The following is a 455,194-nucleotide window of genomic DNA, read 5'->3' as shown; positions in this document are numbered from 1 at the left end:
GCCGCTGCCGAAGCCGCCGCGGGAGACTCCGTGGCCGCCGGTGGAGCCGCCGGAACCGCTGGAGGCCTTGCGGGGCTTGGTGAAGGAGCCGCCGTCGACCCAGTCGCCGCTCTTCTCGCCCTCGTAGTACCAGGCGCCGTTCACCGAGGACTTGGCGGACTTGCAGTTCTTGTCGGCGACGAGCTTGTAGCCCTTGGCGAGGTTGTAGCTGTCGCGGTCCACGCAGCGCTTGTCCGGGTCGTCGGAGGAACAGGCCGTGAGGGCGGCGGCGAGGAGGCCCATGCCGCCGAGGACGACCGTGCCCGAGCGAAGTTGTCCGCGTGCGTCCGCCATGTTCGTGTCTCCCCGTTGGTGTTGCCGGTGGTGTTGCCGTGTGCGATGTGCGGCGGCCAGCCTAAAGATCGGTGTGAGCTCCGGCGCAGGCACCCCGGCCCAAGCGCCCCTCCCCTACAGTCGCTTTGTGATCTTTGGGATGGTGTGCGCGCTCGGGGCGGCGGTCTGCTTCGGTACGGCGACGGTGTTGCAGGCGGTCGCCGCGCGGGCGGCGAGCACGGGTGAGGGCGGGGACGCAGCGCTATTGCTGCGGGCGGTGCGGCAGTGGCGGTATCTGGCCGGGTTGGCGCTGGACGGACTGGGGTTCCTGTTCCAGATCGTCGCGTTGCGGTCGATCCCCATCTACGCGGTCGGGGCGGCACTCGCCTCCAGCCTGGCGGTGACGGCCGTGGCGGCGGCGCGGCTGCTGCGGGTGCGGCTCAGCCGGAACGAATGGGTTGCGGTCGGCATCGTGTGCGCCGGGCTCGCGATGCTGGGGCTGGCGTCCGGGGGTGAGGGGGATCAGGAGGGGTCGACGGCGCTGAAGTACGCGATGCTCGCGATCGCCGTGGCGGTGCTGCTGCTCGGGCTGGTGGGCGGCCGGTGGTCCGGGCGGGGGCGGGACCTGGTGCTCGGGCTGGGGGCCGGTTTCGGGTTCGGGGTGGTGGAGGTGTCGGTACGGCTCATCGACTCGCTCGCGCCCTCGGACCTGCTCACCAACCCGGCGACGTACGCACTGCTGCTCGGCGGAGGCGCCGCGTTCCTGCTGCTGACGTCGGCCCTCCAGCGCGGCTCGGTGACCACGGCCACGGCCGGCATGGTGATCGGCGAGACGATCGGCCCGGCGGCGGTCGGAGTGGTGTGGCTCGGCGACCGCACCCGGGAGGGGCTGACCTGGCTGGCGGTGCTGGGGTTCGCGGTCGGCGTGGCGGGAGCTCTGGCGCTGGCGCGGTTCGGAGAGGCGCCGGCGGAGGAGGCGGAGGAGGCGCCGGCCGAGGAGGCGTGAGTGCCGTAGGACGTGGACACCGCTGCGGGCACCGGCTTGGGGCAGCGGCCTGACCGGCGCCACCCAGGGCCAACGCCACCCAGGGCCAGCGCCACCTCGGGCCGGCGCCATCGCGGCCTCGCCCCGCCCCCCCTCCTCACCCCATGACCCTCACCACACGGCCCCACCACCCCGCCCCACCGCCCCGCCCCACGGCCCTCACCACGCGGCCCACCACCCCATGGCCCTCAGCCCATAGCCCCAACAATGCCGTCCCACAACCGCACCCGTGCCTCCAGCGCCAGCTCCGCCGTCTCCACCGCCTCCTTCCAGCGGATGTCGTCCGTGCCGCAGAGGTCGGCGACCATCTGGAGGGCCATGGGGGTGTGTTGTTCGCCGTCGACCTCTATGTGGCGGGCGAGGTAGTCGCAGAAGAGGGTGAAGCGGTCGGTGCCCTCGTTCTTGATGACCTGGTCGAACATGTCGGGGATCAGGTCCTCGCGGGAGAAGGCGAAAGCGGCGGCGCGGCAGTGCAGGGGGCGGTCCTCGATGATGGCGAAGGTGGTGCGGACGAACTCGTTGGCGGGGGCCGGGACCTGGGCGCCGCGCAGGGCCGCCGGGACGCCGTGGCCCTCGACGAGGAGGGCGAGGAAGGTGTCGATGCGGGTGGTGTCGGCGCCCGCCTCCTCCATGCCGGCCCGGTAGAGCTCGAAGTGGCTGGTGAAGCCGCCGTTGAGTTCGTCGCTCTCCTCGACCAGCACGATGTCGTTGATGAGCCGCCGGGCGACCTCCGAGCCGCGCGGGACCCAGGGGACGTCGACACAGGTCAGTTCGCGTTGCAACGACTTGAGCAGGGACATGAAGTCCCAGACCGCGAAGACGTGGTGGGCCATGAACGTGGCCAGGTCGGCGCCGCTGTTCATCCGGCGGTAAATGGGATGTGCGGTCACCTCTTTCCGTGCGGATTCGATCACGGAACGGGCCTGGTCGATTCCCTCGTGACTCATATCCCAGTCGTACCTGGACATGATTCTCCTTGATGATTCGAGGTCGGGGGAAATCGATACTGCGACTTCAGTCAACGCCCGGCAAGCGCTTCACCGAAATTCGGAGAAGTTACCTTCAGTACCGCTCGAAAAACCACTCGACAGACTACGCCAAGGCAACCGAAAGGCTGATAAAGAGTCACGATACGGACAGCCGAAAAAACTTCGTTGAAGTTTTGAACGTGATGTGGAGGCTTTGCGTACTGGACGACGTGACCAGCAATCCCGTCACTGTCACCGTGGCCTATCAGGTGCTGTCGGACCGCGAGGCCGACTTCCACTCGTGGGGGTGGGCCATGCTCGGCGCGAGTTCGCGGCAGCCGGGCTTCCTGGGGGGTGGCGTCCTTGTCGACCGAGAGGCGGAGTGGCATGTGGTCTATCGCTTCGCCAGCGAGGGGACGGCCCAGGCCTGGGAGGACTCGGCCGATCGGGCACAGTGGGAGGCCCGGACGTCGGGGTTCGCCCGGCAGACGGAGCGCAGGAGCGTGCGGGGCTCCAAGGTGTGGTTCGACTCCCAGACCACGGCGCCCAGGGCGCCGGCACCGCCGCCGAAATGGAAACTGTGGTTCATCAACATGAGCGCGGTATTTCCGCCGGTGCTCCTGTTCAACCTGATCGTCATTCCCTATCTCGGCGGACTGAATCCGCTCGTCCGCACGCTGCTCTTATGCCTGTGCGTCACGGCCCTCGTCACCTGGATTCTCATGCCGCGGCTCCAGCGTTTCTTCAAGAAATGGCTGTATCCGCCGCTGCAGGCGCTGCGCGGACGGCACAAAAGACGGACCGCATAGGCCCGGAACGAACCGAGGGAGGTGGGCGGGTGAAGACCCTGCTCATCGACAATTACGACTCGTACACCTATAACCTGTTCCAGCTGATCGCCGAGGTCAACGGTCAGGAACCGGTTGTGGTCGTCAATGACGCCGTCGTCGGTGGCGTCAAGGTCGGTGGCGCCATCGCCGATGGTGCCGACGGCAGAATTCCCGATCTTGGCGAATATCTTTCGGAATTCGACAACGTCGTGGTGTCGCCGGGGCCCGGGCACCCGGCCGAGCAGCGGGACTTCGGCATCAGTGCCGCCGTGCTCGCCGAGGCCACCATCCCGGTGCTCGGCGTCTGCCTGGGCCACCAGGGCATCGCGCTCGCGGAGGGCGCCCGGGTGGCGTCGGCCCCCGAGCCGCGGCACGGGCATCTGACCACGGTCCGGCACGACGAACGGGACCTGTTCCGGGGGCTGCCGCAGGGTTTCGCCGCGGTCCGCTACCACTCGCTGGCGGTGCACGAGCCGTTGCCGGAGAGCCTCGAGGCCACCGCCTGGGCGGAGGACGGAGTGCTGATGGGGCTGCGGCACCGGAGCCGGCCGCTGTGGGGGGTGCAGTTCCATCCGGAGTCGGTGCTGACCCAGTTCGGCCACCGGATGCTCGTCAACTTCCGCAATCTGACGGCGGAACGGGCCCGTAGGCCCCGTACGAAGAACACCGCGGTCACCCCCGACGCGGCGGCCATCCCCACGCCGGCCGCGACCATCCCGCGCCAACGGCGCGCCACCCCCGCCTACCGGCTGCACACCCGGCGGATCGCGACCGCCGTGGACGCGGAGGCGGCCTTCGCGCGGATGTACGGGGCGTCGCGGCGGGCGTTCTGGCTGGACAGCTCGCTGGTCGAGGAAGGGGTGTCGCGGTTCTCGTTCTTCGGGGACGACAGCGGGCCGCTCGCGGAGTTCGTGCGCTACGACGTCGACTGCGGGCGGTGCGAGATCGAGCGGTCGGGGCGGCCGACACGCAAGGTCACGGCGAGCGTCTTCGACTATCTGCGGCGGCAGTTGACGAACCGTCGGGTGGACGCCGAGGGGCTGCCCTTCGACTTCACCGGCGGTTACGTCGGCTACTTCGGCTACGAGACGAAGGCCGACTGCGGATCACCGAACCGACATTCGTCCGAACTCCCGGACGCCTGCTGGCTGTTCGCGGACCGGCTGATCGCGGTGGACCATCTGAAGGGGTTCACCTACGCGGTCTGTCTGGCGGAGGACACCACGCAGGCCGCGCGAGAGGCGGACGACTGGCTCGAAGGGGCGCTGGCCCAGCTGACCTTCGTGGCCGTGGGCGCCGAGTGGCCGGCCGGGCGGGCCGAGCCCGACATCGGTGCCGCCGAGCCGTGGCTGGTACGGGACAAGGGGACGTATCTAGCCGATATCGAGGCGTGTCAGGCGGAGTTGCGGGCGGGGACGAGTTACGAGATCTGTCTGACGAACTCGGCCCGGTTACCCGCGCCGCCGGACGCGTTCGAGTTCTACCGGGTGCTGCGGCGGGTCAACCCGGCGCCGTATGCGGCCTTCCTGAGGTTCGGGGACGTCGATGTGGCCGGTTCCTCGCCCGAGCGGTTTCTGCGGATCACCCGGGACGGGGTCGCCGAGGCGCGGCCGATCAAGGGGACCGCGCCGCGTGGGGAGGACCCGGAGGAGGACGCCCGGCTGCGGGACGCGCTGGCGGCGGACGCCAAGACCCGCGCCGAGAACCTGATGATCGTCGACCTGCTCCGCAACGACCTGGGGCGGGTGTGCCGTACCGGATCGGTGCGGGTGACGCGGCTGATGCACACGGAGTCGTACGCGACCGTGCACCAGTTGGTGTCCACCGTCGAGGGGCGGCTGCGACAGGGCACGGACGCGGTGGAGTGCGTGCGGGCCTGTTTCCCCGGCGGGTCGATGACCGGGGCGCCGAAGCTGCGCACGATGGAGATCATCGACGGGCTGGAGACAGAGGCGCGCGGCGTGTACTCCGGGGCGCTCGGTTATCTGGGGTGCAGCGGGGGCGCGGATCTCAACATCGTGATCCGTACGGGGGTGTTCGCCGACGGGCTGATGCAGCTGGGCGCCGGGGGCGCGATCGTGCTCGACTCCGACGCGGACGCCGAGTACGACGAGATGCTGCTGAAGACCGCGGCCCAGATGCGGGCCCTGCATCTGCACACCGCGGACCGGATACGGGAGCAGCGCGAGCACTCGGCGGCACGGGCGGACGTGCGCCGGGAGCGGGCGGCGAGCGAGGAGCCGGTGCGATGACGACTCCGCAGACCCTTCTGACACCGGCCGATTCCGAGGCACCCGGCAATCTCGCCGCCCAGCTCGCCGACTTGGCCGAACGGCGCAGGTGGACCGCGCGAGCCGCCTTCCACCAGGGACATCGGGTCTGGACGCACGGTGAGGTGCACGCGCTCGCGGCGCGGGCCGCCGCCGTGCTGGCCGAGCACGGGGTGCGGGCCGGGGACCGGGTGGTGCTGGCGCTGCCCGACGGGATCGCCTGGGTGACCACCTTCCTCGCGACCGCGCGGCTCGGTGCCGTGGCCGTGCTGGTCAATCCCGAACTGCCCGCCGCCGACCACACGTTCATGGCGCACGACACCGACGCCGTGCTCTGCGTGACCGGTCCGGGCCTGGAGGATCGCTTCGCCGACCGGACCCGGCTCGGCGCCGACCAGCTGCTCGCGCTCAGCGCCACCGCCGAGCCGGCGCCCGCCCGTCCCGTGGACGCGCACAGCCCGCTGTACGTGCAGTACACGTCCGGGACGACCGGTCGGCCCAAGGGGGTCGTGCACACGCACGGCGACCCGAAGACGTATCACGACCTCATCGGGCGGCGGCTGCTGCGGATCACGCAGAAGGACGTGACCCTCTCCGTGTCGAAGCTGTACTTCGCCTACGGGTTCGGGAACGCGTTCGTCTTCCCGCTCTTCTCCGGCTCCTCCGCCGTCCTCGTCGACCGCCGCCCGACCCCCGCCGCCGTCGACGAACTGGTCGCCCGGCACCGGGTGACGCTGCTCTACTCCGTGCCGTCCGCGTACGCGGCGCTGGTCGCCGACCGGGGCAGCGGGCACGAGGCATGCTTCGCCTCCGTGCGGGCCGCGGTGTCGGCCGGGGAGGGCATGCCGGACGGGCTCGGACGGCAGGTCACCGAGCTGCTCGGCGCGCCGGTCCTGGAGCAGATCGGCTCCACCGAGGCCGGGCACGCCTTCTGCGCCAACAGCTTCGACCACAACCACCCCGGCACCGTCGGCCGCCCCGTCCCCGGCTTCGAGGTCGAGCTGCGCGACCGTGCGGGCCACCCGGTCGCGGACGGCACGGAGGGCGAACTCTGGGTCCGCGGGCCCTCGGTGACCCCCGGCTACCTCAACCGCCCCGAGGAGACCGCCCGCACCCTGATCGGCGGCTGGCTCGCCACCCACGACCGGGCCCGCCGTGAACCAGACGGCAGCTACCGGCACTTGGGCCGCACCGACGACATGGAGATGGTCGGCGGCATCACCGTCTCGCCGCTGGAGGTGGAGGCCGTGCTGCGGCTGCATCCCGCGGTGAAGGAGGTCGCGGTGGTGACCGTCACCGACGAGAGCGGGGCGGGGCGGCTGCGCGCCTTCGTCGTACCCGTCGCGCCCGCCGCGAACAGCGAGTTGCCCGACGCCCTGATCGGGCTGGCCCGCGAGCACCTGGCCGCCTTCAAGGTCCCGCGCAGCGTGAGCCTCGTCCCGTCCCTCCCCCGCACCCCGACCGGCAAGCTCCGCCGCCATCTGGTCCGCCAGGGCGCCTGGTGAGCTCCCGGCTCCCAACTCCCAACTCCCATGAAAGGAACGGCCAGATGAGAGAGCAGCAACCCCCGTTCGCCGACCGGGGGTTCTACCTCGGCCCGATGTTCCGCCGCGCCGCCGACCGCCACGGAGCCGTCTTCGTCACCCTGGACCGCCCGTTGGACACGCACCCCCGACTCGGCGTCGACCTCACCTACTCGGCGCTCGCGGACGTCGTCGAGGAGCTGTCGGGGCGGCTGTGGGAGGCGGGTGTACGGCCCTCCGAGCAGGTGGTCGTACACAAGACGGACAACGTCGACATCGTGCTGCTGACGTGCGCGGTCGCGCGGATCGGGGCCGTGCCGGTGCTGCTCTCCCCCGGGCTGGCCGGCGAGGTGGTCGGGGAGTTGGTGGAGCGGCTGCGGCAGCCGTGGCTGATCACCGACCGGGCCAAGCTGGAAGGGCCGCTCAAGGGAGTCGGCCTGCGCGTCCGGCGCGTCCTGTCGGTGGACGAGGCGCCCGGCGCCGACCCGCTGGAGCAGTTCGCGGGTGCCGAACGCCCCGCCCCCGTCCGCCTCCACCCGCGCGAACCCGCCCTGATCACCCACAGTTCGGGCACCACCGGCCTGCCCAAGCTCGCCGTACACTGCGCCAACACCATGTGGAACCGGCTCGTCCCGCAGAAGGCGATGGGCTGGCCGACGCGCGGCGAGACGGCGGCGCTGCACATGTCGTTCGTGCACTCGCGCTTCTACCATCTGCTCGGCGTCCTGCTGCACTTCGGCAGCCCGCTGGTGCTGATCACCGACCCGGAGCCGGCGAAGGTCGGCCCGCTGCTGGCCCGGCACCGGCCCGGCATCGTCGAGACACACCCCAACACCTTCGTGCTGTGGGAGGAGTTGGCCGACGCACCCGGGGCGCCGCTGTCGCGGGTGCGGTCGTACGGCTCGACGTTCGACGCGATCCACCCGCGGACGGTACGACGGCTCCTTGACGCCTCGAAGCGCCGTACCCCTTGGCTGATCCAGCTGTACGGGCAGAGCGAGACCGGGCCGGTCGCCTTCCAGTGGTTCACCCGGCGCAGTGCGGCGCGGGCGGACGGGCGGCGGGTCGGGATCGGGATACCGGGCTTCACGCGCGTGCGGGTCGCCGGGCCGGACGGACGGCGGGTGGCCGCCGGGACGCCCGGCAGGATCGAGGCCCGCACCCGGGGCCGGATCCTCACCTACCTCGGCATGCAGGACCGCTACGACCGTCAACTCACCGACGGCTGGTGGGAGATGGGCGACATGGGCTACCTCAGCCGCCTGGGCTCGCTGCACCTCATCGACCGGGAGATCGACCAGATCGACTCCGTGCACAGCAATCTGGAGGTCGAGGACGCGCTGATGGACCGCCTGGAGGAGCTGCGTGAGGTGGTCATCGTGCCGGGTGCGGACCGGGAGCCGGTTCCGGTGGTGTGCGTACGCGGGGAAGAGCCACTCGACCCCGAGCGCTGGCGGGAGGCGACCGCCGATCTGCCGGCGCTGGCCGAGCCGCGGCAGTGGCGGTTCGAGGAGCTGCCGATGACCGCGACCTGGAAGGTGAAGCGGGTCGAGATCAGCCGGATGCTGGCCGAGGGCGTACGCGCGTGAACCCTGTCGTGGTGGTCGGCGCCGGGCCCGTCGGCCTGTCGGCGGCGCTCGCGCTGCGGGCGCACGGGCTGCCGGTCGCGCTCCTGGAGTCGGAGGCCAAGGACCGGGTGCGGCCGGGCAGCCGGGCCCTGTTCGTGCACCGTGAGACCCTCGCCCTGCTCGACGGGATGCAGCCGGGGCTGGCCGAGGAGATCACCTCGTACGGGCGGACCTGGCGGACGAAACGCACCCTCTACCGAGGCCGGGAGGTGTACTCGCGCACCTTCCCGCCCCGGTCCGGGCCGCCGCCTTTCACCAGCCTGCGCCAGGTCGACACCGAGCGTTTTCTGCGCGGCGCCTGCGAGCGGGCCGGGGTGGAGTTCGTGTGGGAGGCGCGGGTGACGGCCGCGCGCACCACGGCGGACGGGGTCTCGCTGGCCTGCGCGGACGGGCGGGAATGGGAGAGCTCGTACGTGATCGCCGCCGACGGCGCGCGGTCCGCGGTGCGGCGCGGGCTCGGCATCCCCATGGAGGGTGAGCGCGGCGAGGGCTTCCACGTGGTCGTGGACGTGGCCGATGTGCCGGGCGGGGAGCTGCCGTTGGAGCGGGTCTTCCACTACGAGCATCCGGGCGTCGGCGGACGCAGTGTGATGCGGGTGCCGTTCACCGGTGGCTTCCAGGTCGACCTCCAGTGCCGGGACGAGGACGCGCAGGAGGACTTCGGGACCCGGGAGGCGGTACGGCGGTGGCTGCCGGCGGTCGTCGGGGACGCGTACGACCACCGGATCCTGTGGGTGTCGACGTACCGCTTCCTGCGCATGGTGGCGGCCTCGTTCACCGACCCGCACCGGCGGGTGCTGCTGGTCGGGGAGGCGGCGCATCTCTTCCCGCCGTTCGGGGCGCGCGGCATGAACAGCGGGATCGCGGACGCGGCGGCGGCAGCGGAGGCGGTCGCGGCGGGAACCCCGGAGGCGGTCGCCGACTTCGCCCAAGTGCGGCGCGCGGCGGGCCTGTTCAACAGCGCCGCGGCCGGCACCGCCCTCGACCACCTGCGCCCCCGACGCCGGATCGTCCGCGTCAGACAGCGCGCGGCGGCGGCCCTGGCACCGATGCTGCCGTGCTGCGGCGAATGGCTGGAGCACGCCCCGTACGGGCCGCGGAACGGGGCGCCCGCGGTGGCGGGCGGCAAGTACTAGGACTCAAGTACCAGGAGGAGGTACGGCTGTGGCACAACCGGTCGTCGTGGAAGGGCTGTTGGCGTGGTCACCGGCCGGTGGGCTGAGCCCGGCCGGTGAGGTCGGCGGGCGGCTGCTCGTGGCCGACTCCTGGCTGGTGCGGGACGGCAGGGTGCGGGGCCTCGAACGGCACCGGGAACGGTTCCTGCGGTCCTGCGGGGAGGTCGGCGGACCGCCGTTGCGCCGGCTGCTGGAGTTCTGGCAGGACATGACGGCCGCGCTGCCGCGCACCGGCGAGTGGTTCCCCCGGGTCGAACTCGCCGCTGATTCCCATGAGTTACGGCTGCTGCTGCGGCACGCGCCGCCGCTCGGTTCGGCGGTACGGGTCTGGGCCGCCGGTCAGTCCGATCCGCGGACCGTCCCCCGCCGCAAGGGACCCGACCTGGAGACCCTGGCCCGGGTCCGCAGGCGGGCGTCCGGCGAGGGCGCCGAGGAGGCCGTCCTGGTCGCGCCCTCCGGAATCGTCCTGGAGGCGGCCACCGCCAGCGTGCTGTGGTGGGAGGACGACACCCTGTGCCTGCCGCCGCCGCTCCTGCCGGTCCTGCCCGGCGTCACCGTCGCCCTCCTCCAGGACCGCGCCCGCCGCACCGGCATCCGCGTCGCCCACCGTGAACGCACGGTCGCCGAACTGGACGGCCGCGAGGTCTGGCTGGTCAACGCGCTGCACGGCATCCGGCCGGTGACGGCGTGGACGGGAGGGGAACTGCGAGCCGCACCCGCGATACGCGCGCCGGAATGGCGGAAATGGCTCGACGAGACGATGGAGCCGCTGCCGGACAAATAGAACGAGGGCGAATAGAGCGAGAGTGAATAGAAAACACGGGCATCGGTATTTCCGATGCCCGTATTCGGCGTTACTTCTTTGCGGGCTGATAAGCCCCCGGCGCCATCCGCGTCGCAATGGCGATCCGGTTGTACGCGTTGATGACGGTCGCCGCCCAGATCAGCGCCGCGACCTGCCCCTCGTCGAAGACCTCGGCCGCCTCGGCGTACACCGCGTCCGGTACGCGACCGTCGTGTACGAGGGTCACGGCCTCGGCCAACGCCAGTGCGGCGCGCTCGCGTTCGGTGAAGAAGGGCGTCTCGCGCCAGGCGCTGAGGGCGTAGATCCGCTGCTCGGTCTCGCCCGCCGCACGCGCGTCCTTGGTGTGCATGTCGAGGCAGAACGCGCAGCCGTTGATCTGCGAGGCGCGGATCCTGATCAGTTCCAGGAGTTCCGGTTCGACCTTGGCGTCCTGGGCCGCGGTAACGGCGGCGGCGTGCAGGGATCCCATCGCCGAGGAAACGTCGGGGGTGATTTTCTTCAGGGCCACACGGGATATCGGGTCGCTATTACTCATGGGGCGACTCTAGCCATGCGGTGGTAATTCAGGAAGTCGTATTCAGGAATGCAGTGAAGCGCACAGCGCGTCGAGGGCGCCGGACCACGCGTGGTCCGGCGGGGTGCCGTACCCGACGACCAGTGCGTCCCGGCGTTCGACGGTCGCGTCCGGGTGCTGGTAGCGGTGCAGTTCGTGCAGGGCGAGCCCGTGCCAGGCCGCCGCCCGCAGCACCGCCGGCTCGGTGCCGGGCGGCAGCCGCAGCACCAGGTGGAGACCGGCCGCGATGCCGGTGGCCCGCACCTGCGGGGCCCGGCGCGCGAGTTCGGCGACCAGGGCGTCACGTCGGCGCCGGTAGCGCAGCCGGGCGGCGCGGACGTGGCGGTCGTACGCCCCGGAGACGATGAACTCGGCGAGGGTCAACTGGTCGAGCACCCCGCAGGAGTCGGCGCCGCCCTTCGCCCGGACCGCCTCCGCCAGCAGGCTCGGCGGCAGTACCAGCCAGGCCAGTCGCAGGCCGGGGGCGAGGGACTTGCTCGCCGTGCCGGCGTAGACGACGTGGTCGGGGTCGAGGCCCTGGAGGGCGCCGACGGGCTGGCGGTCGTAGCGGAACTCGCCGTCGTAGTCGTCCTCGATCACCACTCCCCCGGTGCGCCGCGCCCAGTCGACGACGACCGCACGCCGGTCGCGGTGCAGGGTGCCGCCCATCGGGAACTGGTGGGCGGGTGTGAGCAGGACCGCGGCTTCGTCGCTCAACTCCCGCGGATCCGTGCCGAGTTCGTCGAAAGGCAGCGGGGCGGTACGCAGACCGGCGTCGGCGAGGAGGTCCCAGTGGACGTCGAGGCCGTACGACTCGACGGCGACACCGCTCCCCCCGCGTCCGCGCAGCACCGCCCCCAGGATGCGCAAACCGTGCGAGATGCCCGCGCACACCAGGATGCGCTCGGGGTCCGCCCGGACACCCCGTGCCCGGGCCAGGTAGCCGGCCAGCGCGGACCGGAGTTCGGGGCGGCCGCGGGGGTCGCCGTAGTCGAGGGCCTGGTGCGGGGCCGCGGTGAGGGCGCGGCGGGCGGCCTTGAGCCACTCGGCGCGGGGGAAGGTGGTGAGGTCGGGGGTGCCGGGGACGAGGTTGTAGGCGGGGCGGTCGCGCTGGTGGGAGCGGGGGGCGGGGGCCGTCGGCGGGACCACCGTGCTCCCCCACTGCCTTGAGGGCGTGGGAGGTGCCCCCATCGCGACCCGCGTGCCCGACCCCTGCCGTGCCGTCAGCCAGCCCTCCGCCACCAGGTCGGCGTAGGCGTCGGCGACCGTGTTGCGGGCGATGCCCAGGTCGGCCGCGAGGGTGCGGGAGGAGGGCAGCCGGGTGCCAGGGGCGAGGCGGCCGGTGCGGACGGCCTCGCGGAGGGCGTCGGTGAGGCCCCGGCGTACGCCGGTCCCCGTCGGCTCCAGGTGCAGGTCGACGCCGTAAGTGGCCCATGATTTCGCCATGGAAATGGACCATACCCTTGGGCTGCCTCGCTCCTAGGGTCGAACCATGACCACACAGGACACCACCGACCACACGGCCGAACGGCCGGCCCGCATGCGCTGGGCGCAGCACGCCCCCGAGGTCTACAAGGCGATGGCCCGCCTGGACACGGCAGCCAAGCAGGGCCTCGACCCCCGCCTGGTGGAGCTGGTGCGGCTGCGCGCCTCCGGGCTCAACCACTGCGCGTTCTGCCTCGACATGCACACCAAGGACGCGCTCGCGGCCGGCGAGAGCGTCCAGCGGATCGTGCAGCTGGGCGCCTGGGAGGAGTCGCGGCACTTCTACACGGAGAAGGAGCTCGCGGCGATCGAGCTGACGGAGGCGGTGACCGTCCTGACCGACGGTTTCGTGCCCGATGAGGTGTACGAGCGTGCCGCCAAGCACTTCGAGGAGGCCGAGCTGGCCCAGCTGATCGCCACCATCGCGGTGATCAACGCCTGGAACCGGTTCGGCGTGACCACGCGCATGGTGCCGGGCCACTACCAGGCGGGCGACTTCGAGTGACGGCCCGTACGCAACTGCTCGACCGTGCCGTGGCGCAGGCGATGTCCGCGGTCAGCGCCGCCGCCAAGCGGGGCCTCGGCGACCCCGCCCTCGCCGAACTGGTCGTCATCCGCGCCTCGCAGCTCAACCACTGCGCCTTCTGCCTCGACATGCACCTCGCCATCGCCCGCAAGCACGGGGTGAGCGAGCGGCAGCTGGACCTGCTCGCCGCCTGGGAGGAGGCCGGGGACGAGCTCTTCGACGAGCGGGAGCGGGCCGCGCTCGCGCTGACCGAGGCGGTGACCGTCCTGACGGACGGCTTCGTGCCGGACCGCGTGTACGAGCGGGCCGCCAAGCACTTCGACGAACCCCAACTCGCCCATCTCATCGGCTTGATCGCCGCCATCAACAACTGGAACCGTGTGATGGTCAGCCGCCGTGTCCCGCCGGGAGGTCACACACCATGAGCAAGGTCGAGGTCTTCCGCGCGCTGCACAGGGGCCGCCTCCCCGGCGATCCCCTCGTGCTGCCGGGTCCCTGGGACGCGGTCAGCGCGAAGGTGCTGGAGGAGGCCGGGTGGCCGGCGCTCGCGACGCCGAGCGCGGGGGTCGCGGCCTCGCTCGGGTACGAGGACGGGTCGACGCCGGCCGACGAGATGTTCGCTGCGGTGGCGCGCATCTGCCGGGCCGTGGACGTGCCCGTGTCGGCCGACGTCGAGGGCGGGTACGGGCTGGCGCCGAAGGAGCTGGTGGAGCGGCTGCTGGAAGCGGGGGCCGTGGGCTGCAACCTGGAGGACTCCGTCGGAGGCGTCCTCAAGGACCCGCGCGAGCACGCCGACTGGCTGGCCGAGGTGCGGTACGCGGCCGGCGACCGGCTCTTCGTCAACGCCCGCGTCGACGTCTTCGAGTACGGCGACGGCGACCCCGAACGGGCCATCGAGCGGGCCGCGTTGTACGTCGCCGCGGGCGCCGACTGCATCTATCCGATCGACGCCCCGGCCGACGTACTGCCCCTGCTGCGGTCCGGCATCCAGGGGCCGATCAACGTGTACGCCAAGCTCGGCGAGGGGACCCTTTCGGCCATCGAGCTCGGTGAACTCGGGGCCACGCGTGTCACGTTCGGGCCCAGGTTGCAGCGCTGGGCGGCGCTGGCGTTCCAGGGGATCGCCGAGGAGCTGAGGAAGCGCTGGTGATCAGGACAGCCACGCCTGCCAAGTGGAGGCGTGGCCGTCCACCCACTTCTTCGCCGCCTGCTCGGGCGTGAGCTTCTGGTCTGCGATCAGCAGCGACACCTCGTTCTGGTCCTCGGTCGTCCACTTGAACTTCTTCAGGAAGGCGGCCGCCTTGCCGCCCTTCTTCGCGAAGTCGGCGTTGAGGTACTTCTGCAGCGGGGTGTGCGGATAGGCGCAGGCGACCTTCGCCGCGTCCGCGTCGCAGCCCTCCTCGTACGCGGGCAGCTTCACCTCGGTCATCGGGACCTTCTTGAACAGCCACTGCGGCGCGTACCAGTACGTCAGGAAGGGCTTCTTCTCCTTGGCGAACTGCCTGATCTGGGTGATCTGAGCCGCCTCCGAACCGGCGAACACCACCTGGTAGTCCAGCTTCAGATTGCTCACCAGCGCCTTGTCGTTGGTGACATACGACGGTGAGCCGTCCATCAGCTGACCCTTGCCGCCGCTCTCCGCGGTGCGGAACAGCGACGAGTACTTGTCGAGGTTCTTCCAGTCGGTGATGTCGGGATGCTGTTTGACGAGGTACGTCGGCACGTACCACCCGATGTGCCCGGTCACCCCGAGCCCGCCGCCCCGCGCGATCGTCTTCTTGTCCTCGACGTACCGCTTCTCCTGGTCGGGGTGGCCCCAGTCCTCCAGGATCGCGTCGACCCGGCCCTGGCTGAGCGCGTCCCAGGCGGGCACCTCGTCGACCTGGACGGTGTCGACGCGGTAGCCGAGCTTGTGCTCCAGGAGGTACTGGGCGACGGCGACGTTCGCCTGCGCGCCGACCCAGGACTGGACGGAGAGGGTCACCGTCCTGGCGCCCCGGGCGCCCGCGAAGGGGGACGCCTGCTTGGTCATGTCGGCGGCGCCGCAGCCGGTGAGGAGGGTCAGGGCGGCGGTTGAAGAAACGATTAGAGCTGTGCGTTTGCTCAGTGCCATGTCACATACCACTCTTCGTTCGGCGTTCCGTCGGCTGCGTCACCCGGTCGAGCATCAGCCCCAGGCAGACGATCGCCGCCCCGGCGACCAGCCCGGTCGCCAGATCCCCCTGAGCGAGCCCGAACACGGCGTCATAGCCGAGCGCGCCCCCACCGACCAGGCCGCCGATGATGACGACGGCGAGGACCAAGACCACGCCCTGGTTGACGGCGAGCAACAACGCGGGCCGGGCGAGCGGGAGTTGGACCTGGCGGAGCTGCTGGGCGGGGGTCGCGCCGAGTGAACGCGCCGACTCCAGGGCGGCGGGGTCCACCTGGCGCAGACCCTGGGTGGTGATCCGTACGACGGCGGGCAGCGCGTAGACCACGGCCGCCGCGACCGCCGGGGCGCGGCCGACTCCGAAGAGGGCGACGACCGGGATCAGGTACACGAACTGGGGCATGGTCTGGAAGACGTCCAGGACGGGCCGGAGCAGACGCTCGAAGCGGTCGCTGCGGGCCGCCGCGATGCCGGTCGCGAAGCCCAGGACGAGGGTGACGGCGACGGCGGCGAGGACCTGGGAGAGGGTGTCCAGGGCCGGGCTCCACACGCCGAGCACGCCGATCGCGGCCATGGCGAGGACCGCGGTGAGCGCGGTGCGCCAGGTGCCGATCAGCCAGGCCAGGGCGGCGACCAGGAGCAGCATCGACCACCAGGGCAGCCACTGCAGGCCGGAGCGGACCGGGTTGAGGACCCAGGTGGTGAAGTGCCCTGCCCAGTCGGCCGTACCGCCGATGTACGGGACGCCCGAGTACAGGTGCGCGGTCATCCAGTCGACGGCGCGGTTGACCGGCTCGGCGATGTTCAGGGTCCAGGCGTCGGGCCAGTCGAGGCGCCCGGCCAGCCGTCCGGCGACCGCCACGGCGACGGCGGCGACGGCCGCGTAGAGCCAGGGGCGGAGGGTGTTTCCGTGCTCCTCGCCGGCGTGTTCGCCCGCGGCGCCGGTGACGCGGTCGAGGACGACGGCGAGCAGCACGATCGGGATGCCGGCCGCCAGCGCGGCGCCGACGTCGACCGAGGCGAGGGCCTGGTAGACGCGGTCGCCGAGGCCGGCGGCGCCGATGACGGAGGCGATGACGGCCATCGACAGGGCCATCATGATCGTCTGGTTGAGGCCGAGGAGGAGCTCCTTGCGGGCCAGTGGGATACGGGCGGTCAGCAGCCGTTGGCGGGAGGTGGCGCCGAGCGAGTCGACGGCTTCCAGGACCTCCTTGTCGGCGCCGCGCAGGCCGAGGGCGGTGAGGCGGGCCATCGGCGGGGCGGCGTAGACGACGGTGGCGAGGACGGCCGCGGGGACGCCCATGCCGAAGACCAGCACGACCGGCAGCAGATAGGCGTAGGCCGGCATGACCTGCATGGTGTCCAGGACCGGACGCAGGGCACGGTCGAGGCGGTCGGAGAGACCGGCCCCGAGGCCGAGCAGGACGCCGACGATCACCGACGCGATGACGGCGACCACCATGAGGGCCAGCGTCTGCATGGTCGGCACCCACATGCCGAGCAGTCCGCAGGCGAGGAACGCGGCGGCCGAGCCCACGGCGAGCCTGACACCGGCGACACGCCAGGCGACGAGCGCGCCGAGCGCCGTGACGCCGGCCCAGCCCGCGGCGAGCAGGACGAGATAGACGGCGCGTACGGAGATGACGACAGCGTTGCTGACGTATCCGAAGCCGTAGAGGAAGAGCGGGTGGGTGTCCCGGTTGTCGATGATCCAGTCGCTGGCGCCGGTGAGGGGTTTGGTGAGGTCGACGGTGAGGGCCTCGGGCCAACTGCCGCTGGCCCACTGGGCGTTGGCGAGCGGGACCAGGATCGCGGCCGCCAGGGCGAGGAGCAGCAGCTTCCGCACGGAGCGGCGCTTCAGGAAGTCGGCGGAGAGCGGGACAGACGTGGTGAGGGTGGCCATCAGACCGCCTCCTTCCGCGGCTCCGTTCCGGCGACGACGCCGATGAGCCTTTCGTGGTCCACGACACCCAGACAGCGCCCGTCCTCGACGACGCAGGCCGCCCGGCCGCTCGCGGCGACCACCTTGATCGCCTCGGCGACGACCGCGTCCGCGGCGATGGCGTCGGGATGCTCGGGCGCCTCGCAGGCGCCGGGCCGCATCGCCGTCCGTACCGTCATCACCTGCTCGCGCGGCACGTCCCGGACGAACTCACGCACATAGTCGTCGGCCGGGCTGCCGACGATCTCCTCCGGGGTGCCCAGCTGGACCACCCGGCCGTCGCGCATGAGCGCGATGCGGTCGCCGAGCTTCAGCGCCTCGCTCAGGTCGTGGGTGATGAAGACCATCGTGCGGCCCTCCTCGCGGTGCAGCCGGATCACCTCGTCCTGCATGTCACGCCGGATGAGGGGGTCGAGGGCGCTGAACGGCTCGTCGAAGAGCAGCACTTCGGGATCGACGGCCAGTGCCCGGGCGAGGCCCACGCGCTGCCGTTGGCCGCCGGACAGCTGCGCCGGGCGGCGCTGCTCCATGCCTTCCAGTCCGACCTTGTCGACGACCTGCTGGGCGCGCGCCCGTCGCTCGGCCTTGCCGACGCCCTGGATCTCCAGGCCGTACGCCACGTTGTCGAGGACCGTGCGGTGCGGGAGCAGGCCGAAGTGCTGGAAGACCATCGCGGCCCGGTGGCGGCGCAGTTCGCGAAGGCGGGACCTGTCCATGGCGCGGACGTCCTCGCCGTCGATGGCGATCGTGCCGGCGGTCGGCTCGATCAGCCGCGTCAGGCAGCGCACGAGGGTGGACTTGCCGGAGCCGGACAGGCCCATCACCACGAAGACCTCGCCCTTGCGGACGTCGAAGGAGACGTCCCGGACGGCGGCCGTGCAGCCGGTGCGGGCGCGGAGTTCGGCGGGGTCGAGGGCGGTCAGTTCGGGGTCGGCCGGGATCTGCTCGGCCTTCGGGCCGAACACCTTCCACAGACCCTGGACGGCGAAGACGGACTCGGTCATCGTGCATCACTTCCGATCAGGTCGACGGCCTTCTCACCGACCATGAGCACCCCGATCATCGGGTTCACGGCCGTCATGGTCGGGAACACGGACGCGTCCGCGACGCGGATGCCGTCCAGGCCACGGATCCTCAACTCCTGGTCCACCACGGCGAATTCGTCGTCCTCGGCGCCCATACGGCAGGTGCCCGCCGGGTGGTACACGGTGTGCGCGACGCTGCGGGCGTACACGCTCAGCTCCTCGTCGCCCGTGATGTGCGGGCCGGGGGCCACCTCGCGCTTGAGCCAGCCGGCCAGCGGCTCGGTCTTCGCGATCTCACGGGCGATACGGATGCCGTCGACGAGGGTCCGGCCGTCGTAGTCGTCCTCGTCGGTGAAGTAGCGGAAGTCGAGGGCGGGCTTCACGGCCGGGTCGGCGCTGGTCAGATAGAGGCGGCCGCGGCTCTTCGGCTTGGGGATGTTGGGGGTCATCGAGACGCCGTACGCGGGGCGTTCGTAGCCGATGCGCTCCGGGTTGTCGGTGAAGGGGACCTGGTAGAAGTGGAACATCAGGTCCGGGCCCGGGTGTTCGGGGTCGCGGCGGACGAACAGGCCGGCGTCGGAGTCCATCGCGGAGTTCTCCGGGATCGGGCCGTTCGTCTCCCAGACGATCACCGACTCGGGGTGGTCGAGGAGGTTCTCGCCGACGCCGGGCAGGTCGTGCGCGACCGGGATGCCGAGCGCTTCGAGGTCGGCGCGCGGGCCGATGCCCGAGTGCAGGAGCAGGCGGGGCGAGTCGACGGCGCCGGCGCAGAGGACGACCTCGTGCCGGGCCCTTACGAGGATCTCCTCGCCGTCCTTCGTGCGCACGTGCACGCCCTCGGCGCGGGTGCCGTTCAGTTCGAGCCGGTACGCCCAGGTCTCCAGCAGGATCGTCAGGTTGGGGCGCTCGTCCATCACCGGGTGCAGATACGCCACCGAGGCGCTGGACCGCTTGTTGTTCTCGGGGTGGTAGGCGAGGTCGAAGAAGCCGACGCCGTCGGTGAACGGCGTGCGGTTGAAGCCCTCGACGCGGGGAACCCCGGTCGCCTGCCGAGCGGCGTCGACGAAGTCGCGGGCGATGGCGTTCCGGTCCTTCTCGTCGACCGGCACGATGTTGTTCTTCAGCCGGGCGTAGTACGCCTCCATCGGCACCGCGCCCCATCCCTTGGCGCCGGCCGCCTCCCACTCGTCCCAGTCGGAGGGCAGCGGCTTGAAGGCGATGAGGGTGTTGTGCGAGGAGCAGCCGCCGAGGACGCGGGCGCGGCTGTGGCGGATGTGGGAATTGCCCCGGGGCTGCCGGGTGGTCGGGTAGTCGTAGTCCAGTTCGCCGCCGAGGAGGCCCATCCAGCGGCGCAGGGTCAGGACGTCGTCGCGGCCGACGTCGCTGGGGCCGCCCTCGATGACGGCGACGGTGACGTCGGGGTTCTCGGTGAGGCGGGAGGCTATGACGGAACCTGCGGTGCCGCCGCCGATGACGACGTAGTCGTAGAGGTGGGGGTTCTCGGGCATGGGGAGATTGCTCCAAATAGCTTGGTACGAGCGAAAGTTCAGAAGGCTCAGCCCGCGAACCAGCGGACCGGCTTCGGCGCCAGGTTCTGGTAGACGTGCTTCGTCTCCCGGTACTCGGCCAGGCCCGCGGGCCCCAGCTCACGGCCCACCCCGCTCTTGCCGAAGCCGCCCCACTCCGCCTGGGGGAGGTAGGGGTGGAAGTCGTTGATCCAGACCGTGCCGTGGCGCAGGCGGCCGGCGACTCGGCGGGCGCGGCCGGGGTCGGTGGTCCAGACGGCGCCTGCCAGCCCGTACTCGGTGTCGTTGGCGAGCGCGACGGCCTCGTCCTCGGTCCGGAAGGTCTCCACGGTCAGGACAGGCCCGAAGACCTCTTCCCGTACGACCCTCATCTCGCGATGGCACTGGTCGAGGACCGTGGGCTCGAAGAAGTAGCCGGTGGCGGGCCGGTCCGCGGACGGCTCCGGACGGCGGCCGCCGGCGCGCAGCACCGCGCCCTCGGCCAGCGCGGAGTCGACGTACGCCTCGACCTTGGCGCGCTGCTGCTCGGAGACGAGCGGGCCGCACTCGACGCCGTCGGCGTTGCCGCGGCCGAGGCGGATCCGCGCGGCCCGGCGGGCGAGTTCGGCGACGAAGCGCTCGCGGACCGTCTCCTCGACGATGAGGCGGGCGCCCGCCGAGCAGACCTGGCCGCTGTGGATGAAGGCGGCGTTGAGGGCCTGGTCGACGGCGGTGTCGAAGCCCTCGTCCGTGGCGCAGGCGTCGGCGAAGACGACGTTGGGGTTCTTGCCGCCGAGTTCGAGGGCGACCTTCTTGACGGTGGGCGCGGCGGCCTGGGCGACCTTGGTGCCGCTGACCAGGCCGCCGGTGAAGGAGACCAGGTCGACGTCGGGGTGCTCGGCGAGCCGCGCGCCGACCGTGTGGCCGGGGCCGGTGACGACGCCGGCGACGCCGGTCGGCAGGCCGGCCTCGGCGAGCAGGTCGATCAGGGCGACGGTGGTGAGCGGCGTGATCTCGCTGGGCTTGATCACGAAGGTGTTGCCGGCCGCGAGGGCCGGGGCGATCTTCCAACTGGCCTGGAGGAGGGGGTAGTTCCAGGGGGTGATCAGCGCGCACACCCCCACCGGTTCGTGTACGACGACGCTGTGGATGTCGGTCGAGCCCGCGTCGACGACCCGCCCCGGGGCCTCTCCGGCGACCAGGTCGGCGAAGTAGCGGAAGGCGTCGGCGACGCAGTCGATGTCGACGCGGCCCTCTTCGAGGGTCTTGCCGGCGTCGCGGCTCTCCAGCGCGCCGAGCCGTTCGCGGTCGCGTACGAGCAGATCGGCGACCCGGCGCAGCAGGGCGGCGCGCTCGGCGGCCGGAGTGTGCGGCCAGTCGCCGTCGTCGAAGGCCCGGCGGGCGGCGGCGACCGCCAGGTCCGTGTCCTTCTCGTCACCCTCCGCGACCAGGGCGAAGGCCAGGCCGTCCGCGGGGTCGATGATCTCGCGCGTGGCACCGGCGACGGCGTCCCGCCACTCCCCGGCCACGTGGATGGTCGCCTGCGCGTCCAGTCCCTGGGTTTCCGCTCTGTCCGACATGATCCGCACTTGCCTTCCGTTCCTGTTCAGTTCCCCTGAGTGACACGGATGTCACTCACGAGGACCGTGAGCGCCTGCCCCTCGCCCCGCGTTGCATGCGCAATCCATGTCCGAAAGTGCGCCGCGTCACTGAACATGCGGGCAAATAGGGCGAACCGTACGCTGGTGGGCGCGGGGGTGACGCTCGGGGGTAACGCGCACCACGGAGCACCACGGAGGTGACGCCATGGCCGGCAGAGCACCGAGGCGCGGAGCACTGGTGTGTACGGCGGCGGGCGCGGCCCTGCTGCTGACGCCCGCGCTCGCGGTGGCGGACGACGGCGGGGACCTCTCCGCGCAGCAGCTCGCCCAGCAGGCGAAGAAGAACCTCCTCGCCGCGAAGTCGGTCCATCTGAAGCTGACGGACCGCAGCGCGGGGACGTCGACGAGCGGGACCCAGCCGACCTCGATGGACCTGGCCCTCGACCAGGACGGCAACTGCGTCGGCACACTGCGGATGGCCGGCAAGGGCGGCAGCGTCGAACTGATCAAGCGCGGCGAGCAGGTGTGGATGAAGCCCGACACCGCCTTCTGGAAGTCCCAGGTCCCCGGCGGCCAGGGCGACGCGGTGGCCGAGCTGTTCAAGAACCGCTACATCCACGGCTCCACGAAGGACGCGATGCTGAAGGGTCTGGCCGACACCTGCGACCTCGGGGCCTTCCAGAAGGAGGTCGACCGCGGGTCGTCCACGGAGGGCAAGTCGCTGAAGAAGGGCGCGGAGACGACGGTCGAGGGCACGAAGGTGATCCCGCTGACGGGCACGGAGGACGGCAGGAAGGCGGTTCTGTACGTCACTTCGGACGAACCGCACCGGCTGGTCGAGGCGACGCAGCGGGGCGGCGGCACCAACACGACACTGACCTTCACGGATTACGACAAACCGGTGCCGTCGAAGACGCCGTCACCGGACGAGACGGTGGACATCGGCAAGCTTCAGCAGGAGTTGCAGAACATCTGAGCCACGGTCGTGTCAATCGATACCGGCGTCCGCGTCGCAGGTCGTGTACGGCGGGCAGAACCAGTCCAACGCCGTGGTGAGGTTGGCGAGTTCGGCGCCGCTGCCGTCGGAGTCGGGGCCGTAGGCGGCGATGGCGTAGATGTTGCCGTCGGCGGCCACGAAGCGTTCGTCGTAGACGTGCCAGGTGCCGATGTCCGGCTCGCCGTTGAGGGAGTCGGCGATGTACTCCAGTCGGGAGCCGGTGAACCGCCCGTCGTCCAGGGTCTGGAGGTCGAGCTTCTCGAAGCCCGGGGGCTTGGGCACCTGGTCGGAGAGATACAGCCTGAAGGAGGCGGCGGGAGAGGCCTCGGAGACCTGGTAGATCTGAAGGCGGTGCTCGCGGTCGGGGCTGCGGTAGTTGACCACGGCGATCCCGTGCTGCGAGGCCACGCTGTTGCGCGACCACCCCTCGGGCACGGCGATCCGGAACCCCTCGGTGTCGTCGTGCAGCTCGTACCCGGAAGGCGGAGCGGAGGCGGAAGGGGAGGGCACGGTGGTGTCCTCGACGGTGGGCGACTGCGATACGCCGGACGAGGAGGCGTCGACGGAGGGGCTGGCCGCGACAGCCCGCTTGCCGTCGTCGCCACCGTCCTTCCCGACGACGAAGGTCAACACGAGACTGACGGCAACGCCGACGGCAGCGGCACCGACGACTACGGACCAGACGAGACGCCGGTTGAGCCCGGTGGTGGTGGGGACGGGCGCGGTGGGTTGCTCTACGGGGGGCCAGGAGGAGCCGGTGGACCAGGGGGTGGAGGGAGCGGGGGGTGGGGTCGACCAGCCGCTGGAGGCGCGGTCGGCCGACGGCCAAGCCCCAGGAACAGGAACAGGAGTAGGAGTAGGAGTAGCACCAGGACCAGAACCAGGACCGCCGTCCACCACCGTGCCGCCGGCCCCCGGCCCATGCCAGGCGCTCTCCCCGCCGCCACCAGGCCAGCCACCCGGGTCAGGGGAGGCGGCAGGGCCGGAAGCCGAACCCTCGGCCTGCTTCGGAGGCTCCGCCGAGACAGGGTCTCCGGCGGACGAGCCCGCGGCAGCCGCGCCCACCGAAGCCCCCGGCACCCCCGCCGCCGGCTCGAACCCCGGCCGCGCCGGCGCCGGAAGCGTCGGCCCGGTCAGCGGGACGCTCCCCGTGCCGTCGCCGTCCTCCCAGCGCTGGGTGTCCTCGTTCCAGTACCTCGGTCCCCCGCTCATCCCTACCGCCCGCCCCCGCTCATCTCGACCGATCTCCCCAGCTCACCGCCACCACCCACCGCGCTCATCGAACCCCTCTCACAGCCCGGCCGGCCCGCCCCTTCACAACCCCCGTCCGCCCTCCACTCACGGCCCCAACCAGCCCCCCACTCACAACCGCAGCCCCACCAACCCCGCCACCGCCCCCGCCGAAGCGAGGACCGTAAGCAGGGCCTGGGAGTCGGTGAGGAGTTCGCGGAGGCGTTCGCGGCGGGTGGGGGTCGCCTGGCCCGTCGTGGTGATCTCCGTCTCCGTCTCGGCCAGCGCGGCGTCCAGCGCGACCGTCTGCTCGCTGCTCCGCACCTTCTCCTGGAGATCGGCCCGGAGCGCACGCACCGCCTCAAGCAACTGCTGAGCCGTCTCGTCGAGTTGCGGCCCACCGCCCTGGTGCACGTGATGACTCTCGGCCCGGGCATGGCTGCCCACGGCGAACGTGTTGTTCCCCGAGATGTTCCCGATGTTGACGCCCGGCTCACTGCCCGTCGCTTCACTGCCCATTGCCGGCGGCTCCCTTCGACGGCCCCGGGCCGTCCGAGACATTGGTGGACGCGGCGGACGCATGGCTGCCCACCGCGAAGGTGGACCCCTCGATCCGCCCGATGTTCACATCACCGTTGCTGATGTTGACGACCTTCTGGACGAACTCCCCGGTCTCGTAACCGGATTCGGCGAGCGCGATCCGCACCCCGTTGGCCACCCGGTCCTGCACGCTCTTGAGATAGCGCCGTACGTCCATCTCCTGGAACGTCGACCCGACCGTCACCGAGCCCAGCTCACGGACGGACAGGGACGGCCCGTCCGGCAGCGCCCCGGCATACCCCCCGGTCAGCAGCCGCCACACGTACACGACACCCCGCCCGAGCTGGGCCAGCGCCCGCCCCGCCGACGCCGGCACCTGCGTGGCCGCCCCCGCCGCCTTGCCCAGCGCGTTGTTGTTCCGGAACCGGTGCGCCGTACGATCCGCGTCCTTGAAATCCGTCCGCACCGGCGTCAGCACATGCGGAGCGATCTCCAGCATCAGCATCCGCCCCTGCGTGTGGATGCGCACGAAGACCGTGACGACCAGCTCCTCCTCCCAGCCGCCGACCCGGATGCGCAGGAAGTGCCGCCGCTTCTCGGCACCCTCCTCGACGGCCCGCGCCCGGTGCTCCTCGAAGGCCTGCTGGTTGTACGGCGCCTGCTCGCGCCCGAGCAGCCCCTCGGCCGGCAGGAACACGCACTCGTCGATCTCCAGCCACCGCAGCCGGTCGCGCACGCCCTGCCCCGCGAACTCGGCCGGGATACGCAGCTGTTCGAGCAACGGCCGGACCCGCTCCAGGATCGCCCGGTTGCTGAGCGGCTGCTGCTCCTGCAACTCGTCCGGCCGCAGTTCGACGGCGAGCACCCAGGTGTCGTACGCCGCGCCGGCCCCGCAGAACGGCCGCGCCTCGTGGTACATGACCAGCGGCGCGTGCTGCTCGGTCCGGATGCGCTGCTTCAGCCGCTGGAAACGATCGTTGTCGGCGTGCTCGGCGGGATCACCGGCGGCGTCCGGGAAGCGCTGGGCGGAGAGCTCGGCGGCCAGCGCGCGGCTGAACTGGTTGCGCTGCACATGCACGCACCAGCCGATCAGCGCGAACACGACGAGCGCGATCCAGGCCTGCCAGGGACGGACCGCGCCGGCGATGTCGCTCGGCCCCGGCACCAGGTCACTGAAGCTGTCCGGCCCGGAGGAGTAGGGATCGTAGGGGTCGTACGGGCCGCTCGAAGAACTGCTGTACCCGGAACTGCCGTCCGAACCGCCCCCGAAGGCGGCGATGACGGTGGCGACGAACAGGAAGGTGAAGAAGAACCGCCCGCCCCAGCGGAACAGGAACGCGAAGAAGCGGCGATACAGGGGCGGTTCCTCCGCGCGCCCCCTGATCCAGGGCGCGAGCGCGAGGTAGAAGCCCGGCACGAGGAAGAGCAGCAAGAGGCCCGCGCTGAGCGCCGTGCCGACCACCCACAGCCCGATGATCGCGCCGGCCCAGAGCAGCTCCTGACGCCGGGCACGCAGCGCGTGGGCGAGAACGCGGGCGGCGTCGAACCCGAGCGAGGGCGCCACGATCCGCTGCTCGTTGAGATGCAGCTCCTCGATGACGCGGTCGCGGTAACCGGAGTCCAGATAGGTACCCGCGCACAGCAGCCGAGTGGCCTCACTGGCGTGCGGCGGCGCGGGCGGCGCGGCGGGCGGAGCCCCGGAGGGCGTCGCCGACTGCGGTTGCTCAGGCACGAATGCGGTACTCACGCCAATCCCCCGATGCGTGGAAAGTCCCTTGTCATACGTTCAGTTGACAAACCATCAGCATAGAGCGACGGGTGGGGCGGGCGAAACCGGAATGACGTGGGATGGACTCCCCGGATTTCTTTGACTAAAGTCAAAGAACTATGGAGCCCGAAAAGCCGGTACCGGCGGAGCAGGTCGCCGCTCTCCGTCGCTTCAACCGCTACTTCACCCGCCGCATCGGCGCCCTCGACGACCACTACCTCGGCCAGGACCGCCCGCTCGGCGAGGCCCGGCTGCTGTTCGAGATCGCCGGGAAGCCGGGCGGGGTGTCCCTGCGTGAGCTCAGGAGTCGGCTCGGGCTGGACGCGGGTTATCTGAGCCGGATGGCCAAGGCGCTGGAGACCCAGGGCCTGGTCCGGCTCCGCGCCCACCCCGACGACAACCGCCTCCGCATGATCGAGCCGACCCCGGCCGGCCGCATGGAGGTCGAGGAACAGAACCGCCGGGCCGACGCACTCGCCGCCGGCCTCCTGGACACCCTCGCCCCCGCCCAGCGCGACCGGCTCATCGAGGCGATGACCACCTCACAGCGCCTGCTCCGCCTGGCCGCGATCACCGTCGACCTCGTGGACGGCGCCGCCCCGGACGCCCGAGCCTGCCTGGACGCCTACGCCACCGACATCGACGCCCGCTTCCCCGAGGGCTTCGACAAGTCCGACCTGGTGAGCCCCGAGGAGGTGTCCGGCACGGCGGGCGCGTTCTTCGTGGCGTACGAGGAGGGCCGCCCCGTCGCCTGCGGAGCGCTGCGCCGGCTGGAGCAAGGGGTGGGCGAGATCAAGCACGTATGGGTGGCCCAGGAGGCCCGGCGGCTCGGGCTCGCCCGCCGCCTCCTCGACACGCTGGAGCAGGAGGCACTCACCCGGGGCCTCACGGTCGTCCGCCTGGACACCCACGCCACCCTCACCGAGGCCCAGGCGATGTACCGAGCCTCCGGCTACAAGGAGATCCCGCCCTACACAGAGCACATCTACGCAGGTCATTGGTTCGAGAAACACCTCAACAACGCGCCCCGTTAGGGGCGCGGGGAACTGCGCGAGCAACCACCGACGAACCCGCAGCCGCCCGACTACTCCCCCTGGCACCCCCAGTCGGCGAACACCTACCGCGACACCGCGAAATCGCGCACTATCGCGTCGAGCCGGAAACGCGTACTATCGCGTTCGGGTCGCCCATCAGAACCCTTCGGCGGGAGCCCAACCACCCCTGCCCGTCCCCGAGTTCACCTGGAGCATCCCCATGCCTCCAACCCTGCCGGCCCCGGTCCTGGACCTGCTCATGCTGCGCGGCACCGTCACCGAGGCCGAGCCGATCGCCGCCCGGATGCGCCGGCTGCGCATCGAGGACGACTCACTGGCCGGCCTGACCGTCCGCCCGGGCCAGCAGGTGCGGGTCCTGGTCGCGGGCAGCCTGACCCGTCGGACGTACTCGATCTGGCGCTACGACCCCTCCGGCGCCGTCGAGTTGTGCGTGCTGGACCACAACGGGGCTGGTCCTGGCGCCCGTTGGGGCCGCGAGGTCGAGGTGGGTGAGCGGGTCCGGCTGGGGCGGCCGGAGGGGTCGTTCACGCTCCGCCCGGAGGCCGCCCAGCACGTCTTCGTCGGCGAGGAGACGGCCTCGGTGGCCTTCGGTTCGATGCTCGCGGCACTCCCGGCGGGGACCCGGATCTCGGGCTGGGTCGAAACGGAGTCCCCCGCCGACCGCCTGCCCTTCCCGCACGCCGACCGCCTGAACTGGCTGACGCGGGGCGCCACTTCACTCCCCGAGGCGATCCGCCTGCTGCCTCCCGCGCCGGACGGCGGGATCGCCTACGTCGCCGGCGAGGCACGCACCGTCCAGCAGGTGAAGCAGCTGCTCGTCCGGGAGGCGGGCTGGGACCGGCGCGCGGTCCTCACCAAGCCGTTCTGGACACCGGGCAAGCGCGGCCTGGAGTGACACAACGCCTACGTGCACTGCTCCCCCGTCGGGCAGAAGTACCGCACCGCGGTCCGCAGCGGATCCCGCACCTGCTCGGGATCCAGGGCCGCCGGGCCGCTGGAGCGGATCGCGTACAGCGTGCCGTCGGCGGCCTCGAAGCGGTGGTCGATGACCTGGCGGCTGCCCTTGTCCGTGTCGTCGTAGAGGTAGGAGAGCTCGGCCCAGGTGTCGCCGTGGTCGCGTTCGACGACCTGGTAGCCGGGCAGCTTCGCGAAACCGAAGCCGGGGTCGGTCTCCGCCAGGGTCAGCGAGTCGTACGGCGTGGACTCCGTGACCTCGAAGATCTGCAGCTGACGGCCGTCGTCGGGCGAGTCGTAGAAGACGACCGGCGCGAGCTTGCCCTGCTTCTCGCGGCGGCTCCAGCCTTGAGGGACGTCGATGCGGTAGCCGGTGGGGTCCTGGGCGGTCTCGTAGCCGGGGCCCGCGGAGTGGGAGACGAGCGTCGAGGCCGACACGGTCACGGACGGCGTGTCCGACGGGGTCGTCGGAGGCGGCGAGCCGGGCGGCGTCGAGGTCTGCACGCTCGTACTGGCACTGGTCGTCGGACCTGCCTCGTTGCCGGTGCCGTGGTCGCGGGCGAGATACCAGGTGCCAGCGCCCGCACCCCCGCCGACCACGGCGACGAGCGCGATCACGGCCAGCAGCCGACCCGCCCCGCGCCGGGGCGCCGGGGGCGGCGGGGTCGGGCTCAGGGTGTACGGCGGTGTCGCGGGCGAGGCGTACGGCGGCGGGTACGCATGGCCGGGCGGGGGCGTCCCCCAGGGCGGCGGAGGCGGCGTACCACCGGTCTGGGTGGGGGCCGCGGCCCATGGCGGCGGAGTGGTGCCGCCCGTCTGTGTCTCGGCCGACGCCCACGGCGGGGGTGTCGCGCCTCCGGTCTGCGTCTGGGCCGAGGCCCAGGGCGGGGCGGAGCCCGACTCGCCGTCGGACCAGGCGGCCCGGCCTCTCTCCTCGCTCGGCTCCCGCTCCGGACCGGAGCCCGAAGCGGCGTCGTACCTGTCCCGTGCACTCATCACGAACCCCCCGAATAACCCCACCGGGTACCGCTTCAGACGGTAGCGGCGAAAAGGGGAACGGGCCCTGTTCCGGTCGAAAACCGGAACAGGGCCCGTGCACTCCTGTAACAGAGCCGTCGAGAACCCGCGGACGGCGAGCCGTCGTCGAACTCCTGGACGGGAGCCGTCAGATGAGGCCGAGGGAGCGGACCGCGTCGCGCTCCTCCTCGAGCTCCTTCACCGACGCGTCGATACGGGCGCGGGAGAACTCGTTGACGTCCAGGCCCTGGACGATCTCGTACTTGCCGTCCTTGGTGGTGACCGGGAAGGAGGAGATCAGGCCCTCCGGGACGCCGTAGGAGCCGTCCGACGGGATGCCCATGGAGGTCCAGTCGCCGTCCGCCGTGCCGTTGACCCAGGTGTACACGTGGTCGATGGCGGCGTTGGCGGCGGAGGCCGCGGAGGAGGCGCCACGGGCCTCGATGATCGCCGCGCCGCGCTTGGCGACGGTCGGGATGAACTCCTCGGCCAGCCACTTCTCGTCGTTCACGGTCTCGGCGGCGTTCTTGCCGGCGACCGTGGCGTGGAAGATGTCCGGGTACTGGGTGGCGGAGTGGTTGCCCCAGATGGTGAGCCGCTTGATGTCGGCGACCGTGGTGCCCGTCTTCTTCGCGAGCTGGGTCAGCGCGCGGTTGTGGTCGAGGCGGGTCATCGCGGTGAAGCGCTCGGCCGGTACGTCCGGGGCGGCGGCCTGCGCGATCAGCGCGTTGGTGTTGGCCGGGTTGCCGACGACCAGGACCTTGATGTCGTCCGCGGCGTTGTCGTTGATGGCCTTGCCCTGCGGCTTGAAGATGCCGCCGTTGGCGGAGAGCAGGTCACCGCGCTCCATGCCCTTGGTGCGGGGGCGGGCGCCGACCAGGAGGGCGACGTTGGTGCCGTCGAAGGCGACGTTCGGGTCGTCCGTGATGTCGATGCCCTGGAGCAGCGGGAACGCGCAGTCGTCCAGCTCCATGGCCGTGCCCTCGGCGGCCTTCAGCGCGGGCGTGATCTCCAGGAGACGCAGCTTGACCGGCACGTCCGCGCCGAGCAGCTGGCCGGAGGCGATGCGGAAGAGGAGGGCGTAACCGATCTGGCCGGCCGCGCCGGTGACGGTGACGTTCACGGGAGTGCGGGTCATGGCGTTCTCCGTATGACAGCTGGCGGTGGGCGTCCTTGCCCAGGGGTGCGGACTGCGGACGTACAAATGATCGATCTCTTGGTATCAAGAGAGATCCGTCGCTCAGGCTATCGCGCATCCGGAATCCCGGACGGCCGGGTCCGTGTGGCCCACCCCACAGAGTGGACCACCGTGTCAGGGGCCGCGGAAAAAACGTGGGGCGGCACGCATGGCCGCCCCCATCCCGGGCACGCGAACCGTACCCCCACGGGAGTCCGGCACGGTCGGTACCCCCAGCGGCGGCCGCCTCGGTCTCTCCTCTCCCGGACGACGGGCGGCCGCCCCCTTCTCTCACCGCGCTGCTACGGGGTGCAGCCCTTCGTCCCGGACGCCAGCGTCGCGCACGCCTTCGCCTCGCCCGCGTCCTTCACGGCGACCATCGGCGTGTACGCGATGTTGTCCCCGGCCTCGGTGATGCTGTCGCTCTCCTTGGCCTTGCCCGCGGTGACCTGCACGGAGTCGCCCTGCGCGGCCGCGGTGATACGGCCCCACGCGGCACCGCACGTCTTGCTGTAGCGGACCTCGACGGTGGTCGTGCCGACGACCGCGGTCTTGGCGGTCGTCACCGCCGCCGTGTCCTTGGTGCAGCCCATGGCCTCCGCGTCCTTGCCGGTGCAGGAGTCGCCGCTGCACTTCACGCCGGCCGGCAGCTCGACGGAGCTGACCGAGGGCGAGGGCGAGGCCTTGCCGCCCTCGTTCTTCTTGCCGCCGCCGTTGTCGGTCAGGAAGAACACGGCCGCCATGACGACCAGTACGCCGACGACGCCCGCGAGGAACATCGTCAGCCGCCGCCGGCCGTTGCCACCGCCCGGGGACCCGCCGCCGGGGCGCGGCCCCTGCGGGGGTTCGCCGTACGGGCTCGGCATGCCCGGGCTCCAGCCGGGACCGCCCGGCGCGGGCGCCTGCGGCTGTGCCACTCCGGGCGGAGTGGTGCCGACGACAGGCGCGCGTCCGCCGCTCTGCGACGGCCCCTTGTAGCCGGCCAGCCGCCAGGAGTTTGCCGCGGACGCCTCCGCGGAGGCGGAAGCCCCGGCTCCGCTCTCGGCCGGGCGGGCGTCCGGCACCGCGTCCTCCGGCTCCCGGCGGTCCGGCGTCACCGGCTGCGGCGGCACTGTCGGCGCCACCCCCGCCGGTCCCGCGATCCCCGGCGTCGCCGTCGCGCTGCCGGACCTGCGGGCCGTCTTGCCGCCCTTGGCGTTGACCGGAGGCACCGGCGCCCCGAACTCCCCGAGCGCGGCGCGCGCCTGGGAGATCCGGATGGCCTCCATGGTCATGTCGTGGCGCATCTCCGACTTGCTCCAGGCACGTTCGGCGAGCTCCCACATGGTCGTGAGATGGATCGGGTTGGTGCCCGTCACCTCGGCCAGCGCGACGATCGCACCCTTGGGCGCGAGCAGCCGGCCGTTCAGATACCGCTCCCAGGACGTCTTGCTGTATCCCGTTCGGTCGGCCACCGACGCGATGCTCAGGCCACTGCGGTCCACGAGCCGCCGCAGCTGGCTCGCGAACTCCCTGACCTGCGGATCGAGTTCGTCCGGCAAGGCCCTCCAACGAGGCATTGCTTCCCCCCTCTTCCCCCCGGTTCGGTGCTGGTCTTCCTCGCCTCTTCCCCCTGGGCAAGGATCTCAGCTCCCTGGGCAGGGGCGCACGGGTGCATCCCCTGTCGGACTCGTCACGCTAGCCCCCGCTTCGAACAACCCCGTATCAGATCCGCAAACTTGCCAATACATCGACACCGCAGCCACACACGGACAACCCCACCCGTCACGGGCGCATTCATCTCACCTCATCAGCAACTCACCCAAGCACGACAGCTCCGACGACCGCGACGAGCAGCATGAGGAGGAGCAGGAGGACGGCGTAGAGCAGCAGTCGTCCGCCCGGTCCGCGGCCCTTCTGCTCCTCCTCCGGGGTGTCCCACCACGGCAGCGTCGGGTCGTCCTCGTAGTCGCCGGAGCGGCCCTCCTCGTCCGCGGGTTTCGGCGGGCGGGGCCAGGCCTGGACGGCGAGTTCCCAGCGCACGGCGTAGCGCTCGGCGTCCGCGCCGTCGAGGCCGGCGATCCGGCACAGGGCGGCGACGGCCTGCCGGGGCGGCGGCTGGGTGCCGTTGAGATAGCGGTGCCAGGAGGACTTGCTGTACGCCGTCCTGGCGCCGAGGGAGACGAGGCTGAGCCCCGTGCGGTCCTTCAGGAGCCGCAGCTGCTCCACGAAGTTCCGCACCTCCGGCGACAGATCGTCCGGCAGCGGCTGCCAGCCGCCCATGACACACCTCCAGCATCGCTCCGGTTCTGAGCAGGTGACGACGCCGGCCCGTCGATGGTTCCCGCGTTGCGGAACGGTCACCTCCGTGCCACAGCGCGCTGACAGGCGTTGAACAGGCGGTTCACCGTGCAGGAGGGTGGTTCTGGCGACGGCCCGTCCTTGCTCGGGGGAGAGGACGGGCCGTCGTCGTGAAAGGTTGCGTGGCGCGGTCAGCCGCTGCTCACCGTGAAGTGCAGGGTGTCCTTGAGGAACGGGATCTGCAGCCACGGGTTGGGCTGCACCATCAGCGCCATCAGGACGATCGCCAGGCCGAGGACGCCGTAGGTGGCGATGTCGGTGAAGCGGGAGCGCACGGCGAGCATGCCGACGCTCGGCAGTACCCAGCGCATCACCCCACCGACCAGCAGGGCGACGCCGACCAGCAGGCAGCCGACCCGGAAGAGGTCGAGCGCGGTCAGCAGCAGACCGAGGGCGGCCAGCCCGAGCACGACGAGGATCGGCCACTGCCGCGCGGGCGCCGGAGCGTCACCGGGCGCGGCCCTGCCACCGCCCTCGGGCCGCGCGGTGTCCCGCGTGAACAGCGGAAAGCGCCGGGTCGCCCGCCGCGGGTGCCCCTCGGCATCAGGAGCGCTGATCGCGTCCCGCACGGTCTCCTCGGCCTCAGCCTCGACCTCAGCCTCGGCCTCGGTCTCCGGCTCGGGGCGCGAGGCTCCGGTCCCGCTGATCGCCTCGCGCATCGCCGTCTCCACCTGCGTCTCGGGGTCCTGCGGCTCGGCCGGCCGGCGGTCGCCCCGGGGCTCAGCCGACACTGCGCTCCGCCGCCTCGACCACGTTGACGAGCAGCTGGGCGCGGGTCATCGGGCCGACACCGCCGGGGTTCGGGGAGATCCAGCCGGCCACCTCGGCGACCCCGGGGTGGACGTCGCCCACGATCTTGCCCTCGGCGCTGCGCGAGACGCCGACGTCGAGGACGGCCGCGCCCGGCTTGACGTCCTCGGGCCGGATCAGGTGGGCGGCACCGGCGGCGGCGACGATGATGTCCGCGCGCTTGAGGTGGGAGGAGAGGTCACGGGTGCCCGTGTGGCACTGGGTGACGGTCGCGTTCTCGCTGCGGCGGGTGAGCAGGAGGGGCATCGGGCGGCCGATGGTCACGCCACGACCGACGACCACCACCTCCGCGCCCTTGATCTCGACGCCGTACCGGCGGAGGAGGGTGAGGACGCCGTTCGGGGTGCAGGGCAGGGGGGCGGGCTCGTTGAGGACCAGCCGCCCGAGGTTCATCGGGTGCAGTCCGTCCGCGTCCTTGTCCGGGTCCATCAGCTCCAGGATGCGGTTCTCGTCGATGCCCTTGGGCAGCGGCAACTGGACGATGTAACCGGTGCACGCCGGGTCCTCGTTCAGCTCCCGGACGACCGCCTCGATCTCCTCCTGGGTGGCGGTGTCGGGCAGTTCGCGCTGGATGGACGCGATGCCCACCTCGGCGCAGTCGCGGTGCTTGCCGGCGACGTACTTCTGGCTGCCGGGGTCGTTCCCGACGAGGATCGTGCCGAGGCCGGGCGAGACGCCCTTCTCCTTCAGCGCCGCCACGCGGGCGGTCAGATCGGACTTGATCGCGGCTGCGGTGGCCTTGCCATCGAGAATCTGGGCGGTCATGGCCCCATCCTCGCGGATGACCGCCCCCCGGTTCCAATCCGGGTACCACCCCCGCGCACGTCCATGATCAGCCAGGTTGCACTTGCACAACACATGCGAAATCCGTCTGGACAAGCCACTCGGGCGTGAAGAACGATGAACGGCGCAGTATCGCGGTTCGTGTTCGGGGGGCAAAACCGCTCACATCGTGTGATTCCTCCGCGCAATCCGCATCGTCCCCGCAGCGCAACGGAGGAAGACCGGCCATGAGTTTCGGCCCCAACAACCCGTACGGTCAGCAGCCGCAGAACCCCCAGCAGGGTTACGGCTACCCGCAGCAGCCCGGCGGCCAGCCCGGTCAGCCCGGCTACGGCTACCCGCAGGCCCCGCAGGGCGTCCCGCCGCAGCAGGGTTACGGCTATCCCCAGCAGCAGCCCGGCTACCCGCAGCAGGGTTACGGCTACCCCCAGGGCGGCGGCTACCCCGGTGGCCCGGTGCCCAACCTCGCCTCGATGGGCCGCCGTTTCGGCGCCCGGGTCATCGACGGCCTGATCCTCAGCGTCGTCTACTTCGTCCTGACCTTCGCCGGCATCGCGGGCGCGGTGAACTCGGTCAACGACTGCGACGTGAACTCCCCCGACTACCAGACCTGCGTGAACAACGCGGGCTCGGACTTCGCCGCGAAGTTCGGCGCCGTGTTCGGCGCCCTCATCCTCCTCAGCCTGCTCTACGAGTGGCTGATGGTCGGCCTGATGGGCGCGACCCTGGGCAAGATGGCGGTCGGCGTCCGCGTGGTGAAGGCCGACACCGGCCAGAAGCCGGGCCTGGGCTCGTCGTTCATCCGCTGGGTCATCCCGCAGGTCGGCGCCCTCGCCTGCGGCATCGGCTCGCTCCTCGTCTACCTGTCCCCGTTCTGGGACAAGTCGGGCCGCCAGCAGGGCTGGCACGACAAGGCCGCGAGCACGATGGTCATCCAGAACTGACCGGAACCGACGGAACAGTTCGCGCCAATAAATGCCGAGGGCCGTGTCTCACCCTTCCGAGGGGGACACGGCCCTGGTGCGTCGCCCTAGTCTGACGTGGGTAGCTGTCAGGCACGGGGAGACGCACCTTGTACAGCATCATCGTGGTACCTCCGCCGACCCCGGAGGACGACACCGACCGCACCCGCTTCCGGCTCGCCCCCGGCGAACGGCTGACCTTCGGACGCTCGGCGCCCGACGTCGACCTTGCGATCGCGCACGACGGGGTCTCCCGAAGAGCCGGTGAGATCACCGCGCAGGGCGCGTTCTGGATACTCAGCAACCTCAGCCGGGAGCAGACGTACGTCGTCGAGAACCCGGAGGGCGCCGGCGAGCACATCAAGGTCGGGCCGGGCCGGATCGACGCCCCAGTCCCCTTCGAGTTCTCGCGGATCGTGCTGCCCGCGGCCGGCGACCTGCTGGCGATCGAGGTGTGGGCGCCACGCCACGACTACCTCCACACGGACCCGGGCAGCGACGCCGACAACGCTGTCGGCGGTACGACCGCGCCCGCCTTCTCGGTCGACCGCACCAAGCGCTACTTCGCGGTCCTTGCCGCCCTGTGCGAGCCCCGGCTGCGCGGCGAACCGCACGCGCCGCTGCCCACGGTCGACCAGGTCGTCGACCGGCTGCGCCCGGGCTGGCCCGCCGCCTCCCGCACTTCGGTGCAGTGGAACATCGACTACCTGGCGGTGAAGCTGCGCCTCAAGCCCGGCCCGGAGGAGGCCGACCAGGGCCCGCGCCTGAACGGCAAGAAGGAGTCCCTGGTCTCGCTGGCGCTCCGCTTCGACCTGGTGCGGGAGGACGACCTGGTGGTCCTGGCGGCCGCCCGCTCCGGCCGGGTGGCCCGGTGACCGAGCCGTACGCCGTCCCGGTCCCCAGGGGCTACCGGGTCGGCGACTGGGAGGTGCGGGAGCCGATCGCGACGGGCGCCTTCGGCAGCGTCTACGAGGGGCGGCGCGCCGAGGGCGACCCGCGCACCGCGGCCCTGAAGTTCCTGCCCACCGGCACGGGCACCCCGCGCCGACTGACTCACCTGCGCGAACTCATCGACCGTGAGGTCGAGTTGCACCGCCGGCTGAAGCAGCCACGACTGATCCGGATGTACGACACCCTCGTCGTCGACGACCCGTCCCACCCGGACCTCGACGGCGCCACCGTCCTCGTACTGGAGAAGGCGGAGAAGTCCCTGTCCGCCCTGCTGAACGCGGCGCCCCGCCCCGCCGCCGGGCCCGCCCTGCTCGCGCAGATCTGCGCGGGCCTGGCGCAGCTGCACCGCGCGGGCTGGGTGCACGGCGACCTGAAACCGGCCAACGTCCTGCTGCTGAAGGACGGTTCGGCGCGCCTCGCGGACTTCAACATGGCGGCGGAGCTGGAGGGCACCCATGCCTACACGCCCGCCTTCTCCACGCCCGACTACACGCCGCCGGAGCTGCTGTGGGCGGAGATCGGCGAACGCGGCCGCCGGATCCGCCCGTCGGCGGACGTATGGGCCTTCGGAGTCCTCGCCCACCTGGTCCTCACCGACTCCTTCCCCCTCCCCGGCGGCACCCCGACGGCCCGGCGCGACGCGGCCGCCGCCTACGCGCGCGGCACCGAGGAACTGCGCCTGTCTCCCCAACTCCCGGATGCCTGGCGGGAGATCGTCCGCTCGTGCCTGTCCCGCACACACGCCGACCGGATCGGCACGGACGCGCTGCTGAGCCGCGTCGAGGCGGCGGCCGGCACGGGCCGCTCACCCCGGCTGCCCCGCCGCCTGCTCCGGCGCCCGCGCTCCCGCCGCTCGTCGATCCTGTCCGCGGCAGCCGCCACCGTCGCCGTGGCGGCGCTCGGCTACGGCATCAGCAACCGGGCGGACCCGGGCGGCACCGGCAGCTCGCCCGCGACCTACGGCGCGACCGAACTCCGTACCGACAAAGGGGTTCCCGTGCAGTACCGCCGCCTGATCGTCGACTCCGCGCACGAGTGCCTCCAGCGGGAGGTCAGCCCGGCGCTGCTCGCCGCGATGCTCAAGTCGGAGAGCGACTTCGACCCGGACCTCTCCGACCCCGGCAAGCAGGAGTACGGCATCGCCCGCTGGACACCGGCGGTGCTGCGCTGGTGGATCCGGGCGGACGGCATCCCCGCGTCGGCGACCCCTGCCCCACCACTGACCCCCGCCCAGTCCATCCCGGCCATGAGCCGCTACCTGTGCTTCATGGAACCCCGTCTGAAGACCTCCCTGCCGGGCGACCGCCGCGTGCTGCTCGCCGCCTCGTACCGGACGTCGTACAAGAAAGTGAACGCGGCGGGCGGAGTCCCCCCGAACTACCGCGCCTACTGCGCCCGCGTCGCCCACTACCTCAAGGAGTACACCCCGCCCGACGGGACGTGACCCTGAGACTTCCCAGGTACCGGGCGGCGGGCGGTGCCGGGAGGGTGGGAACCGGAGAGCGGGCGGTCTCCGGCTCCCTCGGGGGAGGGCCGGAGGCCGCTCGCGCTACGGCGTGATCCCGGGTCGGCTTCCCCTGAGGGGCGGTGCGGAAACCCGGTAGTCTCTCGTCAACCAGAGGTGCCACAGGGCCCGTTGGGGTGACCGAGACCAAGGTCGAGTTGTCGAGGCCGAGAGAGAACACGCCCGGGGGACACATGCCAGACGCCGCCCTCGCCGAGACGTGTGCGAGGCCGCTGCGGCCGACCGATCCGGTGCGCATCGGACCGTACGTGCCGTTGGGGCTGCTCGGCAGCGGTGGCATGGGGCGGGTGTACCTGGCGCGGCACGGCGACGGGACGCCCGGACTCGCCGCGGTGAAGGTCGTCCGGCCCGAACTCGCCGAGGACCCGCGCTTCCGGCGACGGTTCGAACGCGAGGCGACCGTCCACGCGCGCGTGGGCGCGCCGTACACGCCGGAGTTGTTCGGCACGGGGTTCGAGACAGAGAACGACTTGCTGTGGATGGCGACCGCGTATCTGCCGGGGCTCAACCTGGCGGACGCCGTGCGCGAGTGCGGCGTGCTGGAACCGGCCGGGGCGTGGCGGCTGGTGGCCGATCTCGGCCGGGCCCTGGGCGCGCTGGCCGCCGTGGGGATCGTGCACCGGGACCTCAAACCCTCCAACGTGCTGCTCACCCACCAAGGCGCGCACGTCATCGACTTCGGCATCGCGCAGGCGGTGGACGCCAGCGCGATCACGACCACCGGCAGCCGGGTCGGCACCCCTGCCTTCATGTCCCCGGAGTACCTCAGGGACGGTCGCTGCGACACGGCGTCGGACGTGTTCTGCTGCGCGAGCACGGTCGTCCACGCGCTCACCGGGCACGCCCCGTTCGGCGACGGCACCGGCATGGACGTCCTGCACCGCGTGGCCTCCGAGCAACCGAACGCCGAGGTCATGGCCGACGTGGCGGCCGTCGACCCCACCCTGGCCGCACTACTGACAGCCTGCCTCGACAAGGACCCCGCACTGCGCCCCGGCCCACAGGACCTCGTCGACGCCGCCGCCACCCACCCGCGGGCCGCGTCCTGGCAGGAGCCGCTGGGCAGCCGCCTCCTGGCCCGGCAACAGGCGTACGAGGTACTGCGGGAGGCCTCCCTGCCGGGCTCCCTGCCGGGCGAGCGGACGCCGACCGAGCGGGTGCTGTATCCGGCGGCGGGGCCGGGGTTCGGACCGCCGGGGTTCGGACCGCCCGGGTTCGGGCCACCACCGGTGATCCCGCCCACGCCGTCCCAGCCGATACCGACGCCGACGCAGATGCCTGCCGCACCGGCCCGGCGCCGCAGGAAGTCGTACGCCGCCCTCGCCGCCGTACTCGCGGTGTGCGCGGTGGCCGCGACCACCTTCCTCCTCACCCGCCCGTCGTCCTCCGACGCACACGCAGGCACGATCGCCACCACGACCAGTGCGTCCGGCGACGCGTCCGGTCAGTCCCCCTCGCCCTCCAAGCCGAATGAGAAGGGGACTGCGAGTGAGAAGGGGAAGGGGAAGCGGAACTCGACCGCCTCAGCCACCCCGTCCGATTCCTCTTCCGACAACGGCACGCAAGGCACCCCCGGCCCAAGCCCCACCCCGCACCCCACCTCCAAGGCACCCGGCACGCCGACGCCGACCGCCTCGAAGACGACTCCCGCCCCGGCGAATCCGCCATGGCTGACGGAGTGCACCACCTACTCCGGCACCGAACTCACCCAACTCGGCGACCGGGGCCAGCGAGTCGTACAGGTGCAGTGCATGCTGACCAAGCGCGGCTACAGCGTGGGCAGTTCGGGAGTGGACGGGGAGTTCGGCAAGAACACGGACGCGGCGGTACGAAGCTTCCAGACCGACAAGGGCCTGGAGGTCGACGGCCAGGTCGGTCCCAACACGTGGGCCGCATTGCGCAGTTCGACCTAGGGACGCTTCACCGGCAAAGAACCGCCCGTACGCGGGGCGAACCGCGTACGGGCGGAAGAGGGGATCAGCACCGGCGTGCCGTTCACGGCTAGTGGAAGAAGTGCCGCGTCCCCGTGAAGTACATCGTCACGCCCGCCTTCTTCGCGGCCTCGACCACCAGCTCGTCGCGGACCGAGCCGCCCGGCTGGGCGACCGCCTTGATGCCGGCCTCGGTGAGGATCTCCAGGCCGTCGGGGAAGGGGAAGAAGGCGTCGGAGGCGGCGTAGGAGCCCTGCGCGCGCTCGGCACCGGCCCGTTCCACCGCCAGCTTCGCGGAGTCGACGCGGTTGACCTGGCCCATGCCCACGCCGACCGAGGCGCCGTCCTTGGCGAGGAGGATCGCGTTGGACTTGACGGCACGGCAGGCGCGCCAGGCGAAGGCCAGGTCCTTCAGCTCGTCCGCGCTCAGCGCCTCGCCCGTCGCCAGCGTCCAGTTCGCCGGGTCGTCGCCGTCCGCCTGGAGGCGGTCGGTGACCTGGAGGAGGGCGCCGCCGTCGATGGGCTTCACCTCGGCGGGGTGCGAGGGCGCGGCCGGGGCCTTCAGCACACGGATGTTCTTCTTCTTGGCAAGGGCTTCGAGGGCGCCGTCCTCGTAGTCGGGCGCGACGATGACCTCGGTGAAGATCTCGGCGACCTGCTCCGCCATCTCCTTCGACACCGGGCGGTTGACCGCGATCACGCCACCGAACGCCGACAGCGGGTCACAGGCGTGCGCCTTGCGGTGCGCCTCCGCGACATCCGAACCGACCGCGATGCCACAGGGGTTGGCGTGCTTGATGATCGCGACGCAGGGCTCGTCGTGGTCGTACGCGGCACGGCGGGCGGCGTCCGTGTCCGTGTAGTTGTTGTACGACATCTCCTTGCCGTGCAGCTGCTCGGCCTCGGCGAGACCGGTACCCGTGCCGTCGACGTAGAGCGCGGCGGGCTGGTGCGGGTTCTCGCCGTAGCGGAGGGTGCTCTTGCGCTCCAGCGCGGCGGCGATGAACTCGGGGAACTGCGAGTCGTCGGCGGGGGCGTAGGTGCTCGCGAACCAGCTCGACACCGCGATGTCGTACTCGGCGGTGTGCCGGAAGGCCTCGGCCGCGAGGCGCTTGCGGGTGGCGAGGTCGAAGCCGCCGTCCTCGACCGCGGCCAGGACGTCGGCGTACCGCTCCGGGCTGGTGACGACCGCGACCGAGGGGTGGTTCTTGGCGGCGGCGCGGACCATCGACGGACCGCCGATGTCGATCTGCTCGACGCACTCATCGGCGGACGCACCGGAGGCGACGGTCTCGCGGAACGGGTAGAGGTTGACGACGACGAGGTCGAAGGGCTCGATGCCCAGCTCGGCCAGCTGCTCGCGGTGGCTCTCCAGGCGCAGGTCGGCGAGGATGCCGGCGTGCACGCGCGGGTGCAGGGTCTTGACCCGGCCGTCCAGGCACTCGGGGAAGCCGGTGAGCTCCTCGACCTTGGTGACGGGGACGCCGGCGGCGGCGATCCGGCCGGCCGTGGAGCCGGTGGAGACGAGCTCGACACCGGCCTCGTGCAGGCCGCGCGCGAGCTCCTCGAGCCCGGTCTTGTCGTAGACACTGACGAGCGCCCGGCGGATCGGCCTCTTGTTGCTCTCGGCGGTCACTGGATAACTACCTTTCGTCCCTCGATGCGATAGCCGTTGCGGGCGAGGCGCCCCACGACATCGACGAGCAGCCTTCGCTCGACTTCCTTGATGCGCTCGTGCAGAGCGCTCTCGTCGTCCTCGTTCCGGACCTCCACCACGCCCTGAGCGATGATCGGTCCGGTGTCGACGCCGTCGTCGACGAAGTGGACGGTGCAGCCGGTGACCCTGGCGCCGTACGCGAGTGCGTCACGTACGCCGTGGGCTCCCGGAAAACTGGGGAGGAGGGCAGGGTGCGTGTTCACGAACCGCCCGCCGAAGCGAGCCAGGAACTCCTTGCCCACGATCTTCATGAACCCCGCGGAGACGACGAGGTCGGGTTCGTGGCCGGAGACGGCCTCGGCGAGGGCGGCGTCCCATTCGTCGCGGGTCTCGTAGTCCTTGACCTTGCGGACGAAGGTGGGGAGACCGGCGCGCTCAGCGCGGGCGAGCCCCTCGATGCCCTCGCGGTCCGCCCCGACCGCCACGATCTCGGCGCCGTAGGCCTCGGTACCGGTGGCCTCGATCTCGTCGAGGAGCGCCTGAAGGTTGGTACCGGATCCGGAGACCAGCACGACGAGGCGCTTGACCACGGGCTTGGCGGCCACGGTGGGGCCCTTTCTCGGGGGAGCGATTCCGTACGGCCGGCTCGCACGGCGATTCGCTTGTGCATTCGTACGAATGCATCGCGCCCCGGGATACGGGGAAGTCTACGAAGCGGCCGACCGTCAGCAACGATACCGGCACACGGGACGGCCCCCACGGGACGGGGGCGTGGCCGGAAGGTAGCGTCTGGGAGGAGCCGGTTCGGGAACGTGCTTGTCGTGCGGTGCGTTCACGAAGTGACAGCTCTTGTCGGATCAGTCGTACACCAAGGGGAAGACGCTCACTTGATGCCGGACCGCAGCCTGCGACTCCTCACGCTCCCCCCGCTCCCGGCGCAGGGAGGGGAGCGGGACGCCGTGCTGCTGCGGGAGCGGCCGGCCTCGCCGCCGGACGCGCCCTCGGACCGGCGGTCCGGCGACGCGCAGGGTGACGACACCCGCGAGGACAACCCCTTCGCCCCGCCGCCGGAGGGCACCCCGGACCGGCCTTGGCAGCCGCGCCGGCCTGAGAGCGGCGGTGACGACGACGAGGGCTCCGACCGCCGCACGCCCTGGGGCACTCAGTGGAGCGACCGCCAGCCCGGCCGCTCCCCCGGCGGCTTCGGCAGCCGACCCGGCGGGCCGAACACCGGCCCCGAGGGCCCGGGCGGTCCGCCCCCGGAGCAGGGCATGCGCTGGGACCCGACCGACCCCGCCCAACGCCGGGCGCGGTACGCGCTGCTGTGCGGCATGTGGGCCTTCTTCTTCGCCCTGTTCAGCTGGCCGTACGTGGCGCTGCTGCTCGGCGCGCTCGCCCTCTACTGGGGCATCAGCGCCCTGCGCGCCAAGCCCCGCACCCCCGACAACAGCACTTCGACCCACGACCCCTCGGCCCGCCCGCAGACGACGGCGGCGGTCAGCGGCCTGGTCACGGCGACCCTGGCGATCGCCCTGGTGGCGGCGACCTTCACGGCGCAGATGGTGTACAGCGACTACTACACCTGCACGAACGACGCCCTGACGAACGAGGCGAAGCAGTCCTGTACGCAGCTTCTGCCGAAGGAGCTGCGGGGGTTGCTGGGGACCAACAGCTGACGGGCGTCGGCCCCGGTGGGGGTCAGGGCAGGTTCGTGGGCTCGGGTGACTCGGGTGACTCCGGTCGTTCCGGGGCTTCCGGTGGTTCCGAGGCCTCCGGCCTGTCGGACGCCTCTTTGAGCGCTGCCCAGCGGGTCTCGCGGGAGGCGTCGTCGTACCAGGGGGCCGCGTGCAGGGGCTCCGGTGCGAGGTCGGTGGGCAGGAAGTCGTATCCCTCGTCCTCGTTGTAAGGCACCAGGGGCGTGCCGTTCGCCGCTTCGGGCAGCACACTCTCAGGCTCGGCGCGTTCGGGCTCGGCGCCCTTCTGGATCCCGAGCCAGGCCCCGACTCCCGACCACGCCGCCCGGATCCCACGCACCCCTGGCACCTCCGACGTCGCTGTCTCCGACCTCGGCGCGGCGATCTTCGGTGCCCCCTGTTCCGTATCCGCACGGCCGCGCCGGCTCCGGCTCCTCCACGCCCTGAGCCCCAGCGAAGTCGGAACAGCCACCGCCGCGATCCACAGCAACGCCGCGCCCCCGGTCTCCCACCACACCGGCCCGAACCGAGCGAGCGCCCCGCCCCCGAGCCGCCCACCGGCCAGGGCCGCGAGAACTCCGACGCCGACCGCACACACCAGCGCCGCGAGCCCGGCAGTCCGGGCGGTGCGGCCACGTGCCCAAGCCGTCTCCCGGCCTGCCCCCGCGGCCGCCGCCCCCACGAACCACCCCACCGTCACCCCGGCCGCCAACGGCACCACCCCCGCAGCCCAGTTCAGCCACCCGCCGTCCCCCGCGTCCGGCACCGCCGCCAGCAGCGGAAACGGTGGCAGCAACGGCGCCGGCGCCGAGCTCAGCGGCCAGACGACATGCCCCGTACCCAGCGCGAAGCCCGGACCCAGGGAGTACGAGGCCCCCCACACCGCCCCGTTCGGCACCAGCGCGACGCACAGCAGCAGGACGGCGAAGCGGCCCGACAGGCCCTCGGTCAGTTGGAGGAAGGACGCGCGGGCCGCCCCGCCATGCCATGCCAGTGCCGCCCCCAGCAGCAGCGCCCCGCCCCCGACCAGCACCGTCACCCCGGCGAGCGCGGCCCGCGCCGCCGCTCCCGACCGGGCCCGGGCATCCGCTCCGAAGACCAGTCGCCGTACCCCCGCGGGCAGCAGGAGCAGGACCCCGTCCAGCGCCTCGCGCGGATACCCGTACGCCGTCCAGACCCCCGCCCCCGCCGCCCCCATGACCAGCAACGGCACGCACACCACGGTCCACGCCCACGCGGGCCGCAGCTCGCCCCCGGACGCGTACAGCGCGGCCGCCGTGCCCACGCCGAGGTAGCCGAGGACGACGCCGGACCACACGGCCCACCCCGACGCGCCCTCCTCCCCCGCGTCCACCGCGTCCCGCGCCGCCCGGTGCACCAGCCACACCGGGAGGGCGAGCAGCAGCAACGGCGTGACGCCGACCGGCGCGGGGACGCCGGAGAGGGTGTCGGCGCGGATCAGTTCGGCGCCGTGCGCGAGGAGCCAGAGTGCCGCCGCGACATGCAGCGCGCCCCCGGGCCCGCTGTCGGGATACGGCGAACTGATCCACAGCACCATCACGAGCACGGCGAACGACCCGAGCCCAAGACCCGCGGCCACCGCACCACCCAGAAGGCTGGCGGCCAGTCCGGGCGATCGGTCGCGCAGACGGATGAGCAGGGACGACAACGGCGATCGGCGAGCGGTCATCTGGATCACGACCGTCATGCTCCCAACGACACGCGCTTTCTCGTCGTAACAGGCGAACCTCCGATGTGTCGCTCAATATACGTTTATGTACTTTTTCGCACGAAGGGGCGCCCGGTGAGCCGGAAACGGGAGGTGTGCGCGAAGCCGCCGAACACCCTCGGCACGGAGACGGAGGTGACGGAGCCTCAGCCGACGCCGGAGCCGGAGCCCCTGACACCCGCTCAGGCCTTCGACGCGTTGTACGCGTTCTGCGCGCCCGCCCTCGTACGGCAGACGTACCTGCTCACCGGGCGCCGGGAACTCGCCCGCGAGTCGGTCGAGCGGGCCTTCCAACTCGCCTGGCAGCGCTGGCCGGAGGTGGCCGTCGACCGCGACCCGGCGGGCTGGGTGCGGGCGGCGGCGTACGACATCGCGCTCTCCCCCTGGCACCGCTTCCGCCCCCGCTACCGCCACCCCGAACCCCCACCGGCCGACGCCCCTGACCGCACCCTCCTGGCCGCCTTCCTCAAACTCCCGCCGCCGTACCGCCGCACGCTTCTGTTGTACGACGGTGTCGGCCTCGACCTGCCGGAGACGGCCGCGGAGACGGAGGCGAGCACTCCGGCCGCCGCCAGCCGGCTGCTGCACGCGCGCAAGGCGATCGCCGCCCGGCTCCCGGACCTCGCGGACCCGGCGGAACTCCACCGCCGCTTCACCGAACTGGCCTCCACGGAGCGTCTGCGCGCGGCCCGGCCGCCGACGGTGCGGAGAGGCGGCGAGCGCAGGACGCGCTTCTGGACCCGGGCCGCCATCGCCTTCACCGTCACCCTCATCGGGACGACGACCTTCACCCTGCGCACGGCTCCGACGCACTACGAGCCGCCGGTGTCACCAGGTGTGCAGGTGCAGGGGGTTCCGGCGCGGGTGGCGCAGGGGGCCTTGTCGGAGGCGGAGACGGAACTGCGGTCGAAGCTGCACCGGGAGGCGGTGCACGGACCGGACAGGCTGGTGCCCGTGGCACGTTGAAGGGCCCGTCCCCGGGCGGGGGACGGGCCCTTCAGCAGTCAGCCCTGCGGCCGTACGGCAGTTCAGCCGGCGAGGCTGTGTTTAATTGCCAAGAATGGCGCGCGCCAGCTTGGCCGTCTCGGTCGGGGTCTTGCCGACCTTGACTCCCGCGGCCTCGAGGGCCTCCTTCTTCGCGGCGGCCGTGCCGGAGGAGCCGGAGACGATGGCGCCGGCGTGGCCCATGGTCTTGCCCTCGGGCGCGGTGAAGCCCGCGACGTAGCCGACGACCGGCTTCGACACGTTCTCCTTGATGAACGCGGCCGCGCGCTCCTCGGCGTCGCCACCGATCTCACCGATCATCACGATCAGGTCGGTGTCGGGGTCGGCCTCGAACGCGGCGAGCGCGTCGATGTGCGTGGTGCCGATGACCGGGTCGCCACCGATGCCCACGGCGGAGGAGAAGCCGATGTCACGGAGCTCGTACATCATCTGGTACGTCAGCGTGCCGGACTTCGAGACCAGGCCGATGCGGCCCGGCTTCGTGATGTCGCCCGGGATGATGCCGGCGTTCGACTGGCCCGGGGTGATGAGACCGGGGCAGTTCGGGCCGATGATGCGGGTCTTGTTGCCCTGCGAGACGGCGTACGCGTAGAAGGCGGCCGAGTCGTGGACGGCGATGCCCTCGGTGATGACGACGGCAAGGGGGATCTCGGCGTCGATCGCCTCGACCACGGCGGCCTTGGCGAAGGCCGGCGGTACGAAGAGGACGGATACGTTCGCGCCCGTCTTCTCGATCGCCTCGGCGACGGTGCCGAAGACCGGGATCTCCGTGCCGTCGACGTCCACGGACGTGCCCGCCTTGCGCGGGTTGACGCCACCGACGATGTTCGTGCCGTCGGCGAGCATGAGCTTGGTGTGCTTCATGCCCGTGGAGCCGGTCATGCCCTGGACGATGACCTTGCTGTCCTTGTTGAGGAAGATAGCCATGGCTGTTGTCCTCGTCCCTTACTTCGCAGCCGCGAGCTCGGCGGCCTTGTCGGCCGCGCCGTCCATGGTGTCCACGCGCTGCACCAGCGGGTGGTTGGCGTCGGAGAGGATCTGACGACCCAGCTCGGCGTTGTTGCCGTCCAGACGCACGACCAGCGGCTTGGTGACGTCCTCGCCGCGGTCCTCCAGGAGCTTCAGCGCCTGGACGATGCCGTTGGCGACCTCGTCGCAGGCGGTGATGCCGCCGAAGACGTTGACGAAGACCGACTTGACGTCGGGGTCGCCCAGGATGATCTCCAGGCCGTTCGCCATCACGGCCGCGGACGCGCCGCCGCCGATGTCGAGGAAGTTGGCGGGCTTGACGCCACCGTGCGCCTCACCGGCGTACGCGACGACGTCCAGGGTGCTCATGACGAGACCCGCGCCGTTGCCGATGATGCCGACCTCGCCGTCGAGCTTGACGTAGTTGAGGTTCTTCTCCTTGGCGGCGGCCTCCAGCGGGTTCGCGGAGTCCTTGTCCTGGAGGGCCTCGTGCTCCGGCTGACGGAACTCGGCGTTCTCGTCGAGGGAGACCTTGCCGTCGAGGGCGATGACCTCGCCGGAGGCGACCTTGGCCAGCGGGTTGACCTCGACCAGGAGGGCGTCCTCCTCGACGAAGGTCTTCCACAGCGTCACGAGGACGTTGGCGACCTTGTCGGCGACCTCAGCCGGGAACTTCGCGGCCTCGACGATCTGGCGGGCGACCTCGGGGGTCACGCCGACGTTGGCGTCGATCGGCGTCTTGGCGACGGCCTCGGGGCGGGTCTCCGCCACCTCCTCGATCTCCATGCCGCCCTCGACGGACGCGATGGAGAGGAAGGTGCGGTTGGCGCGGTCCAGGAGGAAGGAGACGTAGTACTCCTCCACGATCTCCGGAGCCGTCTCGGCGATCATCACCTTGTGGACCGTGTGGCCCTTGATGTCCATGCCGAGGATGTTGGTCGCGTGCTCGACCGCCTCGTCGGCGGTGGCGGCGAGCTTCACGCCGCCGGCCTTGCCGCGGCCGCCGACCTTCACCTGGGCCTTGACGACGGACTTGCCACCGAGGCGCTCGGTGGCTGCGCGGGCCGCCTCAGGCGTGTCGATGACTTCACCGGCCAGCACCGGTACATCGTGCTTGGCGAAGAGGTCCCTCGCCTGGTACTCGAACAGGTCCACGCGCTTCCGTCCCTATCAGTGATCTCGCGGTTCGTTGGATGCGTGGGCGTGCCGCGAGGGCAACGTGACGTCCGACCGTTGTCTGTCACAGGGGAGGCGCACACGGTGACCGAGCGCGCGGCATGTCCGTCTCGCAGGTTATCGCTGCTTGCAGGAGGCCCCTAAATCGAGGGTCACACCTGAGCGGTGATACCTGTCACATGATGCCGCACTCACTGGCACGGGGTGCCGGATGTGAGGCGGGTGGGGAGTGGCCGGGGGCCCGTCGGGGGCCCGCGGGAGGGGCATCGGGGGCTGCCGGAGGGGCATCGGGGGCTGCGGGAGGAGGCGAGGAGAGAGCGAGGAGGAGGCGGGGAGCAGCCGGGGAGAGAACGGGAAGGGGCCTCCGGCGCCGCCGGGAATCGGCCAAGGTGGGGTGGAAGGCCGAGGCGGGGCCCCACCGGGCTGGGGTTGGCCCGGTGAGGCCCCTTGTACGGCCCCGAAGCCCCTCGGAAGGGCCATGTCACGGGGCCTGGCCGGGTGGTCCCCACCCCTATGGGGACCACCCGGCCCGTTCCGCGAGGTGCGGGAGGGACAGACCGACGGCTTTCGGCCATCCGGGTCCCACACCCTCACGGAGCCGGTCGTTCACCGCACGGATCGGCGCCCACGTTCGTCCGGGGCGGGCACTGCGTGCGCCGGGCAGAGCGGGCATTGCGCCGTCCTGGTGGTGCAGGCAGTGCATGCGGCCCGGTGGTGCAGGCAATGCGTGCGGTCCGGTGGTGCAGGCAATGCGTGCGCCAGACGGTGCAGGGCATTGCGTGCGCCGGGTGGGCGCATCGCTGCGGTGATCGGTCAGTGGGTTGCGGCCGGTCGGTCGTCGTGCGGCGGCTCAGCGGAGAGCTGTCGTACGGCGCCGGGACCGGCAGTGCGGTCAGGCGCTGTACGAGGTGCCGTACGGCGCGTTCGGGATGTGCTGGACGTAGCCCGGCGTGACCGACTCGGCGATGCCCTCGACGCCGGTGACGGCGTGTCCGGCGAGCGGGGCGGCGGTGTTCCGGACGGTGCCGGTCAGGTCGCCGGCGAAGGGGGCGACCTGACCCGTGACACCGTGCACGAAGGGGTCGACGTCGCCGACGACGCCGTACGCGAAGGGCGTGACGTCGCCCGTGACGCCGTAGGCCAGAGTCGTGGCGCTGCCGGCGACGCCCTGGACGACGGGCTCGACGAGCCCGACGACGGGCCCGACGGCCTCGGTGACCCCCTCCGCGAACTGCGGCACCTGGCCGGTGACGCCATACGCCAGACCGGTCGCGTGCCCGCCGACCCCGTACGCGAGCGGCGGCACCTCACCGACGACACCACCGGCGAAGGGCGCGGCATCTCCCACGACGCCGTACGCCAGCCCGGACACGTCACCGACGGCCTGCCCGGCGACGGGGAGCACGCCGTGCACGGCGGTTCCGGCGACGGGGGGCAACACGGCACCGGTGGCGTCCTGAGCCACCTCGCCGACGAGCCCGGTGGCGTACGCCGGCACGTCGGCGACGACGCCCCCGACGACGGGCGTCACACCGTGAACTGCGCCTCCAGCGACGGGCGACACACCACGGACTGCGCCTCCGACGACGGGCATCACGCCGTGGACTGCGTCTCCGGCGACGGTCTGCACGCCGGCGACCGCACCGGCAGCGACCGGCTGAACGCCCGTGACGACCCCACCGACGACCGGCGTCACCCTCTGCACGGCACCCGTGGCGACCGGGACGACGCCCGCCACCGCCTGGTCGGCGACCGGCAGAACGCCGTTCACCGCGGAGGTGGCGAGGGGCGGGACGGCGGCCGTGACGGTCTCATCGACGATCGGGGTGACCGTACCGGGGACGTTCCCGACCGTGCCGGTGACATGCTGCTGAACGCCGCCGACTGTGCCGGTGACGCGCCGCTCGACGCCGCCCACCGTGCCCACGACCTGCTGTTCGACCCCGCCGACCGTACCGACGACGTGCTGCGCGGCCCCGCCGACCGTGCCCGTGACGTGGCTCGGGACCGTGGAGACGGAGGCTTCCGCCGTGGAGGTGACTGTGCGTGCCTCGCCCTGGGCGAAGGCGGTCGCGCCGGTCGCCCTGCCCTGGACCGTGCCGGTCGCGGTCCAGGCGGTCTCCCGGGCTCCCGCCGTCGCGCGGCCCGCGCCCGCGACCGTCTGCTGGGCCTTCGTGCGTACGACGCCGTCGACACCCTGCGTCTGCGAACGCGCCCCCGACTGCGCACCCTGGAGCTTCGTCTGCGCGGCGGCCAGCGCCTGCTCGACCTCCGGGGCGAAGACGGCGAGCGGGCCGAAGAGGTAGTCGATCTCACCCTGCGGGGAGGAGCTCGCGTCGGCGGCGGTGGCACGTGCCTGCTCCGCCGTGGCCCGCGTCCGGTCGGCCGTGGCATGCGCCTCGGCCTGCGCGGCGCGGGCCGCCTTCGCGCCCTGGATCGCCGCGGCGCCCTTGATCTTGGCGGCCTTGGAGGTCACGGAGGCCGTCGGCGCGGAGACCTTGGCATCGACGTTCTTGCGGGCCTGGTCGGCCGTGCCGGTCGTCTTCGTGGCGCCGGTCGCGGTGTCGGCAGCCCCGGACACGGTCGACGTCGCCGTACCCGTGGTGTCGTCCACCGTCCCGGTCACCCCGGAGACGGTGTCCTGCACCCCGCTGACCACACCGTCGACCGTGCCGGTGACGGTGTCGGTCAGCGTGCCGAGCGTGCTGTCGGTGTCGGTGGTGGTGTCCGATGCGGACAGGGAGGAGGCCGGCAACTCGTCCGCGCTGGCGACGGCGGAACCGAGCGCCCACGCGCCGGTGACACCGGCGGCTATGACGATGGAGCGGCGGATGTTCTTGTTCATACGTACGTCAGATCCTTCGGATCCTTGGAAGCGCCCGGAAGCAGTCGGAGACACCGGTCGGCAACGGGAGCTCGCGGATCACCGGCGGTCCCCGGGCGTTCCGGGAGATCGGGCTGGTCGATCCGGGCGTTCTGGAACCTCGCGGGTTCCAGCCCTGCTGTTCCGGTGGGTTCCGGTGGATTCCGGGGCTTCGGAGGACGGCTTGGGGACAATTCCGGCGCCGGTCTCCGTTGGTGGTCCGTGAGTCGGGACCAGTGGAGTCGGCGGCTTCCGTCCGGAGTTCGGAGGGGTGTCCGGACGGGCGGGCAGACCTGTTCCGCCCCCGCGCGGCAGGTCTACGGCGGGGGAAGGGCCTGTCCTAGGCGGGGGATACGGGAATGTCCCGGTGCCGGTCCCGCAGACCGGCGGCGTCCGTACGCGCCGCGCCACCCGGCAGCAGCCGCAGCGGCGCCCGCCGGCTCAGTGCCACGGCGTGCGCGTCACCGTGCCTCGACGTGCTGTTGTCCACGCCGGTACGACTGTCCAGCGCGCCGGTCGGATCGCCGTCGGGCGCCTGATGGACCGGCGCGTACCCGGCCCCACCGGCGCGCTGCCCGGCGCCGCGCGCCGGACGGCGGACGGCATCGGCGTCGCCCCCGAGCCCCGGCCCGTACACCGCACCGCTGACCACCGCACCGGCACCGCGTTCGGTGTCCCGCGCGTCCGGCAGCTGGTGGCTCGCGCCGCCCGGCGACGGGACGGGCGCCGGCAGGGTCTGCCCCGGCAGCGCGGGGACACCCGGCAGCGAGGGCACCGAAGGCACACCGGGCAACGACGGAAGCGAAGGCAGGGACGGCAGCCCCGGTATCTCCGCAGTCACCTTCCCCAGCTCGTCCGTCACGGTCTCCACCAGCCCACCGACCGGCCGCAACACCCGGTCACCGACGGCCTGAACGACCTGATCGGTGACGGGCCGGAGGATGTCGTCGCCCTCGCCCGAGGCCGGGAGGGATCCGGAGCCGGATCCGGTGAGGATCTCGGTGATCGGGTGGGCGGGGGACTTGCGGGCGGAGGACTCGCGAGCAGGGAACTTGGGGGCGGGGAACTTGGGGGCGGGTGGTACGACGGGAGCAGCGGCCGGAGCGGTGGAGCCCACCTCGGCAGGCTTGCCGACCGGCCTGGGCTTGGCCGGGGTTGCCGCGTGCTGCTCGACCGGCGCGGCAGTCGGGCCGTGCACGCCACCCTTGCCGCCCGTGGTCGGCGACGACGGCCCAAACACACCACTCGCCAACGACCGGACACCGTCGCCCACCGCCGCCGGGACCGCCGGCACCACCTCGGACGAGGATGCCAACGGCACCCCCTCCGCCGCGTGCGCCTGCTCCCCGCAGAAGAACCCGAGCGCGAACAACCCGCCCACCACCACGACCACTTGCAGCGCACGTCGCCCAACCGCCGTGCGCATCACGCGCAGAGCGGCACCGGGCAGAGCTGCTGGCCAGGTCAAGACGGGGTGGATCCTCCCGTGCGGCGGAACGGTCTGAACGAACTCCGCGAGCAACTCCGCGCAACGGACTCGGAGTCGGCGCGAGGTGGTACGGGCGAGCGGAGCGGCGGGGTGACGCCGATGAGGCGTCGATCCTCGCACGCCCCTCCCGAGGTTGCGCAAGCCCTCCGTTACCGATGGGTAGTCATGTCCCTTTTGCTGGGCGAAGTCGGACGACTACTCGTCGACAAATCGTCAGCGACAACCCACATCCACCCGCCTGCATCGACCCGCCCGCGTCCACCCGTCCTCACGCCGTGTCCGGTATCGGCAGCGGCCGCTTCTCGATCGCCGCCGCCATCACCTCCGGGAAGAGGTCGGGGGTGCACGCGAACGCCGGTGCCCCGAGCGCGGCGAGCGCGGCCGCATGCTCGCGGTCGTACGCGGGCGCCCCTTCGTCGGACAGCGCGAGCAGTGCCACGAACTGCACGCCGGACGCCTTCATCGCCGCGACCCGCTTGAGCATCTCGTTGCGGATACCGCCTTCGTAGAGGTCGCTGATCAGCACGACCACCGTCTCGGCGGGCCGGGTGATCTGCGACTGGCAGTAGGCGAGCGCCCGGTTGATGTCCGTACCGCCGCCGAGCTGAGTGCCGAACAGGACGTCGACCGGGTCGTCGAGCTGGTCGGTCAGGTCGACCACCGCCGTGTCGAAGACGACGAGTCGCGTGGAGATTGTCCGCATCGAGGCGAGCACCGCGCCGAACACCGAGGCGTACACGACGGACGCCGCCATGGATCCCGACTGGTCGATACAGAGGATGACCTCCTTCTTCGTGGACTGCGCCGCGCGCCCGTATCCGATCAGCCGCTCCGGCACGATCGTGCGGTACTCCGGCAGGTAGTGCTTGAGGTTGGCCGCGATCGTGCGGTTCCAGTCGATGTCGTGGTGGCGCGGCCGGTTGATCCGGGCGCTGCGGTCGAGGGCGCCGGTGAGGGTGGCCCGGGTGCGGGTGGCGAGCCGCTTCTCCAGGTCCTCGACGACCTTGCGGACGACCGCCCGCGCCGTCTCCTTCGTCGTCTCCGGCATGGCCTTGTTGAGGGAGAGCAGCGTGCCGACGAGGTGCACGTCGGCCTCCACCGCCTCCAGCATCTCCGGCTCCAGCAGTAGCGCGGACAGCCCGAGCCGGTCGATGGCGTCGCGCTGCATGACCTGTACGACGGAGGAGGGGAAGTACGTGCGGATGTCCCCGAGCCACCGCGCCACGGACGGCGCGGACGCTCCCAGCCCCGCCGAACGCTCCCGCCCCGCCTGCCCTTGCCGCTCCGCCTTCCCGTACAGCGCGGCCAAGGCCCCGTCCATCGCCGAGTCCCGCCCCGACAACGCGCACCCGGTCCCGTCAGCGGCGTCCCCGCCCAGCACCAGCCGCCAACGCCGCAGCCGCTCCCGCGCCGCCTCGTCCGGCTCCACGGCCGTCCCCCCACCACTCATCCCCGTACCTCCGCACGGTCCCGATCCCAGAGCGGCACCACCCGCACGGCCCCCGCACCGGCCCCCGCCCGGGGCCCGTTCCCGTACCGGGACCGCCGAGGCTGCGGCGCGCGTCCGCACCGGCAGGTGCGGACGGCCGCCTCCGGAGAGATGTCGCCCGTCTCGGCCCTCTCCCCGCGCCCCTGCTCGTCCAGCCCGTCCACCGTCGTCATCACGCCACCCCCGCAAGGTGCTTGTCGTCCCTGTCGTCGTCCGTGCTCTGCGTGTCTTCCCGGCCATCACCCAGCCCGAGCAGCAACCGCACCACCGGCACGACCGCGTCCGCCCGATCCACGTCCAGGTCGGGTGCGAAGCCCGGGAGCGCCGAGCCCGCTGCCGTCGCACTCGCCCGTTCGCCGGGTCCGCGCCGGACGAGTTCGCCCAGCGTCCGGCGCACTCCGGGCTCGTACGCCGAGAACGTCCGCCGCAGCAGCGGCAGTACGTCGGTGAAGGCCTCCGCCGGCACCCCGGTCAGCCAGGCGTCGACCAGTCCGAGCAGCCGCTCGTCGTGCACGAGGAGCATCCCGCCGCCGGAGCCGCCACCGACGAAGCCCTCGATCCACGCGGCCGCCTCCCCCGGCGGTGTCCCCGGCGACAGCACGAGCCCCATGAGCCGCGCCGCCTCGTCCTGCGCCAACTCCCCTTCGTCCAGCAGCAACCGCACGGCCCGCCCACGGACGACCCCGGAGACGGTGTCCCGCACGGACAGCACGCGCAGCACGGAATGCCAGCGGCCGCGCAGGCCGGCGTGAGCCGCGGCCGGATCGTCGGCGGCCCGTCCCGCCGAGGCGGGCGCCTCGGCGAGGAGCGCCACCGCACCCTGTACCGCATCCAGATGGCGCCGCATCTCCTCGGCCGCGTCCGCGTCCAGGGCGGCGCAGGCCGGTGGCAGGCCGACGAAGATCCGCTCGGCGAGACCCGCCGCGACCTCCGCCAGCGCCCCGGTGTCCGTACCGCGCACATCGCCGTACCGCAGGGAGCGGACCAGGGCAGGCAGGGCCTGGGCGAGGTGGCCGACGTCCGTGTCGAGCGCCGCGCGATCGGCGAGGACCCGCATCACCACGGGCAGCGCGTCCGGCAGTTCGGCCAGCAGGCAGCGCTCGGCGAGCCCGGTGACCTCGGCAAGTCCCTGCGCCCCGACGGCGTCCGCCTCCGCCTTGGCCGTCGCCGCGGCGAGCACGGTCGTACCCCACACCCCGGCCTCGGCCACCCGCACCGACAACTCCGGTTCCCAGCGCAGCCGCCATGTCTCCCGGAAGGTGCCCGTGCTCCCCCGCGACGCGGCCGGCTCGCCCCACGCGACGCCCAGCAACCGCAGCCGGTGCAGCAGCCTGCTGCGCCCGGCGTCGGTCTCCTTGCGCAGGTCCAGCTCCAACTCCCGCTCCAGCGCCTCCGGTCTGAGCCGCAGCCGCCGCTGGATCCGGTCCAGGTCCCGCTGCAACGGCACCGCCGGCGCCGCCTGCGGCACCTCCCCGAGTACGTCCCCGACGACCAGCCGGTCGTGCACCAGGGCGAGCGGCACGTCCGAGCCCTCGCACATCACCGCGCGCACGGCGTCCGTCGTCTCGCCGAGCCCCGGCAACGGGCGGCCCCGCATCACCGCGAGCGTCTCCGCCAGCCGTACCGCCTCGATGACGTGTGCCGAGGAGACGAGCCGGTCCTCGTCCCGCAGCAGCCCGGCCACCTTGGTCATCCACCGCTCGACGGGCCGGTCCGGCGCGCTGAAGAGATGCCCGTACCAGCCCGGCGAGTCGATCCCGGCCCCGTACCCGCTGACCCGCGCGAGCCGCCGGTACGTCCACGGCACCCACGTCATGTCCGCCTTGACCTTGGGCAGCCCCTTCACCAGCGCCCGGTCGGCGGCGACGGCCGTCCTCTCCCGCAGCGCGGGCACATGCCAGGCCCCGCACACGACAGCCACGGCGTCCCCGAACTCCCGCTGCGCTGCCCGCACCTGGAGCCGCATGTACGCCTCCCGCACGAGGTCCCGCTCATGGCCCCCGACGCCGTACGTCTCCCGCAGCGCCCCCATGGCCTCTTCCAGCACGACGAAGGGCGCGAAAACGTCCCGCTCCCCCGCACCCCGATGCTCGACGACGTCCTCCCACCACCGCTCGGGATCGTCGCAACCGGCGGCTTCGGCAAGCACCGCCAGGGGGTCGATACGGACGTCTGCTTCGGCGGCTGAAGCAGGGACGTCGGAAGCTGGAGCAGGTACCTCGGAGGCCGGAGCGGGTACGGAGGCGGGCTCGGACTCAACCCCCTCCCTCCCCCACGCCAGCGTGTGCACCGCCGGCAAGTCGATGAAACGGGCCGGGACTTCATGCTCCAGCGCCCACCGGATCGCGACCCACTCCGGGGAGAACTCGGCGAGCGGCCAGAAGGCGGAGCGGCCGGGCTCGTCCACCGCATGGGCGAGGAGCGCAACCGGCGGCCGCATGTCCTCCTCGGCAGCCAACGGAATCAGCGCGTCGGCCTCCGGCGGCCCCTCGATCAGCACGACCCGCGGCCGAGCCGCATCCAACGCCCCCCGCACGGCACGCGCCGACCCGGGCCCGTGATGCCGCACCCCGAGCAGCAGAGGCCCACTCCCACCGGCCCCTCCCGAGCGCCCCCACCCCAGGTCGTTCACGCGCTCACCTCGCGGCAGGCACGGTAGAAGTCCGTCCAGCCGTCGCGTTCGCGGACGACCGCCTCCAGGTACTCCTGCCAGATGACCCGGTCGGCCGCGGGGTCGCGGACGACGGCGCCGAGGATGCCCGCGGCGACGTCACCGGCCCGTAGGACGCCGTCGCCGAAGTGGGCCGCCAGGGCGAGTCCGTTGGTGACGACGGAGATCGCCTCGGCCGTCGAGAGGGTGCCGCTGGGCGACTTGAGCTTGGTACGGCCGTCGGCGGTGACCCCGTCGCGCAGCTCGCGGAAGACGGTCACCACGCGGCGGATCTCGTCCGCGCCGTCGGGCACGGCCGGGAGGTCCAGGGAGCGGCCGATCTGGTCCACCCGGCGCGAGACGATGTCCACCTCGGCCTCGGCGCTCTCCGGCAGCGGCAGCACCACCGTGTTGAAGCGGCGGCGCAGGGCGCTGGAGAGGTCGTTGACCCCGCGGTCGCGGTCGTTGGCGGTCGCGATCAGGTTGAAGCCCCGGACCGCCTGCACCTCCTGTCCCAACTCCGGTATCGGCAGCGTCTTCTCGGACAGGATCGTGATGAGCGTGTCCTGCACGTCGGCCGGGATCCGGGTCAGCTCTTCCACCCGCGCCGTCATCCCCTCCGCCATGGCCCGCATGACCGGGCTGGGGACGAGGGCGGCGCGGCTCGGGCCGTTCGCGAGCAGCTGCGCGTAGTTCCAGCCGTACCGGATCGCCTCCTCCGGCGTACCCGCCGTGCCCTGCACGAGCAGGGTCGAGTCACCGCTGACGGCCGCGGCCAGGTGCTCGGACACCCATGTCTTCGCGGTGCCCGGCACACCGAGCAGCAGCAGGGCGCGGTCGGTCGCGAGCGTGGTGACGGCGACCTCGACGATGCGCCGCGGCCCCACGTACTTCGGCGTGATCACGGTCCCGTCCGGCAGCGTGCCGCCGAGCAGGTACGTCGCCACCGCCCAGGGCGACAGCTTCCAGCGGGCCGGACGCGGCCGGTCGTCCTGTGCGGCCAGCGCGGCGAGTTCACCGGCGAAGGCGTCCTCGGCATGCGGCCGCAACGCCTCGGCCGGTTCCCGCACGAGTACTTCGGCTGCTTCGACGGTCGTCGGTTCCACGGACACAGACATGGCTGAGGTCCCCCTCCAGCTCGGCCGGTTCGGATCTGACACCAACCGTGCACCACGCCACTGACAATGCGTTCCGACCTGCGAAAACGCCTCCGCGGGCCCGATCTCCGAACCCTTCGCCGGACCGCTCGCGGACCGATTGTCAGTGGTGGGATCTACCGTCGAAGACATGACTCAGCAGGGGGTGCGCTGGAGCGCGGATCAGGTGCTGGCATTGGCTCCTGACGCCGCGTCACGCAAAGCGGGAAGCAAACTCGGCGCGGCGGGGCCGTGGTCCGAGGCGGGGAGTTCCGACGAGGGGACGGTGTGGGGGCTGTGCAAGGGCAGTGGCGGCAAGCCGTATCAGACGGTCGTCGACATCGCGGACGCGGCGGGTCCGGCGTACAAGTGCAGCTGTCCGAGCCGCAAGTTCCCGTGCAAGCACGCGCTCGGGCTGCTGCTGCTCTGGGCCGGCGAGGACGGGGAGGTGGGGGCGGGCGCGCCGCCGGACTGGGCTGAGCAGTGGATAAAGGGGAGAAGGCAGCGCGCGGAGGAGAAACGGTCGGGGGCGCCGTCCGGTTCCTCGTCCGCGGCCGGCGATCCGGAGGCGTCGCGGCGGCGGGCGGAGCGCCGGGCCGAGCGGGTCACCGCGGGCGCGACCGAGCTGGAGCAGCGGCTGGCAGACCTGCTGCGCGGCGGCCTGGCCAGCGCCGAGCAGGCGGGGTACGGGCTGTGGGAGGAGACGGCCGCCCGCATGGTCGACGCGCAGGCGCCCGGACTCGCCGCGCGGGTAAGGGAGTTGGGGTCCGTCCCGGCGTCCGGGCCCGGCTGGCCGGTGCGGCTGCTGGAGGAGTGCGCGCTGCTCCATCTGCTCGACCAGGGCTGGCTGGGCCGTGAGCGGCTGCCGGAAGGCCTGGCGGCGACGGTCCGTTCCCGCATCGGCCTGCCGGGCTCGGCGGACGGCCCGCCGCTGCGGGACCGCTGGCTGGTCCTCGCCCAGTACGACACGGCGGACGCCCGCCTGACGACCCGCCGGATCTGGCTCCACGGCACCGACTCGAACCGCACCGCGCTGCTCCTGTCGTACGGCGCCGCGGGCCGCTCCCCGGAGCTCGCGCTTCCCGTGGGGCTGGCCCTCGACGCGGAGCTGTCCGCCTATCCCGGCGCCGGGCAGCTGCGGACGGCCCTCGGCGAGCAGTTCGCCCCACCGGCACCCACCACCCGACGACCACCGGGCATGACGACCACCCAGGCCGCCGCCCGCTACGGCACCGCACTGCGGGACGACCCCTGGCTGGACTCCGTCCCGGTGACCCTGGACGGGGTCATACCGACGCCGGACGGCACCTCTTGGCAGCTGGCGGACGCAGACGAGGACAGCGCCCTGCCCCTCACACCCACCGCCGCCGCCCGCCCCGGCCTCTGGCGCCTGGTCGCCCTCTCGGGCGGCGCCCCCGTCAAGGTCTTCGGCGAGTGCGGCCACCGCGGCTTCACTCCCCTGACGGCCTGGCCGGAGGACGAGGGCGAGCCGGTGCAACTGTGCTGACCCGACCGCCCACGACCGCTCTCCTCTTCTTCACTCCCCTTTTCTCAGGCAGCCCACCGAAAGGAACCGCATGAACAGGACGTCCGCACCCGTGGATGCGCCCGCGCCGGGCGCCTGGGAGGAACTCGTCACGGCGGCGCTGCTCGGGACGGAGCGGCGTACGCCGCCGGGTGGCGCCTCGGGCCGGGAGGCGCCGGTGGCGCTGCTGGACGCGGCGGCCGTCGAGACCGTACGACGGCGGGCCGGGCTGCGTCCGGCACGGGCGGCCGTACGACCGGAGCCCGCCCCCGCGGACGCACGGGCCGCACTGCCCGAAGCCGCCGCCCGCCGGCTCGCGCTGCTGCTGACGGACCGTGCCGGCCCGGCCGGCGGCCGCCGAGGCACCGCCCCGGACCTCACGGAACTGCTGCCGCAGTGGCTCGCGACGGCGAACGCCCACGGATTCGCGCCCCCAGCGCACCTGCTGCCCGCGCTGCTGGACGCGGCACGCGGGCGCACGGATCTGCGGCCTGCGGCGCTGACGTTCGCGGGGCCGCGGGCTGTGTGGCTCGCCCGGCTGAACCCGGACTGGCGGTTCGCACTGCGGGCCACCCCGGGCGGGGGCGCGGCGCTCCCGCACCTGGAGGACGAGGAGAGGACCCGACGGCTGTGGCAGGAGGGCCTGTTCGCGGAACGGGTCGCCCTGCTCTCGGCCCTGCGCGACCGCGAGCCCGCCGCCGCGCGCGAGCTGCTCATGACGACCTGGGCGACGGAACGGGCCGAGGACCGGCTGATGTTCCTCGACTCGCTGCGGACGGGCCTCGGACCACAGGACGAGCCGTTCCTGGAACAGACGTTGGCCGACCGCAGCCGCAACGTCCGGGCGACGGCGGCCGAGCTGCTCTCCGCGCTGCCCGACTCGGCGCTGGCCGCGCGGATGGCGGTCCGGGCCGGGGCGTGCGTGGCCGTCGACCGCACCCATGCCCTACCGACGATCACGGTCGAGGCCCCGCACGAGTGCGACGCGAGCATGGAGCGCGACGGTGTCGTGGCCAAGGCTCCGGCGGGAAGGGGTGAACGGTCGTGGTGGTTCGGCCAGTTGGTGGAGGCGACACCGCTCGGGACGTGGCCCCGGCGGCTCGGCGGACGTACACCCGAGGAGATCGTGGCCCTGCCGGTCGCGGACGACTGGCAGGGCGAGCTGCACGCGGCGTGGTGCCGGGCCGCCGTACGACAGCGGGACGCCGACTGGTCCCGGGCGCTCCTCGGGGCGCCCTCCGTACCCGAGGCGGGCGGACCGGGAGCGGTGTCCCTGGCCGAACGCGCCAAGCTGCTCGGCACGCTGGGCGCCGCCGAACGGGCCGACTGGGTGGCCGGGTTCATAGCGGCGCACGGGCTGTCGGAGGCGTTTCAGCTGCTCGGGGTGTGCGCGGTGCCGTGGACCGCGCCACTCGGGCGATCGGTGGTCGACGCGCTCAACATCGCGCGGGACGCAGGGAGTTACCCATGGAGTTTCAGCGGAGTTATGGGCCTGGCCGAACGCTGCCTCGACCCCTCGGACACCGGCCGCCTCGACGGCCTGCAAGCAGTCCCGGACGAGTCGGAGCACGCGTCACCGGGAGCGGGCGGCTATTGGGCGGAGGCATTCCAACGCCTGGTCACGACACTGCGATTGCGGGCGGCGATGGCGGAGGAATTGAAGCCGACGTAGCAATTCCAGCCCGTCTGGGGGTGCCCCCTCTGGGGGAGTTTGAGGACGAGGCCCTCCGGGCCGACCGGGGGTCTGGGGGCAGAGCCCCCGGGTCCGCGAACCCCCACCGACCCGCACCGAACATCGGCTGCACCGCCGGAGGCCTAAGCCCCCGTCGGCTGCCTGACATTCGCCCGTACCCAGTCGACGATCGACTGCGTGGTCGCCCCCGGCGTGAAGATCTCCGCCACGCCCTTCTCCTTCAGCGGCGCGATGTCCGCCTCCGGAATGATCCCGCCCCGAAGACCAGGATGTCCTCCGCCTCCCGCTCCTTGAGCAGGTCGATCACCGCGGCGAAGAGCGTGTTGTGGGCGCCGGACAGGATGGACAGCCCGATCGCGTCGGCGTCCTCCTGGATCGCCGTGCCCACGATCTGCTCCGGCGTCTGGTGGAGCCCGGTGTAGATGACCTCCATACCGGCGTCGCGCAGCGCCCGCGCGATGACCTTGGCCCCGCGGTCGTGGCCGTCGAGCCCCGGCTTGGCCACCACGACGCGGATCGGACCGGCTGCCACACCCATCACTGCCTCCATGAAGCGACTGCGTCCATCCCCACATCCCTCCCTACCGACGGGTACAGGGGTACCCGAACCGGCCGAGAAAGTGAACGAACGTTATCTCCAGCATCCCGCAACCGGCAGTTTCGCGCTGTCGGCCGAGGGGGAAATCACACGGTGGGACACGTTCACCGCGCGACGTTCCGGCGGGAACACGCGCAGCGGGAGCCGCAACGAGGTCGCCGTACCACCGCGCCGCAGGCCGCGCGGCGTGGTGGTACGGCGTGTCGACGTCGGTACGTGCAGTCGACAGCCTCCGCCGCGGCTTCCCATGAGGGCACACGGGGGACAGAGCCGTCCTCCTGCGTGCCGACAGGAGGTCGGCCATGAAGGTCACCAGGGCAGTGCAACCCCTTCTTCCGCTCTGTCAGCGACTGCTCCCGAGCAGGCTGGCCGGACTCTCCGTCGCTCTGCTGAAGGCGACCGCCCTGGAGCTCGCGATCCTGGCGGGACACCTCCTCCTCTATCCCTCGGGCATCACCCAGGAACGCCGCACGCCGGCCCCGCTCCCATCACCCGAAGGCGCCGCCCAGCTGCCCACCGGGACGAAACCCCCGGTCGTGCTGCTGCACGGCTTCATAGACAACCGCTCGGTCTTCGTGCTGCTGCGCCGCAGCCTCGCCCAGCACGGCAGGCAGCGGGTCGAGTCGCTCAACTACTCGCCGCTGACCTGTGACATCCGCACCGCGGCCGAGCTGCTCGGCCGGCACATAGAGGAGATCTGCGAGCGCACCGGCAGCAAGGAGGTCGACATCGTCGGGCACAGCCTCGGCGGGCTGATCGCGCGGTACTACGTGCAGCGTCTCGGCGGCGACATCCGCGTCCGCACCCTGGTCACGCTGGGCACCCCGCACTCCGGCACCCGGGTCGTGCCGCTGGCCGACGCGCACCCCATCGTGCGCCAGATGCGCCCCGGCTCGCAGGTGCTCGAGGAGCTCACACTGCCGGCGCCCGGCTGCCGTACCCACTTCGTCAGCTTCTGGAGCGACCTCGACCATCTGATGGATCCGCTGGAGACGGCCTGTATCGACCACCCCGACCTGCTGGCGCAGAACGTGCGGGTCAGCGGGGTCGGCCATCTCGCCCTGCCGGTGCACCCGGCCGTCGCCACCGGGATACGTCAGGCTCTCGACGCGACACGGACAGGAGCCGAAGCCGCCGCCCACGCCGGCGGCCTGACAGTGGCGTGACAGCCGACCCACATCGAACGCTCTTCGAACACAAGGCCAAACCCGCGCCCGCACTCCCCCGAAACACGGCCGAATGCCCGTTTCCTGCGCGCCCGAAACCAGTTGAAGATTGTCGCGCCCGCATACCGCCGGGTACAGTCACCGCACTGCTCTGGCAGCCCCTGTTGTCGAGGCGAAAGAGAAGTTGGTGAACGACCGTCACCCGTCGGGGACCATGACCACCCCGGCTCCGGCTTCCGATGCCGCCTCGGCGCACTACGCGTCCTATGGCACACAGGAAGCCCAGTACGGCGACTTCACCACGTACGGCGGCTACGACGCGAACGGTTTCGCGACCGGCGCGCACGCCACGGCGACCTTCGACGCCGACCCCCTCTTCGGCAGCCTCCCCGGCGACGACACCACCGGCTCGTACGACTCCGGTCAGTGGACCAGCGGCGGCCGGCAGACCCTGAACTACGACGCGTACGCGGCCCAGCACCACGCCGCCTACGACACCGGCGCGTACGAGACGACCGCCTGGAGCGCCGACTACCAGCAGCTCTCGGCCATCCCGCCGCAGTCCACCGGGCACGACACCTCCGGCCACTGGGACGCGAGCGCCTGGCTCCAGCCCGACCAGTCCGCGGCCCCGGCCGACCAGACCCAGCACTGGGAATGGGGCACGCAGGCCTTCGACACCGGCGCGTACGACGCCACGCAGTGGAACTCGGACGGCCCGGTCGGCGACGAGACTTCGGCCACCGACGCCTACGAGCAGTCAGGCGAACCGTTCGGCCGGCAGGCGACCTCGGTCTTCGAGCAGGTCGAGCCGGGCGCGTACGAGGAACACGCTTACGCCGACGACGAGTTGGCCGACGCGGGTGAGCTTCCTGCCGCCGCGACGCCCCTGCTGGACGACCAGGAAGAGGTCACGTCGGCCCCGGGATCGCGCGCGGCCGCGCGGAACGCGTCCCGCTCCCGCCGCCGTACACCCGCGAAGCGCTCCGCGCTGCTGACCATCGCCGTACCCTCGGCCTGTGTGATGGGTGTCGCGGGCATCGCCGCCGCCTCCGTGGGCACGCTGACCGGCGACAAGGACTCCTCGAATACCGCGTCGGACGTGAAGTCGGTGAAACCGGCCGCCGCCAACAACAAGCTGGACACCCAGCTCGAGAGCCTCTCGGCGGGCGCCGACGACTTCGCCGACCGGGCCAGCCGGACGCAGGAGCGCATCGACCTCAAGGCTCAGCAGGAGGCCGAGAAGAAGAAGGCGGCGGCCGAGGCCGCCCGCAAGGAGCGGCTGCGCCCCAAGTACGCGCTGCCGGTCGCCCAGAAGGGTCTCAGCGCCTACTTCGGCCAGGCCGGCGTCAACTGGATGTCCGTGCACACCGGCATCGACTTCCCGGTCTCGTACGGCACGACGGTGATGTCCGCGGTCGACGGCACCGTGCGGACGCAGTGGAACAGCGCCTACGGCAACATGATGATCGTGACCGCGAAGGACGGCACGGAGACGTGGTACTGCCACCTCTCCAGCTACCGCGTCGCTTCCGGTACGACGGTGAAGGCCGGCGACCCGATCGCGTACTCCGGCAACTCGGGCAACTCCACCGGCCCGCACCTGCACTTCGAGGTTCGGCCGGCGGGGGGCTCCGCCATCGACCCGTTGCCCTGGCTGCGCAGCCACGGGCTCGACCCGACGTAGAAGACCTGGGGCTGCGCCCCCAGACGGGCTGGTGTGTCGCGCCCGTCGGCTACAGCTTCTCCACCGGCGCGTACCGCAGCAGCAACCGCTTCGGCTTCTCGTCGCCGAAGTCGATCGTCGCCTCCGCGTTCCCGCCCGTGCCCTTGACCGCCACGACCGTGCCGAGGCCGAACTGGTCGTGGGTGACCCGGTCGCCGACCGCCAGCGAGACCACCGGCTTGTCGGAGGCGCGGCTCGTCGCGAAGCCGGACGCGCCCGAGGCCGAGGAGCGGGAGCGGGAGGAGGACAGGGAGGACGCCACGCTCGACGCCGGGCCGGAGGAGACCGGGGCCGTGGCGCCCGTGCGCTTCCAGTCGACGTGCTGGGCCGGGATCTCCTCCAGGAAGCGGGAGGGCGGGTTGTACGACGGCTGGCCCCAGGCGCTCCGGAGGGAGGACCGGGTGAGGTACAGCCGTTCACGCGCACGCGTGATGCCGACGTACGCGAGCCGGCGCTCCTCCTCCAGCTCCTTGGTCTGGCCGAGGGCGCGCATGTGCGGGAAGACGCCGTCCTCCATGCCGGTCAGGAAGACCACCGGGAACTCGAGGCCCTTGGCGGTGTGCAGGGTCATCAGGGTGATGACTCCGGAGCCGTCCTCGTCCTCGTCGGGGATCTGGTCGGAGTCGGCGACCAGCGCGACCCGCTCCAGGAAGTCGGCGAGCGAGCCGGGCTCCTCACCCTCGCCGGACTCCTGCTCGAACTCCAGGGCCACGGCGGCGAGTTCCTGGAGGTTCTCGATCCGGGTCTCGTCCTGCGGGTCGGTGGAGGCCTGCAACTCGGCGAGGTAGCCGGTCCGTTCGAGGATCGCCTCCAGGACGGTCGCCGGTCCCGCACCCGACTCGACGATCGTACGGAGGTCCTCCATCAGCGTGTTGAACCGCTTCACGGCGTTCGTCGACCGCGCGGCCATCCCGTACGCCTCGTCGACCCGCTTGAGCGCCTGCGGGAAGCTGATCTTCTCCCGCTGGGAGAGGGCGTCGATCATCGCCTCGGCGCGGTCGCCGATGCCGCGCTTGGGGACGTTCAGGATCCGGCGCAGCGGCACCGAGTCCTCGGGGTTGGCCAGTACGCGCAGGTAGGCCAGGACGTCCCGGACCTCCTTGCGCTCGTAGAAGCGGACACCGCCGACGACCTTGTAGGGCAGGCCGACACGGATGAAGATCTCTTCGAAGACACGGGACTGGGCGTTCGTACGGTAGAAGACGGCGACGTCGCCGGCCTTCGCGTCGCCCGCGTCGGTCAGACGGTCTATCTCCTCGGCGACGAACTGGGCCTCGTCGTGCTCGGTGTCGGCGACATAGCCGGTGATGCGTGCGCCCGCGCCCGCGTTGGTCCACAGGTTCTTGGGGCGGCGGGACTCGTTGCGCTCGATGACCGCGTTGGCGGCGGAGAGGATCGTCTGCGTGGAGCGGTAGTTCTGCTCCAGGAGGATCGTCGTCGCGTTCGGGTAGTCCTCCTCGAACTGGAGGATGTTGCGGATCGTCGCGCCGCGGAAGGCGTAGATCGACTGGTCGGCGTCACCCACGACACACAGCTCGGCGGGCGGGAGGTCGTGCTCGCCAGGCGGTACGTCCACGGGGTGCTCGGAGGTCCCGACCAGCTCCCTGACCAGCGCGTACTGGGCGTGGTTGGTGTCCTGGTACTCGTCGACCATGACGTGGCGGAAGCGGCGGCGGTAGTGCTCGGCGACGTCCGGGAAGGCACGGAGCAGGTTGACCGTGGTCATGATCAGGTCGTCGAAGTCGAGGGCGTTCGCCTCGCGCAGCCGCGACTGGTACATGGCGTAGGCCTGGGCGAGGGTCTTCTCGAAACCGTCGGCGGCCTGGGCAGCGAAGTCCTCCTCGTCGATCAGCTCGTTCTTCAGGTTGCTGATCTTGGCGCTGAAGGACTTGGGCGGGTACCGCTTGGGATCGAGGTCCAGATCGCGGCATACGAGCGCCATCAGCCGCTTGCTGTCGGCGGCGTCGTAGATCGAGAAGGAGGAGGTGAAGCCGAGCTTCTTGCTCTCCCGGCGCAGGATCCGCACGCACGCGCTGTGGAAGGTCATCACCCACATCGCGTTGGCGCGCGGGCCGACGAGCTGCTCGACGCGCTCCTTCATCTCGCCCGCGGCCTTGTTGGTGAAGGTGATCGCGAGGATCTGGCCCGGATGCACGTTCCGCTCGGCGAGGAGGTGCGCGATGCGGTGGGTGAGCACACGGGTCTTGCCGGAGCCGGCGCCGGCCACGATGAGCAGGGGCGTGCCGGCGTGCACGACGGCCGCGCGCTGGTTCTCGTTCAGCCCGTCCAGCAGGGCGGCGGCGTCGATCACCGGGCGGGGCGCGCCGTCACGGTAGTACGCGTCCCGGTCCGGCGGCACGTCGAACCTCCCGCCGAACAGATCGTCCGGAACCGGCTCCGGTACGTGATCGTCCTCGGGCGGCGGTGGGGGTTCCTCCTCACGGCCACGGGGTGCCTTGAGGTCCGCCAGGAAGCTGTCGTCAAAGAGGCTGCTCATCGCTCTCCGAGTTTAGGGTGCCCCACTGACAACCCGCTGCCGCCCCGGGAACATCGCCGGATCCGAGGCGGTCGTAACGCTCCCATGCCGCATGATCACAGAATGTGACGAACTCCGATCGCCTGACCAAAGGTCACGAAAATGTATCGGGCATATCGAACATCAACCTTCACACGGGCCACACGAGTTGGCTACCGTTCCGAGCAGGCCGTACGACCCCCACCGGCGAACCTCGCCGGGCCGTGCGGCCTCCGCCGAGTCCGGGGCGCCGCCGCGCAGCCGGAGCCGGGGACCCACACCGACCTTGGGGTGAATCGGTCCAACTCCCTTGAGGGACACGGACCGTAGGGCAACCCTTCCGAACCACCCGCCCGAACCCGACAGCTAACTCGGTAGGCGGAGTATGGAAGGAGTCGCCAACCTTGGCGTCGCACCGCAAGTCGCGTCCCGCAGGTACGCGTGTGGCCGGCATACGCACCCCCGCCCTCGCCACGGCCGCCCTCACCTCCGTGGCCCTGCTCTCCCAGACGGCCAACGCCGCCCCGTCGACGGACGGGAACCCCTCCCTCGAGGAAGTCGAGAAGAAGGTCGACGACCTGTACCGCCAGGCGGAGTCGGCGACCGAGAAGTACAACGCGGCGAAGGAGAAGACCTCCAAGCAGCGCAAGCGCGTGGACACCCTCCTCGACGACGTCGCCAAGCGCGCCCAGAAGCTCAACGAACAGCGGGAGCGGCTCGGTTCCTTCGCCGCCGCGCAGTACCGCACGGGTGCCGCCGCGCCCGACACGGCGACCTTCCTGCTCGCCGACACCCCGCAGGACTACTTCGACCAGACGCAGTTGATGGGCCGGCTGACCTCCCGCCAGAAGAGCGAGGTCGACGACTACTTCAGCGAGCAGTCCGCGACGATGAAGAAGCGGCAGGAGGCCTCCGAGAGCCTCCAGTCGCTCACCGAGTCGCAGAACGACCTGCAGACGGCCAAGTCCACGGTCCAGAAGAAGCTCTCCGACGCGCGCGATCTGCTGTCGAAGCTGACCGCGGAGGAGAAGGCGCGGCTCGCGGCGATCGAGAAGAAGAAGCAGGAAGAGGCCGCGCAAAAGGCCGCGGAGCTGGCGAAGCAGCAGGCGGCCGAGCAGAAGGCCAAGGAGGAGGCGGCCCAGGAGAGCAGTTCCTCCTCGGACTCGGGAACCTCGGGAAGCACCTCCACCGACTCCTCGTACTCCACCAAGGCCGAGAAGGCCCTCGCTTTCGCGCGCGCGCAGATCGGCAAGCCGTACGTCTGGGGCGCCACCGGCCCCGGCTCCTACGACTGCTCCGGCCTCACCCAGGCCTCCTGGAAGGCCGCCGGCGTCTCCCTCCCCCGCACCACCTACGACCAGGTGAACGCCGGCACCACGGTCTCCCTCGCCGACGCCCAGCCCGGCGACCTGATCTTCTTCTACGACGACATCAGCCACGTCGGCATCTACATAGGCAACGGCATGATGATCCACGCCCCCAAGCCCGGCGCGTACGTCCGCGAGGAGTCGATCTACTACGGCGGCGAGTCGATCATCCACAGCGTGGTGCGGCCGGCGTGAGGTAGGGGCGCCGGGGCTGTCGAGCGCGAGGGCGCCGGGGGCGCCGGGGGCGCCGGGGCTCCTCACGTGCCTCTTGTGGGGCTCGCGCGATCTGAGCGCAGGGCGCGCGGAGATTCCTGCGCGCCCTGAGCGCTGAGCGCTCAGCGCGCGATGGTTCCCGAGCGCCAGCGCGCGACACGCCCCGCGCGCCCCCTCTCCTCTCCGGGCGCCCCTGCCTCCGTGCCCGCGCCCGCGCGAATTCCCTCGCCCACGCGCGCGTGCCCCGCCCGCAACCCGTGGTGTGCTCCTTAGCATCGGCTGCATGGCCGCCCACTCCGCCGACACGTCCTCCCCGCTCCGTGCCTGGTGGGCGGAGCGTCCGCCGGCGGCCGGGGCTGCCGTGATGGCGACCGGCATCGTGTCGATCGGGCTGCATCTGACCGGGTACGAGGTGGTGTCGCGCGTCGCGCTGGTGATCGCCTGCGCGGCCTGGCTCGGACTGGCGGCGGACTTCGTCGCGCGGCTCGTGCTGGACAGGGAGCGGTGGCGGGCCGACGCCGGGTCGCCCGCCGCGCTCACCGCCGTCGCGGCGACCACCGTCCTGGGGACGCGGTTCTCCGCACTCGGGTGGCAGACGCTCGCCGAGGCCCTGCTGGCGCTGGCGGCCGTCCTGTGGCCCGTGCTGCTCGTGGACGTCGTACGACACTGGAGGCGGCGCATGCCGGGCGCGGTGTTCCTGTGTTGCGTGGCCACACAGGGGCTCGCCGTGCTCGCGGCCGCGCTGGCCGGGGCGCAGGCGGTGGGGTGGCTCGCGCGCACCGCGCTCGTGCTGTTCTGGCTCGGCCTGGTGATCTACGGCTTCGCCCTCGCCCGTTTCGACCCGCGCCAGATCCTCGAAGGCGCCGGCGACCACTGGGTCGCGGGCGGCGCGCTCGCCATCTCGGCGCTGGCCGGGTCCAAGCTCATCGCCGCCGACAGCTCGCGTCTGTACCTGTGGAACGACGACGACCGGGGCGTCCTGCGCGCCGTCACCGTCACGCTCCTCGTGCTCGACGTGGCCTGGTACGCCGTACTGCTCGTCGCCGAGGCACTGCGGCCCCGGCTGCACTACGACGTGCGGCGCTGGGCCACCGTCTTCCCGATGGGGATGACCGCGACGGCGACGCTGTCCATCGCCGCCGCCCTCGACATCCCGTGGCTCAAGGGCCCCGGTCAGATACTGCTGTGGATCGCGGTGGCGGCATGGCTCGCCGTCGCCGCGGGGGCCGTCGCCGCCGCCCGCGCCGGGGTCAGGTCCACAGCACCGCGATGAAGATGTTCGCCGTGGTCAGCGCGCCCACCAGCCCGAACAGGCTCTTGTCGACCTTTTCGTCGTCCCGCTTCACGTAGACCAGGCCGAGGATCACGATCAGCAGGGCCAGCTTCAGGCCGATCTTGATGTTGTTGACGTGCTGGTCGTCGGCCTGGTTGAGGCCGACCAGGATCGCGCCGGTGACCAGCATCGTCAGCGCGCCGTGCAGCATCGCCGGGACGAAACGGGCCTCGCCGCGGCCCATCGCCTTCATCTGGGTGAGGAAGCCGCCGAGCAGCGAGGCGATGCCGACGATGTGCAGGCCGACGAAGAGATGGATGAGTACGTCCATGAGGCCGGAGCTTAGACAGGGGCGCTCGGTGCGCCCTACACCGGCCCCGCCGCGAGCCGCCCGCCCGGCATGAGTGGATCTTGCATATATGCGGCTCATAGCAGCCCGTCACTCGTACGTGTCCAGGAACCGCCACATCGGTCAGCGCACTGCGTGAAGTCGTCGGCTCCGGTCCGGGATCACGGTCGTTTACGGTCATCGGCCGATCCGCGCGGGACACTTCCGCACAGTGCGTTACCAAGCCGACACAGCCGGGTTTAGCGTCCTCCACCAGGTGACCGGCTCCCCACCGCCGCCCGGGCCAGGGGCGGCAGTCGATCACCACCGCCGAGAAGGTCCGGCGGCGGCCCGCTCCCCCTGTGCGGGCCGCCGCCGGACGCGTAAGCCGTCCCGGTGTCCGGGGCGGTCGTACGAAAGGACGTGCAGTCCACGTGGCAGCGCACCGCAGGCCCAGTCGGCGTTCGATCAGCGGCCATACGGCCCGTACCGCCTTCACGATCGCCCTCGCGGGCGCGGCGACCGCGACGGCCTTCGACGGGACCGGTGACGCGGCGCCACAGCTGACGCCGGCGCAGGTCAAGGCGAAGGTGGACAAGCTGTACCAGGAGGCGGAGGCCGCCACCGAGAAGTACAACGGCGCGCAGGAGAAGGCGGACGCGGCCGAGCAGAAGCTTTCGGGGCTGCGGGACGAGGCGGCGCGCAAGACGGACAAGCTGAACTCGGCCCGGGACGCGCTGGGTTCGACAGCCGCGGCGCAGTACCGCGACGGCGGGATCGACCCGGCGCTGCAACTCGCGCTCTCCGACGACCCCGACCACTACCTCGACGGCGCCGAGTTCGTCGACCGAGCGAGCACCCGGCAGGCGGCGGCCGTGGCGAGCGTCCGCAAACAGCTGCGGGAGATCGAGCGGCTGCGCGGGGCCGCACGCGTGGAGCTGGCCTCGCTGAAATCCCGGCAGGCAGAGCTGGAGCGCGAGAAGAAGACGATCACCGGCAAACTGGACGCGGCCCGCCGGCTGCTGTCCCAGCTGTCGGCCGAGGAGCGCGCCCGGCTGGGAGAGGACGGCGGCGGGGCAGGCCGTGCGTCACGGTCGTCCGGCTCGGGCTCGCGCGTCGGCCTGGAGGCTCCTTCCGGTACGACGGCCAAGGCGCCCAACTCCCGTGCCGCGGCCGCCGTCTCCTACGCCTACTCCAAGCTCGGCAGCCCTTACGTCTGGGGCGCCACCGGCCCCGACGCCTTCGACTGCTCGGGCCTCGTCCAGGCCGCCTACCGCTCCGCCGGTGTCTCCCTCCCCCGCACGACCTACGCCCAGATCGACGCCGGCCACCGCGTCTCCCGCTCCGAACTCGCCCCCGGCGACCTGGTGTTCTTCTACTCCGGCATCAGTCATGTCGGCATCTACATCGGCAACGGCCGGATGATCCACGCCCCGAACCCGTCGGCTCCCGTACGCATCGCGCCCATCGACGAGATGCCGTTCGCGGGGGCCACGCGGGTGGTGTGAGCGAGCGCCGAGGACCGGCGCCCGATCATCGACCGACCGCAGCCTGCCTCCCCGCCGACCGCTCGGACCAGTCGCCCCGCCTCACCCTCCCCCGCTCAGACCAGCCGTCGCGCCGTCGCCCACCGTGTCAGCTCGTGCCGGTTCGACAGCTGCAACTTCCGCAGGACCGCCGAGACATGGGACTCGACCGTCTTGACGGAGATGAAGAGCTGCTTGGCGATCTCCTTGTACGCGTAGCCGCGCGCGATGAGACGGAGCACCTCGCGCTCGCGCTGGGTGAGGCGGTCCAAGTCCTCGTCGACCGGTGGGGCGTCGGTGGAGGCGAAGGCGTCCAGGACGAAGCCGGCCAGACGGGGCGAGAAGACGGCGTCGCCCTCCTGGACGCGGAAGATGGAGTTGACGAGGTCGGTGCCGGTGATCGTCTTGGTGACGTAGCCGCGCGCGCCGCCCCGGATCACGCCGATCACATCCTCCGCCGCGTCCGAGACGGACAGCGCAAGGAAGCGGACGGGCTGCTCGGCGTCGGCCATCAACGCGGCGCAGCGGCGCAGCACTTCGACCCCGCCGCCGCCCGGGAGGTGGACGTCCAGGAGGACCACCTCGGGGCGGGTCGCGGTGATGACGGTGACCGCCTGGTCGACGTCGGCCGCCTCGCCGACGACCTCGACGCCGGTCTCCTCGGTGCGGCCGATCTCGGCCTGTACTCCCGTACGGAACATGCGGTGGTCGTCGACGAGGACCACGCGCACGTGCCGCTCGGCGCCGCCGCCGGTCGGCTCCACGGGCTCCGTGTTCGCCTCGGTCGGGTCGCTCATGACGTCTTCTCCGCCCTCTCCATCTCCAGCTCGACCTCCGTGCCGCCGTCCGGCACCGCGCGCAGCCGCGCCGTGCCGCCGTGCCGCTCCATGCGGCCGATGATCGATTCTCTGACGCCCATGCGGTCGGCGGGTATCGAGTCGAGATCGAAGCCGGGGCCCCGGTCCCGCACCGACACGAAGACCGTCCTCCCCTCGACCTCGGCGTAGACCTGCACCGCGCCGCCCTCGCCACCGTACTTGGCGGCGTTGACCATCGCCTCGCGCGCGGCCTGCATCTGTGCGCCGATTCTCTCGTCGATCGCGCAGTCGCCGACTATGACGACCTCTATGGGGACGCCGTGCTTGTCCTCCACCTCCGCCGCGTTGCGCCGCACCGCGTCGGCGAGGTTGGCGGGTTCGTCCTCCTCGTCCTTGCCGGTGCCCTCCGGTTTGTAGAGCCAGGTGCGCAGGTCGCGCTCCTGGGCGCGGGCGAGGCGGCGCACCTCGTTCGCGTTCTCCGCGTTGCGCTGTATCAGGGTCAGGGTGTGCAGCACGGAGTCGTGGACGTGGGCGGCGACCTCGGCGCGCTCCTGGGCGCGGATGCGCATCAGGCGCTCCTCGGACAGGTCCTGGGTCATACGGACGAGGTACGGGCCCGCGAGCAGCGTTATCCCGACCAGCACCGCGAGGGCGGCCTGGAGGACGGAGCCGAGGTGGGCGGCCGAGCCCTGCAGCACGAAGACGCCGGTGACGCCGGCGGTGACGAGGAGAACGCCGCCCGCCGCGCGCAGCAGGCTGAGCGTGCGCTTGCGGCGGCCGACCTCGACCCAGCGGGCCCGCCGTGCGTTGTCCGCCTGGCGCCAGACCAGGGCGACGCCCGCGCCGACGAGGACGACGGGCCAGAGGTAGACCTTGGCGCCGCCGCTCAGATTCACGTTGCCCACGAAGACCATGGCCACCACGACCATGAGGAGCAGGGCGACGATCTGGCCCTTGTCCGGCTTGCGGGCGACCAGTCGGCGCCGGCCGTCGGGCGAGGTCTCGGTGCTGACCAGCGACGGGGGCCGCTGACCGCCGACGCCGCCGACGCCCAGCGGCACGAAGAACCAGAACGCGGCGTACAGCAGCGCGCCGAGGCCGTCCGCCATGAACAGGCCGACGAAGACGAGCCGCACCCAGACCACGGGCAGCCCGAGATGCCCAGCGAGCCCCCGCGCCACACCACCCAGCCAGCGGCCGTCGCTGCTGCGGTAGAGCTTGCGCGGCGGCCGCGGTTCGACGATGGGCGCTGCGGCGGCTTCCGGCATGCCACCGATACTCACACGGGCGGCGGACACAAGCATCAGGGTCGACCCCCGAGACTCCCCTGATCTTCGAGGCCAGGGCCCGTCGAACGCTTCCCCGGCGCCGGCTCAGGGGCGAAATCAGGGTCCGGCCAGGGTCGTTCCGACTCCCGTCGCGGCGGTCGGCCCGTCACCATGGACTCATGACAGATCACGAGCGCGCCGCTGCGGGCCCGGGAGCCGAGGCGAACACCGGCACCCCGGCCGACGCGACCTCACGTGTGCACGCGCAGGCGGGCACCCGCGGGCAGGCGGACGCGCGCGGAGAAAGGGGAGCGGGAGCGACCGAAGCGGACCCCACGACCGACGCAGGCAAGCCGGGCCAAGGCAGCCCGGCGACCGGCGAGGGCAGGCCGGCCGAAGGGGGTCCCGCCGGGGCGGATGCCGTCGCGGAGCCGCGGAGGCTCCGTCGTGACCGGCAGTACAAGGTGCTTGCCGGGGTCTGCTCGGGGCTGGGGCGGCAGTGCGACATGGATCCGGTGATCTTCCGGATCACCCTCGTCGTGCTCTCCGCGACCGGCGGCATCGGCCTGATCTTCTACGGCTTCGCCTGGCTCCTCGTGCCGTACGCGGAGGACGAGCAGAACGAGCTGCGCAAGCTGCTGACCGGCCGGGTCGACGGCCAGGCGCTGACCGCGGTGCTGTTCGCGCTGGTCGGCTGCGGGGTCTTCCTGACCATGCTGAGCAACGGCGGGGTGCTGGCCTTCGCGGTCGTCCTCTCGCTGCTCCTCGCGGGCGCCGGATACTGGTCGCGGCAGCGCGGCGCCCCCGATCCCGACCCGTTGGCCGCCCAGGCCGCCGCCGACGCCCCGCCGGAGGCCCAGGCGCCCCCGGTCCCCACCGCCTACCCCTCCTGGTGGCGCGACCCCATAGTCAAGGATGGGACGCACTACGGCGGCACCGGTTACCTCTGGGGCCCCCGGGACTCCCGCGACCGGGACATCGCCGCGGCGGTCAACATCAGCCACGGCAACTCCTGGACCAACCAGATCGACCTCCGTGCCCCGCGCACCCCGGTGCCACGGCCGCGCGGCCCCCGTTGGATCGGCGGCTGGGTCTTCCTGCTCGCCCTCCTCGCGGGCGGCCTCGGCACCGCCGCCACCTGGGACGACCACGCGCTCGGCACCAGCCTGCAGGCCGGTCTGGCGGGTGCGCTGATCGTCTTCGGGCTGGGCATCGCGGTCAGCGCGTTCCTGGGGCGGACTGGAGCGGGGTCGATATTCATGGCGGTCGTCACGGCGGCCCTGCTCGCCTCCTCGGCCGCCCTGCCCAAGGACATCACCACGCACTGGACCCGTACGACCTGGCAGCCGGCCGCGGTCGCGGAGGTCCAGGAGATGTACAACCTCGGGACCGGGGTCGGCACCCTGGACCTCAGCCGGGTGCACCTGGGCAAGGGGCAGACGGTGAGTACGGGAGCCGATGTCGGGGCGGGCCGGCTGAAGGTGATCGTGCCGAAGGACGCGACCGTGAAGCTGAGCATCGACGTGGGGGTGGGCGACATCCAGTTGCCGGGCGACGAGCAGAAGGACGTGGACGTGGAGCCGGGCAAGCACAAGGACGTGACGCTGGCGCCGGCCGGCGGCGCCAGGAACACCGGCACGCTCGAGGTCGAGCTCCAGGTCGGCGTCGGACAGGCGGAGGTGAGCCGTGCTGCGTCATGAGTTCCAGCCGGGGAGGCTGGTCGCCGGTTTCTTCCTCGCCCTCGCGGGCGTCGTCTACGCCGGTGACGCGGGCGGGCTGTGGGAGACACCGTGGTTCGCGGTGATACCGATTGTCGTGATCGGGCTCTGCCTCGCCGGTGCGGTCGGGGCGGTCACCGGTGGGATACGGCGGCGCCGAGCCCTGACGGCACGCAGGGACGGCTCGGCGCCCGAGCCGAACATACCGGGCTGACGGTCACGCGCCCCGCCTCGCGTCACCGGTAGCCCCCGCCGACCAGGAGCTACCGGTAACCTCCCGCCCGCTGCCTTCGGCGCGCGCGGAGCGCGGAGTCCAGGGAGAGCATCGGGGCGCCCGCCAGCACGAGGGGGAGCCAGGCCATCAGGTAGGCGAGGTCGTTGCCGTAGTAGTACGGGTCGGAGGCCCAGCTGACGGTCATCCACAGGCTGAACGAGATCAGCGCGCCGCCGAGCGCCGCCATGCGGGCCAGCAGACCGATCAAGGTGCCGATGCCCACGGCGAGTTCACCGAAGGCGATGGCGTAGCCGAAGCCGGTGGGGCTCTTCAGGGCCAGGTCGATCAGGGCCGGGATGGCGGCCGAGTCGCGGGCCGCGCGCATCGTCTCGCCGACGGAGCCGGCGCCGGAGGACTTCATGAAGGCGCTGTCGGTGAGCTTGTCCAGGCCGGCGTAGATGAAGGTGACGCCCAGAAAGATTCGTAGCGGTAGGAGGGCGTACCGGCCGGCGGTGTCGCGCCAGCTCCGGTCGCCGCCGTCGGCGTAGGGGGTGTACGTGTCGGTGCGCATGCCGTGAGTCATCACTGTCGCCTCTCGCCCGCGGTGCGGAGCCCCTTAAAAGACCATACGTACGAAAGGGAGGGTGCGCTCAATGCGTTCGTGCCGTTTTGCTGTCGGTTCGCTGTCGAAGTGGCGGCCCTCAGTCCGTCACGTCGATCGCGTACCGGTTTGTCTCCACACCGGCCGCGGTCACCACCTGGACCTCGACCCGCCCCGGCTCGACCTCCGCCGGTACGGGCACGGTGAGCACCGCGTCGGTCGGGTTGCTGAAGCCGCCCGCCACCGGGACCAGCGGCACGTGGACGTTGACCGCGCCGATGCGGACGACCATGCGGGACAGCCGGTCGGCGCCCTGGGCGCCGGGCGGGACGAAGGCCGCGCCGCGGATCTCGATGTCGTCGCCGGTGCGGATCGGGGCGTCGAGGTCGCCGGCCTCGCGGGCGCGGACCACGGAGAGGATCACCGGGCGGCCGCCCTCGGCGTACTTGCCGGCCAGGTAGGTCGCGGCCGAGATCAGGACCACCACCGCCAGGCCCCAGGGGAGGTCGGGCAGCTGGTCGGGGCGGCGGGCCAGCCGTACCGCGGCGAACAGCACGGCGACGGCGCTGATCACGACGTACTGGATGTCGGCGAAGGTGCCGCGGCCTGCGTCGTCGGTGAGCAGGTCGGAGGCTCTCGGCCGGTGCGCGCGTACCTTCTGGAGCCGCTGCCCGAGGACCCGCAGTCCGACCACGCGCCGCACCAGGACCGCGATGCCGCACACCACGGCCAGGACCGTCACCATGCCCGCGCCGCGGGCCAGTTCGAGGCCGGAGATCAGCGTGTCCCGCTCGGCGTGGCCGGAGGCGGCTGCCAGGCGGCCGACGAGGACCAGTACCGCGTAGGCGACGAAGAGGACCCAGGACGCGGCGACCACCCTCGAGGTCGAGAGGCGGTTGTCCTCGCCGATCACCGGGGCGAGTGCGCCGCCCCGCGCGCGGTGGAACCAGGAGGCCGCCGTCAGGGCGCCGGCCACCAGCAGGGCTGCCAGCAGGCCGGCCGTGCGGGCGGAGGTCCAGCCCGCGCCGATCGCCGTCAGGGACTGCACCAGGAGCAACAGCACCACCAGGGCCCACACGGCGATCGCGGTACGGCGCCACAGGCGGGCCAGCCAGGCCTCGCCCTCGGCGCGGCCGCGTTCGGCGACGAGTTCCGCGGACTGGGTGAGTTCCTCCGAGACCCACTGGCGGGAGGCCTGGGCCGAGTGGGCCACCGCGGCGGGCAGCCCCTGTCCGGCCGCGAACCCGTCGCGCATGAGCAGGAATTCGGCGACCGCCCGCCGATGCCCTTCACGCGCCCCGTGCGGGCAGTCCCCGCAGGTGCAGCCGCCCGCATGCGCCCCACCGTGCACAGCCGCGTCCGCACCCCCTCTCGCCTCCTGCACCGCCACCGACGTCCGCCTTCCCCGCGACCACGACCCCATGGACCGGCGCCCCTGTCGAACAGTCGGCCGCCGCCTTGCAACTCCCCCGCGATGACAGCGAATTGTGCCCTACGCCACCCCACCCGCGTCCGGCAGGTCTGGTCACGGCGGGTGAAGCCGGGGCCGCCGTGTTGACCCGGCTGCGAGAATTTCCCTATGGCCGAGATCATCCAGCGGGACGGGACCTGGGCCTTCGACGGCACCACGGTCAGGATCACGCCGGGCCTGCACCGCTCCGTGCCGCTGTTCCGGCAGACGTACGGAGAGGTCGCCGTACCCCTGGAAGCCATCGCCGGCGTCGTCTTCGAGCCCGAACGCAAGCGCGGGCGGCTGCGGATGCGGCTGCGCGAGGGCGCCGATCCGCTGCTGCAGGCGACCGGCGGACGGCTGCCCGACCCGGCCGATCCGTACCGGCTCGTGGTGGACGTGGACCGGGCGGGGGTCGCCGAGTACGTCGCCGAGGAGATCCGGCAGGCGCTGATGCTGGAGCAGATCCCCAAGGAGCCGACCAAGGCGTATCTGCTGCCGGGGCCACCGGTGCCGGTGTCGGTGCGCAGCTCCGACGGCACCGCCTCCTTCGACGGCACCCAGGTGCGGCTCGACTGGGCCGACACCTCGGACCGGGTCAAGCGGGCGACCGGGCCGCGGATCATCGCCCTCGGCGATCTGGTGCAGGTGGAGTGGCTGCCCAACTCCGGTTACGAGGACGGGTTCCTGCGCTTCGTGACCCGGGAGACGGCGTTCTCCAAACTGCCGCCGGAGAAGGACCCGTACGCCCTGGATCTGTGGGGCAGCGCCCGTCGCGATCTGCTCACCGCGCTCGTCGCCACCGCGGTCACCGCCCGGCTGCCGCACCCGTCCACCCGGGGCGGCGACTTCGCCGACCGGCCGCGGCCCACCGGGGCCGTGCCGCCGCCGGCCGACCATCACGACGTACTCCTGCGCAGGCTGCGGGAGTTGGGCGAGCTGCACCGGGAAGGTGTGCTCACGGACGAGGAGTTCGCGATGACCAAGGCGGCGGTGCTGCGGGGGTTCTAGCCGGGGCCGCTAGCTCAGCAGATCGGGCTCGCTGCGGCTGATGTCCTGCCACAGGGGCTGGTAGTTGATCCACGCGACCAGGTCGCCGCCGAGCTGTTCGCGGGTGGCCACCGCCAGTTTGTGGTCGATGAGGAGGGGGCGGCCGGCGGCCTTGGCGGTGAGCTGGACCTGGCTGGAGCGTTCCATGGACAGGAACCACCAGGCGGCCGCGTCCACCGAGTCGCCGACCGTCAGCAGTCCGTGGTTGCGCAGGACGAGCGCCTTGCGGGAGCCGAGCGCGGACGCGATACGGCGGCCCTCCTCGGCGTCGACGGCGACGCCGGTGTAGGCGTCGTAGAGGGCGTGGTCCTCGTAGAAGGCGCAGCTCTCCTGGGTGATCGGGTCCAGGAGGTCGCCGAGGGCGGCGAGGGCGCGGCCGTGCACCGAGTGGCAGTGCGCGACGGCGACGACGTCCGGGCGGGCGGCGTGCACCTGGGCGTGGACGGTGAAGGCGGCCTGGTTGACGTGGTAACGGCCCTCGATCACCTGGCCGTCCGAGTTGGCGAGCACCAGATCGCTCACGGTGACGTGCTTGAACGGCATGCCGAACGGGTTGACCCAGAAGCAGTCGGAGTACTCGGGGTCGCGCGCGGTGATGTGCCCGGAGACCCCGTCCTCGAAGCCGAGCCGCCCGAACAGCCGGAGCGCGCCGGCCAGCCGCTCCTTGCGGTGTCGGCGCTCGTCGTCCAGCGATTCGTGCATCGGCGGCATGGCGAACCGCAGTCGATCGTTGGACAGGGGCAGCGGTGGGGTCGGCCCGTGCATGTGTCCCTCCAGCACTGGGTGGCTTTACGAGGCGGAAGTTACCCTCGGTCAGCGCAGGAGAACAGAGCTGTTTTGTAAAGATGACGCGCGCGATCGATACCCGACAGCAGATGTCCGGTATCGGCACGAGACTCGACGTATGACATGGAGCTGGGCGGCCTTCAGCGCCGCCGAACCCGAACTCGCGAAGACCGCCGAGGAGCGCTTCGGCGCGTTCACCCATCACGTGCTGGCGACCCTGCGCAAGGACGGTTCGCCACGCACCACCGGCTTGGAGGTCCGTTTCCTCAACGGCGAGCTGTGGTTCGGCATGATGCCGGACTCGCTCAAGGCGCTCGACCTGCGGCGGGATCCGCGGTTCGCGCTGCAGGCGAATCCCGGGGAGGGACAGAGCATGGGCGGCGGGGACGTCCGGATCAGCGGGCGGGCGATCGAGGTGGAGGACGCGGAGACCAAGGCCCGGTACGGCGAAGAGGTGGAACCGCCGGAGCCGTTCCACCTCTTCCGCACCGAGCTGACGGAGGTCGTGCGGACCTACGTCGAGGACGAGACGTATCTCGTCGTGCAGGTCTGGACGCCCGGTGCGCCCTTGCGCGTCGTCAAGCGCACCTAGGGCTTACTCCCACTCGATGGTGCCCGGCGGCTTCGAGGTGACGTCGAGGACGACCCGGTTGACGTCCTTGACCTCGTTGGTGATCCGGGTCGAGATCTTCGCGAGGACCTCGTACGGCAGTCGCGACCAGTCGGCCGTCATGGCGTCCTCGGAGGAGACCGGGCGCAGCACGATCGGGTGGCCGTAGGTCCGTCCGTCGCCCTGCACGCCCACGCTGCGGACGTCCGCGAGCAGGACCACCGGGCACTGCCAGATGTCCCGGTCGAGGCCGGCCGCGGTCAGCTCCTCGCGGGCGATGGCGTCGGCCTCGCGGAGCAGGTCGAGCCGCTCCTTGGTGACCTCGCCGACGATACGGATGCCGAGGCCGGGGCCGGGGAAGGGCTGGCGCTGGACGATCTCCTCCGGGAGCCCGAGCTCCTGGCCGACCATCCGGACCTCGTCCTTGAACAGCTTGCGGAGCGGCTCGACCAGCTGGAACTCGAGGTCCTCGGGGAGGCCGCCGACGTTGTGGTGCGACTTGATGTTCGCCGTGCCGGTACCGCCACCGGACTCGACCACGTCCGGGTAGAGCGTGCCCTGGACGAGGAACTCCACCGCCGGGCCCGCGTCCGCGATGATCTCCGCCTGCGCCTGTTCGAAGACGCGGATGAACTCGCGGCCGATGATCTTCCGCTTCTCCTCGGGGTCGGAGACGCCCTTGAGCGCGGTGAGGAAGCGCTCCTCCGCGTCGACGACGACCAGCTTGACGCCGGTCGCGGCCACGAAGTCCTTCTCGACCTGCTGGGTCTCGCCCTTGCGCATCAGACCGTGGTCGACGTACACGCAGGTCAGCTGGTCACCGATGGCGCGGGCGACGAGGGCCGCGGCCACGGCGGAGTCGACGCCACCGGACAGGCCGCAGATGGCGCGCTTGTCGCCGACCTGCTCGCGGATCGCGGCGACCTGCTCCTCGATCACGTTGCCCGTGGTCCAGTCCGGCTTCAGACCGGCGCCGCGGTACAGGAAGTGCTCCAGGACCTGCTGGCCGTGCGTGGAGTGCATGACCTCGGGGTGGTGCTGGACGCCGTAGAGCTTCTTCTCGTCGTTCTCGAAGGCGGCGACCGGGACGACGTCCGTGGAGGCCGTGACGGTGAAGCCCTCGGGGGCGGCGGAGCAGGCGTCGCCGTGCGACATCCACACGTGCTGCTCGGCCGGGGTGCCCTCGAAGAGGGTGGAGGACGACCTCGACACATGGAGATCGGTACGGCCGTACTCGCGGGCGCCGGTGTTGTCGACCGTGCCGCCGAGGGACTGGGCCATCAGCTGGAAGCCGTAGCACATGCCGAAGACGGGGACGCCGGCCTCGAAGAGGGCGCGGTCGATACGGGGGGCGCCCTCCTCGTACACGGACGAGGGGCCGCCGGAGAGGATGATCGCCGCCGGGTTCTTGGCGAGCATCTCCGCGACCGGCATGGTGCTCGGCACGATCTCGCTGTAGACCCGGGCCTCGCGGACGCGACGGGCGATGAGCTGGGCGTACTGCGCGCCGAAGTCGACGACCAGGACGGTGTCGGGGGCGGGAGCTTGTGACACGGGGTGCCTTCTGGTGGTCGGGCGGGGTCGGTGGTACCGATTCTAACGGGGCCCGGACGGTCACTTCCCGTCTCAGGATGCGAACCGGGTTGGACGCTCCCGTACAGCGCGGCATACTGCTCCCATGCTCACGCACTCGACCTTCCGATTTACCTATGGCACCGGGCCCACCGGCTGCCATGGTCGTGCTGCTTGAGTTACTGACAAGCGACTTCCCAGGCGCCCCGGGCCGACAAGGTCCGGGGCGCTCGTGGTTTCCGGACCGTGTCGATTCGGGGCACCTTCGAGAAAGACCGACGAGGAGCCCCGCATGACCACCACCGCCACCACCACCGCCACCCCCGAGCAGACCATCGCCGACGCCCGCGAGCGCATCGACGCGATCGACGACCGGATCATCGGTCTCATCCAGGAACGGGTCGCCGTGTCCGCGGTCGTCCAGGAGACGCGGATCGCCTCCGGCGGCCGGCGCGTGAACCTGTCGCGTGAGAACGAGATCCTCGGCCGCTACAGCGACGCGCTGGGCAAGCCGGGTACCGCTCTCGCGCTGACGCTCCTCGAACTGTCCCGCGGTCGTATCTGAGTTCGGGCCCTTCTCACCCGTACGGCGCGTGACCGCCCCGCGAACGGCTTCGTTGGTGCTGGTGTCCGTGCCAGCCAGGGGCGGGCCCGAAAGAACCACGCGTGGCTTGCTGGAGCGATGAGACGTACGGGTCGTGCCGGACGTCGTGGGACCTCGCTCCAGGGTCGTGACCGGACGGCAGGGGACAGCAGCCCGGTCACCCAAGTAAACGGTCGGCTCCGGGGACGCCCGGGGCCGACCGGCGGAAAATGCAAAAATGCACAACCCTGGGTCAAACGGTTGCGTAGGCCGCGTCCATCCAGCACGATGCGTACAAAGCCCAAGTCCCGCCGCAGACAACCGCATTGCACTGCACTTCCGCACCGCCAGAGGTACAGACCATCCGCGCGCCCCACGCGCGCCGGGGCGCCGACCCAGGGCACACAAGGGCACACGAGACAAGCGGCGCAACCCCCCGGCGCCGCTACCCAGGCACCGGCGCTGCCCTGACGTCGGTGCTGACGGAGAAGGGCCCCGCGGCCAGGTTCCGCGGGGCCCTTCGCACGTCCGGATGTCCACGTCCGGATGTCGAGGATGCCGGGGCGGGTCAGACCCGGGACACCGTCCCGCAGCCCTCGCTGCGGTCCTCGTCGAGGCCCTTGCTGCGGTCGTACGGGTCCGAGGTCGGGCCCGAGGGCGCGGCGCCGGTCGGGGTGTCCGTCGTGAACTCGGGGTGCAGGAAGCCGTCGTAGACGTCGCAGGCCGAGTTGCCGATGTCGCGGTCGTAGCGGCGGATGGTGATCTTGCCGGGGGTTACCTGGTAGCGGGTCGGGTCGGACAGCTGGACGTCGAGGACGCGGCGCACGATGGTGCGGGTGACCTCCTTCGAGCCGCCGGCGCGGACGACCGGGTAGACGAAGGTGTAGTCGGCGTGCACGGCGACGGAGGCCTGTTCGCCCGCCTTGAAGGTGATGCGGCCGCGGGTCTTGATGACGTCGCCGACGAGCTTGATCTCGGTCGGGTCGAAGCGGCTGAACATCGAGAGCGGGTCGTGCTGTTCGTCCGGTTTGCTCAGCGACGTGTTCAGTCGCGTGAGCAACTCCGTCTGCTGGGGCTCGATCACGCCGAGCGAGGTGGTGGGGCGTTCGCCGCGCAGGGTGGCCGAGTTGAGGTTCGCGTCGACCAGCAGGGTCCTGGTCTGCTGGAGGGCCTGTTCGACCTGGGCCTTGGAGAGCGTGCCGATCGGGGTCGCCTTCGGCAGCACGATGCCGGCCGCGCCGTCGGCCCAGCGTTCGGCCGGGGAACCCGCGAACGGCCGGGCGAGGGTGGGCACTTCGGGGTCGGCCGAGGAGGGCGGGGCGGTGGGGGCGGCGGTCTCCATCGGGAGGGGCGAGGCGCCGGCGGCGGAGGAGTTCTTGTCGTCCTTCGTGCCGAAGGGGTCGCCGGGAATGACCGACGGCTTCACGGCCACGACGGCCACGGCAGCGGCGACGAGGATGCCCAGCACCGGCCAGATCCGGCGGCGGCGCCGTTCCGTGCGGGGCGGGCCGGCGCGCCAGTTCTCCGGCCGCTCGCCGCGCGCGTCCTGCTGCCGCAGTCGCTCGGTGACCATGCGGGCGCGGGCGGAGGGTTCCTTGGGGGCGGAGCCGATCCCCGCCTCGGAGTCCTTGAGGAACTTGTCCCACACGTCGTCGGGTATGGAGGGCTCCTCGCCGGAACCCGATCTCGGCTCTTCGGACGGTCTGTCGGGCACGGCGCGGACGCCTTTCTGCGAGGGGTCGGTCGAGCGGCTGTGCTGTGCGTCGCCTGTCGAGGAGCAGAGCGTACGTGACCCGGCGCACATAAAAAATCTGTTAGGCCCGGCACAACCATTCACAGGTGTTACGGATCCAACCATGCGAACCAAGGGCCACACCCGCGCCCCACACGCGGAGCCCTCCACACTGGACTCCCTTGAGGTCTTCATGAAGCTTCGCCGTGCCATGGGTGTGGCCGCCGCGACCGCGGTACTCGCTCCACTCGCCCTGCTGTCCGCGCCGGCCGCGTTCGCGGACGAGACCCCGGACACGTCCACCAGCACGCCCGCCGCCGACGACACCACCCCCGCCGCGGACGACACCACCCCCGCGGCCGACGACACCACTCCGGCCGCCGACGACACCACCCCCGCGGCCGACGACACGACCCCGGCCGCCGACGACAGCACGCCCGCCGCGGACGACAGCACCCCCGCGGCGGACGACAAGACTCCGGCCGCCGACGAGAGCAGCACCTCCACGTCCCCGACGCCGAGCGCCAGTGACAGCGCCCCGGCGGACGGCGGCGAGCTGTGCGTGGACGACAACGGCGACAGCACCGGCGAGCTCAGCGCCGACCTGACGAGCGGTCTTTCCGGGCTGCCCGAGACGATCGTCGCCGGCAGCGGCTGGACCGGGTTCTCCTTCAACGTCTCCAACAAGGGCGATGCGGAGATCAAGGACATCAAGCCGCTGATCGGCGTCGCCGCCATCGGCTGGGAGGACGAGAAGGACTACTCGGGCAAGATCAAGGTCCAGATCTTCGACAAGTCCTCCAAGACCTGGCAGACCATCGCGGACGCGGCCGGCGAGGGCGGCACCTTCCCGGCGTTCTCGCTCGGTGCCGGCCAGTCGGTCTCGTACCAGCTGCGGCTGAGCGTGAGCGGCAAGGTGCCGGACTCCCTCGGTGTGACCGGCGGTCTCGCCGAGTACCAGGACGACGAGGGCTGCTGGGTCGCCGACGACCCGAACGGCTGGATCTACTTCTTCGACATCCTGGCGGCCGGCTCCGACGCCGGGAACCCGGACGACGCCAAGCCGCAGACCGGCGGCATGAAGCCGCTGGACGACGTGAGCGACGTCGACGCCACCGGCAGCCTCGCCGAGACCGGCTCCAGCTCCGCGCTGCCCGTCATCGCCCTGACCGGCGGTATGGCGGTCGCGCTGGGCGGCGGCGCGGTGTTCGTGGTGCGGCGGCGCAAGGCCGGGACGCACGCGTAACCGGACCGGCCGCAGGAAACAGAAGGACCCGCACTCGGAGGGGGGTGCGGGTCCTTCCCTTTTACGGCTGCTTCCGTTCTACGGCTGCCTCGTGAGCGTTATTTCTTCGGCACCGTCGGCATCCCCAGGAACGGCAGCCTGAGCGCGCCGAAGGCCTCCGCCGGGACCGCCGGGGTCTTGGGCTCGACCGGGCGCAGGCGTTCGTACACCGCTCCCTGCGCCGGACGCGGGTCCGCCTCGCCCTTGTTGGGCCAGTACGACATCGCGCGCTCGGCCTGCGCGGTGATGGTGAGCGACGGGTTCACGCCCAGGTTGGCCGAGACGGCGGCGCCGTCGACGACCGAGATGCCGGGGTGGCCGTAGAGCCGGTGGTACGGGTCGATGACGCCGTGCTCGCGCGAGGAGCCGATCGGGCAGCCGCCGAGGAAGTGGGCGGTGAGCGGGGTGCCCATCAGCTCGCCGACGTTGGAGCCCGCGAAGCCGTTGATGTCGGCGGCGATCACGGAGGCGCTCTCCGAAGCCGCCTTGATCTGCTTGGGGTTGGGCGCGCCGTGGCCCTGGCGGGCGGTGAGCAGGCCCTTGCCGACGCCGTCCGGTTTCAGGTACGTCGTCAGGGAGTTGTCCAGCGACTGCATCACCAGGCCGATGATGGTCTTCTCCGACCAGCGGCGGTTGGAGAGGGAGCGCAGCACGAGGAGAGGGTGGCGGGCGGCGTTGGTGAGCCAGCCCAGGACCCTCGACGAGTTCTCCGCGTACGGCACCTGGAGGATGGACAGGCTGCCCATCGAGTTGGAGCCCTTGCCGTAGCGGACCGGCTCGATGTGGGTGTTCTCGTCCGGGTGGATCGAGGACGTGATGGCGACACCGCGCGTGAAGTCGACCTTCTTCTCGCCGGTCGCCTTGCGGTAGCGGCGGTTGTCGGTCTGGGCGCCGACCAGGGCCTCCGAGTTGGTACGGGTCAGCTCGCCCAACTTGTCGGAGACGTAAGGAAGTTGGCCGTTGGCCTTCATACGGTGCAGCAGGGTCTGGGTGCCGTAGGTGCCGGCCGCGAGCACCACGCGGCGGGCCTTGAAGGTGCGGCCCTCGCCCTTCTTCTTCGCGTCGGTGGGGAGGGTGGCCACGGCGTACCCGCCCTGCGAGTCGTCGGCGACCGACACGACCGTGGTGAGCGGATGGACGACCGCGCCCGCCTTCTCGGCGAGGTAGAGGTAGTTCTCGTTGAGGGTGTTCTTCGCGCCGTGCCGGCAGCCGGTCATGCATTCGCCGCACTCGGTGCAGGCGTTGCGGGCCGGGCCCGCGCCGCCGAAGTACGGGTCGGAGACCTCTCCGCCGGGAGCCGCCTTCGACGTCCCCTCCGCGTCCTCGCCGTCGCCGAAGAAGACGCCGACCGGGGCCATGTGGAAGGTGTCGCCGACGCCCATCCGCTCGGCGGCCGCCTTGAGGTGGACGTCCGACGGGGTCATCGTCGGGTTGAGCCGTACCCCGAGCATGCGTCGGGCCTGGTCGTAGTACGGCTTCAACTCCTCCTGCCAGTCGGTGATGTCACGCCACTGGGGGTCGTCGAAGAACGGCTTCGGCGGTACGTAGAGGGTGTTGGCGTAGTTGAGCGAGCCGCCGCCGACGCCCGCGCCGGCCAGGACCATGACGTTGCCCAGCAGATGGATGCGCTGGATGCCGTACATGCCGAGCTTCGGTGCCCAGAGGTAGTTCTTCAGGTCCCAGGAGTTCCTGGGGAGGGACTCACGGGTGAAACGGCGGCCGGCTTCCAGGACACCTACGCGGTAGCCCTTCTCGGTGAGGCGCAGGGCGGTCACGGAACCGCCGAAGCCTGATCCGACGACGATGACGTCGTAGTCGTAGGTGTCCTGTGGCACTTGCTCTCCTCGTTGAGAACGGGTGTGGTCTACCGGAACCGGAACGCCTTCATCAGCCTCAGACTGCGGCTCATGAAAGCCGCGTACTTCTCGTCGTCCATCCCCAGCGCGGGCGCCATCGGGAGCAGGCGCTGCTGGGCCACCGTCTGGGCCTCCGTGTACTTGAGGATGCCCTCCGAGCCGTGGCGGCGGCCGAGGCCGGAGTCCTTCATGCCGCCCATCGGGGACTGGACGCTGCCGTAGGCGGAGGCGTAGCCCTCGTTGACGTTGACCGTGCCGGCGCGGACGCGGGAGGCGACCTCGCGGCCCCGCTTGCCGTCCTTCGTCCAGACCGACGAGTTCAGGCCGTACGGCGTCGAGTTGGCGTGCTCGACGGCCTCGTCGTCGGTCTTGAAGCGGTAGATGGAGACGACCGGGCCGAAGGTCTCCTCGGAGCAGACGGACATCGGCTCGGTGACGCCGTCGAGGATGGTCGGCTCGAAGAAGTACGGGCCGACGTCCGGACGGGCGACCCCGCCGGCGATCACCTTCGCGCCCTTGGCGACCGCCTCGTCGACGTGCCGGGTGACCGTCTCCAGTTGCCGCTCCCCCACCAGCGAGCCCATGTCGGCGCCGTAGGAGAGGGAGGTGCCGAGCCGCATCGCCTTGGTGCGGGCGGCGAAGCGCTCCAGGAAGGCGTCGGCGATCGACTCGTGGACGTACAACCGCTCGATGGAGATGCAGAGTTGGCCCGCGGAGGAGAAGCAGGCGCGGACCGCGCCGGCGGCGGCCTTCTCGAGGTCTGCGTCGTCGAGGACGAGCATGGCGTTCTTGCCGCCGAGTTCGAGGGAGACGCCGACCAGGCGGGCGGCGGCGCCCTGGGCGACCTCGCGGCCGGTGCGGGTGGAGCCGGTGAAGGAGACGTAGTCGGCGTGCTTGACGACCTCGGGGCCGACGACCGGGCCCTCGCCGAGGACGACCTGGAAGACGTCGGCGGGCAGGCCTGCCTCGATGAGGAGGTCACGCGCCCACAGGGCGGTCAGGCAGGTCTCGGTGTCGGGCTTCATGACGACCGCGTTGCCCGCGACGAAGGCCGGGATGGCGTCGCCGACCGAGAGTTCCAGGGGGTAGTTCCAGGGGGCGATCTGGCCGACCACACCGCGCGGGTGGCGCAGCTCGGTGACCTTCGTCAGCGTCGGCATGGCGCCCGCGTGCCGCTTGGGCCGCAGATAGGCGGCGGCCCTGCGGCCGTAGTGGCGGGCGGCGACCGCGACGGCCTGGACCTCCTCGTGGGCGTGCAGGCGGGCCTTGCCGGTCTCCAGCTGGATCAGGTCGAGGACCTCGGCCTGGCGCTCCAGGATCAGGTCGTGGAAGCGGAGCAGGACGGCCGCGCGCTGCCGTACCGGCGTCCGCTCCCAGACGGCCTGCGCCTTGCGGGCCGCGTCGAAGGCCTTGGCCACGTCCTCGGGGGTGGACTCGGGCAGGTCGGCCAGCTTCTCGCCGGTGAACGGGGTGTGGTTAGCGGTGCGCCCGGAGCCGACCACGCCCTTGGTGAGCTGGGCGACCAGCTCGGGGGTGACCACGTCGGCGGCGGTGCGGGCGCCTTCGGGGGCGGGGGCGAGGGGGTTGGTGCCGGCCTTGGTCTCGGCATGCGCTTCCGTCATGAGGCGCAGGGTATTCCGGCACGGAGGCTTTGGGTACCCGTCGGTAACGCGGCTTCACCGAGTGCACACACGACGCCAGTGGTCACTGGCAAGGTTTGCGCTGATCAGGGCGTTGGCCGGGGCCGACGGGCGCGGTTCAGCCCTTCTCGATCACAAGCCGGTCACGCGCGCCCTTGAAGAGTGCCGTGCCCGTCTTCTCGTCCGGCGTTCCCTTGGGCATGTCCACGCGCAGTTCGTACAGGCGGTCGTCGTCGGTGCGGACGAACAGCTGAAGGACGCGGGTACGGGTGTCGTCCGGGCCGTAGGTGGTGTCGGCGAGGACGGCCCCGTAGCCGTGGAAGCCGGTGGTGGTGAACTGGCTGCCGGCCTCACCTGGCTCCGCCAGCCCCTTCGCGGACTGCCTCGCCTTGTCCATGGGCGAGGCCGGCGCCTTGTCCCACTGGGTGAACTGGATCCGGAAGGGTCCGCCCGTGTAGAGCACGGCGCGGGGCTGGTTCTCGCCGTCGCCCCGGCTCTGGTACCGCGTGTACTGGCCGGGCAGGGAGAGGACGGCCCGCATGCCCTTCTCCCGGTGGGCGATCCAGGCACCGGCGGTGGGGCTCGCGCCGGCCGCGGGAGCCGAGCGGTAGGTGGCGGTGTGTTCGGTGACGCCGCCGGCGTTGCCGAAGTGGGAGACCGCCAGCCAGGTTCCACCGGCGACGAGGATGCCGAGCGCGGCGACGAGGGCGGGGCGGCGGCGAAGGGCGGGGCGTTCGGGCCGGGCGGTGGACGCGGTCGGGTCCGGCCGTGCGGACTCCGCACCCAGCCGGACCGTGCCGACGTCGTCCCCCAACTCCCTTAACGGGGCAGGACTCTGGGTCTCCGTCACCCCTGTGTCCGGTACCGGCCACCCCTCCGCCACCGCCTCCAGCACGGCCCCGCACTCCTCCGCGCCGGGCCGCCGCTCGGGCTCCTTCACCAGCAGCCGCGCGATCAACGGCCCGAGCGGACCGGCCTGTTTCGGCTCGGGCGGATCCGCGGCGATGACGGCCGCAAGGGTGGACTCCACCGTCGTACGCCGGAAGGGGGAAGCTCCTTCTACGGCCGCGTAGAGCAGGACGCCCAGGGACCACAGGTCGGACGCCGGACCGGCACTCCGCCCCGACATCCGTTCCGGTGCGACGAACTCCAGGGAGCCGACGAACTCCCCGCTGACGGTGAGGGATTCCTCGCCCTGGACGTGGGCGATGCCGAAGTCGGTGAGGACGACGCGGCCGTGGGTACCGAGGAGGACGTTGGCGGGCTTCACGTCGCGGTGGACGATCCCGACGGTGTGCGCGGCGTGCAGGGCGCCGAGCACGGCGAGGCCGATGCGGGCGACCTCCGGGGCGTCGACCGGCCCGCGCCGGAGCATCTCGTGCAGGGACTCGCCGCGGACCAACTCCATGACGATCCAAGGGAGTCCGTCCTCGTCCACGACCACGTCGTGGATGGAGACGGCGGCCGGATGGTCGACCCGGGCGGCGGCGCGGGCCTCGCGGTGGAGGCGGTGGGCGGCCCGCTTGCGGTGCTCGTCCTCCGGGTCGCCGGGGAGCCGCGGCTGCTTGACGGCGACGTCCCGGCCGACGAGTTCGTCGTACGCCTGCCAGACGGTGCCCATCCCGCCCGAGCCGATGCGCTCGGTAAGCCGGTAGCGCCCGCCGAGCAATCGACCCTCGCCCGTATGTTCGCTGCCAGCACTCATGCCCCATCAGTACCGTGCGGAACGGGGACTTGTCGACGCGGCGCCGGTGCTACGGCGCCCAGTTGGCGAAGGCGAGCTTCCCGCTGTCGCGCCGCACCTCCACCACCCCCGAGCCGCCGAAGTGCGCCGGGATCACCAACTCACCCTGATCCGCGGCCCGTTCCAGGACCCGGCCACGACTGGCGGCCGCCCGCGCCGGGTCCAGGCAGAAGCAGCTGCTGCACTCGGGGTGCGGGATCTGGACCGGGCTGTGCAGCAAGTCGCCCACGAACACGGCCTGTTCGCCTCGGGAGGCGAGGCGAAGGACCGAGGAGCCGGGAGTGTGGCCCGGCGCGGACTCCAGGGTGAGGTGGTCGTCGATACGGTGCTCGTCGTCCCACAACACGGCCTGCCCGGACCGGTGCACGGGCGCGATGCTGTCCTCGTAGGTCAGCTTGTCGTCGGGGCGGACACCTCCGCCGTATCCGCCGTCCGGCCCGAAGTGGTGGTCGTCGGCGGCCGGGAGGAGGTAGGTGGCGTTGGGGAAGGCGGGTGCCCAACCGCCGTTCACGTCATGGGTGTTCCAGCCGACGTGATCGCCGTGGATGTGGGTGTTGACCACGACGTCCACGTCCTCGGGGCGGACGCCGGCCCGCTCCAGGCGGTTGAGGAGACCGTCTCCCTGCTGCTGGTGGAAGAGCGGATTGCTCGGCCGCTCCCGCCCGTGGCCCACACCGGTGTCCACCAGCACGGTCCGTCCGCCGCTGCGCAGCACCCAGGTCTGCAGGGCGACCACGGCCCGGTCGCCGCCGGGCTCCCAGTGGTCCGGGACCAGCGCCTCCCGGCCGCCCTCCCAGACCTCGGGCCCGACGCCCGGCACGAGGTCGCGGGCGGGGGCGTAGGGCGCCTGCCACTCGAGGATCCGGAGGACCTGGACGTCTCCGATCACGAAGCTCTGTGCGTTGTCATCAGCCATGCTCCGAACACTAGAAGCGCAGTGGTGAGCATTCCAATGCCCGCTTGGCTCAGTTCGATACGCTTACGTCTCATGGACGTGGTGAGCGACGCGATCTCCGCCGTACGCATCGGGCAGCCCTCATCGAACCGGCTGCGGGTCGGCGGGACCTGGTGCACGCGGCTGGCGCCATACGAGGGTGCCGGATTCCATGTGGTGCTGGCAGGCGGCTGCCGGCTGGTGCCCGACGGGGGCGGTGAGCCGGTGACGCTGGGCGCCGGGGACGTCGTACTGCTGCCGCACGGGGCGGGGCATGTACTGGCGGACGGGCCCGGCGACACGGCGCGGGCGGTGCCGTTCGAGGAGATGACGCGACCGCCGGACGATGGCACCGGGCGGGAGGTGGAGCTGCTGTGCGGGAAGTACCGGCTGGACCACAGCCGCGTGCACCCGCTGCTGGCGGAGCTGCCGCAGGTCGTCCATCTGCCGAACCGGGTCGGCGCGCACCCCGAACTCCGGTCCGCCGTGGACTTGTTGGCGCGTGAACTGGACGAGCGCCGGCCGGGCTCCTGCCTGGCCCTTCCCAGCCTCCTCGACCTGCTGCTGATCTACATGGTGCGGGCGTGGATGACCGAGTCGGCGACCGGCTCCTGGCCGACGGTCCTGAGCGACCCGGTGACGACGGCGGCCCTGCGCGCCCTGCACTCGGACCCGGCCGCGCCCTGGACCAACGACCGGCTGGCGGCGGAGGCGGGCGTGTCCCGGGCGACGCTGGCCCGCCGCTTCACGTCACTCGTCGGCCGACCGCCGATGGCCTACCTGACCTGGTGGCGGCTGACCCTGGCGGCGACGCGGCTGCGGGACACGGACGCCCCGCTGGCGACGGTGGCCAGGGAGGCGGGGTACGGGACGCCGTATGCGCTGTCGCACGCGTTCAGCCGGGAGTTCGGGGTGACGCCGGGGCGGTTCAGAGCTGGTGGATCTTCCAGTTCGCGATGACCTTCGCGGCGATCTGACGGCCCTCGTCCGTGAAGTAGCCCTTGGCCGGGTAGTCGATCCACAGGCGGTACATGTCGCCGTTGTCGGCCCGGTAGTAGCGGACCTGGGCCTCGCGCCGCTGCTCGTCGTCGGTGGACGTGTAGGTGAGGGTGTTCTCGGCGGCCTTGTGGCCCTCGTAGGTGGTCTCCTTCGGCTCGCCCTTCGGGACCGGTGTGTCGGCGATGCCCCAGGAGTACTCGCCGTCCTTGAGCGTCGCCCACTCCGCGAAGGCCCGGGCCGCCGCGGTGTCCTGGATCTCGTTGCTCTTGTCGTCCTTCTTGATGTCCCGGTCGACGGTGAGCCAGACCGCGCCGCTCGGGTCCGTGTAGGTCACGCTCGTGTCGTCCGTCTCGGTGGTCGGCTTGGTCACCACGAAGGCCGCGGGCATGCCGACGCTGGAGCCGATCTTCGTGCCGAGGTCCTTGGTCTGCCAGCCGTCCGGCAGCGTGCCCGCGAAGGGATCGGCGATCAGCAGATACGCCGCCAGGGCCGCCGCGACCACGCCCGCACCGATGCCGAGCCAGGCCTTGCGGCCGAGGGTGACCCCTCGTCGTACCACCTGGACGACCTGCGTGGGCGCCGGCGCCGGTGGATTCGCCGTCTCCGCGAGCAGGGCCCTGACCTGGGCCGCGTTCGGTCTGTGGGCCGGATCCTTCTGGAGCAGGCCGGTGATCACCTGGGCGAGCGGGCCCGGCGCCGAAGCCGGTGTCGTGGGCGTGGAGTTGAGGACCGACTGGAGGGTGGCCGCGGTGTTGCTGCGGCGGAACGGGGAGACGCCCTCCGTCGCCGCGTAGAGGACGACGCCGAGGGACCACAGGTCCGAGGCCGGGCCGGGGCGCTGGCCCAACACCCGTTCCGGGGCGATGTATTCGGGTGAGCCGACGAAGTTGCCGGTGTCCGTCAGGTTCGTCTCGCCCTCGATCTGGGCGATGCCGAAGTCGGTGAGGACAACGCGGTCGTGGCGGCCGAGGAGGACGTTGTCGGGCTTGACGTCCCGGTGCAGGATGCCCGCCGCGTGCGCGGCCTCCAGCGCGCCGAGCACCTCCAGGCCGACGCGCGCCGCCTCGCGCGCGCCCAGCGTGCCCTCCTGGAGCGCGCTGCCCAGCGAACGGCCCTGCACCAGCTCCATGACGATCCACGGCTGACCGTCGACCACGGCCACGTCGTGGACGTTCACGACAGCCGGGTGGTCGAGGCGGGCAGCGGCGCGCGCCTCGCGGCGCATCCGCTCGAAGACGTTGGCGCGTTCGCGTTCGGGAAGGTGATCCGGGATGCGCGGCTCTTTCACGGCGACCTCGCGGTCGACGGTCTCGTCCTTGGCCCGCCACACCGTGCCCATACCGCCGTGCCCGAGCTTCGACAGCAGCCGGTAACGGCCCGCGATCAGCCGCCCGGCACCCGGGTCCGGCGGCTGCGCGGACTGGGCCGGCACCGCGTACGGGTTGTCGGGGACCGGTACGGCGGCCGCCTGCGGGTTCGGCGGTTGCAGAGCGAAACTCGTCGTCTCGTCGGATCCCTGAGGGGCTCCCCCGTTGCTGCTCATGCACTCATCCTTATCGCGACAGCCGCCCCCGGATCCACCGGGAACGCTTTCCGGTCACAGACCCGTGACCCAGCCTGCCGCTTATCTCCCCTATGTTCCGGTGAACGTGTCGACGGCGACGTCGAAGTACTCCTTCGCCTCCCGCACCTTCCCGACCGGCGCCAACACCCACACGTCGTACATCCGGCCGTCCGCCTCCCAGCACAGGTCGTAGGTGTGCCGGGGGCCCTCCGCCGTGCTGAAGCCGTTCCAGGTGAACTCCCAGAGCGCGGCGGGGTGTCCGTCCTGGGTCGTCGAGGTGACCCGGCCGTCGTGGTAACCGGGGTTGGAGTCCGGCCCCGCGGCCGCCGAGCGCCGCATCACCGCGAGCGGGCCGTCCGGATCGGGATCGGCGAGCTTGATACCGAGGCGGAAGGTCTCCCCCGGCGACATGTAGAAGACGCGCTCGCCCTGCGGTTTGCGGGTGAAGTCCTCCGGTACGGCGAGGGAGAAGCCGGCCGGGTCGTCGGCGACGCGGTAGCCGGAGGGGGCGGAGGGGCGGGTCGCGGTGGCCGACGGGGTGGGGGTGGGACTCGGGGTGGGGCTGGCAGTCGGGGTGGGGCTCGGGCTGCCGGACGACGGAGACCGCGGCGCGCTGATGGACGTGCCCGTCCCGGAACTCGTCGGCCCCCCGTCCCCTCCGCCCCCGTCCCGGTTCATCAGCAGCGCCGCCGCGGACACGCCCGCCCCGGCCGTCGCGGCGACCAGCAGCGCGGCCACCAGTACGCCCCGGGTGGAGCGGCGGGTCTCAACCGTGGGCGAGGGCGCGGGAGTCGGCGCCGGCGGGCGCGGCACGTCCCGCTGGGTCGGGGTGTAGCCGGCCGGCGGCTGCGGGGTGCGGCCGGTGTCGCGGAAGGCGCGCAGCATCCGCTCGGCCTGCGCCGCGTCCAGCCGCCGGTCCGGATCGCGCTCCAGCAGCCCTCGTACGACGGGCAGCAGCGGCTCGGCCTGCGCGGGCGGGCGGATCTCGTCGAAGACCACGGCGTGCAGGATGCCGCCCAACGAGTCGCGCCGGAACGGGGATTCACCGCTCAGGGCCGTGCAGAGCAGCGCACCGAGCGACCACAGGTCGGACTCCGGCCCGGTGCGGGCCCCCGACATCCGCTCGGGCGCGGTGTACTCGGGCGAGCCGACGAAGGAACCGGTCTCGGTGAGCGTCGTGGCGCCCGCGACCTGGGCGATGCCGAAGTCGGTGAGCACGACCCGGTCGGAGCCGGACTCCAGCAGGACGTTGGCCGGTTTGATGTCCCGGTGCAGAACACCGGCATCGTGCGCGGTGCGCAGCGCGCTCAGCAGGCCGATGCCGATCCGGGCGACCTCGGCCGCGTCGATCGGCCCGCGCGCGGAGATACGGTCGGCGAGCGAGCCGCCGTCGATCAACTCCATGACGATGTACGGGCGTTCGTCGTGCTCGACGACATCATGTACGACGATGATGTGCGGGTGCCGCAGCTGGGCCACCGCCCGCGCCTCACGCAGCGTCCGGTCGCGCTGGCGCCGGGACTCCTCCTCGGAGAGGGCGTCGTCGAGGTCGAGGGGGATCTCCTTGACCGCCACCTGCCGGCCCAGCAACTCGTCGGTCGCCCGCCACACCACGCCCATACCGCCACGGCCCAGCCGCGACTCAAGCCGATACCGGCCCGCGATCACACGGACGCCTGCCCCCTCGGTCCCCATGCGCCCCATCATGCCGCACCGGAGAGACGGGCTCCGGGACGGCGACCGGCCAACCGCACGGACGGCCCGCACAGCCCACCCGCATGGAACGGCACCTCAAACGGTCAATGCCGGAGCCGGCGTCAGCGAGTCCACCGACTTGCCGAGCTCCGACTGGCACGCGTTGTTGCTGGCCGCCTCGCCTACGAAGATCCGGGAGCAGCCGTGTCGGCACACACCAGTGGCCCGGTGGCGCGCGACGGCTCCTGGGAGCCCGTGAGCTCGGCCAGTTCGTCGGGTGCTTAACCAGGTCGGACCGGACGGCCAAGGTCGATCATTTTCGGCCACATCTCGCCTCAAAACGTGCACAAAACTCCGCAAATCATCTAGCCATATGCACTCTATAGCGCAAAGAGGGTGTCCAGAATCATGCTGTCTTGTGAATCACGAGAAGCTTTATCTTTTCCTTATGAGAAACACATTGAAGCGCCTCTCCATCACGAGCGTCGCGGCCGTGGCAATATTCGCTACGACCACGGTGACCAATGCCAGCGCAGCGAGCGGCGGAGCCGCGTGCTCGGTGACCGGCGCCTCGGGGAGTCTCACGTTTACCAACTGGACAAGCCACTACGTAGATATCAGCGGTTGGGTCAAGGACACCGCTGCTGATGGTCACCATGTGGCCATTCGACTGGTATCCATAGACGACCACACTGGATGGGTAACGGAGTGGCCCTGGCATTCCGAATACGACGGAAAGGGAGCGACCACCTCCTTCAGCACTTACGCATCACCCTCCGGCGATGATCTCGACGCCATCGGCGCACAAGTGGCGGTGATAGAAGGGAGCACGATAGTCCGCGTTTGCGAGGACTACGCCTGAGCCCTCCGCGCAATAACCTGCCGCAGCTACGATTCAGCTGGATGACATTGAGGCACGAAATCAAATAGTTCTAGCCAAAGTCGGAACTTCCTGGGTGCGAACGATGAAATTGACGCCGACCGGTTGCTAGGAGTCGGCCTCGAATCGTTGAGTATCGGCCCACGCGATTTTCGGGTGGGCCGATACGCGACCGCGTCCCGTGAAGTTGTTGTCCGTGTAGGTCACGCTGTTCTCGGGCGATTCGCTGCCATGGAACGACTTTTGGTTGCATCCTGACTGCTTGAAGGCCCTCCAGAAGTCCGTTGAGGAAGCCGACCAGCGGCACTCGCCCGAAGCCGGCCCTGCGGCCATCGAGTTAAAGACACACCAACAGGGTCACCGGGGGCGTTACTGCGGCTGACCCGCTCCGGTCCACTCGGATCACCCCTCCTGGAAGCCCCGCAGGATCCAGTCGTACTGCTTTCTGGTGGTGGCCCAGTCGTCGGCCGGCGAGGCCGCGTAGATGGCGTACTCGGTGCCGTCAGTCTCCATGTACGCTACGTCGATCGCGCGATAGGGCCCCGGGAAGTAGTGCGGCGGATCCTTGGCCAGTGCGTTCCACGTGTACTCCCAGCGGACGCCCGGCTGGTCGCGGAAAAGCTCCTCCTTCAGGCTCAACCGCTTGTAGTCCTGCAGCCGCGCTGAGACTCGTTTGTCCAGGTCGGTCATGTGCTCATACGAGGTGCTGAAGTCAGGTGCCGTGTCGACGGCGACCCGTACGAGATGCTTGCCCTTGTCCGGCGAGTAGTCGACCTGCCGTAGGCCGTCCTGGTCGATGGAGACGGACCGCTTCCACCCCTTGGGCAGAGAGATGCTGAAGCCCAGCGGGTCGTTGTGCCGCTCCCAACCAGTGGGAACCGCCCCCTGACCACTCTCGTCGCTCGGCGTGGCACTGGCGCTCGAAGTCGACGATGCAGAGGGGGAGTCGGAGGGGCTGCCCGTGCCGAACTGCTGAAGCGCGACCGCGGCACCTCCGCCGACGATCGCGGCGAGGGTGATCGCGAGGAGCGCGGTGCGCAGACGCCGACGTTTCTTCGGCGTGGGGACGGGGGTGGGTGCGGTGCCCGAGGGGTAGCCCGGGCCCGTGGGATGCCCCGGGCCGCCCATGCCGGTCGGACCGACCGCCGTCGGCCCGGTCACCGGCGGGTACGGCGTCGCGGAGCCGCTCTGCGGCCCCGTACCACCGAAACCGCCCGTACCGGTGTGCCCGGTGGTGCTGCTCCCGGTCCCCGTGTCGTAGCGGGGGCCGCCGTACTGCGTCGGCACATACGCCTGCGCCGAATGCGAGCGACGTCCCTCGGCCGCCTCGGCGAGCATGTGCTCGGCCTCGGTGACGTCGGGCCGGGCGGCGGGGTCCTTGGCCAGCAGCGCGCCGAGGACGGGGCCGAGCGGGCCGGCGTACTGCGGGGCGGCGGCATCCTCCTCGACGACCGCCTGCATCGTGGTCAGCGGCGAGGTGCGGCGGAACGGCGACCTGCCCTCCACCGCCGTGTACAGGGTCGCGCCGAGCGCCCACAGGTCAGAGGCGGGGCCCGGGTCGTGGCCGCGGACCCGCTCGGGGGCGAGGTAGTCGACCGAGCCGACGACCTCGCCGGTGCGGGTGATCGTCGTATCGCCCTCGATCTGGGCGATACCGAAGTCGGTGAGCAGCACCCGGCCGTCATGGCCGATGAGAACGTTGCCGGGCTTCACATCGCGGTGCAGGACCCCGGCGGAGTGCGCGGCGCGCAGCGCCCGCAGCACCCACAGGCCGATCCGGGCGGCCTCGGCGGGCTCGATGCGCCCGCGTTCCTTGACGGCGTCGGCGAGCGAGTGGCCCTCGACGAGCTCCATGACGATCCACGGCCGCCCGTCGTGTTCCAGCACGTCATGGACGGTGACCACGGCGGAGTGGTTGATGCGCGCGGCGGCGCGCGCCTCGGCACGCGTGCGTGCGAGCAGCCGCTCCTGGTCGCTCTCCGAGACGTAGAGCGCGGCGGTCAACTCCTTGATCGCGACGGCCCGGTGCAGCACCTCGTCGTGTGCGCGCCACACGCGGCCCATGCCGCCGCTGCCGATGGAGTCGGCGAGCCGGTAGCGGCCCGCGACAAGCTGGCCCTGCATCTGATTCACGTTGCCCCGCAATGGTCTTGACAGGGTCAGACTAAGGACCGGCCCCCGTCCATGGAACCAGGGGGGTCCCAAGGAGACAGCACTGTGACGGTTGTCGCTCCCGGGGTGTGACTGTCAGCCGGTGTATGTGTACGTCGCGTAAGCCTGCTCGTACAGCTTCGTCACCTCGTCCCGCTGGGATTCCGGACCACGTACCTGTACGACGTGGTACCGCCCGTCGATCAGGATCGCGAGGTTGCGCACGTACAGGTCGCGCCCGCTGCCGTCGGTCCAGGTGAACTGTCCCTCGGCCATGGTCCGCGTCCCCACCGTGATGGTCCGCAGCCCGGTCGCGGTGGCCCAGCTGGAGCTGCGGTACGGCTGGAGCTCGTGCTCCGAGTTCCGCTGGTACGCCATCGGGTCGCTGCCGTAGGTGACGGCGCCGTCCCGCCCCGGCACGACGATCAGCTCGAAGTCGCCCTTGGAGTAGACGACCTGGTTCCAGCTGTTCTTGTCGGCCCGCGACCAGCCCTTGGCCACGGCCACCCGGAAACCCTCGGGGTCCGTGCGCAGGGTGAACCCGGCGCCGACGTCGGGGTCGGTGGTCTGCGTCTCGTTGGCACCGGTCGACTTGGACGGGCTGGGACTGCTCGAGGCCTTGGGCGAGGACTGGTCGGGCTGCGGCTTGCTGCCCGCGCCGCCCTGATCGGACTGCTCCGGCACGGGACTGGCCTCCCCGGCGGCACCGGTCCTGTCACCCGTGCCCGCGCCGCTGTCCTCCCCCGCCTTCGGCATGAAGAGCATCGCGTACGCGATCGCGCCGGCCAGCAGAAGCAGGATCAGCACGAGCAGGGTCCGGCCCAGCTTGCGCGGCGAACCCGCCTGCTCCTTGGCCCGCTTGTGCCGACCGTGCGGGGTGGTCGCGGGCAGCCCGGCCTTCCGCCGCCGCACGAGCTCGCCGCGCCGTCGTATCACGGGCAACCGGCTGGCATCGGCGGGCGGCGCGGCGACGACATGCGCCCCGGCGTCGGGCTCGGGCGCCGACCGCACGAGCGACCGCAGCCAGCCCCTGACCTCCTCGAAGTCCAGCCGCTCGGTCGGATCCTGCCGCAGCAGCGACTCGACGACCGGCCTGAGTGGCCCGCACTCCTCCGCGAAGGCGGGCGGCTCGGCACACACCATCTGCACGAGCTCGGCGGTCGACTCCTCGGGATACGGCGCGTGCCCCTGCACGGCCCTGAAGAGCAGGGCCCCGAGCGCCCACAGATCCGTCGCGGGCCCGATCGGCGCCGCCAACTGCCAGTTCTCATGCACAGGCCCGGCCTGCTCCGGCGCCCACCGCTCGGTCACGGGCCCGACAACAGCCATCCGAGCCTGCCGAGCACGCTCGGCGGCGAGCGCGGTGGCGGGACCACGGGTGGGAGCGGGGGTACCGGCGACCAAGTCGTCCCAGCGGGTGGGGGGTTGGGGTGCGGAGGAGGCTTCGAGAGCCGGCGGGTGGTGGGCGTTGGGGTGGGGGACGTTGGGGTGGGGGGCTTCGAAACCCTTGGGCATACGGCTGCTTGGGGCGGGGGTGCCGTAGGCGGAGGCCCGGTCGGCGACGGGTCCACCTGAGGCGAAGCCCGATGCCGGGTCGGCCAGGGGTCCACCCGAGCCGTAGGCGGACGTCGGGTCGGCCAGGGGCTCGCCGTAGCCGGGGGTGGGCGTACCGGTTGCGGAGGTGCCGCCCATGCCGGGGGCGGGGAGGCCGGGGGTGGGAGTCCCACCGAAGCCGGGGGACGGAACGCCCGTCGGGGGTGCCGTGTCCAGGTCTGCGGGCCCGCTGCCCGGGGCTCCCGCGGACGTGGCGCCGTTCCCGGTGCCGCCGCGCGGGGTCGCCCCGTGCCAGGAGGTGCCGGACACGCCGTAGGGGTCGGCGATCTGTCCCGGCGGCGCGGTGCTGGTGCGGGCGTCCTGGACGCCTTCGCCGGGGGTGTACGGCTGTGCCGTGCCGTTGCCGGTCGGGGCGACGCCGCCCGCACCGGCCGGATACGGCTGCAGCGCCGAGCCGTTGGCGGTCGAGCCGCCGCTCTCGGGTGCCGGCCGCGCACCCGGCAGTGCCGCCCGCCCGTTCTGCGCCTCCTGCACCCTGGCCGCGGCCCGGGCGCCCGCCCGATACGCGGCGATGGCCCCGGCCCGCGCCGCCCTGACGTCCCCGCCACTCGCAAGCGCCTTGGGCGCAACCGCTCCCGCCCCACCGCTCCCGTTACCGGCGTCCGCCTCCGCACTCGGCAACCCACCGGCCGAACGCGCCCGGATGGCAGCACTCCGAGCAGCCACTGGATCAACACCGCCGGGGGCTACGTAACCCTGCGCGCCGGCCGGACCGCCGGGCCCACCACCGGCTACGTTCCCGCCACGCCCGTCACGGCCACCGGCCGCACCGCCGACGCCACCGCCCGCATGTCCCCCGGGCCCGCCCGTCGTACCGCCGCCACCACTGCCGCCGTACCCGCCGCCCCCACCAGGACCACCGGACACGCCACCGCGCCCGCCGCCGCCAGGGCCACGGAACGTATCGCCGGCACCGCTCCCCCCTAGCCCCCCGTCCCCAGACCCGTCACCACTCCCGACTCCGACCCCGAGCCCACCGTCACCCTCCGGCGCCGGCACCGGGTCGTACCCGCACAGTGCCTCCTCCGCCGCGCCGACCGCCAGGCCCGTCAGCATCACGCGGCCGTCGTCGCAGACCAGCACCGTGCGGGCGGTGATGTTCCGGTGCACCCAGCCATGCGCGTGCAGCACCCGCAACGCCATCAGCACGTCGGACGCGACCTCGGCCGCCCGGTACGGCGTCAGTGGCTTCTCCGTGAGCAGTGCAGAAAGCGGCCGCGCCGCGACCGCCTCGCTCACGATCCACAGCGACCCGCCCTCGGCGAACACGTCGAAGACCTGGTCGAGCCGCGGATGGTCGGGTATTCGCGCCGCGGCCTGCGCCGCCTCGACCGCCCGCCGCACGGCGGGATCCGTCGGCCGCCGGTACCCGGCGCGCTGCGACGAACGCCGCGCCCCCCGCTCCCGGGGCTCACGCGCCGTGAACCCGTCGGGCAGCCCCTCCGCGTCGAGCACCTCCGCCTCGACGACCTCCGGCAACGGCACCTGCCGGACGAGGACTTCCTGCCCGCTGTACGTGTCGAAGGCCCGGGTCTCGGTGAGTTCGTACTCGTCGGAGGGCGGCAACGGCAGGCGGTAGCGGTCGGCGAGAACCCGACCCGCGTAGTCGTCCACATTGCCTCCCTCGGCCGCCCGGTCGGTCAATTCCGTTCGCCTTGTGCCCCGTTCCGGACGCATACCCGGATGCGTACGGTCCGCAAGCCTTCACGATACGTGCCGGAGGCAACCTGCAAAGAGCGGATGCCGGATCTCACGCCTCAAACACGCACAGTTACTTCGACGACTCGGGCTCGAACGTGCTCGCGAGCGTCTTCCACGTGTCCTTACGGAGTTCGGTGCCCCAGTTCGCGGCTTTCGCCGTGTACATCAGCGCATACCCGAGTTGACTGTTGACGACGAACCCCCGGTCGATGGTCCGGTACTTGGTCCCGCTCTCCACATAGGTGAACTCCCAGTCGGCCGTGTTCCAACCGCGGTAGTCCACCTCCTCTATTCGGATCTTCTGGTACTGCGAGCGCGTCATGTAGCGCTCCTGGTTCTTCCAGTCGGCCACCGGGTCGCCCTTGGGCGTGGTGGTCCAGGCGACCAGCAGCTTCTGCCCGTCGGGCCCGGTGAACCGGTCCCCCGAGGCTCCCGTCGTCTCGTACTTCCACCCCTTGGGAAGCCCGATCGAATACCCCTGCCCGCCCTTGTACGTCTTCTCGACCGCGTTGCCCCCGGACGAACCGTCCGTTCCCGCAGCGCTGCCGCCGGACGCGGACGGGCTGTTGCTCGGCGTGCCCGCGCCCGCCGCGGCCCCCGCGGACGCCGTGGAGCTCTCGTCCGCCTGGGTCCCGTCGCTCTTGTCCTCCTTGGTGTCCGCACTGGCCGACGAACTGGCGACGGCCTTGCCGCCACCGCCCTTCGCCCCGTCGGAGTCCTTGCTGTCGTCCCCACCGAGCGTGATCGCCAGCACGGTCCCGAGCACCGCCAGCACGAGGACCACCGCGATGATCACCAAGGTCCGCTTCGGCACCACATCGGTGATCGGCGCCCGCGGCACGGGCCGCGGCGGCAGATCCGGCAGATCCGGCGGCGTCATCTTCGGCCACCCCGAACTCGCCCCGCCCGCGGCCCCCTTGGCAGAGGCCGACGAAGACGAGGAGCCCGAGGCTCCCGAGGAGGAAGGCGCGGGAGAAGGAGTCACGGCGGCCGAAGACGCGGGAGACGAAGACACGGAGGAGGACGAGGAGCCGGCCGAAGCCTTGGCCCCCGAGGCCGCCGAAGTACCCGCCGATGCGACCGACCCCGACTTACCGGACCTGGCCGGCGGAACGGTCGGCGCCGACGCCGCAGCCGAAACCGCACCCGCCGCCGAAGCAGAGCCCTCCACAGCACCGGAAGCCACGGAACCAGAAGCCGCAGACCCCGAAGCCGGAGCCCCCGAACCCGCCGCCCGCGCCGCCTTACCACCGGAACCGGCCTCTACCCCAGTGCCAGTCCCGGTCCCGGCCCCAGTCCCGTCGGACGCAGTCCCGCCCGAAGCACTCCCGCCGCCCGCCGAACCCGCCTTACCGCCGCCCGACTTACCCCGCGCCGCAGCAGCCGACCCGGCCGCCGACCCCGCCGCCACAGCGGCCTTCCGCACGGAACGCAGCGCCCCGCGCAGCTTCTCCGCCGCCTCCTCGCCCCGCTTGCCACCGGAGCCGCCCGAACTCCCCTTGCCCGCAGGCCCGTCGGGCCGCGTCGGGATCGGCACGACCCTGGTCGCGTCCGCCGGCGGCTCCGGCTCGGCCTCCTTCGGCTCGGGCGCGTGGATCACGGCGTTGAACATCGCCCGCGCACCCGCGTCGTCCAGCCGCTTCGCCGGGTCCTTGGTGAGCAGCCCGTAGATGACGTTCTTCAGCGGCCCCGCGTTCTTCGGCTCCTCCAGCGGCTCCGTCATCACCGCGGTCAGCGTCGCGATCGCGGACCCCTTGTCGTACGGCGGCACGCCCTCGACCGCCGCGTACAGCAGGCCGCCGAGCGACCAGAGGTCGGCCGCGGGGCCCGGCTTGTGCCCGCGGGCCCGCTCCGGGGAGATGTAGGAGGGCGCGCCGACGAGCATGCCGGTCGAGGTGATGGACGGGTCGCCCTCGACCTGGGCGATACCGAAGTCGGTGAGCACGACTCGCTCGGTGTCGCTCTCCAGCAGCACGTTGGACGGCTTCACGTCACGGTGCAGGATGCCCTCGCGGTGCGCCGAACGCAGCACGTCGAGTATCGCCAGCCCCACCTCGGCCGCCCGCCTGGGCTCCAGCAGGCCGTCCTCCCGGATGACCTCGGCCAGCGACTTGCCCTCGACGAGCTCCATCACGATCCAGGGCCGGTCGTCCTCCTCGACCACGTCGAAGACCGTCACCGCGCTGTTGTTGCGGATCCGCGCGATCGCCTTGGCCTCGCGCAGCGTCCGTGTGATCAGCCGACGTTTCTCGTCCTCGTCGATGTTCGACGGGAACCGCAGCTCCTTGACGGCGACCGTCCGGCCCAGCGTCTCGTCCTCGGCCCGCCACACCGTGCCCATGCCGCCGCGGCCGAGCACCCCTCCCAGCCGGTACCGCCCGGCGAGAAGACGCTCGTTGTTGTCCTGACGAGTGTCCTGACGGGATGTCCCCGCCCGCTCCGCCTCCGACATGCGTCCCCTCATACAACCCGCCCTGACAGAGCCTCCATTGTCCCTCACCCGACAAGTGCCCGACGCCTAGGGTGCCCCTGTTCGCGCACAAGGTCCCGGACACCGGTTCGAGAGCACCCCGGCCGCCCCCAAGCCGACGAACGGACCCGCACAACTGCCTCAAAGCCCCCTCTCAGCCACCGCCCTCGGACTCGGCCCGCACAGCTCCGCCCTGCATCATGGCCCGCGACGAGGAAGGACCCCCACGATGCCGCCGCTGAGGACACTCCTGGCCGTACCGGTGTCCCTGGCACTCCTCGCCGTGGCCCCGGTCGCCTCCACAACGCCGCCGACACCGGCCCCGGCCGCCGCCACCACATCCCCGGCCCTGGCCACGGCTCCAGCCACGGACGCGGACGCGGCCACGGACGCGATCCTCCCGCTCCTGCTCACCCAGGGCCACGCCCCCGCCGCCGCCCTGCTCACCCGCGAGGAATCCGGCAGCGCCGGGCAGCCCGGCACCTTCGAGGCGTCCAGCGCCGTCGGCCCCAGCGTGCAGACCCGCACCGTCAGCACCCACTACGCCCAGGCAGGCCAGGGCATCGCCCGCGCCGACCACTTCCGCGCCGGCAGCATCACGAAGACCTTCATCGCGACGGTCGTCCTCCAACTGGCCGCCGAACACCGCCTGTCGCTCGACGACACCGTCGACCAGCACCTGCCCGGCCTGGTCCGCGGCGCCGGCAACGACGGCCGCACGATGACCCTGCGCGCCCTGCTCACCCACACCAGCGGCCTGAACGACTTCACCATCGACACCAAGGGCGTCGTCCCCCTCTCCCCTCTTCAGGCCGTACGCATCGCGCTCACCCACCCCCCGGCCGGCCCTGGCCGCTACTACTACTCGAACACCGACTACGTCCTGCTCGGCATGGTCATCCAGCAGGTCACCGGCGACTCCTACGCCGCCGAGGCCGAGCGGCGCATCATCGCTCCACTGGGTCTGACGGGCACCTCCTTCCCTGGTTCCCGCATTTCTCTCCCCTCCCCGCACGGCCGCGCCTACGCCGCCGACGGAACCGACGTCACCGAACTCGACCCGCGGGTGGCCGGGGCCGCGGGCGAGCTGGTGAGCACCCTCGCCGACCTGGACCGCTTCTACGCGGCGCTGCTCGGCGGTGAGCTGCTGCCCCCGCGCCGGCTGCGCGAGATGCTCGACACCCGTACCGCACACGGCCTGTACGGCATGGGCCTGTTTCCGGAGAAGCTGTCGTGCGGAGTCACGGTGTGGGGGCACAACGGCCGTATCAACGGCAGCTACGTGCGCACCGCGGCCACCGTGGACGGCCGTCGTGTCCTCACCTTCCGGGTGAACACGACGGCGATCGCAGACCCCGACCTCGAACCGGCCCTGCTCGCCGCCGAGTTCTGCCCCCGCACCTCGTAGAACGACCCGGTTCCGAACGAAGATTCCGCTTCACGACACCCGTTCGAGTGAACCGACGGACCACTGGACCCCTGGAGCACAGACCCGACCACAACCGCCGCCCGGGCCCGCCCCGGCCGGCCGCCACCCCACCACGGCGCCTACAGCGGCACGATGTCCGGCGCCCCCAACCGCGCCGCGTCCGCCGTCAGGTCATCGGGCTGCCGCTGCGACTCCCGCTCGGCCTCCACCCGCTTCTCGTAGTGCTCGACCTCGCGCTCGATGTGGTCCTTGTCCCAGCCCAGCACCGGCGCCATCAGCTCGGCGGCCTCACGGGCGCTGCGCGTACCCCGGTCGAAGGTCTCGATGGAGATCCGGGTGCGCCGGGTCAGCACGTCGTCCAGGTGCCGGGCGCCCTCGTGCGAGGCGGCGTACACGACCTCGGCGCGCAGATAGTCGTCGGCGGCCTGCAGCGGCTCCCCCAGGGACGAGTCGGAGGCGATGAGGTCGAGGACCTCCTCCGCCATCGAGCCGTAACGGTTCAGCAGATGCTCCACGCGGGCCACATGCAGGCCGGTCCGCGCCGCGATCCGCGCCCGCGCGTTCCACAGCGCCCGGTACCCCTCGGCGCCCAGCAGCGGCACGTCCTCGGTCACGCACTCGGCGACGCGCAGGTCGAGCCCGTGCACCGCCTCGTCCACCGCGTCCTTGGCCATCACCCGGTACGTCGTGTACTTGCCGCCCGCCACGACGACCAGCCCCGGCACCGGATGCGCCACGGTGTGCTCGCGCGACAGCTTGCTGGTGGCGTCCGACTCGCCGGCCAGCAGCGGCCGCAGCCCGGCGTACACACCCTGCACGTCGTCCCGGGTCAGCGGCACCGCGAGCACCGAGTTCACATGCTCCAGCAGGTAGTCGATGTCCGCGCTGGACGCGGCCGGGTGCGCCTTGTCGAGGTCCCAGCCGGTGTCGGTGGTGCCGACGATCCAGTGCCGCCCCCAGGGGATGACGAAGAGCACCGACTTCTCGGTGCGCAGGATGAGCCCTGTCGAGGAGTTGATGCGGTCCTTCGGTACGACCAGGTGGATGCCCTTGGACGCCTTGACGTGGAACTGCCCGCGCTCGCCCACCATCGCCTGCGTGTCGTCGGTCCACACGCCCGTCGCGTTGACGACCTGCTTGGCGCGGATCTCGTACTCGCCGCCCGCCTCGACGTCCTGCACACGCGCGCCCACCACCCGCTCGCCCTCGCGCAGGAAGCCCGTCACCCGCGCACGGTTGGCGACCTTCGCGCCGTACGCCGCCGCCGTACGCACCAGCGTGGCCACATACCGCGCGTCGTCCATCTGGGCGTCGTAGTACTGCAAAGCCCCGACCAGCGCGTCCTTCTTCAAGGCGGGCGCCACCCGGAGGGCGTGACGGCGGCTCAGGTGACGGTGTGTCGGCAGGCCCCGCCCATGCCCGCGGGCCATCGACATGGCGTCGTAGAGCGCGACGCCCGAACCGGCGTACAGCCGCTCCCAGCCCTGGTGCTGGAGCGGATAGAGGAACGGCACCGGCTTCACCAGATGCGGGGCGAGCCGCTCCAGCAGCAGCCCGCGCTCCTTCAACGCCTCGCGTACGAGGGCGAAGTCGAGCATCTCCAGATAGCGCAGGCCGCCGTGGATCAGCTTGCTGGACCTGCTGGAGGTGCCCGAAGCCCAGTCGCGCGCCTCCACAAGGCCGGTGGCCAGACCGCGTGTCACGGCGTCCAGGGCGGTGCCCGCGCCGACCACGCCGCCGCCCACCACCAGCACGTCCAGCTCGCGCTCGGCCATTCCCGCCAGTGCCTCGGCGCGCTGCGCCGGCCCCAGTGTCGCTGTCCTCACCGCTGCCTCCTGCTTATCGGTAGCGCCGGCCGCACCCGTCGGGCGAAGCCCGTTCCCTCTCCCCCATGCCCAAATTCTGACCGGGTTGCCCGACTTCAGCCACCACTCACCCCCAGCCTGTGGACAACACTCACGGAAACTCGACGAACCAATCCCGCAAATCGGTCATATTTACTCCTAGTCTGACATTGCGCTCGCTCATTCTGTCCACAGGGCTTGCGCACCTGTCCCGCTTCGGTTATTGGGAAGGACGGCCCAACGCCATGCCCGCAGATCTCGCCGTCATCGGCCTCGGCCCGTTCGGCCTGCCCCTCGCCCAGGCGGCCGTCGCCGCCGGCATCCCCACCGTCGGCTACAAGACCGGCCCCGAACCCGGCTCGCTGAGCGCCGCCGACCTGCGCCGGATGCTCTCGGCGGGCTTCCGGCACGCCACCGGCCCGGCCGAACTCGGCCGCGTCCGCACCGCCGTCATCTGCGCGCCCACCCCGCGCGGCGCCGACGGCGGCCTCGACCTCACCCAGGTGGAGTCGGCCGCCCGCACCCTCGCCGCCCACCTGCGCCCGCACACCACCGTCATCCTCGAATCGCCGGTCCCGCCGGGCACCACCGAGGACCTCCTGCGCCCGATCCTCGAAGAGGGCTCCCGCCTCCGCGCGGGCCGCGACTTCCACCTCGCCTACTCCCCCAGCCGCGTCGACCCCGGCAACCGCGACTTCACCCCCGCCAACACCCCCAAGGTGATCGGCGGTCTGACCCCCGCCTGCACCGAGTCGGCCGCGGCCTTCTACTCGCGCCTCACCGACAAGGTGGTACGCGCGCGTGGACCGCGCGAAGCGGAGACGGTGCAGCTCCTGGAGACCAACTTCCGGCACGTCAACATCGCCCTCGTCAACGAGATGGCCGTCCTCTGCCACGACCTCGGCGTCGACCTCTGGGACGTCGTCCGCTGCGCGGAGACCAAGCCCTTCGGCTTCCACGCCTTCCGCCCCGGCCCCGGCGTCGGCGGCCACGCCCTCCCCCAGGACCTGACCGGCCCCGCCGGCCGCACCCTGCGCATGGTCGAACTGGCCCAGCAGGTCAACAGCCAGATGCCTCGTTACGTCGTCCAGCGCGCCGCCACCCTGCTGAACGAGCACGGCAAGTCGGCCCGCGCCGCCCGCGTCCTCCTCCTCGGCGTGACCTACAAGCCCGACCTCGCCGACCAACAGGCCACCCCGGCGCGCGAGATCGCGGTCCGCCTGATGGAGCTCGGCGCCCAGGTCAGCTACCACGACCCGCACGTCCCGTCCTGGAACGTCCTGGACCGCCCGGTCCCGCGCGCCGACTCCCTCTACGAGGCGGCGGCCGACGCCGACCTGACGATCCTGCTCCAGCACCACCGCACGTACGACCTCCAGGGTCTGTCGGTGAAGGCCCAACTGCTGCTGGACACAAGGGGAACGACACCTACCGGTGCGGCCCACCGTCTCTGACGCCCCACTGCCGTCAAATTCGCTGGTGGCACTGTCACACCCACCTGTTAATCTCCCCTCACTCGTCGCACACTCGTGCGCGCGCATCTGAGCTTCACCATTCCGCTCGTTCCATCCCGTGGGGGGATCTCTGTCATGACCCAGTCAGCTCCGCAGCCGCAGCCGCAGCCCCAGCCGGTCGACGGCAACCCGTACGCCCAGGCCGCCGACGGCGCCCCGGACGCCCAGCAGCCGGGCGCCGCCGTACCGCCGCCTCCGGTGCCCGGTGTGCCGTACGCCCCCGTCGCTCCCGCCCCGGCGAAGAACAACGTCGGCCTGGGTCTGGGCGCGGCCCTCGTCGCCGCCGTGGTCGCCGCCGGCGTCTACGGCGCGATCATCGGCCTGACCAAGCACGAGATCGGCTGGGCGGCGGTCGGCGTCGGCTTCCTCGTCGGCCTCGCCGCGGGCCGCGTCGGCGGCCGCAACCCGATCCTGCCGGTCGCGAGCGCTGTCCTGTCCCTCGGCTCCGTCTACATCGGCCAGCTGGTCGGCGAGGCGATGATCGGCGCCAAGGAGACCTCGCTCAGCTTCACCGAGGTCTTCTTCCAGCACTTCGACGTCGTCCAGGAGGCCTGGAAGGCGGACGCCGACCCGCTGACGTTCGTGTTCTTCGCGATCGCCGCGTACGTCGCCTTCACGGGTGCCAGGAAGGCGGCGCTCTGACGCTGCCGGTGCGCGGCGGAGGGGCGGCGCGTCGGTGGTGAAGGGGGGCGCGCGGGTGCGTCGGGCTCCGGGGCTGGTGGCATGGGGGGCGCGGCGCGGGTACCTAACGGAGACAGGTGGAGCCCGCCGCCGTTGGCCGCTGTGACAGGCTCCTGATGGTTTACCGGTGTCCACCCCTAGTCCTTATAGGGGTGGACGCTCACCATCCGAAAATCCGCAAGATCCACCTCCTCCGGCACTTCACCGTCCATTAGCCCGGTAGACGGTCCGTCGGAAATCGGGCCGGGCCCCGAGGAGCGGGGTCCGGAACCAAATCCTTGGAAGGGGGCGCTCCAGCAACCTGGGGCGCTGATACGGACGTTACCGCCCTCGATCCCGCTGACCAGGCCGTTTCCACCCCGAATACAACCGCACGCCCCCACACCACCCCACGCGCCCCGCACAGGCCCCAGGCACACGGAGGGGGCCGGTCACCCATCAAGTGACCGGCCCCCTTCCCGCCGTAACCCCTACCGCTTGTGCTGCGAGTCCGCCACCGTCACCTCGACGCGCTGGAACTCCTTCAGCTCGCTGTACCCGGTCGTGGCCATCGCCCGCCGCAGTGCGCCGAAGAGGTTCATCGAGCCGTCGGGGGTGTGCGAGGGGCCCGTCAGGACCTCCTCGATCGTGCCGACCGTGCCGAGGTCGACCTTCTTGCCGCGCGGCAGCTCGTCGTTGACCGCTTCCATGCCCCAGTGGTGGCCCTTGCCGGGCGCGTCGGTCGCGCGGGCGAGCGGGGAGCCCATCATCACGGCGTCGGCGCCGCAGGCGATCGCCTTGGGGAGGTCGCCGGACCAGCCCACGCCACCGTCGGCGATCACGTGCACGTACCGGCCGCCGGACTCGTCCATGTAGTCACGCCGGGCCGCCGCCACATCCGCGACCGCCGTGGCCATCGGGACCTGGATGCCGAGCACGTTCCGCGTCGTGTGCGCCGCGCCGCCGCCGAAGCCGACCAGGACGCCGGCCGCGCCGGTGCGCATCAGGTGCAGGGCCGCCGTGTACGTGGCGCAGCCGCCGACGATCACCGGGACGTCGAGCTCGTAGATGAACTGCTTCAGGTTCAGCGGCTCGTGCGAGCCGGAGACGTGCTCCGCCGAGACCGTCGTACCGCGAATGACGAAGATGTCGACGCCGGCGTCCACGACCGCCTTGGAGAACTGCGCCGTGCGCTGCGGGGAGAGCGCGGCGGCCGTGACCACGCCGGAGTCGCGCACCTCCTTGATGCGCGCGCCGATCAGCTCCTCCTTGATGGGGGCGGAGTAGATCTCCTGGAGGCGCCGGGTCGCCGTCTCGGCGTCGAGGCCGACGATCTCGTCGAGCAGCGGCTGCGGGTCCTCGTACCGCGTCCAGAGGCCTTCGAGGTTCAGGACGCCGAGGCCGCCGAGCTCGCCGATGCGGATCGCGGTGGCCGGGGAGACGACCGAGTCCATGGGGGCGGCCAGGAAGGGCAGCTCGAAGCGGTAGGCGTCGATCTGCCAGGCGATCGAGACCTCCTTCGGGTCCCGCGTACGGCGGCTGGGGACGACGGCGATGTCGTCGAAGGCGTACGCCCGCCGCCCGCGCTTGCCGCGCCCGATCTCGATCTCAGTCACGTCTGTGGCCTTTCCCTGATGCGTTCAGCGTCTACCAGTATCGCCGACGGGTACGACAAGGGCGGCCCCGGATCCCTCCGGGGCCGCCCTTCGTAAGGCCTGTCGCCTACTTGCTGCTGTAGTTCGGCGCCTCGACCGTCATCTGGATGTCGTGCGGGTGGCTCTCCTTGAGGCCCGCGGAAGTGATGCGGACGAAGCGGCCCTTTGACTCCATCTCGTCGATGGTGGCCGCGCCGACGTAGCCCATGGTCTGGCGCAGACCGCCGACGAGCTGGTGCAGGACGCTGGACAGCGGGCCGCGGTAGGGCACCTGGCCCTCGATGCCCTCGGGCACGAGCTTGTCGTCGGAGCCGACCTCGGCCTGGAAGTAGCGGTCCTTCGAGTACGACTTCGCCTGGCCCCGGGACTGCATGGCGCCGAGCGAGCCCATGCCGCGGTACGACTTGAACTGCTTGCCGTTGATGAACTGCAGCTCGCCGGGCGACTCCTCGCAGCCGGCCAGGAGGCTGCCCAGCATCACGGTGTCGGCGCCGGCCGCAAGGGCCTTGCCGATGTCGCCGGAGTACTGGAGGCCGCCGTCGCCGATGAGCGGGATGCCGGCCGGGCGGGCGGCCAGGGAGGCCTCGTAGATCGCGGTGACCTGCGGGACGCCGATGCCGGCGACGACACGGGTCGTACAGATGGAGCCGGGTCCGACACCGACCTTGATGCCGTCGACACCGGCGTCGATGAGGGCCTGCGCGCCGTCGCGGGTGGCGACGTTGCCGCCGATCACGTCGACGGACACGCCCGACTTGATCTTCGACATCCAGCTGAGGGCGTTGCTGTTGTGGCCGTGCGAGGTGTCGACGACCAGGAAGTCCACGCCGGCCTCGGCGAGCGCCTGGGCGCGCTCCAGGGCCTCGGGGCTGGCGCCGACGGCGGCACCGACGAGCAGGCGGCCCTCGGCGTCCTTGGCGGCGTTCGGGTACTTCTCGGCCTTGACGAAGTCCTTGACGGTGATCAGGCCCTTGAGGACACCGGCGTCGTCGACCAGCGGAAGCTTCTCGATCTTGTGCTTGCGCAGCAGCTCCATGGCGTCCACGCCGGAGATGCCGACCTTGCCGGTGACCAGCGGCATCGGCGTCATGACCTCACGCACCTGGCGGCTGCGGTCGGACTCGAAGGCCATGTCGCGGTTGGTGACGATGCCGAGCAGCTTGCCGGCCGGGTCGGTGACGGGGACACCGCTGATGCGGAACTTGGCGCACAGCGCGTCCGCGTCGGCGAGCGTGGCCTCCGGGTGCACCGTGATGGGGTCGGTGACCATGCCGGACTCGGACCGCTTGACCAGGTCGACCTGGTTGACCTGGTCCTCGACGGAGAGGTTGCGGTGCAGCACACCGACGCCACCGAGGCGGGCCATCGCGATGGCCATACGGGACTCGGTCACCTTGTCCATCGCCGCCGAGAGCAGCGGGATGTTGACCCGGACGTTGCGGGAGATGCGGGACGAGGTGTCGACCGCGTTGGGGAGCACCTCGGATGCGCCCGGCAGCAGCAGCACGTCGTCGTAGGTCAGCCCGAGTGTCGCGAATTTTCCGGGCACTCCGTCGACGTTTGCAGTCATGACACCTTCCCCAAATGGCCTTGATCGGTGCGGATGTCCATGCTAACGGGAAGCGCACCTCTCTCATTCCACGGTTGTGGATGACCAGGGGCTTCGTATGTTCGTACGGAATCGAAACGGAGCCTGTTCAAGGAAGGCGCTGACGGCCGCTGACGGCCGCTGACGGCAAAAGGGTCACTGCTCCGCGAGCGCCCGCAGCCGGCTCAGCGCCCGGTGCTGGGCCACCCGAACCGCGCCGGGTGACATTCCCAACATCTGGCCCGTCTCCTCGGCGGTCAGCCCGACGGCGATGCGCAGCAGCAACAGCTCCCGCTGGTTCTCCGGCAGGTTGGCCAGCAGTTTCTTGGCCCATTCGGCGTCGCTGCTGAGCAGCGCGCGCTCCTCCGGGCCGAGCGAGTCGTCCGGCCGCTCCGGCATCTCGTCGGACGGCACCGCTGTCGACCCCGGGTGCCGCATCGCCGCCCGCTGAAGGTCCGCGACCTTGTGCGCGGCGATGGCGAACACGAACGCCTCGAAGGGCCGTCCGGTGTCCCGGTAGCGCGGCAGCGCGAGCAGGACGGCGACACAGACCTCCTGTGCGAGGTCCTCCACGAAGTGCCGGGCGTCGCCCGGCAGCCGGGACAGACGGGTGCGGCAGTACCGCAGTGCCAGGGGGTGGACATGGGCGAGCAGGTCATGCGTGGCCTGCTCGTCCCCGTCGACGGCGCGATGGACGAGTGCACCGATCGCCCCTGCGGCCCCGGCCGCCTCGTCGTCGCGCATCGGTCCATGGTGCCTTGCGGCATTGGGGTCCGTGGCACCGCGTCCGATGTTGTGCACCGAAGCGTTATGAGCAGGTGCGCCGGAACTCATCCCTTGCGCCCTCCCCTTCCGCTCGACCGACTCGTCCCCGAGAGACTCCACATCTCAAGGATGCGGCATCAGCGCCGAAACAAGCACCGGACGCCGAGGGAGCCGCTTGACCAACCTCGCAACCGCGCCCCGAAAGGGGCGCGGGGAACTGCGCGACCAGCCACAACGAACCCGCAGCCGCCAGACGACAAATGGCGGCACTCCAATAGGCCTAGCGGACCAAGCCCCACCGGAAGCCAAGAGCCACCGCATGCGCCCGGTCCGAAGCCCCGAGCTTCTTGAACAACCGCCGAGCGTGCGTCTTCACGGTGTCCTCGGACAGGAACAGCTCCCGCCCGATCTCGGCATTGGACCGACCGTGGCTCATCCCTTCGAGCACCTGGATCTCCCGCGCGGTGAGCGTCGGCGCCGCCCCCATCTCGGCGGACCGCAGCCGCCGAGGAGCCAGCCGCCACGTCGGGTCGGCCAGCGCCTGCGTCACGGTCGCCCGCAACTCCGCACGCGACGCGTCCTTGTGGAGGTAGCCCCGCGCTCCCGCGGCGACCGCGAGAGCGACCCCGTCCAGGTCCTCCGCGACGGTGAGCATGATGATGCGCGCACCGGGGTCGGCGGAGAGCAGCCGCCGCACGGTCTCGACGCCGCCCAGTCCGGGCATGCGTACGTCCATCAGAATCAGGTCCGAACGGTCCGCACCCCAGCGGCGGAGGACTTCCTCGCCGTTGGCCGCGGTCGTCACGCGCTCGACGCCGGGCACGGTCGCGACCGCGCGGCGGAGCGCCTCTCGGGCAAGCGGGGAGTCGTCGCAGACGAGGACGGATGTCATGGCCGTCCTCCGCAGCTGATGCACGTCACCTTGAGCCTCCAGGCTGGTACGAAATCGTCACCTGTGCGGTCGACCGTCTCGGACACCTGCCCGAGCTTGTTGCTTCAACCGCCTCCGCACTCTCAACGACGGTCACTCGAAAGAGTTACGGGGCTGTGTGCCATCTTCGGCACTCTACGTGAGGGGGCGGACACGGTGCAGACATGCGCGGTGGACCCACAACGTTTCATCACAACCAGTGCCCCATTTAGCCCCTTTTCTTCCCATCTGCTGGTGTCTGAGGCTAGATTCGCAATGAGTCATATTTTCATCTCCTTAGATCGTAGATGTACGGTCGTGGGCACCGTATCCGCTCAGAACGGCTACAAGGGGTCACGTAATGGCAGATTTCTCCCGCCTTCCCGGACCGAACGCGGACCTTTGGGACTGGCAGCTTCTGGCTGCCTGTCGCGGGGTCGACAGCTCGCTCTTCTTTCATCCTGAGGGCGAGCGAGGCGCGGCCCGGAGCGCTCGCGAGAACTCGGCCAAGGAGGTCTGCATGAGGTGCCCGGTGCGCGCGCAGTGCGCGGCGCACGCGCTGGCGGTGAGAGAGCCGTACGGCGTGTGGGGCGGCCTGACCGAGGACGAGCGCGAAGAGCTCATGGGCAGAGCGCGGAACCGGCTGGTGTCGGCGGGGGCCACCAGCGGGGACAGCGCTTCGAACAACTGAAGGAACGTTTCTGCGTTCCAGGGTTCCCGAGCTCCCGAACCCTGAGCTCCCACCGAGAAGGGCACGCGCGCGTGCCCTTCTTCATGACCGGGGGCCTGTCTTCACGACCGGGGGCGCGCGCTGGCCGCCGTGCGCCCCAGCTGTTCCAGGGTGGCCGCGACCGCCGGCACCTGGGCCAGGTCGGGCAGGGTGAGCGCCACGATCTCCCGCCGTACCGCCGGCCGGAGCGTCAGCACGCGCGCGTGGCGTGGTCGTACCGACTCGATGGCGAGCTGCGGCAGTACGGCGACCCCCAGACCGGCGCCGACGAGGCCGACCACGGCCGGGTAGTCGTCAGTGGCGAAGTCGATGCGCGGGGTGAAGCCGGCCGACTCGCACACCTCCACCAACCGACCGCGGCAGCGCGGGCATCCGGCGATCCACGGCTCGCGCGCGAGCTCGCCGATGGCCACGGTGCCGGCGTCCGCGAGCGGGTGCCGCTCGGGCACCAGCCCGACCAGCCGGTCGGTCAGCAGCGGACGTACGACGAGGTCGTCCCACTCGCCTTCCTGCTCCTGCCGACCGCCTGCCGCCCCCGCGGCACCCGTCGCACCCGTCGTATCCGTGGCACCCGTCGCACCCGTCGCACCCGTCGCACCCGTCGCACCCGCGCCACCCCTCGCACCTTCGTACCGGAAGGCGAGCGCCACGTCGCACTCTCCCGCGCGGAGCATCTCGACGGAGGCGGGCGGTTCGGCCTCCTCGAGCGAGACGCGGGTGCCGGGGTGCGCGGCGCGCAGGGCCGCGAGGGCGTTCGGTACGAGGGTCGAGCTGCCGCTGGGGAACGAGACCAGCCGGACCCGCCCGGCCCGCAGCCCGGCGATCGCCGCGACCTCCTCCTCGGCGGCGGTGAGGCCGGCGAGGATGCCGTTCGCGTGCCGGACGAGGGCCTCACCGGCCTGGGTGAGGCGCATCTCACGCCCGTTGCGGACCAGCAGCGGGGTGCCCACGGAGGCCTCCAGGGCCTTCATCTGCTGGCTGACGGCGGGCTGGGTGCAGCCCAGTTCGCGCCCCGCGGCCGAGAAGGAGCCGGTGGTCGCGACGGCGCGCAGGACGCGCAGATGGCGGGCTTCGATCACCCTTCGAGAATAAGTCGTCCTTTAGCACGGCGCCCAAAAATGCGTCGTGGCTTTGAGGTCGGGTCGCCTACCGTGAGGTCATGAGGCTTCTGTCAGTGAACGTGGGCAGCGCGCGGGCCGTGCCGTACACGGACGCGCCCGAAGGCCTGACCGGAATCGACAAGCGCCCGGTCCCGGGGCCGGTGCGGGTGGCGGCGCCCGGGCCCAAGGGGGTCGCCGGGAGCGGGCTGGCCGGGGACGCGGTGTGCAAACTCCAGCACCACGGCGGGAACGACCAGGCGGTGTACGCGATGGCCCGCGAGGACCTGGACGGCTGGGAGCTCGAGTTGGGCCGCGCGCTGCCGAACGGCTCGTTCGGCGAGAACCTCACCACCGAGGGCCTCGACATCACCGGCGCACTGATCGGCGAGCGCTGGCGGATCGGGCCGGAGGTCGTCCTGGAGGTCACGTCTGGCCGGATTCCCTGCCGTACCTTCCAGGGCCATCTGGGTGAGAAGGGCTGGGTGAAGCGGTTCACGCGGAAGGGGGCGCCGGGGGCGTATCTGCGGGTGATCGAGCCCGGCGAGATCCGCTCCGGCGACACGGTCGAGATCGTGCACCGACCGGACCACGACGTGACGGTGGCACTGGCGTTCCGCGCTTCGACAACCGAACGGGCCTTGCTGCCAAGGGTGTTGGCGGCCGGCGACGCGCTCCATCCTGAGCAGCTGGCGGAGGCGCGCAGGTACGCGTCGCGGCAGACCTCCTGACTTTCCGTCAGATCATGCGCCTCCCCAGGTGCTTCACCACCGTCGGGCCGTGTGCAGAGATCGGATTCCCACAGTCCGGGTAACTACCCTTGGGCCATGACAACGGCTCTGATTACGGGATCGACCGCGGGCATCGGCGCCGCGTTCGCACGGCGGCTGGCGGGTGACGGGCACAATCTGGTGCTCGTCGCGCGGGACACGAAGCGGCTGCGCGACCAGGCGACCGAGCTGCACGACCGGCACGGCATCGAGGCGGAGGTCCTGACGGCCGACCTCGCGACGGACGCCGGCATCGAGGCGGTGGCGGCCCGCCTGTCCGACCGCAGGAACCCGGTCGACCTGCTGATCAACAACGCGGGCTTCGGCAACAAGGGCCGCTACCTCGACGTCTCCATGACCGACGAGCTGAAGATGCTCAAGGTCCACTGCGAGGCGGTACTCCGACTGACCTCGGCGGCGACGGAGGCGATGCGGGAGCGGGGCCGGGGCGGGGTGGTGAACGTGGCGTCGGTGGCGGCGTTCGTGCCACGCGGCACGTATGGCGCGTCCAAGGCGTGGGTCGTGCAGTTCACGCAGGGGGCGGCGAAGGACCTCGCGGGGAGCGGGGTGCGGCTGATGGCCCTCTGCCCCGGATTCGTCCGCACGGAATTCCATCAGCGGGCCGGGATGGGCACGGACAACATTCCCGGGTGGATGTGGCTCGACGCGGACAAACTGGTGGCGGCGGCGCTGGGGGATCTGGCGCGGGGGAAGTCGCTGTCGATTCCGGATCCTCGGTACAAGGCGTTGATGGGGATCGTGAAGGTGGCGCCCAGGGGGTTGTTGGGTGGGATTACGTCGAGGACCGGTCGGAAGTACGGAGCGCAGTAGGACGATTCACGCCGAGCCAATGCTTCCAGGTGGCACCGCTCGGGGTGTTCGTCCGCACAGGACCGCTCAGGGCCTCGACGACGAGAGGAACGGCTCGGGGCTCCAGTCGGAGCAGGGCGGGAAGAGCCTCCGTCCACCGCACGTGGGTGAGTGCTGCGACGACCAGCCTGCGTGCGCTGGGCTCATCGGCGTGACGAGCGATCTCCGCGAGGACATCCCCGGTGATTCCTGCCTGGGGCGTGATCCTCCGTGCGAGCCGTTCGGCCCTCTCGTACTCGCCCGCCTCGGCGAGCACCTTGGCCACCTCGGCCTGGGCACTGGCACGGGTCTCGGTGTCGCCGATCCCGTTCGCGAGGATTTCGGCCTTGTCGTGCCAACCCACGAAGGCCAGCAGACGTGCGTACGCCGGCAGCTCGCTCACGTCGAGGTCATGCCGCGCATGGTCCAACAGCGTGATGAGTCGTGAGCGGGCGGCGTCGGTGTGTCCCAGGGCGACCAGGGTCTCGACCAAGTCCGACTGCGGCGCAAGGCGGCCCGGTGCGAGTATGTCGTCCGCCAGCTGGATCGCGTTGCCGAGCAGTGACTCCGCGTCGCCATGACTTCCGAGGTCGGCGGCTGTACGAGCAAGCCGGGCCAGGGTCGCCACCACCTTTTCAGGGCCTGCCATCGCCCGCACGGATTCCAGGGCGCGCTCTGTCTGTCCCTCGAGTACCAGTGCTCTGGCGACCGCTGCCAGGACCTCGTTGCTGGTGCTCTCGCTCCGGCACCCGGCCAGCAGTGCCCGTACTCGCTCGATCTGTCCCGCTACGGCGAGCGCCTCCGCGAGGGGGAACAGGATCCCCAGGTGGTCGGGAGCGTCCTCAAGCATCGCTTCCAGCCGCTCGAACTCCCCCACACTGGCGAGCACTTCGCACCCCGCCATCAGAAACAGGTCCAGACCGTAGTCGTCGTCCGGCCAGACCAGGGCCTCCAGATGAGCGAGCATGGGGGGCTCGGTCGTGACCACGGCGACCGCCTCGTCCGGGTAGCCGGCCTCGGCCAGTGCCTTCAGCGCATCCGCCAGAGTGAACAGGTCACGGGGCACGAGCACCGCACCGCGCGCCTCGGCCTCCAACTCGGCCAGGATCTCCTCGGCCTCGCCCACGCAGCCGTGCGTGGCGAGGGCCAGCGCGACCGCGGGCATCCCGTCGCTCGTGAAGGGGAAGTCGGCGATCTCCCGTATGAGGGCGAGGGCGGTCTCCTCCTCGCCCAGGCGTGCCCCCGCCTCTGCCAGAGCGACCATGACGTGAGCGCGCGCCGGCTCCAGCACGAGATCGTCCGCCCTGTCCGCGGCCTGTTCGAGGTCGCCTGCCTCTGCCAGTGCCCCGGCGACACGTGCCCGTACCCACTCCCACTCCTTCTGCCGGTCGCCGTCCACCGTCGCCGCCAGTCGGTCCGCCCGCGGCAGCTGGCCCCGGCGCACCAGCTCCGCGGCCACGTCGGCCCGCACGGCGTCGCTCAGCTCGGAGTCACGAATCCGGGTGAGCCACGCCTCCGCCCGTCCAAAATCCCCCCGGCTCGCCTCGGCCCGGGCCAGCTCCGCACACGCCGGGTCGCGCCCCCGAACACCCGCCGTACGGTGGCTCAACTTCGGCAGCCGGGTGACCAGTGCCACGGCACGATCCACTTCACCCGCGTCGACAAGCGCCTCCACGACACCCCAGGGCGACTCCAGCCCTCTGACCGTCTCGTCGAGGAGACGGTCGGCCTCCGCCGCCCCGGTGTCCATGCCCCGCAGCCGAGCCGCGACCAGGGCACCGACCGCCAAGGCCCTCTCGCGTGGCCCGGTGGTCCAGTCGGCAACCTCGGACGCCGACTCGAAGCGCCCCTCGGAGAGGTGCTTTCGCACGAGTTCCACGGAGACTTCCTGTGCGAGCGGGGGCACGAGCGAACCCAGCAGCTCTGCCGCCCGCGCGCACTCGTCCAGTTCGATCAGGGCGTGGCACACCTGCCGAGTCACCCGATCCCGGTCGTCGGACCGACGCACCAGACCCACGCACGCCTGAGCATCGGTGAGCAGGGTCAGCGCCCGCTCTCTGTCTCCCGCCGCCAGCCTGCTCGCGACCGCGATGAGCGCCCGGGCCCGGCTCTCGGGCTCCACCTGGCTGTACGCGAGCGCCTCCGCCCGGCTGCCCTGTCCCAGGACCGCCCACGCCTCCGCGACCGCGCCGGGGATACGGGCGCTGCGCCCGGCGAGCTCGTCGCGGTGCATGGCGAGGCGCAGTGCCCCCAACAGGTCCGCCTCCTGGCCCTGTTCGGTCCGCTCGACCATGAGCTCCTGCGCGGCACGGATCTCGTCGAGGGCCGCGGCGTCACCGCCGGTCGCCTCGAACATCCGCTCATGGCGTGTCGAGTCGAGGGCGTTCGACGTCATCCGATCCAGGTCAGCCGTGGCCCGCAGCATGGGGAAGTAGCCCCGCAAGAGGTATTCCGGCGTGGCCTCCGGCCATCCCTGTTCCTGCCACCCGTCCGCCCATGCGTGCAACTGTGCCCGGTGACACGCGAGTTCGGATTCGCCGAGGATCTCCTCCGCCCTCGACTGCAACTCCTCGTGGCCCAGCAGGTACACACTCGCGCGCACGGCGAAGGTCCGGCCGGCCCGGGTGCGCAGGATGTCCTGTACCCGGTACGAGGTCTTCCCGGTCAGCGTGGCCAGATCGCCGGCCGTGAGCCCGCCCCCGGCTGCCGTCACCAGCGCGAGCAGATCGTGTTCGAGCCCGCCGGCCTCGATCAGCCGCTTCAGTTCGCGTTCGGCCTCGGCCCGGATCACCTCGGCGCGCGGCGACCGGCGCAACAGCCGTACGACCTCTGGTTGCCAGAGCGGGTGGTCCCCCGCCACGTCGCCCGGCAGCGGCGGGTTCAGACGGCTCGCGATCACCACGCGCATGCCGTGCTCGGGGTATCCGGGAAGAAGGCTCGCGATGCTGTGGGCGTCAGGGCCGGTCGTCACCCCCCGGTCCTCGTCCAGCCCGTCCACCAGCAGGACCAGACGCTCGCCCCGCTCCCCGCAGGCGCGGGCCGCTTCGCCGTAGAGGCGCAGGAGGTGGGCCTCGCGGGTCGCGGGGGTGAGGTAGGCCGGGATGCCCTCGCCGGTCAGTTCCGCCAACTGCTCCAGGACGACATCGACGTACGCGATCACGTCGTTCTGCGCACCCAGCCGCGCCGTCACGAAGAACGGCACCACGCGTACGCCCGCTGGCGGATGCAGCGCGAACCACGACAGGAGTGCCGTCTTGCCCGCCCACGCTCCCGCCCGCCACCAGGCGTACGACGGGCCGGAGTCGGTCGTGCAGAAGTCGGCCAGGTCGGTCAGCTCGGCTTCGCGGTCGAGGAGTTCGGCCGGGGCGATGCGCCGCACCTGCTCCCAGTACGCCGACCGCACCGCCGGCGCGAGCAATACCTGGTTGTTGTCGCCCGTGATGGCGGTACCGATGCCGCCGCCCGCCGACACGGACCGTTCCCCCCGTTCCCGCATGACGCCATGGTGCCAAACGGAAGCGCGCCGCCGAGGCTCTCCGGTGGGAAAATGGTCCCGTACACCCGAACCGACCCGGACCCACCCGGACCGGAGGCACCACCATGACCTTCGTTCAGATCATCGACTGCAGGACCAGCCGGTTCGATGACATCAACCGGCTGATGGACACGTGGGTCGAGCAGACCAAGGGGAAGCGGACGGCGACGCATGCGGTGGTCGGGAAGGATCACTCCGACGCGTCGCACTTCATCGAGATCGTGGAGTTCCCGTCGTACGAGGAGGCCATGCGGAACTCGAATCTTCCCGAGACGGACAAGATCTTCCGGGAGATGGTCGCGCTCTGCGACGAGATGCCCACGTTCACGGATCTCGACGTCGTACGCGATGAGCAGTTGTACGCGACCAACGCACGGCGGTTCTTCGAGACCATCGCTGTCTCGGGGGATCTGCCGCCGCTCGACGAGCTGGTCGCGGAGAGTTACCACGACCATGATCCCGCGAACGAGCAGGACACGATGGGGATGGATGCCCTGCGGCGCGAGATCGGGATGTGGCGCGGTGGCTTCGAGTTCGAGTTCGTCATCGACGACCAGATCGCCCAGGGGGACCGGGTCTGTACCCGGTGGACCTGGAACGGGACCCAGACCGGTGAGTTCATGGGGATGCCGGCCGGTGGGAAGAAGGTGGCCATGACCGGGGTCACCACGCATCGGTTCGGCGAGCACGGGAAGATCGTCGAGGCGTGGTGGGAGTACGACCGGCTGGGGCTGATGGCCCAGTTGGGGGCCCTTGAGGGGCTTGAGCAGTAGGGGATGCGCTGAGGCCCGGCACCCCCTGTCTGCAGGGTGCCGGGCCTCTCACGGCGTTACCGACCTACGTCAGTGCGAGTGCCCGTGGCCGTGGCCGGCCGCGGCCGGCTCTTCCTCTTCCTTCTTCTCGACGACCAGGGTCTCGGTCGTCAGGAGGAGGGACGCGATGGAGGCCGCGTTCTCCAGGGCGGAGCGGGTGACCTTGACCGGGTCGATGACGCCGGCCTTGACCAGGTCGCCGTACTCGCCGGTCGCGGCGTTGAAGCCCTGGCCCTTGTCGAGCTCGGCGACCTTGGAGGTGATGACGTAACCCTCCAGGCCGGCGTTCTCGGCGATCCAGCGGAGGGGTTCGACGACGGCCTTGCGGACGACGGCGACACCGGTGGCCTCGTCGCCCGTCTTGCCCAGGCCGCCCTCGAGGACCTTGGCGGCGTGGACGAGGGCCGAGCCACCGCCGGAGACGATGCCCTCCTCGACCGCGGCGCGGGTCGCCGAGATGGCGTCCTCGAGACGGTGCTTCTTCTCCTTCAGCTCCACCTCGGTGGCGGCGCCGACCTTGATCACGCACACGCCGCCGGCCAGCTTCGCGAGGCGCTCCTGGAGCTTCTCGCGGTCCCAGTCGGAGTCCGTGTTCTCGATCTCGGCCTTGATCTGGGCGACGCGGCCCACGACGTCGGCGGAGTCGCCGGCGCCGTCGACGATGGTCGTGTCGTCCTTGGTGATCGTCACGCGGCGGGCGGAGCCCAGCACGTCCAGGCCCACCTGGTCGAGCTTGAGGCCGACCTCCTCGGAGATGACCGTGGCGCCGGTGAGGACCGCCATGTCCTGAAGCATCGCCTTGCGACGGTCGCCGAAGCCCGGGGCCTTGACGGCGACCGCGTTGAACGTGCCGCGGATCTTGTTGACGACGAGGGTGGAGAGGGCCTCGCCCTCCAGGTCCTCGGCGATGATCAGCAGCGGCTTGGAGGCACCCGACTGGATGACCTTCTCCAGCAGCGGCAGCAGCTCCTGGATGGAGGAGATCTTGCCCTGGTTGATGAGGATGTACGGGTCGTCCAGGACGGCTTCCATGCGCTCCTGGTCCGTCACGAAGTACGGCGACAGGTAGCCCTTGTCGAAGGCCATGCCCTCGGTGAAGTCCAGCTCCAGACCGAAGGTGTTGGACTCCTCGACGGTGATGACACCGTCCTTGCCGACCTTGTCCATCGCCTCGGCGATGAGCTCGCCGACCTGCTGGTCCTGCGCGGAGAGCGCGGCCACGGCGGCGATGTCGGACTTCTCGTCGATCGGGCGGGCGGTCGCGAGGAGGTCCTCGGAGACCGCGGCCACGGCCGCGTCGATGCCCTTCTTCAGCAGCGCCGGGGAGGCACCCGCGGCGACGTTCTTCAGGCCCTCGCGCACCAGCGCCTGGGCGAGCACGGTGGCGGTGGTGGTGCCGTCACCCGCGATGTCGTTGGTCTTGGTCGCCACCTCCTTCACCAGCTGGGCGCCGAGGTTCTCGTACGGGTCCTCGACCTCGACCTCACGGGCGATGGTGACGCCGTCATTGGTGATGGTGGGCGCGCCGAACTTCTTGTCGATGACGACGTTGCGGCCCTTGGGGCCGATCGTCACCTTGACCGTGTCGGCCAGCTTGTTGACGCCGCGCTCGAGGGCGCGACGGGCGTCCTCGTCGAACTTCAGGATCTTCGCCATGGGAGCGGTTCAGCCCTCTCGGAAAACGTGAGTGAAACGAACTGCGCCCCGGAGACCCGGCTTCATAAGGACGCGGGAACCCGGGGCGCAGCTCACAAGCAAAATGCTTCGATGTGAATCGAAACGAAGTGAATTACTTCTCGATGATCGCGAGCACGTCGCGGGACGAGAGGACGAGGTACTCCTCGCCGTTGTACTTCACCTCGGTGCCGCCGTACTTGCTGTACAGCACGATGTCGCCGACCTTCACGTCGAGCGGCAGGCGCTCGCCGTTCTCGAAGCGGCCCGGACCGACGGCGAGGATGACGCCCTCCTGGGGCTTCTCCTTCGCGGTGTCCGGGATGACCAGGCCAGAGGCCGTGGTCTGCTCGGCGTCGAGCGGCTGGACCACGATGCGGTCCTCGAGCGGCTTGATGGCAACCTTGGAGCTGGCGGTCGTCACGATCCGACCTCCCCCTTCGGAGATCTCACGGGGTTAACTGTCTGAGGTGGCGACCAGGTGGATCCGTCGTCGCGGGTGCCGGACCTGCCCGTCGCTGTGTTGGCACTCTCCAGTGGCGAGTGCCAGAGCCGAGACTATGACCGTGATTAGCACTCGGTCAAGCGGACTGCTAATTACGGCGGCGCGCCGCTGCCCACACAGGCGCTACGGGCAGTCCCCACCCGGCGCTACGGGCAGTCCCCACCCGGCTCTACAGGCAGTCCCCCACCCGGCACTACAGATAGTCCTCCAGGCGCCCAACCCGCAGCCCCCGCCCCCGCAGCTCGCGCAGCAGCCGTGTCGTGCGCTGCTCGAGCGTCAGCCCCGTCCCCCCGTCCGGGTCCACGGCCACGATGTCGCCGGGCCGCAGTCGGTCGCCGCCCTGGGTGTACGCAAGTCCGCCGCTCCCCGTCACCGAGGCCCGCCACAGCACGAGCGCCGAGACCCCGCAGTCGGCCGCCGCCCGCAGGGTCGTGGTGTCGTACGTGCCGTAGGGCGGGCGGAAGAGGTCGGGGCGGACGCCGAAGCGGGACCGCAGCTTGTCCCGCTGGCCGCAGATCTCGGCGCGCTGGCCGGCGTAGGGCAGGCCGGGCAGGGCGGAGTGGTCGAGGGTGTGGTTCTGGAGGGTCGCGCCCACCGACTGGAGGCGCGCGAAGTGGCCGTACCCCGGTCCCACGACGTCGTCGGTGAGGAACACGCTGACGGGCAGCCGCCGTTCGCGGACCAGGTCGACGAAGCGGGGGTCGCGCTCGGCGCTGTCGTCGTAGGTGAGGAAGACGACCCGGTCCCGGGTGCGGACACGGGTGACGACCGGCGGGAGCTGCGGGGCGGACGGTCCATGGGCCCGTACCCGCTGCGCCGCCTTCTTGCCCAGCCGCTCGATGGGGTCGACGGACTGGGCGCAGCCGGTGAGGAGCACGGCCAGCGCGAGGGCACCGGCCGCCAGTCCCCGGCGCCTCACAGGTAGTCCTCCAGGCGGGCCACCGCGTACCCGTCGGCGGTGACCCGGTTCAGGAAGCGGCGCATGTCGTCGACCATGGTGCCCTTCCACTCGTCGCGGCCGCGGAAGTGGGTGAGCACGATGTCGCCGGGGTGCAGGTCCTGGTCCCACTCGCGGTACTCCCAGTGGTCGACGAAGACCTCCTCGTCCCAGATCGGCGCGTACTTGATGCCGCAGGACTTGGCGGCCCGCAGGGTGTCGCGGTTGTAGTTCCCGAAGGGCGGCCGGAAGACGGTCGGCGCCTTCCCGAACTCCTTCTTCATGACCTTCTGCATCCCGCAGATCTCGTGCTTCTGCTCCTCGTACGACAGCCCCGGCAGGAAGGGGTGCGTGAGGGTGTGGTTGTTCAGCGTCACGCCCTCGGACTGCATCTTGCGGAAGTACGGGTAGTCGTCCTTGACCAGGAAGTTGCTGAGGAAGGCGGTGTACGGGATCTTCAGCTCGTCCATCATCCGCAGGAACGCCCGGTCCTTCTCGGCGCCGTCGTCGATGGTGAGGAAGACGATCCGCTCCTTGGTGGGGACCGTGGTGAAGACCGGCGGAAGGTTCAGCTCCTCCTGGTCGTCGACCTCGAAGCCCTTGCGCGCGGTGATGTGCGGCTTCTCCGCCGGGGCCGGCGGCGCCGTCAACGGCACCTGCTTCAGCCCCCAGCGCTTCGCGGCCGCGGCGCGTGCGGTCATGGCGGCGCGCAGCCTGGTGGCGTACGAGTCCAGGGCACGCGCCTCGGGCGCCTTCAGGCGCTGCGGGGCGTGGGCGGGGCGCACCGCCCTGTGCTCGGCGCTCTGTGCGCAGCCGGAGGCGACGGCGGCGACGGCGAGCACGGCGATTCCGCCGCGGATCCGGGCCCCACGCGACGACCGATTTTTGTCATTTTGTACGACTACTCGCATGGCGTTGGATCTTCGCAGCTCACCGCCCCTCCCCCGGCCCGACACCGCGACCGGAGGCACACCATCCACCGACTGGCCCACAATGAGCCGGTGAACGACCTCGCCCCCCTCCTCACCCCCGAAGGCCGCGCCCTCCTCGCCGAGGTGCGCGGCACGGCCCCCGCCGACGAGCTCGCCGTCGCCACCCGGCTGCGCCGCGAGCACCCCGCCGAACTGGTGTCGGCGGCGCTCGGCCAGGCGCGGCTGCGGCAGCGGGCTGCGGCGAAGTTCGGCGCCGAGGACGCGGCCCGGATGTTCTTCACGCCGAACGGCGTCGAGCAGTCGACGCGCGCGACTGTCGCCTCGTATCGCGCGGAGTGTTTCCAGGCGCTCGGGGTGCGGTCCGTCGCCGACCTGTGCTGCGGGATCGGCGGGGATGCCATCGCGCTGGCCCGGGCGGGCATCCGCGTGCTCGCCGTGGACCGCGACCCGCTGACGGCGGCCGCGGCGCGTGCGAACGCCGAGGCGCTCGGGCTGGGCGGGCTGATCGAGGTGCGCGAGGCGGACGTCATGGAGGTGGATACGGCGGGATACGACGCCGTGTTCGTGGACCCGGCCCGGCGCGGCGGCCGCGGCCGCATCTTCGACCCGGAGGCCTACTCGCCGCCGCTCTCCCGGGCCGTCGAGGCGGCCCGCAAGGCGCCGCACGCCGCGCTCAAGGTGGCGCCCGGCATCCCGCACGAGGCCGTGCCGGAGGACGCCGAGGCCGAGTGGATCTCGGACGGCGGGGACGTGAAGGAAGCGGTGCTGTGGTTCGGGGCGAAGCCGGGCGCGGTGCGCGCCACCCTCCTCCCCGGGCCGCGCACGCTCCTCGGCAGGGGCCTGCCCGACCCCCAAGTCCGCCCCGTGGGCCGCTACTTGTACGAGCCCGACGGCGCCGTCATCCGCGCCCACCTCGTCGCGGAGGTCGCCGAGGACCTGGACGGCGGCCTGGTCGACGCGACCATCGCCTACGTGACGGCGGACGAACTCCACGCCACCCCGTACGCCACCGCCTACGAGATCACCGACCAACTCCCCTTCAACGTGAAGAAGTTGAAGGCACTGCTGCGGGAGCGCGAGGTCGGGATCCTGACCGTGAAGAAGCGGGGGTCGGCGGTGGAGCCGGAGGAGCTGCGGAAGAAGGTCAAGCCGCAGGGGCGTAACTCGGCGACCGTGTTCCTCACCCGGGTCGCCGGGGCGCCGACCATGCTGATCGGCGCCCCGGCGTAGCCGCTACTGGTGCTGGGCCGTCTTCAGCGAGTCCAGGTGCGGATCGGCCGTCGCCCGGCCGGACTTGGTGGTGGCCGCGGACTCACTGCCCGCCGTGCGCTGGGCGAACGTGCTCGTGGACGGGGCGACACCGTTGTAGAACGGCTCGTACACGAACTGGCTACCGCTCGCGCTCATCGACGAGCCGGCCGTGTTCAGGGCGCCCGTGGTGACCGAGGCGGTCGGGCCGAAGGCGACGGCGGCCTGGGTGCCCGCGGACTCGCGCAGCAGGTAGCTCTTGACCTCGCTGGACAGGGCGGGCCGGGAGGTCCAGACGAGGGGTCCGTAGATGTTCATCGCCGCGCTCGCCGAGACCCCGTCGCGCCAGGCGCCGGTGTAGGCGAGGGCGATCTGGCCGGGGGTGGTCCACCAGAACTTGGCGACGGCCACCGAGAGTCCCTCGCTGGTGGTCGCCGTGATCGGGTAGTAGTAGTACGTCGACGGCCAGTGGGAGAAGTTCGTGTGCGTCAGCGCGTACTTCGCGTCCGAACCGACCGGGATGACCATGGTCTTGGCCGGGTTGAGGGTGTTGAGGTACGACTTCACCGACGCGGTCAGCTTCTTGCCGGCGGTGAGGACGAGGCCGCCCGTGCTGCCGGTGCCCTCGGCGCCGGCCGCCGAGGCCGCCGGGAGGGCCGCCTTGTAGTCGGTGCCGCTGGCCAGGAACACGTACGTCGGGGCGGTCGTGACGCTCTTGGCCACCTTGACCGAGGTGTCGTAACGGTCCGTGCCGGACAGCCGCTTGGGGACGTACCCGAGCGACTTCAGCTGCGTCGAGACGTTGGTGGTCAGGATGGACGTGCCGCCGACCATCCAGACGTTCGCGCCCTTCTTCAGGGTGCGCTTCAGCTCGTTCTTCACCGCCGTCGACAGGCTCGTCTTCGGCGTCATCAGCACGGGGCCCTGCTTCTTGCCGGCCAGCGTGGGCGCGGTGAGCGAGTACGCCGCGTCGTCCCGGTTGACCAGCACGGCCGACCTGGCGTTCAGCAGACCCGGTTCGCTCTGGCCGACCGTGTTCCAGCTGAAGCGGGAGGAGGCGACGGCGGTGGCGTAGCTGTCGGCGCCCCACACCCGGGCGGTGGTGTTCTTGCGCAGCGGCTGCCAACTGGGGTTGCTGCCCTCCCAGTTGGTGGGAACCTCGGTGAACTCGCCGGTGGCCAGGTCGACGTACTCGGTGGAGTGGACGTAACCGCCGCCGCTCGTGAGGGTCTCGACGTCGGCGAGGATCCGGGTGCCGGTGGGCGACCAGGACGGGTTGGCGTACGTACGCGCGTCGGTGGTGATCTGCTTGACGTCCGTGCCGTCGGCGTTCGCCGTGAAGATCTGGCCGCCGCGGACGAAGGCCAGCCTGGTGTCGTCCGGCGAGTAGACGGGCTGCGCGGCGTCGGTGAGCACGCGCTTGACGGTCTGCGTGGACGGCTCGTAGACGTAGACGCCCGGGGTGGCGTTGCAGCCGCCGCTGTGGCGCTCGAAGGCGACCAGGCCGGCGCCACTCACGCTCGGGTTGCCGTCGCAGGCGCTCGACGGGCCCAGGGTGCTCGACAGCAGCGGCTCGGGGGCCCAGGAGCCGTCCGAGGGGCCGTAGGCGAGCTGGCCGCCGACGGAGAAGACGACGTAGCGGCCGCGCCATCCGAAGGCCAGGTCCGTGTAGCCGGCGCCGCTGTTGCGCATGCCCGTCGCCTTGGGCAGCGTGATCTTCGTGGAACCGGTGGCGCGCACGCTGGTGATGGTCTGGTCCGAGATGGACGCGAACCGGCTACCGTCCGGCGCCCAGGCGCCGTACTGGCCGAAGCCGACGGCCGGGTCGGTGGTCGCGCCGGTGGCCGGGTCGATCAGCCGCGGTCCGTCCACCAGGATCTTGCCCTCGGCGCCCGGCCACGGCCCCGCGTCGTCGGCGACGGCACCCGGCGCGAGCGCCAGGGTGCCCGTGGCGGCCAGCACCGCCGCGGTGGAGAGCGCCGCGGCACGGCGGCGCGTGAACAGTCTCAAGTTGTCGACCCCCCATGGATCCGCACAGGCCCCGCACAGGGGCGGAGTAACTGTAGTGACCAACGAGACGCCAGGGAACAGAGTTTCGGATGAACAGATGCCCGAGATCAGGTTAAGACCGGGATCGGGTCAAGAACCGCACTCCTCGGCCCGCGCCAGCAGCAGTTCCCGCTCCCGCTCGTTGCGCGCCAGCCCCGCCGCCCGTACGAACTCCTCCCGGGCCTCGGCACTCCGCCCCAGCCGGGCCAGCAGGTCCCCTCGAACGCTGGGCAACAGGTGGTAGTCGCGCAGGGCGGGCTCGGCGGCGATGGCGTCGACGATCGCGAGCGCCCCCTCCGGGCCGTCCGCCATCGACACGGCGACGGCGCGGTTGAGTTCGACGACGGGTGAGGGCGCGCGGGCGGCGAGCAGGCCGTACAGGGTGGCGATGCTCTGCCAGTCGGTCTCCTCGTAGGTGTACGCGTGCGCGTGGCAGGCGGCGATGGCGGCCTGGAGGGCGTACGGGCCCGGGGCGCCGGTGGCCGTGGCGTCGGCTCGGTGCAGGGCCTGGATGCCGCGGGCGATGAGCATGCGGTTCCAGCGGCGGCGGTTCTGGTCCTTGAGCAGGACGGGCTCGCCGTTCGGGCCGGTGCGGGCGGCGGTGCGGGAGGCCTGGAATTCGAGGAGGGAGGTGAGCGCGTGGACTTCCGGCTCCTTAGGCATGAGGGAGCCGAGGACGCGGGCCAGGCGCAGGGCGTCCTCGCAGAGCGCCGGGCGCAGCCAGTCGTCGCCGGCGGTGGCGGCGTAACCCTCGTTGAAAATCAGGTAGATGACGTCGAGAACGGACCCCAGCCGGGCCTCGCGCTCCGGCCCGTACGGCACCTCGAAGGCGATGTTCTTCGTGGCCAGGGTGCGTTTGGCGCGGACGATGCGCTGGGCGACGGTGGGCTCGGGGACGAGGAACGCCCGCGCGATCTCGACCGTGGTCAGACCGCCCAGCAGCCGCAGGGTGAGGGCGATGCGGGCCTCCGCGGACAGCACGGGGTGGCAGGCCGTGAAGACGAGACGGAGCAGGTCGTCGTCGATGTCCTCGGGGTCGGCGGGCTCCTCGGGCGGGGCCGTGGTCTCCAGGTCCCGGCCGATCTCCTGGAGCTTGCGGGCGTAGTTCTCCCGGCGCCGGATCAGGTCGACGGCGCGGCGGCGGGCGGTGGCCATGAGCCAGGCGCCCGGGTTGTCGGGGACACCGTCGCGGGGCCACTGCTCCAGGGCTGCGACGAGGGCGTCCTGGGCGAGCTCCTCGGCGATGCCGATGTCACGGACCAGGCGGGTGACGGCGGCGATGATGCGGGGGGACTCTATGCGGAAGACGGTCTCGATGGCGTGGATGGGGGCGGTCGCGGCGCCGTCGGCATGGGCGCCGGGGTCGTCGGCGTGGGCGCCGGGGTCGGCATGGGCACCGGGGTCGGCATGGGCGCCGGGGTCGATGGAGGGCTGCGGGGTCACAACCCTCCATTCGACACCCCGGGCGGCCTCAGGCCAAGGAGGTGTCAGCCTTCCGCGATCTCCCGCACCTCACAGGTCACGGTCCAGTAGTCCTCGTGGACCTTCAGGAAACGGGTGGCCCACTCCAGGGCCTCGGCGCGGTCCTTGCACTGCATGATCGCGTAGCCGCCGATGACCTCCTTGGACTCGGTGAAGGGCCCGTCGGTCACGGAGATCTCACCGCCCTGCCAGGTCACACGGGTGCCCTGGGCGGTCGGGGTGAGCCCGGCGGTGTCGAGCATGACACCGGCCTTGGTGACCTCCTCGATCAGCTCGCCCATCCGCTGCATCAGCTCGGGGCTGGGGCCTTCGGCGGGCATGGTGTTCTCGTCGATCCGGACGAGGGAGAGGTAGCGGGGCATGGGGACTCCTCGGTGAGGTTCTGGTTCGGCGGGCCGGGGGTTTCCGGCCTTTCACCCTTGCGTCGATCAGGACCGGCCCGGATCGACAGACTCACCGGTTTTTCTTCGAGGAATTTTCCGGGCGGACGTTTCCGCAGGTCGGATCAGTCGACGCTGTCCCGGCTTCTCCCCTACCGCACTTCGCCCCCGAACCCCGCCTCCGCACAAGGCGCCCCGATCGCCTTCGGCCCGACCAGCAGCGCCGCGTCCGTCACCACCCCCGTCGGCCGCCCCCGCAGCTCCCACACCGCCCCGTTCCCGCCGTCCTCGCCCACCGCCGCGGCGGCCAGGTCGGCGTATCCGTTGCCGTTGATGTCGAGGAGCTGGACGGCCGAGCCGAAGGTGTCCGACAGCTCGGCCGTGCCCGGGACGCCGGGGGTGTTCTGGGTGAAGGACTGGGCGCCCTCGCCGGTGAGGCCCGTTTTGGTGCCGTACAGGATGTCCACCGCGCCCGCGGAGTCGTCGTAACCGAGCTCGGTGCCCGGGACTCCGACCGCGAGGTCGTCGATGCCGTCGCCGGTGATGTCGGCGGCCGAGACGGCGGCGCCGAAGCGGTCGACGTCGGAGGCGGTGCCGGGGACACCCGGGGTGTCCGGGGAGAACCTCGCCCAGGTGCTGCGCGGGCGGAGCCCCGAGGCCGCGCCGTACACCACGGTGACCTGCGAGAAGTCCGTGCCGCCGACGAGCAGGTCGGCGTATCCGTCGCCGTTGAGGTCGCCGAAGTCGATGCCGCCGTTGCCGTTCGGGACGGTGTCGTCGGGCGCGAGGGCCGGGCCCGATGCCGAGCCGGTGTAGAAGCGTGTGCAGTAGCTGCCGTCGCCGCAGTAGACGGTGAGCGCCAGTTCGTCGAGGCCGTCGCCGTTCACGTCACCCGTGGCGCCGCCTTTGATGTCGTAGTACTTGAGGTGGTCGGCGTCGAGGGAGGCCTCCGCTCCGTGCTTGCCGGCGCGCGTGAAGGGGCCGTTCCACACGGTGGCCGTGCTGCCGTTGGGGTCGTCCCCGGCGGAGGGGCGGGTGCGGAAGAGGGCGAGGTCGAGCTTGTGGTCGCCGTCGAAGTCGCCGGTCTGGGGATTGGTGGCGGGGACGGACCTCGCGCCGGAGCCGGACAGCCCCTTCCGGCCGCCCCGGACGATCACGGCGTCGCTCGTACCCGCCCGGTTGCCGATGACCAGGTCCGCGTACCCGTCGCCGTCCAGGTCACCGCGGGACAGCTGCGTCCCGAAGCCCTCGCCGGTCGCCGCACTGCTCGGAATCCCGTCCGTGGAACGGGTGATGACGGTCCGTCGGGTCGCGGACAGGCCGTGCGGTCCGCCGTACATCACTGTCACGTAACCCGCCTTGGCGTGCCCGGCGACGGTGGCTCCGGGCGCGCCGATCGCGAGATCGCCGTAACCGTCCCCGTCCAAGTCCTCCCGGACGGGCAGAGAAAGGGAAAACACCGGGGGACCCCCTGGTCAACGGTGACGTCGAGGAAGACGCGTCACCGGCGACCGGGGTTGTAACCGGCCCCCGCCCCTCACCTCAACGACTCCCACAGCTCGCTCGCCGCCGGCTCCTTCGCCACCACCCGGTTGGCGTCCGACGGGGCCGTGACCACCGGCATCGTCACCGTCTTCACCGAGGTCGAGGAGAGGCCGCTCAGGCTGCGGCCGAGGCTCACCAGTTCGCTGATCGAGTCCAGGCCGGTGTCGGTGGTCAGGCTGCTGGTGACCGCCTGGGCGACCTCGTAGGTCTTGGCCGGGTCGGTGAGGAGGTTCGTCGAGGCGATCTGTTCCAACAGGGCCTTCACCAGCTTCTGTTGGAGGCCTATGCGGCCCAGGTCGCTGCCGTCGCCTATGCCGTGCCGGGTGCGGGCGAGGGCGAGGGCCTGCTTGCCGGTCAGGTGGTGCGTGCCGGCCTTCAGGTGCAGGTGGCTGTCGTCGTCGTCGATGTCCTCGTCGGTGGTGACGGTGACCCCGCCCAGCGCGTTCACCAGCTTCGCGAAGCCCGAGAAGTCGATCTCGATGTAGTGGTCCATGCGGACGTTCGTGATCGACTCGACCGTCTTCACCGCGCAGACCGGACCGCCCACCGAATAGGCGCTGTTGAACATCGCGTTGTACGCCACCGAGGTCGAGCCGCCCGACTTCAGCGGGCAGGACGGCCGGGTGACGAGCGTGTCGCGCGGGATGCTGACGACCGTGGCCTTCGTACGCCCCGCGTCGATGTGCACCACCATCGCCGTGTCGGAACGCGCCCCGGAACTGCTCCCCCCGCCCAGCGCCTTGTTCGCCTTGCCACTGCGCGAGTCCGAGCCCAGCACGAGGATGTTCAGCGAACCGGTCGGCAGCGGCGACGCGGAGGCGGATGCGGATGCGGAGGACGACGGCGTCGTCACGCCCTTCGCCGGGCGGTCGTCGCCGAGCGCCTGGTCGATGTCGACGCTCTTGATGTTGCTGTTGAGATGCCAGTACGCCAGGCCCGCCGCGCCCGCGGCCAGCACCAGCAGGCCGGCCAGGGAAAGGCCGGCGATCTTCAGTACGGTCGATCGCCGGCCCCTGGGTCTGCCCGCGTCGCCGCTTTCGTCGAGTCCTGTCACGGGCAGGAACGTAAGTCTGAATTATTAGGAGATTGTTAGTGGAGACCGCGTGAGGCTGTTTTCTTCGGAAAATCTCACGCTTCTCAGCCTGGGATCAGCCCAGCGTCACCGTCGGCAAGGGGTTGCTGCCGCTCCACGACCCGTTGAAGCCGAAGGTCACCGAACCACCGCTCGGCACCGAGCCGTTGTAGGAGGCGTTGGCGCAGCTGACCGCCGACCCGCTCTGTGTGCACGTCGCGTTCCACGCCTGCGTGATCTGCTGCCCCGCCCCGAAGCTCCAGCTCGCCGTCCAGGACGACAGGGACGTGCCCGAGCAGGCGATCGTCACCTGCCCGGTGAACCCGGTGTTCCACTGACTCGTCACGCTGTACGTCGCCGAGCAGCCGTCCGTCGACTGGGTGCCGCCGAGCGCCTGGGCGATCGCGTAGTACGCCGGTTTCGGCGCGTAGTTCTCGTCGTACGGCGTCGCCGCCCCGTACCCCGGGAAGGTGCTCGGCACCCAGGAGTCGGAGTCGGTGAAGCCCCAGACGGTGACGCCCGCGCACCGGGTCACCGCGACGCAGGCGGCGAGCACCGACTTGTAGTCGGCGGCCTGCTGGGCGAGCTTGGTGCTGTCCGACGGCAGCGCCATGCGTACGTCCAGCTCGGTGATCGCCACGTCGACACCGAGGTCGGCGAAGCGCTGGATGTTCTGCTGGAGCGTCGACGGGACCTGTCCGAGGACGAGGTGCGCCTGGAGGCCGACGCCGTCGATCGGGACGCCTCGGCTCTTGAGGTCCTTCACCAGGTTGTAGAGGGCCGTGGACTTCGCGTTGACGCCCTCGACGTTGTAGTCGTTGATGTACAGCTTGGCGTCCGGGTCGGCGGCCCGTGCCCAGGTCAGGGCGTTGGCGATGTAGTCGGCGCCGAGGCCGTTGTACCAGAGGGTCGAGCGGTAGGTGCCGTCCTCGTTGAAGGGCTCGTTGACGACGTCCCAGGCGGCGATCTCGCCCTTGTAGCGGCCGACCTCGGTGCTGATGTGGTTCTGGAGGAGGCTGCCGAGCTGAGCCGACGTCCAGGTGCCGTTCGTCAGCCAGCTCGGGTTCTGGCTGTGCCAGACCAGGGTGTGGCCGCGCACCTGCTGGTTGTGGGCCTGCGCGAAGGCGACGATCTGGTCGGCCTCGGCCCAGTTGAAGGTGCCCTGGGTCGGCTCGACCGAGCCCCACTTCATGGCGTTGCCGGGGGTGAGCGAGTTGAACTGGGCGCCGGCGATGTCCCCGTAGGTCCCGGTGAGCTTGGACCCGGTGACCGCCGTACCGATGACCTTGCCCTTGGCGGCGGCGAGGTCACGGAGAGGAGTGTCGCCGGCGTGCGCCGCGGGCGCCGCGAACAGCGCGGCGACGGCGGCCACAAGTGCCGCCAGGGATAAGCCTGTTCTCAGAGATCGCATTGCGGGTACCTCCGAAAGTTTCGGCTGAACAACCGATTGGCTTCGGAGCAGTGTGGGGCGTCCCGCAACGACCGTCAATACAGACCCGCTAAACGGCGGGAGGCGCCGCCGTACTCGAACGCACCACCAGACTCGTCGCCAGCTCCACCCTCGTGGCCACCGGCGCCTGGTCCTCCCGCCCCAGGTCGAGCACCAGCTTCGCCGCCGCCTCGGCCATCTCGGTCAGCGGCTGCCGTACGGTCGTCAGCGGCGGCCCCACCCAGCGGGCCACCGGCAGATCGTCGAAGCCGACCACGCTCAGGTCCTCCGGGATGCGAAGGCCCAGCTCGCGCGCGGCCTCGTAGAGGCCCAGCGCCTGGAGGTCGTTGAGGGCGAAGACGGCGGTCGGCCGGTCCGGGCGGCGGAGCAGTTCCAGGCCCTGGCGGTAACCGGCCTCGTGGTGGAAGTCGCCGGTCGCGATGAGCGAGGTGTCGACCGGGAGCCCGGCGGTTTCGAGGGCGGCCCGGTAGCCGTCGACGCGGGCGCGGCTGCACATCATGTGGGACGGGCCCGTGATGGCGCCGATCCGGGTGTGGCCGAGTTCCACCAGGTGCCGGGTGGCGGCGAGGCCGCCCTGCCAGTTGGTCGCGCCGATCGAGGGCACGTCCACGCCCGGGTCGCCGGCCGGGTCCATCACCACGAACGGGATGGAGCGGCTGGTCAGCAGCGCGCGCTGGGACTCGTCGAGGCCGGACAGGACCAGGATCACACCGTGCGGGCGGCGGGCGGCGACCTGGTCCGCCCAGGTCCGGCCGGGCGTCAGTCGCCCCGCGCTCTCGCTGAGCACCACACTCAGGCCCGTGTCCCGGGCCACGTTCTCCACGCCCCGGATGACCTCCATCGCCCACGCGCTCTCCAGCTCGTGGAAGACCAGGTCGATGAGCGGCGAGCGGCTGGCCTCGGCCCGTCTGCGCCGGTAGCCGTGCGCACGCAGCAGTTCCTCGACCCGGCTGCGGGTGGCCGGGGCCACGTCGGCGCGGCCGTTGAGGACCTTCGAAACAGTCGGCGCGGACACGCCGGCCTCACGGGCGATCTCGGCGAGCGTCGCGGTCTGCGTCGACCGGCCTGTCGCCGGGGTTGTCGTCCGTGTTTCAACGGGCTCGGGGGGCGTCATGGCGGCGATCGTATCCCTGCGCGACCTCTTGACGAACCCTTGCGACCGTCCTAGGTTCCCGGAACATTCGATACTAACAACGAAACATTCGCAGTCAGCATTCGTGAGAGGGCCGCACCCCACTCGACAAGAGCAGGAGTTTCATGACCACCGCCCCTTGGCGTGACCCCGCCCTGCCCGCCGACTCCCGCGTCGACGACCTCCTCTCCCGGATGACCTTGGAGGAGAAGACCGCCCAGTTGTACGGCGTGTGGGTGGGCGCCGACACCGACGGTGACGGGGTCGCGCCGCTGCAACGCGAGATGTCCTCCGACTACGACTGGGACGAGCTGATCGGCCAGGGCCTCGGCCAGCTCACCCGCCCCTTCGGCACGGCCCCCGTCGACCCGGCGCTGGGCGCGCAGGCACTGGCCCGCGCCCAGCGCCGTATCGCCGCGGCGGGCCGGCACGGCATCCCCGCGCTCGCCCACGAGGAGTGCCTGGCCGGCTTCACCACCTGGCGGGCCACCGCCTACCCGGTGCCGCTCGCCTGGGGCGCGAGCTTCGACCCGGGGCTGGTCGAGGAGATGGCCCGCGCCATCGGCCGCGACCTCCGCTCGGTCGGCGTGCACCAGGGGCTCGCCCCCGTCCTGGACGTCGTACGCGATCCGCGCTGGGGCCGGGTCGAGGAGACCATCGGCGAGGACCCGTACCTAGTCGGCACGGTCGCCACCGCCTATGTGCGGGGCCTGGAGTCGGCCGGGATCGTCGCCACGCTCAAGCACTTCGCGGGATACGCCTCCTCGGCGGGCGCCCGCAACCAGGCGCCCGTGCGGGCCGGCGTCCGGGAGTTCGCCGACATCGTGCTGCCGCCGTTCGAGATGGCGCTGCGCGAGGCCGGGGCCCGCTCGGTGATGGCGGCGTACACGGACACGGACGGCGTCCCGGCCTCGGCGGACCCGGGCCTGCTGACCCGACTCCTGCGCGAGGAGTGGGGCTTCACCGGCACGGTGGTCTCCGACTACTTCGGCATCGGCTTCCTGCAGAGCCAGCACCGGGTGGCCGGCACGGAGGCCGAGGCGGCCCATGCGGCGCTCGCGGCCGGCCTGGACGTCGAACTCCCCACCCTGAAGTGCTACGGCACCCCGCTCGTCGAGGCGGTACGGGCGGGCGGGGTGCCCGAATCCCTGATCGACCGGGCGGCCCGCCGGGTCCTGCTCCAGAAGTGCGAACTGGGCCTCCTGGACGAGGACTGGACGCCGGAGCCCACCGGCCCGATCGACCTCGACTCGGCGGCGAACCGCGCCCTGGCCCGCCGTCTCGCCGAGGAGTCGGTGGTCCTCCTGGACAACCCGGACGGCCTGCTCCCGCTGGCCCCCGACACCCGGGTCGCGGTGGTCGGCCCGCGCGCCGCCGACGCCCTCGCCATGCTGGGCTGCTACTCCTTCCCCTCCCACGTCCTCACGCACCACCCCGAGGTCCCGATGGGCATCGAGATCCCGACGGTGCTCGAAGCCCTGCGCGCCGAACTCCCGGACGCGAAGGTCACGTTCGCGGAGGGCTGCGGGGTCGACGACCCCGACCCGGCCGGCTTCGAGGAGGCGGTGGCGCGGGCGGCCGAGGCCGATGTGTGCCTGGCGGTCCTGGGCGACCGGGCGGGCCTGTTCGGGCGGGGCACCTCGGGCGAGGGCTGCGATGTGACGGACCTTCATCTCCCGGGTGTGCAGGGCGACTTGCTGGACGCGCTGATCGCAACCGGGGTGCCGGTGGTCCTGGTCCTGCTCACCGGGCGGCCGTACGCGCTGGGCCGCTGGGACGGTCGACTGGCCGCCGTGGTGCAGGCGTTCTTCCCGGGCGAGGAGGGCGGCCCGGCGGTCGCGGGCGTCCTGTCGGGCCGCGTCAACCCGTCGGGGCGGCTGCCGGTGAGCGTCCCGCGGGTGCCGGGCGGCCAGCCATGGACGTACCTCCAACCGCCCCTGGGCCTGGCGGGCGAGGTCAGCAACCTGGACCCGACGCCGCTGTACGCCTTCGGGCACGGGCGCTCGTACACGACGTTCACGTGGGAGTCGGACGCCACGGGGGCGGAGCTCGGCACGGACGGCTCGTACGACGTCCCGGTCACGGTCCGCAACACCGGGGACCGGGCGGGCGCGGAGGTCGTGCAGCTGTATCTGCACGACCCGGTGGCGAGCGTGACGCGTCCGGACGTACGCCTGATCGGTTACCAGCGACTGGAGTTGGCGCCCGGCGAGGCGGCCCGGGTGACCTTCCGCTTCCACGCGGACCTGTCCGCCTTCACGGATCGCTCACAGTCGCGCGTGGTCGAACCGGGCGCTCTGGAACTACGGTTGGGAACATCCAGCGCCGAGGTACGGCACACGACCCGGCTGACTCTCACCGGGCCGGTGCGAATGCCCGGTACCGACCGGCGGCTGGTGTGCGAGACGGAGGTCTCGGGGGCGGACTGACCCCGGCCTCGGACAGGGGGCGGGGACGATGGTCCGGTATGTGCGTCACGAGTTGTGGGCCGCCGCGTTGATGCTGGTCGGCGTCGCCGGCGGCTGGGCGTCGGCGGTCGCCGTGGGCATGGGCGCGCCGGTGCGGGCCGGAGCCCTCCCGCTGCTGGTCACCTTCGCGCTCGGCTTCCTCGTGCTGTCGGCGCTGGTGCGGGCGAGCCGGCTCAAGTGGGTCGGCCAGTTGCGGGAGTTCGAGGCCGCGGCGGCGCTGCCGGACCCCGACGCGCGGTCACGCCGTACCGCCCTCGCCCCTCGTATGTTCGGCCTTCTGCTGCTGCCGGCCCTGTGTGTGTTCGTCATCAGGGACGCCGGAATCGTCGCGGTCTGCCTGGCGATGGGTCTGGACTGGCTCGGCAAGGCGGTGGTGGGGGCCGGCTGGGAGCGGATGAACGGCCGCCGCCTGTGGCTGGCGGCCCCTGCCCCCGAGGAGCCGTGGCGGCTCTCGTACTCACCGGCCGGGCCGGCCCCCACCGCCAACTGACAGCCCCCTCCTACCAGAACAGAATCCGGAACCGACCGCCCCGGAAGATGTAGCGGGCGTAGAACCCACTCCCCGTGGCGACCAGCGCGCTCAGCAGGAACCCACCGAAGTCACCGCCCGTCAGCCCCTTCATCGCGGCGACGACACCCGCCACCGCGATCAGACACCAGAAGCCCCCGAACACGGCACGCGACGCGGTCTCCCGCGCGCCCAGCGGAGCGGCGGCCGGCCGGGGCGGCGCGGCCGGCACCGGCGGCGGGCCGGACGGCATCGGCGGCACCGCGGCCGGCCGGGACTGATAGCCCAGCGACTCGTACAGGTCGGGCCGGGGCCGGATCGACGTGCGGTGTCCGCAGCCGCGGCAACGGCCGCCGAGCTCCAGCTTGGTGAACTGACGGCAGTCCCGGCGCAGACACGTCGGCTGGCCCGGACGGGCGTCGGTGGGGCCGTACACGACATCGGTCATGGCAGTGCCCCTCCCCTACTCGCCGTCGTCCCGGCCGCCGCCGGCCGTGGACCCCGTCACGCCGAAGGCCGCGGCCACCAGGTAGATCACCGCTCCCGCCGGGATGATGAAGATCGCGACCGGGAAGGAGTACGTGCCCGTGGTCTGCTTGGCCACATAGACGCCGTAGACCAGCAGGAACGCGCCGCCGATCACCGCCCCGGCCCTGTCCTTCACCTTGACGTTGGGCAGCATGAGCCCGCACACCAGAAGCACGATCCCCGAGATCACGGAGAAGACTTCGTAGACACCCCAGTGCATTGTTGATCCCCCCTGCATCAGAACTGACCCTTGTACTGCTCGATCACGGCGCCCAGCGACTCGCTCGGGTGGTAGCTGCACTCGTAGCGGATGGCCGGCAGCGCGAGCGGGCTGCCGAAGCCGCCGAGCCCCTTGGACGTGGCGATGTCGACGAGTGCCTGCGACTCGGTCCCCTGGTCCGCGTTCAGGAACTCCTTGCAGGTCGAGGACGCGGACAGACCGTCGCCCCCGCCGCCGCCGATGATGGCCGGGATGCCCTTGAACACGAGGAGGAGCAGCGCCACGACGACCACGGCGATCAGCACGTACCGCCCGAGCGGGTTCTCCTGGTTGACGTCCCCCTCGTAGGTGTCGCCGTCCCGGTGCTGGGTGACGTCACCCTCGTAGATCGAACCGCCCCCGTGCGCCACCCGGTTGTGGTCGCCGTAGGTGTCCCGCCGGTCGCCGATCTGCGCGTCGCCGTCCCGGCCGATGCCGATCGACTTCACGCTGGCCCCGGCCGGCCGCTCGGCCTTCGCACTGCGCACCGCCCCCGCGAGCGCGATCCGGAAGTCGCCGTCCTCCTCCGCCGCCTGTCTCAACAGGTACTCGACGAGGGAGCTGTTGCCCGGGTCGCGGGTGAAGCTCTCCCACTCCCGTTCGTTCCCCCTGCTGCGCAGCCGTTCCGCGACCAGATCCGACAGGAGTCGGGTCGCCACCCCCTGCACCACTTCCCCCGCGCCCGCGGCCGCCGACGTCATGGAATGCGTCAGAATCCGGACAGCCTCGACCGCCATCTCTCCCACCTGCATTGGCCCCCCAGCCCTTTCCCCCAGTTGGCATGCGTCGGCCGTCGGAACATTCGAACCGTCATACGACAGAACCGGCCAGAAGGCGCATACCGAGAATGAGGAATGTATTGGTCCGGACGGGTGGCAGGTGGGAGAAGCCGCCCGTCTTTACACAAGTGAGATATGTAACAGGCTCAGTCGGACGCGACCGACTCGAACCGCCACCGGTGCACCGCACGGGTGACCAACCCGCCGTCGGGCTCCGGAAGTTCGGGCAGCTCGGCGTCGTAATCCGCATCCCACCAGGTGATGACCAGCACCCGGTCCTCGGGCCCCCGGAAGGTCTCCCGGCGCAGGGGCCCGCCCGGGAGCCGCTGCGCCCGCGCCCAGTCGAGCAGTTCCGCTCCCCGCCCCTGGACGGCCCGCGCCTCCCACATCAGGGCGACGGTCACGAGTAGAGGTTCTCCTCGCCGACCTCGTGGACGTGGTCGTGGCCGGGGACGTGCGGGTCGGTCACCGGCAGCGAGGAGTCCGCCGAGAGGTCCCAGCCGGAGGCGGCCCGGCCGCGGGCGACCATCTCGGCGCCGAGGGCGGCCACCATCGCGCCGTTGTCCGTGCACAACTTGGGCCGCGGCACCCGGAGTCGGATGCCGGCCGCCTCGCAGCGCTCCTGCGCCAGCGCGCGCAGCCGCGAGTTGGCGGCGACCCCGCCGCCGATCATCAGGTGGTCGACGCCCTCGTCCTTGCAGGCCCGCACGGCCTTCCGGGTCAGCACGTCGACGACCGCCTCCTGGAAGGAGGCCGACACGTCACGCACCGGCACCTCCTCCCCCGCCGCCCGCTTGGCCTCGATCCAACGGGCCACGGACGTCTTCAGCCCCGAGAAGGAGAAGTCGTACGCCGGGTCGCGCGGGCCGGTGAGGCCACGCGGGAAGGCGATCGCCGTGGGGTCGCCCTCCTTCGCGTACCGGTCGATGACCGGGCCGCCGGGGAAGCCCAGGTTCAGCACGCGCGCGATCTTGTCGAAGGCCTCGCCGGCCGCGTCGTCGATGGTCGCGCCCAGGGGCCGTACGTCCGAGGTGATGTCGGTCGACAGCAGCAGCGACGAGTGGCCGCCGGAGACCAGCAGCGCCATCGTCGGCTCGGGCAGGGCGCCGTGCTCCAACTGGTCCACGCAGATGTGGGAGGCGAGGTGGTTGACGCCGTAGAGGGGCTTGCCGAGCGCGTAGGCGTACGCCTTCGCCGCGGACACGCCGACCAGGAGCGCGCCCGCGAGTCCGGGACCGGCGGTGACCGCGATGCCGTCCAGGTCCCGCGCGCTCACCCCCGCCTCCTTCAGCGCGCGCTCGATGGTCGGGACCATCGCCTCCAGGTGGGCGCGGGAGGCCACCTCGGGCACGACACCGCCGAAGCGGGCGTGCTCGTCGACGCTGGAGGCGATGGCGTCGGCCAGCAGGGTGGTGCCGCGCACGATGCCGACGCCGGTCTCGTCGCAGGAGGTCTCGATGCCGAGGACGAGCGGTTCGTCAGCCATGGATCTCGGTTTCTTGTGCGGAGGTTGAGCCCGCGGCGGAGCCGCTGTCGGATTCTGTGGTCAGGCGCATCACCAGGGCGTCCACGTTGCCCGGCTGGTAGTAGCCGCGTCTGAAACCGATGCCCTCGAAGCCGAAGCGCTCGTAGAGCTTCTGGGCGCGGATGTTGTCGATCCGGCACTCCAGCATCACTTCGGCGCACTCGAAGGCGGTGGCGGCCCGCAGCAGTTCGGTCAGCAGCAGGCCGCCGAGGCCGGTGCCCCAGTGGTCGCGGGCCACGGCGATGGTCTGGATGTCGGCAAGGTCCCCCAAGGCGGCGAGGCCGCCGTAGCCGACGATCCGACCGTCCTCCTCCTCGGCGACGAGGTAGCGGCGCGTGGCCTCGGCTCCACGTGCGTGGGCCAGCTCGGACCAGAACATGCCCCGGGACCAGGTGTCCTCGGGGAACAGGTCCTTCTCCAGCTCCAGCACGGGATCGATGTCCCACCAGCGCATCTCGCGCAGACTAGCGTTCACGGATGTGGTCACTTGGGGGTGACCACCTTGTAGTTCCTGGGGACCTGGGCGTCCGGCCGGCGCAAATACAGCGGCCGGGGCGCCGGCAGCTCCTCGCCCGCGGCCAGCCGCTCGGCGGCCAGGCTCGCGAGGGCCGCGGCCGACACGTGCTCGGGCTCGTGGGCGTCCGGGAAGGTGTCGGGGTAGATCAGCGCGCCCGCGCCGACGGCCGGCAGCCCCGCCACCTGGTCGGCGATGTCGGCCGGCCGGTCGACGGCCGGGTCGGTCAGCCGCGTCCGGGAGTCCGCGTACCGGGCCCAGTAGACCTCCTTGCGCCGGGCGTCGGTCGCCACGACGAAGGGGCCCTTCTCGATGTCGGCCGCGTAGGCGAGGCCGTCGAGCGTGCAGACGCCGTGCACGGGCACGCCGAGCGCGAGCCCGAAGGTGTCGGCGGTCATCAGCCCGACGCGCAGGCCCGTGTACGGACCGGGCCCGATCCCTACGACGACGCCGGTCACGGCGTCGAGCTTCAGTCCGGCCTCGGCGAGCACCCGGTCGACGGCCGGCAGCAGCAGCTCCCCGTGCCGGCGGGCGTCCACCTGACTCGACGAGGCGATGACGTCCGTGCCGTCGTGCAGGGCGACGGTGACGGCTGGGGTGGCGGTATCCAGAGCGAGCAAGAGCACGCAAACAGCCTACGGCGCTTCCGGCCGCGGCATTGCCGCCCCGGTAGGACCCGTCCGTGCTGCTACGGTCGCCGGGAAGCACGGGGTACGAGGCGATGGGTCAGGTGGGCGACGGTGGCGAACGGCAGCTCCGGGTTCGTGTTCGGGCTCACCGCGGCGGCCGTCGCGACGGTCGGGCTCCTCGGTTACCAGGCCTCCGCGAGCGTCCCGGCGGACCTGGGCAGGCCGCACGCGAGCGCGTCTCCCTCGGCCGCCGCCAAGGCGCCCCGCGACAAGAAGAACCCCACCGCGCTGCCGGGGAACTCCGGCACCGGTGAGCGGGTCGTGTACTCGCTGGACGACGACCGCGTCTGGCTGGTCGACGCCCGCAACAGGGCCACCCGCACCTTCGCGGTCACCCCCGGCAGCGTCGACCCGGTGCCGGGCGCCTACCCGGTCACCTCCCGCTCGAACACGATCACGGGCACCGACGGCACCCCCATCGAGCACGTGGTCCGCTTCGCCGACGTGGACGGTGTGGCGGTCGGCTTCAGCGCGGCGGTGAAGGAGGCCAAGTCGGCCCCCGACCCGGGCGTCCGCACGGGCGGCATCCGCGAGTCCCGCGAGGACGGCGACGCGATGTGGGCGTTCGCGACGATCGGCGCGAACGTGGTCGTGATCCGCTAGGCGGCTTCCCGGCGCTGCTGTACCGACCGCCGTGCCACCTCGGGGTCGGGGACCCGGGGCGGTGTCGAGATCGCCTCGGCCGCGGCGCACGACGCCAGCAGATCGCGCATGGACACGCCGGCGACGACGGCGTACGGCTTCTGCTCGTTGCTCTCGGTGGCCGGCATGGACGCCTCCTGAGGACCCGGGGGCGGGCGTAGTTAGGTAGACCTAACTACGAGCTGGGTACCATGTGACCACGCGCAAGACACCGAATGCAATATCTTGCCGACGTCTTGTCGGAAACGTTCGCGGAATTGTCCGTACGATCACGGACGGTCAGGCGGACAGCACGGTCAGGTCCACCGCGGCCCAGCGCCCGCCGAGCCCCGTCACCGTCACGTGCCGTACCTCGTCCGTCGTATCCCCGACGGCCCGGTGGATGACGATGTGCAGCCGGTCGTCGGTGAGCTCCTCGACCTTGCCCTCGCCCCACTCCACGACGATCACCGAGTCGGACAGCGACACGTCCAGGTCGAGGTCCTCCATCTCGTCCAGTCCGCCGCCCAGCCGGTACGCGTCGACGTGGACCAGCGGCGGACCGTCGCCCAGCGAGGGATGCACCCGGGCGATCACGAACGTCGGCGAGGTCACCGCCCCGCGCACGCCGAGCCCCTCGCCGAGCCCGCGGGTCAGCGTCGTCTTGCCCGCGCCGAGCTCCCCGTCGAGCATCACGAGGTCACCGGCGCGCAGCAGCTTGACCAGTCGGCGGCCCAGGTCACGCATCTGCTCGGGAGACGTGACGGTGACGTCCACGGAAGGCGTCTCCCCGGAGGACACGGAGGCCTCGGTCTCAGCCGGGCTGTGCGGTGCTGCTGGTGCTTCCATAGCCACCCACGGTAGCCCCTGCCGGCACGGCACCCGCACGGGTGAGGAGGTCGGCGAGCCGGTCGGTGACCACTTCCGGGTGTTCCAGCATCACCAGGTGCCCGGCGTCCGGAACCAGCACCAGCTCGGCGTCCGGCAGCAGGTCGGCGATGGCCTCGCTGTGCTCGCTGGGCGTGACGAGGTCCCCGATCCCGGCCAGCACCAGCACCGGCAGGTCCGCGAAGTGCGCGAGCGCCTCGGTCTTGTCGTGGTCGGTGAACGCCGGGTAGAACTCGGCGACCACGTCGATCGGCGTCCCCTCGATCATCCGCTCGGCGAACCGGGCGACGGCCGGATCGACGTCCCGGGAGGCGAAGGAGTACCGCTTGATGATCCCGGCGAACAGGTCGGCGGTGGCCCGCCGCCCCTTCTCCACCAGCGCGGCCTGCTGCCCCAGCGCCTTCAACACGCCCGGCAGCACCCGCCGTACCGCGTTCACACCCGCCACCGGCAGCCCGAAGTTGACCTCGCCGAGCTTCCCGGACGACGTACCGATCAGGGCCACGGCGACGACCCGGTCCCGGATCAGCTCGGGGTACTGGTCGGCCAGTGCCATCACGGTCATGCCGCCCATGGAGTGCCCGACGAGCACGATCGGCCCGTCCGGCACGGCCGCGTCGAGGACCGCCTTCAGGTCGCGCCCCAGCTGGTCGATGTCGACCGGCACCCCGTCCTGCACCTGCCGCACGCCCCGCCCGGACCGCCCGTGACTGCGCTGGTCCCAGTGCACGGTCCGCACGACCCCGCGCAGCGCCGCGCGCTGGAAGTGCCAGGAGTCCTGGCTGAGGCAGTAGCCGTGGCTGAAGACGACGGTGACGGGGGCGGGCGCCTTACGTCCGAACAGCCGCCGTCGGCGGGTGCTGAGCGGCGGTACGGCGGCCGGGTCGACGTCGTCGACCTCGTAGTACAGCTCCGTGCCGTCGTCGGCGTACGCCTTGCCGGGCATCCCGCGCAGCGAGCCGTACGGTCCCGTCGAGTCGAGCGCCAGCCGCGCCTTCTTCCGCATGCCGCGGCCGACGGTGAGCCGCTCTATGGCGACGCCGGCCGCGGCCCCGGCCGCCACCACGCCTATCGCGGCGCCCGCGATGCCGGTCGCCCTGCGCCAGTTCCCGGCCGCCCCCGTGGCGGAGGCGACGGCTGCGACGGCCTCCGCACTGCTCTCGCTCACGTACCGCTCCTTCTTCGCCGGACTCTCGTTCACTGGGTCGGGTGATGCAGGTGTTGCAGATGTTGCCTGTTGTCACACGTGTTGCTCGTGCTGCTGCTCGTCGTCACGCGTGTTGCTCGTGTCGCCGGTGCTGTACCGCGTCGGTGTCGACGGCCCCTTGTGCCGCTTACCCGCTTTGTTCCTCGTTCACGTAGACGCGGGGAACGCGCGTTCCGATGCGCGTGACGATCTCATAGGCGATGGTGCCCGCGGCCTGCGCCCAGTCCTCGGCGGTGGGCTCGCCCCGGTCGCCGGGCCCGAACAGCACCGCCTCCGTGCCGGCCGCCGGCTCGTCCCCCCCGAGGTCGACCACGAACTGGTCCATCGCGACCCGCCCCGCGACCGTCCGCCACTTGCCGCCGACCAGGACGGGCCCGGTGCCGGAGGCGTGCCGCGGGATGCCGTCGGCGTATCCGACCGGCACCAGGCCGAGGGTCGTCTCGCCGGGGGTGACGTACTTGTGCCCGTAACTGACGCCGTGGCCCCCCGGAACGTGCTTCACCAGCGCGATGTTCGCCGCGAGCGTCATCACCGGCCGCAGTCCGAAGTCGGCCGGGGTGCCGACCTCCGGGCTGGGTGAGATCCCGTACAACGCGATCCCGGTGCGTACGAGGTCGAAGTGGGTGTCGGGCCGGGTGAGCGTGGCGGGCGAGTTGGCGATGTGCCGCACCTCCGGGCGGACGCCCTGCTGCTCGGCGTACGCCAGCATCTCCCGGAAGAGGGCGAGCTGGGCGTCGACGGAGGGGTGTCCGGGTTCGTCGGCGCAGGCGAAGTGCGACCAGAGCCCGGTGATGCGCAGAAGTCCCGCCCGCTCGGCCCGGACCGCCGCGCCGACGAGTTCGGCCCAGTCCTCCCCCGGCTGACAGCCGTTCCGCCCGAGCCCGGTGTCGCCCTTGAGCTGCACGCGCGCGACGCGACCCGCCGCCCGGGCCGCCGCGGTGACCTCCGCCAGCGCCCACATCCCGCTCACGGACACGTCGATATCGGCCTCGACGGCCTCCCGCCAGGGCCCGCCCGGCGTCCAGAGCCAGCACATGAGCCGCCCGCGCAGCCCCGCGGCCCGCAACGCGAGCGCCTCCTCGGGCGTGGCGGTGCCGAGCCAGCCGGCCCCCGCCTCCACGGCGGCCCGCGCACAGGCCACAGCCCCGTGCCCGTACGCGTCGGACTTCACGACAGCCATGAGCTGCGCACCCGGCGCGAGGGCACGCAGAGCGCGCACATTGGCCCGCAGGGCGGCCAGATCGATCTCGGCACGGGCCCGCAGGGGCGCGGTAGGGGCAGCAGCTGTCTCAGTCATGGCGCCCCCAGTGTCTCAGAGGGGTCGGACACTCCCTCGGACGCCTACGCCCCCGGACGCCGTCCCCACACGTACACCCGGTCGCCCTTCCTCAGCACGCTCCACAGCTTCTTCGCGTCCCCCAGCCGCAGGTTGACGCACCCCCACGACCCGACGGTCGTGTAGATGCTCCCGTAGACGGCGTGAAAGGCCTCGCCGCCGTCGAAGAACTGGGCATACGGCATAGGTGAGTTGTAGAGGGTCGACCAGTGGTTCTTGTGCCGCCAGTAGATCTTGTGCCACCCGAGCCGGGTCCGGTGCCCGGCCCGCCCGCTGCGCATCGGCACGGGCCCGAAGACGACCTTCTTCCCCTGCTGCACCCAGGTCAGCTGCCGGCTGAGATCGACACACGCGACCCGATACCGCCGTACCGGACACTTCTTCGCGGCATTGGGGTTCTTCCTGGCCCCGATGAGCTGCATGGTCGCCCAGGTGACCGGCCCGGCGAAGCCGATGGCGGGCTTGATCCTGTGCTTCAGCTGGAACTTCCGAATGGCCCGGCAGTCGGCCGCCGACTGCTTCCCGTCCACCCTCCGCTTCAGCCACCGCTCGACGCCCCGCTGATAGGGCCCGGTCCGTTTGCTGCACGCCACCTTCCCGACGGCGTCCCCGAGCGGCACGTACTCGACGAGGTCGTACGTCCCCGCCGCCGCGTCCCGCGGCTCGACGGCGTCCTCCTCGGCGCTGGGCGCGTACACCTTCGGCGCGAGCACCTGGTCGGGCGTGTCGATCTGCCAGGGCTGGGCCGGTCCGGGCGCGACACCGGGGACCAGCTCGGCCTCCGGACCGGGCGCGGGAACGGGCGGTACGGGGGCGACCGGCGCGGCAAGGGCTTCCGTACCCACGGGCAGAGCGGTGACGACGGCGAGCACGACCGCGGCCCCGCGACAGGCAATACGTCTGCTGATCATGCGATCAGAGAAACGTGCCGGCAAGGGGCGGCCGGGGCGGCGCGCGGCCGGGTCACCCTTATTGAGGAGCGAGCCTAGGCTGGAGTCAGGAGGTGGCGGACATGTTGGCAGACACACCCCTGAACGCCGTGATCCCCGCCAGTGACCTGGGCAGGGCCAAGCGCTTCTACGGCGACACACTCGGCCTCAAGCTCATCCTCGACGGCAGCGACTTCGCGGTCTTCGAGTCCGGCGACAGCCAGTTCTCGCTCTACTCGACCCCGAGCGGCGGCCGGGCCGCCCACACCCTGGCCACCTGGCTGGTGGGCGACCTCGACGCGGAGATGACGGACCTGCGCGGCCGCGGGGTCACCTTCGAGGACTACGACCAGCCCGGCCTGAAGACGGTGAACGGCGTCGCGGAGGACCCCGGGATGCGGGCGGCCTGGTTCAAGGACAGCGAAGGGAACATTCTCTGCGTGACGCAGCAGGTGCAGTAGGCGAGCGAGGCGGTTGGTTCAGTCCCCTACGCTCCGCCACGCCTCCGGAATCGCCTGCGCGACGTCGTGCGCGCCGGCCGGAGCGCCGTCCGCGGCGAACCTTCCGGCGAGCCCGTGCAGGTACGCGCCCACGCTGCCCGCGTCCAGGGCCGACAGCCCGGCCGCGAGCAGGGACCCGGTGAGCCCCGACAGCACGTCCCCGCTGCCCGCGGTGGCGAGCCAGGGCGTGCCGGTCGCGTTGACGCGCACGGCGCCGCCGGCCGGGTCGACGACGAGCGTGGTCGAGCCCTTGAGCAGGACGGTCGCCCGGTACCGGGAGGCGAGTTCGCGCGCGGAGGCCAGCCGGGCCGCTTCGACCCGCTCCCTCGACACCCCCAGCAACGCGGCGGCCTCGCCGGCGTGCGGAGTCATCAAGGTCGGCGCGCTACGACGTCGTACCGCATCCCGCTCCGCGAGCCGCAGCCCGTCCGCGTCGATCAGCACGGGCACGTCGGCGTCCAGCACCTCGGCGACGGTCCCGGCGTCGTCCCCGGCCCCCGGCCCGACGACCCAGGCCTGCACGCGTCCGGCCTTCGCGGGCCCCTGATCCGACACGAGCGTCTCGGGAAACCGCTCGACGACGGCGTTCCCGGCGGGCCCGACATACCGAACGGCCCCCGCGCCGCCCCTGAGCGCCCCGGCGACGGCGAGCACAGCGGCCCCCGGATACCGGGCGGACCCGGCCGCGATCCCGACGACGCCCCGCCGGTACTTGTCACTCTCGGCACCGGGCGAGGGCAGCAGCGCAGCCACGTCCACATGCTGGAGCGCCTCCACCTCGGGCTCTTCGGGCAGTACGACGCCCAGCCCGATGTCGACGAACCGCACCGACCCGGCGTACTCCCGCGCGGGGTCGATGAGCAGCCCCGGCTTATGAGTCCCGAAGGTGACGGTGAGGTCGGCGCGGACGGCGACGCCGTGCACCTCCCCGGAGTCGGCGTCGACGCCACTGGGCAGATCGACGGCGACGACGGGCACGCGGGACTCGGCGACGACGGCAGCCAACTCGGCTGCACGGGGCCGGAGTCCACCCTTGCCGCCGATTCCCACGATGCCGTCGAGGATGAGGTCGGCACGGAAGACGGCCTCTTCGGCGGGGGTGATGCCGGTGGAGGAGGCGAGGGTGGGGGTGGGGGCGGAGGGGGTGCGGCCGGCGCCGGCTGGGGAGCCGTTGGAGGGGGTACGGGCGCTGGGTCGGGCGGGGTCGGAAGGGATCGGGTCGCTGCGCGGGGCGGGGTCGGTCGCGGCGCCGGACGGGGTGCTGCCGCCGGACGGGACGGGGGCGTGCGCAGGGGCGTGGTTGTTGGGTGGGGCGGGGTCGTGGGCGGGGTCGGTCGCGGCGTCGGCGCCGGTGCCTGCACCCGCGTGGGGGCCGGCCGTGGCGTCCAGGACCCGGCCTCCGGCCCGGCGCAACGCCGCCAGGCCCGCGGCGTGCACTCGCTCGGGTGCCAGGAGCAGCGCGGTGACTCCGGCGCCGCGTCGGGCGAGGCGGGCGCCGGCGTACAGGGCGTCGCCTCCGTTGTCGCCGCTCCCGACCAGCAGCACGACCCGGCTGCCGTAGACCCGTCCGAGCAGATCCGCGCAGGCGGCGGCCAGCCCGGCGGCGGCCCGCTGCATCAACGCCCCGTCCGGAAGCCGTGCCATGAGCTCGCGCTCGGCGGCCCTTACCGTCTCAACGCCGTAGGCAGTACGCATGCGACCGAGTCTGCCCTCAGCCTTCGGCGATCACCACCGCCGAGGCCACCCCGGCGTCATGGCTGAGCGACACGTGCCACGCCCGCACACCGAGCTCGGCGGCCCGCGCGGCCACGGTCCCCTTGACCCGCAACCGGGGCTGCCCACTGTCCTCGACGTACACCTCGGCATCGGTCCACTGCAGCCCGGCCGGCGCCCCGAGCGCCTTGGCCAGGGCCTCCTTGGCGGCGAACCGCGCGGCGAGCGAGGCGATCCCGCGCCGCTCCCCGCTCGCCAGCAGCAACTCCCGCTCGACGAAAAGCCGTTCCGCCATCCCCGGCGTCCGCTTCAGCGACGCCTCGAACCGCCCGATCTCGGCCACGTCGATACCGACGCCGATGATGCTCATCCGGGCACTCTACGATCCGCCTGGGGCCCCGCGGCCCGCCTCCCCGACGACCGGATCGGACTTGCGCGCCGCGGTGACGGCCCGGTCCAGGAAGCGGGTGAGCAGATCCGCGTCGGGGCACAGGTCGAGAGCCCGGAGAACGTGGTTGTCGACGACGACATCGCGCCTGTCCAGGACACGCAGCACCGCCATGGCCCACGCCGAGAGATACCCCGCGGCAAAGCCGGCGGCCCAGCGCTCGACATGCTCTGGATCTCTTGAGTACACCTGAGTCAGGTCCTCAAGGCGAAGAACCCCCTGCCGTCTGAGGTCGTGCAGCCCTGACAAGTAACCCTGAGCCGCTTCGTCCACCTCGTCCGGGAAAATGCCCAGCGCGAGGCAGGCGGCAGCGAACCGGAGGAGGTTGAACAACTCCGGCGAGTCGTCCTGCTGCCCCTCTTGCTGAGCGGCCAGCACTCAGGCCTCTCCAGAACCGGCACCCGGAAGCCCCGGGTCCTCGGCGAACAGGTCCTCGGCCGTCGCGGCCGTCAGGGAACGGTCGAACCAGGCAGTGAGGATGTCGAGATCGGTGCACGAGGTGACACGCTCCCGCGTGTACTCGGGGACGGCGATGCCGCGCTTCTCCAACGCACGGAGGATCATCGAGGCGCATTCTTCGGCCTTGCCCTCCAGGTAGGCCGTCTCACGGACCGTCCCCCGACCGGGGAAGTAGCTGACGAAGGTCGACATGATTGCCTTCCATTTCTCTCCGGCTGGAGTCTTGCCCAGGGTGACTTCGAGGAAGTCGAATATGGCGTCGCCGTCGCGGCTACGGGCGTGTGCCAGGGCGGAGAGCACTGCCAGCGGGAGGTTCTTCGCCGCGGTCCGGGCGTCGGTGATCACCGGCAGGTTGTCCGGCCCGGCAACCAGCGGATATGTCCGCAGAGCCGTCCAGCCGCGCGTGCCGCAGTCGAAGGGACCGGCCGCCCACTTGGCAGTGGCCCTGTCCTGACAGACGACGAGAAGCAGTACGGGCAGCTTGTACTTCGCCTGGAGGTACCCGATGTAATACGCCCAACTCCACTCTTTGCCTTCAACCTTGCCCGACTGCGCCTCGACAGCGAGCAGAAAGCTCTCGCCGTCGGACGGGCCGATGCGCAGCACCGTGTCCACGCGACGTTCCAGCGGCCGGGCCTCCCGTCACGTCCGTGGTGACGGCGTCCACGGTCGCCTTCGCGGCGAACGGAACGCCCAGCACCCCGAACACGGGAGCCAGGATCTCGGGCCGCTCCTGAAAGATGCGGTGCATGCCCTCGTGAGCTGATGTGACCATGTGCGAAACCTAGGTTGATCAAAGGATGGTTTGTCCGGGCGATCGGGATGCGTTCACCCTTTCGAGCGGCGGGGAAACGTTCACGCCGCCGACGCCAGCTCGAACCACACGTACTTGCCCCGATTCCCGTGCCGGGACAACGGCTGCCAGCCCCACACATCGGCACAGGCCCGCACCAGAGCCAGCCCCCGCCCTTCCTCCGCATCAGCGAGCCGCCCCAACTCCCCTGGCGGCTCGGGCGGTTCGGGATCGGCGTCCCAGGCCCCGATGCGCAGCACGCCGACCGACCAGCGAACGCGCAGGGCAGCGGGGCCCTCGGTGTGGCGTACGGCGTTGGAAACCAGCTCGGTCGCGAGCAGCTCGGCGACATCGACCAGGCGGATGAGGCCGTGCATGGTGAGGATCAGACGGAGGGTGCGGCGGCTGATGGGGACGGCTCGCGGGTCGTTGGGGATGTGAAGGCTGTACTCCCAGGGTTTGGCATCACTTTCGGGCATGCGACAACTCCGTTCCAGAGGTGGGAGGTTGGGCGCGGTGGCAGTGCCGCGGCCGTCGCGGCAGGACGGGGCGGTGCGCTTCCGCATCGTTCGCTTTATGTTACAGACGGTAGACCTTTGTTTTATGACCCAGCAACCCAATCCCGTAAACTGCCCCTGAACGAGTCGCTCTGGCAGGCGCGTTGGACGAGGAGCACCGATGGGAACCAGGCGCGAGCCAACCGCACGGCAGAAGCGTCTGGCTGTCGAACTACGAAGACTCCGCGAGGCGGCAGGCTTCAGCGCCCGCGAGGCCGCAACGATGCTCGGCGTCAACTCCGTGCAGATCAGCCAGATCGAGTCCGGCATCTCGGGGGTCAGCGAAGAGCGACTGCGCCGACTCGCCTCCCACTACGACTGCACGGACCAGGAGTTCGTCGACGCCTTGGCGGCGATGGCCACCGACCGGACGCGCGGCTGGTGGGAGGAGTATCGCTGGCTGTTGCCCACGCCATTCCTGGATCTCGCCGAACTGGAGCACCACGCGACGTTCCAGAACGAGGTGGCGATCCTGTTCGTGCCGGGCCTGCTGCAGACCGAGGACTATGCCCGCGCCCTCTTCTCCGGCAGGGTGCCCGAACTCACCGGCGAAGAGCTTGAGTTGCGCGTACGGCACCGAATGCGGCGCCAGGAGGCCACCGTCCCGTACGACGCGGTGATCCACGAGGCAGCGCTGCGCATCAGGGTCAGCGACCGCGCCGCTTCACAGGCCCAACTCACACGCCTCGTCGAGTTTTCCGAAGCGGATCACGTCACCCTGCGTGTCATCCCCTTCGACCTGAACGGCTTCTCAAGAGCCTCCAGCACCATGACATACGTGGGCGGCCCTCTGCCCAAGTTGGACACAGTCCTCCGTGACGCGCCTCATGGCTCGGTCTTCATCGACTCCGAGGCTCAGCTCAACGCCTGTCGAACGCGCTTCCGTAAAGTGGAGGCTGTATCACTCGACCCCGAACGATCTCGCGACTTCATCCACAAGTTGGCGAAGGAGCTGTGAGGCACCCCATGAGCACCCCGCACAACTGGCGGAAGTCGTCCTACTCCGGCGAGGGCGACGGCAATGCCTGCGTGGAGATAGCCAACTCCCCCACCCACGTTGCCGTCCGTGACACAAAGGCCCCGGCCAGAGCAGTACTCACCTTCCCAAGCCGAACCTTCGCCGCCTTCGCCGAAGCCCTGACTCACTCCACCGTGACCGACTTCGCAAGGTTGCGCGACTGATCCAGCTCGTTACCCCATGCCGTCACCAACCAAGGATCGTCTCGGCCGCCTGAGAGAACCCCACTCGCCTGAGCACCAAGGTTCCCCTCGTACTCTCAGCCACCTGTCGATGCGGTTCAGCGACGCTTGGCCCGCTTCCTGACCCGGTCGATCAGCTTGGCGTCGAAGTACTCGAACCGCTCACGGTCGGGATCCACCGCGTCGAGAATTATCCGAGCCATGGACGCGCGGCCGGTCGCGTAGTCCTGGTAAAGCGTCCGGATGCCCTCGCGAGCCGCGATCTGGCAGTCGATCTCGGGCGCGCCCGCCTCGACCTCGGTCCAGTGGGATTCACCTCCGATGCACGAGATCAGCTCATCGAGCAGTCGGACACGCACCGCTACGGATGTCCCCTCGCCCAGCGCCGCCACGATCATGGACGTCACCGGCACCGCAACCTCGAAGAGGAGGGACTGAACGTAAACGTGTCCCTCCAGGGACGCGGCTGCCATCTCCTGCGGCGTCCCGGCCGAGAGCAGAGCGGCGAATGTGCGCGCCCGTCCTGCCGCATCCACAGCGCAGGGAAGCCCAGCCCACACGCTCGGCCTGGATCAACGACGGCCTGACGGTCATGCCACGCCTCCGGGTTCGTCGGTTAGTTCGACGAGCGCATGACAGCCATTCACCGCCTCGGCGCTCCCCACCATCGCCCGTGGTGATGGCGGACGCGGTTCCAATCCTCGGAAGGGGCGTCGTCAGGCACCGGCACAAGCATCGACTCCGCTGCATCGCGCACGCGTTCCACCTGAGTCGTCGTGAGACGTCGGCAGTTCCACAGCAACCCCGCCATTTCAGCAGCGAGTTCATCGCCTGGCCGCGGCACGTCCCGGAGTTCCACCCCCGTGATGGTGGCGAGCACTCCCACCGGGATGCCGAGAGCAGTTGCGAAGCCTGCCACCAAATCCGGGGTCAACGGAACCCGACCTCTTCCGATGCCGCTGATCGTGGCGGCGGACCTGTACACGCGTCCTTCGGTCAGCAGAGCCAGGATCTTGGCCGCCGCAGTCACCGAGTGCAGATTCCGGTTGGCGCACAGCAGGTTGGCGAGCATCGCGCCGAAACCCGCCGCGTGTTGGTCGTAGGACAGCGGACTGGCGCACGGGTGTTCCTCGCGTTCCGGTGGCTGTTCATCGACGAGCCGTTGGACGTTGGCTCTCTGATGCGACGGCAGTGCCATTGAGACCTGGACAAGCTGCACGACCTCGGCCCCGGCGGCCGGGTCCCGGGGTGTGAGCGGTTCCGGCGCCGGGGCGTCGGCGATCACGTGGAGATCGGCGGCATGCAAGCCGAGCGCGGAGGCAAGAGCGTCGAGCTGAAAAGCCCGTGGGGGCGTGCCCGATACCACTGCCCGGAGTTCGGTCTCCGGAACACCGGACGTCGAGAACAGCCACGCGACATCCTTCCGTCGGTGATTCAAAAGCCGGGCCAGAAGCTCGCCGAATCCCGGATGACCCGTCACGGCGTCACCTGGACCGACACTCTGCAGTTGCTCTGCGAGTACCCGGATCCTTCGGGTCCACGGACTCCTCCGGCATCAGCTGGTCCACAAGTGCCTCCATCGTTCCGTCCAGCGTGGCCGCACGATCGTGTCCTCGTCGATCACCCCGAGGCACCTCCACGGAGTCCGAACCTCGGCCGTCTCCGTGCCGTCAGTCGGCAAGGTCTTCACACAACTCGAACTGCCCCGAGTCCTTGAAGGCGTGCAGCCGCTCCTCGTCCGTTTCGATCACCCGCAGGACGTAGTACGCGCAGTCGGTGGCACCGCGCGAGATGCCCGACCACAGGTCCCGGTACAGCAACCAAAGCCCCTGGCGCGCGATCTCCTGGCACGCCTGCGCCGAGTCCTCGTCGTCGGTGTCGACCAGTCGGCCGAGCAGGTCCAGGCAGACGAGCCTGGCCCCGTCGGAAAGGTCACCGGCCAGAGCCGCCATGAGCACGGAGGTGACGGGGACCGCCGGCTCCTGCGGAAACGACTGGATCAACGCGTGATCGTCGATGTGCAGCGCCCGTGCCTCGTGACTGGACTGCGCCGCAGCCAGCCGCAGCAGGTCGTCGGCCAGATGTGCGGCCGCCTTCCCGCATCCACACTCAAGCGCCGACCAGTCGTGCCGGCCGATCTCCACATCAATCAGACGCACTCCGCTCTTCACCAACTCGGATCCTCCGGGTCCACGGACTCCTCCAGCATGAACTGGTCCACGACCGTGTCCATCGTGTCCTCATCCAGCATCGGTGCCGCCCAGCCCAAAGCACTCATATGCCGCAGGAAATCGTCCGGAAGCCGAATGTGGTGCTTGGCCAGGTAGTAAGGGAGAGTGCTCGGCCAAACCCACACGCCATCGGTTCGGATCGAATACTGACAGACCCGGGTGATGTCCGGATCGAGCAGATCATCGACCCAGGACCCCGTGGCGACGAGAGGCTCACCGGCCTCCAGGTAGAGAAGGATCGCGTGCTCGTCGGACACCGCGGTAGAGCTTTTCAGAGCCAGGATCTCCTCAGCCTTTTCATAGAATCCCACACGCCTCAACACCAACCGTTCCCTTCTCGCGCTCACTCGCCGCCCACGCCAGGACCACCCGGCTGGAAGGTCAACCACCTGCCCCCCGTGTACACCCTCTTCTCCAGAAGTGCTCCGGGCTTGCCGACGGTCATTCTCCCGTTCGTCCACACCCACAGATAACCGTTCGGCGCCATGACTTCGACGCCAAGCTTGTTGGCCAGGTCCTGAGCGAAGCTTCCCGTGGGAGCACCGGTCTGACACGAGCAAAGCCGGATGGGACCGCCCGTGTAGTCCGGGTCGTGCGCCAGCATTTGAGCGAAGATCCGGTGATCCACCAAACTCGCGCCACCGGTCTCCGCGTCTTCCATGCTGGGAGACACGCCATTGGGTGAACCGTGAATCCACACGTCGTGGTATCCAGGCACCTTCTTGGTCTTGGGAACCATCTTGTTCAGCTTGTCTTCCGGCGCGAAGAACTTCGACTCCTGCTTCGGCGCCCCCTTCGCACCCAATTCCGCCGTGCCCGACGCACCGGTCTCCGGCTTACTCGGCTCGGCCGACACTGCCTCGGCTTCTTCGGAACGCGCCTGCGCGTTCGCCCGCTTAATAGCCACGAGGTCAGCCATGTCGGCCGCCGCCTCGTCGACCGCCTTCGCCCCCGCCCCGGCAGCCGCCGCCGCGTCCCCCTCGGCGGCCCGCACGCCGGCGCCTTCGAGGGAGCCCGCCACGTCGCCCTCGACGCCGCCTTCCACGGCACCGCCGACGCCGCCACCCCCGGCGCCGCCGGAGTAGATACCGCCGGCCGCGTCGCAGGATTCCTGGTGACCGGAGCTGCCGGACAGCCAGAACGTGCAGTTGGCGAAGTCGTACGGCGCCATGAGGACCGCGTCCAGCACCGCCGTGAAGCCGTGCGGGTCGATCTTCTCGTTGGGGTTGGCGTGCGGCAGTTCCTGTGCCGCCGGGACGGTGGACGACGGAGAACTGCTGCTACCGCTCGACGTACCTGTGGGAGCAGGCGCGGGGGACGGGGACGGCGTCGGCGAGTTGCAGTCGATCACGCACGGGTTCTGATCGGGGTAGTTGTACCAGTCGTCGAACCCCGTCGGATCCGACCCGCTCGCCGGATTGTCCGCCGCGTACGTGTACCCGCCCATCTGGTTCGGATCGCCCGCCTGGAACAGCGGGTCGGGGGTGAGGAATCGGCCCAGGGTCGCGTCGTAGTTCCGCGCCCCCAGCAGGTCCAGCCCCGTCACCGAGTCCGCCGGCTTCCCCAGGAACCCGTGGTTCTCGTCCGCCGACCCCCACGTCGACGGCTTCGCGCCCCGCGGGTTCCCGTACGGGTCGTAGTACCGGCGGGTTACGGCGAGATCGTCCGCGGCGACCGAAGTCGTCGCCGTACCTTGGGCGTTGGCGACCTGGTAGAACACATCCCCCGAGCTCGACCGCGTCACCCGCGTCCCGTCCGGCCCCGAGTAGTACCGCAGCGCCGTGCACGTCTTCGCCGTCACGTCCAGCGTCAACTGCTCGGCTCCGCCGAAGAGATACAGCACCCGCGTCTTGTCCGTGCCGCCCACCGACGCCGTCTGTTCCAGCAGGTTGCCGTCGGCGTCGTACAGGTACTTGCTGGTGCGAGCCGTCGTACCGGAGGGGGTGGAGACACTCGCCGTGCGGCCCTCCGCGTCGTACGTGAGCGTCTGTGTCTGGCCGACCGGCAGCGCGCCCGCCGTGATCGTCGACCAGGTCTGTCCCTTGCCGCCGCAGGTCGTGGCCGTCAGCTGGGTGCCCTTGGTGGCGCTGGCGCTCGGGTCGGTCAGGCACAGGGTGCTCTTGGCCGCGTTGACGAGCGTGCCGGTCGAGGTGACGCGCCACTTCTGGGTGGCGTCGGTGGAGCAGGTGTCGGCCACCACGCCGGTGCCGGACGTGGTCGCGTTGCCCGCGGTGTCCAGACAGAAGCCGCCCGCCTTGACCGTGCCGTCGGTGCCGATCGCCCACTTCTGGGCGGCGGAGGACGAACTACAGGCATTCACCTCGACCTTGGCGCCCGACCCGGTCTCCTCGACGCACAGCTTGCCGCCGCCGGAGAGGGTGAAGGCGGTCGCGACCGGGCCTGTCGTCTTCGTCGCGCGGCTCAGCGTGTTGCCCGCGTTCTTGCCGGCCGTGTCCGTGTACGACGGGGTCTGCGTCGCCGTACCCGTGCCCGGGTTGCTGATCGTCGTCGCGCCCGCCTGATCGGGGTGCGAGATGGACGCCGTACCGTCCGTGCCCGGGTACGACGTCGACTGCGTCGTGTCGGCCGCCGCGTTGCCGGTCGGGTCGTGGTCGACGAGACCCGTGCGGTCGCCGAGCAGGTCGTAGGTGTACGTCTGCCAGTACGGCGCCGGGCCGCCGACCGTCTTCGTCTTCACCGGGGCGGCGCTGGTCTGCACGGACGCCGTGGTGCAGCCGCCGACCGCGCCCACCGGCGCGGTGCCGGAGCCGGTGATGCCCGCGGTGTCCGTCCAGGCGGCGGTCAGCCGCTGGAAGGAGTCGTAGGCGAAGCACTGCGTGTCGTGGGTGGTGTTGTCCTGGAGGTCGTCGGTGGCGGTCAGCTCACCCGCTTGGTTGTAGCGGTAGTTGACGATGTCCAGGGCGGTGGTCGACGTCTGCGTCATGCTGCTGGTCTGCGTGGTGCGGCCGGTCGTCGCGTCATACTGCGCGAAGGTCGCCAACTCCTTGCCCGTCGGCCCGTAGTTGGCCTGGAGCACCCGGCCGAAGGGGTCGTGGACCGTGCCGTCCAGGTAGGAGGGCGTGTTGGCGGCGTTGATGTAGCCGCCGAAGCCGTCCAGGGCGCCCTGGAGCGTGTAGCCGTAGCCGACGCGCTCGGTGGGGAGGCCGCCGTCTGCCTGGTACTCGGTGGTCGCGAGCAGGCCGGTGTTCGGGGTGTAGGTCGAGGACAGGGTGTAGGTGACCGTGCCGCTGTCGGTGCCCGCCTTGCCCGGGAAGCCGTCGGCGGCGGGGATCGTCAGCGTCGAACCCAGCGGCTGGTAGGCCGTGTTGTAGCCGGTGACGGCCTCGGTGTACGCGCTGCCGTTCGCGCCGCCGACGTAACGCGTCGAGGAGGTCGGGTAGCCCTTGGCGAGGGTGTCGTACACCTTCGCGAACTGCTGCTTGGCCGGGTCGGGCGTGGCCGACCAGGGGGCCGCGTACTCGGCGGTGACGCGGTTGTCCCAGTCGTAGGTGTAGGAGAGGACCTGGCCGCGCGGGTCGGTGGTCTGGAGGAGGTTGCCGAGGACGTCGTACTTGTCGAAGGTCGTGGTGCCGGTGTTGGGGTCGGTCTGGGAGGTCTTCTCGCCGAGCAGGTCGTACTTGTACGACCAGGTGTTTCCGGCGCTGTCGGCGACCGAGTCCAGTTGCCCGGCGGGCGTGTACGTGTAGCGGGTGGTGGCGTCGGCGGCCGGGACCGCGCCCGCGGTGCCCTGCTTCCACAACGCCGTACTTCCGTCGCTGCCGACGACGGCGAGCGTCGAGTCGTTGCCCACCCGCAAGGTCGCACCGGTGGTCGCGGTCAGGCCGGTCGTCCACTTGGAGGTGCCGGCGGCGGTGTACACGGCGAGGTTGCCGTCGGTGCCGAACTGGGCGTAGGCGCCCGCGTTTCCGCTCGTGCCGCTGGACCAGAGGGTCTTGCCGCCCGCCAGCCCGGTCAGCACCAGGTTGCCGTCGGCCTGCATGGTCAGGCGCACACTGGCGGAGGCCAGCGAGGTGCCGGACGGGATGATGCTGCCGCCCTTGAGGGTGACCGTGGCGCCGGTGTTCTTCACCACCGACTTCACGGTCTGGCCGAGTGCGTTGGTGTACGCGGCGGTCGAGGAGCCGCCGGCCGGCGGGGTGGAGTCGGTCTCGTCGGCGCCGGGGTAGGCGGTGGAGGTGCTCCACTGCTTGACGGCCTGGTGCCACAGGGTGCTCGTGGTGGCGCGGCCCTGGCCGTCGTACGTGGTGGTGGTCTCGGCGGGGATCTCGTTCTCGTTGGCCGCGTAGAGGGTGGCCGAGGGGGCGTGGTCCGGCTCCGAGTACGCGGCGTACGAGGCGCTGGGCCAGCCGTGGGAGTCGTAGAACGAGTCGGAGATGATCCGGCCGGAGTCCGAGTCACCGTCGGCGGTCGTCTGGACCTGGCGGGGCTGGAGCATCCCGTCGTAGATGCTGATCGAGGTCGAGTACGTGCCGTCCTCGCGCAGGGTGCGCGTGGTGACCGAGGACGGGTCGCCGGGCTGCGTGATCGTGCCGCCGGGGGCCGGCACCGCGCCGGGGTTCACCGCGTAGGCGAACGTCATGTCCGCGCTCTGCGTCGCCTTGTCGCGGCCGGGCAGCCAGACGGCGGTACGGCGGCCGAGCGCGTCGTAAGTGATGTCGGTGACGCGGTTGTTGACGTCGACGTTCTCCAACGGCAGGCCGCGCAGCGGGTCGAGCGTGGAGGTGACCTTCCAGGTCCCGTGCTGGACGGACGTGATCCTGGTCGGGTTGGTGTTGCCGCCCGAACTCGACCACTTGGGCGAGTAGTCGGTGTGCGTGAGGTTGCCCACGGCGTCGAGCGCGTCGGTGACGCGGCCGGCGGTGTCGTAGGAAATACCGCTGGTGGTACGCCAGTTCTCGGTGCCGTCGGCGGCGAAGCCGGCGCCGGTCTGGGTACCGGTGACGCGCGGGTGGGTGACCGTGCCGTAGGTGCCGAGGGCGGTGACGGAGCCGTCACCGTCGTAGTAGATCTTCTTGTCGGAGAGCAGGGTGTCGGTGCCGGGCTTGGTGCCGCAGGGGCCGGAGACCGTGGTGACGCGGTCCGGGTAGGCGAGCAGCATGGTGTTGCCGGCGGAGGACGACGGGGTCGCGTAGTCGGTCGTGGCGCACTTCTCCTGCGCGGCCACCGAGACGTCCCCGTGCGAGTCGACCGACTGGACGCGGCCCTGGTCGTCGTAGGCGGTGTCGCTGCGGGTGTGCCGCCAACTGCCGTCCGCCAGCAGGGAGTAGCCGTTGGTCTGGGCGGACTTGATCCGGCGCGCCGTGAGGTCGGGCAGGGTGGCCGCGGACGGCTTGGTCTCGCCCGGGTTGTCCTCCTGGGTCCAGGCCGTCCAGGAGGTGCGGTCCTTGTGCGCGGTGGTGGTGAAGTCGAAGGGGCCGTTGACGGTGGAGGCGTTCACCTTGCCGCCGGACGCGGTGTAGGTGTCCGACTGCAGTGCCGTGCCCGCGAGTTGGTCGGCGTCGGTGACCGTCTCGACGGTCTTGCCGCCGACGGTGGCGTCCACGCTGACCGAGCGGCGGGAGCCGTCGGCCCTGTAGTCGCCGTCCATGCCCTGGAGGTAGGTGGTCGTCTGCTGGGTGACCGGCTCGGGCGCCTTGCCGGTGCGCACGGTGACGTTGCGGAAGCCGCGGAACTGGTCCCAGGTGCGGTACTGGTCGTCGGTCAGGTCGGAGTCGTCCCGGTGCCAGGCGGCGCCCGAGTAGGCGTAGGTGAAGACGTGCGCCTCGGAGCCGGCCGGGATCTTGGAGGCGTCCGGGTTGTACTGGGCGGCGACGGTCAGGTCGGCGGCGGTGACGCTGTGGACGGTGGTCTTGTTGAACCAGTCAGCGATCGGCTTGGAGGCGCCGGGCACCGTCCAGTACACGGGATAGCAGGAGTTGGTGTTGGAGTCGGCCGACTTGATGTCGAGCGACTTGCCCGCGCACGGGTTCTGGTCGTACTCGACGGTGATCGACTCGCCGGTCTCCGTCTGCACGTTGGAGATCCGCGGCCGGTACAGCGGCGGCGCGGACGGCGAGTCGTCGTCGACCCGGTTGTCGATCTCGGTACCGGTGAAGGAGACCTGGTTGAGGGCGATGTCCTTGTCGCCGCCCGCGTAGGTGTCGTGGCCGGTGTGCCGGATGGACTGGAGCCACATCACGGCCTGGAGCGAGCCGGCGTCCTTCGGGTCGACGGTGGTGCCGGTGACCGGGTCGACCGAGCCGCCCGCGTCGGAGTACACCTGCCCGAGGTCGTAGGAGTCGACCGGGACCAGCTTGTCGGTGTCACCGTCCTTGACGTGCACCTTCGTCGTGATGGTGTCCAGCCGGGTGGTGGACCAGAAGGTCGGCGCCGAGGTGACGCAGACGTCGGTCGGCACCTTGGTCGCGTCGTCCGGCAGCTTGACCTTGTCGGTCGAGTCGCAGTGCAGATCCCAGGGGACGTCAGGCCAGTGCGGGGCGGTGTTGTCGTCGAGATTGCCCGCCGAGCAGTCGGTGAAGGAGGACGTCGTCTGGCAGCGCTGCTTCGACGCGAAATCGACCTGCGCGGACGGGGTGCGGCCCGCCTGCTCGTCGTCGAGCGTGTAGCCGTACGAGATCGAGGTGAGCGTGCCGCCGCGGGTGTACGAGGTGAGGGTGCCCGTGTCGTCCTTGTCGTCGGTGGCCGCGGCCGTGCCACCGCCGAGGTCGTAGTACCCGGTCTCGGTCGCGTAGTCGTAGCGCTGCACGAAACCGCTCGGCGAGACGACGAAGTCCAGGTTCCAGCGCCAGCCCTCGGGCTTGTCGCAGCGGGACTTCCTGCCGTCGGCGTCGCTGTGGCACGGGTCGGAGGAGCGCGGGTGCAGCACCGGGACGCCCCACGCGGAGTGCGTGGAGTCGTCGGAGTCACCGGAGACCGAGCCCTTGGTGCCGGGGCCGGACGGCGCGTGGTCGGCGCCGAAGTAGGCGGCGCTGCCGTCGGTGGTCAGGACCCGGAAGTAGGTGCCGTCGTACAGGCCGTTGGCGGCTCCGGACATCTCCTGCACGACCGTGCCGTCGTCGCCCTGGAGCTTGAACTCCCTTATCTCTCCCGGGAGTCCGGAGGACGTGGTCGGCACCAGCACACCGGAGTGCGAGCCGAAGGAGACGGTCGCGTTGGCGCCGCCCCAGCACTGGTCGCCCGAGCCCTTGACGATCTTCTTGCCGTCGGAGTCGAGGAGCGAGCCGCAGGAGCGGTACTGCCGCTCCACGAAGCCCGGCTGGTAGCTCCAGCCGTCACCGATCCAGGACGCCTGCGAGTTACGGGCCGAGGTCTCGCCGTCCACCGACTGCGAGTCGTACGACAGCGCCACCGAGGGGCCGGTGTCCCCGACGCCCGCCGGCATCTCGATCGGGTACGAGTAGGTGTAAGCACCGGTGCCGGTGGCCTGCCAACTCCCCTCCGGAGTCAGCGAGGTGGCCGAGTAGTCGCCCTGCGAGCCTCGGCTCCCGGAGGTCACGGCGATCGCCGAACCCGCGGTGGTCGTGGCGGTGAGCTGGTTGGCGGTGGCTCGGTTGACGGTCTTCAGGGGCGTGCGGGTACGGCAGTCGGCGCGCTCCGGCGTCGTCAGGGCGCAGGCGGGAAGGCGGGTGAGGGTGAGACGGGAGCCGTAACCGCCGCCGTAGGCCTTGGCGACGGAGGAGTAGTCGACGACGACCTGGACCTTGCCGGTACGGGATCCGGTCATCCCGACCAGGAGACCGGTGTCGGCGCCCGCCTTCAACGCCTGTGTGCGGGAGGCAAGTTGGACGCGCACCTTGGAGGCCTTGCCCGACGAGGCCAGCCAGACCGGCAGCGAACCCGCCTTCACCGGCTTGCGGTTGACGTCGACCGTGCGTGAACCGGCGTGCGGCCAGGCGGGTTCGGCCGCCGTGTAGCGGGTCAGGGGACGGTAGCCACGGGGGCGAAGGGTCTGCGGGCGGCTCAGGTCGTGATCGCCCACCGCCGGGGTCTCCGGTAGCGGCTTCGGCTTCCAGATGTCGCCGTGGAACACGTACGGCCCGACACCGTTCTGCGCGACGGCACCGGTCACCAGCAGCGCCATCGCCGCGAGCAGGGCGGAGACAAGCGTCAGCGTTCTTCGCACACCCACGTGAGATGTACCCCCGTATGAAACGGACTTGGCTGTCCGTTGACTGAAAGGTCACGTGGTCGGCGTGATCCAGCTTCGGAGGCTAGGAAGGTCGTTGAACGAACCTCAAGACTCTTTGCCAATGCCATGACAACTCAGTGATTGCTTTTGGCATTTCCTGTGTACGTTCTGTGCCGGGGGAGCGAACATCACCGCCGTTTGCCATTGCTGAACGCACTGACCGACGTCCAGCAGGCTCTTCGGGCGGCGGATGGTCGCAGATCTCGTGTCTGCCCTGTCCGTCGTGCGAAGGAGTTGTTCCGTGCTGCCGTCATCCGCCCGCAGACCGGCGGTGTTTTCCGCGCTCGCCGCGCTGCTGCTGACCGCACTCGCCGTGCCGGCCGGCGCGGCCGCCGCCGACGAACCCGCCGACACCGCGGACCCGTTGCTCGCCGCCCAGGCGAAGGCGGTCGGCGACGGTACGGCCGTCCCGGTCGACGCGCTGACCAGCGAGACCGACACCGTGACCGCGGAGGCGGACGGCTCCTTCACCACGACCTCGTCGGTGCTGCCGGTGCGGGTGCGGCAGGACGGCGACTGGGTGCCGGTGGACGGCACGCTGGTCGCGGGCACCGACGGAACGTACTCCCCCAGGGCCACCCCCAGCGGCGTCCGCCTGTCCGGCGGCGGCAGCGGGCCGCTGGCCACGCTGACCGACCCGGCCGGGCACAGCATGAGCCTGACCATGCCGTTCGCACTCCCGAAGCCGCAGGTCAGCGGGGACACGGCGCTCTACGCCGCCGTACTGCCCGGCGTCGACCTGTCGGTGACGGTGACCGACCAGGGCGGCTTCAGCGATGTGCTGATCGTGCACGACGCGAAGGCCGCGGCCGACCCGCGGGTGCGGAAGCTGGCGGTGGCCACCGACACCGACGGCCTTGATCTGGCGGCCACTTCGGCGGGCGGCATGACGGCCGAGGGACCCGACGGCTCGGTGTCGTACACGAGTCCCCCGCCGTTGATGTGGGATTCGAGTACGGCGGCCACGGCAGCGGGTGTCAGGCCCGCCGCGTTCGTGCACGCGGCCTCCGACACGGCACCGGCGGACACGTCCTCCTCCGCGGCCGGCCCCGGCCCCGGCGCCCAGGTCGACCAGGTCCCGATGACCACCACCCCCGGCGCCATCACCCTCGCGCCCGACACCTCGGTGCTCGACGACCCCGGCACGCGCTACCCGGTCTACATCGACCCCTTCGAGAACCCGGTGCCCAGCAAGTCCGGCGCCTTCGACGAGGTGTACTCCAGCTCGACCTGTGACGACGCCCCGCAGTACAACAAGCCGCAGACCAACGGCGAAGGCGTCGGCTACCAGCAGTGGGGCGGCGCCTGCGGGGTCGGCCTGGAGCGGTCGTACTACGCGGTCAACACGACCGGCCTCGACCCGTCCATGCAGGTCATCAAGGCCGAGGTGAAGGTCAGCACGACATACGCGGCCAGCCTCGACTGCTCCCACGACCAGCCGATCACCCTGCACACCACCGGCACCATCAACGAGAACACCGACTGGAACCACCAGCCGGACACCCTCGACGACAACGGCTACCCGGCCGTGAAGACCACCGTCCCGAGCGGGGCGAACGGCAACGGCAACTGCTCCAACAGCACGGCCTCCTTCCGCGTCGACGACCAGGTCCAGAAGATCGCCGACGGCAACAAGGGCATCTGGACGATCGGCCTGTTCGGCAACGAGTCGAAGAGCAGCTCCAACCTCGACTACCTGCGCCTGTCCCAGGTCCTCGTCCTGACCACCAACTTCGACATCCCGCCGGACGTCCCCACCAAGATCCGCACCACGCCCAAGCCGACCGGCGCGGACGGCGACTGCGTCACCGGCGGCGCGATCGGCTGGATCGGCGCGACGACGTACAGCGACGCGGGCAGCAACATCCAGCTGCACTCCACCGTCACCACGCACATCTCCGGCGAGCACGCCGAGGCGCACTACCACGTGTGGGATCGCACCGACCTGGACTCGGCCGGCGACCCGGTGGACAAGGGCAGCCCGGACAGCGGCATGGTCGCCTCCGGAGCTGACGCCGACGCGCCGATCGGCTTCACGCTCAAGGACGGGCACGAGTACGGCTGGGACGTCTACGCCCAGGACAACTCCTCGATCAAGCTGAAGTCGGCGATCAGCGACCACTGCTGGTTCGACACCGACTTCACCCCGCCGCAAACCCCGACGGTCGCCGACAACCCGCACTTCCCGCCGGTCGGCAGCGGCGCCGGCGACACCCCCGCGGGCCCCAAGGTCACCGCCGACTTCGCCGTCACCGCGGCCGACAACGCCCCGGCCGACACCTGCGACCCGGCCGGCTGCAAGGCCAGCGGCATCGACCACTTCCTCTGGCAGCTCGACAGCCAGCCCACCGCCACCACCGGCACCCCCGCCAAGGTGACGTCCACCAGCGGCACCACCGCCTCCGGCACGGTGACCATCCCGGTCACCGACTGGGGCGTGCACACCCTCTACGTCGCCGCGGTCGACCGGGCCGGCAACATCTCGCAGAACCCGTCGAGTTACACCTTCACCGCCCCCTGGGACCGGAAGACGAAGATCGCCCCGGGTGACGTGACCGGCGACGGCAGCCCCGACCTGCTCGCCACCACCAGCACCGGCGACCTGGAGTTGCTCCCCGGCGACAGCGACCCCGCCCAGACCCCCGCACCCGCGCAGAACGGCCCCGTCGACGCCGACCCGCCCGCGGTCACCGGCCCGGTCATCGTCTCCACCAGCGCCGGCGCACCCACCGGCACCTGGAAGGACTACCTGATCGCCCACCGCGGCAACCTGCACGGCGACACCCACGACGACCTGTTCGCGTACAACACCAAGAGCGATCAGCTGTACGTGGTGAAGAACGACCTCGACCCGAAGAACGACGGCGACTTCCCGCGCACGCCCTACTCGGCCTACCCTGGCTTCGTCGGCCGCCGCTACGACGTCGTCACCAAAGACGCCTGCGAGGCCACCGACACCGTCCCGGCGGACCGCTGCGCGGGCGCCGGCTACGACCCGGCGAAGGCCTGGGACATCTCCCAGCTGGTCGTCGACGGAGACGTGTACGGCAACGCCGACCACCCCGCGGTCCTCACGGTCGAGAACAACAAGCTCTGGCTGTACCAGACTTACGGCGTCAACCACCTCGGCCACCCGCTGCTGCTGGGCGACGGCGACTGGTCGGGCCTGACCCTGATCGCGCCCGGCCGGGTCGGCGGCACCTTCTCGGTCGACGGCGACGACAACGGCAAGGTCACCGGCGGCACCCCCACCCTCTGGGCCCGCGACGACTCCTCGGGCGCCGTCTACACCTTCCCGATCGACGTCGACGGCTCCACCCTGCTGCCCAAGCTGCTGCACGCCCCGGTCCACTCGCCTCTCGTCTCCGCGGTCAAGACGTCCGCGGGCGGCACGATCTGCCTGGACGACGCGGGCGCCCACACCGCCGACCACACGAAGATCCAGATCTACACCTGCAACAACGGCGCGTCCCAGCAGTGGACCCTGCACGACGACGGCTCGGTGCGCGTCCTCGGCAAGTGCCTCGACGCCACCGACGGCGGCACGGACAACGGCACGCTGCTCCAGCTCTACCGCTGCAACGGCGGCGGCTCCCAGAAATGGACCACCGGCAGCTCCGGCAGCCTGGTCAACCCGCAGTCCGGCAAGTGCGTGGACAACCCCGGCGCCAGCACGACGAACGGCACCCAGGTCCGCCTCTACACCTGCAACAACTCCGCCGCCCAGAACTGGACGAGCGGCGCCACCGCCGGCTGGAGCGCCCACCCCGCCACGGGCCTCTCCGTCGTCCTGCGCAAGCGCGACTACCCCACGGTCGCCTCCCCCGGCGACGTCAACAGCGCCACCGGCGGGCCCGACGGCAGGCCCGACCTGTACGCCACCGACACCAGCGGCCAGTTGACCGAGTTCCCGGGCGCCGCCCCGTCCGGCACCACCGCCGCCTTCGCCGACCCCGTCTCACTGGGCACGGTGACCGACACGGCCACGCACCGCTGGAACCTCGCCGAGAGCTCCGGCACCACCGCGGCCGACCCGACCGGCAACGCCCCCGCCACCCTCACCGGCAACGCCGCCTTCGCCACCGACCCCGACCGCGGCTCCGCCCTGAACCTCAACGGCAGCACCGCCTACGCCGCCACCGGTGGCCCCGGCGTGAACACCGCGGCCGGCTTCACCGTCTCGGCGTGGGTCAAGCTCAACGCCCTCGCCGGCACCAACTCGACGTTCGTCTCCCAGTCGGACGACCCGACCGTCGGCGCGGCCAACGGCTTCCAGCTCTACTACTCCTCCGGCGCCGGTGTCTGGGCCTTCGGCCGCCACAACGACGACACCACCAGCACGGCCTTCACCGCGGCCTACGGCGCCAAGGCGGTGGCGGGCAAGTGGACCCACCTGGTCGGCGTCTACGACCCCGACGCCGACCAGCTGCTCCTGTATGTGAACGGCCACCTGTCCGCCACGAAGGCCTACGCCGGCACGGCCTGGAACGCGGCGGGCCCCGTCCAGTTCGGCCGCCGCCTCTTCCAGGGCACGTACGGCGAATACGCCAACGGCCGGCTGAGCGACGTCCGCCTCTACCCGACGGCCCTGCCACCGGCGGACGCCACGGCGATCGGCGGCAGCGCGGCGGTGACCCAGCTCAACTAGGTCCCGAACCGGGCTGCAACCGGGCTACTCCACCGTCACCGACTTCGCGAGGTTGCGCGGTTGGTCCACCTCGTTGCCCCGGGCGGTCGCCAGCTCGCAGGCGAAGACCTGCAAGGGAACGGTCGCCACCAGCGGCTGCAACAAGGTGGGCGTGGCGGGGATGCGGATGAGGTGGTCGGCGTAAGGCACGACCGCCTCGTCCCCCTCCTCCGCGATCACGATCGTCCGCGCACCCCGGGCCCGGATCTCCTGGATGTTGGACACGATCTTGTCGTGCAGGACGGACCGCCCCCGGGGCGAGGGCACGACCACCACCACCGGCAGATCGGGCTCGATGAGCGCGATCGGCCCGTGCTTCAACTCCCCCGCCGCGAACCCCTCGGCGTGCATATAGGCGAGCTCCTTGAGCTTCAACGCCCCCTCCAACGCGACCGGATAGCCCACGTGCCGCCCCAGGAACAGCACCGTGTTCTTGTCGGCCAGTGAGCGCGCCAGCTCCCGTACCGGCTCCATGGTCTCCAGCACCCGCTCGACCTCGCCGGAGATCTGCGACAGGTCCCGGATGACGGCGGAGATCTCGTCGCCCCACTTGGTGCCCCGCACCTGACCGAGATACAGGGCCACCAGGTAGCAGGCGACGAGCTGCGTCAGGAAGGCCTTGGTCGAGGCGACCGCCACCTCCGGACCGGCGTGCGTGTACAGCACGGCGTCCGACTCCCGCGGGATGGTCGACCCGTTGGTGTTGCAGATCGCGAGAACCTTCGAGCCCTGTTCCCTCGCGTGCCGCAGCGCCATCAGCGTGTCCATGGTCTCGCCGGACTGCGAGATGGCGATGACGAGGGACCGCGAGCCGAGGATGGGGTCCCGGTACCGGAACTCGCTCGCCAGCTCCACCTCGCACGGGATCCGCGTCCAGTGCTCGATGGCGTACTTGGCGATCAGCCCGGCATGGAAGGCCGTACCGCATGCCACGACGACGACCTTGTCGACCTCCCGCAGCTCCCCCGCAGGGATCCGCACCTCGTCCAGCGTCAGCGAGCCGCCCGCGTCGATACGGCCGAGCAGGGTATCGGCGACCGCCTTGGGCTGCTCGGCGATCTCCTTGAGCATGAAGTAGTCATAGCCCCCCTTTTCCGCCGCGGACGCGTCCCAGTCCACGTGGTACGAGCGCACCTCGGCCGGGCTGCCGTCGAAGCCCGTCACCGTCACCCCGTCGCGCCGCAGCTCGACGACCTGGTCCTGCCCCAGCTCGACCGCCGACCGCGTGTGGGCGATGAACGCGGCGACGTCCGAGGCGAGGAAGGCCTCACCCTCCCCAACGCCCACCACCAGCGGCGAGTTCCGCCGCGCCCCCACCACGACGTCCGGTTCGTCGGCATGCACCGCGACCAGCGTGAACGCCCCTTCCAGCCGCCGGCACACCAGCCGCATCGCCTCGGCGAGATCCGCACACGCCGAGAACTCCTCGGCGAGCAGATGCGCGACCACCTCGGTGTCGGTCTCCGATTCGAGCTCGTGCCCGCGCTCCGCCAGCTCGGCCCGCAGCAGGGCGAAGTTCTCGATGATCCCGTTGTGGACGACGGCCACCCGCCCCGCGTTGTCGAGGTGCGGATGCGCGTTCGCGTCCGTCGGCCCGCCGTGCGTGGCCCACCGCGTGTGCCCGATCCCCGTACTCCCGGCCGGCAGCGGCCGTTCCATCAGCTCCTTCTCCAGGTTCAGCAGCTTCCCGGCCTTCTTCGCACCGGCCAGCCCACCGTCCGCCAGCACCGCCACACCGGCCGAGTCGTACCCCCGGTACTCCAGTCGCCTCAGTCCGGCCATCACGACATCGAGCGCCGACTGCGACCCCACGTATCCCACGATTCCGCACATGAGCGGCAGAGTACGGGCCGACCGCCGTCGAAATGAGCCTCAGCGTGCCCGAAATCGGAAATTCCCACGGCCATACGAAGCCTCAGAGAGCCCGCACAGGAAAAGCGTGACGCACCCCACCCGCCGTCCCGTTCAAACTCCGTTAACAATGGACTGTGATCTCTCCGGTCTCCTCGATGCCCCGGAGCGCCCACCGGCACAAGCCGGAGGCGACTCCCTACGTCGACCTCACCCGTACGGAGTGGAGCGCGCTGCGCGACAAGACGCCGCTCCCGCTCAGCGCCGAGGAGGTCGAGAAGGTGCGCGGCCTCGGCGACGTCATCGACCTCGACGAGGTGCGGGACATCTACCTCCCGCTCTCCCGCCTCCTCAACCTCTACGTCGGCGCCACCGACGGCCTCAGAGGCGCCCTGAACACCTTCCTGGGCGAACAGGGCTCCCAGTCCGGCACCCCCTTCGTGATAGGGATCGCCGGCTCGGTGGCCTGCGGCAAGTCGACCGTGGCCCGTCTCCTCCAGGCGCTCCTCTCCCGCTGGCCGGAACACCCGCGCGTGGAGCGCGTCACCACCGACGGCTTCCTGCTCCCGACCAAGGAGCTCCAGGCCCGTGGCCTGATGTCCCGCAAGGGCTTCCCCGAGTCGTACGACCGCCGGGCCCTGACCCGCTTCGTCGCCGACATCAAGGCGGGCAAGGACGAGGTCACCGCGCCCGTCTACTCCCACCTCATCTACGACATCGTCCCGGGCGAGAAGCTCGTCGTCCGCCGCCCCGACATCCTGATCGTCGAGGGCCTGAACGTCCTTCAGCCCGCCCTCCCCGGCAAGGACGGCCGCACCCGCGTCGGCCTCGCCGACTACTTCGACTTCAGCGTGTACGTCGACGCGAGCGCCGAGGACGTCGAGACCTGGTACCTCAACCGCTTCAAGAAGCTGCGCCAGACGGCCTTCCAGGACCCGTCCTCGTACTTCCGCAAGTGGACCCAGGTCTCCGAGGACGAGGCCCTCGACTACGCCCGCACCCAGTGGCGCAACATCAACAAGCCCAACCTGGTGGAGAACATCGCCCCCACCCGGGGCCGGGCCACCCTGGTGGTCCGCAAGGGCCCGGACCACAAGGTCCAGCGACTGCGCCTGCGCAAGCTCTAGAGCCGCCTGTTAAAAAGGCGTCATGCTGCACCTGCGCCTGATCACCCCGTCCGACCGGACCGACGACGTGGTCCGCCTCATCGAGCGGACCGTCGGCACCGCCCACCTGGTGGTGCTGTCCGGCGCCGCCCGCAACCCCGTCGGGGACGTCGTCACCTGTGACGTGGCGCGGGAGGCCGGCGACGAACTGCTCACCGGGCTACAGGAGTTGGGCCTGGACCGCACCGGTTCGATCGCCGTCGAGAACATCGACCTGTCACTGTCCAAGCGGGCCGACAAGGCGGAGGCGGAGGCGCCCGGCGAGGGCGCGGACGCGGTCCTCTGGGAGCACCTGACCGACGCGACCCACGAGGAGTCGACGCTCTCCGTCACCTACATCGCCTTCATCACGCTCGCCACGATGATCGCCGCCTGCGGTGTCGTACTCGACAACGCGATCCTGATCGTGGGCGCGATGGCGGTGGGCCCCGAGTTCGGGCCGCTCGCGGGCATCTGCACGGCGATCGTGCAGCGGGCTCCGCGACTTGCGGTGCGCTCACTGGTCGCGCTGCTGGTCGGCTTCGCGGCAGCGATGGCGCTCACCGCGGGCTTCAGCCTGTTCATGGACGCCGTCGGCCTGTTCACCAAGGGCCAGTTGGAGGCGGAGCGGCCCAACACGGGCTTCATCTACGCCCCGGACTGGTTCTCGTTCGTCGTGGCGGTCCTCGCCGGAGCGGCCGGCACCCTCTCCCTGACCTCCGCCAAGTCGGGTGCTCTGGTGGGCGTCGCCATCTCGGTGACGACGGTCCCCGCAGCCGCCAACGCGGCGGTGGCCCTGATCTACAGCGACACCAACCAGGCGGGCCGCTCGACGGAACAACTGCTCCTGAACCTGCTGGGCATCGTCATGGCAGGCACCCTGACACTACTGGCCCAGAAGTGGCTCTGGAGCACGACTCAAGGCGGGAAGATCAGCGCCCCGTAAGGGGCGCGGGGCTGTGTCGATGTGCGGCTCCGCCGCGTGGGCGCGACAAGCCACAACGAACCAGCAGCCCGCAACGCACAGAACCCCCTACCCGAACCCGGCACTCAACCCAGCGCCGACTTCACGACATCGGCCAACCGCTCGGCCACAGCCCGAGCCTGATCGATGTCCGCGGCCTCGACCATCACCCGCACCAACGGCTCGGTCCCGGAAGGCCGCAACAACACCCGCCCGGTGGACCCGAGTTCACGCTCGGCCTCGGCAACAGCCGCCGCCAGCTCGCCGGAAGTCCGCACCCGTGACCGATCCACGTCGGGCACATTGATCAGCACCTGCGGCAGCCGCTCCATCACACCCGCGAGATCCCGCAGCGTGCGCCCGCTCCGCACGGCCCGAGCCGCCAGCATCAGCCCCGTCAGCGTCCCGTCCCCGGTGGTCGCGTGGTCCAGGATGATCACGTGCCCGGACTGCTCACCCCCGAGCGCGTACCCGTGCTCCTTCATCGACTCGAGCACGTACCGGTCCCCGACCGCGGTCTGGACGAGCGTCAGCCCCTCCCGCTCGAGCGCGAGCTTGAACCCGAGGTTGGACATCACGGTGGCCACCACGGTGTCGGCCCGCAGCACGCCCCGCTCCCGCATGTCCAGCGCCAGCACGGCGAGGATCTGATCCCCGTCGACCTCGGCCCCGGTGTGGTCCACGGCGAGGCACCGGTCCGCGTCCCCGTCGTGCGCGATCCCCAGCGCGGCCCCGTGCTCGACCACGGCAGCCTTCAGCTTGTCGAGGTGCGTGGACCCGCACCCGTCGTTGATGTTGAGCCCGTCCGGCTCGGCCCCGATCGTGACGACCTCGGCCCCGGCCCGCGAGAACGCCTCCGGCGACACCCGGGCGGCAGCGCCGTGCGCCTCGTCGAGAACGACCTTCAGCCCGTCCAGCCGGTTCGGGAGTACGGCGATGAGGTGGGCGACGTACTTGTCGAAGCCCTCCTCGTAGTCCCGCACCCGCCCGACGCCCGCGCCCGTCGGCCGCTCCCACGGCTCACCGTGCCGGTGGGACTCGTACACCGCCTCGATCCGGTCCTCCAGCTCGTCGGCGAGCTTGTGGCCGCCGCGGGCGAAGAACTTGACGCCGTTGTCGGGCATGGCGTTGTGGCTCGCGGAGAGCATGACGCCCAGGTCCGCGCCGAGCGCGCCGGTGAGATACGCCACCGCGGGCGTCGGCAGCACGCCGACCCGCAGGACGTCCACGCCCGCGCTCGCGAGGCCCGCGACCACGGCCGCCTCCAGGAACTCCCCGGACGCGCGGGGATCGCGTCCGACGACCGCCGTCGCCCGGTGGCCCTCGAACGTGCCCGCCTCGGCCAGCACATGCGCCGCCGCGACCGACAGACCGAGCGCCATCTCGGCCGTCAGGTCCGCGTTGGCGACGCCGCGCACGCCGTCCGTCCCGAAGAGTCGTCCCACTGTGGTGTCCTCCGAATTACTTGAAGAGAGTGCGGCTCACTCCCAAGTACATCCCCTGAGACTGTCCGGAGCCTGTAGGGGTTGTGTAAATGAACCGCCCCGGCCGCACAATCCGTGCGACCGGGGCGATTGCTGCCAGAACAGCGGACGCGATTAGCGCTTGCTGTACTGCGGCGCCTTGCGGGCCTTCTTCAGACCGGCCTTCTTGCGCTCGACCGCACGGTCGTCGCGGCGGAGGAAGCCGGCCTTCTTGAGGGCGCCGCGGTTGTTGTCCACGTCGGCCTCGTTCAGCGCGCGGGCCACGCCGAGGCGCAGGGCACCGGCCTGACCGGAGACACCGCCACCCGCGATGCGGGCGATGACGTCGTAGCGGCCCTCGAGCTCGAGCACCTTGAAGGGCTCGTTGACTTCCTGCTGGTGCACCTTGTTCGGGAAGTAGTCCTCGAGGGTGCGACCGTTGATCTTCCACTTGCCGGTGCCCGGGACGATCCGGACGCGGGCGATGGCGTTCTTGCGACGGCCCAGGCCGGCGGCCGGCTGCGGGTCGCCGAAGCGGGAGGCCAGGGACTCCGAGGTGTACTCGCCCTCGACGGGGACCTCGGACTCGGTGGTGTAGCTGTCGATGTCGACGAGCTCGGTCTCGGTCTCTTCGACCGGCTGCTCAACAGTGGTCTCGGCCACGATGCTCCTCAGATTCTTTTCTGTCTTAGGGGGTGGCCGGAACTACTGCGCGACCTGGGTGATCTCGAACGGCACCGGCTGCTGGGCAGCGTGCGGGTGCTGGTCGCCCGAGTAGACCTTCAGCTTGGAGATCATCTGACGGCCCAGGCTGTTCTTGGGGATCATGCCCTTGATGGCCTTCTCGATGGCCTTCTCGGGGTTCTTGTCGAGCAGCTCGTCGTAGCGGACGGAGCGCAGACCACCCGGGTAGCCGGAGTGGCGGTACGCCATCTTCTGGGTCCGCTTGTTGCCGGACAGGTGAACCTTGTCGGCGTTGATGATGATGACGAAGTCGCCCATGTCCATGTGCGGGGCATAGGTCGGCTTGTGCTTGCCGCGGAGGAGGTTCGCGGCAGTGGTAGCCAGACGGCCCAGGACGACGTCCTGCGCGTCAATGACGTGCCACTGGCGAGTCACATCGCCGGGCTTGGGGCTGTACGTACGCACTTCGCAGCCTTCTTCTTCAGTGGATGGGCGCTGAAAATGGCATCACTGAAGCGATCGTGCAGCTGGGGACGACAGTGCCGGGAACGAGGCCCGTATGCCGCCCACTGGTAACTGCTCCAGGGAACCTGTGTGAAGGGCGCCTCTCGCATGAGAGCGAGCGAGCCGATACACAACGAAGAAGCAGAATACCGGGATGCCCCCGGACGGGTCAAAACGACGACCCTCGACCGCACCATCCGCCCCCCGTCTAAGATGCGCCCCATGAGCTTTGGGCAGCAGGGGGGACCTCAGTCCCAGTGGGATCCCTGGAAACCGCAATCCCAGCAGCCGTGGACCAACGGCGGCGACGGCCAGACCCCGGACTGGGCCGCGCTGGCCGAGGCGTCCGAGACACGGAACAAGAGGCGCCGGCTGCTGTTCATCGGCGGTGGCGTGGTCGCCACGATCGCGATAGGCACCGCCGTCGCGATGGCGGTGGTGTCGGCGAACGGGAACAACCAGGCCTCGGGCAACCCGTCCAACCTGCCCGCGAGCGCCTCCATCCCCGGCTCCACGGCGACGGCCCCGTCCTTCGCGCCGACCAGCGCCCCGCCGCCGCTGGACCCGAAGGACTTCATCTCCAGCAAGACCAAGGACACGGCCGCGCTCAGCGTGGACACCCTGTTCCCGGGCACCCAGGTGACCAAGAACTCGGTCGTCTACAAGAAGGGCGCCACGGCCGACACCAAGAGCTGTGCCGCGGCCGCCCAGGGCACCCTCCCGAAGGTCCTCACCGCCAACGGCTGCACCCGCCTGCTGCGGGTCACCTACAGCCAGGGCGGTGTCGCGGCGACCGTCGGCGTCGCCGTCTTCGACACCCAGGCCCAGGCGGCGAAGGCCAGGACCCAGGCGAACAAGCAGGGCTTCGTCCAGGCGCTGGCCGGCAAGGGCGTGAAGGACTTCTGCAACGCCGCGACCTGCCTCACGACGGCCAACTCCTTCGGCCGCTACGCCTACTTCACCACCGTCGGCTTCGAGAACGGCAAGGACGTCACCGACAAGTCCGCGGCCGTCTTCACCACCGGCAACAACCTCCAGCTGTTCACCTACGACCAGATCTACCGCCGGGGCCAGGTTCAGGCATCGGCGGCGGCGAACGGCTGACCGCTCGGGACGGGTTCCGGACGGCCCTCGGCCGTCCGGAAGACCCACGTCCGGTACGACCAGAAGCGGAAGAGCGTCGCGATGCCGATACCGAAGAACTTGCTGACGTTGTTGGCGATCGCGCCCTCCCAGCCGAGGCCGTAGGTGGCCGCGTAGAGGACCCCGTTCTCGATGACCAGGCCGACCGCGCTGAAGAAGAGGAAGAGGGTCAGCTCCCGCCGCCGGCTGTGCCGGTCCTCCTGGTCGCGGTCCCGGTAGGTGAAGTACCGCAGGCCGAGGTAGTTGGTCATGATCGCGACGGCGGTCGCCACGACGCTCGCCCGTACGGGCTGGAGGTCGGAGACGCTCCTGAGGAGGTTGAAGACCGCGAGGTTGACCACGAATCCCGAGGCCCCCACCAGGCCGAACTTCGCGATCTCGCCGTACAGCTTCCCCACCCGGGAGGGAAGCGCGTGCCGTCCGCCCATCGTCGCGTTCAGCCCCGCCTGTTCCGCAGCCGCAGCCGGACCGGCATCACGGCCGACTCGATCTGGGTCGTGAGGTTCATCTTGGACACGCCCTCGGTCCGCTCCTCGAAGCGGATCGGGATCTCGACGGCGCTGTGCCCGGCCCGGACGGCCTTGAACTTCAGCTCGACCTGGAAGCTGTAGCCGGCGCTGTCGAGGGTCGCGAGGTCGATGTCGCGCAGGGTGGCGGCCGACCACAGGTTGAAGCCGGCGGTGATGTCCCGGATCTTGGTGCCGAGCACGGTGCGGGCGTAGCGGTTGGCGAAGCGGGACAGCAGGACGCGGTGCCTGCCCCACTCCTCGTCCAGCGAGCCGCCCTCGACGTACCGGCTGCCGACGACGAGCCCCACGCCGGAGGCCACGGCCGTGCCGAGCATCCGCGGGACCGCCTCGGCCGGGTGGCTGCCGTCGGCGTCCATCTGGACGACGTACTCCGCGCCCTCGGCGAGCGCGGCACTCATGCCGGCGACGTACGCCCGCCCGAGCCCGTCCTTCTCGGTGCGGTGCAGCACGCTCATCCGGCGGCGCCCGTCCCAGTTGTACTTCTCCGCCAGTTCCTCGGCGATCCGCCCGGTGCCGTCCGGGCTGGAGTCGTCGACGATCTTCAGGTGCAGGCCGTCGATCGGCAGACCGAGGACCAGCTCCGCCATCCTGGGCAGGTTCGCGGCCTCGTTGTAGGTCGGCATCACGACGGTGACCGGTACACCCGGGTATCTGTCGATGCTCGTCATGTCCGTTCTCTTCCCTCCCTAGAGGCCCCGGAGGACCTCTCCCCAGCGGGCGCGGGTCTGCCCAGCGCCCGGAAGTACCAGCCCGCCACGGTCCAGCGGTCCGCGTCGAGCACCCCCCGGCCGTCCACGATCAGCGGACGGGCCACCAGCCGCACGGCACGCTCCGGGTCGATCTCCCGGAACTGCGGCCACTCGGTCAGATGCAGCACGAGCTCGGCACCCTGCAGCGCCTCCTCGGCCGACATCGCGTAGCCGAGGAGCGGGAACGCCTTGCGGGCGTTGTCCAGCGCCTCGGGGTCGTACACCGTGACGTCCGCGCCGTCGAGACGCAGCCGGGCGGCCACGTTCAGCGCGGGCGAGTCACGGATGTCGTCGGAGTCGGGCTTGAAGGCCGCTCCGAGCACGGCGATCCGGGCCCCCAGGACCGAACCCCCGCACAGCTCGCGCGCCACCTCGACAACCTTGTCGCGGCGGCGCATGTTGATCGCGTCGACCTCCCGCAGGAAGTCCAGCGAGACCCCCAGCTCGTCGGCGCGGTGCGCGAAGGCCCGGATGTCCTTGGGCAGGCAGCCGCCGCCGAAGCCGATGCCGGCCCGCAGGAACTTCTTCCCGATCCGGTCGTCGTACCCGATCGCCTCGGCGAGGACGCCGACGTCGCCGCCCGCGGCCTCGCAGATTTCGGCCATCGCGTTGATGAAGGAGATCTTGGTGGCTAGGAACGCGTTCGCGGCCGTCTTGACCAGTTCGGCGGTCGGGAAATCGGCGCTGACCAGCGGGGTTCCGGCGTCGAGGACCGGGGCGTACACCTTGCGGAGGATCGTTTCCGCATGTGAAGACCGCACGCCGAAAACCAGCCGGTCGGGGCGGAGTGTGTCCTCGACGGCGAAGCCCTCGCGCAGGAACTCCGGGTTCCACGCGACCTCGACACCCTGGTGCGCCGCTGCCAGCCGCTCCGCCGTGCCGACCGGCACGGTCGACTTGCCGACCAGCAGCGCCCCCTCGGCGGCATGCCCGGCGATCGCCGCGAAGGCCGCGTCGACATGGGTCACGTCGGCGCCCTCGGAGCCCTTGCGCTGCGGGGTGCCGACGCACACGAAGTGCACCTCGCCGAAGGCCCCGGCCGCCGCGTAGTCGGTGGTGAACCGGAGCCGTCCGCTCGCCGTGTGCTTCGCGATCAGCTCCGGCAGCCCGGGCTCGTGGAACGGCACCCGCCCCGCCCGCAGCGCGGCGACCTTGTCGGGGTCCACGTCGACCCCGAGCACCTCGTGGCCCAGCTCCGCCATACAGGCGGCATGGGTGGCACCGAGATAGCCGGTGCCGATGACTGTGAGCCGCATCCAGCGGCCTCCTTCACAACTCCGTGTCGGCCGTTACCTGCGCTCGAGAACCTGGACCACGATGTGGTTCAGCTTCACCGTGCGACCGGCCTTGAAGGACTTCTCGATCGCCGCCGCGGTCTTCTCGTTCATGCCGGTGAGCAGCGGGCGCCCGTCGCTGACGGTGGAGACCAGCCACAGCCGGTCGGTGCCCTTGAGACAGCTCGCCGGCTTGCGGCACTCGGTGGCGCCGTAGGACCCGTTCTGCTGCGGGGTGTACTCCATGAGCACGTCCTTCGGGGCCTTGCGGTCCCGTAGTTCGTACGACATGGCCCGGCGCTCCGACATCCCGCCGTTGAAGACGATGCCGTCGCCGGACTTCTCGCCGGCCGCGACGGTGTTCGCCGCGCCCCGGAAGTCCGGTTCCATCGGCAGGTCCTTCTTGGCGTCACCGATCGCCGGCCACGCCACGAAGGCGTACCCGGCAGCCACGGCCGCGACCAGCAGCCCGCTCAGCACCTGCGCGCCGGTCCCCCGGCGGGCCTCGGGATCGAGCCTGCCGACGAGCCGGGTGAGCGCGGCGGCCACCAGCAGCGTCCAGGCCGGGATGGTGAAGAGCAGGTACCGCGGCAGGAAGAGGTGCAGCTGGTTGGCGGTCACGAAGGTGAGCACCGGCGGCAGCACGGCCCAGGCGGCGAGCAGCACCGAGTACCGCCCGGCCACCAGCAGACCGACCACGCCGAGGGCCATCACCGCGCCACCGGTGATCCACGACCCGAACAGGGTGTCCGGGAACTGGGTCAGATCCTTGGTCGTGGTGACGTTCCAGGCGATCTGACCGCTCTGCCCGGAGCCCTGGGCCACCATCGGGAAGGTGATGGACAGTCCCAGCATGGCCGCGCCGGCGAACGCGTAGTGGGCGATGCGGTCGCCGCGCTTCTTGGCCAGGAAGACGAGCCACACATGCCCGGCGAGCACCGCCATGGCCACCAGGTGACTGAACCCCGTGGCCGCGACGGCTAGCCCGTACAGCGTCCAGTTGCGCAGACTCGGCCGGTCCAGCGCCCGGATCAGCCACAGGGTGGCCAGCAGCGCGAACATCGTCGCGAAGGCGTACGGCCGGGCTTCCTGGCCGTACCGGGTGATCATCGGCACGACGGCGAACAGCAGTCCGGCCAGCACGCCGGTGCGCAGCGCGAACATCCGGCGCCCCAGCAGCCCGACCAGACCGGCCGAGACCGCCATGGCGAGCGCCTCCGGCAGCCGCAGCATCGCCGCCGAGTCCCCGGCGACGTCGATCCACAGATGCATCGCCGCGTAGTACGGCGCGATCACGACGTCGATACTGCTGATCAGCCGTCCGAGGTCGTGCCAGGAGATCGTGGACGCCCACCAGGTGGCGTGCTCGTCACGCCACAGCTGGCGCCCGCCGAGCCCCGGCACCACACAGGCGGCCGCGACCACCGCGGGCAGCAGGAAGGCGAGCCAGGCCGAGCCGCGGCCGGCGCCTTCGGCGGACCGCCGGTGGTCGGAGGGCGCACCCTCCTCGGATTCCCGGGCGGCCGTCTCGTCGACCGGTGGTGTGTACGCCGTCATCGCTTCACCCAGATCCGGTACGGCTCCTGTCCGCCGTCCTTGTCGGTGGGCCGCAGCACGCCCAGCAGCCGGTAGTTCGCGTTGCCGCGCAGCGCCTCGGGCACGGAGGAGGCGCGCAGCACGATCGCGTCGTACGAGCCCTTCTTCACCGCGGCCGTCAGGGCCGCGCCCCGCTCGGCGAGGTGCCACTGGGCGGGCTTCGTCTGCGTCCGCAGGTAGTAGGCGGAGATCTCCGGGTCGTCCGTCAGGTACTCGCCCTTGGTGTCCACGACCTCGCGCAGGGCGCCGATCATGGCGGCCGAGTCCGGCGGCCGGTACAGCTCCCGGGTCTGTGCCATGCCGATGACCAGGGCGGCGACGTAGATCATGATGCCGATCTGCGGGTACCGGAAGTGGGCGCCCATCATCCGCGAGACACCGAGACCGGCCATCGGCACCGCGAAGAGCAGTCCGAAGCCGACGTGGATGTACAGCGAGCTGCCGTTGCCCAGCCAGGCCTGGTAGAGCGGGGCGAGCAGGGCGGTGCCGCACATCGTCAGGCCGAGCAGGGAGCGCCGGATCGCGCCCGGTGCGCTGCCCTCGGCCCACGGCATCTCGCCCATCCGGGCCCGCCGGATGAAGCCGACGGCACCGATCACCGCGACGAGCAGGACGACCCCGCCCCACTGGGCGCTGTCCTTGAGCAGCTGGACGGCGCTGTCGGTGCCCTTGACGTTCCAGCCGCTCGGCGTGCCGGCGAGCTGGACGCCCGCGAAGCACAGGGCGCCGGTGACCGCCGCGAAGAGCGCGCCCCGCACGAAGGCGCCCGCGCCGCGGAAGCGGTAGGCGGTCAGTACGGCGAGCACGGTCAGCGTGGGCAGGTACAGGGCGGCCGAGTAGGCGGCGAACGGCGCGAGGGCCGCGAAGGGGGCCGCGAGCAGCACGGCCGCGGGGCTGGACTGCCGGGTCCTGGCCAGCAGCCACAGGGCTGCGGCGAGCAGGAACAGCGACAGGGAGTGCAGGGAGGCGTACCGGCCGGTGAAGGCGGTCGACTCCAGCACGGAGTACATGGCGGCGGCGGCGAGGCCGGCCCGCGCGTTGAACAGCAGCCGGGTGGCGCCGAACAGCAGGGCCGTGGCCCCCAGCGCCCAGGCCAGGCTCAGCGCCCGGGCCCCGGCGAGGCCGAGCTGGGCGACCAGCCCCGACAGCTCGCCGTCGGAGGTGAGGAACTTCGCCTCCTGGGCGAAGGCGCTGCCGTCGAGCCGGAAGGAGAGTCCGGCCTGCACGAGCAGGATCAGGATCAGGACGCCCCGGCTGATCCACGCGGAGCGGCTGTTGTCGACCGACCAGGCCGACACCGGGACCTCGGGCAGCACATAGCCCGGCTCCGGTTCCGGCTCGGGTTCGAGGACGGCGTACTCCGGGACGTAGTACTCGGCGTCGGAGCCGCCCGTGTAGGGACGCGCGTAGTGCTGCTGCCCGGCGGTGGGCTGCTGCGGGATGTACGGCTGCCCGGCATACGGCTGCTGATAGCCGTAACCCTGCTGGTCACCGTATGCCTGCTGGTCACCGTAGGCCTGCTGCTGTCCGTACCCCTGCTGGTCGCCGTAGACCTGCTGCTGTTGCTGCTGCGGCTCGGTGTAGGGCGGGTACTGCTGCTGCCAGTCCTGCTGCGGGCCGGGTTCCGACCAGCCGCCGTCCTGCTGCTGCGTCGTCATGAACGCGGCACCTCGAATCCGAAGTCGTCGTCGGCGATGAGGCGCTTGAACTCGGCCAGGGCGAGCGGGCTGCTCTGGATGCGCCAGTCGGCCCTCTTGGGGATGTTGAACCACAGGAAGCCGATGACGTCCTTGTCATCTTTCACGCCCCCGAGCAGCCCGCGCACATCGGCGCGGCGCCGCTGGCCGGGCTCGGACGCGGTCTCGCTGATCAGCACCGGCTTGTCGGTGAACTTCTCGATCTGGGTGCGGGTCGGGCCGTAGAGGGTGTCGAAGGTGTGCGCGCCGGTCTGCGTCCAGTAGCCGACGATGCCGACCCAGTCGACGTAGGCGTCACCGGGCCAGTACGGCTTCAGCTTCACGTCGGGGACCGGGTTGACGACGTTCGGGCTCCACACCCAGATGACGTTGGTGGCGCCGACCTCCTGGAAGACGTCGTGGATGTGCCGCCACGCCTTCACGAAGGTCGCCGGGGTGGTGTCCTTGGTGCCCCACGGGTACCACTGGCCGTTCATCTCGTGGCCGAAGCTGATCGCGACGGGCACGTTCGTCTTGCGCACGCTGTTCGCGTACTTCTTGATGTACGCGTCCTGCGAGCCGTCGGCGATCTTGTCGAGACCCGGCTTGAACGGCTCCCACGACACGTACAGCAGGCCGCCGTCGCCGAAGACGTTCTGGGCGCCCACGGCGTTGAAGCCGTTGCCCCAGGACGAGTAGGAGCCGACCATGTTGGGCTTCTTGCCGACGGTCTTCGCGAAGGCGTCCACCGGCTTCAGCGAGCTGGGCGCGCCGTTCAGCGCCACCCCGAAGTAGTCCTTGTCGGGGTGCAGCAGCGGTTTCACGTCGTACGGCGGCTGCGCCTCGGGCGCCTTCGAGGAGGACCCGGTGGGTTTCTTCGCGGCCTGTGCGGCGGGGTCGTCACCGCCGAGCACGCCGCAGCCGGCGACCGCCGCCAGGGACATCAGTGCCGCGCACAGCGGGAGAACGGTCCTGCGGATCAAGCGGGCTCACCTGCCGCGGTGTGTTCCTTGGGCTGGATGAGAGCCCGCGTGACGACCAGCGCGTAGAACAGCCCGGAGGACAGGACGAGGGCGAAGTCCGGCGGGTAGCCGGTGAAGAGCCGGTACACGGCCGCGCCGACCCAGACGACGGCGGTGCCGCCGCTCCAGAGCCACAGGCCGAGCCAGAACCGGCGGGTCTTGTTCTTCTTCGCGCCCTTGGAGCCGGTCGGCTGCCAGCCCATGCGCTGCTTGCGCAGGATGTCCCAGATGGCGAAGACATGCGCCCAGCCGTACATCATCCGTGCCGACCAGGCCTCCAGCCGGTACGGCGCCTTGTGCCACATCGGGAAGACGAGGGTGGTGTAGGCGATGCTGGGCAGCACCCAGACAAGGTGCTTGACCTGGAGCATCTCGGGGCTGGTGAGCAGCAGCATGATGGGCACGAGCGGCGCGAGGAAGGTGAACAGCGCCGTGTGGATGTAGTAGAAGAAGCCGGACATGTAGCAGAGCCGGCTGGAGAAGCTGATCGGCGCGTCCCAGAACTTCTTGCTGGCGAGCAGCGACATCGAGCCGGAGCACCAGCGGTACTGCTGGTTGAAGAAGGCCCCGGCGGTGTCCGGACACACGCCCGTGGACAGCGCGACCGGCACGTACTTCAGGTCCCAGCCGAGCCCGCGCAGGTCGAACCCGGTGTGCACGTCCTCGGAGTGCTCGATGAGGGTCGTGCCGCCGTTGGTGTCCAGCGCGGCCCGCCGGTAGATGGCGCAGGAGCCGACGCAGATGGCGCCGTCGCTGTTCTGCCGGGACACCTGCACGGAGCGGTAGAACAGCTCCTGCACGGCGCCGGCCCCGCGCTCGATCCAGTTCTGCGAGTCCAGCACCCGGAAGTACTGCGGGGACTGCACGATCCCGATGCGCTCGTCGGCCTCCATGTACGGCAGCAGCTCCTCCAGGAGGTCGGAGCGCGGGGTGAAGTCGGCGTCGAGGATCAGGATGTACTTGCCGTCGGACTGGCCGAACCCGAAGTGCAGGTTGCCGGCCTTCTTGAACCAGCCGCGGTTCTCGCGGGTGCCGTAGCGGAAGCCGAAGTCCCGGGCCATGGCGGCGAGCTCGGGGCTCGCGCCGTCGTCGAGGACGAAGGGCACGCAGGTGCCGGGGTAGCGGTCGGCCAGCTGCCGCACATGGGTCCAGGTGTTGTGCAGCACCTCGATGGGCTCGCCGCACACCGGCAGGAAGACGTCGACGCTGGGGTAGACCGGTGGCCGCCAGCCACGGACCAGCTGCTGGTGGTACTCGAAGTCGAAGTCACGCGTGAAGCCGTTGACCCGCAGCGACACGAGGTAGTAGACGACGGTGAAGAACAGCGGCGGCGCGAAGATCCACATCAGTGGGCTGGCCTTGGTCAGCGCCACCTGACTGACGGTCAGGCACCCGAAGCTGACGATCGAGGCGAGCGTCAGCACCCACAGGCGCCGCTTGACATACGAGTACTTCTCCGCATGCGACGGCGGCGCGGGCAGAAGTCCCAGGGGCGCCTGCTCGACGCCACGCTTTCCTCCACGCCTTGCGGATCGGTGCCCCCCGGCACCGGCCGCTCCGGACATGCGGGCAGAGTCAATGGATGACATTCCTACCCTCCGGGCCATGGGCCCGCTGTGTTCCCCACCCCAAGAAGCCCCTTTCGAACAAAGGGGCCAGATGGGAAAGGTTATCCGAGGGGTGTGAATGACGTAAGAGGAGTGTGGAGGCGGACGCCCGACAAGTCCCTTTATGCACGTTATTTTTGTTGAAGAGTGGTGTAACCAACAGGTTTCACATCCAGACGACCCGGGCACAGGACTCGACTTGTGTTCTTCCTGTGCCCAAAAGCGTCAACTGATGATAAGAACAACCACTCAGTCTTCACGTTTGCGTGTATCAGGGGGAGGTCCCGATTTGCCCGGGTTTTCACGGCTGCTCGCCACGGTGGCCGTGGCCACCGCGGCACTGATCGGTACGACGGTCGGACTGGTGGCGTCCTCGGCCCAGGCCGACCAGAGCACCCAGGGCGTCGACAACCTGCGCACCAACTGGGACCAGGACGAGGCCTCGCTCTCCCCCGCGGTCGTCCAGTCCTCCGCCTTCGGCCAGCTCTTCGCCACCAAACTGGACGGGCAGATATACGCCCAGCCGCTGGTGCTGGGCGACCAGGTGATCGCCGTCACCGAGAGCAACACCCTGTACGGCCTCGACCGCACCACCGGTGCGATCGAGTGGAGCAAGAACTACGGACCGTCCTGGCCGGCCTCGGCGATCGGCTGCGGTGACCTGGTGCCCAACATCGGGGCGACCGCGACGCCCGTCTACGACTCCGCCACCGACTCCCTCTACTTCACCACCAAGGTCGACGACGGGACCGCCACCCACCGTCACCCGACCTGGCTGATGCACGCCGTCGACCCGAGCTCCGGAACCGAGCGCTCCGGCTGGCCGGTCACCATCGCCGGAAGCCCCGTCAACGACCCGAGCGTCACCTTCGACGCCTACTACGAGCAGCAGCGCCCCGGCCTGCTGCTGATGGACGGCGTCGTCTACGCGGGCTTCGGTGCCCACTGCGACGCATGGCCGTACCGCGGCTATGTGGTCGGGGTGAGCACCACCGCGCACAGCATCACGTCCATGTGGGCCACCACGACCGGTGCCGCCCTCGGCGGCGCCGGTATCTGGCAGGCGGGCGGCGGACTGGTCTCGGACGGATCCGGCCGGATCTTCTTCAGCACCGGCAACGGCATCAGCCCGGCGCCCGGCCCGGGCAAGACCGTGCAGGGAACCCTGGCCGAGTCCGTGGTCCGCCTCCAGGTCGGCGCGGACAAGAGCCTCAGCACGGCCGACTTCTTCAGCCCGAGCAACGCCGCCACCCTGGACCTCAACGACCAGGACATCTCCTCGGGCGCCCCGATGGCGCTGCCGGACGGCTTCGGCACCAGCGAGCACCCGCATCTGCTGGTCCAGCAGGGCAAGGACGGCCGGGTGTTCCTGCTCGACCGGGACGACCTCGGCGGCATGGGCCAGGGCGCCCAGGGCGGCGACGCCGCGGTGAGCGTGTCCGGCCCCTACCAGGGCATGTGGGGACACCCCGCGTTCTGGGGCGGGGACGGCGGCTATGTCTACGTCGTCGGCAACCAGGGCCCACTGCGCGCCCTCAAGTACGGCGTGCGCAACGGCGGTACGCCCGCCCTCACCCTCACCGGCCAGAGCCAGGACACCTTCGGTTACACCAGCGGCTCGCCCCTGGTCACGTCCAACGGCGCGGACGAGTCCAGCGCCCTGGTGTGGATGACCTCCGCCACCAACGCCTCCGGGGCCGACGGCACCCTGCGCGCCTACAGCCCCACCCCCGACGGCAACGGCCGCCTCCAGCTGCTGTGGTCCGCGCCCATCGGCACCGCGACGAAGTTCAGCACGCCGACCGCCGATCGCGGCAAGGTCTACGTCGGCACCCGGGACGGTGTGCTCTACGGCTTCGGCAGCCCGGCCAGGACCGCCCTGACCGCGGCCTCGCTGGACTTCGGCCAGGTCGGCGTGGGCGCCGGCAGCTCCGCCACCATGAAACTGACGGCCACGCAGGACGTCAGCATCACCGGACTGAAGGCCTCCGGCTCGTTCACGGTCGACCCGGCCGCCGTACCCACCGCCGAGCAGCCCAAGGCGCTGGCGACGGACGCCACCCTGGACGTACCGATCACCTTCACGCCCACCGCCACCGGCGGCGTCAACGGCACCCTGACCGCCAACCTGTCGGACGGCCAGAAGCTGGTCTTCGCCCTGCACGGCGTCGGCACCAGGCCCGGCCTCGGGGCGGCACCGGCCGCCCTGGACTTCGGGGAAGTGCCCACCGGCAGCAACTCGACGCTGAACCTCCAGATAACCAACACCGGTACCGAACCGGAGACCATCGACTCGGTGGACGCGCCCGGCGGCGCCTTCTCCGTCTCGGGGCTGCCGAGCGCGGGGACGGTCGTACCGGCCGGTGGCTCGTTCGTGCTCTCGGTCACCTACGCGCCGACCGCCGACGGCGCCGACAGCGACGCGCTCGTGGTCAGCAGCAGCGGCGGCGGAGCCACGCACACGCTGAGCGTGCCGGTCGGCGCGACGGCCATCACGGGCCAGGGGCACCTGGAGTTCTCCACCAGCTCACTGGACTTCGGCCAGGTCCCGATCGGCAGCTCCAAGTCGCTGTCGTTCACCATCACCAACACCGGCAACATCCCGGTGACGGTGACCAAGGCCAAGGCGCCGACGGGTGACTTCAACAGCCCGGTGCAGCTGTCGGAGGGCCTGGTCATCGGCCCCGAGCAGACCGCCGTGCAGAGTGTGACGTTCACTCCGCGCTCGGCCGCCGATCTGAGCGCCGCCTACGAGGTCACCGGCACCGGGACCGACGGGAACGGCAACAGCCAGGGCGCCATGTACGTCCAGGTCAAGGGCACCGGTACCGGCACCGCCACGACCACCTCGGTCGCCGACGGGAAGTGGCAGACCAACGGCTCGGCGGTCCCGACCGACGGCGGCGGGGTCCAACTGACCCCGGCCACCGCCAACAAGGCGGGTACGGCGGTGTACACCAAGCCGCTGCGCACCGAGGGGCTGCGGGCCACCTTCACCGCGAAGTTCGGCCCGGGCACCGGCGGCAGGGGCATGACGCTCACGCTGCTCGACCCGGACCAGAACACCGCCTCGGCACTGGGCGGCACCGCCGACAGCCTCGGCATCGCGGGGCGGCCGGGCACGGTGATCGCGTTCGGCAGCGGCTGGAACAACACGCTCAAGGCACAGAACTTCGTGGGCGTCGGCCGCAGCTCGGCCGGCTCGTCGACCATCGCCTACCAGTCGGTGGTCCCCCTGACCACCTCCCTGCGCCAGGGCACCCACCAGGTCGACGTCCAGGTGGCCGCCGGCCATGTGTACGTCTGGATCGACGGCACGCAGGTGACGGACGCGACAACGACGGTGACGTCCACCACGCTCCTCGCCTTCTCCGGCGCCACCGGCGACAGCTCCGACGTGCAGACGGTCACCGGCCCGGTCGTCAGCGAGGCGCCGCTGGTGACCCCGAAGGCGGCGACCACGCTCCACCTCACCGCCCCGAGCACGGCCGTACCAGGCCGGAAGCTGGCCGTCGCCGGCACCCTCACCTCGTCCGCGGCGCTTCCCGCGGGCCAGGTCGCGCACATCACGCGGAACGGAACAGCGCTGCCCGACGTGACCACGGCGGCGGACGGCACCTTCACCTTCAGCGACACCCCGCCGGCCGAGGGCACCTACACCTACGCCGCGAGCTACGCCGGGGACGCGACACACGAGGCGGCGAGCACGACAAGCCTGGTCCAGGTGTCGAAGCTGGCCACCACGGTCACCGTCACTGCCCCGGCCACGGCCACCCGCGCGAAGAAGCTGACCGTGTCCGGCACGCTCTCCGGTTCGCCCTTCGCCACCGGTGGGGTCGTCAAGGTGACGAAGACCGACCTCGCCCACCCCTCGGGCGTCGCACTCGCCGACGCGAAGGTCGCCGCGGACGGCTCGTTCACGTTCACGGACACCCCGCAGATCGGTGGCGCCAACGCCTACAAGGTGACCTACGCCGGCGACGTCTCCCACAAGTCGGCCGCCGGCACCGGCACCGTCCAGGTGTCCCGGACCGCCACGTCCCTGACCATCGCCACCGACCACTCGACGTACGCGTACGCCAAGACGGCGAAGATCACCGCGCACCTCGGTACGACGTACAACAACCGCAAGGTGTCGATCTACGCCAAGCCGTACGGCGGCGACTCGGTCCTGGTGAAGTCCGGCACAGCGGACTCCCACGGCGATCTGACGGCGTCCTACAAGCTCACCCGCAACACCACGTTCAGCGCGGTGTTCGCCGGCGACTACCGGTACGCCCCGAAGACCGCCGCCCGAGCCGTGCACACCCAGGTGCGGGTCGCGGAGAAGCTGTCCGGCTACTACACGAGCACGCACTACGGCAGCACGCTCTACCGGGTCTACCACCACACCGCCAAGGAGCAGCTGGACGTCACCGTCACGCCCGCCAAGGCCGGCCAGTGCCTGCTCTTCCGCGTCCAGCGCTACTACAGCGGCGCCTGGCACACGCAGACCACCACGCCCTGCGCCGCGCTGAGCTCGACCAGCACCGGCCGCCACAAGATGTCCCTGACGAAGTGGACCGGCAGCAGGTTCCGCGTCGCCGCGGAGTACGTCCGCAGCAGCACGGACAACACCAACCTCAGCACCTGGGGCGCCTGGCAGTACTTCACCGTCAAGCAGTGAGAACTAACCGCAGCAGCCCGCCCCCGGCAACGTCCGCCTGTTCCGCGCCTCCTTGTTGCGCGCGGCCAGCAACTCGTCCGCCGGATAACCGACTTCCTCCAACGTCAGCCCGTGCGGCCGTACGACATGCACGGCGGAGTCCCGCACCCCGGCGGCGAGCACCTTCCCGGGCCACTCCGGCCCCCGGTGCCCGTCGCCCACGAACAGCAGGGCCCCGATCAGGGACCGCACCATGTTGTGGCAGAAGGCGTCGGCCCGCACGGTCGCCGTGATGATCCCGTCGTCCCCACGCACCAGGCTCAGCTGTTGCAACGTACGAATGGTCGTGGCCCCCTCACGCTTCTTGCAGTAGGCAGCGAAGTCGTGTTCCCCCAGCAACCGCTCGGCGGCCTCGTTCATGGCGTCGACGTCGAGCGGCCAGTCGTGCCACAGGACGTGATTCCGCAGCAGCGGGTCCACTCCCCCGGGGTTGTCGGTGACCCGGTACGCGTAGCGCCGCCAGACGGCCGAGAACCGGGCGTTGAAGCCGCTGGGAGCCTCCCTGAGCGCCCAGACCCGCACATCCCGCGGCAACCGCCCGGCAAGCCGCTTCAGCAGCTTCTCGTGATGCTCACGCCAAACGCCCTCCGGCAGATCGACATGCGCCACCTGCCCCCGGGCATGCACCCCGGCGTCGGTCCGCCCGGCCACGGTCAGCTCGTACGTGTCCCGTGACCGCGTAACGGTCCGCAGAGCATCCTCGATCTCCCCCTGCACGGTCCGCCGCCCCCCGGCCTGCTTGGCCCACCCGGAGAACTCGGTCCCGTCATAGGAGAGGTCAAGACGGACTCGTACACAACCGGGCTCTACTTCGTCACTCACCCCTGGATCCTCTCAACAACGCAGAACGGGCCCGCCCCTAAGGGCGAGCCCGTTCACTTCAAGGCAATGCCTCAGGCGTCCTTGGACTCCTCGGCAGCGTCCTCGACCTCGTCGGCCTTGGTCACATCGACCTTGGTCTCCTCGGCAACCGGCGCAGCCTCGGCGTCCTTCGCGGCACGCTTGGTGGCGGCCTCGGCCTCACCCGTCGCCTGCTGCGCGACCGTCAGCGCCTCCACCAGCTCGATGACAGCCATGGGCGCGTTGTCGCCACGACGGTTACCGATCTTGGTGATACGGGTGTAACCACCCGGACGGTTCTCGTACCGCGGGCCGATCTCGGTGAAGAGCGTGTGGACGACGCTCTTGTCCGTGATGACCTGGAGCACCTGACGGCGGTTGTGAAGGTCGCCCTTCTTCGCCTTGGTGACCAGACGCTCGGCGTACGGCCGCAGGCGGCGGGCCTTCGCCTCGGTGGTGGTGATACGGCCGTGCTCGAAGAGCGACTTCGCGAGGTTCGCGAGGAGCAGCTTCTCGTGCGCGGCGCTGCCGCCCAGACGGGCACCCTTGGTGGGCTTCGGCATTTCTTTCTCCTTCGTCTGCCCCGGCCGTATGAGGTACCGGGGTCAGGAACCCGATGAGCGGATGCTCACCGGCAACGACCGATCAGTACTGCTCGGTCTCCACGAAACCCGCGTCCGCGTCGTCGTCGGCGCCGAAGGCGTCGGCAGCGGCCGTGGGGTCGAATCCGGGCGGGCTGTCCTTGAGGGCCAGGCCCATGCCGGCCAGCTTCGCCTTGACCTCGTCGATGGACTTCGCACCGAAGTTGCGGATGTCCAGCAGGTCGGCCTCGGAGCGGGCGACGAGCTCACCCACGGAGTGGATGCCCTCACGCTTGAGGCAGTTGTACGACCGGACGGTGAGCTCCAGCTCCTCGATCGGCAGCGCGAGATCAGCGGCCAGGGCGGCGTCCGTGGGGGACGGGCCCATGTCGATGCCCTCGGCGTCGATGTTCAGCTCACGCGCGAGACCGAACAGCTCGACCAGCGTCTTGCCGGCCGACGCCATGGCGTCACGGGGACGCATGGCCTGCTTGGTCTCGACGTCGACGATCAGCTTGTCGAAGTCGGTCCGCTGCTCGACACGGGTCGCCTCGACCTTGTACGTGACCTTCAGCACGGGGCTGTAGATGGAGTCGACCGGGATACGGCCGATCTCCTGGCCCACCTGCTTGTTCTGCACGGCGGAGACGTAACCACGGCCACGCTCGACCGTGAGCTCCATCTCCAGCTTGCCCTTGCCGTTGAGCGTGGCGAGGACGAGGTCGGGGTTGTGCACCTCGACACCGGCCGGGGGCGCGATGTCGGCGGCGGTGACCAGACCCGGACCCTGCTTGCGCAGGTACATCACGACCGGCTCGTCGTGCTCCGAGGAGACGACCAGCTGCTTGATGTTGAGGATCAGGTCGGTGACGTCCTCCTTGACGCCCGGCACGGTGGTGAACTCGTGCAGGACACCGTCGATCCGGATGCTGGTGACAGCAGCGCCGGGGATCGACGACAGGAGGGTACGGCGGAGCGAGTTGCCGAGGGTGTAGCCGAAGCCCGGCTCCAGCGGCTCGATCACGAACCGGGAGCGGAACTCGTCGACGACCTCTTCGGTCAGCGAGGGACGCTGAGCGATCAGCATGTTGAGATCCTTCTGTCAGGGGCGCCCGCTATTTGACGCCCTGATTTCCAACAAGGGTACGGGCGGCACAACCCGAAGGAGTCGTACCGCCCGAAAACCTCAGACCAAGCGGCCTGCGTCGAAGATCAGACGCGGCGGCGCTTGGGCGGACGGCAGCCGTTGTGCGGGGTGGGCGTGACGTCCTGGATCGAGCCGACCTCGAGACCGGTCGCCTGCAGCGAACGGATCGCGGTCTCACGACCCGAACCCGGGCCCTTCACGAACACGTCGACCTTGCGCATGCCGTGCTCCTGGGCGCGGCGGGCAGCCGACTCGGCGGCCATCTGCGCGGCGAACGGCGTGGACTTCCGGGAGCCCTTGAAGCCGACGTGGCCGGCGGAGGCCCAGGAGATCACGTTGCCGGACGGGTCCGTGATGGAGACGATCGTGTTGTTGAACGTGCTCTTGATGTGCGCGTGGCCGTGAGCGACGTTCTTCTTTTCCTTGCGGCGCACCTTCTTGGCAGCGCCCTGACGACCCTTGGGGGGCATCTACAAACTCCTACGGGGAGGTGGTCGGTCCTACAGCGAAGACCGCTGATGAAGCGTTGTCCGCTGAGGACTACTTCTTGCCCGGCTTCTTCTTGCCGGCGATGGCGCGACGCGGGCCCTTGCGGGTACGGGCGTTCGTGCTGGTGCGCTGACCGCGGACGGGCAGACCCCGACGGTGGCGGAGACCCTGGTAGCAGCCGATCTCGACCTTGCGGCGGATGTCGGCCTGGATCTCGCGACGGAGGTCACCCTCGGTCTTGATGTTGTTGTCGACGTACTCACGAATCGCGACGAGCTGCTCCTCGGAGAGGTCGCGAACGCGGGTGTTCGGGTCGATGCCGGTCTCGGCCAGCGTCTGCTGGGAGAGCGTCCGGCCGATGCCGAACACGTAAGTCAGGGCGACCTCCACACGCTTTTCGCGCGGGATGTCGACACCGGAAACGCGTGCCATTCAATGGCTCCTGGTGTTCTTCGGAGGTCTGCCGCAGAACCGGTTCCCGGCCGCCGTATCAGGTACGTACCGAGTCCCCGGCCTCCGAGCCGGGGGTGTCGGACCTCAGAGGGTCCGGGTCCTGCGTATGTACACATTCAGCTCGCGTCGCGCGAATCTCTGCGGATGCAGAGGGTGAGGCCTGTTTGCGATTAGCCCTGGCGCTGCTTGTGGCGCGGGTTCTCGCAGATGACCATGACCCGACCGTGACGGCGGATCACCCTGCACTTGTCGCAGATCTTCTTGACGCTCGGCTTGACCTTCATGAGAGTGAGGTTCTCCGAGTCAGAGGGATCTACTTGTATCGGTAGACGATCCGGCCACGGGTCAGGTCGTACGGAGACAGCTCCACCACGACCCGGTCGTCAGGGAGGATGCGGATGTAGTGCATACGCATCTTGCCGCTGATGTGTGCCAGGACCTGGTGGCCGTTCTGGAGCTCGACCTTGAACATGGCGTTCGGAAGAGACTCGACGACAGTGCCCTCGATCTCGATGGCACCTTGCTTCTTGGCCACGCTTCGCCCTTCGAATCGACTACCTTGATCGACTCCCGCACTGCATGCGGACATGCGGGTGCACGAGAGCCGACGAGTCAGTCTACGTCAGCGCACCCGGAAAGACGAATCGAGGAAGAATGCCCCAACGGCGAGATCATTAAGCACAGGACCCTCAGGCAAGCGGATCCGGAGCGGCCACAACCCCGTGCTCGGCCAGCTTCGCCTTGCCTCCGTCGGGCGCCGTGAGCACCAGTGGCCCGGCCTCCGTCAGGGCGACCGAGTGCTCCCAGTGGGAGGACCAGGTGCCGTCCGTCGTGATGACCGTCCAGTCGTCGGAGAGGACCTCGGTCTTCGGGGTGCCCAGGGAGACCATCGGCTCGATCGCGAGGCAGAAGCCGGTGACCAGCTTGGGGCCCTTGCCGCGGCGGCGGTCGACGTAGTTCAGGAGGTGCGGGTCCATGTGCATCTCGGTGCCGATGCCGTGGCCGCCGTAGTCCTCGATGATCCCGTACTTGCCGCCGCCCGGCTTCGGCTGGCGGCGGATGTAGGTCTCGACGGCGCGGGAGACGTCGACCAGGCGGTTGCCCTGCTTCATCGCGGCGATGCCGGCCCACATGGACTCTTCGGTGACGCGGGAGAGCTCCAGCAGCTCCGGAGCGTGGCCGGAGCCGACGAAGGCGGTGTAGGCCGCGTCGCCGTGCCAGCCGTCGATGATCGCGCCGCAGTCGATGGAGATGATGTCGCCGTCCTTCAGGACCACCTCGTCCGAAGGGATGCCGTGGACGACCACCTCGTTGACGGACGTGCAGATCGTGGCCGGGAAGCCGCCGTAGCCCAGGAAGTTCGGCTTGGCGTTGTGCTCGGCGAGCACCTTGCGGGCGACCTCGTCCAGGTCCTTGGTGCTGGCACCGGGCACCGCCGCCTCACGGGTGGCCGCGTGGATCGCGGCCACGACCAGCCCCGCCTCACGCATCTTGGCGATCTGCTCGGGGGTCTTGATCTGCACCATGGGGGCCTGCGCTCTCCGTCACTCACGTCTACCGGTTACCTACACAACAGTACGGCCGTGACGCCCTCGGGGTGTCACGGCCGTACTCGCTGACAGCTACTTGCCGTCGTCCTCGCGCTTGAGCGCCTCCAGGGCGCGCTGCGTGACCTCGTCCACCGGGCCCAGGGAGGAGATCGTGACGACCAGCCCCTGCGCCTTGTAGTAGTCGATGATCGGCTCGGTCTGCGTGTGGTAGACCTCCAGCCGGGTGCGGACGGTCTCCTCGGAGTCGTCGTCCCGCTGGTACAGCTCACCGCCGCAGACGTCGCAGACGCCTTCCTTCTTCGCGGGGCTGTACGTCACGTGGAACACGTGCGAGGAGTCGTTGCGGCAGATGCGCCGGCCGGCGATCCGCTTGACGACCTCCTCCTCGGGGACCTCGAGGTCGAGTACGGCGTCCAGCTTGATGCCCTCGGTCTTCAGCAGCTCGTCGAGCGCCTCGGCCTGCGAGACGTTGCGCGGGAAGCCGTCGAGCAGGAAGCCGTGCTCGGCGTCCGGCTGCTCCATGCGGTCCTTCGCCATCGCGATGGTGACCTCGTCGGGCACGAGGTTGCCCGCGTCCATGTAGGACTTCGCGAGTTTCCCGAGCTCCGTCTGGCGGCTGATGTTGGCGCGGAACAGGTCGCCCGTGGAGATGTGCGGGATCGTGAGCTTCCCGGCGAGGCGGGTGGCCTGAGTGCCCTTCCCAGCACCAGGCGGCCCGACGAGGACGATTCGCATCAGCGGAGGAACCCTTCGTAATTGCGCTGCTGGAGCTGGCTCTCGATCTGCTTCACCGTCTCGAGACCCACACCCACGATGATCAGGATGCTCGTCCCGCCGAAGGGGAAGTTACCGGTTGCCCCGAACCCGACCAACGCCATCGTTGGTACGAGAGCGATCAGACCCAGATACAGCGAACCCGGCCAGGTGATCCGGTTGAGCACGTACGACAGGTACTCAGCGGTCGGTCGGCCAGCCCGGATGCCCGGGATGAAGCCACCATACTTCTTCATGTTGTCGGCGACTTCTTCGGGGTTGAAGGAGATCGCCACATAGAAGAACGCGAAGAAAACGATCAGCAAGAAGTAGCTGACCAGGTAGATCGGGTGGTCGCCCTTGGTCAGGTTCTGCTCGATCCAGCTCTTCCAGCCGGCCGTGCTGCCGGAGAACTGGGCCACCAGCGCCGGGATGTAGAGCAGCGACGACGCGAAGATGACGGGAATCACACCCGCCTGGTTGACCTTCAGCGGGATGTAGGTCGACGTACCGCCGTAGGAACGGCGGCCGATCATCCGCTTCGCGTACTGCACCGGGATCCGGCGCTGGGCCTGCTCGACGAAGACCACCAGGCCGACCATGACCAGGCCGACCGCGATGACGGTGCCGAACTCGATCCAGCCGCCGGCCAGGGTGCCCTGCTTCTTGATGGCCCACAGCGCGGACGGGAAGGTCGCCGCGATGGAGATGAACATGAGGATCGACATGCCGTTGCCGATACCGCGGTCGGTGATGAGCTCGCCGAGCCACATCACGACGGCCGTACCGGCGGTCATGCAGATGACCATGGTGATGGTGGTGAAGATCGCCTGGTCGGGGACGATGCTCGAGGCCACCGTGCAGCCGGAGAAGAGGGCGCCGCTGCGGGCGGTGGCCACCAGGCCGGTGCCCTGCAGGATGGCCAGCGCCACCGTCAGGTAACGGGTGTACTGCGTGATCTTCGCCGTACCGGCCGAGCCCTCCTTCTTGAGGGCTTCCAGGCGCGGGATCACGACGGTCAGCAGCTGCAGGATGATGCTCGCGGTGATGTACGGCATGATGCCGAGCGCGAAGATCGTGATCTGCAGCAGCGCACCACCGCTGAACATGTTGACGAGACCGAAGAGACCCTGGTTGCCGGAGGCCTGGTCCACGCACTCCTGGACGGCCGTGTAGTTGACGCCGGGGATCGGGATGTGGGTACCGACTCGGTACACCACGATGATGCCGAGCGTGAAGAGCAGCTTCTTGCGCAGGTCGGGCGTCCTGAACGCCCGGGCGAACGCGGTGAGCACGGTGCCTCCTGCGACCCCCGCGCAACTGCGTCAAGGGTGACGGTCTTGAGGTTCGACGGATACGAAAAAAGAACAGTGCAGGCTACCTTACCGGCGGCACAGCTCCCCGTGGAACGACCAACCGGGGATACCCCTTTGTGGGATATCCCCGGTCGGGATCGTTCAAGTCATCGAGACGTCCGAGTGGTTCAGACGAGCTCGGTGACGGTGCCGCCGGCGGCGGCGATCTTCTCCTTGGCGGAGCCGGAGACGGCGTCCACCGTCACCTGCAGCGCCACGGAGATCTCGCCCTGGCCGAGGACCTTGACGAGGCTGTTCTTGCGAACGGCACCCTTGGCCACCAGACCCTCGACGGTGACCTCGCCACCCTCGGGGTAGAGCGCGGCCAGCTTGTCGAGGTTCACGACCTGGAACTCGGTCTTGAACGGGTTCTTGAAGCCCTTCAGCTTCGGAAGACGCATGTGGAGGGGCATCTGCCCACCCTCGAAGCGCTCCGGAACCTGGTAGCGGGCCTTCGTGCCCTTGGTACCACGACCGGCCGTCTTACCCTTCGACGCCTCACCACGACCGACACGGGTCTTGGCGGTCTTGGCGCCGGGGGCGGGACGGAGGTTGTGGATCTTGAGCGGGTTGTTCTCCGCCATGATCAGTCGACCTCCTCGACCGACACGAGGTGGCGGACGGTGTGCACCATGCCGCGGAACTCGGGGCGGTCCTCCTTGACGACCTGCGTGTTGATGCCCTTGAGACCAAGGGAACGCAGGGTGTCACGGTGGTTCTGCTTGCTGCCGATGTAGGACTTGACCTGCGTAATCTTGAGCTGCGCCATGATTACGCACCCGCCCCGGCACGCGCACGGAGAAGAGCCGCGGGAGCGACGTCCTCGAGCGGCAGACCACGGCGGGCCGCGATCTCCTCGGGACGCTGCAGACCCTTCAGGGCCTCCACGGTCGCGTGCACGATGTTGATCGCGTTGTCGGAGCCGAGCGACTTCGACAGCACGTCGTGGATACCGGCGCACTCGAGCACGGCACGCACCGGGCCACCGGCGATAACGCCGGTACCGGGGGACGCGGGCTTGAGCAGGACGACGCCGGCAGCCTTCTCACCCTGGATGGGGTGCGGGATGGTGCCCTGGATACGGGGGACCTTGAAGAAGTGCTTCTTGGCCTCCTCAACACCCTTGGCGATGGCGGCCGGCACCTCCTTGGCCTTGCCGTAACCGACACCCACGGTGCCGTCACCGTCGCCCACCACGACCAGCGCGGTGAAGCTGAAGCGACGACCACCCTTCACAACCTTGGCGACACGGTTGATCGCGACGACACGCTCAACGTAAGCGGTCTTCTCGGCGGCGGCTGCGCCACCGTCACGGCCCTTACGGTCCCGCCGCTCGCCGCCACCGGCACCGCCACCGCGGCGCTGGGGTCCAGCCATTGGATTACCTCTCTCTTTCCGCTAGCTACGAGCGGCTCAGAACTTGAGCCCGGCTTCGCGGGCGGCGTCCGCCAGGGCGGCGATGCGCCCGGCGTACTGGTTGCCACCACGGTCGAACACGACAGCCTCGACACCGGCGGCCTTGGCGCGCTCGGCGACCAGGGCGCCGACCTGCTTGGCCTGCGCGGACTTGTCGCCCTCGGCACCGCGGATCGAGGTGTCCAGGGTGGACGCCGACGCCAGGGTGTGACCCTTGATGTCGTCGATCACCTGGGCCACGATGTGGCGGTTCGAGCGGGTAACGACCAGACGCGGACGCTCCGCCGTTCCGTTGATGTTCTTACGGATCCGGATGTGGCGGCGCTTGATCGCGGCGCGCTTGTAGGCGTCGCCCTTGAGGATCTTCTGTCCGTATGCCATGGCTTACTTACCCGCCTTTCCGACCTTGCGGCGGATGACTTCGCCCTCGTACTTGACGCCCTTGGCCTTGTACGGGTCGGGCTTGCGCAGCTTGCGGATGTTGGCCGCAACCTCGCCGACCTTCTGCTTGTCGATGCCCTCGACCGAGAACCGGGTGGGGGCCTCGACCTTGAAGGTGATGCCCTCGGGGGCCTCGACGGTGATCGGGTGGCTGTAGCCGAGAGCGAACTCGAGGTTCGAACCCTTGGCCTGCACGCGGTAACCGACACCGCTGATCTCGAGCTTCTTCACGTAACCCGTGGTCACGCCGGTGATCATGTTCGCCACCAGCGTGCGGGACAGGCCGTGCAGGGCCTTGTTCTGACGCTCGTCGTTGGGGCGGGTGACGTTGAGAACGCCGTCCTCACCCTTGGCGATGTCGATCGGCGCTGCGACGGTGTGGGTCAGCGTGCCCTTGGGGCCCTTGACCGAGACCGTACGGCCGTCGATGGTGACGTCCACGCCGGCGGGAACCGTGATGGGGAGCTTGCCAATACGCGACATAGCTGTTTCCTCCGTTCCCTTCCGCTACCAGACGTAGGCGAGGACTTCCCCACCCACGCCCTTCTTGCCGGCCTGCTTGTCGGTCAGGAGACCGTGCGACGTGGAGATGATCGCCACGCCGAGGCCACCGAGGACCTTGGGCAGGTTGGTGGACTTCGCGTAAACCCGGAGACCGGGCTTGGAGATCCGCTTGATACCCGCGATGGAGCGCTCACGGTTCGGGCCGAACTTCAGCTCGAGAACGAGGTTCTTGCCGACCTCGGCGTCCTCGACCTTCCAGCCCGTGATGAAGCCCTCCTGCTGGAGGATCTCCGCGATGTGAGACTTGATCTTGGACGCCGGCATCGTCACGGAGTCGTGGTACGCCGAGTTCGCGTTCCGCAGACGCGTAAGCATGTCTGCGATCGGATCAGTCATGGTCATGAATTGGCCTTCGGCCTCTCTCGCCGGGGTTTCCAGGTGCCCATCCCTCTCCTCGATCCGAGACGAGGCGGGTGCGGTGCGGTGGACCTACGGCGTAGTAAGTCGTAAGGGCAGTCGTCAGACGCCCAACCCTCCAAGCCTAAGCCATGAAAGGGAGGGCGTCTGACACGCCCATTGCTTACCGAGAGCTTCAGGAATCCCTAAAAGCAGGGATTACCAGGAGCTCTTGGTCACGCCCGGCAGCTCGCCACGGTGAGCCATCTCACGAAGGCACACGCGGCACAGGCCGAACTTGCGGTACACGGAGTGCGGACGGCCGCAGCGCTGGCAGCGGGTGTACGCACGCACACCGAACTTGGGCTTGCGAGCAGCCTTGGCAATCAGAGCCTTCTTCGCCATCTCGCTCACGCCTCCTTGAAGGGGAAGCCGAGGTGACGAAGGAGCGCGCGGCCCTCAGCGTCGTTGGTCGCCGTGGTGACCACGGTGATGTCCATGCCCCGGGTACGGTCGATCTTGTCCTGGTCGATCTCGTGGAACATGACCTGCTCGGTGAGACCGAAGGTGTAGTTGCCACGGCCGTCGAACTGCTTGGGGGACAGACCACGGAAGTCGCGGATGCGCGGGAGCGCGAGCGACAGGGTGCGGTCCAGGAACTCCCACATGCGGTCGCCACGGAGCGTGACGTGGGCACCGATCGGCTGACCCTCACGCAGCTTGAACTGCGCGATGGACTTGCGGGCCTTGGTGACGGCCGGCTTCTGACCGGTGATCGTGGTGAGGTCGCGAATCGCGCCGTCGATCAGCTTGGAGTCGCGGGCGGCGTCGCCCACACCCATGTTGACCACGATCTTGACGAGGCCGGGGATCTGCATGACGTTCTCGTACTTGAACTCGTCACGCAGCTTGCCCGCGATCTCCTCGCGGTACTTCGTCTTGAGACGCGGAGTGGTGGTGGTAGCCATCAGATGTCCTCACCCGTCCGCTTGGCAACGCGGATCTTGTTGCCCTCGTCGTCGAAGCGGTAACCGACACGCGTGACGACCTTGTTGCCGTCCTTCTCAACGACCAGCTGGACGTTGGAGACGTGGATCGGCGCCTCGGTCGTGACGATGCCGCCGGCCTGCGAACCGCGAGCGGTCGGACCGGCCTTGGTGTGCTTCTTGACCCGGTTGACACCCTCGACCAGGACACGCTCGTCGCGCGGGTAAGCGGCAATGACCTTGCCCTGCTTGCCCTTGTCCTTGCCGGTGATGACCTGGACCAGGTCGCCCTTCTTGATCTTCATGCTTACAGCACCTCCGGAGCCAGCGAGATGATCTTCATGAACTTCTTCTCGCGCAGCTCACGCCCGACCGGGCCGAAGATGCGGGTGCCGCGAGGGTCGCCGTCGTTCTTCAGAATGACGGCGGCGTTCTCGTCGAAGCGGATGTACGAGCCGTCCGGACGGCGGCGCTCCTTGACGGTGCGAACGATGACCGCCTTGACGACGTCACCCTTCTTCACGTTGCCACCGGGGATCGCGTCCTTGACGGTGGCGACGATGACGTCACCGATGCCCGCGTAGCGGCGACCGGAGCCACCGAGCACACGGATGCAAAGGATTTCCTTCGCACCAGTGTTGTCGGCGACGCGCAGTCGCGACTCCTGCTGGATCACGTCTATCTCCTGTTTGTCTGCCGGTTCCCGGCAGGGGCCCTATCCCTTACGGGAGTTGAGCCCCTGCCGAGCCTGGCGGAACTGTCCTGCGGGATGACCCCCGCAGGCGTTTACTTTGGAATTCCCTTGCGGGAATTACCTACTTGGCCTTCTCGAGGATCTCGACGACGCGCCACCGCTTCGTGGCGGACAGCGGCCGGGTCTCCGCGAGGAGGACACGGTCGCCGACGCCCGCGGCGTTCTGCTCGTCGTGAGCCTTGAGCTTGTTCGTACGGCGGATGACCTTGCCGTACAGCGCGTGCTTGACGCGGTCCTCGACGGCGACGACGACGGTCTTGTCCATCTTGTCGCTGACGACGAGACCCTCGCGGGTCTTGCGGAAGCCGCGGGCCTCTGCAGTCTGCTCGGTCACGTTGCTCTCACTCATCAGGCGCTCTCCACCGTCTCGATGCCCAGCTCGCGCTCACGCATCAGGGTGTAGATCCGCGCGATGTCCTTACGGACGGCCTTGAGCCGACCGTGGTTCTCGAGCTGACCGGTCGCCGCCTGGAAGCGGAGGTTGAACAGCTCTTCCTTGGCCTCGCGGAGCTTCGCCAGAAGCTCCTCGTTGCCCAGCTCGCGCAGCTCGGACGCCTTGGTACCGGCCGACATCACGCTTCACCTGCCTCGCGCTTGACGATCCGGCACTTCATCGGCAGCTTGTGGGCTGCGCGAGTCAGGGCCTCACGGGCGATCTTCTCGTTGGGGTAGGACAGCTCGAACATGACCCGGCCCGGGTGCACGTTCGCGATCCACCACTCCGGAGAACCCTTACCGGAACCCATGCGGGTCTCGGCGGGCTTCTTCGTGAGCGGGCGGTCCGGGTAGATGTTGATCCAGACCTTGCCGCCACGCTTGATGTGGCGGGTCATCGCGATACGGGCCGCCTCGATCTGGCGGTTGGTCACGTACGCCGGCGTGAGGGCCTGGATGCCGTACTCGCCGAACGCAACCGTCGTACCGCCCTTGGCCTGACCACGGCGCTTCGGGTGGTGCTGCTTGCGGTGCTTGACCCTACGGGGGATCAGCATGACGGTCAGGCCTCCGTTCCGGTGCTCTCAGCCGGAGCGGCGGCGGGAGCCTCGGCCTTGGGGGCCTCGGCGCCGGCAGCCTGCTGCGGCTTGCGACCGCGCCCGCCACGCTCGCCACCACGGCCACCACGGGCCGGGCGGTCGGCGCCACCACGGGCCGGGCGGTTACCCGCACGGGCCGCGGCGTTCTCGGCGCGGACCTCGGCGATGTTCTTGACGTCGCCCTTGTAGATCCAGACCTTCACACCGATGCGGCCGAAGGTCGTCTTGGCCTCGAAGAAGCCGTAGTCCACGTTCGCGCGGAGCGTGTGCAGGGGCACACGGCCCTCGCGGTAGAACTCCGAGCGGGACATCTCGGCGCCGCCGAGGCGACCGCCGCACTGGATCTTGATGCCCTTGGCGCCGGCCTTCATGGCGGACTGCATGCTCTTGCGCATGGCCCGACGGAAGGAGACGCGGGAGGAGAGCTGCTCGGCAACGGCCTGGGCAACCAGCTGAGCGTCGGTCTCGGGGTTCTTGACCTCGAGGATGTTCAGCTGGACCTGCTTGCCCGTGAGCTTCTCGAGGTCACCGCGGATGCGGTCGGCCTCGGCGCCACGGCGGCCGATGACGATGCCCGGACGAGCGGTGTGGATGTCCACCCGCACGCGGTCACGGGTGCGCTCGATCTCAACCTTCGAGATGCCGGCGCGCTCCATGCCGGACGTCATCATCCGACGGATGGCGACGTCTTCCTTGACGTAGTCCTTGTACAGCTTGTCGGCGTACCACCGGGACTTGAAGTCCGTGGTGACACCGAGCCGGAACCCATGCGGGTTAACCTTCTGGCCCATTACCGGGTTCCTTCCTTGCTGCTGACGACCACGGTGATGTGGCTGGTCCGCTTGCGGATCCGGTAGGCACGGCCCTGGGCGCGCGGACGGAACCGCTTCAGGGTCGGACCCTCGTCGACGTACGCCTCGGAGATGAAGAGGCTGTCGGCGTCGGTGTGGTCGTAGTTGTGCGCGGCGTTGGCGATGGCGCTGTCGAGCACCTTGCCGACGGGCACGGAGGCTGCCTGCGGAGCGAATCGCAGAACAGCCTGAGCCTCCGTGGCGTCCATGCCACGGATAAGGTCCACCACGCGGCGGGCCTTCATGGGCGTAACGCGGATGTACCGCGCCTGGGCCCTGGCTTCCATGGTTGTCCCTCTCAGTTACTTACGTGTCTGAATGCGATCCGCTTTAGCGGCGCTTCGACTTCCGGTCGTCCTTGACGTGACCCCGGAAGGTGCGCGTCGGCGAGAACTCGCCGAGCTTGTGGCCGACCATCGACTCGGTGACGAACACCGGGATGTGGGTCTTGCCGTTGTGCACCGCGATCGTGTGGCCGAGCATGGCCGGGACGATCATCGAGCGACGGGACCAGGTCTTGATGACGTTCTTGGTGCCGGCTTCGTTCTGGACTTCCACCTTCTTGATCAGGTGGTCGTCGACGAAGGGCCCCTTCTTGAGACTGCGCGGCATCTAAACCCGCTCCTAGCGCTTCTTGTTCGTCTTGCGGCGGCGGACGATGTACTTGTTCGACGCCTTCTTGGGCGAACGAGTACGACCTTCCTTCTGGCCCCAGGGGCTGACCGGGTGGCGACCACCGGAGGTCTTGCCCTCACCACCACCGTGGGGGTGGTCAACCGGGTTCATCGCCACACCGCGAACGGTCGGGCGCACGCCCAGCCAGCGCTTACGGCCGGCCTTGCCCCAGTTGATGTTGCTCTGCTCGGCGTTGCCGACCTCGCCGACCGTGGCGCGGCAGCGCTGGTCGACCAGGCGGATCTCACCGGACGGCATACGAAGGTGGGCCATCGTGCCCTCCTTCGCGAGCAGCTGCACCGAGGCACCGGCGGAGCGGGCGAACTTGGCGCCACCGCCCGGACGAAGCTCCACGGAGTGGATCGTCGTACCGACCGGGATGTTGCGCAGCGCCAGGTTGTTGCCGGGCTTGATGTCGGCGCCGGGACCGTTCTCGATCCGGTCGCCCTGGTTCAGGCCCTTCGGCGCCAGGATGTAGCGCTTCTCGCCGTCCGCGTAGTGGAGCAGCGCGATGCGCGCCGTGCGGTTGGGGTCGTACTCGATGTGCGCGACCTTCGCCGGCACGCCGTCCTTGTCGTGACGACGGAAGTCGATCACGCGGTAGGCGCGCTTGTGTCCGCCACCCTGGTGGCGAACGGTCACACGACCGGCGTTGTTACGGCCGCCCTTGCTGTGCAGGGGGCGGACCAGCGACTTCTCCGGCGTGGACCGCGTGACCTCGACGAAGTCGGCGACGCTGGAGCCGCGACGGCCCGGCGTAGTCGGCTTGTACTTGCGGATTCCCATTTCTCAGTCCTCGTCCGATATCGGACGATCCGACCCGCTTACGCGGTCGGACCGCCGAAGATGTCGATACGGTCGCCCTCGGCGAGGGTCACGATCGCGCGCTTGGTGGCGGCACGCTGACCGAAGCCGGTCTTGGTGCGCTTGCGCTTGCCGATGCGGTTGATCGTGTTGACCCCGGTGACCTTGACCGAGAAGACCGCCTGGACGGCCTGCTTGATCTGGGTCTTGTTGGCGTTCGGGTCGACGATGAACGTGTACTTGTTCTCGTCCAGGAGCGCGTAGCTCTTCTCCGACACGACCGGCTTCAGCAGGACGTCACGGGGGTCCGTGTACGACTTGCTCAGCGGCGTCTCGACGGTGTTCTTGCCCTCGGCGGCGTGGCGACGCGCCTTGGCGACGCGCGCGGCCTTGGCGGCCTTGGCAGCCTTGGAGGCAATGCTCGGGTGACGCGTAGCCATCAGGCTTCGCTCCCTTCGGTGTCAGCGGCCTTGGGGCCAGACACGAAGGACTCGAAAGCGGCCTGGGTGAAGACCACGTCGTCCGAGACGAGAACGTCGTACGTGTTCAGCTGGCCCGGCTCCAGGATGTGGACCTGGGGCAGGTTGCGGGCGGACAGCCACGCGGCCTCGTCGGCGCGGTCGGCGACCAGGAGCAGGTTCTTGCGCTCCGAGATCTTGCCGAACAGCGTCCGGGCGGCCTTCGTCGACGGGCTCTCGCCCTCGATGACGCCGGAGACGACGTGGATGCGGTTGTGGCGGGCCCGGTCGGTGAGGGCGTGGCGCAGGGCCGCGGCCTTCATCTTCTTCGGGGTCCGCTGCGAGTAGTCACGCGGCTGCGGGCCGTGGACGACGCCACCGCCGGCGAACTGCGGCGCACGGGTCGAACCCTGGCGGGCGCGGCCGGTGCCCTTCTGGCGGTACGGCTTCTTGCCGCCACCACGGACCTCGCCGCGACGCTTGGTCTTGTGCGTGCCCTGACGGGCAGCGGCGTTCTGCGCGACGACGACCTGGTGAAGCAGCGGGATGCTGATCTTCTCCACGCCGAAGATCTCCGCGGGGAGCTCGACGGTTCCGGTCTTCTCGCCGGCAGGCGAAAGGATGTCAACAGTGCTCATCGGTACCTCAGGCCCCCTTGGCCGCGGTGCGGACCAGGACGAGGCCGCCGTTCGGACCGGGGACAGCGCCCTTGATGAGCAGCAGACCCTTCTCCGCGTCAACGGCGTGGACGGTCAGGTTCTGGGTGGTGACCCGCTCGTTGCCCATGCGACCCGCCATGCGGAGGCCCTTGAACACGCGGCCCGGGGTGGCGCAGCCACCGATGGAACCGGGCGAGCGGTGCTTGCGCTGGGTGCCGTGACCGGCGCCGAGGCCCTTGAAGTTGTGACGCTTCATGACACCGGCGAAGCCCTTGCCCTTGCTCTTGCCGGTGACGTCGACCTTCACGCCCGCCTCGAAGACCTCGGCGGAGATCTCCTGGCCGAGGGTGTACTCGGAGGCGTCCGCGGTGCGGATCTCGACGAGGTGACGGCGGGGGGTGACGTCGGCCTTGGCGAAGTGGCCCTTGAGGGGCTTGTTCACCTTGCGCGGGTCGATCTCGCCGAAGGCGATCTGGACCGACTCGTAGCCGTCGACATCGTTCGTACGCACCTGGGTGACGACGTTGGGGCCGGCCTTGACGACGGTGACCGGAACAACGCGGTTGTTCTCGTCCCACACCTGCGTCATGCCGAGCTTCTCGCCCAGGATGCCCTTGATCTGCTTAGCCATTCTCAGATCACCGACCCTTAGAGCTTGATCTCGATGTCGACACCGGCCGGGAGGTCGAGTCGCATCAGAGAGTCAACGGTCTTGGGGGTGGGGTCGAGGATGTCGATCAGGCGCTTGTGCGTGCGCATCTCGAAGTGCTCGCGCGAGTCCTTGTACTTGTGCGGCGACTTGATGACGCAGTACACGTTCTTCTCAGTGGGCAGCGGCACCGGGCCCGCGACCGACGCACCAGTGCGGGTCACCGTCTCGACGATCTTCTTCGCCGAGGAGTCGATGACCTCGTGGTCGTAGGCCTTGAGCCGGATGCGGATCTTCTGTCCCGCCATGGCTACTCAGTAGTCCTGTCTCTTTTACAGCTCTGGAACCCGGTGTTCCCTTGACTTTCGCCGACCCACGCGGTCGGGTGTGTCGCACTCTCACCGACACAGATGTCCCTTGTTCGAACATCCCTGCAGGGAATGAGGTACTCCGGGCGCCTGGCCAGTGCCGCACTGACGCTTCCCGAAAGATTCCCGTACGTCCGTCCCAGCGCTGCCGTGAGGCAGTTAGGACGACGAGTACTGTGGGACTCGCTTTCGGTCCTCCCGGCGGGAGGCGCGCAGCATCAACACTCGACCGAGCAACTCCGACAGTCTGCCATATGGGGCAGGGGGCTGGCCAATCGGGCCGGAGAGAATACCCCGGGAGTGACGCAGGTCAAACACCCCTGACCGCCCACCGGAACAAACCACCCTGGTTCCACCCAAGGGGTACCGATCAGCGACAGCGACGCGTAAGACTCCCCCGCACACGCCTTACACGCGTACAAACGGGGGAAAAAGTGACCGATCTGTTCCGTTTCGTTGCGCTGCGCGCGCCCGCGCGCACCGCACCCGCACATTCCATAGATCTGCAGTCGTCCAGCACGTTCCAGAAGGCTCTGGCGTCGGCCCGGCAGAGCGAGAGCCCGGTCGACGCCGCGCAGCAGGTCGCCGGTCGGTATCTGATCGGGGACTACGGCCCGGGGTTCATCAAGGAGAGCGACGCGATCCCGGACCAGGGGGCCTACGACAAGCTGGCCGCGAGCGCCGCCACGGCGCAGCACGCCGCTGATCTGACCGCCGTGATCAAGTCGGGGTTCGGGAAGACACCGCAGGTCCTGGCCGCCGACGCGGGTTTCAAGCTCTTCGTGCAGAACGTGCACGACACGATCGTCGCCCTCTTCCTGCTGCCGGCCACCCGTTCGCACCCGATCAGCGATCTCGCCCAGCTCACCCGGCTGACGGGGCTGATCATCCGGGTGGCCGCGGCGGACGCCTCGCTGGAGGTCGCCGGTGAGATCCAGCGCTCGCTGAGCGAGTCGCTGGTGCTGCCGACCGCCGTGTTCCCGCTGCGGAGCGGGCTGCCGCAGCCGGTCGGGGTCGGGGATCTGCTCGTCGTGAAGCAGCAGCTCACCCGGTACGAGCCCGGGGATGTCGCCAACATCGAGAACATCCTCAAGGGCGAGAAGCGGGAGAAGCTCACCCACCACAACCTGACCACCGACACGACCGTGGTGACGGAGACCTCGAAGACGACGGAGACGACGACCTCGCTCGACGTGACCGAGCGGTTCGACTTCAAGAACGAGGTGCAGAACACCGTCAGCGAGGACCTGTCGATCAACGGCGGTGTGAACGTCTCCGCGAAGTACGGCGCCGTGGAGATCAACGCGAACGCCAGCGTGGCCTACAAGCTGTCCAAGGAAGAGTCCACCAAGGTCGCGACCGATCACGCGCGGGACGTGACGAACCGGGCGGCGACGAAGGTCACCGAGACCGTGCGGCGGCAGGAGATCGCCCGCACCATCGAGGTGTTCAAGGACCGTGAGCTGCACTCCTTCGAGAACACCGGCCCGGGGAACGCGAACGTCAGCGGCGTCTACCAGTGGGTCAACAAGGTCTACGAGGCACAGACCTTCAACTACGGCAGCCGCCTTATGTTCGACCTCACGGTCCCGGAACCGGCGGCCTTCATCATCGACGCCACCACCGTGAAGGGCGTCAAGGAGACGATCACCCCGCCCGAGCCCTTCGTCGTCGTCAACGACGGCCAGGGCACGGCGCATTGGCGTGCGGTGCAGCCCGACGACCTCGGCCCGGACGGCCTCCTCAAGTCAGGCGTCGTCTCCCGTCCGCTCACGCCCGCCGACGTGTCCGAACTGCCCAACTCACCCACGTACTACGGCACGTTCATGGGCAAGTACGGCGCCCTCGGCGTCAACGCGCCCCTGGAGCCCTTCACCACGGTCACCAAGAGCCTCACCGGCAACAAGGACGACCACGATCACCTGGCGGCCGTAGACGATCTGACGATCCCTCAGGGCTACCAGGCCACCGCGATCACCGCTCAGGGCGCCTTCACCCTCTACGAGGAGGAGGACGGCGACGAGCGGATGTGGGTGTTCGTCGGCAAGCACCGCTTCGAGTGCAAGGGCGCCGGCGACCTGCCGCCCCGCGCCGCGCTGCTGCCCGATCCCGTCACCACGGTGGTCAACGAGCAGGGGAGCATGCCCATCGCCGTGGAGACCCAGCAGGCGCGGGACTTCGCGGTCACGGTCGAGGTGGCGTGCGCGCGGACCGACACCGCGCTGGAGCAGTGGCGGCTCGACACCTACAACTCGCTGCTCAACGCGCACGAGAACCTGGTCAGCGTCTACCAGGACAAGCTCAAGGCGCAGGCGGTGCAGGCGGCCACCACCGTGTCGCTCGGCCGCAACCCGGCCCAGAACAGGCTGATCGAGCGCGCCGAACTCAAGAAGGCGTGCATCTCCCTGCTGTCCGGCACCGATCTCTACGACGCCGACATCGACGACGTCAAGGTGAACTCCACCGCGCCCGCCTTCCCGCGCCCGAACGTGCCGCAGCGCCCGAACCAGAACCTCGTCGGCGACGATCAGGAGGCGTTCATCCGCTTCTTCGAGCAGGCCTTCGAGTGGGAACACATGATGTACGTGTTCTACCCGTACTACTGGGCCCGCCGCGAGACCTGGTACGCCAACGCGCTCGCGGACGACCCCGACCCGCTGTTCGCCGAGTTCCTCAAGGCCGGCGCCGCCCGGGTCGTCGTACCGGTCCGCCCTCAACTCGAAGGCGACGTACGGTACTTCCTCATGGTCGGGCAGATCTGGAACGGCGGGGCCGTGCCCGGTATCACGGACACCGACTACCTTCCGATCACCGAGGAGATCCGCGCCCGCGACGACGCGCCCGGCGGCGAGGTGCCGCAGGGCGATCCCTGGGAGGTCACGCTGCCGACCACCCTCGTCCGGCTCCGGGCGGACGACACGCTGCCGGAGTGGCGCAAGTTCCTGGTCGACGGCCGTGACTTCTGGGTGCCCGGCCGGATCGTGGCCGGCAAGTGGACGCCCGACTTCGGGAAACTCGACAGCCACGGCGACTGGACCCCGCAGTGAAGGGCCGGTGACCCTTCATGACCGCGAACAGCTATGTCTTCTTCGGTACGGAACCGCAGTTCGTCCTCATCGTGGCGGGCATCCACGAGAGCGAGCAGGGCGGCATCGAGGTGGCCCACTGGATCCGGACCAAGCTGGCGGCCCGGACCAAACCAACCCGGTTCGGGGCGGTCGTCATCCCCGACGTCTTTCCCGAACGGGGGCTCCTCGCGCGGGCCGACGAGTGGAAGCGCGGGGACACGGGCAACACCTGGCGGGAGGTCACCCGCCCAGGCAACCCCAATGTGCCCTTTCACCCGTCCCGCCATTTCCCGCCGCCCGGTGAGCCGTTGAGCGCCCTGAAGAAGGGGCTGCTGATCGGCCGGGACGGCGCGCAACTGGTCGAGGGCAAGCTGACGCTGCCTCAACTGCCCGAGATCCGGTACGTCATCCAGTTCATCGAGCAGTACCGGCCGATCAGGATCGTCAGCGTCCACGGCATGCATGCGCGGACCAGGGACGAAGTGAAGGCCGCCAAGGCCCAGACCGGCATGACCGACGAGCAGATCAAGAACTGGGACGGCGTCTCCGCCGTCAAGGGGGTCAACTTCCCGGCCGTCTTCGTCGACCCGAGATACCAACTCGGCAAGGACTGCCCGAAGTTCGACCTGGAGATCTGCAAGTTCGACCCGCTCGTGGACCCGGCCTTCCCGGTGCAGAGCCAGGGCAAGGACGGCAAGGGGACGGACCGGCGCTTCGACTCGGCCCGCACCCCGGAGGGCCGTACGGACGACGCGCTCGCCCTCAAGGCCGCCCAGGCGATCGCCAAGCTGGACCCGACGCTCGTACGCGGCAATCACGTGGACGAAGCCATACCCGTCGTCCACTACGCCAAGGAACCCGGTACGCCCTCCGCCTTCTCCCTCGGCGACTGGGGGCCCGTCGAAGTCCCCGCCTCGAAGGGCTACGGCGCGCGCCCCGGCGCCCCCGTGTTCACCGTCGAGGTCAGCACCAACCAGCAGAGCTGGGCCTTCCTCGACGGGGTCCAGATGATGTCCGAGGGCGGGAAGCCCCTGCCCCTGCCCCAGACACCGGAGGAACGGGCGAACAAGGCCGCCCCACGGATCTTCCTGCCGACTCAGGAGTTCGCCAACAAGAAGTTCAGCCAGACACGGTCCCAACAGCTCCAGGCGTACGCCCAGGGCATCATCGACACCATCCTGGAAGTGCCCTGACACACAGGGGTCACTGAGGCGGCGGGCGGCGGAGCCGGTCGCGCAGCGGGTCGGCCTCCGGCAGGCCCAGCTCGTCGAAGACGGCCAGCGCCCGCGTCCAGGCGCCGCGTGCCGCCTCCGGTTCCCCCGCGGCCTCGAGGGTGTCGCCCAGGTAGGCCAGGCCGATCGCCTCGCTGCGCAGGTCCCCGGTCTTCCGGAACAACCGCAGCGCCTGCTCGTAGCAGTCCACCGCCTCCGTGAACCGCCCCAGCAGGCGGTGGACATAGCCGAGGCTGTCCCAGGTGTGCGCCTCACCGTTGAGATCCCCGATCTCCTGTACGGCCGCGAGCGCCTGCCGGCAGGAGGCGAGCGCCTCCCGGTGGTCGCCGAGTTTGGCGAGATACCAGCCGATCTCGTTCAGGGCGATGGCCTGGCCGCCGCGGTCGTGCGCGGCGCGGAAGTGGTCGAGGCTCAGCCGGGCGTGCTCCAGCGCCTCCGGGTGGTCACCCCGCGCCGAGGCCGCGATGGCCAGGTTCTGGCGGATCCGGGCCTGTCCGGCGTGGTTGCCCAGCTCCTGGAACAGGCCGAGGCCCAGCAGATAGTGCTCACGGCTGCGGTCGGGGCTGCCCAGCCGGTGCCGGGCGAGCCCCAGACCGCGGTGGGCGTTGGCCTGACCGGCCTTGTCGTGGCTCCGCCGGGCGCTGTCCAGGGCGGTGGTGTGCGCGTCGGCCAGCGCCTGCCAGTGCCCCTGCCGTTCCAGGAAGGTGCCGAGCGTGGTGGCGAGCTGCCAGGTGTGGGTCTCGAAACCGGGCTGTCCGTGCTGCACCACGGACAGCAGCACCGAGTACTCGGCGGCGAACCAGGCCAGCGCCTCGTCGGGCCCGGTGGGCCGTCCCGGCAGGGCGCCGGGCAGCGCCGGGGCGAGCGTCATCGGGTCCCGCCGCCGGGTCAGCAGCGCGTCCGCGGCATAGGCCGTGTGCAGATAGTGGTCGAGCAGCCGGTGTACGGCGGTGTGCCGGGTTTCCTCGCTGTCGTGGACGGCGGTCAGTTCGGCCGCGTACGCGCGCAGCAGGTCGTGGAAGGTGTACCGGCCGGGCCGGTGCTCGGTGACCAGCTGCGCTTCGGTGAGTTCGGCGAGCAGGGTCCGGGCCTCGGGGGCGGTGACCCCGGCGAGGGCCGCCGCGGCCGGCAGGGCGGTGTCGGGTCCGGGGTGCAGGCCCAGCAGCCGGAACAGCCGGGCGGCCGCCGGGCTCAGCATCCGGTACGACCACTGGAACACCGACCGCACTCCGGTGAGCGAGTCGCCGCCGTCGAGCGGGTCCAGTCGGCGGTCGGCCGTCCGCAGCTCCTCCGCGAGCCCGGCGAGCGGCAGTCCGGGCCGGCCGGCGGCACGAGCGGCCACGACCGCGAGGGCCAGCGGCAGCCCCGCGCACTGCACGACGATCTCGTCCACGGCCGCGGGCTCGGCGGCCATCCGTACGACCCCGAGCCGCCCGGCCAGCAGAGCGCGGGCCTCGGCCGGGGTGAGCAGGTCGACGGGGAGCAGATGCGCGCCCTCGGTGGCGGCCAGTCCGGTGAGCCGGTTGCGGCTGGTGACGAGCGCCAGACAGCCGGGCGCCCCGGGCAGCAGTGGGCGCACGTGGTCCGCGTCCCGCGCGTTGTCGAGCACGATCAGCACCCGCCGGCCGGCCAGCAGACTGCGGTAGAGCGCCGCCTGGGCGTCGAGGCCGCGCGGCACCCGGTCCGCGGGCACCCCGAAGGCGTCGAGGAACCCCCGGATCGCCTCGCCCGCGCCCATCGCGGCGCGGCCCGGGTCGAACCCCCGCAGGTTCACATAGACCTGCCCGTCCGGAAACTCCGCCCGCACCTGTCGCGCCCAGTGCACGGCGAGCGCGGTCTTGCCCACGCCGGCGGTGCCGGAGAGAGCCGAGATGACAACGGCCGTCGGCTGCCGCTCGACCTCGGCGAGGAGATCGTGGAGCCGTGCGAGCTCTTCGACACGACCGGTGAAGTCGCCGACGCTCATGGGGAGTTGAGCCGGGATGTCATGCGAGGGCCACGGCGGCGCTCCGGTGCCGGAACGCCTCTCGCCGGACGCCGCGGGGGCGGCCGGGGCCGGGAGGCGAACGGCGGCGGCCTCGGCCGGTGGCACGACGGCGGCCGGCACCGGCGGGACAGGCGGCGCGGCGGAGACCTCGGGCGAGGGCCCGGCAGCGGTCGCCGCCGCGGACGGTGTGGAGGGAGCCAGGTGTGCCCGCCGAACGGAGGCGGCCGAGGGCGACAGGGCGGGTTCCGTCGTACGCGGCGCACCGACCAGGCTCCCCGCACCACCGGGGACGTACGTCCCGGACAGGCCGACGCCCCCTCCGAAACGCCGCCCCTCCTCGACCGGCCGCCCGGTCCCGACCGGATCCCCGGGGGCAGTCGTGCGCCCGCCTCCGCCGAATCTCCGCCCCCGCAGGATCGCCGTGTGCGTCCCGCCGAGCCGTTCTCCCGGATCCGCCCCCAGCTCCTCCACCAGCCGCTCCCTGATCTCCGCGAAGCAGCGCAGCGCCCCCGCGTTGTCCCCCACCGCGTGCAGTGCCCTCATCAGCACCTCGGCCAGGGGCTCCGCCAGGGGGTACTCCCCCAGCAGTTCGGTCAGCGGCTGTACGACGGCGGCCGGTTCGCCCGCACGGAGCTCCGCCTCGGCCAGCAGAACGGCCGCGTCGACACGTCGGCGGTGCCATGCCTGCCGTACCCGCTCGGCCCACGGTCCGTCCATCCCGGTCAGCGGCTCGCCGCGCCACAGGGCGAGCGCCTCCCGCAGCAGCGACACCTGTGCGCCGACGGGCTGTCCGGGCCGCCGGGCCAGCTTGTCCAGTCGGCGGAACCGGTGCAGATCAACCTGATCCGGGCCCGCCTCCAGCTGATAGCCGCCGGAGCGCCGCAGCAGCCGTAAAGGCTCCTCGCCGGCATCGCCCGTCCGCTCGCACACCCGCCGGATCCTGGCGATATGGGCGTACAGGGCCCGCCGCGCGCCGGGCGGCGGACCGGCACCCCAGATCCTCTCGGTCAGTACGTCGACCGGGACCGGCCGACCGGCGTCCACCGCGAGAGCGGCCACCACGGTACGGCGCTGCGGCGGCCCGAGCTCCTCGATGCGCCCCCGCAGCTCAAGCTCGACCGGTCCCAACAGCCGTAACTGAACCAAGAGTTCCACCCCCCAGGCACATTTTCTTCACAGAATGCCCGTAGGAGAACGCGGCGCGACAAGCTTTCGGCAACATCCCGCCCCAGATCCGCCCCCCACCCTGGTCGGGCGCCTCCCGCCACGGGGGAGCGGGAGGCGCACCCGCGTCACCACCACACGTGACCGCCGCGGGGACGACAAGAGAGAACAGAAGAAGAGAAAACGGGGATCTGCCGATGAACCAGGCGACATCGGTGCCCACACCCGCGCCCATGACCGGGGCGAGCGGGCGTGGCGTGCTGGAGGGCGCGTTCGCGCTGCTGAGAGCGGTGGAGCGGGCCGAAGGGGCGAGGCTGACCAGGCTGGCGGCCGAGTGCGGGCTGCCCAAGACGACCGCGTACCGGCTGCTGGAGCAGCTCGCCGACCTGGGCGCGGTGCAGCGCACCGGGGCCGGCTACGGGATCGGTCCGCGCGTGTACCAGCTCGGCCGGCGCTGGCAGCCCTTCCCGGGGCTGCGGGCGGCCGCGCGGGAACCGGCGAGACGGCTGGCCGCCGCCACCGGCATGACGGTCGGCCTCAATGTGCTGTGGCAGGGCCAGACCCTGGTCCTGGACTGGACGCCCGGCCGGGCCGGGTTCGTCGGCTCGCAGGACGGGGAGGGCACCTGGCCCTGGTACACCGCGGCCGGCAAGGTCCTGGTGGCCGGCGCCGAGTCCGGCCTTCCGCTGGGCCCGCTCTCCTCCGCCTGGCGGCGCGAGGCGGAGGCCATACGCGAGACGGGCGCCGCCTTCGACCGGGAGGGGGTGCTGGCGGGGGTGTGCTGTGTGGCCGTACCGCTGTACGGCGCGGGCGGGGCGAGCCGTACGCCGGTGGCGGCGCTGAGCGTGCTGACCGACCCCTCGCACCGCCTGGAACGGCTCGCCGACACTGCGCGGCGCGCGGGGACGGCGATCAGCACGGCACTGGGCCACCGCTGAACACCGCCCCCGCGGGAGAGTCTTCCGGTCCTACTGCTGGTGCCACCTGTCGTACAGGTCGAACGGGTCACAGCCCGTCGTCTGTATCCGGTGAGCCGCTACTTCTGTTCGGCATGGCGACATGGTCATGCCGCGTTCCGCAGCCGCGCGAACGACGTGTCCAGTCCCCGCTTCAGCCACCTCGCCACCGGCGCCTCCACGAGCCGGTGCACCAGCCAGCTCAGTACCAGGAACCCGGCGATCACCGAGACGACCAGCAGGCGGGCGTCCATCGTGTCCTTCAGGCGGTTGATGACCGTCGTACCGGCGACGTAGTGCGTCAGATAGAGCGGATACGTCAGCGCGCCCGCCGTCACCAGCCACCTCCAGCGGACGCGATCCGTGGCGCCGAGCGCGATCGCCACCATGACCAGCAGGAAGACCGTGAAGATCAGCACGCTCCCGCGCCAGCCCGACACGTGCTCGACCTCGTCGATCCGCAGGCCCAGTTCCCGCTGGCCCATCAGCCAGGACATCGCGAGGATCCCCCACAGCAGCAGGTCCTGGCCGAAGCGGTGCATCAGATACAGCGCCAGACCCGCGATGAAGAACCACGCGCCGTCCGGGTTCGCGGCCAGCGTGAGGAGGTGGAAGTCCGCCACCGGCGCCAGCATCGCCGCCGCGCCCCAGCCGCAGCAGAAGAGCACGACCTTGCGGTACGTCAGCCCGGTGGCGACGACGAGGAGGAAGAGGAGGTAGAAGCGGAGCTCCGACCACAGGGTCCAGTACACGCCGTCGACGCTGTCCACGTGCGAACCGGACTGCAGCATCGTGAGGTTGAGCAGGATGTCGCGCAGCTTCAGACGGTCCCAGACGCCGGGCAGGGCCGTCACCACGGCCGTGGTGAAGACGATCCCGAACCAGTACGCGGGGTAGAGGCGGATCACCCGGGAGGTGAAGAACTGGCGGGGGCTGCGGCCCCAGCAGGACATGCAGATCACGAAACCGCTGATCACGAAGAAGATCTCCACGCCGATCCAGCCGTAGGAGGCGAAGCGGAAGACCGTCGGCATGATGTCGGAGACGGGTCTGTCCCAGACCGCGTTGCCCGGCTGGTTCACCCGCCGGGTGCCGGCGTAGTGGTGCACCGCGACCATCAGCGCGGCCACGAGCCTGATGCCGTCGATGGCGTACAGGCGCGGGCGCTCACGGCGGAGCGGGGCCGCGGGACGGCGTACCTGTACCTTCCGCAGCTGCTGCGTCGGCCGGTCCACCATCACGGACATCGATGACCATCCCCTGTCTGCCTTCTGCCCTCTGCTCCGATCCGGCAACGCTAGGCCGTCACATCCATCCCACAGAGAGCAGACAGGAACATAGGGGGCGGGGACGGGCGGGAGTTGGTCCAACTCTCGACGACACGACCCGCAGGGTTCGCCGAGACTTCACCGGACCGCCGTCGTCCGTCGGGACGGGGGCAGGCGAAAGGGCCCGTACGACCGAAGTCGTACGGGCCCTCTCAGCGGCCTAGTGGCTCAGGGTCACTTCGTGATCTTGATGACCTGGCCGGCGCCGACCGTCCGGCCACCCTCACGGATGGCGAACTTCAGGCCCTCTTCCATGGCGATGGGCTGGATGAGCTCGACCTTCATCTCAGTGTTGTCGCCCGGCATGACCATCTCGGTGCCCTCGGGGAGGGTCACGACGCCGGTCACGTCCGTGGTACGGAAGTAGAACTGCGGACGGTAGTTGTTGAAGAACGGCGTGTGACGGCCACCCTCGTCCTTGGACAGGATGTACGCCTGCGCCTCGAACTCGGTGTGCGGGGTGACCGAGCCCGGCTTGATGATGACCTGGCCGCGCTCGACGTCCTCGCGCTTGATGCCGCGGAGCAGCAGACCGACGTTCTCACCGGCCTGGCCCTCGTCGAGCAGCTTGCGGAACATCTCGATACCGGTGACCGTGGTGGTGGTCTTCTCGGTCTTGATGCCGATGATGTCGACGGTCTCGTTGACCTTGAGGATGCCGCGCTCGATACGACCGGTGACGACGGTGCCACGACCGGTGATCGTGAAGACGTCCTCGATCGGCATCAGGAACGGCTTGTCGACGTCGCGCTCGGGCTCCGGGATGGACTCGTCCACGGCCTTCATGAGCTCGAGGACCGAGTTGCCCCACTCCTTGTCGCCCTCGAGGGCCTTCAGAGCGGAGACCTTGACGACCGGAACGTCGTCGCCCGGGAACTCGTACTCGGAGAGGAGCTCACGGACCTCGAGCTCGACGAGCTCCAGGATCTCCTCGTCGTCCACCATGTCGGCCTTGTTCAGGGCGACGACGATGTACGGAACGCCGACCTGGCGGGCCAGGAGCACGTGCTCCTTGGTCTGCGGCATCGGGCCGTCGGTCGCGGCGACGACGAGGATGGCGCCGTCCATCTGCGCCGCACCCGTGATCATGTTCTTGATGTAGTCCGCGTGACCGGGGCAGTCGACGTGGGCGTAGTGACGGGTCTCCGTCTGGTACTCGACGTGCGCGATGGAGATGGTGATACCGCGCTGGCGCTCTTCGGGAGCCTTGTCGATCTGGTCGAACGCCGAGGCCTCGTTCAGGTCCGGGAACGCGTCGTGCAGCACCTTGGTAATGGCGGCCGTGAGGGTCGTCTTACCGTGGTCGATGTGACCGATGGTGCCGATGTTGACGTGCGGCTTAGTCCGCTCGAACTTCGCCTTCGCCACTGGGGTCCTCCTGGGAGTGGTTCTGGTACGCCTTACTTCATCGGCGCCAGGTGATCTTTGCTGTCAAATCCCGGGCCCCGGGTCATTCCGCCACGAATGCGGAGGAACGACCCGTGAGGCTCCGGGGTCAAGCCTAAGGCGTGTGAACGCGGTGCGATAACGCGGTGCGTTACTCGCCCTTGGCCTTCGCGATGATCTCCTCGGCGACGTTCCGCGGAACCTCGGCGTAGGAGTCGAACTGCATGGAGTAGCTGGCCCGGCCGGACGTCTTGCTGCGCAGGTCGCCGACGTAACCGAACATCTCCGAGAGGGGCACGAGGCCCTTCACGACGCGGGCACCGGCCCGCTCCTCCATGGCCTGGATCTGGCCACGGCGGGAGTTGATGTCGCCGATGACCTCACCCATGTAGTCCTCGGGCGTGGTGACCTCGACGGCCATCATCGGCTCGAGGAGCACGGGGGACGCCTTGCGCGCGGCCTCCTTGAAGGCCTGCGAACCGGCGATCTTGAACGCGAGCTCGGAGGAGTCGACCTCGTGGTAGCCACCGTCGATGAGCGTGACGCGGACGCCCGTCATCTCGTAGCCGGCCAGGATGCCGAACTGCATGGCCTCCTGCGCACCGGCGTCCACCGAAGGGATGTACTCCTTCGGGATACGGCCACCGGTGACCTTGTTCACGAACTCGTACGAGGCGTCGCCGCCCTCGATGGGCTCGATCGCGATCTGCACCTTGGCGAACTGACCGGTACCACCGGTCTGCTTCTTGTGGGTGTAGTCCACGCGCTCGACGGCCTTGCGGATCGTCTCGCGGTAGGCGACCTGCGGCTTGCCGACGTTGGCCTCGACCTTGAACTCACGGCGCATACGGTCGACCAGCACCTCGAGGTGCAGCTCGCCCATACCACCGATGATGGTCTGGCCGGTCTCCTCGTCCGAGTGGACCTGGAACGACGGGTCCTCCTCGGCCAGGCGCTGGATCGCGATGCCCAGCTTCTCCTGGTCGCCCTTCGACTTGGGCTCGATGGCGACCTGGATGACCGGCGCCGGGAAGTCCATGGACTCCAGGATCACCGGGGACTTGTCGTCGCACAGCGTCTCACCGGTCGTGGTCTGCTTCAGACCCATCACGGCGACGATGTCACCGGCGCCCACCGACTCGATCTCCTCACGCTTGTTCGCGTGCATGCGGTAGATCTTGCCGATGCGCTCCTTGCGGCCCTTCACGGAGTTCAGCACGGCCGTGCCGGACTCCAGGCGGCCGGAGTACACCCGGACGAAGGTGAGCTTGCCGAGGTGCGGGTCGCTCATGATCTTGAACGCCAGCGCCGACAGCGGCTCGTCGTCGGACGGCTTGCGCTTGACGACCGTCTCCGGGTCCTTGACGTCGTGGCCCTCGATGGCCTCGATGTCGACGGGAGAGGGCAGGTAGCGCACGACCGCGTCGAGCAGGGGCTGGACGCCCTTGTTCTTGAACGCGGTGCCGCAGAACACCGGGGTGACCGTGGTGTCCTTCGACTTGCCGGACGCGATGGTGATACGACGGATCGCGGCGTACAGCTGCTCCACGGAAGGCTCCTCGCCCTCCAGGTACAGCTCCATGATCTCTTCGTCGTTCTCGGCGACGGCCTCGATCAGCTTGCCGCGGTACTCCTCGGCAGCCTCGGTGTGCGTGGCCGGGATGTCGACGACGTCGTACATCTCGCCCTTGGTGGCCTCGGCGGACCACACGAAGGCCTTCATGGTGACGAGGTCGACGACACCCTTGAAGTCGGCCTCGGCACCGATCGGGAGCTGCATGACGATCGGCTGAGCGCCGAGGCGGTCGCTGATCATGTCGACGCAGCGGTGGAACTCGGCACCGGTCCGGTCGAGCTTGTTGACGAAGCAGATACGCGGAACGCCGTAGCGGTCCGCCTGACGCCAAACCGTCTCGGACTGGGGCTCGACACCGGCAACGCCGTCGAACACCGTCACGGCGCCGTCGAGCACGCGGAGCGAACGCTCCACCTCGACGGTGAAGTCGACGTGACCCGGGGTGTCGATGATGTTGATGGTGTGATCGACGTCTTCGAGCGGCCAGTGACAGGTGGTGGCAGCAGAGGTGATCGTGATGCCACGCTCCTGCTCCTGCTCCATCCAGTCCATGGTGGCAGCACCGTCGTGGACCTCACCGATCTTGTACGACACACCGGTGTAGAACAGGATCCGCTCAGTGGTGGTCGTCTTGCCCGCGTCGATGTGGGCCATGATCCCGATGTTGCGGACCTTGGCCAGGTCAAGCGAAGTGGTAGCCATAAGGCTTCAGTCTTCTCTCGGTCTCGATGTGGACTGCGACTACCAGCGGTAGTGCGCGAAGGCCTTGTTGGACTCGGCCATCTTGTGCGTGTCCTCGCGCTTCTTGACGGCCGCACCGAGGCCGTTCGAAGCGTCGAGAAGCTCGTTGAGCAGACGCTCGGTCATGGTCTTCTCGCGACGGGCGCGGGAGTAACCGACCAGCCAGCGCAGGGCGAGCGTGTTCGCACGGCCCGGCTTGACCTCGATCGGGACCTGGTAGGTCGCGCCACCGACACGGCGGGACTTGACCTCGAGGGTCGGCTTGATGTTCTCCAGCGCGCGCTTCAGCGTGATGATCGGGTCGTTGCCCGTCTTCTCGCGGAGGCCTTCCATGGCGCCGTAGACGATGCGCTCGGCGGTGGAGCGCTTGCCGTTCAGCAGCACCTTGTTGATGAGCGACGTGACAAGAGGAGAACCGTAGACCGGGTCGATGATGACCGGGCGCTTCGGGGCGGGGCCCTTACGAGGCATTCTTACTTCTCCTTCTTGGCGCCGTAGCGGCTGCGGGCCTGCTTGCGGTTCTTGACACCCTGGGTGTCAAGCGAACCGCGGATGATCTTGTAGCGAACACCAGGCAGGTCCTTCACACGGCCACCACGCACGAGCACGATGGAGTGCTCCTGCAGGTTGTGTCCCTCACCCGGAATGTAAGCGGTGACCTCGATCCCGCTGGTCAGACGCACACGCGCGACCTTACGCAGGGCCGAGTTCGGCTTCTTCGGGGTGGTCGTGAACACACGCGTGCAGACGCCACGACGCTGAGGGGAACCCTCGAGTGCGGGCGTCTTGTTCTTCTCGACCTTGTCCTGCCGGCCCTTACGGACCAGCTGCTGGATCGTAGGCACTACTTCTCCGGTTTCTGTGTGCCGAATGGTGAAGCTAACCTGGAACGTCGCCGACCCACGCGGTCGGGTGTGTCGAATCCCGCGGACTTCCGCCGCAAGGCGAAAAGAGCACAGATTACGGTGGCCGCTCACAGCTCGCGATGCGGTTGAAGGCACGCACGAGAGCCAGGGCACACCCCAGGCACAAGGTCTGAGCGTACCTACCTCAAACGCTACGGTCAAAACAAATGGACCTCGCCCGCATCACCATGCGGTCCATGTCAAGACCCCATGCCGAACCCGATCTTCGAATCCACGGCCGATGATCTTCGTCTACGGCGGTCCGCGGCACGTATCCGGAGGTCAGCCCGAGGACGACGCCAGCCCCGCCGCGATGAGGATGGTGATGATCAGCGCCCAGCCCGCGACCGACATCCAGCCCAGCACCAGACCGGTCATCGCCAGGCCCTCACCGCGCTCGCCGGTGCGCTGCATCTCACTGCGGGCGCTGTGACCGAGGATCACCGCGGGGATGCCGGTCAGCCCGGCGGTGGCGATGGTGAGCAGCCCGCAGACCATGGCCCCGACGGCCTTGCCGTTGGTGGGCGGCGGGGCCGGCAGGAAGGTCGCGGGCACGGGCGGCGGGGGCTGGTTGACGGGCATGGGTCCCTGCGGCAGATCGGCGACGAGCAGGGCCAGCTCACCGACCGTCCGGGCGGCGTACGCCCGCTCGGCCCGCCGATCGAACTCCCCCTTCTCCAGCCGCCCCTCCCCGTACCCCGCTCTGAGCACGTCCACGGCCCGCTCACGGTCGGCGTGCGAGGCGAGCATCGACGGGGCGCTGTGCCCCTGCCACGGCTGCGGAACACCCTGTCCCGTCTGCCACGGCTGCCAAGGCGTCGGATTCGACACGGAGCACCTCCCCGAACCCCCCGAGTCCCTCCATGATGCGCCGAACCGGTGTTTCGGGCACAGAGGGCGTACGGGGCGCACCACACTCCGCCCGTCGTAGATCATTTCGCGTCGATGGCCGGTTCGCGCCCTTTCCGCTCCGGCCCGATTGCGCTTTCAGTACGTTGATCCATCCGCTGCGAGCGGCAGCGCGGGAATCGGGGGACGAGCGTGACGAGAACGGCGGTGCACCCACCGGACGACGGGGGTCTGGACGACCGGGTGCCCTTTCTGGCACGGCTGGAGAGCGGGGACCGCTCGTCGCTGCTGGCGCTCGGCCGCCAACTGGACTTCACGGCCCGTATGGTCCTCATCCACCAGCACGAGCCCTCCTCCCACGTGCTCTTCCTGGTGCACGGCTGGACCAAGGTGACGGCCTCGGCGGCCAACGGCTACGAGGCGCTGCTCGCGCTGCGCGGCCCCGGCGACATCGTCGGGGAGTCGGCCGCGCTCACCGGCCGGCCGCGGTCGGCGACCGTGACCGCGCTGGAGCCGGTGCGGGCCGTGGCCGTGGAGCACGAGCGCTTCAAGGACTTCCTGAGCCGCTCCCCTGCCGCGTCCCTCGCCCTGCTCGGGCTGACCGCGGACCGCACCCGGGCCGCCGACCGGCGTCGCCTGGAGTTCGCCTCGATGACGGTACGGGAGCGTTTCGCCGTCCTCCTGCTGGACCTGGCCCGCACCCACGGCCGCCGTACGGAGGAGGGCATCGAACTCGCCGTACCTCTGAGCAAGCAGGAGCTCGCGGGCTCGGTGGGCGCGTCCCGGGAGATGGTGCAGCGACTGCTGCGGGAGCTGCGGGACAAGGGGGCGGTGGTCACCGGCCGCCGGGCGCTGCTGATACGGCGGCCGGACGTGCTGCGCAGGATCGCCGCGGCCGGGCCGGCCTCCGGGATCCCCTCGCCGCAGGGGCCGCGCGAGGAGTGACCTCGTCCTGCTCATGAGTCCTTCTGTGCACACGGTCACAGAAGGAGTGCGTCATCCGCCCTCACCACCCCGGTCACCCGAGCGACACGCTGCTGCCCAGCACCGCATCCCCTCGGAGAGGCCACCATGACCGACCCCGTGAGCCGCACGATCCTGTTGCTGGACATCGAGAGGTACAGCGACCGGGACGACGTGGAGCAGGCGTATCTGCGGCGCATGCTCTACGACATCACCGACCGCGCCCTGGAAGCCGCCGGCATCGACGAGACGCTGCGGCTGCGGGCCGACCGCGGGGACTCGGTGATGGAGCTCGTCGACGCGAGCGCCTCGGTCACGGCCCTGCTGCGCAGCCTGCTCACCCAGGTGCCGGCGCAGCTGCGGACGGTCAACCGGATGGCGTCCAGCTCCGCGCAGATCCGGCTGCGCGGTGTCGTCGCCACCGGCTGGGTCGCGGTGGACGAGCTCGACGGCTGGGTCGGCTCCGACCTCAACCACGCCTGCCGACTGCTGGACGCCTCGGTGCTGCGGGACGCCCTGCGCGAGCGCGCCGACGACTTCGCGCTGTGCGTCTCGGACGCCCTGTACGCCGGGGTCGTGCGGCACGACCACACCGGGATCCCGAAGGCGGAGTTCCACCCGGTGACGGTGGACAGCAAGAACGGCCCGCTGAAGGCCTGGCTGCACGGCCCGGTGCCGGGCGGTGCGGCGGGTGAGGACCGCGGTGACACGGGGGCGGGGGAGGCGTCGGGCGGTTCGGGGGACCGCCCGACGCCGCGGGTCCCCGCGCAGGGCGGCCCGGCGTCGGACCGGGGAGCCCCGGCGCCGGGCCCGGTCGTCGACGGCCCGGTCACCATCGGCGGCGGCACGGTGAGCGGCGACCAGAACAACGTCACCGGCAACCGGATCGGCGGGGACTTCATCATCGGCGGCGGGAACGGCCGGCGGGGTGAGGGCTCGTGAGCACGCCCGAGCAGCAGTCCCCGGCGGGCGGCGCCCCCGCGCCGGACCAGCCGCCGGCCGACGACCCGAAGGGCAAGGACGCCAAGGACTCCCAGGACGCGGCCCGAAGAGAGGCCGCGGACGAGGAGCCCGAGGAGCGCGACCAGCCGCAGAACGCCTGGTCGGCCCGGCGGGACCTGGTGGACCACAGCCCGCGGAGCATGAGCGTCGGCGCCCAGGCGCGCTTCGGCGGCGGCACGGTGCACGGCGACCAGAACAACGTCACCGGCAACCAGGTCGACGGCGACGTGATCATGGGCACCAAGACGGTGTACCAGTTCTCCATACCCGGGTTCTCGACGTCGGCGTCCGCGTCCGGCGAGGTCCCCGCGGCCACCCTGGAGCGGCTGGCCGAGCACTTCGTCGCCGACGAGGAGGTCGTCGCCGGGCTGCTGGAGCGGCTGCGCCGGGACCACGTGCTCATCCTGTCCGGCGCCCGCTTCACCGGCCGGCGCACGGCCGCGCTGATGCTGCTGCACCGGCTCGGCCTCCCCTCCGTCCGCACCCTGGACCGCGACACCGGCCCGAGCGCCCTCGCCGACCAGGTCGCTGCGGAGGACGACCGGTCCCGCGGTTACGTCCTGTGCGACCTGGCCACCCGTCGCGACCGCCCGCTGCGCGAATCCCATCTGCTCGCCGCCCGCGACCGGCTCGGCGAGCACGGCCACCTGATCGTCACCGTCGACGACACCGCCGTACTCGAGGACGTGCCGTTCACCGCGGCCTGGCGGCCACCGGCCCCGCGCGAGGTCCTCGCGGCCCATCTGCGCACGCTGACCGACGCCGAGACCGTCGCCAAGCTGCTCGAACTGCCGGACGTCACCGCGTTCCTGAAGCGCAGTCACCAGTTGCGTGAGGTCGCGAGGTTCGCGCAGCTGCTCGCCCGGCACGCGGCCGGGGAGCTGGGCGCGGACGCGGTCGCGCAGTACTCGCTCGGCTCGCTGGAGAGCCAGGTCCAGGAGTGGTTCGAGGAGGACGAGGCCTCGGTCCACCTGCGGGACAAGGCGTTCCTGGTCGCCCTCGCCGCCTTCGACGGCGGCCCGTACGCCCTCACCGCCGAGGTCAGCGACCTGCTGTACCGCCTCCTCCAGGAGACCTGGAACCGGTCCCAGGTCCCCGAGGTCCCCGTCTTCGGCACCCACATCGGCAAGCGGCTGCAGCTCGCCCGCGCGGAGAAGTACGAGGAGGACGAGCACACCGAGTGGGGGCCGGTGCCGCAGCAGAAGGCCCGGTTCGTCGACGAGCGGGTCTCGTACGTGCTGCTGCGCGAGGTGTGGACCGGGCACCCGTCCGCCCGGCCCGCGCTGATCGGCTGGCTGCGCCGGCTCGCCGACGACGGCCGTCCCCTGGTCCGCACCCGCGCCGCGTCCACCGTCGCGGTCCTCGCCCGCACCGACCTGCCCTCGGCGATGGCGCTGATCATCGAGCCGTGGGGCACCTCGAAGCGGTTCCGGCAGCGGCTGGTCGCCGTCAACGCGCTCACCCTCGCCCACCTCATCGGCACGCCCCACGTCCCGCGCATCCTGGACGGCTGGTGCGAGGGCGACGACCCCCGGCTGCGCTGGGTGGCCGTCCGGGCGTACGGACTGATCGGACCGGAGCGGCCGGAACAGGCACTGGCCGCGCTGCGCGGGGCCGTACGCAGGCTGTACGAGGACGATCCCGACGACCTCGACGGCGAGATGGCCCGCGAACTCGCCGAGGCCGTCGAGCTGTTGCTGCTCTCCCCGGCCAGCGACCGGGTCCTCGCCGAGCTGCGCGAGCACCTCGACGACGACCGTGCCGTGCACGATCTGGCCCTCGGCGGCTTCGTGAACGCCTGCCGCCGCACCGAGGACGGCGAGCGGTACGGCACTCCCCTGGTCCTCGGCTGGTACGCCCGCTCCGCGCCGGAGGACGGCGCGCCCGCGCACGGCATCCCGCAGCTGTGGCGGGCGGCGCTCGCGGACCCGCGGGCCACCCGGCACGCGCTCGACGTGCTGCGCGAATGGGTGCTGATCGCCGACCGCGCCACGGCCGCCGAGTGGTCGCTGGCCGCCCTGCTGCCCCGGCTGGTGACCACGCCCGCGGAGTACGAGCGCCTGAGCCACCTGCTGCGGACCATGCCCGGCGAGGACGGCGATCCCCCACCCTCGGTCGCCGCCCGCCTGCACGCGGTCCTGCCGTCCCGCTGACCTGTCACATCTGCGAGTCACATCTCCGAGGAGAAACGCACCATGCCCGCTTTCAACCGCCCGCCCGAGTGGCAGCAGCAGGCGGACCGGCACACCGAACTGGTCGACCCGGTGCTCACCGTGCGCCAGTTGGGCCGCTTCGACTTCAACCTCAAGTCGCTGGTCCGCATCGACCACGCCCTGGTCTTCGCCACGCCGAAGGGGGGTTACGACGCTTGTCTGCCGCCGCGGCGGCCCACCCGCAGCGAGATCGCGGCGAAGCGGTACACGGCCGTGTACGAGGTGGACATGGGCGTGCACCCGTTCACCGCCGAGCTGGCGCTGCCCAGCGACAACGACGCGTTCGAGTTCACGGCCGAGGTCGAGCTGTCCTGGCAGGTGCTGGACCCGGCCCGGTTCGTGGCGAGCGGGCACCGGGACGTGCCGGCGCTGGTGCTGGGTGAACTGCAACAGGCCGCCCGCCCGGTGACGCGGCGCTTCGCGATCGCCGACAGCGCGGCCACCGAACGCGAACTGCTCCAGGCGGTCACGGTGTTGGGCCCGCTCGGGGCGCCCGCGGGCCTCCAGGTCACCTGGACGCTCCGGCTCCGCCGCGACCAGGAGAACATCGACCACCAGCGCCGGCTCCAGGCCATCGAGCACTCCGCCGCAGAGCAGATCCGTGCGGCCGAGCGGGGCATGGAGATCGACGTCGAGGTGGACCGCCGAGGCCGGCAGCAGGACCAGTTGCAGCTCGGGCGGGCGGCGGACTACGGCCGTCAGCAGCAGGAGCTGCTCCTCCAGCAGCAGCGCTGGCAGCACGAGCAGGCGATGCTCGCGAGCGGTCAGCAGCACCGGCTGGCCCTGCAGCAGGGGGAGCAGATGCTGGAGCTGCAGCGCGTTGAGGCAGAGAAGATCAACTTCTACCAGTACCACCTGCAGCAGGGCGGCGTCCACGCCTGGGCCCTCCATCTCGCCCAGCACCCCGAGGACTCCCACCTGGTCATGCAGAGCATGCGCGAGGACCAACTCCGCATGATCCAGGCCCAGATGGACCTGGTGGGTCAGCTCCTCAGCGGTGACACCGCCGAGAACTACGAGCTGGAGGGCCCGAAGCAACTCGCCCTGCGCACGGTGAGCGACATCCTGAACCAGCGCCTTCCAGGGGTCCCGCAGTCGCCGCCGCTCATCGCACCGCAGGACTCCGGCCCCGCCTACCCCGGCACACCGGACGAGCAGCCCCCGCCCCAGGTCATGCCGGGAACACCGACGCCTCCGCCGCAGGCCCCGGCGCCTCCGCCGCCCGCCTGGCAGCCGCCCACGCCCTACACTCCCCCGCCCACGCCGTACGCCCCACCGCCGCCGTTCTCCGGCCCGTACCCCGGCGTCCCCACCCCGCCGCCGGCCCCGCCGCAGCCCCCGGCCTGGCAGCCGCCGCCCGGCTACGGCAGCTCACCGACCCTGCCCCCGCAGGCCCCGGACGGTGCCCCGCAGGACGGGCCGGCCGACACCGACCCCCAGGACAACTCCCCGGAGCCGAGCGGCACATGACGACCACGGACCCGACACCGGCACCAGCCCCCGCGCCTCCGGGCACGCCGGCCCCCGCGCCCGCACCGCCCGCGCCTCCCCCCGCCCCGTCCCCCGAACGCCTACGCCTCTGTGAGCGCCTGCTCGCCGACCAGCGGAGCGAGATCGCGCGGGCCGACAGCAAGGCGTCCGTGCTGGTCGCGGCGCTCGGGATGACCGCCGGCGTGTTCAGCGGGCTGCTGGCAGGGCGGGACTGGACCCCGTCGGCACTGTCCACGACCGGCACCACGCTGTGGTGGTGCGGGGCGCTCGCCCTCACCGTCTCCCTCTTCGCCCTGCTCCTGGCCGTACTCCCCCGCTACCGCTCCGGATCGTGGGCGCCGGGCCGGCCCCTGACGTACTTCGGCGACATCCAACAGGCCGTCCGCCACGGCCACTTGGAGTCCGCGCTCACCGACACGGCACAGGATCCCGTCGGCGGCCTCAGCGCCGCCCTCGCCGAGTCGAGCCGTATCGCCGCCCGCAAGCACCAGTGGATCCGCACCGGCCTGATCGCCTTCTGCGCCGGCACGGTCCTGCTCCCCGCGTCCCTGTTGATCGGCTGAGCCGCCGTACCAGCGTCCCCGACCGCAGCAACCACTAGGAACCGCCATGACCCAGCAACCACCGGAGTACCCCCAGTACCCGACGCAGTCGCCCCAGCCGTCGGTACCGCCGCAGTACCCCCAGTCGCAACAGCCTCCGCAGTACCCGCAGGCGCCGCAATACCCCACCCAGGCACCCCCGCAGTACCCGCAGTCGTCACCGTTCCAGCAGGCCGCCCAGCCCCCGCAGTACCCGCAGACTCCCCCGCCCGCGCCCACCGCACCGCCCGCGCCCCCGGCGCCCGCCGCGCACCCCCACCACATCAGCACCGACCACGGCCGCGTCCACATCCGCAGCGACCAGCGCCGCACGGACGTCACGGCCGTCGGCAGCCTCCTGCTCCACCTGCCGAACTTCCTGTGCAGCCTGTTCGTCGTCGGCCTGGTCTCCCTGTTCTTCGGCGGCTTCGGCATCGTCGTGATCCTGGCCTGGCTCGCCAGCGGCGCACTCGTCTTCCACCGCCCCACCGAAAGCGCTGTCGCGCGCCGTTTGCTCCGTCTGCGCTACCCCACTCCACAAGAACGAGCCAAACTCGAACCGGTCTGGCGCGAGGTCACGGCCCGCGCCGGCATAGAAGGCCGTACCTACGAACTGTGGGTCGAGGACAGCGACGGTCTGAACGCGGTCGCCGCGGCCGGCCACATCGTCGGCGTCACCCGCTTCGCCATGAACGAGCTCCCCAACGGCGAACTGGCCGCCGTCATGGCGCACGAGCTGGGACACCACGTCGGCGGCCACGCCTGGGCCGGCCTCCTCGGCTACTGGTACGCCCTGCCCGGCCGCATCGCCTGGCGCGTCCTGAAGGCGTTCTCCAGCGTCGTCTTCCACGTGTCGAAGGCCTTCGGCTGCATCGGCGTCGGCGTGGTCGTGGTGGTCATCGGCAGCATCACCCTGGCGACGATCAGTTCCCTGTACGGCCTTCCGCTGCTGGTCCTGGCCGTGCCGTACGCGCTCGCCGCCGTCGGACGCCGCTCCGAGCTGCGCGCCGACGAGCACGCGGCCGCGCTGGGCTTCGCCCCGATGCTGGCCGCCGTACTCGGCAAACTGCACCAGCAGGAGCAGCAGACCGAAGCCGCGCTCACCGCGGCGAACGGCGGGGTGAAGCCGGAGGAGAGCGCGCTCAGCAAACTGCTGTCCTCGCACCCCGATTACTACACCCGCCTGCACCACCTGCAGCCGTATCTCCAGCAGCCGCACTGACGACCCGCACACGCGCCGAAGGGCGGCCACCCCGTACGAAACGAGGTGACCGCCCTCATCGGACGAGCGCCCGCGCTCACCGCCGCCGCGTGTGACCGGCCGCCGCGCGCTCGGCGGCGAAGACGTCGTCCAGCCGGAAGAGCTGCGCACGGCCCGCCCTGCCCGCCGCCTTGAGACGGCCCAGCTGGACCCACTTGCGAATGGTCGCGGGAGCGACGCCCGCCTCCTGGGCGGCGAGCGGCCCGGGGATGAGTGTCGGCAGGCCGGTCCTCGGCGCGGTTCTCAGGTCGGTCCTCAGGTCGGTCCTCAACGGTGGTTCCACTCCCCTTCGTTCCAGGTGTGCCGGTAGGCCGGATCGTCGTGGCAGCCGCAGTCCGGCACCGGGCATCGGCAGGCCGGGTTGACGCAGAGGACGGCGGCGCGGTCCGGGAAGGCGCGCAGCGAGACGGAGTCGCACCACGGGCAGCGGCCGGAGACGCGGACGACGGTCTCGGTGTCTCCCAGCGCGCGGGCGCAGCGCCGGGCCATCCGGCGGGACTCGTCCCGGACGTGCGCGGCCAGCACCGGGTCGGCGGCGATGTCGTCGAGGAGTCCCGCCATACGGCGCAGCCGCTCGGGCACGGTCGCGCGGCGGGCCCGCGGCAGACCGAGGCGTTCACGGACCGCCTCCTCCAACTCGACCACTCCGTCGGTGATGTCGCGGATCGTGTCGGAGATGTGCAGCCGCAGCGGGGCCGCGCTGTGCCCGGGAACGACGAGTCCGTGGGCCCGCTGGAGGAGCAGTGCCTCGGCACGCTCGGCGCGGAGGCGGTCGGCGAGGTCGGCCGGGGGCGGGGCGGGTGCCGGACGGTCGGCCGGGGTGGTGCGGCCGGGGACCAGTTCGGTGGCCAGCTCGGGGAACTGCTTCAGGAGCATGGCGATCCAGAGGGCGGCGGCCTGGGCGGGGCGTTCCGCGGAAGCGGGGTGGGCGGAGCAGGGGGAGGCGGAAGCGGGGGGTACGGACGTCGTGGGACGGGAGTTGCGCGGCAACCGCTGGTCAGACAACGGAGCCTCCACCACGCGGGCCCCGCGTGATCCGCAGCAGCTCCGCCGGAACCTCGACCGGCCGGCCCCGGCGCCACAGGCGGCCGCCGCAGACGCCGTCGAACCAGTTGCCGGCCGGCGCGACGACCTCCTCGCAGGCGCGCTGCACCGGGCAGTCGGCGCAGGCCCGCAGCGCGGGGGCGGCCTCCCTGATCTTCTTCGAGAAGACGACCTCGGGCGGCAGCCCGACGCAGGCGGCCACGGCCTGCCAGGCGGGTGGTGGACACGTGCCGGTGACGGACATGGGGCCTCCCAGTGTGGCTGATGTGATGCAAGGGCCACCCAGGGTTACAGATTGCGTGCGCGCTCGCAACAAATATGCCAACGGCCGACCCGCCCAACCAATCCTTCACCAAACCCTTGCCCACTGCTTGCGCGAGAGCACGTAATTCCTCGCGCGCAAGCAAGCTAAACTTGCCGCACTCCGATGGAAGCGAGCCTCACATGACCAGTCAGGATCTGGACGCGTTCGCCGCTTGGGTCGAGGACCTGATGCGCGGCCGCGGCTACGACATCGACAGCCCGCGCGGCGGCGGCAAGTCGCGCATCGCGGACGAGGCGGGAGTGCACCGCGCCGCCGTCACCCGCCTGTTGCAGCGGCAGAGCATGCCGGACCTGGAAACCACCCGCAGGCTCGCCCGGGTGCTGGGCGTGCCGGTCCGCGACATGCTCATCCGCTCCGGCCGGCTGACCGCCGAGGAACTGACCGACCCCGGCGGCCGGCCGGCCTCCCCCACGCCCGGCACGGAGTTCGGCCGCCGGCCCACGCTGGAGGAGGTCGCGGACCTGCTGGGCGTACCGGCCGACCGACGCGACATGTTCCTCAGGGTGGCGGAGCAGTTCCTGCCGAACGAGCCCGGCACCGCGGCCGAGACCGAGCCGGCCAGGCAGGCTCACGCCCGCGCGGACGGCCGCCTCTCGATGGAGGCGGCGACGGGCACCTCGTCGACCTCGGACTGACCTCCTCCTTCCGGCAGTCGGCGCCGACGCCTCCCGGCAGGGCCGCCGACGCCTTCCGGTTGCAAGTCGCCGACTCCTCCCGGTTGCCGGCCGCCGGGGAACACCCGGGGCGGCAGTGCACGGCCGAGGAACCCCCGGGGCGGCAGTACGCCGCCGAGTTACGCCCGTGGCGGAGCTGCGCCGCCAAGGAACGCCCGTGGGCCGACGGCTGCGCCAAGTCGTACGCACGCCGAGCGGTCCCCGCTCCGACCGCACGGGCGCCCGCTGCCCAGCCGCGGCCGAGCAGCCCGTACGGGGGTGGGCATCACACCCTGCCCATGACGGCCCTGCCCATCGCCCTGCCGAACCCGCCGTGCCCGCGACGACACCTCCGGCCCGACTCCCATGGCCCCGGTACTTCGCCTACTCGCCTACTTCGCCCCACGGCGCCGGGGCTCAACGTCGTCCGCGCCCATTCGCGCCGCCTCGCCCTGCCTTTCCCCCCGTCCTTCGCCCGGTCCGGACATCGCAGGCGCCGCCTCAGCCGGGCCCCCGCGTCCCCCCGTCCCCCTCCTCCACCCCTTCCCCCTGCGCGTCCCCGCTCCGCCCCGAAGCCCGGCCCTTGCTCTCCAACTCCTCGGCGAGCACCCGGGCCTTGTCCGAGAGACGTGGACGGTCCTCGTCCCGGGCGCCCCGCGAGTCGGACTCCTCCTGCTGGCGGCGACCCTTCTCCCGTGCCGCCCCCGCGGTGTCACCGGCGGCACGTGTCAACGGAGGCACACTGGGCCGGCCGTTCCGCCGCACCACCGTCCGCCGGTCGACCGAAGCCGAACGCTTCCCCCGCAGCTCGCGAGCGGAGACCGGGGCATCGGCCGCGGGCACGGCGCCCATCCCGGGCTCAGTCGCGGAATCGGGCGCAGCCTCGGGCACAGGCGCGGGCGCCGACTCGGACGTGAGCCCGGAGGCGGCGACGCCCTCGCCGGTGTCGTCGTACACAGGCCGTCCCCCCGCCTCGACCGGCCGCCCCCACTGCCCCCGCTCCTCTACCCGCGTCAACTCCGAAGGCGGACGCAGGAGTTGGAGGTACGGCAACGGGATGACCTCGCCGCCCCCTACGCCCCCGCCCCGCTCGCCCTCGGGCCGCCTGGTCCGGCGTGGCCGGCGGCCGGTGCGGGCGTCCTCGTGGCCCTGGAGGTACGCGGCGGTGATCCGTTCCTCGTAGGCATGCCGTATCGCCGGGAGTTGCTCGTCGACCACGTCCGTCCAGGCCGCGCTGTAGGCGCCCAGTTCACGCCGGTCGAGTTCGGCCCGGGGCAGGACGACGAGGTCCCCGGGGTCGTGGCCGAGGCGGTGGACCAGTTCGGACACCCTGGCTATCAGATGCGGCAGATCCTCGTAGTGCTCAAGCCAGTCGATCGCATGCCCGTGCCGCGCGTTGCTCGCGTCCGCATCCACCCCGTAAGCCTTGCTCTCGTCCCCAGCCCCATCGCGCACCCCCGCGCGAGGACGGTCCTCAGTAACCGTCCAACGTCACCCGTCAGGCAGCAGTTCCCTCACCCAGCCCGTTTGTTCACATCGCATTCACTGACGGAAGACCGGCCGGAGCCTACTTCACCAACCTGACAGGAATCGCACGGGATCCCGCATCACTGCAGGTCCGGACCAGGTGGGACGGAGATTCCCCCTCGCCCCAGGGCGCGCGGGCCAGTTGAATGTGGCCGCTGTCGGTACGACAGATCACGGGTGGGGTGTCAGGGGTGGGGCGGATCCGCCCCGGGAGTTCGCGGGGGTTCGAGTGGCTGACGAGGACAGAGTGCGGTTGACCGTCGACGCGGACGCGCAGCGGCGGCTGTGGACGCTGCGGGCCGTCGGAGGCGGGGTGGGGCGGCCCGTCGTGGTGGGCGGAGCCGTGTACGTGCCGGTGCCGGGTGGCCGGATCGCGGCCCTCGACGCCGAGAGCGGGCAACTGCGCTGGTGCAGCGAGGAGATCGAGAAGGCGAAGTCGGCGGAGTCGGTCGTCGCGGGCGAGGTGGTCGTGGTCCCGGTCGGCTGGGATCGGGAGCGCAAGGGCTTCACCGCGTTGGACGCGGCCACCGGCAAGGTGCGCTGGACGCGCCGCAAGAGCCGACTGCACCGGATCGCCGCTGTGGGCGACAAGACTCTCGTCATCTGGAACGACGAGAACGAGGAGCGCGGCGCGGCGATCGCCGGCGTCGACGCACTCACCGGCGAGACGCTGTGGGAAGACGAGTTCAAGCGGATCTACGGCCTGGTGGTGCGCGGGGAACGGGTGATCCTGGACGACGGGAACATCCGCGCCCTGGACGGCCGCGGCGGCGAGGAGCTCTGGGAAGAGGGGTCCGGCAGCCTGCTCGAACAGGACGGCTCCGAGGACGCGGCCGTCTTCCGCAGCTGGAGCGGCGGCGTACGCAACACCCTTGCCGTACGTGCCTCGGAGACGGGCAGGACGCTCGCCGAGACACGGTTCCCCGACGGGAAGGCGCTGAAGAACTCCTGGCACAGCCCCACTCTCGTCGACGGGAACCGCGCTCTGTTCGCCGGCCCCTTCGAGCGCGGCGTCCAGCTCTTCTCCTCTGCGGAGCCCGACCGGGCCCGGTTCCTGGGCAGTTGGCGACTGAGCCGCTGGCGCTCCGGCACCCTCCGCGAGGCGGTGTGCGTCGGCGACCGGGTGTACGTGGTCACCTGGCGCCGGCAGCTGTACGCCGCCCGGATCGACGACGGGCGCAACCTGCGGCGACTGTCACCGACGGGCCCGTACGGAAAGGTGGTACGGCCGCACGACCTCGTTGCCGGGCCGGGTTACGTGCTCACCTGGGACAGGGACACGGTGGCGTTGATCCGGGACGGCAGCGCGCTGTGGACGAAGGCGGTCGCCTCCCCCATCCTCGGCGGCCCGGTACCGCTCGGCCACGACCGCGTACTCCTCCAGGTACGTGACCGGCGAACCGGCGAGACCCGGCTTGCCTGCGTCGACGCGGAGACGGGTCGGCACCTGGGCTGAGGGCAGCCGGGCTGAGGGCACCCGAAAGCAAGTTGATTGCGCGCTCGCTCGCAACGTGTCACAGTTGGTGCAGCGGCGGAGCTGTGCCCGACACCGGGTAACGGCCCCGCCGTTTCGCATGGCGGAGCCCCGCGGCACAACCGCGGGGCTCCGCACGCTTCCACGCGACAACCCGTCCGCCCCTTCACGAAGGGAGGCCGCACCTTGGCCGATCCGACGGTCACCTTCCCGGATGTCGAACGACTCGTCGTCGACTTCCTGACCGACCGCACCGAACTCGCCGCCGCGACGGTGGACAACATCCCGCCCACCGGATTCGACGGCACCCAGCCGGTCGTCCTGGTCTCCCGCTCCGGCGGAGCCTGGATCGACGACCAGCACCTGGACCAGCCCCTCGTCGACTTCGAGGTGTACGGCCCGAACAAGACCAGCGCCCACACGCTCGCCCTCACGGTCCGCTCGGCGCTGCTCGCGCTGCGCGGCACCTCGTACGGAACGGCATACGTCACCGACGTCGTCGAGGCCGACGGGCCGCGCTGGCTGCCGGACTGGAACCGGTCCGCCGCCAACCGCTACTTCTCCACGGTGCGGCTGAACATCCGACCCGCCTGAGCGCGCGCCCCCGCCCGCTCACCCTGATCAGGCCCTGCCCGTTCGAGAACGGCAGGGCCTTCGCCGTACCACGGCGGCACTTCTCAACAACCCACCCGTCACCATCACCGTCACCATCCCAAGGAGTCACCCATGGCAGGCAACAACGCCAACGAGATCCGCGTCGCCGGCACCGGACGCATCCTGGTCGCCCCGGTCGGCACGGCCGCGCCGACCGACACCACCACCGCGTGGGCGGCGGCCTGGAAGGACCTCGGCTACACCTCGACGGACGGCATCAAGCTGTCGAAGAAGGACAAGCTGGACCCGGTCGAGACCTGGCAGTCGGTCTCCCCGGCCCGGTTCATCTACTCCGACCGCGACCTGACCGTGAAGTTCCAGCTGCTCCAGCTCAACGAGGACACCCTGCCGTTCTTCATGGGCGGCGACACCCTCGCCGAGACCGCCACCGGTTCCGGCATCTACAAGTACGAGCTGGGCTCCGCCCCGAAGTTCAACGAGAAGGCGCTGGGCATCGAGTTCACCGACGGCAGCTCCATCACGTACCGCTTCGTCCTCCCGCGCGGCCAGGTCACCGACTCCGAGGAGCTCTCGCTGACCCGCACGACCTCCATCAAGCTCGGCGTCACCTTCACCGCGCTGGCGGTCGACGACACCAAGCCGCTGGCGACCTTCCTGATGAAGGACCCGGCGTACGCGGCCTGATCCACCGTCCGATCGGGGGGCGGTCCGGACCGCCCCCCTTCCCCATCCCCTGTATCCCCCATCCCCTGTCTTTCAGCAAGGAGTTGCCCCATGGCGAGTTTCGACGTCTCAGCCGCCCGTGCGCAGCGCCAGGAGGCCCTCGGCCGGACCTGGTCCTTCACCGTGGACGGCGCCACGTTCACGCTTCCCACCGAACTGACCCGCAGGACCGCCCGCTCCCTGCGTGAACTCGACGACAACGACGTCGACGGGCTGCTGCGCGCGCTCATGGGCGACGCCCAGTTCGAGCGCTTCGACCGGCACGAGGTCACGATGCAGGACATCGCCGCGATCCTGGAGGCGTACGGCAAGGAGACGGGGCTCGGCCTGGGGGAAGGCTGAGCCTCGGCGAGTTCGTGGACGAACACGCCGAGGCACTCGAGGCGGACCTGCTCCGCCACTACGGCGTGGACCTGCTCGACTGGCACCGCGGCCGGCTCTCCTCCCGTCGGCTCGCGGTGCTGGTCAGGCATCTGCCACGCGACAGCGCGACCCTGCGCGCCCTGCACGGCGAGGCGGCCGACTGGACGGTCACCGACCACCTCCTCGCCGCCGCCGTCGACCAACTCGCCGAGGCCAACTGGATGTTCGCGACCGTCAACCGGGACGAGGACGCGGAGCCGCTGGAGTACCCGAAGCCGGTGCCGCGGCCGGGAGCGCGGGAGGCCGAACCGGATTCCGAAGCGCCCGGCGTCCGCAACCCCAGCCCCGCCGAACTGGCCCAGTTCTTCACGTAACCCGGTACTTCAGCCCGGTACTTCAGCCCAGTACTTCACGCAGGAGTGATGACACCTCATGACCCTCTACACCGCGCTCAGCAAGCTCCCCTACCCCCAGTCCACCGACACCGCGGACCTCCCGCTCCACCTCCAGTCCCTCGTGGAGGGCATCGACAACCGCACGATCCTGCGCTACGCGACGGCGGCCGAGCGGGACGCCGCGGTCACGACCCCGGTGGCCGGAATGGTCGCCTGGCTGACCACGCCCGGGACCCTCAGTTACTACACGGGCTCGGTGTGGATCGCGATGGGCGCGTGGAACACGTATACCCCCGCCTGGACGGCCGAGACCACGGCGCCCGCGATCGGGAACGGCACGCTGACCGGCAAGTACGCGATCGTCGGCAAGGTCTGCCACTTCACGACGCTGGTGGCGTTCCAGTCCACGACGACCTTCGGCAGCGGCTTCTACTACTTCAGCCTGCCTGTCACGGCCGGCGCACTGGGCGGACTGCCGCAGTTCCAGGGCGTCGCGGTGAACGTCACGTCGGGCGGCCGGGCCATCCTCACCTGCCAGCCCACGACGAGTTCGGGTGCGACGACCTACACCCTGTGGGGCCCACTGTCGAGCTCGTCCCCCGCGATCTCCCAGATCAAGGAGACGGGCGTCCTCGGCACGGCGTGGGGCAGCGGTGGGGTGATCCGGGTGGTGGGCACCTACGAAGTGGCTTGAACCGACTCCGTTTCCCTCTCCGTCCCACAGTCGCGTGGAGTATCCTTCAACAACTATCGCTCACATGTTCGATTAATGCTATCGAAAGTCCGGGCGATACGGAGGGATGGGGGGCTCATGACGAGGGACGACGGCACGACACAGGGCGAGACCGAGGCCGAGGAGGCGGCCACCGAGCTGGGGCAGGCCCTGGCCGCGCACCTCAAGGGCCGCCCCCTGCCACCCGATCTCGTGATCACGACCCGCACGGAGATCGAGAAGCGGGAGTTCAAGGCCTACGCGGCGGGCTGGCGGGACCGACTCGAACACGACGAACGCCGGCGGGCGGAGGCAGCAGCGGAAACGGCACGATCGAGAACCCGCCACCACACCCCCACCAACGCGACGGTCCTCCCCTTCCCACACCCGTCCGGCCCCACATCGGCCCGCCCACACCCGAACAACGAAGACCACTGACGACAGCACCGGCGCCCCGGGGTGCACGACGACGAGGCAACACCGTGGCAACCGCCGGAAACCTCCGCGCCGGCCGACGACTGAGGAAATCCGGTGCGGCTACGGAGCTTGAACTCGGGTTGTCGTCGTGAGTTATCCGGGGCGGAGGGCGAGTCCGGTTTCCGCGAGGCAGCCGTCGAGGAGTGCTGGACGGTACTGGATCTTGCGAAGGCCCTGGCGGACGGTGCGGATGAGGTGGTCCGTGCTGGTGAAGGCGACGTTGGCGGTGTAGCCGCGTCTCAGCAGCGGGCAGATACCCTCGACCGGGTTGAGCTCGGGCGCGTAGGCGGGGAGCCGGACGACGGTCAGCCAGTCCTGGCCTTCGATGAAGCGGCGCATGTCCGCGCAGAGGTGGGTGCCGAGGTTGTCCCAGATCAGGACGATGGGGGCGCCGAGCTGCCGGTGGGCCGCGATGAGCAGGTCTCGGTAGTCAGTCCAGGCGAAGCTCCGGCGCTCTTCACGTCGTCCGCTGTGTCGTCTGGGCCGGTAGATCAGCCGGGGCGAGTGGCCTGTCTTGTAGCAGGCCAGGACAGCGACGGACAGCTGGCCCAGTGCGTGCGGTCGGCGGCGTCATCGAGAAAGTCGGCTTCGTCCTCGAAGACGACCCAGGCGTCGAGCGCCGCCGCAGTGCTTCCACGTGCGGCCAGGTCTCCTTCACCCAGCCGCAGATGGCCTCCTCGTCGCGTTCGACGGCTCGTCTGGCCGGCACCTGGCAGGAGAAGCCGTGCCGGATGAGTAGTTTGCGCACACCTTGCAGCGTGTAGCTCTTGTGGAAGCGCCGTCCGATCACGGTCTTGACCCTGGATAGCGTCCACCGCTGGTCTGGCCAGCCGTGCTCAACCGGTCCCTTGGCCAACTCGCTCTCCAGCACCGCGAACTGGGCCTCGCTCAGCCGCGGCGGCGAAGCCGAACCCACCGACCGCAAGGCCCGCGGACCACCCTTGTCCCAAGCCCGCCGCCACCGCTGACCGAGCGCACGCTGACCCGTGACTCCTTTGCGATCACCGAGCTCGGCCCGCCCCCGGCGAACCGCTCGGCGGCCATCATCCGGATGCCCTCACGGAACTGCCGCCGTTCATCCGACAGACCCCCGCCCGATCTCTATGCCGCCCAGTGCCGATGGCCGGTGAACCCGGATTCCTCAGTAGGTCAGGTAAAGAAGAAGAACCGTGACCATAATCATCTCCAGCACGAGGCCCCACCAAAGAGACATCCACGCCTCGGATCGAGAGTCAAGCTCCCGCCGGCTGCGCGCCCTGCGCCACGGAGAGCTGGGATCGTACACCATCAGGGCTTCTTCCCCGGGCGTACCCCAGGTGCTGCCACTGAGCGGAGATATGTAGATCACCCGAACTCCGGAATGCGTCGAGAATTCAAAGCTCGTCGAATATCTCCCCTCCGAGGTCGAGATGACCCGACATCGCCCCATGACTTCCCTGCCGACTCGCCTAAGCCTTCGGTCAACCCACAGAGGAATGATCCCAAACCAGAACAAAAAGGGAATCGGAAAGAGTACCAGACAGAAACAGATCCACCCCAGAGCGTCCATTTGATCATAGTGACATACATCACCGCTGAGCGACAAGCTCAGCTTGCGAATTGGAGATGGAAATGGCAGCAGGAGCTACAGGGTCTGGCAGCAATGAAAGCGTCGGATACCTGTGGACGAAGGACGAGGCGGACAAGTTCAAGCACAAACTCAATGGACTTAGCACTTCGGTAGACATCCTCAAGATAGCCGCCGGGGCCGCAGCTATCGGATTCACTCCGCTCAAGATCGACGCAGCGATCCTGAAGGTGGACGAAAAGGGGATCGTATTCGCCGGCTCCCAGAAGTGGACATGGCCCCACGCGCGCGACGAAAAGGGAAAGCTCGAAGCCGCGGACAAGAAGCTCGTCAAGTTGGATCAGCGGACGAAGGAGGCTGCCGAGGAAGCGAAGCGCGCCATAAGCATTGCACAACGACTCCGGGGCAGCACAGGAGAAGCGGGTAACTGGGCAGTCGATGCGGAGAAAAAACGCGCAGAAAAGGCACACAAAAGGGCCGGTGAGGCTTTCGAGGAAAGCGTCGAAATATATCGATCCATCGCGAGGATGGCGCACGACGCGGAGGAGAAGAAGAAAAATGTCGAAGATGAACGCAAGCGAGTAGTGCAGTCATTCGGTGCCATGAGTTCAAAAATCGATGACTTTGGGGAAAAATTGAGGGCCCTAAGTTCAACGGTAGCTTGATCATCTCCTGTAAAGTCGCCAGAGGGAGTATCCGTGAGTATTAATTCATCGTTCAGTAGGGCCACCGAAACAATCCATCGTTTCCGTGAAGCGGTCAGCAGAACGTCCTCCGCCCTGCCCGGTATGCAGCAGGCAGCTCAGCGGGCCGGTTCCTCTGTGAGCGGCCTGTCCTCGACCGCGAACAACAGCGCAGCGCTCGCCAAGTTCAAGACCGGCTCCGACCAGCTCAGTACCTCCCTCACCAAACTCAAGACCTCCGCCACCCAGTCCGGCGACGGCATCGGCAAGATCAAGACGGCTGCGACGAACGCCGACAGCGGCATCGGCAAGGCCCGTACCGGCACCGACAAACTCAAGTCCTCCCTCGACAAGCTCAAGTCCGCCGCCAAGGGCGCGCACGGTGAGCTGAAGAGCGTCAAGAGTCAGGCCGACGCCGTCGAGAAGTCCGTCGGCAAGGCCGCCAAGAACGCCGACACCGGCGGTAAGTCCATGGGCAGCCTCGGCAAGGGCCTCAAGGGCGCCTCGCTCGCGCAGAAGGGGCTCAACCTCGCGATGTCGGCGAGCCCGTTCGGGCTCGTGATGACGCTGCTCACGCCGCTCATCGCCCAGTTCGTCAACATGGACAAGATCACCGCCCTGCTGCAGAAGGGCGTCTCGTACGCCATGAAGCACATCGGTACGGCGGTCGGCGGACTGGCGAAGAACGCGGGACCGCTGCTCAGAGGCCTCGGCAACGCCATGATCGCCCCGCTGACCGGCCTCGCCGTCGCCCTCAACGGCCTGCTCGGCGCACTCGCCGGCATCCACATCAGCATCCCGGACTGGGTCCCGAAGTTCGGTGGCCGTTCCTTCGGTTTCCCCCGTCTGAGCGTGCCGGTGCCCCACCTCGCCACCGGCGGTGTCATCCAGGCCCGTTCCGGCGGCACCCTCGCCCTGCTCGGCGAGGCCGGCGAGAACGAGGCCGTCATCCCGCTGTCCAAGCTGGAGCGCATGCTCGGCCACGGCGGCGGCCTGCGCACCCTCACCGCGGCCGTGGAGAAGCTCGCCGACCGCCCGGTCGTCGTCCAGGTCGACTCGCAGGAGATCGCCCGCGCGGTGTTCCTGGGCCAACGACAGCTCGCCCGCCGATAGATCCGGCACAGGACAGCCCAGCACAACCCCGCCCAGCCCGCACAGCCCAGCGCCCCGAACAGCACCCCCGTACGCCGACGGTCACCCCGTCGGCTTTTTCATGCCCGCCTCCAGAACCTCCAGGAGTCCCCATGGGAAACCTCTGGATCGGCCGCCCCGGCTCCATGACCGAGATCGACCAGGCAGCCAAGTCCTTCGACCGCAGTTCCGACCTGGGCGTCAGCGAGTTCAAGTCGCTCGGCGGCCGGGTCACCGTCACCCGCAACCAGTCCCCCGTGCGCCGCCTCAAGCTCGCCTGGGACCTGCTCGCCCCCGCGCACGCCCGCGCCCTGGACCGCCTCGCCCGCAGGATCGACGGCTCCGGCCCGGTGTTCGTCGTGGACCCGGCCGCCGGGAACTCCCTCGGGCTCAACCAGGCCGCCGGTACCGGCATCGCCGGTGCCACCGACATCACGGGGCTCGCCCAGTGGTTCCGTACGTCGACCACGGGCACCGTCGCCGAGAGCACCACCGCCGCCGGCACGTTCGCCTTCACCGCCGCCGACGCGACCAGCACGGTGGCCTGGCGCTGCGTCAACACCGTCGGCAACTTCCCCGCCGCACCCGGCATGTCGGTCTCCTTCCGCGCCCCGACCGCGATCGCCGCGCTCGGCACCTGCCGCGTCGGCATCGACTACAAGAAGGCGGACGGCACCTACATCAGCTCGGCCGGGGCGGACGGCCCCGTCGTCACCGGCACCGCCCCGGCCGGCGCCGCCTACGCCACCCCCACCGCCCGTCCCGGCACGGCCGGCACCTACTCCCTCGCCGGCGCCTGCCTCACCTACGGCGGCGCCCCGGAGGACGGCCTGGCCGGCGAGGGGCTGCCCCCGATGTCCGTCACCGGGTACAGCGACACCCCGGGGCGCCCGCTGCCGTACCGGAATTTCAGCATCGACCTGGTGGAGGTCTCCAGTGCAGCAGGCTGACGACGCCACGACCGCCGCTCTCGCCGCCGGGGAGCGGACCACGACGCACAGCACCCGGCTCGGCGGCAGGGATCTCTCCGCGCAGGTCCAGTCCTGGCAGCTGGACCGGTCGTACGCCACCGATCTGCCCGCCGCGATGCGGGCGTTCTCGGGTTCCTCCTCGGCGCAGCTCCAACTCCAGCTGTCCGGCACCGGCGGCACGACCGCGCCCGAGCTGTACGCGCCCTGGGCGGACCGCGCCACCGGCGACCTGGCCCGGCCGGGCCAGTCCGTGGTGCACCGGGGCGGTGTCGATACGACGACCCTGCCGGCCTTCCGCGGCACGCTGAGGTCCCGCTCGGCCCAGGCCGGCACGGACTCGGTGCAGCTCACCGCGCTGGACGGCGCCGAGCGGCTGCGCGGACCGGCGCTGCTGCCGAAGCCGTACGCCGGTTTCTACTGGGGCCGGCCGGTGGCCACCGCCACCTGGTGCGTGGACGAACTGCTGCGCCAGGCAGGTGTGTTGACCGCGCCGCCGGCCCGCTACCCGGCGTTCGCCGACGGCCAGCCGCTCACGCTGGTGCACGCCTCGCTGCACGGCGGCTTCGCCACCCCGTACGGCCAGCCGGAGGTGCTGCCCGCGGCGGCCGACTACACCTGGACCCGGGACGGCGCCCCGCACGAGATGGCCCTGCTGCCGACGGACAGGGCGGGCACCGTGACCGCGAGCTGGTTCCCGCGCTCCCGGGTGACCGTGCCCGGCACCCGACTGTTCGCGGAGGCCTGGGTCAACCCGGCGATCGGCCCCCGGGACACGGTCACCCTCGAACTCGTCCTGGACCGCACCGGCACCGCGCGCGGCTCCCTGCGCATGGAGGTGAACTTCGCCGCAGGCACCGTCCGCGTCTACTCGGCCACCGTCGACGGCTCGTACTGGTACTTCGAGTGGTACTGGTACGGCCTGGCCACCCTCAAGGGCCCCTGGCACATCGGCGCTCTGTTCGACACCACCGGCAGCGGCACCTCGGTCTACCCCACCGTGCAGCCCCGGCTGACCGGCCCGGACGGCACCCAGTACCTGGGCGGGGCCGCCACCTTCACGGAGAGCGCGGGCCTCCAGTACGCGGCCGAACTGCGCGAGCTGAAGCTGACCACCGGCATGGCCGTGGAGGGCGTGCAGCTCACCAGCGGGCTGTCCGGCATGCCCACCGCCTCGGTGTTCACCCAGGCCGGCACCTGGACCAAGGCCGCCGAACTGGACGACGCGATCCTGCCGCTGTACGCGGTTCCGCGGGTGTCGGGCTCGCAGTGGGAGGTCCTCGGCCAGATCGCCAAGGCCACCATGGCGACGGCGGAGTTCGACGAGCGGGGCATCTTCCGCTGGCGCAACCACACCCGTTTCAACGACATCCCCACCACCGCCGACCTCGCGCTCACCTCGGTGCGGGACATCTCCTCGCTGACCCTCGCCGAGGAGATCGACGCCTGCCGCAACTACGTCGTCCAACCCGCCAAGGTCTGGGAGGACTTCGGCGTCGACGCCGGCACGACGTACACCGACACCGTCGTACGGACGATCCCGGCGGGCGGCACCCTGACCGTGCAGTACGTCATGGCCGAGGAGGAGTTCGACGTCGGCCCGCCCGGCACGGACGACGACTCGGTGACGACCGCGGGCTCCCAGGTCCGCTTCGCCACCACCGCCGCCGGTACGACGGCGGTGAAGGGCGCGGTCGACGTACTGACCCGCCGCGAGGACGGCTACCTGGTCGTCCGCTTCAGCAACCGCAGCTCCCAGACGCTCTACACGGCGAAGAAGGACGGCACCCCGTCCGTCTACCTGATGACGCTGAAGCCGCGGGCAGACCCGGCGGACCGCACGGCGACCGCCTATGCGGCGGGCACCGCCAGCGAGAAGTACTACGGCCGCCAGGAGCACACCGGCGAGTCCACCGACTGGGTCCAGGACCTGTCCGCGGCCCAGTCCATCGCGGACTCGCTCTACGACGCCGGCGCCTACCCGGTACCGGTCATCGGCGACGTGGAGGTGCTGTACGACCCGCGCGTGCAGCTCGGCGACATCGTCCGGCTGACCGACACCAGCGGCACCCGGCTCTCCACCCTGGCCTGGGTGGTCGGCATCAGCACGACGGCGACCGCCGACGCCGGGATACGCCAGACCCTCACCCTGCGCGGCACCGAACCCAACGGGACGCCCGCCGACAAGAACCTCACCCCCGACGCGGCCGCCGATCCGCCGACCGTGGCCCTGTCCACGTACGCCTCGGTCACCGCCGCGTTCGCGACTCTGGCCGCGCTGACCGCCTCCGGGCACACCTGGGGCGAGATCAAGGAGTCCGCGTATGTCTGACACCACGGCCTCCGACGCCTCGACCGACGACACCACGGCCGACGACACCTCGACGCCCATCGTCGCCGTCCCGGTCGAGGTCACCGTCACCCTCCCCGATCCGGCGACCGGGGAACCGGAGGAGCCCAGCGAGCCGGAGGACCCGACGGAGGCCACCGCGCCCATCGCCTCCGGCGGCCCCCCGGCCGGCGACACCGGCCCCGACCCGACGGCACCGGTCGAGGTGTAACCGCCCGTACCCGGCTGCCGGATCCCGCACCGAAAGGCACACCCATGGCCCAACCCCTCTCCGCCGACGCCCTCGTCTCCGCCCTGCGGGCCGAGGGCGTCACCGTCGTCGAACACGCCGGCTGGCGTACCAACAACCGCAACAGCAAGGGCAGTTGGGGCCCGGTCAACGGCGTCGTCATCCACCACACCGTCACCTCCGGCACCACCGCCACCGTCAACCTGTGCTTCGACGGCCGCGCCGACCTCCCCGGCCCGCTCTGTCACGGAGTCATCGCCAAGGACGGCACGGTCCACCTCGTCGGAAACGGCCGCGCCAACCACGCCGGCAGCGGCGACGGTGACGTACTGCGCGCGGTCGCCGCCGAAAACACCGCGCTGCCCGCCCCCGACCAGAACGACACCGACGGCAACACCCACTTCTACGGCTTCGAGTGCGTCAACCTCGGCGACGGCGAGGACCCCTGGCCCGAGGTCCAACTGGACGCCATGGCCCGGGCGTCGGCCGCGCTGTGCCGGGCGCACGGCTGGACGGCCGCCTCGGTCATCGGCCACAAGGAGTGGACCAGCGCCAAGATCGACCCGCGCGGCTTCACGATGGCCGCCTTCCGCACCCGGGTCGCCGCCCGGCTCGGCGCGCAGCCGACGAGGCCGACGAAGTCCACCCCGGCCCACCAGCCCTTCCCCGGCGCCGCCTGGTTCAGGAAGAACCCGAAGTCCGCCATCGTCACCGCCATGGGCAAGCGGCTGACCGCGGTCGGCTGTTCCGCCTATGCCGAAGGCCCCGGCCCCCAGTGGACGGACGCCGACCGCGCCTCGTATGCCAAGTGGCAGCGCAGGCTCGGCTACACCGGCGCCTCCGCCGACGGCTGGCCCGGCGCGAAGTCCTGGGCCGCGCTCAAGGTGCCGTACGTGAAGGAGGCCTGACCCGTGAAGGACTCGAGCAAGCGCACTCTGCGCACCGCCCTCCAGACCACCGTCGGCGTGGCGGTGATGCTGCCGCAGATCGTGCGGGCCTCCGGCATACCGGCGGCCCTGCCGTGGGTGGCCGGTTCGCTCGCCGTCGCGGGCGGGCTGACCCGGGTCATGGCGCTGCCCGGCGTCCAGGCCCTGCTGCCGAAGTGGCTGCGCACCGGAGGAGATGCCGATGGGTGACACGGACCCGAACGACCCGATCGCCGTGGCCCTGGAGCTGGAGCGGCTGCGCGGCACCCTGGAGGCCGGCTTCGCCCGGGTCGACGGCTCGCTCGCCCTGCTCGTCCAGCGCAGCGACCAGACCGACAAGCAGCTCGCCGACCACGAGAAGCGCCTGGACTCCCTGGAGCGCTCCCGCTGGCCGCTCGCCAGCGTCGGCGTCCTCGCCGCCCTCACCACCGCGGCCGTGGCCGTCGTAGAACTGTCGAGTCGCTGACACGCCGAAGGGCGGTCACCCCGTGCGAAACGGGGTGACCGCCCTTCAGAACCAACTACTTCAGAACCGGCTACTACTGGTTGTACGGACCGTAGTCGTAGTCCTCCAGCGGAACGGCCTGGCCGGAGCCCGTGCCGAACGGCGAGTAGTCGATGTCGTCGTAGCCGACGGCCGAGTACATCGCGGCCTTGGCCTCCTCGGTCGGCTCGACCCGGATGTTGCGGTAGCGGGACAGACCCGTACCGGCCGGGATGAGCTTACCGATGATGACGTTCTCCTTGAGACCGATGAGCGAGTCGGACTTGGCGTTGATCGCCGCGTCCGTGAGGACTCGCGTCGTCTCCTGGAAGGACGCCGCCGACAGCCAGGACTCCGTGGCCAGCGAGGCCTTGGTGATACCCATGAGCTGCGGACGACCGGAGGCCGGGTGACCGCCCTCCTGCACCACACGACGGTTCTCGGTCTCGAACTTCGAGCGCTCGACCAGCTCGCCGGGCAGCAGCTCGGCGTCGCCGGACTCGATGATCGTCACGCGGCGGAGCATCTGCCGGATGATGATCTCGATGTGCTTGTCGTGGATCGACACACCCTGCGAGTTGTAGACCTTCTGGACCTCGCCGACCAGGTGGACCTGGACCGCGCGCTGACCGAGGATCCGCAGCACGTCGTGCGGGTTGGTGGCACCCACGGTGAGCTTCTGGCCCACCTGGACGTGCTCGCCCTCGCTGACCAGCAGACGGGCACGCTTCGAGATCGGGAACGCCGTCTCGTCGCTGCCGTCGTCCGGCGTGATGACGATCTTCTTGGTCTTCTCGGTCTCCTCGATCCGCACGCGGCCCTGGGCCTCGGAGATCGGGGCGACACCCTTCGGGGTACGGGCCTCGAAGAGCTCGACGACACGCGGCAGACCCTGGGTGATGTCGTCACCGGCCACACCACCGGTGTGGAAGGTACGCATCGTCAGCTGGGTACCGGGCTCACCGATGGACTGGGCGGCGATGATGCCGACCGCCTCACCGATGTCGACCAGCTTGCCGGTGGCCAGCGAACGGCCGTAGCACATGGCGCAGGTGCCGACGTGCGACTCGCAGGTCAGGATCGAGCGGGTCTTGACCTCCTCGATGCCGTGGTGCACCAGCTGGTCGATGAGCACGTCGCCCAGGTCCACGTTGGCCGGCGCGATCACCTTGCCGTCGATGACGACGTCCTCGGCGAGCATGCGGGCGTAGACGCTGGTCTCGACGTCGTCCGTCTTGCGCAGCACACCGTCGGCGCCGCGCGTGGCGATCTTCAGCTTCAGACCGCGCTCGGTACCGCAGTCCTCCTCGCGGATGATGACGTCCTGCGAGACGTCCACCAGACGACGGGTCAGGTAACCCGAGTCGGCGGTACGCAGGGCGGTGTCGGCGAGACCCTTACGGGCACCGTGCGTGGAGATGAAGTACTCCAGCACGGACAGGCCCTCGCGGAAGGACGCCTTGATGGGACGCGGGATCGTCTCGTTCTTGGCGTTCGACACCAGACCACGCATACCGGCGATCTGCCGCATCTGCATCATGTTTCCTCGGGCACCCGAGTCAACCATCATGAAGATGGGGTTCGTCTTGGGGAAGTTCTCGTTCATCGCCTCGGCGACCTCGTTGGTCGCCTTGGTCCAGATCGCGATGAGCTCCTGAGTGCGCTCTTCCTTGGTGATCAGACCGCGCTCGTACTGCTTCTGGACCTTCTCGTCCTGCGCCTCGTAGCCCGCGACGATCGCCTTCTTCGCCTCGGGCACGACCACGTCGGAGATGGCCACGGTGACACCGGAGCGGGTGCCCCAGTAGAAGCCGGCCGCCTTCAGGTTGTCGAGCGTCGCCGCCACGATGACCTTGGGGTAGCGCTCGGCCAGGTCGTTGACGATCTCACCGAGCTGCTTCTTGCCCACCGAGTAGTCGACGAACGGGTAGTCCTCGGGCAGCAGCTCGTTGAAGAGCGCGCGGCCCAGGGTGGTGCGCAGCCGGAAGGTGTCACCGGTCTGGTACTCCGGCTCGCCCTCCTCGACGACCGGCGGGGTCCAGCCGCGCGGCGGGATGGTGCCCACCGGGAAGCGGATGTCGATCGCCGACTGGAGCGCGAGCTCACCGGCGTCGAACGCCATGATCGCCTCGGCCGTGGAGCCGAACGCCCGGCCCTCGCCCTTGACGTCACGCAGCTCGCCGTCGGTGGTGAGGAAGAACAGACCGAGCACCATGTCCTGGGTCGGCATGGTGACGGGACGACCGTCGGCCGGCTTCAGGATGTTGTTCGAGGACAGCATCAGGATGCGCGCCTCGGCCTGCGCCTCCGCGGACAGCGGAAGGTGTACGGCCATCTGGTCGCCGTCGAAGTCCGCGTTGAACGCGGTGCAGACGAGCGGGTGGATCTGAATGGCCTTGCCCTCGACCAGCTGCGGCTCGAAGGCCTGGATGCCGAGGCGGTGCAGGGTGGGCGCACGGTTCAGCAGCACCGGGTGCTCGGCGATGACCTCTTCGAGGACGTCGTACACGACGGTGCGGCCGCGCTCGACCATGCGCTTGGCGCTCTTGATGTTCTGCGCGTGGTTGAGGTCCACGAGCCGCTTCATCACGAACGGCTTGAAGAGCTCCAGCGCCATCGCCTTCGGCAGACCGCACTGGTGCAGCTTGAGCTGCGGACCGACGACGATCACGGAACGCGCGGAGTAGTCCACACGCTTGCCGAGCAGGTTCTGACGGAATCGACCCTGCTTGCCCTTGAGCATGTCGCTCAGGGACTTCAGCGGGCGGTTGCCGGGACCGGTGACCGGACGGCCACGACGGCCGTTGTCGAACAGCGCGTCCACGGCCTCCTGGAGCATGCGCTTCTCGTTGTTCACGATGATCTCGGGGGCACCGAGGTCGAGAAGGCGCTTCAGGCGGTTGTTGCGGTTGATCACACGGCGGTACAGGTCGTTCAGGTCGGAGGTCGCGAAGCGGCCACCGTCCAGCTGCACCATCGGGCGAAGGTCCGGCGGGATGACCGGCACGCAGTCGAGCACCATGCCCTTGGGGCTGTTGCTGGTCTGCAGGAACGCGGAGACGACCTTCAGGCGCTTGAGCGCACGGGTCTTCTTCTGGCCCTTGCCGGTGCGGATGATCTCGCGGAGGCGCTCGGCCTCCTCCTCCAGGTCGAAGGACTCCAGGCGCTTCTGCAGCGCCGCGGCACCCATCGAACCGTCGAAGTACGTGCCGAAGCGGTCACGCAGCTCGCGGTAGAGGAGCTCGTCGCCCTCCAGGTCCTGGACCTTGAGGTTCTTGAACCGGGTCCAGACCTCGTCCAGGCGGTCGATCTCGCGCTGCGCACGGTCGCGCAGCTGCTTCATCTCACGCTCGGCACCCTCGCGCACCTTGCGGCGCACGTCGGCCTTGGCGCCCTCGGCCTCGAGCTCGGCCAGGTCGCTTTCCAGCTTCTTGGCGCGGGCCTCCAGGTCGGAGTCACGACGGTTCTCGACCTGCTGACGCTCCACGGAGACGTGCGCCTCCAGGGAGGGCAGGTCGCGGGTACGACGCTCCTCGTCGACGTACGTGATCATGTACGCCGCGAAGTAGATGACCTTCTCGAGGTCCTTGGGCGCCAGGTCCAGCAGGTAGCCGAGGCGCGAAGGAACACCCTTGAAGTACCAGATGTGCGTGACGGGCGCGGCCAGCTCGATGTGGCCCATCCGCTCACGACGCACCTTGGCGCGAGTGACCTCGACGCCGCAGCGCTCACAGATGATGCCCTTGAACCGGACACGCTTGTACTTGCCGCAGTAGCACTCCCAGTCCCGGGTCGGACCGAAGATCTTCTCGCAGAAGAGTCCGTCCTTTTCGGGCTTGAGCGTGCGGTAGTTGATGGTCTCGGGCTTCTTGACCTCGCCGTGGCTCCACTGACGGATGTCGTCCGCGGTGGCCAGGCCGATCCGGAGCTCGTCGAAGAAGTTGACGTCGAGCACTATGCGTCAATCCCTCTCAGGGTTGTAAGTCTTGGGGTCTGATACGGGGGTCCAGGGGCCGGCCGGAGGTTCCTCACCAGGGCCTCCGGCCGGACGCCCGTCAGACCTCTTCGACGCTGCTCGGCTCGCGCCGGGACAGGTCGATGCCGAGCTCCTCCGCCGCGCGGAAGACGTCCTCGTCGGTGTCACGCATCTCGATGGACATACCGTCGCTGGACAGCACCTCCACGTTCAGGCAGAGAGACTGCATCTCCTTGATGAGCACCTTGAAGGACTCGGGGATGCCGGGCTCGGGGATGTTCTCGCCCTTGACGATGGCCTCGTAGACCTTCACGCGGCCGGTGACGTCGTCGGACTTGATGGTCAGCAGCTCCTGGAGGGCGTACGCGGCGCCATAAGCCTCCAGCGCCCACACCTCCATCTCGCCGAACCGCTGGCCACCGAACTGGGCCTTACCACCCAGCGGCTGCTGGGTGATCATCGAGTAGGGGCCGGTCGAGCGGGCGTGCAGCTTGTCGTCGACCAGGTGGTGCAGCTTCAGGATGTACATGTAGCCGACCGAGATCGGGTCCGGGAACGGCTCACCACTACGGCCGTCGAACAGCCGCGCCTTACCGGTCGGGAGCACCATGCGCTCGCCGTCCCGGTTCGGGATGGTGTGCTGGAGCAGACCCGCGAGCTCGTCCTCGCGCGCACCGTCGAAGACGGGGGTCGCGACGTTCGTGCCCGGGTCGACCGCGTCGGCGCCGATCGCCTGGAGGCGCTGCGCCCACTCCTCGCCGAGACCGGAGACGTCCCAGCCGCGGCTGGCGAGCCAGCCGAGGTGGATCTCCAGGACCTGTCCCGGGTTCATTCGGGACGGGACACCCAGCGGGTTGAGGATGATGTCGACCGCGGTGCCGTCCTCCAGGAACGGCATGTCCTCGATCGGCAGGATCTTCGAGATGACGCCCTTGTTGCCGTGACGGCCGGCGAGCTTGTCACCGTCGGTGATCTTGCGCTTCTGCGCCACGTACACGCGCACCAGCTGGTTCACACCGGGGGGAAGCTCGTCGCCCTCCTCGCGGTCGAAGACGCGGACGCCGATGACCTTGCCGGTCTCGCCGTGCGGCACCTTCAGCGAGGTGTCACGGACCTCACGGGCCTTCTCACCGAAGATCGCGCGCAGCAGGCGCTCCTCGGGGGTCAGCTCGGTCTCACCCTTGGGCGTGACCTTGCCGACGAGGATGTCACCGGCGATGACCTCGGCACCGATACGGATGATGCCGCGCTCGTCGAGGTCGGCGAGGACCTCCTCGGAGACGTTCGGGATGTCCCGGGTGATCTCCTCGGGGCCGAGCTTGGTGTCACGGGCGTCGACCTCGTGCTCCTCGATGTGGATCGAGGAGAGGACGTCGTCCTGCACGAGGCGCTGCGACAGGATGATCGCGTCCTCGTAGTTGTGACCCTCCCACGGCATGAACGCCACGAGCAGGTTCTTGCCCAGCGCCATCTCGCCGTTCTGGGTGGCGGGACCGTCAGCGAGCACCTGGCCCGTGATGATCCGGTCGCCCTCGTTGACGATGACCTTCTGGTTGACCGAGGTGCCCTGGTTGGACCGGGAGAACTTGGCCAGGCGGTACGTGATGTACGTGCCGTCGTCGTTGGCGGTGGTGATGTAGTCCGCGGAGACCTCCTGGACCACACCGTCCTTCTCGGCCTTGACCACGTCGCCGGCGTCGACGGCGGAGCGGTACTCCATGCCGGTGCCGACGAGCGGGGACTCGCTCTTGATCAGCGGCACGGCCTGACGCATCATGTTCGCGCCCATGAGGGCACGGTTGGCGTCGTCGTGCTCGAGGAACGGGATCATGGCGGTCGCGACCGACACCATCTGGCGCGGCGAGACGTCCATGTAGTCCACGTCGTCACCGGGGACGTAGTCGACCTCGCCGCCACGGCGGCGGACCAGGACGCGGTTCTCGGTGAAACGCATGTTGTCGTCGAGCGTGGCGTTGGCCTGCGCGATGACGAATCGGTCCTCTTCGTCGGCCGTCAGGTAGTCGACCTCGTCGGTGACGACGTCGCCGTTGACCTTGCGGTACGGCGTCTCCACGAAGCCGAACGCGTTGACGCGGCCGTAGGAGGCGAGCGAACCGATCAGACCGATGTTCGGGCCTTCGGGAGTCTCAATGGGGCACATACGGCCGTAGTGAGACGGGTGCACGTCACGGACCTCGAAGCCGGCCCGCTCACGGGAGAGACCACCCGGGCCAAGAGCCGACAGACGGCGCTTGTGGGTGAGACCCGACAGCGGGTTGTTCTGGTCCATGAACTGCGAGAGCTGGCTGGTGCCGAAGAACTCCTTGATGGAGGCGACGACCGGCCGGATGTTGATCAGGGTCTGCGGCGTGATCGCCTCGACGTCCTGGGTCGTCATGCGCTCACGAACGACGCGCTCCATACGAGCCAGACCCGTGCGGACCTGGTTCTGGATGAGCTCGCCGACGCTGCGCAGACGACGGTTGCCGAAGTGGTCGATGTCGTCGGTCTCGACGACGATCGTGCCGCCGCTGTCACCGGTGGTCTCGACCTCGCCGGCGTGCAGCTTCACCAGGTACTTGATCGTCGAGATGATGTCCTCGACGGTCAGCACGCCCGCGTCCAGCGGAGCGTCCGCACCCAGCTTCTTGTTGACCTTGTAGCGGCCGACCTTGGCGAGGTCGTAACGCTTCGGGTTGAAGTAGAGGTTCTCGAGCAGCGTCTGCGCGGCCTCACGCGTGGGGGGCTCGCCCGGACGCAGCTTGCGGTAGATGTCGAGCAGCGCGTCGTCCTGGCCCTGGGTGTGGTCCTTCTCCAGGGTGGCGCGCATCGACTCGTACTCGCCGAACTCCTCCAGGATCTGCTCGGTCGTCCAACCGAGAGCCTTGAGGAGGACGGTCACGGACTGCTTGCGCTTGCGGTCGATGCGGACACCGACCATGTCGCGCTTGTCGATCTCCATCTCCAGCCAGGCACCCCGGGACGGGATGATCTTGGCCGAGAAGATGTCCTTGTCGGACGTCTTGTCGATGGAGGAGTCGAAGTAGACACCGGGCGAACGGACCAGCTGCGACACCACGACACGCTCGGTGCCGTTGATGACGAAGGTGCCCTTGTTCGTCATGAGCGGGAAGTCGCCCATGAAGACCGTCTGGGACTTGATCTCGCCGGTCTCGTTGTTGGTGAACTCAGCCGTCACGAAGAGCGGGGCGGCGTACGTGAAGTCGCGCTCCTTGCACTCGTCGATGCTGTTCTTCGGCGGCTCGAAGCGGTGGTCGCGGAACGTCAGCGACATCGACCCGGAGAAGTCCTCGATCGGGGAGATCTCCTCGAAGATCTCCTCCAGACCGGACTTGGTGGGGACGTCCTGACCGGACTCCAGAGCCTCCTCGACCCGACTCTGCCAAGCGGTGTTGCCGAGCAGCCAGTCAAAGCTCTCGGTCTGCAGCGCGAGCAGGTTGGGAACCTCGAGAGGCTCCTTGATCTTTGCAAAGGAGATGCGCAGCGGGGCAGTGCTGGCGCCATTGTTCGTATTCGCGTTCGAGGCAGTGCGCGAGGCGGCCAAGAGGGGGTCCTTCCGAGGGCTCGGACTCACTACGCGCTCCCCGGCCCCTCATCCACCGCACAGTCGACAAAATCCCAGGTCAGGGATGATGTGATCGACAATGCTGAGGCGAGGGCAGACCCCTGGTGACGGGCAGGGGACAGCTAACAGGCAGCGCAAAGGGTCAGTGTAGCCACTTGGCGCACTGATGTCCAGCCCCGATTTTCTTTGACCCTCGTCACCCTCAACGCCTTCGGCATGCCTGCCCTCAACGCACGTTGATACTGCCCTCTTCGTCGCCGATCCATGCCTCGGATTCGGACCGTTCTGGCGACGCGTCCTGAGAATTGCGCGCTGCGTGCGGTTCGTCAAGGCCCCCCTGCCCGAACCAGGGCATTCGGGAGACACGACGAAGATCACCATACCCCTCGTGCCCGAGGCCGCAAGGCAACCGTGGCCACGCTCCCAGGAACGCCGAAGAGCGACCACCCGGATGGATGATCGCTCTTCGGTGCTTGAGCGTTACAGCCCTCTCTTACGACGGCTGCGGCGCAGGCGAGTCCGTGCGGACCCGCAGGGTCTTACTTGACCTCGACGGAGGCGCCGGCGCCCTTGAGGGACTCGGCGGCCTTCTCGGCGGCGTCCTTGGCGACCTTCTCGAGAACGGGCTTCGGGGCGCCGTCCACGAGGTCCTTGGCCTCCTTCAGACCCAGGGAGGTCAGCTCACGCACGACCTTGATGACCTGGATCTTCTTGTCGCCGGCACCCGTGAGGATGACGTCGAACTCGTCCTTCTCCTCAGCAGCCTCGGCGGGGGCGGCCGGACCGGCCGGACCGGCGACGGCGACCGCGGCGGCGGCGGTGACGTCGAACTTCTCCTCGAACGCCTTCACGAACTCGGAGAGCTGGATGAGGGTCATGCCCTCGAACTCGGCGAGCAGTTCGTCCTGGGTGAGAGCCACGATGGCTTCCCTTCACTAATTTCGGCTGGTGCCGGTGTGTACATGTCTGGCGGGCGTACGTTCGGCCCGCTACGACCGTTGCCTCAGGCGGGAAGCCTCAGGCGGCGGTCATTTCGCGAGCCGAGTTACTCGGCACCGCCCTGCTCTTCTTGCTTGGCGCGAAGGGCGTCCACCGTGCGGACGAGCTTCGACGGAAGCGCCTGGAAGAGCTGCGCAGCCTGAGTCTGCTTGCCCTTGAAGGCACCCGCCAGCTTGGAGAGCAGAACCTCGCGGGACTCGAGGTCCGCGAGCTTCTTGATCTCGTCGGCGGACAGCGCCTTGCCGTCAAGGACACCGCCCTTGATGACGAGGTTCGGGTTGTCCTTGGCGAAGTCACGAAGACCCTTCGCCGACGTCACCGGGTCACCGGTGATGAAGGCAACCGCCGTCGGACCGTTGAACAGGTCGTCGAGCGTGGAGATCCCGGCCTCGTTGGCCGCGATCTTGGTCAGCGTGTTCTTCACCACGGCGTACTGGGCGTCGTCACCGAGCGAACGACGCAGCGTCTTGAGCTGCGCCACGGTGAGACCCCGGTACTCGGTCAGCACGGCGGCGTTCGAGCTACGGAACTGCTCCGTGAGCTCGGCCACCGCGGCAGCCTTGTCGGGCCTTGCCATAGAGCGTCGGCCTCCTTCCGGGTGATGGGACCGCTCAGAAGGGGCTGGGGAAAACGAAACGCCCCGGCGCAGGCGCACGGGGCGTAGCTCGACCGGGACTCGCATGCCGTAAAGCAGCGGATTCCGGGAGCACTTCCACAGTCACCTGCGCGGGTCGTCCGCGGTTCAGCGGATCCTTCGGCCACCGCGCCCTCTTGCGAGCGCACGGCAACGACCAGCGGTCTTTGGCTTCTGGAGAAGAGTACGGGAACGGATCGCGGTCAGGCAAATCCGCCCGTACGGCTCAGCTGCTCTGGAGTTCCTTCATCATCTCGGCGAGGTCGGCGGTCTCCTTGGCCGGCGGGGCGGTGACCGTCACGGGCTTGTTGATGTCGAGGAAGGTGATCGTCATGTCGAGCGGGCCCTTGTCGGCCGTGCCCTGCATCCGGAACTGCTTGGTGTGGTTCTCGCCGTCGACCCACATGTCCATGGTCATCTTGTCGATGCCCATCTTCGTGTACTGGTCGAGGGCCTTCTCGCGCTGCTCCTGGACGGTCTTGCTCTCGTCCTTGAGGGAGGCCTTGAGGTCGGCGAGGGTGACCGTGCCCTTGTAGTGGGTGGTCTTCACCCCGTCGACGGTCTCGGTGCCGACCTTCTTCACGTCCTTGGAGCCGGTCAGGAAGGAGGAGTCGGCGGCCGGGTTCTGGTCGGCCGTGCCGGCGCCCAGCTTCTCGGTGTCGAGCCCCGTGTCCGCGCCGGCCGCGGACATGTCGAACTTGATCCAGCTCTTGCCGCCCATCTCCTTGGTCATGGAGGCGTTGCCGCCGATGTACATGGCGTTGTCCACGAGCCGGATCTCCACCGGGCCGTCGGCCCCCGCCTCGGCGGCCGTCATCTTCATGCTCATGGCCAGCGGCTTCATGCTCATCGAGGCCTCGCCGGAGACCTTGCCCTCGCCCGGGACCTTGCCGGTCATCTTGTAGCGGAGGGAGGTGATGTCCGCGCTGTTCTTGGCGGCCTTGGCGACGGCGGCCGCGGGCGTCATCTCGGGCGAGGAGTCGGAGTCGCCCTTCTGACAGCCGACCGCTCCGGCGGCGAGCAGCAGAGCCGCGAGACCGGCACCCGTGGCCCTACGGCGCACCGAACCACGTACAGAAGACACAGACCCCATCGATTCCCCCCAAGGAACGCATGGCAGATACACAGAAGTGCCGTGATCCTAACCCCAAGAGACAGCAAAGGTCTCCTGGTTTCTCACCTGCAACAGGAGACCCACCGGCCCCACCCGTCTCAGGAGCTGCTGCCCTGCTGCTTCAGCAGCTGCTTGAAGTCCTCGGTGTCGCTCGCCGCGGGCTTGGCCACGGAGACCTTCACGCCGTAGTCGCTGTAGTACGCGGTCTGGGTGTACTGACCGGCCGTCATCTCACCCTTCTCGACCTTCTTGACCAGCAGGTCCTTTCCGTCGACCCAGATGTCGACGGTCTCCGTGGTGACGCCGGCCTGGGTGAGCTGCTTCTTCAGACCGGCCAGCTGGCTCGCGGTGAGGTTGGAGTTCTTGCCGGCCAGGTCGGCGACGTCCACCGTGCCCGAGTAGTGCGTGGCGTCCACTCCGCGCACCTTCTCGGTGCCGACCTTCTTGACGTCCCCGGAGGCCAGCAGGAGCTTCACCGACTGGTTCGGGGTGGTGTTCTGCATCTGGTCCTTGAGGTAGGTGCCGGAGCTGCCGCCCAGGTCGGCCAGGTCCTCGTAGCCGTACCGGATCCAGTGCTTGCCGCCCGCCTGCGCGGCGAACTTCTCGCCCATCTTCGCGTAGTAGGCGTCCGGGAGGTACCGCGCCTCCATGGACGTGCTGCCGAGCTGGCGCATGGTGTCGGCCATGGTGCCGCCGGTGTACGTGATGACGAGGTTGCCGCTGAGGCCGTCGGACCAGCCGAGGGCGCCGTCGGCCGTCATGGACATCAGGGAGCCCATGGTGGTCGTCGACTCGACCTTGGCGGAGTCGGCGCCGTCGGTGGACTTCTCGGCGCTGCGCAGGGCCGCGATGGGGCTGACCTGCGTCGCCCCCTTGCCGGACGCACCGTCGTCCTTGCCCGAGCCCCCGGAGGAGTCCGCGGAGCTACAGGCCGCCGTCCCCGACAGCGCGGCCACCACCGCCGCGAACAGACCGATCCGGCGTACGGTCGTGCTTTTCATCCGTCCCCCACCCCTATGTGACTCCTGTGCCTGCACGCTAACGCAGGGCACTGACACTCGTACCGGGAAAAGAGACGGGCCCCGCACCTCGAAAGGTTGCGGGGCCCGCGTCAGACACGCGTACGCGACTGCCGTCAGGATCAGACGGCGGCCGGGTCCTCCTCGACGAGGAGGTTGCGGGTGCGGTTCGAGTCGACCGGAATGCCGGGGCCCATCGTGGTGCTGATGGCGGCCTTCTTGATGTAGCGACCCTTGGCGGCGGACGGCTTCAGACGGAGGATCTCCTCCAGCGCCGCACCGTAGTTCTCCACCAGCTTGGTGTCGTCGAACGACGTCTTGCCGATGATGAAGTGCAGGTTCGAGTGCTTGTCGACGCGGAACTCGATCTTGCCGCCCTTGATCTCGGTGACGGCCTTCGCCACGTCCGGGGTCACGGTGCCGGTCTTGGGGTTCGGCATGAGACCACGGGGACCGAGCACGCGGCCGAGGCGGCCGACCTTGCCCATGAGGTCCGGGGTGGCGACGACGGCGTCGAAGTCCAGGCGGCCCTTCGAGACCTCGTCGATCAGCTCGTCGGCACCGACGATGTCGGCGCCCGCGGCACGCGCGGCCTCGGCACGGTCGCCGGTCGCGAAGACCAGGACCCGGGCGGTCTTACCGGTGCCGTGCGGAAGGTTCACGGTGCCACGGACCATCTGGTCGGCCTTGCGCGGGTCGACACCCAGACGGAAGGCGACCTCGACGGTGCCGTCGAACTTGGTCGTGGAGGTCTCCTTGGCGAGACGGACGGCCTCGAGCGGGGCGTAGAGCTTCTCCCGGTCGACCTTGGCGTCCGCAGCGCGGAGAGACTTGCTGCGCTTGCTCACTACTGCTCCTGATGCTTCTGAGGAGTCGTGGTCCGGACCGAGCAGGTCCTACCACTTCTTCTGCTTGACGTACGGGGGTTGGGGCTCAGCCCTCGACCGTGATGCCCATGGAACGGGCGGTGCCGGCGATGATCTTCGCGGCGGCGTCCAGGTCGTTGGCGTTCAGGTCGGGAAGCTTGGTCGTGGCGATCTCGCGGACCTGCGCCTCGGTGATCTTGGCGACCTTGGTCTTGTGCGGCTCGCCGGAGCCCTTCTCGACACCCGCGGCCTTGAGGATCATCTTCGCGGCCGGCGGCGTCTTGGTCACGAAGGTGAAGGAGCGGTCCTCGTAGACCGTGATCTCCACCGGGATGACCCAGCCACGCTGCGACTCGGTCGCGGCGTTGTAGGCCTTGCAGAACTCCATGATGTTGACGCCGTGCTGACCGAGCGCGGGGCCGACCGGCGGGGCGGGGTTCGCCGCACCGGCGTTGATCTGGAGCTTGATGAGCCCCGTGACCTTCTTCTTCTTGGGAGGCATTACTCTCCGGGTCCTTTCGATTCGAGTGTGCCCTCGCCCCGGGTCGCGTCCCGGGAGAAGGCATACCGCACAACGATAACGGGTATAGATGCGCGGCCAAAAACCGAGCAGGTCAGACCGGCTGCGAACAGCCGGTCTGACCTGCTCGGAAGCTCTTTCCGGAAGAAGCTAGTTCTTCTGGATCTGGTCGAACGAAAGCTCGACCGGCGTCTCGCGGCCGAAGATCTCGACGAGACCCTTGACCTTCTTCGAGTCGGGGTTGATCTCGTTGATCGTCGCCTGGAGCGTGGCGAACGGGCCGTCGGTGACGGTGACCGAGTCGCCCACCTCGAAGTCCAGCACCTGGACCTCGACCTTGCGCTGCGGAGCCGGCTTGCCCTCGGCCTCGGCGGCCTCACGGGCGGCCTTCTCCTCGGCCTCCGGGGCGAGCATCTTGACGATCTCGTCCAGGGTCAGCGGGTACGGGTCGTACGCGTTGCCCACGAAGCCGGTGACACCGGGGGTGTTGCGGACGACGCCCCAGGACTCGTTCGTCAGGTCCATGCGGACGAGGACGTAACCCGGGAGCTTGTTCTGCTTGATCGTCTTGCGGTCGCCGTTCTTGATCTGGACGACCTCTTCCTGCGGCACCTCGGCCTGGAAGATGTAGTCCTCGACGTTCAGCGAGACGGCGCGCTGCTCCAGGTTGGTCTTCACGCGGTTCTCGTAACCGGCGTAGGTGTGGATCACGTACCACTCGCCGGGCAGCGTGCGCAGCTCCTCGCGGAGGGCCTCGACGGGGTCGACCGGCTCGGTCTCCTCCTCGGCCTCGGCCTCTTCGAGCTCGGCGTCGGCTTCCTCGGAGTCCTCGTCGGTCTCCTCGGAGTCGTCCTCGACGTGCAGCGCGGCTTCCTCGGCCGGCTCGCCCGCCTCGGCGTCGGCAGCCTCGAACTCGTCCTCCTCGTCCGCGCCCTCGACGATGTCGAGCTCGTCATCCAGCGACTCGTCGGGCTCGATGGCGTCGTTCAGGTTCGGGTCAGACACGGTGGCTGCTTCTTCCTGGATACATAGGGGTGGAACATGCGAAAGGGGCGCCGGTAACCACGGCGCCCTTCGCGGTCGGCTCAGCCGAAGACGTACTTGGCGGCGTGGCTGAGTCCATAGTCAATCACGGTGACCAGGCCGATCATGATGACGACGAAGACAATCACCACAGTGGTGTACGTCGTCAGCTGGTTGCGCGTAGGCCAGACGACCTTGCGGAGCTCGGCGATGACCTGGCGGTAGAAGAGGCCGAGCCTCTTGAACGGACCCTTCTTGGCCCGCTTGCCGCCCTTGCGGGCCTTCTTCGTCGTCTCCTGCGCCTCGTCCTGGGCATCAGGCGTGTCGATGGAGCCCACGGCGTCCGCCATTCGTCCTCACCTGTTCCCGGGTCGTGGCCGTGCCGCGCCCGGTCTGAGCCGCACGGCGGTGCATTGCTGTACGTACATGCGCACACCGGCGAAGGTGTGTGTAGCAGGGCCGGAGGGACTTGAACCCCCAACCGCCGGTTTTGGAGACCGGTGCTCTACCAATTGAGCTACGACCCTTTGGTTCGCCCCCAACGTACCGCATCCGACCGAGTGCTCGGTGTGCACCGCTTGCGGCGCGGCAGTTGATGGCCAACGAGGTGAGAGTGTACGTGGTCCGGAGCGCCCCGTCGAACAGAAAGCCCGCGTAGGGGCCTTGGCAGAGGAAGATCGCCGGAAAACCTCCGGAAGATCACCAGGCCACCGCCGGATTCCGGACGGGTGTTCAGTGGCCGACCCCCACATGTTCAGTCTGTGAAACCCGCGTGCCCGGCACGTTTCGGGTCTGGAACGATGGGCCCCATGAGCGCTGCAACCCCTCCCACCGAGCGCCGGGTCTCCGCCCGAGTCGGCGCGATCTCCGAGTCCGCCACCCTCGCCGTGGACGCCAAGGCCAAGGCCCTCAAGGCCGCCGGGCGTCCGGTGATCGGCTTCGGCGCCGGCGAGCCCGACTTCCCGACCCCGGACTACATCGTCCAGGCCGCCATCGAGGCCTGCTCGAACCCGAAGTACCACCGGTACACCCCGGCCGGCGGCCTGCCCGAGCTGAAGTCCGCGATCGCCGCGAAGACGCTGCGCGACTCCGGCTACGAGGTGGAGGCCGCCCAGGTCCTCGTCACCAACGGCGGCAAGCAGGCCATCTACGAGGCCTTCGCCGCAATCCTCGACCCGGGCGACGAGGTCATCGTCCCGGCCCCGTACTGGACGACGTACCCGGAGTCGATCCGCCTCGCCGGCGGTGTCCCCGTGGACGTCGTCGCGGACGAGACCACCGGCTACCGCGTCTCGGTCGAGCAGCTGGAGGCGGCCCGCACCGAGAACACCAAGGTGCTGCTGTTCGTCTCCCCGTCCAACCCGACGGGCGCGGTCTACACCCGCGAGCAGATCGAGGAGATCGGCCGCTGGGCTGTCGAGAAGGGCCTGTGGGTCCTGACCGACGAGATCTACGAACACCTGGTCTACGGCGACGCCGAGTTCCACTCCCTGCCCGTGGTCGTGCCCGAGCTCGCCGACAAGACCATCGTGGTCAACGGTGTCGCCAAGACGTACGCCATGACCGGCTGGCGGGTGGGCTGGGTCATCGGCCCCAAGGACGTCGTCAAGGCCGCGACCAACCTCCAGTCGCACGCCACCTCCAACGTGTCGAACGTCGCTCAGGTGGCCGCGCTCGCCGCCGTCTCCGGCGACCTGTCGGCCGTGGAGGAGATGAAGGAGGCGTTCGACCGTCGCCGCAAGACGATCGTCCGCATGCTCAACGAGATCGAGGGCGTGCTCTGCCCCGAGCCGGAGGGCGCCTTCTACGCGTACCCCTCGGTCAAGGCCCTGGTCGGCAAGGAGATCCGCGGCAAGCGCCCGCAGGACACGGTCGAGCTGGCCGCGCTGATCCTGGAGGAGGCCGAGGTCGCGGTCGTCCCGGGCGAGGCCTTCGGCACGCCGGGTTACCTGCGGCTGTCGTACGCCCTGGGTGACGAGGATCTCGTCGAGGGCGTCAGCCGGATCCAGAAGCTGCTGGCGGAGGCCCGGGACTGAGGCCGCCGTACCGGAAGCGCCCCCTCACATGAGGGGGCGCTTTTTCGTGCGAGCAAGACCACTAAAGGGGAAAGCGGTACCGGGACCCCTCCGACGTACGGCAGGATCCTGGGATGGAGCGTGTACGTGATGTCTCTGAGCTGCCGAAAGCCCATCTGCACCTGCACTTCACCGGCTCGATGCGCCCGGGGACGGTTCTGGAACTGGCCGACAAGTACGGTGTGCGGCTGCCCGAGGCGCTGGTCGACGCACTGACCAGCGGGGAACCCCCGAGACTGCGGGCCACCGACGAGCGGGGCTGGTTCCGTTTCCAGCGGTTGTACGACGCCGCCCGCTCGTGCCTCAGGGAGCCGGACGACATCCGGCGGCTGGTGCGGGAGGCCGCGGAGGAGGACGTGAAGGACGGCTCGGGGTGGCTGGAGATCCAGGTCGACCCGACCTCGTACGCGCCCCGGCTGGGCGGGCTGATCCCGGCGCTGGAGATCATCCTGGACGCGGTCGAGACGACCTCGCGGGAGACCGGGCTGGGGATGCGGGTGCTGGTCGCCGCGAACCGGATGAAGCATCCGCTGGACGCGCGCACGCTGGCCCGCCTTGCGGTGCGGTACGCGGACCGGGGGGTCGTCGGGTTCGGGCTGTCCAATGACGAACGCCGGGGTATGGCACGGGACTTCGACCGGGCGTTCCACATCGCGCGGGAGGGCGGGCTGCTGTCCGCGCCGCACGGTGGGGAGCTGACCGGCCCGTCGTCCGTGCGGGACTGCCTCGACGACCTGGACGCGAACCGGATCGGGCACGGGGTGCGTGCGGCGGAGGATCCGCGGCTGCTGAAGCGGCTCGCGGAGCGGGGCGTCACGTGTGAGGTCTGTCCGGCGTCGAACGTGGCGTTGGGCGTGTACGAGAAGGCCGAGGACGTGCCGCTGCGGACCCTGTACGAGGCGGGGGTCCCGATGGCGCTCGGTGCCGACGACCCGCTGCTCTTCGGGTCGCGGCTGGCCGCGCAGTACGAGATCGCGCGTCGTCATCACGGCTTCACGGACGCGGAGTTGGCGGAGCTGGCGCGGCAGTCGGTACGGGCTTCGGCGGCGCCGGAGAACATGAAGGCCAAGCTGCTGGCCGGGGTGGACGACTGGCTGGCCTAGAGCTGGGGCTGGGGCTCGGGCCTGGACTCGGGCTCGGGCTCGGGAGGAACTGGGGCCGGGTCAGTCGGTGATGCCGAGGAGGAGGGTCCGGGCCAGTCGGTGGGCGAACTCGTCGACCGACGGTCGTACGGCCTCTTTCGTCGCGTCGTAGGCGTACGCCCGCTGTGAACAGGCGCCCAGGAGGAGCGAGGCGGCGGCGAAGGTGTCGACGTCGGGGCGGACGCGGCCGGCGGTCTGCTCGGCCCGCAGGTAGGCGTCCAGGCCCTCGATGGGCCTGTGCGGGCCGGTTCCCATCTCGCGCATCGCGTCGTCGTGGCGGCGCTTGAGCTGGGTCTCGGCGTACAGGGAAGCGGCGATCGGGAACGTCTGCTCGTAGAAGAGGGCGGCGTTGCGGGCGATCTCGGTGAGGTTCTGTTCGAGGGTGGCCCTGCTCGGTTCCGCGGCGAGGCTGCTCAGCAGTGGGGTGAGCTTCGGCAGGCGTTCCGACAGGACGCCGATGAAGAGCTCCTCCTTGCTCGTGAAGTACTTGTACAGCGCGGCCTCCGAGCAGTCGGCCGCCTTCGCGATCTCTTTCGTCGTGGTCTTCGCCAGCCCGACGGTGAGCATCAGCTCGTGAGCGGCATCGAGGATGCGGACACGGGCCGGCTTCGTTTCCATGGCTTGTCCACTTGTCCAATCGGGCTTGACGGGTGGGTGAGTGTTTACCCACTCTAGTGGTGAGGACGGGTGAGTGAGTACTCACCCACCAACTGCGAGCACGGGAGTAGCCATGAAACTCACCGTTTTCGGGGCCACCGGGGGCATCGGCGGGGAGATCGTCCGCCAGGCGCTGGCCGGCGGGCATCACGTCACCGCCGTCGTCCGTGATCCGGCCCGGTTCGACGTGACCGGGCCGAACCTGGAGGTGTTCCGGGCCGACCTCACCGACCCGGAGGCCGTGCGGCCCGCGGTGGCCGGGCGGGACGCGGTGCTGTCGGGGCTGGGTGCGCGGTCGCGCAAGGACGCGGGGGTGGCGGCCCGGCTGACCCGGACCGTCCTGGGCGCCATGCGGGCCGAGGGGATACGGCGGATTCTGGTGGTCAGCGCCGGGCCGATCGGGCCCGAGCCGGCGGACGGGGTGGTGGACCGGGCCGCGCGGGGGCTGGTCTCGAAGGTGCTGAAGAGCGTCTACGACGATCTGCGGGAGATGGAGGCGGAGCTCGCGCGCAGTGGTGCCGACTGGACGTCGGTGCGGCCGCCGCGGCTGCAGGACAAGCCGCTGTCCGGTGTCTATCGCACGGTCGTCGGGGGGTTTCCGCCCAAGGGGCGGTTCATCGCGCGGGCGGATGTGGCGCACGCGATGCTGTCCATGGTCGGGGAGGTGGGGACGGTGAAGCAGGGGGTGGGAGTGGCGTACTAAAGGCTGACGCCCACCGTCACCGGCTCGTTGACCAGCGTGATGCCGAAGGTGTCGTGGACGCCGGCCACCACCTCGCGGGCCAGGGTCAGCAGGTCCTCGGTGGTCGCCTCGCCCCGGTTGGTGAGCGCGAGGGTGTGCTTCGTGGAGATGCGGGCGGGGCCGGTGCCGTAGCCCTTGGTGAAGCCGGCCTTGTCGATCAGCCAGGCCGCGGAGGTCTTGGTGTGGCCCTCGGCCGCGGGGTACGCGGGGGGCTCGGCGTCGGGGCCCAGGTGCTGCTTCACGCGCGCGTGGAACTCGGCGAAGTCCGCGTCCGTGAGGATCGGGTTCGTGAAGAAGGAGCCGGCCGACCAGGTGTCGTGGTCCTCCTGGTCCAGGACCATGCCCTTGCCGGAACGCAGCTTGAGGACTGTCTCGCGGGCAGCGGTCAGGGGGACGCGGTCGCCGGGGTCCACGCCCAGGGCGCGGGCGGTTTCGGCGTACTTGATGGGCGCCGAGAGGCCGTTGGCGTCTTCGAGGGAGAAGCGGACGCGCAGGACTACGTAGCGGTCGGGGTCGGACTTGAAGCGGCTGTGGCGGTACGAGAAGGCGCAGTCGGCGTTCTTGACGGTGACTGTTTCGTGGGTGGTGCGGTCGTAGGCGATGACCTCGGTGATGGTCGAGGAGACCTCCTGGCCGTACGCGCCGACGTTCTGGATGGGCGTCGCGCCTGCGGAGCCGGGGATGCCGGCGAGGCACTCGATGCCGGCGAGGCCGGCCTCCACGGTGTGCGCGACGGCGTCGGTCCAGGTCTCGCCGGCGGCGAGCTCCAGGCGGGTGCCGTCGAGGTCGAAGCCCTTGGTCGCGATGACGAGTGCGGTGCCCGCGAAGCCCTTGTCGCCGATGACCAGGTTGGAACCGCCGCCGATGAGGAGGAGGGGGGTCCCTGCGGCGTCGGCCTCGCGGACTGCGGCGATGACCTCGGCGTCGGTGGTCGCGGTCAGCAGCCGGGTCGCGGGGCCGCCCAGGCGGAAGGTGGTCAGGGGGGCGAGGGGGGCGTCGTGGAGTTCCTGCACGGGCTCAAGGGTACGGGGCGAGGGGGGGCGGGGATGCCTGCGGCGGCCTGTGCGGATGTGTGGGGGTGCGCGTCGCGCACTACGGTTCGTCGGGGGTCGGGGCCGTGGCGGGGGGTGTCCGTCCTCGGAACGGCGCGGAATCGGTCTCCTGAAGAGGTGCCCGCGTTGACGCGCCAACCCTGCGGGCAGACACCCCCCGCCACGTCCCCTGCTCGCCGTTGCGCGAGTGCGGGCGCGTACGACGGCTCCTCAAAGCCTGCCCGGCCTCAGCTTTCTTTGGCGGTACGTGCGGAACGGCCCCGTCCGAGAGGACGGGGCCGTTCCGCGTCGTTCAGCCTGCGATCGGCTCCAGTGCCGGTGTCGCTTCCTCCTCGACCGGCGTCGCGGTCGTCGCGCCGCGCCGCCGCGGGATAAGCAGTGCCGCCACCGCTGCCAGGGCCACCACCGCGGCGCCGGTGATCAGCGCGGGCTGGAGGCCGTCGACGAAGGTCTGTGCGGACTCGTAGCCACCCTGCGAGGAGAAGATCGACGACATGATCGCGATGCCGAGCGCTCCGCCGACCTCGCGCAGCGCGTTGTTCGCGCCGGAGGCGATGCCCTGTTCCTTGGGGAGCACGCTGGACATGACCAGGTTGGCGGCGGGGGCGAAGTAGAGGGCCATGCCGATGCCGCTGATGATCAGGCCGGGGAGCTGGGCGGCGTAGGAGACGCCGGGGGCGACGACGGTGGCCATCCAGGCCAGGCCGGCTGCTTGGAAGAACAGGCCCGCGGCGACTACGGGGCGGCCGCCGATGCGGTCGGACAGGATGCCGGCGATGGGGGCGACCAGCATCGGCATGCCGGTCCAGGGGAGCATCCTGAGGCCCGCCTCGGTGGGCGAGTAGCCGAGGACGCCCTGCATGAACTGGCTCAGCAGGAAGATCGAGCCGAACATGCCCAGGAACATCAGCAGGCTCGCCGCGTTGATGCCGGAGAAGGCCCGGGAGCGGAACAGGCGCATCGGGAGCATGGGGTTCTTGGCCCGTGTGCTGTAGAGGATGAAGGCGATGAGGAGGGCGGTGCCCGCGAAGAGGCCGGTGAGGACGAGGGGTGCCGTCCAGCCGTCCGCCGGGCCGCGGACCAGGCCGTAGACGATGCCGAACAGGCCGCCGCTGGCGAGCAGTGTGCCGGGGATGTCGAGCGGGGCGCCGGTGCCGTGCGACTCCGCGAGGCGGAGGCGGGCCAGGGGCAGGAGGGCGATGCCCAGGGGGACGTTCAGCCAGAAGATCCAGTGCCAGGAGACGTGTTCGGTGAGGCTGCCGCCGATGAGGGGGCCGGAGGCGACCGCCAGGCCGTTGACCGCGCCCCAGATGCCGTATGCCATGCCGCGCTTGGCGGCGGGGACGGCTGCCGTGAGGAGGGTGAGGGTGAGGGGCATCATGATCGCCGCGCCCACGCCCTGGATCGCGCGGGCCGCGATGAGGGTGTTGATGCCGGTCGCCATCGCCGCGGCTGCGGACGCGCCGGTGAAGACGGTGAGGCCGACCAGGAACATGCGGCGGCGGCCGAAGCGGTCGCCCAGGGCCGCGCCGAACATCAGGAGGACGGCGAAAGTGAGCGTGTAGGCGCTGACCGTCCATTCGAGGTCGCCCAGCGCGCCGCCGAGGTCTTTGCGGATGGAGGGCAGGGCGGTGGTGACGACGAGGTTGTCGAGGGCCGCCATGAAACCGGCGACGCTGGTGATGACGAGGGCCCAGACGGTTCCCACGGTTCCCCCGCGGTGTGCGGAGGTTTCGGTTTCGGTTGCGGTCTGCTGTGACATCGCTCCCCCAGGGGCGGTTCACTCGGTTCGGTTTAATTAGTTATTGATTACTAACTTTTGCGGGCACAGAAAGGCGGTTGCGGCGCCTCTTCCGGCCCTCGTGCGGGCTATTTCCCCAGGCGGCCCTTGTCGCGCGCCTCCGGATACAGCCCCTCCCAGACTCTGTGCTCTGGCGGAAAACCCATGGCCACCAGGCAGTTGATGAGCATCCCGTACGCCATGAACGTCGTCGTCTCCTCGACTTCGGCGCCCAGCGGCAGATGGACCGTGTCCCACAGCCGCATCCAGCCCGCCCGTACGTCCTCGCCGAGTTCATGGTCGCCGGCCTGCTCGGCGGCGGCCACGGTGACGTACATCTGCATCTGCATCAGCAGCCGCTCGGGGTGCTGCGCGATGACCTCGGTGTAGGCGTTCGCCATGGCACGCAGGGCCTCTTCGCCCTCCAGCCCCTTGGCGGCCTCCTCGAAGGTGCGGATCGTGTCCTCCATGCAGCGCTGCGACGCCGCGAGGAAGATCGCCTTCTTGCCCGGGAAGAGCCGGAAGAGATACGGCTGCGAGACACCCACCCGCTTGGCGATCGCCTCGGTCGACGTGCCGTAGTAGCCACCGCGAGCGAACTCCGCGGTCGCCGCACGAATGACGCTCTCGCGCCTCTCTTCTGCACTCATCCTGGCCATGGGTAGTAAGTTAGTACTCAATCACTAACTACGTCAAGGGGTGGTCCGGCGTCCGTTCACGGACACGGTCGGCTGCCGGAAGGCCGCGCGTACCAGCCGGTGGAACGCCACCGGGGGCGACGCCCTTCGAGTGCGTGGACGTCCGATCCCGGGGATACGACCTGCTTACTCCGACCGCTGGCGCGCGGGGAGTGTCCCCTCGTCGACGAGCCTTCGCAGGACCTGCTGGACGGTGTCCGGGGAGACCTCGAAATCGTCAGCCACCTGTCGCTCTGCCGGAAGGGAGTCGCCCGCACTCTCCTTCTTCCGAGGTGGTCACATAAGGATGTGAGTGGTGGCCACATAAGGATGTGAGTGGTGGCCACATGAGGATGCGAGTGGTGGTCACATGAGGATGCGCGTAAGGGGCGCCCCGCAATGGAGGGCGCCCCTTACGCGTCGGTCGGACCTGTCGTCAGGCCAGCCGTACGACCGCTCGAGACATCCCCAGCACCTTCTGGCCCACGCTCGTCGCCGTGAGGTCCACGCGGACCGTGTTGTCGTCGAGCTTGGCCGCGACCTTGGCGCTGACCTCGATCAGGGCGCCCTGGTCGTCGTTCGGGACGACGACGGGCTTGGTGAAGCGGACGCCGTACTCGACGATCGCGCCCGGGTCGCCGGTCCAGTCGGTGACCACACGGATCGCCTCGGCCATGGTGAACATGCCGTGCGCGATGACGTCCGGCAGCCCGACCTCCTTGGCGAACTTCTCGTTCCAGTGGATCGGGTTGAAGTCCCCGGAGGCGCCGGCGTACTTGACGAGCGTGGCGCGGGTCACGGGGAAGCTCTGCGCGGGCAGTTCCGTGCCGACCTCGACGTCGTCGTATGCGATCTTCGCCGTCATCTTCTTCCTCACGCCTCCTCTGCCGCGCGCGCGACCAGCTTCGTGAAGGCGGTCACGACATGCTCGCCCGCCTCGTCGTGGACCTCGCCACGAATGTCCACGATGTCGTTGCCGGCCAGGGACTTGATCGCCTCGATGGTCGAGGTGACGGTGAGGCGGTCACCGGCGCGCACGGGGCGGACGTACGAGAACTTCTGGTCGCCGTGGACGACCCGGCTGTAGTCCAGGCCCAACTGCGGGTCCTCGACGACCTGTCCGGCCGCCTTGAAGGTGATCGAGAACACAAAGGTCGGCGGGGCGATGACGTCGGCGTATCCGAGCGCCTTGGCGGCCTCCGGGTCGGTGTACACCGGGTTGGTGTCCCCCACGGCCTCCGCGAACTCGCGGATCTTCTCCCGGCCGACCTCGTAGGGATCGGTGGGCGGGTAGGTCCGCCCCACGAAGGACTGGTCGAGCGCCATGGACTCGGCACCTCCTGGCTCTGCTGGCTCTGCTGGCTCTGCTGGTTTTACCTGGCTCAACCAGGCTCTACCTGGTTGCTCTACTGACCGGTACTGGTCGACGAAACGACGCGAGGCCGCTCCCGATCTCTCGGGAGCGGCCTCGCGTACGAGCCTGATTTATCGCGTTTCGCGGTGCGCGGTGTGCGCGTTGCAACGCGGGCAGTGCTTCTTCATCTCCAGTCGGTCCGGGTTGTTACGCCGGTTCTTCTTGGTGATGTAGTTCCGCTCCTTGCACTCCACGCAGGCCAGCGTGATCTTCGGGCGGACGTCGGTGGCAGCCACGTGAGTGCTCCTTGACGAACGGATGGGATGGTTTAACGCATAAAAGAGTAGCCGATCGAAGGACCGACCCCACAATCGGCTACTGTCAGTAGCGGTGACCGGACTTGAACCGGTGACACAGCGATTATGAGCCGCTTGCTCTACCGACTGAGCTACACCGCTGTGATGCGATCGGGCCCCGCCTCGCGACGGGGACCTCTCACACCAGAGCCCCAATACGGAATCGAACCGTAGACCTTCTCCTTACCATGGAGACGCTCTACCGACTGAGCTATTGGGGCGAGCGATGAAGACATTACACGGTCCGCCGCCGTTCACCCAAATCCGTTTCGTGGCCCCCGTCCCGGCCTGTCCCACCGACTGTCGGGACCCCTCCCAGGGCTCGTCTCCAGGCCCGTCTGCGGACCCGTGTCCCGGCTCTCCCACGAGCCACGGAAGCCTCTTTGGTACGGCGGACCACACCGGTACGACTATTGCGCTCCTCCCCGCCGCGCGTGTATCGCCACCCTAGGCTCGACTCACTCTGCGTGATCTTGCGTCCCCCTGTGCAGCCCCGAGCCCCTGGAGCGCGATGCCCGACAGCCAGCCGCAGCCGCCCCACTCGTCATCCTCCTCGGGCCCTTCGGATTCTTCGCATTCTTCGGGGTCGTCGGGGTCGTCCGGATCATCAGGGTCGGCGGCTTCGTCGGCTTCTTCGGGGGGCTCCGCCTTCTCCTTCTCCAGTTCCGGCGATCCGGCCGCGTTGCTGTTGTGCGGGGCGCGGCTGACCGACGGCCGGACCGTGGACGTACGGCTGGGCGGTGGGCGTATCGAGGCGGTCGGTACGGCCGGGAGTCTGGCGACGGACGGCACGCGCGCGTGCGGAGCGCGCGTGGACCTCAGCGGCTATCTGCTGCTGCCGGCCCCGGTCGAACCGCACACCCACGGCGACACCGCGCTCTCCGCCGACGGTGACGGCCCCGCCTCGTACGACGCCCAGGACGTACAGCGCCGGGCGACGGAGGCGGCGCTGCTACAGCTCGGGCACGGGGCGACCGCGCTGCGGGCACACGTGCGCGTGGGCGACGTCCAGGGGCTGGGCGCGCTGGCCGCCGTACTGCGGGCTCGGCGTTCGCTGCGCGGGCTGACGGAACTGACGGCCGTCGCGATGCCGCGCGTCCTGACCGGGGTCGCCGGGGCGGACGGGCTCGCGGTGCTGCGGGACGCCGTGAAGATGGGGGCGTCGGTGGTGGGCGGCTGTCCGGACCTGGATCCCGATCCGACGGGGTACGTGGAGGCGGTCCTGGAGGTCGCCTCCGAGCACGGCTGCCCGGTCGACCTGCACACCGACGCCGCCGACCCGGCCCGCCTCGCCCGCCTCGCCGCGATGGCCGGCGGGCTGCGCCCCGGGGTGACGCTCGGCCCCTGCGGCGACCTCGGCCGCCTGCCCGCCGAGGCAGCCGCCCGCATCGCCGACCAGCTCGCGGCGGCCGGTGTGACGGTCGTCTGCCTGCCCCAGGGCGGCTGCGGCGGCACCGACCGACGCGGCACGGCTCCGGTACGGCTGCTGCGCGCCGCCGGGGTACGGGTCGCCGCGGGCAGCGGCGCACTTCGGGACGTCTCCAACCCCGTGGGGCGCGGGGACCCGTTGGAGGCGGCGTATCTACTGGCGTCCCGCTACGGCTTGCGACCCGAGGACGCCTACGACGCCGTCAGCACCTCGGCCCGCGCGGCACTCGGCCTGCCCGAGGTGCGCGTGGAGGCCGGTTTCCCCGCCGAGTTGCTCGCGGTGCGGGGTGATCGGCTGGCCGGAGCGCTGTCGTTGGCCTACAGCCGGATCGTGGTGCACCGGGGGCGGGTGGTTGCGCGGACCAGCGCGGTACGGGAGTACTGCAACTCGGCCGCGGCCGCGGAGTTGGGGCTGCCTCGGCAGGGGCGGGGTGCGTTGAGCTGAGTTGAGTTGAGTTGACGGTGGGTGGGGACGGGGGCGTTCTCGGGGCGGGGCTGGGGTGGGGGTGGGGGTGGGGGCGGGTTCGCGTAGTGACACGCCTGAGTGGGTGCAGAGGTGCGTGGGCGCGGGGGTGCGTGGGTGCGTGGGGTGCGTGTCCAGTGGGTGCGTGTTCAGAAGTGCGCGTGGGTCTGTGAGCTGGGGCGTGCGCTCGCGTTGGGGGCGCATGGTGTAGGGGCGCGCGCCGGGCGCGCACGCCGGTGATGCACGCCGGGGGCTTTTCGGGTTGCGAGGGCCCGGCGTGCGCTGGGAGTGAGCGTGTAGGGCTTGCGCGAGGTGGTGTGCGCTCCACTCGCGCTACGAGGGCGCGCGCCATCGGATTGCGCGCCGGGAGCGGGTGACGTCGGCTCGCGCGCGGGGCGCGTGAGGTGCAGGCTTGTGCGCTCAGCGCGTGTGCTCTTCCCGCGCGCCCCCTGAGGCGCCGCTCAAGCCGTGCGGCGGATGCGGCCGTCCGGGCGTACGGTCGGAGACATGCGCATTGTCATCGCTGGTGGTCATGGTCAGATCGCGTTGCGGCTGGAGCGGCTGCTCGCCGCGCGCGGGGAAGAGGTAGCGGGCATCATCCGCCACGCCGAGCAGGGCGACGACCTCAGGGCGGCCGGTGCCGAACCGGTCCTGCTGGATCTGGAGTCCTCTACGGCCGAGGAGGTCGCGGCGCATCTGCAGGGCGCGGACGCGGCGGTCTTCGCGGCGGGCGCGGGGCCGGGCAGTGGGGCGGCCCGCAAGGACACGGTGGACAAGGCGGCCGCGATCCTGTTCGCGGACGCGGCGGTTCGGGCGGGTGTACGACGACACGTGGTCGTTTCGTCGATGGGCGCGGATCCCACGCACAAGGGGGACGACGTGTTCGACGTCTACCAGCGTGCGAAGGGCGCGGCGGACGCGTACATCCAGAATCTGGACGCACTGGACTGGACGATCCTGCGCCCCGGGATGCTCACGAACGACGTCGGCACCGGGCTCGTCCGGCTGGAGGCGCACACGGGGCGCGGCCCGATCTCGCGCGACGACGTGGCCGCCGTACTGGCGGAGTTGTTGGAGACTCCCGCGACGGCCGGGCTGACCCTGGAGCTGATCGGTGGGTCGACGCCGGTGTCGGTGGCGGTGAAGTCGGTGGCCGGGAACTGAGGGTCCGGCGAGGGGTGTTCCGGTCCCGGGCAGTGCAATAGCCGGTAGCAGGAGGCCGTCCGTAGGGGCCACAGGGGGCCGGCGCCATCGGTCAGAACAGGGGCATCTGGCCCGGGATGTCGGGGACGACGTAGCCGTCCAAGGAGGGCTGGGCCGCGCCGAGTTGGGCCTGGCGGCGGGAGCCGGGGCAGGAGACGAGTTCGCCGTTCTCGCGCGCGCCGGGCGGGTCGTGCCGGGCGAAACGGCCGGCGACGACGGCGATCTCGCGGCGGCATTCGGGGCAGCGTCTGCGACGAGTGGACATGGGGTCAGTGTGCCCCGGGCGAAGGCGTGTTGAGCGGAGTGGAGAGCCGGGTTTCACGCGGGCGGGCGGGGCGGGCCGGGAATGGCGGCAGGCGGGGCGGGCCGGGAATGGCGGCCCCTCCTGTCCCCCGGGCCCGCCACCTGTCACCCGTCACCCGTCACCCGGAAGCCTCTCTCTCCCCCCCCGAAGCCTTCACCCATCCCCCACCGAATCCGACCCTGCTTGCTTAAGTCAATCAACTGACTTAGCGTAAGTCTGTCGTGCACACCCGATGCCCCACGCCTACGGAGGGCCGACCATGTCCCACGCACTCCCCCGACCCGCCGACGACGGGGTGGTGTCCGCAGCGCCGCGGGCCAATGCCGTCGTAGCGGTCCTGGCCTTCGGCGGGATCGTGGTCTCGCTGATGCAGACCCTGGTGATCCCGATCGTCCCGGAGCTGCCGAAGCTCCTGAACGCCCCGGCGTCCGACACCGCCTGGGCCGTCACCGCCACCCTGCTCGCCGCCGCCGTGGCGGTCCCGATGATGGGGCGGCTCGGCGACATGTACGGCAAGCGCCGCATGCTCCTGGCCAGCCTGGTCCTGCTGATCGTCGGTTCGGTCACGGCCGCGCTCAGCGACTCGCTGGCGCCGATGATCGTCGGACGTGTCCTTCAGGGCATGGCCGGTGGTGTGATCCCGCTCGGCATCAGCATCATGCGGGACGAACTGCCAGCCGAACGGCTCGGTTCGGCCACCGCGATGATGAGCGCCTCGCTCGGCGTCGGCGCGGCGCTCGGTCTGCCCGCGGCGGCGCTGATCGCGGACAACTTCGACTGGCATGTGCTGTTCTGGAGCTCGGCCGGGATGGGCGTCGTAGCGCTGCTGCTTGTTCTGTTCGTGGTCCCCGAGTCCAAGGTGCGGACAGGCGGCCGTTTCGACGTGGTCGGCGGGATCGGGATGGCGGCCGGGCTGGCCTGCCTGTTGCTGGCGATCTCGAAGGGCGCCGACTGGGGCTGGGGCAGCGGTACGACGCTCGGCCTGTTCGGGTCGGCCGTGGTGGTCCTGCTGCTGTGGGGCTGGTACGAGCTGCGCACCCCGCAGCCGCTGGTCGACCTGCGCACCACCGCCCGCCGGCAGGTCCTGGTCACCAACCTCGCCTCGATCGCCCTCGGCTTCGGCATGTTCGCGATGTCCCTGGTGCTTCCGCAGCTCCTGCAGTTGCCTGAGGCGACCGGCTACGGCCTGGGCAAGTCCCTCCTCACCGCCGGCCTGGTCATGGCCCCGTCCGGCCTGGTCATGATGGCGATCGCGCCGGTCTCCGCGGCCCTGTCCAAGGCCAAGGGCCCGAAGACCAGCCTGATGCTGGGCTCGCTGATCGTGGCCGCGGGCTACGGCGTGCAGATCCTGTTCATGTCGGAGGTCTGGCAGTTCGTCCTCGTCTCCTGCGTCATCGGCTCCGGCATCGGCTTCACGTACGGCGCGATGCCCGCGCTGATCATGGGCGCGGTGCCGCCGTCGCAGTCGGGCGCGGCGAACAGCCTGAACACGCTGATGCGGTCCATCGGTACGTCGACGGCGAGCGCCGTGGCCGGCGTGATCCTCTCCCAGATGACGACGAACCTCGGCTCGGTCGCACTCCCTTCGGAGAACGGCTTCCGGACGGTCCTGGCAGTGGGCGGCGGCGCGGCGCTGCTGGCGTTCGCGGTGGCGTCGTTCATTCCACGGCATGGGGCGGCGGGTGCGGCGGCGGCTGAAGCCGGGGGCGGGGTCGGTGCCGGGAGTGGGCCGGCTGGCGGGGCGTCTACGACTGCGACCGCGGCTTCGGCTTCGGCTGCGGCTGCGGCTGCGATCGATGGCAAGGAGCTTGTCGGTGGGAGGTCCGGAGTCGGCGGTACGGGGGCTCGTCCCAATGGAGTTCCCGAGACAGCGGTGGGATTTTCGGAGGCACCCGTTGGCGTTTCCGGGGCATCCGCGGGAGTGTCTGGGACACCCGCAGGAGCGTCCGGGGCATCCGTCGGAGCCGGTGAGCGGGCCGGGGTCGGAATCCCGGTGAGCGGGCGGGTGTTCGGGGCGGAGCGCGTTCCGGTGGCCGGTTCGGCGATCACGCTGATCTCGCTCGGCGGGAAGCAGCTGAGCCGGTCGGTGTCGCGGGCCGACGGTTCGTACGGTGTGGACGCGCCGAGCGGGGGTTCGTACGTCCTGATCGCCTCCGCCGACGGCTACCAGCCGCGGGCCTCCACGCTCGTCGTCGCGGACACGGCGATGTCGTACGACGTCCTGCTGAGCGGCACGAGCGGGCTCGCGGGGCTGGTGCGGGGCGCCGACAGCGGGGCGCCGGTCGCCGACGCGGTGGTCATCGTGACCGATGTGCGGGGCGATGTGCTGGCCGCGGCGCGGACCGACGTGCTGGGCGAGTTCCACGTCACCGACCTGGTGCCGGGAACCGTGACGCTGGCCGTCAACTCCCCCAAGCACCGCCCGCTGGCCCTGCCCGTCGAGGTGGGCGGCGCGGGGACGACGCGGATAGAGGTCGAACTCCGCCCCGGCGCCCATGTGCGGGGCACGGTACGCGGCTCGGGCGCCCCGCTTTCCGACGCTCGGGTAACGCTGGTGGACGCGGCGGGCAACGTGGTCGCGACCACCCGAACCGGCCTGGACGGCGCGTACGCCTTCTCCGACCTGGACAGCGGCGCGTACACGGTCATCGCGACGGGCTACCCGCCGCAAGCGGCCACGGTGTCGGTGTCGGGCGGCGACATCGACGAGCACGACATCGAACTCGCCCACAGCGGAGAGTAGTTCGGCAGCGCGGAGGTACGGCGCCGGGCACCGGGCCGCGCCATCCCGGCATGGGTCCGCACGGACACCCTGAGCGGAGGGTGCCCGTGCGGGCCCATGCCGGGCGGACACGAGGGCAGGCACGGACGCGGGCCCAGGCATCGGGCATCGCGCACACGAAGAGACCCCCTCCATTTCGCGTCTCCGCGAGGTGGAGGGGGTCTTCCCCAGAGTGGCGGCGCCAGGATTCGAACCTGGGAAGGCTGAGCCGGCAGATTTACAGTCTGCTCCCTTTGGCCGCTCGGGCACACCGCCGGGGTTTGCTGCCGTTCGAACCGCTATTCGGCGGTGCTCCGTGGCAACGACGTAAACAATACCCGATGCCGAGGGGTGCTTCGCCACCCGATTGATCTGCGCTCGGGGGACCACGGGTGGCTAGGCTTGTGCGGATGCGGCCCGGGTTCCACGCCGGGCTCGGCGGCCACCCCCACGCCCGCCGGTACGCACCCAACACGCACCCCGATACAAGGAGCCACAGGACATGGCCGACTCCAGTTTCGACATCGTCTCGAAGGTCGAGCGGCAGGAGGTCGACAACGCCCTCAACCAGGCCGCCAAGGAGATCTCTCAGCGCTACGACTTCAAGGGCGTGGGTGCCTCGATCTCGTGGTCCGGCGACAAGATCCTGATGGAGGCGAACTCCGAGGACCGGGTCAACGCCGTCCTCGACGTCTTCCAGTCCAAGCTGATCAAGCGCGGCATCTCGCTGAAGGCCCTGGACGCCGGTGAGCCGCAGCTGTCCGGCAAGGAGTACAAGATCTTCGCCTCGATCGAGGAGGGCATCTCCCAGGACAACGCGAAGAAGGTGGCGAAGATCATCCGCGATGAGGGCCCCAAGGGCATCAAGGCTCAGGTCCAGGGCGACGAACTGCGCGTCAGCTCGAAGAGCCGTGACGACCTGCAGGCCGTGATCGCCCTCCTGAAGGGAAAGGACTTCGACTTCGCGCTGCAGTTCGTGAACTACCGGTAAGCCGCCGGCTGCCGAGCAGGACGGTCGTACGAGAAAGGGTGGGCACCCGTCGGTGCCCACCCTTCTCGCCTGCTGGCTGCGGTCCGGGGGTGTGCTCTGCCGTGCTCAGTTGCGCGAGTTGCCGAACAGGATGCGGTAGGCGACCAGGAGGACCAGCGAGCCGCCGATCGCCGCGGCCCAGGTCGCTCCGTCGTAGAAGCTCTTCGTGATCGGATGGTCCAGCCAGCGGGCCGAGATCCAGCCGCCTATGAACGCGCCCGCGACACCGATGAGCGTCGTGCCGATGAAGCCGCCCGGGTCGCGGCCCGGCAGCAGGAACTTGGCGATGGCCCCGGCCAACAGCCCCAGGATGATCCAGCTGATGATCGTCATGCCGTGAACCTGCCCTCTCACGCTGTGCTTGCACTGTCCGAACGGTGAGATTTCGGTGCGGACAGGCTGTGCGTCGTGCGACGTTCGCCCGTGCTGCATCGCGCGTGCCGTTCGGCCCGAAACGCCTGTACGGCCGGTACGTCGCGCGCTTGTCGTGCTCTGTTGCTGAACAGGACGTCACGATGGCACTCCTCGGTTGCAGCGATCAGTAGGGTGCGGGACATGACACAGCCCGGTTCCGCCTCCGAACTGCGGCGCACCCTGGGGGTCGGGGACGCCGTGGTCATCGGCCTCGGCTCGATGATCGGGGCCGGGATCTTCGCCGCCCTGGGGCCCGCGGCGCGCGCGGCCGGCTCCGGACTGCTGCTCGGCCTCGCGGTCGCCGCCGTGGTCGCCTACTGCAACGCCACGTCGTCGGCCCGGCTGGCCGCGCTGTATCCGGCCTCCGGCGGCACGTACGTGTACGGGCGCGAGCGGCTCGGGCCGTTCTGGGGTTATCTCGCGGGCTGGTCGTTCGTGGTCGGGAAGACGGCCTCCTGTGCGGCGATGGCGCTCACCGTGGGCGCGTACGTCTGGCCGGGGCAGGCGCACGCCGTCGCGGTCGCTGCCGTGGTGGCACTGACGGCGGTGAACTACGGCGGCGTCCAGAAGTCCGCCTGGCTGACGCGGGCGATCGTGGCGGTGGTGCTGGCTGTCCTCGCTTCCGTGGTGGTCGTGTGTCTGGGGTCGGGGGCGTCCGACGCCGGGCGCCTGGACGTCGGGGCCTCGGGCGGCGTGGGCGGGGTGCTGGAGGCGGCCGGTCTGCTGTTCTTCGCCTTCGCGGGGTACGCGCGTATCGCGACCCTGGGCGAGGAGGTACGGGATCCGGCGCGCACGATCCCTCGCGCGATCCCCCTCGCTCTGGGCATCGCGCTGGCCGTGTACGTGTGTGTGGCGGTGTCCGTCCTTTCCGTGCTGGGGGCCGACGGTCTCGGTCACGCGGGTGCTCCGCTGGTCGACGCGGTACGGGCGGCCGGGGTGCCGGGCTTGGTGCCGGTGGTGCGGGTGGGCGCTGCCGTGGCCGCACTGGGCTCGCTGCTCGCCCTGATCCTGGGCGTCTCACGCACGACGCTGGCCATGGCCCGCGACCGGCATCTGCCCGGCGCGCTGTCGGCCGTGCATCCGCGTTTCCAGGTGCCGCACCGGGCCGAACTGGCCGTGGGTACGGTGGTCGCCCTCCTGGCCGCCAGGGTGGACGTCCGGGGCGCGATCGGCTTCTCCTCCTTCGGTGTGCTGGCGTACTACGCCGTGGCCAACGCATCGGCCTGGACGCTGAGTTCGGCTCCTACGGCTCGGGCGCTTCCCGCACTCGGGCTGGTCGGATGCGCGGTGCTGGCGTTCTCGTTGCCGGGGGTCTCGGTGGTCGTAGGTGTCGGGGTGCTGGCGGTGGGTGTGGTGGCGTACGGCTTGCGGCGGTGGGTGGCTGGAAGGCGACGGGCGTAGGGCACCGCGGACCACGGGCAGGGCCAGCCGGGCCGCGGCCGCCTGCACCGGCGGTCGGCTACGACGCCGTACAAGTGCCGTCTACTGCACCGTCGTACGGGCTCGTCGCCAACCACCGCCGTACGACCTGGACCGCTCCCGTCAGGACGCCTGCGCCCGTGTCGTGCGTATGGGGAAGTCGTCCCAGGGCGGCAGGTCCAGCCCCTCACTCGTCTCCTCGTACCAGCCTGTGCCATCGACCCAGGTGTGCAGCCAGTCGGTCAGGCTCGGGGCGTCGACGTACCAGGCGTGGTCGGCTTCGCCCGCGTTCGGTTCGAAGAGCAGGACGGTGGCTTCCGGGGCGCGGCAGTCCACGCACGCGTACATCGCGCAGCCCCAGTGGGATATCGGCAGGACTCCCTCGGGCCAGGGCCAGTCGGGGTCCTGGAGGGCGTCGGCGCGGTTGGTGAGGTACTGGGCGACGGCGGCGGGCTCGCCGGCGGGTGGGCTGTCCAGGAGGGGCAACAGGCCGTACTCCGGGCCGAATCCGCCGTCCCCTATCCGCAGGTACAGGTCGGCGAGCAGTGAGGGCAGGGAAAAGTCCAGGGCGGCCTCGGCGCGGGCCAGGACGGCCGCGTCCACGGGCGCCGGGAGGGAAGTCCAGCCCCACGGGCGGGTGTTGTGTGCCTTGGCGGCCACCCGTGCCAGCAACTGCTCGTTCTCGGTCATGGGTTCATGATGCAAGCCGCCACTGACAATCGGGCCGGCCTGTGGACAACCGCCTGTGGATAACTCGGCCGAGCTGGTCAGCGCGTTGCGAACGGCTGGTCCGTCGGCACGATTTCGCGGCCGAGCGGGAGCAGCGAGACCGGGATCAGCTTGAAGTTGGCGATGCCGAACGGGATGCCGATGATCGTGATGCACAGCACCACACCGGTGACGATGTGCGCGAGCGCCAGCCACCAGCCTGCGAGGACCAGCCACAGGACGTTGCCGATGCAGGAGGGCGCGCCGGCGTCGCGGCGCTCGACCGTCGTGTATCCGAAGGGCCACAGGGCGTAGATGCCGATGCGGAACGCCGCGATGCCGAACGGGATACCGATGATCGTGATGCAGAGGATGACGCCCGCGGCGAGGTATCCGAGGAACAGCCAGAAGCCGCTGAGGATGAGCCAAATGACGTTCAGGATGGTTTTCACTGGGGGCGACCTGCCATCTTCTCGAGCCGGGCGATGCGCTCCGCCATCGGCGGGTGTGTCGAGAACATCTTGGAGAGTCCCTGGCCGGGACGGAAGGGGTTCGCGATCATCATGTGGCTCGCCGTCTCGATGCGCGGCTCGGGCGGCAACGGGAGTTGCTTGGTGCCCACTTCGAGCTTGCGCAGGGCGCTGGCGAGGGCGAGCGGGTCGCCCGTCAGCTGGGCGCCGGACGCGTCGGCCTCGTACTCTCTGGAGCGGCTGATGGCCAGTTGGATGAGGCTGGCGGCGAGCGGGCCCAGGATCATGATGAGCAGCATGCCCAGGATGCCGGGGCCGTCATCGTCGTCGGAGCGCCCGATCGGGATCAGCCACGCGAAGTTGACCAGGAACATGATCACGGACGCGAGTGCGCCGGCGACCGACGAGATGAGGATGTCGCGGTTGTAGACGTGACTCAGCTCGTGTCCGATGACACCGCGCAGTTCGCGCTCGTCCAGGATGCGCATGATGCCCTCCGTGCAGCACACGGCGGCGTTGCGCGGATTGCGGCCCGTGGCGAAGGCGTTGGGCGCTTCCGTCGGGGAGATGTACAGGCGGGGCATGGGCTGGCGGGCCTCGGTGGAGAGCTCGCGGACCATGCGGTAGAGGGCCGGGGCCTCGAACTCGCTCACCGGGCGCGCGCGCATCGCGCGTAGAGCCAGTTTGTCGCTGTTCCAGTACGCGTACGCGTTCGTGCCCAGTGCGACGAGAACCGCTACGACGAGCCCCATGCGGCCGAAGAAGCTGCCGATGACGATGATGAGGGCGGACAGTCCTCCGAGGAGTACTGCGGTCCTTAGCCCGTTGTGCCGGCGGTGCACGGTACGCCCTCCAAATCGTGCAGCAGGGGAACCCTTTGCTTGCGATCCTGTTTGCTGTCTCCGGTGCCACTGGTGCCGTGGTGTCACGTCCAGTGGACCCTCCCGTACTGGTCAACGCCAGGCGAGGGCCACTAGTTCCCTTGTGCGTACGGCCGCCCGGAGGGCCGTCCGGGTGACGGACCGGAGGCGCTCGCTCAGAAGAGGCCGGTGTCGGCGAAGCGCAGAACGAGCTGGGGCGCTCCGGAGAGGACGATGCCGACGGCACCGGTGAGGGTGATCGCCGCCGTGAGGGGAGCCGGGAGGCGGTGGCGGACGGGTTCGCCCTCGGGGGCGCGGAACAGCAGGGTCGTCCACTGGAGGTAGTAGAAGAGCGCGATCACGACGTTGACGGCCATCACCACGGCCAGCCAGCCGAGGCCCGCGTCGACTGCCGCCGAGAAGACGGTGACCTTGGCGAACAGGCCGATGATGCCCGGCGGCAGTCCGGCCAGGCAGAGCAGGAAGAAGGCCATCAGGAGGGCTGCGAGCGGGTTCGTCGAGTACAGGCCGCGGTAGTCGGTGATGCGGTTCGCGGACTTCGTACGGCCCACCAGTGCGGCCACCGCGAACGCGCCGAGGTTCACGGCGGCGTACATGAGGGCGTACGCCACCGTGGAGCCGATGGAGTGCTCGGCGTCGTCGGAGTAGGCGGCCGCGGCGATCGGTACGAGGAGGTAGCCGGCCTGGCCCACCGAGGACCAGGCGAGCAGGCGTACCGCGCTGTACGCGCGCGTGGCCTGCTGGCGCAGGGCGCCCACGTTGCCGACGGTCATGGTGAGCGCGGCCAGCGCCGCCAGCGCGGGGCCCCAGACGTCGGCGTACGACGGGAAGGCGACGACCGTGACGAGGATCAGGCCGGAGAAGCCGACCGCCTTGCCGACGACGGACAAGTAGGCGGCGATCGGGAGCGGCGCGCCCACATAGGTGTCGGGCACCCAGAAGTGGAAGGGCACGGCGGCCGTCTTGAAGGCGAAGCCGACCAGGGTGAGGACGACGCCGGTCTGGGCGAGCGTGTGGAGCTGTCCGTCGACGTGCTGGATCCGGTCGGCGACCTGGGTGAGGTAGAGGGTGCCTGTGGAGGCGTACACGAAGCTGATGCCCATGAGGCTGACGGCGGTCGCGGTGACCGACGACAGGAAGAACTTCAGGGCCGCTTCCGAGGACTTCTTGTCGCCGTGCCGGATGCCGACCAAGGCGAAGGCGGGCAGCGAGGCGACCTCCAGGGCGACGATCAGGGTCGCGAGGTCCCGGGAGGCGGGCAGGAGGGCCGCGCCGGCCGCGGAGGAGAGCAGGAGGAACCAGTACTCCCCTTCGGGGAGTTGCTTTCTCTCGTCCTTGAGCGCCGTCACCGAGAGAAGGGCGGCGAGGAGGGCACCGCCGAGGACCAGGAACTGGATGACCAGGGTGAAGCGGTCGGCGGTGTAGCTGCACGCGTGCGTGCTCACGCAGAAGGTGCCGCGGTCGCCGTCCAGCAGCGGCAGGAGCAGCAACGCCGCCGCGGCCAGGCCGGCCACGGAGAACCAGCCGAGGAGGGGCTTGCGCGCCTGCGGTACGAACAGGTCCGCGACGAGGACGGCGAGCCCTACGACCGCCGCGAGGGTGGGCGGCGCGATGGCTAGCCAGTCGACGGACTGGACGACGAGCAGGGTCGGCGACTGGGCCAGAGAGCTCATCGGGTGCCTCCTGCGAGGAGCTGCTGTACGGCCGGGTCGGTCAGGCCGAGGAGTGCCTTGGGCCACAGCCCGGCGACGACGGTGAGGGCGACGAGCGGGGTCCAGGCCGCGAACTCGTACGTCTGGACGTCGGCGAGCCGCGGCGCTTCCTGCGATACGGCGCCCATGCAGACCCGGCGGACCACGGCGAGCATGTACGCGGCCGTGAGGAGGGTGCCGAAGGCCGCGATCGCCATGAAGGTGAGGAAGGCGGGGCGGCTGAGGTCGGCGGCCGGTTTGAACGCGCCGAAGAGCGCGAGCATCTCGCCCCAGAAGCCGGCCAGGCCCGGAAGGCCCAGGGAGGCCACCGCGGCGAAGGCGAGCAGGCCACCGAGGCGGGGGGCCTTGCCGTAGAGCGCCGCGCCGGTCTCCTCGGCGAGGGTGTCCAGGTCGGTCGTGCCCGTGCGGTCCTTGAGCGCGCCGACCAGGAAGAACAGGAGGCCGGTGATGAGGCCGTGGGCGATGTTGGCGAACAGGGCGCCGTTCACGCCGGTCGGGGTCATGGTCGCGATGCCGAGCAGGACGAAGCCCATGTGGCCGACGGAGGAGTAGGCGATGAGGCGCTTGAGGTCGCCCTTGGCGCCGCGCTTGGCGAGCGCCAGACAGGCCAGGGATCCGTAGATGATCCCGACGACGGCGAAGGCGGCGAGGTAGGGCGCGAAGGTGTGGAAACCGTCCGGCGCGATGGGCAGGAGGATCCGGATGAATCCGTAGGTACCCATCTTCAGCAGGACGCCGGCCAGCAGGACCGAGCCGACGGTCGGCGCGGCGGTGTGGGCGTCCGGCAGCCAGCTGTGCAGGGGCCACATCGGCGTCTTCACCGCGAGCCCGATCCCGATGGCCAGAACAGCGATGACCTGCACGGATGCGGTCAGCGACCGGCCGTTGTCAGTGGCGAGTGCCACCATGTCGAATGTGCCCGCCTTGATTCCGATCAGGAGCAGGCCGAGCAGCATGACGACCGAACCGAGCAGCGTGTAGAGGATGAACCGCCAGGCGGCCTGGGTCCTGCCCTCGCCGCCCCAGCGGGCGATGAGGAAGTACATCGGGATGAGGACCGTCTCGAACGCGAGGAAGAACAGCAGCAGATCGAGGACGGCGAAGCTCGCGAGGGTGCCGGACTCCAGGACCAGTACCAGTGCGACGAAGGCCTTCGGGGTCGGGCCCGCAGGCATCTTGAAGTACGAGTAGAGCGCGCAGAGGAAGGTCAGCAGCGCGGTCAGGACCAGAAGGGGGAGGGAGATGCCGTCGATGCCGAGGTGGATCCGCACGTCGAGTGCGGGGATCCAGCTGATGTCGGTCGTGGCCTGCATCTTCGACGGGTGGTCGTGGTCGAAGCCGAGCGCGAGGACGATCGCGGCGATGAGGATCGCGCCGGTCACGGTCACGCCGTGGCGCAGTACGGCCTGCTCGGGCGACTTCCCCTTCAGCCCGGGCGGGGCGGGCAGCAGAGCGGCGACGGCGCCGAGGAGCGGGCCGACGACGACGAACGCCAGAAGGAACTGCATCACGGATTCGCTGATATCGATCACGCCTGCTCACGCTCCCGTGGCGACGAGGAGGGCGGCGACCGCCAGGACGACGGTGCCGGCGAGCAGCGCGCTCACATAGGTCTGCACATTGCCGGTCTGGGCGCGCCGTACGGCAGCCCCGAGCAGGCGGGGCAGGGCGCCCGCACCGCGTACGTAGGTCTCGACGACCTCGCGGTCCAGGAACCGGACGAGGCTCGCGCCGGCCTGGACCGGGCGGACGAACAGGGCCGCGTACACGGCGTCCAGGTGGAAGCCGACGGCCGCGTGCCGGTGCAGCGGGCCGAGCAGCACCCGCCCGGGGTCGGACGGATCGGGCGCGGAGGCCACGTCGCCGTACGCGGGCGCATGGCTGGGGATCGCCTCGGCCTCCACCAGTCCGGCGTCGCCCTCGGGGTGGGCCGCGACCGCACCCAGCGGAGCGCGGGCCGCGAGAGCCCTGGTGTGCCGCCAGGCCGCATAGGTGACGAGGCCGCCGACCAGGGCGACGCCCGTGCCGAGTACGGAGGTGGTGAGCGTCGGGGTGAGGTCGCGGCCGTCGAACCAGTCGGGCAGCGAGCGGTAGGCGAGCCCGCCGAGCGCGAGGGACGGCACGGCGAGCACCCACAGCACCACGGTCATGGTCAGCGGCTGGCGACCGTGGTCGGGGGCCTCGGCACCCCGGCCCTGGAAGGCCAGCAGCCACAGGCGCGTCGCGTACGCGGCGGTGAGTACGGCGGTGAGCAGGCCGGCGACGAGGGTGATCCAGCCCGCGGCGCCGGGGGCGTGCTCGGTGTGGCCGGTGGCGACGTGCTCGGCGGCGCCCAGGACGGACTCCTTGGAGAAGAAGCCGCTGAACGGCGGGATCGCGGCGAGCGCGAGAAGCGCCACGGTCATCGTCCAGTAGGCGTCGGGGATGCGGTCGCGCAGGCCGCGCATGCGGGACATGGCGGCCAGTGAGTTGGTGCCGGCGGCGTGGATGACCACGCCGGCCGCGAGGAACAGCAGCGCCTTGAAGGCGCCATGGGACAGGAGGTGGAAGACGGCGGCGCCGCGGTCGCCGACGGCGAGGGCGCCGGTCATGTAGCCGAGCTGGCCGATCGTCGAATAGGCGAGGACGCGCTTGATGTCGTCCTGCGCGAGCGCGGCCAGGCCCGAGCCGAGCATCGTGACGGCGGCCATCACCGCGAGGACCACCATCGCGGCCTGGGAGGACTCGAAGACCGGGAGGAGACGGGCGATGAAGTAGACACCGGCGGCGACCATCGTCGCCGCGTGGATCAGCGCGGAGACGGGTGTCGGACCCGCCATCGCGTCGGGGAGCCAGGTGTGCAGCGGGAACTGCGCCGACTTGCCGGCCACCCCGGCCAGGAGCAGCAGGGCGATGAGCGTCGGTTGGTCGAGTCCACCGTGTGCGACGGCGCCCAGGATCGTCGTGATGCGGAAGGAACCGACGTCGGTGGCGAGGGCGAACAGGCCGATCAGGAAGGGGACGTCACCGAGCTTGGTCACCAGGAAGGCCTTGATGGAGGCGGCGCGGGCCTCCGGGGTCTCCCAGTAGTGGCCGACCAGGAAGTACGAGCAGATGCCCATGATCTCCCAGCCGACCAGCAGCACGATCAGGTCGCCGGAGTAGACGACGAGCAGCATCGCGGAGGTGAAGAGGGAGACGAGGGCGGCGTAGGAGGGGTAGCGCGGGTCGTCGCGCAGGTAGCCCGTCGAGTAGATCTGCACGCAGGTGGCGACGACGCCGACCAGGACGGCGACGAGGGCGGCGAAGCCGTCGATGTGCAGGGCGAGTTCGATGGGGACCGAGCCGGTGGGCGTGAGTTCGGTGTGGGCGTCGACGGCCTGGTCGCCGCCCTGGCGCACGGCGACCAGCGCGGCCAGCACCAGGGCGGTGAGGGTCGGCAGGATGGCGAGCGGCCGCACGAAACCGGGGGCCGTACGGCCGAGCAGCAGGCCGGCGGCCGCCCCCAGGAACGGCAGGAGGGGGACGAGGACGGCGAGGGTGGTCGTGGTCACGCGGTGGCCTCAGCCTTCCCGGCCCGGTCGGCCTGCGCGGCCGCGGGGGCGTCGCTGTCGGGGTCGTCGCTCTCGGGCCCCTCGGCGGTGTCGCGGAGCTTGTCGATGTCCGAGGTGCCGCGGTTGCGGTAGACGGCGAGGACGATCGCCAGGCCGATGCCGATCTCGGCGGCGGCGATGGCGATGGTGAACAGGGTCAGAGCCTGGCCGGAGTGCAGGGTCTCCTGGGCGGCCTTGCTCAGCCAGACGTCGAAGGCGACCAGGTTCAGGTTGACGGCGTTGAGCATCAGCTCGACCGACATGAGGACGAGGATCGCGTTGCGACGGGCGAGGACTCCGTACAGGCCCGTGCAGAAGAGGAGGGCGGCGAGGACGGCGGGGTAGGCGAGGTGCATCAGCGGGCGCCTTCCTGCTCGGCCGGGTTGACGTTCTCGACGGGCTTGCCTGCCGTGACCGGCTTGGTTCCCTCTCCCAGTTGGCTTCCTTCGACCGACTTGGTTCCCGTGACCGGCCCATTTCGCCCGATCAGGTGATTGCGGGAATCCGGGACGGATGGGGAACCACCGGTCGTGGCCCGGGAGTTCACAGGGGGAGAGCTCGACTCCGCCTTCGCTTTGCGGGACAGGACGATCGCGCCGACCAGGGCCGCGAGGAGCAGGACGGAGAGGGCCTCGAAGGGGAGCACCCAGTTCTGGAAGAGGCTCGCTCCGGTGACGGCGGTGGAGCCGGCGGCCGGGCCGTCCAGGTCGATCCAGGTGGTCCGGAAGGCGTCCACGACCACCCAGACCAGGGCGGCCGCGGCGGCGACGGCCACGGTGAGAGCGGCCCAGCGGTTGCCGGAGTCGGCGTCCGGGGAGCGGCCGATGGGGGCCTTGGTGAGCATCAGACCGAAGAGAAGGAGGACGACGACGGAGCCCACGTAGATGAGGACCTGCACCCAGGCGATGAACTCGGCGGTCAGCAGGAGGTATTCGACGGCGACACCACCGAGGGCGACCACCAACCACAGGGCGGCGTGCACCAGTTGACGGGTGGTGACCGTGACCAGGGCGGCGCCGAAGGTGACCAGGCCGACGAGGAGGAATGCGATCTCGACGCCGGTCGGGGACAGAAAGCCGTGGGTGTCGGCGACAGCGCCGGTGAGGGTGCCGTGGGCGGGCGACGCGGCGACGGTGGCTGCGGCGAGGGTCACGACGTGCCTCCCTCGGATGCGGTCGGACCGGACGGCGGCTCGGTCGGGCCGGACGGCGGCTCGGTCGGCCCGGGCTGCCGTGCCAGGGGTCCGGGCTGCGGTGCGGTGGGTCCGGTCGAGGGCCCGGGCTGCGGCGCGGTCGGCTCCGGCTGGGCGGCCGCCAGCTTCTCGGCGGTTTTGCGGGCGGCGGCGATCTCCTTCGGTTCCTCCGCGCCGGGGTCGAGGGCGGGTGGGGCCGGCACGGTCCACATCCACTCGCGGAGCTTGTCGCGTTCGTGGGTGAGTTCGTGGATGTCGGTCTCGGCGTACTCGAACTCCGGGGACCAGAACAGGGCGTCGAAAGGACAGACCTCAATGCAGATACCGCAGTACATGCACAGGGAGAAGTCGATGGCGAAGCGGTCGAGGACGTTGCGGCTGCGCTCGCGGCCGCCGGGGGTCGGCGCCGGGATCGTCTCCTTGTGGGAGTCGATGTAGATGCACCAGTCCGGGCACTCCCGGGCGCACAGCATGCAGACGGTGCAGTTCTCCTCGAACAGGCCGATGACACCGCGGGTGCGGGGCGGGAGGTCGGGCTGTACCTCGGGGTACTGATCGGTGACCGTCTTCCTGGTCATCGTGCGGAGGGTGACGGCCAGACCTTTGGCCAGGCCGGCGCCGGGGATGGGGGCCACGGTTACTGGATCACCACCTTGACGATGCCGGTGAGGGCGATCTGGGCGAGGGAGAGGGGGACGAGGAGAGTCCAGGAAAGCTTCTGGAGCTGGTCCTCGCGCAGGCGGGGGTATGTGACGCGGAGCCAGATCACTACGAAGGCCAGGACGGCGGTCTTCAGCAGGGTCCAGACCCAGCCGAGGCCGTCGGCACCCCAGGGGCCGTGCCAGCCGCCCAGGAAGAGGACGGTGGTCAGGCCGCACAGGACGACGATTCCGGCGTACTCGGCGAGGAGGAACAGGGCGAAGCGCAGGCCGGTGTACTCGGTGTAGGCGCCGAAGATGATCTCCGAGTCGGCGACGGGCATGTCGAAGGGCGGGCGCTGGAGTTCGGCGAGGCCGGCGACGAAGAAGACGATCGCGCCGACGATCTGCCAGGGCAGCCACCACCACTCGAAGGCGTCGAGGATGCCGGGGAGGGAGACGGTGCCGGCCGCCATGGCGACGGAGGCGGCGGCGAGGAGCATCGGGAGTTCGTAGGCGAGGAGCTGGGCGGCGGTGCGGAGGCCGCCGAGGAGGGAGAACTTGTTGGCGCTGGCCCAGCCGGCCATGAGGGAGCCGAGGACGGCCACGCCCATCACCGCGAGGACGAAGAAGATACCGGCGTCCAGGACCTGGCCGACGGCGCCCTCGCCGGGGCCGATGGGGATGGCAAGCAGGACGATCAGGTACGGGAGGAGGGCGACCGCGGGGGCGAGCTGGAAGATGCGGCGGTCGGCGCCGGCCGGTACGACGTCTTCCTTCTGTGCGAACTTCACGCCGTCCGCGACGAGTTGGGCCCAGCCGTGGAAGCCGCCGGCGTACATCGGGCCGAGGCGGCCCTGCATGTGGGCCATGACCTTGTGCTCGGTCTGACCGACGATCAGGGGGAAGGTGAGGAAGACGACGAAGACGACCAGGAGTCGCAGGGCGACGTCGAGCACGTCGTTCACTGCGGGCCTCCTGCGGGGGTGTCGGGGCTGGGTCGGGTGGGTGTGTCAGAGGTGGGGCCGCCGGGATCCGGGACAGCCCCAGAATCGGGAGCCTGCTCGGGCTCGGGCTCAGATTCCGGTTCGGACTCGGACTCCGGTTCGGGCTCCGGTTCGGGCTCCGGCTCCGGCTCCGGGGCGGAAGTCTTGTGGTCCGGAGTGGGTTGCTCGGGCGCAGGCCTCTCCGCCACCGGCGGCTCAGCCACCGGCTGTTCGGGCTCCGGCGTCTCCGACGCGGGTTGCTCAGGCGCAGTCTGCCCGGCTGCCGAACGTGGCTCCGGCTGCTCGGTTTCCGGCTTCCGCGGCTCCGCGTTTGAGCGGGCGTCAGCCCCGGGCTGCTGCCGTTCGGGCTCGTCGAAGGCCGGGCGGGCGTGGTGCCACGGGGCGTCCGAGCTGCGCGGGGCGGTCGGAGCCTTCGGTGGAGGCGTACTTCCCGTGCGTGAGGGCGTGGAGCCCTCGCCCTGATCGTCGGCCACAGGCTCCGCAGCGGACCCGCCCCGCTGACTCACTGAGCCCTGCGAGGCCGTACGCGCCCGGCGCGGTCCAGCCGCCGCGGCCCCCTCCGCCTGGCTCACGGACCCCTCGGCCGCCGACCGAGCCCGCCGCGACCCAGTGTCCGAGGCACCCGAGGCACCCGCAGCACCGGTCTGGCTGGCCGACCCTTCGGCAGCCGACCGAGCCCGGCGTGCCGTCACGGGAGCGTCCCCAGACGCCGAGGCCCCCGTCTGACTCACCGACCCTTCCGCAGCCGACCCAGCCGAGCGTGCCCCATCTGGAGTGTCCGAAGTCGCAGCCCCAGCCGTCCCCGCCGGACCGGCCGAACCCTCCGCAGCCGACCGAGCCCGGCGTGCCCCACCCGGAGCATCCGAAGCCGCAGCCCCAGCCGTCCCCGCCGGACCGGCCGAACCCTCCGTTACCGACTGGCTCGCCGCGCCCTCCGCCGCTGCCTGACCGACCGGCGCTTCCGCCCCCGCCTGGCTCGCCGAACCCTCAGCCGCCGTCCGAGCCCGCCGAGCCGGACGCTCACCGGCCGCGCGGACCGGACGCTCCCCCGCGACGCGAGCCGGGCGCTCCCCCGCCCCGCGCCCCGCGCCCCGTGCCGGGCGGGCCGGGGCTGCGGGGAGTTGGCCCTTCAAGGGGCCCCATTCGTTGGGGTCGGGGACGCCCGGGGGCAGCATCTGGCGGCGCTTGGGGCCGCCGTGGTCCGACTCGCCCGGTTCCTTGGCGCCGGGCCAGGCCTTGGCCACGCGGGCCGCGAGGACGAAGTCCTTGCGGAGGGGGTGGCCTTCGAAGGTTTCCGGGAGGAGGAGGTGGTCCAGGGACGGGTGGCCCTCGAAGGTCACGCCGAACATTTCGTGGGTCTCGCGTTCGTGCCAGGCCGCGCCGGCGTAGACGTCGACGGCGGACGGCAGGGTCGGCGCCTCGTGCGGGACCGTCGTGCGGAGCAGCAGGCGCCGGACCGGGGAGAGGGCGACGACGTGGGCGGAGACGCGGAAGCCCGTGCCCGGTTCGTCGACCGCGCTCAGCCAGTCGAAGTAGGTGCAGGAGAGGGTGGTGCGCGCCGTCTCCAGGGAGGTGATCCAGGAGGCGGGCGGGACGTCGACCGTCAGGACCTCGTACGACTCCTCGGCCGTGGCCTCCGTACCGAACAAATCCTCGACGGGGGCGGGGAGCCAGCCGACCGTGCCACTCATCGCCCCTCCTCCTCGGAGGAAGGAGTTTCGTCAGCCGCGGCAGAAGCCGCCCCATCGGCCCCAGCGCGCCCCGCACCGGAAGCCGACCCGGCGCCCGCCGCAGCCTGCCCCCCACCGGAAGCCGACCCGTCGGCTGCCGCCCCACGCCCCGCGGCAGAAGCCACGTCACCAGCCGCAGCCGGACCCTCAGCCGTCGCCGTCCCATCGGTCGCAGCCGTACCGTCAGTCGCAACCGTTCCACCAACCACAGCCGTACCGTCAGCCGTAGCCGCCCCCTCAACCACAGCAGCGACACCCCCCGAAGCCGAAGCCGAAGTCAAAACCGAAGCCGAAGCCGACCCCGGCCCCTTCACCAGCCCGCTCTGCAGCGCCCCCACCGAAGCACGCCCGCCAGAGACCCCGTACCGCTCCCCCAGCGATTCCCGGGCGATCTTCTCCTGGAGTTTCAGGATCCCCTGGAGCAGGGCCTCGGGGCGTGGCGGGCAGCCCGGGACGTAGACGTCCACCGGGATGATCTGGTCGACGCCCTTGGTGACGGAGTACGAGTCCCAGTACGGGCCGCCGCAGTTGGAGCAGGCGCCGAAGCTGATGACGTATTTGGGTTCCGGCATCTGCTCGTACAGGCGCTTCACCGCGGGGGCCATCTTGTCCGTGACCGTGCCCGAGACCACCATCAGGTCCGCCTGGCGCGGGCCCGGGGCGAAGGGGATGACGCCGAGGCGGATGAAGTCGTGGCGGGCCATCGACGCGGCGATGAACTCGATCGCGCAGCAGGCGAGGCCGAAGTTGAAGACCCAGAGGGAGTAGCGGCGGCCCCAGTTGAGGATGACCTTCATCGGTTCCGGGGCCAGGCGGGCCAGGGCGCCCAGGCGTTTCGGTTCCGGCAGGAACACCGGCTGCGTCGGCTGCCCGTCCTCGGCACCCGGCTGCCCGTTGGTGTCTGGCGTCGTCACATCCATGCCAGAACGCCCTTCTTGTATGCGTACAGCAGGCCCACGGCCAGGAAGCCGAGGAAGATGAACATCTCGACCAGGGTCGTCGCGCCGTAGCCGGGGGCGGCGAAGACCGTGGCCCAGGGGAACAGGAAGATCGAGTCGACGGCGAAGACGACGTACAGGAAGGCGTAGACGTAGTAGCGGACCTGGGTGTGGGCCCAGCCCTCGCCGACCGGGTCGACCCCGCACTCGTACGTCAGGAGCTTCTCCGGGGTCGGGACCACCGGGCGGAGCAGGCGTCCCGCGCCGAAGGCGACCGCGACGAACAGCACGCCGACGACGACGAGCAGTCCGACGACCGAGTACGACCGGAAGTAGTCCGCCGCCACGACGACGGTCGATTCCCGCACGTCCGTCCCCTCACTCGCAGCTGATTCGACGATCTGTCCGTAGATCCCTATGCAGACGATCTGTACGCAGACGATCTGTACGCACGGGAGTCTAGGCCCTGATAAAGGGACGGTAAGCAGCCCGTCACCGCTTGAGATGTCGTCGATATACGAAGGTGGGGTTTTCCCCCGCAGACAGGGGCGGCCGACCTCATGGCGCGGGCGCCCGGCGCGCGGCACGCTAGCCCATATGACCGAACGACTCTCGCGCCCGACCAGAGCCCCGGAAGGGGACGGCGACCGGCTGCCGCCCGCCCGTTTCGCGTACGACCGCCACACCTGGAAGGAGATCGCGCACCTCCTGGCGAACCTTCCGCTGTCGCTGGTCGGGTTCGTGTACGTCGTGACGGTGCTGTTCACCGGCTTCTGGCTGACCGTCACAGTGATCGGTTTCCCGCTCCTCGCGGCCGGACTGATCGGCTCGCGGCTGCTGGGCCGGATGGAGCGGGCGCGGGCCCGGGCGCTGCTGGGCATGAAGATCGACGAGCCGAGCCGGCTGCCCGCCAGGCGCAACGCCGGCGGCTTCCTGCCGTGGCTGTGGATGACGCTGAAGGACTCGGTGGCCTGGCGGACGGTGTTGTACGACTTCATCCGGCTGCCCTGGGGCATCCTCACCTTCGTCATAACGCTGACCTCGCTGTTCGTGCTGTGGCCGGTGCTGCCGTTCATCGCCCGGGGTCTGGCCAACGCCGACCGGGCGATGGTGCGCGGGCTGCTGTCGCCGAGCGACGAGCTGGAGCGGCGGATCGCCGAACTGGAGTCGGACCGCGGGGTCGTGGTCGACACCGCCAACGCCGACCTGCGGCGCATCGAGCGCGATCTGCACGACGGCGCGCAGGCCCGGCTGGTCAATCTGGCGATGGGCCTGGGGCTCGCGAAGGAGAAGCTGCTGGAGGACCCCGACTCGGCGGCCGAGATGGTCGCCGAGGCGCACGGCGAGGTGAAGCTCGCGCTCCAGGAGCTGCGCGACCTGGCCCGCGGCATCCATCCCGCCGTACTCACCGATCGCGGCCTGGACGCCGCGCTCTCCTCGGTCGCCTCGCGCTGCACCGTGCCCGTGAAGGTGACGGTCGACCTCGTCGAACGGCCCGCCGCGGCCATCGAGGGGATCGCCTACTTCACCGTCTCCGAGCTGCTCCAGAACATCAGCAAGCACAGCGGGGCGAGGACCGCGTCCGTCGAGGTGTGGCGGGCCGACGAGCGGCTGCTCATCCAGGTCGAGGACGACGGCCGCGGGGGCGCGCGGCTCGACGGCGGTACGGGGATGCGGGGGCTGGCGGAGCGGCTGGACGCGGTCGACGGCCTGTTCGTACTCGATTCGCCGCAGGGCGGTCCGACGACCGTGACGGCGGAACTGCCCTGGCGGGACCGCGAGCCGGCTTAGAGGTCGGGCGCAGGTAGGGAAAACCCCCCTTCCAAGACGCCGACGGACTCCATGTTCCGCAGACCTGCGGCGGAGGAGTGTGGAGGTACGGCAGGACAGCCGGACGCACCCCGCGGGACGAGCGGACGAGTAGAAACGGACGACGCCGATGGCCACGGAATACGGGCAGGGCTACGGGCACGGGTACGACAGCGGGTTCGGGTCCCCCGAAGGGGCGCGGCGGCACCGGCTGCCCGCCGGGCTGCGGGCGCCGTTCGAGGCCCGCAGCTGGCGCGAGTTCGGATACGTCCTGCTCAGCCTGCCGATCGGCGTCATGCTCTTCACGTACGCCGTCACGATGGTCTCGCTCGGCGCGGGCCTGCTGGTGACGTTCCTCGGCATTCCGGTGCTGGCGGCGGGCCTGGCCGGCTGCCGGGGCTTCGCGGCGTTGGAGCGGGCGCGGGCGCGCGGCCTGCTGGACCTGGACGTGGCCGACCCCGAGCCGCTGCGGATGAAGAAGTCCGGCGTGATGGCCTGGATGGGCGCGGTCCTCAAGAGCGGCACGTCCTGGCGGACGCTGCTGTACGCGGTGCTCCAGTTCCCCTGGTCGGTGTTCTCGTTCGTGGTCGCGCTGAACTTCTGGGCGTACGGCTGGGCGCTGCTGACGTATCCGCTGTGGTTCTGGGTCTTTCCGGTGTACGCCGGTCAGGGCGGGATCCAGTTGTACGGCGACGGGCAGCACTCGATCTATCTGGACAACCCCTTCGAGATCACCGTGACGGCGCTGGTCGGGCTGTTGTTCACGCTGGCCACGCCGTGGATCGTGCGGGCGCTGACGATGGTGGACCGGCTGCTGGTGCACGGGCTGCTCGGGCCGACCCGGCTGTCGGCGCGGGTGGTGGAGCTGGAGTCGGACCGCGGGGTCGTGGTGGATACGGCCGCTGCGGACCTGCGGCGCATCGAGCGCGACCTGCACGACGGCGCGCAGGCCCGGCTGGTGGCGTTGGCCATGGATCTGGGGCTGGCGAAGGAGAAGCTGACCGAGGATCCGCAGGCGGCGGCGCGGATGGTGGACGAGGCGCACGGCGAGGTGAAGACGGCGCTTCAGGAGCTGCGGGATCTGGCGCGGGGCATCCATCCCGCCGTACTCACGGACCGCGGTCTGGACGCGGCGCTGTCCGCTGTCGCCTCGCGGTGCACCGTGCCGGTGCAGGTGGAGGTGGAGCTGGTGGAGCGGCCGGCGCCGGCGATCGAGGGGATCGCGTACTTCACCGTGTCAGAGCTGCTGCAGAACATCAGCAAGCACTCGCGGGCCACGTGGGCGGCGGTGGACGTGTGGCGGGTGGAGAGCCGGCTGATGGTCCAGGTCGTGGACAACGGGGTGGGCGGCGCGGATGCCTCCGGCGGGTCCGGGCTCGGGGGGCTCGCGGAGCGGCTCGACGCGGTCGACGGGATCCTGGTGGTGGACTCGCCGGTGGGTGGGCCCACGCGGGTGACGGCGGAGTTGCCCTGGCGGGGGGAGCGGGCGCTCGGCTGACCAAAGGGTTCTCGCCCCCGCCGCCCTTACCCGTCCCATCACCAGGGGCTTCTCACCAGGGGCTTCGCCCCTTCGACCCCACCAGGGGGCTCCGCCCCCTGGACCCCCGTCGGCCCTGAAGGGGCCTCGTCCTCAAACGCCGGACGGGCTGGAGATGACGGCCGGCGTCGAGACGGCACCCCATGCCCCGGCCGAAACCCGCCGTGCAGTGCACGTTTTCCCGTTGATTCACGTCGGCCCGGCGCAGGGCGATCCGAATGCTGGAATGCTGGACCACTGGCAGACGGAGTCGCGGGCTGGGGGGCCGGAGATCGTGGAGGACAGGGTGCGGGTGGTCATCGCCGAGGATTCAGTGCTGCTCAGGGAGGGGCTGACCCGGCTGTTGACCGACCGCGGGCACGAGGTCGTCGCCGGGGTCGGGGACGGAGAAGCGCTGATCAAGACCATCACCGAGCTGGACGGGCAGAACGAGCTGCCGGACGTCGTCGTCGCCGATGTGCGGATGCCGCCGACGCACACCGACGAGGGGGTGCGGGCCGCCGTACAACTGCGGAAGGCGCATCCGGGACTCGGTGTGCTCGTGCTGTCGCAGTACGTGGAGGAGCGTTACGCCACCGAACTGCTGGCCGGTTCCAGTCATGGCGTCGGGTACCTGCTCAAGGACCGGGTGGCCGAGGTCCGGGAGTTCGTGGACGCGGTGGTGCGGGTGGCCCGGGGCGGTACGGCCCTGGACCCGGAGGTGGTCGCGCAGCTACTCGGGCGCAGCCGCAAGCAGGACGTGCTGGCCGGGCTGACGCCCCGGGAACGGGAGGTTCTGGGGCTGATGGCCGAGGGGCGGACCAATTCGGCCGTCGCGCGGCAGCTCGTGGTCAGCGACGGTGCCGTCGAGAAGCACGTGAGCAACATCTTCCTGAAGCTCGGGCTGTCCCAGAGTGACGGGGATCACCGGCGTGTTCTCGCCGTCCTCACCTACCTGAACTCCTGACGGGCCGACACTGGGTCGGTAGCCGCACGATCCAGCCGTCGGTCAAGCGTCGATCCAGCGTCCGTCAGCCCTAGAACCGAACAATCGCGGGGAGCGTCTTCAAGGGAAGCGCCGGGGGGCGAGAAATCATGACAAGTCAGGGCGTCCAACCGTCTCAAAAGCGTGTCCATCATGCGAATGGCCAAGGGAAGGCGACCCTAACGGACGTAGGGTTGATTTTGGGACGGCCTGCGGGAAGGCGAGTCCCAGACAGCCGCCTCGAGGGAGGTCCAGTTCAGTGACCAGCCAGGTCAGCAGGACAGCGGAGCAGGCAGACACGGATCCGGACGACGGAGCCGTACTGGGAGAGCAGCGCAGGCCGGCCGGGACCAAGGACGTCCGCAGGCTGGACCGGGTCATCATCCGGTTCGCGGGAGACTCCGGTGACGGCATGCAGCTCACCGGCGACCGCTTCACCTCGGAGACGGCGTCCTTCGGAAACGACCTCTCCACCCTTCCCAACTTCCCCGCCGAGATCCGCGCACCCGCAGGCACCCTGCCGGGTGTTTCCAGCTTCCAGCTGCACTTCGCCGACCACGACATCCTCACGCCCGGCGACGCGCCGAACGTCCTGGTCGCCATGAATCCGGCGGCTCTCAAGGCCAACATCGGCGACCTGCCGCGCGGCGCGGAGATCATCGTCAACACGGACGAGTTCACCAAACGGGCGATGCAGAAGGTCGGCTACGCCGCCTCGCCCCTGGAGGACGGCTCGCTCGACGGCTACAGCCTCCATCCGGTGCCGCTGACGACGCTGACGGTCGAGGCGCTCAAGGACTTCGACCTCTCCCGCAAGGAGGCGGAGCGCAGCAAGAACATGTTCGCGCTCGGGCTGCTGAGCTGGATGTACCACCGGCCGACCGAGGGAACCGAGAAGTTCCTGCGGGCGAAGTTCGCCAAGAAACCCGAGATCGCCGAGGCCAACCTCGCCGCGTTCCGCGCGGGTTGGAACTTCGGCGAGACGACCGAGGACTTCGCGGTCTCGTACGAGATCGCCCCGGCGACGACCGCGTTCCCGCCCGGCCTCTACCGCAACATCTCCGGCAACCTGGCCCTGGCGTACGGCCTGATCGCCGCCTCCCGCCAGGCCGACCTGCCGCTGTTCCTGGGCTCGTACCCCATCACCCCCGCCTCCGACATCCTCCACGAACTGTCCAAGCACAAGAACTTCGGTGTACGGACCTTCCAGGCCGAGGACGAGATCGCGGGCATCGGCGCGGCCCTGGGCGCGGCCTTCGGCGGTGCGCTGGGGGTCACGACCACGTCCGGCCCCGGTGTGGCCCTGAAGTCGGAGACCATCGGGCTGGCGGTGTCCTTGGAGCTGCCGCTGCTCGTCATCGACATCCAGCGCGGCGGGCCCTCGACCGGTCTGCCGACCAAGACCGAGCAGGCCGACCTGCTACAGGCCATGTTCGGGCGCAACGGCGAGGCACCGGTCCCGATCATCGCCCCGTGCACCCCCGCCGACTGCTTCGACGCGGCGCTCGAGGCGGCGCGCATCGCGCTGACGTACCGCACGCCGGTGATGCTGCTCTCGGACGGCTATCTGGCCAACGGTTCCGAGCCCTGGCACATCCCGGAACTCGACGAACTCCCGGACCTGACCGTGCAGTTCGCACAGGGGCCGAACCACACGCTGGACGACGGCACCGAGGTCTTCTGGCCGTACAAACGCGACCCGCAGACCCTCGCCCGCCCGTGGGCCATCCCCGGCACGCCCGGTCTCGAACACCGCATCGGCGGCATCGAGAAGGAGGACGGCACGGGCAACATCTCGTACGCCCCCGCCAACCACGACTTCATGGTCCGCACCCGGCAGGCCAAGATCGACGGCATCGACGTACCGGATCTCGAGGTCGACGACCCGCACGAGGCGCGCACGCTGGTGCTCGGCTGGGGCTCGACGTACGGCCCGATCACCGCGGCGGTCCGCCGCCTCCGCACGGCCGGCGAGTCCATCGCGCAGGCGCACCTTCGTCACCTCAACCCATTCCCGCGGAATCTGGGTTCGGTGTTGGGGCGTTACGACAAGGTGGTGATCCCCGAGATGAACCTCGGGCAGCTCGCCACGCTGATCCGGGCGAAGTACCTGGTCGACGCCCACTCGTACAACCAGGTGAACGGCATGCCGTTCAAGGCTGAGCAGCTCGCCACGGCTCTCAAGGAGGCCATCGATGGCTGAGACGTCCACGGAAGGCACGGGCACGATCGAGGCGCTCACGCTCGTTCCCAAGGCCGAGGCCCGCCAGTCCATGAAGGACTTCAAGTCCGATCAGGAAGTGCGCTGGTGCCCCGGCTGCGGTGACTACGCGATCCTGGCGGCCGTCCAGGGCTTCATGCCGGAGCTCGGCCTGGCCAAGGAGAACATCGTCTTCGTCTCGGGCATCGGCTGTTCGTCCCGCTTCCCGTACTACATGAACACGTACGGCATGCACTCCATCCACGGCCGCGCGCCCGCCATCGCGACGGGCCTGGCTTCCTCGCGCAGGGACCTGTCGGTGTGGGTGGTGACGGGCGACGGCGACGCGCTGTCGATCGGCGGCAACCACCTCATCCACGCCCTGCGCCGCAACGTCAACCTGAAGATCCTCCTCTTCAACAACCGCATCTACGGCCTGACCAAGGGCCAGTACTCCCCGACCTCCGAGGTCGGCAAGATCACCAAGTCGACACCGATGGGCTCGCTGGACGCGCCCTTCAACCCGGTGTCCCTGGCCATCGGCGCGGAAGCGTCCTTCGTCGCCCGCACGATCGACTCCGACCGCAAGCACCTCACGTCGGTCCTGCGGGAGGCCGCCGCCCACCCGGGCACGGCGCTGATCGAGATCTACCAGAACTGCAACATCTTCAACGACGGTGCCTTCGACGCGCTGAAGGACAAGCAGCAGGCGGAGGAGGCGGTGATCCGCCTGGAGCACGGTCAGCCGATCCGCTTCGGCGCGGACGGCTCTCGGGGCGTGGTCCGGGATGTGGTCACCGGTGACCTGAAGGTGGTCGACGTGACGCCGGACAACGAGTCTCAGATCCTGGTCCACGACGCCCACTCCGCGTCCCCGACCACCGCCTTCGCCCTCTCCCGCCTCGCCGACCCGGACACCCTGCACCACACGCCGATCGGTGTGCTTCGGTCCGTGGACCGGCCGGTGTACGACACCCAGATGTCGGACCAGCTCGACCAGGCCATCGAGCAGAACGGCAAGGGTGATCTGGCGGCGTTGTTGGCGGGTGGGGATACCTGGACGGTTGTGGGCTGACCGTCGTAGTGCTCGCGAGGGCCTGGGTGCATACGGCGCCCAGGCCCTCGCCGTTGTCATGCGTCGGGGATGTCCTTCTTGGCGCGGATGAGGGTGTCGCGGGTGATCACGACGATGCGCTCGTAGTCGGCTCGGCCGGCGTCCGGCGGGAGGAGGGGGTCGAGGTCGGCGGTGGCGTCGGTGCCGATGACGGCGAAGTTGCCGTCGGTGAGTTCGAAGAGATCGGGGCAGGTCTCCCCCGAGTAGCTTCCCCTCTTGCGAGGCGGGTCTCCTAGTCGGCGGGTGATGCGGACGGCCGAGAACTCACTGCGCAACGGAGCGGTCCCCTTTCGCTCGGGGGCGGGAAGCCCCACTCCTGAGGCGAAGGCCCTATAACGAGCGAAACACCCCGGGGTCACGGTGACCCCGGAAGATTCTTGACCGTACTGGTCCCAGCTATGCCTGCGAAGTGTCCGGATCGATCAGTCGGAGGGGGTTTCCGGGGTCCGTTCCGAAGCACTCGAGGGCGCGCGTCCCGTCCCATGCCCGGGCGTGTGCTCGGGTGCGGGGACGGGCGTGGGTCCCACGACCCACCATTCGTCCGGATCGTCCGCGAGTTCCTCGACGATGACGTCGACGACCCGTCCGACGCGCGCCTCCAGAGACTCGTCCGGAAGGCTCCTGCGGTGCTCCCCCGTGCGCCTCCAGTACTCCGCGAAGACGGGGTTGCGGGCCAGGACCCGTACGGTCCCGATCAGCTCGTCCCAGTCGAGGGCACCCACCCGGTGCGCGAGCAGCGTGGTCCCGAACTGGCGGTTGACGAACAGCATCTGGCGCCGCTGTCCGGCCGAGACGTCGTCCAATGTGCTCAGGGCCGCCGCGAGCGCCGGATCATCGATCGCCCGCTCCAAATGGTCCGCGTTGAGGCGGTAATGCTGGATCAGGTTGGCGTGGTGGATCTCCCGCACCATGCGGTCCATCTGCTCGGCGATAGCGGTGAGCTTGCCGAGGAGTTCCAGCATGAGTTCTTCCTGACGCCGGCGACGGCCGTCACGCCCCAAGGGCATCCGCATCAGGACAAGCCCCGCGAGTACCGCGGAGCCGATCCTGCGCACAGCCGGAGTCAGTGTGGCCATGTCAAGCTGTCCCCCCGCATCCGGTGGCCGTCTTCACTGGGCGGTAACCACCCCGCATCCAGCGTGCCCACAGCACCAGGCGGCGCGGGAGGCGGAGAGGGGGCGCACGGAAGGACGAGGAGCTTACGTCGACCGTCACCCTGTTCTACGTGTGCCCCGCAGGCGCGGTCCGCATTCGCGCGACCGCCCCGACCGAGGGCGTCAGCCCTGCTCAGCCCCCGCCTTCCGGACGTCGTACCCCTCCCGCGCCTCCAGCACCGCCCCCATCCGCTTCTGTGTCCACTCCGCCAGCCCCCGCACCTGCTCCGCCGCCTCTCGGCCGAGTTCCGTGAGGGAGTAGTCCACTCGCGGTGGGATCACCGGCTTGGCGTCGCGGTGGACGAGGCCGTCGCGTTCCAGGGTCTGGAGGGTCTGGGTGAGCATTTTCTCGCTCACCCGTCCGATCGCCCGGCGCAGTTCGCTGAAGCGGTACGGGCGGTCCAGGAGCTCGATCAGGACCAGGACACCCCAGCGGCTGGTGACGTGTTCGAGGACCAGGCGGTACGGGCACATCACCTCGCCCGTGTCGTACTTGGCGAGGGGAGCCGCCACCTCATCGCTCAGTCCACTTACTGCCATGTCAGTACCTTACTTCAAAGTGGGTACTTTCGCAGAGTTAGCGCACGCCCTAGGGTTAGTGCCATCCGCACCCCACAAGGAGATCGCAGACCATGAGCATCGTCGTCACCGGAGCCACCGGAAACCTCGGCCGTCACGTCGTCGAGCAGCTGCTGGAGAAGGTTCCGGCGGAGCAGATCACGGCCGTCGTACGGGACGAGGCGAAGGGCGCCGACTTCGCCGCGCGCGGCGTCAAGCTCGCCGTCGCCGACTACAACACCCCCGAGACCTTCGGCACCCTCTTCGCCGCCGGCGACAAGGTGCTGCTCATCTCGGGCAACGAGTTCGACAAGGGCCGGGTCGGCCAGCACAAGGTCGTCATAGAGGCCGCCAAGGCGGCGGGTGTCGCGCTGCTCGCCTACACCAGCGCCCCCGGCAGCCTGACCGCCGCCCTCGCCGACGACCACCGCGGCACCGAGGCGGCCCTGCTCGCCTCCGGCCTGCCCTACGCCCTGCTGCGCAACGGCTGGTACCACGAGAACTACACCGAGAACCTGGCCCCCGCCCTGGAGCACGGCGCCGTCGTCCAGGCCGCCGGCGACGGCCGCGTCTCCTCCGCCTCGCGCGCCGACTACGCGGCCGCCGCGGTCGCCGTACTGACCGGCGAGGGCCACGAGAACAAGACGTACGAGCTGGGCGGCGACGAGGCATGGAGCTTCGCCGAGTACGCGGCCGAGCTGAGCAAGCAGACCGGCAAGGAGATCGCCTACAGCCCCGTCTCCGTCGAGGCGTTCACCGGCATCCTGGCCGGCGCCGGGCTGCCCGGGCCGCTCGCCGCCGTCCTCGCGGGCGTCGACGCCTCCATCGAGAAGGGCGAGCTCGTCGTCTCCAGCGGCGACCTGTCCCGCCTGACCGGCCGGCCGACCACGCCGCTCGCCGACGCGATCACCGCGGCCGTAAAGGCCTGACCAGCGAAGACGGCGGCGGACTGAGCTCCACCGCCGGGTTCCGGACCGTCACCCCCGCCTGTCATGACCGTATGGCGATACGGGCATGACAGGCGGGGGTGCTCGGCGTTACCTTCATGCCTGCACGCTTGTGCGACCAGGCGCGAAGAGGCGAGACGGAGGTGCCCGTGACCGGGGAGTCGAAGGGTGAGCGGCGAATAGGTCTGCTGAACGGCTTCGCGGCTTACGGGATGTGGGGGCTGGTCCCGCTCTTCTGGCCGCTGCTCAAGCCGGCCGGAGCGATCGAGATCCTCGCCCATCGCATGGTCTGGTCGCTCGTCTTCGTGGGCGTCGCGCTGCTCTTCGTACGGCGCTGGGCCTGGGCCGGCGAGCTGCTGCGGCAGCCGCGGCGGCTGGCGCTGGTCGCGGTGGCGGCGACCGTCATCAGCATCAACTGGGGCGTCTACATCTGGTCCGTGAACAACGGGCACGTGGTCGAGGCCTCGCTCGGGTACTTCATCAATCCGCTGGTCACCATCGCCATGGGCGTGCTGCTCCTGAAGGAACGGCTGCGGCCCGTGCAGTGGGCCGCGGTGGGGATCGGGTTCGCCGCGGTGATCGTGCTGACCGTCGGATACGGGCAGCCGCCGTGGATCTCCCTCGTGCTCGCCTTCTCCTTCGCCACGTACGGGCTGGTGAAGAAGAAGGTCAATCTCGGCGGGGTCGAGTCGCTGGCCGCGGAGACGGCGATCCAGTTCCTGCCCGCCCTCGGGTATCTGGTGTGGCTCGACTCGCGGGGTGACCTGACCTTCGCGACCGAGGGGACGGGGCATGCGCTGCTGCTCGCGGCGACCGGTGTGGTGACCGCACTGCCGCTGGTGTGCTTCGGGGCGGCGGCGATTCGGGTGCCGTTGTCGACGCTGGGGTTGTTGCAGTATCTGGCGCCGGTGTTCCAGTTCATGCTGGGCGTTCTGTACTTCCACGAGGCGATGCCGGCCGAGCGGTGGGCCGGGTTCGCGCTGGTGTGGGCGGCACTGTGTCTGCTGACCTTCGACGCGTGGCGCGCGGCGCGGGGGGCTGGGCGACGGCTTGAGGTGCCGCGTGCCGATGTGGCGGCGTCGGCCGCGGTGGACGTGTGACCGGCGGCCCGGGGTGGGTTGTTCCGGTATACGAACTCGCTGTCCTGATACCGCTCTTGACGGCTGCTTGGTAAAGGCTTCACCATCCGGGGATCCAATTCACTCCAAACAACTCCAAGGAATTCGGAGCCCCCCACATGAAGTTCTCCGTTTCCGGGCGTACGGCGGCTGCCGGTGCCGTATCGACTGTCATGCTCCTGACCGGCGGATCCATAGCCGGCGCGGCCCCCGCGCACCCCGTGGCGGCCGCGGCGCCCGACATCTCCGTGGCGAACGTCAAGGCCCACCTGACCCAGTTGCAGTCCATCGCCACCGCCAACGGCGGCAACCGCGCGCACGGCCGGGCCGGCTACAAGGCCTCGCTCGACTATGTGAAGGCCAAGCTGGACGCGGCCGGATTCACCACCACGGTCCAGCAGTTCACCTCCTCCGGCCGCACCGGCTACAACCTCGTCGCCGACTGGCCGGGCGGGAACACCGACCAGGTCGTCATGGCCGGCTCCCACCTGGACAGCGTCACGGCCGGCCCCGGCATCAACGACAACGGCTCCGGCTCGGCCGCGATCCTGGAGACCGCGCTCGCCGTGTCCCGGGCCGGCTACCAGCCCACCAAGCACCTGCGGTTCGCCTGGTGGGGCGCGGAGGAGCTGGGGATGGTCGGCTCCCGCTACTACGTCAACAGCCTCTCCACCGCGAACCGTTCGAAGATCAGCGGCTATCTGAACTTCGACATGATCGGCTCGCCCAACCCCGGCTACTTCGTCTACGACGACGACCCGGCGATCGAGAAGACCTTCAAGGACTACTACGCCGGACTCGGCGTCGCCACGGAGATCGAGACCGAGGGCGACGGCCGCTCCGACCACGCACCGTTCAAGAGCGCGGGCGTGCCCGTGGGCGGGCTGTTCAGCGGCGCCGACTACGTCAAGACGGCGGCGCAGGCGAGCAAGTGGGGCGGCACGTCCGGCAAGGCGTTCGACGCCTGCTACCACTCGGCCTGCGACACGGCGTCGAACATCAACGACACGGCTCTGGACCGCAACAGCGACGCGATCGCGTACGCGGTGTGGGAGCTGTCGGAGTAGCGGCCACCCCCTCCTGGTCGACCATCGACCATCGACCATCGACCGTCGATCGTCGACTGCCGGGCTATTGGGCCGACTTGCGGGCGCGTTCCGTGAGTCGGTCCATGCGGGCTCGGGCCGTGTCCAGCCGTTCGACGTCCTCGGCGGCCGGGCCGCCCTCGTTGGTGAGTTCGGTCCACAGATCGATCAGGTCGCGGCCCAGCTCCAGGCCCTGGCGGGGGTCGCGCACGGCACGCCAGGCGGAGGCCGCGCTCTGGATGTTGCCGTAGGCCGCCTCGGGATCGCCGGTACGGCGGTGGATGCGGGCGAGGTCGAGCGAGAGCCGGAAGGCGCGGACCGGTTCCCCGGCCAAGTAGGCGATGTAGGCGCTGAGTTCACGCAGCCGCAGTACCTCTGGGTGCTCGGTCCCGAGCACGGCCATCGCCTCCGCGACGGTACGTTCGGCCACCCCGGCCGCCTCGTCTATCCGCCCCGCCTTCACGGCCTCGTTGATCCGCCCCATGGGCTCCGCGAGGAACCCGGGCCCGGTCGGCGGATCGTCCCCGAGCACGGCCTCGGCGACGGCGTCGAAACCGCGGGCGGGGGTGTGCTTGGGGTCGGGTTCGGGCTCGGTGGGGAACGCGAGGAGGGAAGGAGAGGAGGAGGACGGGGACGAAGACGAGGGGGTGGAGGACGTGGAGTGATGGGTGGTGGTCTCGGGGCGGAGGGTGGTGGCCTGGGGGCGGAGGGTGGATGCGGGGATGGGTCCGGCGGTGGATTCGAGCGCGGCTGCCGGCCGGAGAGCGTCGGGTGCGGGTGGGAGCGGGTGCGGCGCGGGCTCGTGTGTACGGCGGTCGACCGCCGGGCCGGCTTCCAGTGCCGGCCGCTGCGGTACGGCGTCCATCACCGGCGGCGGCCCGAACACGCCCTGCGGCGGCGCGACCGTACCGGGGGCCCGGTCCTGGACGGGCTCCGGCAGGGCCCGCAGCGGAAACGTCGGCACGTTCTCCCCGAGCGGCTGCGGCTCGGACACCGCCCGCAACGGGAACGTGGACGCACTGTCCCGCACCGGCTCCACAACCGACCGCATGACACGCGTGGGCTTGTCACCCGGCGGCGCGTCCTCGGGCTCGGACTGCGGGGAGGGCACGGGCCTGGACTGCGGCGCATCTTCAGGCTCTGGCTGCGGCGCGGGCACTGCCCCGGACTGCGGCGCGTCCTCGGGCTCGGAGTGAGGCGTGGGCACGGGCCCGGACTGTGGCGCGTCTTCAGGCTGCGGCGTGGGCACGAGCTCGGACTGGCGCGCGTCCGCGGGCCCGGACTGCGGCGCGTCCTCGGGCTCGGACTGCGGCGAGAGTTGGGGCTGCCGGGCTTCGGGCCGCGGAATCTCCGCGGGCGCCGACGCGGCGGGCAGGGCGGGCGGCGCAGGGGGTGGCGCGTGCAACGCAGGGCTTGACGCGGGCGCGGGCGGCGCAGGACTTGGCGCCGGCGTGGCAGGCGGTGGCGATGCCTCGCCGCGGGCGGGCTCGCCCGGGATCTCCGTCCGCTCCCCCGGCGGAGCCATCCGCACGGGGTCCCCCGCGAAGGAGCTCGCCCCGTCCGCGGCCACCTCCAGCGGTACGACGTAACCGATCCGTTCGTCGTGGATCATCGCCCGTACGGGGTGTCCCGTCGCGACGGCGATGCGGTGGAGGTGGTTCAGCACCGTCTGCTGGATCTCCTCGCCGGGGACCGCCGGGACGGGCACGCCACCCACCGTCGCGCCGCCCGCGCCCGGTCCGTCAGCGAGGACGCGGACGTCGATCGGCGCGGCCACGAGCGCCGCCGGCTGTGCGGCGGGCTGCTGTTCCCGCTTCTTCTCGCGGCTGAGTCGAGACATCGCTTCCCTCACTCGGATGCGTCGGCTGTGGAGCGGACGGCGCGTTCGGGTTCCATGGTGCTCCCTCCCGCCGCCGGGTTTCCGCCCCCCGACGTCAAGATCCGGTCGTACACGTACTGTTGAGTCTCTCCGGTCGCTCCCGGTTCTCACGTCACCGTGGCGTCACAGACTCGTCTCAGGAGCGGGCGCCGCCCCAGTTCGGCGGGCGTACGAGGGAGGAGAGCGGGCATGCGCAGGGACGTGCAGGAGGGGCCGGAGATCTGGCTCCGCGGTCCGGTCGCCGCGCCGGGACCCGGTGCCGCCGAGCCCGTTCACCCGGCCGCCACCGCCCGGCACTACTCCTGGGTCGGCACCCACGGCGGCGCCGGTGTCTCCACCCTCGCCGCGGTCTACGGCGGCCACGACAGCGGACGCGACTGGCCCGGCCCGGACGCCCCGCGCTCGGTCCTGCTCGTCGCCCGCACGCACGCCTCCGGCCTGGCGGCCGCCGCCCGTGCCCTCGACGCGTTCCGGCTCGGCGAGGCACCGGCCGGCCTCGACCTCGACGCCCTCGTGCTGGTCGCCGACGCGCCGGGCCGGCTGCCGAAGCCGCTCGACCGCCACGTCCGGCAGCTCGCCTCGGTCATCGACGTGTACCGCGTGCCCTGGGTGTCCGACTGGCGCCTCGGCGACCTCGGCGGCCGACCGCCCCGCGGGACGGAGACACTCGCCCGCCTCACCGGAGCCGCCCAGCGGCGCGGCTGACCAGCGCGGACGCCTCGCACACGCCCTCCCCGGCCCCCTCGCAGGAACGGCGTCGGCACTCGGCCGAGGCCGCCCCTTGGACATGTAGATGCGTACGCATATAATGCAGATGCGAGTAGTCGTCGTACGCCTAGCATCCTGGGGAGATGTCATGACCCGCCGTTTCCTGTTCGTCCTGGGCAGCAGCCGCACCGAGGGCAACACCGAACTGCTGGCCCGCCGGGCCGCAGAGCAGTTGCCCGCGGACGTCGAGCAACAGTGGCTCAGCCTGGCCGAGCATCCGCTGCCGGACTTCGTGGACCTGCGCCGCGACAGCGACCATGTGCACCCGCCGACCGGGAGCACCCCGGCGCTGTTCCTGGACGCCACGCTCGCGGCCACCGACATCGTGATCGCCTCCCCCGTGTACTGGTACTCCGTCTCCGGTCTCACCAAGCGCTACCTGGACTACTGGTCGGGCTGGCTCCGCACCCCCGGCCTCGACTTCAAGGCGACCCTGGCCGGCTGCACCCTCTGGGGCGTCACCGCTCTCGCCGACGCCGAGCCGAGCGTCGCCGACCCGCTGGTCGGCACCCTCAACAACTCGGCCGCCTATCTGGGGATGCGGTTCGGCGGAGTGCTGCTCGGCAACGGCAGTCGGCGTGGTGACGTGCTCGACGACACCGAGGCGCTGGCCCGCGCCAAGACCTTCTTCGCGCAGGACGCGCCGCTCGCCCGCTTCCCGTATCAGGCCGCCTGAGCTCTACGCCGTGATGTCCTTCGTCGTGAACCGCGCCCAGGCCGCCGAGCCGAACACCGCCGCGTACAGGGCCTGAAGGCCGAGGTTCTTGGTGAGGTCGTCCCAGTAGACCGGGTCGCGCATCAGGTCGGCGAAGGACAGCCAGTAGTGGGAGAAGAAGTACGGCTGTATCGCGTGCAGTTGGGGTATCTGGTCGAGGATCTGGACGGTGATCAGCAGGCCCACGGTCGTCGCCATCGCCGCGATGCCGCTGTTGGTGAGCGTCGAGACGAACAGGCCGAGGGCCGCGATGCCGATCAGGGACGCGGCGACCACCAGGGCGATGAGGAACGCTCGGCCCAGGCCGTCGGTGAAGCTGATCTGCGTGCCGGAGATCGTCGTCAGCTCGCCCAGCGGGAAGAGGATGGCTCCCACCGTCAGGGCCGAGATCGCGACGACCAGCGTTGCCACCAGGCAGAAGGTCATCACCGTCGCGTACTTGGTGAGCAGGAGGCGGGTGCGGCCGGCGGGGGCGACCAGGAGGTAGCGCAGGGTGCCGGCGTTCGCCTCGCCGGCTATGGCGTCGCCTGCGATGACGCCGATGGCCATGGGGAGGAAGAAGGGGAGCGTTGCGGCCAGTGCGGTGAAGACCAGGAACAGGCCGTTGTTGGTGATCTGGGAGATGAAGGCGGGGCCGCCGCCGGCTCCGCCGTTTGGGCCGGCTGTGGAACCGTCGCTCGTTTCGATCTTGACGGCGATGCCGACGAGGATGGGTACGGCAGCGAGGACGGCCAAGAGTGCGAGGGTCCGCCAGCGGCGGAAGGTTGTCAGTAGTTCATTGCGGAAGAGACTGCCACGTGAGGCCGTCCAGCGGCTGATGGTCCGTTGTGGCTGGTCGCGCCCGCGCGGCGGTAGCCGCAAATCCGAGTCAGCCCCGCGCCCCTCGAAAGCATCCAGGTCAGCCTGCGACATCGAAGCCCTCCCCCGTGAGTGCCACGAAGGCGTCCTCCAACGAGGCTCGTTGGACGCCGAAGCCCCGCACCCGGACTCCCGCCGACACCAACGCCGCGTTGACGTCGGCCAGGTCGCGGTCCGGGGGCTCGGCGGTCACCCGGTCCTCGGCAACCACGACATCGCTCGCGCCCTGTTCCTTCAACACCCGGGCCGCGTCACCGGGATCGGGCGTCGTGACGATCAGGCGGCCCCTCGTGCCCGCCGCCAAGTCGCTCACCGGGCCCTGGGTGATCAGGCGGCCCTGGGCCATCACCGCCGCGTGGGTGCAGACCTGTTCGATCTCGTCCAGGAGGTGGGAGGAGAGGAAGACCGTCGTGCCGTCGGAGGCCAACTCCCGTACCAGGGAGCGGATTTCGCGCATGCCCTGGGGGTCGAGGCCGTTGGTCGGCTCGTCCAGGACCAGGAGTCTGCGGGGCTGGAGGAGGGCGGCGGCGAGGCCCAGGCGCTGTTTCATGCCCAGGGAGTAGGCCTTGGCCTTCTTGGCGGCCGCCGCTGTCAGGCCCACCCGGTCCAGTGCCTCGGCGACGCGGGCGCGCCGGGTGCGGGGGTCGGCGGTCGGGTCCGCGGCGTCGTAACGGAGGAGGTTGTCCCGGCCGGAGAGGAAGCCGTAGAGGGCCGGGCCTTCGATCAGGGCGCCCACGTGCGGGAGGACCTTGCGGGTGGCTCTGGGCATCGGGTGGCCCAGGACGCGGGCCGTGCCCGAGGTGGGCTCGATCAGGCCCATCAGCATGCGGATCGTGGTGGTCTTGCCCGAGCCGTTCGGGCCGAGGAAGCCGAAGACGCTGCCTGCCGGGACGGTCAGGTCGAGGCCGTCGACGGCGAGCTGTCCGCCGCAGTAGCGCTTGGTGAGGGCGCGGGTGGCGATCACGCTCTCCTCCGCGTCCTCCCGCTTCCCTTCCCGGTCCGGCTCCTTGGCGGACGGCTCGTCCATCGGCCCCCTCGATTCGTGCTCGTACGACCCCGCATGACGACTACTCACAGTGACTACGAATGGCCGTCACGCAAGGTTCCCGGCCGGGGCGGTTCCGGCGTGTCGCCTGCCGGAACCGCCCCGGGCCGGAGCGGCCCTAGCCCGCGTTCGCCGCCTTCACCAGGGCGTCCTTGCTCACCGCGCCGACGTAGACCTTGCCGTCGTCGGTGATCAGGGCGTTGATCAGACGGGTCTTGAAGACCGTGCCCGAGCCGAACTTGCCGGAGACCTTGTCGCCGAGCGAGTCCAGGAAGCCGCCGAAGGCGCCGCCGCCGGCCTCGGAGCCGGAGGGCATGCCCTGGCCGCCGGTGTCGAAGGTGGCGATGGAGGTCCAGCCCTTGCCGATGACGTTCAGCCCGTCGAGGTCCTTGCCGAGGTCCTCGTCGGACTTGGCGCCCTTGTCGGCACCCTTCAGGCTGCCCTCGAAGTGGCCGTTCGTGTGGTCGGTCTTGCCGTCCTCGGTGACCTTCGCGCCCTTGGGCGTCTTGAAGTCGAAGGTCGAGGCGGACGGCTTCGAGTAGCTGATCTGGGTGAAGCCGGCGTCGATCACCGCGGCGCCGCCGCTCGATGGGGTCAGCGTGAACTTCAGCGGCAGACCGGTCTTGGCGTCCACCGCGACGGTGATCTGGCCGACCGTCGAGCCGCTGTCCTTGGGCTTGATGACCAGCCGGTACGCGTCACGGCCGGCGACCTGGGCGGTCCCCTGGACGGTCACCGAGGTGGTGTCGTCGACCGCCTTGAGGGCGTCCTTGGCGAGCTGGTCCGGCGTGGCCGGCGTCTCGTCCTGCTTCTGCTTGGCGTCGGCGCTGTCGGCGACGGTCGAGTGGTAGACCTCGTTCGACTGGCTGTCGTAGCCCCAGACGTCCTTGCCGTTGTGGATGAGGCTGTACTCCGCCGCGTTCTCCAGGAGGGACAGCTTCTGCTTGTCCGGGCCGTCGGCGGCGACGCGCAGGGTGTGCGTGCCGGTGGCCAGTTCGGTGAGTTTCGCGGTGGGGTCGGCGGAGGATCCGTCACCGGAACCGCCGGCCGCTCCGGACGTCAGGCTGCTCTCCAGGCCGCCGAGGTCGGGCAGGCCCAGGTCGGTGGTGACCTTCACCGTGCCGGACATCTGCTGAACGTCCGACTTGGCGATCTTCTCGATGAGTTGCTGTGCGCTGATCTTCGGCAGGTCCGGGTCGCCGGAGTCGGCGAGTGCGGGGACGAGCCCGATGGTCGCCGCAGCCACCCCCACCACCGCGACCGGGACGACGTACCGCGTGGCCCTGCGCCGACCGGGGTGCAGGTCGTCGGCCGCCCCGGCGCTCGTGCTGTCGTCGGATTCGTACGGTGCCATGTCTGCGCTACCTCCGTCGTCGGCGGCGGCTTCCAACTTCGTCTGCCTGCACTCGTCTTCCACCCCAGCCGCCATTCTCACCCGAATCGGTGAGGAGTGGTGTTTTCCGTGGTTTCCAGTTGACCAAATCGGCCAGGAGGAAGCGTCAGACCTCGGAGGCAACTCCGCGTACTCCTGGGGTATGACGTGAGAGGGCGGCGCCTCCCCCGACCCGTAGGGGTCGTGGCTGGGGAGACACCGCCCGGTGGAGCCTGCGTCAACTCCTGTCTCAGCTCTGCACGAACACGTAGTCCGCCTGGTAGGGCACGCCGACGATCGTGCCCGGCGTGCAGGAGCCGGAGGGTGCGACTCCGCCGACGGTGTTCAGGCGCAGGATCTCGGCGGTGCCGGCCAGCAGGCCGTGGTGCTTGCCGGACTGGGTGGCCTTGAGGTCGAGCTCCGGAATGTTGCCGTCCCCGTTCGCCGTCTTGGACAGAAGGGCGCCGGTGACGGCGCTGCGGTCGGGCGCGACCCACTGCGGCGTACCGGAGTTGGGCTTGACGAAGGAGTGCTGGATGCCGCCGCCGAGCAGGGCGGCGACGTCCCGCTGGGCGAAGGCGTAGCCGCCGCCCTCGGCCGGCTTGCACTCGTAGATCTGCTTGCCCTTGACCACGGACGCCTGGAAGTTGTCGAAGGCGTCGCGGAAGTCGAAGGAGGCGACGGTGACCTTGTGGAGCTGGCCACGGACGGCGCCGCCCGGGAACTCGGCCGTGTGCAGGTTGGCGTAGAAGGATCCGGGGTCGTTCTTCAGGGCGTCGAGCAGCCCCTTGTCCTTCACCTGGACGGTGCCGGTGACGCTGTGCCGCCTGCTCTTCTCGAGCAGCTTGGTGAAGTCGACCTTGACGCCGCCGTTGGTGCCCTTGGCGCCCTGGTGGATGTGGAGCATGGTCGGCTTGCCGGTGCCGCGCCAGGTCACGGCGACGGAGACCTTGTCGCCCTTGACCTTGATGAACTCCAGCGCGGCGCCGTCCTTGTCGCCCACGGCCGGACCGCCCGCCACGGGCACCTCGTTGGCGCCCCGCAGGCTGGTGGCCAGCAGGGTCCCCCCGGTGCCGCCGGAGACGGTCCCGCTCTGGCTGACGATGGTCTGGTCGGTCATGCCGCTCATGCCGGCGTGCCCCGCGTGGTCGGCGCGGGAGCCTCCGGTGGCGAAGGCGGGAATCACCGCTGCGGCGACACCGCCCGCGGCGGCCACCGCGACAGCGGTGACGATCAGGCTCTTACGGCGCTTCGAGAACGTCGCGTTCATGCCCATGATTCTTTTGTCTCCCCGTAACTCGGCCGGCACCCCCTGCGCCGGCCTTCTGAGTACGAGTACGGAATCAATCTTGGATTGGACTCAGTCCAGAGTAGTGACGTGCGTCACACACCCCAGAAGGTGGTACGTGGCTCAGCCGGCCCGGTGGACCACCGCGTCGCACATCTCCATGAGGGAGAGCTTCGCGTCGCACTCCGGCAGCGGAGCCAGCGCGGCCCGCGCGTCCTCGGCGTACCGGACGGTGTCCCGGCGCGCCTGCTCCAGCGCGGGGTGCGCGCGCAGCCCGGCCAGCGCCTCGGCGTGCCGCGTGTCGTCGGTGAGGTCGGAGTCGAGCAGCTCGCACAGCGCGATGTCCTCGGCCAGCCCAAGCCGTGCCGCCCGCTCGCGCAGCCGCAGCACCGGCAGCGTCGGGATGCCCTCGCGCAGGTCCGTGCCCGGCGTCTTGCCGGACTCGTGCGAGTCGGAGGCGATGTCCAGTACGTCGTCGGCGAGTTGGAAGGCGACCCCGAGCCGCTCGCCGTACTGGGTCAGCACGTCCACGACCGTCTCGTCGGCGCCCGACATCATCGCGCCGAACCGGCAGGACACGGCCACCAGCGAGCCGGTCTTGCCGCCGAGCACGTCGAGGTAGTGGTCGACCGGGTCCCGGCCGTCCTGCGGACCCGCCGTCTCCAGGATCTGGCCGGTGACGAGGCGTTCGAACGCCTCGGCCTGGACGCGGACGGCCTCCGGGCCGAGGTCCGCCAGGATGTGCGAGGCGCGCGCGAAGAGGAAGTCGCCGGTCAGGACCGCGACCGAGTTGCCCCAGCGGGTGTTGGCGCTGTCGACCCCGCGGCGCACCGCGGCCTCGTCCATGACATCGTCGTGGTACAGCGTCGCGAGGTGGGTCAGCTCCACCACCACGGCCGAGGGCACGACTCCGGGGGCATAGGGGTCCCCGAACTGGGCGGCAAGCATCACGAGGAGCGGACGGAACCGCTTTCCACCCGCCCGTACCAAGTGCTGGGCGGCCTCCGTGATGAAGGGGACCTCGCTCTTGGTGGCTTCGAGCAGTCCCTCCTCGACGGCCGCCAATCCGGCCTGGACATCGGCTTCCAGAGCCTGGTCCCGCACGCTCAGCCCGAACGGCCCGACGACGGTCACGAGGGGTCTCCTGTCTGCTGGTGTCTACTGCCGGTTACGAGGTTTGTCGATAGGTCGCTGCCATCACTCGAGTCAGCGTATCCGGTCACCTTTCGATCACCGATGCCGCCCGCCCGTCCAGCAGGGGCGGTATCGGATCACGCCCGGTATGTTTCTGATCACCCGATAACAACGGATATTTATCGACTTGAGCTGACCACTTGTTCCACCTGGAGGGAAGCCGCCAACCGTGTCCCGAACCGAAGCCGACGTCGAGCCCGGCAGCCAACCACCCCCCGAGGACGACCACGCCTACTTCGGCCGGCCCAAGGGCCTGCTCACGGTCGCCCACGGCGGCATGGGCATGGCGGCCGGCTCGCCGACCGCATCCTCAGTTCGTACCGCGCCGTCCTGTGGGGCGGCATCCTGATCGCCTGCGGCCACTACGCGATGACGGTGCCGACCCAGGGGATGGCCTGGGGCGGACTCGGCCTCATCAGCGCCGGGACGCCGGCTTCGCGCTGTACCAGATGGCGATCAACATCGGCGCCTTCGCGGGCCTGCTGATCACCGGCCGGCTCGGCGACCACAAGGGCCGGCACCGGGGTTTCTCGGCGGCCGCGATGGGCATGACCTTCGGACTGATCCAGTACGTCGCGGGCCGCCGTCACCCAACCGGGTGACGTTACCCCTCGCGCATCCGGGTCTCGGCGCCGCCGGATTCGCGGTCGAGCACGCACGAGCGACAGCGACGACTCCGCGAGCGCAGAGACCCGATTCTCCTGAGGCCGAGGGCTCGGGGTTCCTTGCAAGGACGCGATGAACGGCATCGGGCGTGCCGTCCCGTCGGGCGCCGCGTACGGGCAGTTCGCTGGAACTGCCCGTACGCGCGCGTGCGTCGGCCGAGCCGGCGATCACCTTCGAGGAACCGGAGCAGTACGAGCCGCTCGGCGCCCCAGGGCGGGTGGCGGCTGGAGGCCGACCCGCTGTCGGCCCGCACCCGCTCCGACTGGTCGATCCGGCCGCACCGCCCGGACCTGCCCTGGGACACGACGATCCGGACGCGTTCCGAGATCAGCTGCGACGCGGAGTCCTTTTTGACCTCCAATGAGGTTGTTTGCACGGAGGGCAGCGAGGTCGCGTTCCACCGGACCCGGGAGAAGCGGATTCCATGGACGGCCAATTGACGGCGAGTTGAGGGCATTGCCCGATTTGCCACCCTTGTGGACGCCAGTGAGTTGGCTCACGCCGGACCATGATCGGCATTCCATCACATTTCGGCCGATCCGCCTTTTCCGGTATGCCAGTTGAGCCTTGGCAGCAGCAAAGGATCAAGCACCCCATACGCCTCAGAGCAAGGTCAATAGGGGTGTTCTGTGAATCCGGTACTTGTTCCGGACATGTGCTCTCGCATACGTTCCCGGCCTGTCGGGCGGACGCCGAATCCTGCCACCGCCCGGACCATCCACCGAGAACGCACGGGCAGGAGCGGGGGACCCAGGTAAGTCGCCGGGGCTGGACGTCTTCGGACATTCCGGACCGGCTTGGGGTGTAGTCGTGTCGCCTTGCGGCGGCGCGGCCGGGCAGCTCCCGCCCGAACCCGACAGCTCACCTCGCAGGCGACGGAGAGGAACCCCGTCATGTCCGCTGCCGCTCAGCACCGCCGTCCCGCCCGCTCCCGCATAGCCCGCAAGCTCGCCGCCGTGGGCCTCGGCGCCACCGTCCTCGCCCTCCCGGTCATCGGCGCGACCAGCGCCTCCGCGGCCACCACGACGACCGTGACCGCCACCTCGCTGGGCTACTCCAACACCCTCGACGGCTGGATCCGCGCCTCCCTCCAGGTGATGGCGCAGCACGGCATCCCCGGGTCGTACAACGGCATCTACCGCAACGTGATCCGTGAGTCCTCGGGCAACCCGTACGCCATCAACAACTGGGACTCCAACGCGCTGGCGGGCACCCCGTCCAAGGGCCTCCTCCAGGTCATCGACCCGACCTTCGCCGCGTACCACGTCTCCGGCACCTCGTACGACCCGTACGACCCGGTCGCCAACATCACCGCCGCCTGCAACTACGCGGCCCAGCGGTACGGCTCGATTGACAACGTCTGGGGCGCCTACTAGGCCGCTACCGGCCCTGTGGGAAGAGTCTTTCGAGGACGACGGCGATGCCGTCGTCCTCGTTCGACAGGGTGATCTCGTCGGCCACCGCCTTGAGTTCGGGATGGGCGTTGGCCATGGCGACGCCGTGGGCGGCCCAGTCGAACATGGGGATGTCGTTGGGCATGTCCCCGAAGGCGATCGTCTCGTGCGGGCCGAGGCCCAGGTGTTCGGCGGCGAGCGCGAGACCGGTCGCCTTGGTGATGCCGCATGGCTGGAGTTCGACGGTTCCGGGTCCCGACATGGTGACGGTGGCCAGCGAACCGACCACGGCACGCGCGGTCGCCGCCAACTCGTCGTCGGACAGGTCGGGATGGCGCAGCAGCACCTTGCTGATGGGCTCGCACCACAGGTCGTCGCGGCGGCCGACCCGGACCGCGGGCAGGGTCGGGTGCGGCATCAGATAGCCGGGCTCGACGAGGGTGAGCCCGTCGACGCCGTCCTGGTCCACGGCCGCGTACACCATGCCCACCTCGGCCTCGATCTTGCCGAGCGCGGTCTCGGCCAGCTCCCGGTCCAGCGTGACGGACCACAGCAGCCGGTCCGCGCCGGCGTCGTACACCTGCGCGCCCTGCCCGCACACCGCGAGCCCCTTGCTGCCGAGGTCGTCCAGGAGCGGCCGCACTCTGGGGGCCGGCCGGCCCGTCACGACCAGGTGACGGGCACCGGACTCCGCCACGCGCGCGAGGACGGCGAGGGACCGGTCGGAGAGCGTGTCGTCGCCTCGGAGCAGCGTGCCGTCCAGGTCGGTGGCGATGAGTGCATATGCGGTGGGTGCGGCCATGATCAGAGAATACGGACAGTACGCCCCATGGACTCATCGCGAACCGGACGACCGCCTTGTTCACCTGCGTGACCTGGTCAACTCCCGTACCAGTGCAGTCCCTTCGAGGCAACGGGCGGCCCGCGCCGCGGGGGCGGCGGGCCGCTCGTCGTCAATCAGGCATGTGCCGCCGCCAAGTGCTTGGCCAGCCTCGGCGACGCGAACTCCGTACCGCAGACGAACCGCATCACCGGGCCGTACGAGGCGGCGGACGGCAGGCCGGTGAAGTACAGACCCGGGACCGAGGAGACGTAACCGGCGCCCAGCCTGGGCGCGCCACGGCTCACCGCGAGGCGGGTGCGCAGTTCGTGGCCTAGGAAGTCCATCGCGGCTATGTCGACCCGGTAGCCGGTCGCCGCGATGACGTGGTCCGCGGAGAGGTTCTCCGTGCGGCCGGTGTGGCTGCGGACCGTGAGCGTCGGGCTTGTGCCGTCCGTGTCCGTGCGCACGATCCGGTCGACCTCGCTGACCTGCACCTTGCCCTCGAAGCGGTCGCGCAGCCACCAGGCACCGAGGGGGCCGAGGACGCGGCGGACGAGGTAGTGGCGGGCCTCGGCGGGCAGATAGCGGTACGGGTGCGGGTAGTAGCTGAGGGCCCACAGCGACCAGGCGCGGCCGAAGGGCGACTCGGGGCGCAGCTTCGGCTGCTTCCACGGCGGCGCGCCGAACGCGACCCGGCCGCGGCCGCGGGAGACCACCCGCACCTGGGCGCCCGCCTCCGCCGCCAGCGCCGCGGTCTCCAGCGCGGACTGGCCGGCGCCGACCACGATCAGGTCCTTGCCGGAGTAGCGCGTGAGGTCGTGGTGCTGGGAGCTGTGGGAGACCGGGCCCGTGGGGGTGGGTCCGTCCGCCGCGGCCGTGGCGAGCTCGGCCGGCAGGTGGGCGAGGCCGGACAGGCCGGTCGCGACGACGACCGCGCGGGCGGTGAACAACTCCCCCGAGTCCAGCTTCAGTTCGAAGACGCCCGCCTTGTTCCGGTCGACCGAGACCACCCGCACCCGCTCCAGCTCGGGCACCAGCTTCTGCTGGAACCACTCGCCGTAGGCGATGAAGGTCTCGATCGGGATGATGTCCTCGTCGGTCACCAGCCGCTTGATGCCGGCGGCGTCGCAGTAGTCGACGAGCTTGTGACCCTGCTGCGGCGCGTCCAGACTGGAGGCGACCGGGGTCGACTTGAGGAGCATGCCAGCGGGCATGTGGTCGCGCCAGCTGACCATGGGCTCGCCGAAGACGCGGACGGGTATGCCGCGGGCTCGAAGGTGGGCGGCGGTCGACAGGCCGAAGGGCCCGGCGCCGATGACTGCAACCGGTTGGATCACGAAGTCCCTCCCCAGGACGTCACTTCGTCACTCCGTGCCGGCTCCGACAGCTGTGCTGATGGTTCAGCTGCCCGAACCGGTGGTGCCGCCGCGGCGGTTGGTGCGCCACAGCTGATACAGGTGCTTCGCGCCCGGCCGCACGAAGCGCGCGAGCATCGTGAGGAACGGCAGCGGGTCGTCACCCGCGAGCCAGGCCAGCTCGGTCCCGCTCGCGCGCGCCGGTGCGTGCGGCGTCGTATAGCCGCTGCGGCGGTAGGCGAGCAGGGCGGGCAGGTCGATGTTCTCCACGATGTACCGGTGACCGGCCCGCTGTTCCCCCTCCGGGACGGAGCGGCCGGTCAGGTCCAGATGCATGGCGCGTACGACGTCCACGCCCGACTCGTTCTCGAAGAGCCGGAACTGGGCGCCCATGCGCGGGTTGAAGTCGAGGAGCTTGTACTGTCCGTCGCGCCGGTCGAAGCGCAGGTCGAGGTCGATGATTCCGGTGAAGCCGATCTGTTTGATGAAACGCGCGGCGAGGTCGGCGAGTTCCGGATTGTCGACGACGTACGCGTTCGCGGTCATTCCGGCGTGCGGCGGCCAGGAGCGGACCTTCACGCCGGTGAACATCGCGAGCGGGGTCGAGTCCTGGTCGAAGTAGGCGTGCACGATCCAGTCCTCGGCGTCCTCCCTCGGCAGGTAGTCCTGGAGGATCACTCCGGGGTGCTCGCCCCAGTCGCGGGCCAGGTCGAGCAGGCCCTCGCGGGTGGCGATCCTCGTCGTGCCGTTCACCGCGGGCTGTTTGCGGCGGACGAAGGCCTCGCGGTTCTTCGCCACCACCGGGAAGCTCGCCTTCTCGGCGAAGGCCACTATGTCGTCGTACGACTGCGGGAAGGCGGCCGTCGGGCTCGGGATGCCGTGTTCCACGCAGAGTTCGTGCAGGCCCTGCTTGCTCGCGAGGCGGCGGGGCAGGGCGGGTTCGACGCGCGGGAACAGGAAGCGGCCCGCGAGCTCGCCCTGGTGCTCGGCGATCAGGACGGCGGCCTCCTCGTCGGTGGGGACGAGGACGGTGGGGCGGCCGATACGGCGCCCGATGCGCAGCAGGCCCTCCACCAGGTGGTCGGGGTCCTCCGTGCCGGTGGTCGGCCAGACGAAGGCTTTCTTGAGGTACCGGGAGGAGGCGGCCGGCGTGTAAGCGTCTTCCGTTATCGCGTACATGGGCACACCGAGACGGCCCAGGCTGCGGATCGCGCCGACTCCGCCGTGGTGCAGCGGGTAGTCGCCGAACTTGACGATGAGGCCTGGCACTTCACGGTCGGCCTCGAAAGGCACACTGCTGGAGCTCCTGGCCACGGGTCCCCCCACGCGTCCCCCCTACGGACCGGACCCACCCCGTCCGTGTCCCCCAAAGGACGCTAAGCCGGAATTGCCTAGTCCGACAAGCCCAATTCGGACATTGCAAACTCTTTAGACACTGCCCAGGACAGCCTGCTCAGCCGTAACGTGTGGCACGACCAGCAGGAACAGACGGGAAAACACGAGAGTGAGGCAGCACCCCATGCCCCCCTTCGACGTTTCCGAGGGCGATCCCTTCGGTCCGCACAACCTTCCGTACGGCGTCTTCTCGCGCGCGGGTTCCGGGGAGCGGACCGTCGGCGTCCGGCTCGGCGACCACGTCCTCGACGCGGGCGGTGCGGCCCGCGCGCTCGACTCGCCCTACGCCGTCCTGCTCGCGCGGCCCACGCTGAACCCGCTGCTCGCCGCGGGCCGCACCGCCTGGTCGGACGTGCGACGCGCGCTGACGGCGTGGGTGACGGTGCGCCAGGAGGAACTCGCCGAGTTCTTCCACCCCTTGTCCGCCGTGACCCTGCACCTCCCTTTCGAGGTCGCCGACTACGTCGACTTCTACGCCTCCGAGAACCACGCCCGGAACGTCGGCCAGATCTTCCGGCCCGACGCCGCGGACTCGCTGACGCCCAACTGGAAGCATCTGCCGATCGGTTACCACGGCCGGTCGGGGACGGTCGTGGTGTCGGGGACCGAGGTCGTACGGCCGTCCGGGCAGCGCAAGGCCCCGACCGACGCGGCACCGGTCTTCGGGCCCTCGGTCCGCCTGGACATCGAGGCCGAGGTCGGCTTCGTGGTGGGTGTGCCGTCCACCATGGGAACGGCCGTGGGACTCGCGGAGTTCCGGGAGCACGTCTTCGGGCTCTGCCTCCTCAACGACTGGTCGGCACGCGACGTCCAGGCCTGGGAGTACGTTCCCCTCGGGCCGTTCCTCGGCAAGTCCTTCGCCACGTCGGTGTCGGCGTGGATCACACCGCTGGACGCGCTGGAGCACGCGCGCGTGGCGCCGCCGCAGCGCACGCACGCGTTGCTGCCGTATCTGGACGACGCCGGCCCCGACGCCGAGGCGGGCGGCTACGACCTCCGCATCTCCGTCGCGATCAACGGTCACGTCGTCTCCGAGCCGCCCTTCTCCACCATGTACTGGACGGCCGCGCAGCAGCTGGCCCACATGACGGTGAACGGCGCCTCGCTGCGGACCGGCGACCTGTACGGGTCGGGCACGGTGAGCGGGCCGGAGGCGGGGCAGCGCGGGTCGCTGCTGGAGCTGACCTGGAACGGGCGGGATCCGCTGGAACTTCCGGACGGCAAGCGGACGTTCTTGGAGGACGGGGACGTGGTGACGATGTCGGCCTGGGCGCCCGGGCCGGGTGGGGTGCGGGTCGGGCTGGGGGAGGTCACGGGGCGGATCGTCGCGGGGTGAGTCACGGGTTCTGAGAGGGAAGTTGCGAGTGTGACGGCCGGTGTACGTGCCGTAGTGGGTCCGTTTCGGCTCCTGACTCCCGGCTGCTTCGCCGTCATACTGGCGGCGGGCGACTCGTGCGCCGAGCCGGTTGCCCCGCCCTCGCCCGTTCCTCCGATCAGGATCCGGAGCCCGTGGCATGACCGTGTGTCTGCTCCTGCTGAGCGTCGTCGCGCTGACGGCCGCCGTGCCGGTTCCGCGCGCCCTGGTGCGGGCCCTGTGGCCCGAGCGGGAGCCCGTGGTCGCGCTGTGGGTGTGGCAGTGCCTGGTCGCGACCGTGCTGATGTGCTGTCTGACGGCACTGGTACTGGGCGCGACCGCCGTCTTCCACACCGTCCGCGACCATGTGTTCGCGCCGGCGCCGCCGGCCGTGACAGCGGCGTACGACCTGTCCGTCGCGCCGGTCTGGGCGGCTGCCCTCACCCTGCTGCTGGCGGCCGGCGCCGCCTGGACGACGGCGATGCTGGCGCGTGAGCTGGTCGAGGCGCGGCGGCGGCGCGGGGTGACCCGGGCGCATCTGCGCGAGCGTGCGCCGGAGCTGCCCGGCGGTCTCGAGGAGGCGGCGCGCGGGCCGCTGCTGGTGCTGGAGGACGAGTATCCGGACGCCTGGTGGATGCCGGGGCATCCGCCGCAGCTGGTCGTCACGACCGGGGCACTGCACCGGCTGACCGACCACCAGCTGGACGCCGTACTCACCCATGAGCGGGACCACGCGCGGGCGCACCACGACTGGCTGCTGCATCTGTCGACCGCGCTGGCCACGGGATTTCCCCGAGTGCCGTTGTTCGCGCACTTCTGCGACCAGACGCACCGGCTGGTGGAGCTGGCGGCGGACGACACGGCGTCGCGGCGGTGCGGGCATCTGACCACCGCGCTGGCGCTGATCGAGCTGAACCAGCACCGCGGGGTGCTGTCCTGCGCCTCCAGTCACCGGCTGCTCGGCGAGCGCGTCGACCGGCTGCTCCAGCCGCAGCCCCGGCTCGGACGGCGGCGCCGGGCGCTGACGACGACGGTGGCCGCGCTGGTGCCGCTGCTGCCGCTGCTGATCACTTTCGCGCCGGGGCTCACGGCGTTGTCGTAAACGGCGACCCGTTCGCGATGGTGGCAGATCTTGCCGACGAGTCGCAGAAATAGCAGGTCAGCGGCCCAACCGGCGGAGCCCTTGGTGGCGCAACATCGCCGCAACACTTCATTCCCTACCGGCTCGCTATGGTTCGAAACATGCCACCCAGCGACCGCATCCGAGACCACGCCGGACAGGGCGCGACCACCGTCGCCGCCCACCGCGCGCGGCGACGGCTGCGGGCCGACCAGGCGCGGCAGCTCGCCGATCTGCTCCGCCACCAGGTCCTGGCCGGCGGTTTCCCGGACGGCACGCTCCCGCACGAGACCACCCTCGCCACGGACTACCGCGCCACCCGCAACACCGTCCGCCAGGCGCTCGACCTGCTCCGGGCCGAGGGTCTCGTGGACCGGTTGCCCGGGGTCGGGACCGTGGTCGTCGCCCGGAAGTACCCGCACGGGCTCGACCAGCTGATGGGACTCGCGGAAACCCTCCGCGAGCACGGCACGGTCACCAACGAGGTCCGCACCATGGGCCCCGCCCCCGCGCCCGCCCCGGTCGCCGAACGGCTGCGCGTCCCCGCCGGCACCGACGTCCTCTACATCGAACGCCTGCGCCGCCTGGGCGGCCTCCCCCTCTCCCTCGACCTCACCTACATCCCGCTCGACATCGGCACCGCGCTGCTCGGCGCCGACCTGGAGAACACCGACGTCTTCCGCCTCCTGGAGTCCATCACCGGGCAGCGTCTCGGCCACGCCGAGATCACCCTGGAGGCGGTCAACGCGGACACCCACTCCGCCGCCGTACTCGAAGCCCCGCGCGGCGCGGCCGTACTGATGCTGGAACGGCTCACGCACCTCGCCGACGGCCGCCCGGTCGACCTGGAGTTCATCCGCTTCCGCGGCGACCGCATCACGATGAGCGGCCTGCTGCACCGGTCTCTGTAACCACCTCTGCTTGCGCACCTTCCTGGAGACAGCCATGCCCTTGGCGCCCCAGCGGGCCGACGTGCCCGTGACCATCGACGAGTCGAAGTGCATCGACGGCTGCACGCTCTGCGTGGACATGTGCCCGCTGGACTCGCTGGCCATCGACGACAGCACCGGCAAGGCCTACATGCACGTCGACGAGTGCTGGTACTGCGGCCCGTGCGCGGCCCGCTGTCCCACCGGAGCCGTCACGGTCAACATGCCCTATCTGCTCCGGTGAGAGGTCCCGAACTCCCATGAAACGCACGGCACTCGCCGCTTCCGCCGCCCTGCTCCTGCTCCCCCTGACCGCCTGCGGCGGCAGCGCGGCCGCGGGCGACGGCAACACCGTCACCATCACCGTCGGCTACCAGTCCAAGACCATCAACACGGTCACCGCCGGCACCCTGCTGCGCTCCCTCGGCTACTTCGAGAAGGAGCTGAACGCGCTCGGCGACGGCCACACCTACAAGGTCGACTGGCAGGACTACGCCACCGGCGCCCCGATCACCGCGCAGATGACCGCTGGGAAGATCGACATCGGTTCGATGGGCGACTTCCCGCTCCTCATCAACGCGGCCCGCGGCAAGCAGCTCGGCGAGCCGACCCACCTGGTCTCGGTCACCGGCTACAACCTGCGCGGCGGCCTCAACACGATCGTCACCTCCCCCGACTCGAAGCTGTCCTCCCTCGCCGGCCTCAAGGGCAAGAAGATCTCCACCAGCGTCGGTTCGGCCGCCGACGGCACGCTCGTACGGGCCCTCCAGCGCGCCGGCATCGACCCCGACAAGGGCGTCGAGAAACTCAACCAGCAGCCCGCGGTGGGCGCTTCGGCCCTGTCGGCGGGCAGCGCGGACGCGCTCTCGCAGTTCGTCGCCTGGCCCGGGCTCCTCACCTTCCAGGGCAAGGCGAAGGCCCTCTACGACGGCGCCCAGCTGAACCTCCCCACCTTCCACGGTGTCACCGTCCGCGAGGGCTTCGCCAAGCAGCGGCCGGCCGTCCTGGAAGCCTTCCTCAAGGCCCAGTCGCAGGCCACGGACTATCTCGACGCCCACCCGGTCGCCGCCGCCGAGTCGGTCGCCCAGGCCACCGGTCTGCCCGCCGAGGTCGTCTACCTCTACAACGGCGCCCACGGCATCTCCACCTTCGACCCCGCGATCAGGTCGCAGCTGGTCTCCGCGCTGAAGCAGGACGTCTCGGTCCTCAAGTCGGCCAAGCTGACCGGGGACGTGGACGTGGACTCCTTCGTCGACGACCGGTACGTGAAGAAGGCACTCGGCGCCGACTACGCCCAGCGGCTCTCCGCGGCGCCGCCGGCCGCCGCGAGCGAGGTGTGGCCCAAGGGCGCCGAGAAGACGACCGCGTTCAAGTCGCCTGCCGAGCTGCTGAGTTACGTGGCGAAGCACAAGGACGGCATCCGGGCGGCCTATGTCCCCGACGCCACCACCGGCACCCTGTGGTTCGCCGACAAGGCGGTCTGGGTGGCCGACGGCGACCGGCTCCTCCCCTTCGTCACCCCGGCCACGGCGCAGGCGTACGTCGCCGGGCACGGGGGTGCGCGGGTCATCACGTACGCGGACGCGCTGGGGCAGGCGTCGTGAGCGGGGAGGGGCGCACAGGCCGGGGTGCGCGCCGGGTCGGCCGGTATGCCCTGCGGGCGGCGTCCCTGGCGGCCGCCCTCGGGCTCTGGCAGTTCCTGACCAGCCTGAACGTCGATCTGTGGCTGCGCTTCTCGCAGTTCCCCACGGTCGCCGACGTGGCCCGTGCCTTCGCCGACCGGCTGTCCGGGCCGGACTACTGGACGGACCTCACCGACAGCCTCACCCGCATCCTCACCGGCTTCCTGCTCGCCGCCGTCCTGGGCGTGGCGACGGGCGTGCTCGTGGCCCGCTCCCGCCTCGCCGAGGACCTGCTCGGCCCCCTTCTGGAAGTCATCCGCCCGATCCCGGCGATCGCCCTCGTCCCGGTCGCGATCCTCCTCTTCCCCTCCAACGAACAGGGCATCGTCTTCATCACCTGCACCGCCGCCTTCTTCCCGGTCCTGGTCTCCACCCGGCACTCGGTCCGCGCACTGACCCCGGTCTGGGAGGAGGCGGTGCGCACCATGGGCGGCGGCCGGTGGCGCATCCTCGGCTCGGTCGTCCTGCCGGGCGCGCTGCCCGGCATCTTCGGCGGCCTGTCGGTCGGCATCGGCGTCTCGTGGATCTGTGTGATCTCCGCCGAGATGATCTCCGGCCAGTACGGCGTCGGTTACCGCACCTGGCAGGACTACACGGTCGTCAACTACGCGGGCGTCTTCGTCGGCATGGTCACCATCGGCGTACTCGGCTGGCTGACCTCGACGGCCGTGGAGCTGTTGGGGCGGCGGCTGACGCGGTGGTTGCCGCGGACCTCGTACGTGGCGGGAGGGCGGCCGCCCCGGGCCGGTCGGGCGCGTACGGCGGGAGCAGTCACGGAGGCCGGGAGCCGACCGAGGACCGACGTCCCGACCGGATCCGGCACAGCCCGCACACCGGAGGACACCGAATCCGGGGAGGCCCGCGATGAGCACCTCGTCTGAGACGATCCGGGCGGGCGGTGCCGGCCCGGCTGCCGACGCCGGTGCCGGAACCGCGGCCGGAGCCCCCGCGCCCGCCCGCGGCACCCGCCTCGCCCTCCGCGACGCCACCCTCGGCCGCCCGAGCGCCCCCGTAGTCACCGGCGTCGACCTGGACGTCTCCCCCGGCGAGATCCTCACCGTCGTCGGCTCCTCAGGGTGCGGCAAGTCGACGCTCCTGCGCACCCTGGCCGGCCTCCTCCCCCTGCTCTCCGGCGAGATCACCCAGGACGCCCGCCCGCTGACCGGTCCCGCCGCCGACCGCGCCCTGGTCTTCCAGGAGGACGCCCTGCTCCCCTGGCGCACCCTGCGCGCCAACGTCGAACTCCCCCTCGCCATAAAGGGGTTGCCGCGCGCGGAACGCCGGGACCGGGCCGACTCCTGGCTCGGCCGCGTCGGAATCGCCGACCACACCCGGCAGTTGCCGCACCGCGTCTCCGGCGGGCAGCGCCAGCGCGCCCAGTTGGCCCGGGCGCTCGCGGCGACGCCCCGCGCCGTCCTGATGGACGAACCCTTCGGCGCCCTCGACGCCCAGACCCGCGCCGGCATGCAGGACCTCCTGGTCGAGGTGCTCGGCGGCACGGGCGCGACCGTCGTCTTCGTCACCCACGACGTCGACGAGGCCCTCTTCCTCGGCGACCGCGTGGCCCTGCTCGGCAACGGCCGGCTGACCGCCGTACGCGAAGTGCCGCGGCCGCGCGACCGTGCGGCACACGACGATCCCGCGCGCGTGGCGCTGCGGCGCGACGTCCTCTCCTCGCTCGGTACCTGACAGGCACCCCGGAACCGGAAGGCACCTCGGTGACCACCCCCTCTCTGCACACGCCCCTGGAGATCCCCGCCCTCACCGACGCCGAGGAGATCCGCTGCGACGTCCTCGTGGTCGGCGGCGGCACCGCAGGCACCATGGCCGCGCTGACCGCCGCCGAACACGGCGCGAACGTCCTCCTGTTGGAGAAGGCCCACGTCCGCCACTCCGGCGCCCTCGCCATGGGCATGGACGGCGTCAACAACGCGGTCATCCCCGGCCGCGCCGAGCCCGACGACTACGTCGCCGAGATCACCCGTGCCAACGACGGCATCGTCGACCAGTCCACCGTCCGCCAGACCGCCGTCCGCGGCTTCGGCATGGTGCGGCGCCTCGAGTCGTACGGCGTGAAGTTCGAGAAGGACGAGCACGGCGAGTACGCGGTCCGCCAGGTGCACCGCTCCGGCTCGTACGTGCTGCCGATGCCGGAGGGCAAGGATGTCAAGAAGGTCCTGTACCGGCAGCTGCGGCGGCGAGAGATGCGGGAGAAGATCCGGATCGAGAACCGGGTGATGCCGGTGCGGGTGCTCACCGCAGGGGGGTTGGCCGTGGGGGCGGTCGGCTTCAACACGCGCACGGGCGCGTTCGTCACGGTCCGCGCGGGTGCGGTGATCCTGGCGACCGGCGCCTGCGGGCGGCTGGGCCTGCCCGCCTCCGGCTACCTGTACGGCACGTACGAGAACCCGACGAACGCGGGCGACGGCTACGCGATGGCGTACCACGCGGGCGCCGAACTCACCGGTATCGAGTGCTTCCAGATCAACCCGCTGATCAAGGACTACAACGGCCCCGCCTGCGCCTACGTGGCCAACCCCTTCGGCGGCTACCAGGTCAACCGACACGGCGAACGCTTCGTCGACTCCGACTACTGGTCCGGCCAGATGATGGCGGAGTTCGCGGCGGAGGTGGCGTCCGACCGCGGCCCGGTGTACCTGAAGCTGAGCCACCTCCCGGAGGAGTCGGTCTCCGCCCTGGAGTCGATCCTGCACTCGACGGAACGGCCCACGCGCGGGACCTTCCACTCCGGCCGCGGTCACGACTACCGCACCCACGACGTCGAGATGCACATCTCCGAGATCGGTCTCTGCGGCGGTCATTCGGCTTCGGGTGTACGGGTGGACGACCACGCCCGTACGACCGTCCCCCGGCTGTACGCCGCCGGCGACCTGGCCTGCGTGCCGCACAACTACATGATCGGCGCGTTCGTCTTCGGGGACCTGGCGGGGGCGGACGCGGCCCAGTACGCGCCGTACGAGGGCGAGTTGCCCGCCGACCAGCTGCGGGACGCGCATGAGCTGATCTACCGCCCGCTGCGCCATCCGGACGGGCCGCCGCAGACCCAGGTCGAGTACAAGCTGCGGCGCTTCGTGAACGACTACGTCGCGCCGCCGAAGTCGGGTGCGCGGCTGTCGCTGGCCCTGGAGGCGTTCGAGCGGATGCGCGCCGACATCGCCGCGATGGGTGCGCGCACCCCGCACGAACTGATGCGCTGCGCGGAGGTCTCCTTCATCCGCGACTGCGCGGAGATGGCCGCGCGTGCCTCGCTGGCCCGCACGGAGTCCCGCTGGGGTCTCTACCACGACCGTCTCGACCATCCTCACCGCGACGACACCTCCTGGTTCCACCACCTCGACCTGCACAAGTCCCCCTCCGGCGCGATGGAGTTCACGGCCCGTCCCGTGGCTCCGTACCTGGTGCCCATCGACGACTTCACCCCAGTGGGCAGCCCGTCCCGCCACCTCGGCGAGGTCCACGCGGAGAACGTGGCGACGGCGGGATCACGGGACTTGGCGCCGGTGGCGGCCGGGGCGCAGGGGGCGGTAGCCGTCGGGGGCGGGCTGATGGGCATTGGGGCTGACGGTGCCGAGGGCACGGGGCCGGCGTCGGCGTCGGCGTCGGCGTCGGCGTCGGCGTCGGCCGGTGGTGCCGCAGAAACGTCGGCGTCGGCCGGTGTTCCCGAGCCCGGCGGTGTCCTCGACTCGCCGGAAGCCCGTGCCGAGCGTTCTTCAAGCCGCCTCCTCGAACTCGTGGCCCTTGCCGAGGAGGAGCCCGAACTCGACGCCCTCCTCCCCTACTTGACCGACCCCGCAGCCGCCGTCCGCCGCGAGGCCGTCGCCGTGCTCACGGAAACGGTGCCGCCGGGCACGGGGCCCGCCCTCGCCGCGGCGCTCCGCGACTCCGCCGCCGAGGTACGGGCCGCCGCGGCCGCCTCCCTCCGCGAACTCGTCGAGACGCTCCCGCCCGAACCCGTCCTCCGTGACGGCCTCGCCGCCGCGCTGACCGAGCCCGACCCTGTGGTCCGCGCCACCTCCCTCGACGTCCTGCGCGCCCTACGCCTGGGTGACGCGGCACTCTTCGCCGGCTCCCTGACCGACTCGGACATCCCGGTCCGCATCGAGGCCGTCCGCGCCCTGGTCTCGGTCGACGCCGCCCCGGAGCTGGCCCGCGCAGCCACGGCCGACCCGTCCCGCGAGGTCCGGGTGACCATCGCGAAGGCGTTGGCGACGGTTTGGGCGGGGAGCGGAAGTGGGGCGAGGGGCGCGAGTGAGGCGGGGGGTGCAGGTGAGGCGGAGGGTGTAGGTGGGGCGAGGGGCGCGAGTGGGGCGGGGAGTGCGAGTGGGTCGGGTGGCCTGGAGAGTGCCGGTGCCGCGAGCGATGCGGGCCGCCTCCGCGCAACCGATGCGGCCGCTCACGGCGAGCTTGCGGGTGACTCTTCGGGCTCCGAGCCCGGCACCGGCCCCGGAACCGCCACACCGGCCTCCGGCTCCGGCTCCGGCTCCGGCTCCGGCTCCGGCTCCGACACCGTCCTCGTGACCGTCGCCGACTTCGTGGACGATCCCGAGGGCCCCGACCCCGAGCCCAACGCCGGCAGCGGAGCAGCAGCCGCGCTCCCCGCCGACTCCGACACCGTCCGAGTGGACTCCCGCGTCCCCCTGGCCGACTCTTCCGACACCGTCCTTTCAGCCCTCGCCGACCTCACCCACGACCCCGACGCTCTGGTCCAAGCCGCCGCCTACGCCGCACTCGGCACCACCGGCTGCCCGCCGCCGCTCGCCTCCCGCGCCGTCGCCGCGCTGTCCGCCCCGGCCTGGCAGGTCAGGTCGGGAGCCGCGACCGCGCTGTCCGCCGCCGTGCCGGACGTGGCCGTCCCCGCCCTCGCCAAGGCCCTGGCCGACCCGAACGCCGACGTCCGCAAGGCCGCCGTCCTCGCCCTGACCCGCCACAGCCACGTCGCCGACGCCCGAGCGGCCCTCTCCACAGCCACGACGGACTCGGACGCGGACGTCAGGGCATACGCGACACGGGCGCTGTGACAGTCACGGCCACCGGGTGGGCGACCGGCGGGTCACGTGACGATCAGAACCGACCGGCACGTGACCGGCAGGTCATTGGGGCAGTCGCCACCACCGCGGACAACCGGCGAGTCGCGTGACGATCAGAACCGACCGGCACGTGACCGGCGGGTCGCTGTGCCAGCCGGTACCACCCGGTGTGCAACCGGCGGGACGCTATGCCAGTCACCGCCACCGGCGTACAACCGTCAGGTCGCTGGGCCACTCACCGCAACCGGCAGGTCGCTGGGGCGCCGTCACGATCACCCGGCGGACGCCCCGGCCGTGCCCTGCCCGGCCCTGTCGGCCCACCCGTCCTCTATATCCAGTCCTCCGGCTCCGGTTCCGCGTCCATCTCGGGCCAGTGGTCGTCCGCGCCCCGGCCCGCGTCTGCCGTCGCAGTCGCTCCAGGGCCCCCAGGCGCCCCGCCCAGCGAGGCCAGGACCCCGATCACGCCCTCGCCGTACGTCGCCAGCTTCTTCTCGCCCACCCCGCTGATGCCGCCCAGCTGCTGTACCGACGTCGGCCAGGTCATGGCGATCTCGCGGAGTGTGGCGTCGTGGAAGATGACGTACGCCGGGACGCCCTGTTCCCGGGCCTGTTCGGCACGCCAGGCGCGCAGGGCCTCGAAGGCCGGCTGGAGCGCCTCGGGGAGCTCCACCGCCGCGGCCTTGGCCTTGCGCTCGCCCTTGGCCGTCGACCCCGACGCCGACCGCGAGGTCGCCGACTTCTTCGGCTCCTTGCGCAGCGGCACCTCCCGCTCCCGCCGCAGCACCGTCCCGCTGGCCTCGGTCAGCACCAGCGTGCCGTAGTCCCCCTCGACCGCGAGCAGCCCCTGCGCCAGCAACTGCCGTACGACACCCCGCCATTCGGCCTCTGCCAGCTCCTCGCCGATGCCGAACACGGACAGCTGGTCGTGGTCGAACTGGATGACCTTGGCCGTGCGCTTGCCCAGCAGGATGTCGACGATCTGCACGGCGCCGAACTTCTGACCCCGTTCCCGCTGGAGCCGTACCACCGTCGACAGCACCTTCTGTGCCGCGACCGTGCCGTCCCAGGTCTCCGGCGGAACCATGCAGGTGTCGCAGTTTCCGCAGCCCATGGGGTCCGGGTCCTGGCCGAAGTAGGCGAGGAGCTGGCCCCGGCGGCACTGGGCGGTCTCGCACAGCGCCAGCATCGAGTCCAGGTGCGCGGCGGCCCGGCGGCGGAACGCCTCGTCGCCCTCGCCCGACTGGATCAGCTTGCGCTGTTGTATGACGTCGTTGAGGCCGTAGGCCATCCAGGCCGTCGAGGGCAGTCCGTCGCGGCCCGCGCGGCCCGTCTCCTGGTAGTAGCCCTCGACCGACTTGGGCAGGTCGAAGTGGGCGACGAAGCGGACGTCAGGCTTGTCGATGCCCATGCCGAAGGCGATGGTCGCGACGACCACCAGACCGTCCTCCCGAAGGAAGCGGGACTGGTGGGCCGCGCGCGTGCCCGCGTCCAGGCCCGCGTGGTACGGCACCGCCTCGACGCCGTTGCGGGACAGGAACTCCGCCGTCGACTCGACGGACTTGCGCGAGAGGCAGTACACGATGCCCGCGTCGCCCGCGTGCTCCTCGCGCAGGAAGCTCAGCAGCTGCTTCTTGGGGTCGGCCTTGGGCACGATCCGGTACTGGATGTTGGGCCGGTCGAAGCTCGCCACGAAGTGCCGGGCCGTCGGCATGTGCAGCCGCTCGGTGATCTCCTGATGCGTGGCGTGCGTGGCCGTCGCCGTGAGCGCGATCCGCGGGACGTCCGGCCAGCGCTCGCCGAGCAGGGACAGGGACAGGTAGTCGGGGCGGAAGTCGTGGCCCCACTGGGAGACACAGTGCGCCTCGTCGATCGCGAAGACCGCGATCTTGCCGCGGGAGAGCAGGTCCAGCGTGGAGTCGAGGCGCAGCCGCTCCGGCGCCAGGTACAGGAGGTCCAGCTCGCCCGCCAGGAACTCCGCCTCCACCACCCTGCGCTCGTCGAAGTCCTGCGTGGAGTTCATGAACCCGGCGTTCACGCCGAGCGCCCGCAGCGCGTCCACCTGGTCCTGCATCAGCGCGATGAGCGGCGAGACCACGATGCCCGTACCGGGTCTGACCAGGGACGGGATCTGGTAGCACAGCGACTTGCCGCCGCCGGTCGGCATGAGGACCACGGCGTCGCCGCCGGCCACCACATGCTCGATGACTTCTTGCTGTTCGCCGCGGAAGGCCTCGTATCCGAAGACCCGGTGCAGCGTGGCGAGCGCCTCGCTCTCGGCCGCCCCGGCCGCCTCGGTCACCCTTGGCATCTCGCTGATCCCGCCCATCCCACCCATAGTCCTGTCCCCCGTACGTCGTCCCTCGACCACTGCCTCCACGATAGGGGTCCGGACTGACACCGTCGGAGTTATCCACAGGCTCCGTCGACACCGGCCGCCCGTGGCACCGGCGTCCCCGGTCACGCTCGGCCGGTCATGGCGCCGGCGCTCCCGCTCACGCTGGGTGTTCAGCCCAATGGCCCGCGTCACATGGCACAGCTCCGGCGGCCGGGACATGCTGCTCGGGCGGGACGGGGGAGGCCCGCTCTTCCCCCATGGACGGCGTGCCAGGAGTGTGCGCCTCCCCCGCACCAAGGAGTTCGACCATGGCCCCTCGGCCCCTCAAGGCCGCCGTCACCCTGGCGATGGCCGCGGCCTTCTCACTGGCCGCCCTTCCCGCGCACGCGGCGCCCGACCCCGACCCGTCCGTCTGGAACGACCTGTCGAAGACGTACGACGCGACGGGGAAGTACGGCTACGAGGCGTTCGCCCCGAAGGGCGGATTCGCGCGCACCGACGTCTGTGTCGCCGACCCGAAGGCGGGCGGCATGGGCTACCACTACGTCAATCCGGCGAATATCGGTTCACTCGATCCGGCGAAACCCGCGGCCCTGCTGTACGCGGACGAGTTCAAGGACGAGTACGCGGACGTCGACGAGTTCACCGAAGGGCGCAAGCTGGTCGCGGTGGAGTGGATCGTGAAGTCGACCGGCCAGGCGGCGCCGACCCTCTTCGGCCAGAAGTTCCAGGGGCCGGACTTCTACCCGGAACCGCTGAACGGCGACTACTTCACCCTCCACGCCTGGATCTACAAGCCCAACCCCAGTGGGCTGTTCTCGCCGTGGAACCCCGAGGTCGCGTGCCCGAAGGCCTGAACCTCGCACACGCAAAAGGCCCCGGCTCCCGATGAAGGGAGCCGGGGCCGACGCGCGGCGGGTCAGCGCACGAAGACCCCCGCCTGGCTGGCCAGGTCCAGGAAGTACTGCGGCGCCACACCGAGCACCAGCGTGACCGCGACCCCGAGCCCGATCGCCGTCATCGTCAGCGGCGACGGCACGGCGACCGTCGGGCCGTCGGGCCGCGGCTCGCTGAAGAACATCAGCACGATCACGCGGATGTAGAAGAAGGCCGCGACCGCGGACGAGATCACACCGACCACGACCAGCGGGGCCGCCCCGCCCTCCGCCGCCGCCTTGAACACGGCGAACTTACCGGCGAAGCCGGAGGTCAGCGGGATGCCCGCGAAGGCCAGCAGGAACACCGCGAACACGGCCGCCACCAGCGGTGAACGGCGGCCGAGTCCGGCCCACTTGGACAGGTGCGTCGCCTCGCCGCCCGCGTCGCGCACCAGGGTGACGACGGCGAAGGCGCCGATGGTCACGAAGGAGTACGCGCCCAGGTAGAAGAGGACGGACGAGACGCCGTCCTTCGACGTGGCGATGACACCCGCGAGGATGAATCCCGCGTGCGCGATGGACGAGTACGCCAGCAGCCGCTTGATGTCGGTCTGCGTGATCGCGACGATCGCACCGCCCAGCATGGTGACGATCGCGACGGCCCACATGACCGGCCGCCAGTCCCAGCGCAGGCCGGGCAGGACGACGTACAGCAGGCGGAGCAGTGCGCCGAACGCGGCCACCTTGGTCGCCGCCGCCATGAATCCCGTCACCGGGGTCGGTGCGCCCTGGTAGACGTCCGGCGTCCACATGTGGAACGGGACGGCGCCGACCTTGAACAGCAGCCCCATGACGAGCATCGCGCCGCCGACCAGCAGCAGCGCGTCATTGCCCATGGTGTCGGCGAGCGCCGGGTCGACGTTGGTGACGGTGCCGTCGACGACCTGAGCGATCGTCGAGTACGACACCGAGCCCGCGTAGCCGTACAGCAGTGCGATGCCGAACAGGGTGAACGCGGAGGCGAAGGCGCCGAGCAGGAAGTACTTCACCGCGGCCTCCTGCGACATGAGTCGCTTGCGGCGGGCCAGGGCGCACAGGAGGTAGAGGGGCAGCGAGAAGACTTCCAGGGCCACGAACAGCGTCAGCAGGTCGTTGGCCGAGGGGAACACCAGCATGCCGGCGACCGCGAAGAGCAGCAGCGGGAAGACCTCGGTGGTGGTGAACCCGGCCTTGACCGCGGCCTTCTCGCTGTCGCTGCCCGGCACGGACGCGGCCTGCGCGGCGAACGAGTCGACGCGGTTGCCGTGCGCCTCCGGGTCGAGCCGCCGCTCGGCGAAGGTGAACAGGCCGACCAGACCGGACAGCAGGATCACGCCCTGGAGGAACAGGGACGGCCCGTCGACCGCGATCGCGCCCATGGCAGCGATGTGCGCCTTGGTGGTGCCGTATCCGTCGGCCGCGAGCGCCAGGACCGCCGCGAAGGCGGCGCAGAGCGCGACGGCGGAGGTGAACACCTGGGCGTAGTAACGGGACTTGCGCGGCACGAACGCCTCGATCAGGATCCCGACGATCGCCGCGCCCACGACGATCAGGGTGGGCGACAACTGCCCGTATTCGATCTTCGGCGCGGGGATCTTCGAGATCTGATCGGTCCCGGCCGCCGCCGTTGTCCACAGACTGTGGACGGCTGTTGCGCTCACTTGGCCGCCTCCACCGAGGGCTTGGGGTCCTTCTTCTGTACGTCGGACAGGGTCGACTTCACGGCCGGGTTGACGATGTCCGTCACCGGCTTCGGGTAGACGCCCAGGAAGATCAGCAGAACGATCAGCGGCGCGACGACCAGGAGCTCACGCGCGCGCAGGTCGGGCATCGCGGAGACCTCCTGCTTCACCGGGCCCGTCATCGTCCGCTGGTAGAGGACGAGGGTGTAGAGCGCGGCGAGCACGATGCCGAAGGTCGCGATGATCCCGATCGCCGGGTAGCGCGTGAACGTGCCGACCAGGACCAGGAATTCGCTCACGAACGGCGCGAGTCCGGGCAGCGACAGGGTCGCCAGGCTGCCGACCAGGAAGGTGCCGGCGAGCACCGGGGCGACCTTCTGGACACCGCCGTAATCGGCGATGAGCCGCGAGCCGCGCCGGGAGATCAGGAAGCCGGCGACCAGCATCAACGCGGCCGTCGAGATGCCGTGGTTGACCATGTAGAGCGTCGCGCCGGACTGGCCCTGGCTGGTCATCGCGAAGATGCCCATGATGATGAAGCCGAAGTGCGAGATCGACGCGTACGCCACCAGCCGCTTGATGTCCCGCTGGCCGACCGCGAGCAGCGCCCCGTAGACGATGCTGATGAGCGCCAGTACGAGGATCGCGGGCGTCGCCCACTTGCTCGCCTCCGGGAAGAGCTGGAGGCAGAAGCGGAGCATCGCGAAGGTGCCCACCTTGTCGACGACCGCCGTGATGAGGACGGCGACCGGGGCGGTGGACTCCTGCATGGCGTTGGGCAGCCAGGTGTGCAGCGGCCACAACGGCGCCTTCACCGCGAAGGCGAAGAAGAAGCCGAGGAACAGCCAGCGTTCGGTGTTGGTCGCCATGTGCAGCGAGCCGTTGGCGCGGGCCTCGGCGATCTGCTGGAGGCTGAAGTTCCCGGCGACCACGTAGAGGCCGATCACCGCGGCCAGCATGATGAGGCCGCCGACCAGGTTGTAGAGGAGGAACTTCACGGCCGCGTACGACCGTTGCGTCGACGCCGCCTCCTCGCCGTGCTCGTGGGCACGGTCCCCGAAGCCGCCGATGAGGAAGTACATCGGGATCAGCATGGCTTCGAAGAAGATGTAGAAGAGGAAGACGTCGGTGGCCTCGAAGGAGATGATCACCATCGCCTCGACGCCCAGGATCAGGGCGAAGAAGCCCTGCGTCGGCCGCCACCTCTTGCTGCCGGTCTCCAGCGGGTCGGCGTCGTGCCAGCCCGCGAGGATGATGAACGGCATCAGCAGCGCCGTCAGCGCGACGAGCGCGACCGCGATGCCGTCCACGCCCAGCTCGTACCGGACGCCGAAGTCGGCGATCCAGGCGTGGGACTCGGTCAGTTGGTAGCGGCCGCCGTCCGGGTCGAAGCGGACCAGGACGGTGATCGCGAGAGCGAGGGTGGCGAGCGAGACGAGCAGCGCGAGCCACTTGGCGGCGGTGCGCCGCGCGGCCGGCACGGCGGCCGTGGCGATCGCCCCGATCGCCGGGACCACCGCCGTCGCTGTCAGCAGAGGAAAGGACATCGGTATCAGACCGCCCTCATCAGCAGGGTCGCGGCGATGAGGATCGCCGCACCGCCGAACATCGAGACCGCGTACGACCGCGCATAGCCGTTCTGCAGCTTGCGCAGCCGTCCGGACAGGCCCCCGACCGAGGCCGCCGAGCCGTTGACGACTCCGTCGACCAGGGTGTGGTCGACGTACACCAGGGAGCGCGTGAGGTGCTCGCCGCCGCGGACCAGGACGACGTGGTTGAAGTCGTCCTGGAGCAGGTCGCGCCGGGCGGCCCGGGTGAGCAGCGAGCCGCGCGGGGCGACGGCCGGGACCGGGCGGCGGCCGTACATGGCGTAGGCGATGCCGACGCCGACGAGCAGGCAGACCATCGTCCCGCCGGTGACCGCCGCCGCGCTGAGCGGGGAGTCGCCCTCGCTGTGGCCGGTGACCGGCTCCAGCCAGTGCAGGAAGCGGTCGCCGATGCTGAAGAAGCCGCCCGCGAAGACCGATCCGAAGGCCAGCACGATCATCGGGATCGTCATGGTCTTCGGGGACTCGTGCGGGTGCGGCTCGTGCCCGCCCGCGGCGGAGCCGCTGTCGGATGCAGCGTCGGACTGCCAGCGCTTCTCGCCGAAGAAGGTCATGAGCATCACGCGCGTCATGTAGAACGCGGTGATCGCCGCGCCCAGCAGGGCGCAGGTGCCCAGGATCCAGCCCTCGGTGCCGCCCTTGGCGAAGGCCGCCTCGATGATCTTGTCCTTGGAGAAGAAACCGGACAGACCCGGGAAGCCGATGATGGCGAGGTAGCCGAGGCCGAAGGTGATGAAGGTGACCGGCATGTACTTGCGCAGGCCGCCGTACTTCCGCATGTCGACCTCGTCGTTCATGCCGTGCATGACCGAACCGGCGCCGAGGAAGAGCCCGGCCTTGAAGAAGCCGTGCGTCACCAGGTGCATGATCGCGAAGACGTAGCCGATGGGACCGAGGCCCGCGGCGAGAACCATGTAGCCGATCTGCGACATGGTCGAGCCGGCCAGCGCCTTCTTGATGTCGTCCTTGGCGCAACCGACGATCGCACCGAAGAGGAGCGTTACGGCGCCGACCACGGTGACGGCGAGCTGGGCGTCGGGCGCGGCGTTGAAGATGGCTCCGGAGCGGACGATCAGGTAGACGCCCGCGGTCACCATCGTCGCCGCGTGGATGAGGGCCGAGACCGGGGTCGGGCCCTCCATCGCGTCCCCGAGCCAGGACTGGAGCGGCACCTGGGCGGACTTGCCGCAGGCGGCGAGCAGGAGCATCAGGCCGATCGCGGTGAGCTTGCCCTCGCTGGTGTCGCCGACGCTGCTGAACACCGGCCCGAAGGCGAAGGTGCCGAACGTCGTGAACATCAGCATGATCGCGATGGACAGGCCCATGTCGCCGACGCGGTTGACCAGGAACGCCTTCTTGGCCGCGGTCGCCGCGCTGGGCTTGTGCTGCCAGAAGCCGATCAGGAGGTACGAGGCGAGACCGACGCCCTCCCAACCGACGTACAGCAGCAGGTAGTTGTCGGCGAGGACCAGCAGCAGCATCGCCGCGAGGAACAGGTTCAGGTAGCCGAAGAAGCGGCGGCGGCGCTCGTCGTGCTCCATGTACCCGACCGAGTACAGGTGGATGAGCGAGCCGACGCCGGTGATCAGCAGGACGAACGTCACCGACAGCTGGTCGAGGCGGAAGGCGACGTCCGCCTGGAAGCCCTCGACCGGGACCCAGGTGTACAGGTGCTGCATCAGGGTCCGGTGTTCGGCGTCCTTGCCGAGCAGGTCGGCGAAGAGGATGACACCGAACACGAAGGAGGCGGACGACATCAGGACGCCGATCCAGTGGCCGACGGCATCGAGCCGCCGGCCGCCGCACAGCAGTACGGCCGCTCCGAGCAGTGGCGCCGCCACCAGCAGCGCAATCAGGTTCTCCACGATTCAGCGACCCCTCAGAGCTTCATCAGGCTGGCGTCGTCGACCGAGGCCGAGTGGCGGGAACGGAACAGGGACACGATGATCGCGAGCCCGACCACGACCTCCGCGGCGGCGACGACCATCGTGAAGAAGGCGATGATCTGGCCGTCGAGGTTGCCGTGCATCCGGGAGAAGGTGACGAACGCGAGGTTGCAGGCGTTCAGCATCAGCTCGATGCACATGAACACCACGATCGCGTTGCGCCTGATCAGCACGCCGCTGGCGCCGATCGTGAACAACAGGGCCGAGAGATACAGGTAGTTGACCGGGTTCACTTCGACGCCTCCTCCCGCTTGAAGGTGGCCGGTTCGATCTCGGTGCGCTCCAGGCGCTCCTCCGAGCGCTGCTCCAGCGCCTTGAGGTCGTTCAGCGCCTGGGCCGACACATCACGGATCTGGCCGCGGTCGCGCAGCGTCTTGCTGACGGTGAGCTCGGACGGGGTGCCGTCGGGGAGCAGGCCCGCGATGTCGACCGCGTTGTGGCGGGCGTACACGCCGGGCGCCGGCAGCGGCGGTACGTGCTTGCCCTCGCGGACGCGCTCCTCGGACAGCTCGCGCTGCGTCTTGGCGCGCTCGGTGCGCTCGCGGTGGGTGAGCACCATGGCGCCGACGGCGGCCGTGATCAGCAGGGCGCCGGTGATTTCGAAGGCGAAGACGTACTTGGTGAAGATGAGGGCGGCGAGTCCCTCCACGTTGCCGTTCGCGTTCGCCTGGGAGAGCCCGTTGAACTCGCTCAGGGACGCGTTGCCGATCCCGGCGAGCAGCAGGACGCCGAAGCCGACCCCGCAGAGAAGGGCCAGCCAGCGCTGGCCCTTGATGGTCTCCTTCAGCGAGTCCGCGGCCGTCACGCCGACGAGCATCACCACGAAGAGGAACAGCATCATGATCGCGCCGGTGTAGACGACGATCTGCACGATGCCCAGGAAGTAGGCGCCGTTGGCGAGGTAGAACACCGCCAGGATGATCATGGTGCCGGCGAGCGAGAGCGCGCTGTGCACGGCCTTCTTCATGAAGACGGTGGACAGGGCGCCGGCCACGGCGACGGTGCCGAGGACCCAGAACTGGAAGGCCTCTCCGGTGGAGGTGGAGTAGGCGGCGAGCTGCGCGCTCATGCGTCCGCCCCCTCTTCTTCGGGCTTCTCGCCCTTGGAGACGGCCACCTGGCGTTCCGTGCCGGGCGCTGCCTCGGTCACCAGTCCCCGGTAGTAGTCCTGCTCGTCGGTCCCCGGGTAGATCGCGTGCGGGCTGTCGACCATGCCGTCTTCCAGCCCCGCGAGCAGCTGTTCCTTGGTGTAGATGAGGTTGGCGCGGCTGCTGTCGGCGAGCTCGAACTCGTTCGTCATCGTGAGCGCGCGCGTGGGGCACGCCTCGATGCACAGGCCGCACAGGATGCAGCGGGCGTAGTTGATCTGGTAGACGCGTCCGTACCGCTCGCCCGGCGAGTAGCGCTCCTCGTCCGTGTTGTCCGCGCCCTCCACGTAGATGGCGTCGGCGGGACACGCCCAGGCGCACAGCTCGCAGCCGACGCACTTCTCCAGGCCGTCCGGATGGCGGTTGAGCTGGTGCCGTCCGTGGAAGCGGGGAGCGGTGGTCTTCTGCTGCTCCGGGTACTGCTCGGTCAGCCGCTTCTTGAACATGGCCTTGAAGGTCACGCCGAAGCCGGCGACGGGGTTCATGAAACCGGGCTTGGTCTCCTTCGGCTCCTCAGCCATCGGACGCCTCCTTTCCATCCGAAGATCCGTCACTCGCAGTATCCGACCCACCACTGACAATCAGCTCACGCTCCCGGCGCGGGCTGCGCCTGGGCACCGGCGGAAGCTCCTGACCCGGCAGCGGCGGCACGGGGAATCCGCCCGCCATCGCGTCGAATCCGGCGGGCTGCGGGGCGGCGGCCCGCTCGCTCTCCTCTGCCTTCACGCGGAACATGTCCACGACGAAGGACAGGAGCAGCAGGGCGAGGACGGCGCCGCCGATGTAGAGGGCGATGTCGGCGAAGTCGTAGTTCTCGTTCCTCAGTGCCCGCACCGTCGCGACCAGCATCAGCCAGACCACGGAGACCGGGATGAGGACCTTCCAGCCGAGCTTCATCAGCTGGTCGTAGCGGACGCGGGGAAGCGTGCCGCGCAGCCAGATGAAGAAGAACAGCAGCAGCTGGACCTTGATCACGAACCAGAGGAGCGGCCACCAGCCGTGGTTGGCGCCCTCCCAGAAGGTGCTGATCGGCCAGGGGGCCCGCCAGCCGCCGAGGAAGAGCGTGGTGGACACGGCCGAGACGGTCACCATGTTGACGTACTCGGCGAGCATGAACATCGCGAACTTGATCGACGAGTACTCGGTGTTGAAGCCGCCGACCAGGTCGCCCTCGGACTCCGGCATGTCGAAGGGGGCGCGGTTGGTCTCGCCCACCATGGTGACGACGTAGAGGATGAAGGAGACCGGCAGCAGCAGGATGTACCAGCGGTCGTGCTGCTGCTCGACGATCGTCGAGGTCGACATCGACCCCGAGTAGAGGAACACCGAGGCGAACGAGGCGCCCATGGCGATCTCGTACGAGATCATCTGCGCGCAGGAGCGCAGGCCGCCGAGCAGCGGGTAGGTGGATCCGGAACTCCAACCCGCGAGCACGATGCCGTAGATGCCGACCGAGGCGACCGCGAGGATGTAGAGCATCGCGATCGGCAGGTCGGTGAGCTGCATCGTGGTGCGGGTGCCGAAGATCGAGATCTCGTTGCCGGCCGGGCCGAAGGGGATCACCGCGATCGCCATGAAGGCCGGGATGGCCGCGACGATCGGCGCGAGGACGTAGACGACCTTGTCCGCGCGCTTGACGATGAGGTCTTCCTTCAGCATCAGCTTGATGCCGTCGGCGAGCGACTGGAGCATGCCCCAGGGGCCGTGCCGGTTGGGGCCGATGCGCAGCTGCATCCAGGCGACGACCTTGCGCTCCCACACGATGGAGAACAGCACGGTCACCATCAGGAAGGCGAAGCAGAACACCGCCTTGACGACGACCAGCCACCAGGGGTCGCGGCCGAACATCGAGAGGTCTTCAGCGGCGAGGTACGGGCTCATGCCTCCACCTCCTTCGGGGCCTCGTCGACGAGCGTCGCCGGGCCGATGCGGACGAGTGCGCCGGGCAGCGCCCCGGTGTCGGAGGCGACGCCCTTGCCTACGGAGTTCAGCGGGAGCCAGACCACGCGGTCGGGCATCTCGGTGATCCGCAGCGGGAGTTCGACCGTTCCGGAGGTGCCGGTCACGGCGAGCAGGTCGCCGTCCTTGACGCCGGCCTCGGCGGCCGTCGCGGCCGACACGCGCGCGTGGGCCGCGTGCCGCGTCCCTGCGAGGGCCTCGTCGCCCTCCTGGAGGCGGCCCTGGTCGAGCAGCAGCCGGTGCCCGGCGAGTACGGCCTCCCCGGCGGCGGGCCGGGGCAACTGTCCCCCGGTCTCCAGGGGTTCGGTCGCCCGCGGCCCGTCCCAGGGCCCGAGCCGGTCGATCTCCGAGCGCACCGTGCGCAGATCCGGCAGACCCAGGTGTACGTCCATGGCGTCGGCCAGCATCTGCAGGACGCGCGCGTCGGTCGGTGCGAGGGAGCGGGTCATCTGGTCGGGCTTGAGCGCGGCGTCGAAGAAGCGCACCCTGCCCTCCCAGTTGAGGAAGGTGCCGGCCTTCTCGGCGACCGCGGCGACGGGCAGTACGACGCTGGCGTGCTCGCTGACCTCGCTGAGCCGCAGCTCCAGCGAGACCACGAAGCCGGCCTCGTGAAGTGCTTCACGCGCGCGTGCCGGGTCGGGCAGGTCGGCGATCTCGACGCCCGCGACCACGAGCGCCTGCAACTCGCCGCTCAGAGCGGCCTCGACGATCTGGCTGGTGTCGCGGCCGTAGCGGTGCGGGAGTTCGGCGACGCCCCAGACGGCGGCGACCTCTTCACGCGCGCGTGGGTCGGTCGCCGGGCGTCCGCCCGGCAGCAGCGACGGCAGCGCGCCCACCTCGACGGCGCCGCGCTCCCCGGCCCGGCGCGGGATCCAGACGAGCTCCGCCCCGGTCGCGGACGCGGCCCGTACGGCCGCGGTGAGGCCACCGGCGACCGCGGCGAGCCGCTCACCGACGACGATCACGGCGCCCTCGGCGCGCAGCGCCTCGGCCGCCGTGGCTCCGCCGTCCTCCAGGCCGACCCCGCTCGCGAGCGCGTCCAGCCATTCGGTCTCGGTGCCGGGAGCGGCCGGCAGCAGCGTGCCGCCCGCCTTCTCCAGACCCCGCGTCGCGTGCGTGGCCAGCGAGAACACCTTCTGCCCGTGCCCTCGCCAGGCCTTGCGCAGCCTCAGGAAGACGCCGGGCGCCTCCTCCTCGGCCTCGAACCCGATCAGCAGGACCGCGGGCGCCTTCTCCAGGAGGGTGTACGTGACGCCCGTACCGTCGAGGTCGCGGCCGCGTCCGGCGACCCGCGCGGCCAGGAAGTCGGCTTCCTCGCTGCCGTGCACGCGCGCGCGGAAGTCGATGTCGTTGGTGTCGAGCGCCACGCGCGCGAACTTGCTGTACGCGTAGGCGTCCTCGACGGTGAGGCGGCCGCCGGTCAGGACGCCGGTGCGGCCGCGCGAGGCGAGCAGGCCCTGGGCCGCGATCTGCAAGGCCTCCGGCCAGGAGGCCGGTTCGAGGTCGCCCTCGGCGTTGCGCACCAGCGGCGTCTCGAGCCGGTCGCGCTGCTGCGCGTACCGGAACCCGAAGCGCCCCTTGTCGCAGATCCACTCCTCGTTGACCTCGGGGTCGTTGGCCGCGAGGCGCCGCATGACCTTGCCGCGCCGGTGGTCGGTGCGGGTCGCGCAGCCGCCGGAGCAGTGCTCGCACACGCTCGGCGAGGAGACGAGGTCGAAGGGGCGGGAGCGGAATCGGTACGCCGCCGAGGTGAGCGCGCCGACCGGGCAGATCTGGATGGTGTTGCCGGAGAAGTACGACTCGAAGGGGTCGCCCTCACCGGTGCCGACCTGCTGGAGCGCGCCGCGTTCGAGAAGTTCGATCATCGGGTCGCCCGCGACCTGGTTGGAGAACCGGGTGCAGCGGGCGCACAGCACGCACCGCTCGCGGTCGAGCAGCACCTGCGTGGAGATCGGGACGGGCTTCTCGTACGTCCGCTTCTTGCCCTCGAAGCGGGACTCGGCCTGGCCGTGCGACATGGCCTGGTTCTGTAGCGGGCACTCGCCGCCCTTGTCGCAGACCGGGCAGTCCAGCGGGTGGTTGATGAGCAGCAGCTCCATCACACCGTGCTGGGCCTTCTCGGCGACCGGCGAGGTGAGGTGGGTCTTCACGACCATGCCGTCGGTGCACGTGATGGTGCAGGACGCCATCGGCTTGCGCTGGCCCTCGACCTCGACGATGCACTGGCGGCAGGCGCCGGCCGGGTCGAGGAGCGGGTGGTCGCAGAAGCGGGGGATCTCGATGCCGAGCTGTTCGGCGGCCCGGATGACCAGGGTGCCCTTGGGCACGCTGATCTCGGCGCCGTCGATCGTCAGCGAGACGAGATCTTCCGGCGGGACCGCCGCCTCTCCCCCGCCGGAGGGAGCGCTCGTGGTCACCGTCATGCGTTCACCTCCGTGCGGTCGGCCCAGGCCGTCGACTTGGCCGGGTCGAAGGGGCAGCCGCGGCCCGTGATGTGCTGCTCGTACTCCTCGCGGAAGTACTTCAGCGAGGAGAAGATCGGCGAGGCGGCGCCGTCGCCGAGGGCGCAGAAGGACTTGCCGTTGATGTTGTCGGCGATGTCGTTCAGCTTGTCGAGGTCGGACATCACGCCCTTGCCTGCCTCGATGTCGCGCAGCAACTGCACGAGCCAGTACGTCCCTTCGCGGCACGGGGTGCACTTGCCGCAGGACTCGTGGGCGTAGAACTCGGTCCAGCGGGTGACGGCGCGGACCACGCAGGTCGTCTCGTCGAAGCACTGGAGTGCTTTCGTGCCGAGCATGGAACCCGCGGCGCCCACTCCTTCGTAGTCAAGAGGGACGTCGAGGTGCTCGTCGGTGAACATCGGGGTCGAAGAGCCGCCCGGCGTCCAGAACTTGAGGCGGTGTCCGGGTCGCATGCCGCCGCTCATCTCGAGGAGCTGGCGGAGCGTGATGCCGAGCGGGGCCTCGTACTGGCCGGGGCTGGCGACATGGCCGCTGAGCGAGTAGAGCGTGAAGCCCGGGGACTTCTCGCTCCCCATCGAGCGGAACCATTCTTTGCCCCGATGCAGAATCGCGGGAACCGACGCGATCGACTCGACGTTATTCACAACAGTCGGGCACGCATAGAGGCCCGCCACCGCAGGAAAGGGGGGACGGAGCCGCGGTTGACCACGGCGGCCTTCGAGCGAGTCGAGCAGTGCGGTCTCCTCACCGCAGATGTACGCGCCGGCGCCGGCGTGCACGGTGAGTTCCAGGTTCAGCCCGCTGCCCAGGATGTTCTCGCCGAGGTAGCCCGCCGCGTAGGCCTCGCGCACGGCCTCGTGCAACCGCCGCAATACGGGGACGACTTCACCACGCAGATAGATGAAGGCATGCGACGACCTGATGGCGTAACACGCGATGACAATGCCCTCGATGAGGCTGTGCGGGTTCGCGAAGAGGAGCGGGATGTCCTTACAGGTCCCCGGCTCCGACTCGTCGGCGTTGACAACTAGATAGTGTGGCTTTCCATCACCCTGGGGAATGAACTGCCATTTCATTCCCGTCGGGAATCCCGCGCCACCGCGGCCGCGCAGACCGGAGTCCTTGACGTACGCGATCAGGTCGTCCGGCGACATCGCGAGCGCCTTGCGGAGCCCCTCGTAGCCCTCGTGCCTTCGGTAGACGTCGAGAGTCCAGGACTTCTCCTCGTCCCAGAAGGCCGACAGCACGGGTGCGAGCAGCTTCTCGGGGCTGTTGTTCTTGAGTTCGGGTGCCAAGGTCATCACTCCCCCTCCTCGGCGGCCTGGTCAGAGGGCTGCTGACCCTCTGGTTCCTGAGTACGCGGATGGACCACGCGCGCGGGTGCGGCCTCTCCCCTTGCCAGGCGGAGGCCCACCAGCGACGCGGGTCCCGCACCGCCGCTCTCCTCGACGGCCCCGGGCCGCTCGTCGGGGAAGCCGGCCAGGATCCGCGCGGTCTCCTTGAAGGTGCACAGGCGCGCCCCGCGCGTGGGCTCGACAGGACGGCCCGCGCGCAGGTCGTCGACGAGGCGCTTGGCGCTGGCCGGGGACTGGTTGTCGAAGAACTCCCAGTTGACCATCACCACCGGCGCGAAGTCGCAGGCCGCGTTGCACTCGATGTGCTCCAGGGTGACCTTGCCGTCGTCGGTGGTCTCACCGTTGCCGACGCCGAGGTGCTCCTGGAGCTCCTCGAAGATCGCGTCGCCGCCCATCACCGCGCACAGCGTGTTGGTGCAGACGCCCACCTGGTAGTCACCGCTCGGCCTGCGCCGGTACATCGTGTAGAAGGTCGCGACGGCGGTGACCTCGGCCGTGGTCAGCTCCAGCACGTCCGCGCAGAACTGCATTCCGGTGCGCGTGACATGACCCTCCTCCGCCTGCACGAGGTGCAGCAACGGCAGGAGCGCGGACCGCGAGTCGGGGTAGCGGGCGATGACCTCGCGCGCGTCCGCCTCGAGGCGGGCTCGGACGTCGTCCGGGTAGGCGGGCGCGGGCAGTTCGGGCATGCCCAGGCTGACGCCGGAGGAACTGGTGGTCACCGGTCGACGCCTCCCATCACGGGGTCGATGGACGCGACGGCGACGATGACGTCGGCGACCTGGCCGCCCTCGCACATCGCCGCCATGGCCTGAAGGTTGGTGAAGGACGGGTCGCGGAAGTGGACCCGGAAGGGGCGGGTGCCGCCGTCGGACACGGCGTGCACCCCGAGTTCGCCCTTGGGAGACTCGACGGCCGCGTACGCCTGGCCCGGCGGGACCCGGAAGCCCTCGGTGACCAGCTTGAAGTGGTGGATCAGGGCCTCCATGGAGGTGCCCATGATCTTCTTGATGTGGTCGAGGGAGTTGCCGAGTCCGTCCGGTCCCAGGGCGAGCTGGGCGGGCCAGGCGATCTTCTTGTCGGCGACCATGACCGGGCCGGGCTGGAGCCGGTCCAGGCACTGCTCGACGATCCTCAGCGACTGGCGCATCTCCTCCAGGCGGATGAGGAAGCGGCCGTAGGAGTCGCAGGTGTCGGCGGTCGGGACGTCGAAGTCGTAGTTCTCGTAGCCGCAGTAGGGCTGCGTCTTGCGCAGGTCGTGCGGCAGGCCGGTGGAACGCAGGATCGGGCCGGTGGCGCCGAGGGCCATGCAGCCGGCCAGGTCGAGGTAACCGACGTCCTGCATACGGGCCTTGAAGATGGGGTTCCCGGTGGCAAGCTTGTCGTACTCCGGGAGGTTCTTCTTCATCTTCTTCACGAACTCGCGGATGTGGTCCACCGCGCCGGGCGGCAGGTCCTGCGCGAGTCCGCCGGGGCGGATGTACGCGTGGTTCATCCGAAGGCCCGTGATGAGCTCGTAGATGTCGAGAATCATTTCACGATCACGGAATCCGTAGATCATGATCGTGGTGGCGCCGAGTTCCATGCCGCCGGTGGCGATGCACACCAGGTGCGAGGACATCCGGTTCAGCTCCATCAGGAGCACGCGGATGAGGGTGGCGCGGTCGGGGATCTCGTCCTCGATGCCGAGGAGCTTCTCGACGGCGAGACAGTAGGCGGTCTCGTTGAAGAAGGACGTCAGGTAGTCCATGCGCGTCACGAACGTGGTGCCCTGCGTCCACGTGCGGAACTCGAGGTTCTTCTCGATGCCGGTGTGGAGGTAGCCGATGCCGCAGCGGGCCTCGGTGACGGTCTCGCCGTCGATCTCCAGGATCAGCCGCAGCACTCCGTGGGTGGAGGGGTGCTGGGGGCCCATGTTGACGACGATGCGCTCGTCGTCGGCCTTGGCCGCGGACTGGACGACCTCGTCCCAGTCGCCACCGGTGACCGTGTATACGGTCCCTTCCGTGGTCTCGCGGGGAGAGGCGTGCGAAGTGCTCACGAGTACGACCTCCGCTGGTCCGGAGCCGGGATCTGGGCGCCCTTGTACTCGACGGGGATGCCGCCGAGGGGGTAGTCCTTGCGCTGCGGGTGGCCCTGCCAGTCGTCCGGCATCATGATCCGGGTCAGGGCCGGGTGACCGTCGAAGACGATCCCGAAGAAGTCGTAGGTCTCGCGCTCGTGCCAGTCGTTGGTCGGGTACACGGAGACCAGGGACGGGATGTGCGGGTCCGCGTCCGGGGCGCTGACCTCCAGGCGGATCAGCCGGTTGTGGGTGATCGAGCGCAGGTGGTAGACGGCGTGCAGCTCGCGGCCCTTGTCGTGGAGGTAGTGGACTCCGCTGACGCCGGTGCACAGTTCGAAGCGCAGGGCGGGGTCGTCGCGCAGGGTCTGTGCGACGCGCAGCAGGTGCTCGCGCTCGACGTGGAAGGTGAGTTCGCCGCGGTCGACGACCGTCTTCTCGATGGCGTTGTCCGGGAGGAGGCCTTGCTCCTCCAGGGCGCCCTCCAGTTCGTCGGCGACCTCGTCGAACCACCCGCCATAGGGGCGGGCGGCCGCTCCCGGCAGCCGGATCGAGCGGACCAGGCCGCCGTAGCCGGAGGTGTCTCCGCCGTTGTTCGCGCCGAACATGCCGCGCTGGACGCGGATCTCCTCACCGCCTTCGCCGCGCTGGCCGGGGAGGTTGGAGGCGCCGAGGTCCTTTTCGGGGTTCACCCCGTTCGAGGCGCCGTCGGCTCCGTTGGTGCCGTTCGCGTCGCTCACCGCAGCAGCCCCTTCATCTCGATCGTGGGCAGGGCCTTGAGCGCCGCTTCCTCAGCCTCGCGGGCGGCCTCCTCGGCGTTCACACCGAGCTTGGAGGTCTGGATCTTCTGGTGGAGCTTGAGGATGGCGTCCATGAGCATCTCGGGCCGTGGCGGGCAGCCCGGGAGATAGATGTCGACCGGGACGATGTGGTCGACGCCCTGCACGATCGCGTAGTTGTTGAACATGCCGCCCGAGGAGGCGCAGACCCCCATGGAGATGACCCACTTGGGGTTCGGCATCTGGTCGTAGACCTGCCGCAGCACCGGCGCCATCTTCTGGCTGACCCGGCCGGCGACGATCATGAGGTCGGCCTGGCGGGGTGAGCCGCGGAAGACCTCCATGCCGAAGCGGGCCAGGTCGTAGCGTCCGGCGCCCGTGGTCATCATTTCGATGGCGCAGCAGGCCAGGCCGAAGGTGGCCGGGAAGACGGACGCCTTGCGCACCCAGCCCGCGGCCTGCTCGACGGTGGTCAGCAGGAAGCCGCTCGGCAGCTTTTCTTCGAGTCCCATGAGTTAAAGGCCCCTCAGTCCCATTCCAGGCCGCCGCGCCGCCATACGTACGCGTACGCGACGAAGACGGTGAGCACGAAGAGCAGCATCTCCACGAGCCCGAAGATCCCCAGGGCGTCGAAGGTGACGGCCCAGGGATAGAGGAAGACGATCTCGATGTCGAAGACGATGAAGAGCATCGCCGTCAGGTAGTACTTGATGGGGAAGCGCCCGCCGCCGGCCGGCGTGGGGGTCGGCTCGATTCCGCACTCGTAGGCCTCGAGCTTGGCGCGGTTGTACCGCTTAGGCCCGATCAGCGTGGCCATGACCACGGAGAAGATCGCAAAGCCTGCCCCGAGGGCTCCCAGTACGAGGATGGGCGCATACGCGTTCACCGCTCCTCGCTCCTCTCAGTCGGCACTGACTGCTGGCGATGGCATCGGACTCACACCGGCCTCATACGCCGCTCTAACCTCCGTTCGTCCCAACGAAGATCGAGAACATGTGAAGCAGGTCACAAGCCCAACTGCCTCGCATCTTATGCCCGCCGCTCTGTGATCTGCGACACGGGGTATTGCACAAGCTTTGTGATCTCCACCACCCGATGAAGGATCATGAAGTCCGATGAGCGGTGATCTTCGCACTCGAAGCGTCCAAGTGATCACCAGAGGTGACATTTCCGCTAGTCGGCGCAGTTCGAGAGGGGCGTCTCAATATCAAGAGACTTCCCTTGCATGCAAATTGGCCCTGGACGCGACGCCTTGGTAGTGCGCCGCATTCACACATCAAGGTGAGAGACGGGGTGCGATGTGGACGCGTGCACGCGTTCACGAGCGGCGCCGGCCGCGACCCTCTCGCGACCCCGCCGCAATGCGCTCGTGATCTACGCGCGTGACGCGGGCCCACCCGAGACCGTTGCGTGACCTCCGCCACATCCATGAGAGGTCTCTGAGAACGGGGCTTGGCCAACGGTCCCAACCGGTGGTAGGCCGCGGGCAATTCGGACGTACCGTCGAAAGAACGTGATCACGGCCCTGATGGGTCAGGTCCGCAATGTCCGTTACGGCGTCAATAAGGAACGCCACGCCCGGGATTCATGGGGCTGATTGAACAAGTGTGGCGCAGCACACGTTTCTTGAAGGTATGGAGGAGCCCCTGATACCGGTTGTTCTCATGTCCCACACCGCTCACATACGCAGCCACCGGAAACCCCGCCGCAGCGCGACGACGAACATCGCCGTGCGGGCCGGAGTTGCCGGTGGCGTCCTCAGCATGGCGGCGGCTGGCGCGGCTTCGGCGAACGCCGCCGAGACGACGCAGACCCTGCAACTGCCCACCCTGACGGCCGACCTGTCGGCGCAGATCGCCCAGTCCGCGGACGCCACGCAGCAGGCGGCCGCGAACTATGAACTGCAGGCCGAGCGTGACGCGGCCGCCGCGAAGGCCGCGAAGCAGGCCAAGTCGGACCTCGCGGAGGCCAAGAAGAAGGCGGAGGCGAAGAAGAAGGCTGAGGCGGCCCGTAAGGCCGCCGCGGAGCAGGCGGCGTCCCGGAGCGCCGAGCGGACCACCCTGGCCGCCTCGACGACCTCCAGCGCCTCTACGAGCTCGTCCACGGCCACGGGTTCGGCCGCCGCCGTCATCGCCTTCGTGAAGGCGCAGATCGGCGACGCCTACGTCTCCGGCGGCACCGGCCCCAACTCGTGGGACTGCTCGGGCCTGGTGCAGACCGCCTTCAAGCAGGTCGGCATCAGCCTGCCGCGCGTCTCGCAGGACCAGTCGACGGCCGGCACCCAGGTCTCGCTGAGCAACCTGCAGCCGGGCGACATCCTGTACTGGGGCAGCGCGGGCAGCGCGTACCACGTGGCGGTGTACGTCGGCGACGGCATGTTCGTCGGCGCGCAGAACCCGTCGACCGGTGTGGTCGAGAAGCCGCTCTCCTACGACCCGCCGACCGGCGCGGTGCGGGTGCTCTGACAGGCCGACCACCGAGAACGAACGGAAGGGCCGCAGCCGCTCGGGGGCAGCGGCCCTCCGTCACACCCTGCCCGTCACACCCGAGGGCTACCCCAGGTCGAAGGTGTTCGGCAGGCCCAGCTTGTAGCGGAGTTCGTCGATCCGTTTGAGCGGCTCCATCTCCGGCGGCCGGTACAGCTCCACGATCTCGCAGCGCTCGGCGTCCGAATTGTCCGCGTCGAGCAGTGCGTTGACGGCGCGTCGGGCCGACTCGTTGGCGCCTTCCATGGTCGCCAGGTCCACATCCGTGCGGACGTAGTCGCCGGCGAGGAAGAAGTTCGGGACCGCGGTGCGCGCCGTGGGGCGGTTGTAGAGCGTGCCCGTGGGGTGGATGAGGAGCTGCTCGCGGTTCTGCGGGTCGGGGCCGCCCAGGCCCGTCACGGCGGGGTCCATGAACCAGCCCAGGCGGTCCTCGTCGGTGAGGACCGTCTTGCCGGAGTCGTTCAGCCCGTCCTTCAGTTGGGCCCAGAGTTCGGCGACGATCTCGTCCCTGGTGCACTCCTTGGCCGTCTTGCCGTACAGGATGCCGGGCTTGTCCCACTCCGAGATGATCGCGGACAGACAGTCGTGGGCCTGTCCGTCGCCGTAGTCGCGGGAGAAGTCCCGTCCGTCCCAGAACTGCGCCTGGCCGATTCCGGTCACCGCCCAGGGCGAGTCGACGCAGTTGATGTGGCCGTGCACGACGGGGGTGGGCGTGCGCAGGTAGAACATCACGCCGGTCATCCAGTCCGTCTGAAGCGCGTCGCACCTGGCGAGCTGCGGGTCGGCGGCGCGCAGGGCCGGGCCCCATGTCACGCGCGCGTGCTCGACCGGGAGCGCGGAGACGTAGTGGTCGGCCGTGACGACCCGCTCCTGGCCACCGTCGCGCGCGGCCACGCGTACGCCGGTCACCTTCCCGCCCTCGTACACGACCTCCTTCACCTGGGTCCCGGTCACGAACTCGACGCCCTGGGCGCGCAGGTGGGTCTCCCAGGGGTCGATCCAGGCCTCGCTGGTGGGGGCGTTGAGGACGCGGTCGATGTCGGCGTCGGGTCCGTCCAGGCCCTGGCCGAGGAGGCCCCAGAGGATGAGGGCCTCGATGATGACGCGGCCGACCGTGCGGGTGGACGCCACCTCGGCGCGCGTGGCGACGAGGTTGCGGGTCTGTCCGATGCCGAGGAGGCGCTGGTACTCCTCGCTCATCTCCTCGGCGCGGATGAAGTCCCACCAGGACGTCTTCTCCCACTGGTCCTCGCGGCGGGCGTCGCAGCTGGTGATGTGGACCAGGAGGCGGTCCGCGTAGTAGGCGGCCTCGTGGGCGGGGAGGCGGCCGGCCAGGTCCAGGGCGGCGAGGATCTGGTCGCGTATCCAGGTGGGCGTGATGTCGCCGGGGGCGGGTGGGGTGGTGGCCCTGCGCAGGGGGACGTGGAGGTCGGCTCGGTCGGCGGCGCGGGAGAACAACTCCTCGGTGGCCTTGCGGAGGTTGCCGCGGACGCCGCCCGGGTTGCCGGGGAAGGGGATGCGGCGCATGGTGTCCGGAAGGTTCCGGTAGAAGCCGGGGAAGAAGCGGAAGCCGTGCTCGCCGGGGAGGGGTCTGCGGCCGTCGGCAGCCGTGCCCGGGACGTCCATCGAGCGGGCCTTGCCGCCGAGGATGTCGTAGTACTCGTAGACGGTGACGGCGTAGCCGCGCTCGGCGAGTTCGTGGGCGGCGCTGAGGCCGGAGACCCCGCCGCCGAGGACGGCGACGCGGTTGCCGGTGGCGGCCGCGCTCGCGGGTACGGCGGGCCATAAGGCGAGGGCCCCGGCCGCTCCCCCGGCGCCGGTGAGGAATCGTCTGCGGGTGTGGCCGGCGTTCTCCTGCGACCCCTGGGCGTGTTCTGTTGTCATGACTTCGGGAGGGTAGGGAGGGAGTTCGGGGCGCTGGAAGCCCGCCGCCTCCACTACCCACAGCATCCACACAATCACCAGGAGACACAGACATGCCCAGCGTGTTCCTACAAGGCAGGCCCGTCGACTCGTATCCGCCGTTCGCCCCCGAGGCCCGGCGCGGGCAGGTGCGGCGGGTGACCGAGGTCGGCGAGCAGGTGCTGCACAAGCCGTGCCGGGACGTCACCGAGTTCGGGCCCGATCTCGCCGCGCTCATCGACGACATGTTCCTGACCATGTACATCGCGGAGGGATGCGGGCTCGCGGCGAACCAGGTCGGGGTCGATGTGCGGCTGTTCGTCTACGACTGCCTGGACGACGACGGGGTCCGGCACGTCGGGCACGTCGTCAACCCGGTCCTCGACAGCCCGGGTCCGGCCGGCCGACGGCTGCTCGACGAGAACGAGGGGTGCCTGTCGGTGCCGGGTGCCGTCTTGGACGTACCGCGGCCGGACCGGGCCGTGGTGCGGGGGCTGGACAAGGACGGGCAGCCGCTCGCCGTCGAGGGCACGGGCTACTTCGCGCGCTGCCTGGCCCACGAGACGGACCATGTGAACGGGTACGTGTATCTGGACCGGCTCTCCAAGCGGGAGCGCAAGGACGCGCTGCGCCAGGTGGCGGACCGGCGCGACGAGGTGGTCGCGCGCCGGGCGGCCAGGGCGGCCGAGCTGGGCCGGGGCTGACCGGCCGTGCGGGACGCCGGACTCCCCACCGCCGGACCCACCGCCGGGTTCAGGGCACGGGCGCGTCGTGGTACATCTCGGCCAACGCCCTTTCCTGCGGCGTCAGTTCGTCGTCCCGCACCGGCACGGCCGAGCTCCAGTGCCGGCCGACCGGGCAGTACTGCCAGCGGTACCAGCCGAGGCGGAGGGACTTGAAGGAGGCGCCCGGGATCCAGATGGTCGTGTAGAGGTGCCCGTCGCGGCACCGGACGACGGTCCGGCCGCCCACGCCGTAACCGCGACGCCGGGCGTACACGGTCCCGACGACGAGAGCCGTCACGACGAAGATGAGCGGGGCGAGAGCTGCCGGGTTCTTCATGGTGCCGCACCTGCGATCCGTACCGAGAGCCGCCTGGGCCACTGCCGCCAGTGTGCGACGCCACCGGGACGCGGGCCAGGGGTACTTGAGCCCCCGGCCCGAATCCTGACGCGATCCGTACGCCTTCCTTACCCGGCGTACCCCCGCGTCGGCTACGCCTTCGGCGCCACCTTGCTCAGCCCGTTGATGATGCGGTCCATCGCGTCGCCGCCCGTCGGGTCGGTGAGGTTGGCCAGCATCTTCAAGGTGAACTTCATGAGCAGCGGGTGGGTCAGACCGCGCTGGGCCGCGATCTTCATGACCTTCGGGTTGCCGATGAGCTTCACGAAGGCGCGGCCGAGCGTGTAGTAGCCGCCGTAGGTGTCCTTCAACACCCGCGGGTAGCGCTGGAGGGCGAGTTCGCGGCTCGCGGGCGTCGGGCGGGCGTGGGCCTGGACGATGACGTCGGCGGCGATCTGGCCGGACTCCATGGCGTAGGCGATGCCCTCGCCGTTGAAGGGGTTCACCAGGCCGCCGGCGTCGCCGACGAGCAGCAGCCCGCGCGTGTAGTGGGGCTGCCGGTTGAAGGCCATCGGGAGGGCGGCCCCACGGATCGGCCCGGTCATGTTCTCCGGGGTGTAGCCCCAGTCCGCGGGCATGGACGCGCACCAGGCCTTCAGGACCTCGCGCCAGTCCAGCTCCTTGAAGGAGTCGGAGGTGTTCAGGACGCCGAGGCCGACGTTGGACGTGCCGTCGCCCATGCCGAAGATCCAGCCGTAGCCGGGCAGCAGACGGTCCTCGCCGGGCCCGCGGCGGTCCCACAGCTCCAGCCAGGACTCCAGGTAGTCGTCCTCGTGGCGGGGGGACTCGAAGTACGTCCGGACCGCGACACCCATCGGGCGGTCCTCGCGGCGGTGCAGGCCCATCGCGAGGGAAAGGCGCGTGGAGTTGCCGTCGGCGGCGACCACGAGCGGCGCGTGGAAGGTGACCTCGCGCTTCTCCTCGCCGAGCTTGGCGTTGACGCCGGTGATGCGGCCGGTGCGCTCGTCGACGATCGGGGCGCCGACGTTGCAGCGCTCGAAGAGCCGGGCGCCGGCCTTCTGCGCCTGCCGGGCGAGCTGCTCGTCGAAGTCGTCGCGCTTGCGGACGAGGCCGTAGTCCGGGTAGGAGGCGAGATCCGGCCAGTCCAGCTGGAGGCGGACACCGCCGCCGATGATGCGCAGGCCCTTGTTGCGCAGCCAGCCGGCCTCCTCGGAGACGTCGATGCCCATGGCGACGAGCTGCTTGGTGGCGCGCGGGGTGAGTCCGTCGCCGCAGACCTTCTCGCGCGGGAACTCGGTCTTCTCAAGGAGGAGTACGTCGAGTCCGGCCTTGGCGAGGTAGTAGGCGGTGGTGGAGCCGGCTGGCCCCGCGCCGACGACGATCACATCGGCGGTGTTCTCGGAGAGGGGCTCGGTCACGACGGGATCTCCCCAGGCTCGGAATCAAGTTCGGAATCAAGTTCTGAATCCGTGTGCCGACCGGCACTGGACATGGGCAGTCTATTCAGCAGAATTGATCACCCGGCTGAAGGGCTGCCCCGTGAACCGAGCTCTCCCCGTAGTACGGCTGCGCGTGCCCACCGACGAGGACGCGATCGCCTGGCACCGCGTCTTCGACGACCCGGAAGTGATGGAGTTCCACGGCGGCAAGGCCAGGGACCTCTCCGTCTACGAGGAGCTCACCGCCCGCCAGCGCCGGCACGACGCCGAGCGGGGCTTCTGCCTGTGGACCATGCTGGACGACGCCGGGCAGGTCATCGGGTTCACCGGCGCCCAGCCGTGGCCGCAGGACTGGGGTCCGACCGGCGAGATCGAGATCGGCTGGCGGCTCGGCCGGGAGTACTGGGGCAAGGGGTACGCGACCGCGGCCGCGCAGATGACCCTGGAGCGGCTCAGGGCGGCCGGGGTGGAGAACGTGGTGGCGATGGTGCTGTCGGGCAACGCGCGCTCGATCGCGGTGACCGAGCGGCTCGGCATGCGGCTCGAACACGTCTTCATGGAGCCGAAGTACGGGCAGCAGGCACACCAGTACCGCCTCGACCTCTGATCACCAAATGTAACCCAGGGTAATCAACTGCTACAGAAAGATACTTGACGCTTCCGATTAACACCCCCGGGCGGTTACCCTGCCAGTACCGCTGGGGGTGACATCTGTGCGAATAACACCCAAAACGCCCGAAGTGCGCGTCCCACGGCTCGTCGGCCTGATGGCCATGGACGCACGCAGGACGGCAGAGGCGACCGGCCTCTTCCTCAACGCGCCGGACCGGCCCGGCCTGCGCTTCCAACAGACGATGGTCGACTACGTCGTACGGCAGTACCCGCAGCCCAATGCCGAGGTACCGCGGGACTCCGTGATCTACGTGTGGTTCGACTTCGGCGAGGGAGAGGGCGGCGGAGGCGTGCGCGAGCCCCGGCTGCCCCGGCCTTCGGGAGGCGGGATGCAGCGCGAGCTGGACGAGCCGGGCGACGAGCTGACGCTCAGGCCTGCTTGAACCCGCGGTGCAGGGCCACCACCCCGCCCGTGAGGTTGCGCCAGGCCACCTTCGACCAGCCGGCCTTCTGCAGCCGCTCGGCCAGCGCGGGCTGGTCGGGCCAGGCGCGGATGGACTCGGCGAGGTAGACGTACGCGTCGGGGTTGGAGGAGACCGCGCGGGCGACCGGCGGCAGGGCGCGCATCAGGTACTCGGTGTAGACCGTGCGGAAGGGTGCCCAGGTCGGGTGCGAGAACTCGCAGATCACGACCCGTCCGCCCGGCTTGGTCACGCGGTACATCTCGCGCAGGCCCGCGTCGAAGTCCTGCACGTTGCGCAGCCCGAAAGAGATCGTGACGGCGTCGAAGGTGTCGTCCTTGAACGGCAGCTTCGTCGCGTCGCCCGCCGTCAGCGGCAGCCACGGGTGGTTCTTCTTGCCGACCTTGAGCATGCCGAGCGAGAAGTCGCAGGGCACGACGTACGCGCCCGTGCGCGCGAACGGCAGCGACGAGGTCGCCGTACCGGCCGCCAGGTCCAGGATCTTCTGCGCGGGCCGGGCGTCGACCGCCCGGGCCACCTCCTTGCGCCACGCCCGGTCCTGGCCGAGCGACAGCACGTCGTTCGTCAGGTCGTACCGTTCCGCCACGTCGTCGAACATCGAGGCGACTTCGTGCGGCTGCTTGTTCAGGGAAGCGCGGGTCACCTCGCCATTCTTGCAGCACACCGTCACGGAAGAAGCTTGGGCTTCTTCTTCGCGGCCACGTCCTCCACCCAGCCGCACAGCAGGATGAACACGGCGATCAGGATCCAGCCGATGCCGAACATGAACCACTGGCTCTCCAGCGGCAGCCACTTCTCGAACGCGGGTACGTTCCAGAACTGGTCGATCAGCGGAACGGCCAGCACCAGCGCGATCTCGTGCCAGAGGTAGATCGTCACGGCACGCGCGTTGAAGATCGTGACCGTGCGGTCCAGCCGCCGGAAGCGGGTGAGCCAGGCGAAGTCGATCCGGAAGTACGCCTTGGCCCACATCAGCAGCATCACGAACCCGGCCGACCAGAAGGCCTGGGCGAGCGGGATCTCGTCGAGGTCGTAGGTGCCGACCTCACCCTGATGCGTGAAGGCGTACCAGCCGCCGTAGCCGATCGCGGCGAGCGAGAGGACGACCACCAGGGCCGGCTTCAGCTTCTGGAGCACGCCGTCGCGGTGGGCGAAGCCGAGGATCCAGCAGAAGAGGTACGTCGACAGGTCCCACAGGGCGCTGCCGAAACGGTTGTCGGGCCCGGACCAGACGAAGTTGAGGACCAGGATCGGGGAGAGGGACAGGAGCAGCACCGGGATCGGCGCCAGCCGGAAGAGCTTCAGCAGCACCGGGGACAGGAGCACGAACCAGAGGTACGTCCGCAGGTACCAGAGGATCTCCCAGGCCTGCATGCCCCACGCGTTGCCCGGCGGATCACCGAGCGGCACGATCCAGTAGACGATCTCCCAGCCCGGCATCCAGTCGTGGATCAGCATCGCCAGGACCACGAAGAAGCCCCAGAACCAGAACGGCGGCAGCAGCCTCCGCAGCCGGCTCTTGACCACCTTGAACGCCGGGCGCTCCAGGGACTTGGCCATCAGCGTGCCGGCCAGCCCGAACATGATCCCCATGGAGGGGAACACCATGCCGCACCAGGCCCACCCGAAGGTGTGGTAAGTCACGACGCGGATGAGGGCGACCGCACGAAGGGTGTCGAAGTACCGGTCGCGACCGGTCGGCCTGGGCGCCTGCTGCTCTTCGCCCGGAGACTCGACCCGCTCCTCCACCACGACCGGAGCCACCGGCTCCGGCTCCACGGCCGGCAGCGGCGCCGTCTCCTCGGCAGGTGCCGGCGGCCCGTAGTCGACGTACTGCTGCGGATACGGCTGTTGCGGATACGGCGGCTGGGGATACGGCGGCTGCACGTACTGCTGTTGCTGCCCGTACCCCTGCTGCCCGTACCCCTCGTAGCCCTGGGCCGGCTGCTGGCCGTACCCGTAGCCGCCGTGGCCCTGTTGCTCCTGTCCCCAGCTCATCAGCTCACCCCCGCCGGAGTTCCGACCTCGCCGGTGCGCTTGAGCTTCTGCCAGCGCAGGCGGCCGCCCGTGAGGGCCGTGATGCAGGAGTGGATGAGGACCAGGTACATCATCTGGCGGTAGGCCAGCTGCTGCAGCGGCATCATCAGGAGGTAGCGGTACTTCTCGCGGTCCAGGCGGAAGGCGTAGGCCGCGCAGAAGAGCTGGATGCCGAGGACCGCCAGCCAGGCGTACAGCGCGGCCTGGAAGTCCACGAAGATCATCGAGTAGACCGTGAAGACGTCGATCAGCGGGGCGAAGACCGGCGTGACGATCTGGAAGATGACGACCAGCGGCATCCCGACCCGGCCGAAGCGGCCCGAAGGACCCTTGTCCGTAAGGGACTTGCGGTGCTTCCACAGGGCCTGCATGGTGCCGTAGGACCAGCGGTAGCGCTGCGACCACAGCTGCTTGAGCGAGCCCGGCGCCTCCGTCCACGCGCGCGCGTGCTCCTGGTAGACGACCCGCCAGCCCGCCCGGTGCATGGCGATGGTGATGTCGGTGTCCTCGGCGAGGGTGTCCTCGCTCATCCCGCCGACCTCCAGCACCGCCTCGCGGCGGAACGCGCCGATCGCGCCCGGGATGGTGGGCATGCAGCGCAGCAGGTCGTACATGCGGCGGTCGAGGTTGAAGCCCATCACGTACTCGATGTGCTGCCAGGCGCCGATGACCGTGTTGCGGTTGCCGACCTTGGCGTTGCCGGCGACCGCGCCGACCTCGGGGTCGGCGAAGGGCTGCACCAGCTGGTGCACCGCCTCCGGCTCGAAGACGGTGTCGCCGTCCATCATGATGACGATGTCGTAACTGGCGTTGCGGACACCGTTGTTGAGAGCGGCCGGCTTGCCCGCGTTCTCCTGGCGGATGACCCGGACGTTGTTCATGCCGAGCTCGAAGGCCGCGTTGCGGGCGATCTCGGAGGTGCCGTCGGTCGAGCCGTCGTCGACCACGATGACCTCGATCGGGTGGGTGCTCTTCGCCAGCGACGCGAGGGTGTTGGCGATGCACTCCTTCTCGTTGTACGCCGGGACGATCACGCTCACCGGGCGGGTCACCGTCGGCCCCCAGCTGAACCGGCGTTTGTTGCGTTGTCTGTAGTGCCGCCGGGCGAGGATCAGCATCATCCCGAACCGGCCCATCACGGCCACGCCCACGATGATCAGGCCCACCGACAGCGCGGGTACGGCCCATTCGGCGACGGCGACGGCCACGATGAGCGCCTTGCCCTCGTAGAGGGTCGCTCCGGTGGCGGTGCGATGGGCGGCCTGGAGCCGCTGGGTGGTCGTACGGCCCTGGTTGCCCTGCGCGCCCGGGGCACCGCTCGGCTGCTCTCCCGTGGCACCCGTAGCACCCGTCGTACCTGTGGCACCCGCGGTGCCGGTCGTGCCCGGAGCGGTCCCGGTCGGCTGCTGTCCGGTCGCCGTGGTGGCGGACGCGGCCTGTCGGCTGCTCACGTTGTCCTTCTCGATGACACCGCTGATGGTGGTGAAGGTGTAGCCCTTCGCCTTCATCTTCTCGATGTACTTGGGCAGCGCCTTGATCGTCTGCTCGCGGTCGCCACCGGCGTCGTGCATCAGGACCGAGGCGCCCTTGTTCTTCTTCGGCGTGGCCCAGCTGACGATCTTCGAGACGCCCGGCTTCTTCCAGTCGTCGCTGTCGGTGTCGACGAAGACGCTGGTGTAGCCGTCCTTGCCGAGCTGCTGGTAGACGGGCCAGCTGTAGTTGTCGATGGCGTCCGTCTCCGAGGAGTACGGCGCCCGGAACAGCGTGGTGGTGATACCGGCCGCGCCCGCCAGAGCGAGCTGCGTCTGGGTCATCTCGCGCGTGATGCGGGCGTCGCTCTGGTACGACAGGTCGACGTGGGTGAAGGTGTGGATCCCCACCTCGTTGCCCTGCTGGACCATGTCCTTCACGATGCCCGGATAGCGCGAGACCATCGAGCCGACCAGGAAGAACGTGGCCGGCACGTCGTACTTCTGCAGGATCTCCAGGACCTGCGGCGTGTACGTCGGGTTCGGGCCGTCGTCGAAGGTCAGCGCGATGGTCTTCTTGGGGACGGAGAGGGTCGTGGCCTGGCCGCCGCGGAAGGTGATGATCGGGCCGCCGTTGAGGATCTTGTCCGGCACCTTGCTGGCGCTGGCCCCGTCGCGGACCCGCTGGTCGCCGCCGACCTCGGCGCGCAGATAGCCGTCGAGCAGCATGATGCTGGTCAGCGCGAGCAGGAGCAGCAGGGCGAGGATGACGCGCGGTTTCTGCAGCGCCGCGGCCTTGCCCGCCGCCCGCTCCATGCGGGTGGGGGCTCGGCGGCGGCCGCGCGATGAGGTCGTCGTGGTCATATGGCTCTGGATTCCCGTCAGTTGGCCGCGCTGACGGACGCGGACGGGGTGGGGGTGCCGGAGGGCAGCGAGGTCGGGGCGCCGCTGGGCCGGCCGCCGACCTGGCTGCCGACACCGCCCTGCTGCCGCAGGCCGCCGGGTGCGTTGCCGTTGCCGCCCGGGCCCGCCTGGCCGTTGCCGCCGAAGGGCAGCAGCGAGGACGGGTTGATGGACGTGCCGATGCCCATGAAGGCCAGGCCCAGGATGACGGCGTACCCGAGACACAGGACGCCGACGAAGAGGCCGATCCGGCGCAGCAGCTTGGAGCGGCGCCCGGAGTTGTCAACGAAGACGGGCCCTTCGACGGACCCGTTGCCGCGTTTGCGGCGGCGACCTCGCTCGGTCGCGCTGATTTCGATGGCAGGCTCGGAATGCATTCCCCAGACATTAGGCAGTCTTTATGTGATCGAAATCAGTCTTCTTGTGAGGCGCATATGAGAAACGCCTTAACCTGTCTCTCACCTGAGAGTTTCTGTGAATGGCTGCGCAGGTCAGGGTAGGGAGAGACAGGCCTTATGTCTTATTTATTCCGCCCTGTTGGCCCGATTCACCCTTTCCCTCCCATGTATTTCCTGTGCATCGGCCGACAGCTTGAACACCGGCTTCGTATGAGACGTTCTCCTTTCGAATGGGACTTTGTTTCGAACCTGAGACGGAAATCACGAGAGCGGGTGCATGAGCAATGCGGAGTTTCCTGAAGCCGGCGGCCGGGTTCACCTGTCTGTTTGCCCTGGCCACGGCAGGGTGCTCCTCGGGGTCGGACGGCGGCTCGGACGCCGCGTCCGAGCCCGCCAAACAGGCGAGTGCGTCACCCTCGGAGTCGGCCGCCGAGGACGCCTCGTCGACCACGGCGTACGCGCCCTACGTGAGCGCGACGGAGGCATCCGACAACGACTCGGCCGGGTCGCCGGGGACGTACAACCTGGCCTTCGTGATCGCCGACGGCAGCGCCTGCACGCCGGCCTGGAACGGCGAGGACGCGCTGACCGACTCCTCCGTGAAGTCCCGGATCTCGCAGCTCAAGGAGGACGGCGGGAGTGTGCGGGTGTCCTTCGGCGGGGCGTCGGGGAAGGAGCTGGCGTCGACCTGCGACAGCGTGACGGCGCTGGCGGCGGCCTACGGCAAGGCACTTGACGCGGCGGGGGCCACGCAGGCCGACTTCGACATCGAGGGGGACCAGCTGACGGACTCCGCTTCCGTGGCGCTGCGTTCGGAGGCGATCGCGGTGCTGCAGAAGGAACGCAGCGACCTGTCGGTGACGTTCACGCTGCCCGTCATGCCGTCGGGGCTGGACTCGGACAGCCTGGCGCTGCTTGCCTCGGCCAACAAGTACGACGTGCAGGTCTCCACGGTGAACCTGATGACCATGAACTACGGGGAGTCCTACAGCGGCGACATGGGCGACTACGCGCTCACCTCGGCCAAGGCCGCGCACACCCAGTTGAAGAAGGTGTTCGGGCTCTCCGACGAGGGGGCCTGGCAGGGGATGGCGCTGACCTCGATGATCGGGGTGAACGACGTGGACGGGGAGACGTTCACGCTCTCGGATGCGGCGCAGGTACGGACGTTCGCCGAGGAGAAGGAGATCGCGTGGGTGTCGATGTGGTCGACGTTCCGGGATCAGCAGTGTGAGTCGGGGAGTTCCGGGGACGACGACGCGGCCACCAACTGCAGTGGGGTGACTCAGAGTTCGGGGGCGTTCGGAGAGGCGTTCGCGGGTTAACGACGTCTGTGTACCAGACGGCCGGCGCAGACGGTCGCGATGCATGCGCCGGTTTCGTCGAACACGGCGAGGTCCGCGCGGTCGGTCTCGGCGATCCGCACCCGACGTACCCCCGCCAGCACCACCACGTCGTTCCGGGCCGCCGCCGCGCGCAGTTCCGGTGAGTCGACGTACCGCTCCTGGACCGCCGTCGCCCCCGACTTGAGGACCTCGTGGATACGTTCGCGCGGGCTCGGGGCGTCCGGGAGGGGACCCTCGTGCACCCGCCCGGGACCGAGCACCCCGGGCCACCGCCGCACCCGTGCCCCCGGAAACCTCTCCTCGACCTCCGCCGGCGAACCCACCGCGGCGATCCGGCCGCCCTCGACCGCGACGGCACCGTCCTTCAAAGACGGGCCGTCGGTCCAGTCGTACCGGACCTCGTCCGCCGTGTGAATCGTCAGCACGGGCGGGTCAGTTGGAAGCCAGCAGCTTCAACTCGGGGTGGGCCGTGCCGCCCTCGATCGCCGTGGACGAGATGTGGGACATCACGCGCTCGTCGACGGGGTCGTTCGCCGGGTCGTCATGGACGAGCAGGTGCTCGTACGTCGTGGAGCGCTGGGCCGGGACCCGCCCCGCCGTGCGGATCATGTCGATCATTTCCTGGAGGTTGGAGCGGTGCTTGGCACCGGCCGCCGAGACGACGTTCTCCTCCAGCATGACCGAGCCGAGGTCGTCGGCGCCGTAGTGCAGCGTCAGCTGGCCCGCGTCCTGGCCCGTGGTCAGCCAGGAGCCCTGGATGTGGGCGATGTTGTCCATGAAGATCCGGGAGATCGCGATCATCCGCAGGTACTCGATGATCGTGGCCTGCGTGCGGCCCTTCAGGTGGTTGTTCATCGGCTGGTACAGGTACGGGATGAAGGCGCGGAATCCTCCCGTCCGGTCCTGTACGTCACGGATCATGCGGAGGTGCTCGATCCGCTCGGCGTTCGTCTCGCCCGTGCCCATCAGCATGGTGGAGGTGGACTCGACGCCCAGCCGGTGCGCCGTCTCCATGATCTCCAGCCAGCGCTCACCGGACTCCTTGAGCGGCGCGATCGCCTTGCGCGGCCGCTCGGGCAGCAGCTCCGCGCCCGCGCCCGCGAAGGAGTCGAGACCGGCGGCATGGATCCGCTGGATCGCCTCGTCGACCGACACCTTGGAGATCCGGGCCATGTGCTCGACCTCGGACGCGCCGAGGGAGTGGATGACCAGCTGCGGATAGGCCTGCTTGATCGCGGCGAAGTGCTTCTCGTAGTACTCGACGCCGTAGTCCGGGTGGTGGCCGCCCTGGAACATGATCTGGGTGCCGCCCAGTTCGACGGTCTCCGCGCAGCGGCGCAGGATGTCGTCCAGATCCCGCGTCCAGCCCTTGTCCTTGTCCTTCGGCGGCGCGTAGAAGGCACAGAACTTGCACGCCGTCACGCAGACGTTCGTGTAGTTGATGTTGCGCTCGATGATGTACGTCGCGATGTGCTCGGTGCCCGCGTACCTCCGGCGGCGCACGGCGTCGGCGGTCGCGCCGAGCGCGTGCAGCGGGGCGTCGCGGTAGAGGACGAGCGCCTCTTCGGGCGTGATGCGCCCACCTTCGGCGGCACGGTCGAGGACGGCTGCGACATCAATAGACGTAAGGTCGGCCTTCTCGGTCACCGGGGCGTGCCTTTCGTCAAGGGTTGGGCGGTCTCGGCCAGCGTACGCCAGCCCTCCGACACCCCCGACGTCAGGCCGCGAACGCGCCGATCAGCAGCCCGAGGAAGGCCCCGGAGAGCAGGAACGGCCCGAAGGGGATCGTCGTCTTCCGCCCGGCCCGCCGCACGAGCACCAGCGCACCCCCGTAGACCGCCCCGAGCAGGAACGCGGCGAACGTCCCCAGCATCACTGTCGCCCACCCGTACCACCCGAGCACGGCCCCGAGCCCGACCGCCAGCTTCACATCGCCGAAGCCCATGCCGCCGGGGTTGACGAGGAACAGCACGAAGAAGCCGGCGCCGAGCGCGGCGGCGGCGTACAGCGCGGTCGGCCAGTCACCCGCGTGCTCCGGCACGAAGGCGACGACCCCGAGCAGCGCGAGCGCGGCAGCGGCCAGCGGCAGGGTCAGCACGTCGGGCAGCCGCTGCACCCGGAAGTCGACGACCGTCAGCAGCACAGCGACGGGCGCGAGCAGCAGCCAGACGCCGAGTTCGGGCCGGGCCCCGGTGGCGGCGGCGAGTGCGGCGCAGACGAGGGCGGTGGAGATCATCAGGGCGGGGGCGCTGGGCCCGTACACCTTGGTCCTTTCCGTCCTTGTCGTTTGTACGGCGGTGTCGGCGCCGGGGCTCGTGGGGCAGTCGGCGCAGCGCGCCCGGCCGAGCCACCCGCCGATCGGGTGTTCCCCGGGGCAGGTCTCCCGCCAGGCCTCGCCCGCGGGTACGGAGAACCGGTACGCGGCTTTCGGCAGCAACGAGCCCGCCGCCGCACCCCACAGGGCGGCGATCGCGACCAACACCCCCGTGTCCACGCCGGTGTTCCCCCCAGTCCTCGTCCTCGGTCCGCGCGCGCTGCCGTGATCCGTGATGGCCACGGTAGCCCGGTCAGACACCGTCGAGCATGGCCGCGAGGCCCTGGTCGAGCGCCGGTTCCACGGGTTCGGCGCCGGGTTCCGTCACCTCGAAGGAGCGGACGAGGAAACGGTGCAGGGCGGAGGTGTCGAAGAGGATCACGGCGACGCCCTCGCGGGCCCGGAACTCGACGGCCGTCTGGACGGGGCCGCAGGGGCGGACGTGCACCGTGCCGAGACCGGACGGGGCGCCGAGGCCCTCCTCCAGGAGGGTGCGCGCGAAGGTCCAGGTGACCTCCTCGTCGTCCAGGGAGATCCAGACCGGGAAGACGAAGTGGACGGCGAGGGGATCGGCGGAGCTGTACCGGAGGGTGACGGGGACCGCCAGCTCCTCGTGGTCGGGGGTGAGCAGGCGGGCGCCGGTGGGCTGTTCGAGGGTGATGGGCACGAGGGGCTCCGATGTCGGGACGGCGGCCGGTTGCGCCGTACACCACTACGAGTCCGGGAAGGGGCTCCGCATTACGCGGCAACAGAAGTCAATTTATGTGACGTGCGACACATTGGCAGCAGTCGGCAACTTTGATTGAAAGTTTTGCCATCTACGCTGACAAACCCTTTCCCGCCTCAGCAGGCAGCAACTGGAGCGTTCCGCCATGTCCGACGGTTCCACTGCAGTTTCCGCACCGGCGTCCCACGCCTCCTCCGCCACGGCCGAGTACGCCCGTATCTACGAGGAACAGCAGCCGCGGCTGGTCGCGTACGCGCGCTCACTCACCCGCAATGCGTGGACCGCCGAGGACCTCGTCGCGGAGGCGCACTTCCGGGTGTGGCGGCGGCTGGCCACGGGGCACGAGATAGAGAACGTGCCGGCGTACCTGATGACGACGGTGCGGCATCTCGCGACGGCCGCGGGCACGGGTGTGCGGGAGACGCCGCAGGATCCGCAGGCCGACGAGCAGATCCGGGTGGGCCGGCAGGCGCACGCGGACGACCCGGCCGAGCAGGTGTCCGCCGTCGACCTGGTGGTGCGGGTGCTGGGGCAGTTGCCCGAACGGTGGGTCAAGGCGCTGTGGCTGTCGGAGGCGGAGGGGCAGCCCCTGGCCGCGATCGGGCCGCAGCTCGGGACCAAGGAGGGCGCGACGGCGGTACTGCTGCACCGGGCGCGGGAGGGAATGCGGCAGGCGTTCCTGCGCGCGCAGACGGGGGCGCCGGACGACCCGGCGTGCCAGGTCCACTGGGCCCGGATGCCGGCGTACGTCCGAGGCGCCGCGACGGCACGGCAGTCGGAGCGACTGCTCGGCCACGTGGACGACTGCGCCGACTGCCGGTCCCGCCTGGCGGCCCTGATGAGCGCGAACGACCGCTTGCCGGCACTGGTCGGCCCGGCGCTGGTGGTACTGGCGGTGGGCGGAACGGGCAAGTTCCTGCTGGGGTTTGTGGCGGGGGCGGCGAGCGCGGCGAGCGCTGCGGGGGCGGCGAGCGCTGCGGGGGCGGCGAGCGCTGCGGGGGCGGCTGGTGCGGCTGGTGCGGCCGGCGCAGGCGGTACGGCCGCTGGGGCCGGTGCGGGCGGTACGGCCGCTGGGGCCGGTGCGGCCGGTGCCGGCAGTGGGGTCGGTGCGGGCGGTACGGCTGCTGGCGCCGGTGCGGGCGGTACGGCTGGCGGGGCCGGTGCAGGCGGTACGGCTGGCGGGGCCGGTGCAGGCGGTACGGCTGGCGGGGCCGGTGCAGGCGGTACGGCTGGCGGGGCCGGTGGCGTCGGTGCAGGTGGTGCAGGTGGTGGTGCTGGGGGCGTGCATGGGGTGGCCTCCGTAGGTGGGCATGGTGGGACCGGGTTGTTGCACGGGGTGCGGCAGGCGGCGATCGGGGGCGCCAAGGCGCCGGTTGCGGTGGCTGCGGGAACGGTTGTGGCGGGGGCGGTCGCGGTGCTGCTCCTGCTCGGGCCGGGCGGGGCGGGGTCGATACCGGCCCAGCGGACGCCGGTGGCGGACGGGCCGGTCGCTCAGGTCCCGGTCGCGGAGGCGCCGGTGGAGGCGCCTTCGGATGCGGTGCGGGCGGACAAGCCTGAGCGGGAGGGGGTGTTGGGCGCGGGGGCCGGTGACCCGGTGCGGGTCGGTCCGCAGACGGGGGCGCAGGCCGGTACGGACTCGGGCTCGGACTCGGACTCGGGCTCGGGCTCGGGTGAGTCGACTGGGGCCGGTGGGAGTTCGGCCGGTGGTGGTGACGACAGTGGCAGTGGCGGAACGCCCGTATCGGATCCGCCGGTTGAGGACGAACCGACGCCCGCGGATCCGGCGCCTGGCGAGCCGACACCCAGCGACCCCGCACCCGCGGACCCGGCACCGAGCAAGCCCACACCCAGCGACCCCGCACCCGCGGACCCGGCACCGAGCGAGCCCACGCCGACCGAGCCTGCGCCCGACCAGCCGGCTCCGGCCGATCCGGCGCCCGAGCAACCGGGTGGTGGGACCTCGGAAGGGAGCGACCCGACTCCTCCCACTACCGGCGGGGACCAGGAGGACCCGGAGACTCCGCCTACGACCCCTCCGTCCGACACCACCCCCGAGCCTGATCCCGAGCCCAGCACACCGCCGGTCTCCGACCCTCCGGCTTCCCCGTCCCCTTCTCCCTCTCCCGGAGACGACTGCACTCCCCACCCCGGAGGCGGAGACAGCGACGGCGACGGCGACGGGGACCACGGCCCGCGGTAGGAACCGGAGTTACCTGATCCGCGACAGACGTGCCGTCGGATTTCCCTCCGCCTCGCTCTCCGCCACGTACTTCAGGTCGTCCCCGGCCAGGGACAGGCGGACCGTGTGTGGCGTCGGGTCGCAGCCCGCGTGGTTGGACTCGGCGCCCACCGAGGTCGTGACGAGTTCCTTCTTCGTCACCTGTTTCAGGGTGAGTACGTCGTTGCAGACGCCGCCGATCTGGTCGGTCTGCCGCATCGTGCCCAACTCCTCCCCCACAGCGGCCTGGTGCACGGTCAGCCGGAACGTGCCCATCGGCAGCGCACCGTCGAGCGCGAGCCCCTCCCCCTCCCAGGTCCCGATGTAGGCGGCGGGCACGACCCCCGGAAGCCCGGGCACATCGCTCGACGTGCCGCTGGGCGCCGTAGCTGAAGCACTTGGAGACACCGCCGAGGACGCACTCTCCGAAGAACTCGAACTCGGCCTGGGCGCCGACGAGTACGCCCCTCCGTCACTGCTCGCCGAGGTGTCGTCGCCACCCCCCGGCAGCAGGTCGAACACGAACACCGACCCCACCGTCACCGCGGCGAGCGCCCCCGCGACCGCCAGCGCCACCGTGCAGCTCAGCCGCCGCCCCCGCCCACCGTCCCCCGGCCCGGCCGAAGCCGCCACGGACACGGAGAGCTTCCCCGGCCGCTGCTCCCCGGGAACCGCGTCCCGAGGCTCCGGCACGGAAGCGGGCGGAGGGGTGGGCGGAGGAGTGGGCGGGAAAGCAGGCGCGGAAACGGGCATCACCGGCGCCGGCCCGAAGGCCCCCACAGTCGCCAGTCCGGCCCCTTCCCCACCGGCCGTCGGCGGCTCGACCGCCACCCCGTCCCCCACCGAAGGACTGCTGAACCCCACCGGCCCGGAAGGCGCCTCCTGCACCTCGAGGTTGAGCAGTTGTACGGCACTTCGGCTCACCTGTTCCACCAGTGCCCCCGGCAGCCACCCGCCGGTCACCAGTCGTGCCGCGCCCTCGGGAGCGAGGCGTCGGGCCACCTCCCCGGGTGTCGGGCGGTCGGCCGGTTCCTTGGCCAGGCAGCCCTCCACCACCTCCCGCAACTCACCGCTCATCGCACCGAGTTCGGGCTGCTCGTGGACGACCTTGTAGAGGAGGGCGGCCGAGGAGTCGCCGGGGAACGGAGGCTCACCGGTCGCCGCGTACGCGAGTACCGCGCCCAGCGAGAAGACGTCCGCCGCTCCCGTCGCGCCCTTGCCCAGGATCTGTTCCGGGGACATGTAGCCGGGCGAGCCGACGGAGACGCCGGTGGAGGTGAGGGATGCCGTGCCGTCCGTCGCGCGGGCGATGCCGAAGTCGATCAGGAGGGGGCCGTCGAGGGTGAGGAGGACGTTGGAGGGCTTCACGTCCCGGTGCACGAGCCCCAGTTCGTGCACCGCGGCCAGCGCCTCGGCGAGCCCCGCGCCCAGCGCCCGTACCGAGTGGAGGGGGAGAGCGCCGCGGTCCGTCACCGCGGCCGCCAGGGACGGGCCCGCCGCGTACCCCGTCGCGACCCATGGGACCGCCGCCTCCGGGTCGGCGTCCAGGACCGGTGCCGTCCACGCGCCGCCCACCCGTCGCGCCGCCTCCACCTCGCGGCGGAACCTGGCCCGGAACTCCTCGTCCAGCGCGAAGTGCGGGTGCACGATCTTCACCGCGACCGTGCGGCCCCCGGCGCTGCGGCCCAGGTAGACGCGGCCCATCCCGCCGGAGCCCAGTCGGCCGAGCAGCCGGTAGGGCCCCACGACGGTGGGCTCGTCGACTCCCAGCGGCTGCATACCGGCCTCCCCCGTAAGGTTCAGATGCAGGTTAGGGCTGGAGCAGTTCCACCTTCACGTCCGCGGGGAAACCCGTGGTCGGGCCCACCCGCCGCGCGAACTCCGCGACCGCCGCCAGCTGCGGATCCCCGAAACGGAAGTCCAGCGTCGTGAAGTACTTCTCCAGGATCCTCTCGTCGAAGGCCTCCCAGCGGGCCGCCTGCTCGGCGACCTTACCGACCTCGTCGAGGGAGAGGTTGCGGGAGTCGAGAAAGGCCTCGTGGACGCGCCGGGTGATCACCGGCTCGCGCTCCAGGTAGTCCCGCCGGGCGGCCCAGACCGCGAACACGAACGGCAGCCCGGTCCACTCCTTCCAGAGCGTGCCGAGGTCGTGCACTTCGAGGCCGTAGCGCGGACCGTCGAGGAGGTTGGCGCGCAGCGCCGCGTCCCCGATCAGCACCGCCGCCTCCGCCTCCTGCATCATCAGGCTGAGGTCGGGCGGGCAGGTGTAGTAGTCGGGCTGGACGCCGTATCGCTCGGCCAGGAGCAGCTGGGCGAGGCGGACCGAGGTGCGGGATGTCGAGCCGAGGGCGACCCGCGCGCCGTCCAGTTCGTCCAGCGGGACCTGCGAGACGATCACACAGGACATGACCGGTCCGTCGCAGCCGACGGCGATGTCGGGGAAGGCGACCAGGTCGTCCGCGTTGCGGAGGAACTCGACGAGGGTGATGGGCCCGATGTCGAGGTCTCCGCGCACCAGCTGCTCGCTGAGCTTCTCCGGGGTGTCCTTCGTCAGCTCGAAGTCGAGGAGCGTGCCCGTTCTCGCGAGCCCCCAGTACAGGGGCAGGCAGTTCAGGAACTGGATGTGGCCGACGCGCGGCCGGGTGCGAGAATTGTCCACATCGCGAGGCTAGACCCTATGAGGTACGGTGCATCCTTCAGGGTGCTCGCGCGGTGTCACCGCCGCCCCGCCCATCACTCGTCAATCACTCTCCGGGATCTTCAAACGTCCGAGTGACGTGATCTTGGCCTCTATTGCTTTCGGCTGCCTGCGTGCTAGGCTCGCCGCAAGTTGCAGTTTGGTTTCCCTTGCAGTACAGAGCCTGCGGAGCATGTAACCGCGGGCTCTCGTCGTTTTCAGACGTATGCAGTTGTGCAGCACTGTTTTCACACTTGCAGGTTCTGGAGCAGGGCAACCCTTTGGGCCCAAGGAGGGCTTATGGCTACCGGAACCGTGAAGTGGTTCAACGCCGAAAAGGGCTTTGGCTTCATCGCCCAGGAAGGCGGCGGCCCCGACGTCTTCGTTCACTACTCCGCGATCAACGCGAGCGGCTTCCGTTCGCTGGAGGAGAACCAGCAGGTCTCCTTCGACGTGACCCAGGGCCCGAAGGGCCCGCAGGCGGAGAACGTCACCCCCGTCTGATTCGGTCTCGGAGCCTGGTGCTTTGATCCGGAACTGATAGCAGTACCCAAGGAGCCCCGTGCCGCAAGGCAACGGGGCTCCTGCCTTTCCCCGGCCGGTTCTAGACGTGCTGCATGACCAGCACGAAGGCCGTCCCGGGGCGCCAGCACCACCGCCTCCCCCGCCGGACCGGCCTTCACCCGCCCCGAGCTCACGACCAGATGCTCCACCGTGCCCGGAATCTGCGGCTCCGATTCCCGTACGGCCCCAGGCTCGGCCCCTGCCCCGCCCTGATCACCTGCACGGACGGCGCGGGCGGCGGGCTTCGCGATTCCGGCCCGCTTGGCCAGCTCGGAGAGGGACAGCCCGGCGCGGGCTCGCTCCCGCTTGAGGGAGGCGGCGATCCAGTCCAGGGGAGGCGGGCGGGACTGTCGGTCATGTCGACGCCTCCTTCGTCTGGCTGGCCGGCGGCGTCGTCGGCGTCTCCTGCGGCGCGATCGCAGTGGCCGGCGGGCTGCCGGTGTGGGTGCCGGTGGTGATGTCGCTCGTGGTCTACGCGGGCTCGGCCCAGTTCAGCGCGGTGGGTGTACTGCTCGCCGGGGGGGCGGCCCACTGGCCGCGGCGACCACGGGCCTGCTCCTCAACACCCGCACCGCGGCCTTCAGCCTGGCCGTGGCGGACGTGATCGTCCGGGGCCGCCCGACCCGCGCCCTCGGCGCCCACCTGGTGACCGACGAGACGACCGCCGGGGTGCTAGTGGGCGGCGTACTGGCATGGCGACGGGCGCCGTTCGTGGTGGTGGTGGTGCTCGGGGCGGCGGTGGCTACGGCCGCGCTGCGGGCGCTCGGGGTGGCCTGACTGTCAGAGGCGGCCGCTAGGGTCCCCCGCCATGACGGACTCAGACTTCCTCACCGACACCCGGGTGTTCTACGACGCCATCGCCGAGGACTACGCCGCGCTCTTCCTCGATCCGCTCGCCGAGTCGCCGCTGGACCGGGCCGTGCTCGTCGGGTTCGCCGAACTCGTGGGTGAGGGTGGGAAGGTGGCCGATCTGGGGTGCGGCCCCGGCCGGGTGACCCGTTACCTCGCCTCCCTCGGGCTGGACGTCTTCGGGCTCGACCTCTCGGAGTCGATGCTCGCCATCGCCCGGCGGGAACATCCGGAACTGCGGTTCGAGCAGGGGTCGATGCTGGAGTTGGACCTCCCGGACGGGGCCCTCGCCGGGGTGGTCTCCTGGTACTCCTCCATCCACACCCCTGTGGACGAACTCCCCGCCCTCTTCGCCGAGTTCCGCCGCGTGCTCGTCCCCGGCGGCCACCTCCTCCTCGCCTTCCAGGTCGGCGACGTACCCAACCGTCACGAGCAGCCCTTCGGGCACCCGGTGACGCTGGACTTCCTGCGCCGGCAGCCGGAGCAGATGGCGGAGCTGCTCCGGGCGGCCGGTTTCGCGCCCGTCTCCCGCACGGTGCGCGAACCCCGGGGCACGGAGCCGACTCCGCAGGCGGCGCTGATCGTGCGCAGGGACGACAAGCCCTAGAGAGCGCCCGCGATGTCCAGCGCCGCGATGTAGCCGAACGTCATCGCCGGGCCGATCGTCGAGCCCGCGCCGGCGTAGCTGTGGCCCATCACGGCCGAGCTGGCGTTTCCGGCGGCGTACAGGCCCTGGATGACGGAACCGTCGGCGCGCAGCACCCGGGCCCGAGCGTCCGTGACCATGCCGCCCTTCGTGCCCAGGTCGCCGGGGACGATGCGGAAGGCGTAGTACGGGGGCAGCCAGAGGGGGGCCAGGCAGGAGTTGGGGAGGACTGAGGGGTCTGTGTAGTAGTGGTCGTAGGCGCTGTCGCCGCGGTGGAAGTCGGGGTCCGTGCCTTGTAGGGCCTGGGAGTTGAAGCGGTTGACGGTCGCGCGGAGGGCGGCCGGCGGGACGCCGACCGCCGTCGCCAGGGCGTCGACGGTCCAGGCCTTGTAGGCGGCGCCGGAGGTGTACCAGTTGTCGGGGAGTACGAAGGTGGGGGCGACGTCCTTGAAGAGGTACCGGTTGCGGTAGTTCTGGTCGACGATCAGCCAGGCCGGGATGTCGGGGGCGGCGGCGTTGCGCTCGTACATGGTGTGGACGACGTCGCTGTAGGGCGCGGCCTCGTTGACGAAGCGGGCGCCGGCCGCGTTGACGAGGAGGCCGCCGGGGAGGGTGCGTTCGGCGAGGCAGAAGTAGGGCTGGTCGGGGAGCGGGATGGCCGGGCCCCACCAGGCGTCCTCCATCAGGCCGAGGGCGGCGCCGGCCGCCTGACCGGCCCGGATGCCGTCGCCCGTGTTCTCCTTCGCGCCGACCGTCCAGTCCGTCCCGATGGGCTGCTGCTGGTACTGGGCGCGCATGGCCGCGTTGTGCTCGAAGCCGCCGGAGCCGACGACCACGGCCCGGCGGGCGCGGACCAGGCCGGAGGCGCCGTCGCGCGTCACGACGGCCCCGGTCACCTTGCCGCTCTCGACGTACAGATCGGTGAGCGGGGTGTTCAGCCAGACCGGAACTCCCGCGTCCAGCAGCCCCTTCCGCAGCCCGGCGGCCAGCGACTGCCCCATGGTCAGCGGCGTCTGCCCCAGCGCCGCCGCCTTGGTGCCGCGCGCCAGGCACTCGGCGGCGACGGCGGCGCCCTTGACGCTCACCGCGGCGAGGGCGAGCCATTTGTAGTCGGCGCTGAAGACGACCATGCCGGACGGGACCGCCATGTACGGCGGGTTGAGATGGGCGAGTTCGGCGCCGAGGAGCTTGCCGTCGAACTGGTCCGGTTCGATGGAGCGGCCGTTCGGCAGGCCGCCGGTGAGCTCGGGGTAGTAGTCGCTGTAGCCCTCCATCCAGCGGAAGCGGAGGGGGCTGTTCGCCATGACGAAGGAGATCATGGCCGGGCCGTGGGAGAGGAAGGCCTGCTGGCGGGCGGCGGGGACGTCGGCTCCGACGACGGCGGCGAGATACGCGGCGGCCTTGGCGGGCGTGTCCGGGACACCGGCGGCCAGGATCACCGGGTTGTTGGGAATCCAGATCCCGGCACCGGAACGGGCCGCGGACCCACCGAAGGTGGGCGCCTTTTCGAGTACGACGGTGCTGAGCCCCTGCTTCGCCGCCGTGAGCGCGGCGGTCATGCCGGCCGCGCCCGATCCGATGACGACGACGTCGTACGTACCGAGGAGGGGGAGATCAGCCGCGCCGGCACTGCTGCGGGTCCCGGCCGCGAGGGCGAGGCCCGTGGCGGCGGTGGTGCCGAGCACTTGGCGTCGGCTGGGACGTCCACCGGGAAGGAAGGTCTGTCTCGCGGGTTCCGCGCTCGTGGCCATGGCAGGTCGCTCCAACCGGACGAGGGATGGGGTGAGTTGCTCAGGTGCGGAGGTGCGGAATTACGGGTGATGCGAAATTACGGGTGATGCGGATTTACGGCAGATATGGGGAGGGGAATGTGGCGCGGGGGTCTTGGGAAGTCAAGAGCCGTGCCGTCGGGACGTTCCCAGGACGGCGAGGCAGTCCCGCCAGGCGGCCTCGCTCAGCAGCGGCTGGAAGCGGGTGAACAGGGCCAGGAGGTCCGGCCCCCACTGGGTACGGAAGTCCCGGTTCCGGTAGGCCAGGTCGAGTTCGTTGGCCGCGGTGAGCTCGGCGAAGTCCTGGCGGAGGTGGGTCGGCGGGGCGAGGGCGCGGCCCGTGAAGCGGTCGCGGAAGTAGCCGCCCGGAGTGGCGAAGTCGGGGTAGCTGGCCCGGCGGTCGCAGCTCGCGTAGAAGTAGACGATCTCCTCCGCGTCCGGGCCGATCACGGCGGCCAGCTCGGCCCGCCGATCGAGGGAGAGCAGGGCGGCGGGAAAGCCGTCGGTGCCGTAGGCGGCATGGGTCAGACCCGCGAGTTGCAGCGCGGGCCGGGCACCCCAGCCGGCGAGCCGGGCACGCACCCGGTCGAGATGCGCCAGCAGCGTCCCGCCGGGGTGTGCGAGCTGATCGGCGCCCAAGTCGCGCATGAGGGCGGTGGCTTGGTGGGTGAGAGGCATCCGCTGCACGGCGGCTTCCCTTCGACGTCTGGGTCGGCACCCGCCCCTCCCCCGTCCGTTCCGGATCCGGAACGGGTGGGGAGCGGGTTGCCGCCCGTTGGGCCCTGCGAGGATCGTCGTACGGGTGTGCAGGCTCAGTCAATCCTTGGGATTTATGGCTGGACCCAAGTGCTAGCTTAGGGGTCATGACCCTCGATGACCTGCGCGTATTCGTGGCGGTGTGCCGGGCCGGGAGCCTCAGCGCGGTGGCCCGGGAGCTGGGTTGTACACAGTCGGCGGTGAGCCAGCACGTGAAGCGGCTGGAGCGGGAGACCGGCGTGGCCCTGCTGGAGCGGCAGCCGCGCGGAGTCGTACCGACACAGGCCGGACGTCTGCTTGAAGCCGCGGCGGCCGAGGGCATCTCCGGACTCGACCTCGCCGTAAGACAATTGCGGGACCTCGTCGAGGGCGAGAGCGGACACGTGCGCGTGGCGACGGGCGCGACGACGGTACGGCACTTCATGTCGGACGCGGTGGTGGAGTTCCGGCACCAGCATCCGAACGTCAACCTCGAGTTCCGCACGGTCAGTTCGGGCCGCGGCAGCTTCGACGCGCTGGCGGACGGGGCGCTGGACCTGGCGTGGATCACCCTCGGCCCGCCGGTCCGTGGCATCGAGCAGCGTCCGGTGGTGGAGCTGCCATGGGTACTGGCGGTCCGTGCCGACGACCCCCTGGCCGATCGCCCATCCGTGGACCCGGCCGAACTGACCGACGTACGCCTGATCCGCCTGCCCCCGAACTCGGCCTCGGCCGCCCATCTGGACTCGGCCTGCGCGGAGTTGGGTGTGGACTTCGAGTACGACACGAGTGTCGCCGACTGGGACACGGCGCTGCTGCTGGCGGAGCTGGGGGTGGGGCGGGCGGTGGTGCCGGCCTTGCCGGGGCTGGCGGTCCCGGGGGAAGGGGCACTGCGGCTGATCCCCGTACCCCTGCTGCGACCGCTCCCCGTCGGGTGGGCGGTACGGCGTTGGGACGCGCTCAGTCCGCCGGCGCGGGCGTTCGCGGACACGGTGGTGGAGAGCCGACGGAGGGTGTCGACGCGGGTGTTTTGAGGGGGAGTTCGGCCCAGACGGTCTTGCCGATGGGGCGATCGGTGACGCCCCAGGTGGCGGCGAGGAGGGAAACAAGGACGAGCCCTCGCCCGTGCTCGCCGTCGGGTTCGGTGACGAAGCGGAGTTGACGGTCGCCGCGGGGGTCGCTGACCTCGATACGGAGAGTGTTCTCGGGGAGCAACAGGAGCCGTAGCTCGAAGTCGCGGCCGGGGACGCGGCCGTGGGTGACGGCGTTGGCGGCGAGTTCGGCGACGAGGTGCTGGGCGGTGTCGTTCACGTCGGTGTGGTGCGGGTGTCCCCAGGCGGCGAGGCGGTCGGCGGTGAGTCTGCGGGCGAGGCGGGCGCCGCGCGGGGTCGCGCTGAGGCGCAGGGTGAATTGGTCGGTGGGGGTGGAGATTTCGGCGTTCACGTGACTGAGCGTGGTGGGTTGTCTTTACGCTGACCAGGGATGACCTGGCGACGCTCCGTGGCTGTACGGGTGCGGTCGGTTCGGTGTACGTGCTGTCGGGTGGGACGGGTGAGGCGCGTGGGTGACGTGGGTGAGCGGCGGCCGGAGACACCGGCGGAGGCCGAGGGAACGACGGGGTTGTTCGTCGCGCTGGGCAAGATGGTGAAGTTCCTGCGCGAGCGGAAGGGGCTTACGCAGAAGGAGTTCGGGGAGCTGGTGGGGTACGGGCCGGATGCGATCTCGGCGATGGAGCGGGGGGTGCGGGTTCTTCGGCCGGAAGTTCTGACTAAGGCGGACGAACTGCTCGATGCCGGGGGCCTGTTGCTGGAGGTGATCCCGGAGGTCGAGGAGGCGATGGCCAAGGCTCGGACTCGGCATCCGGAGTGGTATCGGAGTTATGCGGGGTTGGAGGCGCAGGCGGTTGAGCTGCACTTCTACGCCAACAACGGGGTTCCAGGGCTGCTGCAGACCGAGGACCATGCGCAGGTCGTGTTCGCGAAACGACGGCCATTCCTCAGCGAGGAGACAATCGAGAAGCGGGTCGCGGATCGGCTCTCCCGTCAGCAGGTCCTGGAGCGGTGGCCCGCGCCGATCGTGAGCTACGTCCTCGAAGAGGTCTTGTTGGACCGGCCGATCGGCGGAGGGCGCGTGCACGCCGACCAGCTTCGGCGCCTGCTGCATGTCGGGCAGATGCAGAACGTCGAGATCCAGGTGATGCCGACCCGCGTGGAGGAACACCCCAACCTGGACAGTGCGTTCAACCTTCTGGTGCCCAAGGGGTACGGGCAGGTTGCGTACACGGAGACCCAGGGATACCCCCGGCTGATCACCGACTCCGAAGAGGTCCGGAAGATCGCCGACCGCTATGGGATCATGCGGGCGATGGCACTCTCTCCCTCGGAGTCCCGGAAGTTGATCGAGCAGAAGCTGGAGGAGCTATGAACACCGAGCGGCTCACCTGGTTCAAGTCCAGCTACAGCAGCGGCGAGGGCGGCGAATGCCTCGAAGTCGCCGTCACCCCCACCACCATCCACCTCCGCGACTCCAAGCACCCCGCCGGCCCTCACCTCACCCTCTCCCTCGGCGCCTGGTCGGTGTTCCTCTCAGGGGAGTTGGTCGGCTAGGGGCGCCAGCGCTTCCGCTGCCTCCAAGGCGTCTTCGACGTCCCGGCGCGCGTGTCGCTCCTCCTGCGCGTCGGCCAGCTCACGGAGCAGGGGAATCGTCGCCGGGTGGGCCGGCCAGCCATAGGCGAGGGCCTGGAAGGCGGCGGTGCGGACCTCGGGAGCCAGATCGGCGACAGCTCGGTCGCGGAGGACCTCCGCCCCGTACTCGTCCTTCTGGTGGATGGCCCACCACCTCAGCGCGATGCCCCGGTTCCCGGCGGAGGGGTCGGCGATCGCGCAGTGGCGGAGTGTGTCCCGCGTCGAGGGGTCGTCTCCCCTGTCGATGGCCAGCAGAACCAGGGCCGTCAGCCTCACATCGGAGTCGACGTCGGCGCGGGCGCGCTCACGGACCAGGCCCCACAGAAACCCTTCGTCGCCCTCGTGATGCCTCAGCAGCAGCAGTGCCGCTCTGCGGACATCGGGCTGCTCGTCCGTGGTGAGTCTGTCGAAGACCATCTCCCAGCTGCCGTTGTCATCCGGTCTGTGCAAACAGAGCCCGACGAGCGCCATCCAACGGACCCTCCGGTCAGGGTCCTCGAAAACGAGCCTGCTGGCTGCTATCCACGCAGCGCTGTTCTTGCCGTAGTTCTCCAGCAAGGCCAGAAGCGCGTACTCGCGAGCGACGGCGCCGGGATCCTCTGCGATCCGGCGGTGCAGAAAGTCCTCGTCATCGGCCTCACGACCCTTCCTCCGGCCCAACAACACACACGCGGATGCTCGCAGGCTCTCGTCCGGATCCTCGACGGCCTGCTGCCGCACCAAGTCCCAGGTGTCGGACTCGTCGCCTCTCATTGTCACGAGTGCCCCCAGCGCAACACTCCGCATGCTCGATCGCTGGTCCGTCGCGAGTCCGCGGACGACTTGCCATTCGTCGGGCCTGGTCGCCAGATAGTGCACCGCCCGCCCACGAATGTCGTCCTCCGGATCCGACACGGCAAGGTCACGGATCAGTGCCCATACACGGTCCCCCGAACTGCGCGCGGCGTAGAGCCCGTCGAGGGCGACACGACGGACTTGCCAGTCCGGATCCTCAGCGGCGCGGCACAACAGTTCCCACGTACGCGGGTCGTGGCCGCAGTACTGCGCGAGCGCGCCGAGTACTGCCTTGCGTTCCTTCCGATCCAGCCCGGACACGGCCGCTTCGAGCACCGGATCCCACGCGTCGCTCTCCACGCTCTCGTACCTGCTTCGCAGAGACAGGGCGAGGGCTCTGACCAGTGTCGAGGAATCGTTCTGGGAACAGTCCCGAATGAGGGCTCGTACCTCGTCGTCTCCCACAAGGTGCTCGGCGTCCTTTACTCCGTGCTCACGAAAGAACGGATCGGACTGGCGCAGCGCCCAGCACACTTCATCGCCGAATTCGGGTAGGCCTCTCGAAAGCTCCCCTCGGGACATTCCAGTGGCCGTCACCTTCCTCATGACCCGCAGCAGCTCCACCGATCGGTAGAACGAGCACGCCAACCTGCTTGGCAACTCGCGGTGTTGCTCGAACTGCCCCTTCAGATGGAACCACCGCAGGAATCGGTCCCGCCCGCTCCAGTGGACCGGGAGAACGCCCACGGCGAACGTGATCTCCTCCACTTGGCGGTCCAGCCCCGACAGCCCCGACTCCGCGAAGCGGATGATCGCGTCCACCAGTGCCCGGCTCTGCGCGGCGAGCGCCCCGATCCGCCGCACCTCGCCCAACGCCTTTACAGCCAGGGCCAGTAGCGGGACATCGGAGTCACCCCGCCGCCGATGCAGCTCCAACAACCCGTCGATCGCCGCCCCCGCCTCCCGCTCCCCCAACTGCCCCACCAACAGAAGCAGCACCTCATGCCAGGCCGGATCCACGGCCCGCCGTACGAAGACCTGCTCGATCAGCTCCTCCGGCGTCCACTCCCGCTCACGCGTGTACCGGCGCCCGATGTCCTCCGCCGCCAGGTACTCCAGGAACGTCCGGTGCACGAAGGCGTACGTTCCGGCGCCGTAATGCCCGATGATGAAGTTCCGCTCCCGCAGCTGGCGCACCATGGTCCGAGCCGCCACCACCGCCTGCGCCACCGGCAACTCGTACTGCTCCCGCAAGTACTCCTTGAAGGTGGCCAACAGCTCATCCTGGTGGATGTAGTTGCCCTCGATGCCGTCCGCGCCCTCCTGGATCCTGCGCGCGACCAGGCACAGCAGCTCCTGCCGGTCCTCGTCGCCGAGGTAGGACAGCGCCTCCACGTCCTCGGGGGTGTGCAGGTTCTTGGCCTGCTGGTCCCAGTGGGCGACCAGGACGGCGACCGCGTGGCGGTACACGCCCTGGCGGTCGCGTGGGAGTTCGCGGCGGCGGCCGACGATGGCCAGGATCGTCAGCAGCAGGGGGTTGCCCGCGAGGCCCTGAAGGGAACGGGACTGGGCGACCGCGCCCGTGAGGCGACGGTACAGCCGCTCGGCCAGCTCCCCGTCCTGCGCGCACGCGGCCCCGTACCACCGCCGCGCGAACTCGTCGATCCGCCCCTCGTCGAGGTCCTCGACCTTGAAGTGTTCGAACCCGGCCCGTTCCAACACCCCGTGCAGATAGCCGATCACCCGCGAGGTGACCACGACCCGTACCCCGGCGTCCGCGTACCGCCCCGCGAAGTCGGCGATGCGGTGGCTTACTTCCTTGCGAGCGGCCGGGTCGAAGAGTTCGTCGAGGCCGTCGAAGACGACCACCGCGCGCCCCTCCGACAGGACCCGCTCCACGACGGCGTACGGCGGCGCCATGCCCTTGGTGGTGTGCAGGTGCCGTAGGAAGTCCTCGAAGGTGCGGTCCCGCCAGCCGGCGGCCGCGTACTCGCGCAGTTCGACGACCAGGGGCACGCGGCCGGCGAGGGGTTCCAGCGGGTGACCGGCGGGCATCGTTCCCGTCAGCAGGAGTGCCAGGCAGCGGGCCAGCGTGGACTTGCCCGCCCCCGGATCACCAAGCAGGACGAGCCGGCTCGCGTCCGGGTCCGCCAGTACCTCCAGCACATCCCGCGCCGGACGCTCCGCGTACTCCTGCCGGGCCCGGTCCAGAGCCTCCCGTTCCAGACCGGGCGGCAGACTCGACGGCCACTCGCCCGCCTCAACGAGCCGCTGTCGGATGTCCCTCGGCAGCTCCACCGGCGGCGGATTCGACCGGACGAACGGCGGTACGAACACCTCCTCCAGCCCGACCGGCGGATGCTCCCCCTCCTCCGTGGGGATCAGCACCTCCAGGTCCAGCCGACCGTACGTCTCGCGAATCCGGGTGGCGTACCGCCGTAGCGCCTCGGCGATCTCCTCCGATGTCAACTCGTCGGCGGGCGGCGTCTGTTGCACGTACTGGTTCTCGATGTACGTCGCACTGCTGCCGTCGCCCGTCGCCGCGGCCATGACGTCCCCGCCCGCGCCTACCGACCGCTCCCCGCCTGCCGTCACCTGGTCCGCGTCCCGTGCCATGGCAGGACGGTAGCGGGCAGGCGGGCGGGGCCGGGTGGCTTCCGGTCCGCTACTGCGGGAACGCTGCCACCACGGTCAACTCCTTCGCACCCGTGGCCGTGATCCCGGATCCAGTCCCCGGCAGCAGAACACCCGTGCCGAAGTAGTAGTCGGGCGACACCAGCAGGTCCTTGTCGCCGTCGCGGTCGATGTCGCGGATGCGGACGAGGAGGCCGAACATCTCGTACTCCGTCGGGGTGCCGGGGACGCCCGCCGTCGCGCGGCTGAACCACTGGGAGTTGGTGCCGGTGAGGCCGCTCTTGCCGCCGCGCAGGACGTGGACGCCACCCGCGGTGGCCGTGGAGCCGACCTTCTCCTCGGGGACGCCGACCGCCAGGTCCGGGTAGCCGTCGCCGTTGGTGTCGCCGGCGGAGAGGCTCGCGCCGAAGCTGTCGCCCTTCGTGGCGGCCGTGGCCACGCCCGAAGTGGACTGCGAGAGACGGTACTTCGTGGTCGGGGCCGTGCTGCCGCCCCGCCACACCACCACTGATCCGGCACTGTTGTTGGAGCGGGTGTCGCTGACCGCGAGGTCGCCGTAACCGTCCTTGTTGAAGTCGGCGACCACACCGGTCGGGCTGTAGTCCGCCTTCGAGCTGTCGACCACCGTGACCTTGCCCGGCTTGATCGTCGATCCGCCGCGCAGGAACCACACGTCCTGGGTCATCTTGTCGCTGTGGTAGCCCTGCCCGAGGACGAACAGGTCGGTCGCCTTGTCCTTGGTGACCTTTCCGGCGACCAGGCCGGTGGGTTCGAGGACGTCGGTGACCGACGGACTCGGCGTGTGCTTGGTGACCGATCCCGTCGTACCCGACTTGGAGAAGCCGCCCCGGTAGATGTAGACGTTCTCGACGCCGTCGGTGACGGCGAGGTCGGCCTTGCCGTCGCCGTTGAAGTCGCCGGTCTCGATCTGGTCGCCGAAGCCGTAGTCCGCGCGGGCGGTGACCTTGAGGCGGACGGCTCCGGTGCCGGTGAGGCCGGTCTTGCTGCCCCAGAGGATGGTGACCGCGCCCGCGCCGGCCTTGCTGCCGACCTTCTCGGAGGAGTCGGCGACGGCGAGATCGGCGTATCCGTCTCGGTTGAGGTCGGCGGCGGCGAGGTCGTCGCCGAACGAGTCGGCGTAACCGCCCGCGTCTCCGGCGGTTCCGGGGACTCCGGCGCTGGCCTGCGTGAACTTCTTGGTGGTGGTGCCGGGGCCGGTGGCCGTCCCGTAGGTGACGGTGAACTCGCCACCGGTGCTCGCGGACGCGAAGTCGCGGTAGCCGTCGCCGTTGAAGTCGTCGGCGTACTTCGCCGGGGTGGCCGCGCTCGCGGCGCTCACCGAGAGGGCGAGCAGACCGCTGGTCAGGGCCACGGCCGTGGCCGCGGCGAGCGGGCGGTGAAGGGAGGTACGGGTGAACATGCAGGGGAGACTCGTGGTGCCGGGTAATGGTTGTGCCAAGTGCGCTGCGTAATCGCACCCCACGGGACATGACTGGTACATGACCAGACCTCTCCTGCGGGTGAAGCGGACGCTCACCCTCCTGGCCGCGACCCTCACCTCCCTCGGCCTGGCCCTGGGTCCCGCATACGCGGAGACGGTCCCACCCGTCTTCGGCACCGACTACCACGACCCCGTCACCGCCGCCCCGCCCATCACCAAGCCGCACACCAGGTCCTGTGAAGTCACCGTCGCCGAGGCGCAGTTCAAGGACTTCACGCCGTACACGGGGACGTACGCGCCGCCGACGGGGTGCGGGGCGCCCGGCCGTTGGTCGAAGGTCGTGCTGCGGATGGACGGGGACGTGAAGGGACGGCAGTACGACCGCCTCGGGTATCTCGACATCGGCGGGGTGCAGGTCTTCCGGACCTCCACCCCCGAGCCCTCTCAGGACGGGATCAACTGGTCCGTCGAGAAGGACGTGACGGAGTACGCGAAGACGCTGAGCAGCGCGCAGTCCGTGGACATGCTGATCGGAAACGTTGTCAACGACACGTACACCGGCGTGTTGAACGTCAAGGTGACGCTCACCTTCTATGCGCCCGAGCACGGCCGCAGCACCGACACCCCCGACCAGGTCATCCCCCTCAGCGACGGCGACAGCGTCACCACCGGCGCCTCCCTCACCACGCCGCGCAACTCCGAACGGATCCTCGCCGAGGTGTACGCCACCGGATCGGGCGGCGGGTGCGAGGAGTTCTGGTACACGGCGGTCACCTCGTCGGCGTCGTACTCCTGCAAGGGCGGGGACGACGGGCCGTACCGGGAGGTGGAGGTGAGGATCGACGGGAAGGTGGCCGGGATCGCCTCGCCGTATCCGAATGTGTGGACCGGCGGTTGGTCCCCGTACCTCTGGTCGGTCATCCCCTCACCCACCGCCTTCGACGTACGGCCGCTGCGGTTCGATCTCACGCCGTTCGCGGGGGAGTTGAACGACGGCAAGGCGCACACCGTGGATGTGTCCGTGCTGGGGGTGCCGGCCGGGCAGACCGGGTGGAGTGCGCCGACGAACATCCTCGTGTGGCAGGACGCGCATCGGGCGGTGGTGAAGGGCGCGGTGACGTCGTACGAGGGCGGCGAGCCGGCCGTGAGCAACAGCTACCAGGACGGTGACCTGCGCTCCCTCGCGACCACCGGCAGCCATCGGCTCTCGGTGTCCGGGTACGTCGACACCTCCCACGGGCGGGTGACGACCACCGTCGAGCGGGTGCTCGGCACGTCCATCGGCCATCAGTGGACGCCCGACGAGAACACCGATGACCTGAACGGGCGTTGGACCGACGACCAGACGGTCACCGTCAACGGTCGTGCCGCCCGTACCGACCGCACCTACACCCTCGACGGACGCGCCACCATCGACGCCGACAACCGGCTGCGGGTCGTCATGTCGGTCGGGGATCACGCCCGGATGGGCGGGGTGCGGATGGACGACACGTACCACGGCGACGCGACCTTCACGCTGGGGGTGGCTCGGGAGGACCGGCAGGCGGTGGCTGCGACGGGTGAGCGGTATCGGCTGCGGGGGGACGGGGTCTGTTACGACCATTCGCTCGCGACCGAGCAAGGGGTGCTGACAGCGGACGTACGGCGCTGCTGAGCGGCGGCGGAGTCGGAGTCGGTCCTCCGAACCGTCTGGCGCAGACACGCCATGTAGCATGAGCGCCCACGTAATCGGCGGGATTGCCCGGGGATGCGCATGAGGGATCTGGATCCCACCGATCCGTCTGCCATAGGCGGTTACCCCCTGCTGGCTCGGCTCGGGGCCGGCGGTATGGGGCAAGTGTTCCTCTCGCGCACCCCGTCGGGCCGCCCGCTCGCGCTGAAGACGGTGCGGCCCGAACTGGGGGCCGACCCGGCCTTCGAGGAGCGGTTCGCCCGCGAGATCGCCAGCAGCGACCAGGTCCGCTCTCCCTGGGCGGTCGCCGTCGTCGACTGCAGCCCGGCCGGTCGGCGGCCGCAGTGGCTGGCCACGGAGTACGTCGCCGCGCCTTCCCTCGCCGACTGGGTGGAGCGCTACGGCCCCCTGCCCGAGCCCGCTGTACGGGCGCTGGCCGCGGAGCTCGCCGAGGGGTTGCGGGCCGTGCACCGGGCGGGGCTGGCGCACCGGGACGTGAAGCCGTCCAACGTGCTGCTCGGCCGCCGCCACCCCCTCCTCATCGACTTCGGCATCGCGCGTGCGGCCGACGACACCCGCCACACCCGTACCGGCGGGGTGATCGGCTCACCCGGGTACATGGCGCCGGAACAGGTCACCGGCGGGGGCTCGGCCGAGGCCGGGGACGTCTTCGCGCTGGGTGCCGTGCTGGTGTACGCGGCCACCGGCGAGGGGCCGTTCCTGCGGTCGGGCGAGGACGGGTCGGCCGCGCGGCTGCTGTACCGGATCGTGCACGAGGAGCCGGTCCTGGACGGCGTTCCGCGGTCACTGCTGGCGCTGGTGGCCGCCTGCCTGCACAAGTCGCCGGACGAACGTCCGACCGCCGAGGCGTTCCTGGAGCGGATCGGTGACACCGCAGCGGGCGGCTGGGCCGCCGGGGCGCTTGCCGGGCTGGAGGCGGAACTCACCTCCAGGGAGGCCGAGTTGCGGGCGCGGCTGGAGCGGCCGACACCCCTTCCCGCGCCGCCGTCCCACGCCCCCGCGGCCGCCATGGCCTCAAGTCCCGCACCTTTGACCATGGTTGAGCCCGCCCCGGCCCCGTCGACCACACCGGCCGCCCCACCCGTCGGATTCGGACCGCCCCTCCCCTACACGCCTCCCGCCGCCCTGCCCGCCCCAGCGGTTCCCGTGCGACGCAGGGTCCGCGCCCGGACGTTGGCCATCTGCGTGGGTGTGGTGGCGGCCGTGGCCGTCGTCGTCGCGCTGGCCTGGCCGAACGGCGGCAACGGAGGCGACGGCGGTAACGGCGACAAGGCGGACGACAGGCCCACCTCGTCGCCCTCCCCGTCAGGTTCCACGGCCACCGCGGCCGCTCTGCCCGCCTCCTGGGTCGGCACCTGGAAGGGCACCGGGCCGGGCAGCACGTCGGCCGACGGTGTCGTCAACGCCCGTACCAGCGGCGTCACCGTCGTCGTCACCCTGCACGCGGCGGCGCGCGGTGAACTCGTGGGCCGCCAGGTCAGTCACATCACCGAGGCCGGCAGCGGCCGGGACATCGGTTGCACCGAGACGCTGCTCCTGCGGGAGACCCATGGAACGTCCATGGTCTTCGAAGCGGCGACGAGCAGGCCCACCGACGCGTCCGCCGGGGTGGTCTGCGTGCGCGGCAACGTCTACACGCTGGCCAAGACGAGCGCCGACGCCCTCACCCTCGTCGACGAGGGAAGCCAGGCGGCCGGCTCACCGTCCCGGCTGAACCGCTCGCCGTCCTAGCGGCCGAGGTTCGAGGAGCCCAGCGCCATGCCCGTCACCCCCCTCCCCAGCCTGCTCGCCGTCTTCGCCCACCCCGACGACGAGTCCCTGTCGGCGGGCGGGGTGCTCGCTCGGCACGCGGCGTCCGGGGCGCGGACCGGGGTCGTCACGGCCACCTGGGCTGAAGGCACGGGCAGGGCAGGGGAGTTGGCGGAGGCGTTGCGGATCCTCGGGGCCGGGAAGCCGCGGATGCTCGGCTACGCCGACGCCAAGGTGCCGGAGTCGGCGCCGGGCGCCGCCCGTCTTCTCGACGCGCCGCTCGACGAGGCCGTACGGCAACTCGTCGGCCACATCCGGGAGTTCCGGCCGGAGATCGTCGTAACGCATGACGCGTACGGCGGGCTGAGCGGCCATCCGGACCATGTGCACACGCACCGGGTGACCGCGCTCGCGGTGGAGGCGGCGGGGTGGGAGCGGCTCCACCCGGAAGCCGGGGAGGCCTGGCGGCCGGGTGCGCTGCTCCTCGCGACTCATCCCGACTCCGCCGCACGTGCGTTGGGGAGTGTGCTGATGCGGCCGGGGCGGGAGATGTTCAGCGTGCCGGACGCCTGGGTCGACGCGGCCGTGGATGTCGGGCCGTGGGTGGAGCAGAAGGTCGACGCCGTCCTGGCGCATCGGAGCGAGGTGCGGCGGGGTGCGCTGCCCGGGCGGATCGCCGGGCTGGAGGCGGGTGAGCGGAGGCGGTTGCTGGGCACCGAGTGGTACCTGGGCGGCGGGTCCTACTTCGCGTACAGGCCCTCGATCTCCCCCGCGAAGTCCCGCATCACGTTCTCCCTGCGCAGCTTCATCGACGGGGTCAGGTGAGCCGCCTCCTCCGTGAAGTCGCAGGGGAGGATGGTGAAGCGGCGGATCGACTCGGGGCGGGAGACGAGTTTGTTGGCCTCGTCCACGGCGCGTTGCAGGATCGCCTTCAACTCCTCGTCGTTGACCAGGAGTTCGGCCGGGACGGGGTGTTTGCCGTTCATCTGGCGCCAGTGGGTGATGCCGTCCATGTCGAGGGTGATGAGGGCGGCTATGTAGGGGCGGCGGTCGCCCACCACCATGCACTGGGAGATCAAGGGATGCGAGCGGAGCCAGTTCTCGAGGGGTGCGGGGGCGGTGTTCTTGCCGCCCGCCGTGATGATGATCTCCTTCTTGCGGCCCGTGATCGTGAGGTAGCCCTCGTCGTCCAGGCGGCCGATGTCGCCCGTCGGGAACCAGCCGTCCGTGGAGGCGGGGATGACGCCGTTGCCGTGCGGGTCCCAGTAGCCGCGGAAGACCTGGCCGCCGGCCAGCAGGATCTCGCCGTCCGCCGCGATCCGGACCTTCGTGCCGGGCATGGGCCAACCCACCGTGCCCAGACGGGGTTTGAGCGGTGGCGTCACCGTCGCCGCGCCCGTCGACTCCGTCAGGCCGTACCCCTCGTAGATCTCCATGCCCGCGCCGGCGTAGAACGCGGCCAGGCGGCGGCCGAGCGGCGAGCCGCCGGAGATGAGGTGGCGGATTCGGCCGCCCATGGCGTTGCGGATACGGCGGTAGACCAGCGGGTCGTAGAAGGCGCGGGCCGTCTTGAGGGCCGTGCTCGGGCCCGAGCCGGTGCCCGCGTGGCGGGCCTCCACCGCCTCGCCGTGACGGACCGCCACGTTCGCCGCGCGGTCGAAGAGGGCTGCACGCCCGCCGGCCTCGGCCTTGGCGCGCGCGTTGTTGTAGACCTTCTCCAGCATGTACGGGATACAGAGGAGGAAGGTCGGGCGGAAGGCGGCGAGGTCGGACAGGAGGTCCTCCGAGTCCAGGCTCGGCGCGTGGCCCAGGCGGACGCGGGCCCGGATGCAGGCGATCGCCACCATCCTCCCGAACACGTGCGACATGGGGAGGAAGAGGAGGGTGGAGGGGTCCTCGGACTTCGTCTTGAAGATAGGGTAGAGGAGTTCGGTGGCGTTGTCGACCTCGGCGAGGAAGTTGCCGTGCGTGAGGACGCAGCCCTTGGGGCGGCCCGTCGTGCCCGAGGTGTAGATGACCGTCGCGAGCGTGTCGGGGACGAGCATGCCCCGGCGTACCGCCACCTCCTGCTCGGGGACCGGTTCGCCCAGTTCGGCCAGGCGGTCGAGGTGGCCCTTCTCGGTGATCCAGAGGTGGCGCAGGTCGGGCAGGCGGCTGAGTTCGGGGCCGAGGGCAGCCGCCTGCGCGGCCGTCTCCGTCACCAGGGCGACCGCGCCGGAGTCCTGGAGGATCCAGCGGGTCTGGAAGACTGAGGAGGTGGGGTAGATGGGGACGGTGACCAGGCCCGCGGCCCAGGCGGCGAAGTCGAGGAGCGTCCACTCGTAGATAGTGCGGGCCATGACCGCGATACGGTCGCCGGCCACCAGGCCCTCCGAGATCAGGCCTTTGGCCAGGGCCTGCACCTGCGCGGCGAACTCCGCCGCCGTCACGTCCGTCCACTCCCCGTCCGGTGTACGGCGGCTGAGCACACGCGCGTCCGGTGCAGTGTCCGCGTTGTCGAACGGCAGGTCGGCGAGCGAGCCGTGGGTGGGCGTCGGGACCAGCGGCGGGACCGAGACCTCGCGCACTTCGCCGTCCAGCCGCCGGATCTCGGGCGCCACCAACTGGGGCACGCCGTCGTAGTCGGACGCGGACGGGTAGGGCACGGGCACGGACATTTCAGCTCCTGGGGCGTGCAGCTCGGTTCCGCTCTGCTGTACATATACGTGCAGTTCGTACCGAGTCGTTCACCGGCGGTCGTGCGGCTGGGTGTTACCGCGGGTTAGACCGGTGATCGTACGTTCCGCGAGTGGGGAGTTGGTGCAATTTCGGGGATGGTCCGGTGGTTTGTCTGCGGGTGCGTTGTGGCTTGTCGCGCCCACGCGGCGGAGCCGCAAATCGATACAGCCCCGCGCCCCCAAGAAAGGCGGCACTCACGCACCGTAAATGTCATACATCTGCTCGACATACGACGCGAACTCCTCCCCGATGGCCTCCCTCTTCAGCTTCATCGACGGCGTCAAGTGCCCTGCCTCCTCGGTGAAGTCGACCGGGAGGATCGTGAACCGGCGGATCGACTCCGGGCGGGAGACGAGTTTGTTCGCCTCGTCCACCGCGCGTTGGAGAACCTGCCTCAACTCCCCGTCGTTCAGCAAGAGTTCTGCCGGAACCGGGTGTCTTCCGTTCATCCGGCGCCAGTGGCTCACGCCCTCCATGTCGAGGGTGATGAGGGCGCCTATGCAGGGGCGGGCGTCGCCGACCACCATGACCTGGGAGATCAGGGGGTGGGCGCGGAGCCAGTTCTCCAGGGGGGCCGGGGCCACGCTCTTGCCGCCCGCGGTGATCAGCATCTCCTTCTTGCGGCCGGTGATGTAGAGGTAGCCCTCCTCGTCCAGCCGGCCGAGGTCGCCGGTGGCGAGCCAGCCGTCGACGGTCGCCGGTACGACCCCGCCCGCGTTCGGCTCCCAGTAGCCGCGCAGGACGTGGTCGCCGGCCAGCAGGATCTCGCCGTCCGCGGCGATCCGGACCTTCGTGCCGGGCAGCGGCCAGCCGACGGTGCCGAGGCGGGGTTTGAGCGGTGGCGTCACCGTCGCCGCGCCCGTCGTCTCGGTCAGGCCGTACCCCTCGTAGATCTCGATGCCCGCACCCGCGTAGAACGCGGCCAACCGCCGTCCCAGTGGTGAGCCGCCGCAGATCATGTAACGGACCCTGCCGCCCATGGCGTTGCGGATACGGCGGTAGACGAGGGGGTCGTAGAAGCGGCGGGCCGCCTTCAGCGCGGGGCTCGGGCCCGAGCCGGTGCCCGCGTGGCGGGCCTCCACCGCCTCGCCGTATCGGACCGCCACGCCCGCCGCGCGGTCGAAGGCCGTCACCCGGCCGCCGGCCTCGGCCTTCGCGCGGGCCACGTTGTAGATCTTCTCCAGCATGTACGGGATGGCGATCAGGCACGTGGGCCTGAAGCTCGCCAGGGCGGGGAGGAGTTCGTCCGACTTCAGGCTCGGGGCGTGGCCGAGGCGGACACGGGCGCGGACGCAGGCGACGGCGACCATGCGGCCGAAGATGTGCGACATGGGGAGGAAGTGCAGGATCGACGCCTCCTCGCTGTGCCGCGAGCGGAAGACGGGGTAGAGGAGCTCGATCGCGTTGTCGACCTCGGCGAGGAAGTTGCCGTGCGTGATCGCACAGCCTTTGGGGCGGCCGGTGGTGCCGGAGGTGTAGACGACGGTGGCGAGGGTGTCGGGGCCCAGCATCCCCCGCCGTACGGCCACTTCCTGGTCCGGCACATCCGCGCCGCGCTCCGCCAGGCGCTCCAGGTGGGCCTTCTCGATGACCCACAGGTGGCGCAGGTCGGGCAGCCGGTCGAGCTCGGGGCCGAGGGCCGCGGCCTGGGCGGCCGTCTCCGTCACCAGGGCGACCGCGCCGGAGTCCTGGAGGATCCAGCGGGTCTGGAAGAGGGAGGAGGTCGGGTAGATCGGGACGACGACGAGGCCCGCGGCCCAGGCGGCGAAGTCGAGGAGCGTCCACTCGTAGACGGTCCGGGCCATGACGGCGATACGGTCCCCGGGCGCCAGCCCCTCGGCTATCAGCCCCTTCGCCACCTCCAGCACCTCGACGGCGAACCCGGCCGCCGTCACGTCCGTCCACCGGCCCGACTCGTCCGGCCGGCTGAGCACCTTGTCCTCGGGGGCGCTGCGAACGTTGTCGAAGGGCAGGTCGGCCAGCGAGCCGTGGGTCAGCGGCGGGACGAAGTGCGGTACGGAGACCTCGCGGACCTGCCCGTCCAGCCGCCGTATCTCCGGCTCCACGAGGACCGGGGTGCCGTCGTACGTGGTGGCGTGGACCGCGTGGGGGGTGGAGTGGTGCGAGATGGACACGGGCGACTCCACAGGTTCAACGGAGTTGCCCTGCGGGTGAGTTGCCGCAGGTCAGGGGATGGCGATCGTACGGCTCCCGCGTGATGACCCGGTGAGGGTTCGGAGGTCGTCCGGCGGTGGGGATGCGTCGGGGATGTGCAGTGTGAGGGCTTTTCTGGCCGAAAGCGCCCTACCGGACGGTATGGTGAACGTTTTTCATCTCCTGGCCTGCCCTTACCTCGGGTAACCTGACTCTGGAGTAAGAAGAGGATCCGTGTGGGGAGATGGGCGGGGAGATGGGCATGGCCGACCGCTACTTGCCGTGGGGCTGCAATGCCTGACGTCATCGCCCAGCCCCCCGCGCTCGGTCCGCTGCTGGCCCGCGGCGCGCTGCTCTCGCCCTTCAAGCGGCCCCGCCCGGACGCCGACTTCCCGCGCGCCCGGCTCGTCCTGCCCGGCCTGCGCATCGACCTCGCGAAGCTCGCGGCGTACGAGCGGGTGTGCGGCTTCGCGACCGGCGACGACGCGCTGCCGCTCCCCTATCCGCACGTCCTGGGCTTCCCGCTGGCGATGCGCCTGATGAGCGCCCGCGGCTTCCCGCTCCCGCTGCTCGGCCTCGTCCACACGTCCATCGAGATCACCCGGCACCGGGAACTGACGGCCACCGGGGAGTACGAACTCGCCGTGCACGTCGCCGGATTGGAGCCGCACCGGAGGGGGACCGAGGCGACGGTGGTCACCGAGGTGCGGAGCGGTGGAGCCGTGGTGTGGGAGTCACGGAGCACCTATCTGGCGCGGCACGGGAGCGCGCGGGGCGGTGGTGAGGCGCGCGGAGGCGAGGCGCGCGGCGGTAAGGCGCGCGGAGGTGAGGCGCGCCGGGGCGACGGGCAGGGGTTGCCGGGCGGCGACACGGGACCGCTGCCTGCCGTGGCCGAGTGGCGGCTCGGGGGTGATGTCGGGCGGCGTTACGGTGCCGCGTCCGGAGACCGCAACCCCATCCACCTGCACCCGCTCACCGCCCGCCTGTTCGGCTTCCCGCGTGCCATCGCGCACGGCATGTGGACGGTCGCCCGCTGCCTCGCCGCCCACGGGACTCCCCAACGCGTCCATGTGACGGCCGAGTTCAGGACACCGGTGCTGCTGCCGGGGACGGTGACGTACGCGGCGGACGGGGGGCGGTTCGAACTGCGGGGCGGGGAGCGGGTGCACGTGAGCGGGACGGTGAACGGCCTCGGCCCCGCGAGCGGACCGTGAACGGCCTCAGCCCCGACGGACGTTGACCCCGCCGACCAGCCCCCACGCGTCGATCCGGACGGTCGGGCCACCCGGCTCGCTCGGGCCCTCGTCCCGCACCCCGCCCAGGCGGATGCCGTGCACCTCGACGCGGACGTCGGGGCGGACCCGGAGGCTCACGCCGCCGATGAGGCTGAGCTTGGTGATGCGCAGTTCGGCGCCGTCCGGGATGTCGACGTCCGTGAGGTCGATGTCGGCGCCGCCGATGAGGGAAGCGGTGAGGGTACGTTCGTGGAGGGTGGCCCCCTCCAGGCGGTGCCCGCCGATGACGCTCACCTTGATGTCGGTCTTCTTGGGGTCCTCGGGGTCTGCCCCGCCGGTCTTCGTCATGTCAGTGAAGGTACGGGCGGAGTCCCGGGTCCCCCCAGTGTCCCGCGTCCGCCTTCCCGCGTGACAGTTGTCATGTCTCCGGCGTCACGTCCGTCGGCGGAGTCCAGGGCCGCCCCTCCATCAGGTTGCCCAGACCGGCCCAAGCGAAGTTCATCAGGGTCGCCGCCGCCTGGCGGGCCGTCGTACCCGGCGTCGCGTTGGCCCAGGCGGCCAGCGACTCGGCGGCACCCACCAGGGCCTCGGCGAGGCCGGCGACCTCGCGTTCGGGGAGGTCGGGGTCGCGGTGGGCCTCGCGCGCGGCGACGGCGATCAGCTCGGTCACGAACGCGACGATCTCCTCGCGCATGGCCGTCACCTCGGCCGCGAAGGGCTCCCGGGTCCGGGCCTGGAGGTGCAGCACCGCCCAGCCGTCCGGGTTCTGCCCGGTGTGCGTGAAGAACGCCCGCAGCCCTTCCCAGAGTTGCCGGTCGGCGGGCAGTTCGGAGTGCACCCCGGCGCGGACCGCCGCGACCAGCGCCTTGGCCTCCCGCCGGATACAGGCGGTGAACAGGTCTTCCTTCGAGTTCAGGTACAGGTACACCAACGGCTTGGAGACGCCCGCCAGTTCGGCGATCTCGTCCATCGACGCGGCCATGTACCCACGTCGGCCGAAGGTCCGCACGGCGGCATCGAGCATCTGCTGCTCACGGACCGCCCGCGGCATCCGCTTGGTCTTCACGGCACCCATGCGGCACAGCGTAATTGCGCCGGGCCGTGCGCAACCCCTCAAGGGGCCCGCGACGGCCGCCTACGAGGCCTGCGGAGCCTGTCCCTGCGTGCTGCGCGCCGCGTCGTCCGCGCCGTCCTCCTGGGCCGCGCTCGCCTCGAAGCCGGCCTTCATCCGGTCGACCCGCTGGACGACCTTGACGGAGGCGCGGTCGCGCTCCTTGCGCAGGACGACGAAGCTGATCGGCGCGGAGAGCACCAGCGCCAGCAGGACCATCCACATGCCGTTGGAGGCGCCGAAGCCGCGCGGGACGATGCCGGAGTAGACGAGGCCCCAGACGACCAAGAAGCAGCCCGCGAAGATCCCGAGGCGCATCAGCGTGTAGCGGAGCATCTCAATCCACTCTTCCGTCAACGGTACGAACAACGGTACGAACATTCCCAAAGGGCACCGTCCAGTGAAGCACGCGCGGACAGCGATCTTCGAGGGGGGTCAGTGCAGGGGCAGCAGCATGAAGACGTCGTCCCGGTCGTCACCCGGCGCGACCCGGATGGCGCCCGGGACCCGGCCGACCTCCTTGTAGCCGCAGGACGCGTAGAAGCGCTCCAGGCCGTTGCCGCCGCGACAGGTCAGCCGTATCGCCTCGATGCCGTCGAAGGAGCGGACGGCGTCCTCGGCGGCGGCGAGCAGGTCACGGCCGTAGCCCCGGCCCTGGTGGCCGGGGTGGACCATCACCGTGTACAGCCACACCCAGTGCTTCATCAGCCGGTGTGTGTTGTACGTGATGAACGCGGTCGCGGCTACCACGCCGGCCTCGTCCCGGCCGACGAGCAGCCGGCAGCGCCCCTCGGTCATGGCGACGAGGTGCTTGATCAGCTCCGGGCGGATGTCGTCGGCCGTCACCGGCGGTACGAAGCCGACGGAGCCGCCGGCGTTGGACACGTCCGCCCACAGCGCGAGCACCTCGTCCCGCAGGGCAGGGGTGACCGCCGGGTCGAGCTCGAAGGTCAGTGCCACCGGGGCCTCACACCCGCATCGGCTGCGGCGACTCCCGGCGGGCCGGGTCCGGGCCGTCGTACTCGCGGATGATCTCGTACCGCGTGTTCCGCTCGACCGGCCGGAAACCGGCGTCCCTGATCAGGTCCAGCAGGTCCTCGCGGGTCAGCTTGTTCGGGGTGCCGAAGTTGTCCGCGTCGTGGGTGATCTTGTACTCGACGACCGAGCCGTCCATGTCGTCGGCGCCGTGCAGCAGCGCCAGCTGGGCGGTCTGGACGCCGTGCATGACCCAGAAGACCTTGACGTGCGGGACGTTGTCGAAGAGGAGACGCGAGACGGCGAAGGTCTTGAGGGCCTCCGCGCCGGTCGCCATCTGGGTGCGGGCCTGAAGGCGGTTCCGGACCTTCCCGTCCTTCACGTCCACGAAGTCGTGCTGGTAGCGCAGCGGGATGAAGACCTGGAAACCGCCGGTCTCGTCCTGGAGTTCACGCAACCGCAGCACGTGGTCGACCCGGTGGCGCGGCTCCTCGATGTGGCCGTACAGCATGGTGCACGGGGTCTTCAGACCCTTCTGGTGCGCCAGGCGGTGGATGCGGGACCAGTCCTCCCAGTGCGTCCGGTGGTCCACGATGTGCTGCCGGACCTCCCAGTCGAAGATCTCCGCGCCACCGCCGGTGAGCGACTCCAGCCCCGCGTCGATCAGCTCGTCGAGGATCTCGCTCGCGCTCAGCCCGCTGATCGTCTCGAAGTGGTGGATCTCCGTGGCCGTGAAGGCCTTGAGGGAGACGTCCGGGAGGGCGGCCTTCAGCTCGCGCAGCGAACGCGGGTAGTAGCGCCAAGGCAGGTTCGGGTGCAGCCCGTTGACGATGTGCAGCTCGGTGAGGTTCTCGCCCTCCATCGCCTTCGCGAGCTTCACCGCCTCCTCGATGCGCATCGTGTACGCGTCCTTCTCGCCCGGCTTGCGCTGGAAGGAGCAGTAGGCGCAGGAGGCGGTGCAGACGTTGGTCATGTTGAGGTGCCGGTTGACGTTGAAATGAACCACGTCACCGTTCTTGCGCGTCCGCACCTCGTGCGCGAGACCGCCGAGCCAGGCCAGGTCGTCCGACTCGTACAGCGCGATGCCGTCCTCACGGGTCAGCCGCTCACCGGCCCTGACCTTCTGCTCCAGCTCGCGCTTGAGCCCGACGTCCATGGGGGTCACACCTTTCTCCTACGACAACCTGTCCCACCGTACGGCTACGCCTCTTCGGGCAGCGCCCCGACCCGGTTCTCCCACTTCGTGGAGAGCACGATGGTGGTACGGGTCCTGGAGACGCCCTTGGTCCCGGACAGCCGCCGGATGGTCTTCTCCAGCCCGTCCACGTCCGACGCGCGCACCTTGAGCATGTACGAGTCGTCGCCCGCGATGAACCAGCAGTCCTCGATCTCGGTGAGGTCCTTCAGCCGCCGGGCCACGTCCTCGTGGTCGGCCGCGTCGGAGAGCGAGATGCCGATCAGCGCGATGACGCCGAGGCCGAGCGAGGCGGCGTCGACGGTGGCCCGGTAGCCGGTGATGACGCCGGCCGCCTCCAGCCGGTTGATGCGGTCGGTGACGCTGGGTCCCGACAGGCCGACGAGGCGCCCCAGCTCCGCGTAGGAGGCCCGGCCGTTCTCCCTCAGGGCCTGGATGAGCTGCCTGTCCACCGCGTCCATGCGATCGATGCCTTCCGCTGAAGAGTTCCCGAAGTGATGAGAGGTAGTGCGGGTCGAGCCCGGAAGAACCGGGGCGGCCGGCGCTCTAGTCGGCGCTGCCGCCGCCCAGTTCGCCCTTCCAGCGCCGGTACAGCCCGTGCCCGACGCCCGCCGCGTCGAGGACGCGCCCGGCGACGAAGTCCACCAGGTCCTGGATGTGGGTGGCGCCCGCGTAGAAGGCGGGCGAGGTGGGGACCACGGCGGCGCCCAGGTCGTCCAGGGTCACCAGATGACGCAGGGTCTGGCCGTTCAGCGGGGTCTCCCGTACGGCCACCACGAGCGGGCGGCGCTCCTTGAGCGTGACGCTTGCCGCCCGTTGCAGCAGGTCCTTCGACAGGCCGAGCGCGACCCCCGCCACGCAGGCCGTCGAGGCCGGCACGATCAGCATCCCCTTCGTGGGGTACGACCCCGAGGACGGGCCCGCGGCGAGGTCGCCCGCGCTCCAGTACCGGACCCGGTCGAGCTGCAGGTCGTAGGCGCCCGGCTTTCCGTCGGCCCCCCGCGCGAGCCATTCCCGCAGGTCGTCGCGCCAGTGGGCGTCCCGGAAGTGGATCGCCGTCTCGTCCAGCAGGGTGAGCCGCGAGGCCCGGCTGACCACCAGGTCCACGCTCTCGCCGGCGTCGAGGAGCGCGCGCAGGACCGATGCGGCATACGGGGTGCCGGAAGCGCCGGACACCCCTACGATCCAAGGCGTACGCCTCGTCTCTCCTGGCTTGACTGGGTTCACGACACCGAGCCTATCCGGCGACGGAGGGTGGGAACCGGTCGAGGGGGTCCGGCCGTTTCAAGGAGAGACGAGCGAGTCGTCTGGGGGGTGCCATGTCCGGGAGTGGGCTGGAGTGGTCGCGCGGTGAGCGCGCGAAGGCCGCGGCCAAGCTGATGGTGGGCTGGGTGGCGTTGCTGTGGCTGCTCGAAGTGGTCGACGTGGTGAGCGGTCACGCGTTGGACGGGCTCGGGATCATGCCGCGCCGGGCGTCCGAGCTGGTGGACATAGTCCCGGCCGCGTTCATCCACTTCGGGTTCGCCCATGTGGCCGCGAACAGCGTTCCGCTGCTGGTCATGGGCTTCCTGGCGGCGCTCGGCGGCCTGCGCCGGTTCGCCGCGATCTGTGCGGTGATCATCGTGGCGGACGGGCTCGGCGTGTGGCTCATAGCCCCGGCGCACACCAACACGGCGGGCGCGTCGGGCCTGATCTTCGGCCTCTTCGGCTTCCTGCTGGTCAGCGGCTTCGTGGAGCGCCGGCCGCTGGGGGTCGTGGTGGGTCTGGTGATCGGCGCGGTCTGGGGCACCTCGATCCTGCTCGGCCTCTCCCCGCTCCAGTCGGGCGTCAGCTGGCAGGCTCACCTGATCGGCCTGGTCTCGGGCGTGGCGACGGCGTTCTGGTTCGGCCGTCGGCCGGTGAGCCGCGGGGCGATTCAGGCCTGAGGGCGGGCCTTCGGGTCCACCGGGAGGTGGGCGGTGGGGATCGTCAGCTTGCCGAGCGGGGAGTCGACGGTCAGGTCGGGGCCGTACGGGATGGTGTCGCGGCCCCGGTAGCCGTCGGAGCCGGGGTTCCACATGGTGACGGCGTGGCCCTTGAGAGGATCGAGGATCAGGTAGTTGGCGATGCCTTGGGAGGCGTACCAACGGGGTTTTACCTGGTAGTCGCGGCGGATGCTGCCCTGGGACACCACCTCGACGACGAACTCGATGAGGTCAGGCGGGTACGCGCCCTCGTTCTTCGCCACTTCCGCGGCCGGGATGACAGCCAGGTCGGGACAGAACTCGTTGGCCTCGTCGAACGGGAAGGCGACATCGCTGGCGAAGCCCCACTCCGCCCCGGTCTGGGTCTCGAGAGCGTTCCAGACCAATCGGATGGTCTGCGCGTGGTGCGGCTTGACCGGACTCATCATTATGTTGCCCTCGACGATCTCCATCCGATAGCCGGGGAACATGTCCTCGAACCGGCTGAGCTGCGAGTGCAGGCGGTCAACGTCCGAGATGGTCACGGTGGCCTCCCTGGGGTCCTGCCCTCGATGGTAGGCCGCAACGTAGTCACACTGTCAGGCCCCTCACCAGCAGATCCAGCAACGCACACACGAACAGGGCAATCCCGATGAACCCGTTGACGCTGAAGAACGCCCTGTTCAGGCGGGACAGGTCGTGCGGGCGGACGATGTTGTGCTCGTAGACGAAGGCGCCGGCGACGATCATCAGCCCGACCCAGAAGAAGCCGCCCGCGTCCGTCGCCACCGCGTACCAGACGAGCAGGGTCATGGTCAGCGCGTGGCAGACGCGGGCGCCCCGGATCGCCGCCGGGATGCCGAATCGGGCCGGGACCGACATGACGCCGATCTCGCGGTCGGTCTCGACGTCCTGGCAGGCGTAGATCAGGTCGAAGCCGCCGATCCAGATGCCGACGGCGAGGCCGAGGAGCACCGCGTCCCAGGACCACTCGCCGGTGATCGCGAGCCAGCCGCCGACCGGACCCATCGCCTGGGCGAGACCGAGGATGGCCTGCGGGAAGTTCGTGAACCGCTTGCCGTAGGGGTAGACGACCATCGGGATGACCGCGACCGGCGCGAGCGCCAGGCAGAGGGGGTTGAGCAGGGCCGCCGAGCCGAGGAAGACGACGACCGCGACCAGCGCGCCGGTCCAGGCGTGCTTGACCGACATCGCGCCGGTGACCAGTTCGCGGTGCGCGGTGCGCGGATTCCTGGCGTCGATCTCCCGGTCGATGATCCGGTTCACGGCCATCGCGAAGGTACGCAGCCCCACCATGCAGATGGTGACGAGGAGCAGCCGCCCCCAGTGGATGTTCCGGTCCCACTCGAACATCGCGGTGAGCGCGGCGATGTAGGCGAAGGGCAGGGCGAAGACCGAGTGCTCGATCATCACCAGGCGGAGGAACGCCTTGGTGCGTCCTGGCTGCGGGATCGCGGCGGAGGCGCTGCTCATGAAAGGCCGTACTCCTTCCAACGGCGGTCGACCTTCGCCGCCGTATCGGGATCGGACAGGACCATGTCGGGCCAGCCGCCGTCGCGTGTGTAGCCCTCCTCGGGCCACTTCTTCGTCGCGTCGATCCCCGCCTTGCCGCCCCAGAACTGCTGGTAGGAGGCGTGGTCGAGGTGGTCGACCGGTCCCTCGACGACGCTGAGGTCACGGGCGTAGTCCGTGTTCCCGAGAGCACGCCAGGCGACCTCGTGCAGATCATGGACATCACAGTCGGAGTCCACGACCACGATCAGCTTCGTCAGGGACATCATGTGTGCCCCCCAGACAGCGTGCATCACCTTTTGGGCGTGCTTGGGGTATTTCTTGTCGATGGAGACGATCGCACAGTTGTGGAAACCGCCCGCTTCCGGCAGGTGGTAGTCCACGATGTCGGGGACGATGATCTTCAGCAACGGCAGGAAGAACCGCTCCGTCGCACGCCCCAGCGGTCCGTCCTCCGTCGGGGGGCGGCCTACGACGATCGACTGAAGCAGCGGCCGCTTCCGCATCGTCACGCAGTCGATCTTCAGCGCGGGGAAGGGTTCCTGCGGGGTGTAGAAGCCGGTGTGGTCGCCGAAGGGCCCCTCCGGGAGCATCTCCCCGGGCTCCAGCCACCCCTCGATGACGACCTCCGCCTGGGCCGGCACCTGCAACGGGACGGTCTTGCAGTCCACCATCTCGATCCGCTTGCCGGCGATGAACCCGGCGAAGAGGTACTCGTCGATGTCGCCGGGGAGGGGCGCGGTGGAGGCGTAGGTGACGGCCGGCGGACAGCCGAAGGCGATGGCCACCGGCAGCCGCTCGCCCCGCCGGGCCGCGACCTGGTAGTGGTTCCGGCTGTCCTTGTGGATCTGCCAGTGCATGCCGATGGTGCGCTTGTCGTGGCGCTGGAGGCGGTAGAGCCCGAGGTTGCGGATCCCGGACTCCGGGTCCTTGGTGTGCGTGAGCCCCAGGTTGAAGAAGGAGCCGCCGTCCTGCGGCCAGGTGAACAGGGCCGGGAGCTGGTCCAGATCGACGTCGTCCCCGGTGAGCACGACCTCCTGTACGGGGGCTTCCCTGACCTTCTTCGGCGGTACGTGCGTCATCGCGCCGAGCTTCCCGAAGGCCTCGCGGACCCCGACGAACCCGTGCGGCAGCTCGGGCCGCAGCAGCCCGCCGATCTTCTCGCTGATATCGCCGTACGACTTCAGCCCGAGCGCCTTGAGCAGGCGCCGGTCGGTCCCGAAGACGTTCATCGCGAGGGGCATGGAAGACCCCTTCACGTTCTCGAAGAGCAGCGCCGGACCGCCCGCCTTCTGCACCCGGTCGACGATCTCCCCGACCTCCAGATACGGGTCGACCTCGGCCTTGACACGCTTGAGGTCACCCTCGCGTTCCAGTGCCCTGAGCAGGGAGCGAAGATCGTCGTAAGCCATGCGTCCCAGTATCGCCGAGCCCCTCCCGGCTCCGACGCCCGCCCCGCCCTCAGGCGATCCGCCGACGCTCCCGTCCGGTGGCCGGCAGTGCGGCCGCCCGGCGTGCCTCGGCGAGGCGGTGCGGTGAGTCCCAGGCGAGGGCGACGCGTTCGGCCAGGGCGTAGTTCTCGGCCGCGGCCGTGTCCTCACCGAGGAGCCGGTAGAGGTCGCCGAGGGCGTGGGCGAGCGGCCTGGTCGCGTAGGCGGCGCCGGCCGTCCCGGCGTACTGGTCGCGGATCGGCAGCAGATGCCCGATCAGCAGGGCCGCCGTGTCCGTGTCGCCGAGCAGGACGGCGAGTTCGCAGCGGTAGTCCAGCTCCACGCCGTAGAGGTGGTCGGTCACCGGCCTGGGCGCGAGGGACACCGCCGCCGCCTCGTCGAGCCGTCCGCGTCGGGCCAGGACCAGGGCCTGGGCCACCGCGACCGGGGTGCCGATCTCCGCGTACAGGTCGTCGACGACCGCCGCGATGTCGGCGGCCCGTCCCTGGGCCAGCCGGATGGTGATCAGGCCCAGCGTGCGGGGGCCGGTGGCGTGGTGGGCGCCGACGCGCCGCAGCAGGCCGTCGGCCTCGGCGTAGCGGGCCTCCGCCTCGTCGAAGCGGCCGGTGACCGTGGCCAGCATGGCCGAGGTCGCGGCGGCGATGCCCTGCGCCCACAGCATGCGGTAGCGGCGGGCGAGGTCCAGGGCCTCGGCGTTGTGCCGGCGCAGCCCGACGGGATCGTTGCGGGTCGCGGCCGTCATGCCGTCGAGGTGTTCGCACACCCAGCGGTACGCCGGGAGGTCGTGTTCCCGGGCCAGCTGCCGCAGTTCCGCGACGAGCGGCGTCCGCAGCGCGCCCTGTGCCTCGTGCGGCAGCAGCTTGGCGGACGTCATCAACGCCGAGGCCAGCAGGCGTGGTTCGCCCTCGGCTCGGGCCAGCGCCAGCTGCGCGTGCGCCGCCCGCACGGCCCGCGGCGCCTCCTCGGCGGCCACGGCGTCGACGAGGACCTGGAGGACCCGGGCGCGGGTCGCGCCGTCGAGGGTGGGGTCGTCGGCGAGCCGTTCAAGGCGGGCCAGGGCGGTGCGGTCGAAGAAGCCCTCCAGTCGGGTGCGCCAGGGCGAGGGCTCGGTCCAGGCGCCGTAGACCGCGGCGACCAGGTCGTCCCGGCCGGCCCGTACCGCGAGGTCGGCCGCCCGCTGCCGGGTGTGCCGTGCGGCGTCCGTCGACCCGGCCCGCAGCTGGGCCGCCAGCAGCCGTACGAAGAGGGCCACCGTGTCGGCCGGGTCGGTGTCCCGGTCGGCCACGGCGGCGCAGTGCGCGTCGAGGGCCTGCTCGATCAGACTCACGGCCACGTCGTGGGCGTACCGCCGCTCGGCCAGTTCGGCCGCCCGCAGCGCGTAGTCGACGGCCAGCGGCGCGTTCGCGGTACGGCCGGTGCGGGCGAAGTGGAAGGCGAGGGCCGCGAGGTCGTGCGGGCGATGGCGTCTGAGGCCCTGCGCGATGCGGTCGTGCAGCCGGGCCCGCCGCACCCCGGACAGGTCGGTGTACACGGTGTCGCGGACCAGGGCGTGCACGAAGCGGACCCGGCCCACACCGGGCTCGGTCAGCAGGTCCGCGCCCACCGCGGCGTCGAGTCCTTCCAGCACCGTGTCCTCGTCGGCGTCGGCCACGTCGACGAGGACGGCGACCTCGGCCTCCGGCCCCATGACGGCCGCCAGCTGCACCGCCGCGCGGGCCTCGGCCGGCAGCAGGGCCAGCCGCCTGCGCAGCACGTCCCGTACGCCCTGGGGGACTTCCGACACGGCCACCAGAGCGCCCTCGCTGACCAGCAGGCGGGCGCTCTCCATGACGTAGAAGGGGTTGCCTCCGGTGCGTTCGGCGAGCGCGGTCACGGTGGCCTCGTCGACGGGTTCGCCGCAGACGGCGCCGACCACGGTCGCGACGTCCTGGGTCGAGAGGCCGCCGAGCGGGATGCGTCGCGGGCCGCGGGGGGCGAGCCGGCCGAGCGTCTTGACCAGGTCCTCCCCCACCTCGGCCGGACGGTAGGTCGCGACGGTGAGGAGCGGTACGCCGGTGATCTGGACGGCCGCCTCCAGGAGTGCCAGGGTCTCGCCGTCGCCGCGGTGCAGGTCCTCCAGCAGGACGGCGAGCGGTTGTCCGGCGGCGGCGGTGCGCAGCCAGGCGGCGAAGGCCCGGTGCGTGCGGAAGCGTCCCGCGGCGGCCTCGTCGCGTGTCGTCGCGGCCACCGTGTCCGGCTCGTGCAGCAGCGCGGTCAGCTCCTCGGGACGGGCCGGCGGCGCGACACCGGCGAGGGTGCCGAGCGCCTCCACCCAGGCCCAGGCGGGCGGCGCCCCCTCGTACTCGGGGCAGCGGCCGATCACCACCGTCCAGCCCGCCGACTCCAGCCGTCCCGCGAGCCGTTCGAGCAGCGCCGACTTGCCCGCTCCGGCCTCACCGGTGACCAGGGCGACACCGCCCGTGCGCCGGGCGGCCCGCGCGGCGGCGGCCAGGGCGCCCAGTTCGGCCTCCCTGCCGACGAAGAGGCCGTCCTCGTCCCCCGGCTCACCTGCGGGAACGGCTTCCGGCGGAGCGAGCGGCACGGCCGCGCGCAGCACGTCCAGCCGCCGGGCGAGGACGGCGTGTTCCAGCTCGGCCAGGGCCGGTCCGGGATCGCAGCCGAGTTCGTCCCGCAGCACCGCGGTGGCGCGGCGCAGGGACGCGAGGGCGTCGCCCTGCCGGCCGCAGGCCCACTGGGCGAGGGCCAGCAGCCGCCAGCCCTCCTCGCGCAACGGGCTCTGCCGTACGAGGACTTCGGCCGCCGCGGCCGCTTCGGCCGCGTGCCCGGTGCGCAGGTCGGCGGCGACGGCCAGTTCGCGGGCCTGTGCGCACAGTTCGGTCAGCCGGGCCACCTCGGACTGGGCCCAGGGTTCGTCGCGGTGCTCCAGGAACGCCGGGCCCTGCCACCGGCCGAGCGCCTCGGCCAGCAACTCCCTGGCCCGCTCGGGCGGGGCGCTGCGGGCCCGGGACACCAGGGCCTCGAACCACCAGGCGTCCACCGCCTCGGCGGGCAGCCGCAGGGCATAGCCCGGGGGTGAGGTGACCAGTACGGCCGCGGGGGCGCGCGGCGGCCGCTCCGGCTCCAGCAGGCGGCGCAGGTTGGACATATAGGCGTGCAGGGACACGGTGGCCTTGGCCGGGGGCACTCCGCGCCACAGCTCGTCGATCATGCGGTCGACGGACACCACCCGCCCGCCGGCCGCGAGCAGCAACGCGAGTACGGCCCGCTGCCGGGGAGCGCCCAGTTCGACGGGCCGCCCGCCGACTTCGGCACCCAGGGAGCCCAGGACTCGTATGCGCAGCACGCCGCGCGAATCTACCCGAGCGGTCGTCGCAGAGCGTGAACGGCGACTAAACGCCCTGGCCGGCGGGGCCAAGTGCGGTCCCAAGTGGACGCCAAGAGGACCGGGCGACGGTAGGCGCCCCTGACCGGTACCTCATCGTTGGAGCAGTCGGCGTGTCCCGCAGTACCGCTTTCCCCTCACCCTCGAACCAACGGCCCTACACGCACGAGATGGTGGTCGTGCACCGGGTCTTCCGGCGCGAGTCGGCCCTCGCACCCCGTCTGGTACGGGCCGTGCCCGACGGCGACACGGCCCGCGCGGCACAGCTCGCGGCCCACTTGGACGACTACGTCATGGGCCTGCACCATCACCACTCCCTGGAGGACGAGTTGGTGTGGCCGCTGCTGCACGCCCGGGGCGCGGACGGCGTACTCGTCGAGCGGATGGAGGAGCAGCACCGGCGCATCGACCGGACCCTGGCCGTCGTGGCGGAGTGGCAGCCCGCCTGGCTCCGGGAGGCGAACCCCATCGCCCGGGAGGAGCTCGCCCTGGCGCTGGCCGAGCATCACACGGTGCTGCTCGAACACCTCGACGACGAGGAGCGGTTGGTGCTGCCGCTGGTCGCCGAGCACCTGACCGTCGCCGAATGGGATCTGGTGGGCCGGCGCGGACTGGAGGGGCTGCCGAAGAACAAGGTGATGACGGCCGTCGGCGCGATCCTGGAGGACTCGACGCCCGAGGAGCGCGCCTACTTCCTCGGCAAGGCCCCGCTCCTCGGCCGGCTGCTGTTCAAGACCGTCGGCCGACGGCAGTACGCCGCTGCCTGCCGGGCCCTGCGCGGCGATCTGCACCCGGAGGCCGGCCGGTGAGCGTGCTCGACACCGTCCCCCTCGACGTCCTGGACGCCTACCGGACCTGCGAGTTCGTCACGCTCGGCCGGGACGGCGCGCCGGTGGTCTGGCCCGCCGCGGTCCGGCGGCAGGCCGACGGGACGCTGCTGCTGACCACTTCGCTGGCGTTCGCGCAGAAGGCGCTGAACGTGCGGCGGGACGGGCGGGTGGCCCTGCTCTGGTCCGACCCGACCGGCAGCGGCCTCACCGACGCCCCGCAGATCTTCGTCGGCGGCCTCGCCGTGTGCCCGGACGACATCAGGACGGGGCCGGAGGGCGCCGAGGACTACTGGCGGATGCTCTTCGAACGGCAGCCGCACAGCCGGTCCTACCTCGCCCCCGGCGTGCGACGGCTGATGGAGTGGTACTACCTGCGCCTGCACATCACCGTCACCCCGGAACAGGTCGAGGTGCGCCCGCCGTTGGCGCGGTCGGCCGCCGGGGCGGGAGTACCCGACGTGTCCCTGCTCGGTGCCGCGCAGCTCGCCCCCTATCCCGACGCGGTGCTGGCGGCCCGCGACAAGACCGGAGCGCCCGTACTCGCCCGGACCCGGCCCGTGGCGACGGACGCGGGCTTCGCGGTGGCGGTGCCCGGCGACTGCGCCGTGACGGCGGGCCCCGCCTCGCTGCTGGTGCACCGGCACGACGAGCGGCTGAACAACATGCGCAACACGCTCGTCCGCGGAGAGCTGCGGGAGGCCGGCGACGGCTGGCTGCTGGTGCCCGGCACGGTGGTGGAGCCGATGGGCTCCGGCCGCCCGAGCGACGCGGTACGGGTGCTGCGCCGGACCAGCCGGGCGACCGCCCGCTACCTGGAACGGCAGGGCCTCCCCCGGCCGCGCGTGCGGTGGGCGGAGTTCCGGGCACTGGCCAGGGGCGGCGCGGGCCACCCGCTACCCTGACCCCGTCACCGGGGCCTGTCAGCGCCCTGTCACCGTCTTCTGGGGGATCGCACCACCATGTTCCGGTATCTGCCGTTCCTGCTGGTCCTGGCGCTGTGGATCTACGCCTTCATCGACTGTCTGAACACCCCCGAGGAGCAGGTGCGCGGGCTGCCCAAGGTGATCTGGGTGATCATCATCCTGCTCTTCGGCGAGGTGCTGGTCGGGCCGATCGCCTGGCTGGTGGCAGGCAAGGTGAGGCACGCCCCGGCGGGTGGCGCCACGCCCTCCGAGTGGCACCGCAACCACCGCACGGAGTTCGTCGCGCCCGACGACAACCCCGAGTTCCTGCAGTCCCTCAAGGCCGAAGCCAAGAAGGACGAGGCGCTCCTCAAGGACTGGGAGGCCGACCTGCGTCGCCGCGAGGAGGAGCTGCGCCGCAAGGAGCGCGGCGAGGAGCCCAGGGCCGACTGATGGAGCTGCGGCTGCTGGTCACGTTCGAGAAGGTCGCCGCCGTGCTGAGCTTCACGCAGGCCGCGGCCGAGCTGAAGTACGCCCAGTCCAGCGTGACCGGTCAGGTACGGGCACTGGAGTCGTCCCTGGGCGTGGAGCTGTTCGACCGGCTCGGCAGCCGGATCCGGCTGACCGAGGCCGGTGAGCGGCTGCTGCCGTACGCCCGCCAGATCATCGAGCTCACCGAGGAGGCGCGGGCCGCGGTCACCGGCACCGAGGAGCCGACCGGTTCGCTGGTCGTCGGGACGATGGAGTCGCTGACCTCCTACCGGCTCCCGCCCCTGCTGGAGTTCTTCCACCACCGCTATCCCAAGGTCCGCCTCTCGCTGCGCACGACGATCGGCGACGAGACCCGGCAGGCGCTGCGGCAGGGGACGTACGACCTGGGATTCCTGATGGAGGCGGAGACCGAGCACCCGGGGCTGGAGAGCACGGTCCTGGCCGTCGAGCCGCTCGCGCTCGTCGCCGCTCCCCGACACCCCCTTGCCGGGCAGGAGTTCGGGACGGCGGACCTCGTACGGCAGTCCCTCCTCGCCACCGAGCCCGGCTGCGCCTACCGGGACTTGTTCGAGAACGAGCTCAAGTCCACCGGGGAAGCGGTGGACTTCATGGAGTTCGGGACGATCGAGGCCACCAAACGTGCCGCGGCGGCCGGTCTCGGGGTGGCGTTGCTGCCCGGGATCACGGTCGCCGCGGAGTTGACGGAAGGGTCGCTGGTGCGGCTGGCCTGGGAGCCGCCGTTCACGCTTCGGACGCAGCTGGCGTGGCGGTCCGGGAAGCGGCTGCCGGCGCATGTGCGGCTGTTCGTCGAGCAGGCTCGGCGGCTGGTTTCCGAGCAAGGGTGACCTTGAGGCTCGCCGTCACGATCAGCGGGACGCCGAGCGCCTGGACGAGGCCGATGTGGTGGCCGTACACCGCCCAGTCCATGACCATCGCGACCGCCGGGTAGACGAAGGCCAGGACGGCGATCTTCGAGGTCGGGAGCTTGGCGTAGGCGGCGTACATCAGGACGTACATGATCCCGGTGTGGACGAAGCCGAGGCCGACCAGCCAGCCCCAGTCCGCGCCGGTGCCGGCCATCGCGCCGAAGTCGGCGAAGGGGAGCAGCAGCGGGATGCCGACCAGGACCTGGACCAGGGCGATGAGGTGCGGGCGGACGCCGGTGATGCGCTTCGTCACGAGGGTGGAGAGGCCGTAGAGGAGCGCGGCGAGGAGGGCCTGGCCGATGCCGACGATGTACGTGCCGCCGCTGGTGAAGTCGGCCGGTGTGACGCCCGAGACCAGGATCAGGCCCGCGAAGGCCAGCGCGATCCAGCCGACCTTCGCCGCGGTGAGGCGCTCGCGGAAGAGGAGGGCGCCCAGGATCACCACGTAGAACGGCTGGGTGTGGTAGACCACCGTGGCGACCGAGATCGACGTGTTCTCGTACGACTGGAAGAGCAGGACCCAGTTGAAGACGATGAACACACCGCCCAGGACGGCGAGTCCGAGGGTGCGGGGTGTGAAGCCGTGGTCGCGGAGCCAGCCGCGGGCGATCACGTAGCCGCCGAGCGCGAGGGCGCCGAACAGGACACGGAAGAAGACGACGTCGAAGGGCGAGGCGCCCGACTCGACGACGAAGACACCGAGGGTGCCGGAGAGCACCATCGCGGTCGTCAGCTGGGCCGTGCCCTTGTTCTCTGAGGTCATGCCCACGAAGGTAGGAGCGGGCATCGGTGCTGGTCCACGCGCCAGTGGGGCGTCCGACCGATGGGGTCATCGGCGGGGCCGATGCGTGCAGGTTGTACGCCGCCGAGCCTCCCGGTGCGGACAATGCGCCCCTGGGCCCGGACCGGCCGGAACCGGACACTTGGCTCGCATGACGACTGCTCCCGCCGACTCCTCCGGCACCCTCGCCCCCGCATACGGTGACAAGGTCATCGCCGTCGAGACGGCGGGCTCCGAGCCCATCCCCGACGCCGAACGCCATGGCTCCCCGCTCCAGCTGCTGTGGACCTGGGCCTCGCCCAACATCGAGTTCGCGACCGTCTTCATCGGCGTGATCTCGGTCCTGTTCTTCGGGCTGAGCTTCTGGCAGGCCACCGGAGCCATCGTGCTCGGCACGGCGATCGGCGCGGTCACGCAGGGCGTACTGTCCCTGGACGGGCCGCGCTTCGGCGTCCCGCAGATGGTGATCGGCCGCTTCTCCTTCGGCCACCGCGGCAACATCCTGCCGTCCGCGGCCAACGGCCTGGTCGCGGGCGTCGGCTGGTTCGCGGTGAACAGCGTGAGCGCGGCCTTCGCGCTCAACACCCTCACCGGTCTGCGGCCGCTCCCCTCCCTCCTCCTGGTGGTCGTCGCCGAGATCCTGATCGGCTTCATCGGCCACAACTTCGTGCACAGCTTCGAGCGTTACGCCTTCCCGGCGCTCGCGGTGATCTTCCTGCTGGCGGGTGTGTGGACCTTCAAGGACGCCGACCTCGGCGGGGGCGGCACGGGTGGCGGCATCGGTGGCTTCCTGCTCGCGTTCAGCGCGGCCTGGGGTTACGCGGCCGGCTGGAACCCGTACGCCACGGACTACTCCCGCTACCTCCCGCGCACGGCGAACAAGCTGAAGACGATCGTCTACCCGGCCGTCGGCCTCTTCGTCTCGGTCGCCGTGGTCGCGGTCATCGGCGCGGCCTCGGCGACCATCGTCGCCCCGAAGGACGCCACCCCGACAGCCGCCTTCACCGGCCATCTCCCGGGCTGGCTCGGCGACCTGGTCCTGATCGCCATCATCCTCGGCGCGATTTCGGCGAACGCCCTCAACGTCTACTCCGGCGCCATCTCCATCGCCTCCTTCGGCCTGAACCTCCCCACCTGGCTGAGCCGCAGCGTGCTGGTCGTGGTCTCCGGGATCGCCGGTACGGCGGCGGCCTGGGCGTCCCTCGATGACGCGGGCGCCGCGTACGAGGCGTTCCTGCTGGTCATCGCGTACTGGGTGGCGCCCTGGCTCGGGGTGGTGCTGGTGGAGCGGTGGCTTCAGGGCCGTACCGCCACCGACGAGGAGCTGGCGGCCCGCCTGACCGACCGCTCCTTCACCAACTGGCCCGGCATCGCCGCCCTGTTGATCGGCGTGGCGGTCTCCGTCCCGCTCTTCTCCAACCAGGAGGACTACGTCGGTTACGTGCCGAAGCACTGGCCGTCCTTCGGCGACAGCACTCCGCTGGTCGGGTTCCTGCTGAGCGCGGTGCTGTACGCGGTGCTGCGGCGGCCCAAGGGTCAGGCGGCGCCCGGTTCGGCCTGATCGACGTCGGTGTCGTGCAGGCGGACGGTCACGCCCTTCAGGGCCGAGCCGCAGACCTCGTCGTCGAAGGCGGCCGAGGGGATGCGCCAGACGTCGGCGGTCTGCCGGTCCTCGTCGACGGACAGGCCGGTGAAGACGGTCGTGCAGGGTTTCCGGCCGGCCAGCCTGTCGATGTGGGCGAGGACCCGCTCCAGCGGGGAGCCGTCGTCGGCGCCCATGGTGCGCAGGCCGTGCAGGACCAGGGCGACCATGACGGCCACGGCGACCACCGCGACGGCCACACCGGCCCACATGACTTTCTGCCAACGCTTCTTCATGCGCCCCTCCCGCGCGCCGAGTTGTACTGAGACGCGGGAGGGGACGGAAGCGTTCAGACCGTCCGCTCGTCCCTCAGGACCAGCTCCAGCAGGCCCGGGAAGCGGGCCTCGAACTCCGCCCTGCGCAGCCGGTTGACCCGCCTCGGGCCCTCGTCCCGCTGCTCGACCAGGCCGGCTCCCCGCAGCACGGTGAAGTGGTGGCTGAGCGCCGCCTTGCCGACCGGCACGTCGAAGCTGCCGCAGCTGCGCGTCCACTCGGCAGACCTCGCCAGTTCCCTGACGAGGCTGATGCGCACCGGGTCGGCGAGCGCGGCCAGGGCGGTCTGGACGGAGACCTCGTCGGGGTGGGTGTGCTCGGGGGCGGCCCGATGAGAGGTGGGGACCTGCGCCACGCGGACTCCTTCAGACTTGCAGACTTGCCCACTGTTCGATGAAAACCATACACTCGCGACTGTTCGCTTCCCATCGAACACTCGTGAGGGGTGTCGTGTCATGCGCGCGGTCGAGATCCAGGAGTACGGCGGTCCCGAGGTCCTGAAGGTCGTGGAGGCGGAGGTCCCCGAGCCGGGCCCCGGCCAGGTGAGCATCGACGTCGCGTACACCGGCGTGAACTTCGCCGACCTCAAGGCGCGCGGCGAGGGCTACCGGGTGCCGCACCTGCCCTTCGTCCCCGGCCTGGAGGCGTCCGGTCGGATCCGCGCCCTCGGCGAGGGCGTCGAGGGGCTCGCCGTCGGCCAGGAGGTCACGGCGCTGACCGAGGGCGGCGCCTACGCGGACGTCGCCCTCGCGAACGCGCCCACCGTCTTCCCGGTCCCGTCCGGGGTCGGTCTGCGCACGGCGGCGACCCTGCCGACCGTGCTCCCGACGGCGTACGCCCTCGTCCACTCCGTGGGCCGGCTCCAGCCCGGCGAGACGGTGCTGGTGCAGGGCGCGGCGGGCGGGATCGGCACGGTGGTCGGGCAGTTGGCGAAGGCGGCGGGCGCGGGGGCCGTGTACGGGGTGGTGTCGGGGGCGGCCAAGGCGGCGTACGCGCGCGAGTACGGGTACGACGAGGTGTTCGTCGGCAAGTTCGCGGAGGCGGTGCGGGCGGCGACCGGCGGCCGCGGGGTCGACCTCGCCCTCGACCCCGTCGGCGGCGACGCCTTCCGCGCCTCTCTGGCCTCGCTCGCGGTGTTCGGGCGGCTGGTCTCCTTCGGCAACGCGAGCTCGGCGCCGGCGTGGAGCGTGGGGCAGCCGGAGCTGTATCCGACGGGAGTGTCGGTGGGCGGCTTCTCGATCCTGACGCTGGCCAGGACGGCACCGGACGAGCTGCGGACGCTGGCCGGGCGGGCCTTCGCGAAGGCGGTGGACGGGACGGTGTCGCTGCCGGTCACCGCCGAGTTCGGTCTGGAGGGGGCGGCGGAGGCACACCGGCTGATGGGGGCCCGCACCAGCACGGGCAAGCTGCTGCTGCGGGTGGGCGGCTGAGCTCAGACCTTCGACCAGCGCTGGGTCGTGTCACCGGACGTGCAGGTGTCCGTGACCGGCCAACCCGCCGAGTCCTCCAGGCACTGGCTGTTGGACACGTTCTGGAGGGTGCCGCCGGAGCCCGTGCGCCAGGTCTGCTCGGACTCCGAACCGCATTCGCTCACCGAGGCGAGGGGGTTCCCGGAGGGCACCAGGGTCATGCACTGGCCGGTCCACTCATTGACCATGCGGTAGGTGCCGCCCGACACGGTCCTGCTGGCCCAGGTGGCCGCCGAGCTGTCCGTGCAGTCCCCGAAGCGCACTCCGTACGAGCCGGTGGTGTTCTCCACGACCAGACACTGGCCGTTGGAGGCGTTCTTGATCCGGTACGAGGTGGAGGAGGAGGAGGGCTCGGTGGTGGAGGAGCCGCCGGAGCTGCTCGATCCGCCGGTGCTGCTGGAGCCGCTCGAACCCGAACTGCCCGAGCTCTTCCCGCCGTCGGAGCTTCCGGACCCGCCCTGCGAGCCTGTGCTCCCGGCCCCGGCCGCCTGACCGCCGCCGCCGCTCTTCTTCGCCGACGGGGAGGCCGACTTGCCCGGAGACGCCGAACCGGACGGGCTCGCGGACGCCGACGGCGTGCCGGTGGCCGACGCCTGGACCGAGACGGACGGCGTGGCAGCGCCCTCGCCCTGCGCGTCGGAGGCGTAGGGCAGGAGCTGGATCGCCAGGGTCGCGCCGGTGGCCACGACGACGACGGGCACGACGGCGAAGAAGACGCGAGTACGACGACTGCGCTCACGCCGACGCTTGCGACCGCCACCACCGACGTCCGACCCTCCGGACCCCGGCGCCTCTGCCCCCGGCCCGGCACCGACACCCCGTGCACCGGGCTGAGCGACACCCGGCACCACCCCCGCCCCCGGCACCGCGGCCCCAGACCCGGACCCAGCCGCCGCACCAGCCCCAGCACCCGGACCCGCAGCCCCAGACCCAGACCCCGCATCCACGCCCGGCTGCGCAGCCTCAAACCCGGACCCAGCCGCCCCCGCATCCGCGCCCGACCCCGCAGCCCCAGCTCCAGACCCAGCCCCCGCATCCGCCCCCGGCGCCACCGATCCCGCTTCAGCCCCCGGCTCCAGAGCCCCGGCCCCCACCCCGGCCGGCAGAGTCGGCGCGGGTGTGGGTACTTCGTCGGCCTCCGGTACTCGTAGCGCGAACTCGGCCCGCTCGGCCAGTAGTCCCGCGAGCTCCTCCGGCCACGGCGGTGGCTCGAACGGCCCATGTCCCGCGGCGAGTTCGATGAGTTCGGTGGCCGTGGGCCGGTCCTCGGGGTTCTTGGCGAGGCAGGACGCGATGGTGTCGGCCAGCCGCGGGTCGAGTTCGCGCACCGGGCCGAGGTCGGGCTCCTCGTGCACGATGCGGTACAGCACCGCGTGCCCGGACTCGTCGCCGAACGGCGGCTCGCCGGTCGCCGCGTACGCCAGCACCGAGCCGAGAGCGAAGACGTCGACCGCCCCGGTCAACTCCCGCGCCCCGGAGGCCTGTTCGGGCGCCATGTAGGCGGGCGTGCCCACCACGACACCGATGCTGGTCAGCTGGCTCTGCTCGGCCGCGCGGGCGACGCCGAAGTCGATGAGGGTGAGGCCGTCGCCGGTCAGCATGACGTTGGACGGCTTGACGTCCCGGTGCACCATCGCCAGCCCGTGCACGGCAGTGAGCCCCGCGGCGACGTCCCGGAGCAGCAGCCACAGCGCGCCGGCCGGCAGCGGCCCGCCGTTCAGCTCGACGGCTTCGCGCAGGGTGAGTCCGGGGACGTACGCGGTGGCGAACCACGGCGGCCGGGCCGTGCGGTCGCTGGCGATCAGCGGCGCGGTGGCCTCGGCGGGCAGCCGGGCGAGGTTGTCCAGCTCGTGTCCGAAGCGCCGCAGGAACCGCTCGTCGGCGCCGGCGACCGAGGGCAGGACCTGCTTGACGGCGACGTACCGCCCCTGGTGCACACCCAGATAGACCCGGCCCATACCGCCGGCCCCGAGCCTGCCCACCAGCGGAATCGAACCGATCGCCCGCGGATCCTCCGCCTCCAGCGGCTCGGCGCCGCTCCCCGTGAGATCGAACACGCTGCCCCGTATTCCCCGTTCGCACTCGGTCACCGCTGTCACCGCTGTCACCGCTGTACCGGCGGCGGCCCGCCCGTTCCCCCCATGGACGGGCGGACACGCGCGTCGGCACGATCAAGTCTGGGTCAGTAGCCAGTAGAATTGGAAGCACTTTCTAGAAAAACGCTCTAGATCTCCGGAAAAACACTCTAGATCTCTGGATACGGAACCGATGACTCCAAAGCAGCAACGCGGCGAGGCGACCGTGGACCGCCTCCTCGACGCCGCGCTGCGCCTTTACGCCGAGTCGGGCGAACAGGGCCTGACGGTCAGCGCCGTCACCAAGGCCAGCGGGGTCAGCCTGGGCAGCCTCTACCACCACTTCGGCAGCATCGACGGCCTGGTCGTCGCCCTCGCCCAGCGCTGGCTGGGCCGGCTGCTGGGCGGCCTGGTCACGGCGGTGCAGGCGACGACGACCACCCGGGAGGGCATCGACGCGCTCGTCGGGGCCTATCTCGGGTTCGTCCAGGAGTACCCGGACGCCTCCCGGCTCGTGCACTCCCCCCTGGCCGACCGGCACAGCATGCAGAGCGGGCAGGAGCAGCGGGACGCCCAGGAGGCGAGGGTGTCGGCCTTCGCGCTCTGGGTGCAACCCCGCCTGGAGTCGGGCGAGTTGGCCCCGCTCCCGCTCCCCCTCGTCGAGTCCCTCGTCTTGGGTCCGGTCGTCGCCGTGGCCCGCCGCTGGCTCTCCGGCATCCACGACGTCGACCTCGACGAGGCGGCCCGCGTCCTGCCGGACCGGATCTGGCGCTCGATCCGCGCCGACCGCCCCTGAGGCCTTCCGCCACCCTCTCCGGTCAGCCGAAGTCCGGCAGCTCACTGCTACAGGTCAGCGCGGTGTCGGTCGGGACGAGCCGCTCCACGGAACCCGGGCGACCGTCGGTGATCCGCAGCTGGGCGGGCGTGAGATACCCGATGAACAGCTCCGTGTTCGCGGGCATGGCGTCGGGCAGGAAGTCGAAGGTGACCCGGTCGTCCCCCGACCGCCGCCCCTTCATGACCTTGTCCACACCGCTGCCGACGCCGGAGTCGTCCAGCTTCTGCTTGTCGCCCGGCCCCTTGCAGAACTCACCGACCTTGACGATCACCGGGAACCCGGCGTCGTGCAGGGCCCGCTCCAGCCCCGCGTGGTCGTCGAAGTACGCCTGCTTGTCCCAACTCACCCGCACCGAGCCGTCCTTGAGGCTGTCGACGGTGTAGGCGGCGGTACGGACGTGCACGGTGCCGGCACCGGTCGCGAGCTCGGCGGACGGCGGTGCGGTGGACGGGTGACCGTACGTCGGCACACCGAGCGCGAGCCCGGCCGCGACGGCGGTGGCACCGGCGGTGAGGGCGATCCGGCGCCGCCGACGCCGGGCCCGCCCGTCGGCGACGATCCGCTCGACGGGAACGTCGAGGGTGACGTCGGCGAGTGACTCCTTCAGAGCATCCAGTACGTCCATGTCATGCGCGTTCATTTTCCGGCCTCCGGGGTCGGGACGAGGTGGCCGCGCAGGGTCGCGACGGCCCGGGAGAGGTGGGCGGTGACGGTGCCGGGCGCGATGCCCAGCGCCTTCGCGGTGGCCTCGGTGTCGAGGTCGAGGAAGACCCGGAAGGCGATCACCTCCCGCTGGCGGCGCGGCAGTTGACGCAGCAGCGCGAGAAGGGACGGATCGAGCCCGCCGTCCCCCTCCCCCGAGGGCTGCACGACATCGTGCCCCTCCCCCAGCGCGACCTCACGCCGCCGCCGACGCCACCAGGAGACCCGCGCGTTGAGCGCCGTACGCACCACCCACGCCCGCGGCGCCGGATGCCGGGCGACCTTCGCCCACCCCGCCCACGCCCGCGTAAACGCCTCGGCCACCAGATCCTCGGCCAACTGCCGCTCCCCCACACCGGCAAGCACGGCCCTCAGACACACGTCCCGACTACTGCGATAGAACTCCGCGAACTCCAACTCCTTCACATCCCGTATACGCCGGGGGGCGGGGATTCGCTTACCCGATTCCCATGGACGGAGAAACGCCACACCTTCTCTGGACATTCGGCGGCGAATTTTGACACGGTGCGGTTCACCGGCCCACGTTCGAACACGTGGCCGATGATGTCCGCCCGGGAGGCCCGTATGTACCTCGACTTCTACGCCTCGCACAGCACCTTCTCCGACCCCGGCGAACTCGGCAGCCGTTACGCCGACCTGCCACCCGACCCGGCCCGACTCGCCCGCGTCTCACGGGACTTGCTGATCCACCGCGTGGAGGGCCCGCTCTTCGACCACACCCACCCGACCGATCGCCTCCACAACGACGCCGAGACGCGCTACGTAGACGACATCCTGCGGATCCTGGTCGACCGCGACGCCGCCCCGCTGGGCCGACGGCGGGAGGTGGGCGATCGGTTCGTCGGAACCTGCCGGGACTTCGCACTCCTGCACTGCTCGTTCCTGCGGCACACGGGAATCCCGGCCCGTATCCGCTCCGGCTTCGCCGACTACTTCGGTACGACCGGTTTCCATTACGACCACGTGGTCACCGAGTACTGGGACGGGGAGCGGGGCTGGCTGCTCGCGGACCCGCAGCTCGCCGACCCCGCCATCACCGCCAACTGGCCCGCGGACTTCGACCCGATGGACGTCCCCCGGCACCGCTTCCTGGTGGCGGGGGAGGCATGGCGGGCGATCCGGGAAGGCCGCGCGGACCAGCGGACCTTCGGCCTCCACCCACCGGAGGAAGGTCCGTTCTGGGGCGAGCGGTTCGTGGCCGGGAACATCCGCCTCGATCTGGCGATGCTCAACAAGGTCGAGACACTCCTGTGGGACGAGTGGGGCCTGGACGAAGGCAATCCGGGCACGCCCCTGCCCGAAGCGGTGCGCGAACTCTACGACCGGGCCGCCCTGGTCGCCGGGGACGACGTACCCTTCGACGCCGCGCGCAAGCTGTTCGCCGAGGACGACACCCTGCGCACTCCGAGCACGGTCCTGTGCTCGGCACCCTTCAACGGGCCCAGCCACGTCGCCCTGCGCCGGTGACTCAAGGCGCCGATACGGTGGGCCGGTTGTGCAGGTCGACCATCGTGCGGATGTGCGGCGGCAGCCAGTCCTCGGAGGGCGCCGGGCCCGGGGAGAGCTCCTTGAGCACCTCGTCCGGCAGCGGACGGAGCGCCGGGTCGGTCTCACGGCAACGGGTGATGACCCCGACGAGACCGGCCGGGAGCAACTCCAGCGCGGACTCCAGGGACTCGCCGTCTCTGAGCGGTGCGGCTCCCGCGGCATGGCAGAGCACCGTGCCGAAGGCGTACATGTCGGTGGCGGGGGTGATCTGCGCCCCCGTGAACTGCTCCGGCGCGAGGAACCCCAGGGTGCCGACGACATGCCCGGAGCGGGTGAGCTTGGAGCCGTCCAGGGCGCGGGCGAGACCGAAGTCGATGATCCGTGGCCCCATTCCGGACACGATGATGTTGCTGGGTTTCAGGTCCCGATGGACGATGCCACAGACGTGGATTCCCCTGAGCGCATCGGCGACCCCAAGGGCAAGCGTGTACAGGGTCCGCGTGGGCAAGGCACCCACCTGCTTGAGGACGTCGTCCAACGAGGGGCCGGGAATGTACTCCGTGGCCAGCCACGGCGGGTCACCGTCGGCATCGGCGTCCACCACCGGCGCCGTATGGAAGCCGCCGACCCGCTGCACGGAGTCGATCTCACGCCGGAACCGCTTGCGGAACATGGGTTCCTCGGTGAACTCCTTCTTGATGACCTTCACCGCGACCAGCCGCTCTCCAGGAGTCACCCCGAGGTACACGGTCCCCATCCCGCCCTGTCCCAGCCGTGCCCTCAGCCGGTAGCTGCCGAGGCGGCGCGGGTCGTCCCGGTGGAGCGGCTCGTGCACGGGACGGCGAGCGGCCGGGGTGTACGCCGGTTTCCTGTCACCCGCGCCGTCCTGGTCGCCCCGCGCGGCGGCCACCGCCCGCTCCGTCTCCGCCTGCACCAGCGCGGCCTGGCGCTCGCCCTCGGCCCGGAGAATGGCGGCACGCTTCTCACTGTTGGCACGCATCTGCTCCTCCTCGGCCCTGCGCAGGGGCTCGGGGAGGTCGATGGTCTTGAGCTCGACTTGGTTGACGCGGACGCCCCACATGCTGGTGCGCTCGTCGAGGACGCCACGCAGGGCCGCGTTGATCTCCTCGCGGCTTGCCAGGAGCATCTGCAGGTCCATCCCGCCGACGATGTTGCGGAGCGTGTTGAAGGCGACCAGCTGGATGGACTGGACGTAGTTGTCGACCTCATAGGTGGCATATCGACCGTCCGTCACCTGGTAATAGACGATCATGTCGACGTCGATGACCACCCGGTCCTCGGTGATCACCGACTCCGGCGGGTAGATGTTGAACTGTTCTCGCAGGTCGACGCGGTTGCGGATGCGGTCGATGAACGGGACGACGATGTTGAGGCCCGCGTTCATCGTCCGCGTGTAGCGGCCGAACCGCTCGACGACCTGACAGCTGGCCTGCGGCACGACCCTCACGGTGACGGCAGGGAGCAGGACGATCACCGCCCCCACGACGATCAGCACGATCCAGCCCACCGCCATCGCGTCCCCCATCCCCCGCTGCCGCTGTGCGGAGTGTCCCAGAGGCCCCCGCTCTCAGGCCACGGTCATGAGCCCCCGCACCTGCACCGCCCCCATACCCCGCACCACCCGATGCGCACACGCCGCCTGCAGCAACTCCCCCAGCAGATCGGGGTCGTCGATCTCCAGGCCCAGCAACGACTCGATCCGCTCCAGCCGTTGGTACAGCGACTGCCGCCCGATATGCAGCAAGGCCGCCGTCCGCGTCGGCGAGCAGCCGTGCCGTAGATGGACCTCCAACGTCCGCACCAGGTCGCTGGGGTGGGCCGCCTCCCAGGCCAGCAGCGGGCCCAGCGTGTGCTGGACGAGTCGGGTGAGGCGGTCGCGGTTGGTGTCGACTCCGCCCCGGGTCAGCTCACGTTCCATGGCGAGGGCGCGGGCCGAGGTCACCAACGGGCCGTCGGGGACCGCGGGTTCGGCGGCCGGGACGGTCAGGGCCAGCTCCAGGGTCGTACGGGCCGCACGCAAGGTGTCACTCCAGCGCAGCCAGCCACTGGCGGCGTCGACGGCATGTCCCACGGCGACGGTGAGGCCGGGGTCGGCGGCGGCCCGGAAGGCTTCCTGGACGGCGCGGATCGGGTCGCCGCCCGAGCCGGTCCGGCCTCCCACGCCTCCGCGGCCACCGACGCCCGCACCCCTGCCGCCCCGCCCACCGTCCCCGGACAGCGCCACCAGCGCCAGCACATCCCCCGGGAACGCCGCCCGCAGCACCCCCGCCCCGCCCAGCACCCGTACCGCCCGGTCCACCGCGCCGATCTCCCGCGTCCCGTGCACCGACACCCCGATCAGCAGGGCCCCGGGCCCGGGATGGAACCCGGCGAGGGCCGAGCGGGCCTCCACCTCCGGCTGGTTCAAGGGGGCCCGGTCGGCCAGGTCCGCCAGGAGGGCCGCCGTGTGGTCGTCACCCCAGGGGCGTACCACCGAGCGGCCCGACAGGCCGCGCGCGACGATGGCGCGGTTCGCGGCCTCCGTGATGCGGACGAAGGGGACCACCCGGTGCATGGACAGGAGCGGCAGGCCCAGACGGCGGGCCTCGTCGACGACCTCCGTCGGCATGTCGGGCAGCGAGCGGCCCACCTCGACCGCCAGGCCGGCGGCGCCGCGCGCGGCCAGTTCACGGACGTATCGACGGCGGGTCTCCTCGTCGGCGTCCGTCAGGCCGAAGCCGTTGGTGAGGAGGAGTTCGCCGCCGTCCAGGAAGTTCGCACCCTCGTAGACCTCACTCGAGTGGACCCAGCGGACCGGCCGGTCCAGGGCGTTCTCGCCGGCGAGAAGGGTGGGCTCGGAGGCGCGTACGGGGTCGAGGTCCAGGATCTCGCGGAGGGTGAGTGCGGCCATGAGCGACCTCCAAGGGTCGGACAGTTCGTCCGGCGGCGGGTTGCCCGGAGAGTACTTTCCGCACGTTGCCCTCGTGTTTCGGCCACAGGAGAGTGGGACGTATGGATCAGGCACAGGCAGCACAGGCAGGCACGGCACAGGCACGCAGCTGGCTCGCCACCGCCGTCGCGGAGGCCCGGGCCGGACTCTCGGAGGGCGGTATCCCGATCGGCGCCGCGCTCTACGGCGCCGACGGCACGCTCCTCGGCCGCGGCCACAACCGGCGCGTCCAGGACGACGACCCCTCGATGCACGCGGAGACGGCCGCGTTCCGCGATGCGGGACGGCAGCGCTCGTATCGCGGAACGACCATGGTCACCACCCTCTCGCCCTGCTGGTACTGCTCCGGTCTGGTCCGCCAGTTCGGTATCTCCCGGGTGGTCGTCGGCGAGGCGGCGACCTTCCACGGCGGACACGACTGGCTGGCCGAGCACGGCGTGGAGATCGTGCTGCTCGACGACGAGGAGTGCGTCGGGATGATGCGCGACTTCATCAAGAACAACCCGGCACTGTGGAATGAGGACATCGGTGAGTAATCCGAGCAATCCGCGTAATCCGAGTAATCCGCGTGTTCCGACCATCGATCTGCGGCCCTGGCTGGACGGCGACGAGCAGGTCCGCGCCGACATCGCCCGGACCGTCGACGAGGCCCTGCAGACGGCCGGGTTCCTGCTGGTCACCGGGCACGGGGTGGATCCGGCCCTGCGGACCGCGATCCGGGACGCGGCGCGCGGCTTCTTCCGGATGCCGGTCGGGACGAAGAAGGCGTACGAGGTGAAGGTCGGCGGACGTGGCTGGCTCGGGCCGGGCGCGGAGGCCAACGGCTACTCGGAGGGTACCGAGACCCCGCCGGATCTGAAGGAGTCGCTGACCTTCGCGACGCACGAGCCCTTCGAGGACCCGGTCGTCAACGCCGAGTGGTACGCGCCCAACGTGTGGCCGGCGGAGGTGCCGGAGCTGCGGTCGCTGTGCGAGGAGTACCTGGACCGGATGGCCGAGCTGGAGAAGCAGCTGCTCTCGCTGCTCGGCGAGGCGCTCGGGCTCGAACCCGACTTCTTCTCCAAGCACATGGACCACCCGACCTACGGCTTCAACATCAACTGGTACCCGGGGACCGAGGTCCTCGGCGAGCCCCAGCCGGGCCAGTTCCGCATCGGCCCGCACACCGACTTCGGGACGGTCACGATCCTCGACCGGCAGGCCGGCAAGGGCGGGCTCCAGGTGTACACGGACGAGGGCGGCTGGGAGGACGCGCCCTTCGACCCGGCGGCCTTCACCATCAACATCGGTGACCTGATGGCCCGTTGGACCGGCGACCGGTGGCGCTCGGGCCGGCACCGGGTGCTCCCGCCGCCCGCGGACGCGCCGGCCGAGGAGCTGATGTCCCTCGTCTACTTCGGCGAGTGCACCCCGGGGACCGTCGTGGAGTCCGTACCGGCCCCGGTCGGGCGGGTGGCTTACGAGGCGGTGGACTCGCACGTGTACCTGCGGGGGAAGCTGGACTCGATCACCGTCGGCTGATCGTCGCGACCGTTTCCGAGTAAGGGTTGCCTCGTTGGGCGGGATACCACCCTTTTGGGGGTGTCCCCTGTCCCGAATGGAGCCGCCCGTGCGAGTGACCGACATCCAGCGCTGCGAAATCCGGCCGGGACGGCTCGTCGAGTGGACGCTCAGTCGGGCGACCGTCGAGACCGCGAGCCGCCTCCCGGAGGACGCCAGACCACCGGCGTACATCCAGGAGTCCCACATCCGCACGGCCAGATCCGTACGGGAGGGCGGCCTGTTCGTGCCGACCTGGCTGGGTACGGCCTTCGACCTGCCCGGCCCGGTCGACCTCGACGTGCTCCAACAGGCGCTGCGGGACTGGACCGTGCGGCACGAGACCCTTCGCAGCGGCTTCCGCTGGGCGGACGACGAGCTGCGGCGCTTCACCCTGGACGCCGCCGACGTGTCCCTGCGCCGCGAGGTGGTCGGCGACTTCACCGACGCCGAGGCGCTCACCCGGCACCTCCAGGACCGGTTCGACGAGGCGGCGGACGCGCTGAAGTGGCCGAACCTCATCTACGCCGCCGTCGTCCGGGACGACTGCACCAGCGTCTACCTGGCCTTCGACCACAGCAACGTCGACGCCTACTCCATCCACGGCATCCCCGCCGAGATCCACGAGCTGTACACGGCGGGCGTCGAGGGACGCGGGGGCGTGGAGCGGCAGCCCACCGCCAGTTACGTCGACTTCTGCGAACTCGAGCGGGCGGACGCGGACCGGATCGACGCGGGGCACGAGATCGTCGGCCGCTGGCGGGAGTTCATCCGCCGCTGCGACGGACGGCTGCCGAGCTTCCCCGTCGACCTCGGTGTGGATCCCGGGAGCCCGCTGCCCACCCAGCGGATGCTCTGCGAACCGCTGGTCGACGCGGAGGCGGCCGCCGCGTTCGAGACGTACTGCCGGCCCTACGGCGGCAGCCTGGTCGGCGTGCTCGCCGCCACCGGCCTGATCGTGCACGAGCTCGGCGGACAGCCCGTCTACCGCACGGTCGTCCCGTTCCACACCCGGGTGAAGTCCCGCTGGTCGCAGTCGGTCGGCTGGTACGTGGGCGGCGCGCCGATCGAGGTGCCGGTCGCGGACGTCTCCGACTTCCCCGGCGCGCTGCGCGCCGTACGCGCCGAACTCCAGGCCGCCCGCTCCCTGGCCCGCATGCCACTGGCCCGTGTACTGGCCCTCCTGGGCACGGACTTCCGCCCGCTCTCCCCCGACCTGTACTCGATCGTGTCGTTCGTCGACACCCGCGGCATCGCCGGTGCCGAGCGCTGGGAGGAGCTGAAGGCGTACGGACTGATCCGCGTCTCTTACGGCGACCAGGTGTGCGCGTGGGTCAACCGGCTGCACGAGGGCCTGTGGTTGGCCTGCCGCCACCCGGACACCGACGTGGCACACAAGAACCTGCGCCTGTACGCCGACCGACTCCGCGACCTGATCCTGGCCACGGCCTCCGCCACGACCTCTGCTACGGCCCCTCCAGCCGCGCGAGCAGCACTTCGAACCGTGCCCGCCAGCCGGACTCCGTCGCGCGTTCCCCACGGAACTCGTGGGTGAAGCGCAGGGCCGTACCGTCCTCGCCGTCCCGCTCCAGGTGGAACCGGATCCGGCCGCCCTCGTCGAGGGTGTACTCGGCGACCCGGTCCACGTCCCAGGCGGTGATCCGCCCACTCCCCAGGTCACGCAGGGTGACCGCGCCGCCGAGCCGGGGTTCCAGCACCTCGGCGACGGTGAACCACCCCGCGAGCCCCTCCGGCCCGGCCACCGCCTCCCAGACCTGCCCCATGGGCCGGGGAACCCGCACCAGGAAGTGCAGGATGCGCGTGTTCCCGTGGGTCTGACTGGTGCCCTGTGCGATGGAACCGCTCATGACACCAGTGTCGGTCCTCTACGGCTCAGACGCCCGCGTACGAGTGCTTGCCGCTGACGAAGATGTTGACGCCGTAGTAGTTGAACAGCCAGCAGCCGAAGGCGATCAGGGCCAGGTAGGCGGCCTTGCGGCCCTTCCAGCCGGCGGTGGCGCGGGCGTGCAGGTAGCAGGCGTAGGCGACCCAGGTGATGAACGCCCAGGTCTCCTTGGGGTCCCAGCCCCAGTAGCGGCCCCAGGCCGACTCGGCCCAGATCGCGCCCGCGATGATCGTGAACGTCCACAGCGGGAAGACGGCCGCGTTGATGCGGTACGAGAACTTGTCCAGGGACGCGGAGGCGGGCAGCCGCTCCAGGAACGACGTGGCGAAGCGGCCGGGCGTGCCGCCGTTCTCCAGCTTGGTCTCGTACGAGTCCTTGAAGAGGTAGAGCAGCGTGCCGACGGCGCCCACGTAGAAGACCGCACCGCACAGGATGGCGGTCGAGACGTGGATGTACAGCCAGTACGAGTGGAGGGCGGGAACCAACTGGTCGCTGGCGGTGTACAAGACAGTGACGGCGATGCCGAGATCGAGGAGGACCGTCGTGACCAGGAACAGGCCGAGCCAGCGCACGTTCTTCTTCAGCGCGAGCAGCGCGAGGTACACCGTGACGGCGACCGCGGAGAAGGTGATGTTGAACTCGTACATGTTGCCCCACGGCGCCCGCTCCACCGAGGCCGCGCGGGCGATCACACCGGCGAGGTGGACGAGATACGCGAGCACGGTGAGCGAGATGGCGATACGCCCGTAGAGGTCGCCCTGCTCGTCCCCACCGTGCGCCCCGGGCCCGTCCGGCACGTCCCGCGTACCGGCCGAGGACCGTACGACGACCTGGGGCCGCTCCAGTACGGCGGTGCCGCCGGCCTTGTTCACGGTGACGGCCGGCGCCTTGCCCTTGGCCTTCTGCGCGCCGGGGGTGAGCGCGGCGGCGGTACGGCCGATCTTGCTGCGGCTGCCGAAGATCCACTCGGCGATGTAGGTGAAGAAGGCCAGGGTGTAGACGGCCATCGCGGAGTAGATCAGCGTGTTGCTGATGTTCGCGAGGTGTTCGTTGGTCGCGGTGGCCAACTCGGTTCCGGCGGCGAGAGTCACTTCTCAGCCCCTTCGGCAGGTACGACTTGGGGTTCGGGGGTGGTGGTGTCGTCTTGGTCTGAGGAGCCGGCGTCGGAGTCGTCGCGCGATTCGGCGTCGGAGTCTTCGTCGGGCTCGGGCGCGCCCGGCGCCCGGTCGTACAGGATCCCGGCGAGGTCGCCGAGTTCCTCGGGGACCTTGGCGGACTCGCTGCGGCCGAGGCCGGCCATCTCGACGACGGTGACGCCGTCGGGGCCGGTCACCGCGCGCACCCAGACGCGGCGGCGCTGGATGAACAGGGAGGCGGCGAGGCCGAAGATGGCGGTGAGGGCGCCGCCGAGGGCCCAGCCGGTGCCGGGCTGCTGGACGACCTGGAAGTTCGCCCACTCCTTGGTGCCCTCGTAGGTGATGGTGCCGGCGCCGTTCGGGAGCTTCATGGTCTGGCCGGGCTTGAGGTTGTCCCTGACCTGGGCACCCTTGGCGTCCTTGTATTCCTTCACGTGCGACTTGTCGAGCTGGTACACGCTCTGCGGGATGCCCGAGTCGACGCCGAGGTCGCCGTGGAAGGGCGTCAGGTTGAGGATCGGATTGGTCAGCCCCGGGAAGGTGGAGGCGGTCTCGCTGCCCTTGGTGTAGGTCGGCAGGAAGAAGGCGGAGATGCCGAGCTGTTCGCTGACGCCCTTGGCGTTCTTGTAGCCGTCGAGGACCTTGACCACGCCGGTGGAGGTGACGTTGGAGTCGAGCGGGAGGAGCGGTACGGCGTCGCTGTAGACGATCTTGCCCTTGCCGTCGCGGACGGTGATGACGGGCGCGTAGCCGTGGGCGGTGAGGTAGACCTTGGCGTCACCGATCGACAGCGGCTCGTTGACCTTGATGGTCCGCTTCCGGTCCTTGCCGTAGGCGCCCTGGCTGTAGGTGAGGGCGGCCTGGTAGGTGCGCGGGGTGCCGCGGTTGGGGCCGTTCGTCTCGTAGGTGCCGGTGAACTTGTCCAGGGTGAAGCTGAACGGCACCAGGTCGTCGGTGGTGAAGAGGTTGCCGGACTTGAAGTCGTCGTACTGCGTGGTGGTGTTGGAGAAGCCGTCGCCCTCGACGATCAGCTTGTTGCCCTCGGACTTGAAGAGCTGGCCCCAGGCGAAGGCGATCAGCATCACGATCAGCGCGATGTGGAAGGCGAGGTTGCCGATCTCGCGCAGATAGCCCTTCTCGGCGGCGACGGCGTCACCGGCGAGGTGGGCACGGAAGCGGCGCTTCTTGAGGAGGGCGAGGGCGTCCGCGCGCACCTGCTCGGGCTCGGCCTCGGTCCGCCAGGTGGTGTACGCGGGCAGCCGGGTCAGGCGTTTGGGGGCGCCCGGCGGGCGGCCGCGGAGCTGGCCGACGAACTGCCAGGTGCGCGGGATGATGCAGCCGATGAGGGAGACGAACAGCAGGATGTAGATCGCGGAGAACCACACCGAGCTGTAGACGTGGAAGAGGCCGAGCCGGTCGTAGACCGGCGCGAGGAAGGTGTGCGCCTTGCGGAAGTCGGCGACCTTCGTGGCGTCGATGCCGGACTGCGGGATCAGCGAGCCGGGGATCGCGCCGAGCGAGAGCAGCAGCAGAAGCAGCAGTGCGACCCGCATGGAGGTGAGCTGCCGCCAGAACCAGCGGACCCAGCCGACGACGCCCAGGGAGGGCAGGTTGGGCAGATCCTCCTTGGGCGCGGTGGACAGCTGGGAGCCCGCCGCCCCCAGATCCGCGTCGTCGGCCCGCTCGGGGGGCGTGTCGGTGGTGGTGGTCTTGCTCATCGATCAGATCCCCACGGTGAAGCCGGCGGACCAGGACTGCATGTCCTGCACGATTCGGTCCCAGGCGCCGGTGAGCAGCAGCAGACCGGTCACGATCATCATCGTGCCGCCGATCCGCATCACCCAGACATAGTGGCGCTTGACCCAGCCGAAGGCGCCGAGCGCCTTACGGAAGGCGACCGCGGCGAGCACGAAGGGCACGCCGAGGCCGAGGCAGTAGGCGACGGTCAGTACGGCGCCCCGCCCGGCGCTGGACTGCTGGGAGGACAGGGCCAGTACGGAGGCGAGGGTCGGTCCGATGCAGGGCGTCCAGCCGATGCCGAACAGCGCGCCGAGCAGCGGGGCGCCGACGAGGCCGGTCACCGGCCGCTTGTGGATGCGGAACTCGCGCTGGGTCATCCAGGGCATCAGGCCCATGAAGAAGACGCCCATGAGGATCATGAGCACGCCGAGCACCTTGGACAGGACGCCCCGGTTGCTCTGGAGGGTGTCGCCGAAGTAGCCGAACAGGGCGCCGCTGGAGACGAAGACGGCGGTGAAGCCGAGGACGAACAGGGAGGCGCCGGCGACCATCCGGCCGCGCCGGGCCTCGCCCAGGTCGGTGCCGGTGACCCCGGTGACGTACGACAGATAGCCGGGGACGAGCGGCAGCACGCACGGGGAGAAGAAGGAGACGAGGCCGCCGAGGAGCGCGATGGGCAGGGCGGCGAGCAGGGCGCCGTTGAGCACGGTGCCGTTGTAGCCGTCGGCGGCGAGCGTGGTGAGTGCGCTCACGTCACTTCTCCGCGAGGACCGGGTCGATCATCTTGCGCAGCTTGTCCTCGCTGAGCGCGGCCAGCGAGCGGGCGGCGATCTTGCCGTCCCGGTCGAGGACGAGCGTGGAGGGGATGGCCTGCGGGTTGAGCGTGCCCTTCTTGAAGCGGAGCATCAGCTTGCCCGTCGGGTCGTACAGGCTGGGGAAGGTGACGCCCTGCTGCTTCTCGAAGGCGGCGGCGTTCGCGGTGCTGGTGTCCCGGGTGTTGATGCCGACGAACGCGACGCCCTTGGACTTGAGGTCCTGGTAGACCTTCTCCAGGTTGGGCGCCTCGGCGCGGCAGGGGGCGCACCAGGAGCCCCACACGTTCAGGACGACGACCTTGCCCTTGTAGGAGGCGACGTCGAGCTGTGCGCCGTCGACGGTCTTGCCGGACAGGTCGGGCGCCGAGGCGCGCTGCCCGCTCTTGACGGTGGAGATGCCGTCCTTGCCCATGACGAAGTTGGTGTCACCGCCTCCGCCCGAAGTCCCCCCGGAACTGCACGCGGACAGGGTCAGCGCACCGGCCGCGGCCACTGCGGCGAGCAGGACGGCACGGCTGTGGTTCGAGCGCAGGGGGGCGCGGTTGGCGGCACTCATGTGAAAAGTTTCGCATGCCCGTTCTGAGGATCTTGCGCACCCCCCTCAGGTCGCGGAGGCGGTCGACGAAGGCGTCGCCGGGGCCCCCTTGAGGAAGGTCTTCCAGCCGCCCGCGGGCGCCTGTCCGACATCGAGCGTACGGAGCTGGGCGAGCACCTCCGGCTTCTGTACGTCCATCCAGTCGACGTACTGCCGGAAGGAGACCATCCGCACGTCCGCGCCCTTCTCCTTCTCCGCGGCGATGTGCTTGAAGGCCTCCTCGACGGCGTCCATGTAGATGCCGCCGTTCCAGTGCTCGAAGTGGTTGCCGACGAAGAAGGGCGCCCGGTTGGTCTCGTATGCCCGCCTGAAGCCGGATATGTAGGCCTGTGCGGACTGGGTGCGCCAGGCCGGGTAGTTGTAGGCGGGCGCGTTGGTCGAGTTGACCGACTGGTTGGCGAGCATGTTGTAGTCCATCGACAGGACCTCGAAGGACCGCCCGGGGAACGGGATCTGCTGGAGCGGCAGGTCCCAGATGCCCAGCTTCTTCTCCGGCCAGACCTGGCGGCCGCCGGGCGAGGAGGCGTCGTAGCGCCAGCCGAGCTGCTTGGCGGTGGGCAGCAGATTGTTCTGGCCGAGCAGACAGGGCGTACGGCCCCCGACGAGCTCCTTCTCGTAGTCGAAGGGCAGCGCGGGCAGGTCGGACCACCCGGTGTTCGTCCGCCACTCCTTGACGAAGGCCTTGGCCTGCTGGATCTCACTCCTCCACTGCTCGGGGGTCCAGTTGCCGACGGTGCCGTAGCCGGAGCAGAAGTGGCCGTTGAAGTGGGTGCCGATCTCGTGGCCCTCGAGCCAGGCGCGGCGGACGTTGGTGAGCGTGGCCTTGACGTGCTCGTCGGTGAGGTAGCCGATGTCGGAGGCGCCGCGCGGGTTGTTCGGCGGGTTGTAGAGCCGCTTCTTCGACTCGGGCAGCAGATACAGCCCGGAGAGGAAGAAGGTCATGGACGCGCCGTGCTGCTTCGCGAGGTCGAGGAAGCGCGGGAAGAGGCCGTTGCCGACCTCGCCGGCGCCGTCCCAGGAGAAGATCACGAACTGCGGCGGGGTCTGCCCCGGCTCCAACGGCACCGGCTTGGACGGCTGGTGGGGCTGCTTGCCGGTGAAGGAGGTCGAGCCGTCGCCGAGCGGGCGGACGGGATGGGACGTACTGCCGCCCTTGCCACCGCCTTTGCCTCCGCTGTGGGAACCCGATGCACGGGTCGACCCGTCTGAGGGCTTGAGGGTGCCGCACCCCGCGAGACCGACGGCGGTCGCGGCACCCGCGCCGAGACCGAGCATTCCCCTGCGAGAGAGAGCGCGCATTCCAACCCCGATTCGTCATGTGCTCTGGTGGTCACCCAGTCAGAGGACATGACGAACGGGGAGGTTCCTCTCGATCACGTGTATCTCGCAACAAATGTCACGAACGTGTCATGGAACCCAAAGGGGATATCTCACCTCGGGGTTGAGACCTTCTCAGGCCCCGAACTCAGGCCCCGAAGGCCTTGCTCTTCCCCTGCACCGGCTTGGCGCCGGCCCGGAGGTGGGCGGGGACGAGATCGAGGGCCGGCTCGCTGTAGCCGACGGACACGATCTTGTCGCCCTGGTACGTGAAGGACGTGAGAGAGGCGAGCGTGCACTGCCGCTTGCGCGGGTCGTGCCACAGCCGCCGCTTCTCGACGTACGAACGCACGGTCCAGATCGGCAGCTGATGGCTGACCAGCACGGCCTCGTGCCCCCGCGCCTGCTCCTTCGCCGCGTCCAGCGCCTGCATCATCCGTACGACGATGTCGACGTACGCCTCGCCCCAGGACGGCTTGAACGGGTTGACCAGGTACTTCCAGTTCCCCGGCTTCTTCAGCGCGCCGTCGCCGACCCCGAAGGTCTTGCCCTGGAAGACGTTGTCGGCCTCGATGAGCCGCTCGTCACTGGCGAGATCCACCCCATGGGCCTTGGCGATCGGGGTCGCGGTCTCCTGAGCCCGCTCCAGCGGCGAGGCGCAGACGTACGTGACGTCCCGCGACGCGAGATGCTCGGCGACCCGGTCGGCCATCTGCCGCCCCAGCTCGGACAGGTGGTACCCGGCGAGCCGCCCGTACAGCACCCCGTCCGGGTTCTCGACCTCACCGTGCCGCATCACGTGTACGACGGTGATGTCGTCGTTGGTCTGCTCGCTCACGCGGTTGCCTCCGCCGCTGCTCGGGCCGCCGCCGGGAGGGCGTCGGCGATGCGCTGTACGGCCCGTTCGTCGTGGGCCGTGGACACGAACCAGGACTCGAAGGACGAGGGCGGAAGGTAGACGCCCTGCGCCAGCATCGAGTGGAAGAAAGCGGTGAAGCGGAAGGACTCCTGCTTCTTGGCGCCCTCGTAGTCACGGACGTCCCGGTCCGTGAAGAAGACGGAGAACATGTTGGAGGCCCGCTGCACCCGGTGCGCGACGCCTTCCTTGGTGAAGGCCTCGGTGACGAGCGCCTGGATCTGAGCGGAGACCGCGTCGACCTTCTCGTAGGCGGCCTCGTCGAGCAGCCGCAGCTGAGCGAGACCGGCGGCCGTCGCGACCGGATTCCCGGAGAGGGTGCCCGCCTGGTACACCGGCCCGGCAGGGGCAAGGTGATCCATGACGTCCTTGCGCCCCCCGAAAGCCGCCGCCGGGAACCCGCCCCCCATGACCTTCCCGAAGGTCATGAGATCGGGCCGGACGCCGTCGATCCCGTACCAACCACTACGACTGGTCCGGAACCCGGTCATGACCTCGTCCGAGATGAAGAGCGCGCCGTTCTTCGAGCAGGCGTCCTTCAGCCCCTGGTTGAACCCGGGCTGCGGCGGTACGACGCCCATGTTCCCGGGCGAGGCCTCGGTGATCACACAGGCGATCTCGCCGGGGTGCCGGTGGAAGGCCTCGTTCACGGCTTCGAGATCGTTGTACGGCAGCACGATCGTGTCGGCGGCCTGGGCGCCGGTGACGCCGGGGGTGTCGGGCAGGGCGAAGGTGGCGACGCCGGACCCGGCGGCGGCGAGCAGGGAGTCGACGTGACCGTGGTAACACCCGGCGAACTTGATCACCTTGCTGCGCCGGGTGAACCCGCGGGCGAGCCGGATGGCGGACATGGTGGCCTCGGTGCCGCTGCTGACCAGCCGCACCTGCTCGACGGGCTCGACTCGGGCCACGATCTCCTCGGCGAGCGCGACCTCGCCCTCACCGGGGGTGCCGAAGGAGGTGCCGCGCGAGACGGCCTCCTGGACGGCGGCGATGACCTCGGGGTGCGAGTGCCCGAGGATCATGGGCCCCCAGGAACAGACGAGGTCGACGTACTCGCGCCCGTCGGCGTCCGTCAGATAGGGCCCTTCGCCCGAAACCATGAACCGGGGGGTGCCTCCGACGGCGCGGAAGGCGCGCACCGGGGAGTTCACGCCGCCGGGCGTGACGACGGCCGCGCGGTCGAACAGCTCCTGCGACACGGGTGCTTCGTAAGGAAATGGCAGTTCGCTCATGACCAGCGACTTCTCCGACCTTCTCGACTTCTCGGGTTCCGGTTGCCTGTGACCTCCTCAGGGTAGGCCAGCACCACTGCCGACCCGAGGGACAGCCACCGCCCTAGGTGATCTGCGAAACTGGGACCTGATACACACAGCTCGAACGGCCGTCGCGTACGTATAGGTGTACGGACAGGTGTACGGAGGCTTGTTCAGGGGCTGCGAAGATCCTGCGGACAGGTGTTTCAACGCACGTTTCGGCGGGCGGCCGTGGGGGAGGTCACTGACACGATGATCGGGTTGCGCGGCGGGGGCCACGCGTCCTAGAAAAGCAGTCGGGTGGAGATATGCATCGCGGTGGCGGACTGGGCGAGGGGACTGACGACCTGGGTCCTCGACGTGCCCATCGGGGAAGGCACCGACGCGAGGCGGAGGAAGCCGAGACACGTCAGGGTCAGGGTGTACCGAGTGAGCCCGAGCAGGGCGAGCGGCGGATCGACCGCCGGATCGACCAGCTCCGGGAGGGGAGCAGGAATGGTGGTCGGGTGGGGGTGACGTACAAGTACTTCGGCGCACCGGACGGCGCGACCGCGGCCCGCGTCCCGATCTCGATGCGCCCCGAGGAACTCGGCGGCGACGAGCTCGGCATGAACGGCATGTTCACGAAGATCAAGCCGGAGACGATGGCGGCGATGGTCCTCACCGGCATAGAAGGCGTGCCCCTGCACAAGGTCCCGCCCCTGGAACTGGTCGTCCTCCACCCCGACTACGCAGTGGTCAAACTCCCGATGACGGTCGTGGACCCGCTCCGTGGCATAGGCGAGGAAGCGGTCGGCGCGGCGGCCTTCATCTGGTCCACGGTCCCGGACCGGGGTGGCCCGCGGGACGCGTTCAACGTGTACCAACTGCTGCACGAGTGGCAGGACTTCTCCCACCGGCTGCACGAGGCCGGGCACCAGCCGTACTGCCTTGTCTGGCCCTGAGCCGGGCCTGCATGAGTTTCGGGCGGGGTTCTCGGACCCCGCCTTTGATTTGCCGGGGGTCCGCTGACTCCCGCGTGGCACAAAGCCTGCCAATCCGCTCCTTTCCTCTTCTTCCCTGTGAGGCGTTCCGTCGGGGCCGTCACCTCCGGTGAGGGGATGGCGGCCGTGAAGGTACGTCTCGACGGCGGCCAGGACCTCACCGCGGCGATCACCCTGGAGGCCGTCACCGACCTCGGCCCGTGCCCGGCCGCAGCGCCCCGAGCACCGAGCGTTTACGCTGCTCGGAGAGGCGCAGGAAGCGACGAAAGAGGGTGCGGCCCGTGGTCGGCGAGCCTTCCCCCGAGTCCGAGTCCGAGTCCGGGGCTGAGGCTGGGCCCGGATCCGGGCCCAGCCCGCAGGGTCTGCTGCCTCCCGGCCAGCGCCTCGCCCACGGCTGGCCCGTCTCCCACTACGGCCCCGTCCCCCGCTTCCGCCCCGAACGCTGGAACCTCCGCGTCTTCGGCGCCACCGCCTCCGGCGACACCCACGAGTGGACCTTCGACGAACTCGCCGGCCTCCCCCGCACCACCGTCACCGCCGACCTCCACTGCGCCAGCGGCCCCACCTCCACCGACCACGAGTGGTACGGCATCCCCGCCACCACCGTCCTGGACCTGGTCCCACCCGCCCCCGGCGTCACCCACGTCATGGCCTGGGCCGAGTACGGCTACTCCGCCAACCTCCGCCTCGCCGACTTCACCTCCCCCCGCACCCTCATGGCCACCCACCACAACGGCGAACCCCTCACCGCCGAACACGGCTTCCCCCTGCGCCTGGTCGTCCCCCACCTCTTCGGCTACAAGGGCCCCAAGTGGCTGCGCGGCATCGAGTACATGACCGCCGACCGGCGCGGCTTCTGGGAGGAACGCGGCTACCACAACCTCGCCGACCCCTGGCAGCAGCAGCGCTACTCGTACCAGGAGGACGAGAACGACCAGCCGCCGTCGATGCCGGGGCGGCCGTAGGGTCGGCTGTATGACCTCACCCCTTGTCGGCAGCGCCTTCGACTCCCTCCGCCTCGACGCCGTGCGCGACCTGGAGGAGCTGCGCCGGGTCTACGAAAACCCCGGCGCCGCGGCCTATCGCAAGCAGATGACCGAACTCACCGAGCAGACCCGCCAGTTGATCGGCTGCTCCTCGCTGGTCCTGGTCGCCAGCGCGGACGCCGAGGGCCGCTGCGACGTCTCCCCGCGCGGCGGTCCCGCCGGGTTCGTCGCCGTCCTGGACGCGCGGACGGTGGCGATACCGGACGCGACCGGCAACAAGCGGCTGGACACCCTCCAGAACGTCCTCGCCACCGGCAGGGCCGGGCTGCTGTTCGTCATCCCGGGACGCACCACGACCCTCCGCCTGAACGGCCGGGCCTGCGTCTCCACCCGCCCGGAGCTGCTGTCGCAGCTGACCGCCGTGGGCAAGCCGCCGGCCAGCGCACTGGTCGTGGGGATCGAGGAGGTCTACCCGCACTGCCCCAAGTCGCTGCTGCGCAGCGGGGCCTGGAAGCCGGAGCAGTGGCTGCCGGCCGATGCCCAGCCGACCTCGGCCGAGGTGACGCTGGCCCAGCTGCGGATGCCGGAGCTGACGATCGCCGACATCGAACAGACGGAGGCGGATTCGCTGAAGTACCGGTACGAGTAAGGGGTCTTCCCCGGCATTTGCCCCGGCGTCTTCCCCGGCGTCTTCCCCGGCCTCAGCCCACGGCCAGCCGCAGGCTCTCCGCCACCGCGTGCGGGATGTCGACGACCGGGAACAGGGCGTGGCGTACGGCCCGTTCGGCGTCGACGACCAGGATCAGGCGCTTGTGGCGGAGTCGGCCGGCGCCGCGGAACACCGGCAGCCGCAGGGCCGCCGCCAGCTGGTGGGCCGCGTCGGAGAGCAGCGGGAACGGGAGGTCCTCCGCCTTGGCGAACTCCTCCTGCTCGTAGGCGAGTTGGGTGCTGATCCCGCGCACGTCCACACCCGCTCGCCGGAACTCCGGCCAGGCGTCCCGGAAGAGCCGGTTCTCCAGCGTGCAGCCCGCGGTTCCGGGGATCGATGGCTCGCCCCAGTCGATGCCCGTGCCGGGGTACGTGAACAGCACGGTGGCGCGGGCTTCCGGTGAGACGGGGGGAACCTGCTGCGTGCCGGGCAGTTCGAGGTCGTCCGGCAGGCGGGTGCCGACCAGGGCGTGCACGCGCGCGTGCTCGGCGCCGTCCGCCTCCGCCGTCGCCGTGAGACTGCCGTCGCCCAGCACCCACCGGTCACCCCAGTCCTGCATCGCGACCAGCAGGGGCAGCAGCGCCGCCCCGGCATCGGTGAGCAGGTACTCGTACCGCACCGGACGCCGCTGATAGAGGCTGCGGCGCAGCACTCCGCGGGCGACGAGCCGGCCGAGCCGTTCCGTGAGGACGTTGCGGGACAGGCCGATCTCGGCGGCCAGCGCGTCGAAACGGACGTGTCCGCGGGCGATCTCCCGCAGCACCAGCACGTTCCACCAGTCCCCCAGGACCACGGCGGCCTGGGCGATGCCGCAGGTCTCATCGGCGTTGTGCATCCTCATGAGCCCATAGTAGGTTCTCTTTCAGGACTCACTTTGTTTCGCAGGAGAACTTAACTCCACCGATCGCGAGGAGTGCACCGTGCCGGTCGTCATCAGCCGGGTCGTCGGACGCGAGATCATCGACAGCCGGGGCAACCCGACCGTCGAGGTCGACGTCGTCCTCTCGGACGGATCGCTGGGCCGGGCGGCCGTACCGTCCGGGGCCTCCACCGGGGCCCGGGAGGCGGTCGAACTGCGTGACGGCGACCCGGCCCGCTTCCACGGCAAGGGAGTCAGGCGGGCCGTGGACGCGGTCAACGACTCCATCTCCGACGCCGTGGTCAGCCTGTCCGCCGACGACCAGGCGACCGTCGACGCGGCTCTGATCGACCTGGACGGCACCGCCGACAAGGGCCGGCTCGGCGCGAACGCGATCCTCGGCGTCTCCCTGGCCACCGCCAAGGCCGCCGCGGCCTCCCACCGGATGCCGCTGTACCGGTACGTCGGCGGGGTCGACGCCCGCCTGCTCCCCGTACCGATGATGAACATCGTCAACGGCGGCGCACACGCCGACAACCCGCTGGACTTCCAGGAGTTCATGATCGCCCCCATCGGGGCGGCCACCTTCGCCGAGGCCGTCCGCATGGGTTCGGAGGTCTTCCACACCCTGCGCGGCAACCTGCTCGCCGCCGGCCACAGCGTGAACGTCGGCGACGAGGGCGGCTTCGCCCCCGACCTGCGCACCGCGGACGAGGCCCTCGACTTCGTCGTACGCGCCGTCGAACAGACCGGCTACAAGCCCGGCACCGACATCACGCTCGTCATGGACCCGGCCACGTCGGAGTTCTTCCGCGATGGCGTGTACGACTACACGGGCGAGGGCGTACGACGCACTCCCGCCCAACACGCCGACTACCTCACGGAGTTGGTCGACCGCTACCCCGTCGCCTCCATCGAGGACCCGATGGCCGAGGACGACCACGCGGGCTGGCGCGACCTGACCGCCCGCCTCGGCGACCGCTGCCAGCTCACCGGCGACGACGTCTTCTGCACCAACGAGACGCTGCTGCGCGCCGGCATCCGCGACGGCATCGCCAACTCGATCCTGGTGAAGGTCAACCAGATCGGCACCCTGACGGAGACCCTGGCGACCGTCGCCACCGCCCACCGCGCGGGCTACACCGTCGTCATGTCCCACCGCTCCGGCGAGACCGAGGACACCACGATCGCCGACCTCGCGGTGGCCACCGGCTGCGGCCAGATCAAGACGGGCTCGCTGTCCCGCGCGGACCGCACGGCGAAGTACAACCAACTCGTGCGCATCGAGGAGGAGTTGGGCACGCAGGCACGGTACGCGGGCGCGGCGGCGCTCGGGCTGCGGCGCTGAGACCGGCACGACCCGTGCCGGCGCGGCCCGTGCGGGCGCTCCCGCAGCCGTTGGAGTGGCGTGCGGCCGTCGGCGCGGTGTCGCCGCGTCGTCACCCGGGCGGCCCGCGCACGATTTCGATCATGCAGGATCCATTCGATCACGTATGCGCCGGCGTCCCGTTGCCCGGCCCGGGCGACAGCTCACGCGGGTGTCCCGGTCAGGTCGCGGATGCGGTCGAGGACGGCCGCGGCGCCGCGGTGACGCTGGTGGGGCCGCAGACACCGACGTGCCGCGTGCAGGCGTTGAACGGCCCGGGCGGAGCGCACGGCGGGGTAGGCGTCGAGGAAGAACCGCCAGTGGTGCAGGGCCTGTTCGAGGTGGCCGAGCCGTAGCTGGGCCTCGGCCAGGCGGGCGGTGGTCAGGGCCGCGGGGAGTCGTTCGCTCGGGCCGCGCAGGCGCAGGGAGGAGGCCAGTGAACCCACGGCGCCGGCGTGGTCGCCGAGGGCGGCGAGGACCTGGGCGCACTGGTAGTGGAGGGCCCCGGCCGGATAGGTGCTGAACGGGCCGGGGGCGCTCTCCGCGCGGGCGTGGAGCTGTTCGGCCAGCGCGAGGGAGGCCAGTGCCGCGCGCCGGTCGTGGTGGGCCTGGAGAACGGCCAGTTGGATCTTCGTGTAGGCCCGGACGCCGGGCGGCGCGTGCCGGGCGTGGCGGTCGGCCTGCTCGGTGAGACCGAGGACCGCGGTGGTGCGGTGGCCGAGGTCGTGCGCGTGTGTGGCCATGGTGCGCAGCGCGATGGCGAGGGTGAGGTGGTCTCCCCCGTCGGCGGCGAGGCGGGCGGCGATCTGGTGGTAGTGCTGGGCGGCGGCGTCCTGGCCGCCGTCGGCGCACATCCCGCCCAGCAGCAGCGTCAGTTGGGCGGCGGCGGACAGCAGGTCGGGACGCGCGTGATCCCGGGCCGGGCCGTGCAGTCGGGGCAGGACGTCGTGGGCGACGTAGGCGCTCAGTGCGGCGCGTACGTGCTGCCCTCCGTGCTGGTCGGCCGCTGTCGCGAACAAGGACGTCATCGAGCGCATCTCGTCGACCCGCGCGTGCCCTGCTCGCAGGATCGGGCCGGCCGGGGCGGGCAGGTCCGGCAGCGCGAGGGCGGTGAGGGTGAAGACGCCCGCTCCGAGCAGGGCGCGGCGCTGCGGGTCGAGTTCGGCGTGGGTGAGCTGGGCGAGCTTGCGCACGGGATCGGCCTCCCAGGACGGGTCCACCAGAACGGCGGGCGCCCGGGTGAACCCCGCCTCCTGCACGGTGACGCGTCTGCCCAGACATCGGGAGAAGCTCTCCAGCACAAGCTCCGGAAAGGGCGGCCGGGGCTGGGTGCCGTCGAGCCAGCGCCGTACCGTCGTGTGATGGCAGGGCAGGTCCAGGCCGCGCTCGGCGGCCACCTTGCGTACGGCCAGGGCCAGTTGGGCCGGCCGCCATGCGGCGGCCGTCAGCAGGAGTTGCAGCTGTGTGTTGGGGGTTCGAGGCATGGCGCCCCCTGGATCACGACGTTCGCGGTCACATGCTCACAAAGTAGCGCCCAGAGCGCGTCGTCCGGCTCCCCCGGCCCCTGTGTGGGGGCAGCTCCGCGGTGCTGCACTGCCGTCATGGAGACCGCGCTTTTCGGACGAGGGCTGTACGACGGCGGCGACGACCTCGCCGACCGGCTCCGGGCCGACATCGAACTGATTCCGGCGTTGCGCCGAAGCTGGAGTCCGGACCTGGCCGATCGGCTGCACGACCCGCTGTCCCCGGTCGGCCGCTACGACACCCCGATCCGAGGACTCGTCCTGGCGGAGAACTCCGCGCGGGCCCAGGCCCTGCACACCGAACTGGCCGACACCGTCCCGCTGGCGACGGGCGCGCCGCCACGCCTGGGGCTCGGCAGCCCCCACGAGCCGCTCCTCACCGTGTTCGACAAGTTCTTCCGGGTACCGTCCACCGAACTCTGGCGCGGCGTGGCCGAGCAGCTCTACGGGTTCTCCTGGTGCCTTACCGACCAGACCCGCCTGTGCCCGGAGTGCGTCCACGGGTCGGCCGTCTGCTGCATGTACGGCGCCCCGATCGACTACCACCACTTCGCCGCGGAGGTGTCCGGGATCACCGGGGACAGCTGCCGTGCGATGGCCGCGTACATCGAGCACGTGCACCGCGACCACGGCCCCCGGTCACGGGAGCGCGCCGTCATGGACTCCTGGCTGGCCTGTCTGCAGGCGCTGTATCTGGACGTGCTGCACCCGAAGGCGGCACGTATCGCGGCGGGCGACGACAAGCGGCGCAGCCTCCGCTATCGCAGCGTGAACTCGGCGGGCCGGGCCCTGGCCCTGCTCACGTCGCTGGAACGGCCGGGCGGCGCGTTCGGCCAGCGGCTCGTCGAGGCGACGGGCATCGCCGGCATGGCCCTGCACGACGCGTGCGACCGGCGTCATGACAACGCCGCCCACGAGAGCCACAACTTCTTCACCCTGCTGGCCGTCCACGACCGGGCCGAGAGCCTGGCGCCCCTACGGCGGTTCTGCGTGGACCTGTGGGCCTGGGCCGTCGACCACGACCTGCTGTGGCCCGTCCTGCTCGCGGGCCGGACACTGCTCTGGCAGGCCTATGTGACGCGCTATCAGACCCCGCTCCTGCTGGACCATCTCGCCCCGCCGAGCGGCATCGTCCCTTCCGACCCCTACGCCGACGCCGTGCTGAACCGCATGAGCCCGGCCCCCCGAGCCGTACACCCCGACGACTGCTCGGTCCGCGGGACGTGCCGCGACAAGTCGGCGTACGACCGGCTGCTCGACGTATGCCTGAAGCACTTCGCGGAATGCGCCGGATGCCATGGCTACGAACGGGCCGGGTGGCAGGAACGCACCGCGCACCTGGACCGGGGGTACGGCCGCAAGGCCGCCGGAGACCCGGTGTGCGTCGACCGGATGGCCGTCTTCACCGTCCTCGCCCAGCTGGAACGGGTGTGGTGGGCCGCAGATCCGACCGTCCCCTACAAGGGCCCGACCGGCCGGTGGGACCCGTATCTCGTCTGACCCGACCGGAATCACCGCTGAGGCATGCGGCGCCAGGAGCTCCCGTGAAGGACCTCGGCACGATGGCCACGGCTCCGCGGGCGGGTCAGCGTCCTCCCTCGTCCATACGAGCTTCGCCGCCGACGTGAATCCGGGGGCCCGCCGGTCCGGGCCGGGCCGTCGCGGTGATCGTGGCCGGGCTGCCGAGTGTGTCGCCCATGTCGACGGTGATCCCGTCGATGCCCTGTGCGGACAGGTGGGCGGCCAGGCAGGCGGTGCTGTTGGCGTTGGCGATGTCTTCCGGGACGCCGATGGACGGGGCGAACATGCGGGCCGCGAGGCGGCCTTCGGAGGAGGGCGCGGAGTGGACGTAGGCGCCCAGCAGGCCGAAGCGGTCGCAGGCGGCGCGGAGGCGGTCGAGGTCCGGGGTGAGGGCGGCGAGGCGGTCGCGGGTGGGGACGGACACCAGGAGTCGTTCCCGGCCGACTCCGGCCACCCACGCCCCTGAGCCCGGCCCCTCCGGCGTCACGCCCAGCGCGGGGAGCACGAGGGCGCGTTCGGCGTCGGTCGGGGCGCGCAGAGCCACGGGGCCGGGGTCGAAGGCGGCGGTGAGGCGGTCACCGTCCCGTTCCGCCCGGCCGCCGAAGATCCGCCCTGCCGCGCGAAGGGTGACGCGGTACTCCTGTCCGGCGCCGCCCCCTGCCCCGGCCCAGGACCGGGACGCAAGCAGCGCCAAGGCGGCCACCGTGCCGTGTCCGCAGGCCGGAAGTTCGCCCTCACCGGTGAAGAAGCGGAGGTCCACCGTGCGTTCGCGATGATCGACGTAGACGGCGTGCGAGGTGCCCCACTCCAGCGGCAGGCGTCGGCGTTCCTCGTCGCTCAGCGCCGGCGCGTCCAGCACCACCGCGGTCGGGCTGCCGCCGGTGCCGTCGCGCAGACAGGCGTGGACGAGTGTGACGGACAGCGCGTTCACCGGCGTCCCCTCCCTATGTGTGTCATGTGCCTGAAATAGACACAAGCCCAAGACTTTCCCATCGATTCACCAATGGCTGGTGTGCTCCACTGCGTTGGCACCCGTTTCCACCTTCCAGTCCGTCCTCCGGACGCCACAAGGAGTCGCAGCCGTGCACAGACCCTCCCGTCGCCACCTCACCCTCGCCACCGCCCTGGTCACCGCCACCGCCGCGGCCCTGGCCGTCACCTCCGCCGCCGGTGCCTTCGACAACGCGCAGCAGGCCAAGGCCGCCGTCCAGGGCGGGAAGGCGAAGAACGTCATCCTGCTGATCGGCGACGGCATGGGCGACTCGGAGATCACGCTGGCCCGTGACTACACGGTCGGCGCGAACGGCCGCCTGAACATGGACAAGTTCCCGATGACCGGCGCCTACACGACGTACGCCGTGCACGCGGACGGCACCCCGGACTACGTCACCGACTCCGCCGCCAGCGGCACCGGCTGGGCGACCGGTGTGAAGACGGTCAACGGACGTATCTCCAAGACGCCCGGCACCGACAAGTCCGTGAAGACGATCCTGGAGCTGGCGCAGAAGAGCGGCTACGCCACGGGCAACGTGACGACGGCCGAGCTCACCGACGCCACCCCGGCCGTGCTCGACTCGCACGTCACCGACCGTTCCTGCCAGGGCCCGGCCGACATGGCCAAGTGCCCCACGGACACCATCGCCGCGGGCGGCCCGGGCTCGATCGCCGAGCAGTCCGTCAACCACAAGGTGGACGTCCTCTTCGGCGGCGGCAAGCAGCGCTTCGACCAGACGGTCACCGACGGCAAGTACAAGGGCCTGACCGTGACCCAGCAGGCGCAGAAGCTCGGCTACCAGGTCGTCACCGACAACGCGTCGTTGAAGGCCGCGAAGGCCGGCAAGCCGGTGCTCGGCCTGTTCGCCACCGGCAACGTGCCGGTCGAGTGGACCGGCAAGGCGGCCGCGGTCGGCGGTACGGACCCGCAGCGCTGCGTGACCTCGAACGCGAACCGTCCGGCCACCACCCCGAGCCTGGCCGACTCCGCCACCAAGGCGATCCAGCTCCTTGAGGCCAAGCAGAAGGCGAAGCACTCCAAGAAGGGCTTCTTCCTTCAGATCGAGGGCGCGTCGATCGACAAGCAGGACCACGCGGCCGACCCGTGCGGCCAGATCGGCGAGACGGCGGCGTTCGACAAGGCGGTGAAGGTGGCCCGCGCGTACGCGGCCAAGCACCCCGACACCCTGGTCGTCACCACCGCCGACCACGGCCACACCAGCCAGATCGTCCCGCTGGAGGCCACCCCGCCCGGCCTCTCCTCGACCCTCGTCACCGACGAGGGCCAGCAGCTGAAGGTCAACTACTCCACCAACACCCCGGGCCAGTCCCAGGAGCACACCGGCACGGAGGTCCGCATCGCGGCGCAGGGCCCGCAGGCGTACCGCGTCCTGGGCGTCACCAACCAGACGGACCTGTTCACGACGGTCCGCGAGGCACTGGGCCTGCGCTGACGGCGTGAGCCGCGCTCACCGGCCGCTACCAGCACCGCACGCTTCACATCGACCTGGACGAGCCATCTGATGGCATCAGGTGACCGGATCCTCGGCCATGATGGACTCGCGCGCGACCTCGAAGGCGGCTTCCGCCTCCGGGTCGCGTTCCATCATGCGCTCCCAGAAGTCTCCGGCTATCCACTCCTTGGGTCCCATGCTCAGTCCGCCCCGCGGACAGATCTCCACGCTCCACTGGGACGGAATGACGTCCGACACCTGCTCGAAGTACTTCCCGCTGTACAAGCCCGCGAGGTCGCGCGGCGAGTGCTCGATGCGCAGGGAGGAAGAGCCGTCGCTCCGGACGTGGAGTTCGAGTACGACGTATTCCTGTCCCGGGGTGAAGTGGTACCTGCCGTCGAGCGGGTGGGGCGGCATGTCCGGGGCGCCCAGGTAACGGACTCTCACCTTCGCTCCCCCGTTCCCCTCCGCCCGGCTTCGCCTCGTCTCGATGGTCTCACGCGTCATGCCGCGGCAGCGGTCGTACGCTTGCCCCCGTGGCGGACGACGACATCCTGGGCTCCTCGGGCGGCGACGACGGGGCGGACGGCGGTTCGCAGCCGCGGCCGCAGTCGCTCATGCTCGCCTTCTTCGGCAACCACGTGCTGGAGGAGGGCGACCTGTGCGTGTACTCGGGCAGCATCATCGAGGTGCTCGGCCGGGTCGGTGTCGGTGAGCAGGCCGTGCGGTCCACGCTGACCCGGATGGTCAACCGCGGGCTGCTGCAGCGCAAGCGCGTGGGCCGCCGGATGTACTTCGGCCTCACCCCGCAGGCCACGGCCGTGCTGCACGACGGCCGCAACCGCGTCTGGCGGCAGGGCGCGGTCAACGACGACTGGGACGGTTCCTGGACCCTCCTCGGCTTCTCCCTCCCCGACTCCTGGAAGCGCCAGCGCCACGACCTGCGTTCGCAGCTGAGCTGGTCCGGGTTCGGGGCGCTGTACAGCGGCCTGTGGATCGCCCCCGGCCATGTCGACGTCTCGTCCATCGTCGCGGAACTGGGCCTCGCCGCCCACGTCAAGATCTTCCACGCGCGGGCCGACCAGGCCACGGACATCGAGTTGATGATCCGCGACACCTGGGACCTGGAGAGCATCGCCGCGCGTTACGTCACTTTCGACAAGCGCTGGACCGCCCACCTCGGCGCGGACTCCGGCGACGACCCGATCGGCACCCGGCTGCTCCTGGTCAGCGAGTGGCTCGGCACGATCCGCACGGACCCCCGCCTCCCGGCCCGCCACCTCCCCCCGGCCTGGCCGGCCCGCACGGCCCAGGAAACCTTCCACCGAGTCGCCCGACAGACAGCGGAACCGGCGGCCCGGTTGGCCCGAGAGCTTCTGGACACGGCGAGACTGGGCCAGGACGTCCGCCAGGGCTGATATCGGCCCGTGCCCCCTCACGCCCCGCCGTCACGCCCCCGTGCGCCCCCTCCAGTCCCCGGAAAACCTCCAGCTCAGGCCGCCCGCCCATACGCTGGAAGCGTGACGGACGACATCCTCGGCGGCGAGTTCGTCGGGCGTGGGCGGGAGCTTGCCGTGTTGGAGCGGCGGCTGGGGGCGGCGCGGGCCGGTGGGGGCGGGCTGGTGCTCGTGGAAGGGGAGGCCGGGGCCGGGAAGACCGCGTTGGCGCATGCGTTGGGGCGCCGGGCCCGGCGGGCGGGGATGCGGGTGGCCTGGGGCGCCTGTCTGGAGGGCGGCGGTACGGCACCGTACTGGCCCTGGGTGCAGATCCTGCGCGGCGTCGGCCGTTCCGCGGGCACGCTCGCGGAACCCGCCGCCGCACCCGAGAACCGCTTCCAGGTCTTCGACGACGCCGTCGAGCAACTCCGCGCCGCGGCCGCCGAACAGGGCCTGCTGGTCGTGGTCGACGACCTCCACTGGGCCGACGAAGCATCCCTACGGCTCCTCCAGTGGACCGCGTCGGCCGTCGCGGACGACCCGGTACTGCTCGCGGGGCTGTACCGCGGCCGCGAGGCCTTCGCATACGGCGAGGCCGGCACCGTCCTGCGCGCCGCCGCCCGCGAACGCACGGCGAGCTCCCTCACCCTCGGCGCCCTCGCCCCGCCCGAGGTCACCGAACTCGCCGAACACACCCTCGGCCACACCCCCGACCCCCGCCTCCTGAAGGTCGTCCAGGAGCGCTGCGAGGGAAACCCCCTGTTCGTCCAGGAAATGGTCCGCCTCCTGGAATCCCACGACCCCCACGACCTCCTGAACGGCCACCTCCCCCTCCCCCGCACGGTGAGAGAAGCAGTGGGCAACCGCCTCGACCGCCTGACCCCGGACTGCCGACGGACACTGCGCCGGGCGTCCGTACTGGGCCGGGAGTTCACGGTCCAACTACTGACGGCGACGGCGGCGACGACGACCGCCGAAGCCAGGCTGAACGAACCCGCAGCCGCCGACGGCGAATCCGCCCCACAAGGGCCACCCGCACCCGACCACGAAAGTGTCATGGGTGGTGCGGGTGGGAAAACGATCGCCCATGGCGAAGCCGAGGTGTTGGCTCACCTCGACGAGGCCCGCTCCGCAGACCTCGTCACCACCACCCCCACCCCCCACACCCTCCGCTTCTCCCACGCCCTCACCCAGGAGGCCCTCTACGCCGAGCTCCCCACCACCGAACGCCAGACCCTGCACGCCAACGCCGCCCGCGCCCTCACCCACACCGGCGGCCCCGTCGACGCCCTCGCCCACCATCTCCGCCAGGCAGCCCCCCGCACCGCCGCCGCCGAGGCCCTCACCGCCACCCGCGCCGCAGCCCACCGCGCCCACGGCCAACTCGCCTACGAACACGCCGCCTTCCAGTACCGCGAGGCCCTCAAGCTCCTCCCCCTCGTACCCGACGGAGAACGGCAGCGACCCCGCCTCCTCCTCGACCTCGCCCGCTCGGCCTTCCGTTCCGGCGCCGTGGAGGAGGCCTGGCAAGCCTGCCGCGAGGCAGCCGCGGCCGGCGACGCCGAGACCGTCGCCGACGCCGTCACCGTCGTCCGCGGCATCACCAACTCCCCCCTCACCACCGAACTCCACGCCCTCAGCGAGACGGCCCTGGAGCTGCTCCACAACGCCCCCGCCGAGGACCCCGTCCGGGAGGCCCGCGTCCTCGCCCAACTCGCCGTCACCACCGACCCGTTCGCCGGCGACGAGGTGAACCTGGAGGCCAGCCGCCGCGCCCTCGCCGCCGCCGAGGCCTGCGGTGACCCGGACGCGCTCTTCCTCGCCCTACAGGCCCGCACCACGACACTCGTGGACGGCCGTTACGTCCTGCAACGCCTCTCCCTCGGCGAACGCGCCCTGCGCCTGGCCCGCGAGACCGGCCGCTCCGAACCCGCCGCCTGGGGCCACGTCTGGCGCCTGGACGCCTTCTGGGAACTGGGCCGCCGCCTCCAACTCGACGCCGAACTCGCCCCGTTCGCCGAGCTCGTCACCCGTATGAAGGAGCCCCTCTGGCAGTGGCGCCTACTGCGGATCAGGGCCTGCCTCGCGCTGTACGAGGGCCGCCACGAGGCCGCCCGCGAACTCGCCGACCGCGCACTGGAGATCGGCCGGCGCGGCGGACACGAGGGCGCCGAGTTCCTGGACCTCGTCCTCCGGTCCCATCTGGCACTCCAGACCGGGGAGGGGTTCGAGGAAGTCGAGCGCGGGGTACGGGAGTTCATCGCCGGGGGCCCGTTCATCGCGATGGGGTGGCTGGCCGAACTGCTGGTCGGCGCCGGGCGGACGGCGGAGGCCGCCGAGATCTGGGGCGCGATCACCCCGTATCTGCGGGACGTGCCCAGCAGCCTCCCGGAGTGGATCGTCGCCGGGACCACCAACGCCCACCTCGCCGTGGTGTTCGGCGACCGCGAGTCCGCCGTACTCCTCTACGACGACCTCCTCCCGTACGCCGACCGGCATGTCACCGCCGGCGCGCACAACCCGTCGAACGGACCGGTCACCCTCTATCTGGGGATGCTCGCGACCCTCCTGGCGGACTGGCCGGCCGCCGAGCGGCATCTGCATGCCGCGCTGGCCTCCTGCCGGGCGACGGGATCGCCGTCGTACGAGGCATACGCACGGCTGGAGACGGCCCGTATGCTCCTCGCCCGCGGCCGCCCGGCGGACGGCGCACCCGCGGCCGAACACCTCGCCGCCGCCTGGGCCGTCGCGCGTCGGATCGGGCTCGGCCCCCTGGGGAAGTGGATCGCCGAGCTCCGGGACACCGCCGCGAAACCCAAGGGCGTACTGACCGCCCGGGAGGAGGAGGTCGCCGGGCTGGTCGCCGAGGGGCTCAGCAACCGGCAGATCGCCACCCGGCTGCGGCTGTCCGAGCGGACCGCCGAGAACCACGTCACCCACATCCTCACCAAGCTCGGCTTCGACTCCCGGGCCCGGATCGCCGCCTGGTACGCACGCCGGAGCTGAGTGGTGCCGTGAGTGGTTTCCCGGATGGCCGGCCGCCGGGCGCCTCCTAACGTCGTGACCAGGGGAAAGGAACCGACCCCGGGAACCGACCCCCGGCAGGAGGCGAGCGTCATGTACGCGGTCGTTGGTGTCTGGAGCATGGACGAGAGCCGGCACGAGGAGCAGCAGCGCACCCTGCACGAGCGGATCGTGCCGCTGACCCGGGAGCAGCCCGGGTTCGTGACCGGGTACTGGATGCGGGACGCGGAGACGGGCAAGTCGCACACCGCGATCGTCTTCGACGACGAGAAGTCCGCCGGGGCGTTCAAGAAGCTCGTCGAGAGCCGGTCGCGGGAGGCCGCGATGACAGGGGTCACGGCGGACTTCTTCGCGCTGGTCGAGGTCGTCGCCGACGCCCGGGGGGTGTGAGCGATGCGCACCGGACCAGAGAAAGGCGCCGTGCGCGCCACCGGCGCCCTCCTTCTCCTCGCCGGTCTGCTCCCGATCGCCGGCGTGGTCGACCCGCGCCTGTGGGACCTCTTCACCGCCTCGCCGCGGCACGCCCTCGCGCTGCTGCCGGACCGGCTCGGCGCCTGGCAGACCGGCATGTGGCTGCTGATGGCCGGTACGGCGGTGAGCATCGCCGCGACGGCCGCGCTGACCCGCCTGCTCGACACCACCGCGGCCCGCTGCGCCCTGGCCCTCTTCACCACGGGCTCGGCCCTGCTGCTGGTCAGCTACTCCTTCGACCTGTCGGTCACCACCTGGGCGGCCCGCGACGCCGGCCCGCACGTCCCCGGCTGGTACTGGCCGCTGAACAGCTGGAGCGCGAGCCTCTTCGCCGGTTCGTACGGCCTGCTGACCTCGACCGCGCTCCTCGTCTACGGCGGTGCGGTGGTCCGCACCCGGGTGCTGCGCCGGTGGACCGGCTGGGTGCTGGCCGCGGGCGGAGCGCTGCTGCTCGCCCAGTTCGCGGCGTTCGGCTCGGAGGCGCCGGCCCCGCAGTTCGTCGCGCTGGCGGTGACCGGGGCCCTGGCCCTCGTACCGCGGCGTGCGGCCGTACGAGAACCCGCCCGCACCACCGGCACACCGACGACCACCCACGTCTGACCACCGGGAGGCACCCCATGACCACCACGACCACGACCACCACCCTGGGCGAGGCCGTCACCAGGACCCCGCTCGCCCGCACCCTCGCGCTGGGCATCTGCGCCCTGCTCGGCCTGGTCGACGTCGCCGGCACGGCCGGGATCGGCGCGGACGACGCGCCGCCGGCCTTCGTGGTCCTCCTGGGCACGGCCCTGGGGATCATCACGCTGGCCGCGACCCTCCCGGCCCTGCGCGGCCGCGCCCCGGGCCTGCTGTCGGTGCTGGGCTCCCGCTTCGTGTCGGCGGCCCTCGGCTTCGGCGTCTACTTCGACGACGGCGCCCCACGCTGGGCCGAGATCGCCGTGGCGGTCTTCGTCTGCCTGACGCTGGCGGCCTTCGGGCTGCTGGCCACCGCCGCTCAGGCCCCGGATCGGGGGACCCGGGCCTGACGGCACCCCGACCGGCCCCGCCCCGGGTTCCCGCTCACGGGGCGGGGTCGGTCCACGTACCAGGTCACGCGCCCCGCTCCACCGCCACCCCGCCCACCGTGAACCCGATGACCGCCCCGCCCCCGTCCCGCTGGGACGCGAACGGGGCTCCGCCGTGGGCCATGGCCACCTCCCGCACGATCGACAGCCCCAGCCCGGAGCCGGGCAGGGAGCGGGCGTCGGCGGCGCGGTAGAAGCGGTCGAAGACGCGGATCAGGTCGCAGTCGGCGATGCCGGGACCGCGGTCGAGGACCTCGACGCGGACCGTGCCGGGCCGGGCGGGGCCGGAGACGGCGATCTCGATCGGGCCGGTGCCGTCGCGGTCGAACTTCGCCGCGTTCTCGACGAGGTTGGAGAGCGCGCGCTGGAGCATGCCGGGGCGCCCGTCGGTGGACGTGTCGCCGCTCGCGCGGACCGTGACCTCGCGTCCGGTGCGGCGCCGGGCGAGCCCGGCCACGTCCTCGGCGATGTCGGCGAGGTCCACCCGCTGCGGCGGCTCGGTGTCGGACTGACCGGCCGCGAGGTCCACCAACTCGTTGACCAGGTCGGTCAGTTCGCGGGCCTCCTGGGAGAGGTCGGCGACCAGGTCGTCGCGGGTGGCGGGCGGGAGTTCGTCGATACGGCGGAGGAGGGAGATGTTGGTACGGAGCGAGGTGAGCGGCGTACGGAGTTCGTGGCCGGCGTCCTGGACCAGGCGGCGCTGGTCCTCCTCGGACTGGGCGAGCCGGCCGAGCATGCGGTCGAAGGCGCGGCCGAGGCGGCCCACCTCGTCGTAACCGGTCACGGGGACTTCGATGCCGAGCCGGCGGGTACGGGCGACGTCCTCGGCGGCCGAGGTGAGGATGATCAGGCGGCGGGTGATGCGCCGGGCCAGCCACCAGCCGAACAGACCGGCGGCCGTGACGACCGCGGCCATCAGGATCAGCGTGCGCTGCTGGAGCGCCCGCAGCAGGTCCTCGGTGTCGCTGAACTCCTGCGCGACCTGGACGGCACCCCGGCCGTCGCCGAGCGAGACGGTGGCGACGCGGTACACGTCCGCGCCGACGTCGACGTCCTTGTGCTCGACCATCTTCCCGGCGGTGCGGTCGGCGGCGATGGCCCGGTCGGCGGAGGCGACGGGCAGCGCGGGACTGCCGCTGTCGACCACCTTGCCGTCCGGCCCCAGCACCTGCACGTCGGTCCGGGCGGGCCGCACGATGTCGTGCCCCGGCGCGGACGAGGAGAAGTCGTCGGGCGTCATCTTGCCCTGCTGCCGCACCTCGTCCCGCAGATCCTGCACGACCTGGTCGAACACCGACTCCTGGTCCACCCGCACCAGCCGCGCGGCCGCGCTGTAGGACAGCACACCGACCAGCACGGTCACGGCGGCCGTGACCGCCGCGAACGACACGGCGAAGGTGGTACGCAGCGACACCAGCCCGGGCCGGCGTCTGGCGAGCAGCCGTCTGAGCCGCCCCACTCAGTCCTCCCGCAGCACGTAACCCACGCCGCGGACCGTGTGGATCAGGGCGGGGGCGCCGGGCTCCTCGAGCTTGCGGCGGAGGTAGCCGACGTACACCGCGAGGTTCTTGGAGCCGGGGCCGAAGTCGTAGCCCCAGATGCGGTCGTAGATGGTGGAGTGGTCGAGCACGATGCCGGCGTTGCGCACCAGCAGCTCCAGCAGCTCGAACTCGGTGCGGGTCAGCTCCAGCTCGCGCCCGCCGCGCCAGGCCCGGCGCGCCTGTACGTCCATCCGCAGGCCGGCCGCCTCGATCTGGCCGGAGCTCGGCGGTGCTTCTTTCGGTACGTCGATCACGGCGCCGGTCTCCGGGTTGGTACGGCGCAGCAGCGCACGCAGCCGCGCGAAGACCTCCTCGACGTCGAAGGGCTTGACCACGTAGTCGTCGGCGCCGGCGTCCAGGCCCGCGATGCGGTCGGCGGTCTCCACGAGGGCGGTGAGCATGAGGATCGGGGTGCGGTCGCCCTCGGCGCGCAGCACCCGGCAGACCTGGAGGCCGTCGATGCCGGGCATCATCACGTCGAGAAGGAGCACGTCGGGCGGGGTCTTGTGGGCCTGCGCCAGCGCCTCGACGCCGTCGGTGACCGCGGTGACCTGGTAGCCCTCCAGGGTCAGGGCCCGTTCCAGGGCGTGGCGGATGGCGCGGTCGTCTTCGGCGAGCAGCACAGTTTGGGGCACGGATCCATACTGCCAAGGCCTCCGGCGGTTCGGCCGTGGTGAGCGAACCGACGATCACCCTTTTTACCGGGCTCTCACCGTCACACGGGCAACCGGGCACCGACGTCTACCGTCTTCTCACCGTCGGTGAGGCTGTCCTCGAACGCCGGACGGCCCAGTCCTCCGAGGCCGCGTACACGCCCGTCGGTCCTTGTCCAGCACGTCGAAGAAGGACTTGAACAGCCCGCTGCGACGCCGGGAGGACAGCGGTGCCGACGATCAGCGCCTACGTCAGCCGAAACGGCAGCCCCCTGGACTGCGCCGGCCCGGGCAACCCCCAGGGGCGCGGGGAACTGCGCGACCAGCCCCCACGAGTCTTATGCCACGGTCTCCTTCTTCTGCGCGGCGGCCAGCAGCGACGCGTGGGTCGGTGCCTCCGGCACGTCCGCCGGGCGGGCCGCCGCGAACTCCTTGCGGAGCACCGGTACGACCTCCTCGCCCAGCAGGTCGATCTGTTCCAGGACCGTCTTCAGCGGCAGCCCGGCGTGGTCGACCAGGAACAGCTGGCGCTGGTAGTCACCGGCGTACTCCCGGAACGCGAGGGTCTTCTCGATCACCTGCTCCGGGGAGCCGACGGTCAGCGGGGTCTGGTCGGTGAACTCCTCCAGCGAGGGCCCGTGGCCGTACACCGGCGCCACGTCGAAGTACGGCCGGAACTCCCGCACCGCGTCCTGCGAGTTGCGCCGCATGAAGACCTGACCGCCCAGGCCCACGATGGCCTGTTCCGGCGTCCCGTGCCCGTAGTGCGCGTACCGCGTCCGGTACAGCTCGACCATCCGCTTGGTGTGGTCGGCCGGCCAGAAGATGTTGTTGTGGAAGAAACCGTCGCCGTAGTACGCCGCCTGCTCGGCGATCTCCGGCGAGCGGATCGAGCCGTGCCAGACGAAGGGCGGTACGCCGTCCAGGGGGCGGGGCGTGGAGGTGAAGCCCTGGAGCGGGGTGCGGAACTTGCCCTCCCAGTCGACGACGTCCTCGCGCCACAGGCGGCGGAGCAGGGCGTAGTTCTCGATGGCGAGGTTGATGCCCTGCCGGATGTCCTGGCCGAACCAGGGGTAGACCGGCCCGGTGTTGCCCCGCCCCATCATCAGGTCCACCCGGCCGTCGGCGAGATGCTGGAGCATCGCGAAGTCCTCGGCGATCTTCACCGGGTCGTTGGTGGTGATCAGCGTCGTGGAGGTGGAGAGGATCAGCCTCTCGGTCTGGGCGGCGACATAACCGAGCATCGTGGTCGGCGACGACGGCACGAAGGGCGGGTTGTGGTGCTCGCCCGTCGCGAAGACGTCCAGGCCGACCTCCTCGGCCTTCAGCGCGATGGCGACCATGGCCTTGATGCGCTCACGCTCCGTCGGCGTACGGCCGGTCGTCGGGTCCGGCGTGACATCACCGACGCTGAAGATCCCGAACTGCATGATCGCTCACCCTCCATATTGTTGACCGTTCAACTATACCGCCCAACGGGAGCCGCCCCCGCCTTATTCCGCGGACTGTCAGTGCCGCGTCCTACGATCCCGGTATGGCCGCCCCACGCCGTGACACCCGAGGGATCGTCGACGCCGCGGAGCTCTTCGCGCAGGTGCGCTTCCGCCGCCACGAGCCCGCCGAGCCGCTGCGCCCGTACCTGGAGCACTACTGGCTGATCGACTGGGACCTCACCCAGCCGTACGCCTCGCACGTGGTCCCGCACCCCTCGGTCAACATCGTCTTCCAGCGGTTCGCCGGGCAGGAGCCGTTCGCCGAGGTCGCGGGGATCGGGCTCGAACTGTTCACGCAGAAACTGGAGGGACGGGGACGGGTGTGCGGCATCCAGTTCCGCCCCGGCGGCTTCCGCCCCTTCGCCCCCGGCCGCCCGGTGAGCGACTGGACCGGGCAGCGGGTCCGCTTCCCGGAGGTCCCCCTGGACGCCGATCCGGAAGCCGTACTCGGACCCGACGGCGAGGACGCCCGGGTCGCCGCCCTGGACGCCTTCCTGCTCGGCCTCGCCCCGGAACCCGACCCGCAGGCCGACCTCGCCACGGCCCTGGTCGACCGCATCCGCACCGACCGCTCGATCCGCCGCGTCGGCGACTTCGCCCACGCCGAGGGCCTGTCAGTACGACTCCTGCAGCGCCTCTTCGCCGGGTACGTCGGCGTCGGCCCCAAGTGGGTCATCCTGCGCTACCGCATCCATGAGGCGCTGGAGCATGCGGAGACGGAGCGCGAGGTGGACTGGGCTGCGTTGGCGGCCGACCTCGGCTATGCCGACCAGGCCCACCTGGTACGGGACTTCACGGCGACGGTCGGAGTGCCACCCACCGCCTACGCGGCCAGAACCTCCGGCTGACGAAATCCCCTTGACGGCCGACGGCTCGCTCCCGATATTTATCTGCGTGACGCAGATTCTTCGTAACGCAAGAGATGAACCCGCCCTGTCCGCCCGCGCCCGCTGGGCGGTCCTCGCCGTCGTGCTCGCCGCCGACGTCCTCGACCTCCTCGACGCCACGATCACCAACATCGCCGCCCCGACGATCACCAGGGACCTCGGGGGTGGCGCGAGCCTCGTGCAGTGGCTCGGCGCCTCCTACGCCCTCGCGCTCGGCGTACTGCTGGTGCCCGGCGGGCGGCTCGGCGACAAGTACGGGCGCCGCCGGCTGTTCCTGACCGGACTCGCCGGGTTCGTGGTGGCCTCGGTCGCGTGCGGGCTGGCCACGGCACCGGCGATGCTGGTCGTCGCCCGGCTGGTCCAGGGCGCCTTCGGGGCCCTGCTCATCCCGCAGGGCTTCGGGATCCTCGGCGCGACCTGGCCACGCGAGGAGATCGGCAAGGCGTTCAGCCTGTTCGGGCCCGTGATGGGCCTGTCCGCGGTCGGCGGTCCGATCCTCGCCGGCTTCCTGGTCGACGCCGACCTGGCCGGCCTCGGCTGGCGCCCCATGTTCCTCATCAACCTGCTCCTGGGCGGCGCGGCCCTGCTCGCCGCCGCCCGCCTCCTCCCCCGCGACTCCGGCGACCCGTCCGTCTCGGTCGACGGCCCCGGCTCGGCCCTCCTCGCGGGCGCCATGCTCGGCCTGCTCGGCGGTCTCATCGACGGCTCGGCGGGAGGCTGGACGGCCCGCCCGCTCACCTTCCTCCTGCTCGGCCTCGCCCTGTCCGCCGCGTTCTGCCACCGCCAGCGCACCGCCGCCGAACCCCTGATCCGCCCGAGCCTGCTCCACAACCGCGCCTTCACCTCGGGCCTGATCCTCGGCGTCCTGACCTTCGCCGCGGTCGCCGGTCTGCTGTACGTCGTCTCGCTCCACCTCCAGCGGGGCCTGGGCCGCTCCCCCGCCGGCACCGCGCTCGCCCTGATCCCGCTGTCCGCCGGAATCGTCGTCGCGTCCGTCGCCTGCTACCGGCTGATCCACACCTACGGACGCCGGCTCGTCGTCGCCGGACTCCTGTTGATCCTCACCGGCTGCGGCTGCCTCGCCCTCCTCCGCGACTCCGACGGCTGGACCCTGGTCCCGCCCCTGCTCCTCGTCGGCCTCGGCATGGGCACCTGCTTCGGCACCGTCTACGACGTCACCATCGGCGACATCGCCCCCGAGGAGGCGGGCAGCGCGAGCGGCTCGCTCAACGCCGTGCAGCAACTGGCCAACGCGGTCGGGGCAGCCGCCGTGACCACCGTGTACTTCAAGGCCGCCGACGCCGGCGAGACCCATGCCCTACTGGCGAGCCTCGCCGCGGTCGCCGCGTCCATCACCGCCTGTCTGCCCCTCGTACGACTGCTGCCGCGCAAGGCGCCGGAACAGGGTCACCACTAGGGCCCCGCTAGGGGACGAGGACCAGTCGGCCGCGTACACCGCCGGTCTCCAGGCGGGCGTGCGCCTTGGCGGCCTCCTCCAGGGGGTACGTCTCCGCGACCCGGAGGGTGAGTACGCCGTCGTCCACCAGCCTTGCCAGTTCGGCGAGTCGGGAGCCGTCGGCGCTCACGGCGACGTGGGTCGACCGCACTCCGCGGACCGAGGCCGGCTCGGCGCCGGGGCGGACGCCGACGTAGGCACCCCCGTCCCGCACCCACTCCAGGGCCGGTTCGCCGAGGAAGGCGGCGTCCAGTACGCCGTCGAAGCCCGCCGCCGCCACGGCACCGGAGGTGAAGTGCGTGGCCCCCAGGGACCGTACGAGTTCCTCGTCCGCCTCCCGGGCCAGCGCGGTCACCGACAGCCCGCGGTGCGCGGCGAGTTGGACGGCGAAGCCGCCGACCGCGCCCGCCGCACCCGTGACGAGCAGCGACTGCCCTTCCGCCAACTCCAGGAGATCCAGGGCCTGTACGGCGGTCAGGCCGTTCAGCGGCAGGGTCGAGGCGTGCGCCGCGTCCACCGTGGCCGGCGCGGTCGCCACCGCGTCCGTCTCCACGACCACGTACTCGGCGTGCGTGCCCAGCGGCCGCACCATCCCGGGGTCGATCGCGATCACCTGGTCGCCGACGCCCCACGCGGTGGCCACGCCGGTGGCGTCCACCGTCCCGGCGACGTCCCAGCCGAGCCCGATCTCCTTGCCCGCCCCGCCGAAGAACCCGCCGCGCACGCCCGCGTCCACCGGATTCAGCGTGGCCGCCGCGACCTTGATCCGCACCTGCCGCGGCCCCGGCTCGGGCACGGCACTCTCCACCACCTCGACCGTCTCGGGTCCGCCGAAGGCCTTCACCACTGCTGCGCGCATGTCAACTTCCCACCAATCAGGGTTATTTGTGTCGCTTTCCTTTCCGCAGTGACAACCCTAGGAAGAGGCACTAACCTCCGGGAAGTAGTTACCTGAGAGTGCGTACATACCCCGAAGGGAAGCCATGGCGACCATGACCGCGGGCCAGCGGCGCGAGAAGGCACGGGTCGAGTACGACGCATTCATCCGGGCCTGCCCCACCAACCAGCTCCTGGACCGGCTCAGCGACAAGTGGGTCAGCCTGGTCGTCGCCGCCCTCTCCCGCGGCCCCATGCGCTACAGCGACCTGAGCCGCAAGATCGCCGGCGTGAGCCCCAAGATGCTGACGCAGACCCTGCGCGCCCTCGAACGGGACGGCATCCTCAGCCGCACCGTCACCCCGTCGGTCCCGGTCCGCGTCGACTACGAGCTCACGGAGCTGGGCGGCAGCCTGGCCGGTCTGCTCACCGCGGTGAAGACATGGGCGGAGACCCACATCGAGGAGGTCCACGAGGCGCGCGAGCGCTACGACGCCGAGACCGCCTGACCGCTCAGACGTCCCCCGCACGCAGCCGCGCGACCTGCTGCCCGCTGAACTCGACCGTCCGCCTCATGTGCCCGACCACCACGGCGAGTTGGCCGTCGTCGAGCTCGTCGAAGAGCGTGGACCAGTTGCCGTTCAGCCGCTCCCACATCCGCCCGAACTCGGCGACCTTCGCCGGCACGGTCGTCACCAGCACCTTGCGCCGGTCGGCCGCGTCCCGCTCCCGGACCACGTACCCGGCCTTCTCCAGCCGGTCCACCAGCCGCGTCGCCGACCCGGTGGTCAGCCCCGTCAGCTCGGCGATCCGGCCGGTCGTGACCGGCGCGCCCTCCAGGGTGAGCAGGTTCAGGCACTGCAGATCGGTGGGGTGCAGCCCGAGGTGGTCGGCGACGGCCTGGTTGAACAGGGCGTACGAGGCCATGTAGCGGCGCGAGACCGAGGACAGCTCGTCGAGCAGCCGCGCCCGTGCCGTCGTACCGCCGCCTGCCATGGACCCGCTCCTCTTCTCTGCGCCGCGCAGAAAGCGTACTGGAGGTGGATTTTTCTGATGTCCTTGAAATTCCCCGTCGGCGGCCGGCAGGTGGGGAATTGACTGGCCGTCGATGGCTGCCGACCGTGAAATGTCAGCTTCCGTGACGCCGGTTTGGGACTGGCTCCTGGGGGCGGAAGGTGCGGCGGTAGGTGTCGGGCGGGACGCCGACGCTGCGGTGGAAGTGGCGGCGCAGGGTGGTGGCGGTGCCCATGCCGGTGGCCGTGGCGATGGTGTCGACGGTGGCGTTGGTGGTTTCCAGGAGTTCCTGGGCGTGGCGGATGCGCTGGGTGTGAAGCCACTGCAGTGGTGTGGTGCCGGTGAGGTGTTTGAAGTGGCGGGCGAGGTGGCGTGAGCTCATGCGGGCCTGGCGGGCCAGGTCCTCCACGGTGAGCGGTTGGTCCAGTCGTTCCAGCGCCCAGGGGAAGAGTCCGCCCAGGGGGTGGTTGCCGGGCTCGGGCAGGGGTGTGGAGATGAACTGGGCCTGGCCGCCGTCGCGGTGGGGCGGGATGACCAGACGGCGGGCGATCTTGTTGGCGTTGGCCGAGCCGTGGTCGAGGCGGACCAGGTGCAGGCACAGGTCCATGGCGGCGGCCTTGCCCGCGGAGGTGAGGACGTCGCCGTTGTCGACGTAGAGGACGTCCGGATCCACGGTGGCCGCCGGGTGGCGTCGGGCCAGCTCCCGGGTGTGGGCCCAGTGGGTGGTGGCGCGC

General features: G+C 70.5%; 401 protein-coding genes, 4 tRNA genes, 8 pseudogenes and 2 riboswitches (2 of these 415 running past the window's edge). Of the genes and pseudogenes, 150 read left to right on the top strand and 263 right to left on the bottom strand.

The window, feature by feature from the left end; all coding sequences use genetic code 11:
- On the bottom strand, positions 1–333 hold the 5' portion of the coding sequence (locus ACQEWB_RS29640) for a hypothetical protein (protein ID WP_432836267.1). Its footprint begins 21 nt before the window's first position; only the first 333 of its 354 coding nucleotides appear in the window; it begins with the start codon at positions 331–333; the stop codon falls past the left edge of the window.
- A 139-nt stretch (positions 334–472) separates the two neighbouring features.
- Between ACQEWB_RS29640 and ACQEWB_RS29635 the strand changes: the two genes are divergently transcribed.
- Positions 473–1,318, top strand: coding sequence for a DMT family transporter (locus ACQEWB_RS29635; protein ID WP_432844065.1), 846 nt, complete (start codon positions 473–475; stop codon positions 1,316–1,318).
- A 227-nt stretch (positions 1,319–1,545) separates the two neighbouring features.
- Here ACQEWB_RS29635 and ACQEWB_RS29630 read toward each other — a convergent pair whose 3' ends face one another.
- Positions 1,546–2,304, bottom strand: a complete 759-nt coding sequence (locus ACQEWB_RS29630; protein WP_432836265.1) for a DUF3050 domain-containing protein — start codon at positions 2,302–2,304, stop codon at positions 1,546–1,548.
- 224 nt (positions 2,305–2,528) lie between these two features.
- Here ACQEWB_RS29630 and ACQEWB_RS29625 point away from each other — a divergent pair, with 224 nt between their 5' ends.
- Genes ACQEWB_RS29625 through ACQEWB_RS29600 form a run of 6 tightly spaced genes read left to right on the top strand, consistent with a single transcriptional unit; the run spans position 2,529 to position 10,535 of the window.
- On the top strand, positions 2,529–3,134 hold the full coding sequence (locus tag ACQEWB_RS29625; protein ID WP_432844063.1) for a hypothetical protein: 606 nt from the start codon (positions 2,529–2,531) through the stop codon (positions 3,132–3,134).
- Positions 3,135–3,163: 29 nt separating this feature from the next.
- Entirely contained in the window at positions 3,164–5,407 is a 2,244-nt protein-coding gene (gene pabB / locus ACQEWB_RS29620) for an aminodeoxychorismate synthase component I (RefSeq protein ID WP_432836263.1), read from the top strand.
- The gene (locus ACQEWB_RS29615) at positions 5,404–6,930 is read left to right on the top strand and encodes a benzoate-CoA ligase family protein (protein WP_432836261.1); all 1,527 of its coding nucleotides are present in this window, start codon (positions 5,404–5,406) and stop codon (positions 6,928–6,930) included. The genes pabB and ACQEWB_RS29615 overlap by 4 nt, the downstream gene beginning before the upstream one ends.
- Positions 6,931–6,974: 44 nt before the next feature.
- Positions 6,975–8,537 carry a class I adenylate-forming enzyme family protein gene (locus tag ACQEWB_RS29610; RefSeq protein WP_432836259.1) on the top strand — a complete coding sequence of 521 codons (1,563 nt, stop codon included), beginning with the start codon at positions 6,975–6,977 and terminating at the stop codon, positions 8,535–8,537.
- A complete protein-coding gene (locus ACQEWB_RS29605; protein ID WP_432836257.1) occupies positions 8,534–9,712 on the top strand; it encodes an FAD-dependent monooxygenase in 1,179 nt (392 codons plus the stop codon). Before ACQEWB_RS29610 ends, ACQEWB_RS29605 begins: the two co-directional genes overlap by 4 nt.
- A 28-nt stretch (positions 9,713–9,740) precedes the next feature.
- Complete coding sequence (locus tag ACQEWB_RS29600; protein ID WP_432836255.1) at positions 9,741–10,535, top strand: aminotransferase class IV; 795 nt, start codon at positions 9,741–9,743, stop codon at positions 10,533–10,535.
- Between the two features lie 70 nt (positions 10,536–10,605).
- Here ACQEWB_RS29600 and ACQEWB_RS29595 read toward each other — a convergent pair whose 3' ends face one another.
- Together ACQEWB_RS29595 and ACQEWB_RS29590 are read right to left on the bottom strand one after the other, a co-directional pair.
- Positions 10,606–11,091 (bottom strand): carboxymuconolactone decarboxylase family protein, encoded by a 486-nt coding sequence (locus ACQEWB_RS29595; RefSeq protein WP_432836253.1) that lies wholly within the window; start codon positions 11,089–11,091, stop codon positions 10,606–10,608.
- Between the two features lie 42 nt (positions 11,092–11,133).
- Complete coding sequence (locus ACQEWB_RS29590) at positions 11,134–12,555, bottom strand: PLP-dependent aminotransferase family protein (protein WP_432836251.1); 1,422 nt, start codon at positions 12,553–12,555, stop codon at positions 11,134–11,136.
- A gap of 46 nt (positions 12,556–12,601) precedes the next feature.
- On the opposite strand from ACQEWB_RS29590, the gene ACQEWB_RS29585 reads away from it, so the two are divergent.
- The 3 genes from ACQEWB_RS29585 to ACQEWB_RS29575 are packed head-to-tail and all read left to right on the top strand — an operon-like array spanning position 12,602 to position 14,270.
- The gene (locus tag ACQEWB_RS29585; protein WP_432836249.1) at positions 12,602–13,099 is read left to right on the top strand and encodes a carboxymuconolactone decarboxylase family protein; all 498 of its coding nucleotides are present in this window, start codon (positions 12,602–12,604) and stop codon (positions 13,097–13,099) included.
- Positions 13,096–13,545: a carboxymuconolactone decarboxylase family protein gene (locus tag ACQEWB_RS29580; protein ID WP_432836247.1), complete on the top strand. Its 450-nt coding sequence runs from the start codon at positions 13,096–13,098 to the stop codon at positions 13,543–13,545. The genes ACQEWB_RS29585 and ACQEWB_RS29580 overlap by 4 nt, the downstream gene beginning before the upstream one ends.
- Positions 13,542–14,270 carry an isocitrate lyase/PEP mutase family protein gene (locus ACQEWB_RS29575; protein ID WP_432836245.1) on the top strand — a complete coding sequence of 243 codons (729 nt, stop codon included), beginning with the start codon at positions 13,542–13,544 and terminating at the stop codon, positions 14,268–14,270. The genes ACQEWB_RS29580 and ACQEWB_RS29575 overlap by 4 nt, the downstream gene beginning before the upstream one ends.
- On the opposite strand, the gene ACQEWB_RS29570 is transcribed toward ACQEWB_RS29575, so the two are convergent.
- The 5 genes from ACQEWB_RS29570 to ACQEWB_RS29550 are packed head-to-tail and all read right to left on the bottom strand — an operon-like array spanning position 14,271 to position 21,324.
- The gene (locus ACQEWB_RS29570; protein WP_432836243.1) at positions 14,271–15,233 is read right to left on the bottom strand and encodes an ABC transporter substrate-binding protein; all 963 of its coding nucleotides are present in this window, start codon (positions 15,231–15,233) and stop codon (positions 14,271–14,273) included.
- Position 15,234: 1 nt separating this feature from the next.
- Positions 15,235–17,175, bottom strand: a complete 1,941-nt coding sequence (locus ACQEWB_RS29565) for an ABC transporter permease (RefSeq protein ID WP_432836240.1) — start codon at positions 17,173–17,175, stop codon at positions 15,235–15,237.
- Complete coding sequence (locus ACQEWB_RS29560) at positions 17,175–18,218, bottom strand: quaternary amine ABC transporter ATP-binding protein (RefSeq protein ID WP_432836238.1); 1,044 nt, start codon at positions 18,216–18,218, stop codon at positions 17,175–17,177. The genes ACQEWB_RS29565 and ACQEWB_RS29560 overlap by 1 nt, the downstream gene beginning before the upstream one ends.
- Complete coding sequence (locus ACQEWB_RS29555; RefSeq protein WP_432836236.1) at positions 18,215–19,747, bottom strand: GMC family oxidoreductase; 1,533 nt, start codon at positions 19,745–19,747, stop codon at positions 18,215–18,217. The genes ACQEWB_RS29560 and ACQEWB_RS29555 overlap by 4 nt, the downstream gene beginning before the upstream one ends.
- A gap of 47 nt (positions 19,748–19,794) precedes the next feature.
- Positions 19,795–21,324, bottom strand: coding sequence for an aldehyde dehydrogenase family protein (locus ACQEWB_RS29550; RefSeq protein ID WP_432836234.1), 1,530 nt, complete (start codon positions 21,322–21,324; stop codon positions 19,795–19,797).
- A 226-nt stretch (positions 21,325–21,550) separates the two neighbouring features.
- On the opposite strand from ACQEWB_RS29550, the gene ACQEWB_RS29545 reads away from it, so the two are divergent.
- Complete coding sequence (locus ACQEWB_RS29545) at positions 21,551–22,321, top strand: hypothetical protein (protein ID WP_432836232.1); 771 nt, start codon at positions 21,551–21,553, stop codon at positions 22,319–22,321.
- Positions 22,322–22,333: 12 nt separating this feature from the next.
- On the opposite strand, the gene ACQEWB_RS29540 is transcribed toward ACQEWB_RS29545, so the two are convergent.
- The 3 genes from ACQEWB_RS29540 to ACQEWB_RS29530 form a co-directional block, all read right to left on the bottom strand.
- Positions 22,334–22,975 carry a hypothetical protein gene (locus ACQEWB_RS29540; RefSeq protein WP_432836230.1) on the bottom strand — a complete coding sequence of 214 codons (642 nt, stop codon included), beginning with the start codon at positions 22,973–22,975 and terminating at the stop codon, positions 22,334–22,336.
- Positions 22,976–23,704: 729 nt separating this feature from the next.
- Positions 23,705–24,091 carry a hypothetical protein gene (locus ACQEWB_RS29535; protein ID WP_432836228.1) on the bottom strand — a complete coding sequence of 129 codons (387 nt, stop codon included), beginning with the start codon at positions 24,089–24,091 and terminating at the stop codon, positions 23,705–23,707.
- Positions 24,081–25,859 carry a hypothetical protein gene (locus ACQEWB_RS29530; RefSeq protein WP_432836226.1) on the bottom strand — a complete coding sequence of 593 codons (1,779 nt, stop codon included), beginning with the start codon at positions 25,857–25,859 and terminating at the stop codon, positions 24,081–24,083. Before ACQEWB_RS29530 ends, ACQEWB_RS29535 begins: the two co-directional genes overlap by 11 nt.
- 140 nt (positions 25,860–25,999) lie before the next feature.
- Here ACQEWB_RS29530 and ACQEWB_RS29525 point away from each other — a divergent pair, with 140 nt between their 5' ends.
- A complete protein-coding gene (locus ACQEWB_RS29525; RefSeq protein WP_432836224.1) occupies positions 26,000–26,914 on the top strand; it encodes a GNAT family N-acetyltransferase in 915 nt (304 codons plus the stop codon).
- A gap of 220 nt (positions 26,915–27,134) precedes the next feature.
- A complete protein-coding gene (locus ACQEWB_RS29520; protein WP_432836222.1) occupies positions 27,135–27,830 on the top strand; it encodes a siderophore-interacting protein in 696 nt (231 codons plus the stop codon).
- A gap of 8 nt (positions 27,831–27,838) precedes the next feature.
- Here the strand turns inward: ACQEWB_RS29520 and ACQEWB_RS29515 are convergent, their stop codons facing one another.
- The 6 genes from ACQEWB_RS29515 to ACQEWB_RS29490 form a co-directional block, all read right to left on the bottom strand.
- Positions 27,839–28,885 (bottom strand): hypothetical protein, encoded by a 1,047-nt coding sequence (locus tag ACQEWB_RS29515; RefSeq protein WP_432836220.1) that lies wholly within the window; start codon positions 28,883–28,885, stop codon positions 27,839–27,841.
- A gap of 169 nt (positions 28,886–29,054) precedes the next feature.
- A complete protein-coding gene (locus tag ACQEWB_RS29510) occupies positions 29,055–30,044 on the bottom strand; it encodes a malate dehydrogenase (protein ID WP_432836218.1) in 990 nt (329 codons plus the stop codon).
- Between the two features lie 341 nt (positions 30,045–30,385).
- A complete protein-coding gene (locus ACQEWB_RS29505; protein ID WP_432836216.1) occupies positions 30,386–31,642 on the bottom strand; it encodes a DUF2690 domain-containing protein in 1,257 nt (418 codons plus the stop codon).
- 238 nt (positions 31,643–31,880) lie between these two features.
- Positions 31,881–32,345 carry a helix-turn-helix domain-containing protein gene (locus tag ACQEWB_RS29500; protein ID WP_432836214.1) on the bottom strand — a complete coding sequence of 155 codons (465 nt, stop codon included), beginning with the start codon at positions 32,343–32,345 and terminating at the stop codon, positions 31,881–31,883.
- Positions 32,346–32,554: 209 nt separating this feature from the next.
- Complete coding sequence (locus tag ACQEWB_RS29495) at positions 32,555–33,154, bottom strand: DUF3017 domain-containing protein (protein ID WP_432836212.1); 600 nt, start codon at positions 33,152–33,154, stop codon at positions 32,555–32,557.
- Positions 33,144–33,998 (bottom strand): bifunctional methylenetetrahydrofolate dehydrogenase/methenyltetrahydrofolate cyclohydrolase, encoded by an 855-nt coding sequence (locus tag ACQEWB_RS29490; RefSeq protein ID WP_432836210.1) that lies wholly within the window; start codon positions 33,996–33,998, stop codon positions 33,144–33,146. The genes ACQEWB_RS29495 and ACQEWB_RS29490 overlap by 11 nt, the downstream gene beginning before the upstream one ends.
- Before the next feature lie 245 nt (positions 33,999–34,243).
- Between ACQEWB_RS29490 and ACQEWB_RS29485 the strand changes: the two genes are divergently transcribed.
- From ACQEWB_RS29485 to ACQEWB_RS29470, 4 genes are all read left to right on the top strand, one after another.
- On the top strand, positions 34,244–34,960 hold the full coding sequence (locus ACQEWB_RS29485) for an RDD family protein (RefSeq protein ID WP_432836208.1): 717 nt from the start codon (positions 34,244–34,246) through the stop codon (positions 34,958–34,960).
- A gap of 128 nt (positions 34,961–35,088) precedes the next feature.
- Positions 35,089–35,853 carry an FHA domain-containing protein gene (locus ACQEWB_RS29480; RefSeq protein ID WP_432836206.1) on the top strand — a complete coding sequence of 255 codons (765 nt, stop codon included), beginning with the start codon at positions 35,089–35,091 and terminating at the stop codon, positions 35,851–35,853.
- On the top strand, positions 35,850–37,373 hold the full coding sequence (locus ACQEWB_RS29475; protein WP_432836204.1) for a protein kinase domain-containing protein: 1,524 nt from the start codon (positions 35,850–35,852) through the stop codon (positions 37,371–37,373). The genes ACQEWB_RS29480 and ACQEWB_RS29475 overlap by 4 nt, the downstream gene beginning before the upstream one ends.
- 254 nt (positions 37,374–37,627) lie before the next feature.
- The gene (locus tag ACQEWB_RS29470) at positions 37,628–39,367 is read left to right on the top strand and encodes a protein kinase domain-containing protein (RefSeq protein ID WP_432836202.1); all 1,740 of its coding nucleotides are present in this window, start codon (positions 37,628–37,630) and stop codon (positions 39,365–39,367) included.
- A gap of 88 nt (positions 39,368–39,455) precedes the next feature.
- Here ACQEWB_RS29470 and purH read toward each other — a convergent pair whose 3' ends face one another.
- Both purH and purN read right to left on the bottom strand, forming a co-directional pair.
- On the bottom strand, positions 39,456–41,021 hold the full coding sequence (gene purH, locus ACQEWB_RS29465; protein ID WP_432836200.1) for a bifunctional phosphoribosylaminoimidazolecarboxamide formyltransferase/IMP cyclohydrolase: 1,566 nt from the start codon (positions 41,019–41,021) through the stop codon (positions 39,456–39,458).
- Positions 41,018–41,647: a phosphoribosylglycinamide formyltransferase gene (gene purN / locus ACQEWB_RS29460; protein WP_432836197.1), complete on the bottom strand. Its 630-nt coding sequence runs from the start codon at positions 41,645–41,647 to the stop codon at positions 41,018–41,020. The genes purH and purN overlap by 4 nt, the downstream gene beginning before the upstream one ends.
- Before the next feature lie 285 nt (positions 41,648–41,932).
- Between purN and ACQEWB_RS29455 the strand changes: the two genes are divergently transcribed.
- On the top strand, positions 41,933–42,718 hold the full coding sequence (locus ACQEWB_RS29455; protein WP_432836195.1) for a hypothetical protein: 786 nt from the start codon (positions 41,933–41,935) through the stop codon (positions 42,716–42,718).
- Between the two features lie 22 nt (positions 42,719–42,740).
- Here ACQEWB_RS29455 and ACQEWB_RS29450 read toward each other — a convergent pair whose 3' ends face one another.
- Positions 42,741–44,444 (bottom strand): cell division protein PerM, encoded by a 1,704-nt coding sequence (locus ACQEWB_RS29450; RefSeq protein WP_432836193.1) that lies wholly within the window; start codon positions 44,442–44,444, stop codon positions 42,741–42,743.
- Between the two features lie 45 nt (positions 44,445–44,489).
- Here ACQEWB_RS29450 and ACQEWB_RS29445 point away from each other — a divergent pair, with 45 nt between their 5' ends.
- Positions 44,490–45,431 carry an RNA polymerase sigma factor gene (locus ACQEWB_RS29445; RefSeq protein WP_432836191.1) on the top strand — a complete coding sequence of 314 codons (942 nt, stop codon included), beginning with the start codon at positions 44,490–44,492 and terminating at the stop codon, positions 45,429–45,431.
- Positions 45,432–45,512: 81 nt separating this feature from the next.
- Here the strand turns inward: ACQEWB_RS29445 and sucD are convergent, their stop codons facing one another.
- From sucD to ACQEWB_RS29410, 7 genes are all read right to left on the bottom strand, one after another.
- Entirely contained in the window at positions 45,513–46,397 is an 885-nt protein-coding gene (sucD, locus tag ACQEWB_RS29440; protein ID WP_432836189.1) for a succinate--CoA ligase subunit alpha, read from the bottom strand.
- An 18-nt stretch (positions 46,398–46,415) separates the two neighbouring features.
- Complete coding sequence (sucC, locus tag ACQEWB_RS29435) at positions 46,416–47,594, bottom strand: ADP-forming succinate--CoA ligase subunit beta (RefSeq protein WP_432836187.1); 1,179 nt, start codon at positions 47,592–47,594, stop codon at positions 46,416–46,418.
- A 913-nt stretch (positions 47,595–48,507) separates the two neighbouring features.
- Complete coding sequence (locus ACQEWB_RS29430) at positions 48,508–50,460, bottom strand: hypothetical protein (protein ID WP_432836185.1); 1,953 nt, start codon at positions 50,458–50,460, stop codon at positions 48,508–48,510.
- Between the two features lie 358 nt (positions 50,461–50,818).
- Positions 50,819–51,946, bottom strand: coding sequence for a hypothetical protein (locus ACQEWB_RS29425; protein ID WP_432836183.1), 1,128 nt, complete (start codon positions 51,944–51,946; stop codon positions 50,819–50,821).
- Between the two features lie 289 nt (positions 51,947–52,235).
- Positions 52,236–53,417 (bottom strand): VWA domain-containing protein, encoded by a 1,182-nt coding sequence (locus ACQEWB_RS29420; RefSeq protein WP_432836181.1) that lies wholly within the window; start codon positions 53,415–53,417, stop codon positions 52,236–52,238.
- Between the two features lie 211 nt (positions 53,418–53,628).
- On the bottom strand, positions 53,629–56,088 hold the full coding sequence (locus ACQEWB_RS29415; protein WP_432836179.1) for a DUF5682 family protein: 2,460 nt from the start codon (positions 56,086–56,088) through the stop codon (positions 53,629–53,631).
- Positions 56,085–57,224, bottom strand: a complete 1,140-nt coding sequence (locus ACQEWB_RS29410; RefSeq protein WP_432836177.1) for an ATP-binding protein — start codon at positions 57,222–57,224, stop codon at positions 56,085–56,087. The genes ACQEWB_RS29415 and ACQEWB_RS29410 overlap by 4 nt, the downstream gene beginning before the upstream one ends.
- 169 nt (positions 57,225–57,393) lie before the next feature.
- On the opposite strand from ACQEWB_RS29410, the gene ACQEWB_RS29405 reads away from it, so the two are divergent.
- A complete protein-coding gene (locus ACQEWB_RS29405) occupies positions 57,394–58,749 on the top strand; it encodes an SWIM zinc finger family protein (protein ID WP_432836175.1) in 1,356 nt (451 codons plus the stop codon).
- A 70-nt stretch (positions 58,750–58,819) separates the two neighbouring features.
- Positions 58,820–60,439, top strand: a complete 1,620-nt coding sequence (locus ACQEWB_RS29400; protein ID WP_432836173.1) for a DUF5691 domain-containing protein — start codon at positions 58,820–58,822, stop codon at positions 60,437–60,439.
- A 143-nt stretch (positions 60,440–60,582) separates the two neighbouring features.
- Here ACQEWB_RS29400 and ACQEWB_RS29395 read toward each other — a convergent pair.
- Positions 60,583–60,998: pseudogene (locus tag ACQEWB_RS29395) on the bottom strand (cobalamin B12-binding domain-containing protein).
- Between the two features lie 362 nt (positions 60,999–61,360).
- Here ACQEWB_RS29395 and ACQEWB_RS29390 point away from each other — a divergent pair.
- Positions 61,361–62,224, top strand: coding sequence for a lipase family alpha/beta hydrolase (locus ACQEWB_RS29390; RefSeq protein WP_432836171.1), 864 nt, complete (start codon positions 61,361–61,363; stop codon positions 62,222–62,224).
- 187 nt (positions 62,225–62,411) lie between these two features.
- Positions 62,412–63,911, top strand: coding sequence for a M23 family metallopeptidase (locus ACQEWB_RS29385; RefSeq protein ID WP_432836169.1), 1,500 nt, complete (start codon positions 62,412–62,414; stop codon positions 63,909–63,911).
- A 49-nt stretch (positions 63,912–63,960) separates the two neighbouring features.
- On the opposite strand, the gene pcrA is transcribed toward ACQEWB_RS29385, so the two are convergent.
- A complete protein-coding gene (gene pcrA / locus ACQEWB_RS29380; protein WP_432836167.1) occupies positions 63,961–66,447 on the bottom strand; it encodes a DNA helicase PcrA in 2,487 nt (828 codons plus the stop codon).
- 242 nt (positions 66,448–66,689) lie between these two features.
- Positions 66,690–66,861, top strand: a riboswitch (cyclic di-AMP (ydaO/yuaA leader).
- 8 nt (positions 66,862–66,869) lie between these two features.
- Between pcrA and ACQEWB_RS29375 the strand changes: the two genes are divergently transcribed.
- Together ACQEWB_RS29375 and ACQEWB_RS29370 are read left to right on the top strand one after the other, a co-directional pair.
- Positions 66,870–68,027 carry an NlpC/P60 family protein gene (locus ACQEWB_RS29375; RefSeq protein ID WP_432836165.1) on the top strand — a complete coding sequence of 386 codons (1,158 nt, stop codon included), beginning with the start codon at positions 66,870–66,872 and terminating at the stop codon, positions 68,025–68,027.
- A gap of 301 nt (positions 68,028–68,328) precedes the next feature.
- Positions 68,329–69,318, top strand: a complete 990-nt coding sequence (locus ACQEWB_RS29370) for a tellurite resistance/C4-dicarboxylate transporter family protein (RefSeq protein WP_432836163.1) — start codon at positions 68,329–68,331, stop codon at positions 69,316–69,318.
- Here the strand turns inward: ACQEWB_RS29370 and ACQEWB_RS29365 are convergent.
- Positions 69,296–69,649, bottom strand: coding sequence for a hypothetical protein (locus ACQEWB_RS29365; RefSeq protein WP_432836161.1), 354 nt, complete (start codon positions 69,647–69,649; stop codon positions 69,296–69,298). The two genes, ACQEWB_RS29370 and ACQEWB_RS29365, sit on opposite strands and share 23 nt — an antisense overlap.
- 431 nt (positions 69,650–70,080) lie before the next feature.
- Here ACQEWB_RS29365 and ACQEWB_RS29360 point away from each other — a divergent pair, with 431 nt between their 5' ends.
- The gene (locus ACQEWB_RS29360; protein ID WP_432836159.1) at positions 70,081–71,154 is read left to right on the top strand and encodes an NlpC/P60 family protein; all 1,074 of its coding nucleotides are present in this window, start codon (positions 70,081–70,083) and stop codon (positions 71,152–71,154) included.
- 95 nt (positions 71,155–71,249) lie between these two features.
- Here the strand turns inward: ACQEWB_RS29360 and ACQEWB_RS29355 are convergent, their stop codons facing one another.
- Both ACQEWB_RS29355 and ACQEWB_RS29350 read right to left on the bottom strand, forming a co-directional pair.
- The gene (locus tag ACQEWB_RS29355; protein WP_432836157.1) at positions 71,250–71,969 is read right to left on the bottom strand and encodes a LuxR C-terminal-related transcriptional regulator; all 720 of its coding nucleotides are present in this window, start codon (positions 71,967–71,969) and stop codon (positions 71,250–71,252) included.
- A complete protein-coding gene (locus tag ACQEWB_RS29350) occupies positions 71,966–73,258 on the bottom strand; it encodes an ATP-binding protein (protein WP_432836155.1) in 1,293 nt (430 codons plus the stop codon). Before ACQEWB_RS29350 ends, ACQEWB_RS29355 begins: the two co-directional genes overlap by 4 nt.
- A gap of 179 nt (positions 73,259–73,437) precedes the next feature.
- Between ACQEWB_RS29350 and ACQEWB_RS29345 the strand changes: the two genes are divergently transcribed.
- Complete coding sequence (locus tag ACQEWB_RS29345) at positions 73,438–74,958, top strand: PspC domain-containing protein (RefSeq protein ID WP_432836153.1); 1,521 nt, start codon at positions 73,438–73,440, stop codon at positions 74,956–74,958.
- On the top strand, positions 74,945–75,190 hold the full coding sequence (locus ACQEWB_RS29340) for a hypothetical protein (RefSeq protein ID WP_432836151.1): 246 nt from the start codon (positions 74,945–74,947) through the stop codon (positions 75,188–75,190). Before ACQEWB_RS29345 ends, ACQEWB_RS29340 begins: the two co-directional genes overlap by 14 nt.
- A gap of 49 nt (positions 75,191–75,239) precedes the next feature.
- Here the strand turns inward: ACQEWB_RS29340 and ACQEWB_RS29335 are convergent, their stop codons facing one another.
- Positions 75,240–75,773 carry a DoxX family protein gene (locus ACQEWB_RS29335; protein WP_432836149.1) on the bottom strand — a complete coding sequence of 178 codons (534 nt, stop codon included), beginning with the start codon at positions 75,771–75,773 and terminating at the stop codon, positions 75,240–75,242.
- A gap of 118 nt (positions 75,774–75,891) precedes the next feature.
- Entirely contained in the window at positions 75,892–77,181 is a 1,290-nt protein-coding gene (locus ACQEWB_RS29330; RefSeq protein WP_432836147.1) for a hypothetical protein, read from the bottom strand.
- 189 nt (positions 77,182–77,370) lie between these two features.
- On the opposite strand from ACQEWB_RS29330, the gene ACQEWB_RS29325 reads away from it, so the two are divergent.
- Positions 77,371–78,252 (top strand): DUF4429 domain-containing protein, encoded by an 882-nt coding sequence (locus ACQEWB_RS29325; RefSeq protein ID WP_432836145.1) that lies wholly within the window; start codon positions 77,371–77,373, stop codon positions 78,250–78,252.
- 9 nt (positions 78,253–78,261) lie between these two features.
- On the opposite strand, the gene ACQEWB_RS29320 is transcribed toward ACQEWB_RS29325, so the two are convergent.
- On the bottom strand, positions 78,262–79,056 hold the full coding sequence (locus ACQEWB_RS29320) for a class II aldolase/adducin family protein (RefSeq protein ID WP_432836143.1): 795 nt from the start codon (positions 79,054–79,056) through the stop codon (positions 78,262–78,264).
- Positions 79,057–79,195: 139 nt separating this feature from the next.
- Between ACQEWB_RS29320 and ACQEWB_RS29315 the strand changes: the two genes are divergently transcribed.
- Positions 79,196–79,669, top strand: a complete 474-nt coding sequence (locus ACQEWB_RS29315; RefSeq protein ID WP_432836140.1) for a pyridoxamine 5'-phosphate oxidase family protein — start codon at positions 79,196–79,198, stop codon at positions 79,667–79,669.
- Between the two features lie 3 nt (positions 79,670–79,672).
- On the opposite strand, the gene guaA is transcribed toward ACQEWB_RS29315, so the two are convergent.
- Complete coding sequence (gene guaA / locus ACQEWB_RS29310; RefSeq protein WP_432836138.1) at positions 79,673–81,241, bottom strand: glutamine-hydrolyzing GMP synthase; 1,569 nt, start codon at positions 81,239–81,241, stop codon at positions 79,673–79,675.
- Between the two features lie 250 nt (positions 81,242–81,491).
- On the opposite strand from guaA, the gene ACQEWB_RS29305 reads away from it, so the two are divergent.
- Positions 81,492–81,824, top strand: a complete 333-nt coding sequence (locus tag ACQEWB_RS29305) for a chorismate mutase (protein WP_432836136.1) — start codon at positions 81,492–81,494, stop codon at positions 81,822–81,824.
- A gap of 586 nt (positions 81,825–82,410) precedes the next feature.
- Here ACQEWB_RS29305 and ACQEWB_RS29300 read toward each other — a convergent pair.
- The gene (locus ACQEWB_RS29300) at positions 82,411–83,556 is read right to left on the bottom strand and encodes a hypothetical protein (RefSeq protein WP_432836134.1); all 1,146 of its coding nucleotides are present in this window, start codon (positions 83,554–83,556) and stop codon (positions 82,411–82,413) included.
- Between the two features lie 211 nt (positions 83,557–83,767).
- On the opposite strand from ACQEWB_RS29300, the gene ACQEWB_RS29295 reads away from it, so the two are divergent.
- The gene (locus ACQEWB_RS29295) at positions 83,768–84,820 is read left to right on the top strand and encodes an LAETG motif-containing sortase-dependent surface protein (RefSeq protein ID WP_432844061.1); all 1,053 of its coding nucleotides are present in this window, start codon (positions 83,768–83,770) and stop codon (positions 84,818–84,820) included.
- Between the two features lie 98 nt (positions 84,821–84,918).
- Here ACQEWB_RS29295 and ACQEWB_RS29290 read toward each other — a convergent pair whose 3' ends face one another.
- The 4 genes from ACQEWB_RS29290 to ACQEWB_RS29275 form a co-directional block, all read right to left on the bottom strand.
- Positions 84,919–86,694 (bottom strand): GMC family oxidoreductase N-terminal domain-containing protein, encoded by a 1,776-nt coding sequence (locus ACQEWB_RS29290; protein WP_432836132.1) that lies wholly within the window; start codon positions 86,692–86,694, stop codon positions 84,919–84,921.
- A 29-nt stretch (positions 86,695–86,723) separates the two neighbouring features.
- Positions 86,724–88,337, bottom strand: a complete 1,614-nt coding sequence (locus ACQEWB_RS29285) for a succinic semialdehyde dehydrogenase (protein WP_432836130.1) — start codon at positions 88,335–88,337, stop codon at positions 86,724–86,726.
- Between the two features lie 136 nt (positions 88,338–88,473).
- Entirely contained in the window at positions 88,474–90,060 is a 1,587-nt protein-coding gene (locus tag ACQEWB_RS29280) for a serine/threonine-protein kinase (protein ID WP_432836128.1), read from the bottom strand.
- Positions 90,061–90,109: 49 nt separating this feature from the next.
- Positions 90,110–91,015 (bottom strand): MBL fold metallo-hydrolase, encoded by a 906-nt coding sequence (locus tag ACQEWB_RS29275; protein WP_432836126.1) that lies wholly within the window; start codon positions 91,013–91,015, stop codon positions 90,110–90,112.
- A gap of 72 nt (positions 91,016–91,087) precedes the next feature.
- On the opposite strand from ACQEWB_RS29275, the gene ACQEWB_RS29270 reads away from it, so the two are divergent.
- Positions 91,088–91,993 carry an AraC family transcriptional regulator gene (locus ACQEWB_RS29270; RefSeq protein WP_432836124.1) on the top strand — a complete coding sequence of 302 codons (906 nt, stop codon included), beginning with the start codon at positions 91,088–91,090 and terminating at the stop codon, positions 91,991–91,993.
- Here ACQEWB_RS29270 and ACQEWB_RS29265 read toward each other — a convergent pair.
- Together ACQEWB_RS29265 and ACQEWB_RS29260 are read right to left on the bottom strand one after the other, a co-directional pair.
- On the bottom strand, positions 91,962–93,575 hold the full coding sequence (locus tag ACQEWB_RS29265; protein ID WP_432836122.1) for a serine/threonine-protein kinase: 1,614 nt from the start codon (positions 93,573–93,575) through the stop codon (positions 91,962–91,964). The genes ACQEWB_RS29270 and ACQEWB_RS29265 overlap by 32 nt on opposite strands.
- 90 nt (positions 93,576–93,665) lie before the next feature.
- Positions 93,666–95,291: a serine/threonine-protein kinase gene (locus ACQEWB_RS29260; RefSeq protein ID WP_432836120.1), complete on the bottom strand. Its 1,626-nt coding sequence runs from the start codon at positions 95,289–95,291 to the stop codon at positions 93,666–93,668.
- 418 nt (positions 95,292–95,709) lie between these two features.
- On the opposite strand from ACQEWB_RS29260, the gene ACQEWB_RS29255 reads away from it, so the two are divergent.
- Positions 95,710–96,153 (top strand): hypothetical protein, encoded by a 444-nt coding sequence (locus tag ACQEWB_RS29255; protein ID WP_432836118.1) that lies wholly within the window; start codon positions 95,710–95,712, stop codon positions 96,151–96,153.
- 420 nt (positions 96,154–96,573) lie between these two features.
- Here ACQEWB_RS29255 and ACQEWB_RS29250 read toward each other — a convergent pair whose 3' ends face one another.
- The 3 genes from ACQEWB_RS29250 to ACQEWB_RS29240 form a co-directional block, all read right to left on the bottom strand.
- The gene (locus ACQEWB_RS29250; protein ID WP_432836116.1) at positions 96,574–98,295 is read right to left on the bottom strand and encodes a serine/threonine-protein kinase; all 1,722 of its coding nucleotides are present in this window, start codon (positions 98,293–98,295) and stop codon (positions 96,574–96,576) included.
- Between the two features lie 123 nt (positions 98,296–98,418).
- Entirely contained in the window at positions 98,419–101,550 is a 3,132-nt protein-coding gene (locus ACQEWB_RS29245) for a protein kinase (RefSeq protein ID WP_432836113.1), read from the bottom strand.
- 157 nt (positions 101,551–101,707) lie between these two features.
- Positions 101,708–104,089 carry a serine/threonine-protein kinase gene (locus ACQEWB_RS29240; RefSeq protein ID WP_432836111.1) on the bottom strand — a complete coding sequence of 794 codons (2,382 nt, stop codon included), beginning with the start codon at positions 104,087–104,089 and terminating at the stop codon, positions 101,708–101,710.
- 247 nt (positions 104,090–104,336) lie between these two features.
- On the opposite strand from ACQEWB_RS29240, the gene ACQEWB_RS29235 reads away from it, so the two are divergent.
- Positions 104,337–105,515: a serine hydrolase domain-containing protein gene (locus ACQEWB_RS29235; protein ID WP_432836109.1), complete on the top strand. Its 1,179-nt coding sequence runs from the start codon at positions 104,337–104,339 to the stop codon at positions 105,513–105,515.
- 140 nt (positions 105,516–105,655) lie between these two features.
- Here ACQEWB_RS29235 and ACQEWB_RS29230 read toward each other — a convergent pair whose 3' ends face one another.
- Entirely contained in the window at positions 105,656–107,362 is a 1,707-nt protein-coding gene (locus ACQEWB_RS29230; RefSeq protein WP_432836107.1) for a glycerol-3-phosphate dehydrogenase/oxidase, read from the bottom strand.
- Positions 107,363–107,625: 263 nt separating this feature from the next.
- On the opposite strand from ACQEWB_RS29230, the gene ACQEWB_RS29225 reads away from it, so the two are divergent.
- Together ACQEWB_RS29225 and ACQEWB_RS29220 are read left to right on the top strand one after the other, a co-directional pair.
- Complete coding sequence (locus ACQEWB_RS29225) at positions 107,626–108,834, top strand: nucleotide sugar dehydrogenase (RefSeq protein ID WP_432836105.1); 1,209 nt, start codon at positions 107,626–107,628, stop codon at positions 108,832–108,834.
- A gap of 135 nt (positions 108,835–108,969) precedes the next feature.
- On the top strand, positions 108,970–109,536 hold the full coding sequence (locus ACQEWB_RS29220) for a hypothetical protein (RefSeq protein WP_432836103.1): 567 nt from the start codon (positions 108,970–108,972) through the stop codon (positions 109,534–109,536).
- Positions 109,537–110,045: 509 nt separating this feature from the next.
- Here ACQEWB_RS29220 and ACQEWB_RS29215 read toward each other — a convergent pair.
- From ACQEWB_RS29215 to ACQEWB_RS29200, 4 genes are all read right to left on the bottom strand, one after another.
- Entirely contained in the window at positions 110,046–111,170 is a 1,125-nt protein-coding gene (locus tag ACQEWB_RS29215) for a GuaB3 family IMP dehydrogenase-related protein (protein WP_432836101.1), read from the bottom strand.
- Between the two features lie 106 nt (positions 111,171–111,276).
- Positions 111,277–112,779 (bottom strand): IMP dehydrogenase, encoded by a 1,503-nt coding sequence (gene guaB, locus ACQEWB_RS29210; RefSeq protein WP_432836099.1) that lies wholly within the window; start codon positions 112,777–112,779, stop codon positions 111,277–111,279.
- 174 nt (positions 112,780–112,953) lie between these two features.
- Positions 112,954–113,541, bottom strand: coding sequence for a sigma-70 family RNA polymerase sigma factor (locus ACQEWB_RS29205; RefSeq protein ID WP_356342397.1), 588 nt, complete (start codon positions 113,539–113,541; stop codon positions 112,954–112,956).
- Between the two features lie 301 nt (positions 113,542–113,842).
- Positions 113,843–114,454 (bottom strand): response regulator transcription factor, encoded by a 612-nt coding sequence (locus ACQEWB_RS29200; protein WP_003948568.1) that lies wholly within the window; start codon positions 114,452–114,454, stop codon positions 113,843–113,845.
- A gap of 379 nt (positions 114,455–114,833) precedes the next feature.
- Between ACQEWB_RS29200 and ACQEWB_RS29195 the strand changes: the two genes are divergently transcribed.
- Complete coding sequence (locus ACQEWB_RS29195) at positions 114,834–115,163, top strand: WhiB family transcriptional regulator (RefSeq protein ID WP_432836094.1); 330 nt, start codon at positions 114,834–114,836, stop codon at positions 115,161–115,163.
- A 101-nt stretch (positions 115,164–115,264) separates the two neighbouring features.
- Here the strand turns inward: ACQEWB_RS29195 and ACQEWB_RS29190 are convergent, their stop codons facing one another.
- Entirely contained in the window at positions 115,265–116,281 is a 1,017-nt protein-coding gene (locus tag ACQEWB_RS29190; protein WP_432836092.1) for a LysR substrate-binding domain-containing protein, read from the bottom strand.
- An 80-nt stretch (positions 116,282–116,361) separates the two neighbouring features.
- Between ACQEWB_RS29190 and ACQEWB_RS29185 the strand changes: the two genes are divergently transcribed.
- Together ACQEWB_RS29185 and ACQEWB_RS29180 are read left to right on the top strand one after the other, a co-directional pair.
- Positions 116,362–117,030 (top strand): MOSC domain-containing protein, encoded by a 669-nt coding sequence (locus ACQEWB_RS29185; protein ID WP_432836090.1) that lies wholly within the window; start codon positions 116,362–116,364, stop codon positions 117,028–117,030.
- 96 nt (positions 117,031–117,126) lie between these two features.
- The gene (locus ACQEWB_RS29180; RefSeq protein ID WP_432836088.1) at positions 117,127–117,900 is read left to right on the top strand and encodes an SDR family NAD(P)-dependent oxidoreductase; all 774 of its coding nucleotides are present in this window, start codon (positions 117,127–117,129) and stop codon (positions 117,898–117,900) included.
- On the opposite strand, the gene ACQEWB_RS29175 is transcribed toward ACQEWB_RS29180, so the two are convergent.
- A complete protein-coding gene (locus tag ACQEWB_RS29175; protein ID WP_432836086.1) occupies positions 117,863–121,414 on the bottom strand; it encodes a hypothetical protein in 3,552 nt (1,183 codons plus the stop codon). The two genes, ACQEWB_RS29180 and ACQEWB_RS29175, sit on opposite strands and share 38 nt — an antisense overlap.
- A 104-nt stretch (positions 121,415–121,518) precedes the next feature.
- On the opposite strand from ACQEWB_RS29175, the gene ACQEWB_RS29170 reads away from it, so the two are divergent.
- Positions 121,519–122,226 carry an ester cyclase gene (locus tag ACQEWB_RS29170; RefSeq protein WP_432836084.1) on the top strand — a complete coding sequence of 236 codons (708 nt, stop codon included), beginning with the start codon at positions 121,519–121,521 and terminating at the stop codon, positions 122,224–122,226.
- Between the two features lie 69 nt (positions 122,227–122,295).
- Here ACQEWB_RS29170 and groL read toward each other — a convergent pair whose 3' ends face one another.
- The 4 genes from groL to ACQEWB_RS29150 all read right to left on the bottom strand — a co-directional run bounded on the left by groL (position 122,296) and on the right by ACQEWB_RS29150 (position 126,292).
- Positions 122,296–123,921, bottom strand: a complete 1,626-nt coding sequence (gene groL / locus ACQEWB_RS29165) for a chaperonin GroEL (RefSeq protein WP_432836082.1) — start codon at positions 123,919–123,921, stop codon at positions 122,296–122,298.
- 133 nt (positions 123,922–124,054) lie between these two features.
- Positions 124,055–124,363, bottom strand: a complete 309-nt coding sequence (gene groES, locus ACQEWB_RS29160) for a co-chaperone GroES (protein ID WP_015658413.1) — start codon at positions 124,361–124,363, stop codon at positions 124,055–124,057.
- 274 nt (positions 124,364–124,637) lie between these two features.
- The gene (locus tag ACQEWB_RS29155) at positions 124,638–125,363 is read right to left on the bottom strand and encodes a polysaccharide deacetylase family protein (protein WP_432836079.1); all 726 of its coding nucleotides are present in this window, start codon (positions 125,361–125,363) and stop codon (positions 124,638–124,640) included.
- Entirely contained in the window at positions 125,360–126,292 is a 933-nt protein-coding gene (locus tag ACQEWB_RS29150; RefSeq protein ID WP_432836077.1) for a polysaccharide deacetylase family protein, read from the bottom strand. The genes ACQEWB_RS29155 and ACQEWB_RS29150 overlap by 4 nt, the downstream gene beginning before the upstream one ends.
- Positions 126,293–126,382: 90 nt before the next feature.
- Here ACQEWB_RS29150 and ACQEWB_RS29145 point away from each other — a divergent pair, with 90 nt between their 5' ends.
- Complete coding sequence (locus ACQEWB_RS29145; RefSeq protein ID WP_432836075.1) at positions 126,383–127,543, top strand: THUMP-like domain-containing protein; 1,161 nt, start codon at positions 126,383–126,385, stop codon at positions 127,541–127,543.
- 3 nt (positions 127,544–127,546) lie between these two features.
- Here ACQEWB_RS29145 and ACQEWB_RS29140 read toward each other — a convergent pair whose 3' ends face one another.
- The 7 genes from ACQEWB_RS29140 to ACQEWB_RS29110 form a co-directional block, all read right to left on the bottom strand.
- A complete protein-coding gene (locus tag ACQEWB_RS29140; protein ID WP_432836073.1) occupies positions 127,547–129,571 on the bottom strand; it encodes a cell wall-binding repeat-containing protein in 2,025 nt (674 codons plus the stop codon).
- 129 nt (positions 129,572–129,700) lie between these two features.
- Complete coding sequence (locus ACQEWB_RS29135; RefSeq protein ID WP_432844059.1) at positions 129,701–130,936, bottom strand: RNA polymerase sigma factor; 1,236 nt, start codon at positions 130,934–130,936, stop codon at positions 129,701–129,703.
- Positions 130,937–131,097: 161 nt separating this feature from the next.
- A complete protein-coding gene (locus ACQEWB_RS29130) occupies positions 131,098–131,454 on the bottom strand; it encodes a YciI family protein (protein ID WP_432836071.1) in 357 nt (118 codons plus the stop codon).
- Between the two features lie 170 nt (positions 131,455–131,624).
- The gene (locus ACQEWB_RS29125; protein WP_432836069.1) at positions 131,625–132,932 is read right to left on the bottom strand and encodes an FG-GAP-like repeat-containing protein; all 1,308 of its coding nucleotides are present in this window, start codon (positions 132,930–132,932) and stop codon (positions 131,625–131,627) included.
- Between the two features lie 77 nt (positions 132,933–133,009).
- Positions 133,010–134,071, bottom strand: coding sequence for an LCP family protein (locus ACQEWB_RS29120; RefSeq protein WP_432836067.1), 1,062 nt, complete (start codon positions 134,069–134,071; stop codon positions 133,010–133,012).
- Positions 134,072–134,165: 94 nt separating this feature from the next.
- Positions 134,166–135,500: an endo-1,4-beta-xylanase gene (locus ACQEWB_RS29115; protein ID WP_432836065.1), complete on the bottom strand. Its 1,335-nt coding sequence runs from the start codon at positions 135,498–135,500 to the stop codon at positions 134,166–134,168.
- An 88-nt stretch (positions 135,501–135,588) separates the two neighbouring features.
- Positions 135,589–136,653, bottom strand: coding sequence for a LacI family DNA-binding transcriptional regulator (locus tag ACQEWB_RS29110; RefSeq protein WP_432836063.1), 1,065 nt, complete (start codon positions 136,651–136,653; stop codon positions 135,589–135,591).
- 143 nt (positions 136,654–136,796) lie between these two features.
- Here ACQEWB_RS29110 and ACQEWB_RS29105 point away from each other — a divergent pair, with 143 nt between their 5' ends.
- A complete protein-coding gene (locus tag ACQEWB_RS29105) occupies positions 136,797–139,100 on the top strand; it encodes a glycoside hydrolase family 3 N-terminal domain-containing protein (RefSeq protein WP_432836061.1) in 2,304 nt (767 codons plus the stop codon).
- Positions 139,101–139,140: 40 nt separating this feature from the next.
- Positions 139,141–139,629 carry a hypothetical protein gene (locus ACQEWB_RS29100; RefSeq protein WP_432836059.1) on the top strand — a complete coding sequence of 163 codons (489 nt, stop codon included), beginning with the start codon at positions 139,141–139,143 and terminating at the stop codon, positions 139,627–139,629.
- A 10-nt stretch (positions 139,630–139,639) separates the two neighbouring features.
- Here the strand turns inward: ACQEWB_RS29100 and ACQEWB_RS29095 are convergent, their stop codons facing one another.
- The 7 genes from ACQEWB_RS29095 to tsaB form a co-directional block, all read right to left on the bottom strand.
- Entirely contained in the window at positions 139,640–140,095 is a 456-nt protein-coding gene (locus ACQEWB_RS29095; protein ID WP_432836057.1) for a hypothetical protein, read from the bottom strand.
- Positions 140,096–140,110: 15 nt separating this feature from the next.
- Positions 140,111–140,395 carry a hypothetical protein gene (locus ACQEWB_RS29090; RefSeq protein WP_432836055.1) on the bottom strand — a complete coding sequence of 95 codons (285 nt, stop codon included), beginning with the start codon at positions 140,393–140,395 and terminating at the stop codon, positions 140,111–140,113.
- Between the two features lie 17 nt (positions 140,396–140,412).
- Positions 140,413–141,171: a hypothetical protein gene (locus tag ACQEWB_RS29085; protein ID WP_432836053.1), complete on the bottom strand. Its 759-nt coding sequence runs from the start codon at positions 141,169–141,171 to the stop codon at positions 140,413–140,415.
- Positions 141,172–141,359: 188 nt separating this feature from the next.
- On the bottom strand, positions 141,360–141,617 hold the full coding sequence (locus tag ACQEWB_RS29080) for a hypothetical protein (protein ID WP_432836051.1): 258 nt from the start codon (positions 141,615–141,617) through the stop codon (positions 141,360–141,362).
- A complete protein-coding gene (gene tsaD, locus ACQEWB_RS29075) occupies positions 141,614–142,699 on the bottom strand; it encodes a tRNA (adenosine(37)-N6)-threonylcarbamoyltransferase complex transferase subunit TsaD (protein ID WP_432836049.1) in 1,086 nt (361 codons plus the stop codon). Before tsaD ends, ACQEWB_RS29080 begins: the two co-directional genes overlap by 4 nt.
- On the bottom strand, positions 142,692–143,192 hold the full coding sequence (gene rimI, locus ACQEWB_RS29070) for a ribosomal protein S18-alanine N-acetyltransferase (protein WP_432844057.1): 501 nt from the start codon (positions 143,190–143,192) through the stop codon (positions 142,692–142,694). Before rimI ends, tsaD begins: the two co-directional genes overlap by 8 nt.
- Positions 143,193–143,221: 29 nt before the next feature.
- The gene (gene tsaB, locus ACQEWB_RS29065) at positions 143,222–143,878 is read right to left on the bottom strand and encodes a tRNA (adenosine(37)-N6)-threonylcarbamoyltransferase complex dimerization subunit type 1 TsaB (RefSeq protein WP_432836047.1); all 657 of its coding nucleotides are present in this window, start codon (positions 143,876–143,878) and stop codon (positions 143,222–143,224) included.
- A 114-nt stretch (positions 143,879–143,992) separates the two neighbouring features.
- Between tsaB and ACQEWB_RS29060 the strand changes: the two genes are divergently transcribed.
- Entirely contained in the window at positions 143,993–144,544 is a 552-nt protein-coding gene (locus tag ACQEWB_RS29060) for a hypothetical protein (RefSeq protein ID WP_432836045.1), read from the top strand.
- Here the strand turns inward: ACQEWB_RS29060 and ACQEWB_RS29055 are convergent.
- From ACQEWB_RS29055 to ACQEWB_RS29035, 5 genes are all read right to left on the bottom strand, one after another.
- Positions 144,541–144,711 carry a hypothetical protein gene (locus tag ACQEWB_RS29055; RefSeq protein ID WP_432836043.1) on the bottom strand — a complete coding sequence of 57 codons (171 nt, stop codon included), beginning with the start codon at positions 144,709–144,711 and terminating at the stop codon, positions 144,541–144,543. The two genes, ACQEWB_RS29060 and ACQEWB_RS29055, sit on opposite strands and share 4 nt — an antisense overlap.
- Positions 144,712–144,862: 151 nt before the next feature.
- A complete protein-coding gene (tsaE, locus tag ACQEWB_RS29050; protein WP_432836041.1) occupies positions 144,863–145,411 on the bottom strand; it encodes a tRNA (adenosine(37)-N6)-threonylcarbamoyltransferase complex ATPase subunit type 1 TsaE in 549 nt (182 codons plus the stop codon).
- The gene (locus tag ACQEWB_RS29045; protein ID WP_432836039.1) at positions 145,377–146,618 is read right to left on the bottom strand and encodes an alpha/beta fold hydrolase; all 1,242 of its coding nucleotides are present in this window, start codon (positions 146,616–146,618) and stop codon (positions 145,377–145,379) included. Before ACQEWB_RS29045 ends, tsaE begins: the two co-directional genes overlap by 35 nt.
- Positions 146,619–146,784: 166 nt before the next feature.
- Entirely contained in the window at positions 146,785–147,954 is a 1,170-nt protein-coding gene (gene alr, locus ACQEWB_RS29040; protein WP_432836037.1) for an alanine racemase, read from the bottom strand.
- A gap of 44 nt (positions 147,955–147,998) precedes the next feature.
- Positions 147,999–148,904: a L,D-transpeptidase family protein gene (locus tag ACQEWB_RS29035; protein ID WP_432836035.1), complete on the bottom strand. Its 906-nt coding sequence runs from the start codon at positions 148,902–148,904 to the stop codon at positions 147,999–148,001.
- A 101-nt stretch (positions 148,905–149,005) separates the two neighbouring features.
- On the opposite strand from ACQEWB_RS29035, the gene ACQEWB_RS29030 reads away from it, so the two are divergent.
- Positions 149,006–149,383, top strand: a complete 378-nt coding sequence (locus ACQEWB_RS29030) for a VOC family protein (protein ID WP_432836033.1) — start codon at positions 149,006–149,008, stop codon at positions 149,381–149,383.
- 18 nt (positions 149,384–149,401) lie between these two features.
- Here ACQEWB_RS29030 and ACQEWB_RS29025 read toward each other — a convergent pair whose 3' ends face one another.
- The 5 genes from ACQEWB_RS29025 to ACQEWB_RS29005 form a co-directional block, all read right to left on the bottom strand.
- A complete protein-coding gene (locus tag ACQEWB_RS29025; RefSeq protein ID WP_432836031.1) occupies positions 149,402–151,117 on the bottom strand; it encodes an NAD(P)H-hydrate dehydratase in 1,716 nt (571 codons plus the stop codon).
- Positions 151,118–151,133: 16 nt separating this feature from the next.
- The gene (locus ACQEWB_RS29020; RefSeq protein ID WP_432836029.1) at positions 151,134–151,505 is read right to left on the bottom strand and encodes a holo-ACP synthase; all 372 of its coding nucleotides are present in this window, start codon (positions 151,503–151,505) and stop codon (positions 151,134–151,136) included.
- Positions 151,506–151,514: 9 nt separating this feature from the next.
- Positions 151,515–151,961, bottom strand: a complete 447-nt coding sequence (locus ACQEWB_RS29015; protein ID WP_432836027.1) for a hypothetical protein — start codon at positions 151,959–151,961, stop codon at positions 151,515–151,517.
- Positions 151,962–152,657 (bottom strand): hypothetical protein, encoded by a 696-nt coding sequence (locus tag ACQEWB_RS29010; protein ID WP_432836025.1) that lies wholly within the window; start codon positions 152,655–152,657, stop codon positions 151,962–151,964.
- A gap of 240 nt (positions 152,658–152,897) precedes the next feature.
- Complete coding sequence (locus tag ACQEWB_RS29005) at positions 152,898–153,314, bottom strand: ATP-binding protein (RefSeq protein ID WP_432836023.1); 417 nt, start codon at positions 153,312–153,314, stop codon at positions 152,898–152,900.
- A gap of 199 nt (positions 153,315–153,513) precedes the next feature.
- Between ACQEWB_RS29005 and ACQEWB_RS29000 the strand changes: the two genes are divergently transcribed.
- Positions 153,514–154,350, top strand: coding sequence for a helix-turn-helix domain-containing protein (locus ACQEWB_RS29000; RefSeq protein WP_432836020.1), 837 nt, complete (start codon positions 153,514–153,516; stop codon positions 154,348–154,350).
- Between the two features lie 8 nt (positions 154,351–154,358).
- A complete protein-coding gene (locus ACQEWB_RS28995) occupies positions 154,359–154,574 on the top strand; it encodes a DUF397 domain-containing protein (RefSeq protein ID WP_432836018.1) in 216 nt (71 codons plus the stop codon).
- Between the two features lie 116 nt (positions 154,575–154,690).
- Here ACQEWB_RS28995 and ACQEWB_RS28990 read toward each other — a convergent pair whose 3' ends face one another.
- The 5 genes from ACQEWB_RS28990 to ACQEWB_RS28970 form a co-directional block, all read right to left on the bottom strand.
- Positions 154,691–155,065, bottom strand: coding sequence for a hypothetical protein (locus tag ACQEWB_RS28990; RefSeq protein ID WP_432836016.1), 375 nt, complete (start codon positions 155,063–155,065; stop codon positions 154,691–154,693).
- Positions 155,066–155,235: 170 nt separating this feature from the next.
- Positions 155,236–156,072 (bottom strand): hypothetical protein, encoded by an 837-nt coding sequence (locus ACQEWB_RS28985; protein WP_432836014.1) that lies wholly within the window; start codon positions 156,070–156,072, stop codon positions 155,236–155,238.
- 190 nt (positions 156,073–156,262) lie between these two features.
- Entirely contained in the window at positions 156,263–156,763 is a 501-nt protein-coding gene (locus tag ACQEWB_RS28980; RefSeq protein WP_432836012.1) for a hypothetical protein, read from the bottom strand.
- On the bottom strand, positions 156,760–157,134 hold the full coding sequence (locus tag ACQEWB_RS28975) for a hypothetical protein (RefSeq protein WP_432836010.1): 375 nt from the start codon (positions 157,132–157,134) through the stop codon (positions 156,760–156,762). The genes ACQEWB_RS28980 and ACQEWB_RS28975 overlap by 4 nt, the downstream gene beginning before the upstream one ends.
- A gap of 32 nt (positions 157,135–157,166) precedes the next feature.
- The gene (locus ACQEWB_RS28970) at positions 157,167–164,972 is read right to left on the bottom strand and encodes a ricin-type beta-trefoil lectin domain protein (protein ID WP_432836008.1); all 7,806 of its coding nucleotides are present in this window, start codon (positions 164,970–164,972) and stop codon (positions 157,167–157,169) included.
- 301 nt (positions 164,973–165,273) lie between these two features.
- On the opposite strand from ACQEWB_RS28970, the gene ACQEWB_RS28965 reads away from it, so the two are divergent.
- Positions 165,274–169,680: a ricin-type beta-trefoil lectin domain protein gene (locus ACQEWB_RS28965; RefSeq protein ID WP_432836006.1), complete on the top strand. Its 4,407-nt coding sequence runs from the start codon at positions 165,274–165,276 to the stop codon at positions 169,678–169,680.
- Between the two features lie 24 nt (positions 169,681–169,704).
- On the opposite strand, the gene glmS is transcribed toward ACQEWB_RS28965, so the two are convergent.
- Positions 169,705–171,552: a glutamine--fructose-6-phosphate transaminase (isomerizing) gene (glmS, locus tag ACQEWB_RS28960; RefSeq protein WP_432836004.1), complete on the bottom strand. Its 1,848-nt coding sequence runs from the start codon at positions 171,550–171,552 to the stop codon at positions 169,705–169,707.
- Between the two features lie 176 nt (positions 171,553–171,728).
- On the opposite strand from glmS, the gene coaA reads away from it, so the two are divergent.
- Both coaA and ACQEWB_RS28950 read left to right on the top strand, forming a co-directional pair.
- A complete protein-coding gene (gene coaA, locus ACQEWB_RS28955; RefSeq protein WP_432836002.1) occupies positions 171,729–172,697 on the top strand; it encodes a type I pantothenate kinase in 969 nt (322 codons plus the stop codon).
- Positions 172,698–172,719: 22 nt separating this feature from the next.
- Complete coding sequence (locus ACQEWB_RS28950) at positions 172,720–173,661, top strand: DUF389 domain-containing protein (RefSeq protein WP_432836000.1); 942 nt, start codon at positions 172,720–172,722, stop codon at positions 173,659–173,661.
- Between the two features lie 104 nt (positions 173,662–173,765).
- Here the strand turns inward: ACQEWB_RS28950 and glmM are convergent, their stop codons facing one another.
- The 3 genes from glmM to rplM form a co-directional block, all read right to left on the bottom strand.
- Complete coding sequence (glmM, locus tag ACQEWB_RS28945) at positions 173,766–175,124, bottom strand: phosphoglucosamine mutase (RefSeq protein ID WP_432835998.1); 1,359 nt, start codon at positions 175,122–175,124, stop codon at positions 173,766–173,768.
- A 153-nt stretch (positions 175,125–175,277) separates the two neighbouring features.
- Positions 175,278–175,805: a 30S ribosomal protein S9 gene (gene rpsI, locus ACQEWB_RS28940; RefSeq protein WP_432835996.1), complete on the bottom strand. Its 528-nt coding sequence runs from the start codon at positions 175,803–175,805 to the stop codon at positions 175,278–175,280.
- A gap of 42 nt (positions 175,806–175,847) precedes the next feature.
- Entirely contained in the window at positions 175,848–176,291 is a 444-nt protein-coding gene (gene rplM / locus ACQEWB_RS28935; RefSeq protein WP_432835994.1) for a 50S ribosomal protein L13, read from the bottom strand.
- Positions 176,292–176,552: 261 nt separating this feature from the next.
- Between rplM and ACQEWB_RS28930 the strand changes: the two genes are divergently transcribed.
- Complete coding sequence (locus tag ACQEWB_RS28930; protein ID WP_432835992.1) at positions 176,553–177,434, top strand: hypothetical protein; 882 nt, start codon at positions 176,553–176,555, stop codon at positions 177,432–177,434.
- Here ACQEWB_RS28930 and ACQEWB_RS28925 read toward each other — a convergent pair.
- The 7 genes from ACQEWB_RS28925 to ACQEWB_RS28895 are packed head-to-tail and all read right to left on the bottom strand — an operon-like array spanning position 177,407 to position 185,885.
- Complete coding sequence (locus tag ACQEWB_RS28925; RefSeq protein ID WP_432835990.1) at positions 177,407–177,901, bottom strand: GtrA family protein; 495 nt, start codon at positions 177,899–177,901, stop codon at positions 177,407–177,409. The genes ACQEWB_RS28930 and ACQEWB_RS28925 overlap by 28 nt on opposite strands.
- An 8-nt stretch (positions 177,902–177,909) precedes the next feature.
- On the bottom strand, positions 177,910–178,671 hold the full coding sequence (locus ACQEWB_RS28920) for a polyprenol monophosphomannose synthase (protein ID WP_432835988.1): 762 nt from the start codon (positions 178,669–178,671) through the stop codon (positions 177,910–177,912).
- Positions 178,668–180,008, bottom strand: a complete 1,341-nt coding sequence (locus ACQEWB_RS28915; protein WP_432835986.1) for a UDP-glucose dehydrogenase family protein — start codon at positions 180,006–180,008, stop codon at positions 178,668–178,670. Before ACQEWB_RS28915 ends, ACQEWB_RS28920 begins: the two co-directional genes overlap by 4 nt.
- 33 nt (positions 180,009–180,041) lie before the next feature.
- Positions 180,042–181,583: a glycosyltransferase family 39 protein gene (locus ACQEWB_RS28910; protein WP_432835984.1), complete on the bottom strand. Its 1,542-nt coding sequence runs from the start codon at positions 181,581–181,583 to the stop codon at positions 180,042–180,044.
- Complete coding sequence (locus ACQEWB_RS28905; RefSeq protein WP_432835982.1) at positions 181,580–183,280, bottom strand: hypothetical protein; 1,701 nt, start codon at positions 183,278–183,280, stop codon at positions 181,580–181,582. The genes ACQEWB_RS28910 and ACQEWB_RS28905 overlap by 4 nt, the downstream gene beginning before the upstream one ends.
- Positions 183,277–184,281: a glycoside hydrolase family 26 protein gene (locus ACQEWB_RS28900; RefSeq protein WP_432835980.1), complete on the bottom strand. Its 1,005-nt coding sequence runs from the start codon at positions 184,279–184,281 to the stop codon at positions 183,277–183,279. Before ACQEWB_RS28900 ends, ACQEWB_RS28905 begins: the two co-directional genes overlap by 4 nt.
- Complete coding sequence (locus ACQEWB_RS28895; protein WP_432835978.1) at positions 184,278–185,885, bottom strand: glycosyltransferase family 2 protein; 1,608 nt, start codon at positions 185,883–185,885, stop codon at positions 184,278–184,280. Before ACQEWB_RS28895 ends, ACQEWB_RS28900 begins: the two co-directional genes overlap by 4 nt.
- Positions 185,886–186,216: 331 nt before the next feature.
- Here ACQEWB_RS28895 and ACQEWB_RS28890 point away from each other — a divergent pair, with 331 nt between their 5' ends.
- Positions 186,217–190,593 (top strand): Ig-like domain-containing protein, encoded by a 4,377-nt coding sequence (locus ACQEWB_RS28890; protein WP_432835976.1) that lies wholly within the window; start codon positions 186,217–186,219, stop codon positions 190,591–190,593.
- Positions 190,594–190,596: 3 nt separating this feature from the next.
- Here ACQEWB_RS28890 and truA read toward each other — a convergent pair whose 3' ends face one another.
- The 31 genes from truA to rpsJ form a co-directional block, all read right to left on the bottom strand.
- On the bottom strand, positions 190,597–191,454 hold the full coding sequence (gene truA, locus ACQEWB_RS28885) for a tRNA pseudouridine(38-40) synthase TruA (RefSeq protein ID WP_432835974.1): 858 nt from the start codon (positions 191,452–191,454) through the stop codon (positions 190,597–190,599).
- A 71-nt stretch (positions 191,455–191,525) separates the two neighbouring features.
- Positions 191,526–192,035, bottom strand: a complete 510-nt coding sequence (gene rplQ / locus ACQEWB_RS28880) for a 50S ribosomal protein L17 (protein WP_432835972.1) — start codon at positions 192,033–192,035, stop codon at positions 191,526–191,528.
- Positions 192,036–192,117: 82 nt separating this feature from the next.
- Positions 192,118–193,140: a DNA-directed RNA polymerase subunit alpha gene (locus ACQEWB_RS28875; protein ID WP_003966937.1), complete on the bottom strand. Its 1,023-nt coding sequence runs from the start codon at positions 193,138–193,140 to the stop codon at positions 192,118–192,120.
- A gap of 125 nt (positions 193,141–193,265) precedes the next feature.
- Positions 193,266–193,670 (bottom strand): 30S ribosomal protein S11, encoded by a 405-nt coding sequence (gene rpsK / locus ACQEWB_RS28870; protein WP_003956432.1) that lies wholly within the window; start codon positions 193,668–193,670, stop codon positions 193,266–193,268.
- A gap of 70 nt (positions 193,671–193,740) precedes the next feature.
- Positions 193,741–194,121 (bottom strand): 30S ribosomal protein S13, encoded by a 381-nt coding sequence (gene rpsM / locus ACQEWB_RS28865; protein ID WP_020135802.1) that lies wholly within the window; start codon positions 194,119–194,121, stop codon positions 193,741–193,743.
- A gap of 191 nt (positions 194,122–194,312) precedes the next feature.
- Complete coding sequence (gene rpmJ, locus ACQEWB_RS28860; RefSeq protein WP_003998809.1) at positions 194,313–194,426, bottom strand: 50S ribosomal protein L36; 114 nt, start codon at positions 194,424–194,426, stop codon at positions 194,313–194,315.
- 29 nt (positions 194,427–194,455) lie between these two features.
- Positions 194,456–194,677, bottom strand: a complete 222-nt coding sequence (gene infA / locus ACQEWB_RS28855) for a translation initiation factor IF-1 (RefSeq protein ID WP_003948620.1) — start codon at positions 194,675–194,677, stop codon at positions 194,456–194,458.
- Positions 194,678–194,831: 154 nt separating this feature from the next.
- Positions 194,832–195,668 (bottom strand): type I methionyl aminopeptidase, encoded by an 837-nt coding sequence (gene map / locus ACQEWB_RS28850; RefSeq protein WP_432835966.1) that lies wholly within the window; start codon positions 195,666–195,668, stop codon positions 194,832–194,834.
- Between the two features lie 96 nt (positions 195,669–195,764).
- Positions 195,765–196,427 (bottom strand): adenylate kinase, encoded by a 663-nt coding sequence (locus ACQEWB_RS28845; RefSeq protein ID WP_432835964.1) that lies wholly within the window; start codon positions 196,425–196,427, stop codon positions 195,765–195,767.
- Complete coding sequence (secY, locus tag ACQEWB_RS28840) at positions 196,427–197,740, bottom strand: preprotein translocase subunit SecY (protein WP_432835962.1); 1,314 nt, start codon at positions 197,738–197,740, stop codon at positions 196,427–196,429. The genes ACQEWB_RS28845 and secY overlap by 1 nt, the downstream gene beginning before the upstream one ends.
- A 188-nt stretch (positions 197,741–197,928) precedes the next feature.
- Positions 197,929–198,384, bottom strand: coding sequence for a 50S ribosomal protein L15 (gene rplO / locus ACQEWB_RS28835; protein ID WP_432835960.1), 456 nt, complete (start codon positions 198,382–198,384; stop codon positions 197,929–197,931).
- Between the two features lie 2 nt (positions 198,385–198,386).
- Positions 198,387–198,569 (bottom strand): 50S ribosomal protein L30, encoded by a 183-nt coding sequence (gene rpmD / locus ACQEWB_RS28830; protein WP_006140898.1) that lies wholly within the window; start codon positions 198,567–198,569, stop codon positions 198,387–198,389.
- A gap of 2 nt (positions 198,570–198,571) precedes the next feature.
- Complete coding sequence (gene rpsE / locus ACQEWB_RS28825) at positions 198,572–199,177, bottom strand: 30S ribosomal protein S5 (protein ID WP_009190144.1); 606 nt, start codon at positions 199,175–199,177, stop codon at positions 198,572–198,574.
- A 36-nt stretch (positions 199,178–199,213) separates the two neighbouring features.
- Positions 199,214–199,597 carry a 50S ribosomal protein L18 gene (gene rplR / locus ACQEWB_RS28820; RefSeq protein ID WP_432835957.1) on the bottom strand — a complete coding sequence of 128 codons (384 nt, stop codon included), beginning with the start codon at positions 199,595–199,597 and terminating at the stop codon, positions 199,214–199,216.
- A gap of 3 nt (positions 199,598–199,600) precedes the next feature.
- Positions 199,601–200,140 (bottom strand): 50S ribosomal protein L6, encoded by a 540-nt coding sequence (gene rplF / locus ACQEWB_RS28815; protein ID WP_432835955.1) that lies wholly within the window; start codon positions 200,138–200,140, stop codon positions 199,601–199,603.
- Between the two features lie 24 nt (positions 200,141–200,164).
- Entirely contained in the window at positions 200,165–200,563 is a 399-nt protein-coding gene (gene rpsH, locus ACQEWB_RS28810) for a 30S ribosomal protein S8 (RefSeq protein ID WP_007384075.1), read from the bottom strand.
- 213 nt (positions 200,564–200,776) lie between these two features.
- The gene (locus ACQEWB_RS28805; RefSeq protein WP_003956452.1) at positions 200,777–200,962 is read right to left on the bottom strand and encodes a type Z 30S ribosomal protein S14; all 186 of its coding nucleotides are present in this window, start codon (positions 200,960–200,962) and stop codon (positions 200,777–200,779) included.
- Positions 200,963–200,967: 5 nt separating this feature from the next.
- Positions 200,968–201,525, bottom strand: coding sequence for a 50S ribosomal protein L5 (gene rplE, locus ACQEWB_RS28800; RefSeq protein ID WP_007384074.1), 558 nt, complete (start codon positions 201,523–201,525; stop codon positions 200,968–200,970).
- Entirely contained in the window at positions 201,525–201,848 is a 324-nt protein-coding gene (gene rplX / locus ACQEWB_RS28795) for a 50S ribosomal protein L24 (RefSeq protein ID WP_053674523.1), read from the bottom strand. The genes rplE and rplX overlap by 1 nt, the downstream gene beginning before the upstream one ends.
- 2 nt (positions 201,849–201,850) lie before the next feature.
- Entirely contained in the window at positions 201,851–202,219 is a 369-nt protein-coding gene (gene rplN / locus ACQEWB_RS28790) for a 50S ribosomal protein L14 (protein WP_003998823.1), read from the bottom strand.
- A gap of 139 nt (positions 202,220–202,358) precedes the next feature.
- Complete coding sequence (gene rpsQ / locus ACQEWB_RS28785) at positions 202,359–202,646, bottom strand: 30S ribosomal protein S17 (protein WP_007384073.1); 288 nt, start codon at positions 202,644–202,646, stop codon at positions 202,359–202,361.
- Positions 202,646–202,870: a 50S ribosomal protein L29 gene (gene rpmC, locus ACQEWB_RS28780; protein ID WP_003974259.1), complete on the bottom strand. Its 225-nt coding sequence runs from the start codon at positions 202,868–202,870 to the stop codon at positions 202,646–202,648. Before rpmC ends, rpsQ begins: the two co-directional genes overlap by 1 nt.
- Positions 202,870–203,289: a 50S ribosomal protein L16 gene (rplP, locus tag ACQEWB_RS28775; protein WP_004927269.1), complete on the bottom strand. Its 420-nt coding sequence runs from the start codon at positions 203,287–203,289 to the stop codon at positions 202,870–202,872. Before rplP ends, rpmC begins: the two co-directional genes overlap by 1 nt.
- Positions 203,290–203,294: 5 nt before the next feature.
- On the bottom strand, positions 203,295–204,122 hold the full coding sequence (rpsC, locus tag ACQEWB_RS28770) for a 30S ribosomal protein S3 (protein WP_030839666.1): 828 nt from the start codon (positions 204,120–204,122) through the stop codon (positions 203,295–203,297).
- On the bottom strand, positions 204,122–204,469 hold the full coding sequence (gene rplV, locus ACQEWB_RS28765) for a 50S ribosomal protein L22 (RefSeq protein WP_003974262.1): 348 nt from the start codon (positions 204,467–204,469) through the stop codon (positions 204,122–204,124). Before rplV ends, rpsC begins: the two co-directional genes overlap by 1 nt.
- Positions 204,470–204,512: 43 nt before the next feature.
- Positions 204,513–204,794, bottom strand: coding sequence for a 30S ribosomal protein S19 (gene rpsS / locus ACQEWB_RS28760; RefSeq protein WP_016434625.1), 282 nt, complete (start codon positions 204,792–204,794; stop codon positions 204,513–204,515).
- Positions 204,795–204,806: 12 nt separating this feature from the next.
- A complete protein-coding gene (rplB, locus tag ACQEWB_RS28755; RefSeq protein ID WP_432835949.1) occupies positions 204,807–205,643 on the bottom strand; it encodes a 50S ribosomal protein L2 in 837 nt (278 codons plus the stop codon).
- A 38-nt stretch (positions 205,644–205,681) separates the two neighbouring features.
- Complete coding sequence (gene rplW / locus ACQEWB_RS28750) at positions 205,682–206,101, bottom strand: 50S ribosomal protein L23 (RefSeq protein WP_432835947.1); 420 nt, start codon at positions 206,099–206,101, stop codon at positions 205,682–205,684.
- Positions 206,101–206,757, bottom strand: a complete 657-nt coding sequence (gene rplD / locus ACQEWB_RS28745; protein ID WP_432835945.1) for a 50S ribosomal protein L4 — start codon at positions 206,755–206,757, stop codon at positions 206,101–206,103. The genes rplW and rplD overlap by 1 nt, the downstream gene beginning before the upstream one ends.
- A 7-nt stretch (positions 206,758–206,764) precedes the next feature.
- Positions 206,765–207,409, bottom strand: a complete 645-nt coding sequence (gene rplC / locus ACQEWB_RS28740) for a 50S ribosomal protein L3 (RefSeq protein ID WP_005481233.1) — start codon at positions 207,407–207,409, stop codon at positions 206,765–206,767.
- Between the two features lie 17 nt (positions 207,410–207,426).
- On the bottom strand, positions 207,427–207,735 hold the full coding sequence (gene rpsJ, locus ACQEWB_RS28735) for a 30S ribosomal protein S10 (RefSeq protein WP_003948644.1): 309 nt from the start codon (positions 207,733–207,735) through the stop codon (positions 207,427–207,429).
- A gap of 494 nt (positions 207,736–208,229) precedes the next feature.
- Between rpsJ and ACQEWB_RS28730 the strand changes: the two genes are divergently transcribed.
- A complete protein-coding gene (locus tag ACQEWB_RS28730; protein WP_432835941.1) occupies positions 208,230–210,842 on the top strand; it encodes a hypothetical protein in 2,613 nt (870 codons plus the stop codon).
- A gap of 17 nt (positions 210,843–210,859) precedes the next feature.
- Positions 210,860–212,056 (top strand): hypothetical protein, encoded by a 1,197-nt coding sequence (locus ACQEWB_RS28725; RefSeq protein WP_432835939.1) that lies wholly within the window; start codon positions 210,860–210,862, stop codon positions 212,054–212,056.
- 10 nt (positions 212,057–212,066) lie between these two features.
- Here ACQEWB_RS28725 and ACQEWB_RS28720 read toward each other — a convergent pair whose 3' ends face one another.
- Positions 212,067–215,237 (bottom strand): AfsR/SARP family transcriptional regulator, encoded by a 3,171-nt coding sequence (locus tag ACQEWB_RS28720; RefSeq protein ID WP_432835937.1) that lies wholly within the window; start codon positions 215,235–215,237, stop codon positions 212,067–212,069.
- A gap of 206 nt (positions 215,238–215,443) precedes the next feature.
- Here ACQEWB_RS28720 and ACQEWB_RS28715 point away from each other — a divergent pair, with 206 nt between their 5' ends.
- Entirely contained in the window at positions 215,444–216,184 is a 741-nt protein-coding gene (locus ACQEWB_RS28715; protein ID WP_432835935.1) for an IclR family transcriptional regulator, read from the top strand.
- Between the two features lie 125 nt (positions 216,185–216,309).
- Here ACQEWB_RS28715 and ACQEWB_RS28710 read toward each other — a convergent pair whose 3' ends face one another.
- The 6 genes from ACQEWB_RS28710 to ACQEWB_RS28685 form a co-directional block, all read right to left on the bottom strand.
- Positions 216,310–217,449: an acyltransferase family protein gene (locus ACQEWB_RS28710; protein WP_432835933.1), complete on the bottom strand. Its 1,140-nt coding sequence runs from the start codon at positions 217,447–217,449 to the stop codon at positions 216,310–216,312.
- 255 nt (positions 217,450–217,704) lie between these two features.
- Entirely contained in the window at positions 217,705–218,898 is a 1,194-nt protein-coding gene (gene tuf / locus ACQEWB_RS28705; RefSeq protein WP_432835931.1) for an elongation factor Tu, read from the bottom strand.
- A gap of 169 nt (positions 218,899–219,067) precedes the next feature.
- Positions 219,068–221,194 (bottom strand): elongation factor G, encoded by a 2,127-nt coding sequence (gene fusA / locus ACQEWB_RS28700; protein ID WP_432835929.1) that lies wholly within the window; start codon positions 221,192–221,194, stop codon positions 219,068–219,070.
- A gap of 39 nt (positions 221,195–221,233) precedes the next feature.
- On the bottom strand, positions 221,234–221,704 hold the full coding sequence (gene rpsG / locus ACQEWB_RS28695; protein ID WP_003992340.1) for a 30S ribosomal protein S7: 471 nt from the start codon (positions 221,702–221,704) through the stop codon (positions 221,234–221,236).
- 2 nt (positions 221,705–221,706) lie between these two features.
- Complete coding sequence (gene rpsL, locus ACQEWB_RS28690) at positions 221,707–222,078, bottom strand: 30S ribosomal protein S12 (RefSeq protein ID WP_003948652.1); 372 nt, start codon at positions 222,076–222,078, stop codon at positions 221,707–221,709.
- 342 nt (positions 222,079–222,420) lie between these two features.
- Positions 222,421–222,969 carry a DUF1707 and DUF4190 domain-containing protein gene (locus tag ACQEWB_RS28685; RefSeq protein WP_432835925.1) on the bottom strand — a complete coding sequence of 183 codons (549 nt, stop codon included), beginning with the start codon at positions 222,967–222,969 and terminating at the stop codon, positions 222,421–222,423.
- A 210-nt stretch (positions 222,970–223,179) separates the two neighbouring features.
- Here ACQEWB_RS28685 and ACQEWB_RS28680 point away from each other — a divergent pair, with 210 nt between their 5' ends.
- The 6 genes from ACQEWB_RS28680 (at position 223,180) to ACQEWB_RS28655 (ending at position 230,459) form a co-directional block, all read left to right on the top strand.
- Positions 223,180–223,932: a Crp/Fnr family transcriptional regulator gene (locus tag ACQEWB_RS28680; protein WP_432835923.1), complete on the top strand. Its 753-nt coding sequence runs from the start codon at positions 223,180–223,182 to the stop codon at positions 223,930–223,932.
- Between the two features lie 126 nt (positions 223,933–224,058).
- On the top strand, positions 224,059–224,892 hold the full coding sequence (locus ACQEWB_RS28675) for a hypothetical protein (RefSeq protein WP_432835921.1): 834 nt from the start codon (positions 224,059–224,061) through the stop codon (positions 224,890–224,892).
- A complete protein-coding gene (locus tag ACQEWB_RS28670; RefSeq protein ID WP_432835919.1) occupies positions 224,889–227,105 on the top strand; it encodes a hypothetical protein in 2,217 nt (738 codons plus the stop codon). Before ACQEWB_RS28675 ends, ACQEWB_RS28670 begins: the two co-directional genes overlap by 4 nt.
- A gap of 42 nt (positions 227,106–227,147) precedes the next feature.
- Entirely contained in the window at positions 227,148–228,635 is a 1,488-nt protein-coding gene (locus ACQEWB_RS28665) for a hypothetical protein (RefSeq protein ID WP_432835917.1), read from the top strand.
- Complete coding sequence (locus tag ACQEWB_RS28660; RefSeq protein WP_432835915.1) at positions 228,632–229,219, top strand: Pycsar system effector family protein; 588 nt, start codon at positions 228,632–228,634, stop codon at positions 229,217–229,219. The genes ACQEWB_RS28665 and ACQEWB_RS28660 overlap by 4 nt, the downstream gene beginning before the upstream one ends.
- Before the next feature lie 46 nt (positions 229,220–229,265).
- Entirely contained in the window at positions 229,266–230,459 is a 1,194-nt protein-coding gene (locus ACQEWB_RS28655; RefSeq protein WP_432835913.1) for a M48 family metalloprotease, read from the top strand.
- Positions 230,460–230,535: 76 nt separating this feature from the next.
- Here the strand turns inward: ACQEWB_RS28655 and ACQEWB_RS28650 are convergent, their stop codons facing one another.
- From ACQEWB_RS28650 to ACQEWB_RS28640, 3 genes are read right to left on the bottom strand one after another with little or no spacing between them, the layout of a single operon-like run.
- A complete protein-coding gene (locus ACQEWB_RS28650) occupies positions 230,536–230,769 on the bottom strand; it encodes a hypothetical protein (RefSeq protein WP_432835911.1) in 234 nt (77 codons plus the stop codon).
- Positions 230,766–231,503 (bottom strand): hypothetical protein, encoded by a 738-nt coding sequence (locus ACQEWB_RS28645; protein WP_432835909.1) that lies wholly within the window; start codon positions 231,501–231,503, stop codon positions 230,766–230,768. Before ACQEWB_RS28645 ends, ACQEWB_RS28650 begins: the two co-directional genes overlap by 4 nt.
- Entirely contained in the window at positions 231,496–231,786 is a 291-nt protein-coding gene (locus tag ACQEWB_RS28640) for a WhiB family transcriptional regulator (RefSeq protein ID WP_432835907.1), read from the bottom strand. The genes ACQEWB_RS28645 and ACQEWB_RS28640 overlap by 8 nt, the downstream gene beginning before the upstream one ends.
- 200 nt (positions 231,787–231,986) lie before the next feature.
- Here ACQEWB_RS28640 and ACQEWB_RS28635 point away from each other — a divergent pair, with 200 nt between their 5' ends.
- Positions 231,987–232,502, top strand: coding sequence for a helix-turn-helix domain-containing protein (locus ACQEWB_RS28635; protein WP_432835905.1), 516 nt, complete (start codon positions 231,987–231,989; stop codon positions 232,500–232,502).
- Between the two features lie 519 nt (positions 232,503–233,021).
- Here ACQEWB_RS28635 and ACQEWB_RS28630 read toward each other — a convergent pair.
- Complete coding sequence (locus ACQEWB_RS28630; RefSeq protein ID WP_432835903.1) at positions 233,022–233,936, bottom strand: hypothetical protein; 915 nt, start codon at positions 233,934–233,936, stop codon at positions 233,022–233,024.
- Positions 233,937–234,276: 340 nt separating this feature from the next.
- On the opposite strand from ACQEWB_RS28630, the gene ACQEWB_RS28625 reads away from it, so the two are divergent.
- The 7 genes from ACQEWB_RS28625 (at position 234,277) to ACQEWB_RS28595 (ending at position 238,767) form a co-directional block, all read left to right on the top strand.
- Positions 234,277–235,503, top strand: a complete 1,227-nt coding sequence (locus tag ACQEWB_RS28625; protein ID WP_432835901.1) for a PQQ-binding-like beta-propeller repeat protein — start codon at positions 234,277–234,279, stop codon at positions 235,501–235,503.
- Between the two features lie 204 nt (positions 235,504–235,707).
- Entirely contained in the window at positions 235,708–236,115 is a 408-nt protein-coding gene (locus ACQEWB_RS28620) for a hypothetical protein (protein ID WP_432835899.1), read from the top strand.
- A gap of 132 nt (positions 236,116–236,247) precedes the next feature.
- Positions 236,248–236,820, top strand: coding sequence for a phage tail protein (locus ACQEWB_RS28615; protein ID WP_432835897.1), 573 nt, complete (start codon positions 236,248–236,250; stop codon positions 236,818–236,820).
- Between the two features lie 90 nt (positions 236,821–236,910).
- Positions 236,911–237,201 carry a hypothetical protein gene (locus ACQEWB_RS28610; RefSeq protein ID WP_432835895.1) on the top strand — a complete coding sequence of 97 codons (291 nt, stop codon included), beginning with the start codon at positions 236,911–236,913 and terminating at the stop codon, positions 237,199–237,201.
- 65 nt (positions 237,202–237,266) lie between these two features.
- A complete protein-coding gene (locus tag ACQEWB_RS28605) occupies positions 237,267–237,596 on the top strand; it encodes a hypothetical protein (protein WP_432844054.1) in 330 nt (109 codons plus the stop codon).
- 58 nt (positions 237,597–237,654) lie between these two features.
- Positions 237,655–238,311 carry a hypothetical protein gene (locus ACQEWB_RS28600; protein ID WP_432835893.1) on the top strand — a complete coding sequence of 219 codons (657 nt, stop codon included), beginning with the start codon at positions 237,655–237,657 and terminating at the stop codon, positions 238,309–238,311.
- Between the two features lie 117 nt (positions 238,312–238,428).
- A complete protein-coding gene (locus tag ACQEWB_RS28595; RefSeq protein WP_432835891.1) occupies positions 238,429–238,767 on the top strand; it encodes a hypothetical protein in 339 nt (112 codons plus the stop codon).
- 132 nt (positions 238,768–238,899) lie between these two features.
- On the opposite strand, the pseudogene ACQEWB_RS28590 reads toward ACQEWB_RS28595, so the two are convergent.
- Positions 238,900–239,892: pseudogene (locus tag ACQEWB_RS28590) on the bottom strand (IS630 family transposase).
- Between the two features lie 525 nt (positions 239,893–240,417).
- On the opposite strand from ACQEWB_RS28590, the gene ACQEWB_RS28585 reads away from it, so the two are divergent.
- The 8 genes from ACQEWB_RS28585 (at position 240,418) to ACQEWB_RS28550 (ending at position 247,126) form a co-directional block, all read left to right on the top strand.
- Entirely contained in the window at positions 240,418–241,038 is a 621-nt protein-coding gene (locus tag ACQEWB_RS28585) for a hypothetical protein (protein WP_432835889.1), read from the top strand.
- 123 nt (positions 241,039–241,161) lie between these two features.
- Complete coding sequence (locus tag ACQEWB_RS28580) at positions 241,162–242,169, top strand: hypothetical protein (protein ID WP_432835887.1); 1,008 nt, start codon at positions 241,162–241,164, stop codon at positions 242,167–242,169.
- A gap of 131 nt (positions 242,170–242,300) precedes the next feature.
- Entirely contained in the window at positions 242,301–243,137 is an 837-nt protein-coding gene (locus tag ACQEWB_RS28575) for a hypothetical protein (RefSeq protein ID WP_432835885.1), read from the top strand.
- Positions 243,124–245,487, top strand: a complete 2,364-nt coding sequence (locus tag ACQEWB_RS28570) for a hypothetical protein (protein ID WP_432835883.1) — start codon at positions 243,124–243,126, stop codon at positions 245,485–245,487. Before ACQEWB_RS28575 ends, ACQEWB_RS28570 begins: the two co-directional genes overlap by 14 nt.
- Entirely contained in the window at positions 245,480–245,716 is a 237-nt protein-coding gene (locus ACQEWB_RS28565) for a hypothetical protein (RefSeq protein ID WP_432835881.1), read from the top strand. Before ACQEWB_RS28570 ends, ACQEWB_RS28565 begins: the two co-directional genes overlap by 8 nt.
- Before the next feature lie 44 nt (positions 245,717–245,760).
- Complete coding sequence (locus tag ACQEWB_RS28560; RefSeq protein WP_432835879.1) at positions 245,761–246,642, top strand: peptidoglycan-binding protein; 882 nt, start codon at positions 245,761–245,763, stop codon at positions 246,640–246,642.
- Positions 246,643–246,645: 3 nt separating this feature from the next.
- Positions 246,646–246,870, top strand: a complete 225-nt coding sequence (locus ACQEWB_RS28555; protein WP_432835877.1) for a hypothetical protein — start codon at positions 246,646–246,648, stop codon at positions 246,868–246,870.
- A complete protein-coding gene (locus ACQEWB_RS28550) occupies positions 246,863–247,126 on the top strand; it encodes a hypothetical protein (protein WP_432835875.1) in 264 nt (87 codons plus the stop codon). The genes ACQEWB_RS28555 and ACQEWB_RS28550 overlap by 8 nt, the downstream gene beginning before the upstream one ends.
- A 73-nt stretch (positions 247,127–247,199) precedes the next feature.
- On the opposite strand, the gene ACQEWB_RS28545 is transcribed toward ACQEWB_RS28550, so the two are convergent.
- From ACQEWB_RS28545 to ACQEWB_RS28495, 11 genes are all read right to left on the bottom strand, one after another.
- Positions 247,200–251,099 (bottom strand): DNA-directed RNA polymerase subunit beta', encoded by a 3,900-nt coding sequence (locus ACQEWB_RS28545; RefSeq protein WP_432835873.1) that lies wholly within the window; start codon positions 251,097–251,099, stop codon positions 247,200–247,202.
- A 100-nt stretch (positions 251,100–251,199) separates the two neighbouring features.
- Complete coding sequence (rpoB, locus tag ACQEWB_RS28540; RefSeq protein WP_432835871.1) at positions 251,200–254,685, bottom strand: DNA-directed RNA polymerase subunit beta; 3,486 nt, start codon at positions 254,683–254,685, stop codon at positions 251,200–251,202.
- Positions 254,686–255,245: 560 nt separating this feature from the next.
- A complete protein-coding gene (gene rplL / locus ACQEWB_RS28535) occupies positions 255,246–255,629 on the bottom strand; it encodes a 50S ribosomal protein L7/L12 (protein ID WP_186281297.1) in 384 nt (127 codons plus the stop codon).
- Between the two features lie 122 nt (positions 255,630–255,751).
- Positions 255,752–256,282 carry a 50S ribosomal protein L10 gene (gene rplJ / locus ACQEWB_RS28530; RefSeq protein WP_432835869.1) on the bottom strand — a complete coding sequence of 177 codons (531 nt, stop codon included), beginning with the start codon at positions 256,280–256,282 and terminating at the stop codon, positions 255,752–255,754.
- Between the two features lie 283 nt (positions 256,283–256,565).
- On the bottom strand, positions 256,566–257,432 hold the full coding sequence (locus ACQEWB_RS28525; protein ID WP_432835867.1) for a DUF1396 domain-containing protein: 867 nt from the start codon (positions 257,430–257,432) through the stop codon (positions 256,566–256,568).
- A 119-nt stretch (positions 257,433–257,551) separates the two neighbouring features.
- Positions 257,552–258,454, bottom strand: coding sequence for a hypothetical protein (locus tag ACQEWB_RS28520; RefSeq protein ID WP_432835865.1), 903 nt, complete (start codon positions 258,452–258,454; stop codon positions 257,552–257,554).
- Between the two features lie 140 nt (positions 258,455–258,594).
- The gene (rplA, locus tag ACQEWB_RS28515; RefSeq protein WP_432835863.1) at positions 258,595–259,320 is read right to left on the bottom strand and encodes a 50S ribosomal protein L1; all 726 of its coding nucleotides are present in this window, start codon (positions 259,318–259,320) and stop codon (positions 258,595–258,597) included.
- A gap of 85 nt (positions 259,321–259,405) precedes the next feature.
- Positions 259,406–259,840: a 50S ribosomal protein L11 gene (gene rplK, locus ACQEWB_RS28510; protein ID WP_055631380.1), complete on the bottom strand. Its 435-nt coding sequence runs from the start codon at positions 259,838–259,840 to the stop codon at positions 259,406–259,408.
- A gap of 168 nt (positions 259,841–260,008) precedes the next feature.
- Complete coding sequence (nusG, locus tag ACQEWB_RS28505) at positions 260,009–260,863, bottom strand: transcription termination/antitermination protein NusG (protein WP_432835860.1); 855 nt, start codon at positions 260,861–260,863, stop codon at positions 260,009–260,011.
- 80 nt (positions 260,864–260,943) lie between these two features.
- Entirely contained in the window at positions 260,944–261,231 is a 288-nt protein-coding gene (gene secE, locus ACQEWB_RS28500; RefSeq protein ID WP_432835858.1) for a preprotein translocase subunit SecE, read from the bottom strand.
- A gap of 104 nt (positions 261,232–261,335) precedes the next feature.
- A tRNA-Trp gene (locus ACQEWB_RS28495) sits at positions 261,336–261,408 on the bottom strand.
- Positions 261,409–261,690: 282 nt separating this feature from the next.
- On the opposite strand from ACQEWB_RS28495, the gene ACQEWB_RS28490 reads away from it, so the two are divergent.
- Together ACQEWB_RS28490 and ACQEWB_RS28485 are read left to right on the top strand one after the other, a co-directional pair.
- Entirely contained in the window at positions 261,691–262,917 is a 1,227-nt protein-coding gene (locus ACQEWB_RS28490; protein ID WP_432835856.1) for a pyridoxal phosphate-dependent aminotransferase, read from the top strand.
- A gap of 113 nt (positions 262,918–263,030) precedes the next feature.
- Positions 263,031–264,059 carry an adenosine deaminase gene (locus tag ACQEWB_RS28485; protein ID WP_432835854.1) on the top strand — a complete coding sequence of 343 codons (1,029 nt, stop codon included), beginning with the start codon at positions 263,031–263,033 and terminating at the stop codon, positions 264,057–264,059.
- 60 nt (positions 264,060–264,119) lie between these two features.
- Here the strand turns inward: ACQEWB_RS28485 and ACQEWB_RS28480 are convergent, their stop codons facing one another.
- Positions 264,120–264,716 (bottom strand): TetR/AcrR family transcriptional regulator, encoded by a 597-nt coding sequence (locus tag ACQEWB_RS28480; protein WP_432835852.1) that lies wholly within the window; start codon positions 264,714–264,716, stop codon positions 264,120–264,122.
- Between the two features lie 112 nt (positions 264,717–264,828).
- On the opposite strand from ACQEWB_RS28480, the gene ACQEWB_RS28475 reads away from it, so the two are divergent.
- Positions 264,829–265,458, top strand: a complete 630-nt coding sequence (locus ACQEWB_RS28475; RefSeq protein ID WP_432835850.1) for an NAD(P)-dependent oxidoreductase — start codon at positions 264,829–264,831, stop codon at positions 265,456–265,458.
- Here the strand turns inward: ACQEWB_RS28475 and ACQEWB_RS28470 are convergent.
- The 9 genes and pseudogenes from ACQEWB_RS28470 to ACQEWB_RS28430 form a co-directional block, all read right to left on the bottom strand.
- A complete protein-coding gene (locus tag ACQEWB_RS28470) occupies positions 265,455–266,510 on the bottom strand; it encodes a UDP-N-acetylmuramate dehydrogenase (RefSeq protein WP_432835848.1) in 1,056 nt (351 codons plus the stop codon). The genes ACQEWB_RS28475 and ACQEWB_RS28470 overlap by 4 nt on opposite strands.
- 331 nt (positions 266,511–266,841) lie before the next feature.
- On the bottom strand, positions 266,842–268,311 hold the full coding sequence (locus tag ACQEWB_RS28465) for a DHA2 family efflux MFS transporter permease subunit (protein ID WP_432835846.1): 1,470 nt from the start codon (positions 268,309–268,311) through the stop codon (positions 266,842–266,844).
- Positions 268,312–268,418: 107 nt separating this feature from the next.
- Entirely contained in the window at positions 268,419–268,988 is a 570-nt protein-coding gene (locus tag ACQEWB_RS28460) for a TetR/AcrR family transcriptional regulator (protein WP_432835844.1), read from the bottom strand.
- Between the two features lie 165 nt (positions 268,989–269,153).
- Positions 269,154–269,273, bottom strand: a pseudogene (locus ACQEWB_RS28455) (GntR family transcriptional regulator); the annotation flags it as partial.
- A gap of 169 nt (positions 269,274–269,442) precedes the next feature.
- On the bottom strand, positions 269,443–269,871 hold the full coding sequence (locus ACQEWB_RS28450; protein WP_432844052.1) for a MaoC family dehydratase: 429 nt from the start codon (positions 269,869–269,871) through the stop codon (positions 269,443–269,445).
- 8 nt (positions 269,872–269,879) lie between these two features.
- The gene (locus tag ACQEWB_RS28445) at positions 269,880–270,332 is read right to left on the bottom strand and encodes an FAS1-like dehydratase domain-containing protein (RefSeq protein ID WP_432835842.1); all 453 of its coding nucleotides are present in this window, start codon (positions 270,330–270,332) and stop codon (positions 269,880–269,882) included.
- A gap of 159 nt (positions 270,333–270,491) precedes the next feature.
- On the bottom strand, positions 270,492–270,656 hold the full coding sequence (gene rpmG, locus ACQEWB_RS28440) for a 50S ribosomal protein L33 (protein WP_003948671.1): 165 nt from the start codon (positions 270,654–270,656) through the stop codon (positions 270,492–270,494).
- Positions 270,657–270,745: 89 nt separating this feature from the next.
- Positions 270,746–270,818, bottom strand: a tRNA-Met gene (locus ACQEWB_RS28435).
- 46 nt (positions 270,819–270,864) lie between these two features.
- A tRNA-Thr gene (locus tag ACQEWB_RS28430) sits at positions 270,865–270,937 on the bottom strand.
- Between the two features lie 290 nt (positions 270,938–271,227).
- Between ACQEWB_RS28430 and ACQEWB_RS28425 the strand changes: the two genes are divergently transcribed.
- Together ACQEWB_RS28425 and ACQEWB_RS28420 are read left to right on the top strand one after the other, a co-directional pair.
- On the top strand, positions 271,228–272,589 hold the full coding sequence (locus ACQEWB_RS28425) for an amidohydrolase family protein (protein WP_432835839.1): 1,362 nt from the start codon (positions 271,228–271,230) through the stop codon (positions 272,587–272,589).
- Between the two features lie 525 nt (positions 272,590–273,114).
- Positions 273,115–273,771 carry an NAD(P)H-binding protein gene (locus tag ACQEWB_RS28420; RefSeq protein WP_432835837.1) on the top strand — a complete coding sequence of 219 codons (657 nt, stop codon included), beginning with the start codon at positions 273,115–273,117 and terminating at the stop codon, positions 273,769–273,771.
- Positions 273,772–273,862: 91 nt separating this feature from the next.
- Here ACQEWB_RS28420 and ACQEWB_RS28415 read toward each other — a convergent pair whose 3' ends face one another.
- Positions 273,863–274,075 (bottom strand): hypothetical protein, encoded by a 213-nt coding sequence (locus tag ACQEWB_RS28415; RefSeq protein WP_432835835.1) that lies wholly within the window; start codon positions 274,073–274,075, stop codon positions 273,863–273,865.
- Between the two features lie 298 nt (positions 274,076–274,373).
- On the opposite strand from ACQEWB_RS28415, the gene ACQEWB_RS28410 reads away from it, so the two are divergent.
- Positions 274,374–276,857, top strand: coding sequence for an MFS transporter (locus ACQEWB_RS28410; RefSeq protein WP_432835833.1), 2,484 nt, complete (start codon positions 274,374–274,376; stop codon positions 276,855–276,857).
- Positions 276,858–277,069: 212 nt separating this feature from the next.
- On the opposite strand, the gene ACQEWB_RS28405 is transcribed toward ACQEWB_RS28410, so the two are convergent.
- Positions 277,070–277,151 (bottom strand) — tRNA-Tyr (locus ACQEWB_RS28405).
- Positions 277,152–277,377: 226 nt separating this feature from the next.
- On the opposite strand from ACQEWB_RS28405, the gene ACQEWB_RS28400 reads away from it, so the two are divergent.
- Complete coding sequence (locus ACQEWB_RS28400; RefSeq protein ID WP_383420566.1) at positions 277,378–277,866, top strand: YajQ family cyclic di-GMP-binding protein; 489 nt, start codon at positions 277,378–277,380, stop codon at positions 277,864–277,866.
- 105 nt (positions 277,867–277,971) lie between these two features.
- Here the strand turns inward: ACQEWB_RS28400 and ACQEWB_RS28395 are convergent, their stop codons facing one another.
- The gene (locus tag ACQEWB_RS28395; protein ID WP_432835830.1) at positions 277,972–278,238 is read right to left on the bottom strand and encodes a GlsB/YeaQ/YmgE family stress response membrane protein; all 267 of its coding nucleotides are present in this window, start codon (positions 278,236–278,238) and stop codon (positions 277,972–277,974) included.
- A 222-nt stretch (positions 278,239–278,460) separates the two neighbouring features.
- Here ACQEWB_RS28395 and ACQEWB_RS28390 point away from each other — a divergent pair, with 222 nt between their 5' ends.
- Positions 278,461–279,720, top strand: coding sequence for an APC family permease (locus tag ACQEWB_RS28390; protein WP_432835828.1), 1,260 nt, complete (start codon positions 278,461–278,463; stop codon positions 279,718–279,720).
- Between the two features lie 141 nt (positions 279,721–279,861).
- On the opposite strand, the gene ACQEWB_RS28385 is transcribed toward ACQEWB_RS28390, so the two are convergent.
- The 13 genes and pseudogenes from ACQEWB_RS28385 to ACQEWB_RS28325 form a co-directional block, all read right to left on the bottom strand.
- Entirely contained in the window at positions 279,862–280,428 is a 567-nt protein-coding gene (locus ACQEWB_RS28385; RefSeq protein ID WP_432835823.1) for an SMI1/KNR4 family protein, read from the bottom strand.
- Positions 280,429–280,505: 77 nt separating this feature from the next.
- Positions 280,506–280,898, bottom strand: coding sequence for a YccF domain-containing protein (locus ACQEWB_RS28380; protein WP_432835821.1), 393 nt, complete (start codon positions 280,896–280,898; stop codon positions 280,506–280,508).
- Positions 280,895–281,758: a zinc metalloprotease HtpX gene (gene htpX, locus ACQEWB_RS28375; protein ID WP_432835819.1), complete on the bottom strand. Its 864-nt coding sequence runs from the start codon at positions 281,756–281,758 to the stop codon at positions 280,895–280,897. Before htpX ends, ACQEWB_RS28380 begins: the two co-directional genes overlap by 4 nt.
- 194 nt (positions 281,759–281,952) lie before the next feature.
- Positions 281,953–283,470 (bottom strand): NADH-quinone oxidoreductase subunit N, encoded by a 1,518-nt coding sequence (locus ACQEWB_RS28370; RefSeq protein WP_432835817.1) that lies wholly within the window; start codon positions 283,468–283,470, stop codon positions 281,953–281,955.
- Positions 283,467–285,041: an NADH-quinone oxidoreductase subunit M gene (locus ACQEWB_RS28365; protein ID WP_432835815.1), complete on the bottom strand. Its 1,575-nt coding sequence runs from the start codon at positions 285,039–285,041 to the stop codon at positions 283,467–283,469. Before ACQEWB_RS28365 ends, ACQEWB_RS28370 begins: the two co-directional genes overlap by 4 nt.
- Positions 285,042–285,047: 6 nt before the next feature.
- Positions 285,048–287,042 carry an NADH-quinone oxidoreductase subunit 5 family protein gene (locus ACQEWB_RS28360; protein WP_432835813.1) on the bottom strand — a complete coding sequence of 665 codons (1,995 nt, stop codon included), beginning with the start codon at positions 287,040–287,042 and terminating at the stop codon, positions 285,048–285,050.
- Positions 287,039–287,437, bottom strand: coding sequence for an NADH-quinone oxidoreductase subunit NuoK (gene nuoK, locus ACQEWB_RS28355; protein WP_432835811.1), 399 nt, complete (start codon positions 287,435–287,437; stop codon positions 287,039–287,041). Before nuoK (ACQEWB_RS28355) ends, ACQEWB_RS28360 begins: the two co-directional genes overlap by 4 nt.
- Positions 287,437–288,234 (bottom strand): NADH-quinone oxidoreductase subunit J family protein, encoded by a 798-nt coding sequence (locus ACQEWB_RS28350; RefSeq protein ID WP_432835809.1) that lies wholly within the window; start codon positions 288,232–288,234, stop codon positions 287,437–287,439. Before ACQEWB_RS28350 ends, nuoK (ACQEWB_RS28355) begins: the two co-directional genes overlap by 1 nt.
- Positions 288,231–288,908, bottom strand: coding sequence for a 4Fe-4S binding protein (locus tag ACQEWB_RS28345; protein ID WP_432835807.1), 678 nt, complete (start codon positions 288,906–288,908; stop codon positions 288,231–288,233). The genes ACQEWB_RS28350 and ACQEWB_RS28345 overlap by 4 nt, the downstream gene beginning before the upstream one ends.
- A gap of 2 nt (positions 288,909–288,910) precedes the next feature.
- Entirely contained in the window at positions 288,911–289,879 is a 969-nt protein-coding gene (locus tag ACQEWB_RS28340; protein ID WP_432835804.1) for a complex I subunit 1/NuoH family protein, read from the bottom strand.
- Positions 289,876–291,609, bottom strand: coding sequence for an NADH-quinone oxidoreductase subunit C (locus ACQEWB_RS28335; RefSeq protein ID WP_432835802.1), 1,734 nt, complete (start codon positions 291,607–291,609; stop codon positions 289,876–289,878). The genes ACQEWB_RS28340 and ACQEWB_RS28335 overlap by 4 nt, the downstream gene beginning before the upstream one ends.
- A 299-nt stretch (positions 291,610–291,908) precedes the next feature.
- Positions 291,909–292,568 (bottom strand): annotated as a pseudogene (locus tag ACQEWB_RS28330) (NADH-quinone oxidoreductase subunit B); the annotation flags it as partial.
- A complete protein-coding gene (locus tag ACQEWB_RS28325; RefSeq protein WP_432835800.1) occupies positions 292,559–292,954 on the bottom strand; it encodes an NADH-quinone oxidoreductase subunit A in 396 nt (131 codons plus the stop codon). The pseudogene ACQEWB_RS28330 and the gene ACQEWB_RS28325, both read right to left, overlap by 10 nt.
- Before the next feature lie 229 nt (positions 292,955–293,183).
- Here ACQEWB_RS28325 and ACQEWB_RS28320 point away from each other — a divergent pair, with 229 nt between their 5' ends.
- The 5 genes from ACQEWB_RS28320 (at position 293,184) to ACQEWB_RS28300 (ending at position 300,171) form a co-directional block, all read left to right on the top strand.
- Positions 293,184–294,377, top strand: coding sequence for a sensor histidine kinase (locus ACQEWB_RS28320; protein WP_432835798.1), 1,194 nt, complete (start codon positions 293,184–293,186; stop codon positions 294,375–294,377).
- A gap of 148 nt (positions 294,378–294,525) precedes the next feature.
- Positions 294,526–295,893: a sensor histidine kinase gene (locus ACQEWB_RS28315; protein WP_432835796.1), complete on the top strand. Its 1,368-nt coding sequence runs from the start codon at positions 294,526–294,528 to the stop codon at positions 295,891–295,893.
- Between the two features lie 325 nt (positions 295,894–296,218).
- Positions 296,219–296,878 carry a response regulator gene (locus ACQEWB_RS28310; protein ID WP_432844050.1) on the top strand — a complete coding sequence of 220 codons (660 nt, stop codon included), beginning with the start codon at positions 296,219–296,221 and terminating at the stop codon, positions 296,876–296,878.
- 277 nt (positions 296,879–297,155) lie between these two features.
- Entirely contained in the window at positions 297,156–299,099 is a 1,944-nt protein-coding gene (locus ACQEWB_RS28305; RefSeq protein ID WP_432835794.1) for a 2-oxoacid:acceptor oxidoreductase subunit alpha, read from the top strand.
- A complete protein-coding gene (locus ACQEWB_RS28300; protein WP_432835792.1) occupies positions 299,092–300,171 on the top strand; it encodes a 2-oxoacid:ferredoxin oxidoreductase subunit beta in 1,080 nt (359 codons plus the stop codon). Before ACQEWB_RS28305 ends, ACQEWB_RS28300 begins: the two co-directional genes overlap by 8 nt.
- 56 nt (positions 300,172–300,227) lie before the next feature.
- Here ACQEWB_RS28300 and ACQEWB_RS28295 read toward each other — a convergent pair whose 3' ends face one another.
- The 3 genes from ACQEWB_RS28295 to ACQEWB_RS28285 all read right to left on the bottom strand — a co-directional run bounded on the left by ACQEWB_RS28295 (position 300,228) and on the right by ACQEWB_RS28285 (position 301,904).
- Positions 300,228–300,485, bottom strand: a complete 258-nt coding sequence (locus ACQEWB_RS28295; RefSeq protein ID WP_432835789.1) for a hypothetical protein — start codon at positions 300,483–300,485, stop codon at positions 300,228–300,230.
- 147 nt (positions 300,486–300,632) lie between these two features.
- On the bottom strand, positions 300,633–301,286 hold the full coding sequence (locus tag ACQEWB_RS28290; RefSeq protein WP_432835787.1) for a DUF6082 family protein: 654 nt from the start codon (positions 301,284–301,286) through the stop codon (positions 300,633–300,635).
- A gap of 201 nt (positions 301,287–301,487) precedes the next feature.
- Complete coding sequence (locus tag ACQEWB_RS28285; protein ID WP_432835785.1) at positions 301,488–301,904, bottom strand: winged helix-turn-helix transcriptional regulator; 417 nt, start codon at positions 301,902–301,904, stop codon at positions 301,488–301,490.
- Positions 301,905–301,996: 92 nt separating this feature from the next.
- Between ACQEWB_RS28285 and ACQEWB_RS28280 the strand changes: the two genes are divergently transcribed.
- The 3 genes from ACQEWB_RS28280 (at position 301,997) to ACQEWB_RS28270 (ending at position 305,054) form a co-directional block, all read left to right on the top strand.
- A complete protein-coding gene (locus tag ACQEWB_RS28280; protein WP_432835783.1) occupies positions 301,997–302,851 on the top strand; it encodes an SDR family oxidoreductase in 855 nt (284 codons plus the stop codon).
- Positions 302,852–303,018: 167 nt separating this feature from the next.
- On the top strand, positions 303,019–303,969 hold the full coding sequence (rarD, locus tag ACQEWB_RS28275) for an EamA family transporter RarD (RefSeq protein WP_432835781.1): 951 nt from the start codon (positions 303,019–303,021) through the stop codon (positions 303,967–303,969).
- A gap of 137 nt (positions 303,970–304,106) precedes the next feature.
- Positions 304,107–305,054: a M28 family metallopeptidase gene (locus ACQEWB_RS28270; RefSeq protein ID WP_432835779.1), complete on the top strand. Its 948-nt coding sequence runs from the start codon at positions 304,107–304,109 to the stop codon at positions 305,052–305,054.
- A 64-nt stretch (positions 305,055–305,118) separates the two neighbouring features.
- On the opposite strand, the gene ACQEWB_RS28265 is transcribed toward ACQEWB_RS28270, so the two are convergent.
- Positions 305,119–306,912: a tetratricopeptide repeat protein gene (locus ACQEWB_RS28265; RefSeq protein WP_432835777.1), complete on the bottom strand. Its 1,794-nt coding sequence runs from the start codon at positions 306,910–306,912 to the stop codon at positions 305,119–305,121.
- A 228-nt stretch (positions 306,913–307,140) separates the two neighbouring features.
- Between ACQEWB_RS28265 and ACQEWB_RS28260 the strand changes: the two genes are divergently transcribed.
- The gene (locus ACQEWB_RS28260) at positions 307,141–307,656 is read left to right on the top strand and encodes a DUF6668 family protein (RefSeq protein ID WP_432835774.1); all 516 of its coding nucleotides are present in this window, start codon (positions 307,141–307,143) and stop codon (positions 307,654–307,656) included.
- A 151-nt stretch (positions 307,657–307,807) separates the two neighbouring features.
- Positions 307,808–308,395 (top strand): flavodoxin family protein, encoded by a 588-nt coding sequence (locus ACQEWB_RS28255; protein ID WP_432835772.1) that lies wholly within the window; start codon positions 307,808–307,810, stop codon positions 308,393–308,395.
- Positions 308,396–308,398: 3 nt separating this feature from the next.
- Here ACQEWB_RS28255 and ACQEWB_RS28250 read toward each other — a convergent pair whose 3' ends face one another.
- The 5 genes from ACQEWB_RS28250 to ACQEWB_RS28230 form a co-directional block, all read right to left on the bottom strand.
- Positions 308,399–309,346, bottom strand: a complete 948-nt coding sequence (locus tag ACQEWB_RS28250) for an ABC transporter permease (protein ID WP_432835770.1) — start codon at positions 309,344–309,346, stop codon at positions 308,399–308,401.
- Entirely contained in the window at positions 309,333–310,319 is a 987-nt protein-coding gene (locus ACQEWB_RS28245; protein ID WP_432835768.1) for an ABC transporter ATP-binding protein, read from the bottom strand. Before ACQEWB_RS28245 ends, ACQEWB_RS28250 begins: the two co-directional genes overlap by 14 nt.
- Positions 310,320–310,455: 136 nt before the next feature.
- Positions 310,456–311,691: a LolA family protein gene (locus ACQEWB_RS28240; RefSeq protein WP_432835766.1), complete on the bottom strand. Its 1,236-nt coding sequence runs from the start codon at positions 311,689–311,691 to the stop codon at positions 310,456–310,458.
- A 268-nt stretch (positions 311,692–311,959) separates the two neighbouring features.
- Positions 311,960–312,979, bottom strand: a complete 1,020-nt coding sequence (locus tag ACQEWB_RS28235; RefSeq protein WP_432835764.1) for a CHRD domain-containing protein — start codon at positions 312,977–312,979, stop codon at positions 311,960–311,962.
- Positions 312,980–313,120: 141 nt separating this feature from the next.
- The gene (locus ACQEWB_RS28230) at positions 313,121–314,131 is read right to left on the bottom strand and encodes a polyprenyl synthetase family protein (RefSeq protein WP_432835762.1); all 1,011 of its coding nucleotides are present in this window, start codon (positions 314,129–314,131) and stop codon (positions 313,121–313,123) included.
- A gap of 229 nt (positions 314,132–314,360) precedes the next feature.
- Between ACQEWB_RS28230 and ACQEWB_RS28225 the strand changes: the two are divergent.
- The 3 genes and pseudogenes from ACQEWB_RS28225 to ACQEWB_RS28215 form a co-directional block, all read left to right on the top strand.
- Positions 314,361–314,790: pseudogene (locus tag ACQEWB_RS28225) on the top strand (peptide MFS transporter); the annotation flags it as partial.
- 182 nt (positions 314,791–314,972) lie between these two features.
- Positions 314,973–315,297 (top strand): annotated as a pseudogene (locus ACQEWB_RS28220) (CocE/NonD family hydrolase); the annotation flags it as partial.
- A 256-nt stretch (positions 315,298–315,553) separates the two neighbouring features.
- A riboswitch (cyclic di-AMP (ydaO/yuaA leader) is annotated at positions 315,554–315,745 on the top strand.
- A gap of 5 nt (positions 315,746–315,750) precedes the next feature.
- A complete protein-coding gene (locus ACQEWB_RS28215; protein WP_432835759.1) occupies positions 315,751–316,233 on the top strand; it encodes a transglycosylase SLT domain-containing protein in 483 nt (160 codons plus the stop codon).
- Positions 316,234–316,237: 4 nt separating this feature from the next.
- Here the strand turns inward: ACQEWB_RS28215 and ACQEWB_RS28210 are convergent, their stop codons facing one another.
- The 3 genes from ACQEWB_RS28210 to ACQEWB_RS28200 all read right to left on the bottom strand — a co-directional run bounded on the left by ACQEWB_RS28210 (position 316,238) and on the right by ACQEWB_RS28200 (position 319,722).
- On the bottom strand, positions 316,238–317,053 hold the full coding sequence (locus tag ACQEWB_RS28210; RefSeq protein ID WP_432835757.1) for an HAD family hydrolase: 816 nt from the start codon (positions 317,051–317,053) through the stop codon (positions 316,238–316,240).
- A 155-nt stretch (positions 317,054–317,208) separates the two neighbouring features.
- The gene (locus ACQEWB_RS28205; RefSeq protein ID WP_432835755.1) at positions 317,209–318,411 is read right to left on the bottom strand and encodes an FAD-dependent oxidoreductase; all 1,203 of its coding nucleotides are present in this window, start codon (positions 318,409–318,411) and stop codon (positions 317,209–317,211) included.
- A gap of 63 nt (positions 318,412–318,474) precedes the next feature.
- Positions 318,475–319,722: an ATP-grasp domain-containing protein gene (locus tag ACQEWB_RS28200; protein WP_432835753.1), complete on the bottom strand. Its 1,248-nt coding sequence runs from the start codon at positions 319,720–319,722 to the stop codon at positions 318,475–318,477.
- Positions 319,723–319,948: 226 nt separating this feature from the next.
- On the opposite strand from ACQEWB_RS28200, the gene fahA reads away from it, so the two are divergent.
- From fahA to ACQEWB_RS28160, 8 genes are all read left to right on the top strand, one after another.
- On the top strand, positions 319,949–321,160 hold the full coding sequence (fahA, locus tag ACQEWB_RS28195; protein ID WP_432835751.1) for a fumarylacetoacetase: 1,212 nt from the start codon (positions 319,949–319,951) through the stop codon (positions 321,158–321,160).
- Positions 321,161–321,338: 178 nt separating this feature from the next.
- Positions 321,339–322,280 carry a M56 family metallopeptidase gene (locus ACQEWB_RS28190; protein WP_432835749.1) on the top strand — a complete coding sequence of 314 codons (942 nt, stop codon included), beginning with the start codon at positions 321,339–321,341 and terminating at the stop codon, positions 322,278–322,280.
- Between the two features lie 140 nt (positions 322,281–322,420).
- The gene (locus tag ACQEWB_RS28185) at positions 322,421–323,209 is read left to right on the top strand and encodes a GntR family transcriptional regulator (protein ID WP_432835747.1); all 789 of its coding nucleotides are present in this window, start codon (positions 322,421–322,423) and stop codon (positions 323,207–323,209) included.
- A 34-nt stretch (positions 323,210–323,243) separates the two neighbouring features.
- Positions 323,244–323,471: a 4Fe-4S dicluster domain-containing protein gene (locus tag ACQEWB_RS28180; RefSeq protein ID WP_030180763.1), complete on the top strand. Its 228-nt coding sequence runs from the start codon at positions 323,244–323,246 to the stop codon at positions 323,469–323,471.
- Between the two features lie 16 nt (positions 323,472–323,487).
- Positions 323,488–324,831 (top strand): ABC transporter substrate-binding protein, encoded by a 1,344-nt coding sequence (locus ACQEWB_RS28175; protein WP_432835744.1) that lies wholly within the window; start codon positions 323,488–323,490, stop codon positions 324,829–324,831.
- Positions 324,828–325,790 (top strand): ABC transporter permease, encoded by a 963-nt coding sequence (locus ACQEWB_RS28170; RefSeq protein ID WP_432835742.1) that lies wholly within the window; start codon positions 324,828–324,830, stop codon positions 325,788–325,790. Before ACQEWB_RS28175 ends, ACQEWB_RS28170 begins: the two co-directional genes overlap by 4 nt.
- Entirely contained in the window at positions 325,774–326,598 is an 825-nt protein-coding gene (locus tag ACQEWB_RS28165) for an ABC transporter ATP-binding protein (RefSeq protein WP_432835740.1), read from the top strand. Before ACQEWB_RS28170 ends, ACQEWB_RS28165 begins: the two co-directional genes overlap by 17 nt.
- A gap of 29 nt (positions 326,599–326,627) precedes the next feature.
- On the top strand, positions 326,628–329,948 hold the full coding sequence (locus ACQEWB_RS28160; protein ID WP_432835738.1) for a fumarate reductase/succinate dehydrogenase flavoprotein subunit: 3,321 nt from the start codon (positions 326,628–326,630) through the stop codon (positions 329,946–329,948).
- A gap of 337 nt (positions 329,949–330,285) precedes the next feature.
- On the opposite strand, the gene recQ is transcribed toward ACQEWB_RS28160, so the two are convergent.
- The gene (gene recQ, locus ACQEWB_RS28155) at positions 330,286–332,292 is read right to left on the bottom strand and encodes a DNA helicase RecQ (RefSeq protein WP_432835736.1); all 2,007 of its coding nucleotides are present in this window, start codon (positions 332,290–332,292) and stop codon (positions 330,286–330,288) included.
- A 308-nt stretch (positions 332,293–332,600) separates the two neighbouring features.
- Here recQ and ACQEWB_RS28150 point away from each other — a divergent pair, with 308 nt between their 5' ends.
- A complete protein-coding gene (locus ACQEWB_RS28150; protein ID WP_432835734.1) occupies positions 332,601–333,149 on the top strand; it encodes a hypothetical protein in 549 nt (182 codons plus the stop codon).
- A gap of 62 nt (positions 333,150–333,211) precedes the next feature.
- On the opposite strand, the gene nuoN is transcribed toward ACQEWB_RS28150, so the two are convergent.
- Genes nuoN through ACQEWB_RS28080 form a run of 14 tightly spaced genes read right to left on the bottom strand, consistent with a single transcriptional unit; the run spans position 333,212 to position 349,097 of the window.
- Complete coding sequence (nuoN, locus tag ACQEWB_RS28145) at positions 333,212–334,870, bottom strand: NADH-quinone oxidoreductase subunit NuoN (RefSeq protein ID WP_432835732.1); 1,659 nt, start codon at positions 334,868–334,870, stop codon at positions 333,212–333,214.
- Positions 334,867–336,438, bottom strand: a complete 1,572-nt coding sequence (locus ACQEWB_RS28140) for an NADH-quinone oxidoreductase subunit M (RefSeq protein WP_432835730.1) — start codon at positions 336,436–336,438, stop codon at positions 334,867–334,869. Before ACQEWB_RS28140 ends, nuoN begins: the two co-directional genes overlap by 4 nt.
- Positions 336,439–336,443: 5 nt before the next feature.
- Positions 336,444–338,363: an NADH-quinone oxidoreductase subunit L gene (nuoL, locus tag ACQEWB_RS28135; protein ID WP_432835728.1), complete on the bottom strand. Its 1,920-nt coding sequence runs from the start codon at positions 338,361–338,363 to the stop codon at positions 336,444–336,446.
- Between the two features lie 14 nt (positions 338,364–338,377).
- Positions 338,378–338,677 carry an NADH-quinone oxidoreductase subunit NuoK gene (gene nuoK / locus ACQEWB_RS28130; protein WP_123998414.1) on the bottom strand — a complete coding sequence of 100 codons (300 nt, stop codon included), beginning with the start codon at positions 338,675–338,677 and terminating at the stop codon, positions 338,378–338,380.
- Complete coding sequence (locus ACQEWB_RS28125; protein WP_432835725.1) at positions 338,674–339,513, bottom strand: NADH-quinone oxidoreductase subunit J; 840 nt, start codon at positions 339,511–339,513, stop codon at positions 338,674–338,676. The genes nuoK (ACQEWB_RS28130) and ACQEWB_RS28125 overlap by 4 nt, the downstream gene beginning before the upstream one ends.
- Positions 339,510–340,112, bottom strand: a complete 603-nt coding sequence (gene nuoI, locus ACQEWB_RS28120) for an NADH-quinone oxidoreductase subunit NuoI (protein ID WP_432835723.1) — start codon at positions 340,110–340,112, stop codon at positions 339,510–339,512. Before nuoI ends, ACQEWB_RS28125 begins: the two co-directional genes overlap by 4 nt.
- Positions 340,105–341,472, bottom strand: a complete 1,368-nt coding sequence (gene nuoH, locus ACQEWB_RS28115) for an NADH-quinone oxidoreductase subunit NuoH (protein ID WP_432835720.1) — start codon at positions 341,470–341,472, stop codon at positions 340,105–340,107. Before nuoH ends, nuoI begins: the two co-directional genes overlap by 8 nt.
- Positions 341,469–343,973: an NADH-quinone oxidoreductase subunit G gene (locus ACQEWB_RS28110; RefSeq protein WP_432835718.1), complete on the bottom strand. Its 2,505-nt coding sequence runs from the start codon at positions 343,971–343,973 to the stop codon at positions 341,469–341,471. Before ACQEWB_RS28110 ends, nuoH begins: the two co-directional genes overlap by 4 nt.
- Complete coding sequence (nuoF, locus tag ACQEWB_RS28105; protein ID WP_432835716.1) at positions 343,970–345,316, bottom strand: NADH-quinone oxidoreductase subunit NuoF; 1,347 nt, start codon at positions 345,314–345,316, stop codon at positions 343,970–343,972. The genes ACQEWB_RS28110 and nuoF overlap by 4 nt, the downstream gene beginning before the upstream one ends.
- Positions 345,316–346,092 carry an NADH-quinone oxidoreductase subunit NuoE gene (nuoE, locus tag ACQEWB_RS28100; RefSeq protein ID WP_432835714.1) on the bottom strand — a complete coding sequence of 259 codons (777 nt, stop codon included), beginning with the start codon at positions 346,090–346,092 and terminating at the stop codon, positions 345,316–345,318. The genes nuoF and nuoE overlap by 1 nt, the downstream gene beginning before the upstream one ends.
- On the bottom strand, positions 346,089–347,411 hold the full coding sequence (locus ACQEWB_RS28095) for an NADH-quinone oxidoreductase subunit D (RefSeq protein ID WP_432835712.1): 1,323 nt from the start codon (positions 347,409–347,411) through the stop codon (positions 346,089–346,091). Before ACQEWB_RS28095 ends, nuoE begins: the two co-directional genes overlap by 4 nt.
- Positions 347,408–348,172: an NADH-quinone oxidoreductase subunit C gene (locus tag ACQEWB_RS28090; RefSeq protein ID WP_432835710.1), complete on the bottom strand. Its 765-nt coding sequence runs from the start codon at positions 348,170–348,172 to the stop codon at positions 347,408–347,410. The genes ACQEWB_RS28095 and ACQEWB_RS28090 overlap by 4 nt, the downstream gene beginning before the upstream one ends.
- On the bottom strand, positions 348,169–348,723 hold the full coding sequence (locus tag ACQEWB_RS28085; protein WP_003998928.1) for a NuoB/complex I 20 kDa subunit family protein: 555 nt from the start codon (positions 348,721–348,723) through the stop codon (positions 348,169–348,171). Before ACQEWB_RS28085 ends, ACQEWB_RS28090 begins: the two co-directional genes overlap by 4 nt.
- A gap of 14 nt (positions 348,724–348,737) precedes the next feature.
- On the bottom strand, positions 348,738–349,097 hold the full coding sequence (locus tag ACQEWB_RS28080) for an NADH-quinone oxidoreductase subunit A (protein WP_003992243.1): 360 nt from the start codon (positions 349,095–349,097) through the stop codon (positions 348,738–348,740).
- Positions 349,098–349,875: 778 nt separating this feature from the next.
- Between ACQEWB_RS28080 and ACQEWB_RS28075 the strand changes: the two genes are divergently transcribed.
- Positions 349,876–350,676 (top strand): C40 family peptidase, encoded by an 801-nt coding sequence (locus tag ACQEWB_RS28075; protein WP_432835706.1) that lies wholly within the window; start codon positions 349,876–349,878, stop codon positions 350,674–350,676.
- Between the two features lie 87 nt (positions 350,677–350,763).
- On the opposite strand, the gene ACQEWB_RS28070 is transcribed toward ACQEWB_RS28075, so the two are convergent.
- On the bottom strand, positions 350,764–352,581 hold the full coding sequence (locus ACQEWB_RS28070; RefSeq protein ID WP_432835704.1) for a hydroxysqualene dehydroxylase: 1,818 nt from the start codon (positions 352,579–352,581) through the stop codon (positions 350,764–350,766).
- A 92-nt stretch (positions 352,582–352,673) separates the two neighbouring features.
- Here ACQEWB_RS28070 and def point away from each other — a divergent pair, with 92 nt between their 5' ends.
- A complete protein-coding gene (gene def / locus ACQEWB_RS28065) occupies positions 352,674–353,303 on the top strand; it encodes a peptide deformylase (protein ID WP_432835702.1) in 630 nt (209 codons plus the stop codon).
- 49 nt (positions 353,304–353,352) lie between these two features.
- Here def and ACQEWB_RS28060 read toward each other — a convergent pair whose 3' ends face one another.
- Both ACQEWB_RS28060 and ACQEWB_RS28055 read right to left on the bottom strand, forming a co-directional pair.
- Positions 353,353–353,661 (bottom strand): hypothetical protein, encoded by a 309-nt coding sequence (locus ACQEWB_RS28060; protein ID WP_432835700.1) that lies wholly within the window; start codon positions 353,659–353,661, stop codon positions 353,353–353,355.
- Between the two features lie 152 nt (positions 353,662–353,813).
- Positions 353,814–355,100, bottom strand: a complete 1,287-nt coding sequence (locus tag ACQEWB_RS28055; RefSeq protein WP_432835698.1) for a geranylgeranyl reductase family protein — start codon at positions 355,098–355,100, stop codon at positions 353,814–353,816.
- Between the two features lie 121 nt (positions 355,101–355,221).
- Here ACQEWB_RS28055 and ACQEWB_RS28050 point away from each other — a divergent pair, with 121 nt between their 5' ends.
- Together ACQEWB_RS28050 and ACQEWB_RS28045 are read left to right on the top strand one after the other, a co-directional pair.
- On the top strand, positions 355,222–355,728 hold the full coding sequence (locus ACQEWB_RS28050) for a GNAT family N-acetyltransferase (RefSeq protein ID WP_432835695.1): 507 nt from the start codon (positions 355,222–355,224) through the stop codon (positions 355,726–355,728).
- Between the two features lie 133 nt (positions 355,729–355,861).
- A complete protein-coding gene (locus ACQEWB_RS28045) occupies positions 355,862–356,176 on the top strand; it encodes a PASTA domain-containing protein (RefSeq protein WP_432835693.1) in 315 nt (104 codons plus the stop codon).
- Here ACQEWB_RS28045 and ACQEWB_RS28040 read toward each other — a convergent pair.
- Genes ACQEWB_RS28040 through ACQEWB_RS28025 form a run of 4 tightly spaced genes read right to left on the bottom strand, consistent with a single transcriptional unit; the run spans position 356,163 to position 361,001 of the window.
- On the bottom strand, positions 356,163–356,858 hold the full coding sequence (locus ACQEWB_RS28040; protein ID WP_432835691.1) for a demethylmenaquinone methyltransferase: 696 nt from the start codon (positions 356,856–356,858) through the stop codon (positions 356,163–356,165). The genes ACQEWB_RS28045 and ACQEWB_RS28040 overlap by 14 nt on opposite strands.
- Positions 356,859–356,881: 23 nt before the next feature.
- The gene (locus ACQEWB_RS28035) at positions 356,882–358,213 is read right to left on the bottom strand and encodes an acyltransferase family protein (protein ID WP_432835689.1); all 1,332 of its coding nucleotides are present in this window, start codon (positions 358,211–358,213) and stop codon (positions 356,882–356,884) included.
- Complete coding sequence (locus ACQEWB_RS28030; protein ID WP_432835687.1) at positions 358,213–360,585, bottom strand: bifunctional polysaccharide deacetylase/glycosyltransferase family 2 protein; 2,373 nt, start codon at positions 360,583–360,585, stop codon at positions 358,213–358,215. The genes ACQEWB_RS28035 and ACQEWB_RS28030 overlap by 1 nt, the downstream gene beginning before the upstream one ends.
- A gap of 17 nt (positions 360,586–360,602) precedes the next feature.
- The gene (locus ACQEWB_RS28025; protein ID WP_432835685.1) at positions 360,603–361,001 is read right to left on the bottom strand and encodes a hypothetical protein; all 399 of its coding nucleotides are present in this window, start codon (positions 360,999–361,001) and stop codon (positions 360,603–360,605) included.
- Positions 361,002–361,306: 305 nt separating this feature from the next.
- Between ACQEWB_RS28025 and ACQEWB_RS28020 the strand changes: the two genes are divergently transcribed.
- On the top strand, positions 361,307–362,347 hold the full coding sequence (locus tag ACQEWB_RS28020; RefSeq protein WP_432835683.1) for a chitinase: 1,041 nt from the start codon (positions 361,307–361,309) through the stop codon (positions 362,345–362,347).
- Here the strand turns inward: ACQEWB_RS28020 and ACQEWB_RS28015 are convergent.
- From ACQEWB_RS28015 to ACQEWB_RS28000, 4 genes are all read right to left on the bottom strand, one after another.
- Positions 362,344–362,793, bottom strand: coding sequence for an imidazolonepropionase-like domain-containing protein (locus ACQEWB_RS28015; RefSeq protein WP_432835681.1), 450 nt, complete (start codon positions 362,791–362,793; stop codon positions 362,344–362,346). The two genes, ACQEWB_RS28020 and ACQEWB_RS28015, sit on opposite strands and share 4 nt — an antisense overlap.
- A gap of 7 nt (positions 362,794–362,800) precedes the next feature.
- Positions 362,801–364,015 (bottom strand): cyclic dehypoxanthinyl futalosine synthase, encoded by a 1,215-nt coding sequence (mqnC, locus tag ACQEWB_RS28010; protein ID WP_432835679.1) that lies wholly within the window; start codon positions 364,013–364,015, stop codon positions 362,801–362,803.
- A gap of 70 nt (positions 364,016–364,085) precedes the next feature.
- Positions 364,086–364,862, bottom strand: coding sequence for a prepilin peptidase (locus ACQEWB_RS28005; RefSeq protein ID WP_432835677.1), 777 nt, complete (start codon positions 364,860–364,862; stop codon positions 364,086–364,088).
- Between the two features lie 73 nt (positions 364,863–364,935).
- Entirely contained in the window at positions 364,936–365,349 is a 414-nt protein-coding gene (locus ACQEWB_RS28000; protein WP_432835675.1) for an SsgA family sporulation/cell division regulator, read from the bottom strand.
- A 205-nt stretch (positions 365,350–365,554) separates the two neighbouring features.
- On the opposite strand from ACQEWB_RS28000, the gene ACQEWB_RS27995 reads away from it, so the two are divergent.
- A complete protein-coding gene (locus tag ACQEWB_RS27995; protein WP_432835673.1) occupies positions 365,555–367,609 on the top strand; it encodes a sigma-70 family RNA polymerase sigma factor in 2,055 nt (684 codons plus the stop codon).
- Positions 367,610–367,618: 9 nt separating this feature from the next.
- Here ACQEWB_RS27995 and ACQEWB_RS27990 read toward each other — a convergent pair whose 3' ends face one another.
- Both ACQEWB_RS27990 and ACQEWB_RS27985 read right to left on the bottom strand, forming a co-directional pair.
- The gene (locus ACQEWB_RS27990; protein ID WP_432835671.1) at positions 367,619–369,406 is read right to left on the bottom strand and encodes a serine/threonine-protein kinase; all 1,788 of its coding nucleotides are present in this window, start codon (positions 369,404–369,406) and stop codon (positions 367,619–367,621) included.
- A 31-nt stretch (positions 369,407–369,437) separates the two neighbouring features.
- Entirely contained in the window at positions 369,438–370,286 is an 849-nt protein-coding gene (locus tag ACQEWB_RS27985) for a menaquinone biosynthetic enzyme MqnA/MqnD family protein (protein ID WP_432835669.1), read from the bottom strand.
- A 318-nt stretch (positions 370,287–370,604) separates the two neighbouring features.
- Here ACQEWB_RS27985 and ACQEWB_RS27980 point away from each other — a divergent pair, with 318 nt between their 5' ends.
- The 3 genes and pseudogenes from ACQEWB_RS27980 (at position 370,605) to ACQEWB_RS27970 (ending at position 372,324) form a co-directional block, all read left to right on the top strand.
- The gene (locus ACQEWB_RS27980) at positions 370,605–370,808 is read left to right on the top strand and encodes a cold-shock protein (RefSeq protein ID WP_003992177.1); all 204 of its coding nucleotides are present in this window, start codon (positions 370,605–370,607) and stop codon (positions 370,806–370,808) included.
- A gap of 439 nt (positions 370,809–371,247) precedes the next feature.
- Positions 371,248–371,624, top strand: a pseudogene (locus ACQEWB_RS27975) (AzlC family ABC transporter permease); the annotation flags it as partial.
- A 52-nt stretch (positions 371,625–371,676) separates the two neighbouring features.
- Positions 371,677–372,324: a class I SAM-dependent methyltransferase gene (locus ACQEWB_RS27970; RefSeq protein ID WP_432835666.1), complete on the top strand. Its 648-nt coding sequence runs from the start codon at positions 371,677–371,679 to the stop codon at positions 372,322–372,324.
- Here ACQEWB_RS27970 and kstD read toward each other — a convergent pair.
- Positions 372,321–374,114 (bottom strand): 3-oxosteroid 1-dehydrogenase, encoded by a 1,794-nt coding sequence (kstD, locus tag ACQEWB_RS27965; RefSeq protein WP_432835664.1) that lies wholly within the window; start codon positions 374,112–374,114, stop codon positions 372,321–372,323. The two genes, ACQEWB_RS27970 and kstD, sit on opposite strands and share 4 nt — an antisense overlap.
- Positions 374,115–374,255: 141 nt before the next feature.
- Entirely contained in the window at positions 374,256–374,810 is a 555-nt protein-coding gene (locus ACQEWB_RS27960) for a DUF6817 domain-containing protein (RefSeq protein WP_432844049.1), read from the bottom strand.
- A gap of 185 nt (positions 374,811–374,995) precedes the next feature.
- Here ACQEWB_RS27960 and ACQEWB_RS27955 point away from each other — a divergent pair, with 185 nt between their 5' ends.
- Positions 374,996–375,901 (top strand): LysR family transcriptional regulator, encoded by a 906-nt coding sequence (locus ACQEWB_RS27955; RefSeq protein WP_432835662.1) that lies wholly within the window; start codon positions 374,996–374,998, stop codon positions 375,899–375,901.
- On the opposite strand, the gene ACQEWB_RS27950 is transcribed toward ACQEWB_RS27955, so the two are convergent.
- Positions 375,828–376,310 carry an ATP-binding protein gene (locus ACQEWB_RS27950; RefSeq protein ID WP_432835660.1) on the bottom strand — a complete coding sequence of 161 codons (483 nt, stop codon included), beginning with the start codon at positions 376,308–376,310 and terminating at the stop codon, positions 375,828–375,830. The two genes, ACQEWB_RS27955 and ACQEWB_RS27950, sit on opposite strands and share 74 nt — an antisense overlap.
- A 126-nt stretch (positions 376,311–376,436) precedes the next feature.
- Between ACQEWB_RS27950 and ACQEWB_RS27945 the strand changes: the two genes are divergently transcribed.
- Positions 376,437–377,291: a helix-turn-helix domain-containing protein gene (locus ACQEWB_RS27945; protein WP_432844047.1), complete on the top strand. Its 855-nt coding sequence runs from the start codon at positions 376,437–376,439 to the stop codon at positions 377,289–377,291.
- On the top strand, positions 377,288–377,473 hold the full coding sequence (locus ACQEWB_RS27940; protein WP_432835658.1) for a DUF397 domain-containing protein: 186 nt from the start codon (positions 377,288–377,290) through the stop codon (positions 377,471–377,473). Before ACQEWB_RS27945 ends, ACQEWB_RS27940 begins: the two co-directional genes overlap by 4 nt.
- Here ACQEWB_RS27940 and ACQEWB_RS27935 read toward each other — a convergent pair.
- On the bottom strand, positions 377,453–380,941 hold the full coding sequence (locus ACQEWB_RS27935; RefSeq protein WP_432835656.1) for a HEAT repeat domain-containing protein: 3,489 nt from the start codon (positions 380,939–380,941) through the stop codon (positions 377,453–377,455). The genes ACQEWB_RS27940 and ACQEWB_RS27935 overlap by 21 nt on opposite strands.
- Positions 380,942–380,990: 49 nt before the next feature.
- On the bottom strand, positions 380,991–382,379 hold the full coding sequence (locus ACQEWB_RS27930) for an FG-GAP and VCBS repeat-containing protein (protein WP_432835654.1): 1,389 nt from the start codon (positions 382,377–382,379) through the stop codon (positions 380,991–380,993).
- 79 nt (positions 382,380–382,458) lie between these two features.
- Between ACQEWB_RS27930 and ACQEWB_RS27925 the strand changes: the two genes are divergently transcribed.
- The 3 genes from ACQEWB_RS27925 (at position 382,459) to ACQEWB_RS27915 (ending at position 386,667) form a co-directional block, all read left to right on the top strand.
- Positions 382,459–384,054 carry a peptide-N4-asparagine amidase gene (locus ACQEWB_RS27925; protein WP_432835652.1) on the top strand — a complete coding sequence of 532 codons (1,596 nt, stop codon included), beginning with the start codon at positions 382,459–382,461 and terminating at the stop codon, positions 384,052–384,054.
- Between the two features lie 93 nt (positions 384,055–384,147).
- Positions 384,148–385,824 carry a serine/threonine-protein kinase gene (locus ACQEWB_RS27920; RefSeq protein WP_432835650.1) on the top strand — a complete coding sequence of 559 codons (1,677 nt, stop codon included), beginning with the start codon at positions 384,148–384,150 and terminating at the stop codon, positions 385,822–385,824.
- A 27-nt stretch (positions 385,825–385,851) separates the two neighbouring features.
- Positions 385,852–386,667: a PIG-L deacetylase family protein gene (locus ACQEWB_RS27915; protein ID WP_432835648.1), complete on the top strand. Its 816-nt coding sequence runs from the start codon at positions 385,852–385,854 to the stop codon at positions 386,665–386,667.
- On the opposite strand, the gene ACQEWB_RS27910 is transcribed toward ACQEWB_RS27915, so the two are convergent.
- Together ACQEWB_RS27910 and ACQEWB_RS27905 are read right to left on the bottom strand one after the other, a co-directional pair.
- Positions 386,583–388,499: an AMP-dependent synthetase/ligase gene (locus tag ACQEWB_RS27910; protein ID WP_432835645.1), complete on the bottom strand. Its 1,917-nt coding sequence runs from the start codon at positions 388,497–388,499 to the stop codon at positions 386,583–386,585. The genes ACQEWB_RS27915 and ACQEWB_RS27910 overlap by 85 nt on opposite strands.
- 255 nt (positions 388,500–388,754) lie before the next feature.
- Positions 388,755–390,695 carry an AMP-dependent synthetase/ligase gene (locus ACQEWB_RS27905; RefSeq protein WP_432835643.1) on the bottom strand — a complete coding sequence of 647 codons (1,941 nt, stop codon included), beginning with the start codon at positions 390,693–390,695 and terminating at the stop codon, positions 388,755–388,757.
- 312 nt (positions 390,696–391,007) lie between these two features.
- Between ACQEWB_RS27905 and ACQEWB_RS27900 the strand changes: the two genes are divergently transcribed.
- Positions 391,008–391,928 (top strand): MaoC family dehydratase, encoded by a 921-nt coding sequence (locus ACQEWB_RS27900; RefSeq protein WP_432835641.1) that lies wholly within the window; start codon positions 391,008–391,010, stop codon positions 391,926–391,928.
- Between the two features lie 6 nt (positions 391,929–391,934).
- Here ACQEWB_RS27900 and ACQEWB_RS27895 read toward each other — a convergent pair whose 3' ends face one another.
- From ACQEWB_RS27895 to ACQEWB_RS27865, 7 genes are all read right to left on the bottom strand, one after another.
- The gene (locus ACQEWB_RS27895; RefSeq protein WP_432835639.1) at positions 391,935–392,297 is read right to left on the bottom strand and encodes a hypothetical protein; all 363 of its coding nucleotides are present in this window, start codon (positions 392,295–392,297) and stop codon (positions 391,935–391,937) included.
- A 70-nt stretch (positions 392,298–392,367) separates the two neighbouring features.
- Positions 392,368–393,024, bottom strand: a complete 657-nt coding sequence (locus ACQEWB_RS27890) for a TetR/AcrR family transcriptional regulator (RefSeq protein ID WP_432835637.1) — start codon at positions 393,022–393,024, stop codon at positions 392,368–392,370.
- Between the two features lie 60 nt (positions 393,025–393,084).
- A complete protein-coding gene (locus tag ACQEWB_RS27885; RefSeq protein ID WP_432835634.1) occupies positions 393,085–393,396 on the bottom strand; it encodes a DUF4229 domain-containing protein in 312 nt (103 codons plus the stop codon).
- Between the two features lie 99 nt (positions 393,397–393,495).
- Complete coding sequence (locus ACQEWB_RS27880) at positions 393,496–394,020, bottom strand: N-acetyltransferase family protein (RefSeq protein WP_432835632.1); 525 nt, start codon at positions 394,018–394,020, stop codon at positions 393,496–393,498.
- Positions 394,021–394,027: 7 nt separating this feature from the next.
- Positions 394,028–395,191 (bottom strand): aminofutalosine synthase MqnE, encoded by a 1,164-nt coding sequence (gene mqnE / locus ACQEWB_RS27875; RefSeq protein ID WP_432835630.1) that lies wholly within the window; start codon positions 395,189–395,191, stop codon positions 394,028–394,030.
- A gap of 44 nt (positions 395,192–395,235) precedes the next feature.
- Positions 395,236–395,691: an Lrp/AsnC family transcriptional regulator gene (locus tag ACQEWB_RS27870; protein WP_432835628.1), complete on the bottom strand. Its 456-nt coding sequence runs from the start codon at positions 395,689–395,691 to the stop codon at positions 395,236–395,238.
- An 85-nt stretch (positions 395,692–395,776) separates the two neighbouring features.
- Entirely contained in the window at positions 395,777–396,457 is a 681-nt protein-coding gene (locus ACQEWB_RS27865; RefSeq protein ID WP_432835626.1) for a UbiX family flavin prenyltransferase, read from the bottom strand.
- A gap of 92 nt (positions 396,458–396,549) precedes the next feature.
- On the opposite strand from ACQEWB_RS27865, the gene ACQEWB_RS27860 reads away from it, so the two are divergent.
- Positions 396,550–397,155: a rhomboid family intramembrane serine protease gene (locus tag ACQEWB_RS27860; RefSeq protein WP_432835624.1), complete on the top strand. Its 606-nt coding sequence runs from the start codon at positions 396,550–396,552 to the stop codon at positions 397,153–397,155.
- Here ACQEWB_RS27860 and ACQEWB_RS27855 read toward each other — a convergent pair.
- From ACQEWB_RS27855 to ACQEWB_RS27840, 4 genes are read right to left on the bottom strand one after another with little or no spacing between them, the layout of a single operon-like run.
- Positions 397,146–397,718 carry a Uma2 family endonuclease gene (locus ACQEWB_RS27855; RefSeq protein WP_432835622.1) on the bottom strand — a complete coding sequence of 191 codons (573 nt, stop codon included), beginning with the start codon at positions 397,716–397,718 and terminating at the stop codon, positions 397,146–397,148. The two genes, ACQEWB_RS27860 and ACQEWB_RS27855, sit on opposite strands and share 10 nt — an antisense overlap.
- 46 nt (positions 397,719–397,764) lie before the next feature.
- Positions 397,765–398,667, bottom strand: a complete 903-nt coding sequence (gene mqnP / locus ACQEWB_RS27850) for a menaquinone biosynthesis prenyltransferase MqnP (RefSeq protein ID WP_432835620.1) — start codon at positions 398,665–398,667, stop codon at positions 397,765–397,767.
- Positions 398,664–400,118: a menaquinone biosynthesis decarboxylase gene (locus ACQEWB_RS27845; protein ID WP_432835618.1), complete on the bottom strand. Its 1,455-nt coding sequence runs from the start codon at positions 400,116–400,118 to the stop codon at positions 398,664–398,666. Before ACQEWB_RS27845 ends, mqnP begins: the two co-directional genes overlap by 4 nt.
- A gap of 49 nt (positions 400,119–400,167) precedes the next feature.
- Positions 400,168–403,500 carry a BTAD domain-containing putative transcriptional regulator gene (locus ACQEWB_RS27840; RefSeq protein WP_432835616.1) on the bottom strand — a complete coding sequence of 1,111 codons (3,333 nt, stop codon included), beginning with the start codon at positions 403,498–403,500 and terminating at the stop codon, positions 400,168–400,170.
- Between the two features lie 152 nt (positions 403,501–403,652).
- Here ACQEWB_RS27840 and ACQEWB_RS27835 point away from each other — a divergent pair, with 152 nt between their 5' ends.
- From ACQEWB_RS27835 to ACQEWB_RS27820, 4 genes are read left to right on the top strand one after another with little or no spacing between them, the layout of a single operon-like run.
- Positions 403,653–404,348: a hemerythrin domain-containing protein gene (locus ACQEWB_RS27835; RefSeq protein WP_432835614.1), complete on the top strand. Its 696-nt coding sequence runs from the start codon at positions 403,653–403,655 to the stop codon at positions 404,346–404,348.
- Complete coding sequence (locus ACQEWB_RS27830) at positions 404,345–405,271, top strand: pyridoxamine 5'-phosphate oxidase family protein (protein WP_432835611.1); 927 nt, start codon at positions 404,345–404,347, stop codon at positions 405,269–405,271. The genes ACQEWB_RS27835 and ACQEWB_RS27830 overlap by 4 nt, the downstream gene beginning before the upstream one ends.
- Before the next feature lie 57 nt (positions 405,272–405,328).
- Complete coding sequence (locus ACQEWB_RS27825) at positions 405,329–405,724, top strand: PLD nuclease N-terminal domain-containing protein (protein ID WP_432835609.1); 396 nt, start codon at positions 405,329–405,331, stop codon at positions 405,722–405,724.
- Complete coding sequence (locus ACQEWB_RS27820; protein WP_432835607.1) at positions 405,724–406,608, top strand: LysR family transcriptional regulator; 885 nt, start codon at positions 405,724–405,726, stop codon at positions 406,606–406,608. Before ACQEWB_RS27825 ends, ACQEWB_RS27820 begins: the two co-directional genes overlap by 1 nt.
- On the opposite strand, the gene ACQEWB_RS27815 is transcribed toward ACQEWB_RS27820, so the two are convergent.
- Positions 406,505–407,452 carry a DMT family transporter gene (locus ACQEWB_RS27815; protein ID WP_432835604.1) on the bottom strand — a complete coding sequence of 316 codons (948 nt, stop codon included), beginning with the start codon at positions 407,450–407,452 and terminating at the stop codon, positions 406,505–406,507. The two genes, ACQEWB_RS27820 and ACQEWB_RS27815, sit on opposite strands and share 104 nt — an antisense overlap.
- 169 nt (positions 407,453–407,621) lie before the next feature.
- On the opposite strand from ACQEWB_RS27815, the gene ACQEWB_RS27810 reads away from it, so the two are divergent.
- Complete coding sequence (locus ACQEWB_RS27810) at positions 407,622–409,031, top strand: purine-cytosine permease family protein (protein ID WP_432835602.1); 1,410 nt, start codon at positions 407,622–407,624, stop codon at positions 409,029–409,031.
- On the opposite strand, the gene ACQEWB_RS27805 is transcribed toward ACQEWB_RS27810, so the two are convergent.
- On the bottom strand, positions 409,007–409,348 hold the full coding sequence (locus tag ACQEWB_RS27805) for a hypothetical protein (RefSeq protein WP_432835600.1): 342 nt from the start codon (positions 409,346–409,348) through the stop codon (positions 409,007–409,009). The genes ACQEWB_RS27810 and ACQEWB_RS27805 overlap by 25 nt on opposite strands.
- Before the next feature lie 53 nt (positions 409,349–409,401).
- Positions 409,402–409,740, bottom strand: a complete 339-nt coding sequence (locus ACQEWB_RS27800) for an ArsR/SmtB family transcription factor (protein ID WP_432835598.1) — start codon at positions 409,738–409,740, stop codon at positions 409,402–409,404.
- A 100-nt stretch (positions 409,741–409,840) separates the two neighbouring features.
- On the opposite strand from ACQEWB_RS27800, the gene ACQEWB_RS27795 reads away from it, so the two are divergent.
- Positions 409,841–410,815 (top strand): quinone oxidoreductase family protein, encoded by a 975-nt coding sequence (locus ACQEWB_RS27795; RefSeq protein ID WP_432835596.1) that lies wholly within the window; start codon positions 409,841–409,843, stop codon positions 410,813–410,815.
- A gap of 2 nt (positions 410,816–410,817) precedes the next feature.
- Here ACQEWB_RS27795 and ACQEWB_RS27790 read toward each other — a convergent pair whose 3' ends face one another.
- The gene (locus ACQEWB_RS27790) at positions 410,818–411,540 is read right to left on the bottom strand and encodes an RICIN domain-containing protein (RefSeq protein ID WP_432844045.1); all 723 of its coding nucleotides are present in this window, start codon (positions 411,538–411,540) and stop codon (positions 410,818–410,820) included.
- A gap of 69 nt (positions 411,541–411,609) precedes the next feature.
- Positions 411,610–412,911 (bottom strand): annotated as a pseudogene (locus ACQEWB_RS27785) (serine/threonine-protein kinase); the annotation flags it as partial.
- Between the two features lie 211 nt (positions 412,912–413,122).
- Here ACQEWB_RS27785 and ACQEWB_RS27780 point away from each other — a divergent pair.
- The gene (locus tag ACQEWB_RS27780; RefSeq protein ID WP_432835594.1) at positions 413,123–413,725 is read left to right on the top strand and encodes a TetR/AcrR family transcriptional regulator; all 603 of its coding nucleotides are present in this window, start codon (positions 413,123–413,125) and stop codon (positions 413,723–413,725) included.
- A gap of 22 nt (positions 413,726–413,747) precedes the next feature.
- Here ACQEWB_RS27780 and ACQEWB_RS27775 read toward each other — a convergent pair whose 3' ends face one another.
- Positions 413,748–414,407, bottom strand: coding sequence for a hypothetical protein (locus ACQEWB_RS27775; RefSeq protein WP_432835592.1), 660 nt, complete (start codon positions 414,405–414,407; stop codon positions 413,748–413,750).
- Positions 414,404–414,973, bottom strand: coding sequence for a sigma-70 family RNA polymerase sigma factor (locus ACQEWB_RS27770; RefSeq protein WP_432835590.1), 570 nt, complete (start codon positions 414,971–414,973; stop codon positions 414,404–414,406). Before ACQEWB_RS27770 ends, ACQEWB_RS27775 begins: the two co-directional genes overlap by 4 nt.
- An 81-nt stretch (positions 414,974–415,054) precedes the next feature.
- Here ACQEWB_RS27770 and ACQEWB_RS27765 point away from each other — a divergent pair, with 81 nt between their 5' ends.
- Complete coding sequence (locus ACQEWB_RS27765) at positions 415,055–415,957, top strand: transglutaminase-like domain-containing protein (RefSeq protein ID WP_432835588.1); 903 nt, start codon at positions 415,055–415,057, stop codon at positions 415,955–415,957.
- Between the two features lies 1 nt (position 415,958).
- Here the strand turns inward: ACQEWB_RS27765 and ACQEWB_RS27760 are convergent, their stop codons facing one another.
- Entirely contained in the window at positions 415,959–417,524 is a 1,566-nt protein-coding gene (locus ACQEWB_RS27760; protein ID WP_432835586.1) for a protein kinase domain-containing protein, read from the bottom strand.
- Positions 417,525–417,566: 42 nt separating this feature from the next.
- Positions 417,567–418,889 carry a PucR family transcriptional regulator gene (locus ACQEWB_RS27755; RefSeq protein WP_432835585.1) on the bottom strand — a complete coding sequence of 441 codons (1,323 nt, stop codon included), beginning with the start codon at positions 418,887–418,889 and terminating at the stop codon, positions 417,567–417,569.
- Between the two features lie 101 nt (positions 418,890–418,990).
- On the opposite strand from ACQEWB_RS27755, the gene ACQEWB_RS27750 reads away from it, so the two are divergent.
- The 3 genes from ACQEWB_RS27750 to ACQEWB_RS27740 all read left to right on the top strand — a co-directional run bounded on the left by ACQEWB_RS27750 (position 418,991) and on the right by ACQEWB_RS27740 (position 422,022).
- Positions 418,991–419,464, top strand: coding sequence for a nucleoside deaminase (locus ACQEWB_RS27750; RefSeq protein WP_432835583.1), 474 nt, complete (start codon positions 418,991–418,993; stop codon positions 419,462–419,464).
- On the top strand, positions 419,457–420,449 hold the full coding sequence (locus tag ACQEWB_RS27745) for an isopenicillin N synthase family dioxygenase (protein WP_432835581.1): 993 nt from the start codon (positions 419,457–419,459) through the stop codon (positions 420,447–420,449). Before ACQEWB_RS27750 ends, ACQEWB_RS27745 begins: the two co-directional genes overlap by 8 nt.
- 88 nt (positions 420,450–420,537) lie before the next feature.
- Positions 420,538–422,022 carry a condensation domain-containing protein gene (locus ACQEWB_RS27740; protein ID WP_432835579.1) on the top strand — a complete coding sequence of 495 codons (1,485 nt, stop codon included), beginning with the start codon at positions 420,538–420,540 and terminating at the stop codon, positions 422,020–422,022.
- On the opposite strand, the gene ACQEWB_RS27735 is transcribed toward ACQEWB_RS27740, so the two are convergent.
- From ACQEWB_RS27735 to hemL, 8 genes are all read right to left on the bottom strand, one after another.
- Positions 421,934–422,335, bottom strand: coding sequence for an SRPBCC domain-containing protein (locus ACQEWB_RS27735; protein ID WP_432835577.1), 402 nt, complete (start codon positions 422,333–422,335; stop codon positions 421,934–421,936). The genes ACQEWB_RS27740 and ACQEWB_RS27735 overlap by 89 nt on opposite strands.
- 25 nt (positions 422,336–422,360) lie before the next feature.
- On the bottom strand, positions 422,361–423,464 hold the full coding sequence (gene ccsB, locus ACQEWB_RS27730) for a c-type cytochrome biogenesis protein CcsB (protein WP_432835575.1): 1,104 nt from the start codon (positions 423,462–423,464) through the stop codon (positions 422,361–422,363).
- Entirely contained in the window at positions 423,461–425,227 is a 1,767-nt protein-coding gene (gene resB / locus ACQEWB_RS27725; RefSeq protein WP_432835573.1) for a cytochrome c biogenesis protein ResB, read from the bottom strand. Before resB ends, ccsB begins: the two co-directional genes overlap by 4 nt.
- Positions 425,228–425,230: 3 nt before the next feature.
- The gene (locus tag ACQEWB_RS27720) at positions 425,231–426,001 is read right to left on the bottom strand and encodes a cytochrome c biogenesis CcdA family protein (RefSeq protein WP_432835571.1); all 771 of its coding nucleotides are present in this window, start codon (positions 425,999–426,001) and stop codon (positions 425,231–425,233) included.
- 1 nt (position 426,002) lies between these two features.
- The gene (locus ACQEWB_RS27715) at positions 426,003–426,620 is read right to left on the bottom strand and encodes a TlpA family protein disulfide reductase (RefSeq protein WP_432835569.1); all 618 of its coding nucleotides are present in this window, start codon (positions 426,618–426,620) and stop codon (positions 426,003–426,005) included.
- A 45-nt stretch (positions 426,621–426,665) separates the two neighbouring features.
- Positions 426,666–427,958: a hypothetical protein gene (locus ACQEWB_RS27710; protein WP_432835567.1), complete on the bottom strand. Its 1,293-nt coding sequence runs from the start codon at positions 427,956–427,958 to the stop codon at positions 426,666–426,668.
- A gap of 166 nt (positions 427,959–428,124) precedes the next feature.
- Positions 428,125–428,772: a histidine phosphatase family protein gene (locus ACQEWB_RS27705; protein WP_432844043.1), complete on the bottom strand. Its 648-nt coding sequence runs from the start codon at positions 428,770–428,772 to the stop codon at positions 428,125–428,127.
- Positions 428,773–428,810: 38 nt separating this feature from the next.
- Positions 428,811–430,127, bottom strand: a complete 1,317-nt coding sequence (gene hemL / locus ACQEWB_RS27700; protein WP_432835565.1) for a glutamate-1-semialdehyde 2,1-aminomutase — start codon at positions 430,125–430,127, stop codon at positions 428,811–428,813.
- Between the two features lie 527 nt (positions 430,128–430,654).
- Here hemL and ACQEWB_RS27695 point away from each other — a divergent pair.
- The 3 genes from ACQEWB_RS27695 to ACQEWB_RS27685 all read left to right on the top strand — a co-directional run bounded on the left by ACQEWB_RS27695 (position 430,655) and on the right by ACQEWB_RS27685 (position 432,766).
- Positions 430,655–431,092: a hypothetical protein gene (locus tag ACQEWB_RS27695; protein ID WP_003974483.1), complete on the top strand. Its 438-nt coding sequence runs from the start codon at positions 430,655–430,657 to the stop codon at positions 431,090–431,092.
- A 320-nt stretch (positions 431,093–431,412) separates the two neighbouring features.
- Positions 431,413–432,096, top strand: coding sequence for a molybdopterin-dependent oxidoreductase (locus tag ACQEWB_RS27690; protein ID WP_432835561.1), 684 nt, complete (start codon positions 431,413–431,415; stop codon positions 432,094–432,096).
- A 10-nt stretch (positions 432,097–432,106) separates the two neighbouring features.
- Entirely contained in the window at positions 432,107–432,766 is a 660-nt protein-coding gene (locus tag ACQEWB_RS27685) for an MSMEG_1061 family FMN-dependent PPOX-type flavoprotein (protein ID WP_432835559.1), read from the top strand.
- Positions 432,767–432,818: 52 nt separating this feature from the next.
- Here the strand turns inward: ACQEWB_RS27685 and ACQEWB_RS27680 are convergent, their stop codons facing one another.
- Entirely contained in the window at positions 432,819–433,667 is an 849-nt protein-coding gene (locus ACQEWB_RS27680; protein ID WP_432835557.1) for a winged helix-turn-helix transcriptional regulator, read from the bottom strand.
- 79 nt (positions 433,668–433,746) lie between these two features.
- Here ACQEWB_RS27680 and eno point away from each other — a divergent pair, with 79 nt between their 5' ends.
- The gene (eno, locus tag ACQEWB_RS27675) at positions 433,747–435,033 is read left to right on the top strand and encodes a phosphopyruvate hydratase (RefSeq protein WP_432835555.1); all 1,287 of its coding nucleotides are present in this window, start codon (positions 433,747–433,749) and stop codon (positions 435,031–435,033) included.
- A 182-nt stretch (positions 435,034–435,215) separates the two neighbouring features.
- On the opposite strand, the gene ACQEWB_RS27670 is transcribed toward eno, so the two are convergent.
- Positions 435,216–436,535 (bottom strand): hypothetical protein, encoded by a 1,320-nt coding sequence (locus tag ACQEWB_RS27670; protein WP_432835553.1) that lies wholly within the window; start codon positions 436,533–436,535, stop codon positions 435,216–435,218.
- Between the two features lie 117 nt (positions 436,536–436,652).
- On the opposite strand from ACQEWB_RS27670, the gene ACQEWB_RS27665 reads away from it, so the two are divergent.
- Entirely contained in the window at positions 436,653–438,074 is a 1,422-nt protein-coding gene (locus tag ACQEWB_RS27665; protein WP_432835551.1) for a hypothetical protein, read from the top strand.
- Positions 438,075–438,159: 85 nt separating this feature from the next.
- On the opposite strand, the gene ACQEWB_RS27660 is transcribed toward ACQEWB_RS27665, so the two are convergent.
- The gene (locus tag ACQEWB_RS27660) at positions 438,160–439,026 is read right to left on the bottom strand and encodes a PhzF family phenazine biosynthesis protein (protein WP_432835549.1); all 867 of its coding nucleotides are present in this window, start codon (positions 439,024–439,026) and stop codon (positions 438,160–438,162) included.
- A 151-nt stretch (positions 439,027–439,177) separates the two neighbouring features.
- On the opposite strand from ACQEWB_RS27660, the gene ACQEWB_RS27655 reads away from it, so the two are divergent.
- A complete protein-coding gene (locus ACQEWB_RS27655; RefSeq protein WP_432835547.1) occupies positions 439,178–440,542 on the top strand; it encodes an alkaline phosphatase in 1,365 nt (454 codons plus the stop codon).
- Positions 440,543–440,617: 75 nt separating this feature from the next.
- On the opposite strand, the gene ACQEWB_RS27650 is transcribed toward ACQEWB_RS27655, so the two are convergent.
- Complete coding sequence (locus ACQEWB_RS27650; protein ID WP_432835545.1) at positions 440,618–440,989, bottom strand: hypothetical protein; 372 nt, start codon at positions 440,987–440,989, stop codon at positions 440,618–440,620.
- An 89-nt stretch (positions 440,990–441,078) separates the two neighbouring features.
- On the opposite strand from ACQEWB_RS27650, the gene ACQEWB_RS27645 reads away from it, so the two are divergent.
- From ACQEWB_RS27645 to ACQEWB_RS27625, 5 genes are all read left to right on the top strand, one after another.
- Positions 441,079–441,960 carry a PaaX family transcriptional regulator gene (locus ACQEWB_RS27645; protein WP_432835543.1) on the top strand — a complete coding sequence of 294 codons (882 nt, stop codon included), beginning with the start codon at positions 441,079–441,081 and terminating at the stop codon, positions 441,958–441,960.
- Between the two features lie 102 nt (positions 441,961–442,062).
- Complete coding sequence (locus tag ACQEWB_RS27640; RefSeq protein ID WP_432835541.1) at positions 442,063–444,984, top strand: ATP-binding protein; 2,922 nt, start codon at positions 442,063–442,065, stop codon at positions 444,982–444,984.
- Between the two features lie 111 nt (positions 444,985–445,095).
- Positions 445,096–445,392: a YdhR family protein gene (locus ACQEWB_RS27635; RefSeq protein ID WP_432835539.1), complete on the top strand. Its 297-nt coding sequence runs from the start codon at positions 445,096–445,098 to the stop codon at positions 445,390–445,392.
- Positions 445,393–445,395: 3 nt separating this feature from the next.
- Positions 445,396–446,073: a hypothetical protein gene (locus tag ACQEWB_RS27630; RefSeq protein ID WP_432835537.1), complete on the top strand. Its 678-nt coding sequence runs from the start codon at positions 445,396–445,398 to the stop codon at positions 446,071–446,073.
- A 17-nt stretch (positions 446,074–446,090) separates the two neighbouring features.
- A complete protein-coding gene (locus ACQEWB_RS27625; protein WP_432835535.1) occupies positions 446,091–446,501 on the top strand; it encodes a hypothetical protein in 411 nt (136 codons plus the stop codon).
- Between the two features lie 64 nt (positions 446,502–446,565).
- Here the strand turns inward: ACQEWB_RS27625 and ACQEWB_RS27620 are convergent, their stop codons facing one another.
- From ACQEWB_RS27620 to ACQEWB_RS27610, 3 genes are all read right to left on the bottom strand, one after another.
- Complete coding sequence (locus ACQEWB_RS27620) at positions 446,566–447,999, bottom strand: HAMP domain-containing sensor histidine kinase (protein WP_432835533.1); 1,434 nt, start codon at positions 447,997–447,999, stop codon at positions 446,566–446,568.
- The gene (locus ACQEWB_RS27615) at positions 448,000–448,716 is read right to left on the bottom strand and encodes a response regulator transcription factor (protein ID WP_432835531.1); all 717 of its coding nucleotides are present in this window, start codon (positions 448,714–448,716) and stop codon (positions 448,000–448,002) included.
- Positions 448,717–449,072: 356 nt separating this feature from the next.
- The gene (locus ACQEWB_RS27610; protein ID WP_432835529.1) at positions 449,073–450,164 is read right to left on the bottom strand and encodes an LLM class flavin-dependent oxidoreductase; all 1,092 of its coding nucleotides are present in this window, start codon (positions 450,162–450,164) and stop codon (positions 449,073–449,075) included.
- A gap of 104 nt (positions 450,165–450,268) precedes the next feature.
- Between ACQEWB_RS27610 and ACQEWB_RS27605 the strand changes: the two genes are divergently transcribed.
- Positions 450,269–451,075 carry an AraC family transcriptional regulator gene (locus ACQEWB_RS27605; RefSeq protein ID WP_432835527.1) on the top strand — a complete coding sequence of 269 codons (807 nt, stop codon included), beginning with the start codon at positions 450,269–450,271 and terminating at the stop codon, positions 451,073–451,075.
- Positions 451,076–451,121: 46 nt separating this feature from the next.
- On the top strand, positions 451,122–452,531 hold the full coding sequence (locus ACQEWB_RS27600; RefSeq protein WP_432835525.1) for an MFS transporter: 1,410 nt from the start codon (positions 451,122–451,124) through the stop codon (positions 452,529–452,531).
- Between the two features lie 7 nt (positions 452,532–452,538).
- On the opposite strand, the gene ACQEWB_RS27595 is transcribed toward ACQEWB_RS27600, so the two are convergent.
- On the bottom strand, positions 452,539–453,429 hold the full coding sequence (locus tag ACQEWB_RS27595; RefSeq protein ID WP_432835523.1) for an NADP-dependent oxidoreductase: 891 nt from the start codon (positions 453,427–453,429) through the stop codon (positions 452,539–452,541).
- 124 nt (positions 453,430–453,553) lie between these two features.
- Between ACQEWB_RS27595 and ACQEWB_RS27590 the strand changes: the two genes are divergently transcribed.
- Positions 453,554–453,955 carry a winged helix-turn-helix transcriptional regulator gene (locus ACQEWB_RS27590; RefSeq protein WP_432835521.1) on the top strand — a complete coding sequence of 134 codons (402 nt, stop codon included), beginning with the start codon at positions 453,554–453,556 and terminating at the stop codon, positions 453,953–453,955.
- A gap of 4 nt (positions 453,956–453,959) precedes the next feature.
- Here ACQEWB_RS27590 and ACQEWB_RS27585 read toward each other — a convergent pair whose 3' ends face one another.
- Both ACQEWB_RS27585 and ACQEWB_RS27580 read right to left on the bottom strand, forming a co-directional pair.
- Entirely contained in the window at positions 453,960–454,442 is a 483-nt protein-coding gene (locus ACQEWB_RS27585; protein WP_432835519.1) for a MarR family winged helix-turn-helix transcriptional regulator, read from the bottom strand.
- Between the two features lie 133 nt (positions 454,443–454,575).
- A protein-coding gene (locus ACQEWB_RS27580; protein ID WP_432835517.1) for a helix-turn-helix domain-containing protein crosses the window boundary here: on the bottom strand, positions 454,576–455,194 show its 3' portion. The gene runs 350 nt beyond the window's last position; 619 of the gene's 969 nt are visible here — the last part of the coding sequence; its start codon lies beyond the right edge, outside the window; the stop codon is at positions 454,576–454,578.

The sequence above is a fragment of the Streptomyces sp. CA-249302 genome, from assembly GCF_050936785.1.
Classification (GTDB): Bacteria; Actinomycetota; Actinomycetes; order Streptomycetales; family Streptomycetaceae; genus Streptomyces.
This window is presented reverse-complemented; position numbering and strand designations above follow the sequence as displayed.

Coding starts and splice junctions, on each gene's coding strand:
- ACQEWB_RS29635 (WP_432844065.1), top strand. CDS start 473: ATGGTGTGCGCGCTCGGGGCGGCGGTCTGCTTCGGTACGGCGACGGTG.
- ACQEWB_RS29630 (WP_432836265.1), bottom strand. CDS start 2,304: ATGAGTCACGAGGGAATCGACCAGGCCCGTTCCGTGATCGAATCCGCA.
- ACQEWB_RS29625 (WP_432844063.1), top strand. CDS start 2,529: ATGTGGAGGCTTTGCGTACTGGACGACGTGACCAGCAATCCCGTCACT.
- ACQEWB_RS29615 (WP_432836261.1), top strand. CDS start 5,404: ATGACGACTCCGCAGACCCTTCTGACACCGGCCGATTCCGAGGCACCC.
- ACQEWB_RS29610 (WP_432836259.1), top strand. CDS start 6,975: ATGAGAGAGCAGCAACCCCCGTTCGCCGACCGGGGGTTCTACCTCGGC.
- ACQEWB_RS29595 (WP_432836253.1), bottom strand. CDS start 11,091: ATGAGTAATAGCGACCCGATATCCCGTGTGGCCCTGAAGAAAATCACC.
- ACQEWB_RS29590 (WP_432836251.1), bottom strand. CDS start 12,555: ATGGCGAAATCATGGGCCACTTACGGCGTCGACCTGCACCTGGAGCCG.
- ACQEWB_RS29585 (WP_432836249.1), top strand. CDS start 12,602: ATGACCACACAGGACACCACCGACCACACGGCCGAACGGCCGGCCCGC.
- ACQEWB_RS29575 (WP_432836245.1), top strand. CDS start 13,542: ATGAGCAAGGTCGAGGTCTTCCGCGCGCTGCACAGGGGCCGCCTCCCC.
- ACQEWB_RS29570 (WP_432836243.1), bottom strand. CDS start 15,233: ATGGCACTGAGCAAACGCACAGCTCTAATCGTTTCTTCAACCGCCGCC.
- ACQEWB_RS29565 (WP_432836240.1), bottom strand. CDS start 17,175: ATGGCCACCCTCACCACGTCTGTCCCGCTCTCCGCCGACTTCCTGAAG.
- ACQEWB_RS29560 (WP_432836238.1), bottom strand. CDS start 18,218: ATGACCGAGTCCGTCTTCGCCGTCCAGGGTCTGTGGAAGGTGTTCGGC.
- ACQEWB_RS29555 (WP_432836236.1), bottom strand. CDS start 19,747: ATGCCCGAGAACCCCCACCTCTACGACTACGTCGTCATCGGCGGCGGC.
- ACQEWB_RS29550 (WP_432836234.1), bottom strand. CDS start 21,324: ATGTCGGACAGAGCGGAAACCCAGGGACTGGACGCGCAGGCGACCATC.
- ACQEWB_RS29545 (WP_432836232.1), top strand. CDS start 21,551: ATGGCCGGCAGAGCACCGAGGCGCGGAGCACTGGTGTGTACGGCGGCG.
- ACQEWB_RS29535 (WP_432836228.1), bottom strand. CDS start 24,091: ATGGGCAGTGAAGCGACGGGCAGTGAGCCGGGCGTCAACATCGGGAAC.
- ACQEWB_RS29525 (WP_432836224.1), top strand. CDS start 26,000: ATGGAGCCCGAAAAGCCGGTACCGGCGGAGCAGGTCGCCGCTCTCCGT.
- ACQEWB_RS29520 (WP_432836222.1), top strand. CDS start 27,135: ATGCCTCCAACCCTGCCGGCCCCGGTCCTGGACCTGCTCATGCTGCGC.
- ACQEWB_RS29515 (WP_432836220.1), bottom strand. CDS start 28,885: ATGAGTGCACGGGACAGGTACGACGCCGCTTCGGGCTCCGGTCCGGAG.
- ACQEWB_RS29510 (WP_432836218.1), bottom strand. CDS start 30,044: ATGACCCGCACTCCCGTGAACGTCACCGTCACCGGCGCGGCCGGCCAG.
- ACQEWB_RS29505 (WP_432836216.1), bottom strand. CDS start 31,642: ATGCCTCGTTGGAGGGCCTTGCCGGACGAACTCGATCCGCAGGTCAGG.
- ACQEWB_RS29500 (WP_432836214.1), bottom strand. CDS start 32,345: ATGGGCGGCTGGCAGCCGCTGCCGGACGATCTGTCGCCGGAGGTGCGG.
- ACQEWB_RS29490 (WP_432836210.1), bottom strand. CDS start 33,998: ATGACCGCCCAGATTCTCGATGGCAAGGCCACCGCAGCCGCGATCAAG.
- ACQEWB_RS29485 (WP_432836208.1), top strand. CDS start 34,244: ATGAGTTTCGGCCCCAACAACCCGTACGGTCAGCAGCCGCAGAACCCC.
- ACQEWB_RS29470 (WP_432836202.1), top strand. CDS start 37,628: ATGCCAGACGCCGCCCTCGCCGAGACGTGTGCGAGGCCGCTGCGGCCG.
- ACQEWB_RS29455 (WP_432836195.1), top strand. CDS start 41,933: ATGCCGGACCGCAGCCTGCGACTCCTCACGCTCCCCCCGCTCCCGGCG.
- ACQEWB_RS29450 (WP_432836193.1), bottom strand. CDS start 44,444: ATGACGGTCGTGATCCAGATGACCGCTCGCCGATCGCCGTTGTCGTCC.
- ACQEWB_RS29445 (WP_432836191.1), top strand. CDS start 44,490: ATGTGTCGCTCAATATACGTTTATGTACTTTTTCGCACGAAGGGGCGC.
- sucD (WP_432836189.1), bottom strand. CDS start 46,397: ATGGCTATCTTCCTCAACAAGGACAGCAAGGTCATCGTCCAGGGCATG.
- ACQEWB_RS29430 (WP_432836185.1), bottom strand. CDS start 50,460: ATGAACAAGAACATCCGCCGCTCCATCGTCATAGCCGCCGGTGTCACC.
- ACQEWB_RS29420 (WP_432836181.1), bottom strand. CDS start 53,417: ATGAGTGGTGGGGGGACGGCCGTGGAGCCGGACGAGGCGGCGCGGGAG.
- ACQEWB_RS29410 (WP_432836177.1), bottom strand. CDS start 57,224: ATGTCTGTGTCCGTGGAACCGACGACCGTCGAAGCAGCCGAAGTACTC.
- ACQEWB_RS29405 (WP_432836175.1), top strand. CDS start 57,394: ATGACTCAGCAGGGGGTGCGCTGGAGCGCGGATCAGGTGCTGGCATTG.
- ACQEWB_RS29400 (WP_432836173.1), top strand. CDS start 58,820: ATGAACAGGACGTCCGCACCCGTGGATGCGCCCGCGCCGGGCGCCTGG.
- ACQEWB_RS29390 (WP_432836171.1), top strand. CDS start 61,361: ATGAAGGTCACCAGGGCAGTGCAACCCCTTCTTCCGCTCTGTCAGCGA.
- pcrA (WP_432836167.1), bottom strand. CDS start 66,447: ATGAGCAGCCTCTTTGACGACAGCTTCCTGGCGGACCTCAAGGCACCC.
- ACQEWB_RS29370 (WP_432836163.1), top strand. CDS start 68,329: ATGGCCGCCCACTCCGCCGACACGTCCTCCCCGCTCCGTGCCTGGTGG.
- ACQEWB_RS29365 (WP_432836161.1), bottom strand. CDS start 69,649: ATGGACGTACTCATCCATCTCTTCGTCGGCCTGCACATCGTCGGCATC.
- ACQEWB_RS29355 (WP_432836157.1), bottom strand. CDS start 71,969: ATGAGCGACCCGACCGAGGCGAACACGGAGCCCGTGGAGCCGACCGGC.
- ACQEWB_RS29350 (WP_432836155.1), bottom strand. CDS start 73,258: ATGCCGGAAGCCGCCGCAGCGCCCATCGTCGAACCGCGGCCGCCGCGC.
- ACQEWB_RS29345 (WP_432836153.1), top strand. CDS start 73,438: ATGACAGATCACGAGCGCGCCGCTGCGGGCCCGGGAGCCGAGGCGAAC.
- ACQEWB_RS29335 (WP_432836149.1), bottom strand. CDS start 75,773: ATGACTCACGGCATGCGCACCGACACGTACACCCCCTACGCCGACGGC.
- ACQEWB_RS29325 (WP_432836145.1), top strand. CDS start 77,371: ATGGCCGAGATCATCCAGCGGGACGGGACCTGGGCCTTCGACGGCACC.
- ACQEWB_RS29320 (WP_432836143.1), bottom strand. CDS start 79,056: ATGCACGGGCCGACCCCACCGCTGCCCCTGTCCAACGATCGACTGCGG.
- ACQEWB_RS29315 (WP_432836140.1), top strand. CDS start 79,196: ATGACATGGAGCTGGGCGGCCTTCAGCGCCGCCGAACCCGAACTCGCG.
- ACQEWB_RS29295 (WP_432844061.1), top strand. CDS start 83,768: ATGAAGCTTCGCCGTGCCATGGGTGTGGCCGCCGCGACCGCGGTACTC.
- ACQEWB_RS29285 (WP_432836130.1), bottom strand. CDS start 88,337: ATGACGGAAGCGCATGCCGAGACCAAGGCCGGCACCAACCCCCTCGCC.
- ACQEWB_RS29280 (WP_432836128.1), bottom strand. CDS start 90,060: ATGAGTGCTGGCAGCGAACATACGGGCGAGGGTCGATTGCTCGGCGGG.
- ACQEWB_RS29275 (WP_432836126.1), bottom strand. CDS start 91,015: ATGGCTGATGACAACGCACAGAGCTTCGTGATCGGAGACGTCCAGGTC.
- ACQEWB_RS29270 (WP_432836124.1), top strand. CDS start 91,088: ATGGACGTGGTGAGCGACGCGATCTCCGCCGTACGCATCGGGCAGCCC.
- ACQEWB_RS29265 (WP_432836122.1), bottom strand. CDS start 93,575: ATGAGCAGCAACGGGGGAGCCCCTCAGGGATCCGACGAGACGACGAGT.
- ACQEWB_RS29260 (WP_432836120.1), bottom strand. CDS start 95,291: ATGGGGACCGAGGGGGCAGGCGTCCGTGTGATCGCGGGCCGGTATCGG.
- ACQEWB_RS29250 (WP_432836116.1), bottom strand. CDS start 98,295: ATGCAGGGCCAGCTTGTCGCGGGCCGCTACCGGCTCGCCGACTCCATC.
- ACQEWB_RS29240 (WP_432836111.1), bottom strand. CDS start 104,089: ATGTCGGAGGCGGAGCGGGCGGGGACATCCCGTCAGGACACTCGTCAG.
- ACQEWB_RS29235 (WP_432836109.1), top strand. CDS start 104,337: ATGCCGCCGCTGAGGACACTCCTGGCCGTACCGGTGTCCCTGGCACTC.
- ACQEWB_RS29225 (WP_432836105.1), top strand. CDS start 107,626: ATGCCCGCAGATCTCGCCGTCATCGGCCTCGGCCCGTTCGGCCTGCCC.
- ACQEWB_RS29220 (WP_432836103.1), top strand. CDS start 108,970: ATGACCCAGTCAGCTCCGCAGCCGCAGCCGCAGCCCCAGCCGGTCGAC.
- guaB (WP_432836099.1), bottom strand. CDS start 112,779: ATGACTGCAAACGTCGACGGAGTGCCCGGAAAATTCGCGACACTCGGG.
- ACQEWB_RS29205 (WP_356342397.1), bottom strand. CDS start 113,541: ATGCGCGACGACGAGGCGGCCGGGGCCGCAGGGGCGATCGGTGCACTC.
- ACQEWB_RS29200 (WP_003948568.1), bottom strand. CDS start 114,454: ATGACATCCGTCCTCGTCTGCGACGACTCCCCGCTTGCCCGAGAGGCG.
- ACQEWB_RS29195 (WP_432836094.1), top strand. CDS start 114,834: ATGGCAGATTTCTCCCGCCTTCCCGGACCGAACGCGGACCTTTGGGAC.
- ACQEWB_RS29185 (WP_432836090.1), top strand. CDS start 116,362: ATGAGGCTTCTGTCAGTGAACGTGGGCAGCGCGCGGGCCGTGCCGTAC.
- ACQEWB_RS29180 (WP_432836088.1), top strand. CDS start 117,127: ATGACAACGGCTCTGATTACGGGATCGACCGCGGGCATCGGCGCCGCG.
- ACQEWB_RS29175 (WP_432836086.1), bottom strand. CDS start 121,414: ATGCGGGAACGGGGGGAACGGTCCGTGTCGGCGGGCGGCGGCATCGGT.
- ACQEWB_RS29170 (WP_432836084.1), top strand. CDS start 121,519: ATGACCTTCGTTCAGATCATCGACTGCAGGACCAGCCGGTTCGATGAC.
- groL (WP_432836082.1), bottom strand. CDS start 123,921: ATGGCGAAGATCCTGAAGTTCGACGAGGACGCCCGTCGCGCCCTCGAG.
- ACQEWB_RS29150 (WP_432836077.1), bottom strand. CDS start 126,292: ATGCGAGTAGTCGTACAAAATGACAAAAATCGGTCGTCGCGTGGGGCC.
- ACQEWB_RS29130 (WP_432836071.1), bottom strand. CDS start 131,454: ATGCCCCGCTACCTCTCCCTCGTCCGGATCGACGAGAACACCATGCCC.
- ACQEWB_RS29115 (WP_432836065.1), bottom strand. CDS start 135,500: ATGCGATCTCTGAGAACAGGCTTATCCCTGGCGGCACTTGTGGCCGCC.
- ACQEWB_RS29110 (WP_432836063.1), bottom strand. CDS start 136,653: ATGACGCCCCCCGAGCCCGTTGAAACACGGACGACAACCCCGGCGACA.
- ACQEWB_RS29105 (WP_432836061.1), top strand. CDS start 136,797: ATGACCACCGCCCCTTGGCGTGACCCCGCCCTGCCCGCCGACTCCCGC.
- ACQEWB_RS29095 (WP_432836057.1), bottom strand. CDS start 140,095: ATGACCGATGTCGTGTACGGCCCCACCGACGCCCGTCCGGGCCAGCCG.
- ACQEWB_RS29090 (WP_432836055.1), bottom strand. CDS start 140,395: ATGCACTGGGGTGTCTACGAAGTCTTCTCCGTGATCTCGGGGATCGTG.
- ACQEWB_RS29085 (WP_432836053.1), bottom strand. CDS start 141,171: ATGGCGGTCGAGGCTGTCCGGATTCTGACGCATTCCATGACGTCGGCG.
- tsaD (WP_432836049.1), bottom strand. CDS start 142,699: ATGGCTGACGAACCGCTCGTCCTCGGCATCGAGACCTCCTGCGACGAG.
- rimI (WP_432844057.1), bottom strand. CDS start 143,192: ATGCGCTGGTGGGACATCGATCCCGTGCTGGAGCTGGAGAAGGACCTG.
- ACQEWB_RS29055 (WP_432836043.1), bottom strand. CDS start 144,711: ATGCCGGCCACCGAGAGCAACGAGCAGAAGCCGTACGCCGTCGTCGCC.
- tsaE (WP_432836041.1), bottom strand. CDS start 145,411: ATGGAAGCACCAGCAGCACCGCACAGCCCGGCTGAGACCGAGGCCTCC.
- alr (WP_432836037.1), bottom strand. CDS start 147,954: ATGACTGAGACAGCTGCTGCCCCTACCGCGCCCCTGCGGGCCCGTGCC.
- ACQEWB_RS29035 (WP_432836035.1), bottom strand. CDS start 148,904: ATGATCAGCAGACGTATTGCCTGTCGCGGGGCCGCGGTCGTGCTCGCC.
- ACQEWB_RS29030 (WP_432836033.1), top strand. CDS start 149,006: ATGTTGGCAGACACACCCCTGAACGCCGTGATCCCCGCCAGTGACCTG.
- ACQEWB_RS29025 (WP_432836031.1), bottom strand. CDS start 151,117: ATGCGTACTGCCTACGGCGTTGAGACGGTAAGGGCCGCCGAGCGCGAG.
- ACQEWB_RS29020 (WP_432836029.1), bottom strand. CDS start 151,505: ATGAGCATCATCGGCGTCGGTATCGACGTGGCCGAGATCGGGCGGTTC.
- ACQEWB_RS29005 (WP_432836023.1), bottom strand. CDS start 153,314: ATGCCCGAAAGTGATGCCAAACCCTGGGAGTACAGCCTTCACATCCCC.
- ACQEWB_RS29000 (WP_432836020.1), top strand. CDS start 153,514: ATGGGAACCAGGCGCGAGCCAACCGCACGGCAGAAGCGTCTGGCTGTC.
- ACQEWB_RS28995 (WP_432836018.1), top strand. CDS start 154,359: ATGAGCACCCCGCACAACTGGCGGAAGTCGTCCTACTCCGGCGAGGGC.
- ACQEWB_RS28990 (WP_432836016.1), bottom strand. CDS start 155,065: ATGGCAGCCGCGTCCCTGGAGGGACACGTTTACGTTCAGTCCCTCCTC.
- glmS (WP_432836004.1), bottom strand. CDS start 171,552: ATGTGCGGAATCGTGGGATACGTGGGGTCGCAGTCGGCGCTCGATGTC.
- coaA (WP_432836002.1), top strand. CDS start 171,729: ATGCCCCGGAGCGCCCACCGGCACAAGCCGGAGGCGACTCCCTACGTC.
- ACQEWB_RS28950 (WP_432836000.1), top strand. CDS start 172,720: ATGCTGCACCTGCGCCTGATCACCCCGTCCGACCGGACCGACGACGTG.
- ACQEWB_RS28930 (WP_432835992.1), top strand. CDS start 176,553: ATGAGCTTTGGGCAGCAGGGGGGACCTCAGTCCCAGTGGGATCCCTGG.
- ACQEWB_RS28925 (WP_432835990.1), bottom strand. CDS start 177,901: ATGGGCGGACGGCACGCGCTTCCCTCCCGGGTGGGGAAGCTGTACGGC.
- ACQEWB_RS28920 (WP_432835988.1), bottom strand. CDS start 178,671: ATGACGAGCATCGACAGATACCCGGGTGTACCGGTCACCGTCGTGATG.
- ACQEWB_RS28915 (WP_432835986.1), bottom strand. CDS start 180,008: ATGCGGCTCACAGTCATCGGCACCGGCTATCTCGGTGCCACCCATGCC.
- ACQEWB_RS28910 (WP_432835984.1), bottom strand. CDS start 181,583: ATGACGGCGTACACACCACCGGTCGACGAGACGGCCGCCCGGGAATCC.
- ACQEWB_RS28905 (WP_432835982.1), bottom strand. CDS start 183,280: ATGACGACGCAGCAGCAGGACGGCGGCTGGTCGGAACCCGGCCCGCAG.
- ACQEWB_RS28895 (WP_432835978.1), bottom strand. CDS start 185,885: ATGTCCGGAGCGGCCGGTGCCGGGGGGCACCGATCCGCAAGGCGTGGA.
- rplQ (WP_432835972.1), bottom strand. CDS start 192,035: ATGCCGAAGCCCACCAAGGGTGCCCGTCTGGGCGGCAGCGCCGCGCAC.
- ACQEWB_RS28875 (WP_003966937.1), bottom strand. CDS start 193,140: ATGCTGATCGCTCAGCGTCCCTCGCTGACCGAAGAGGTCGTCGACGAG.
- rpsK (WP_003956432.1), bottom strand. CDS start 193,670: ATGCCCCCCAAGGGTCGTCAGGGCGCTGCCAAGAAGGTGCGCCGCAAG.
- rpsM (WP_020135802.1), bottom strand. CDS start 194,121: ATGGCACGCGTTTCCGGTGTCGACATCCCGCGCGAAAAGCGTGTGGAG.
- rpmJ (WP_003998809.1), bottom strand. CDS start 194,426: ATGAAGGTCAAGCCGAGCGTCAAGAAGATCTGCGACAAGTGCAGGGTG.
- map (WP_432835966.1), bottom strand. CDS start 195,668: ATGGTGCAGATCAAGACCCCCGAGCAGATCGCCAAGATGCGTGAGGCG.
- ACQEWB_RS28845 (WP_432835964.1), bottom strand. CDS start 196,427: ATGCGAATCGTCCTCGTCGGGCCGCCTGGTGCTGGGAAGGGCACTCAG.
- rplO (WP_432835960.1), bottom strand. CDS start 198,384: ATGGCGGAGAACAACCCGCTCAAGATCCACAACCTCCGTCCCGCCCCC.
- rpmD (WP_006140898.1), bottom strand. CDS start 198,569: ATGGCGCAGCTCAAGATTACGCAGGTCAAGTCCTACATCGGCAGCAAG.
- rpsE (WP_009190144.1), bottom strand. CDS start 199,177: ATGGCTGGACCCCAGCGCCGCGGTGGCGGTGCCGGTGGCGGCGAGCGG.
- rplR (WP_432835957.1), bottom strand. CDS start 199,597: ATGGCATACGGACAGAAGATCCTCAAGGGCGACGCCTACAAGCGCGCC.
- rplF (WP_432835955.1), bottom strand. CDS start 200,140: ATGTCGCGTATTGGCAAGCTCCCCATCACGGTTCCCGCCGGCGTGGAC.
- rpsH (WP_007384075.1), bottom strand. CDS start 200,563: ATGACCATGACTGATCCGATCGCAGACATGCTTACGCGTCTGCGGAAC.
- ACQEWB_RS28805 (WP_003956452.1), bottom strand. CDS start 200,962: ATGGCGAAGAAGGCTCTGATTGCCAAGGCTGCTCGCAAGCCCAAGTTC.
- rplE (WP_007384074.1), bottom strand. CDS start 201,525: ATGGCTACCACCACCACTCCGCGTCTCAAGACGAAGTACCGCGAGGAG.
- rplX (WP_053674523.1), bottom strand. CDS start 201,848: ATGAAGATCAAGAAGGGCGACCTGGTCCAGGTCATCACCGGCAAGGAC.
- rpsQ (WP_007384073.1), bottom strand. CDS start 202,646: ATGAGTGAGAGCAACGTGACCGAGCAGACTGCAGAGGCCCGCGGCTTC.
- rpmC (WP_003974259.1), bottom strand. CDS start 202,870: ATGTCGGCCGGTACCAAGGCGTCCGAGCTGCGCGAGCTGGGCAACGAG.
- rplP (WP_004927269.1), bottom strand. CDS start 203,289: ATGCTGATCCCCCGTAGGGTCAAGCACCGCAAGCAGCACCACCCGAAG.
- rpsC (WP_030839666.1), bottom strand. CDS start 204,122: ATGGGCCAGAAGGTTAACCCGCATGGGTTCCGGCTCGGTGTCACCACG.
- rplV (WP_003974262.1), bottom strand. CDS start 204,469: ATGGAAGCCAGGGCCCAGGCGCGGTACATCCGCGTTACGCCCATGAAG.
- rpsS (WP_016434625.1), bottom strand. CDS start 204,794: ATGCCGCGCAGTCTCAAGAAGGGGCCCTTCGTCGACGACCACCTGATC.
- rplB (WP_432835949.1), bottom strand. CDS start 205,643: ATGGGAATCCGCAAGTACAAGCCGACTACGCCGGGCCGTCGCGGCTCC.
- rplW (WP_432835947.1), bottom strand. CDS start 206,101: ATGGCTACGCGTCACCCGAGCATTGCCTCCAAGGCTGCCAAGGCCGCC.
- rplD (WP_432835945.1), bottom strand. CDS start 206,757: ATGAGCACTGTTGACATCCTTTCGCCTGCCGGCGAGAAGACCGGAACC.
- rplC (WP_005481233.1), bottom strand. CDS start 207,409: ATGGCTAAGCAGATCAAGGGCATCCTGGGCGAGAAGCTCGGCATGACG.
- rpsJ (WP_003948644.1), bottom strand. CDS start 207,735: ATGGCGGGACAGAAGATCCGCATCCGGCTCAAGGCCTACGACCACGAG.
- ACQEWB_RS28725 (WP_432835939.1), top strand. CDS start 210,860: ATGACCGCGAACAGCTATGTCTTCTTCGGTACGGAACCGCAGTTCGTC.
- ACQEWB_RS28715 (WP_432835935.1), top strand. CDS start 215,444: ATGAACCAGGCGACATCGGTGCCCACACCCGCGCCCATGACCGGGGCG.
- ACQEWB_RS28710 (WP_432835933.1), bottom strand. CDS start 217,449: ATGTCCGTGATGGTGGACCGGCCGACGCAGCAGCTGCGGAAGGTACAG.
- fusA (WP_432835929.1), bottom strand. CDS start 221,194: ATGGCTACCACTTCGCTTGACCTGGCCAAGGTCCGCAACATCGGGATC.
- rpsG (WP_003992340.1), bottom strand. CDS start 221,704: ATGCCTCGTAAGGGCCCCGCCCCGAAGCGCCCGGTCATCATCGACCCG.
- ACQEWB_RS28675 (WP_432835921.1), top strand. CDS start 224,059: ATGACCGACCCCGTGAGCCGCACGATCCTGTTGCTGGACATCGAGAGG.
- ACQEWB_RS28665 (WP_432835917.1), top strand. CDS start 227,148: ATGCCCGCTTTCAACCGCCCGCCCGAGTGGCAGCAGCAGGCGGACCGG.
- ACQEWB_RS28660 (WP_432835915.1), top strand. CDS start 228,632: ATGACGACCACGGACCCGACACCGGCACCAGCCCCCGCGCCTCCGGGC.
- ACQEWB_RS28655 (WP_432835913.1), top strand. CDS start 229,266: ATGACCCAGCAACCACCGGAGTACCCCCAGTACCCGACGCAGTCGCCC.
- ACQEWB_RS28640 (WP_432835907.1), bottom strand. CDS start 231,786: ATGTCCGTCACCGGCACGTGTCCACCACCCGCCTGGCAGGCCGTGGCC.
- ACQEWB_RS28635 (WP_432835905.1), top strand. CDS start 231,987: ATGACCAGTCAGGATCTGGACGCGTTCGCCGCTTGGGTCGAGGACCTG.
- ACQEWB_RS28615 (WP_432835897.1), top strand. CDS start 236,248: ATGGCAGGCAACAACGCCAACGAGATCCGCGTCGCCGGCACCGGACGC.
- ACQEWB_RS28610 (WP_432835895.1), top strand. CDS start 236,911: ATGGCGAGTTTCGACGTCTCAGCCGCCCGTGCGCAGCGCCAGGAGGCC.
- ACQEWB_RS28600 (WP_432835893.1), top strand. CDS start 237,655: ATGACCCTCTACACCGCGCTCAGCAAGCTCCCCTACCCCCAGTCCACC.
- ACQEWB_RS28595 (WP_432835891.1), top strand. CDS start 238,429: ATGACGAGGGACGACGGCACGACACAGGGCGAGACCGAGGCCGAGGAG.
- ACQEWB_RS28585 (WP_432835889.1), top strand. CDS start 240,418: ATGGCAGCAGGAGCTACAGGGTCTGGCAGCAATGAAAGCGTCGGATAC.
- ACQEWB_RS28580 (WP_432835887.1), top strand. CDS start 241,162: ATGCAGCAGGCAGCTCAGCGGGCCGGTTCCTCTGTGAGCGGCCTGTCC.
- ACQEWB_RS28575 (WP_432835885.1), top strand. CDS start 242,301: ATGGGAAACCTCTGGATCGGCCGCCCCGGCTCCATGACCGAGATCGAC.
- ACQEWB_RS28565 (WP_432835881.1), top strand. CDS start 245,480: ATGTCTGACACCACGGCCTCCGACGCCTCGACCGACGACACCACGGCC.
- ACQEWB_RS28560 (WP_432835879.1), top strand. CDS start 245,761: ATGGCCCAACCCCTCTCCGCCGACGCCCTCGTCTCCGCCCTGCGGGCC.
- ACQEWB_RS28550 (WP_432835875.1), top strand. CDS start 246,863: ATGGGTGACACGGACCCGAACGACCCGATCGCCGTGGCCCTGGAGCTG.
- rplJ (WP_432835869.1), bottom strand. CDS start 256,282: ATGGCAAGGCCCGACAAGGCTGCCGCGGTGGCCGAGCTCACGGAGCAG.
- ACQEWB_RS28525 (WP_432835867.1), bottom strand. CDS start 257,432: ATGGGGTCTGTGTCTTCTGTACGTGGTTCGGTGCGCCGTAGGGCCACG.
- ACQEWB_RS28520 (WP_432835865.1), bottom strand. CDS start 258,454: ATGAAAAGCACGACCGTACGCCGGATCGGTCTGTTCGCGGCGGTGGTG.
- rplK (WP_055631380.1), bottom strand. CDS start 259,840: ATGCCTCCCAAGAAGAAGAAGGTCACGGGGCTCATCAAGCTCCAGATC.
- secE (WP_432835858.1), bottom strand. CDS start 261,231: ATGGCGGACGCCGTGGGCTCCATCGACACGCCTGATGCCCAGGACGAG.
- ACQEWB_RS28490 (WP_432835856.1), top strand. CDS start 261,691: ATGAGCGCTGCAACCCCTCCCACCGAGCGCCGGGTCTCCGCCCGAGTC.
- ACQEWB_RS28485 (WP_432835854.1), top strand. CDS start 263,031: ATGGAGCGTGTACGTGATGTCTCTGAGCTGCCGAAAGCCCATCTGCAC.
- ACQEWB_RS28480 (WP_432835852.1), bottom strand. CDS start 264,716: ATGGAAACGAAGCCGGCCCGTGTCCGCATCCTCGATGCCGCTCACGAG.
- ACQEWB_RS28475 (WP_432835850.1), top strand. CDS start 264,829: ATGAAACTCACCGTTTTCGGGGCCACCGGGGGCATCGGCGGGGAGATC.
- ACQEWB_RS28465 (WP_432835846.1), bottom strand. CDS start 268,311: ATGTCACAGCAGACCGCAACCGAAACCGAAACCTCCGCACACCGCGGG.
- ACQEWB_RS28460 (WP_432835844.1), bottom strand. CDS start 268,988: ATGGCCAGGATGAGTGCAGAAGAGAGGCGCGAGAGCGTCATTCGTGCG.
- ACQEWB_RS28450 (WP_432844052.1), bottom strand. CDS start 269,871: ATGACGGCGAAGATCGCATACGACGACGTCGAGGTCGGCACGGAACTG.
- ACQEWB_RS28445 (WP_432835842.1), bottom strand. CDS start 270,332: ATGGCGCTCGACCAGTCCTTCGTGGGGCGGACCTACCCGCCCACCGAT.
- ACQEWB_RS28425 (WP_432835839.1), top strand. CDS start 271,228: ATGCCCGACAGCCAGCCGCAGCCGCCCCACTCGTCATCCTCCTCGGGC.
- ACQEWB_RS28420 (WP_432835837.1), top strand. CDS start 273,115: ATGCGCATTGTCATCGCTGGTGGTCATGGTCAGATCGCGTTGCGGCTG.
- ACQEWB_RS28415 (WP_432835835.1), bottom strand. CDS start 274,075: ATGTCCACTCGTCGCAGACGCTGCCCCGAATGCCGCCGCGAGATCGCC.
- ACQEWB_RS28410 (WP_432835833.1), top strand. CDS start 274,374: ATGTCCCACGCACTCCCCCGACCCGCCGACGACGGGGTGGTGTCCGCA.
- ACQEWB_RS28400 (WP_383420566.1), top strand. CDS start 277,378: ATGGCCGACTCCAGTTTCGACATCGTCTCGAAGGTCGAGCGGCAGGAG.
- ACQEWB_RS28395 (WP_432835830.1), bottom strand. CDS start 278,238: ATGACGATCATCAGCTGGATCATCCTGGGGCTGTTGGCCGGGGCCATC.
- ACQEWB_RS28390 (WP_432835828.1), top strand. CDS start 278,461: ATGACACAGCCCGGTTCCGCCTCCGAACTGCGGCGCACCCTGGGGGTC.
- ACQEWB_RS28385 (WP_432835823.1), bottom strand. CDS start 280,428: ATGACCGAGAACGAGCAGTTGCTGGCACGGGTGGCCGCCAAGGCACAC.
- ACQEWB_RS28370 (WP_432835817.1), bottom strand. CDS start 283,470: ATGAGCTCTCTGGCCCAGTCGCCGACCCTGCTCGTCGTCCAGTCCGTC.
- nuoK (WP_432835811.1), bottom strand. CDS start 287,437: ATGCACCTCGCCTACCCCGCCGTCCTCGCCGCCCTCCTCTTCTGCACG.
- ACQEWB_RS28335 (WP_432835802.1), bottom strand. CDS start 291,609: ATGAGTGGCACGGTCGGCTGGCTCCCCGCCCCCGTCGAGGATTTGTTC.
- ACQEWB_RS28320 (WP_432835798.1), top strand. CDS start 293,184: ATGACCGAACGACTCTCGCGCCCGACCAGAGCCCCGGAAGGGGACGGC.
- ACQEWB_RS28315 (WP_432835796.1), top strand. CDS start 294,526: ATGGCCACGGAATACGGGCAGGGCTACGGGCACGGGTACGACAGCGGG.
- ACQEWB_RS28300 (WP_432835792.1), top strand. CDS start 299,092: ATGGCTGAGACGTCCACGGAAGGCACGGGCACGATCGAGGCGCTCACG.
- ACQEWB_RS28290 (WP_432835787.1), bottom strand. CDS start 301,286: ATGGCCACACTGACTCCGGCTGTGCGCAGGATCGGCTCCGCGGTACTC.
- ACQEWB_RS28285 (WP_432835785.1), bottom strand. CDS start 301,904: ATGGCAGTAAGTGGACTGAGCGATGAGGTGGCGGCTCCCCTCGCCAAG.
- ACQEWB_RS28280 (WP_432835783.1), top strand. CDS start 301,997: ATGAGCATCGTCGTCACCGGAGCCACCGGAAACCTCGGCCGTCACGTC.
- ACQEWB_RS28270 (WP_432835779.1), top strand. CDS start 304,107: ATGAAGTTCTCCGTTTCCGGGCGTACGGCGGCTGCCGGTGCCGTATCG.
- ACQEWB_RS28265 (WP_432835777.1), bottom strand. CDS start 306,912: ATGTCTCGACTCAGCCGCGAGAAGAAGCGGGAACAGCAGCCCGCCGCA.
- ACQEWB_RS28260 (WP_432835774.1), top strand. CDS start 307,141: ATGCGCAGGGACGTGCAGGAGGGGCCGGAGATCTGGCTCCGCGGTCCG.
- ACQEWB_RS28255 (WP_432835772.1), top strand. CDS start 307,808: ATGACCCGCCGTTTCCTGTTCGTCCTGGGCAGCAGCCGCACCGAGGGC.
- ACQEWB_RS28250 (WP_432835770.1), bottom strand. CDS start 309,346: ATGTCGCAGGCTGACCTGGATGCTTTCGAGGGGCGCGGGGCTGACTCG.
- ACQEWB_RS28245 (WP_432835768.1), bottom strand. CDS start 310,319: ATGGACGAGCCGTCCGCCAAGGAGCCGGACCGGGAAGGGAAGCGGGAG.
- ACQEWB_RS28240 (WP_432835766.1), bottom strand. CDS start 311,691: ATGGCACCGTACGAATCCGACGACAGCACGAGCGCCGGGGCGGCCGAC.
- ACQEWB_RS28235 (WP_432835764.1), bottom strand. CDS start 312,979: ATGAACGCGACGTTCTCGAAGCGCCGTAAGAGCCTGATCGTCACCGCT.
- ACQEWB_RS28215 (WP_432835759.1), top strand. CDS start 315,751: ATGTCCGCTGCCGCTCAGCACCGCCGTCCCGCCCGCTCCCGCATAGCC.
- ACQEWB_RS28210 (WP_432835757.1), bottom strand. CDS start 317,053: ATGGCCGCACCCACCGCATATGCACTCATCGCCACCGACCTGGACGGC.
- fahA (WP_432835751.1), top strand. CDS start 319,949: ATGCCCCCCTTCGACGTTTCCGAGGGCGATCCCTTCGGTCCGCACAAC.
- ACQEWB_RS28190 (WP_432835749.1), top strand. CDS start 321,339: ATGACCGTGTGTCTGCTCCTGCTGAGCGTCGTCGCGCTGACGGCCGCC.
- ACQEWB_RS28185 (WP_432835747.1), top strand. CDS start 322,421: ATGCCACCCAGCGACCGCATCCGAGACCACGCCGGACAGGGCGCGACC.
- ACQEWB_RS28180 (WP_030180763.1), top strand. CDS start 323,244: ATGCCCTTGGCGCCCCAGCGGGCCGACGTGCCCGTGACCATCGACGAG.
- ACQEWB_RS28175 (WP_432835744.1), top strand. CDS start 323,488: ATGAAACGCACGGCACTCGCCGCTTCCGCCGCCCTGCTCCTGCTCCCC.
- ACQEWB_RS28165 (WP_432835740.1), top strand. CDS start 325,774: ATGAGCACCTCGTCTGAGACGATCCGGGCGGGCGGTGCCGGCCCGGCT.
- recQ (WP_432835736.1), bottom strand. CDS start 332,292: ATGGGTGGGATGGGCGGGATCAGCGAGATGCCAAGGGTGACCGAGGCG.
- ACQEWB_RS28150 (WP_432835734.1), top strand. CDS start 332,601: ATGGCCCCTCGGCCCCTCAAGGCCGCCGTCACCCTGGCGATGGCCGCG.
- ACQEWB_RS28140 (WP_432835730.1), bottom strand. CDS start 336,438: ATGTCCTTTCCTCTGCTGACAGCGACGGCGGTGGTCCCGGCGATCGGG.
- ACQEWB_RS28125 (WP_432835725.1), bottom strand. CDS start 339,513: ATGAGCGCGCAGCTCGCCGCCTACTCCACCTCCACCGGAGAGGCCTTC.
- nuoI (WP_432835723.1), bottom strand. CDS start 340,112: ATGGCTGAGGAGCCGAAGGAGACCAAGCCCGGTTTCATGAACCCCGTC.
- nuoH (WP_432835720.1), bottom strand. CDS start 341,472: ATGAGCCCGTACCTCGCCGCTGAAGACCTCTCGATGTTCGGCCGCGAC.
- ACQEWB_RS28110 (WP_432835718.1), bottom strand. CDS start 343,973: ATGACGGTGACCACGAGCGCTCCCTCCGGCGGGGGAGAGGCGGCGGTC.
- nuoF (WP_432835716.1), bottom strand. CDS start 345,316: ATGACCTTGGCACCCGAACTCAAGAACAACAGCCCCGAGAAGCTGCTC.
- ACQEWB_RS28085 (WP_003998928.1), bottom strand. CDS start 348,723: ATGGGACTCGAAGAAAAGCTGCCGAGCGGCTTCCTGCTGACCACCGTC.
- ACQEWB_RS28075 (WP_432835706.1), top strand. CDS start 349,876: ATGTCCCACACCGCTCACATACGCAGCCACCGGAAACCCCGCCGCAGC.
- ACQEWB_RS28070 (WP_432835704.1), bottom strand. CDS start 352,581: ATGACAACAGAACACGCCCAGGGGTCGCAGGAGAACGCCGGCCACACC.
- def (WP_432835702.1), top strand. CDS start 352,674: ATGCCCAGCGTGTTCCTACAAGGCAGGCCCGTCGACTCGTATCCGCCG.
- ACQEWB_RS28060 (WP_432835700.1), bottom strand. CDS start 353,661: ATGAAGAACCCGGCAGCTCTCGCCCCGCTCATCTTCGTCGTGACGGCT.
- ACQEWB_RS28035 (WP_432835689.1), bottom strand. CDS start 358,213: ATGAGCTGGGGACAGGAGCAACAGGGCCACGGCGGCTACGGGTACGGC.
- ACQEWB_RS28030 (WP_432835687.1), bottom strand. CDS start 360,585: ATGACCACGACGACCTCATCGCGCGGCCGCCGCCGAGCCCCCACCCGC.
- ACQEWB_RS28025 (WP_432835685.1), bottom strand. CDS start 361,001: ATGCATTCCGAGCCTGCCATCGAAATCAGCGCGACCGAGCGAGGTCGC.
- ACQEWB_RS28020 (WP_432835683.1), top strand. CDS start 361,307: ATGCGGAGTTTCCTGAAGCCGGCGGCCGGGTTCACCTGTCTGTTTGCC.
- ACQEWB_RS27995 (WP_432835673.1), top strand. CDS start 365,555: ATGTCCGACGGTTCCACTGCAGTTTCCGCACCGGCGTCCCACGCCTCC.
- ACQEWB_RS27990 (WP_432835671.1), bottom strand. CDS start 369,406: ATGCAGCCGCTGGGAGTCGACGAGCCCACCGTCGTGGGGCCCTACCGG.
- ACQEWB_RS27980 (WP_003992177.1), top strand. CDS start 370,605: ATGGCTACCGGAACCGTGAAGTGGTTCAACGCCGAAAAGGGCTTTGGC.
- ACQEWB_RS27970 (WP_432835666.1), top strand. CDS start 371,677: ATGACGGACTCAGACTTCCTCACCGACACCCGGGTGTTCTACGACGCC.
- kstD (WP_432835664.1), bottom strand. CDS start 374,114: ATGGCCACGAGCGCGGAACCCGCGAGACAGACCTTCCTTCCCGGTGGA.
- ACQEWB_RS27960 (WP_432844049.1), bottom strand. CDS start 374,810: ATGCCTCTCACCCACCAAGCCACCGCCCTCATGCGCGACTTGGGCGCC.
- ACQEWB_RS27955 (WP_432835662.1), top strand. CDS start 374,996: ATGACCCTCGATGACCTGCGCGTATTCGTGGCGGTGTGCCGGGCCGGG.
- ACQEWB_RS27940 (WP_432835658.1), top strand. CDS start 377,288: ATGAACACCGAGCGGCTCACCTGGTTCAAGTCCAGCTACAGCAGCGGC.
- ACQEWB_RS27935 (WP_432835656.1), bottom strand. CDS start 380,941: ATGGCACGGGACGCGGACCAGGTGACGGCAGGCGGGGAGCGGTCGGTA.
- ACQEWB_RS27930 (WP_432835654.1), bottom strand. CDS start 382,379: ATGTTCACCCGTACCTCCCTTCACCGCCCGCTCGCCGCGGCCACGGCC.
- ACQEWB_RS27925 (WP_432835652.1), top strand. CDS start 382,459: ATGACCAGACCTCTCCTGCGGGTGAAGCGGACGCTCACCCTCCTGGCC.
- ACQEWB_RS27920 (WP_432835650.1), top strand. CDS start 384,148: ATGCGCATGAGGGATCTGGATCCCACCGATCCGTCTGCCATAGGCGGT.
- ACQEWB_RS27915 (WP_432835648.1), top strand. CDS start 385,852: ATGCCCGTCACCCCCCTCCCCAGCCTGCTCGCCGTCTTCGCCCACCCC.
- ACQEWB_RS27910 (WP_432835645.1), bottom strand. CDS start 388,499: ATGTCCGTGCCCGTGCCCTACCCGTCCGCGTCCGACTACGACGGCGTG.
- ACQEWB_RS27900 (WP_432835641.1), top strand. CDS start 391,008: ATGCCTGACGTCATCGCCCAGCCCCCCGCGCTCGGTCCGCTGCTGGCC.
- ACQEWB_RS27895 (WP_432835639.1), bottom strand. CDS start 392,297: ATGACGAAGACCGGCGGGGCAGACCCCGAGGACCCCAAGAAGACCGAC.
- ACQEWB_RS27890 (WP_432835637.1), bottom strand. CDS start 393,024: ATGGGTGCCGTGAAGACCAAGCGGATGCCGCGGGCGGTCCGTGAGCAG.
- ACQEWB_RS27885 (WP_432835634.1), bottom strand. CDS start 393,396: ATGCTCCGCTACACGCTGATGCGCCTCGGGATCTTCGCGGGCTGCTTC.
- mqnE (WP_432835630.1), bottom strand. CDS start 395,191: ATGGACGTCGGGCTCAAGCGCGAGCTGGAGCAGAAGGTCAGGGCCGGT.
- ACQEWB_RS27870 (WP_432835628.1), bottom strand. CDS start 395,691: ATGGACGCGGTGGACAGGCAGCTCATCCAGGCCCTGAGGGAGAACGGC.
- ACQEWB_RS27860 (WP_432835624.1), top strand. CDS start 396,550: ATGTCCGGGAGTGGGCTGGAGTGGTCGCGCGGTGAGCGCGCGAAGGCC.
- mqnP (WP_432835620.1), bottom strand. CDS start 398,667: ATGAGCAGCGCCTCCGCCGCGATCCCGCAGCCAGGACGCACCAAGGCG.
- ACQEWB_RS27845 (WP_432835618.1), bottom strand. CDS start 400,118: ATGGCTTACGACGATCTTCGCTCCCTGCTCAGGGCACTGGAACGCGAG.
- ACQEWB_RS27825 (WP_432835609.1), top strand. CDS start 405,329: ATGTTCCGGTATCTGCCGTTCCTGCTGGTCCTGGCGCTGTGGATCTAC.
- ACQEWB_RS27820 (WP_432835607.1), top strand. CDS start 405,724: ATGGAGCTGCGGCTGCTGGTCACGTTCGAGAAGGTCGCCGCCGTGCTG.
- ACQEWB_RS27815 (WP_432835604.1), bottom strand. CDS start 407,452: ATGACCTCAGAGAACAAGGGCACGGCCCAGCTGACGACCGCGATGGTG.
- ACQEWB_RS27810 (WP_432835602.1), top strand. CDS start 407,622: ATGACGACTGCTCCCGCCGACTCCTCCGGCACCCTCGCCCCCGCATAC.
- ACQEWB_RS27805 (WP_432835600.1), bottom strand. CDS start 409,348: ATGAAGAAGCGTTGGCAGAAAGTCATGTGGGCCGGTGTGGCCGTCGCG.
- ACQEWB_RS27795 (WP_432835596.1), top strand. CDS start 409,841: ATGCGCGCGGTCGAGATCCAGGAGTACGGCGGTCCCGAGGTCCTGAAG.
- ACQEWB_RS27780 (WP_432835594.1), top strand. CDS start 413,123: ATGACTCCAAAGCAGCAACGCGGCGAGGCGACCGTGGACCGCCTCCTC.
- ACQEWB_RS27775 (WP_432835592.1), bottom strand. CDS start 414,407: ATGAACGCGCATGACATGGACGTACTGGATGCTCTGAAGGAGTCACTC.
- ACQEWB_RS27770 (WP_432835590.1), bottom strand. CDS start 414,973: ATGTCCAGAGAAGGTGTGGCGTTTCTCCGTCCATGGGAATCGGGTAAG.
- ACQEWB_RS27765 (WP_432835588.1), top strand. CDS start 415,055: ATGTACCTCGACTTCTACGCCTCGCACAGCACCTTCTCCGACCCCGGC.
- ACQEWB_RS27760 (WP_432835586.1), bottom strand. CDS start 417,524: ATGGGGGACGCGATGGCGGTGGGCTGGATCGTGCTGATCGTCGTGGGG.
- ACQEWB_RS27755 (WP_432835585.1), bottom strand. CDS start 418,889: ATGGCCGCACTCACCCTCCGCGAGATCCTGGACCTCGACCCCGTACGC.
- ACQEWB_RS27750 (WP_432835583.1), top strand. CDS start 418,991: ATGGATCAGGCACAGGCAGCACAGGCAGGCACGGCACAGGCACGCAGC.
- ACQEWB_RS27735 (WP_432835577.1), bottom strand. CDS start 422,335: ATGAGCGGTTCCATCGCACAGGGCACCAGTCAGACCCACGGGAACACG.
- resB (WP_432835573.1), bottom strand. CDS start 425,227: ATGAGCAAGACCACCACCACCGACACGCCCCCCGAGCGGGCCGACGAC.
- ACQEWB_RS27715 (WP_432835569.1), bottom strand. CDS start 426,620: ATGAGTGCCGCCAACCGCGCCCCCCTGCGCTCGAACCACAGCCGTGCC.
- ACQEWB_RS27710 (WP_432835567.1), bottom strand. CDS start 427,958: ATGCGCGCTCTCTCTCGCAGGGGAATGCTCGGTCTCGGCGCGGGTGCC.
- ACQEWB_RS27705 (WP_432844043.1), bottom strand. CDS start 428,772: ATGCGGCACGGTGAGGTCGAGAACCCGGACGGGGTGCTGTACGGGCGG.
- hemL (WP_432835565.1), bottom strand. CDS start 430,127: ATGAGCGAACTGCCATTTCCTTACGAAGCACCCGTGTCGCAGGAGCTG.
- ACQEWB_RS27685 (WP_432835559.1), top strand. CDS start 432,107: ATGACCTCACCCCTTGTCGGCAGCGCCTTCGACTCCCTCCGCCTCGAC.
- ACQEWB_RS27680 (WP_432835557.1), bottom strand. CDS start 433,667: ATGAGGATGCACAACGCCGATGAGACCTGCGGCATCGCCCAGGCCGCC.
- ACQEWB_RS27670 (WP_432835553.1), bottom strand. CDS start 436,535: ATGCCTCGAACCCCCAACACACAGCTGCAACTCCTGCTGACGGCCGCC.
- ACQEWB_RS27665 (WP_432835551.1), top strand. CDS start 436,653: ATGGAGACCGCGCTTTTCGGACGAGGGCTGTACGACGGCGGCGACGAC.
- ACQEWB_RS27635 (WP_432835539.1), top strand. CDS start 445,096: ATGTACGCGGTCGTTGGTGTCTGGAGCATGGACGAGAGCCGGCACGAG.
- ACQEWB_RS27630 (WP_432835537.1), top strand. CDS start 445,396: ATGCGCACCGGACCAGAGAAAGGCGCCGTGCGCGCCACCGGCGCCCTC.
- ACQEWB_RS27625 (WP_432835535.1), top strand. CDS start 446,091: ATGACCACCACGACCACGACCACCACCCTGGGCGAGGCCGTCACCAGG.
- ACQEWB_RS27610 (WP_432835529.1), bottom strand. CDS start 450,164: ATGCAGTTCGGGATCTTCAGCGTCGGTGATGTCACGCCGGACCCGACG.
- ACQEWB_RS27605 (WP_432835527.1), top strand. CDS start 450,269: ATGGCCGCCCCACGCCGTGACACCCGAGGGATCGTCGACGCCGCGGAG.
- ACQEWB_RS27595 (WP_432835523.1), bottom strand. CDS start 453,429: ATGCGCGCAGCAGTGGTGAAGGCCTTCGGCGGACCCGAGACGGTCGAG.
- ACQEWB_RS27590 (WP_432835521.1), top strand. CDS start 453,554: ATGGCGACCATGACCGCGGGCCAGCGGCGCGAGAAGGCACGGGTCGAG.
- ACQEWB_RS27585 (WP_432835519.1), bottom strand. CDS start 454,442: ATGGCAGGCGGCGGTACGACGGCACGGGCGCGGCTGCTCGACGAGCTG.